Source organism: Bradyrhizobium sp. BR14999 (genome assembly GCF_056106085.1).
In genome coordinates, this window is the sequence record NZ_CM148536.1 from 4,956,392 (window position 1) to 5,406,569 (window position 450,178).

General features: G+C 64.1%; 421 protein-coding genes, 5 tRNA genes, 5 pseudogenes and 1 riboswitch (2 of these 432 cut by a window edge). Of the genes and pseudogenes, 245 read left to right on the forward strand and 186 right to left on the reverse strand.

All coding sequences use genetic code 11. The features are described from left to right. Positions 1-1,069, reverse strand: the 5' portion of a protein-coding gene (locus tag ACR9YP_RS23105; protein WP_474217149.1) for a tyrosine-type recombinase/integrase. Its footprint begins 344 nt before the window's first position; only the first 1,069 of its 1,413 coding nucleotides appear in the window; the start codon lies at positions 1,067-1,069; its stop codon lies beyond the left edge, outside the window. Between the two features lie 1,165 nt (positions 1,070-2,234). On the opposite strand from ACR9YP_RS23105, the gene ACR9YP_RS23110 reads away from it, so the two are divergent. Next, positions 2,235-2,405, forward strand: coding sequence for a hypothetical protein (locus ACR9YP_RS23110; protein WP_370985931.1), 171 nt, complete (start codon positions 2,235-2,237; stop codon positions 2,403-2,405). 229 nt (positions 2,406-2,634) lie between these two features. Here ACR9YP_RS23110 and ACR9YP_RS23115 read toward each other — a convergent pair whose 3' ends face one another. From ACR9YP_RS23115 to ACR9YP_RS23130, 4 genes are all read right to left on the reverse strand, one after another. Beyond that, positions 2,635-2,790, reverse strand: coding sequence for a hypothetical protein (locus tag ACR9YP_RS23115; RefSeq protein ID WP_370985932.1), 156 nt, complete (start codon positions 2,788-2,790; stop codon positions 2,635-2,637). 115 nt (positions 2,791-2,905) lie between these two features. Further along, positions 2,906-3,115 carry a PRC-barrel domain-containing protein gene (locus tag ACR9YP_RS23120; RefSeq protein WP_370985933.1) on the reverse strand — a complete coding sequence of 70 codons (210 nt, stop codon included), beginning with the start codon at positions 3,113-3,115 and terminating at the stop codon, positions 2,906-2,908. Positions 3,116-3,296: 181 nt separating this feature from the next. After that, positions 3,297-3,809 (reverse strand): septal ring lytic transglycosylase RlpA family protein, encoded by a 513-nt coding sequence (locus tag ACR9YP_RS23125; protein ID WP_474217151.1) that lies wholly within the window; start codon positions 3,807-3,809, stop codon positions 3,297-3,299. 363 nt (positions 3,810-4,172) lie between these two features. Continuing rightward, complete coding sequence (locus ACR9YP_RS23130; RefSeq protein WP_474217152.1) at positions 4,173-4,805, reverse strand: TetR/AcrR family transcriptional regulator; 633 nt, start codon at positions 4,803-4,805, stop codon at positions 4,173-4,175. Positions 4,806-4,929: 124 nt separating this feature from the next. Between ACR9YP_RS23130 and ACR9YP_RS23135 the strand changes: the two genes are divergently transcribed. Continuing rightward, entirely contained in the window at positions 4,930-5,895 is a 966-nt protein-coding gene (locus ACR9YP_RS23135; RefSeq protein WP_438107965.1) for an alpha/beta fold hydrolase, read from the forward strand. A gap of 122 nt (positions 5,896-6,017) precedes the next feature. Here ACR9YP_RS23135 and ACR9YP_RS23140 read toward each other — a convergent pair whose 3' ends face one another. Further along, positions 6,018-6,257, reverse strand: a complete 240-nt coding sequence (locus tag ACR9YP_RS23140) for a hypothetical protein (RefSeq protein ID WP_091893297.1) — start codon at positions 6,255-6,257, stop codon at positions 6,018-6,020. Positions 6,258-6,670: 413 nt separating this feature from the next. Here ACR9YP_RS23140 and ACR9YP_RS23145 point away from each other — a divergent pair, with 413 nt between their 5' ends. Together ACR9YP_RS23145 and ACR9YP_RS23150 are read left to right on the forward strand one after the other, a co-directional pair. Continuing rightward, positions 6,671-7,642, forward strand: coding sequence for an SDR family NAD(P)-dependent oxidoreductase (locus ACR9YP_RS23145; protein WP_474217153.1), 972 nt, complete (start codon positions 6,671-6,673; stop codon positions 7,640-7,642). 248 nt (positions 7,643-7,890) lie between these two features. Further along, positions 7,891-9,003: an alpha/beta hydrolase family protein gene (locus tag ACR9YP_RS23150; RefSeq protein ID WP_370985938.1), complete on the forward strand. Its 1,113-nt coding sequence runs from the start codon at positions 7,891-7,893 to the stop codon at positions 9,001-9,003. A gap of 13 nt (positions 9,004-9,016) precedes the next feature. Here the strand turns inward: ACR9YP_RS23150 and ACR9YP_RS23155 are convergent, their stop codons facing one another. Continuing rightward, positions 9,017-9,523 carry a MarR family winged helix-turn-helix transcriptional regulator gene (locus tag ACR9YP_RS23155; protein ID WP_164935046.1) on the reverse strand — a complete coding sequence of 169 codons (507 nt, stop codon included), beginning with the start codon at positions 9,521-9,523 and terminating at the stop codon, positions 9,017-9,019. Between the two features lie 407 nt (positions 9,524-9,930). Between ACR9YP_RS23155 and ACR9YP_RS23160 the strand changes: the two genes are divergently transcribed. Further along, complete coding sequence (locus ACR9YP_RS23160; RefSeq protein WP_474217154.1) at positions 9,931-11,454, forward strand: porin; 1,524 nt, start codon at positions 9,931-9,933, stop codon at positions 11,452-11,454. 263 nt (positions 11,455-11,717) lie between these two features. Here the strand turns inward: ACR9YP_RS23160 and ACR9YP_RS23165 are convergent, their stop codons facing one another. The 3 genes from ACR9YP_RS23165 to ACR9YP_RS23175 form a co-directional block, all read right to left on the reverse strand. Beyond that, on the reverse strand, positions 11,718-12,221 hold the full coding sequence (locus ACR9YP_RS23165; protein ID WP_474217155.1) for a GcrA family cell cycle regulator: 504 nt from the start codon (positions 12,219-12,221) through the stop codon (positions 11,718-11,720). Between the two features lie 74 nt (positions 12,222-12,295). Then, the gene (locus ACR9YP_RS23170; protein ID WP_007603456.1) at positions 12,296-12,493 is read right to left on the reverse strand and encodes a hypothetical protein; all 198 of its coding nucleotides are present in this window, start codon (positions 12,491-12,493) and stop codon (positions 12,296-12,298) included. Between the two features lie 201 nt (positions 12,494-12,694). Then, on the reverse strand, positions 12,695-13,636 hold the full coding sequence (locus ACR9YP_RS23175; RefSeq protein ID WP_474217156.1) for an acetamidase/formamidase family protein: 942 nt from the start codon (positions 13,634-13,636) through the stop codon (positions 12,695-12,697). A 168-nt stretch (positions 13,637-13,804) separates the two neighbouring features. On the opposite strand from ACR9YP_RS23175, the gene ACR9YP_RS23180 reads away from it, so the two are divergent. From ACR9YP_RS23180 to ACR9YP_RS23190, 3 genes are read left to right on the forward strand one after another with little or no spacing between them, the layout of a single operon-like run. Further along, complete coding sequence (locus ACR9YP_RS23180) at positions 13,805-14,572, forward strand: YdcF family protein (RefSeq protein WP_438110735.1); 768 nt, start codon at positions 13,805-13,807, stop codon at positions 14,570-14,572. A 56-nt stretch (positions 14,573-14,628) separates the two neighbouring features. Continuing rightward, positions 14,629-15,411 carry a DUF169 domain-containing protein gene (locus ACR9YP_RS23185; RefSeq protein WP_474217157.1) on the forward strand — a complete coding sequence of 261 codons (783 nt, stop codon included), beginning with the start codon at positions 14,629-14,631 and terminating at the stop codon, positions 15,409-15,411. A 9-nt stretch (positions 15,412-15,420) separates the two neighbouring features. Then, positions 15,421-16,599 carry a saccharopine dehydrogenase family protein gene (locus tag ACR9YP_RS23190; protein ID WP_474217158.1) on the forward strand — a complete coding sequence of 393 codons (1,179 nt, stop codon included), beginning with the start codon at positions 15,421-15,423 and terminating at the stop codon, positions 16,597-16,599. A 272-nt stretch (positions 16,600-16,871) separates the two neighbouring features. Here ACR9YP_RS23190 and ACR9YP_RS23195 read toward each other — a convergent pair whose 3' ends face one another. Continuing rightward, a complete protein-coding gene (locus ACR9YP_RS23195; protein ID WP_474217160.1) occupies positions 16,872-18,068 on the reverse strand; it encodes an FAD-dependent monooxygenase in 1,197 nt (398 codons plus the stop codon). Between the two features lie 147 nt (positions 18,069-18,215). Here ACR9YP_RS23195 and ACR9YP_RS23200 point away from each other — a divergent pair, with 147 nt between their 5' ends. Continuing rightward, positions 18,216-18,686: a MarR family transcriptional regulator gene (locus tag ACR9YP_RS23200; protein ID WP_164935052.1), complete on the forward strand. Its 471-nt coding sequence runs from the start codon at positions 18,216-18,218 to the stop codon at positions 18,684-18,686. Here ACR9YP_RS23200 and ACR9YP_RS23205 read toward each other — a convergent pair. The 3 genes from ACR9YP_RS23205 to ACR9YP_RS23215 all read right to left on the reverse strand — a co-directional run bounded on the left by ACR9YP_RS23205 (position 18,661) and on the right by ACR9YP_RS23215 (position 22,877). After that, entirely contained in the window at positions 18,661-19,914 is a 1,254-nt protein-coding gene (locus tag ACR9YP_RS23205; RefSeq protein ID WP_474217161.1) for an O-antigen ligase family protein, read from the reverse strand. The two genes, ACR9YP_RS23200 and ACR9YP_RS23205, sit on opposite strands and share 26 nt — an antisense overlap. Positions 19,915-20,074: 160 nt before the next feature. After that, the gene (locus ACR9YP_RS23210; protein ID WP_474217162.1) at positions 20,075-21,625 is read right to left on the reverse strand and encodes an undecaprenyl-phosphate glucose phosphotransferase; all 1,551 of its coding nucleotides are present in this window, start codon (positions 21,623-21,625) and stop codon (positions 20,075-20,077) included. 118 nt (positions 21,626-21,743) lie between these two features. Then, entirely contained in the window at positions 21,744-22,877 is a 1,134-nt protein-coding gene (locus ACR9YP_RS23215) for a glycosyltransferase family 4 protein (protein WP_438107970.1), read from the reverse strand. Between the two features lie 203 nt (positions 22,878-23,080). Here ACR9YP_RS23215 and ACR9YP_RS23220 point away from each other — a divergent pair, with 203 nt between their 5' ends. Continuing rightward, positions 23,081-25,327: a GumC family protein gene (locus ACR9YP_RS23220; protein WP_474217163.1), complete on the forward strand. Its 2,247-nt coding sequence runs from the start codon at positions 23,081-23,083 to the stop codon at positions 25,325-25,327. Positions 25,328-25,497: 170 nt separating this feature from the next. Here ACR9YP_RS23220 and ACR9YP_RS23225 read toward each other — a convergent pair whose 3' ends face one another. Beyond that, complete coding sequence (locus ACR9YP_RS23225) at positions 25,498-26,679, reverse strand: GNAT family N-acetyltransferase (protein ID WP_474217164.1); 1,182 nt, start codon at positions 26,677-26,679, stop codon at positions 25,498-25,500. A gap of 126 nt (positions 26,680-26,805) precedes the next feature. On the opposite strand from ACR9YP_RS23225, the gene ACR9YP_RS23230 reads away from it, so the two are divergent. Next, positions 26,806-27,849: a polysaccharide deacetylase family protein gene (locus ACR9YP_RS23230; RefSeq protein ID WP_474217165.1), complete on the forward strand. Its 1,044-nt coding sequence runs from the start codon at positions 26,806-26,808 to the stop codon at positions 27,847-27,849. A gap of 3 nt (positions 27,850-27,852) precedes the next feature. Here ACR9YP_RS23230 and ACR9YP_RS23235 read toward each other — a convergent pair whose 3' ends face one another. Then, complete coding sequence (locus ACR9YP_RS23235; protein WP_027529931.1) at positions 27,853-28,074, reverse strand: DUF2842 domain-containing protein; 222 nt, start codon at positions 28,072-28,074, stop codon at positions 27,853-27,855. 93 nt (positions 28,075-28,167) lie between these two features. Here ACR9YP_RS23235 and ACR9YP_RS23240 point away from each other — a divergent pair, with 93 nt between their 5' ends. Continuing rightward, complete coding sequence (locus ACR9YP_RS23240) at positions 28,168-29,250, forward strand: COX15/CtaA family protein (RefSeq protein WP_474217166.1); 1,083 nt, start codon at positions 28,168-28,170, stop codon at positions 29,248-29,250. Here the strand turns inward: ACR9YP_RS23240 and ACR9YP_RS23245 are convergent, their stop codons facing one another. The 4 genes from ACR9YP_RS23245 to ACR9YP_RS23260 all read right to left on the reverse strand — a co-directional run bounded on the left by ACR9YP_RS23245 (position 29,251) and on the right by ACR9YP_RS23260 (position 32,564). Continuing rightward, the gene (locus tag ACR9YP_RS23245) at positions 29,251-29,595 is read right to left on the reverse strand and encodes a hypothetical protein (RefSeq protein ID WP_474217168.1); all 345 of its coding nucleotides are present in this window, start codon (positions 29,593-29,595) and stop codon (positions 29,251-29,253) included. 121 nt (positions 29,596-29,716) lie between these two features. Continuing rightward, positions 29,717-30,997, reverse strand: coding sequence for an O-acetylhomoserine aminocarboxypropyltransferase (locus ACR9YP_RS23250; RefSeq protein WP_474217169.1), 1,281 nt, complete (start codon positions 30,995-30,997; stop codon positions 29,717-29,719). A 138-nt stretch (positions 30,998-31,135) separates the two neighbouring features. Next, positions 31,136-31,720: a CoA-binding protein gene (locus ACR9YP_RS23255; protein ID WP_438107977.1), complete on the reverse strand. Its 585-nt coding sequence runs from the start codon at positions 31,718-31,720 to the stop codon at positions 31,136-31,138. A gap of 19 nt (positions 31,721-31,739) precedes the next feature. Further along, positions 31,740-32,564: an enoyl-CoA hydratase gene (locus ACR9YP_RS23260; RefSeq protein WP_176945864.1), complete on the reverse strand. Its 825-nt coding sequence runs from the start codon at positions 32,562-32,564 to the stop codon at positions 31,740-31,742. A gap of 85 nt (positions 32,565-32,649) precedes the next feature. Between ACR9YP_RS23260 and ACR9YP_RS23265 the strand changes: the two genes are divergently transcribed. From ACR9YP_RS23265 to ACR9YP_RS23290, 6 genes are all read left to right on the forward strand, one after another. Then, on the forward strand, positions 32,650-33,078 hold the full coding sequence (locus ACR9YP_RS23265; protein WP_128933403.1) for a PaaI family thioesterase: 429 nt from the start codon (positions 32,650-32,652) through the stop codon (positions 33,076-33,078). A 156-nt stretch (positions 33,079-33,234) separates the two neighbouring features. Continuing rightward, positions 33,235-33,699 (forward strand): 50S ribosomal protein L13, encoded by a 465-nt coding sequence (gene rplM / locus ACR9YP_RS23270; RefSeq protein WP_018642440.1) that lies wholly within the window; start codon positions 33,235-33,237, stop codon positions 33,697-33,699. A 1-nt stretch (position 33,700) separates the two neighbouring features. Continuing rightward, positions 33,701-34,180, forward strand: coding sequence for a 30S ribosomal protein S9 (gene rpsI, locus ACR9YP_RS23275; protein WP_018642439.1), 480 nt, complete (start codon positions 33,701-33,703; stop codon positions 34,178-34,180). Between the two features lie 229 nt (positions 34,181-34,409). Beyond that, complete coding sequence (locus tag ACR9YP_RS23280; protein WP_474217170.1) at positions 34,410-35,630, forward strand: GGDEF domain-containing protein; 1,221 nt, start codon at positions 34,410-34,412, stop codon at positions 35,628-35,630. Between the two features lie 59 nt (positions 35,631-35,689). Further along, entirely contained in the window at positions 35,690-35,926 is a 237-nt protein-coding gene (locus tag ACR9YP_RS23285; protein WP_091893392.1) for a hypothetical protein, read from the forward strand. A gap of 140 nt (positions 35,927-36,066) precedes the next feature. Beyond that, complete coding sequence (locus ACR9YP_RS23290) at positions 36,067-36,363, forward strand: antibiotic biosynthesis monooxygenase family protein (RefSeq protein WP_474217172.1); 297 nt, start codon at positions 36,067-36,069, stop codon at positions 36,361-36,363. A 7-nt stretch (positions 36,364-36,370) separates the two neighbouring features. Here ACR9YP_RS23290 and ACR9YP_RS23295 read toward each other — a convergent pair whose 3' ends face one another. After that, a complete protein-coding gene (locus ACR9YP_RS23295; RefSeq protein WP_474217173.1) occupies positions 36,371-37,504 on the reverse strand; it encodes an AI-2E family transporter in 1,134 nt (377 codons plus the stop codon). A 260-nt stretch (positions 37,505-37,764) separates the two neighbouring features. Here ACR9YP_RS23295 and ACR9YP_RS23300 point away from each other — a divergent pair, with 260 nt between their 5' ends. Beyond that, the gene (locus ACR9YP_RS23300) at positions 37,765-38,538 is read left to right on the forward strand and encodes a gamma-glutamyl-gamma-aminobutyrate hydrolase family protein (protein ID WP_474217174.1); all 774 of its coding nucleotides are present in this window, start codon (positions 37,765-37,767) and stop codon (positions 38,536-38,538) included. A gap of 909 nt (positions 38,539-39,447) precedes the next feature. On the opposite strand, the gene ACR9YP_RS23305 is transcribed toward ACR9YP_RS23300, so the two are convergent. Beyond that, entirely contained in the window at positions 39,448-40,425 is a 978-nt protein-coding gene (locus ACR9YP_RS23305; RefSeq protein ID WP_474217175.1) for a GlxA family transcriptional regulator, read from the reverse strand. A 149-nt stretch (positions 40,426-40,574) separates the two neighbouring features. On the opposite strand from ACR9YP_RS23305, the gene ACR9YP_RS23310 reads away from it, so the two are divergent. The 4 genes from ACR9YP_RS23310 to ACR9YP_RS23325 all read left to right on the forward strand — a co-directional run bounded on the left by ACR9YP_RS23310 (position 40,575) and on the right by ACR9YP_RS23325 (position 44,373). Next, the gene (locus ACR9YP_RS23310) at positions 40,575-40,829 is read left to right on the forward strand and encodes a tautomerase family protein (protein WP_474217176.1); all 255 of its coding nucleotides are present in this window, start codon (positions 40,575-40,577) and stop codon (positions 40,827-40,829) included. A gap of 181 nt (positions 40,830-41,010) precedes the next feature. Beyond that, a complete protein-coding gene (locus ACR9YP_RS23315) occupies positions 41,011-42,393 on the forward strand; it encodes an NfeD family protein (RefSeq protein WP_474217177.1) in 1,383 nt (460 codons plus the stop codon). Next, positions 42,390-43,151 carry a slipin family protein gene (locus ACR9YP_RS23320; RefSeq protein ID WP_474217178.1) on the forward strand — a complete coding sequence of 254 codons (762 nt, stop codon included), beginning with the start codon at positions 42,390-42,392 and terminating at the stop codon, positions 43,149-43,151. Before ACR9YP_RS23315 ends, ACR9YP_RS23320 begins: the two co-directional genes overlap by 4 nt. Before the next feature lie 82 nt (positions 43,152-43,233). Continuing rightward, complete coding sequence (locus ACR9YP_RS23325) at positions 43,234-44,373, forward strand: asparaginase (RefSeq protein ID WP_474217179.1); 1,140 nt, start codon at positions 43,234-43,236, stop codon at positions 44,371-44,373. 226 nt (positions 44,374-44,599) lie between these two features. Here the strand turns inward: ACR9YP_RS23325 and glnA (ACR9YP_RS23330) are convergent, their stop codons facing one another. Together glnA (ACR9YP_RS23330) and ACR9YP_RS23335 are read right to left on the reverse strand one after the other, a co-directional pair. Further along, positions 44,600-46,009 carry a type I glutamate--ammonia ligase gene (gene glnA, locus ACR9YP_RS23330; protein ID WP_370985964.1) on the reverse strand — a complete coding sequence of 470 codons (1,410 nt, stop codon included), beginning with the start codon at positions 46,007-46,009 and terminating at the stop codon, positions 44,600-44,602. 151 nt (positions 46,010-46,160) lie between these two features. Beyond that, positions 46,161-46,499: a P-II family nitrogen regulator gene (locus tag ACR9YP_RS23335; protein WP_091893396.1), complete on the reverse strand. Its 339-nt coding sequence runs from the start codon at positions 46,497-46,499 to the stop codon at positions 46,161-46,163. Between the two features lie 381 nt (positions 46,500-46,880). Between ACR9YP_RS23335 and ACR9YP_RS23340 the strand changes: the two genes are divergently transcribed. Beyond that, positions 46,881-48,380: an NAD(P)H-hydrate dehydratase gene (locus tag ACR9YP_RS23340; protein ID WP_438107983.1), complete on the forward strand. Its 1,500-nt coding sequence runs from the start codon at positions 46,881-46,883 to the stop codon at positions 48,378-48,380. Next, on the forward strand, positions 48,380-48,817 hold the full coding sequence (locus ACR9YP_RS23345; protein WP_438107984.1) for a GNAT family N-acetyltransferase: 438 nt from the start codon (positions 48,380-48,382) through the stop codon (positions 48,815-48,817). The genes ACR9YP_RS23340 and ACR9YP_RS23345 overlap by 1 nt, the downstream gene beginning before the upstream one ends. 4 nt (positions 48,818-48,821) lie before the next feature. Here ACR9YP_RS23345 and ACR9YP_RS23350 read toward each other — a convergent pair whose 3' ends face one another. Next, positions 48,822-50,138, reverse strand: coding sequence for a multicopper oxidase family protein (locus ACR9YP_RS23350; protein ID WP_474217180.1), 1,317 nt, complete (start codon positions 50,136-50,138; stop codon positions 48,822-48,824). 153 nt (positions 50,139-50,291) lie between these two features. Between ACR9YP_RS23350 and ACR9YP_RS23355 the strand changes: the two genes are divergently transcribed. The 6 genes from ACR9YP_RS23355 to ACR9YP_RS23380 all read left to right on the forward strand — a co-directional run bounded on the left by ACR9YP_RS23355 (position 50,292) and on the right by ACR9YP_RS23380 (position 57,780). After that, positions 50,292-50,376, forward strand: a tRNA-Leu gene (locus ACR9YP_RS23355). 172 nt (positions 50,377-50,548) lie between these two features. Next, positions 50,549-51,910 (forward strand): trigger factor, encoded by a 1,362-nt coding sequence (gene tig / locus ACR9YP_RS23360; protein WP_438107985.1) that lies wholly within the window; start codon positions 50,549-50,551, stop codon positions 51,908-51,910. A gap of 289 nt (positions 51,911-52,199) precedes the next feature. After that, positions 52,200-52,838: an ATP-dependent Clp protease proteolytic subunit gene (locus tag ACR9YP_RS23365; protein WP_128946185.1), complete on the forward strand. Its 639-nt coding sequence runs from the start codon at positions 52,200-52,202 to the stop codon at positions 52,836-52,838. A 447-nt stretch (positions 52,839-53,285) separates the two neighbouring features. After that, positions 53,286-54,557 (forward strand): ATP-dependent Clp protease ATP-binding subunit ClpX, encoded by a 1,272-nt coding sequence (gene clpX, locus ACR9YP_RS23370; RefSeq protein WP_025576640.1) that lies wholly within the window; start codon positions 53,286-53,288, stop codon positions 54,555-54,557. 325 nt (positions 54,558-54,882) lie between these two features. Next, positions 54,883-57,306, forward strand: a complete 2,424-nt coding sequence (gene lon / locus ACR9YP_RS23375) for an endopeptidase La (protein WP_091899076.1) — start codon at positions 54,883-54,885, stop codon at positions 57,304-57,306. 69 nt (positions 57,307-57,375) lie between these two features. Further along, complete coding sequence (locus tag ACR9YP_RS23380) at positions 57,376-57,780, forward strand: GFA family protein (protein WP_474217183.1); 405 nt, start codon at positions 57,376-57,378, stop codon at positions 57,778-57,780. An 89-nt stretch (positions 57,781-57,869) separates the two neighbouring features. On the opposite strand, the gene ACR9YP_RS23385 is transcribed toward ACR9YP_RS23380, so the two are convergent. From ACR9YP_RS23385 to ACR9YP_RS23400, 4 genes are all read right to left on the reverse strand, one after another. Beyond that, a tRNA-Val gene (locus ACR9YP_RS23385) sits at positions 57,870-57,946 on the reverse strand. Positions 57,947-58,188: 242 nt separating this feature from the next. After that, positions 58,189-58,545: a hypothetical protein gene (locus tag ACR9YP_RS23390; protein WP_438107988.1), complete on the reverse strand. Its 357-nt coding sequence runs from the start codon at positions 58,543-58,545 to the stop codon at positions 58,189-58,191. Between the two features lie 232 nt (positions 58,546-58,777). After that, positions 58,778-60,610, reverse strand: a complete 1,833-nt coding sequence (locus ACR9YP_RS23395; protein ID WP_474217185.1) for a caspase family protein — start codon at positions 60,608-60,610, stop codon at positions 58,778-58,780. Positions 60,611-60,831: 221 nt separating this feature from the next. After that, positions 60,832-61,923: an acyltransferase family protein gene (locus tag ACR9YP_RS23400; RefSeq protein ID WP_474217187.1), complete on the reverse strand. Its 1,092-nt coding sequence runs from the start codon at positions 61,921-61,923 to the stop codon at positions 60,832-60,834. Between the two features lie 170 nt (positions 61,924-62,093). Here ACR9YP_RS23400 and ACR9YP_RS23405 point away from each other — a divergent pair, with 170 nt between their 5' ends. After that, positions 62,094-62,954, forward strand: coding sequence for a class I SAM-dependent methyltransferase (locus ACR9YP_RS23405; protein ID WP_438107991.1), 861 nt, complete (start codon positions 62,094-62,096; stop codon positions 62,952-62,954). A gap of 120 nt (positions 62,955-63,074) precedes the next feature. Here the strand turns inward: ACR9YP_RS23405 and ACR9YP_RS23410 are convergent, their stop codons facing one another. The 5 genes from ACR9YP_RS23410 to ACR9YP_RS23430 are packed head-to-tail and all read right to left on the reverse strand — an operon-like array spanning position 63,075 to position 69,877. Further along, positions 63,075-64,055, reverse strand: a complete 981-nt coding sequence (locus ACR9YP_RS23410; RefSeq protein WP_474217188.1) for a cation diffusion facilitator family transporter — start codon at positions 64,053-64,055, stop codon at positions 63,075-63,077. A 2-nt stretch (positions 64,056-64,057) separates the two neighbouring features. Further along, positions 64,058-67,276 carry an efflux RND transporter permease subunit gene (locus ACR9YP_RS23415; protein ID WP_438107992.1) on the reverse strand — a complete coding sequence of 1,073 codons (3,219 nt, stop codon included), beginning with the start codon at positions 67,274-67,276 and terminating at the stop codon, positions 64,058-64,060. Further along, on the reverse strand, positions 67,269-68,246 hold the full coding sequence (gene ihpB / locus ACR9YP_RS23420; protein ID WP_438107993.1) for a divalent metal ion exporter adaptor subunit IhpB: 978 nt from the start codon (positions 68,244-68,246) through the stop codon (positions 67,269-67,271). Before ihpB ends, ACR9YP_RS23415 begins: the two co-directional genes overlap by 8 nt. After that, a complete protein-coding gene (ihpA, locus tag ACR9YP_RS23425; RefSeq protein ID WP_474217189.1) occupies positions 68,243-69,517 on the reverse strand; it encodes a divalent metal ion exporter subunit IhpA in 1,275 nt (424 codons plus the stop codon). Before ihpA ends, ihpB begins: the two co-directional genes overlap by 4 nt. Positions 69,518-69,571: 54 nt before the next feature. Beyond that, a complete protein-coding gene (locus ACR9YP_RS23430) occupies positions 69,572-69,877 on the reverse strand; it encodes a hypothetical protein (RefSeq protein WP_438107994.1) in 306 nt (101 codons plus the stop codon). A gap of 203 nt (positions 69,878-70,080) precedes the next feature. On the opposite strand from ACR9YP_RS23430, the gene ACR9YP_RS23435 reads away from it, so the two are divergent. After that, positions 70,081-70,710: a cation efflux transmembrane domain-containing protein gene (locus tag ACR9YP_RS23435; protein WP_438107995.1), complete on the forward strand. Its 630-nt coding sequence runs from the start codon at positions 70,081-70,083 to the stop codon at positions 70,708-70,710. Between the two features lie 43 nt (positions 70,711-70,753). On the opposite strand, the gene ACR9YP_RS23440 is transcribed toward ACR9YP_RS23435, so the two are convergent. From ACR9YP_RS23440 to ACR9YP_RS23485, 10 genes are all read right to left on the reverse strand, one after another. Further along, positions 70,754-71,467, reverse strand: coding sequence for a c-type cytochrome (locus ACR9YP_RS23440; protein WP_438107996.1), 714 nt, complete (start codon positions 71,465-71,467; stop codon positions 70,754-70,756). A gap of 2 nt (positions 71,468-71,469) precedes the next feature. Continuing rightward, positions 71,470-71,598 (reverse strand): hypothetical protein, encoded by a 129-nt coding sequence (locus tag ACR9YP_RS23445; RefSeq protein ID WP_283806517.1) that lies wholly within the window; start codon positions 71,596-71,598, stop codon positions 71,470-71,472. Positions 71,599-71,606: 8 nt separating this feature from the next. Then, a complete protein-coding gene (locus ACR9YP_RS23450; protein ID WP_474217190.1) occupies positions 71,607-74,792 on the reverse strand; it encodes an efflux RND transporter permease subunit in 3,186 nt (1,061 codons plus the stop codon). Then, positions 74,789-76,228, reverse strand: coding sequence for an efflux RND transporter periplasmic adaptor subunit (locus tag ACR9YP_RS23455; protein WP_474217191.1), 1,440 nt, complete (start codon positions 76,226-76,228; stop codon positions 74,789-74,791). Before ACR9YP_RS23455 ends, ACR9YP_RS23450 begins: the two co-directional genes overlap by 4 nt. Next, positions 76,225-76,623: a FixH family protein gene (locus ACR9YP_RS23460; RefSeq protein WP_091886033.1), complete on the reverse strand. Its 399-nt coding sequence runs from the start codon at positions 76,621-76,623 to the stop codon at positions 76,225-76,227. Before ACR9YP_RS23460 ends, ACR9YP_RS23455 begins: the two co-directional genes overlap by 4 nt. A 131-nt stretch (positions 76,624-76,754) precedes the next feature. Beyond that, positions 76,755-77,129 (reverse strand): hypothetical protein, encoded by a 375-nt coding sequence (locus tag ACR9YP_RS23465; RefSeq protein WP_438107998.1) that lies wholly within the window; start codon positions 77,127-77,129, stop codon positions 76,755-76,757. 141 nt (positions 77,130-77,270) lie between these two features. Continuing rightward, positions 77,271-77,498 carry a hypothetical protein gene (locus ACR9YP_RS23470; RefSeq protein ID WP_091886028.1) on the reverse strand — a complete coding sequence of 76 codons (228 nt, stop codon included), beginning with the start codon at positions 77,496-77,498 and terminating at the stop codon, positions 77,271-77,273. A gap of 165 nt (positions 77,499-77,663) precedes the next feature. Beyond that, positions 77,664-78,281 carry a class I SAM-dependent methyltransferase gene (locus ACR9YP_RS23475; RefSeq protein ID WP_438107999.1) on the reverse strand — a complete coding sequence of 206 codons (618 nt, stop codon included), beginning with the start codon at positions 78,279-78,281 and terminating at the stop codon, positions 77,664-77,666. A 66-nt stretch (positions 78,282-78,347) separates the two neighbouring features. Then, positions 78,348-79,598, reverse strand: a complete 1,251-nt coding sequence (gene pepT / locus ACR9YP_RS23480; protein WP_370985990.1) for a peptidase T — start codon at positions 79,596-79,598, stop codon at positions 78,348-78,350. 103 nt (positions 79,599-79,701) lie between these two features. Continuing rightward, positions 79,702-80,001, reverse strand: a complete 300-nt coding sequence (locus ACR9YP_RS23485; protein ID WP_091886018.1) for an HU family DNA-binding protein — start codon at positions 79,999-80,001, stop codon at positions 79,702-79,704. A gap of 240 nt (positions 80,002-80,241) precedes the next feature. On the opposite strand from ACR9YP_RS23485, the gene ACR9YP_RS23490 reads away from it, so the two are divergent. After that, a tRNA-Asp gene (locus tag ACR9YP_RS23490) sits at positions 80,242-80,318 on the forward strand. Positions 80,319-80,444: 126 nt separating this feature from the next. Here ACR9YP_RS23490 and ACR9YP_RS23495 read toward each other — a convergent pair. From ACR9YP_RS23495 to ACR9YP_RS23505, 3 genes are all read right to left on the reverse strand, one after another. Beyond that, on the reverse strand, positions 80,445-80,648 hold the full coding sequence (locus ACR9YP_RS23495) for a hypothetical protein (RefSeq protein WP_370985992.1): 204 nt from the start codon (positions 80,646-80,648) through the stop codon (positions 80,445-80,447). A gap of 142 nt (positions 80,649-80,790) precedes the next feature. Further along, entirely contained in the window at positions 80,791-82,083 is a 1,293-nt protein-coding gene (locus ACR9YP_RS23500; RefSeq protein WP_438108000.1) for a spinster family MFS transporter, read from the reverse strand. 45 nt (positions 82,084-82,128) lie between these two features. Further along, a complete protein-coding gene (locus ACR9YP_RS23505; RefSeq protein ID WP_438108001.1) occupies positions 82,129-83,319 on the reverse strand; it encodes a Rieske 2Fe-2S domain-containing protein in 1,191 nt (396 codons plus the stop codon). Positions 83,320-83,503: 184 nt separating this feature from the next. On the opposite strand from ACR9YP_RS23505, the gene ACR9YP_RS23510 reads away from it, so the two are divergent. From ACR9YP_RS23510 to ACR9YP_RS23665, 32 genes are all read left to right on the forward strand, one after another. Next, the gene (locus ACR9YP_RS23510) at positions 83,504-84,019 is read left to right on the forward strand and encodes a MarR family winged helix-turn-helix transcriptional regulator (RefSeq protein ID WP_438108002.1); all 516 of its coding nucleotides are present in this window, start codon (positions 83,504-83,506) and stop codon (positions 84,017-84,019) included. Between the two features lie 176 nt (positions 84,020-84,195). Then, positions 84,196-86,451 (forward strand): TonB-dependent siderophore receptor, encoded by a 2,256-nt coding sequence (locus ACR9YP_RS23515; RefSeq protein ID WP_474217192.1) that lies wholly within the window; start codon positions 84,196-84,198, stop codon positions 86,449-86,451. 16 nt (positions 86,452-86,467) lie between these two features. Next, positions 86,468-87,604, forward strand: a complete 1,137-nt coding sequence (locus ACR9YP_RS23520; protein WP_474217193.1) for a PepSY-associated TM helix domain-containing protein — start codon at positions 86,468-86,470, stop codon at positions 87,602-87,604. Positions 87,605-88,046: 442 nt separating this feature from the next. Continuing rightward, positions 88,047-88,412: an NADH-quinone oxidoreductase subunit A gene (locus ACR9YP_RS23525; protein ID WP_091886001.1), complete on the forward strand. Its 366-nt coding sequence runs from the start codon at positions 88,047-88,049 to the stop codon at positions 88,410-88,412. Further along, entirely contained in the window at positions 88,403-88,993 is a 591-nt protein-coding gene (locus ACR9YP_RS23530; protein WP_164935041.1) for a NuoB/complex I 20 kDa subunit family protein, read from the forward strand. Before ACR9YP_RS23525 ends, ACR9YP_RS23530 begins: the two co-directional genes overlap by 10 nt. Before the next feature lie 11 nt (positions 88,994-89,004). Continuing rightward, entirely contained in the window at positions 89,005-89,616 is a 612-nt protein-coding gene (locus ACR9YP_RS23535; RefSeq protein ID WP_091885996.1) for an NADH-quinone oxidoreductase subunit C, read from the forward strand. Positions 89,617-89,618: 2 nt separating this feature from the next. Next, positions 89,619-90,815, forward strand: coding sequence for an NADH-quinone oxidoreductase subunit D (locus tag ACR9YP_RS23540; protein ID WP_091885993.1), 1,197 nt, complete (start codon positions 89,619-89,621; stop codon positions 90,813-90,815). After that, positions 90,815-91,792: an FkbM family methyltransferase gene (locus ACR9YP_RS23545; RefSeq protein WP_438108006.1), complete on the forward strand. Its 978-nt coding sequence runs from the start codon at positions 90,815-90,817 to the stop codon at positions 91,790-91,792. Before ACR9YP_RS23540 ends, ACR9YP_RS23545 begins: the two co-directional genes overlap by 1 nt. Before the next feature lie 12 nt (positions 91,793-91,804). Beyond that, positions 91,805-92,416, forward strand: coding sequence for an NADH-quinone oxidoreductase subunit NuoE (gene nuoE, locus ACR9YP_RS23550; RefSeq protein ID WP_091885987.1), 612 nt, complete (start codon positions 91,805-91,807; stop codon positions 92,414-92,416). Next, positions 92,416-92,622 (forward strand): hypothetical protein, encoded by a 207-nt coding sequence (locus ACR9YP_RS23555; protein ID WP_438108007.1) that lies wholly within the window; start codon positions 92,416-92,418, stop codon positions 92,620-92,622. Before nuoE ends, ACR9YP_RS23555 begins: the two co-directional genes overlap by 1 nt. A 15-nt stretch (positions 92,623-92,637) precedes the next feature. Continuing rightward, a complete protein-coding gene (nuoF, locus tag ACR9YP_RS23560; protein ID WP_128933446.1) occupies positions 92,638-93,963 on the forward strand; it encodes an NADH-quinone oxidoreductase subunit NuoF in 1,326 nt (441 codons plus the stop codon). A gap of 5 nt (positions 93,964-93,968) precedes the next feature. Then, entirely contained in the window at positions 93,969-96,044 is a 2,076-nt protein-coding gene (gene nuoG / locus ACR9YP_RS23565; RefSeq protein WP_474217194.1) for an NADH-quinone oxidoreductase subunit NuoG, read from the forward strand. 10 nt (positions 96,045-96,054) lie between these two features. Continuing rightward, a complete protein-coding gene (nuoH, locus tag ACR9YP_RS23570) occupies positions 96,055-97,122 on the forward strand; it encodes an NADH-quinone oxidoreductase subunit NuoH (protein ID WP_091885977.1) in 1,068 nt (355 codons plus the stop codon). Between the two features lie 8 nt (positions 97,123-97,130). Beyond that, entirely contained in the window at positions 97,131-97,625 is a 495-nt protein-coding gene (nuoI, locus tag ACR9YP_RS23575) for an NADH-quinone oxidoreductase subunit NuoI (protein WP_433995575.1), read from the forward strand. Between the two features lie 9 nt (positions 97,626-97,634). Beyond that, on the forward strand, positions 97,635-98,273 hold the full coding sequence (locus ACR9YP_RS23580) for an NADH-quinone oxidoreductase subunit J (RefSeq protein WP_091885973.1): 639 nt from the start codon (positions 97,635-97,637) through the stop codon (positions 98,271-98,273). After that, positions 98,270-98,578, forward strand: a complete 309-nt coding sequence (gene nuoK / locus ACR9YP_RS23585; protein ID WP_008547737.1) for an NADH-quinone oxidoreductase subunit NuoK — start codon at positions 98,270-98,272, stop codon at positions 98,576-98,578. Before ACR9YP_RS23580 ends, nuoK begins: the two co-directional genes overlap by 4 nt. 8 nt (positions 98,579-98,586) lie before the next feature. Next, positions 98,587-100,674 (forward strand): NADH-quinone oxidoreductase subunit L, encoded by a 2,088-nt coding sequence (nuoL, locus tag ACR9YP_RS23590; RefSeq protein WP_474217196.1) that lies wholly within the window; start codon positions 98,587-98,589, stop codon positions 100,672-100,674. Further along, complete coding sequence (locus ACR9YP_RS23595; protein ID WP_091885968.1) at positions 100,675-102,180, forward strand: NADH-quinone oxidoreductase subunit M; 1,506 nt, start codon at positions 100,675-100,677, stop codon at positions 102,178-102,180. A 22-nt stretch (positions 102,181-102,202) separates the two neighbouring features. Then, positions 102,203-103,639: an NADH-quinone oxidoreductase subunit NuoN gene (nuoN, locus tag ACR9YP_RS23600; RefSeq protein WP_474217197.1), complete on the forward strand. Its 1,437-nt coding sequence runs from the start codon at positions 102,203-102,205 to the stop codon at positions 103,637-103,639. A 1-nt stretch (position 103,640) separates the two neighbouring features. Beyond that, positions 103,641-104,447 carry a biotin--[acetyl-CoA-carboxylase] ligase gene (locus tag ACR9YP_RS23605; protein ID WP_438108010.1) on the forward strand — a complete coding sequence of 269 codons (807 nt, stop codon included), beginning with the start codon at positions 103,641-103,643 and terminating at the stop codon, positions 104,445-104,447. Further along, positions 104,447-106,117: a ribonuclease J gene (locus ACR9YP_RS23610; RefSeq protein ID WP_474217198.1), complete on the forward strand. Its 1,671-nt coding sequence runs from the start codon at positions 104,447-104,449 to the stop codon at positions 106,115-106,117. The genes ACR9YP_RS23605 and ACR9YP_RS23610 overlap by 1 nt, the downstream gene beginning before the upstream one ends. Before the next feature lie 42 nt (positions 106,118-106,159). Beyond that, on the forward strand, positions 106,160-106,564 hold the full coding sequence (gene mce / locus ACR9YP_RS23615) for a methylmalonyl-CoA epimerase (RefSeq protein WP_011087668.1): 405 nt from the start codon (positions 106,160-106,162) through the stop codon (positions 106,562-106,564). Positions 106,565-106,573: 9 nt separating this feature from the next. Next, positions 106,574-106,849: a DUF1467 family protein gene (locus tag ACR9YP_RS23620; RefSeq protein ID WP_128933453.1), complete on the forward strand. Its 276-nt coding sequence runs from the start codon at positions 106,574-106,576 to the stop codon at positions 106,847-106,849. Between the two features lie 34 nt (positions 106,850-106,883). Then, on the forward strand, positions 106,884-107,231 hold the full coding sequence (locus ACR9YP_RS23625) for a hypothetical protein (protein ID WP_370986007.1): 348 nt from the start codon (positions 106,884-106,886) through the stop codon (positions 107,229-107,231). 35 nt (positions 107,232-107,266) lie between these two features. Beyond that, a complete protein-coding gene (gene mtnK, locus ACR9YP_RS23630; RefSeq protein WP_474217201.1) occupies positions 107,267-108,553 on the forward strand; it encodes an S-methyl-5-thioribose kinase in 1,287 nt (428 codons plus the stop codon). A gap of 201 nt (positions 108,554-108,754) precedes the next feature. After that, positions 108,755-108,937 carry a hypothetical protein gene (locus tag ACR9YP_RS23635; RefSeq protein WP_438108012.1) on the forward strand — a complete coding sequence of 61 codons (183 nt, stop codon included), beginning with the start codon at positions 108,755-108,757 and terminating at the stop codon, positions 108,935-108,937. Positions 108,938-108,977: 40 nt separating this feature from the next. Then, on the forward strand, positions 108,978-110,567 hold the full coding sequence (locus ACR9YP_RS23640) for an ABC transporter substrate-binding protein (protein ID WP_474217202.1): 1,590 nt from the start codon (positions 108,978-108,980) through the stop codon (positions 110,565-110,567). Positions 110,568-110,627: 60 nt separating this feature from the next. Continuing rightward, positions 110,628-111,563 carry an ABC transporter permease gene (locus ACR9YP_RS23645; RefSeq protein ID WP_370986060.1) on the forward strand — a complete coding sequence of 312 codons (936 nt, stop codon included), beginning with the start codon at positions 110,628-110,630 and terminating at the stop codon, positions 111,561-111,563. After that, positions 111,560-112,381 carry an ABC transporter permease gene (locus ACR9YP_RS23650; RefSeq protein WP_370986010.1) on the forward strand — a complete coding sequence of 274 codons (822 nt, stop codon included), beginning with the start codon at positions 111,560-111,562 and terminating at the stop codon, positions 112,379-112,381. The genes ACR9YP_RS23645 and ACR9YP_RS23650 overlap by 4 nt, the downstream gene beginning before the upstream one ends. Next, positions 112,378-113,358, forward strand: a complete 981-nt coding sequence (locus ACR9YP_RS23655) for an ABC transporter ATP-binding protein (RefSeq protein ID WP_474217204.1) — start codon at positions 112,378-112,380, stop codon at positions 113,356-113,358. The genes ACR9YP_RS23650 and ACR9YP_RS23655 overlap by 4 nt, the downstream gene beginning before the upstream one ends. Further along, positions 113,351-114,388 carry an ABC transporter ATP-binding protein gene (locus ACR9YP_RS23660; protein ID WP_474217205.1) on the forward strand — a complete coding sequence of 346 codons (1,038 nt, stop codon included), beginning with the start codon at positions 113,351-113,353 and terminating at the stop codon, positions 114,386-114,388. Before ACR9YP_RS23655 ends, ACR9YP_RS23660 begins: the two co-directional genes overlap by 8 nt. A 93-nt stretch (positions 114,389-114,481) precedes the next feature. Beyond that, positions 114,482-114,898, forward strand: a complete 417-nt coding sequence (locus tag ACR9YP_RS23665; protein WP_474217206.1) for a RidA family protein — start codon at positions 114,482-114,484, stop codon at positions 114,896-114,898. Between the two features lie 107 nt (positions 114,899-115,005). Here ACR9YP_RS23665 and ACR9YP_RS23670 read toward each other — a convergent pair whose 3' ends face one another. Beyond that, positions 115,006-115,698: a hypothetical protein gene (locus ACR9YP_RS23670; protein WP_474217207.1), complete on the reverse strand. Its 693-nt coding sequence runs from the start codon at positions 115,696-115,698 to the stop codon at positions 115,006-115,008. A gap of 187 nt (positions 115,699-115,885) precedes the next feature. Further along, the gene (locus tag ACR9YP_RS23675; RefSeq protein ID WP_438108016.1) at positions 115,886-116,512 is read right to left on the reverse strand and encodes a LysR family transcriptional regulator; all 627 of its coding nucleotides are present in this window, start codon (positions 116,510-116,512) and stop codon (positions 115,886-115,888) included. 144 nt (positions 116,513-116,656) lie between these two features. Between ACR9YP_RS23675 and ACR9YP_RS23680 the strand changes: the two genes are divergently transcribed. Continuing rightward, positions 116,657-117,043 carry a RidA family protein gene (locus ACR9YP_RS23680; protein ID WP_438108017.1) on the forward strand — a complete coding sequence of 129 codons (387 nt, stop codon included), beginning with the start codon at positions 116,657-116,659 and terminating at the stop codon, positions 117,041-117,043. A 338-nt stretch (positions 117,044-117,381) separates the two neighbouring features. Here the strand turns inward: ACR9YP_RS23680 and ACR9YP_RS23685 are convergent, their stop codons facing one another. The 4 genes from ACR9YP_RS23685 to ACR9YP_RS23700 all read right to left on the reverse strand — a co-directional run bounded on the left by ACR9YP_RS23685 (position 117,382) and on the right by ACR9YP_RS23700 (position 121,500). Then, positions 117,382-118,410, reverse strand: a complete 1,029-nt coding sequence (locus ACR9YP_RS23685; RefSeq protein ID WP_370986015.1) for an ABC transporter permease — start codon at positions 118,408-118,410, stop codon at positions 117,382-117,384. A 12-nt stretch (positions 118,411-118,422) separates the two neighbouring features. Beyond that, a complete protein-coding gene (locus tag ACR9YP_RS23690; protein ID WP_438108018.1) occupies positions 118,423-119,925 on the reverse strand; it encodes a sugar ABC transporter ATP-binding protein in 1,503 nt (500 codons plus the stop codon). Between the two features lie 6 nt (positions 119,926-119,931). After that, entirely contained in the window at positions 119,932-120,954 is a 1,023-nt protein-coding gene (locus ACR9YP_RS23695) for a sugar ABC transporter substrate-binding protein (RefSeq protein ID WP_091885915.1), read from the reverse strand. Positions 120,955-121,095: 141 nt separating this feature from the next. Continuing rightward, positions 121,096-121,500, reverse strand: a complete 405-nt coding sequence (locus ACR9YP_RS23700) for a globin (RefSeq protein ID WP_438108019.1) — start codon at positions 121,498-121,500, stop codon at positions 121,096-121,098. Positions 121,501-121,969: 469 nt separating this feature from the next. Here ACR9YP_RS23700 and ACR9YP_RS23705 point away from each other — a divergent pair, with 469 nt between their 5' ends. The 8 genes from ACR9YP_RS23705 to ACR9YP_RS23740 all read left to right on the forward strand — a co-directional run bounded on the left by ACR9YP_RS23705 (position 121,970) and on the right by ACR9YP_RS23740 (position 131,153). After that, on the forward strand, positions 121,970-122,356 hold the full coding sequence (locus ACR9YP_RS23705) for a DUF2946 domain-containing protein (RefSeq protein WP_474217209.1): 387 nt from the start codon (positions 121,970-121,972) through the stop codon (positions 122,354-122,356). A gap of 84 nt (positions 122,357-122,440) precedes the next feature. After that, positions 122,441-124,918, forward strand: coding sequence for a TonB-dependent receptor (locus ACR9YP_RS23710; RefSeq protein WP_474217210.1), 2,478 nt, complete (start codon positions 122,441-122,443; stop codon positions 124,916-124,918). Positions 124,919-124,956: 38 nt separating this feature from the next. Further along, entirely contained in the window at positions 124,957-125,490 is a 534-nt protein-coding gene (locus ACR9YP_RS23715; RefSeq protein WP_438108022.1) for a copper chaperone PCu(A)C, read from the forward strand. Positions 125,491-125,521: 31 nt separating this feature from the next. Beyond that, positions 125,522-126,040, forward strand: coding sequence for a YcnI family copper-binding membrane protein (locus ACR9YP_RS23720; protein WP_438108023.1), 519 nt, complete (start codon positions 125,522-125,524; stop codon positions 126,038-126,040). Beyond that, positions 126,040-127,602, forward strand: a complete 1,563-nt coding sequence (locus tag ACR9YP_RS23725) for a copper resistance CopC/CopD family protein (RefSeq protein WP_438108024.1) — start codon at positions 126,040-126,042, stop codon at positions 127,600-127,602. Before ACR9YP_RS23720 ends, ACR9YP_RS23725 begins: the two co-directional genes overlap by 1 nt. 165 nt (positions 127,603-127,767) lie before the next feature. Further along, positions 127,768-129,087, forward strand: a complete 1,320-nt coding sequence (gene proS / locus ACR9YP_RS23730; protein WP_438108025.1) for a proline--tRNA ligase — start codon at positions 127,768-127,770, stop codon at positions 129,085-129,087. Between the two features lie 73 nt (positions 129,088-129,160). Continuing rightward, on the forward strand, positions 129,161-130,441 hold the full coding sequence (locus ACR9YP_RS23735) for a lipoprotein-releasing ABC transporter permease subunit (RefSeq protein WP_091885894.1): 1,281 nt from the start codon (positions 129,161-129,163) through the stop codon (positions 130,439-130,441). A gap of 7 nt (positions 130,442-130,448) precedes the next feature. Continuing rightward, a complete protein-coding gene (locus ACR9YP_RS23740) occupies positions 130,449-131,153 on the forward strand; it encodes an ABC transporter ATP-binding protein (RefSeq protein WP_474217211.1) in 705 nt (234 codons plus the stop codon). A 323-nt stretch (positions 131,154-131,476) separates the two neighbouring features. Here the strand turns inward: ACR9YP_RS23740 and ACR9YP_RS23745 are convergent, their stop codons facing one another. Beyond that, a complete protein-coding gene (locus ACR9YP_RS23745; protein ID WP_474221106.1) occupies positions 131,477-132,556 on the reverse strand; it encodes a zinc-binding dehydrogenase in 1,080 nt (359 codons plus the stop codon). 109 nt (positions 132,557-132,665) lie between these two features. Between ACR9YP_RS23745 and ACR9YP_RS23750 the strand changes: the two genes are divergently transcribed. Then, positions 132,666-133,439 carry a helix-turn-helix transcriptional regulator gene (locus tag ACR9YP_RS23750; RefSeq protein ID WP_474217212.1) on the forward strand — a complete coding sequence of 258 codons (774 nt, stop codon included), beginning with the start codon at positions 132,666-132,668 and terminating at the stop codon, positions 133,437-133,439. Between the two features lie 118 nt (positions 133,440-133,557). On the opposite strand, the gene ACR9YP_RS23755 is transcribed toward ACR9YP_RS23750, so the two are convergent. Further along, positions 133,558-134,466, reverse strand: a complete 909-nt coding sequence (locus tag ACR9YP_RS23755) for a LysR substrate-binding domain-containing protein (RefSeq protein ID WP_474217213.1) — start codon at positions 134,464-134,466, stop codon at positions 133,558-133,560. A gap of 106 nt (positions 134,467-134,572) precedes the next feature. Between ACR9YP_RS23755 and ACR9YP_RS23760 the strand changes: the two genes are divergently transcribed. Beyond that, positions 134,573-135,949, forward strand: a complete 1,377-nt coding sequence (locus ACR9YP_RS23760; protein ID WP_370986027.1) for an FAD-binding oxidoreductase — start codon at positions 134,573-134,575, stop codon at positions 135,947-135,949. 143 nt (positions 135,950-136,092) lie between these two features. Continuing rightward, a complete protein-coding gene (locus tag ACR9YP_RS23765; RefSeq protein ID WP_370986028.1) occupies positions 136,093-136,965 on the forward strand; it encodes a GNAT family N-acetyltransferase in 873 nt (290 codons plus the stop codon). 177 nt (positions 136,966-137,142) lie between these two features. On the opposite strand, the gene pdxR is transcribed toward ACR9YP_RS23765, so the two are convergent. Next, positions 137,143-138,549, reverse strand: coding sequence for a MocR-like pyridoxine biosynthesis transcription factor PdxR (gene pdxR / locus ACR9YP_RS23770; protein ID WP_474217214.1), 1,407 nt, complete (start codon positions 138,547-138,549; stop codon positions 137,143-137,145). Positions 138,550-138,663: 114 nt separating this feature from the next. On the opposite strand from pdxR, the gene ACR9YP_RS23775 reads away from it, so the two are divergent. Then, entirely contained in the window at positions 138,664-139,125 is a 462-nt protein-coding gene (locus ACR9YP_RS23775) for a carboxymuconolactone decarboxylase family protein (RefSeq protein ID WP_474217215.1), read from the forward strand. Positions 139,126-139,170: 45 nt separating this feature from the next. Further along, positions 139,171-139,809, forward strand: a complete 639-nt coding sequence (locus ACR9YP_RS23780) for an HD domain-containing protein (protein ID WP_438108032.1) — start codon at positions 139,171-139,173, stop codon at positions 139,807-139,809. Between the two features lie 29 nt (positions 139,810-139,838). On the opposite strand, the gene ACR9YP_RS23785 is transcribed toward ACR9YP_RS23780, so the two are convergent. Both ACR9YP_RS23785 and ACR9YP_RS23790 read right to left on the reverse strand, forming a co-directional pair. Then, positions 139,839-140,096 (reverse strand): DUF3551 domain-containing protein, encoded by a 258-nt coding sequence (locus ACR9YP_RS23785; RefSeq protein WP_370986032.1) that lies wholly within the window; start codon positions 140,094-140,096, stop codon positions 139,839-139,841. Between the two features lies 1 nt (position 140,097). Next, positions 140,098-140,418, reverse strand: coding sequence for a DUF3551 domain-containing protein (locus ACR9YP_RS23790; protein ID WP_370986033.1), 321 nt, complete (start codon positions 140,416-140,418; stop codon positions 140,098-140,100). A gap of 252 nt (positions 140,419-140,670) precedes the next feature. On the opposite strand from ACR9YP_RS23790, the gene ACR9YP_RS23795 reads away from it, so the two are divergent. The 15 genes from ACR9YP_RS23795 to fabZ all read left to right on the forward strand — a co-directional run bounded on the left by ACR9YP_RS23795 (position 140,671) and on the right by fabZ (position 160,798). Continuing rightward, positions 140,671-141,393, forward strand: coding sequence for an outer membrane protein (locus tag ACR9YP_RS23795; RefSeq protein WP_091885854.1), 723 nt, complete (start codon positions 140,671-140,673; stop codon positions 141,391-141,393). Between the two features lie 438 nt (positions 141,394-141,831). Continuing rightward, a complete protein-coding gene (dnaE, locus tag ACR9YP_RS23800) occupies positions 141,832-145,335 on the forward strand; it encodes a DNA polymerase III subunit alpha (RefSeq protein WP_474217216.1) in 3,504 nt (1,167 codons plus the stop codon). Positions 145,336-145,435: 100 nt separating this feature from the next. Further along, a complete protein-coding gene (locus tag ACR9YP_RS23805; RefSeq protein ID WP_176945512.1) occupies positions 145,436-145,963 on the forward strand; it encodes a DUF2846 domain-containing protein in 528 nt (175 codons plus the stop codon). A gap of 223 nt (positions 145,964-146,186) precedes the next feature. After that, a complete protein-coding gene (locus ACR9YP_RS23810; RefSeq protein ID WP_474217217.1) occupies positions 146,187-148,733 on the forward strand; it encodes a caspase family protein in 2,547 nt (848 codons plus the stop codon). Between the two features lie 212 nt (positions 148,734-148,945). Further along, on the forward strand, positions 148,946-149,941 hold the full coding sequence (locus tag ACR9YP_RS23815; RefSeq protein WP_370990084.1) for a 30S ribosomal protein S2: 996 nt from the start codon (positions 148,946-148,948) through the stop codon (positions 149,939-149,941). Positions 149,942-150,074: 133 nt separating this feature from the next. Beyond that, positions 150,075-150,998: a translation elongation factor Ts gene (gene tsf / locus ACR9YP_RS23820; protein WP_438108035.1), complete on the forward strand. Its 924-nt coding sequence runs from the start codon at positions 150,075-150,077 to the stop codon at positions 150,996-150,998. 61 nt (positions 150,999-151,059) lie between these two features. Continuing rightward, positions 151,060-151,776, forward strand: coding sequence for a UMP kinase (gene pyrH, locus ACR9YP_RS23825; protein WP_130213743.1), 717 nt, complete (start codon positions 151,060-151,062; stop codon positions 151,774-151,776). 66 nt (positions 151,777-151,842) lie between these two features. Next, positions 151,843-152,406, forward strand: coding sequence for a ribosome recycling factor (gene frr / locus ACR9YP_RS23830; RefSeq protein ID WP_091885834.1), 564 nt, complete (start codon positions 151,843-151,845; stop codon positions 152,404-152,406). A 12-nt stretch (positions 152,407-152,418) separates the two neighbouring features. Beyond that, positions 152,419-153,177, forward strand: coding sequence for an isoprenyl transferase (locus tag ACR9YP_RS23835; protein WP_091885831.1), 759 nt, complete (start codon positions 152,419-152,421; stop codon positions 153,175-153,177). Further along, complete coding sequence (locus tag ACR9YP_RS23840; protein ID WP_474217219.1) at positions 153,174-154,016, forward strand: phosphatidate cytidylyltransferase; 843 nt, start codon at positions 153,174-153,176, stop codon at positions 154,014-154,016. Before ACR9YP_RS23835 ends, ACR9YP_RS23840 begins: the two co-directional genes overlap by 4 nt. A gap of 4 nt (positions 154,017-154,020) precedes the next feature. Then, positions 154,021-155,244 carry a 1-deoxy-D-xylulose-5-phosphate reductoisomerase gene (dxr, locus tag ACR9YP_RS23845; RefSeq protein WP_474217220.1) on the forward strand — a complete coding sequence of 408 codons (1,224 nt, stop codon included), beginning with the start codon at positions 154,021-154,023 and terminating at the stop codon, positions 155,242-155,244. Between the two features lie 44 nt (positions 155,245-155,288). Next, on the forward strand, positions 155,289-156,440 hold the full coding sequence (gene rseP, locus ACR9YP_RS23850) for an RIP metalloprotease RseP (RefSeq protein WP_128941739.1): 1,152 nt from the start codon (positions 155,289-155,291) through the stop codon (positions 156,438-156,440). A 178-nt stretch (positions 156,441-156,618) separates the two neighbouring features. Further along, positions 156,619-159,147 (forward strand): outer membrane protein assembly factor BamA, encoded by a 2,529-nt coding sequence (gene bamA / locus ACR9YP_RS23855; protein ID WP_474217221.1) that lies wholly within the window; start codon positions 156,619-156,621, stop codon positions 159,145-159,147. A gap of 125 nt (positions 159,148-159,272) precedes the next feature. Beyond that, entirely contained in the window at positions 159,273-160,340 is a 1,068-nt protein-coding gene (lpxD, locus tag ACR9YP_RS23860; protein WP_438108042.1) for a UDP-3-O-(3-hydroxymyristoyl)glucosamine N-acyltransferase, read from the forward strand. Further along, complete coding sequence (gene fabZ / locus ACR9YP_RS23865) at positions 160,337-160,798, forward strand: 3-hydroxyacyl-ACP dehydratase FabZ (RefSeq protein ID WP_091885814.1); 462 nt, start codon at positions 160,337-160,339, stop codon at positions 160,796-160,798. The genes lpxD and fabZ overlap by 4 nt, the downstream gene beginning before the upstream one ends. A gap of 6 nt (positions 160,799-160,804) precedes the next feature. On the opposite strand, the gene ACR9YP_RS23870 is transcribed toward fabZ, so the two are convergent. Then, complete coding sequence (locus tag ACR9YP_RS23870; RefSeq protein ID WP_438110741.1) at positions 160,805-161,149, reverse strand: KTSC domain-containing protein; 345 nt, start codon at positions 161,147-161,149, stop codon at positions 160,805-160,807. A gap of 177 nt (positions 161,150-161,326) precedes the next feature. Between ACR9YP_RS23870 and lpxA the strand changes: the two genes are divergently transcribed. From lpxA to lpxB, 3 genes are read left to right on the forward strand one after another with little or no spacing between them, the layout of a single operon-like run. Then, positions 161,327-162,118 (forward strand): acyl-ACP--UDP-N-acetylglucosamine O-acyltransferase, encoded by a 792-nt coding sequence (gene lpxA / locus ACR9YP_RS23875; RefSeq protein WP_438108044.1) that lies wholly within the window; start codon positions 161,327-161,329, stop codon positions 162,116-162,118. A 19-nt stretch (positions 162,119-162,137) separates the two neighbouring features. Next, positions 162,138-162,995, forward strand: a complete 858-nt coding sequence (locus ACR9YP_RS23880) for an LpxI family protein (protein ID WP_474217223.1) — start codon at positions 162,138-162,140, stop codon at positions 162,993-162,995. Then, a complete protein-coding gene (lpxB, locus tag ACR9YP_RS23885) occupies positions 162,992-164,170 on the forward strand; it encodes a lipid-A-disaccharide synthase (protein WP_438108046.1) in 1,179 nt (392 codons plus the stop codon). Before ACR9YP_RS23880 ends, lpxB begins: the two co-directional genes overlap by 4 nt. Before the next feature lie 104 nt (positions 164,171-164,274). Here the strand turns inward: lpxB and ACR9YP_RS23890 are convergent, their stop codons facing one another. From ACR9YP_RS23890 to gltX, 8 genes are all read right to left on the reverse strand, one after another. Next, the gene (locus ACR9YP_RS23890; protein ID WP_438108047.1) at positions 164,275-165,042 is read right to left on the reverse strand and encodes an SDR family NAD(P)-dependent oxidoreductase; all 768 of its coding nucleotides are present in this window, start codon (positions 165,040-165,042) and stop codon (positions 164,275-164,277) included. Then, complete coding sequence (locus ACR9YP_RS23895; protein ID WP_474217224.1) at positions 165,039-166,148, reverse strand: ABC transporter ATP-binding protein; 1,110 nt, start codon at positions 166,146-166,148, stop codon at positions 165,039-165,041. The genes ACR9YP_RS23890 and ACR9YP_RS23895 overlap by 4 nt, the downstream gene beginning before the upstream one ends. A 10-nt stretch (positions 166,149-166,158) precedes the next feature. Then, positions 166,159-167,016 (reverse strand): carbohydrate ABC transporter permease, encoded by an 858-nt coding sequence (locus tag ACR9YP_RS23900; protein ID WP_474217226.1) that lies wholly within the window; start codon positions 167,014-167,016, stop codon positions 166,159-166,161. Beyond that, a complete protein-coding gene (locus ACR9YP_RS23905; RefSeq protein ID WP_474217227.1) occupies positions 167,009-167,932 on the reverse strand; it encodes a carbohydrate ABC transporter permease in 924 nt (307 codons plus the stop codon). The genes ACR9YP_RS23900 and ACR9YP_RS23905 overlap by 8 nt, the downstream gene beginning before the upstream one ends. Further along, on the reverse strand, positions 167,929-169,215 hold the full coding sequence (locus ACR9YP_RS23910) for an ABC transporter substrate-binding protein (RefSeq protein WP_438108052.1): 1,287 nt from the start codon (positions 169,213-169,215) through the stop codon (positions 167,929-167,931). Before ACR9YP_RS23910 ends, ACR9YP_RS23905 begins: the two co-directional genes overlap by 4 nt. 58 nt (positions 169,216-169,273) lie before the next feature. Continuing rightward, positions 169,274-170,452, reverse strand: coding sequence for an ROK family transcriptional regulator (locus ACR9YP_RS23915; protein ID WP_474221107.1), 1,179 nt, complete (start codon positions 170,450-170,452; stop codon positions 169,274-169,276). Positions 170,453-170,774: 322 nt separating this feature from the next. Further along, entirely contained in the window at positions 170,775-172,076 is a 1,302-nt protein-coding gene (gltA, locus tag ACR9YP_RS23920; protein ID WP_370990068.1) for a citrate synthase, read from the reverse strand. Positions 172,077-172,224: 148 nt separating this feature from the next. After that, the gene (gene gltX / locus ACR9YP_RS23925; protein ID WP_474217228.1) at positions 172,225-173,652 is read right to left on the reverse strand and encodes a glutamate--tRNA ligase; all 1,428 of its coding nucleotides are present in this window, start codon (positions 173,650-173,652) and stop codon (positions 172,225-172,227) included. A gap of 143 nt (positions 173,653-173,795) precedes the next feature. Between gltX and ACR9YP_RS23930 the strand changes: the two genes are divergently transcribed. Then, the gene (locus tag ACR9YP_RS23930; protein ID WP_438108055.1) at positions 173,796-175,472 is read left to right on the forward strand and encodes a glutamine--tRNA ligase/YqeY domain fusion protein; all 1,677 of its coding nucleotides are present in this window, start codon (positions 173,796-173,798) and stop codon (positions 175,470-175,472) included. A gap of 8 nt (positions 175,473-175,480) precedes the next feature. Continuing rightward, positions 175,481-175,867, forward strand: coding sequence for a nuclear transport factor 2 family protein (locus ACR9YP_RS23935; RefSeq protein ID WP_474217229.1), 387 nt, complete (start codon positions 175,481-175,483; stop codon positions 175,865-175,867). 42 nt (positions 175,868-175,909) lie between these two features. On the opposite strand, the gene ACR9YP_RS23940 is transcribed toward ACR9YP_RS23935, so the two are convergent. The 6 genes from ACR9YP_RS23940 to ACR9YP_RS23965 all read right to left on the reverse strand — a co-directional run bounded on the left by ACR9YP_RS23940 (position 175,910) and on the right by ACR9YP_RS23965 (position 181,729). Then, positions 175,910-176,395 carry an adenosine-specific kinase gene (locus tag ACR9YP_RS23940; protein WP_130213724.1) on the reverse strand — a complete coding sequence of 162 codons (486 nt, stop codon included), beginning with the start codon at positions 176,393-176,395 and terminating at the stop codon, positions 175,910-175,912. Between the two features lie 444 nt (positions 176,396-176,839). Beyond that, positions 176,840-177,505 carry a phosphoribosylanthranilate isomerase gene (locus ACR9YP_RS23945; protein WP_474217231.1) on the reverse strand — a complete coding sequence of 222 codons (666 nt, stop codon included), beginning with the start codon at positions 177,503-177,505 and terminating at the stop codon, positions 176,840-176,842. A 173-nt stretch (positions 177,506-177,678) separates the two neighbouring features. Next, on the reverse strand, positions 177,679-178,827 hold the full coding sequence (locus tag ACR9YP_RS23950) for a CapA family protein (protein WP_474217232.1): 1,149 nt from the start codon (positions 178,825-178,827) through the stop codon (positions 177,679-177,681). A gap of 24 nt (positions 178,828-178,851) precedes the next feature. Next, positions 178,852-179,868 carry a ribonuclease Z gene (locus tag ACR9YP_RS23955; protein ID WP_370990060.1) on the reverse strand — a complete coding sequence of 339 codons (1,017 nt, stop codon included), beginning with the start codon at positions 179,866-179,868 and terminating at the stop codon, positions 178,852-178,854. A gap of 79 nt (positions 179,869-179,947) precedes the next feature. Continuing rightward, on the reverse strand, positions 179,948-181,378 hold the full coding sequence (glnA, locus tag ACR9YP_RS23960; protein WP_474217233.1) for a type I glutamate--ammonia ligase: 1,431 nt from the start codon (positions 181,376-181,378) through the stop codon (positions 179,948-179,950). 168 nt (positions 181,379-181,546) lie between these two features. Then, positions 181,547-181,729: a hypothetical protein gene (locus ACR9YP_RS23965; RefSeq protein WP_176945507.1), complete on the reverse strand. Its 183-nt coding sequence runs from the start codon at positions 181,727-181,729 to the stop codon at positions 181,547-181,549. Between the two features lie 239 nt (positions 181,730-181,968). Here ACR9YP_RS23965 and ACR9YP_RS23970 point away from each other — a divergent pair, with 239 nt between their 5' ends. Then, positions 181,969-182,331, forward strand: coding sequence for an SPW repeat domain-containing protein (locus ACR9YP_RS23970; protein WP_176945519.1), 363 nt, complete (start codon positions 181,969-181,971; stop codon positions 182,329-182,331). Between the two features lie 158 nt (positions 182,332-182,489). On the opposite strand, the gene ACR9YP_RS23975 is transcribed toward ACR9YP_RS23970, so the two are convergent. Beyond that, complete coding sequence (locus ACR9YP_RS23975) at positions 182,490-183,812, reverse strand: MFS transporter (protein ID WP_474217234.1); 1,323 nt, start codon at positions 183,810-183,812, stop codon at positions 182,490-182,492. Between the two features lie 509 nt (positions 183,813-184,321). Here ACR9YP_RS23975 and ACR9YP_RS23980 point away from each other — a divergent pair. Then, positions 184,322-186,601 (forward strand): ComEC/Rec2 family competence protein, encoded by a 2,280-nt coding sequence (locus tag ACR9YP_RS23980; protein WP_474217235.1) that lies wholly within the window; start codon positions 184,322-184,324, stop codon positions 186,599-186,601. A gap of 139 nt (positions 186,602-186,740) precedes the next feature. Here the strand turns inward: ACR9YP_RS23980 and ACR9YP_RS23985 are convergent, their stop codons facing one another. The 6 genes from ACR9YP_RS23985 to ACR9YP_RS24010 form a co-directional block, all read right to left on the reverse strand. Continuing rightward, positions 186,741-187,175, reverse strand: a complete 435-nt coding sequence (locus ACR9YP_RS23985; RefSeq protein ID WP_370990056.1) for a hypothetical protein — start codon at positions 187,173-187,175, stop codon at positions 186,741-186,743. Between the two features lie 578 nt (positions 187,176-187,753). Beyond that, positions 187,754-188,455: a transcriptional repressor LexA gene (lexA, locus tag ACR9YP_RS23990; protein ID WP_091886069.1), complete on the reverse strand. Its 702-nt coding sequence runs from the start codon at positions 188,453-188,455 to the stop codon at positions 187,754-187,756. A 176-nt stretch (positions 188,456-188,631) separates the two neighbouring features. Continuing rightward, a complete protein-coding gene (locus ACR9YP_RS23995) occupies positions 188,632-189,843 on the reverse strand; it encodes a molybdopterin molybdotransferase MoeA (protein WP_474217236.1) in 1,212 nt (403 codons plus the stop codon). Positions 189,844-190,067: 224 nt separating this feature from the next. Then, the gene (locus tag ACR9YP_RS24000; protein WP_370990054.1) at positions 190,068-190,274 is read right to left on the reverse strand and encodes a hypothetical protein; all 207 of its coding nucleotides are present in this window, start codon (positions 190,272-190,274) and stop codon (positions 190,068-190,070) included. A 160-nt stretch (positions 190,275-190,434) separates the two neighbouring features. Further along, positions 190,435-191,058, reverse strand: coding sequence for an HAD family hydrolase (locus ACR9YP_RS24005; protein WP_474217237.1), 624 nt, complete (start codon positions 191,056-191,058; stop codon positions 190,435-190,437). 14 nt (positions 191,059-191,072) lie between these two features. Continuing rightward, the gene (locus tag ACR9YP_RS24010; RefSeq protein ID WP_091885725.1) at positions 191,073-192,206 is read right to left on the reverse strand and encodes an alpha-hydroxy acid oxidase; all 1,134 of its coding nucleotides are present in this window, start codon (positions 192,204-192,206) and stop codon (positions 191,073-191,075) included. A gap of 318 nt (positions 192,207-192,524) precedes the next feature. On the opposite strand from ACR9YP_RS24010, the gene ACR9YP_RS24015 reads away from it, so the two are divergent. Then, entirely contained in the window at positions 192,525-193,862 is a 1,338-nt protein-coding gene (locus ACR9YP_RS24015) for a S41 family peptidase (protein WP_474217238.1), read from the forward strand. Between the two features lie 215 nt (positions 193,863-194,077). Here the strand turns inward: ACR9YP_RS24015 and ACR9YP_RS24020 are convergent, their stop codons facing one another. The 5 genes from ACR9YP_RS24020 to ACR9YP_RS24040 form a co-directional block, all read right to left on the reverse strand. Beyond that, positions 194,078-196,798: a bifunctional diguanylate cyclase/phosphodiesterase gene (locus ACR9YP_RS24020; RefSeq protein WP_474217239.1), complete on the reverse strand. Its 2,721-nt coding sequence runs from the start codon at positions 196,796-196,798 to the stop codon at positions 194,078-194,080. 175 nt (positions 196,799-196,973) lie between these two features. Further along, positions 196,974-197,486 carry a cyclic pyranopterin monophosphate synthase MoaC gene (gene moaC, locus ACR9YP_RS24025; protein WP_474217240.1) on the reverse strand — a complete coding sequence of 171 codons (513 nt, stop codon included), beginning with the start codon at positions 197,484-197,486 and terminating at the stop codon, positions 196,974-196,976. A 1-nt stretch (position 197,487) separates the two neighbouring features. Next, positions 197,488-198,309: an indole-3-glycerol phosphate synthase TrpC gene (gene trpC, locus ACR9YP_RS24030; RefSeq protein WP_474217241.1), complete on the reverse strand. Its 822-nt coding sequence runs from the start codon at positions 198,307-198,309 to the stop codon at positions 197,488-197,490. Between the two features lie 7 nt (positions 198,310-198,316). Continuing rightward, positions 198,317-199,330, reverse strand: a complete 1,014-nt coding sequence (gene trpD / locus ACR9YP_RS24035) for an anthranilate phosphoribosyltransferase (RefSeq protein ID WP_474217242.1) — start codon at positions 199,328-199,330, stop codon at positions 198,317-198,319. Between the two features lie 14 nt (positions 199,331-199,344). After that, complete coding sequence (locus ACR9YP_RS24040; RefSeq protein ID WP_474217243.1) at positions 199,345-201,243, reverse strand: SurA N-terminal domain-containing protein; 1,899 nt, start codon at positions 201,241-201,243, stop codon at positions 199,345-199,347. A gap of 222 nt (positions 201,244-201,465) precedes the next feature. Between ACR9YP_RS24040 and tpiA the strand changes: the two genes are divergently transcribed. The 3 genes from tpiA (at position 201,466) to ACR9YP_RS24055 (ending at position 204,542) form a co-directional block, all read left to right on the forward strand. Further along, on the forward strand, positions 201,466-202,221 hold the full coding sequence (gene tpiA, locus ACR9YP_RS24045; RefSeq protein ID WP_474217244.1) for a triose-phosphate isomerase: 756 nt from the start codon (positions 201,466-201,468) through the stop codon (positions 202,219-202,221). Between the two features lie 139 nt (positions 202,222-202,360). After that, on the forward strand, positions 202,361-202,744 hold the full coding sequence (gene secG, locus ACR9YP_RS24050) for a preprotein translocase subunit SecG (protein WP_128933523.1): 384 nt from the start codon (positions 202,361-202,363) through the stop codon (positions 202,742-202,744). A gap of 166 nt (positions 202,745-202,910) precedes the next feature. Continuing rightward, positions 202,911-204,542, forward strand: coding sequence for a CTP synthase (locus ACR9YP_RS24055; RefSeq protein WP_128933524.1), 1,632 nt, complete (start codon positions 202,911-202,913; stop codon positions 204,540-204,542). On the opposite strand, the pseudogene ACR9YP_RS24060 reads toward ACR9YP_RS24055, so the two are convergent. The 3 genes and pseudogenes from ACR9YP_RS24060 to ACR9YP_RS24070 form a co-directional block, all read right to left on the reverse strand. After that, positions 204,540-205,145 (reverse strand): annotated as a pseudogene (locus ACR9YP_RS24060) (class I SAM-dependent methyltransferase); the annotation flags it as partial. The gene ACR9YP_RS24055 and the pseudogene ACR9YP_RS24060 sit on opposite strands and share 3 nt — an antisense overlap. Positions 205,146-205,246: 101 nt before the next feature. After that, positions 205,247-206,623: a sensor histidine kinase gene (locus tag ACR9YP_RS24065; protein WP_474217246.1), complete on the reverse strand. Its 1,377-nt coding sequence runs from the start codon at positions 206,621-206,623 to the stop codon at positions 205,247-205,249. Next, the gene (locus tag ACR9YP_RS24070; RefSeq protein WP_438108088.1) at positions 206,620-207,294 is read right to left on the reverse strand and encodes a response regulator transcription factor; all 675 of its coding nucleotides are present in this window, start codon (positions 207,292-207,294) and stop codon (positions 206,620-206,622) included. Before ACR9YP_RS24070 ends, ACR9YP_RS24065 begins: the two co-directional genes overlap by 4 nt. 197 nt (positions 207,295-207,491) lie before the next feature. On the opposite strand from ACR9YP_RS24070, the gene ACR9YP_RS24075 reads away from it, so the two are divergent. The 3 genes from ACR9YP_RS24075 to ACR9YP_RS24085 all read left to right on the forward strand — a co-directional run bounded on the left by ACR9YP_RS24075 (position 207,492) and on the right by ACR9YP_RS24085 (position 210,007). After that, positions 207,492-207,818 (forward strand): NIPSNAP family protein, encoded by a 327-nt coding sequence (locus ACR9YP_RS24075; protein WP_438108089.1) that lies wholly within the window; start codon positions 207,492-207,494, stop codon positions 207,816-207,818. Positions 207,819-207,935: 117 nt separating this feature from the next. After that, positions 207,936-208,799, forward strand: coding sequence for a 3-deoxy-8-phosphooctulonate synthase (gene kdsA, locus ACR9YP_RS24080; RefSeq protein ID WP_438108090.1), 864 nt, complete (start codon positions 207,936-207,938; stop codon positions 208,797-208,799). Then, positions 208,799-210,007, forward strand: a complete 1,209-nt coding sequence (locus ACR9YP_RS24085; RefSeq protein WP_438108091.1) for an MFS transporter — start codon at positions 208,799-208,801, stop codon at positions 210,005-210,007. The genes kdsA and ACR9YP_RS24085 overlap by 1 nt, the downstream gene beginning before the upstream one ends. A gap of 41 nt (positions 210,008-210,048) precedes the next feature. On the opposite strand, the gene queF is transcribed toward ACR9YP_RS24085, so the two are convergent. After that, a complete protein-coding gene (gene queF, locus ACR9YP_RS24090; protein WP_438108093.1) occupies positions 210,049-210,501 on the reverse strand; it encodes a preQ(1) synthase in 453 nt (150 codons plus the stop codon). A 51-nt stretch (positions 210,502-210,552) separates the two neighbouring features. Beyond that, positions 210,553-211,530 carry a Vgb family protein gene (locus tag ACR9YP_RS24095; protein WP_438108095.1) on the reverse strand — a complete coding sequence of 326 codons (978 nt, stop codon included), beginning with the start codon at positions 211,528-211,530 and terminating at the stop codon, positions 210,553-210,555. Between the two features lie 174 nt (positions 211,531-211,704). On the opposite strand from ACR9YP_RS24095, the gene eno reads away from it, so the two are divergent. Further along, positions 211,705-212,988 carry a phosphopyruvate hydratase gene (gene eno / locus ACR9YP_RS24100; RefSeq protein ID WP_438108097.1) on the forward strand — a complete coding sequence of 428 codons (1,284 nt, stop codon included), beginning with the start codon at positions 211,705-211,707 and terminating at the stop codon, positions 212,986-212,988. Between the two features lie 44 nt (positions 212,989-213,032). After that, the gene (locus tag ACR9YP_RS24105) at positions 213,033-214,169 is read left to right on the forward strand and encodes a zinc-binding dehydrogenase (protein ID WP_474217254.1); all 1,137 of its coding nucleotides are present in this window, start codon (positions 213,033-213,035) and stop codon (positions 214,167-214,169) included. A gap of 29 nt (positions 214,170-214,198) precedes the next feature. Here the strand turns inward: ACR9YP_RS24105 and ACR9YP_RS24110 are convergent, their stop codons facing one another. After that, positions 214,199-214,936 (reverse strand): SDR family oxidoreductase, encoded by a 738-nt coding sequence (locus tag ACR9YP_RS24110; protein ID WP_474217256.1) that lies wholly within the window; start codon positions 214,934-214,936, stop codon positions 214,199-214,201. A gap of 98 nt (positions 214,937-215,034) precedes the next feature. Between ACR9YP_RS24110 and ACR9YP_RS24115 the strand changes: the two genes are divergently transcribed. The 6 genes from ACR9YP_RS24115 (at position 215,035) to adh (ending at position 221,361) form a co-directional block, all read left to right on the forward strand. Beyond that, positions 215,035-216,003 carry an AraC family transcriptional regulator gene (locus ACR9YP_RS24115; protein ID WP_474217258.1) on the forward strand — a complete coding sequence of 323 codons (969 nt, stop codon included), beginning with the start codon at positions 215,035-215,037 and terminating at the stop codon, positions 216,001-216,003. A 114-nt stretch (positions 216,004-216,117) separates the two neighbouring features. Beyond that, on the forward strand, positions 216,118-217,116 hold the full coding sequence (locus ACR9YP_RS24120; RefSeq protein WP_438108103.1) for an MBL fold metallo-hydrolase: 999 nt from the start codon (positions 216,118-216,120) through the stop codon (positions 217,114-217,116). Positions 217,117-217,313: 197 nt separating this feature from the next. Beyond that, the gene (locus ACR9YP_RS24125) at positions 217,314-217,865 is read left to right on the forward strand and encodes an NADPH-dependent FMN reductase (RefSeq protein WP_130213688.1); all 552 of its coding nucleotides are present in this window, start codon (positions 217,314-217,316) and stop codon (positions 217,863-217,865) included. Positions 217,866-218,079: 214 nt separating this feature from the next. Continuing rightward, positions 218,080-218,397 (forward strand): FtsB family cell division protein, encoded by a 318-nt coding sequence (locus ACR9YP_RS24130; protein ID WP_438108104.1) that lies wholly within the window; start codon positions 218,080-218,082, stop codon positions 218,395-218,397. Positions 218,398-218,609: 212 nt separating this feature from the next. Continuing rightward, positions 218,610-219,569, forward strand: coding sequence for a GAF domain-containing protein (locus tag ACR9YP_RS24135; protein ID WP_474217259.1), 960 nt, complete (start codon positions 218,610-218,612; stop codon positions 219,567-219,569). Positions 219,570-219,843: 274 nt separating this feature from the next. After that, positions 219,844-221,361: an aldehyde dehydrogenase gene (adh, locus tag ACR9YP_RS24140; RefSeq protein ID WP_370990024.1), complete on the forward strand. Its 1,518-nt coding sequence runs from the start codon at positions 219,844-219,846 to the stop codon at positions 221,359-221,361. A gap of 65 nt (positions 221,362-221,426) precedes the next feature. Here adh and ACR9YP_RS24145 read toward each other — a convergent pair whose 3' ends face one another. After that, complete coding sequence (locus tag ACR9YP_RS24145; RefSeq protein WP_474217260.1) at positions 221,427-221,576, reverse strand: hypothetical protein; 150 nt, start codon at positions 221,574-221,576, stop codon at positions 221,427-221,429. 54 nt (positions 221,577-221,630) lie between these two features. Here ACR9YP_RS24145 and pdhA point away from each other — a divergent pair, with 54 nt between their 5' ends. From pdhA to ACR9YP_RS24190, 9 genes are all read left to right on the forward strand, one after another. After that, complete coding sequence (gene pdhA / locus ACR9YP_RS24150; protein ID WP_091885651.1) at positions 221,631-222,653, forward strand: pyruvate dehydrogenase (acetyl-transferring) E1 component subunit alpha; 1,023 nt, start codon at positions 221,631-221,633, stop codon at positions 222,651-222,653. 29 nt (positions 222,654-222,682) lie between these two features. Beyond that, positions 222,683-224,074, forward strand: coding sequence for a pyruvate dehydrogenase complex E1 component subunit beta (locus ACR9YP_RS24155; RefSeq protein ID WP_474217261.1), 1,392 nt, complete (start codon positions 222,683-222,685; stop codon positions 224,072-224,074). A 3-nt stretch (positions 224,075-224,077) separates the two neighbouring features. Beyond that, entirely contained in the window at positions 224,078-224,380 is a 303-nt protein-coding gene (locus tag ACR9YP_RS24160; RefSeq protein WP_027559362.1) for a DUF5076 domain-containing protein, read from the forward strand. 1 nt (position 224,381) lies between these two features. Continuing rightward, positions 224,382-224,834, forward strand: a complete 453-nt coding sequence (locus ACR9YP_RS24165; RefSeq protein ID WP_128933542.1) for a nucleoside deaminase — start codon at positions 224,382-224,384, stop codon at positions 224,832-224,834. 62 nt (positions 224,835-224,896) lie between these two features. Next, a complete protein-coding gene (locus ACR9YP_RS24170) occupies positions 224,897-226,252 on the forward strand; it encodes a pyruvate dehydrogenase complex dihydrolipoamide acetyltransferase (protein WP_474217265.1) in 1,356 nt (451 codons plus the stop codon). 22 nt (positions 226,253-226,274) lie between these two features. Beyond that, positions 226,275-226,508: a hypothetical protein gene (locus ACR9YP_RS24175; RefSeq protein ID WP_474217266.1), complete on the forward strand. Its 234-nt coding sequence runs from the start codon at positions 226,275-226,277 to the stop codon at positions 226,506-226,508. A gap of 17 nt (positions 226,509-226,525) precedes the next feature. After that, the gene (gene lpdA, locus ACR9YP_RS24180; RefSeq protein ID WP_438108115.1) at positions 226,526-227,947 is read left to right on the forward strand and encodes a dihydrolipoyl dehydrogenase; all 1,422 of its coding nucleotides are present in this window, start codon (positions 226,526-226,528) and stop codon (positions 227,945-227,947) included. A gap of 129 nt (positions 227,948-228,076) precedes the next feature. After that, positions 228,077-229,318, forward strand: a complete 1,242-nt coding sequence (locus ACR9YP_RS24185; protein ID WP_474217268.1) for a threonine synthase — start codon at positions 228,077-228,079, stop codon at positions 229,316-229,318. A gap of 190 nt (positions 229,319-229,508) precedes the next feature. Further along, complete coding sequence (locus ACR9YP_RS24190; protein WP_474217270.1) at positions 229,509-230,477, forward strand: tripartite tricarboxylate transporter substrate binding protein BugD; 969 nt, start codon at positions 229,509-229,511, stop codon at positions 230,475-230,477. 48 nt (positions 230,478-230,525) lie between these two features. On the opposite strand, the gene ACR9YP_RS24195 is transcribed toward ACR9YP_RS24190, so the two are convergent. The 3 genes from ACR9YP_RS24195 to ACR9YP_RS24205 all read right to left on the reverse strand — a co-directional run bounded on the left by ACR9YP_RS24195 (position 230,526) and on the right by ACR9YP_RS24205 (position 233,658). Next, the gene (locus tag ACR9YP_RS24195; RefSeq protein WP_474217271.1) at positions 230,526-230,912 is read right to left on the reverse strand and encodes a response regulator transcription factor; all 387 of its coding nucleotides are present in this window, start codon (positions 230,910-230,912) and stop codon (positions 230,526-230,528) included. 95 nt (positions 230,913-231,007) lie between these two features. Beyond that, entirely contained in the window at positions 231,008-231,676 is a 669-nt protein-coding gene (locus tag ACR9YP_RS24200) for a response regulator transcription factor (protein ID WP_474217272.1), read from the reverse strand. After that, positions 231,673-233,658, reverse strand: coding sequence for a PAS domain S-box protein (locus ACR9YP_RS24205; RefSeq protein ID WP_474217273.1), 1,986 nt, complete (start codon positions 233,656-233,658; stop codon positions 231,673-231,675). The genes ACR9YP_RS24200 and ACR9YP_RS24205 overlap by 4 nt, the downstream gene beginning before the upstream one ends. 1,197 nt (positions 233,659-234,855) lie before the next feature. Here ACR9YP_RS24205 and ACR9YP_RS24210 point away from each other — a divergent pair. Together ACR9YP_RS24210 and ACR9YP_RS24215 are read left to right on the forward strand one after the other, a co-directional pair. Further along, entirely contained in the window at positions 234,856-235,044 is a 189-nt protein-coding gene (locus tag ACR9YP_RS24210) for a hypothetical protein (protein ID WP_474217274.1), read from the forward strand. Then, on the forward strand, positions 235,041-235,394 hold the full coding sequence (locus ACR9YP_RS24215; protein ID WP_474217275.1) for a hypothetical protein: 354 nt from the start codon (positions 235,041-235,043) through the stop codon (positions 235,392-235,394). The genes ACR9YP_RS24210 and ACR9YP_RS24215 overlap by 4 nt, the downstream gene beginning before the upstream one ends. 82 nt (positions 235,395-235,476) lie before the next feature. Here ACR9YP_RS24215 and ACR9YP_RS24220 read toward each other — a convergent pair whose 3' ends face one another. After that, positions 235,477-237,666, reverse strand: a complete 2,190-nt coding sequence (locus tag ACR9YP_RS24220) for a lytic transglycosylase domain-containing protein (RefSeq protein ID WP_474217277.1) — start codon at positions 237,664-237,666, stop codon at positions 235,477-235,479. Between the two features lie 325 nt (positions 237,667-237,991). On the opposite strand from ACR9YP_RS24220, the gene ACR9YP_RS24225 reads away from it, so the two are divergent. From ACR9YP_RS24225 to ACR9YP_RS24265, 9 genes are all read left to right on the forward strand, one after another. Further along, a complete protein-coding gene (locus tag ACR9YP_RS24225) occupies positions 237,992-239,728 on the forward strand; it encodes an adenylate/guanylate cyclase domain-containing protein (protein WP_474217278.1) in 1,737 nt (578 codons plus the stop codon). Between the two features lie 122 nt (positions 239,729-239,850). Further along, positions 239,851-240,027 carry a hypothetical protein gene (locus tag ACR9YP_RS24230; protein WP_164934897.1) on the forward strand — a complete coding sequence of 59 codons (177 nt, stop codon included), beginning with the start codon at positions 239,851-239,853 and terminating at the stop codon, positions 240,025-240,027. 152 nt (positions 240,028-240,179) lie between these two features. After that, on the forward strand, positions 240,180-240,389 hold the full coding sequence (locus tag ACR9YP_RS24235; protein ID WP_091885589.1) for a hypothetical protein: 210 nt from the start codon (positions 240,180-240,182) through the stop codon (positions 240,387-240,389). A 148-nt stretch (positions 240,390-240,537) separates the two neighbouring features. Beyond that, positions 240,538-240,789, forward strand: coding sequence for a hypothetical protein (locus ACR9YP_RS24240; protein ID WP_474217284.1), 252 nt, complete (start codon positions 240,538-240,540; stop codon positions 240,787-240,789). A gap of 88 nt (positions 240,790-240,877) precedes the next feature. Continuing rightward, a riboswitch (cobalamin riboswitch) is annotated at positions 240,878-241,092 on the forward strand. Between the two features lie 200 nt (positions 241,093-241,292). Then, positions 241,293-243,443, forward strand: coding sequence for a TonB-dependent receptor (locus tag ACR9YP_RS24245; RefSeq protein ID WP_474221109.1), 2,151 nt, complete (start codon positions 241,293-241,295; stop codon positions 243,441-243,443). A gap of 61 nt (positions 243,444-243,504) precedes the next feature. Beyond that, on the forward strand, positions 243,505-244,086 hold the full coding sequence (locus ACR9YP_RS24250) for a hypothetical protein (RefSeq protein ID WP_474217287.1): 582 nt from the start codon (positions 243,505-243,507) through the stop codon (positions 244,084-244,086). Between the two features lie 1,027 nt (positions 244,087-245,113). Next, positions 245,114-246,469: a group II intron reverse transcriptase/maturase gene (gene ltrA / locus ACR9YP_RS24255; protein ID WP_474217289.1), complete on the forward strand. Its 1,356-nt coding sequence runs from the start codon at positions 245,114-245,116 to the stop codon at positions 246,467-246,469. A gap of 943 nt (positions 246,470-247,412) precedes the next feature. Beyond that, positions 247,413-249,134, forward strand: coding sequence for a dihydroxy-acid dehydratase (gene ilvD / locus ACR9YP_RS24260; RefSeq protein WP_474217292.1), 1,722 nt, complete (start codon positions 247,413-247,415; stop codon positions 249,132-249,134). Continuing rightward, positions 249,121-249,945 carry a tetratricopeptide repeat protein gene (locus tag ACR9YP_RS24265; protein WP_438108164.1) on the forward strand — a complete coding sequence of 275 codons (825 nt, stop codon included), beginning with the start codon at positions 249,121-249,123 and terminating at the stop codon, positions 249,943-249,945. Before ilvD (ACR9YP_RS24260) ends, ACR9YP_RS24265 begins: the two co-directional genes overlap by 14 nt. 15 nt (positions 249,946-249,960) lie before the next feature. Here ACR9YP_RS24265 and xth read toward each other — a convergent pair whose 3' ends face one another. Next, the gene (gene xth, locus ACR9YP_RS24270) at positions 249,961-250,758 is read right to left on the reverse strand and encodes an exodeoxyribonuclease III (RefSeq protein WP_128945869.1); all 798 of its coding nucleotides are present in this window, start codon (positions 250,756-250,758) and stop codon (positions 249,961-249,963) included. Positions 250,759-250,890: 132 nt separating this feature from the next. Between xth and ACR9YP_RS24275 the strand changes: the two genes are divergently transcribed. Next, complete coding sequence (locus tag ACR9YP_RS24275; protein ID WP_474217298.1) at positions 250,891-253,221, forward strand: hybrid sensor histidine kinase/response regulator; 2,331 nt, start codon at positions 250,891-250,893, stop codon at positions 253,219-253,221. 4 nt (positions 253,222-253,225) lie between these two features. On the opposite strand, the gene erpA is transcribed toward ACR9YP_RS24275, so the two are convergent. Further along, positions 253,226-253,555 carry an iron-sulfur cluster insertion protein ErpA gene (erpA, locus tag ACR9YP_RS24280; protein WP_024342679.1) on the reverse strand — a complete coding sequence of 110 codons (330 nt, stop codon included), beginning with the start codon at positions 253,553-253,555 and terminating at the stop codon, positions 253,226-253,228. A 124-nt stretch (positions 253,556-253,679) separates the two neighbouring features. Here erpA and ACR9YP_RS24285 point away from each other — a divergent pair, with 124 nt between their 5' ends. From ACR9YP_RS24285 to surE, 12 genes are all read left to right on the forward strand, one after another. Beyond that, positions 253,680-254,888, forward strand: coding sequence for a deoxyguanosinetriphosphate triphosphohydrolase (locus ACR9YP_RS24285; RefSeq protein WP_474217303.1), 1,209 nt, complete (start codon positions 253,680-253,682; stop codon positions 254,886-254,888). A gap of 9 nt (positions 254,889-254,897) precedes the next feature. Then, positions 254,898-256,688 carry an arginine--tRNA ligase gene (gene argS, locus ACR9YP_RS24290; protein WP_474217305.1) on the forward strand — a complete coding sequence of 597 codons (1,791 nt, stop codon included), beginning with the start codon at positions 254,898-254,900 and terminating at the stop codon, positions 256,686-256,688. A 142-nt stretch (positions 256,689-256,830) separates the two neighbouring features. After that, positions 256,831-258,399 carry an SPOR domain-containing protein gene (locus ACR9YP_RS24295; RefSeq protein WP_370987202.1) on the forward strand — a complete coding sequence of 523 codons (1,569 nt, stop codon included), beginning with the start codon at positions 256,831-256,833 and terminating at the stop codon, positions 258,397-258,399. Positions 258,400-258,445: 46 nt separating this feature from the next. Next, positions 258,446-259,474, forward strand: coding sequence for a beta-N-acetylhexosaminidase (nagZ, locus tag ACR9YP_RS24300; RefSeq protein WP_370987203.1), 1,029 nt, complete (start codon positions 258,446-258,448; stop codon positions 259,472-259,474). After that, positions 259,471-260,310 (forward strand): segregation and condensation protein A, encoded by an 840-nt coding sequence (locus ACR9YP_RS24305; protein ID WP_128933604.1) that lies wholly within the window; start codon positions 259,471-259,473, stop codon positions 260,308-260,310. Before nagZ ends, ACR9YP_RS24305 begins: the two co-directional genes overlap by 4 nt. A gap of 21 nt (positions 260,311-260,331) precedes the next feature. Next, a complete protein-coding gene (scpB, locus tag ACR9YP_RS24310) occupies positions 260,332-261,084 on the forward strand; it encodes an SMC-Scp complex subunit ScpB (protein ID WP_165405914.1) in 753 nt (250 codons plus the stop codon). 164 nt (positions 261,085-261,248) lie between these two features. After that, positions 261,249-261,485: a twin-arginine translocase TatA/TatE family subunit gene (locus ACR9YP_RS24315; protein WP_091885538.1), complete on the forward strand. Its 237-nt coding sequence runs from the start codon at positions 261,249-261,251 to the stop codon at positions 261,483-261,485. An 86-nt stretch (positions 261,486-261,571) separates the two neighbouring features. Beyond that, positions 261,572-262,129: a Sec-independent protein translocase protein TatB gene (gene tatB, locus ACR9YP_RS24320; protein WP_474217318.1), complete on the forward strand. Its 558-nt coding sequence runs from the start codon at positions 261,572-261,574 to the stop codon at positions 262,127-262,129. After that, on the forward strand, positions 262,126-262,935 hold the full coding sequence (gene tatC, locus ACR9YP_RS24325) for a twin-arginine translocase subunit TatC (protein ID WP_474217320.1): 810 nt from the start codon (positions 262,126-262,128) through the stop codon (positions 262,933-262,935). The genes tatB and tatC overlap by 4 nt, the downstream gene beginning before the upstream one ends. Before the next feature lie 235 nt (positions 262,936-263,170). Next, entirely contained in the window at positions 263,171-264,601 is a 1,431-nt protein-coding gene (gene serS / locus ACR9YP_RS24330) for a serine--tRNA ligase (protein WP_474217322.1), read from the forward strand. Positions 264,602-264,656: 55 nt separating this feature from the next. Continuing rightward, a complete protein-coding gene (locus tag ACR9YP_RS24335; protein WP_091885518.1) occupies positions 264,657-265,019 on the forward strand; it encodes a hypothetical protein in 363 nt (120 codons plus the stop codon). Between the two features lie 108 nt (positions 265,020-265,127). Continuing rightward, positions 265,128-265,895, forward strand: a complete 768-nt coding sequence (surE, locus tag ACR9YP_RS24340; RefSeq protein WP_091885515.1) for a 5'/3'-nucleotidase SurE — start codon at positions 265,128-265,130, stop codon at positions 265,893-265,895. A gap of 106 nt (positions 265,896-266,001) precedes the next feature. Here the strand turns inward: surE and ACR9YP_RS24345 are convergent, their stop codons facing one another. After that, positions 266,002-266,373, reverse strand: coding sequence for a response regulator (locus ACR9YP_RS24345; protein ID WP_474217328.1), 372 nt, complete (start codon positions 266,371-266,373; stop codon positions 266,002-266,004). Between the two features lie 225 nt (positions 266,374-266,598). Here ACR9YP_RS24345 and ACR9YP_RS24350 point away from each other — a divergent pair, with 225 nt between their 5' ends. Next, a complete protein-coding gene (locus ACR9YP_RS24350; protein WP_474217330.1) occupies positions 266,599-267,249 on the forward strand; it encodes a protein-L-isoaspartate(D-aspartate) O-methyltransferase in 651 nt (216 codons plus the stop codon). Positions 267,250-267,358: 109 nt separating this feature from the next. Next, complete coding sequence (locus ACR9YP_RS24355) at positions 267,359-268,750, forward strand: peptidoglycan DD-metalloendopeptidase family protein (protein WP_474217332.1); 1,392 nt, start codon at positions 267,359-267,361, stop codon at positions 268,748-268,750. 149 nt (positions 268,751-268,899) lie between these two features. On the opposite strand, the gene ACR9YP_RS24360 is transcribed toward ACR9YP_RS24355, so the two are convergent. Both ACR9YP_RS24360 and ACR9YP_RS24365 read right to left on the reverse strand, forming a co-directional pair. Continuing rightward, positions 268,900-270,057 carry an IS4 family transposase gene (locus ACR9YP_RS24360; protein WP_438103250.1) on the reverse strand — a complete coding sequence of 386 codons (1,158 nt, stop codon included), beginning with the start codon at positions 270,055-270,057 and terminating at the stop codon, positions 268,900-268,902. A 149-nt stretch (positions 270,058-270,206) separates the two neighbouring features. Then, complete coding sequence (locus ACR9YP_RS24365; protein WP_438108186.1) at positions 270,207-271,190, reverse strand: ATP-binding protein; 984 nt, start codon at positions 271,188-271,190, stop codon at positions 270,207-270,209. Between the two features lie 182 nt (positions 271,191-271,372). Here ACR9YP_RS24365 and yajC point away from each other — a divergent pair, with 182 nt between their 5' ends. From yajC to ACR9YP_RS24395, 6 genes are all read left to right on the forward strand, one after another. Beyond that, positions 271,373-271,738 (forward strand): preprotein translocase subunit YajC, encoded by a 366-nt coding sequence (yajC, locus tag ACR9YP_RS24370; protein WP_128933613.1) that lies wholly within the window; start codon positions 271,373-271,375, stop codon positions 271,736-271,738. 61 nt (positions 271,739-271,799) lie between these two features. After that, positions 271,800-273,404 carry a protein translocase subunit SecD gene (gene secD, locus ACR9YP_RS24375; RefSeq protein ID WP_091885500.1) on the forward strand — a complete coding sequence of 535 codons (1,605 nt, stop codon included), beginning with the start codon at positions 271,800-271,802 and terminating at the stop codon, positions 273,402-273,404. A gap of 10 nt (positions 273,405-273,414) precedes the next feature. Continuing rightward, on the forward strand, positions 273,415-274,434 hold the full coding sequence (secF, locus tag ACR9YP_RS24380; protein ID WP_474217333.1) for a protein translocase subunit SecF: 1,020 nt from the start codon (positions 273,415-273,417) through the stop codon (positions 274,432-274,434). Between the two features lie 60 nt (positions 274,435-274,494). Continuing rightward, positions 274,495-274,878, forward strand: coding sequence for an Mth938-like domain-containing protein (locus tag ACR9YP_RS24385; RefSeq protein ID WP_091885494.1), 384 nt, complete (start codon positions 274,495-274,497; stop codon positions 274,876-274,878). Beyond that, complete coding sequence (locus ACR9YP_RS24390; RefSeq protein WP_474217334.1) at positions 274,875-275,738, forward strand: phytoene/squalene synthase family protein; 864 nt, start codon at positions 274,875-274,877, stop codon at positions 275,736-275,738. Before ACR9YP_RS24385 ends, ACR9YP_RS24390 begins: the two co-directional genes overlap by 4 nt. A gap of 45 nt (positions 275,739-275,783) precedes the next feature. Beyond that, on the forward strand, positions 275,784-277,028 hold the full coding sequence (locus tag ACR9YP_RS24395) for a threonine ammonia-lyase (protein WP_474217335.1): 1,245 nt from the start codon (positions 275,784-275,786) through the stop codon (positions 277,026-277,028). Between the two features lie 7 nt (positions 277,029-277,035). Here the strand turns inward: ACR9YP_RS24395 and ACR9YP_RS24400 are convergent, their stop codons facing one another. Then, positions 277,036-278,214: an aminotransferase class V-fold PLP-dependent enzyme gene (locus ACR9YP_RS24400; protein WP_474217336.1), complete on the reverse strand. Its 1,179-nt coding sequence runs from the start codon at positions 278,212-278,214 to the stop codon at positions 277,036-277,038. Positions 278,215-278,362: 148 nt separating this feature from the next. On the opposite strand from ACR9YP_RS24400, the gene ACR9YP_RS24405 reads away from it, so the two are divergent. Next, positions 278,363-278,836 carry a VOC family protein gene (locus ACR9YP_RS24405; RefSeq protein ID WP_474217337.1) on the forward strand — a complete coding sequence of 158 codons (474 nt, stop codon included), beginning with the start codon at positions 278,363-278,365 and terminating at the stop codon, positions 278,834-278,836. 12 nt (positions 278,837-278,848) lie between these two features. Here the strand turns inward: ACR9YP_RS24405 and ACR9YP_RS24410 are convergent, their stop codons facing one another. The 6 genes from ACR9YP_RS24410 to ACR9YP_RS24435 form a co-directional block, all read right to left on the reverse strand. Beyond that, the gene (locus ACR9YP_RS24410) at positions 278,849-279,400 is read right to left on the reverse strand and encodes a CAP domain-containing protein (protein ID WP_176945518.1); all 552 of its coding nucleotides are present in this window, start codon (positions 279,398-279,400) and stop codon (positions 278,849-278,851) included. A 91-nt stretch (positions 279,401-279,491) separates the two neighbouring features. After that, positions 279,492-280,586, reverse strand: coding sequence for a serine/threonine protein kinase (locus ACR9YP_RS24415; RefSeq protein WP_474217338.1), 1,095 nt, complete (start codon positions 280,584-280,586; stop codon positions 279,492-279,494). A 7-nt stretch (positions 280,587-280,593) separates the two neighbouring features. After that, entirely contained in the window at positions 280,594-282,021 is a 1,428-nt protein-coding gene (gene trmFO / locus ACR9YP_RS24420) for a methylenetetrahydrofolate--tRNA-(uracil(54)-C(5))-methyltransferase (FADH(2)-oxidizing) TrmFO (protein ID WP_474217339.1), read from the reverse strand. Between the two features lie 126 nt (positions 282,022-282,147). Beyond that, complete coding sequence (locus tag ACR9YP_RS24425; protein WP_007590701.1) at positions 282,148-282,300, reverse strand: DUF1127 domain-containing protein; 153 nt, start codon at positions 282,298-282,300, stop codon at positions 282,148-282,150. 403 nt (positions 282,301-282,703) lie between these two features. Next, the gene (locus tag ACR9YP_RS24430; protein ID WP_474217340.1) at positions 282,704-283,528 is read right to left on the reverse strand and encodes a lytic murein transglycosylase; all 825 of its coding nucleotides are present in this window, start codon (positions 283,526-283,528) and stop codon (positions 282,704-282,706) included. A 126-nt stretch (positions 283,529-283,654) separates the two neighbouring features. After that, a complete protein-coding gene (locus tag ACR9YP_RS24435; RefSeq protein ID WP_474217341.1) occupies positions 283,655-284,563 on the reverse strand; it encodes a DUF2189 domain-containing protein in 909 nt (302 codons plus the stop codon). Between the two features lie 333 nt (positions 284,564-284,896). On the opposite strand from ACR9YP_RS24435, the gene ACR9YP_RS24440 reads away from it, so the two are divergent. Continuing rightward, positions 284,897-285,283, forward strand: coding sequence for a DUF3597 domain-containing protein (locus ACR9YP_RS24440; RefSeq protein WP_176945500.1), 387 nt, complete (start codon positions 284,897-284,899; stop codon positions 285,281-285,283). 53 nt (positions 285,284-285,336) lie between these two features. Here the strand turns inward: ACR9YP_RS24440 and ACR9YP_RS24445 are convergent, their stop codons facing one another. Next, entirely contained in the window at positions 285,337-285,612 is a 276-nt protein-coding gene (locus ACR9YP_RS24445; protein ID WP_128933623.1) for a GNAT family N-acetyltransferase, read from the reverse strand. A 318-nt stretch (positions 285,613-285,930) separates the two neighbouring features. Here ACR9YP_RS24445 and ACR9YP_RS24450 point away from each other — a divergent pair, with 318 nt between their 5' ends. Further along, entirely contained in the window at positions 285,931-286,326 is a 396-nt protein-coding gene (locus tag ACR9YP_RS24450; RefSeq protein WP_474217342.1) for an SPW repeat domain-containing protein, read from the forward strand. Positions 286,327-286,429: 103 nt separating this feature from the next. Here the strand turns inward: ACR9YP_RS24450 and ACR9YP_RS24455 are convergent, their stop codons facing one another. Beyond that, complete coding sequence (locus tag ACR9YP_RS24455) at positions 286,430-286,789, reverse strand: hypothetical protein (protein ID WP_438108201.1); 360 nt, start codon at positions 286,787-286,789, stop codon at positions 286,430-286,432. 94 nt (positions 286,790-286,883) lie between these two features. Here ACR9YP_RS24455 and ACR9YP_RS24460 point away from each other — a divergent pair, with 94 nt between their 5' ends. The 6 genes from ACR9YP_RS24460 to ACR9YP_RS24485 all read left to right on the forward strand — a co-directional run bounded on the left by ACR9YP_RS24460 (position 286,884) and on the right by ACR9YP_RS24485 (position 293,463). Further along, positions 286,884-287,429 carry a hypothetical protein gene (locus ACR9YP_RS24460; protein ID WP_474217343.1) on the forward strand — a complete coding sequence of 182 codons (546 nt, stop codon included), beginning with the start codon at positions 286,884-286,886 and terminating at the stop codon, positions 287,427-287,429. Between the two features lie 56 nt (positions 287,430-287,485). Then, the gene (locus ACR9YP_RS24465; protein WP_474217344.1) at positions 287,486-289,093 is read left to right on the forward strand and encodes an acyl-CoA synthetase; all 1,608 of its coding nucleotides are present in this window, start codon (positions 287,486-287,488) and stop codon (positions 289,091-289,093) included. Positions 289,094-289,102: 9 nt separating this feature from the next. Next, entirely contained in the window at positions 289,103-289,963 is an 861-nt protein-coding gene (locus ACR9YP_RS24470) for a PCC domain-containing protein (RefSeq protein WP_474217345.1), read from the forward strand. Positions 289,964-290,104: 141 nt separating this feature from the next. Next, a complete protein-coding gene (locus ACR9YP_RS24475; RefSeq protein ID WP_474217346.1) occupies positions 290,105-290,902 on the forward strand; it encodes an AAA family ATPase in 798 nt (265 codons plus the stop codon). A 1,026-nt stretch (positions 290,903-291,928) separates the two neighbouring features. After that, positions 291,929-292,492, forward strand: a complete 564-nt coding sequence (locus tag ACR9YP_RS24480; RefSeq protein WP_474217347.1) for an SRPBCC family protein — start codon at positions 291,929-291,931, stop codon at positions 292,490-292,492. Positions 292,493-292,494: 2 nt separating this feature from the next. Continuing rightward, a complete protein-coding gene (locus ACR9YP_RS24485; RefSeq protein ID WP_474217348.1) occupies positions 292,495-293,463 on the forward strand; it encodes a YVTN family beta-propeller repeat protein in 969 nt (322 codons plus the stop codon). A gap of 117 nt (positions 293,464-293,580) precedes the next feature. Here ACR9YP_RS24485 and ACR9YP_RS24490 read toward each other — a convergent pair whose 3' ends face one another. Continuing rightward, entirely contained in the window at positions 293,581-294,246 is a 666-nt protein-coding gene (locus ACR9YP_RS24490; RefSeq protein ID WP_474217349.1) for an HAD family hydrolase, read from the reverse strand. A gap of 70 nt (positions 294,247-294,316) precedes the next feature. On the opposite strand from ACR9YP_RS24490, the gene ACR9YP_RS24495 reads away from it, so the two are divergent. Together ACR9YP_RS24495 and ACR9YP_RS24500 are read left to right on the forward strand one after the other, a co-directional pair. Then, positions 294,317-294,538, forward strand: coding sequence for a DUF433 domain-containing protein (locus ACR9YP_RS24495; protein WP_128941125.1), 222 nt, complete (start codon positions 294,317-294,319; stop codon positions 294,536-294,538). A 71-nt stretch (positions 294,539-294,609) separates the two neighbouring features. Further along, positions 294,610-294,960, forward strand: coding sequence for a DUF5615 family PIN-like protein (locus tag ACR9YP_RS24500; RefSeq protein WP_474217350.1), 351 nt, complete (start codon positions 294,610-294,612; stop codon positions 294,958-294,960). On the opposite strand, the gene ACR9YP_RS24505 is transcribed toward ACR9YP_RS24500, so the two are convergent. Next, a complete protein-coding gene (locus ACR9YP_RS24505; protein WP_474221215.1) occupies positions 294,886-295,335 on the reverse strand; it encodes a hypothetical protein in 450 nt (149 codons plus the stop codon). The genes ACR9YP_RS24500 and ACR9YP_RS24505 overlap by 75 nt on opposite strands. Here ACR9YP_RS24505 and ACR9YP_RS24510 point away from each other — a divergent pair. Then, positions 295,282-295,782, forward strand: a pseudogene (locus ACR9YP_RS24510) (RNA 2'-phosphotransferase). The gene ACR9YP_RS24505 and the pseudogene ACR9YP_RS24510 sit on opposite strands and share 54 nt — an antisense overlap. 75 nt (positions 295,783-295,857) lie before the next feature. Here the strand turns inward: ACR9YP_RS24510 and uvrA are convergent. The 3 genes from uvrA to ACR9YP_RS24525 form a co-directional block, all read right to left on the reverse strand. After that, positions 295,858-298,839, reverse strand: coding sequence for an excinuclease ABC subunit UvrA (uvrA, locus tag ACR9YP_RS24515; protein WP_474217351.1), 2,982 nt, complete (start codon positions 298,837-298,839; stop codon positions 295,858-295,860). Between the two features lie 286 nt (positions 298,840-299,125). Further along, the gene (locus ACR9YP_RS24520) at positions 299,126-299,797 is read right to left on the reverse strand and encodes an outer membrane protein (RefSeq protein WP_091897853.1); all 672 of its coding nucleotides are present in this window, start codon (positions 299,795-299,797) and stop codon (positions 299,126-299,128) included. 233 nt (positions 299,798-300,030) lie between these two features. After that, on the reverse strand, positions 300,031-300,801 hold the full coding sequence (locus tag ACR9YP_RS24525) for an outer membrane protein (protein ID WP_438108216.1): 771 nt from the start codon (positions 300,799-300,801) through the stop codon (positions 300,031-300,033). Between the two features lie 450 nt (positions 300,802-301,251). Here ACR9YP_RS24525 and ACR9YP_RS24530 point away from each other — a divergent pair, with 450 nt between their 5' ends. Both ACR9YP_RS24530 and gyrA read left to right on the forward strand, forming a co-directional pair. Beyond that, the gene (locus tag ACR9YP_RS24530) at positions 301,252-301,746 is read left to right on the forward strand and encodes a single-stranded DNA-binding protein (RefSeq protein ID WP_091897737.1); all 495 of its coding nucleotides are present in this window, start codon (positions 301,252-301,254) and stop codon (positions 301,744-301,746) included. A gap of 357 nt (positions 301,747-302,103) precedes the next feature. Next, on the forward strand, positions 302,104-304,848 hold the full coding sequence (gene gyrA / locus ACR9YP_RS24535) for a DNA gyrase subunit A (protein WP_474217352.1): 2,745 nt from the start codon (positions 302,104-302,106) through the stop codon (positions 304,846-304,848). 81 nt (positions 304,849-304,929) lie between these two features. On the opposite strand, the gene ACR9YP_RS24540 is transcribed toward gyrA, so the two are convergent. From ACR9YP_RS24540 to ACR9YP_RS24565, 6 genes and pseudogenes are all read right to left on the reverse strand, one after another. Beyond that, positions 304,930-305,859 carry an alpha/beta hydrolase gene (locus ACR9YP_RS24540; RefSeq protein WP_474217353.1) on the reverse strand — a complete coding sequence of 310 codons (930 nt, stop codon included), beginning with the start codon at positions 305,857-305,859 and terminating at the stop codon, positions 304,930-304,932. A gap of 37 nt (positions 305,860-305,896) precedes the next feature. Then, positions 305,897-306,568 carry an ABC transporter ATP-binding protein gene (locus ACR9YP_RS24545; protein WP_474217354.1) on the reverse strand — a complete coding sequence of 224 codons (672 nt, stop codon included), beginning with the start codon at positions 306,566-306,568 and terminating at the stop codon, positions 305,897-305,899. Between the two features lie 59 nt (positions 306,569-306,627). After that, a complete protein-coding gene (locus ACR9YP_RS24550) occupies positions 306,628-307,761 on the reverse strand; it encodes an ABC transporter permease (protein WP_474217355.1) in 1,134 nt (377 codons plus the stop codon). Positions 307,762-307,771: 10 nt separating this feature from the next. Next, positions 307,772-309,178: an acyltransferase family protein gene (locus ACR9YP_RS24555; RefSeq protein WP_474217356.1), complete on the reverse strand. Its 1,407-nt coding sequence runs from the start codon at positions 309,176-309,178 to the stop codon at positions 307,772-307,774. 30 nt (positions 309,179-309,208) lie between these two features. Beyond that, positions 309,209-311,061 (reverse strand): annotated as a pseudogene (locus ACR9YP_RS24560) (potassium transporter Kup). 199 nt (positions 311,062-311,260) lie between these two features. Further along, positions 311,261-311,518, reverse strand: a complete 258-nt coding sequence (locus tag ACR9YP_RS24565) for a hypothetical protein (RefSeq protein ID WP_474217357.1) — start codon at positions 311,516-311,518, stop codon at positions 311,261-311,263. Positions 311,519-311,765: 247 nt separating this feature from the next. On the opposite strand from ACR9YP_RS24565, the gene coaD reads away from it, so the two are divergent. The 5 genes from coaD to queA all read left to right on the forward strand — a co-directional run bounded on the left by coaD (position 311,766) and on the right by queA (position 314,938). After that, positions 311,766-312,260 carry a pantetheine-phosphate adenylyltransferase gene (coaD, locus tag ACR9YP_RS24570; protein ID WP_474217358.1) on the forward strand — a complete coding sequence of 165 codons (495 nt, stop codon included), beginning with the start codon at positions 311,766-311,768 and terminating at the stop codon, positions 312,258-312,260. A gap of 38 nt (positions 312,261-312,298) precedes the next feature. Further along, positions 312,299-312,862, forward strand: a complete 564-nt coding sequence (locus ACR9YP_RS24575) for a peptidylprolyl isomerase (RefSeq protein WP_474217359.1) — start codon at positions 312,299-312,301, stop codon at positions 312,860-312,862. A gap of 9 nt (positions 312,863-312,871) precedes the next feature. Further along, positions 312,872-313,282 carry a hypothetical protein gene (locus tag ACR9YP_RS24580; RefSeq protein WP_474217360.1) on the forward strand — a complete coding sequence of 137 codons (411 nt, stop codon included), beginning with the start codon at positions 312,872-312,874 and terminating at the stop codon, positions 313,280-313,282. After that, on the forward strand, positions 313,279-313,743 hold the full coding sequence (locus tag ACR9YP_RS24585) for a peptidylprolyl isomerase (RefSeq protein ID WP_474217361.1): 465 nt from the start codon (positions 313,279-313,281) through the stop codon (positions 313,741-313,743). The genes ACR9YP_RS24580 and ACR9YP_RS24585 overlap by 4 nt, the downstream gene beginning before the upstream one ends. Positions 313,744-313,864: 121 nt before the next feature. Continuing rightward, the gene (gene queA / locus ACR9YP_RS24590) at positions 313,865-314,938 is read left to right on the forward strand and encodes a tRNA preQ1(34) S-adenosylmethionine ribosyltransferase-isomerase QueA (RefSeq protein WP_474217362.1); all 1,074 of its coding nucleotides are present in this window, start codon (positions 313,865-313,867) and stop codon (positions 314,936-314,938) included. A gap of 97 nt (positions 314,939-315,035) precedes the next feature. Here queA and ACR9YP_RS24595 read toward each other — a convergent pair whose 3' ends face one another. The 4 genes from ACR9YP_RS24595 to ACR9YP_RS24610 form a co-directional block, all read right to left on the reverse strand. Continuing rightward, on the reverse strand, positions 315,036-316,073 hold the full coding sequence (locus ACR9YP_RS24595) for an aspartate-semialdehyde dehydrogenase (protein WP_474217363.1): 1,038 nt from the start codon (positions 316,071-316,073) through the stop codon (positions 315,036-315,038). A gap of 226 nt (positions 316,074-316,299) precedes the next feature. Beyond that, entirely contained in the window at positions 316,300-316,902 is a 603-nt protein-coding gene (locus tag ACR9YP_RS24600) for a PepSY domain-containing protein (RefSeq protein WP_474217364.1), read from the reverse strand. Between the two features lie 251 nt (positions 316,903-317,153). Then, a complete protein-coding gene (locus ACR9YP_RS24605; RefSeq protein WP_474221110.1) occupies positions 317,154-317,897 on the reverse strand; it encodes a TetR/AcrR family transcriptional regulator in 744 nt (247 codons plus the stop codon). 135 nt (positions 317,898-318,032) lie between these two features. After that, a complete protein-coding gene (locus ACR9YP_RS24610; RefSeq protein WP_474217365.1) occupies positions 318,033-319,211 on the reverse strand; it encodes a patatin-like phospholipase family protein in 1,179 nt (392 codons plus the stop codon). 216 nt (positions 319,212-319,427) lie between these two features. On the opposite strand from ACR9YP_RS24610, the gene tgt reads away from it, so the two are divergent. Beyond that, positions 319,428-320,573, forward strand: a complete 1,146-nt coding sequence (gene tgt, locus ACR9YP_RS24615; protein WP_474217366.1) for a tRNA guanosine(34) transglycosylase Tgt — start codon at positions 319,428-319,430, stop codon at positions 320,571-320,573. Between the two features lies 1 nt (position 320,574). Here the strand turns inward: tgt and ACR9YP_RS24620 are convergent, their stop codons facing one another. Continuing rightward, positions 320,575-320,793, reverse strand: a complete 219-nt coding sequence (locus ACR9YP_RS24620) for a hypothetical protein (RefSeq protein WP_370987247.1) — start codon at positions 320,791-320,793, stop codon at positions 320,575-320,577. A gap of 221 nt (positions 320,794-321,014) precedes the next feature. On the opposite strand from ACR9YP_RS24620, the gene cysK reads away from it, so the two are divergent. After that, positions 321,015-321,992 (forward strand): cysteine synthase A, encoded by a 978-nt coding sequence (gene cysK / locus ACR9YP_RS24625; protein WP_474217367.1) that lies wholly within the window; start codon positions 321,015-321,017, stop codon positions 321,990-321,992. A gap of 3 nt (positions 321,993-321,995) precedes the next feature. After that, positions 321,996-322,238 carry a BrnA antitoxin family protein gene (locus ACR9YP_RS24630; RefSeq protein WP_091897797.1) on the forward strand — a complete coding sequence of 81 codons (243 nt, stop codon included), beginning with the start codon at positions 321,996-321,998 and terminating at the stop codon, positions 322,236-322,238. 208 nt (positions 322,239-322,446) lie between these two features. Here the strand turns inward: ACR9YP_RS24630 and ACR9YP_RS24635 are convergent, their stop codons facing one another. Both ACR9YP_RS24635 and ACR9YP_RS24640 read right to left on the reverse strand, forming a co-directional pair. Further along, positions 322,447-323,877: a caspase family protein gene (locus ACR9YP_RS24635; protein ID WP_474217368.1), complete on the reverse strand. Its 1,431-nt coding sequence runs from the start codon at positions 323,875-323,877 to the stop codon at positions 322,447-322,449. Positions 323,878-324,079: 202 nt separating this feature from the next. Beyond that, positions 324,080-324,955 (reverse strand): DMT family transporter, encoded by an 876-nt coding sequence (locus ACR9YP_RS24640; RefSeq protein ID WP_438108245.1) that lies wholly within the window; start codon positions 324,953-324,955, stop codon positions 324,080-324,082. Positions 324,956-325,104: 149 nt separating this feature from the next. Between ACR9YP_RS24640 and ACR9YP_RS24645 the strand changes: the two genes are divergently transcribed. Next, on the forward strand, positions 325,105-325,503 hold the full coding sequence (locus ACR9YP_RS24645) for a RidA family protein (protein WP_474217369.1): 399 nt from the start codon (positions 325,105-325,107) through the stop codon (positions 325,501-325,503). A 49-nt stretch (positions 325,504-325,552) separates the two neighbouring features. Here ACR9YP_RS24645 and ACR9YP_RS24650 read toward each other — a convergent pair whose 3' ends face one another. The 3 genes from ACR9YP_RS24650 to ACR9YP_RS24660 all read right to left on the reverse strand — a co-directional run bounded on the left by ACR9YP_RS24650 (position 325,553) and on the right by ACR9YP_RS24660 (position 327,153). Beyond that, the gene (locus ACR9YP_RS24650) at positions 325,553-326,098 is read right to left on the reverse strand and encodes a hypothetical protein (protein ID WP_165405230.1); all 546 of its coding nucleotides are present in this window, start codon (positions 326,096-326,098) and stop codon (positions 325,553-325,555) included. Beyond that, positions 326,043-326,393, reverse strand: a complete 351-nt coding sequence (locus ACR9YP_RS24655) for a hypothetical protein (protein WP_091897812.1) — start codon at positions 326,391-326,393, stop codon at positions 326,043-326,045. The genes ACR9YP_RS24650 and ACR9YP_RS24655 overlap by 56 nt, the downstream gene beginning before the upstream one ends. A gap of 172 nt (positions 326,394-326,565) precedes the next feature. Beyond that, positions 326,566-327,153, reverse strand: a complete 588-nt coding sequence (locus ACR9YP_RS24660) for a formyltransferase family protein (RefSeq protein ID WP_438108249.1) — start codon at positions 327,151-327,153, stop codon at positions 326,566-326,568. Between the two features lie 250 nt (positions 327,154-327,403). On the opposite strand from ACR9YP_RS24660, the gene ACR9YP_RS24665 reads away from it, so the two are divergent. Beyond that, on the forward strand, positions 327,404-327,637 hold the full coding sequence (locus ACR9YP_RS24665; protein WP_438108251.1) for a hypothetical protein: 234 nt from the start codon (positions 327,404-327,406) through the stop codon (positions 327,635-327,637). A 5-nt stretch (positions 327,638-327,642) separates the two neighbouring features. Here the strand turns inward: ACR9YP_RS24665 and ACR9YP_RS24670 are convergent, their stop codons facing one another. After that, entirely contained in the window at positions 327,643-327,945 is a 303-nt protein-coding gene (locus ACR9YP_RS24670; RefSeq protein ID WP_027575377.1) for a hypothetical protein, read from the reverse strand. 189 nt (positions 327,946-328,134) lie between these two features. Here ACR9YP_RS24670 and ACR9YP_RS24675 point away from each other — a divergent pair, with 189 nt between their 5' ends. After that, positions 328,135-328,347, forward strand: a complete 213-nt coding sequence (locus tag ACR9YP_RS24675) for a hypothetical protein (protein ID WP_438108253.1) — start codon at positions 328,135-328,137, stop codon at positions 328,345-328,347. Positions 328,348-328,418: 71 nt separating this feature from the next. Here the strand turns inward: ACR9YP_RS24675 and ACR9YP_RS24680 are convergent, their stop codons facing one another. After that, positions 328,419-328,646 carry a hypothetical protein gene (locus tag ACR9YP_RS24680; RefSeq protein WP_438108255.1) on the reverse strand — a complete coding sequence of 76 codons (228 nt, stop codon included), beginning with the start codon at positions 328,644-328,646 and terminating at the stop codon, positions 328,419-328,421. An 82-nt stretch (positions 328,647-328,728) separates the two neighbouring features. Further along, a complete protein-coding gene (locus tag ACR9YP_RS24685; protein ID WP_474217370.1) occupies positions 328,729-328,953 on the reverse strand; it encodes a hypothetical protein in 225 nt (74 codons plus the stop codon). A 150-nt stretch (positions 328,954-329,103) separates the two neighbouring features. Between ACR9YP_RS24685 and ACR9YP_RS24690 the strand changes: the two genes are divergently transcribed. Both ACR9YP_RS24690 and ACR9YP_RS24695 read left to right on the forward strand, forming a co-directional pair. Next, positions 329,104-330,183 (forward strand): AI-2E family transporter, encoded by a 1,080-nt coding sequence (locus ACR9YP_RS24690; protein WP_128941147.1) that lies wholly within the window; start codon positions 329,104-329,106, stop codon positions 330,181-330,183. A gap of 146 nt (positions 330,184-330,329) precedes the next feature. Continuing rightward, positions 330,330-330,719: an NUDIX hydrolase gene (locus ACR9YP_RS24695; protein ID WP_091897831.1), complete on the forward strand. Its 390-nt coding sequence runs from the start codon at positions 330,330-330,332 to the stop codon at positions 330,717-330,719. Between the two features lie 300 nt (positions 330,720-331,019). Here the strand turns inward: ACR9YP_RS24695 and ACR9YP_RS24700 are convergent, their stop codons facing one another. Beyond that, entirely contained in the window at positions 331,020-331,259 is a 240-nt protein-coding gene (locus ACR9YP_RS24700; RefSeq protein ID WP_474217371.1) for a hypothetical protein, read from the reverse strand. A 748-nt stretch (positions 331,260-332,007) separates the two neighbouring features. On the opposite strand from ACR9YP_RS24700, the gene ACR9YP_RS24705 reads away from it, so the two are divergent. Further along, positions 332,008-335,115 carry a DEAD/DEAH box helicase gene (locus ACR9YP_RS24705; RefSeq protein WP_474221111.1) on the forward strand — a complete coding sequence of 1,036 codons (3,108 nt, stop codon included), beginning with the start codon at positions 332,008-332,010 and terminating at the stop codon, positions 335,113-335,115. A 1,384-nt stretch (positions 335,116-336,499) separates the two neighbouring features. Continuing rightward, positions 336,500-337,168, forward strand: a complete 669-nt coding sequence (locus ACR9YP_RS24710; protein WP_474217372.1) for a hypothetical protein — start codon at positions 336,500-336,502, stop codon at positions 337,166-337,168. A gap of 93 nt (positions 337,169-337,261) precedes the next feature. Here the strand turns inward: ACR9YP_RS24710 and ACR9YP_RS24715 are convergent, their stop codons facing one another. Beyond that, a complete protein-coding gene (locus tag ACR9YP_RS24715) occupies positions 337,262-337,438 on the reverse strand; it encodes a hypothetical protein (RefSeq protein ID WP_438108263.1) in 177 nt (58 codons plus the stop codon). Positions 337,439-337,986: 548 nt separating this feature from the next. Beyond that, positions 337,987-338,145, reverse strand: coding sequence for a hypothetical protein (locus tag ACR9YP_RS24720; protein ID WP_164934919.1), 159 nt, complete (start codon positions 338,143-338,145; stop codon positions 337,987-337,989). Positions 338,146-339,303: 1,158 nt separating this feature from the next. On the opposite strand from ACR9YP_RS24720, the gene ACR9YP_RS24725 reads away from it, so the two are divergent. Then, entirely contained in the window at positions 339,304-339,579 is a 276-nt protein-coding gene (locus tag ACR9YP_RS24725) for a hypothetical protein (protein ID WP_370987257.1), read from the forward strand. Positions 339,580-339,722: 143 nt separating this feature from the next. On the opposite strand, the gene ACR9YP_RS24730 is transcribed toward ACR9YP_RS24725, so the two are convergent. The 5 genes and pseudogenes from ACR9YP_RS24730 to ACR9YP_RS24750 form a co-directional block, all read right to left on the reverse strand. After that, positions 339,723-340,166 (reverse strand): hypothetical protein, encoded by a 444-nt coding sequence (locus ACR9YP_RS24730; RefSeq protein WP_474221216.1) that lies wholly within the window; start codon positions 340,164-340,166, stop codon positions 339,723-339,725. A gap of 250 nt (positions 340,167-340,416) precedes the next feature. Then, a pseudogene (locus ACR9YP_RS24735) lies at positions 340,417-340,791 on the reverse strand (hypothetical protein); the annotation flags it as partial. A 1,354-nt stretch (positions 340,792-342,145) separates the two neighbouring features. Then, positions 342,146-342,221, reverse strand: a tRNA-Lys gene (locus ACR9YP_RS24740). 319 nt (positions 342,222-342,540) lie between these two features. Beyond that, positions 342,541-345,207 (reverse strand): glycosyltransferase, encoded by a 2,667-nt coding sequence (locus ACR9YP_RS24745; protein WP_474217373.1) that lies wholly within the window; start codon positions 345,205-345,207, stop codon positions 342,541-342,543. 216 nt (positions 345,208-345,423) lie between these two features. Further along, a complete protein-coding gene (locus ACR9YP_RS24750; RefSeq protein ID WP_370987471.1) occupies positions 345,424-346,011 on the reverse strand; it encodes a beta-1-3, beta-1-6-glucan biosynthesis protein in 588 nt (195 codons plus the stop codon). 331 nt (positions 346,012-346,342) lie between these two features. Here ACR9YP_RS24750 and ACR9YP_RS24755 point away from each other — a divergent pair, with 331 nt between their 5' ends. Then, positions 346,343-347,902: a glycoside hydrolase family 17 protein gene (locus tag ACR9YP_RS24755; protein ID WP_370987260.1), complete on the forward strand. Its 1,560-nt coding sequence runs from the start codon at positions 346,343-346,345 to the stop codon at positions 347,900-347,902. Here ACR9YP_RS24755 and ACR9YP_RS24760 read toward each other — a convergent pair. Beyond that, the gene (locus ACR9YP_RS24760) at positions 347,862-348,242 is read right to left on the reverse strand and encodes a hypothetical protein (protein ID WP_438108267.1); all 381 of its coding nucleotides are present in this window, start codon (positions 348,240-348,242) and stop codon (positions 347,862-347,864) included. The genes ACR9YP_RS24755 and ACR9YP_RS24760 overlap by 41 nt on opposite strands. Positions 348,243-348,396: 154 nt before the next feature. Between ACR9YP_RS24760 and ACR9YP_RS24765 the strand changes: the two genes are divergently transcribed. Then, positions 348,397-348,543, forward strand: coding sequence for a hypothetical protein (locus ACR9YP_RS24765; RefSeq protein WP_474217374.1), 147 nt, complete (start codon positions 348,397-348,399; stop codon positions 348,541-348,543). A 127-nt stretch (positions 348,544-348,670) separates the two neighbouring features. Here the strand turns inward: ACR9YP_RS24765 and ACR9YP_RS24770 are convergent, their stop codons facing one another. After that, positions 348,671-348,925 carry a hypothetical protein gene (locus ACR9YP_RS24770; protein ID WP_438108269.1) on the reverse strand — a complete coding sequence of 85 codons (255 nt, stop codon included), beginning with the start codon at positions 348,923-348,925 and terminating at the stop codon, positions 348,671-348,673. 184 nt (positions 348,926-349,109) lie between these two features. After that, complete coding sequence (locus tag ACR9YP_RS24775; protein ID WP_438108271.1) at positions 349,110-350,525, reverse strand: hypothetical protein; 1,416 nt, start codon at positions 350,523-350,525, stop codon at positions 349,110-349,112. 172 nt (positions 350,526-350,697) lie between these two features. Here ACR9YP_RS24775 and glmU point away from each other — a divergent pair, with 172 nt between their 5' ends. After that, on the forward strand, positions 350,698-352,065 hold the full coding sequence (gene glmU / locus ACR9YP_RS24780) for a bifunctional UDP-N-acetylglucosamine diphosphorylase/glucosamine-1-phosphate N-acetyltransferase GlmU (RefSeq protein WP_474217375.1): 1,368 nt from the start codon (positions 350,698-350,700) through the stop codon (positions 352,063-352,065). A 6-nt stretch (positions 352,066-352,071) separates the two neighbouring features. Here glmU and ACR9YP_RS24785 read toward each other — a convergent pair whose 3' ends face one another. Beyond that, positions 352,072-352,287 carry a hypothetical protein gene (locus ACR9YP_RS24785; RefSeq protein WP_128941160.1) on the reverse strand — a complete coding sequence of 72 codons (216 nt, stop codon included), beginning with the start codon at positions 352,285-352,287 and terminating at the stop codon, positions 352,072-352,074. Positions 352,288-352,505: 218 nt separating this feature from the next. On the opposite strand from ACR9YP_RS24785, the gene glmS reads away from it, so the two are divergent. The 3 genes from glmS to ACR9YP_RS24800 all read left to right on the forward strand — a co-directional run bounded on the left by glmS (position 352,506) and on the right by ACR9YP_RS24800 (position 356,149). Next, on the forward strand, positions 352,506-354,332 hold the full coding sequence (gene glmS / locus ACR9YP_RS24790) for a glutamine--fructose-6-phosphate transaminase (isomerizing) (RefSeq protein WP_128941161.1): 1,827 nt from the start codon (positions 352,506-352,508) through the stop codon (positions 354,330-354,332). An 84-nt stretch (positions 354,333-354,416) separates the two neighbouring features. After that, positions 354,417-355,190, forward strand: a complete 774-nt coding sequence (locus ACR9YP_RS24795) for a DUF502 domain-containing protein (protein WP_091894454.1) — start codon at positions 354,417-354,419, stop codon at positions 355,188-355,190. A 104-nt stretch (positions 355,191-355,294) separates the two neighbouring features. Further along, on the forward strand, positions 355,295-356,149 hold the full coding sequence (locus ACR9YP_RS24800) for an NAD(P)-dependent oxidoreductase (protein WP_438108277.1): 855 nt from the start codon (positions 355,295-355,297) through the stop codon (positions 356,147-356,149). Here ACR9YP_RS24800 and ACR9YP_RS24805 read toward each other — a convergent pair. The 4 genes and pseudogenes from ACR9YP_RS24805 to recG all read right to left on the reverse strand — a co-directional run bounded on the left by ACR9YP_RS24805 (position 356,146) and on the right by recG (position 360,712). Beyond that, positions 356,146-356,626 (reverse strand): annotated as a pseudogene (locus ACR9YP_RS24805) (IS5 family transposase). The gene ACR9YP_RS24800 and the pseudogene ACR9YP_RS24805 overlap by 4 nt on opposite strands. A gap of 114 nt (positions 356,627-356,740) precedes the next feature. Next, positions 356,741-357,382: a glutathione S-transferase family protein gene (locus ACR9YP_RS24810; protein ID WP_341511109.1), complete on the reverse strand. Its 642-nt coding sequence runs from the start codon at positions 357,380-357,382 to the stop codon at positions 356,741-356,743. Between the two features lie 204 nt (positions 357,383-357,586). Continuing rightward, entirely contained in the window at positions 357,587-358,015 is a 429-nt protein-coding gene (locus ACR9YP_RS24815; protein WP_438108278.1) for a hypothetical protein, read from the reverse strand. A gap of 588 nt (positions 358,016-358,603) precedes the next feature. Then, a complete protein-coding gene (gene recG, locus ACR9YP_RS24820; protein WP_474217376.1) occupies positions 358,604-360,712 on the reverse strand; it encodes an ATP-dependent DNA helicase RecG in 2,109 nt (702 codons plus the stop codon). Positions 360,713-360,910: 198 nt separating this feature from the next. Here recG and ACR9YP_RS24825 point away from each other — a divergent pair, with 198 nt between their 5' ends. Next, a complete protein-coding gene (locus ACR9YP_RS24825) occupies positions 360,911-361,201 on the forward strand; it encodes an FAD assembly factor SdhE (RefSeq protein ID WP_091894462.1) in 291 nt (96 codons plus the stop codon). Further along, on the forward strand, positions 361,198-364,716 hold the full coding sequence (gene mfd / locus ACR9YP_RS24830) for a transcription-repair coupling factor (protein WP_474217377.1): 3,519 nt from the start codon (positions 361,198-361,200) through the stop codon (positions 364,714-364,716). Before ACR9YP_RS24825 ends, mfd begins: the two co-directional genes overlap by 4 nt. 114 nt (positions 364,717-364,830) lie before the next feature. Here mfd and ACR9YP_RS24835 read toward each other — a convergent pair whose 3' ends face one another. From ACR9YP_RS24835 to ACR9YP_RS24845, 3 genes are all read right to left on the reverse strand, one after another. Further along, positions 364,831-366,054, reverse strand: a complete 1,224-nt coding sequence (locus ACR9YP_RS24835; RefSeq protein WP_474217378.1) for a GGDEF domain-containing protein — start codon at positions 366,052-366,054, stop codon at positions 364,831-364,833. Positions 366,055-366,138: 84 nt separating this feature from the next. Then, the gene (locus ACR9YP_RS24840) at positions 366,139-367,641 is read right to left on the reverse strand and encodes an AMP-binding protein (protein WP_474217379.1); all 1,503 of its coding nucleotides are present in this window, start codon (positions 367,639-367,641) and stop codon (positions 366,139-366,141) included. A 4-nt stretch (positions 367,642-367,645) separates the two neighbouring features. Next, positions 367,646-369,502, reverse strand: coding sequence for an extracellular solute-binding protein (locus tag ACR9YP_RS24845; protein ID WP_474221112.1), 1,857 nt, complete (start codon positions 369,500-369,502; stop codon positions 367,646-367,648). A gap of 260 nt (positions 369,503-369,762) precedes the next feature. Between ACR9YP_RS24845 and ACR9YP_RS24850 the strand changes: the two genes are divergently transcribed. Further along, complete coding sequence (locus ACR9YP_RS24850; RefSeq protein WP_474217380.1) at positions 369,763-370,575, forward strand: invasion associated locus B family protein; 813 nt, start codon at positions 369,763-369,765, stop codon at positions 370,573-370,575. Positions 370,576-370,651: 76 nt separating this feature from the next. Here ACR9YP_RS24850 and hspQ read toward each other — a convergent pair whose 3' ends face one another. Continuing rightward, the gene (gene hspQ, locus ACR9YP_RS24855) at positions 370,652-370,984 is read right to left on the reverse strand and encodes a heat shock protein HspQ (protein ID WP_091894475.1); all 333 of its coding nucleotides are present in this window, start codon (positions 370,982-370,984) and stop codon (positions 370,652-370,654) included. 106 nt (positions 370,985-371,090) lie between these two features. Between hspQ and ACR9YP_RS24860 the strand changes: the two genes are divergently transcribed. Beyond that, the gene (locus tag ACR9YP_RS24860; RefSeq protein ID WP_474217381.1) at positions 371,091-372,044 is read left to right on the forward strand and encodes an AEC family transporter; all 954 of its coding nucleotides are present in this window, start codon (positions 371,091-371,093) and stop codon (positions 372,042-372,044) included. A 226-nt stretch (positions 372,045-372,270) separates the two neighbouring features. Here ACR9YP_RS24860 and ACR9YP_RS24865 read toward each other — a convergent pair whose 3' ends face one another. After that, positions 372,271-373,455 carry a UbiH/UbiF family hydroxylase gene (locus tag ACR9YP_RS24865; RefSeq protein ID WP_474217382.1) on the reverse strand — a complete coding sequence of 395 codons (1,185 nt, stop codon included), beginning with the start codon at positions 373,453-373,455 and terminating at the stop codon, positions 372,271-372,273. An 86-nt stretch (positions 373,456-373,541) separates the two neighbouring features. Between ACR9YP_RS24865 and pcsA the strand changes: the two genes are divergently transcribed. From pcsA to ACR9YP_RS24880, 3 genes are all read left to right on the forward strand, one after another. Continuing rightward, positions 373,542-374,309 (forward strand): phosphatidylcholine synthase, encoded by a 768-nt coding sequence (pcsA, locus tag ACR9YP_RS24870; RefSeq protein WP_438108285.1) that lies wholly within the window; start codon positions 373,542-373,544, stop codon positions 374,307-374,309. Then, positions 374,306-375,040, forward strand: coding sequence for a TerC family protein (locus ACR9YP_RS24875; protein ID WP_091894481.1), 735 nt, complete (start codon positions 374,306-374,308; stop codon positions 375,038-375,040). Before pcsA ends, ACR9YP_RS24875 begins: the two co-directional genes overlap by 4 nt. Positions 375,041-375,132: 92 nt before the next feature. Then, positions 375,133-376,107 carry a quinone oxidoreductase family protein gene (locus ACR9YP_RS24880; protein WP_474217383.1) on the forward strand — a complete coding sequence of 325 codons (975 nt, stop codon included), beginning with the start codon at positions 375,133-375,135 and terminating at the stop codon, positions 376,105-376,107. Positions 376,108-376,239: 132 nt separating this feature from the next. Here ACR9YP_RS24880 and ACR9YP_RS24885 read toward each other — a convergent pair whose 3' ends face one another. Next, positions 376,240-377,436, reverse strand: a complete 1,197-nt coding sequence (locus ACR9YP_RS24885; RefSeq protein ID WP_474217384.1) for an acetylornithine transaminase — start codon at positions 377,434-377,436, stop codon at positions 376,240-376,242. A 267-nt stretch (positions 377,437-377,703) separates the two neighbouring features. Beyond that, complete coding sequence (locus ACR9YP_RS24890; protein WP_474217385.1) at positions 377,704-378,345, reverse strand: hypothetical protein; 642 nt, start codon at positions 378,343-378,345, stop codon at positions 377,704-377,706. Positions 378,346-378,672: 327 nt separating this feature from the next. Here ACR9YP_RS24890 and ACR9YP_RS24895 point away from each other — a divergent pair, with 327 nt between their 5' ends. Then, complete coding sequence (locus tag ACR9YP_RS24895) at positions 378,673-379,614, forward strand: hypothetical protein (protein ID WP_370987476.1); 942 nt, start codon at positions 378,673-378,675, stop codon at positions 379,612-379,614. A 190-nt stretch (positions 379,615-379,804) separates the two neighbouring features. Here the strand turns inward: ACR9YP_RS24895 and rimO are convergent, their stop codons facing one another. Then, positions 379,805-381,130 carry a 30S ribosomal protein S12 methylthiotransferase RimO gene (gene rimO / locus ACR9YP_RS24900; RefSeq protein WP_474217386.1) on the reverse strand — a complete coding sequence of 442 codons (1,326 nt, stop codon included), beginning with the start codon at positions 381,128-381,130 and terminating at the stop codon, positions 379,805-379,807. Between the two features lie 111 nt (positions 381,131-381,241). Here rimO and ACR9YP_RS24905 point away from each other — a divergent pair, with 111 nt between their 5' ends. The 5 genes from ACR9YP_RS24905 (at position 381,242) to ACR9YP_RS24925 (ending at position 387,168) form a co-directional block, all read left to right on the forward strand. Next, the gene (locus ACR9YP_RS24905) at positions 381,242-381,832 is read left to right on the forward strand and encodes an ANTAR domain-containing response regulator (protein ID WP_008564898.1); all 591 of its coding nucleotides are present in this window, start codon (positions 381,242-381,244) and stop codon (positions 381,830-381,832) included. Next, the gene (locus ACR9YP_RS24910; RefSeq protein ID WP_474217387.1) at positions 381,829-382,992 is read left to right on the forward strand and encodes a CmpA/NrtA family ABC transporter substrate-binding protein; all 1,164 of its coding nucleotides are present in this window, start codon (positions 381,829-381,831) and stop codon (positions 382,990-382,992) included. The genes ACR9YP_RS24905 and ACR9YP_RS24910 overlap by 4 nt, the downstream gene beginning before the upstream one ends. Before the next feature lie 336 nt (positions 382,993-383,328). After that, positions 383,329-385,113 (forward strand): NirA family protein, encoded by a 1,785-nt coding sequence (locus tag ACR9YP_RS24915; RefSeq protein ID WP_474217388.1) that lies wholly within the window; start codon positions 383,329-383,331, stop codon positions 385,111-385,113. Beyond that, positions 385,110-386,720, forward strand: a complete 1,611-nt coding sequence (locus tag ACR9YP_RS24920; RefSeq protein WP_474217389.1) for a sulfite reductase subunit alpha — start codon at positions 385,110-385,112, stop codon at positions 386,718-386,720. Before ACR9YP_RS24915 ends, ACR9YP_RS24920 begins: the two co-directional genes overlap by 4 nt. A gap of 295 nt (positions 386,721-387,015) precedes the next feature. Beyond that, complete coding sequence (locus ACR9YP_RS24925; protein ID WP_035666020.1) at positions 387,016-387,168, forward strand: hypothetical protein; 153 nt, start codon at positions 387,016-387,018, stop codon at positions 387,166-387,168. A 119-nt stretch (positions 387,169-387,287) separates the two neighbouring features. Here ACR9YP_RS24925 and ACR9YP_RS24930 read toward each other — a convergent pair whose 3' ends face one another. Genes ACR9YP_RS24930 through pxpB form a run of 3 tightly spaced genes read right to left on the reverse strand, consistent with a single transcriptional unit; the run spans position 387,288 to position 389,856 of the window. Beyond that, the gene (locus ACR9YP_RS24930; protein ID WP_474217390.1) at positions 387,288-388,058 is read right to left on the reverse strand and encodes a LamB/YcsF family protein; all 771 of its coding nucleotides are present in this window, start codon (positions 388,056-388,058) and stop codon (positions 387,288-387,290) included. A 32-nt stretch (positions 388,059-388,090) separates the two neighbouring features. After that, on the reverse strand, positions 388,091-389,128 hold the full coding sequence (locus ACR9YP_RS24935) for a 5-oxoprolinase subunit C family protein (RefSeq protein ID WP_474217391.1): 1,038 nt from the start codon (positions 389,126-389,128) through the stop codon (positions 388,091-388,093). Beyond that, complete coding sequence (gene pxpB / locus ACR9YP_RS24940; RefSeq protein ID WP_474217392.1) at positions 389,125-389,856, reverse strand: 5-oxoprolinase subunit PxpB; 732 nt, start codon at positions 389,854-389,856, stop codon at positions 389,125-389,127. The genes ACR9YP_RS24935 and pxpB overlap by 4 nt, the downstream gene beginning before the upstream one ends. A gap of 248 nt (positions 389,857-390,104) precedes the next feature. Between pxpB and ACR9YP_RS24945 the strand changes: the two genes are divergently transcribed. Both ACR9YP_RS24945 and ACR9YP_RS24950 read left to right on the forward strand, forming a co-directional pair. After that, positions 390,105-390,803: a ribonuclease activity regulator RraA gene (locus ACR9YP_RS24945; RefSeq protein WP_027550912.1), complete on the forward strand. Its 699-nt coding sequence runs from the start codon at positions 390,105-390,107 to the stop codon at positions 390,801-390,803. 24 nt (positions 390,804-390,827) lie between these two features. After that, positions 390,828-391,232, forward strand: coding sequence for a (R)-mandelonitrile lyase (locus ACR9YP_RS24950; protein WP_128933856.1), 405 nt, complete (start codon positions 390,828-390,830; stop codon positions 391,230-391,232). Between the two features lie 140 nt (positions 391,233-391,372). Here the strand turns inward: ACR9YP_RS24950 and ACR9YP_RS24955 are convergent, their stop codons facing one another. The 3 genes from ACR9YP_RS24955 to ACR9YP_RS24965 all read right to left on the reverse strand — a co-directional run bounded on the left by ACR9YP_RS24955 (position 391,373) and on the right by ACR9YP_RS24965 (position 393,142). Then, positions 391,373-391,729, reverse strand: coding sequence for a hypothetical protein (locus tag ACR9YP_RS24955; RefSeq protein WP_438108304.1), 357 nt, complete (start codon positions 391,727-391,729; stop codon positions 391,373-391,375). Between the two features lie 181 nt (positions 391,730-391,910). Continuing rightward, entirely contained in the window at positions 391,911-392,777 is an 867-nt protein-coding gene (locus ACR9YP_RS24960) for a DUF2147 domain-containing protein (RefSeq protein ID WP_438108306.1), read from the reverse strand. 71 nt (positions 392,778-392,848) lie between these two features. Continuing rightward, positions 392,849-393,142 carry a hypothetical protein gene (locus ACR9YP_RS24965; RefSeq protein WP_370987288.1) on the reverse strand — a complete coding sequence of 98 codons (294 nt, stop codon included), beginning with the start codon at positions 393,140-393,142 and terminating at the stop codon, positions 392,849-392,851. 135 nt (positions 393,143-393,277) lie between these two features. Between ACR9YP_RS24965 and ACR9YP_RS24970 the strand changes: the two genes are divergently transcribed. Beyond that, positions 393,278-394,051, forward strand: a complete 774-nt coding sequence (locus ACR9YP_RS24970) for an alpha/beta hydrolase family protein (protein ID WP_474217393.1) — start codon at positions 393,278-393,280, stop codon at positions 394,049-394,051. Between the two features lie 12 nt (positions 394,052-394,063). Here the strand turns inward: ACR9YP_RS24970 and ACR9YP_RS24975 are convergent, their stop codons facing one another. Further along, positions 394,064-394,843: a transporter substrate-binding domain-containing protein gene (locus ACR9YP_RS24975; RefSeq protein ID WP_474217394.1), complete on the reverse strand. Its 780-nt coding sequence runs from the start codon at positions 394,841-394,843 to the stop codon at positions 394,064-394,066. 114 nt (positions 394,844-394,957) lie between these two features. Between ACR9YP_RS24975 and ACR9YP_RS24980 the strand changes: the two genes are divergently transcribed. Next, a complete protein-coding gene (locus tag ACR9YP_RS24980; protein WP_370987477.1) occupies positions 394,958-395,455 on the forward strand; it encodes a DUF1993 domain-containing protein in 498 nt (165 codons plus the stop codon). 65 nt (positions 395,456-395,520) lie between these two features. Here ACR9YP_RS24980 and ACR9YP_RS24985 read toward each other — a convergent pair whose 3' ends face one another. The 6 genes from ACR9YP_RS24985 to ACR9YP_RS25010 form a co-directional block, all read right to left on the reverse strand. Continuing rightward, the gene (locus ACR9YP_RS24985; protein ID WP_474217395.1) at positions 395,521-395,994 is read right to left on the reverse strand and encodes a hypothetical protein; all 474 of its coding nucleotides are present in this window, start codon (positions 395,992-395,994) and stop codon (positions 395,521-395,523) included. Positions 395,995-396,164: 170 nt separating this feature from the next. Beyond that, the gene (locus ACR9YP_RS24990; protein ID WP_474217396.1) at positions 396,165-397,154 is read right to left on the reverse strand and encodes a hydroxyacid dehydrogenase; all 990 of its coding nucleotides are present in this window, start codon (positions 397,152-397,154) and stop codon (positions 396,165-396,167) included. 34 nt (positions 397,155-397,188) lie between these two features. After that, entirely contained in the window at positions 397,189-398,289 is a 1,101-nt protein-coding gene (locus ACR9YP_RS24995) for an ABC transporter ATP-binding protein (protein ID WP_474217397.1), read from the reverse strand. A gap of 6 nt (positions 398,290-398,295) precedes the next feature. Next, positions 398,296-399,207: a carbohydrate ABC transporter permease gene (locus ACR9YP_RS25000; protein WP_474217398.1), complete on the reverse strand. Its 912-nt coding sequence runs from the start codon at positions 399,205-399,207 to the stop codon at positions 398,296-398,298. After that, a complete protein-coding gene (locus ACR9YP_RS25005) occupies positions 399,207-400,145 on the reverse strand; it encodes a carbohydrate ABC transporter permease (protein WP_128933864.1) in 939 nt (312 codons plus the stop codon). The genes ACR9YP_RS25000 and ACR9YP_RS25005 overlap by 1 nt, the downstream gene beginning before the upstream one ends. Positions 400,146-400,282: 137 nt before the next feature. After that, positions 400,283-401,623 carry an ABC transporter substrate-binding protein gene (locus ACR9YP_RS25010; protein ID WP_438108318.1) on the reverse strand — a complete coding sequence of 447 codons (1,341 nt, stop codon included), beginning with the start codon at positions 401,621-401,623 and terminating at the stop codon, positions 400,283-400,285. Positions 401,624-402,113: 490 nt separating this feature from the next. Between ACR9YP_RS25010 and ACR9YP_RS25015 the strand changes: the two genes are divergently transcribed. After that, complete coding sequence (locus ACR9YP_RS25015; RefSeq protein WP_474217399.1) at positions 402,114-402,902, forward strand: Spy/CpxP family protein refolding chaperone; 789 nt, start codon at positions 402,114-402,116, stop codon at positions 402,900-402,902. A 112-nt stretch (positions 402,903-403,014) separates the two neighbouring features. Beyond that, a complete protein-coding gene (locus ACR9YP_RS25020; RefSeq protein ID WP_438108322.1) occupies positions 403,015-403,392 on the forward strand; it encodes a response regulator in 378 nt (125 codons plus the stop codon). Positions 403,393-403,501: 109 nt separating this feature from the next. Here the strand turns inward: ACR9YP_RS25020 and ACR9YP_RS25025 are convergent, their stop codons facing one another. From ACR9YP_RS25025 to glk, 3 genes are all read right to left on the reverse strand, one after another. Continuing rightward, the gene (locus ACR9YP_RS25025; RefSeq protein ID WP_176945925.1) at positions 403,502-403,657 is read right to left on the reverse strand and encodes a hypothetical protein; all 156 of its coding nucleotides are present in this window, start codon (positions 403,655-403,657) and stop codon (positions 403,502-403,504) included. A gap of 143 nt (positions 403,658-403,800) precedes the next feature. Then, positions 403,801-404,004 carry a hypothetical protein gene (locus ACR9YP_RS25030; protein ID WP_091894535.1) on the reverse strand — a complete coding sequence of 68 codons (204 nt, stop codon included), beginning with the start codon at positions 404,002-404,004 and terminating at the stop codon, positions 403,801-403,803. A gap of 144 nt (positions 404,005-404,148) precedes the next feature. Continuing rightward, a complete protein-coding gene (glk, locus tag ACR9YP_RS25035; RefSeq protein ID WP_438110764.1) occupies positions 404,149-405,135 on the reverse strand; it encodes a glucokinase in 987 nt (328 codons plus the stop codon). A gap of 255 nt (positions 405,136-405,390) precedes the next feature. Between glk and pncA the strand changes: the two genes are divergently transcribed. The 15 genes from pncA to ACR9YP_RS25110 all read left to right on the forward strand — a co-directional run bounded on the left by pncA (position 405,391) and on the right by ACR9YP_RS25110 (position 421,257). Then, entirely contained in the window at positions 405,391-406,029 is a 639-nt protein-coding gene (gene pncA / locus ACR9YP_RS25040; RefSeq protein ID WP_091894567.1) for a bifunctional nicotinamidase/pyrazinamidase, read from the forward strand. A 16-nt stretch (positions 406,030-406,045) separates the two neighbouring features. Then, positions 406,046-407,161, forward strand: a complete 1,116-nt coding sequence (locus ACR9YP_RS25045; protein WP_474217400.1) for an alpha/beta fold hydrolase — start codon at positions 406,046-406,048, stop codon at positions 407,159-407,161. Between the two features lie 156 nt (positions 407,162-407,317). Then, positions 407,318-409,351, forward strand: coding sequence for an NAD(+) synthase (locus tag ACR9YP_RS25050; RefSeq protein ID WP_438110766.1), 2,034 nt, complete (start codon positions 407,318-407,320; stop codon positions 409,349-409,351). Between the two features lie 35 nt (positions 409,352-409,386). Beyond that, the gene (locus ACR9YP_RS25055; protein WP_164939254.1) at positions 409,387-409,770 is read left to right on the forward strand and encodes a GrlR family regulatory protein; all 384 of its coding nucleotides are present in this window, start codon (positions 409,387-409,389) and stop codon (positions 409,768-409,770) included. A gap of 611 nt (positions 409,771-410,381) precedes the next feature. Further along, a complete protein-coding gene (locus ACR9YP_RS25060) occupies positions 410,382-411,197 on the forward strand; it encodes a sugar phosphate isomerase/epimerase family protein (RefSeq protein WP_474217401.1) in 816 nt (271 codons plus the stop codon). 30 nt (positions 411,198-411,227) lie between these two features. Beyond that, the gene (locus ACR9YP_RS25065; RefSeq protein ID WP_474217402.1) at positions 411,228-412,865 is read left to right on the forward strand and encodes an ABC transporter substrate-binding protein; all 1,638 of its coding nucleotides are present in this window, start codon (positions 411,228-411,230) and stop codon (positions 412,863-412,865) included. Position 412,866: 1 nt separating this feature from the next. Continuing rightward, the gene (locus tag ACR9YP_RS25070; RefSeq protein ID WP_474217403.1) at positions 412,867-413,850 is read left to right on the forward strand and encodes an ABC transporter ATP-binding protein; all 984 of its coding nucleotides are present in this window, start codon (positions 412,867-412,869) and stop codon (positions 413,848-413,850) included. Beyond that, positions 413,847-414,833, forward strand: a complete 987-nt coding sequence (locus ACR9YP_RS25075; RefSeq protein WP_474217404.1) for an ABC transporter ATP-binding protein — start codon at positions 413,847-413,849, stop codon at positions 414,831-414,833. The genes ACR9YP_RS25070 and ACR9YP_RS25075 overlap by 4 nt, the downstream gene beginning before the upstream one ends. Further along, complete coding sequence (locus ACR9YP_RS25080) at positions 414,833-415,762, forward strand: ABC transporter permease (protein WP_474217405.1); 930 nt, start codon at positions 414,833-414,835, stop codon at positions 415,760-415,762. Before ACR9YP_RS25075 ends, ACR9YP_RS25080 begins: the two co-directional genes overlap by 1 nt. After that, positions 415,759-416,721 (forward strand): ABC transporter permease, encoded by a 963-nt coding sequence (locus ACR9YP_RS25085; RefSeq protein ID WP_474217406.1) that lies wholly within the window; start codon positions 415,759-415,761, stop codon positions 416,719-416,721. Before ACR9YP_RS25080 ends, ACR9YP_RS25085 begins: the two co-directional genes overlap by 4 nt. Before the next feature lie 243 nt (positions 416,722-416,964). Next, positions 416,965-418,815, forward strand: a complete 1,851-nt coding sequence (gene ilvD / locus ACR9YP_RS25090; RefSeq protein WP_474217407.1) for a dihydroxy-acid dehydratase — start codon at positions 416,965-416,967, stop codon at positions 418,813-418,815. A gap of 396 nt (positions 418,816-419,211) precedes the next feature. Then, a complete protein-coding gene (locus ACR9YP_RS25095) occupies positions 419,212-419,529 on the forward strand; it encodes a hypothetical protein (RefSeq protein WP_438108337.1) in 318 nt (105 codons plus the stop codon). Between the two features lie 342 nt (positions 419,530-419,871). Continuing rightward, positions 419,872-420,195 (forward strand): hypothetical protein, encoded by a 324-nt coding sequence (locus ACR9YP_RS25100; RefSeq protein ID WP_091895582.1) that lies wholly within the window; start codon positions 419,872-419,874, stop codon positions 420,193-420,195. 317 nt (positions 420,196-420,512) lie between these two features. Further along, positions 420,513-420,602 (forward strand) — tRNA-Ser (locus tag ACR9YP_RS25105). A gap of 181 nt (positions 420,603-420,783) precedes the next feature. Beyond that, positions 420,784-421,257, forward strand: a complete 474-nt coding sequence (locus tag ACR9YP_RS25110; protein ID WP_474217408.1) for a hypothetical protein — start codon at positions 420,784-420,786, stop codon at positions 421,255-421,257. A gap of 789 nt (positions 421,258-422,046) precedes the next feature. Here ACR9YP_RS25110 and ACR9YP_RS25115 read toward each other — a convergent pair. The 3 genes from ACR9YP_RS25115 to ACR9YP_RS25125 all read right to left on the reverse strand — a co-directional run bounded on the left by ACR9YP_RS25115 (position 422,047) and on the right by ACR9YP_RS25125 (position 423,616). After that, positions 422,047-422,391, reverse strand: coding sequence for a hypothetical protein (locus tag ACR9YP_RS25115; RefSeq protein WP_474217409.1), 345 nt, complete (start codon positions 422,389-422,391; stop codon positions 422,047-422,049). Between the two features lie 152 nt (positions 422,392-422,543). Beyond that, the gene (locus ACR9YP_RS25120) at positions 422,544-423,038 is read right to left on the reverse strand and encodes a hypothetical protein (RefSeq protein ID WP_474217410.1); all 495 of its coding nucleotides are present in this window, start codon (positions 423,036-423,038) and stop codon (positions 422,544-422,546) included. Positions 423,039-423,490: 452 nt separating this feature from the next. Continuing rightward, entirely contained in the window at positions 423,491-423,616 is a 126-nt protein-coding gene (locus tag ACR9YP_RS25125; RefSeq protein WP_370987307.1) for a hypothetical protein, read from the reverse strand. A gap of 278 nt (positions 423,617-423,894) precedes the next feature. Between ACR9YP_RS25125 and ACR9YP_RS25130 the strand changes: the two genes are divergently transcribed. Together ACR9YP_RS25130 and ACR9YP_RS25135 are read left to right on the forward strand one after the other, a co-directional pair. Then, positions 423,895-424,158, forward strand: a complete 264-nt coding sequence (locus ACR9YP_RS25130) for a hypothetical protein (protein ID WP_438108344.1) — start codon at positions 423,895-423,897, stop codon at positions 424,156-424,158. Positions 424,159-424,770: 612 nt separating this feature from the next. Then, a complete protein-coding gene (locus tag ACR9YP_RS25135; protein WP_370987309.1) occupies positions 424,771-425,088 on the forward strand; it encodes a hypothetical protein in 318 nt (105 codons plus the stop codon). Between the two features lie 852 nt (positions 425,089-425,940). On the opposite strand, the gene ACR9YP_RS25140 is transcribed toward ACR9YP_RS25135, so the two are convergent. Next, on the reverse strand, positions 425,941-426,147 hold the full coding sequence (locus ACR9YP_RS25140; protein ID WP_130216847.1) for a hypothetical protein: 207 nt from the start codon (positions 426,145-426,147) through the stop codon (positions 425,941-425,943). A 402-nt stretch (positions 426,148-426,549) separates the two neighbouring features. Between ACR9YP_RS25140 and ACR9YP_RS25145 the strand changes: the two genes are divergently transcribed. From ACR9YP_RS25145 to ACR9YP_RS25160, 4 genes are all read left to right on the forward strand, one after another. Then, positions 426,550-428,583, forward strand: coding sequence for a VTT domain-containing protein (locus tag ACR9YP_RS25145; protein WP_474217411.1), 2,034 nt, complete (start codon positions 426,550-426,552; stop codon positions 428,581-428,583). After that, positions 428,583-429,257, forward strand: a complete 675-nt coding sequence (locus ACR9YP_RS25150) for an endonuclease/exonuclease/phosphatase family protein (protein ID WP_474217412.1) — start codon at positions 428,583-428,585, stop codon at positions 429,255-429,257. The genes ACR9YP_RS25145 and ACR9YP_RS25150 overlap by 1 nt, the downstream gene beginning before the upstream one ends. 244 nt (positions 429,258-429,501) lie before the next feature. Beyond that, positions 429,502-429,693, forward strand: a complete 192-nt coding sequence (locus ACR9YP_RS25155) for a hypothetical protein (protein WP_370987312.1) — start codon at positions 429,502-429,504, stop codon at positions 429,691-429,693. Between the two features lie 249 nt (positions 429,694-429,942). Then, a complete protein-coding gene (locus tag ACR9YP_RS25160) occupies positions 429,943-430,260 on the forward strand; it encodes a DUF1476 domain-containing protein (protein WP_474217413.1) in 318 nt (105 codons plus the stop codon). A gap of 27 nt (positions 430,261-430,287) precedes the next feature. On the opposite strand, the gene ACR9YP_RS25165 is transcribed toward ACR9YP_RS25160, so the two are convergent. After that, positions 430,288-430,878 carry a TIGR00645 family protein gene (locus ACR9YP_RS25165; protein WP_474217414.1) on the reverse strand — a complete coding sequence of 197 codons (591 nt, stop codon included), beginning with the start codon at positions 430,876-430,878 and terminating at the stop codon, positions 430,288-430,290. A 224-nt stretch (positions 430,879-431,102) separates the two neighbouring features. Here ACR9YP_RS25165 and ACR9YP_RS25170 point away from each other — a divergent pair, with 224 nt between their 5' ends. After that, on the forward strand, positions 431,103-431,336 hold the full coding sequence (locus ACR9YP_RS25170; RefSeq protein ID WP_474221113.1) for a hypothetical protein: 234 nt from the start codon (positions 431,103-431,105) through the stop codon (positions 431,334-431,336). 31 nt (positions 431,337-431,367) lie between these two features. Here the strand turns inward: ACR9YP_RS25170 and ACR9YP_RS25175 are convergent, their stop codons facing one another. Both ACR9YP_RS25175 and ACR9YP_RS25180 read right to left on the reverse strand, forming a co-directional pair. After that, the gene (locus ACR9YP_RS25175; RefSeq protein ID WP_256465491.1) at positions 431,368-431,496 is read right to left on the reverse strand and encodes a hypothetical protein; all 129 of its coding nucleotides are present in this window, start codon (positions 431,494-431,496) and stop codon (positions 431,368-431,370) included. Between the two features lie 359 nt (positions 431,497-431,855). Beyond that, positions 431,856-432,095 (reverse strand): hypothetical protein, encoded by a 240-nt coding sequence (locus ACR9YP_RS25180; protein ID WP_438108360.1) that lies wholly within the window; start codon positions 432,093-432,095, stop codon positions 431,856-431,858. 208 nt (positions 432,096-432,303) lie between these two features. Here ACR9YP_RS25180 and ACR9YP_RS25185 point away from each other — a divergent pair, with 208 nt between their 5' ends. Next, on the forward strand, positions 432,304-433,239 hold the full coding sequence (locus tag ACR9YP_RS25185) for a septal ring lytic transglycosylase RlpA family protein (RefSeq protein WP_474217415.1): 936 nt from the start codon (positions 432,304-432,306) through the stop codon (positions 433,237-433,239). On the opposite strand, the gene ACR9YP_RS25190 is transcribed toward ACR9YP_RS25185, so the two are convergent. Then, on the reverse strand, positions 433,233-434,189 hold the full coding sequence (locus ACR9YP_RS25190; RefSeq protein ID WP_370987315.1) for an alpha/beta fold hydrolase: 957 nt from the start codon (positions 434,187-434,189) through the stop codon (positions 433,233-433,235). The two genes, ACR9YP_RS25185 and ACR9YP_RS25190, sit on opposite strands and share 7 nt — an antisense overlap. Before the next feature lie 154 nt (positions 434,190-434,343). Here ACR9YP_RS25190 and ACR9YP_RS25195 point away from each other — a divergent pair, with 154 nt between their 5' ends. The 9 genes from ACR9YP_RS25195 (at position 434,344) to ACR9YP_RS25235 (ending at position 444,096) form a co-directional block, all read left to right on the forward strand. Continuing rightward, positions 434,344-435,606: a D-alanyl-D-alanine carboxypeptidase family protein gene (locus tag ACR9YP_RS25195; RefSeq protein WP_370987317.1), complete on the forward strand. Its 1,263-nt coding sequence runs from the start codon at positions 434,344-434,346 to the stop codon at positions 435,604-435,606. Positions 435,607-435,608: 2 nt separating this feature from the next. Then, positions 435,609-436,295: a dTMP kinase gene (tmk, locus tag ACR9YP_RS25200; protein WP_474217416.1), complete on the forward strand. Its 687-nt coding sequence runs from the start codon at positions 435,609-435,611 to the stop codon at positions 436,293-436,295. After that, positions 436,292-437,338 (forward strand): DNA polymerase III subunit delta', encoded by a 1,047-nt coding sequence (locus ACR9YP_RS25205; RefSeq protein ID WP_474217417.1) that lies wholly within the window; start codon positions 436,292-436,294, stop codon positions 437,336-437,338. Before tmk ends, ACR9YP_RS25205 begins: the two co-directional genes overlap by 4 nt. A gap of 110 nt (positions 437,339-437,448) precedes the next feature. Beyond that, positions 437,449-439,410 carry a methionine--tRNA ligase gene (gene metG / locus ACR9YP_RS25210; RefSeq protein ID WP_474217418.1) on the forward strand — a complete coding sequence of 654 codons (1,962 nt, stop codon included), beginning with the start codon at positions 437,449-437,451 and terminating at the stop codon, positions 439,408-439,410. A gap of 14 nt (positions 439,411-439,424) precedes the next feature. Further along, the gene (locus ACR9YP_RS25215; protein WP_438108368.1) at positions 439,425-440,213 is read left to right on the forward strand and encodes a TatD family hydrolase; all 789 of its coding nucleotides are present in this window, start codon (positions 439,425-439,427) and stop codon (positions 440,211-440,213) included. Beyond that, on the forward strand, positions 440,210-441,007 hold the full coding sequence (locus ACR9YP_RS25220) for an MBL fold metallo-hydrolase (RefSeq protein ID WP_474217419.1): 798 nt from the start codon (positions 440,210-440,212) through the stop codon (positions 441,005-441,007). The genes ACR9YP_RS25215 and ACR9YP_RS25220 overlap by 4 nt, the downstream gene beginning before the upstream one ends. Positions 441,008-441,216: 209 nt before the next feature. Beyond that, positions 441,217-441,765 (forward strand): TRAP transporter small permease, encoded by a 549-nt coding sequence (locus ACR9YP_RS25225; RefSeq protein ID WP_245473404.1) that lies wholly within the window; start codon positions 441,217-441,219, stop codon positions 441,763-441,765. A gap of 2 nt (positions 441,766-441,767) precedes the next feature. Beyond that, positions 441,768-443,081, forward strand: coding sequence for a TRAP transporter large permease (locus ACR9YP_RS25230; RefSeq protein ID WP_128941684.1), 1,314 nt, complete (start codon positions 441,768-441,770; stop codon positions 443,079-443,081). Positions 443,082-443,118: 37 nt separating this feature from the next. Continuing rightward, the gene (locus ACR9YP_RS25235; RefSeq protein ID WP_474217420.1) at positions 443,119-444,096 is read left to right on the forward strand and encodes a TRAP transporter substrate-binding protein; all 978 of its coding nucleotides are present in this window, start codon (positions 443,119-443,121) and stop codon (positions 444,094-444,096) included. 72 nt (positions 444,097-444,168) lie between these two features. Here the strand turns inward: ACR9YP_RS25235 and ACR9YP_RS25240 are convergent, their stop codons facing one another. The 4 genes from ACR9YP_RS25240 to ACR9YP_RS25255 all read right to left on the reverse strand — a co-directional run. Next, complete coding sequence (locus tag ACR9YP_RS25240) at positions 444,169-445,533, reverse strand: autotransporter outer membrane beta-barrel domain-containing protein (RefSeq protein WP_438108371.1); 1,365 nt, start codon at positions 445,531-445,533, stop codon at positions 444,169-444,171. Positions 445,534-445,771: 238 nt separating this feature from the next. Continuing rightward, complete coding sequence (locus tag ACR9YP_RS25245) at positions 445,772-447,421, reverse strand: acyl-CoA synthetase (protein WP_474217421.1); 1,650 nt, start codon at positions 447,419-447,421, stop codon at positions 445,772-445,774. A gap of 21 nt (positions 447,422-447,442) precedes the next feature. After that, positions 447,443-449,332: a TRAP transporter large permease gene (locus tag ACR9YP_RS25250; RefSeq protein WP_438108375.1), complete on the reverse strand. Its 1,890-nt coding sequence runs from the start codon at positions 449,330-449,332 to the stop codon at positions 447,443-447,445. Between the two features lie 15 nt (positions 449,333-449,347). Further along, positions 449,348-450,178, reverse strand: the 3' portion of a protein-coding gene (locus ACR9YP_RS25255; protein ID WP_438108377.1) for a TRAP transporter substrate-binding protein. The gene runs 189 nt beyond the window's last position; the window shows 831 of its 1,020 coding nt (coding positions 190-1,020); the start codon falls outside the window, past its right edge; the stop codon is at positions 449,348-449,350.

Genomic DNA, 450,178 nt, shown 5'->3' on the forward strand with positions numbered 1-450,178 from the left:
TTGCAATGTCCCCGATGCTGAATCTGCTTGGAAAGACTACCTCCGCCGGCACCTCGTCGATGGGTTCGGGTGGATTGTTGTGACCGATGCCGGGCCGCTCGCGTGTGGTCGCTTCCCTAACAATCTCTTTTGCGAGTTCTGAGAGGGGGACGAGCACAGCCCGGTCCTTTTTCACACGACCGGGCGGCATGTCGTAAAGCGCCTCCACGGTGTCGAGGTGCGTGAGTTCGGCGATCCTGGCGCCGGCCGCTTGGTACGGGCGGACCATCGTCGCCAGGATGAACCTGATTGCAAGGGCAACGGGCCGCTCCACGGGACAGTCGGGCAGGTCGAGACCCCACCAAAGGATTCGGATCTCGTCGTCCGCCAGGACTCGGTTGCGCTCCTTTTCCTTGCCGCCGCGACGCTCCATCCCCTCCAGCGGGTTAGAGGGGACGTACTTCCGCCCGGGCTGTTTGCCCCACTTGAACATCTTGTGGAGGATCGATTGGGTCCGGTTGGCGCTGACGGGTGCGGCTTCAGCGATTAGATCCAGCAGCTCTGCGGCGTCGTCGTCGGTAATGGCTGCTGCCAGCAGGCGCCCCCATTCGTCGCGCGGCCGCTTGAGGTATTGGACGTCATTCTTCCAGCTCTTCTTGTTTGCGCTCGGAATCTCCGCCGGCCACTTCCCCGTCGCATTGAACGCCTGGACGATCTCCTTGCCTCCGGTCCCGATCACGTACTCGGCTATGTATCGGTCCGCAAAGGCATCGAACGTCAACTGATCTCGTTTGGGGCGGTTCGCCCGCTTCGCTGCAGCCGGGTCGGCGCCGTTGGCGATGTTCCCAAGCAAGATCTTGGCTTGGGTACGGGCGGCCTCGGGGGCCAACTTCCCGACTGCCGCGACGGTGTAGCGCCGGACGGGAGCTCCGCGGCCGGTCCCGGCGCGATAGACGATGACGAATGATTTGGCGCCGGTGGGTCGGACGCGTACCCCGAACCCGGGTAGCTTGGCGTCCCACACTGTGTATTCGGATGCCTGCTTTTCGAGGCCGTCGACCAGGCTCTTTGTGATGGTTTGACCGCTCATTTGCCCTCCGGGAAGCACGGGGGAAGCACCGCGATGCCAATCACAGCAGGCAAGGGATAGCGGTAGGTTATGGTTGGCCAGACTTTCCGCGAGGCGTTAGGGCCTCTGAGGGTGGGTGAGGGGAGGCGAGGGAATGGCAGATATGTCTGGGAGACTAGGGGTCGGAGGTTCAAATCCTCTCGCTCCGACCATTTTTTCCAACTCATTTGGCGGGTGGATGATGTTGGCGTGGGGGCTTGCTCCCGCCCGTGGCGGACGCGCGGCGACCAGTGGTGGGTGGCTGCTGCGGCGGTCGGCAAACTAAAGTGCCAAAACAACCCCATGCACAGTAGCGATGCCATTGGAAGATAATGTTTTTCCGAAAACGACTTGACGCGTCGGGCAAAACAGGGGCATCATGTCACCATGCCAGCGGTGTCGTGATGGGAAAGTATCTCCGACAGCCGGCTCCTTATCCCATGTTGGTGATGCGCCGAATTCGGAGTGCGCCATTTGCGAAGCGTCGGCACGCTCGCCAAGTTCGGGTGGCGCGAAATGCAAACAGCGTCAACTAAGTCAGATCACGCAAAACTTTTGCCAGAACGTCGCGCCAAAGGACGGCACGATCACGATTCGCCGCAGAAAAAGAGCTGCCCACCTTTTCGGAGTGATCAACCTCCGCCTGCGCCACCGCGGGCAATCAAGCCTTTGGCGGGTTCATCGACAGCACGATGATGCGGCCGATTTTCTAAGAGTCGCTTAACGTCTCAGGTCGTCGCTACTGCCAAAGCCGGCGAGTGAGGTTGAGAAAGCCGGCGAAAGGCACGCCAACCAAAATGCCGACAGTGCCGTATGCGATCGCGAACAGCGCCGCCATCCATGGCCCTGAACTTGTCGCTATCCCCGTAAGCCGCACCAAGCCCCGCCAAGTGCTCCAGCAATAACGATCATATTGCGATCGTTGCGCGCCTCAACGTTGTGAATGGGCGATCGCTTGCGATCCAGGATCGGAGGACCAAACGGTTGCCTTGACCCGCGATCAGAAAATTTATTATATATTTTTTATTTAATGTGATTTAATATTGGGGGCTTAATTGTAACAGTGCCCGTGCCTGAGCTTGGCCTAGAACGCTGGGCATCTCCCTCAGCCACGCATCTTGGGGTAATCTGCAGGGACCCGGGTGGCATGGATCGAGATCACTTTGACGAGATGTCCATTGATGAGTTGTGGGCGCTGCACACCGACGTGGGTCAGGTCCTAGCCGTCAAGCTGATCGCAGCAAAGCGCGCCCTGGAGGAGCGGCTTAAACAGCTCGGCCAGAGAGCAGACTGGAGAGAACCGGGGATAAAACACTAAGGGAGCCCGGCGCGAGTGTTATAATTCGTGATTAATTTTAATTAACTAATTTATTTTTTTGACTTGCGATGTGATTTAATTGTCGCCTCGCTATACAAAAAGCGCGGCGCGGCCCTTCCTACTCCATTTCCCTTGCGCCCGCTCGGAAGGTCCGGCCATGACTGGTCTCCATCATTTCCAGAATTCCCCAACGCCAATGCGATCGGCCACTCCCTTCGAATGGGCCAACTTACCCGAGGCGGGCAATCGCGGCGGTCGAGCGGATACCGCTGCCGCTGTTCTTCGGCACCGCTTCGAAGTGCTCGCTGCTCAGATTGCCGAATTGGAAGCACTGCGCGAACGCGTCCTTGAGGCTGAGCAGAAGATCGCCTTTTGAGTTGAACAACGCAGCTACCTCCGCTCACGTCGGCCGTCCGCGCCAGATGAAGCGCCTGCCACAGCGCAGCAGCAACAATTGCTCGCGTGATGACGAGGATCAGCGCACATAAACAGGTGGGCTGTCACTTCTGCGCCAGCTTAATCGTTGCCACGGGCCACTTTCCGGGATGGCCAGTAATGGAAAGACGCAAGCCGTGCGCTTCGTCCAAGTGCAGTTCCTCGACAGTCCCTGCTGTACCGTCCGTGAGCACCACCGCCTTGCCGATCAATTCTGTCTCGGCTTCGTGATATTCGCGTAGAATAGCAGAGGCGTGAGCTTTAGCCCGGGGCATCTGCCGCATCTCGTTCTGGCTATGCGGCCACAACCGCTGAGACTGAGCTGCGTTCCTTTCTGAATGGGCGCACGAGGGATGGATGGCTGGATGACCTGACGCGCCGGGCAAAACAGGGGGCACGCAGGAGCGTCGGAGTTCCTTTAGTTGCAGGCAAGTTCGCTCGGCGCCGGTTGTGTGTTCACAACACCTCGGCACGAACCTGAGCCACGCCACGATCCGTAATCCCCAAGCTGCGCGCAGCAGCCAGCGAAAGGTCGAGGACACGACTGCGGACGAACGGACCGCGGTCATTGACTGTGACGATGACGCTTCGGCTGTCGTGAGTGACGCGCAATTTGGTGCCGAAAGGCAGGCGGCGGTGCGCCGCTGTTAGCCGATTACGATCAAACGATGAACCGCTCGCTGTCTTGCCTTTGAAATAAGAATAGTAGGAGGCTTTGCCGGAAAAGACTCGATTAGAAGATTGGGCTCCTAAACGATCTTTCGAAGGCTCTTCCGGAGTGAGAGGTTGCGCTTGCTGTGGGGTCGAAGGTTTCGTTTGCGTTTCGTCCTTCTTTGTCTGGTCGAGCCCCTCAGGAGCTGGCTCCGCGTGAGCTTTTGGAATGATGAACCACCTCTCATCGAAGGTTTGCGCGACAGCAGAAGTCGAGTAGATCGCCATCCAAGCTGGGATTGTTGCAATCGCGATCATTCTACAAAGAACTTGCATGATCGGCCTCACGCATGAAACTGATGGACAATGCAAACTCATCGGCCTGTGTTCCTGCACCCCGCATTCTCGTGCAGACAAAGGTGAGTGCATACCGATGGTTCGATGCGTAGTTCCGAGAGTACTTAGGCGCAGCGCAGCAAGCAGCCGTCTCGCTGCGGCGCATAGCCGCGTCCAGCAGGCACTGCTTGGCTTCTACTCCGATAGTGTAGTTCTTCGATGTCGAAACTGCTCGAGCTTCGCAATTTGCGTTAGCTGCCAGAACGCCCAGTCGTGCAAGGTCGAGATCAATAATCTTCTGGGACTTGTCGACGCTCTAGCAATGAGCGCTTGCAATATCGACTGCTAAGCGGCTGGTCGCAAATACCCCACCACCATCCTTGTCGTCTCGTCCACCAGCGTCCGCACCATTTTCTCCGACAGCATCTCGGCCTGGTTCAGCACCGTGTTGTGCGCGACCGCTTCGATCGCGCTGACGCAGATGAACGTCGCCAGGCCCGGATCGATCTTGCGCATCTCCTTGCGGCGGCTTTCGAGATAGGTGCGCACGAGGGTGTGGACTTCGCGGTTGAAGGCTTCGACGTCTTTGAGCTGGCCGGTGCGCGGAATTTGCTCGGCGAGGACGCGGTGCAGTTTCGGGTCGATGCGGTGGGCTTCGATCGCAACGGTGACGAGCTTGCGCACGGCATTTTCGATCGGCAGGTCGGCGACTTCGGTCAGCGCGGCGCGGACGAGGCCCATGATCTCCTCGTTGTGACGCTCGATCACGGCGGCGACGAGGGCCTCCTTGCTCGGAAAATATTGGTAGAGCGAGCCGACGCTGACGCCGGCGATTTCGGCGATGCGATTGGTGCTCGCCTTCTCGAAGCCTTCGCGGACCAGAATGCGAGCGGTTGCCTCGACCAGTGCGTCGACGGTGGCGCGTGATCTCGCCTGCGAAGCATTTTTCCGCGGTTTTGTCGGCGGTTTGCGCGCCATGGTCTTGCAGTCCGAATGCGAGTAGGAAAAGCGAGCGAATGCTCGCATTATAGTCGCAAGTGGCGGCGGGTCGGCAAGCGTCTTTGTCGCCCTGTGAGATCAAGCCAGGCGGAGAGAGGTGGCCATGAGCGTCGCAAAGATGTTGTCGTCCCTGCAGTTTTGCCCTGACTTCGGCGCGCTGCGCCGCGGCGATCCCGCGCCGAGCTTGCAGAGCCGTTGCTTCAATGCGCTGCTGCGGCAGCTTCCGTTCAAGCAGCAGCTCGCCTCAGCCGAAGCCGTGCAGGCGCGTGTTCAGAAGCTCGCATTACAGCCGGCGTCGTATGAGCCGACGGGACTGGGCCGCGGCGTCGAGGTGACGTTGACCAAGATGGGCGGCTGGCCGGTGTACTACACCGCACCGTCGTCGGGCCATGAGGGCTGCAATCACGTCATGTTCCTGCATGGCGGCGGCTTCATCAACGAGATCGTGCCGACGCATTGGCGCTTCGTCGGCCAGATGACGCGCAAGGCGCGCGTCGTTTGCGTCGTGCCGATCTATCCGCTGGCGCCGCGCGCGACCGCGAAGGAGATCGTGCCGGCGACGGCGGAGCTGTTGCGCATGCTGCTGGAAGACGCGGGGTCCGCAAAGGTCACGGTGGTCGGCAATTCCGCCGGCGCGGGTCTTGCGCTCGCTGCCTGCCAGTGGCTGCGCGATCGCGGGCACCGGCAGCCGGCCCGGCTGGTGCTAATCTCGCCCGCGGCCGATGCCTCGGTCAGCCGTCCGGAGCAGGTGGCGCTTGCGGCACGCGATCCCATTCAGGACATTCCGGGGATCGTCGAGGCGGGACGACTCTATGCCGGTGAGCTCGATGTCGGTCATCCCTTTGTCAGCCCGCTCAACGGCGCGTTCCGTGCGCTCGCGCCGATGACGATCTTCTCGGGCACGCGCGACCTTCTGTATCCCGACAGCGTCGATCTTGCGGAGCGGGCGAGGGCGGTGGGTGTGCCGGTCGAGCTGCATCTGCTCCGCGACCAACCGCACAATTACGCGCTGATGCCGACGCCGGAGGGGCGACGTGCGCGTGCGCTCATTTTGCGCGCGGTAGCTTAAAGGAAGGGCGTGATCATTGTCACAGAGCGCGGCGGCCCAATGAGGGTGGCGCTATCGAGCCCATGCGGAGGGAGAATGGGCGCGCCTCCGGGGCGTTTCCTCAACGTCGTAGTTCTACGGGCCTACGCGTGGCCCTTGATCTCGTAATGGCCCGGTACGCATTTGTAGCGCTCGAGGCGCCAGTTCGCGTGATAGATCGGATGCTCGCCCATCCATTTCGCCAAGGGGGCCTGTGCGCCGATCGCGCATTGCATCATCGACATCTCGGGCGTCATGTTGCTGTCGGTCACGATTTCCTCGACGCAACTGCCTGAGCTGATTGCGCTTAGCCGGCAGAGCACGGCAACGACGGTCACGAACATTCCTGTCACCTCATCGGTTGTTTCTGACCACGAAGAGGATGCAAGCGGAGTGCCAGAGCCTGTGACACGCAAACAACACGCTGGCCTGGCCGAATCGCCCCAGCGTCCGGAATCCATTTGACGATTCGGATTGTAAAAAAAATCCCCCTAAACCGAAGCCGGACAAATACGGGAACGGGGCAGCAATGCACAAATTATGGACCAGCGCCGCCCGGCGCCTTTCACGAGGCCTGCCCCGCCGTAACGGGTTGGCGCGCGTCGAAGCCGCACAATAGTCCGTCCGCCGAAATAACTGATGCCGAACATGGCAGCGCGCCGCTTTTACCTGCGGATGCGGCGCTGCTACAGTTTCGCGGCGCCCGATGAGCGCGGCAAGGAAGAAACAAACCGACAAGGGGAGGGACCGAAGTCCCATGAAGGATTTTGCAGGAAGGATCGCGGTCATCACCGGCGGCGGCACGGGGATGGGGCGAGAGCTGGCGCGGCAGCTCGTGGCCGAGGGCTGCAACGTCGCGATGTGCGACGTCTCGGAAGCGGCGATGGCCGAGACCAAGCGGCTTTGCGAGGTCGAGAGGCTGCCGCAGGGCCTGCGCGTCACGACACATGTCGCCGACGTCGCGATCGAGGATCATCTGAGGCGCTTTCGCGACGAGCTCGCCGAGCAGCAGAAGACGGACAAGATCCATCTGTTGTTCAACAATGCCGGCATCGGCGGCGGCGGCAGCCTGTTCACCAACACGCGCGAGCAGTGGGAGCGCACCTTCAACATCTGCTGGGGCGGCGTCTATCTCGGCGTGCGCACCTTCCTGCCGATGCTGGTCGCCGCGGACGAGGCTCACATCGTCAACACTGCGAGCGTCAACGGCTTCTGGGCCTCGATCGGCATGAACCAGGCGCACACCGCCTACAGCTCGGCGAAGTTCGCGGTGAAGGGATTTACCGAAGCGCTGATCAACGACCTTCGCCTGCACGCGCCGCACGTCAAATGCTCGGTGGTGATGCCCGGTCACATCGGCACCTCGATCGTCTCCAATTCGCGCAAGGTGCAGAGCAGTGACGGCTCGGACCAACTCAACGCCGACGAGGTCGCGCTGACCCGCAAGCGCATGGTCGCGGCCGGCGTGCCGGATGCCGACAAGATGTCGGACGAGGACATCCAGGCGGCGTTTGCCGAGCGCGCCCGCAGCTTTCTGGAGGATGCGCCGACGACGGCGGCAGCGGCCGCGAAGATCATTCTCGACGGAGTCAAGGCGGAGCGTTGGCGCATTCTCGTCGGCGAGGATGCCAAGCGCCTCGACGAGCGCGTGCGCGCCACGCCCGAGCAGGCCTACGACCGCGCCTTCTACGAAAGTTTTACGCAGGAGGTCGGCTGGCGGCTTGGCTGACCGCCCAAGAGGCGCGCGAATGTAGGTATGATAATCGTCATGGCAAGAGGTGCGCCGGTGATAATGCGTGCCACCTCTTGCCAATGTTCAGCGCCTTATGCCGAATTCGAATGTCACGCATGCGACGCGTCCGTGCGTTCAAGCGATGGTGATCTTGAATGGGTCTCATTTGACGCACGCCAGCTTGGTTGGCCAACCAAAATAGTCTAGTCAATCAGGGGTAACGCGACGATAGAGCGTAGCTCCCGATGATACCCGCATGCCTCTCCGACGACTGGACCCTTTGCCCGGAGAGAGAGGACATCTCCGCTGAATTCACGCGGCTGCTCACCGCGGCCCAGGAGGGCGGCGCCACGATCGCCGAATGCCTGATGATCGCGCGGCAGCTGAAGCGGGGCAACGATCAATCCTGGCATCGCGAGTGGAAGAAGCTGGCGCAGGCCAACCGGCAGCGTGCCGAAGCCGCCTTCGCGGAAGGCCATTTGGCGACGGCACAGCGCAACTGGCTGCGTGCGACGAACTACTATGGAGCAGCGGCGATGCCGCTCGACCCGGCCGACGAGCGCCGCTGGGTCGCAGTGCTCGCGATGCAGGAGTGCGCCCGCCGCTATTTGTCGGCCCGCGGTCCGGCCGGCGAGGTCGTGACCATCCCCTGGATCGACGGACATGCGCTGCAGGGGTACTTCCTGCCTGCGTCGTCGGGAAGGGGGCGGGCGCCGACCGTGATCTGCATCGGCGAGCCCGGCCACCGCAAGGAGGAGTTTCTGTTCAAGCTCGCGCCGCATGCGCGCGAGCGCGGATTCTCGATGCTGGCGCTGGACCTCTTCGGCGACCAGCGCGACGATTTTCTCGACGTGCTGCTGCGGCGCCGGGACCTCGAGAGCTCGATTCCCTGCGTCATGGACTATCTGGAGATGCGCAGCGATGTCGATTTCGGGCGCGTCGCGATCGTCGCGGACGGCTGGGGCTCTTCCTTCGTCGCGCGCGCGGTGTTGCAGGAGCCGCGGCTTGCCGCCGCCGTCTGCGACGGCGGGCTGTGGGATCTGCACGAGCGGGCCTTCTTCGCCAGCCGATTCGCGATGAGCGACGTCAGCATCGTGCCGGTGCCGCATGCCCCGCTGATGGCTTCCAGCGCCGACTGTCCCGTGCTGATCACGCTCGGCGAGGACGGCTGGCTCAAGGCCGATCGGGCCCGTCAGCTCGTCCAGAAATCCCGGCTCGGAAGCTCGGACGTGATGCTGAAGGTGTTCACTGCGGCGGAGACCGGCGCGGCGCAGGCGCATGCGGACAATCCCAGCCTTGCCAACGAATACATCTTCGACTGGCTCGAATCGCGGCTCGGCGCGGCCGGGCGGATCTGATCTAAAGCGCGCGTCAGAAGTCGAGGGTGAGGCGAACGCAGGCCTTCTCGAGGCGGGACTTCAGCATTGCGAGCTTGGCGGTGAATTCGGTGAGCTCGTGCTCGTCGAACTCCTGGAAGACGAATTCCTTGATGGTCTTGTACTGCTCGTTGAGGCTCGCCAGGTGCTTCTGCGTCTTCTCGGTCAAGGACAGCCGCACCACCCGGGCGTCGGTCGGCGAGGGACGACGGCGCAACAGGCCCTTCTTCTCGAGCAGCTTGGACTGGGTGGTGACGAACGAGGGATCGACGTGGAGGAGCTTGGAGACGACGTTGACCGGGATGCCGTCGTCCTTGTCGAGGTCGGAGATGGCCATCAGGATCAGCCATTGCGGGCCGCTGATGCCGAGCGTCCTCGCCCAGAACTGACGCAGCTCCTCCAGATACATGTTGATCGACGATATCTCCCAGGTGAAGCGCCTGATGATATCCAGATTTCCGATGGAGCGCAGGCGCGCACCCTCTTTCCTCGTTGCGGACACAGCGTCACTCCCGTGAACTGATTCTTCAGGCCGGTGTTCGTGGAAGGCCATAGTCCACGCAAGCCTGCCCTGACGCAAGTGCAGAGCAGGGTAATTTCGTCACTAAAACTACAAAGATGATCAGCTCAGCAGATGAGCTCACCCGTGGTGTTGCGCGCGGGGCACAGGTTTAGTGAAACAATAAAGCTGACTAAATAAACTATTTTGATTAGCGGAACAGCGTAGGCATATTGGCTGGCGACGGTGGGGGGTACTCGATCGTCCCGTTGCAGGTGGTTCGCTCACGTCCCTCGCGTTGCAAGCGGGTGCGTCCGAAAGCGCGAAGCGGCCGAGCGGATTGAAGAGGCGGGGACCTGGGGGGCCTCACGGTCCAGTCTCCGTAAAATGAGCAACTTGGAGGTTTTAAAATGAAAGTAGTGAAGAGCCTTTTGCTCGGCACTGCGGCGGGTCTGATCGCCGTAGGTGGAGCCCAGGCGGCCGATCTTCCGGTCAAGGCCAAGGCGGTCGAATACGTGAAGATCTGTTCGCTCTATGGCGCGGGTTTCTACTACATCCCGGGCAGCGACACCTGCATCAAGCTGGGCGGCTATCTACGTGCCGAAGTGGCGCTCAATGCCGGCGGCAACTACAGCGCCCAGTACAACGGCGTCTTCGCGGCGAATAACCGCCTGACGAACTACTACTCGATGCGCGCTCGTGAAGATCTCAACATCGATACGCGCACCGCGACCGAGTACGGCGTGGTCCGCACCTATTTCGACGCGGTCTTCACCTGGACGACCGGCAGCTATGTCGGCACCGGCTCTGCCACAGGTGCGACCGGCTACAGTGCCACGACGGCTGGCTCGTCCACCATCAACCCGACGGACGGCGGCATCTCGGGCGGATCGCTCGGCGTCTACTACGCCTTCATCCAGTTCGCCGGCTTCACCATGGGTAAGTCCGTCTCGCAGTTCGACGCGCCCTGGATCAACTATCCCGGTAACAACTTCGACCAGCTGGTCGGCGGCAGCGGCTCGACCAACGGCGTCGCCCAGTTCACCTACACGGCTGATTTCGGCCAAGGCGTGTCGGCGACGATCTCGGCGCAGGACCAGACTCAGTTCTTCACGACCAACATCTGGAACACGGCCGGCATGAGCACCACCGGCGTCCTCGGCGGCGCTTACGGCTCGAACGACATCGGCGGCACCCGGTCGCCCGACATCGTCGGCGTCGTCCGTGTCGACCAGGCATGGGGCCTGTTCCAGGCGTCGGTCGCCGCGCACGACAATCACGTCGGCTATTACGGCGCCACTGAAGTCACCGGTCATCCGGAAGACAAGTGGGGCTGGGCCGTCCAGCTCGCTCTGTCGATCAAGAACATTCCGACCGGCGCAGGCGACGTGATCAACGTGTCGGGCGTCTACACCGAAGGCGCGAGCCGCTACAACTTCCAGTCGCTGGCTGCGACCAGCTACTCGATGTTCGGCAGCTCGAATGCGGCGTATCAGAGCATCGGCTTCGCCGGCGTGTCTGACGCGGTGTTCGGCCCCGGCGGCAACCTCGAGCTGACCAAGACCTACGGCTTCCGTGGTGCCTACACCCACAACTGGAGCCCGTACTGGAACACGGCGCTCTACGGCGCGTGGGCTGCGGTCAACTACAGCGGCACGGCGAAGGGCCTGATCTGCGGCAGCGCCGCGTTCGCGACCCTGACCGGCACCTGCAACCCGGACTTCAACATCGGCCAGGTCGGCGTCATCACCCGCTGGACGCCGGTGAAGAACCTGACCTTCTCGGCCGACTTCACCTACAGCCATCTCGACCAGAAGTATTCGGGCGCGATCACGACCGGAGCACTGACGAGCGTCGCCAAGCCCGCGGCAACGTATGAGCTGAAGGACCAGGACACCTACAGCCTGCTGCTGCGCGCCCAGCGCAACTGGTAAGCGCGGTCTTCGGACATGAAGCAGCCCCGGCGGGAAACCGCCGGGGCTTTTGTTACGATGAGGGGTTCGGAAATCCGGCAGCTTTCCACGCAGCCGATGAAGACGAGCCATGCGATTCGATCGTCCTCAGACTTATTTACTTACCTGAGTTACTAAGCTATATAGATCTCGGCCGATTACGAAAGTTGCGGCTCTTAGCTTCACGCTAAGCCTCCAAGAACCTCCGGTGATGCCCCGCCGGAGGTTTTTCGTTTTGGGCTGTTTCAGCCGCGCATGGCGCGGCTGCGCGAGTTCGGCCGGTAGGCGAGGCGGCTGTGGCCGGCGCAGTAGGACTGGCCGTCGGGTGCAGCATTGCCGCAAAAGCAGAAATCGTCTTCGCCCGGTGTCGAGATCGGCCAGCGGCAGCGATTCTCGGAAAGCTCCAGCAGCGAGCAGCGGTTGGCCTCATCGATCGGCCCTGTGATCACAGGCGCGTCGGTCTCGCCGTAGATCGTGGCGAGCATCGCGTATTGCAGCCGCGGCACGGCCCTCGTCGCGCGCGCCGGCGCAAAGCCCCTGTCGTGAACCTTGCGCTCGTCGGCCGTCCGGCCCCGCGTCAGATTCAATCGGGACAACTTGCCGATCACGGCGTTGCGGCTGACGCCGATGTCGGCGGCGATCTCGCGGCAGGAGAGGCCGGCCTCGAAATGCCGCTTCAAGAGTTCAATGCGTTCGTCGGTCCAAGTCTGTGAAGCAGTCTGTGAAGCAGTCGGGGAAACAGCAGGCATGTGTAACGGTCCCAGGTTGCGAGATGTCGGCCATCCGCCTCTCGAGATCGGTCCGCCTCACGTCCGGCGCGCGCTCACGTCCTGCCATTGTCGCGGATCGACAAAAGCCCGTCCTTGATGGCGAGACGGATGCCTTCCTCGATCAAGGTACGTGCGACGCCGGGGACGCTGGTGCCGTGGGTGCCCTGTCTCACCAGTTTCTCCAGATAGGTGATGGTCGAGAGCGCCAAGGTTACGGGAATACGGTCAGTCTCGGCTTTTTCGGTGGCCATGGCCCGAACGCTAGCCTCTTACTCGGGTACATAAAAGTAACGATTAAGACTCTATTTAGGTTCAGAGGTGGAAGTCAAATCCGGGCCATGCCGGTGCGTCAGCCCATTGGAATCACTGGAGAAGTTCGGGCATGGCGCGGCACGCCGCCCGAAAGCCGGGCAGCGGCGTGGCGTCACCACATCAGGAGAGGCGGGGCCGGCTCAGCCGTGCACGATCGCCTTTTCGATCATGCAATGGATGCCCTTGGCGCCATTGACGGTCTGGGTCACCCGCAAATCGGCGGCTAGGCTGCACAGCGTATAGGCGTCCTCGCGCGACAAGTTTCGCGTCTCGCCGAGCAGCGCGATCATGTCGCGCAGCGCGCGCACCACGCATTGGTCAAGGTCGGGGTCCATCGCCATGGTCATGTAGTGCGTCGCCGTCTCGGCGCGGGGATAGTCGAACTTGAGGTCCTTGCGCAGCGTCAGGCGGAAGCGGCCCCGGAGTGCAGTCTCGATCGCGGTGACGCAGACCTCGCCGTCGCCTTGCACGCCGTGGCCGTCGCCACAGGAGAACAATGCGCCCGGCACGAACACCGGCAAATAGAGCGTCGCACCCGCACCTAACTCCTTGTTGTCGAGATTGCCGCCCATGGCCCGCGGGATCAGCGAGGAGATGCGGCCCCAGCTAGGTGGCGGCGACACGCCCATCACGCCGAAGAACGGTTTGAGCGGCAGGTCCAGGCCCCATGGCATGCGACCGACCATCCGCGAGCGGTCGAGCGGGATGTTCAGGATACGCGTCTCGTGGAAATCGTCGGGCAGGGTGCCGGACAGCGGCTTGATCATGTTCCAGCCCCAATCCTGCCGGAGTTGGACGTCGAGGATCTCGACCGCGAGCACGTCGCCGGGCTCGGCGCCTTCGACCGCGATGGGGCCGGTGAGGATGTGGCCGGGCAGCATGCGCTCGTTTTTGGCATGAACCTCGAACATCTCCGGCGGAATGTGAAACTTGTTGTGGTCGGGCAGCATGTCCGGACCGCCGCTGATGGTGTCGACCGTCACCTCATCGCCGCTGGCGACGGTGAGGACGGGCTTGAGCGCAGCTTCGAAGAAGCCCCAATGACAGGTTTCGGGGCTGGAATGCAGGTGGTGATGGGGCATTTGCCGCGTCCGGTTGGTTTCATCGGCCGCGGGCTTGACCCGGCGATCGATCCTCTTTCAAGAAGATTTCCGAAGAAGGCCGGGCCGGTCAAGCCCGCGCATGACAGGCACGATCATTTCAGCGAGGCTCCCCTGTTTTTCGCTCTTTCCAAGACCCTCGGCGTCGCGCTGCTGCCGATCAATCTCCTGGCCGAGCTCGGAATCCTGTCTGTCGTGCTGATGGCGACGCGCTTTGCCGCGCTCGGCCGCAAGCTCGCCGTGACGACGCTGGTTCTGCTGGCGCTCGCGGCGTTCTCGCCGCTGGGCAATCTCCTGATCTATCCGCTGGAGTCGCGCTTTGCGCCCTGGGATCCGTCGCGCGGTGCGCCCGACGGCATCATCGTGCTCGGCGGCTCCGTCGACACCGATCTGTCGGCGGCGCATCGGACGTCAGTCGTCGCGCACGCGGCCGATCGTCTATTTGCGCCAGCCGAGCTTGCCCGCCGCTATCCCAATGCGCGCATCGTCTTCACCGGGGGCACGTCGAACCTGGTCTCGACCAACGCGAGGGAAGCAGATTATTCCGCGCCGGTCCTGGAGAATGCCGGCATCGCGAAGGAACGCCTGATCCTCGAGCGGGACTCCCGCAACACCTGGGAGAATGCCATCTTCACGAAGCAATTGGTCGCACCGAAGCCGGGCGAGCGCTGGCTTCTGGTGACGTCGGCCTTTCACATGCCGCGCTCGATGGGAATCTTCCGCAAGGCCGGATTTGACGTCGAAGCCTATCCAGTGGACTGGCGGATGGGCGGGCGTGACGATCTCTTCTCCTTCACCAAAATAGGTGCGGACGGCCTTGGCCGAACCGACGTCGCCGTGCGCGAGTGGATCGGCCTCGTCGCCTACCGCCTGATGGGCAGGACTGGCGAGTTGCTTCCGGGGCCCGTCAAGGACTAGAACGAGAGCCGCAAAACAAGAACAGACGGCGCGCGATCGCCGGCTCGGAGGACGCCATGCAACAGCAGAGTGCGGACAGGATCGATCTTGCCGGCCTCGTCGCCGATCTCAACAGCCTGCTGCGGCTGAAGACGACGGTGATCGGCATGAAACTGTTCGCGCGTGCCGCGGACATGGAGGCGATCGCAAAAATCCGGCGGCCGAACGCGATCCACACCACCGATCAGATCGTCAGCATGGCCGCGCGTCTGGGATGGACCGTCGGCATCACGGCCGACGATCTCGTGGGTGCGCAATGCCGCGCGGTGATCGGTCTTGCGCCGCAGGATGAAAAATGGCTCGCCGGCGAAAATTATGTCGGCGTGTGGCACGGCACAGCGGAAGATGCGCGCAAGCGTCAGGAAGCGCTGGACGTGGTGCCGTTCGGGCAGTATCAGGCGCTCGCCGTCAGTCCGCTGGCGAGCGGCCGGCTCGATCCGCCCGACATCTGCCTCGTCTATGCGACGCCCGCGCAGATGATCATCCTGATCAACGGGCTGCAATATACCGGCTACAGGAAGTTCGAATGGGGCGTGGTCGGGGAGACCGCTTGCGCGGATTCCTGGGGGCGGGCGCTCAAGTCCGGCGAGCCCAGCCTGTCCTTGCCATGCTATGCCGAACGGCGCTATGGCGGCGTGCCGGACGAGGAGATGCTGATGGCCTTGAAGCCCTCGCATCTTGCGAAGGCGATTGAGGGCATGAAGGCGCTGGCGAAGAACGGCCTGCGCTATCCGATCCCGCCCTATGGCATTCAAAGCGACGTCCGCGCCGGCATGGGCGTGAGCTACGCGAAAAAGTAAAGGCCGATCATGAGCTCTGCGAAATTCGACATCGTGGTCTACGGCGCGACCGGTTTCACCGGCCAGCTCGTCGCCGAATATCTGGCGGCGCACTATAGGGACGACAAGGCGCTGAAATGGGCGATGGCGGGCCGCAGCCTCGACAAGCTGAAGTCGGTGCGCGAGGCGATCGGCGCGCCCGCGGATACGCCGCTGATCGTGGCGGATGCGGCCGATCCTGCATCGCTGAAGGCGATGGTGGCGCAGACCAAGTCGGTGATCACGACGGTCGGTCCGTACCAATTCTATGGCGAGGGCTTGCTCGCGGCCTGCGTCGCTGCGGGTGCGGATTATTTCGATCTCTGCGGCGAGCCGGTCTGGATGCGGCAGATGATCGACAAGTACGATGCGGCGGCCAAGGCCAGCGGCGCGCGCATCGTGTTTTCCTGCGGCTATGATTCCGTGCCATTCGAGCTTGGCACCTTCTTTGTGCAGGAAGAGGCCAGACGCGTGTTCGGCGCGCCGGCCGCGCGCGTGAAGGGCCGCGTGCGCGACATGCGCGGCACGCTGTCAGGCGGCACCGCGGCGAGCGCGAAGGCGACCTTCGATGCCGTCGCCAAGGATCTCAGCCTCGTCGCCATTCTCAACGACCATTTTGCGCTGACGCCGGGCTTCACCGGTCCGAAGCAGCCGAAGGGCAACAGGGCGGTCTATGAGGAGGATCTGCAATCCTGGGCCGCGCCGTTCATGATGGCGCTGATCAACACCCGCAACGTCCATCGTTCCAACATGCTGATGGGCTTTCCTTACGGCAAGGACTTCGTCTACGACGAGATGGTTCTGACCGGTCCCGGCGAGAAGGGCGAGGCCAACGCCAAGCGCGTGATGGCTGCCAATGCCGAGAAGACCGGGCCGAACGCGCCGAAGCCGGGTGAGGGGCCGTCGAAGGAGGAGCGCGAGAAGGGCCTGTTCAATCTGCTCTACGTCGCCATCGCCCCCGACGGCCGCCAGGTGCGCGCCGGCGTCACCGGCGACCGCGATCCCGGTTATGGCTCGACCTCGAAGATGATCTCCGAATGCGCGATCTGTCTGCTTCGCGATGCGGCCGACGTTCCGGCCGGCTTCTGGACCCCGGGCGCAGCGATGCAGCACAAGCTGATCAAGCGGCTGGTCGAGAACGCGGGGCTGAGGTTCGGGGTGGAAGCCTAGGCGCAGTATCGTAGGGTGGGCAAAGCGGAGCGTGCCCACCACCTACGAAGCGATATTGCGGAGAGATGGTGGGCACGGCGCTTTGCGCCTTTGCCCACCCTACGGCAGCTGACATTTTAGGTAGAGAGTTAAGCGCGACGTGCGCGCCCAAATGACGGTGTCATCGTCCGGCTTGACCGGACGATCCAGTATTCCAGAGAAGGCATTGATTGAATCGAGAGGCCGCGGCGTACTGGATGCCCCGCCTGCGCGGGGCATGACAGCGTCCGCCGTCACACCGCCCGCGCGTCATACGCATACATGAAGTCCATGCCCTTGGCGCCCAGCGGCAGGAGCCATTTCAGCATCTGATTTCTGACCCACGCACCAGTCGCGCTGAACTCGCGCTTGCTGTTGCCGTTGCGGCGGGCCATGGCGACGATCTTTTCGGTGCGCGGGCGGCGCTCGGCCTCGAACGCCTGGAAGGTGGCGCCGAGCTCCTGGCCTTCCTGCATCAGCCGCGCGAGCCGCATCGCGTCCTCGAGCGCGAGCGAGGCGCCCTGGCCGGCATGGGGGCTGGTCGCATGCGCGGCATCGCCGATCAAGAGCGAGCGCTTGCGCGACCAGGTCGGCAAGGTCGCGACGTCGAGCGTGTCGGTGACGACGATGTTCTCGGCCGCTTCGATGATGTCGGGAATCGGATCGTGCCAGCCGCGGTGGAAGCCGCGCAGATGCTGCTTCAGCGTCGCTGGGTCGAGCGCGCGGAACATCGCGGCGTCCATGCCGTGCGCCGGCTGCGTGCTCCACCACATCACGCCGTCGTTCGGATCGGGGCTGCAATAGCCGTAGCCGAAGAAGCCGCTTTGTCCGAACGTGGTCTCGACGTGACGGCCGATCGGCCTGCCGTCGAGCACGGCGTGCGGGACGAAGCCGCCGAAGCCGATCAGTCCGGTGTTGAACGGCTGCGGCCCGTCCGGCACCACCTGGCGGCGCGCCACCGAGTGCACCCCGTCGGCGCCGATCAGGAAGTCGCCTTCGGCCGTGGTGCCGTCGGCGAAGTAGGCGATGATCGGCTGGTCGCCGCGGTCATCGATCTTGATCAGGCGCTTCTCGAAATAGAGCGAGACGCAGGCACACCAGGCCTTGTCGATCAGGATCTCGTTCAGCGTGGCGCGACAGACGTTCACGGCCGGTTGGCCGAAGCGCCGCTCCATCTCGCGGTTGATCGAGCCGAGCCGTTCTCCGCCTTGCGAATAGAAATCGAAGGCCTCCGCGACCGAGCCGCGGCTGATCAGTTCGTTCGCGAGCCCGATCTCGTCCATGACGTGCATGCCGTTCGGTGCGATCTGAAGGCCGCCGCCGATGCCTTTCGAATAGGGCCAAGCCTCATAGATCGCGGATTCGATGCCGGCGCGGCGCAGCAGGATGGCGGCCACGGGCCCGGCGATGCCGGCGCCGATGATCAGGGCCTTGCGGGGACGGCTGGACATGGCTTGCTCCCGAGGTTTCCGTGGTGCTAGGAGAAATCACGGCTGCTAAATCGCTTAGCTGCTAAGATATATATCGAGTAAGAGAAGAGGCCGACCTTGTCAAGGACGAAGGCGCGCACGGCGTTGTTGCAGGAGCTCGAGGCGGCGATGCGCAGGTCGTCCGCGCAGGGCGTGCTCTATGGTCAGACCGTTGCGAACGTTGCCGGAATTGCCAATTCCGACCTGGAATGCATGGACATCCTCTATCTCGAAGGCCGCGTCACCGCGGGCCGGCTCGCCGAGGTCACGGGCCTCACGACGGGCGCGATCACGGGTGTGGTCGACCGGCTCGAAAAGGCAGGGCTGGTGCGCCGCGAGCGGGACGAGACCGATCGCCGGAAAGTTTTCATCGCGGTCGTGCCGGACGCGGCGATGAAGATCGGTCAGTTCTACGTGCCGATGCAGCAGGCGATGGAGAAGGTGTTCGGCGGCTATTCCGACGAGGAATTGCGCTTGCTGCTACGCTTCGCCAATGATGGCTACAAGGGCGTGCTCGCAGCCACAGAGGCGCTCAAGAGCCTGCTCGACACGCCGCCGGAAAAGCGGCCCGCTCTCAAGCTGAAGAAGCTTCGTCGCTAGCCGTCTTGTAGACCTGCGCGGCCGCGATCATGCCCCACATCGCGCCCAGCATCATCCAGAAGTGCCGCCAGTGGTCGGTGTCGATCACAAAACTCTCGCCGACGGTGCCGACGAAGGCGGAAAAGATCGCGAGATAGGCGCGCTGCCAGGGCACGCGGACGAAGACGTGGCGGAAGCCCATGATGAGGGTGGTGAAGACCAGCGCGGGATAGCACACGCCGGAGAGCCAGCCGCCGGACATGAAGGCGTTGAGGTAGGAGTTGTGGGTGTCCTCGGGGAAGTAGCGGTGGAATTGCAGGGGGCCGATGCCGAACGGCAGGTCGAGCGCCATCTCCGCACCGAGGATGTGGCGGCCGAACCGGCCGAAGCGGCCCTCGTCATAGCTCTGGTCGAAGCTCGCGCGCTGCTTGAACATCTCGGCAGTGGAGTCGAATGACAGCAGTGCTGCGATCAGCGCCAGCCCCAGCACTGCGGCGACGATCGCCATGATGATGATGCGCGAGCGCTGTGCGTTGGTGCGGCTGGTCAGCACCATCAGCGCCAGCATGAAGGCGGAGGTCAGCACCAGCCCGCCCCAGGCGGCACGGGAGAACGCGAGCAGGATCGCCAGCGACATGATGCCGAAGGCGATGACGTTGCGGAACGCCTTGCCGAGCTTGTCCGAGACCACGCTCTGGAGCGCAAACAGAGCCGGCAGGATCAGGAAGGCGCCGAGCACGTTCGGGTCTTTGAACGTGCCGCGTGCGCGTCCGTAGAGTGTCAGGAGGTCGTTGCCGCCGGGAACCAGATGGAAGTAGCCGGCGACCGCCAATAGCGAGGCGACCATGGCGCCGACCACGAGCCCGCGGCGGAGCATGTCGAGCCGGGCCGCCGTATCCTCCGAGGTGACCATCGCGAAGAACACCACGGTCACCGCCATGTACCAGGAGGTCGCGATCCAGCTCACCACCTCGGACTGCTCGAACAGCGGGATCGCGCTGATCGTGTAACCGACATTGAGCAGGACCAGCAGCGCGACCAGCGGCATCAGCGCGAGCCTCAGCCGCAGGCCGGTGGCGAAGAAGGCGACGGTCGCGAGCAGCGTCGCGATCTCGTAGGGGCTCGGCTCGATGAACACGATCGCGCCGGACGCGCCGACCAGCCACACCAGCGCGCGCTGCAGCGCCAGCACGCCGGGCGCAGCCGGTGCGGCTACGTTCACTTCACCGGCTGTCGCCGCATAGGCCATCACACGCTCATACGCTTACGCTACTGGTACGCCACAAACACCGCTGTCATCGCCCGGCTTGACCGGGCGATCCAGTACTCCGCGGCGCCTATTGCGAAAACGGTTGGCGCTGCGGAGTACTGGATGCCCCGCCTTCGCGGGGCATGACAGGAAACTCAACTCAATACGCGTTCTCGTTCTTGGTCAGCAGCGAGATCGGCGTCTTCAGGAGAATGTAGAGGTCGAACAACACCGACCAGTTCTCGATGTAGTAGAGGTCGAACTCGACGCGCTTTTGGATCTTCTCTTCATTGTCGATCTCGCCGCGCCAGCCGTTGATCTGGGCCCAGCCGGTGATGCCGGGCTTGACCCGGTGGCGGGCGAAATAGCCGTCGACGGCTTCGTCGAACAGCCGGCTCTGGAGCTTGCCCTGCACCGCATGCGGACGCGGGCCGACCAGCGAGAGATTGCCGGAGAACACCACGTTGAAGAGCTGCGGCAGCTCGTCGAGGCTGGTCTTGCGGATGAAGCGGCCGACGCGGGTGACGCGTGGATCGTTCTTGGTCACGACCTTCGAGGCGGTCGGATCGGCCTGATGGTGGTACATCGAGCGGAACTTGTAGACGTCGATCCGCTCGTTGTTGAAGCCGAAACGCTTCTGGCGGAACAGCACCGGGCCGGAGCTGTCGAGCTTCACCGCCAGCGCCACCAATCCCATCACCGGCAGGGCGGCGAGCAGCGCGAGGCTGCCGACGATGCGGTCGAACAGCCACTTCATCACCAGATCCCAGTCGGTGATCGGCGCCTCGAACACGTCCAGCGTCGGCACCTCGCCGAGATACGAATAGGAGCGGGGACGGAAGCGCAGCTTGTTGGTGTGCGCGGAGAGGCGAATGTCGACCGGCAGCACCCAGAGCTTCTTCAGCATCTCCAGGATGCGCGTCTCCGCCGAGATTGGCAGTGCGAACAGCACGAGGTCGACGCGGGTGCGGCGGGCGAACTCGACGATGTCGTCGACCTTGCCGAGCTTGCGCGCGCCGGCGCAGCTGTCGAGCGCGCGGCTATCGTTGCGGTCGTCGAATACGCCGAGCACGTGGATGTCGGAATCCTCCTGCGCCTTCAGCGCCTCGACGAGCTGCTCGCCGTTGCTGTCGGAGCCGACGATAATGGTCCGGCGGTCGAGCCGACCCTCGCGCGCCCAGGCGCGCACCAGCGAGCGCAGGACGAGACGCTCGGCCATCAGGGCGGCGAGCCCGAGGAAGTAAAAGGCGGCAAGCCACAGCCGCGACACTTCGCTGCCGAACTTGGCGAAGAACGAGATGCCGATGAACAGCAGGAAGACGACCGACCAGGACGAGATCATCCGGGTCAGCTGCCGAAGCTGCCCGCGGAACAACTGCACCTGATAGATGTCGGCGGCCTGAAAGCAAACCACGGCGGCGACCGCCACCGCAATGATCTCCGCAGGATAGACCCAGCTGAAGGCACCGGCGAGCAGCATGACATAGCCGACATAGAGCGCAATGCCGACGAGGCTGAGCAGCGCGAAGTCAGCCAGGCGGACGAAGCCGGCGATCACGATCGGCGAATAGGCGCGGGCGACCTTCTGATTGACGACCTCGAGCGCAGCGGGCGAGAGCCGGCGGCGGCGCTCCACAAAGGGTTGGGCAGCGGGCGTCGCCGCGGCGCTGGCCGCGGCATCGAGCATCGAGCGTGCGTTGAGCGGTTCCACGGGCGTCCACGTCCATTCCAAAGCCCCGCGGCACGGCCTTGCGCGCCGGGGCGAGCATCCCCTGGGCCTTCGATTATCGAACAAATCGGAAGATTTTCTAAAGCGGGCTTAAGGATGGTTAATGATTGGCAAATGCGTCGCGATAGGCGGCGAGCACGCCGTCGACCATCGCGGCTTGCGAGAAATGCGCCGAGATGCGCGCGCGCAAGGCGGCCGCGCGCTGCGCCGTTGCTTGCGGATCGTCGAGGGCGGCCGCGATCGCTTCGGCCATGGCCTCGGAATTGCTCGGTGCGAACAGGGCCGGACTCTCCGCCCCGAAGATCTCGGGAATGCCGCCGATGCGGGACGCGATCATGGGAATGCCGGCCGCGCCCGCTTCGATCACGACATAGGGCATGGAATCGCCGCGCGAGGGGACGACCAGCAGCCGCCCCTTGGAGAAGCCGTAGCGCGCCTTGACATGGCCGATGAAGCGGATCGCGCTGGAGAGGCCGAGCCTCTCGACCTGATGCTTCAGCGCCGCGGTTTCCTCGCCATCGCCGCCGAGCGTCAGCGTGACCTTCTTGCCGCCCTCATGCAGGCGCGCCACGGCATCGACCAGCAGATCCGCGCCCTTGATGTGCCTGAACTCGCCGACATAGGCGAGGTCGGTGGCATCGTCGGCGATCACGACGGGCTCGAACTCTTCCGGCGTGACACCGTTGAAGACGCAATGGACCACACCCTTGGGCGTGCCGACGATGCGTTGATAGGTGTCGCGGGCAAACGCGCTCTCGAACAGAAACAGGTCGGTCGCGTCCATCAGCGTGCGTTCGAGTCGCGCGTAGAACTCGCCCTTGAAGGTGTTGAGGGGATAATGCAGCGAGCCGCCGTGCGGGGTGTAGATGCGGATGGTATCGTCCGAGCGCCGCCGCATGCGGATGAAGGCGCCGGCCTTGGCGCCGTGGCCGTGCATGACGTCAGGCTTGAGCGTCGCGATCAGGCGCCGCATGCGAAGCCACACCAGAACATCGCCAGGTGACGGTTCGCGGTGGATCGCGAGCCGGTGCACGCCGAGCTTCAGCCGCGGCGCGAGCTCGGCAAGCGCCTTGTCGGCGCGCTCGCCGCCGGTGAGGCTGTCGGCGAGGATGCCGACATGATGGCCGCGATCGACCTGGCCATTGGCGACGTCGAGGATATGGCGGAAGATGCCGCCAACGGGTGCGCGCACGGCGTGCAGGATGCGAAGCGGCCGGTCGGGAGAGGGGGGCATGATCAAAACCAGCGCTCGACGGCGGCTTCCGAACAATTCTCGCGAAATAATCGAGATGGATTAAGGGGCCTCGTGGTTAACAAACGGTGACGAGCGCGCGTGCGCCGGTCGCCGGACGTCGCGATTAACCCAGCGGCAACCTTAATGGAGTGTAATCGCTCCGGTTGAGATAGAGTCGCAGCGTTGCCCTGCGGGAGTGTTCGATGCGTTTAGCGTTCTGGCGTGCCGGCAAGGACAAGGCTGTGATCGAGCGGGCTGTCTCGAAGTCCAAAGCCGAAGCCGCGCCCAAGATCGAAGCCAAGATCGAAGCAGGGCCTGCACCCGTTGTCGTGAAGCAGGCGCCAGTCGAATCCGGCGACATCGACCTGCATGCGCTCGGCGCGGCATTGGCGCGCAAGCGCGGCTGGATCGTCGTGCCGACGGTGCTGGTGCTCGTCGCATCCATCGCCGCCGTCAACCTCGTCACGCCGCGCTACAAGTCCGAATCGCGGATCCTGATCGACGGCCGCGAGAACGTGTTCCTGCGCCCGAACAGCGATCGCACCGAGGAGCGGCAGGCGCTCGACGCCGAAGCCGTCACCAGCCAGGTGCAGCTCGTGCTGTCGCGCGATCTCGCGCGCGAGATCATCAAGAAGAACAAGCTCGCGGAGCGGCCTGAATTCGATCCGGTGCTGCAGGGCATCTCGCCGCTGAAATCGCTGGCGGCACTGGTCGGCATCGGCCGCGATCCGTTCTCGATGACGCCGGAAGAGCGCGTGCTGGATGCCTATTACGAGCGCCTCCAGGCTTACGCCGTCGACAAGTCGCGCGTGATCGTGGTCGAATTCCAGTCCGCCGATCCCGAGCTCGCCGCGCGTGTCGCCAACTCTATTGCCGACGGCTATCTCGTGCTCCAGCAGGGTGTGCGGCAGGAGCAGGCCAAGAATGCCAGCCAGTGGCTCGCGGGCGAGATCGAGACTTTGCGCAAGAAGGTCTCCGACGCCGAGGCCAGGGTGGAGGATTTTCGTTCCAAGTCGAGCCTTTTCGTCGGCACCAACAACACCACGCTGTCGAACCAGCAGATGGGCGAGATCAATACTCAGCTCAACAACGCGCGCTCGATCAAGGCCGACGCAGAATCCAAGGCGCGCCTGATCCGCGAAATGCTCCAGAGCGGAAAGCCGATCGAGGCATCGGAGGTGGTGAACTCCGAATTGATGCGGCGGCTGTCGGAGCAGCGGGTGACGCTGCGTGCGCAGCTTGCCGAGCAGTCGTCCACGCTGCTCGGCAATCACCCGCGGATCAAGGAGTTGAAGGCGCAGCTTGGCGATCTCGACAACCAGATCCGCGACGAAGCGGGCAAGATTTCGCGTTCGCTCGAAAACGACGCTCGAATCGCCAGCGGTCGGGTCGACGGGCTGACGACGAGTCTCGAGCAGCTCAAGAAGCAGGCTGCATCCACCAACGGCCAGGATGTGCAGCTCCGCGCGCTGGAGCGCGAAGCCAAGGCGCAGCGCGACCTGCTGGAAACCTATCTCGCCAAGTACCGCGAGGCCAACACTCGCGAGACGATCGATACCGCGCCGACGGATGGCCGCATCATTTCGCGCGGCATCGTCTCGAACACGCCGGCCTATCCGAAGAAGCTGCCGATCGTGCTGATCGCGACGATCGCGACGCTGCTGCTGTCGTCCGGTGTCGTCGTCACCGGCGAGCTGTTGCGCCAGACCGCGCCGCGCGCGGTAGCTGCGGTCCTCCCGTCGCGGGCTACGCCGCGTCATGAGCCGGTGGTCGAGCCGATGGTCGATCCGGTCGTCGACGAGCCCGGGCCGCTTCAACCAGCGATGACGGCTGAGGCCGACATCACCGAACTCGCCGAGATCGAGCAGCTGGCCGAGCGCCTGCGCGCAGCGGGCGCGGCGGCGAAGAAGATCACGGTGCTGGGCACCGCGGCCGGCACATCGATCACGCTCTCGGCGCTGACGCTCGCCCGGCATCTCGCGCGTGACGCACGTGTCGTCGTGGTCGATCTCGCCGCGTCCTCGCCGACCATTGCCGCGGTGGCTGTCGATGCCTCTGCGCCTGGCCTTGCCGAGCTGATGCAGGGCGAAGCGTCTTTCGCGCAAATCATCACCCGGGACAAGCTGTCGCGGCTGCATCTGGTCCTGGCCGGCCGCCCCGGCTTCGATCGCAGCTTGCTGCAGTCGCCGCGGGTGACGCTCGCGATCGATGCGCTGCTCCGCGCTTACGACCACGTGCTGCTGGATGCCGGCAGCGCCTCCGACCTGCCGGCGGAATTGCTGACGACCCATGCCCGCGCCGTCGTGGTGCCTGAGGCGTCGATGGCGCCGGATGCGCGCACGCTGATGTGCGAGCAGCTGAGCGCCGTCGGCTTCAGCGACGTGACGATGCTGAGCAAGCCGGTGCAGCCGACGGATGCGATGCAGGCGCCGTGCGTCGTGGCGGCATAGGCTTTTCTTTCTCTCTCCGCGCGCTCAGAATCGTAGGGTGGGCAAAGGCGCGCTTGCGCCGTGCCCACCGTCGATCCAATACCGCAACAGAGGTGGTGGGCTCGCTTCGCTTTGCCCACCCTACAATACTTTCCGTTGCGGGAGCAGGGCAGCTCGCAAGCGGAGAATTGCTACCCGAACGCCTGCCGCAGCCGTCGCGCCAAGTCGAACAGCATCTGGTTCTGCTTCACCAGTCGCTTGCCGCGGCTCAGTGAGGACATCGCCATCGCCGCGAGCTTGCCGCGTGAGGTCAGCGGGACAAAGCTGTCGAAAATGTCTTCGTCGTCCTTGCAGAACATCCGTTTGTAGTCATCCGAGCCGATGCCGAGGTCGAGCGAGCAATAGCCGCGCTCGGCGCAGGCATCGATGATGTAGCGCATCAGGATCAGGCCCGGGCTGTAGCGGGCGTGCTCGGACATCGTGTAGGTGTTGAACATCATCGAGAGGCGCTGGCCGTCGGCGACGCCGGCGAAGATCGCGATCACGACCTCGTCGCATTCAAGCGCGTGGATGTCGATCACGCGTCCGTCTCCGCGCCGGGCAAGGCAGGCGTTGCGGATGAACTGTTCGACCCCCGGTTCGGCGAAGACGTTCGGCAGTTTCTGCTCCGCCATCCGCGCCGGCTTGACGCGGAAGAACCAGTCGAGCAGGCGCACGATGTCCGCATCCTCGGTCGCAAGGTGGTAGCGGTAGCCGGCGAGGGCCTGGAGCTTCTTCTCCTTGCTCTTGAGACGGCGGCGGAAGGAATTGCTGATCCGCGATGCGGGCGGGCCGGCCGGCTCCATCGCCAGCAACGGGCAGCCGTTGACCGAGCTCTGCTGCGGCAGCAGCGCAAACGGGTTCTGTTGATCGTGCCAGCGCTTGGGTTGCTGCGTTAGCGAGAGGACGTCGACATGCTCGCGCAGCGGCGCAAGCAGCGCATCGAGATCCGCGAGGACGACCTGTGCCGCGAATTCGGCGCTCCACAGGCCCATGTTGAAGGTGGTATGCTTGCCGCCCATGAAGCAGGCCGTGCGCACGCCGTGGCTTTGGCGCAGCGACAACGGCAGCAGCAGGAGCGGCCGTTGCTCGGCGTCGCGGGCGATCACAATGAAGGGGCGGGCGCCCTCGCATTCGCCGACCAGCTGCTGCCAGGGAGCGAGCAGGTCAAAGCGCTGATAGGGCGTGAAGAAGTGGCCGCTCTCCTCGAAGGCGCGCCAGGCCGCCTCGGCCTCGCCGAGATCGGTGACGATGTCGACCTGGGCGATGCGGCTCGTTTTCGACCGCGCTGGCGCTTCTGCCGTCCGGCTTTGCATCGCCGCAGCCATGGTCATTCGCGAAACCTGTCGAGAAATCAAAAATATACGTATTTCGGCCCGTGGCCGACCTTTGCAAAGAAGTGTCAACAAAGGGTAATGATAATAGGCGGGGGGAACAGGCGCCGGAGGGAGGTGTAGACCTTGGCATCCGACGATAGATGGCCGGCGCGTCTGCGGCTTGAGCTGGCCTGGTTCAGCGGTCAGGCTGCGCTGCGCAGCCGTGGTGCCGGCGCCATCCTGCGCTTCGCGCATGTGCGGCCGCGGCGGCGCGGCCGATTTCAGCCGCTGGGCCAGCACGAGATCACGCCGCAGTTCCTCGATCGCGCCATTCGCGCGCTGAAGCAGTGGAAGTACGATTTCCTTGGCATGGACGAGGTCTGCCGCCGCGCGGTGACGCTGCCGGAGAAACGGCGCTTCGTGGCACTGACCTTCGATGGCGCTACTAAGGATCTCATCAACTTCGCTTATCCGGTGCTGGCGCGCCACGCCGTGCCCTTCACGATCTATGTGCCGACTGCGTTCCCCGATGGCGTCGGCGAAGCCTGGTGGCTCGCGCTCGAACGGATGATCGCGCGCGAGAGCCGCATCAGCCTGATCATGGACAACCAGGAGCAGCGCTTCACCGTCACTGACAATGCCGAGAAGCAGGCGGTGTTTTCGTATCTCGAGGGCTGGCTGCGTTCGCTGCCGCCGGCGGATCTGTCGGCGGCGATCGCCGATCTCTGCACGCGCTACCGAATAGACCTCGCCGCGCTCTCGCGCGAAGCGTCGATGGATTGGGAAGACCTGACCAAGCTCGCCGCCGATCCGCTCGTCACGATCGGCAGCGCGACCGTAAACTATCCCGTTCTCGCCAACATGAAGGATGCGGCCGCGCTCCGCGAGATGACGATGGGCAAGGCGGTCGCGGAAGCGGCCTTCCGCCGCGAGATCAGGCATCTCGCCTTTCCGTTCGGCGATCGATCTTCGTTTCGGCGCAGCCACGTCGTGATGGCGGAGGAGGCCGGCTTTGCCAGCGCCGTGTCGACGATCCCTGGTATCGTAGATGCGGAGGGACGCACCAATTTGCGCGCGCTGCCGCGGATCTCCTGGGACGGCCGGGTCCAATCGCTGCGCAGGATGCGCGTGCTGATGTCAGGCGTTGCCTTTGCGCCGGTGAAACCGACGGGAAGCGCCACGAGATAGGCGCTACGAACTGGATTTGGCGCGATCGGGACGCTGCATCCAGCTCACGATCGGCATCGCCGGCAGCACCCAACCCATGCCAACCACCACGTAGTAGATCGCCTGCCGCCAGCCGGACTCGGCGATCCATGGCATCTGCGCCAGCGCCATGCCGAGCAGAGCCCAGACCGTGGCCAGCACCAGGAGCAGGATGGCGCCGAGGAACTTGCGGGTGCGGATCGTCATGGCGGGAGCTTGCTGCTTTCGCGTAACTTGCGCTGCGGGAGCGGGGGACTATAAGGAGCGCGCAGTCCGGTTCAAGCCTGGTTTTTGCCCTCAATGACGACGATTTCCGCCCCGTCCCAACCGCATCGCGCCGTGCGCGTGTGGCTGATCGCCGTGGCCGCGCTGATCGCGCTGATGGTGCTCGTCGGCGGCGCGACGCGGTTGACGGAATCCGGCCTCTCGATCGTCGAATGGAAGCCTGTTACGGGCAGCGTGCCGCCGCTCACCGAGACGCAGTGGACCGAGGCGTTCGAGGCCTACAAGAGGATCCCGCAATATCGCGAGCTCAATGCGGGCATGAGCCTGTCCGAGTTCAAGGAGATCTTCTGGTGGGAATGGAGCCACCGGTTGCTCGGGCGTTTCATTGGCGTTGCCTATCTGCTGCCGTTCCTGTTCTTCCTGTGGCGCGGCGGCCTGCCGGGTGAACTGAAGCGGCGGCTCTGGCTGCTGTTCGCGCTCGGCGGCCTCCAGGGCGCGGTCGGCTGGTGGATGGTAGCCTCGGGCCTGTCGGAACGCATCGAGGTGTCGCAATATCGGCTGGCGACCCATTTGATGCTCGGGCTTCTGATCTTTGCCGGCATCGTCTGGACGGTGCGGCGGCTCAAGGAGCGGCCGCAGATCGCCGTGCCGCCGCGGTTGAGGTTCACGAGCGCGCTGCTCCTCGTTGTGACCTTCGTGCAGATCTATTTCGGCGCGCTGGTCGCGGGTCTGCGGGCCGGGCGTGCCTACAACACCTGGCCGCAGATCGACGGTGCGTTCATTCCCTCGGCGGATCGGCTGTGGTTCGAGACGCCGTGGTGGCGCAACCTGTTCGACAATGTGCTGACGGTGCAGTTCGAGCACCGCATGACGGCCTATGCGCTGTTCGTGCTGGCGGCGCTGCACGCGATCGACGCGGTGCGGTCGCGCGCAGGTGCGGCGGCAAGCGGCGCGCTGTGGTTGTTTGCTGCGGTGAGCCTGCAGGCGGTGCTCGGCATCCTGACGCTGCTCAACCAGGTTCCGATCGGACTGGCGCTCGCGCATCAGGCGGTCGCAATCGTCGTGTTGACACTCGCGGTAATGCAGGTGGAGCGTCTGGCTTCGCGGCAGCTGACTGAGGCGCGGCCGCGCGGTGTTCCGCTGGGTCAGGCCAGCTGATCAACAATAGCCGTAGACTCCGCACGCGTAAGGCAGGCGCCAGAAATAGTCGACCTGCTTCCCGCCGTAATACGAGCCCTGATAATCGTAATCCCAGGGGCGACCGTAATAGCCGGGCAATGTGTGCGAGCCGGGCAGGAGCGGGGTGCCCGGCAGGTTGCGGATGTAGCTGCCGATGCCATAGGCCGGCGAGATCAGCGCGTCCGGATCGGTCTCGACATAGACTCTTGGTGCTTCCTGCGGCGGAACAGCGGCGCGCCGCTTCGGCGTGGCCGGCAGATCGGCAGCAACGGCGGCCGAAACGGTCAGCATCGCGGCAAGGGCAGGCACCATCCAGCGCAGCATCGTCGGCTCCGAATCAAAGGGGGCGATCCAAAGACGATGTATGCGGCAGGTGTGGTTAATGACTGTTAACTAGGCCCGTCATTCCGGGGCGGCTTTGCACTCCGCCTCGGAATCACAAGAACTAAGCGCCCAGCGCCTGCTCCAGATCCGCGATCAGATCTTCCTTGTCCTCGATGCCGATCGAGAGCCGCACCACGTCGGGGCCGGCGCCGGACTTGACCTTGGCGGCGTCGTCGAGCTGGCTGTGCGTGGTCGAGGCCGGGTGGATCACCAGCGAGCGGGTGTCGCCGACGTTGGCCAGATGCGAAAACAGCTGCAATTTCGACACCAGGCTGACGCCGGCGTCATAGCCGCCCTTCAGGCTGAAGGTGAACACGGCGCCTGCGCCCCTCGGCGCGTATTTGCGCGCGAGCTGATTGTACTTGTCGCTCGGAAGCCCGGCATAGCTGACCGACGCCACCGCCGGATGGCCGGCGAGGAATTCGGCGACCGCCTTGGCGTTGTCGCAGTGCTTCTGCATGCGCAGCGGCAGCGTCTCGATGCCGGTCAGGATCATGAAGGCGTTGAACGGGGAGAGCGCTGGCCCGAGGTCGCGCAAGCCCAGCACGCGGCAGGCGATCGCGAAGGCGAAATTGCCAAAGGTCTCCTGGAGGCGGATGCCGTGATATTCCGGCCGTGGCTCCGACAGCATCGGATATTTGCCGCCTATGGACCAGTCGAACGTGCCGGCGTCGACGATGATGCCGCCGAGCGAATTGCCATGGCCGCCCAAGAATTTCGTCAGCGAGTGCACGACGATGTCCGCGCCGTGATCGATCGGGCGGATCAGATAGGGCGAGGCCAGCGTGTTGTCGACGATCAGCGGCACGCCGGCCTTGCGCGCCACCGTCGAGATCGCCTCGATGTCGGTGATGCTGCCGGCCGGATTGGCGATGGACTCGATGAAGATCGCCTTCGTGCGCGGCGTCACCGCGCGCTCGAAGCTTCCGATGTCATCGGGATCGGCCCACACCACGTTCCAGCCAAAGCTCTTGAACGCATGCGTGAACTGGTTGATCGAGCCGCCATAGAGCTTTCGCGCGGCGATGAATTCATCGCCGGGCTGGAGCAATTGCTGCAGCACCACGACCTGTGCGGCATGGCCCGAGGCCACCGCGAGCGCGGCCGTGCCGCCTTCGAGCGCGGCGACACGCTCCTCCAGCACCGCGTTGGTGGGATTGCCGATGCGGGTATAGATGTTGCCGAACGCCTGCAAACCGAACAGCGAGGCGGCGTGGTCGGCATCGTTGAACACGAAAGATGTCGTTTGATAAATCGGAGTTGCGCGCGCACCGGTGGTGGGGTCGGGCTGTGCACCGGCATGCACGGCGAGCGTGGAAAATCCCGGAAGGCGATCGCTCATTGAGGGCGTCCTGTTCTCTTGGTCTGAAATCGCGCGGCATGCTGATCGGCGCGGCGTCCGCCGTCAAGCTGCGGCTTCACATCGGAACGATCGTGCTACGCATTGTCGCGATCGCGAAATGAATCCTACGCGATCGCGTCAGCTTTGCTCGGTCTTGTTTTTGGCGGCGCGATCTGATGCCGCGGTGTCGCCACCGCCGACACTCATCCGATTGAGGGATAGCCGCATGCCTTGCGTCGGCACCGGCGCGCGCTTGGAGCTGAGCGTGCGTGAATTCACGCCCATCCAGGAGATCTCAGACGACAAGCGGCCGTATTCGATCTTGGGACAGCGGTTCATCACCACCTTGATACCGACGGACTCTGCCTTCGCCGCCGCAGCGTCGTCGCGCGCGCCAAGCTGCATCCAGATCACCTTCGGCAGTGGATCGAGCGTGAGCGCCTCTTCGACCACAGGCATGATGTGGCTGGAGTTGCGAAAAATGTCGATCATGTCGATCGGACGGCCGATGTCTACGAGCGAGGCGACGAAGGGCTTTCCGAGCAGCTCCTTGCCGACATGACCGGGATTGACCGGGATCATGTCGTAGCCGCGCTGCGCCAGATATTTGAACGCAAAGTAGCTCGGCCGCACGTTGACCGGCGAGGCGCCGACCATCGCGATCGACTTCACGCTGTTGAGGATGCCGCGGATGTAATTGTCGGGATAGGCGTCGTGGTTCATCTCATATCTTTTCTTGTTGTCATTCATCCCGCCATGTCGGCGTACGCTTTGCGATGAAGGCGCCAATGCCTTCCTCGGCGTCGCGCGCCATCATGTTCTCGGTCATCACCTCTGCCGCATGGCGATAGGCCTCGGCAAGGCTCATCTCGGCCTGGCGATAGAATGCCTCCTTGCCGAGCTTGACGGTGTAGGCAGATTTCAGTGCGACCTGCTGTGCGAGCGCAATCGCGGCCTCGCGCTCGGTGCCAGCGGGGACGATGCGATTGACGAGGCCGATCTCGCGGGCGCGCGCGGCCGGGATCGGCTCGCCCGTCAGCAGCATCTCCATCGCCTGCTTGCGCGGCACGTTGCGCGACAGCGCCACCATCGGTGTCGAGCAGAACAGGCCGATGTCGACGCCGGGAGTGGCGAAGCTCGCCGCCTCCGAGGCGATCGCCAGATCGCAGCTTGCCACGAGCTGGCAGCCCGCCGCGGTGGCGATGCCTTGGACTGCAGCGACCACGGGCTTGGGTAGGCGCACGATCGCCTGCATCATGGCGCTGCACGCCGTCATGATCTGTGCAAAATAAGCCCGGCCGCGATCCGGATCGGTGCGGCGCGCGGTCAGTTCCTTCAGGTCGTGGCCGGCGGAAAAAGCGGGGCCGTTGGCTGCGATGACGGCCGCACGGATGTGCTTGTCTTCCGCGATCGCATTGAGGCTCGCATGCAGCTGTCCGATCATCGCCTCCGAAAGGCTGTTGCGCGCGGCTGGTCGGTTCAGCGTGAGCACGGCGACGCTGCCGACGATCTCGCGCAGCAGGATCGGCGGTTGCGGGGAGGGGGCACGGGCGGCCTGGGCGGACATCGAAGCGTTTCCAGTTGGATTATTGCAATTGGATGATGCAGATAACTTAATGTAACAGGGCGAGCGAAGCGAGGGTGGGAACAGCATGGCATTGGCGAAAATGAGCGTGGCGGAGGTCGAGCAGTTTCTGCGTGACGAGTTTCCCCAGGCCTTCAGCGGCGATGACATCACGATCGAAAGCGCCGATGGCCAGACCTGCCTTTTGCGCCAGCGCTACAGCGAAAGGATGCTGCGACCGGGTGGAACCGTGTCCGGACCGACGCTGATGGCGCTGGCCGATTTCGCGATGTACGTGGTGCTGCTGTCAGCAATCGGGCCGATCGGGCTCGCGGTCACGACCAATCTCAACATCAACTTCCTGCGCAAGGGCCAGCCCGGGCAGGACGTGCTGGCCGAGGCCCGACTGCTCAAGCTCGGCAAGCGCCTGGCAGTGGGGGAGGTGAATCTCCTGTCGGGCACATCAGCCGACCCAATCGCCCATGTCACCTCGACCTACTCCATTCCAAATGTTTGAACTTTTTGCAGGTAGTATAGCACCATATTTTTAAGTTATTGATTCTACGAATATAAATTCCGCCTTGGGGCATTGACCGCTGCGCCTCTCTTCTCTAGAAACCCGCCCAGTCCGGTGCGGTGTTCGCGCCGATGTCTCCCTCACGGAAATTCTGACATGAAAACCTTTTCGGCAAAGCCGGCCGAGGTGACGAAGAAGTGGGTGCTGATCGACGCCAAGGGTCTGGTCGTCGGCCGTCTCGCCACCATCGTCGCCATGCGGCTCCGCGGCAAACACCTCCCGACCTACACCCCGCACGTCGATTGCGGCGACAACGTCATCATCATCAACGCGCAGCATGCGGTCCTCACCGGCCGTAAGCGCGAGCAGAAGACCTACTACAAGCACACCGGCTACGTCGGCCACGTCAAGGAGCGCACCGCGCGCCAGATCCTCGAAGGCCGTCATCCCGAGCGCGTGCTCGAGAAGGCCGTCGAGCGCATGATCCCGCGTGGTCCGCTCGGCCGCGTGCAGATGGGCAACCTCCGTGTCTACGGCGGCGCCGATCATCCGCACGAGGCGCAGCAGCCCGAGAAGATCGACATCGCCAAGTTGAACCGCAAGAACACGAGGGCCGCATAACATGGCCGAATCCATCCAGTCGCTCGACCAGCTCTCGCAGCTCAAGACGGCGGCCGCGCCCGAGGCGCCCAAGCACGAGAAGAAGGTCGACAAGTTCAACCGCGCCTACGCCACCGGCAAGCGCAAGGACGCGGTCGCCCGCGTCTGGATCAAGCCGGGTGCCGGCAAGGTCACCGTCAACTCGCGCGAGGTCGAGGTCTATTTCGCCCGTCCCGTGCTGCGCATGATGATCGAGCAGCCGTTCTCCGTGGCCCAGCGTTCCGGCCAGTACGACGTGATCTGCACGGTCGCCGGCGGTGGCCTGTCCGGCCAGGCTGGCGCCGTCCGTCACGGCATCTCCAAGGCGCTCACCTATTTCGAGCCGGAGCTGCGCAGCGTGCTCAAGAAGGGCGGCTTCCTGACCCGCGACTCCCGCGTGGTCGAGCGTAAGAAGTACGGCAAGGCCAAGGCCCGCCGGTCCTTCCAGTTCTCGAAGCGTTAATCGCTTCGATCACATTCGCCGCGAAAGCGGCTCCAATGAGATGCAAAAGGGCGCTGTTTTCAGCGCCCTTTTTGTTGTTCGTTTGTACGCAAATTGATGACGTGTTTCCCGAAAACTTGGGTCCACGCGAAAACCTGAATGGAACCCGCGAGACATAGCGTCACATTCGGAAGGGCGCGCAAATCGGCTGGGCCGATCGCGTAACTGCTATGTTTTAGAGGGGGCTGACATGATGTCGCTCGATAGCATCACGCTCTATTTGGTCGCCACCATGGTTGCCGCACTGCTCGGCGCCATGATGGTGTTTTTCGGCAGACAGGAGAACAGCCCCGCGCTGAAATGGTGGGGCACCGCCTATCTCCTCGGCGCCGCCTCCGTTGCGCTCTGGACTGCGGCCGGCGACAGGCTGGGGCCGCATCTCTATCTGGCGTTAAATGCCGTCGGCTTCGTCGCCTGCGGCATGGTGTGGAATGCGGCGCGCGTCTTCCACGGCCGCAAGCCGAACTGGCCGGGCCTCGTGCTCGGCGCGCTCGCCTGGGTCGCTGCCGTCACGCTGCTCAACGCCGAGGCGTCCGTGCTGCGCATGATCATCGGCGCCGGCATCGTCTCGGTCTATGCGGCGCTGACCGCGAGCGAGCTCTGGACCGAACGGCGCAAGAGTATGCAACGCCGCTGGCCGGCCTTCGTGATGCCAGTGATGCACGGCTGCGCATTGATGCTGCCGATCGTGCTCGGCAGCTTCCTGCGCCCGCACGACGCCGGCTTCTCGTCGAGCATCTGGGTCACCGTGTTCGCGGTCGAGCTCGTGCTCTATGCCGTCGGCACCGTGTTCGTGATCTTCATGCTGGTGTCCGAGCGCACGGTGACCGCGCACCGGACCGCCGCGTCGACCGATCCCCTGACCGGCATGCTCAACCGGCGCGGCTTCTCCGAGGCCTGCAGCCGCGTGATCGAGCGCGAGGCCAAGGCCGGGCGGCCGGTGACCGTGATGATCTTCGACATCGACCACTTCAAGTCGATCAACGATCGGTTCGGTCATCCCGCGGGCGACGAGATGCTGAGACTGTTCTCGACCGTCGTCGTCAGCAACCTGCGCATCTCCGATCTCTCGGGCCGCATCGGCGGCGAGGAGTTTGCGGCCTTGCTGCCGTGCTCGCTGGAAGAGGGGGTGCTGGTCGCCGAGCGCGTGCGCGAAGCGTTCGAGACCTCCGGCGTCGTGGTCGATGAAGGTCCGGTCGATACCACCGTCAGCATCGGCGTCGCCGGCGGTCCGGCCGGCACCGAGCTCGAGGTGCTGCTGGCTTCGGCCGACACCGCGCTCTACCAGGCCAAGCGCGGCGGCCGTAACCGCGTCGAGGCGGCGGAGGAGCTGCCGCTGTCGCTGGAGAACTGGCGTCGCCAGAGCGCTGCGCGGCCCGGTGCGCCGCAGGCGCGTCCGGCTACCGTCTGAGACGACAGGCGGCGTTGCGGTAATCCTCTGTTTACCATTCGATCCCTACCATCATGGTCATGGAATCGATCCGTCGACAGACCCCGCAGGCCGCCCTGATGTCACTCGAAGCCCAAGCTGCCTCGGCACGCGGCGGCTTCGCCTGTCTGTTCTCGACCGCGGACGAATACGAGAGCGCGCTGATCACGGAGCGTCGTGCGCAAGGACGATACGGCCAGGCCCGCAGCTACTGGCCGTTCGTGCTGTTCGTCGGCTGCGCGTTCATCGTGGCGGGCACCGTGCTGCTGCTCGCCTGAGAGGCTTGCATTTAGCATTTACTTGCATTTAGCATTTAAGAGACCTGCATTTTCGAGCCGTCCAGGCGCCGTTTCGGCGCCTTTTTCTTTTGCGCCGGCTGCGGTAGACACGCCCATCGAACAAAAATGGGTGGAAACCGATGATCACCGAGATCGCGCAAATCGACGTCAAGCCGGGCAGCGAAAAGGATTTTGAGGCAGCTGTCGCCAAGGCCAAGGCCGCCTTTGGCCGCTCCAAGGGCTTTCACAGCTTCGAGCTGCACAAGTCGATCGAGAAGCCGCAGCGCTACCGCCTGATGGTGAAGTGGGCGACACTGGAGAGCCACACCGTCGATTTCCGCGGCTCCGAAAACTTCACCGAATGGCGCGGCCTCGTCGGGCAGTATTTTGCTTCGCCCCCCGAGGTCGAGCACACCGAGACCGTGCTGACGACCTGAAGCAGGCTCAGGCCGCCAGAGACGGCGCCTCATACGCCTTGAAATGGTCGATCATGACCTTGGCGATGGCGACCAGTGGCAGCGCCAGCGCGAGGCCCCAGATTCCGAAAACGACGCCGAGCAGGATCTGGAACGCGAACAGCGTGGCCGGCGGAATGTCCAGGGCCTGGCGCTGGAGGATCGGCGTCAGCACGTAGCTTTCCATGGCGTGGACGCCGAGGAACAGCAGCAGCGCGGACAGCGCCGCGATCCAGCCCGACGCAAGGCTCGCCAGCACCACGATGACCCCGGCGATGATGGCGCCGACGGTCGGGACAAAGGCGAGCAGGCCCGCCTGGATTCCCAGGATGAACGCGCCGGGGATGCCGATGACGGCAAGCCCGATCCAGGTCACCGCGCCGACCGCGAGCATGACCGTAATCTGCGCGATCAGCCAGCGCTCCAGCGTCTCGCTGATGCGGTCGATGATGAGGGTGATGCGCGTGCGATGTTTGGCCGGCGCGAGGAACAACAGGCCGTCGTGATAGACGCCGGGCTGGGCGGCGAAGGCGAGACCCAGGAACAGCACGATAAAAATGTTTCCGACACCGTGGATGGTGCCAAGCAGCAGCTTGAAGGTCTGGCTCACGATCGCCCCGCCGCTGGAGGCCAGCGCGCCGGCGCCGGGCAATGCTCCGCGCGGGGGCGCTGCGGGTGAGGGCGTCGAGTCCGATGTCGTCGATGCCGTGGCGTCAGGCGCCGCGTTGCCGAGATCGAAGAAGCTGGTATCGATGCCGTGGCCTTCGAGGAAGGACCGGACGTTGGTGATCTGCGACTTGATGGTGTTGCTCAGCAGCGAGGCCTGCTCGGCGATGGTGGCACCGCCGAGATAGGCGACGCCCGCGAGCATCAGGGCGAGGGCGATGCAGACGATCGCGAGGCGGACGGGATGCGGCAGGTGCACGCGGCGGCCGAGCGCGCCCGTCAGCGCATTGAGGCCGAGGCCGAGCAGCATGCCGGTGAAGATCAGCAGCAAGGTGGCGGCAAAATACCAGGTGAAGACCAGCATCGCCGTGAACAGCACAACGCCGATGCCCCCGACCGAGATCGCCCAGGCGAGATCGGCACGGGGGCGGGGCCGTTCATCTGCGGGGATGGTCACATCGGGTCCTTTCGGCGGCTGCGGGGGAGGCACTCTTTCGCGAAATCCCGCCTTGGATCAAGCCGGCCGATAACCGCCGGTTTGACGTTGTCCACGGTCTCGTCGGGCGAACGCCACCGGCGTGAACGGCGCCGCGGCCGCCCTCCGATCGGGCATTTGCGCGAAAATAGCATTGCCGTCCCGCGATCCCTTCTGTTGAATTTGTTCCACCCCAAGGGCATGTTTGGAGAATCTTCTTACGGAGGAGGTCGGAACGGGAGATGAGAAAGCCGGTCGTCGGCGTGATCGGGAATGCCCATCGCGTCGAAAATCGATTTCAGGTCCAGATGGTCGGCGAGCGAAATTTGCGCGCCGTGGCCGAGGTCTCCGGTGGTTTGCCGGTGATGTTCGCGGGCTCGCCCGACATCACCGATATCGGGGCGCTGCTCGATACCGTCGACGGCGTCATCCTCACTGGCGCCCGGGCCAACGTGCACCCGACGCGTTTCAACGTCGATCCCTGCGAGAAGCACGAGCCCTACGACATCCACCGCGACGAGGTCGCGCTGGCGCTCTCGGTTGCCTGCGTCGCCCGCGGCATTCCGCTGTTCGGCATCTGCCGCGGCCTCCAGGAGATGAACGTCGCCTTTGGCGGCTCGCTGCACCCCGAGATCCGCGAAATCCCGGGCCGCATGAATCACCGCATGCCCAGGCTCGAGAATGGCGAGATCCATCCCGATCCGACCGTGGTGTTCGCCGACCGCCACGACGTCGACCTGACGCCGGGCGGGGCGTTCGCAAAATTGCTCGGCTGCGAGAAGATCAGGGTCAATTCGCTGCACGGCCAGGGCATCCTGGAGCCCGGCAAACGTGTGCTGATCGAGGGCGTCGCCGAGGATGGCACCATCGAAGCGATCCGCATCGCGGAAGCCCCGACCTTCGCGCTCGGCGTGCAATGGCACGCCGAATACGATCCGCAGCACAATCCGATCAACCGCAAGCTGTTCGAGGCCTTTGGCGAAGCGCTGGTCGAGCGCCAGAAGGCAGCGGCATAGGCGCACAACGAGGGGTGGGAGCCGACTCTCGCCACGCCGCATCCAACGGGTCCGCGCGGAGCGCGGCCCGATGACAGGCTCCGCGGAGCAATCCAGACTCCCATCGCGCAAAGACTCTGGATTGCTTCGCAATCTCGCGAGGATCCGACGAATTCAATTCATTCACGCTCATGCTAGGCATGTACGCTGAGGAGCCGATCAATTCGATCTGCCGGAACGAGCTCCATTAGGTCTGCATGGCTGCTACACCATCGATCGCTGCGGGCCTATAAAGGGATGGACCGCCGCGCGCGGTGAGCGCCCGTGCGTACCACCCATTTTCATAGAACTAGATTGTAACTGCCCCACGTAGCTTAATTCGGTTGTGAGGGCTCAACTCATGACGAAGCACTTTTCGAAACGCATCGTGACTGATGTGTTCGTAGTCGCCATATCGGTGGTGACAATCACGATTGCAGCGACCTCATTGGGTGAGCCCATTGTGGCAGGCATCGCGGCTTCTATTCCGGGCCCATTTCATCTTGCGATGGAAAACACACTTGGAAGTGCCGGGCCGAGCAAACCGAAGGCGGCCTCCGCGCCAACAGGTTGTCGGCTTCGATCTGCTCCTCTGCAATGGAACGTGGACTGGCTTTTCCGGCCGCCTGCCGCTCCCGCACGATGAATGCGATCCCAGTTGAGGGCGCGGCAAAGATGGGCGGCCCGTGTTTCGCCCATGCGCCTTCCAAATCTCGGGCGGCATAAACCAATCAGTAGGAATTGGTCCGCTCCGATTTTTGCGGCTCTGATTTGTTCTTTGAGAACGAAGTGGAGCAAGATGCAGAACGAAAGCTGACGGTGAGGTGCAAAGTTCATCTTTCCAGTGCGGTTGAATCGTAGACGCGCTCAGTTGGCCGTCTGGCGTCAGCCTCACACTGTCCGCTCCATCCGCCGCGTGCGGTAGGCCTGCGGCGACATCAGGGTCAGCTTGCGGAATGCCTTGCGAAAGCTGCTTTCGTCCTCGTAGCCCGCCGCCCGCGCGATGGTCTTGACCGGCTGCTTCGTCGTCTCCAGCAGCGTGCGCGCGTGCTCGACGCGGCGGCGCGTGATGAAGGCCTGCGGCGGCTCGTGCGTGAGCTCCTGAAACTTCCGGTTCAGCGTGCGCTCGCTGAGGCTGAGTGCGTCGGCGAGGCGCTTGACCGTTATCGGACGCTTGCCCGCGCGCCGAACCAGTAGGTCGGCCTTGGTCAGCAGCGGGTCCTGCGACAGCAGGTAGCCGACGGGCATGAAGATCGACTGGGTGCGCTGCGCGGTGTCGATGACGACGTAATCGGCGCACAACTTTGCGATCTCCTTGCCGTCGACCATCTCGATCAGTCTGAGCAGGAGGTCGACCCACGACATCGGTCCGGCCGCGCAGACGAGACGGTCCGCGCAGGTGATGACGGCGTCCGGGGCGAGGTCGATCGCGGGATGGCGTTGCCGCAGTTCGTTTTGCAGCCACCAGGTGATGGTGGCCCGGCGGTTGTCGAGCAGGCCGGCGCCGGCCAGCAGAAAGACGCCGCTGCAAAATGCACCGATCAGCCGGCCATTTGCGTGCTGCTGCCGGAGCCAGGCGCCGGCGCGGGCATATTGCGGTTGCAGGCGCGCGGCCGTGACGTGGTCGACGAGATTGCCGGGGACGATGATCGCGTCGAAGCTGCCGCGGCTCCCGATCGCGCCATCGACCGAAACCAACTGGCCGCCGCCGGCGCGCACGGCCTTGCCATCGAGCGAGAGCGTCTGGCAGGCGAAGCGGGATTTTGCTCCGCTCTGCTGCATCACGTGGTTGGCGAGCGACAGGACGTCGGCGACGCCGGCGATCGCCGAATGCATGCAGCCTTCCAGCGCCAGAATTGCGAGCTTCATAGGACCTCCGGACGATGCGACGATCCTATCCGATCGGCGTGCGGGTGCGTGGCGGAAATTGCCCGATCTCTGTCTTATCCGCCACTGCCTGGCCGCCACTGTCCGGTCCAATCTGCCGCCGTCGTCACACGACATGATTGGAGAAAGACATGCCTTACGTCACCATTTCCACCGTCCGCGGCATCCTGGACGCCGTGCAGAAGAAGACGCTGCTCGAACGCGTCACCGACCTCCTGGTCGAGGTCGAAGGGCAGGGCACCCCCGATTTCCGCCGCAACGTCTGGGTGAGGATCGAGGAGCACGAGCCCTCGCACTGGTCGCTCGGCGGCATGCAGCCGACGAGCGAGATCATCGCGAGCACGTTCGGACCGATCGGCGCGGACGGCGTGAGGGTGGCACGCTAGCAGCGCCTGGCGCAGGGCGGATCAGCCGTGGGCATGGTCCGCCACTGCCTCTGCTCAACCGATCACATCGCCATCCTGCACGGCCATTTGCATTGCGTTGCACAATCGCGACGTTGGCCTCCACGCGCAGCATTGAGGTTCACGAGGGGAACACCATATGCTCTGCAAGGGAGCCCTTGCCGTGCAAACCATGAAGGCGGCCCTCGTTGCGGCGATCACCGTCGTGGCATTGATCTGCTGCCTCCTTCCCAGCTCAGCGGAGGAGAGCGGCCGCCTTGCACTGATTGTTTCGATCGACGGGGCCATTGGCCCTGCGTCAGCCAGCTATGTGCGGGAGGCTTTGGCCAAGGCGAGCGAACGGCGCGCGGAGGTCGTGCTTCTGAGAATGAACACGCCCGGCGGTCTCAATTCCAGCATGCGCGAGATCATCGCGGATGTGCTCGCCTCGCCCATCCCCGTCGTCGGCTACGTCGCTCCCTCCGGCGCCCACGCGGCGAGTGCAGGGACCTATATCCTTTATGCGACCCACATCGCGGCGATGGCACCAGGCACCAATATCGGTGCGGCGACGCCGGTGCAGATTGGCGGACCGCTGCCGGGCCTGCCGAGCGGTGCACCCGACAAGGATGGCAAAGACAAGAAGGATGAGCCGAAGGACGCGATGACGGCGAAGGCCACGAACGATGCCGTCGCCTTTATCCGCAGCCTCGCCGAGCTGCGCAGCCGCAATGCGGACTGGGCGGAGAAGGCGGTCCGTGAGGCCGCCACTCTCTCTGCCAACGGCGCGCTAGAGGCCCATGCCATCGATCTCGTCGCGCGGGACCAGGCTGAATTGCTGCGGCAGCTCGATGGCCGTGTGGTGGAGGTTGCAGGCGGCAAGACGCAACGCCTCGCGACGAAGGATGCGGTCGTCGAAGCTATCGAGCCGGGACGGATATCCCGCTTCTTGGCGGTCATCACCGACCCGAACGTGGCGTTCATTCTCCTGATGGTCGGCATCTACGGTCTGATCTTCGAGTTCATGTCTCCCGGAGCCGTCGCTCCCGGAGTCGTCGGCGCGATCTGCCTGCTGATCGGCCTCTACGCGCTCAATTTGCTGCCGATCAACTATGCCGGCCTCGCCCTGATGCTGGTCGGACTCGTGCTTCTCACCGTCGAAGCCTTCAATCCGACGGTGGTGATCGGTCTCGGAGGGATCATCGCTTTCGTGCTGGGTGCGCTGATGCTGTTCAGGGTCGAGGCGCCCGGCTACCAGCTGTCGTGGTGGGTGATCGGCATCACTACAGCTGTGTTCGTCGGCTTTACACTGGTCGTGCTTGGTTCGCTTCGGCGGGCCGCCAAGGCTCCTGAACGGGTCGGCGCGCAGGCCATGCGAGGCTTGTCCGCCGAAATTCTCGACTGGAACGGGAACGAGGGTCATGTGTTCGCCCATGGTGAACGCTGGCAGGCGCGCGGCGCCGACACGTTCGAGCCCGGAGAGACGGTCGAAGTTGCCAGCGTCGTCGACCTGACGCTGCTGATACGGCGCGCACCGGCGAGGACCGGTGAGGGAGGTACATCATGATGCTGGAATATCTGACCTATGCGGCGCTCGCGCTGCTAGTCGTCATATTTCTGTCCCAGGCCATTCGAATCCTGCGCGAATATGAGCGCGGTGTCGTCTTTACGCTCGGCCGCTTTACCGGTGTGAAGGGCCCTGGCCTCATCATCCTCATTCCGATCGTGCAGCAACTCGTCAAGGTCGACCTCCGGGTGATGGTGCAGGTCGTGCCGCCGCAGGACGTGATTTCGCGAGACAACGTGTCCGTCAAGGTCAACGCCGTGCTGTACTTCCGCATCGTCGACCCCGAGCGCGCCATCATCAAGGTCGGCGATTACATGGCGGCCACCAGCCAGCTCGCCCAGACCACGTTGCGTTCGGTGCTCGGCAAGCACGAGCTCGACGAGATGCTTGCCGAGCGCGACAGGTTGAACGCCGACATCCAGGAGATCCTCGACAAGCAGACGGACGTCTGGGGCATCAAGGTCACCGGCATAGAGATCAAGGACGTCGATATCAACGAAACCATGGTTCGCGCCATTGCCAAACAGGCTGAGGCCGAGCGCTTGCGGCGGGCCAAGGTGATCAATGCGATGGGCGAGCAGCAGGCTGCCGAAAAGCTCGTCGAAGCCGGCCGGATCCTCGCGCAGGAGCCTCAGGCCATGCAGCTGCGTTATTTCGCGGCTCTGCACGACATCGCCGGCGAACGATCGTCGACTGTCGTGTTTCCGCTACCGACGGGCTTGCTCGACCATTTGATGTCGCGGCCTAACAACCCGTAGCCGTAAGCGGCGAAGATGACCCATCTTCGGCCCAAATGGGCGTGTCGAATGTTGATGCCTACTTAAACGGGAGCAACATTCGATGACCAAGCACGCCGTCAGCCCACCAAGCCGCCGCCAACGCCGGACATTCATGCTTGCCGTTCCGCTGGTCGCCTTCGCACTTTGTTCGTGGCCGATCGGCGGAGCCGCGCAGGCCGCAGAGCCCGGCAAGGACACCCCTGCCGCCAATCTGCCCCGCATTCTCGTACTGGCGACGGGCGGCACCATTGCGGGCCAGGCCGACCCGCGCGCGACGGGTGCGTACAAATCCGGCCAGATCACGGGCGAGCAGCTGATGCAGTCAGTGCCGGGCCTGGACAAGCTGGCGAAGCTGAACGCCGAGCAGATTTCGTCGATCGGATCCCAGGACATGAACGACAAGGTCTGGTTTGCGCTGGCCCGCCGCATCCAGGAGGCCTTCGACAAGAATGAAGCCGATGGCATCGTCATCACCCATGGCACCGATACGCTGGAGGAGACCGCGTTCTTTCTCGACAACGTGGTGCGCGGCGACAAGCCCGTGGTGATCGTCGGCTCGATGCGGCCGGCTACGTCGGTGAGCGCGGACGGCCCCGGCAATCTCTACGAGGCGGTGCAGGTGGCCGCCGATCCGCGCTCGCGCGGGCGGGGCGTCATGGCCGTGCTGAACGACAAGATTCAGGGCGCCCGCTCGGTCACCAAGACCAACACCACGAGCATCGAGACGTTCAATACGTCCAATGACGGGCCGATCGGTTATGTCGACACCGCCGGCGGCATCCGTTTCATGACCCAGGCTGCCGGCTTCAAGCGCGCGACCTATCAGCTGCCGGCAGGCGAGCAATTGCCGCGCGTCGCGATCGTCTACTCTCACGCCAACATGGACGCCGTTCCGATCGAGGATGCCATCTCGCACGGCGCCAAGGGCATCGTGCTCGCCGGCGTCGGCGACGGCAATACGTCCAAGCCCGCCCTCGAAGCGCTCGAAGCGGCGGCGAAGAAGGGCATCATCGTGGTGCGCTCCACGCGGGTTCGATCCGGCTTCGTGACGCGAAACGTCGAGGTCGACGACGACAAGAACGGATTCGTCGTGTCCGAGGACCTCAATCCCCAGAAGGCGCGCGTTCTCACCCAATTGCTGATCGCGAGCGGTGTGACGGCGCCGGCCGAATTGCAGAAGGCGTTCACCGCGACGTGGTAGCGGCTGGCTCGTATCTTGTGGGGTGGGTTAGCTTAGCGGGTTGCGCAAAGCGCAAATCGCTAGGCGTAACCCACCAACTTCCGCATTTGCTGAAGCATGGTGGGGTTACGCCAGCGGACTGCGCTTCGCGCAGCCGCCAGCTAACCCACCCTACAGACCCAACGGCCCAAACGAAAAGGCGCTCCTCTCGGAGCGCCTTTTGCTTGCCGTATGGCGTTCGGGCCGATCAGCCCGAATAGTACATGTCGAATTCGATCGGATGCGGGGTCATCTCGAAGCGCTCGACTTCGGTCATCTTCAGCTCGATATAGGCATCGATGAAGTCGTCGTCGAACACGCCGCCGGCCTTCAGGAAGGCGCGGTCCTTGTCGAGATTCTCGAGGGCTTCACGCAAGCTGCCGCACACCGTTGGGATCTGCTTCAGCTCTTCCTTCGGCAAGTCGTAGAGATCCTTGTCCATCGCCGGGCCCGGATCGATCTTGTTCTTGATGCCGTCGAGACCGGCCATCAGCATCGCGGCGAAGCCGAGATAGGGGTTGGCGAGCGGATCGGGGAAGCGCACCTCGACGCGCTTGGCCTTCGGCGAAGCAGTGTAGGGGATGCGGCAGGAGGCCGAGCGGTTGCGCGCGGAGTAGGCGAGCAGCACGGGGGCCTCATAGCCCGGGACCAGACGCTTGTAGGAGTTGGTCGAGGGATTGGTGAAGGCGTTGATCGCCTTGGCATGGTTGATGATGCCGCCGATGTAGTGGAGGCATGTCTCCGATAGGTCGGCGTATTTGTTGCCGGCGAACACCGGCTTGCCTTCCTTCCAGATCGACTGGTGCACGTGCATGCCCGAGCCGTTGTCGCCGTAGACCGGCTTCGGCATGAAGGTGGCGGTCTTGCCGTAGATGTGCGCGACCTGGTGGATGCAGTACTTGTAGATCTGGAGGTGGTCGGCCATCAGCGTCAGCGTGTCGAACTTCATGCCGAGCTCGTGCTGGGCGGAGGCGACCTCGTGGTGATGCTTCTCGACCTTGACGCCCATCTTGGCCATGGCGCCGAGCATCTCCGAGCGCATGTCCTGCACGGAGTCCTGCGGCGGAACCGGGAAGTAGCCGCCCTTGGTGCGGACGCGGTGGCCGAGATTGCCGCCTTCATATTCGGTGTCGGAGTTGGTCGGCAGCTCCGAGGAGTCGAGGCGGAAACCGGTGTTGTAGGGGGTCGAGGAGAAGCGCACGTCGTCGAACACGAAGAACTCGGCCTCGGGGCCGACGAAGACGGTGTCGCCCACGCCCATCGACTTCACCATCGCCTCCGCCTTCTTGGCGATGCCGCGGGGGTCGCGGTTGTAGGGCTCGCCGGTGGTCGGCTCCAGCACGTCGCAGGTAATGACCATCGTGGTCTCGGCGAAGAACGGATCGATCGTCGCAGTCACCGGATCGGGCATCAGGCACATGTCGGACTCGTTGATCGCCTTCCAGCCGGCGATCGAGGAGCCGTCGAACATCGTCCCTTCGGCGAAAATGTCCTCATCGATCATGCTGACGTCGAACGTCACATGCTGCCACTTGCCGCGCGGATCGGTGAAGCGCAGGTCGACGTATTTGACGTCGTTGTCCTTGATCGATTTCAGGACGTCTTTGGCGGTCTTCATGCATACCCCTTTTGGCTCTGCGGGTCGGTTTCCAGATGAGCAAGATTATTCTCGCTTGGGCGAGTTTGGCGCGACCGCACAAACGAAATCAGGCCGCCGAAGCAGCCTTATTTCCTGTCAGAGTGTCGCAAAACGCGGGATAGCACCCGGCTCAGATAGCGTCCAGCCCGGATTCGCCGGTTCGGATGCGGATCGCCTCTTCGACGTTGGAGACGAAGATCTTGCCGTCCCCGATGCGCCCGGTCTGCGCGGCGCGGCGGATCGCCTCGATGGCGCGCTCGACCAGATCGTCGCCGATCACGATCTCGATCTTCACCTTGGGCAGGAAGTCGACGATGTATTCTGCGCCGCGGTAGAGTTCGGCGTGACCCTTCTGCCGGCCAAAGCCCTTGGCCTCGGTGACGGTGATGCCCTGAAGGCCGACTTCCTGAAGCGCTTCCTTCACCTCGTCGAGCTTGAATGGCTTGATGATGGCTTCGATTTTCTTCACTGCGCGCCTCCCGGCCTCTCGATCAAATAGCAACGTCTTCGTCAGGATGCGCTTTGTCACGCACGATCTTGTCTTCGCTATGCCGGGATGCCTGACCAGCCCGGCAACGACGGCCGGCCACACCCTGATGAATGCCAGTGAGCACGACAAACCGAAGCGGCTTCCTCGAAAGCAGGGTCTATGCCAAGTTGCAAATGCCCTGATTATTGGAGCGTTATCAGCCTTTTAACGAGCACAATCTGATAGGTGGCGCCGACCGGCCCAAAATACCGCAGACTACGAAATAGGCAAACGGTTCAATATATGTGCAGATCGTTGTTCCGTGGGATGGGTCGGCGCGGAACGTGCCCGTTGAACGGGCGTTTGGACCAGGGAAGTGGCATGGAAGTTCTGACCAACGCTGAAATGCAGCGCGCCGATCAGCTCAGTATCGCGGCAGGCACGCCCGGCTTCAAGCTGATGCTCAGCGCCGGCCAGGCGGTCGCCGAGGCGGCCAATGCGCTGGTCGAGGAGGGGCCGATCCTGATCGTCGCCGGCCCCGGCAACAATGGCGGCGACGGTTTTGTCGCAGCCGCCGAGCTCGCCGCCCAGGGCCGCGAGGTCTCGGTGATCCTGATGTGCGAACGCGACCAGCTCCAGGGTGACGCCGCCTCCGCCGCGCGGGGCTGGAAGCACCCGGTGCTCCCGTTCAATCCGCAGGCGATCGGAAAGCCGGCGCTGATCATCGATGCCCTGTTCGGCGCGGGCCTCAGCCGCCCCGTCGACGGCGAGGCGCGCGCCATGATCGAGGCGATCAACGGCAACGGCGCCTTGGTGCTGGCGGTCGACCTGCCGAGCGGCATCAACGGCACCAGCGCCGCCGTGATGGGCGCGGCCGTGAATGCCACGGAGACCGTGACCTTCTTCCGCAAGAAGCCGGCGCATCTGTTGCTGCCCGGCCGCATGCATTGCGGCCGCGTGCGCGTCGCCGACATCGGCATCGACGCGAGCGTGCTGGACGAGATCGCCCCGCAGCTCTTCGAGAACGATCCGGATTTCTGGGGCGCCGCCTTTCCGGTGCCGCGCATCGACGGCCACAAATTCGCGCGAGGCCATGTGCTGGCCGTCTCCGGTGACGCAGCCGCGACAGGCGCTGCGCGGCTCGCCGCGCGCGGGGCGCTGCGGGCCGGCGCGGGCCTCGTGACGCTGGCGAGCCCGCGCGATGCGCTCGCGATCAATGCCAGCGCGCTGACCGCGGTGATGGTTCGCCCGGTCGACACCGCGATCGAGTTCGGCGAGCTCCTCGGCGACAAGCGCTATAACACCTGCATGATAGGCCCCGGCGCGGGCGTCGGCGAGCGCACCTGCGATCTCGTTCATACCGCGCTGACGGCGCAGCGGCATCTGGTGCTGGACGCGGACGCGCTGACGAGCTTTGCCGCAAAGCCAGAGCGGCTGTTCGAATCGATCAGGTCCTCGCAGGACAATGCGGTGGTGCTGACCCCGCACGAGGGCGAGTTTCCGCGGCTGTTCTCGGATCTCAGCAACAAGCATCCCGGCCGGTCCAAGCTCGAGCGCGTCCGCGCCGCCGCCGAGCGCTGCGGCGCCGTGGTGCTGCTGAAGGGACCGGACACGACGGTCGCGGCCCCTGACGGCCGCGCCACCATCGCCGCCAACGCGCCGCCCTGGCTCGCCACCGCCGGCGCCGGCGACGTGCTCTCGGGCATCATCGCAGGCCTCCTGGCGCAAGGCGTGCCGGCGTTTGAGGCCGCCAGCATCGGCGTCTGGATGCATGGCGAGGCAGGAAGCGAGGCGGGGCCGGGGCTGATCGCGGAAGACCTGACCGAGACGCTGCCGGCCGTGCACCGGCGGATCTATGATGCGCTCGGGGTGGAGTACTAGTGCTGCGGCAGCTCGCGCTCGCGGACATGGATGCGGCCGCCCAGGTCCATCGGATTGCGCTCGACCAGGCGATGCCGTGGCTCGTCGGGTTGCACACGCCGGACGAGGACCGCTGGTTCTACCGCGAGCGTGTTTTTCCGACCTGCCGCGTATGGGGACGCTTCGACGACGAAGTGCTCAGCGGGATCATTGCGTTCCGTGAGGGCTGGATCGAGCAGCTCTACGTGCTTCCGGTTGCCCAGGGCCGTGGTGTCGGTACTGAACTCCTCGACGTTGCCAAAGAGGCCTGCGATCGACTCGAGCTCTGGACCTTCCAGCGCAACGCGCCGGCGCGGCGCTTCTATGAAGCGCGCGGATTTGCGCTGGTCGAGCAGACCGACGGGGTGCGGAACGAGGAACGGGAGCCCGACGCTCGGTACCTCTGGACGCGCCAATAGGCGCTCACTCCACCGCGTACCAGCGCACGAGCCGCGGGGCGGCCCAGTCGGTCAGAACGGATTCGATCAGCCATCGTCCGGATGAGGTCGCCGCGAATGCGATGCGCTGGGTCTGGCCGGGCTCGATCGCGAGCGTATCGAGCCAGTAGGGCTTCCAGCCGTCGTCGAGCTTGTCGAGCAGGCGGAAATGGTGGCCGTGCAGGTGGAACACGGTCGTGACGGGGGCTGGGTTCTTCAGGGCCAGGACGATCGTGCGGCCGGCCTTGGCGCGGAAGGTCGGGGCGGAGGCGGTGGAGAAATTGACGGGCCGCGTCCAGCCGGCGTCGGCTGCGCCGAGCGCGACATCGAACCGCAGGGCGCCTTTCAGATCGAGTTGATCGGGCAGGTCATTGGAAGGGAGCGGCTGTGCCGGCACTGGCGGCGCGCGCCGCTCCAGCCTGCCTGTGACCGAGAGGCTGCCGACCTGGCGGGCCTCCTTGCCGTCGTGCAGCAGGAATGGGGCCGACGTGGCCGCGTCCACAAAGACATCGGCCCGCGCGCCCGGGGCCAGCACCAGCGCCCCGCTGCGCGCCGAAAACGGCTCGGCCGGTTGTCCGTCCAGGGCCATCACCCGGACGTCGTGGCTTTCCAATTTGATCGCCAGAACAGTACGTTGGGAGCCGTTGATAAAGCGTAGCCGCAGCCGCTCATTGGCCGCGGCTAACAGTTCGAATGAAGTCTGTCCGTTGATCGTGTAGAGCGGCGTCGTGTCCTTGGGATCGCGCCCCGGGGGAAGCGCGGTCCCATCCGGCCGCACGCGCCATTCCTCGATCAGCAAAACCTCGTCACGATCAACAGTGACCCGATTTGCCTCCTCGGCGATGATCGGAAGTGGGCGCGCGGGTTGCTTCAGGCCGTCCTCGAAGAGGCGGAAGTCGGCCAGCAGGGTTCCTGCATTAGATATTGAAATAATTGATGTTTCAGTCGTGTCTGGGGCGGTCGGCGCGCGCCCCCGGAAAGGATCGGAAGTGGTCGGGCCGGTCAGGCCGTACCAGACTGGTGCAAGCGGCACAGGCAGCTCGTTCCGGAACACCACCTCGCAGCGGTTGCCGCGCTTGAGACGGACGTTTCCCAGGTGGCTTACGGCGGCCAGCTCCCAGATTGGTGTCGGCGGCTGACCCGGCGTCAAGGCCAACGTGGCCGGTCGTGCCTGGAGCGCGAGCTGGGCGGTCACGAGCGGGCCTGCGCCGCCGCCGATCAGCCCGGCCGCCGAGGCGCCAAGTCCAGTCAAAAGTCCGGCCAAAACCTCGCGTCGGTTCGGGTCAAAAATCCGCGTTGCCATGGCCGATCCGGACCACGCCGCGCTGGATAAGTCCAGCCGTCGTGCCTACTTGAAGCTTGCCTCCAACCGGCCATTTTTTTGCTGCGAACAGTCAGGCACATGCTATAAGCCCGGCCGCCCGCGGCATCGCGGCCGGTCTTGATGCAAATTCACGCGGGCGTGGCGGAACTGGTAGACGCGCTGGATTTAGGTTCCAGTGACGAAAGTTGTGGGGGTTCGAGTCCCTCCGCCCGCACCAAGCGCTTTCAGCGTTTGCACGGATTACGAGACCTGCTTCCGCGCGGACTTTGTCCGCTTGGAGCCGGTCCAATGAACCACCGGCGTTGAGGCGTTTGCCTCGCGTCGGATCGATTAATGACAGCGTCCCGACGCATGCGCGCCGGGACCGAACGAGAAGAAGATTGGACGCCATGCAGGTCACAGAGACCCTCTCGGAAGGTTTGAAGCACGAGTTCAAGATCAGCGTCCCTGCGTCAGATCTCGACGCCAAGGCCGATGCCAAGCTCGTCGATCTCAAGGACAAGGTCCGTCTCAACGGCTTCCGTCCCGGCAAGGTGCCGGTCGGTCACCTGAAGAAGGTCTATGGCCGCTCGGTGATGGCCGAGACCATCGACCAGACCATCCGCGACACCAACACGCAGCTGTTCTCCGAGCGCGGCTTCCGCCTCGCGACCGAGCCGAAGATCACCATGCCGACCGAGCAGGCCGAGGTCGAGGAACTGCTGAGCGGCAAGACCGATCTGACCTACACCGTCGCGATCGAGGTGGTGCCAGCCATTGCGCTCGCCGACTTCAAGACCTTCGAGGTCGAGAAGCCCGTCGTCGACGTCACCGAATCCGACGTCGACGAGGCGATCAAGCGCATCGCCGATTCCAATCGCACCTTTGCCGCCAAAGGCGAGGGCGCCAAGGCCGCCTCGGGCGATCGTGTCACCATCAACTTCAAAGGCACCATCAACGGTGAGGCCTTCGAGGGCGGCACCGGCGAGGGCATCCAGGTCCTGATTGGCTCCAACACCTTCATCCCCGGCTTCGAGGAGCAGCTCATCGGCATCGGCGCCAACGAGACGCGCACGCTGAAAGTGTCGTTCCCGAAAAACTACATGAACGACAAGCTCGCCGGCCAGCCGGCCGAGTTCGAGACCACCGCGACGCTGATCGAGGCGCCGCAGGATCTCGCGATCGACGACGAGTTCGCCAAGACGCTCGGCCTCGAATCGCTCGACAAGCTCAAGGAAGCCGCGCGCGAGCGGCTGGCCGCCGAATTCGCGACCGCGACGCGTCAGCGCGTCAAGCGCGCGCTGCTCGACCGCCTCGACGAAGCGCATCGCTTCGATGCGCCGCCCTCGCTGGTCGACGAGGAGTTCAATCTGATGTGGAACTCGGTCAAGGCCGAGATGGCTTCGGCCGGCAAGACCTTTGCCGACGAGAACACCACTGAAGACGCCGCCAAGGAAGAGTACCGCAAGATCGCCGACCGCCGCGTGCGCCTCGGCCTCGTGCTCTCCGAGATCGGCGAGAAGAACAAGATCACCGTGACCGACGACGAGGTCGGCCGCGCCGTGATCGAGCGGGCGCGCCAGATGCCCGGCCGTGAGAAGGAAGTCTGGGACTATTACCGCAACAACGCCCAGGCGCTGGCCCAGCTTCGTGCACCAATCTATGAGGACAAGGTCGTCGACTTCATCCTCGAGCTCGCCAAGGTGACCGAGAAGAAGGTCTCGCGCGAGGAGCTCTACAGGGATGACGAGGCGGAAAAGAGCGCTGCCTGAAGGCGTTGAGAAAGCCTTCCATTAAGGATGATCAGCGAAGGGGCTCAGCTAGCCAGATGGCCGGCTGGGCCTCTTTGCGCGAATCAGCTTCAACTGCCCGACGGGTTAAGCCTTAATGCGCTCCGCACTTGTCAGGCGCGAATTGGGCTATATCTGTCGGTACACCCTGTACTCAATGTTCTACCTCTACCAAGTTCCTGCATCACAGGACGTCCATCCGCCTTCCGGCAAATCCAGCCAAACTGGCAGCTAGCCTGGCGATGTCCGTCTCCGAAACCCTAGGTGACTCATGCGCGATCCGGTTGAAACCTACATGAACCTCGTGCCCATGGTGGTCGAGCAGACCAACCGTGGCGAGCGCGCCTACGACATTTTCTCGCGCCTGTTGAAGGAGCGCATCATCTTCGTGACCGGCCCGGTCGAGGACGGCATGTCGACGCTGATCGTCGCGCAGCTGTTGTTCCTTGAGGCGGAAAATCCGAAGAAGGAAATCTCGATGTACATCAACTCGCCGGGCGGCGTGGTGACGTCGGGCCTTGCCATCTACGACACCATGCAGTTCATCCGTCCGCCGGTCTCGACGCTGTGCACGGGACAGGCGGCCTCGATGGGCTCGTTGCTGCTCGCCGCCGGCGAGAAGGACATGCGCTTCTCGCTGCCGAACGCGCGCATCATGGTCCACCAGCCCTCGGGCGGCTTCCAGGGCCAGGCCACCGACATCATGCTGCACGCTCAGGAAATCCTGAACCTGAAGAAGCGGCTCAACGAGATCTACGTGAAGCACACCGGCCAGACCTACAAGTCGATCGAGGACGCGCTGGAACGCGACAAGTTCCTGACTGCGAACGACGCCAAGGAGTTCGGTCTGGTCGACAAGGTCATTGACAAGCGCGCCGAGGAGCCGACGCCGGCGAAAGCCCCATTGTAGCACTACCGGGGCGTTACGGCGATCCCTCGGGATCGCCGCGTAGCGTCAGGGCGGTGTTCACGTTAAGGGCGCGTGCGCGCGCCGCACAACGCGGTTTTGCGCCCTGCGACAGGCGGAAAGTTCCGCTTTCGTGCTTGTTTTTCGTGGCAATCCAGCAACGCCGGGGTGATTTCGATCACTTCGCTCGTGCCAAGACCGGAAATCACGGTATTGTCACGGGTAGCCGGCGAGCCCCGATTAGCGAATTCTTGATAGTCGGGTGACAGCATGGTTGGCTACGATTGATCGGCTATGATCGCGGAGAATCGAGCGACCGTGATTCGCACTGGATGTAACGCGTAGGGTCTTTTTTGGTACGGAATTTGCTCTACTTAAGCTCCATGCCGGCCATCGTGTCGGAATGGAGCGATCGAGCGGAACGGGATCGAACCGCGGACGGAGACATGAATGAGTAAGGTCGGCACGAGCGACTCCAAGAACACGCTATATTGCTCGTTCTGCGGCAAGAGCCAGCACGAAGTCCGCAAACTGATCGCGGGTCCCACGGTCTTCATCTGCGACGAGTGCGTTGAGCTCTGCATGGACATCATCCGCGAGGAGAACAAATCCTCGCTGGTCAAGTCGCGCGACGGCATTCCGACGCCGAAGGAAATCTGCAAGGTGCTGGACGACTACGTGATCGGCCAGAGCCATGCGAAGAAGGTCCTGTCGGTCGCGGTGCACAACCACTACAAGCGCCTCAACCACCAGACCAAGCACAACGACGTCGAGCTCGCGAAGTCGAACATCCTGCTGATCGGTCCGACCGGTTCGGGCAAGACGCTGCTCGCGCAGACGCTCGCCCGCATCCTGGACGTGCCGTTCACGATGGCGGACGCGACGACGCTGACCGAAGCCGGCTATGTCGGCGAGGACGTCGAGAATATCATCCTGAAGCTGCTTCAGTCCGCCGACTACAATGTCGAGCGCGCCCAGCGCGGCATCGTCTACATCGACGAAATCGACAAGATCAGCCGCAAGTCCGACAATCCCTCGATCACGCGCGACGTGTCGGGTGAGGGCGTGCAGCAGGCTCTGCTCAAGATCATGGAAGGCACGGTGGCTTCGGTCCCGCCGCAGGGCGGCCGCAAGCATCCGCAGCAGGAGTTCCTGCAGGTGGATACCACCAACATCCTGTTCATCTGCGGCGGCGCCTTCGCCGGCCTCGAGAAGATCATCTCGGCGCGCGGGCGGTCGACCTCGATCGGCTTCGGTGCCCAGGTGCTCGCGCCGGAGGACCGCCGTACCGGCGAGATCTTCCGTCACGTCGAGCCTGAGGACCTCCTGAAATACGGCCTCATTCCTGAGTTCGTCGGTCGTCTGCCGGTCGTGGCGACGCTCGAAGACCTGGACGAGACGTCGCTGAAGAAGATCCTCACCGAGCCGAAGAACGCGCTGGTGAAACAGTACCAGCGGCTGTTCGAGATGGAGAACATCGAGCTGACCTTCGCCGACGAGGCGCTTGGCGCGGTCGCCCGCAAGGCGATCGAGCGCAAGACCGGCGCGCGCGGCCTGCGCTCGATCCTTGAGGCGATCCTGCTCGAGACCATGTTCGACTTGCCGGGCCTGGAAGGTGTGGAAGAGGTCGTGATTTCGCGAGAAGTCGTGGAAGGCACGGCGCGTCCGCTCTACATCTACGCCGATCGGTCCGATCGCGCCGTCGAGAACGCCAGCGCCTGATTTTTTCGGCGCTGGAACGCTCCAATTGTCTGATCAAGGAGGGCTGCGGAAATGTATCTCCGCAGCCGGTGTTGCGTCGCTTACCTGCGTGCGTAAGCGCCTGATGGCGCGCGTTTTTCGATGACTTGACACCCCCCGGGTCGATAGCCACCTAATGTCGGCGGGCGAGCGAAAATTCTCTTCAAGATTCGCCTCAGTTCCGATCCGGCAAGCCGGTCCAACTCGCAAAAGGACCGACCGGTTCTGCGGATCACCTCGGCACCTCGTGGCGGTTGCGCATGATCAGCGGGCTGCGTGCGAGGGGGCAAAGCAAAAGGAAAAGGCCATGACTAATCCCAAACCCCGGCCAACCATCGTTCATGGCGCAACGCACGCTTATCCCGTGCTGCCGCTGCGCGATATCGTCGTCTTCCCGCACATGATCGTGCCGCTCTTCGTCGGCCGCGAGAAGTCGATCCGCGCGCTCGAAGAGGTGATGAAGAACGATGCGCTGATCATGCTGGCGACGCAGAAGAACGCGTCCGACGATGATCCGGCGCCCGATGCGATTTACGAGACCGGTACGCTTGCCAGCGTGCTCCAGCTCCTGAAGCTTCCCGACGGCACCGTGAAGGTGCTGGTCGAAGGGCTCGAGCGTGCGCGCGTGCAGAAATACACCGATCGCGCCGACTATTACGAAGCGACTGCCGTCGCGCTCGCCGATACCGATGCGAAGTCGGTCGAGGCGGAGGCGCTGGCGCGCTCGGTCGTGTCCGACTTCGAGAGCTATGTGAAGCTCAACAAGAAGATCTCGGCCGAGGTCGTCGGCGTCGTGCAGGCGATCACCGATTTCGCCAAGCTCGCCGACACGGTCGCCTCGCATCTCGCGGTCAAGATCGCGGACCGCCAGGGTATCCTGGAAACGCTGTCCGTCACCACGCGCCTCGAGAAGGTGCTGGGCCTGATGGAGAGCGAGATCTCGGTGCTCCAGGTCGAGAAGCGGATCCGCTCGCGCGTCAAGCGCCAGATGGAGAAGACCCAGCGCGAGTATTATCTCAACGAGCAGATGAAGGCGATCCAGAAGGAACTCGGCGACGACGACGGTCGCGACGAGCTCGCCGATCTCGAAGAGAAGATCTCCAAGACCAAGCTCTCCAAGGAAGCGCGCGAGAAGGCGCAGCATGAATTGAAGAAGCTGCGCCAGATGTCGCCGATGTCCGCGGAAGCGACCGTCGTGCGCAACTATCTGGATTGGCTGCTGTCGATCCCGTGGAACAAGAAGTCCAAGGTCAAGAAGGACCTGGAAGCGGCGCAAGCCATCCTGGACTCCGATCATTACGGGCTCGAGAAGGTCAAGGAACGTATCGTCGAGTATCTCGCGGTGCAGTCGCGCGCCAACAAGCTGACCGGGCCGATCCTGTGCCTCGTCGGGCCTCCCGGCGTCGGCAAGACCTCGCTCGGCAAGTCGATCGCGAAGGCGACGGGGCGCGAATTCGTGCGCGTCTCGCTCGGCGGCGTGCGCGACGAGGCCGAGATCCGCGGTCACCGCCGCACCTATATCGGCTCGATGCCCGGCAAGATCATCCAGTCGATGCGCAAGGCGAAGTCGTCCAATCCGCTGTTCCTCTTGGACGAGATCGACAAGATGGGCGCCGATTTCCGCGGCGATCCGTCCTCGGCGCTGCTCGAGGTCCTCGACCCCGAGCAGAACGCGACCTTCAACGACCACTATCTCGAGGTCGACTACGATCTGTCCAACGTGATGTTCATCACGACCGCGAATACGCTCAATATTCCCGGCCCGCTGATGGACCGCATGGAGATCATCCGGATCGCGGGCTACACCGAGAACGAGAAGGTCGAGATCGCGCGCAAGCACCTGATCCCGAACGCGGTGTCCAAGCACGGCCTGGACTCCAAGGAGTTCTCGATCGACGACGACGCGCTGCTGCTTTTGATCCGCCGCTACACCCGCGAAGCGGGCGTGCGCAATCTGGAGCGTGAGCTCTCCACACTCGCCCGCAAGGCGGTGAAGGAGCTGATGATCTCCAAGAAGAAGTCGGTCAAGGTCACCGAGAAGACTCTGGAAGAGCTGCTCGGCGTTCCGAAATACCGCTTCGGCGAGATCGAGAGCGAGCCGCAGGTCGGCATCGTCACCGGCCTTGCCTGGACCGATGTCGGCGGCGAGCTGCTGACCATCGAAGGCGTCATGATGCCCGGCAAGGGCAAGATGACGGTCACGGGCAATCTGCGCGACGTGATGAAGGAGTCGATCTCGGCGGCGGCGTCCTACGTCCGCTCGCGTGCGATCAACTACGGCGTCGAGCCGCCGCTGTTCGACAAGCGCGACATCCACGTGCACGTGCCGGAGGGCGCGACGCCGAAGGACGGTCCGTCCGCGGGCGTCGCCATGGCCACCGCGATCATCTCGGTCATGACCGGCATTCCGGTCCGCCACGATGTCGCGATGACCGGCGAGATCACGCTGCGCGGCCGCGTGCTGCCGATCGGTGGTCTGAAGGAGAAGCTGCTGGCAGCTGCCCGCGGCGGCATCAAGACGGTGCTGATCCCCGAGGACAACGCCAAGGATCTCACGGAGATTTCCGATGCGATCAAGGGCGGCATGGAGATCATCCCGGTCTCGCGCCTCGACGATGTCGTCGCCAAGGCGCTGGTGAAGAAGCCGGTGCCGATTGTCTGGGAAGAGGACACCAAGGTGACGGTAAAGCCGGATGGGGACGAAGCCGCCGGCGGCCTCACCGCTCACTGAGGCTCAGTGAAAGATGATAGAACGGCGCCTTCGGGCGCCGTTTTTGTTTTGGGCGAAGGGACGAGGGCGATGCAGATCGACGGGCAATGCCATTGCGGCAAGATCACCTTCGATGCCGACATCGATCCCGAGCAGATCTCGGTCTGCCACTGCACCGATTGCCAGACGCTGACCGGCTCGCCGTTCCGGGTGACGGCCGTCTGTTCCGGAACGGACGTCCGTCTGACCGGCGGCACGCCAAAGATCTACGGCAAACGGGGCGACAATGGCCGCATGCGCTTCCAGCACTTCTGCGCCGATTGCGGTTCCCCGCTGTTCACGAGCGGCGAGGGCGATGACGCCGACGATTGGGGCATCCGCTGGGGCAGCATCCGTCAGCGCGACGCTCTCAGGCCGGTCCGGCAGATCTGGTGCCAGTCGGCCGCGGTCTGGATCGATGCGGTGCCGGGGCTACCGGGGAGGCCGAAGGATTGAGGTTGGCTCGCGACAAGCCTTCGCCAGCTTCGCACCAATGAGCGCCTCGGCTGGCTTGCCAAGCCGTAGCCTGCGAAGCAGGCGAAGGCTGGTGGGCGGTCACGGATTCGAACCGCGGACCCTCTCGGTGTAAACGAGATGCTCTAACCAGCTGAGCTAACCGCCCAAGTGCGCCTTCAAGTGCGCCTCTTTAGCGCCCCGGCGGGTGCCGAAGCAAGAGCCGAGCGCGTCGCAAACTGGCTCCAATTTGCGGCCTGGTCAGGGTTTTCATGCTGGACACACGAGCGGCCCTGCAGCAGGCCCGCTGCAGGGCAATCCTCTTTCGTCGCGTGGATCTCGTCGTCCGGCCGAGGAGGCGGCGATCGTGCTCGCGGCCGCCGTGCGTCGCCTCGAAACTGCCGTCCGATGTCAGGCCGTCTTGGTGAACATCGTCAGAACACCGTCGGCGATGTTGATCGCAACGACTTGGGACGAACTCAAGCCCTTGGCCTTGAGCACGGAGGCTGCCTGCGGTGTGGCGTCGATGGACTTCCGAAGCGACTGGATGTCTTGCTCGCTTGTCTGCGCCACGAGTTCATCGACTTTCGCGCGCACCGCCGGCTGCAATTCCTTGACGTCCACGACCTGTATGCTCCGGATCACCGTGCTGGATTCAGAGGACGGCTGTTCCGCGCCGGGTTGTGACGATGCGCCCTGTGCCTGCACCAGAGTAGGTGTTCCCAGGGAGAGAGCTGCAACGATGACGGATGCCGTGAAGCTGCGCATGGTCTTGCCTTTCCAGGTTTGAGGAACGGCGAATCTATCGAGGAAATCTGGTTGGCATCTGATTCCGATGTGGCCGTTCGGTGAAACCAATGCGGCCGCAATGCGCACAGAGGGTCCGCGGTTCGAATCCGTGACCGCCCACCAGTCTGCGCTCGCAGGTCGAGCGAGGCAGCGTCGTTCTCGTTGGGGCTAGCTTCAAGTTAAGCAGTACTGCTGGACGGTTACACCGCTGTCAGTTGCAAACTTCGACGTCGCCAGGTCCACTGCCGTAGCCACGTACCCCGGCTCTATTTGCCTCGAGCCTGCAGCCCGATCGAATTGGACGGCAACCGGCTGCATTGCAAATTATCTGTCCTGACGATTTGGCTTGCGGAGACGCTGGCGCAGCCTCCGTTTGTTTCCGCTCGCTATCCCGCCCTTTCGAATTATCGCGCGTCGCTATCGGCTTCTTCTCCTGCACCTTCTCGCACTCGTTCTCGTCATTGACGCGATAGCCCGCGCGGCAGGCGATCTTCACGCAGGCGTCGCCGTCGGCCTTGAAGCCGTGATCGCAAACCAGCGGACAGACGCGGCCCGGCTTGGCCTTGATCGCGTCCAGCGCATAGAAGCTCGCCAGCTTGGCGTCGAGCTTCGTGCCGGCGTACTTGTTGAACAGCGTCAGCGAACGTTGTGACGACGCATTCCAGTCGCCGTCGGCCGAGGCCGTCAGGCAGCCGACGCGGCGGAGTTCTGACTGCACCAGCTTTGTCATTTCCTGCGGCGACAGGCTCGGCTGCGACGAGGTCGGGGCGACGGCGGCGACCTTCTGTTCATTGGCGACCTGCGGCTTTTGCTCGGCGGCGGCCTTGTCGCTCGCGAGCTTCTCGGCCAGCGCCTTCTCGGCCGCTTGTTTGTCGGCCAGCGCCTTTGCCGCTGCGGCCTCGGCCTCCTTCCTTCGTTGCTCGGCTGCGGCTGCCTTGGCTTCCTCGACCTGCTTGGCCTTCTCGGCGGCGAGACGCTTCTCCTCGGCCGCCTTGGCGGCGGCCGCCGCCTTCTCCTGCTCGGCCTTGGTGGCGCGCTCGGCGGCGAGCCGGGCCTTGGCGTCTTCTGCCTGGCGCGCCTTCTCGGCTGCGGCGGTGCGCGCCTCTTCGGCCGCGACGTTCTTCAATTGGGCGCGAGCGAGGCCGGCATAGAAGCCGTCGGGGTAGGCCTGCAGGAAGGCCTCCCAGGCGTCCCGGTTTCCCGCCTGCAGCGCCAGTTCGTAGTCCCGGCGGATCGCATCCTGCGGGCTCGCTTGCGGTCCTGCGGCGACGGGCTTGGCCGGGACCAGTGCCACGTCATCGCCGCCGAGCGAGCCGTACACATACGGCTCCTGCTTGTAGCCGGTGTTCTTCAAGACGTCGTCGCGCACGAATCCGAAGGCCTTGCGCAGGTCGAGCCCCGGCGTCGGCAGGCGCTCGACCAGCGCTGCTGCAAACGGGCTGTTTCTGGAGTTGCCGTCCGATGCCGTCGAGCCCGCCTTGGCCGCGAAGGCGATCATGGTGTTCGGGCTGGTCGGCTCGACCTTGGCGAGGCCACGGCCAATGGCGCGCGCGGCGACCGTGCGCTTCATCGTCTTGGCGAACGGGTTGTCGCGACAGGCGTCGAGAATGACGAGACGGAGCTGCTTGGCTGGCTCGATGGCGAACAACACCCGGTCGAGCGGGAAAGCCTCGTCGAAGACGTCGGTGTCGGTTTCCAGTGCGGCGTCAGTGGGTATCAGATAATTGTTGCCGTCCAGCTCGATGCCGTGGCCCGCATAGTAGATCACCGCGACATCGGCCTCGCGGGCCTTGGATCCGAATTCGCGCAGCGCCTTGCGCATGTCGACGACGCTAAGGTCGAGTTTGACATCCACGGTATCGAACCCGGCCTTCCTAAACATGCCACCGACGAGCGAGGCATCGTTCACCGGGTTGGTCAGCCTGGGCACGCTCTTGTATGCGGAATTGCCGATGACAAGCGCGACGCGCTTGTCCGCCTGTGCCGGTCCGCAGCCAAGATAGAATGCGCCCAATAGAAATACGAAAATCCGAATCGCGCCCATTGCAGCCCCAAATCGCAATGTGACCAGAGTAGTCGGAGCATGCCACCAAGGCAAAGCCCGCTATGTGACCAATGTCACAGGGGGCTGCGCCACCCTGGGCCATATCAAGCCGCAAGCGACAACGGTGGGTTGGCCGATGCGTACTCTGCTGGATCTCATCTATCGATATTGCTGCCGCGCCTGCCTGCGCGAAAGTCGACGCTATCGGACTGGCAAGGACGCTATCGGATTGGCAAGTCCTGGGGCATGACGTCGCCGGCGTTGGCAGCGGCGGAGGATTTGACGGCCGCGGGCTGCCATTGGCGAAGCCAGGCGAGCGGGTGAGTCAGGAAGGCGGTCAGCGGCTTGAGCGTGGGCCTCTCGACAAATGTATAGACCAGCCAGGCTATGCCCGTGAGGAAACCCGGCAGCACGACGGCGCGAATGAGCAGGGCCGGCTTCGAGACAAGACCAATCTGGGCCCATTGCAGGATCATGGTCCCGATGTCCTGATGCAGCAGGTAGAGCGGATAGCTGATGACCCCGATGAACGCCAAGGGAACGGCCAAGGCGCGAAACGATCGAAGCAGGACATGGTCATAACGCGCGGCAAGATAGACCGCGGCGGTGCCGGACCACAGCAGCAGCGACCGGTACATCTCGATCGCCATCGACGGCTGTTTGACGTTGAAATACAGATGATAGAGCTCGAGCGAGAACGCGATGACGATTCCCATGATCGCCTCCCTGCTGCGCCCCCTGACGAGCGCCGCCACGCTCATGCCGGCAATGAAGAACGGGAAGAAATCGTTGGATGTGGCATAGTCCGTGCTGGTGGTCAGGGTCCGGAAGATGGTCACCACGCAGAGCAATGCCAGCAGGCGTTGCTTGAGCCCCAGCGCCATCATCATGAAGCAGAAGAGGTAGAACTGAAACTCGATCTGCAATGACCAATAGGCGCCGTCGGGCAGATGATAGTCGACGTGAAGGACGTTGAGCGTCGGAAGAGCTATCAGCGTATAGGCGTAATCGAACCAGTTCACCCCACGGCCCGCTTCGACCAGCTCGGGCATGAGAATCTTGAACAGCGTCGTCAGCAGGCCACAAACAATCAACGCCGGCAGCAGGCGGCCGAGCCTCTTGGCATAGAAGTGCCACGCCGATTGCGACGTCTCAGCGCTGAACGCGATGCAATAGCCGCTGATGATGAAGAACAGCAGGACGCCGAACGTGCCCCGGTTGAAAGCCTGACCCGGGACGAAATGATAGAGCAGCACCCATATGATAGAGATTGCGCGCAGGCAATCGATGCCGATTGATCGTTCCGACTTCAAGGGGTTTTCTCCTGTTCCCTGAGTTAGCGCAGGGCCGCTTGGCTGTGTCAACTTGGCTTGGCACATCAGCCTCGGCCGCCGCGTTGAAATCGGCCTTGCAGCAGGGAAGGACATGTGGATAAGCGTCTTGGGCCGGGCGCGGACGTTCGGCCCTGTCGCGGAGAGGGTTGATGGAACAGTCAAGCGGACACGAGCTCAACGCCGACCAGATCGCCTATTGGAACGGCCCAAGCGGACAGCGCTGGGCTGATCGTCATGCGGTGCAGGAGACGCTGCTCGGGCCGATCGCGGACGCGCTGATCGATCGTGCCAAGCCGAAGCCGGGCGAGCGCGTGATCGACGTCGGCTGCGGCTCGGGTGCAACGACGGTCGCGTTCGCGAGGGCGGTGGCGCCTGATGGCTTTGCGCTCGGCCTCGACGTCTCCGATCCGATGCTGTCGCAGGCGCGCGCGTTGGCGCCGAAGGGCCTGCCGCTCGATTTCGTGCTGGCGGATGCGACCGTTCATCCGTTCGAGCCGGCGAGCTTTGATCTGCTCGCCTCGCGCTTTGGCGTGATGTTCTTCGCCGATCCCATCGCGTCCTTCACCAATCTCCGCCGTGCGCTGAAGCCGTCCGGGCGGCTTGCCTTCGCCTGCTGGCGCGAGCCGAAGGAAAATCCGTGGATGATGGCGCCGCTGATGGCGGTCTACAAACACGTGCCGAAAATGCCGCCGGTCGGGCCGGAGGAGCCGGGCCCGTTCGCCTTTGCATCAGAAGAGCGCGTGATGCGTATCCTGAAGGGTGCCGGCTTCGTGGACGCGGCGATGCAGCCGCATAATCTTGCGATGGATATCGCGATCGGCGGCGGGCTCGATGCCGCCGTCGACGGCGCGCTTCAGATCGGCCCCGCCAGCCGCGCGCTGCAAGGTCATCCGCCGGAGACGTACGCGGCCGCCAAGGCTTCGATCCGCGACATGCTCGCGCCGTTCCTGAAGGGGCAGTCGGTGACGTTGCAGGGCGCGATCTGGATCGTGACGGCGAAGGCGGCGTAGGACTCTCTTTCCGCCGTCATTGCGAGGAGCTCTTGCGACGAAGCAATCCAGAGTCCCTCCACCGACGCATTTCTGGATTGCTTCGCTGCGCTCGCAATGACGATGTGGAGATAGAGCGCCTCACACCACATCATCCGGCGCCAGCGCGCAGCCGTTGTCGGGATGCGTCTCGACCTGAAGCGTCGTGTGGCCGATGCGGAATGAGGTCTTGAGCAGCTGCGCGGTCTCCATCAGGAATGCGTCGCCGGCCCCAGTGGGCATCACGAGATGGCAGGTCAGCGCTGTCTCGGTGGTCGAGATCGGCCAGACGTGGAGATCGTGGATCCCTGAGACGCCCGGCCGCTCGAGGAGAAATGCCCTGATCGCGGCGAGGTCGGTGCCTTTGGGGGCTGCCGCCATCGACATGTCGATGGAGCCGCGCAAAAGGCTGGTCGTGCTCCAGAGGATCGTCGTGCAGATGACGAGGCTGGTTAAGGGATCGAGCCAGAGCCAACCGGTCCAGATGATCAGCGCCGCCGAGACGACCACGCCAAGCGAGACCGCGGCATCGGCGGCCATGTGCAAGTACGCGCCTTCGATGTTGATGTCGTCCTTGCGCCCGCGCGCGAACAGCATGGCGGTGAAGCCGTTGATGAGGATGCCGATGCCGGCCACCACCATCACCGTGACGCCGGCGACCGGCTCCGGCGCGCGCAGGCGCAGGATCGCCTCCCAGCCAATGGCACCGGTTGCGACCAGCAGGAACACCGCATTCGCCAGCGCCGCAAGAATCGTGGAAGCGCGCAGGCCGTAGGTGAAGCGGCCGCTCGGCGCACGCCTTGCCGCGATCGACGCGCCCCAGGCCACGACCAGGCCGAGCACGTCGGAAAGGTTATGGCCGGCGTCCGCGAGCAGGGCGGTGGAGTTGCCGATATAGCCGTACACGGCTTCGGCCACGACCAGCGCGGTGTTGAGCGAAATGCCGATCGCGAACGCCTTGCCAAAGCTGGCGGGCGCATGGACATGCGCGTGCCCAAGACCATGAGCATGGTCGTGACCATGGTCGTGCGAATGGTCGCCATGATCATGGTGGTGATATCGGTGATGGTCGTGGCCGGCCACCTCTAGCGCTCCCCGGACGCTGCCAAATCAGGCGCCATTGTAGGCGTTTCGGTGGCTGCGTCACGGCGGAACAGCACGTAGAGTGCGGGCAGCACCAAAAGCGTCAGCACGGTCGAGGAGATGATGCCGCCGATCACCACGGTCGCAAGCGGCCGCTGCACCTCGGCGCCGGCGCCGGTGGCGAGCGCCATCGGCACGAAGCCGAGCGAGGCGACGAGGGCGGTCATCAGCACCGGGCGCAGCCGCGTCAGCGCGCCCTCGCGCACGGCATCCACGACGGACCGCCCCTCGCTGCGCAACCGCTCGATGAACGCGATGATTACGAGCCCATTGAGCACGGCCACGCCCGACAGCGCGATGAAGCCGACGCCAGCGCTGATGGATAAAGGAATGCCGCGCAGCAGCAGTGCCGCAACGCCGCCCGTCAGCGCCAGCGGCACGCCGGAGAACACCAGCGCCGCATCCGCAGCCGATCCCATGCCCATGAACAGCAGCAGGAACACCAGCAGCAGCGCCACCGGCACCACGATCGTCAACCGCTTGGTGGCGGAGACCAGTTGTTCGAACTGCCCGCCCCAGCCGATGAAGTAGCCCGGCGGCAGCTTGACCTTCTCAGCCACCGCCGCTTCGGCCTCGACGACGAAGGAGCTGAGGTCGCGCGCGCGGACATTGGCGGTGACGACGATGCGCCGCTTGCCGTTTTCGCGGCTGATCTGGTTGGGACCAGGCGTCGCATCGACGGTGGCGACCGACGACAGCGACACATAGCGCATCTGGGTGAGCGGGGAGGCGGCCAGCGCGGTCCGAATGGCCGTGCCGGGGCCGGCCTCCTCACCGGGCGGCAGCGGGATCGGGATCGCCCGGATCGCTTCGAGATTGCCACGCAGATGCTCCGGCAGGCGGACGACGATGTCGAAGCGGCGGTCGCCCTCGAACAGCTTGCCGGCCGACTTGCCGCCCACCGCGATCTCGACGATGCCCTGCACCTCACCGACGCTGACACCGTAGCGGGCGAGCGCCTGGCGGTCGAGCCGGACGGTGAGGATCGGCAGGCCTGCGACCTGTTCGATCTTGACGTCGCTGGCGCCGCGGATGCCGCGGATCGCGGCCTCCACCTGTTTGGCCGCGCCTTGCAGGATGTCGAGGTCATCGCCGAAGATCTTGACGCCGATGTCGCTGCGCACGCCGGAGATCAGCTCGTTGACCCGGAACTGGATCGGCTGGGAGATTTCATAGGCGCTGCCGGGAATGTCGTCAGCGGCATGGTCGATGGCCTGGATCACCTCCGATTTCGGCTTGTTTGGGTCGGGCCATTCGGCGCGCGGCTTCAGCATGATGTAGCCGTCGGTCTGCGCGGGCGACATCGGGTCGGTTGCGATCTCCGCGGTGCCGATGCGGGTGAAGAACTCCTTGACCTCGGGAATCTGATTGATGCGTTTCTCCAGCGCCTTCTGAAGGTCCAGCGATTGCGTGAGACTGGTGCCGGGAATCCGGATCGAGGCCAGCGCGACGTCGCCTTCGTCGAGGCTCGGAATGAACTCGCCGCCCATGCGCGCGGCGGCGATGCCACTTGCGACCACGACGACGACGGCCATGATTGCGAAGGCGAGCCGGTTGTCGATGGCAAATCGGAGCAGGGGAAGATAGGCGCGCTTCGCTGCCCGCATGAACAGGTTTTCGTGCTCGGATACCTTGCCGGTGACGAAGATGGCAACCGCCGCCGGCACGAAGGTGATGGAGAACAGCACGGCAGCGCCCAGCGCCATCAGCACGGTCAGCGCCATCGGCGTGAACATCTTGCCTTCGACGCCGGTCAGCGTCAGCACAGGCAGGTAGACCACCGCGATGATCAGCGTTCCGAACAGGCTCGGTTTGATGACCTCGCTCGACCCGCGCAGGATCGCGCGCAACCGCTCGGAGGTCGTCAGCAGCCCGCCTTTCTCGCGCTGGGCCGCGGCCAGCATGCGCAGGCAATTCTCGACGATGATCACGGCGCCATCGACGATGATGCCGAAGTCGATTGCGCCGAGGCTCATCAGGTTCGCGCTGACCTTGGTCTCGACCATGCCGGTGACGGTCATGGCCATGGATAGCGGAATGACGCAGGCGGTGACGAGCGCGGCACGGATGTTGCCGAGGATCAGGAACAGCACGGCCACCACCAGCGCCGCGCCTTCCAGCAGGTTATTCCGGACGGTGCGGATGGTGGCTTCGACCAGATCGGTGCGGTCGTAGACCGTCCGCGTCACGACGCCTTCGGGCAGCGATTTGGCGATGTCCGCGAGACGGGCTGCGACGCGGCGCGCCACGGTCCGGCTGTTCTCGCCGATCAGCAGCATCGCGGTGCCGAGCACGGTTTCCTCGCCGTTCCACGTCGCGGCGCCCGTGCGCAAGTCGCGGCCTTCGGTCACGGTCGCGACATCCCTGATCCTGACCGGATTGCCGCGGCGCGAGCCGATGACGATGTCCTGGATCTCGTTGACGTTGCCGACCTGGCCTGGGGAGCGAACCAGGTATTGCTCGCCGTTGCGCTCGATATAGCCGGCGCCGACATTGGCGTTGTTGGCGGCAAGCGCCGTCATGACGTCGCGAAAGCCGAGCCGGTAGGCCATCAGCTTGCCGGGGTCCGGCAGCACGTGGAATTGGCGCTCGAAGCCGCCGATGGTGTTGACTTCGATCACGCCCGGCACGTTGCGAAGCTGCGGCCGGATGATCCAGTCCTGCACCGTGCGTAGATCGGTCAGCGAATAGTCGTGGCCGCCTTGCGTCTTGGCGCCCGCCTTGGCCTCGACGGTGTACATGAAGATTTCGCCGAGCCCAGTGGAGACCGGGCCCATCGCGATCTCGACGCCGGCCGGAAGCTGGTCCTTCACCTGCTGGATGCGCTCGCCGACGAGCTGGCGGGCGAAGTAGATGTCGGTGCCGTCCTTGAAGACGACTGTCACCTGGCTCAGGCCGTAGCGCGACAGCGAGCGGGTGTAGTCGAGCTTCGGCAGGCCGCCCATCGCGGTCTCGACCGGGAAGGTGATGCGCTGTTCGGTCTCGAGCGGCGAATAGCCGGGCGCACGGGTGTTGATCTGGACCTGAACGTTGGTGATGTCTGGCACGGCGTCGATCGGCAGGCACTGGAAATTCCAGCCACCGAAGGCGAGCGCGCCCAGCGCGAGCAGCAGGACCAGCCAGCGCTGATGCAGTGAGGCGGCGATGAGACGCTCAATCATGCTCGGCCTCGCCCTTGCCCATCTCCGCCTTCACGACGAAGCTGTTCTCCGCGACGTAATGCTCGCCGGCCGCAAGGCCCGCCTTGATCTCGACATGGCGCGGATCGGAATCCCCGAGCTTCACGGGACGCGCCTCGATCTTGTCGCCGTCCTCGCGGACGAACACGATCGTCTTGTTCTCCAGCGTCTGGATCGCACTGCGGCGCACAGCAACCGCGACGTTGCGCGCGGCGAGGATCAGCCGCGCCGTGACGAATAGGCCGGGACGAAGTCGGCCGTCGGGGTTGGCCAGCACCACCCGCGCCAGCGCGGTCTGGGTCTCGCTACTGCCGATCGGCGCCATGTAGGAGATCGTGCCCTTGATCTCGCCGCGGCCATCGTCGAGATCGATCAGAACCTCGTCGTTGAGGTGGACGCGCCGCAGATCCTGCCGGTAGATCGACAGGTCGACCCAGATGGTGGAGAGGTCGGCGACGACGAAGGCCGGCTTCTGTTCGGAGGCGTATTCGCCGAGCGAGATCTGCCGCTCGATGATGGTGCCCGCGATCGGCGCCTTCAGCTCGTAGACGGTAAGGCTCTGGTTGCTCTCGATCGCGGCGAGCAGATCGTCCTTGCCGACCTTGTCCCCGATGCGCTTCAGGATCGATTTGGCGATGCCCGGAAAGCGCGGCGTCACCTGCACCACGGCTTCCTGGTTGGCGCGCAGGATGCCGTTGAAGGCGAGCGTGTCGGTCAGCGTCGCGCTCGCGGCTTCCGCCAGCACCACACCGGCTGCGGCAAGCTTGACGTCGGAGATGCGGATGCGGTCGGCGCCGTGCTCGTCCTGCTCGACATGGTGGTTCGGCTTCTCCGGCTTCTTGTCCGCGGCATGCTCGGCGGGCGCGACCCTGGCCGGCGTCAGCAGGGCATAGCCACAAGCGCCGAGGGCAGCGGCAATGACAGCGACGACAATGGTGGAGGACGTCTTCATCGTGCGCTCTCCCGCGCCAGCGTGAAGGGATTGCCGACCAGGCCTTCGATGGTCGCCACCCCCGCATGAAAGTTCTGGAGCGCCTCCTGCTCACGCAGCCGCGCCTGGGTGACGCTTGCCTGGGCGTCCAGCACTTCGAGCAGGGTGAAGCGGCCCTGACCGTAGCCTTGCGAGATCGCCTCGGACGCTTCGACGGCCTTGGGAATCGCGGTCTCGCGCAGGACCGCGAGCTCGCGCAGCGAGCCTTGCAGCGAGTTGTAGGCCCGGCCGGCGATCACGATCAGCGCGTTGCGGTTGGCCTCGCGCTCGGCTTTGGTCTTGGCGAGGCTTTCCTGGGCGGAGAGGATGTTGCCCTGGTTCTGGTCGAACACGGGAATTGGCACCGAGAGCGTGAGGCGCACAGCATCGTCATTGGTTTCGTTGTAATGGCGCCAGCCAGCCGCGATCCGCACGTCGGGGTAGGGCTTGAGCCGTGCCAGCAACAGCTCGGCATTGCGCTGAGCATAGACCGCGGTCCAGCGCACCAGTTGCGGATTGGCATCGATCGCGGCGACGACCGACTGGAACGTCGGCGGGCGTCCCGTGGTGTCGAGCCGGCCGGAGACCTCGCCGAATTTCGCGGCGGGATCTCCCATCAGCACCGCCAGCTCGCGCCGGGCGCTTGCCAGCGTCGCCTTGAAGCGCTCGCGGTCGGCCTTCACCAGGGCGGAGGCGACCTCGGCGCGGCCGGTCTCGGCCGGCGAGGAGGCGCCGGCCTCGACGCGGCGGCGCAGCAGCGGCGTCAGGCGGTCGATCGCGGCGATCTGCTCGTCGAGGATCTGGATGCGCCGCTGCGCGCCGAGCACGCTGAGGAAAGCGATCGCCGTCTCCGACAGCACCTCCAGCCTGACGGCCTTACGCTGGATGGCGGCGACCTCGATGCCGGCTGCGCCCGCGGCAATCCGCGCCTCCCGTTTGCCGAACAGCTCGAAAGCCTGGCTGATCTGGAGCGTGGTCTCGGCCGACCGCGTGCCGCGATATTTGCCGGAGCCGAATGAATCGTCCTGTTCATAAGTCAGCTCCGGGTTGAGCAGCGCGCCCGCCTGGATGCGCTGGCCCGTGGCAATGCCGACGTCGCGCTCCGCCGCCGTCAGGCGCGGACTCGCGGCCAGCGCGCGCGACAGCGCGCTCCGCATCGTCAAAGTCTGGGCGTGAGACGGTGCAAGCGCCAATCCGACAAGCAGACACGCCGCCGCGCACGCGAGGCGCGCGGCCATTCCCCTGCAAAACATGAAACCGACCTGTGAAGGATGAACCTAATGGGCGCGGGGGCCCGACCAATCCATTCAGGCAATAGGTTTGGGAGGCGGGGAGTCGGTATCGGGAATAATTCCGGCGAGCCGGGATGCGCGTAGCGGGTGCGATGCAGACACCAGCGCGACCGATGTGGCGGATAGCGCCGGCTGCGCCACCGTCAGCGAGAAGCAGCCATGGCAATGATGGCCGCCGATCGCCTTGTGGTCGCCGTGGCCCGTGGAGCCAGCGAGGATCGAAGCGATTTCCGAGCCACCGGACGGGCTGGTCACATCGATGTCATGAGTGCCGTGGAGCGCGCCCGACAGCAGGTACATGACCGCAACAAACACAGCCATGAGTCCACGCCAATTGCGCGTGCGCCTGAGTCTAAAGGGCCGGCGGTTCAAGACCACGAATTCACTCATCCTGTCAGTCAGGCTGGCCTAGCACGGTGACGGGAACAGTGTCGACCCGCAACAATGTTACGTGTGGGAACTTGATGTCGCGGGGCCGGCCCCGCGTGATTGTCCGGCGCGTGCAACCGCTCTATCCTGTGAGCATGGCTGATGCATGCTGCTCACCGCCGCCGCTTAATCTCGATCGCCATCGCGACAACAAGGCGTATCGTCGCGTGCTTTGGGTTGTGCTCGCCGTCAATGCCGTCATGTTCCTCGCCGAAATTGGAGCGGGCCTTGCTGCGGGATCGGCGTCGCTCCAGGCGGACGCGCTCGATTTTCTCGGAGACGCCGCGAACTACGCCATCAGCCTTCTGGTGGTCGGCATGGCGCTGCGCTATCGCGCTGCCGCGGCCCTGGCGAAGGGGCTGACGATGGGCGCCTTTGGCCTTTGGGTCGTCGGCACGGTGGTCTGGCACGCAGCCCATGGCACGCTGCCGAACGCCTTCACTATGGGTGCGGTCGGCGTGGCGGCCCTTACCGCAAACGCTGCTTCGTTCGGATTGTTGTGGGCCCATCGCAAGGGCGACGCCAATATGCGCTCCGCCTGGATATGCACCCGTAATGACGTGCTCGGAAACATCGCCGTGCTGTTGGCCGCCCTCGGCGTGTTCGGCACCGGCACGGGCTGGCCCGATATCATCGTGGCCGCAATCATGGCCGGCCTCGCGCTTCAGGGAGCGGTTGTCGTGGTACGGCGCTCCCGAATGGAGCTGAAGCTCACTCCGGCCTAGAACAAAACCTTGGTTGGCGGCCAGATGGCGACCAGCCAAGAGCTCAGCAGTGATCTTCTATCGTTTTGGAGATTTCGTTCGGCGCGGCGAAAATCACGTCCGCCCGGTCACCCATCATGCCGGCCGACACGATAGCGGGCGCGCCGCTCTGCGGTCCGTCTTCGCTGGAATCCGTCTTCAGACGCAGATTGCGTTCCCAGAAGGGGCGCGTCTTGCCGTCGGCCGTCGTCACCCGATAGGTGTCCCGACAGTGGGTCATGCCGGTGACGCGTTGCGCGGGATTCAGATTCTTCAGATTGGGGGCGCGGCCGCTACCCATCATCCCTCCCATCATGCCGCCCCCATTCATGCGGTTTTCGGCCGTTCGCTCCGGCGCGGCCCCCGGCCTGGTGGCCTCCTTAAGGAATGCCAACAGATCCGCGCGAACGCGTGAGTCATCGATCCCCTCGAACGGCATCTCGTTGTCCGGCACCATGCGCGCAGGATCGGTCAACCAGGCATCCAGCGAGCGGTCGTCCCAGATGATTCCCGAAGCTTTCAGCGCGTCGGAGTAGCGGTCGAAACTCGGCAAGCTGGCGGCCTTCCTCCCCCAGAGATTTGCAAGACTTGGCCCCGTCATGTTGCGGTCGGGCTCGAGCGAGTGACATGCCGCACAGACGCGAAAATCACGTTCGCCCCGAGCCACGCTGTCCTGCTGCGCGCCGGCCGGCGAGGAGACGAGGACGGCCGCGAATGCCACGAAGAGAAGGCGATCCATGTTCAATCTCCCCGATTTGAGAAGAAGAGATACTTGACCAGCGCTGCCGCCCCCAGCGCGAGCACGACAACGACTAGAACCGCGATCAGCCCCATGCCGGCCATCATTCCCGACATCATGTCCTGCATCATGGCTCACCTCATTCGGCTGGCTCCTGGATTCGCAACTTTGCAACGATCGCTTTCGATTTTCCCGGAGGTCGTGGCTTGCCCGCAGACAGCAAATGCAAGCCCTTGACCAGGCCAAAGATCGCCGGGATCACGATCAGGGTCAGCAGCGTCGAGGAGATCATGCCGCCGATCATGGGCACGGCGATGCGCTGCATGATCTCCGAGCCGGTGCCGGTGCTCCACATGATCGGCAGCAGGCCGGCCATGATCGCGACCACCGTCATCATCTTCGGGCGGACGCGCTCGACGGCGCCCTCCATGATGGCCTCGCGAAGGTCTATCCGGCTCAATGTCCAACCCTCGGCGGCGCGGCGCTCCTTGATCTCCGCAAGCGCTTGATTGAGGTAGATCAGCATCACAACGCCGGTCTCGGCGGCGACGCCGGCGAGCGCGATGAAGCCCACGGCGACGGCGACAGAGAGGTTGAACCCGAGCCACCACATCAGCCAGAGCCCGCCAACCAGCGCGAACGGCAGCGACAGCATCACGATCATCGTGTCCGTGACCGACCGGAAATTGAGGTACAGCAGCAGGAAGATGATGAGGAGCGTCGCCGGCACGACGATTTTCAGACGCGCCATGGCCCGCTCGAGATATTCGTACTGGCCGCTCCAAACCACGTAGTAGCCCGGCGGAAACTGGATGCTGGCCTGGACGGCGCGCTGCGCCTCCGCGACGTAGCCGCCGAGATCGCGGTCGCGGATGTCGACGTAGATGTAAGTGGCGAGCTGTGCGTTCTCCGTCCGGATCGATGTCGGGCCGCGCGCGAGTTGGACGGTCGCGACTTCCGCGAGCGGGACGGCGCCGCCGGCCGGCATGGGAACGAGGATGTCGCTTGCGATCTTCTTCGGATTGTCCCGGAGGTCGCGGGGATAGCGCATGTTGACCGTGAAGCGCTGCCGGCCCTCGACGGTGGTCGTGACCGCCTGACCGCCGAGCGCGGTCGCGATGGTGTCCTGGACGTCTTGGACCATGATTCCGTAGCGGGCCAGCGCCGACCGGTCGGGGGTGATTTCCAGATAGTAGCCGCCGATACTGCGCTCCGCGTAGGCGGACGAGGTCCCGGGCACCACCCGCAGCACCTGCTCGATCTGCTTCGCGAGCTTATCGATTTCGACGAGGTCAGTCCCGATCACCTTGACGCCGACGGGGGTCCGGATGCCGGTCGAGAGCATGTCGATGCGCGCCTTGATCGGCATGGTCCAGGCGTTCGATACGCCGGGAAACTGTAGCGCCTTGTCCATTTCGGCGATCAGCCCGTCGATTGTGAGGCCTTTCCGCCACTGTCCCTTCGGCTTGAGGTTGACCACGGTCTCGAACATCTCGGTCGGCGCCGGATCGGTCGACGTGGAGGCGCGGCCGGCCTTGCCGTAGACGGACTCCACTTCCGGAAACGACTTGATGATGCGATCCTGCGTCTGCATCAGCTCGGCGGCCTTGGTCACGGAAATGCCGGGCAGCGTCGTCGGCATGTAGAGCAGGGTGCCTTCGTTGAGGTTCGGCATGAACTCGGTGCCGAGCTGGCGCGCGGGCCAAATCGTCACCGCGAGCACGGCGAGTGCGAGCAGGATAACCAACGTCTTTGCGCGCAGCACGCCCTTGATGACCGGTCGGTAGATCCAGATCAGGAAGCGGTTGATCGGATTCCTGTGCTCCGGAACGATCCGCCCGCGGACGAAGATCACCATCAAGGCCGGCACCAGGGTCACCGAGAGCAGCGCGGCCGCGGCCATCGCGAAAGTCTTGGTGAAGGCGAGCGGGCTGAACAGCCTCCCCTCCTGCGATTCCAGCGTGAAGATCGGCATGAAGGAGACGGTGATGATGAGCAGGCTGAAGAACAGCGCCGGCCCGACCTCGGAGGCGGAATCGATCAGGATCGCGATCCGCGACCTGCCGGGCTTGGCGCGCTCCAGGTGCTTGTGGGCGTTCTCGATCATGACGATGGCGGCGTCGACCATGGCGCCGATGGCGATGGCGATGCCACCAAGGCTCATGATATTGGAGCCGATTCCGAGCAGCTTCATCGCCCCGAACGCCATCAGCACGCCAACCGGCAGCATCAGGATGGCGACGAGCGCGCTGCGGACGTGCAGCAGGAACACGATGCAGACCAGCGCGACGACGGTGCTTTCTTCGACCAGCGTATGCTTGAGCGTATCGATGGCGGCATAGATCAGGTTCGACCGGTCATAGACCGGCACGATCTCGACTGATTTGGGGAGGCTGGTCGCGATCTCCTTGAAGCGCTTCTTGACGTTCTCGATGACGTCGAGCGCGTTCATGCCGAAGCGCTGGAGGACGATGCCGCTGGCGACTTCCCCCTCGCCGTTGAGCTCGGTGATGCCGCGCCGCTCGTCCGGTCCCAGTTCGACCCTGGAGACGTCCCGTAGCAGCACCGGCGTGCCCTTGTCGGTCTTGAGGACGATGTTACCGAGATCGTCGATACTCTTCAGGTAGCCCTTTCCGCGGATGACGTACTCGAACTCCGACAGCTCGACAGTACGCCCGCCGACGTCGGCGTTGCTGGCACGGATCGCGTCCCGGATCTTCTGCATGGTGATGCCGAGATCGCGCATCCGCTGCGCGTCGAGGACGACGTTGTACTGCTTCACGAAGCCGCCGACACTCGCGACCTCCGCGACGCCCTCCGCCTTGGCAAGGGCGAATTTGAGATTCCAGTCCTGGATGGTGCGTGTGTCCGCGAGGTTCAGTTCCTTGGACATCACCGCGTACTGGTAGACCCAGCCGACGCCGGTCGCGTCCGGACCGATGGTCGGCGCCACGCCCGCCGGCAGCCGTGAGGTGGCGGCGTTGAGGAATTCGAGGACACGCGAGCGGGCCCAGTAGATGTCGGTGCCGTCCTCGAAGATCACGTAGACGAAGGAGACCCCGAAAAAGGAGAAACCGCGCACCACTTTGGATTTCGGCACCGTGAGCATGGCGGTGGCCAGCGGATAAGTGACCTGGTCCTCGATCACCTGTGGCGCCTGCCCTGAATACTCCGTGTAGACGATGACCTGCGTGTCGGAGAGATCAGGAATGGCGTCCAGCGGCAGATGGACGAGCGCGTAGATTCCGGCGGCAGCCGCGAAGCCGGTGCCGAACAGCACCAGCAGCAGGTTGCGCGCCGACCAGGCGATGACGCGGGCGATCATGGGCGCGCTCCCGTCGTGCCTGCCGCTTGGGCGGGTTGCGTACCCTCGGGCGCGGCAAACCCCTTCAGCGCGGCCTTCAGGTTGCTCTCGGCGTCGATCAGGAAATTGGCCGAGGTGACGACGGCCTCGCCCTCCGACACGCCTTGGGTCACCTCGACGAAGCCGCCGCCGCGACGGCCGAGCTTCACTTCACGCGGCTCGAAGCGGCCCTCACCCTTGTCGACAAGGACGGCCTGGCGGCTTCCGCTGTCGAGTACGGCGCTCTCCGCCACCGCCAGCACCGGCCCAGGCGTGCCGGCTTCGATCTCGGCATCGACATACATCTCGGGCCGCAGCACTTCGTCGGGATTGGGCACCTCGATCCGGATCCGCGCGGTGCGCGTCGCAGCGTTGAGATGGGGATAGATCAGCGCCACCGTGCCGGCGAAGCTCTGGCCGGCGAGAGCGCGCGGCCTGATGGTCACTTTCGTGCCGACGGCGACTTGCGGCAGATCGCGCTCCGCCATATCGATGAGCACCCAAACCAGGCGGTGGTCCGCGATCCTGAAGAGCACGTCTCCCGGGCCCGCCCGCATCCCGGGCACAGCGTTGCGTTCAAGAATCTCGCCGTCCTGGGGCGCGAGCCAGGGAATCGAGAGCGAGATTTCCCGGGTGCGTTCGAGCTCCTTGATGGCGGGCTCCGGCGTGGCGAGATTCTCCAGCCTCCGGCGCGCGCCCTTCAGTTCCTTCCCGGTCGCGCCGGCGTTGATGGCGGAGAGATATTCGGCGGCGGCGCTCGACAGCGCGGGGCTGTATACGTTCAGCAGCGGTTGCCCCTTGTGGACGTGATCGCCAGTCGTGACGTTCGCGACGCTCTCGACGAATCCCTCGAAGCGCAGCGCGACCACCGAAACGCGTCTCTCGTCTTCCTGGATGGTCCCTGGCGCGCGGATCAGGGTGGTGACGGGCCTCCTCACGACCGGCTCGGACCTGGCTCCCGTGCGCTGAATCTTGCCGGGCGACAGTTTCACCGACCCGTCGTCGCTGTCCTCGCCTTCGTAGACGGGGATGTAATCCATCCCCATCGAGTCCTTCTTCGGCACCGGCGAGGTGTCCGGCAGGCCCATCGGGTTGCGGTAATACTTGATCTTGCGATCGCCCTTGGCGTCGGTCGCCATAACGTCGGGCGCTTCGTCAGCCTCCTCGAAGCTGATGTCCTCGTCCGCCCGCACGGCGCGATAGTCGCGGCCGTCGGCGGTCTTCTTCGGGGTGAGCGAATAGAACGGCCGGCCGTCCGGATCCCGGAAATAGATCGGTGCGCCCGCGTCAGCCGCATGCGCGGCGAAAGTCAGCGAGCTTGAATCCGACTGAGGCTGCATGGCGCGGCCGCCAATCAGCGCGACACCTGCCGCCGCGAAAATCGCAGCGGCAGTGCCTGTAATGGCGAGGCGGGTCATTTCTCGGCCGTGACGACGAGCTTGTTTTCGACCGTGCCGGTCTCGCCCTGCACCTTGGCGCCGAGCGAGAGTTGCCAGCGTCCGGCCATGCTGAAATTGGCCTTGAAGCGATAGGTCCCGGGTTCGGTGCCCGGCATCGGCGTGACCTTGGTGACCATCTCCTGCATGCCGTCAGGCGCCATGTCGAGCCGGCTGGCGAAGATCACCGCATCGGGTATCGCCTTGCCACTGGTCTTGTCGACCAGCCGCACGGTCACGATGCGATCGGCCCCGGTCTTGATGGTCGGCTGAACCAGATGGAATTCGTAGTTCTTGATTTCGGCGTGCGCGCTCCCCGTGAACGCAGCACCGATCAGCGCGGCCATGGCGGCGCGCGCGAGCTTGGTGGTCGTCATAATTTATAGTTCCTCGATGGGTCTGATGGAGCCGCCGGAGCTGCTCGCGGCAAGCCGGATGCAGCCGAGCGGCAGGCAATGGCGCGCACGCCGATGTCGGCGCGCACTATCATCAGGCGCGTCAGCGCCGATCAGGCCCGGGTTCGAGGAGGATGGTCGGGAGGTTTTGCCGCGAGGCCGTCGCGCAGGCGGTCATTGCCCGGCGCGAGCGCGCTACTCTGCGGCTGCCGCTCGATCTCCGTGCTCGCTCCGGAAGGAGCGGAGAGCGAGAGGCTCAGCATGCACAGCGCGACGAGCGGACAGGAATCGCAGGTCTTGCTCTTGGTCTGATCCGGGCAGCAGGGCATGTCTTCGTACATGCCTTGCGTGTCGTCCGACATCGCCGCCATGCTGCTTCCTGCACCCGATACCGCCATGGCAGATGCCGGCGTCGCCAGCGGTGCGAGCAGGAGCCCGACCGCTACGAGCAGCATCACGACAACCTTGGCGAACCTATTCAGGTGCATGCCTCGTTGTCGCATGGCACGGCGGAACCTGTAAACCGGCCCGACATCACGATTTGGCCAGAGGCGGACGCGGCGGCATCTTGTGCGCGGGGCAATATAATTCGCGTTAAGCAAATTCTGAATTTTTGGAGGAGCGTGCGATCAGCCACTGCGCTCGGGGCGTTGCGACAACAACGCTTCAGCTGCCGCATCTTGAAGGAGCCAATCTTCTTTGGCTTCGATCGTGACCGCGACGCGGCGGCTCGCCTCCATTGCCCGCTCCAGCCACTTGATGGCCTCGTCGATCCATTCGTCATGGTGCGCTGGATCGGCGATGGCCTTTTCCCGAAATGCGTCTGCCTGCTTCAGGCAAGCGGTTCTGCGGTCCACGCGGCTCTCCCGAGTTTTCCGCCCCGACCGCATCTTTGATGCATCGCGTAATGGACGTCGTTAACATAGGACATGTGACGCGCCGCAAAAACGGAAGGCGTCGCGAATGTTTGTTCCCGCCGACGATGCCGGCCGTCGGCATCGCGGGCGCGGCAACTGCGGTCATTACGAACGCGGGAGGGCTCGACCTTCATACATGAACGTCATCGGCTTTGGTCCCCGCATATAGCCGACATTGAGATCTTGGACGAAGAAGCCGTTGGTGCGGATCAGGTCTGCGATGGCGCGGTTGAGATGGCAGCCGCCCGCGATGACCTTCCAGGGCGGGGTCAAACGATCCTGCCACCATTGCACGCTGGGCTCGGGTGCGCGGCCATGCTCGACGAACAGAAGCTGTCCGCCCGGCTTCAGGATACGTCGAGCCTCCGAGAGCGCGCGATTGACGTCGGGGATGCTGCACATCGTCCACGTCGTCACGACGGTGTCCACGCTCGAACTCTCCAGCGGAATAGCTTCCGCGGAGCCTTCGATCAGATCGAGCCAGCTCGCATGCTGCCGACCGGCGTTGCGCGCGATCTCCAGCAGCTTGGGTGATGGATCAATGCCGATGATTTGCGTCACGCTCGGCCCGTAGAATCCGAGATTGAGCCCCGGACCAATGCCGAGCTCAAGGACGCGCCCCGTTGCGGCGGATGCGACCCGGGTACGATAAGGCACGAGCTGGGCCTGGCGCATGGCGAGCTGCGTCAGCCAAGGCAAGATCCTGTCCTGATAGAAGCTCATGCGACTCCTCGGACATCGTATCTGTCTCGCGGGGCCGTGCTGGCCCCGCGTCCTGTCGCGGTGGCCTTACGCCCGTTCTTCCCAGATCATCGCCAGATGCACGATGGTCTGCACCGCCTTCTCCATGTCCTGCCGGCTCACCCATTCCAGCCGCGAATGAAACGCGTGCTCGCCGGCGAAGATGTTGGGGCAGGGCAGTCCCATGAAGGACAGGCGCGAGCCGTCGGTGCCGCCACGGATCGCGGTGCGCATCGGCCGCAGGCCGGCGCGGCGGATCGCCTCGATGGCGTATTCGAGCACGTGCGGGTGCCGGTCGATCACCTGCTTCATGTTGCGGTACTGCTCGCGTACCTCGAATGTGTAGGTCGAGCGCGGATAGTCCTTCATCACGTCCTTGACGATGGTCTCGAGCAGGACCTCCTTCTCCTTCAGCCCTTCCTCGGTGAAGTCGCGGACGATGAAGGAGAGCGTCGCCTGTTCCAGCGCGCCCTCGATGCCGACCGGGTGCAGAAAGCCCTGCTTGCCTGAGGTCGTCTCCGGCGAGCAGCCTTCCTTGGGCAAGCGCTCGACGATGGCGGCCGCGATCTTGATCGCGTGCTCCATCTTTCCCTTGGCATAGCCGGGATGGGCGCTGACGCCGTTGATGGTGATGGTGGCCCCGTCGGCCGAGAAAGTCTCGTCCTCGACGCAGCCGGCGCTCTCGCCGTCCATGGTGTAGCCGAAATCCGCCCCGAGCTTCTTCAAATCGACATTGTCGACGCCGCGGCCGATCTCTTCATCTGGCGTGAACAGGATCTTGATGGTGCCGTGCTTCACATCGGGATTGTTGATGAAGAAATGCGCGGCATCCATGATCTCGGCGACGCCGGCCTTGTTGTCGGCACCCAGCAGTGTGGTGCCGTCGGTCGTGATGATGTCGTTGCCGATCTGGCTCTTCAGCGCAGGGTGCTCGGCGAAGCGGATCACCTGGCTGGTGTCGCCAGGCAGCACGATGTCGCCGCCGCGATAGTTCGTCACCAGCTGCGGCTTGACGTCCTTGCCGGTGACGTCGGGTGAGGTATCCATGTGCGAGCAGAAACAGATCACCGGCACCTTCTTAGGTGTGTTGGCCGGGATCGTTCCATAGACATAGCCGTAGTCGTCGAGATGCGCGTCCTCGACGCCCATGGCTTTCAGCTCGGCGGCGAGCACGCGGCCGAGATCCTTCTGCTTCTCGGTCGAAGGCGAGGCCGGGGAGTCCGGATCGGACTGGGTGTCGATGGTGACGTAGCGCAGAAAGCGCTCGGTCACGGTATGCGAAAAGGTGAGGGAGGACATTTCTGGTCAAACCGCCGGGTCAGATGAGCAAGGCGATATACCAGAAAAGCGGGCCGCGTTGCGGCCGGAACGAGGTCGGATCAGGCTTAACGAAACGTAATTGCTAGATCGCCTCTTTCAGTTCCTTGACCGGGCGGAACGCGACCTTCCTGCTGGCCTTGATGTGGATCGGCTCGCCGGTGGCGGGATTGCGGCCGGTGCGGGCGGCGCGCTTGCGGACCTGGAGGATGCCGAGACCGACGATCCGGACGCGGTCGCCCTTCTTCAGGTGCTTGGTGATCAGGTCGACCATGTCGGTCAGGACGGCCTCGGCTCGCTTTTTCGACAGGTCCTGGCTCTCCGCGATGTCAGCGGCGAGGTGCTTGAGCGTGATGGTGGCGGGAGCGGCTGCTTTCTTCGCCATGTCTGCCTCCTCGATTCTGGCCGGAGTCCTCTAGGAAGATAGTCTGGGAACTCCACAAGTTCCGCGAGGCGTAGACGATTCGGGAATGGACTGACTACGCGTCTGCGCGGCCCGTTAAGCATCGTCTGCATGCGGTGCTTGGTGGGAAATGCGGGCGTTGCGGCTAACGACGCAACGTCCTTGACTTCACCAAGTCCGGCCTTTAAGTCCCCCCTCGTTCCGCAGACATTTGCGTGTCACGCGGGAGTAGCTCAGTTGGTTAGAGCGCCGGCCTGTCACGCCGGAGGTCGCGGGTTCGAGCCCCGTCTCTCGCGCCATTTCATGGCGGAATACACCCCTCGATCTCATAAAATCAATGGCTTGGCGGCTTGTCTTTACCTGTCGCTGGACATCAAAAAGGCCGCCCAAGGGCGGCCGTTTGGCGTCAAATCGGACCTTTCGTCTCAGCGAATCTCCGAGGAGCCCGCGCTGGTCACCACCACAGGCTTGCCGGCCTTGATCACGTGGGTGGACTGAGCGGTCTGGCTGTAATCGGCATGGGTGCGGGCCGCGATCCCGAAGCCGGCCACCGCAATGCCGGCCACCAGCGCCACCACCACGATCTTCAGGTGGGTCGCACGATCAGCAGAGTGAATTGAGTGGTTCATCTGAGCCTCCCGACGGGCTTTGCCGCCGTCTATGGGCTCCTCTTCTAGGCACTCTCTGTTTCCGGATGGTTTCGCGGGTTCCGCAAAATGGTTTCATTAATACGCCCGCTTGGTTTCGCCGGGCTGGTGGCCTGAAGCGGCGTTAGGCGGCCGCTCGGCCGATGTCATCCCGGATCGAGCGGGCCGCCCAGATGAACAGCAGGGCGCCGAGCGTGGTCGTGACAGCGGCCGAGAGCAAGGAGTAGCGCACGGCATCCGCGCCATAGCTGCCCTTGAGGGCATCGTTGACCGCGCCCACGGCGAGCGGGCCGACACCCTGGCCGAAGCAGGTCGCGGTAAGGGCAATGAGCGCGGAAGCGAGCGCCCGCATGCTCGGCTTGGCCACGGTCTGCGCAATCGCGAAGACGGGGCCGAGATGGAAGCCGACCAGGAACGAGGTCAGCGCCAGCATGGCCACCATCATCGTAAAATCCTGCGTCAGCATGCACAGCGCGAACACCGGGCCGGCGACGCCAGAGGTGACCGCGGGCGCCCATAGCTTCCAGCGGTCGTCACGACGGCTGATTTGCGCCACCACGAAGCCGCCGAGCAGGGTGCCGGCCATGCCGGCGAGCCCCTTGAAGGCACCGGCATAGGTGCCGATCTCGGCGCTCGACAGATGGTGCACGCGCGCCAGGAACGGCGGGATCCAGGCTGCGGTCGCGTAGTTCGTGTAGGTGGTGAGGCAGAAGCCGATCAGCACGATCACGAAGCTCCGCTGCGAGGCGAGGAAGCGCAGCGTCGGCTCGAGCGGCTCGGGGACGAAACTCTCCTGCATTGCGCCGCGCTTGGGCTCGGAGATCGTCAGCCACAGCAACAATGCGAGCAGGATGCCGGGCAGGCCCGCGACGTAGAAGGCCATGCGCCAGCCATAGTGCTGGTTGACGTAGCCGCCGACGAAATAGCCGAGGAAGACGCCGAGATAGGTGCCAATGGCGTAGATGCCGAGCGCGCGCGGACGCTCGTTCTTGGCAAAGAGATCGGCGACGATCGATTGCGAGGCCGGCGAGCCCGCGGATTCGCCGATGCCGACGCCGATGCGCGCCAGCGCCAGCGAGGTTAGGCTGGTCGCCGCGCCGCACAGTGCCGTCATTGCGCTCCAGAACGCGAAAGCGAGGGCGACGATGTTGCGCCGGTTGAGCCGGTCGGCGACGCGCGCGATGGGGATGCCGAGCAGGGAGTAGAACAGCGCAAAACCAAAGCCTGCGAGCAGGCCCATCATGGTGTCGCTGAGCGCAAACTCCTTCTTGATGGGCTCGATCAGGACGTTGAAGATCGTGCGATCGAGGAAATTCAGCGCATAGATGATGGTGAGCAGGCCCAGCACGTAATAGCGCCGCCCCGACGGCTTTGCTTCGGCCGTTTGCACCGACATTTGTGACGCTACATCGACCATTGCTTCCCCCGATTTGTCTTTGTTGTCGTTGTCGGTCCAGCTGCTCTAGCCTTCGCGGATGTAATTCCCCGCTTCGAATTCGACCGGCGGCGCGGCTGCATCGAACGAGACGCCGATTGGATCACGGCCTGCTGCGAGCGCGTCGAGCTGATCGCTCAGCATGCGCCGGATCATCAGGATGCCGCGGTCGCTCTGGCCGAAATGCTCCTCGGAGTGGACGGTCACCTCGCCCTGGCCGACCTGGGCCTCGTAGTCGCCCGGGAATTGCTGATGCTCTTCCTCGGTCATGTCCCACCAGAATTTGCCGTTGAACTTCGAGCGCATGCGGCCGATGTCGCCTGGATTCTTGACGCGGCCGGCGACGTAGATGCGGAAGGACGTATCGTCGATCGGAAGCACCCAGCCGATCGACTCGACGCGGGCGAATTGCGCAACGCGCGGGTTCGGCACCACGCGAAGCGTCGGCAATGCGGCCTCGCTGACGCGATAAAACACCTTGCCGTCGTCCTGCTTGCGCTCGGAGCGCACGAGCACGCCGCGCGGCGATTTCTCGAACTTCACCTCGGGGATCGAGGCCATCATGTTGGTGAATTGCGGGCCCGAGAACGAGCCGTGCAGCACCGGCACGTGATAGGGATCGACCACGTTCTCGAAGTGCTGGAGCCAGTTGCAGGGGATGATGGCGGGACCGCCGCCGCCGATCGAGGAATCGTCGGCATCGACCAGTTCGCCATCGTCCATGTTTTCCAGACATTCGTAGGTCGGCAGCACCGGACGTTTCTCGGCCGGGCCCATATAGGCGAAGATCAGGCCGTAGCGTTCCTCGACCGGATACCAGGGCTGACGCACCTTGTCCTTGAACTGGCCGCCGTCAGGCTCGCAGGGCTGCTCCAGACAGTGGCCTTCGGTGTCGAACTTCCAGCCGTGATAGCAGCAGCGGATGCCGTCCTCCTCGACCTTGCCATAGTAGAGCGTGGTGCCGCGATGGCAGCAGCGGGCGTGCAACAGGCCGGCGCGCCCATGCTTGTCACGGAAGAGCACGAGATCCTCTCCGAGCGCGCGCACCTTTTTCGGCGCGTTGGTGGCGTCGCTGGTGAGCCCGACCGGGTGCCAGTAGCGGCGGAGCAGCTCGCCCATCGGCGTGCCGCGCACGACCGAGGTGAGCTCGGTGCGCGTATGCGCCGGCTTCATCGCATAGGCCGTACCGAGATCGCGATCCCGCTGGGTGATGGTCATGCTGCTCCTCCCGCTGTGGGCCGTGCTGGCCGGGCCTTTTTCATGCCTTGTCCCGAGTGAAAGATAATTCGATGACAATGTCAACGATCTTCCAAATGCCTCTTAGACGCATTCGGATCAGATTGGGGGAGGCCGCCGTGACCCGGGCTTGGCACGCCCCGGCTTTCTTGGCAGAGGTGGAATCATGAGCGAGACGGAGAGCAGGGGCGGGTCGACGCCGTCCGAAACGGACGAGAGCGCGCCGGCGGCGCCGGTCACCGCGATGCTGTCGTCGCGGCTGATGGTGCTCGCCAACCTGCTCAAGCGCGGCGCCATCCTGCGCTACAAGCGTCTCACAGGACTGAACTCAGTCGAGTTCGGTCTCGTCGCCTCGCTTGGGCGGCGGCCGCCCATGAGCGTGGCGCGGCTCGCCGAGGCGGTCGGCCAGGACAAGGGACAGATCAGCCGTGCGCTGGCAAACCTCTTGTCGCGCAAGCTGATCGCGAAAACGGCAAACCCGAAGGACAGCCGCGAGGTGCTGATCTCGCTGACTGCGACGGGCCTCGCCGCGCATGATGCGATTGTCGATGGCGCGCAGGAACGCAATCGGCGCCTGCTGCAACATTTGAGCGAAGCCGAGTTCCAAGTACTGCTTCGGCAGGTCGATCAGCTCACGGCGATCGCGGCCGAGATGCTCGAGAGCGAGAAGAATTCGCGCTGATGTCTCGGCAATCTCTGGAAATGTTGGAGCGCTTCTAAGAATCTTTCTAAGAAGTTTTCAATTAGGCAATTCGCGCACCCTCACATAAGCGTCACCGCAGCGCATGTCGCCGCGGGGACTGGCGGCATGATGCATCAAAACATGCAGCTTGGGGTGGCGCGTTGAACAGTCTTGGAATGCTGCGGTCGGCCGTGTTGGCGACCGCATCCGCTTGGGTCTTGATGCCGCAGGCATCGCTCGCACAATCGTCCGCGCAGGGTGGCGCGCAGAACATTCCGTCGGTGACGGTCACGGCGCCGGAAGCGCGCCGCCGCACCGCGGCGACCCCTCAGCGCCGTGCGCCGCGGTCGTCGGAGCAGACCGCCAACAGGAACAAGCCGCAGCCGCAGCGCAATGTCGGCTTCGTCGAGACGCCGCGCGGTCCGGTGAACGGCTACGTCGCCGGCCGCAGCTCGTCCGGCACCAAGACCAACACGCCGATCATGGAGACGCCGCAGTCCGTGTCGGTGATCGGTGCCGAGCAGATCCGCGACCAGAAGCCGAACAAGCTCGACGAGGTGCTGCGCTACACCGCCGGCGTGCGCGCCGGAACGTTTGGCACAGACACCCGCAACGACTGGTGGCTGATCCGCGGCTTCAAGTCCGAGGACATCGGACTGTTCCTCGACGGCATGCAGCTGTTCTACACGTCCTATGCGAGCTGGAAGCTCCAGACGCCCAACATGGAGCGCGTCGAGGTGCTGCGCGGACCGTCAGCCGTGCTCTACGGCGGATCGAGCCCAAGCGGCATCGTCAACGTCATCAGCAAGATGCCGCCGGCCGAGCCGATCCGCTATATCGAGACCGGCGTCAACAATTTCGGCAACGCCTATATCGGCTTCGATTTCGGCGGACCGGTCGCGACGAGCCCCGAGAACGGCAAGCTGTTCGCCCGCGTGGTCGGCCAGGTCCAGAACGGCGGCACCCAGGTCAACTTCACGCCCGACAACAACTACTTCATCGCGCCGTCGGTCACCTGGAAGCCGGATGCCGACACGACCTTGACGGTGCTGGCCTCGGCCTCGAAGCAGGACACCCGCGGCATCAACTTCCTGCCTTACCAGGGGACGGTGACCAGCGCGTCGTTCGGCAAAATTCCCACCAGCTTCTTCGTCGGCGATCCCAGCGTCGACAAGTTCACGCGCGAGCAGGAGATGCTCGGCTATCAGTTCGAGCGCAATCTCACTGACGACCTGACGTTCCGTCAGAACGCCCGCTTTGCGCATGTCGACATCACCTACCGCGGCTATGTCGGCAACGGTTGGGCCGACATCAACACGGCCACTCTCAATCGGTACAATTGGTATGCGAAGAACACTGCCAATCAGGCCAATCTCGACAACCAGCTCGAGTACCGCTTCGACACCGGCCCGGTCAGGCACACGATGCTGTTCGGGGTCGACCTGAGGGGCTACCAGATCGACGACTACCAGGCCTTCGGGTTCGGCGTGCCCGCGATCAACGTCTTCAATCCCGTCTACGGGTCGGCCGAGGTTCCATTACCGAGCGCTCCGTTCCGGAACTTCCTGATCACGCAGAAGCAGGCCGGCACGTATCTTCAGGACCAGATGAAGCTCGGCAACTTCACGCTGGTGCTGAGCGGGCGCAATGACTGGGTCGAGACGACGCAGGAAGCGCGCGACACCGGCGCTCTGGTCGCCAGCCGCGATGACAGCAGGTTCAGCGGCCGCGCCGGGCTGATCTACAATTTCGACAATGGCATCGCGCCCTACGTCTCCTATTCGACGAGCTACAACCCGATCATCGGCCTCAACGCCCAGAACCAGCTGTTCCTGCCGGAGACCGGCAAGCAGGCCGAAATCGGCGTGAAGGTCGCGCCAAAAGGCTTCGACGGCTATTTCACGGTCTCGGCTTTCGATCTGGTCCGGCAAAATGTCGCGACGACATTGCCGGGTAGCGTACCCGTGTTGCAAAACCAGACCGGCGAGGTGACCTCGCGCGGCATCGAGCTCGAAGCGGTGGCCAATGCCACGAGGGAGCTGAAGCTGATCGGCTCCTTCACGGCCTATCATCTCTTCAACAGCAAGGATCTCGATCCGGCGCTGGTCGGCAAGACGCCGACCAACACGCCTGAGTTCCTGGTCTCGGGCTGGGCCGACTACACCTTCAAGGACGGACCGCTGGAAGGATTTGGTTTCGGCGGCGGCGTGCGCTACGTCGGCTCGTCCTGGGCGGATACGGCCAACACTCTCGAGGTTCCCGCAGTGGTGCTCGGCGATCTCGCGGTCCACTACGAATGGCAGAACTGGCGGACGGCGCTCAACGTGATCAACGTGACCGACAAGATGTACGTCGCGAGCTGCGCGTCGGCCACGTCCTGCTTCTACGGCGACCGCCGGCGCGTGACCGCCAGCGTCTCCTACAAGTGGTAGGCGAGGGGAGACTGTCGTGAAGGCGCGCACGGTCAGGCTCTGGTCCGTGGTCCATAACTGGACCAGCCTGATCTCGACCGTGTTCCTGCTGCTGCTCTGCCTGACCGGCCTGCCGCTGGTGTTCCACCACGAGATCGATGAGCTCCTGGGCTATGCCCCCCAGCCCGAAGCTCATGCGAGCGCGGCGCGCGCGACGCCTCAACAAATCGCCGAGGCCGCGCTCGCCGCCGATCCCGGCCGGGTGATGCAATATATCTCCTGGGACAAGGACGAGCCCGGGATCGTGATGGCCTTCACCAACAGCGCCCCTGACGGGGTTCCCGACAATGCGACGGTGCGAGCCTTCGACGCGGTCTCGGCCAAGCTGCTCGGGCCTGTCGGCGTCGGGCCGATGCTGATCGTGCTCAAGCTGCACACCGACATGTTCGCTGGCCAGGCCGGAAAACTGTTCCTCGGTGCGATGGGGTTCTTGTTCGCCGTCGCCATCGTCTCGGGCGTGGTGCTGTATTGGCCGTTCACCCGCCGCCTGCGCTTTGCCACCATCCGCGATCATGCCTCCCGCCGCGTGCGCTGGCTCGACTGGCACAACCTGATCGGCGCGGTGACCGTGGCCTGGGCGCTGGTGGTCGGGCTGACCGGAGTCGTCAACACCTGGGCCGAGCTGATGCTGAACCAGTGGAAGGCGACCGAACTCGCCAGCATGGTCGCGCCCTATGCCGGCAAGCCGCCGCCCGCGCATCTCGCCTCACTCGATGATGTCGTCGCGCGCGCGAAGGGGGCGGCTCCCGGCATGGAGATCGCCTTCATCGCGTTTCCGGGCACGCCGTTCACGTCCTCGCATCATTTCGCCGCCTTCATGCGGGGCGATACGGCCCTGACGGCGCGGCTGCTCAAGCCTGTCCTGCTGGATGGCGAAAGCGGGGAGGTCGCCGACAGCCGGGCACTGCCGCTCTATCTGCAGGCGCTCTTGATCTCGCAGCCGCTGCATTTCGGCGACTACGGTGGCATGCCGCTCAAGGTGATCTGGGCCGCGCTCGACGTGCTCACGATCGTCGTGATCGGCAGCGGCCTCTATCTCTGGCTGGCGCGGCGGCGGAAGCGGTCCTCCGCCCGCGCTGACGCATTCGCCAGACGAGTTCCGGTCCCGTCGTGATGCATGGCTCGCCCGACCGCCCGCGGCTGTGGATACGTGTCTTTGCTGCACCTATCCTGCTCGGGGCTGCGACCATCACCGGCTTGCTGGCCGCGTTGCTTTGGGGCGAGGCCGGCCAATATGTCGCCTGGGTGACGGTAGGGGCGCCTGTCCTGGTTGTAATCTGGACTTTGCTGCGCCCCAGCCTAGATAAAGTGCGCCTTCCCAACAAAGGCCGTCACGGCCGAGCGCGCGTGGACTGATCGGGATCGCCCTTGCTGGGTCAGCTGATCTGCTCCATACCAGCGCGGGGTGATTCCGGGATTTCCACCGTTCTGGGAGCGGCAAAGGGCCTGAAAAGAGCGTGTCTTGCGCCCATTGGTGCACTGCGCTAAGGCTCAGAATAATTCCAAATCGGACGAATCCGTGGCTGTCCCGAGGCTGCGGGAAAAAGGGCTCGTCGATGAGCGGCATTCTAGAGAACTATCTTCCACTCGTTGTCTTTATAGGGGTCGCGGGCCTCATCGGCCTCGTGCTGCTGATCGCGCCCTTCATCGTGGCGTTCCAGCAGCCGGACCCGGAAAAACTGTCGGCATATGAGTGCGGTTTCAACGCCTTCGACGACGCCCGCATGAAATTCGACGTCCGCTTCTACCTGGTCGCCATCCTCTTCATCATCTTCGACCTCGAGGTGGCGTTCCTGTTTCCCTGGGCGGTGGCGTTCGGCAAGCTTGGCGCGACCGGCTTCTGGTCCATGGTGGTGTTCCTCGCCGTGCTGACGGTCGGGTTCGCCTATGAATGGAAAAAAGGGGCACTGGAATGGGATTGAACCCTCCTACTCAGTCCTTGGCTCCGGTCGTTGCGCCGGCCCCCAAGGGCATTTTGGATCCGTCGACCGGTAAGCCGGTCGGGGCCAATGATCCGTTCTTCCTCGAGGTCAAGCACGAGCTGTCCGACAAGGGCTTCTTCGTTGCCGCGACCGACGACCTCATCACCTGGGCGCGCACCGGCTCCTTGATGTGGATGACCTTTGGTCTCGCCTGCTGCGCGGTCGAGATGATGCAGGTCTCGATGCCGCGCTACGACGTCGAGCGCTTCGGCTTCGCGCCGCGTGCCTCGCCGCGCCAGTCCGACGTCATGATCGTCGCGGGCACCCTGACCAACAAGATGGCCCCGGCGCTGCGCAAGGTCTACGACCAGATGCCCGAGCCGCGCTACGTCATCTCGATGGGCTCCTGCGCCAATGGCGGGGGCTACTATCACTATTCCTACTCGGTCGTGCGCGGCTGCGACCGCATCGTGCCGATCGACATCTACGTGCCGGGCTGCCCGCCTACGGCGGAAGCGCTGCTCTACGGCGTGCTGCTGCTGCAGAAGAAGATCCGCCGCACCGGCACCATCGAACGCTAAGGTTTTACGTCATGGACGACGCCAAGCTCGACGCCCTGGGGCAGACGATCGTTAGCGCGCTTCCGGGCGCCGCTACCGGTCACTCGGTGGCCTTCAACCAGCTCACGGTGGACGTCGAGGCGGCCAAGATCGTCGAGGTGGTCAAGTACCTGCGCGACGATCCGAACTGCCGCTTCGTCAACATCACCGACATCACGGCGGTGGACTATCCGGATCGCGAGAAGCGTTTCGACGTGATCTATCACTTCCTGTCCCCGACGCTGAACACGCGGATCCGGCTCAAGGCCCAAGCCGACGAGACCACGCAGGTGCCGTCTCTGATCGACGAATTCCCCGGCGCCGACTGGTTCGAGCGCGAGGCCTACGACCTCTACGGCGTGTTCTTCGTCGGCCATCCCGACATGCGCCGCATCCTCACCGATTACGGTTTCGAGGGCCATCCGCTGCGCAAGGATTTCCCGCTGACCGGCTTCGTCGAGGTTCGCTACGACGACCAGGAGAAGCGGGTGGTGTACGAGCCCGTCAGGCTCAACCAGGAGTTCCGCAAATTCGATTTCCTCTCGCCATGGGAAGGGGCGGACTATCCGTTGCCGGGGGATGAAAAAGCGGGGCCGAAGAGCTGATCATGAACGAGCAACCGCAGAATCTCCGTAACTTCACCATCAATTTCGGCCCGCAGCATCCGGCGGCGCACGGCGTGTTGCGGCTGGTGCTGGAGCTCGACGGCGAAGTCGTCGAACGCGTCGATCCGCATATCGGCCTGCTTCACCGCGGTACCGAAAAGCTGATCGAGCAGAAGACCTACCTGCAGGCGATTCCCTATTTCGATCGCCTGGACTACGTCGCGCCGATGAACCAGGAGCATGCCTTCTGTCTTGCTGCCGAAAGGCTGCTCGGCATTGAGGTGCCGCGCCGCGGCCAGCTCATCCGCGTGCTCTATTGCGAGATCGGCCGCATCCTGTCGCATCTGCTCAACGTCACCACGCAGGCGATGGACGTCGGCGCGCTGACCCCGCCGCTGTGGGGTTTCGAAGAGCGCGAGAAGCTGATGGTGTTCTACGAGCGCGCCTCGGGCAGCCGTATGCATGCAGCCTTCTTCCGCGTCGGCGGCGTGCATCAGGATCTGCCGCAGAAGCTGGTCGACGACATCGAGGCCTGGTGCGATCCGTTCCTGAAGGTGGTCGACGACCTCGACCGTCTGCTCACCGCCAACCGCATCTTCAAGCAGCGCAACGTCGACATCGGCGTCGTGTCACTCAAGGAGGCCTGGGAGTGGGGTTTCTCGGGCGTGATGGTGCGCGGCTCGGGCGCGGCCTGGGACCTGCGCAAGTCGCAGCCCTATGAATGCTATGCCGAGATGGATTTCGACATTCCGATCGGCAAGAACGGCGACTGCTACGACCGCTATCTGATCCGCATGGAAGAGATGCGCCAATCCGTGCGCATCATGAAGCAGTGCATCCAGAAGCTGAACGCGCCCGAGGGCAAGGGCCCGGTCGTCGTCGCCGACAACAAGGTCGCGCCGCCGCGCCGTGGCGAGATGAAGCGCTCGATGGAAGCGCTGATCCACCACTTCAAGCTCTACACCGAGGGCGTCCACGTTCCGCCCGGCGAAGTCTACGCCGCGGTCGAGGCCCCCAAGGGCGAGTTCGGCGTCTATCTCGTCTCCGACGGCACCAACAAGCCGTACAAGTGCAAGATCCGCGCGCCGGGCTTTGCCCATCTGCAGGCCATGGACCACGTCTGCCGCGGCCATCTGCTCGCCGACGTCTCGGCGATCCTCGGCTCGCTCGACATCGTGTTCGGAGAGGTCGATCGGTGATGGCGCAGGCGCCAATCCAGTTTGACCGTGCCTCGGGGGCCCTTGAAGGGGCCAACCTGTGGGAGCGGACGGCTGCCTTGGCGCTGGTGACGGGATCGAAGATCTCCTCGCACTTCTCGCATATGGGCTACATCGCTTGCGCCAATTTGCTGGCGAAGACGCTGCCCAAGCGCAACATCGCGATCAGGCTCAATCCCGACGCCGTGTTCGAATTCCCTTATGGCGACGGCTATTGGAGCAAGCTGCTCAACCGCTCCTACAACTACGAGGACGAGCTCGAGCTGCTATTCGCCGACTCCATCGACGTCGACTACACGCTGCTCGATTGCGGCGCCAATTACGGCTACTGGTCGGTGCTGGTCTCGAGCAGGCCGTTCGGTTCGCACAAGGCGATTGCGATCGAGCCGTCGGGTCAGAACTATCCGAAGCTAGCCAACAACGCCCGCATCAACGAGGGCCGCTTCGAGACGATGAAATGCGCGATCGGTGCAGCGCGCGGCACCGCGCGCTTGTCTGGTACCAAGCACGAAGCCTTCAGCATCGCCGGCGATCCCTCAGTGGGCGGCGAGGAGGTGCCTGTCATCGCGCTCGACAATCTGATCGACGACGGCAAGGTTGCCTCCAGCGGCAAGTATCTGATCAAGCTCGACGTCGAGGGCGTCGAGATCGAGGCGATCAAGGGCGGTGCCCGGCTACTCCAGGCCGACAGCGTCATCATGTGCGAGGAGCACGGCAGCGACCGCTCTCATGCGGTGTCGCGCTACATCCTCGAACAGACCCCGCTGAAGCTGATCGTGTTCGATCCGCGCAGCAACCGGATGGAGACCGTGACCGAGCTGTCGATCCTCGACCGCATCAAGGTCTCGACCCATGTCGGCTACAACGTTTTCGGCACCGCAAGCGCATTCTGGCAGGACAGGATCGATGCCCTGAATGCCAAGAATCTGAATGCCAAGTCCGCGCGCCGCATGCAGTGAGAGATTGAAGAGATGTCCGTTCGCCGATTAGCACCGAAGGAAGTCCAGCCCGCGAGCTTTGCGTTCACGGAGGAGAACCTCGCATTCGCGCGGCAGCAGATCGCGAAATATCCGGCCGGACGGCAGGCCTCCGCGGTCATCGCCATCCTCTGGCGCGCGCAGGAGCAGAACGAGGGCTGGGTCTCGGAAGCCGCGATCCGCGTCATCGCCGACATGCTCGACATGCCCTATATCCGCGTGCTCGAAGTTGCGACCTTCTACACGATGTTCCAGCTCGCCCCCGTCGGCAAGAAGGCCCACGTCCAGGTTTGCGGCACCACGCCGTGCCGCCTGCGCGGTGCCGAGGATCTGATCCACGTCTGCGAGCACCGCATCCATCACGAGCCCTTCCATCTCTCGAAGGACGGCAATTTCAGCTGGGAAGAGGTGGAGTGCCTGGGCGCCTGCGTGAACGCGCCGATGGTGCTGATCGGCAAGGACACCTATGAGGACCTGACCAAGGAGAGCTTTGGCAAGGTGCTCGACGGTTTTGCATCGGGCAATCCGCCCAAGCCCGGCCCGCAGAACGGCCGCCAGTTCTCGGCGCCGATTACGGGGCCGACCACGCTGAAGGAGATCACCTGATGCGTGATCTCTCGTCGCCTTCAGTGCAGGGGAGCGGTGCCATGAAGAAGTGGGGCTTCATCGCGATGCACGCCGCGTTGGCGGCCGCGTTCATTTTCCTGCTGCAGCGTTTCAGCCTGAACGCGTCGCTGGAAACCAGTCTGCTCTGGGCGCTGACCTTCGCCGTCTGCGCCGCCGGACTTGCCTACAAGCAGTCCAATCGTTGATCGGAAAGCACTGATATGCTCGAGGACAAGGACCGCATCTTCAAGAACCTCTACGGCCTTCACGATTGGGGGCTCGAGGGTGCGCGGCGCCGCGGCGCCTGGGATGGCACCAAGGCCATCATCGACAAGGGCCGCGACTGGATCATCAACGAGATGAAGGCGTCGGGCCTGCGCGGCCGCGGCGGCGCCGGCTTCCCGACCGGCCTGAAATGGTCGTTCATGCCGAAGGAATCGACCGACGGCCGGCCGAGCTATCTCGTCGTCAATGCCGACGAATCCGAGCCCGGCACCTGCAAGGATCGCGAGATCATGCGGCACGATCCGCATCTCCTGGTCGAGGGCTGCCTGATCGCGAGCTTCGCGATGAACGCGCATGCCTGCTACATCTATGTCCGCGGTGAATTCATCCGCGAGCGCGAGCGCCTTCAGGCCGCGATCGACCAGGCCTATGAGGCCAAGCTGATCGGCAAGGACAACGTCAACGGCTGGCCGTTCGACCTTTACGTCGCCCACGGCGCCGGCGCCTATATCTGCGGCGAAGAGACCGCGCTGCTCGAAAGCCTCGAAGGCAAGAAGGGCCAGCCGCGGCTGAAGCCGCCGTTCCCGGCCAATGTCGGCCTGTTCGGCTGTCCGACCACCGTCAACAACGTCGAGTCCATCGCGGTCGCGCCGGACATCCTGCGCCGTGGCGCGGCATGGTTCGCCGGCATTGGCCGTCCGAACAATGTCGGCACCAAACTCTTCTGCATCTCCGGCCATGTCGAGCGGCCCTGCAACGTCGAAGAGGCCATGGGCATTCCGTTCCGCGAACTGATCGACAAGCATTGCGGTGGCATCCGCGGCGGCTGGGACAACCTCAAGGCCGTGATCCCCGGCGGCTCCTCCGTGCGCATGGTGCCGGCCGAGCAGATCATCGACACGCCGATGGATTTCGACAGCTTGAGCAAGCTGCGCTCGGGCCTCGGCACCGCGGCCGTCATCGTGATGGACAAGTCGACCGACCTGATCCGTGCGATCGCCCGCATCTCCTATTTCTACAAGCATGAGAGCTGCGGCCAGTGCACGCCGTGCCGCGAGGGCACGGGGTGGATGTGGCGCGTGCTCACCCGCATGGCCGAAGGCCGCGCCCACAAGCGCGAGATCGACATGCTGCTTGAAGTGACGAAGCAGGTCGAGGGCCACACCATCTGCGCGCTCGGCGATGCCGCGGCCTGGCCGATCCAGGGCCTGATCGCCCATTTCCGTCACGAGATCGAAGCGCGCATCGACCAATATTCGCACAGGGCCGACATCGACGATATCGGCGTCCGCGATCCCGTGAACATGGTCGCGGCGGAGTAGGATAAATGACCAAGCTCATCATCGACGGCAAAGAGATCGATGTGCCCGCCGAGTACACGCTGCTCCAGGCGTGCGAGGCCGCGGGCGCCGAAATTCCGCGCTTCTGCTATCACGAGCGGCTGTCGATCGCCGGCAATTGCCGGATGTGCCTCGTCGAAGTGAAGGGCGGCCCGAAGCCTGTCGCAAGCTGCGCCTGGGGCGTGCGCGACTGCCGTCCGGGCCCCAAGGGCGAGCCGCCGGAGATCTCGACGCGTTCGCCGATGGTGAAGAAGGCACGCGAAGGCGTGATGGAATTCTTGCTGATCAACCATCCGCTGGACTGCCCGATCTGCGACCAAGGCGGCGAGTGCGACCTGCAGGACCAGGCGATGGGCTACGGTGTCGACACCAGCCGCTTCGCCGAGAACAAGCGCGCGGTCGAGGACAAATATCTCGGCGCGCTGGTCAAGACCTCGATGAACCGCTGCATCCAGTGCACGCGCTGCGTCCGCTTCTCGGCGGAAGTCGCCGGCGCGCCCGAGATGGGCGCAACCGGCCGCGGCGAGGACATGGAGATCACGACCTATCTCGAGCACGCGCTGACGTCGGAATTGCAGGGCAACCTCGTCGACATCTGTCCGGTCGGCGCGCTGACCTCGAAGCCTTATGCGTTTGCGGCGCGTCCCTGGGAGCTCGGCAAGACCCAGTCGATCGACGTGATGGATGGCCTGGGATCGGCGATCCGCGTCGATACCCGCGGCCGTGAGGTGATGCGTGTGCTGCCGCGCATCAATGAGGCCGTGAACGAGGAGTGGATCTCCGACAAGACCCGCCACATCGTCGACGGCTTGCGCACCCAGCGCCTCGACCGGCCCTATATCCGTGAAGCCGGCAAGCTGCGTGCGGCGAGCTGGCCCGAGGCCTTCGCCGCGATCGCGGCCAAGGCGGCGCGCACTGACGGCAAGCGCATCGGTGCGATCGCCGGTGACCTCGCCGGTGTCGAGGAGATGTTCGCGCTGAAGGACCTGCTCGCCAAATATGGCTCGGGCAATCTGGCGGTGCAGGGCGGCGACGCCTTCGATCCCGCGCTCGGCCGCGGCTCCTACATCTTCAACCCGACGCTCGTAGGCGTGGAGCAGGCCGACGCGCTGCTCATCATCGGCGCCAATCCGCGCAAAGAGGCGGCCGTGTTCAATGCCCGCATCCGCAAGCGCTGGCGCGCCGGCGGCTTCAAGATCGGTGTGATCGGTGCCAAGGTCGACCTGACCTACGACTATGACCATCTCGGCGCGGGCACCGAGACGCTCGGCGAGCTCGCGGCGGGCAAGCACTTCTTCATGGACGTGCTAAAGAACGCCAAGCACCCGATCATCCTGGTCGGCGCGGGCGCGGCCTCGCGTCACGACGGCGCCGCCATCCTCGCCGCCAGCGCCAAGCTCGCGCTCGATGTCGGTGCGGTGAAGGACGGCTGGAACGGTTTTGGCGTGCTGCACGAGACCGCCTCGCGCGTCGGCGCGCTCGATATCGGCTTCTCTGCCAGCGCGGGCGGGCTGAACGCGGCACAAATGACGACGTTCGGAACGCTCGATCTGTTGTTCCTGTTAGGGGCCGACGAGATCAAGGCGCCGGATGGCACCTTCGTCGTCTATATCGGCACCCATGGTGACCGCGGCGCGCACCGCGCCGACGTGATCCTGCCGGCAGCGGCCTACACCGAGAAGTCCGCGATCTACGTCAACACCGAGGGCCGCGTGCAGATGACCGGCCGCGCCGCGTTCCCGCCGGGTGAAGCCCGCGAGGACTGGGCGATCATCCGCGCGCTGTCGGAAGCGCTCGGCAAGAAGCTCGGCTATGACTCGCTTGCCGCCCTGCGTCAGGCGATCTTCAAGGCCGTGCCGCATCTGATCCGCCTCGACCAGATCGAGGCCGGCTCCGCCGACCAGATCAAGAAGCTGGCGGGGAAGGGCGGCTCGCCGGAGAAGGCGCCGTTCAAGCCACTGGTCGAGGACTTCTACCTGACCAACCCAATCGCGCGTGCGTCCGCCGTGATGGCGGAATGCTCGCGCCTCGCCTCCGGGCACATGCTGACCGCAGCGGAGTGAGCGTGATCTGATGGAATTCTTCGAAAGCGCATTCTGGACCGGGTTCCTCTGGCCGCTGATCATCATGGTCGCGGAGAGCGTCCTGGTGCTCGTCGTCCTCTTGGTCGCGATCGCCTACATCCTGCTCGCCGACCGCAAGATCTGGGCGGCGGTGCAGATCCGCCGCGGCCCGAACGTGGTCGGCCCCTGGGGCCTGCTGCAGTCCTTCGCGGACTTGCTCAAGTTCGTGCTGAAGGAGCCGATCATCCCGGCCGGCGCCAACAAGGGCGTGTTCCTGCTGGCGCCGCTGGTGTCCTGCGTGCTCGCGCTCGCCGCCTGGGCGGTGATCCCGACCAATCTCGGCTGGGTGATCTCCGACATCAATGTCGGAATCCTCTTCATCTTCGCGATCTCGTCGCTGTCGATCTACGGCATCATCATGGCCGGTTGGTCGTCGAACTCGAAATACCCGTTCCTGGCCGCGTTGCGCTCGGCGGCGCAGATGGTGTCCTACGAAGTCTCGATCGGCTTCGTCATCATCACGGTGCTGCTCTGCGCCGGCACGCTGAACCTCACGGCCGTGGTCGAGGCCCAGCATGCGCGCGGTCTTGCCAGCCTGATCGGGCTGCCGCAGCTCACCATCCTGAACTGGTACGTCTGGCCGCTGTTCCCGATGTTCGTGGTGTTCTACGTCTCGGCACTGGCGGAAACCAACCGTCCGCCGTTCGATCTCGTGGAGGCCGAATCCGAGCTCGTCGCCGGCTTCATGGTCGAATACGGCTCGACGCCGTACCTCTTGTTCATGCTCGGCGAGTATGTCGCGATCGTCACGATGTGCGCGTTGGCGACGATCCTGTTCCTGGGAGGCTGGCTGCCGCCGGTCGACCTGCCGCCCTTCAACTGGGTGCCGGGGATCATCTGGTTCTCGCTGAAACTGTTCTTCATGTTCTTCCTGTTCGCGATGGCCAAGGCGATCGTGCCGCGCTACCGCTACGATCAACTGATGCGCCTCGGCTGGAAGGTGTTCCTGCCGATCTCGCTGGCGATGGTGATCGTGGTGGCCGGCGTGCTGCATTTCGCCGGCATCGCGCCGAAGTGAGGTCCGCCATGGGTATCAACGTCAACGCCACTGCACGCTCGCTTCTGCTGTCGGAATTCGTCTCGGCGTTCTTCCTCGCCATGCGCTATTTCTTCCAGCCGAAGCCGACCATCAACTATCCGTTCGAGAAGAACCCGATCTCGCCGCGCTTCCGCGGCGAGCATGCGCTGCGCCGCTATCCGAACGGCGAAGAGCGCTGCATCGCCTGCAAGCTGTGCGAAGCCATCTGCCCGGCGCAGGCCATCACCATCGAGGCCGGCCCGCGCCGCAACGACGGCACCCGCCGTACCGTGCGCTACGACATCGACATGGTGAAATGCATCTATTGCGGCCTCTGCCAGGAGGCCTGTCCGGTCGACGCCATCGTCGAAGGTCCGAACTTCGAGTTCGCGACCGAGACCCGTGAGGAACTGTTCTATGACAAGGCCAAGCTGCTCGCCAACGGCGACCGCTGGGAACGCGAGATCGCCAAAGCGATCGAGCTCGACGCGCCGTACCGGTGAGGTGAGGGCATGATCCTTCCCGCGCTGTTCTTCTATCTGTTCGCCGGCGTCTGCGTCGCCTCGGCGGTGATGGTGATTGTCTCGCGCAATCCCGTGCACTCCGTGCTGTACCTGATCCTGGCCTTCGTCAACGCCTCCGGCCTGTTCGTGCTGATGGGCGCCGAATTCCTGGCGATGATCCTGATCGTCGTCTATGTCGGCGCGGTCGCGGTGCTGTTCCTGTTCGTGATCATGATGCTCGACGTCGACTTCCTCGAGCTGCGCGAGGGCTTCATCGAGTACCTGCCGGTTGGGCTGGTGATCGGCGGGATCTTCATGTTCGAGCTGCTGCTTACCGTCGGCTTCTGGGTCATCAACCCCGGCGTCTCCAAGACCATCACGGCGGCGATCCCGACCAATGTCAGCAACACTGAAGCACTCGGCCTCGTGCTCTATACGAAGTACATCCACTACTTCCAGCTCGCGGGCATGGTGTTGTTGGTCGCCATGATCGGCGCCATCGTGCTGACGCTGCGCCACAAGGCGAGCGTGAAGCGGCAGGACATCAACGTGCAGAACGCGCGCACGCCGGAAATGGCGATGGCGATGCGCAAGGTGGCGTCAGGACAGGGGCTCTCGGATGCCGATGCGGCGGAGTGGGTGAAATGACGATCGGGCTCGGACACTATCTGGCGGTCGGCGCGATCCTGTTCACGCTGGGGATCCTCGGCATCTTCCTGAACCGCAAGAACATCATCGTCATCCTGATGTCGATCGAGCTGATCCTGCTCTCGGTCAACATCAACCTCGTGGCGTTCTCGACCTTCCTCGGCGACATCGTCGGCCAGGTCTTCGCGCTGCTGGTGCTCACCGTCGCTGCTGCGGAAGCCGCGATCGGTCTCGCCATCCTGGTGGTCTATTTCCGCAACCGCGGCTCGATCGCGGTTGAGGACGTCAATCTGATGAAGGGCTGAGCTCAGTCATGGTTCAGGCAATTGTCTTTCTGCCTCTGCTGGGCGCTATTCTCGCCGGCCTGATCTCGCTGGTCGGCGCGCATGCTCGCAATCCCTCAGGCGACACGGTCGAGCATCACGACGAGGCGCACGGTAATGGTGCGAATAACGGTCATGTCTCCGCTGCCTCCATCAAGGAGGAGGGGAGCGTCATTCATGAGACCCATGACGAGCCGGGCGACCACGAGCCGCCAGCGGCTGGTTCTCGCGCGGCCGAGCTGATCACGACGGGACTGCTGTTCGTGTCGGCGGCGCTGTCCTGGTTCACGCTGGTCGACGTCGGCTTCATGCATCATGACGCCCGCATCCAGCTGCTGCCCTGGATCTTCTCCGGCGATCTCCAGGTCTGGTGGACGCTGCGGGTCGACACGCTCACCGCCGTGATGCTGGTGGTGGTGACGACCGTGTCTTCGCTCGTGCACCTCTATTCCATCGGCTATATGGATCAGGACCCGAACCGGCCGCGCTTCTTCGGCTATCTCTCGCTGTTCACCTTCGCGATGCTGATGCTGGTCACGGCGGACAACCTCGTGCAGCTGTTCTTCGGGTGGGAAGGCGTCGGTCTCGCCAGCTACCTCCTGATCGGCTTCTGGTACCAGAGGCCGTCGGCGAATGCGGCGGCGATCAAGGCCTTCGTGGTCAACCGCGTCGGCGATTTCGGCTTCGCGCTCGGCATCTTCGCGATCTTCATGCTGGCCGGCTCGACCGATTTCGAGACCATCTTCCATGCCGCACCTGGCCTCACCGGCAAGACCATCAACTTCCTCGGCTGGCACGCCGACGCGCTGACCCTGACCTGCCTGTTGCTGTTCATGGGCGCGATGGGCAAGTCGGCGCAGTTCCTGCTGCACACTTGGTTGCCGGACGCGATGGAAGGCCCGACCCCGGTCTCCGCGCTGATCCACGCCGCGACCATGGTCACCGCCGGCGTGTTCATGGTGGCGCGGCTGTCGCCGCTGTTCGAACTCGCCCCTAACGCGCAGGCCGTCGTAATGTTCTTCGGCGCGACCACGGCGTTCTTCGCGGCGACCATTGGCCTCGTCCAGAACGACATCAAGCGCATCGTCGCCTATTCGACCTGTTCGCAGCTCGGCTACATGTTCGTGGCGATGGGGGCAGGGGCCTATTCGGTCGGCATGTTCCACCTGTTCACGCACGCCTTCTTCAAGGCGCTGCTGTTCTTGGGCTCCGGCTCGGTGATCTACGCGATGCACCACGAGCAGGACATCCGCAACATGGGCGGCCTCTGGCGCAAGATCCCTTATACCTACGCGGTGATGGTGGTCGGCACGCTGGCCCTGACCGGCTTCCCGCTCACCGCCGGCTACTTCTCCAAGGACGCGATCATCGAGTCCGCCTACGCCGCGCACAATCCGTTCGCGGTCTACGGCTTCCTGATGACGGTCATCGCCGCCGGCCTGACCTCGTTCTACTCCTGGCGCCTGATCTTCAAGACCTTCCACGGCGAGCCGCATGACGAGCATCACTACGAGGCCGCACACGAGGCCCCGATCTGGATGCTGATCCCGATCGGCGTGCTCGCGGTCGGCTCGTTCGTCGCGGGCCTTCCGTTCAAGGAGCTGTTCGCCGGTCACGGCATCGAGGAGTTCTTCCGCGAATCCGTGAAGATGAACCCGCACATCATCGAGGAGATGCACCACATCCCCGAGACCATCGCCTTCCTGCCGACGGTGATGATGGTGGTGGGCTTCCTGGTGTCGTACCTGTTCTACATCCGCCGGCCGTATCTGCCGGTCGAGCTGGCGAAGACGCAGCCGATGCTGTACCAGTTCCTGCTCAACAAGTGGTACTTCGACGAACTCTACGACGTCATCTTCGTCCGTCCGGCGAAGTGGATCGGCTATCAGCTCTGGAAGAAGGGCGACGGCTTCATCATCGACGGGCTCGGTCCCGACGGCGTCTCGGCGCGCGTGCTGGACGTCACCCGTAACGTCGTGAAGATCCAGACCGGCTATCTTTATCACTACGCATTCGCCATGCTGATCGGCGTCGCCGGCCTGATCACCTGGTTCATGTTCGGCTTTGGAGGCCAGTAAATGACAACCTGGCCCATCCTTTCCGTCACCACCTTCCTGCCGCTGGTCGGGACGCTGATCGTCTATCTCAGCCGCGGCGACGACGAGGCCGCGCAGCGCAACTCGCGCTGGATCGCGCTGTGGACCACGCTGATCACCTTCGCGGTGTCACTGATCCTGGTAGCGCGCTTCGATTCCTCGACCGCCGACTTCCAGTTCGTCGAGAAGGCGAACTGGCTCGCCACCGGCATCACCTACCACATGGGCGTGGACGGCATTTCGCTGCCCTTCGTGATCCTGACCACCGCCTTGATGCCGTTCTGCATCATCGCGAGCTGGAAGGTTACGAGCCGGGTACGCGAATACATGATGGCGTTCCTGATCCTGGAAACGCTGATGGTCGGCACCTTCTCGGCGCTCGACCTTGTGCTGTTCTACTTGTTCTTCGAGGGCGGCCTGATCCCGATGTTCCTGATCATCGGCGTGTGGGGCGGCCCGCGCCGGGTCTATGCCTCGTTCAAGTTCTTCCTCTACACGCTGCTCGGCTCGGTCCTGATGCTGCTCGCCATCATGGCGCTGTACTGGAACGGCAACACCACCGACATTCCGACCCTGATGCACACGGCCGTGCCGCGGTCCTTGCAGACCTGGGCGTGGCTGGCCTTCTTCGCCTCCTTCGCGGTCAAGATGCCGATGTGGCCGGTGCACACCTGGCTTCCGGACGCACACGTCGAAGCGCCGACCGCCGGCTCGGTGATCCTGGCGGCGATCCTCCTGAAGATGGGCGGCTACGGCTTCCTGCGCTTCTCGCTGCCGATGTTCCCGCTGGCCTCGCATGACTTCGCGCCGCTGATCTTCACGCTGTCCACCATCGCCATCATCTACACCTCGCTGGTGGCGATGATGCAGGAGGACATGAAGAAGCTGATCGCGTACTCCTCGGTCGCGCATATGGGCTTCGTGACCATGGGCATCTTCGCCGGCACCATGCAGGGTGTCGCCGGCGGCGTGTTCCAGATGATCTCGCACGGCATCGTCTCCGGCGCGCTGTTCCTCTGCGTCGGCATCGTCTACGACCGCATGCACACCCGCGAGATCGCGGCCTATGGCGGCATCGTCAACCGGATGCCGCTCTACGCCATGACCTTCATGGTCTTCACCATGGCCAATGTCGGCCTGCCGGGTACCTCAGGCTTCGTCGGCGAGTTCATGACGCTGCTCGGTACCTTCAAGACCTCGATCCCGACCGCGTTCTTCGCCACATCAGGCGTCATCCTGTCGGCGTGCTATGCGCTCTGGCTATACCGCAAGGTCGTGTTCGGATCCTTGGTAAAGCCGTCGCTGATGACCATCAAGGACCTCACCTTCCGGGAGTGCCTGACGCTGTTCCCGCTGATCGCGCTGACGATCCTGTTCGGCGTCTATCCGCAGCCGGTGCTCGACATGTCGGCCGCCTCGGTCCAGCAACTCGTCAACAATTACAACACCGCTGTGACGGCCGTGAAGGCCGCCGCACTGCTCCAGTGAGCGGGCAGGTCAGGACATCGCCATGAGCTTTGAGACTGCAGGATATCAACTGGCGCCGGTGCTGCCCGAGCTCTTGCTCGCGGTCGGCGCGATGGCGCTTCTGATGCTGGGAGCCTATCGCGGGCAGGAGACGACCAAGACCGTCACCTCGCTGGCGGTGGTGCTGCTGATCGTGGTCGGCGCGCTCGTCTACATGCAGCCCGCGGGCAAGCAGGTCACCTTCGGTGGCAGCTTCATCGTCGACGATTTCGCCCGCTTCATGAAGATCCTGGCCCTGATCGGCTCGGCGGTGACACTGGTGCTGTCGACCGAGTTCCTGTCGGACCCGTCGCGGCGGATCTTCGAATATTCGATCCTGGTGCTGCTCTCGACGCTCGGCATGATGGTGCTGATCTCGGCCGGCGATCTGATCTCGCTCTATCTCGGCCTCGAATTGATGTCGCTGGCGCTCTACGTCGTGGCGGCCTCGAACCGGGACAATGCCAAGTCGAACGAGGCGGGCCTGAAGTACTTCGTGCTGGGCGCGCTGTCCTCGGGCATGCTGCTGTACGGTGCCTCGCTGATCTACGGCTTCACCGGGACCGTCAGCTTCACCGGCATCGCTACCGCCGCGACATCAGCGAATGTCGGACTGATCTTCGGCCTCGTCTTCCTGCTTGCCGGCCTCTGCTTCAAGATCTCGGTGGTGCCGTTCCACATGTGGACGCCCGACGTCTATGAGGGCGCGCCGACGCCGGTCACGGCCTTCTTCGCCTCTGCGCCGAAGGTTGCCGCGCTCGCCGTCTTCACCCGCGTCACGCTGACCGCGTTCCCCGGGATCGTGCCGCAGTGGCAGCAGATCCTGGTGTTCGTGTCGATCGCCTCGATGGCGCTCGGCGCCTTCGCGGCAATCGGCCAGAGCAACATCAAGCGCCTGATGGCCTATTCCTCGATCGGCCATATGGGTTTTGCCCTGGTCGGGCTTGCCTCCGGCACCGTCGAGGGTGCGCAGGGCGTACTGATGTACATCGTGATCTATGTGACGATGACGCTCGGCGCGTTCTCGGTCATCCTCGCCATGAAACGCAACGGCCAGGCGGTCGAGCAGATCAGCGATTTCGCCGGTCTGTCGCGGACCAACCCGATGCTCGCCTTCTTCTTCGCGATGCTGCTGTTCTCGCTCGCGGGCGTTCCGCCGCTCGCCGGCTTCTTTGCCAAGTGGTACGTCTTCGTCGCCGCGATCAAGGCCAACCTGTTCACGCTCGCCGTCATCGGCGTGCTGACCAGCGTGGTGGGCGCCTACTACTATCTCGCCGTCGTCAAGACGATGTATTTCGACGAACCGGCCGGCCAGGTCGATCCGGTGCGCGTCGAGGTGCGGACGGTTGTGGCGGTCGCGGGCGTGTTCAATATCCTGTTTGCGCTGTTCGCGGGCCCGGTGGTGAGCGTCGCCTCCGCAGCGGCAAAGTCGCTGTTCTAGGATGGGGTTCGCGCTCGGTCCTCGCGCACAGGCCGCGGGCTTCAAGCTCGCGGCTTTCGAACGGACCGGCTCGACCAATACCGACGCGATCGAGCACGCCCGCGCCGGCGAACGCGGCCCGATGTGGTTCGTCACGTCCGAGCAGACTGCCGGCCGCGGCCGGCGCCAGCGCGCCTGGATCGCGCCACGGGGCAATCTCGCAGCCAGCATCCTCGAAGTCATGGACGTAGCCCCGGCGGTGGCCGCGACGCTCGGCTTTGCCGCCGGGCTGGCGGAAGAGGCCGCGCTGGAGAAGGTCAGCCTGGAGGCGGCGCTCCGCCTCGGCCAGGGCCGTCCCCGCTACGCCCTGAAATGGCCGAACGACGTGCTTGCCGGCGGCAAGAAGCTCGTCGGCATTGCACTCGAGGCCGAGGCCATTGGCGATCGTCTTGCCGTCGTCGTCGGCATCGGAACCAATGTCGTCGCAGCGCCGGAGGGCACGCCAACGCCGGCGGTCTCGCTGGCCGAGCTCGGCGTCCAGATCAGCGCGGAGGAGCTGTTTGCGGCGCTGTCCGACGCCTGGGTCGAGTTCCGCGGCATCTGGGACAATGGCCGCGGCTTTGCCGAGATCCGAAAGCTCTGGCTGGAGCGCGCCGCCGGCCTCGGCGAGAAGGTCGCAATCCACACGGGAACGATGACGCTGGAAGGCATTTTTGACACCATCGACGACACAGGCTGTCTGATCGTCCGCACCGCGGAAGGGCGGCGGGTGCCGGTTGCGGCGGGCGAGGTGTTCTTCGGCCCGGCCGCCTCCGTGGGAGCTGCGTGATGGCGAGGCCCGACGAACTGGTGTTTGCGCCGCTCGGCGGCGTCGGCGAGATCGGCATGAACCTGTCGATTTACGGCCTCGGCAACCGCCACCAGCGCGCCTGGCTCGCGGTCGATCTCGGCGTCTCCTTCGGCGACGAGGAGCATCTGCCGGGCATCGACCTGATCATGCCGGACATCTCCTTCCTGGAGAAGGAGCGCAAGAACCTGATGGGCCTGGTGCTCACCCACGCCCATGAGGACCATTTCGGCGCGATCATCGATCTCTGGCCGAAGCTGCAATGCCCGATCTACGCGACCAAGTTCAGCGCGGCGCTGTTCGAGGCCAAATGCGCCGCCGAGCGTGGTGCGCCCAACATTCCGGTGACTGTGGTCCCGTCCGGGGGCCGCGTCGATGTCGGGCCGTTCAACGTCGAGTTCATCCCGGTCGCGCATTCGATTCCGGAAGCGCATGCGCTGGCGATCCACACCGAAGCCGGCACGGTGTTGCACACCGGCGACTGGAAGATCGACCCGACCCCGACGCTGGGGGCCCCGACCGACGAGAAGCGCCTGCGCGAGCTCGGCGAGCAGGGCGTGCTCGCCTTGATCGGCGATTCCACCAACGCGGTGCGCGACGGCCGCTCGCCGTCGGAGGCCGAGGTCGCCCGGACCATCATTGATCTCGTGAAGGCGGCCAAGGGCCGCGTCGCGGTCACGACCTTCGCCTCCAACGTCGCCCGCATCAAGGCCGTGGCCGAGGCCGCGAAAGCCGCCGACCGCGAGGTCGTCGTGGTCGGCCGCGCCATGGAGCGCGTGGTGCAGGTCGCGCGCGAGACCGGTTATCTCGATGGCGTGCAGAATTTCCGCTCGCCCGAGGTCTACGGCCATCTGCCGCAGGACAAGGTGCTGGCGCTGTGCACCGGCAGTCAGGGCGAGCCGCGCGCGGCGCTGGCGCGCATCGCCAATGACGACCATCCCGAGATCACGCTCAATCGCGGTGACAGTGTCATTTTCTCCTCGCGCACCATTCCCGGCAACGAGAAGGCCGTCGGCTCGATCATCAACAATCTGGTGCTCCAGGGTGTCGAGATCATCACCGACCGCGACCATCTGGTCCACGTCTCCGGCCACCCGCGCCGCGACGAACTGCGCGATTTGATCTCCTGGGTGAAGCCGCAGCTTCTGATCCCCGTCCATGGCGAGGCCCTGCACCTGCACGAGCACGCAAAACTCGCGCGCGCCGCCGGCGTGCCGCGCGTGCTGGTCTGCCGCAACGGCGATCTCGTCAAGCTCGGTCCCGGCGATCCCGGCATCGTCGGCGAGGTGCCGTCGGGCCGTCTCTACAAGGACGGCATGATCCTGGAGGACGCAAAATCCCGTGCGGTGGTCGAGCGGCGCCGCATGGCGTTCTCCGGCTGTGCCTTCGTCGCCATCGCCATGACGGAGCAGGGCGAGCTCGCCGACGATCCCGAGGTCGATCTCGTCGGCATCCCCGACAAGAACAGGGCGGGCGAAGCCTTCGACGACATCGTCTTCGACGCCGTGCTCTCCACCATAGAAGGCTTGCCGCGGCCCCGCCGCCGCGATCCGGACGCGCTGGCCGAGTCGGTGCGACGCGCTGTCCGTGCCGTGATCAACGAACATTGGGGCAAAAAGCCCCCCTGTCTGGTACACGTCCTGACAGTGTAGACTAGGCGTGGTCTCCGGATCACGCTGTGAGGGAGAAGAAACATGCTGGGTCGCCTCAACCATGTCGCGATCGCGACCAAGGACGCCGTCAAGGCCGCAAAGATCTATGGCGCCGCGTTCGGGGCGCAGATTTCGGAAGCCGTGGCGCTGCCCGAGCATGGCGTCACCACCGTGTTCGCGACGCTGCCCAACACCAAGATCGAGTTCATCGAGCCGCTTGGCGAAGCCTCGCCGATCGCAAAGTTCCTCGAGCGCAATGCCGACGGCGGCATCCACCACGTCTGCTACGAGGTCGTCGACATCATTGCCTCGCGCGACACGCTGGTGAAGGAAGGCGCGCGCGTGCTCGGCGACGGCGTGCCCAAGATCGGCGCCCACGGCAAACCGGTGCTGTTCCTGCACCCCAAGGATTTTTCCGGCGCCCTGGTCGAGATCGAGCAGGCATAAGGCCGCCCCATGGCCATCCAGATCTCAACGGCGATCGCGATCTACTTCGTCATCTGGTGGATCGCGCTGTTCCTGACGCTGCCGTTCGGCGTGCGCAGCCAGCACGAGGACGGCGTCGGTGCGCCCGGCACCGACCCCGGCGCGCCGATCCTGACGCGGATGGGGCGCAAGCTGATCTGGACCACGATCATCTCGGCGATCATCTACGGCCTCGGCATGGCCGCCTATCACGCCGGCTATCTCTCGATCGAACGCCTGTCGAAGATGATGGGAATGCCGTTCTAGACGTTTTTTGCTGATTATTGTTTTGGGGGGAAGAATGACTTTTCAGCGCATCGTCATCGCGCTTCTGGTGCTGATCGTCGTCGGCCTTGGCGCCATCGGTTATGTCGAATGGAAGATGGCGGTGCAGGTGCGCACCCTGAAGGCGTTCGTCGAGGGCTACGTCTTCAACGAAGCGGTGATGGCCTGCGAGCAGGCCAAGAGCTCGACGCCGTTCAAATGGAACGGGGGCAAGAGCACCTCGGTGATCGGCTTGAACTCGGTCAAGCTGGACAAATACACCGTCAGCGCCAGCTACACGCTGGTGGCGGACAGCGTCTATTGTGATTACGATCCGATCAAAAGAAAGGCCGGGATCGGCTCGAGCTTCCTGGAGCGGGAGTAACGATCCGGCCATATCGAGCATGGGATGGGATCGTCATGGCGCGGGAGCAGGGGGACTACCGGATTCTGCATGAGGGTGCCTTGCGGGATTATCTCGCAGGCCTGCCTGAAATCGCCGCACTCCTTGGCGGTGAGCCACCATCCTGGGCGATCACCGAAGTCGGCGACGGCAATCTCAACCTTGTCTTCATCGTCAAAGGCGGGCGTGGCGGCATCGCGGTGAAGCAGGCGCTGCCTTACGCGCGCCTCGTCGGCGAGAGCTGGCCGCTGCCGCTGTCGCGGGCCCATTACGAATATCTGGCGCTGTCGAAGCAGGCCCAGCTCGCACCCGGCCTCGTGCCAGCGCTGTTGCATCACAACGAGGCGCTGGCGCTGACGGTGATGGAGCTGCTCGAGCCCCATATCATCATGCGCAAAGGGCTGGTTGCGGCAACGCAATATCCGCGCTTTGTCGACGACATCAGCACCTTCATGGCGCGGACGCTGTTCTTCACCTCCGATCTCGCGCTCTCAGCGGCCGAGAAGAAGCAGGGCATCGCCGCCTTCGCCGGCAACCATGCGCTGTGCAAGATCACCGAGGACCTGATCTTCACCGATCCCTACCGCATCGCCGAACAGAACCGCTGGACCGCGCCTTACCTCGATGGTCTCGCTGCGTCCTTACGCGAGGACATGGAGCTGCATGTCGCGATCTCCCGGCTGAAGCTGAAATTCATGGCGAGCCCCGAGGCGCTGTTGCATGGCGATCTCCACACCGGCTCGATCATGGTCACGGAGAGGCAGACGCGGGTGATCGACCCCGAATTCGCGTTCTACGGCCCGATGGGATTCGACGTCGGCGCCGTGCTGGCTAACCTCCTGATGGCCTATTTCGCCTCCGCCGGCCACGAGCGCTCGCCGGGCGAGCGGGTCGCATTCGAGGGCTGGGTCCTGGAGACGGTCGAAAAGGTCTGGAACGAGTTCGCCCGCAAATTCCTCGAGCTCTGGCGCGCCGGCGCTGCCGGCGATGCCTATCCCGTCTCACTCTTTACCGGCGAGAAGGGCGCCGTGCGTCTCGAGGCCGAGCGGCAGGCCTACATGCAGCGCCTGTTCACTGATACGGTCGGCTTCGCAGCCGCAAAAACCATCCGCCGCATCTTCGGTCTCGCCCACAATATCGACTTCGAGCTGATCGAGGACCCACGGAGGCGAGCGGTTAGCGAGGCGCGTGCCGTCCGTCTGGCAAGGGCGATGATGGTGGAGGCGGCGGCGTTTCGGGCGATCGCTGAGGTCACCGGTGCTGCACGAAAATTGCGCGATTGGATGCCGGAATTATCCAGTTAAGGGCCTCTAGAGGAGCGCGCCTTCGCGCTCCGTCATTGCGAGCGCAGCGAAGCAATCCAGACTGCCGCCGCGGAAAGACTCTGGATTGCTTCGTCGCAAGGGCTCCTCGCAATGACGGGGAGAGATTGTCGCTGAACGTCAATAAAGCCGCACCGGGAGCAGGACGCCGTGCCGCCTCGGGCTCAGATAACGATCCTGAGCTTGGTCGCGCTGATCGCGAAAAATGTTCACTGGTTCTGGTCGATGACGCACCGCGTCAATTGGCGGCTTGCATCGCCCGGGGGATACAACCTGAGCCCCGAGCTCTCCGTCGAAGGGCTGCTATCCGGAACCGGCATCGGTTGTCACCAAAAACGAAGCTTGCTTTCGACAGGCGACGAATGATCAAATCCCTGATCGGAATACCTGCGTTGTTGGGGGACACATGATGTTCAGGATGATTGCGGTCGTCGCTGGTTTGGGACTGGCGCTCGTTACCACAGCGGAGGCCCAGACACCGCGCAAGGGCGGAACCATCCGCATGACCGCGCCCTATGGCTCGAGTTTCTCCAGCCTCGACATTCACACGACGCAGCGCGCCCAGGACGAGATCTACGCCAAGGCCCTGCATCGGTCGCTCTACATCTGGAATTCCGCGGAAGGCAAGCCGGTCCTGGAGCTTGCCAAGGAAGACGTGGTCTCGGGCGGAGGCCTGGTTCACACCTTCAAGCTGCGAGACGATGCCTATTTCCACAACGGCCGCAAGATGACGGCTGACGACGTCATCTGGTCCTACAATCGCATCATGGACGGCACCAAAGCCTATCCCGGCGCGCGTTTCGTCCGGGTGATCGAGGGCGCGGCCGCAGTGGAGAAAGGCCAGGCCAAAGAGATCTCCGGCCTGAAGAAGATCGACGACTTCACCGTTGAGATGAAGCTGACCGAGAAAGTCGATCCGGGCTTTTATTTCTTCAACGCGCTGACCTCGATCTATCCCGCAGACGAAGGTGCAAAGGAAAGCTTCATCCAGAAGCCGATCGGCCTCGGCCCGTTCAAGTTCGTCGAGCACGTGCCGGGATCGCGCATCGTTCTGGAACGTTGGGACCGGTTCTACAAGCCCGGCAAGCCCTATGCCGACAAGCTCATCGTGTCGGTCATGGGCGAGGCCGCGGCCCGCGATGTCGCCTTCCGCAACAAGGAGATCGACACCTCGGTGCTCGGGCCTGCACAATATGTCGCCTATCAGGCCGACCCTGCCCTCAAGGGCACCATCGTCGAAGTCGCCGAGGTCTTCACGCGTCACATGGGGATGAATCCGGCATTCAAGCCGTTTGCCGACAAGCGCGTCCGGCAGGCGATCAACCACGCGATCGATACTGACCTGATCATCAAAAAGCTGGTCAAAGGCAAGGCGTATCGCGCCACCAGCTGGCTCCCTCTGACCTCGCCAATCTACGACAAGACAATGAAGCCCTACGCCTTCGATCCCGCGAAAGCAAAGCAGTTGCTTGCGGACGCCGGCTATCCCACGGGCTTCGAATTCGAATGGACGACCAGTCAGAATGAAAGCTGGGGTCTGCCGATCGTCGAGGCCATCATCCCGATGCTGGACCGCGTGGGCATCAAGGTGAAGGTCAAGCAGGTCGAGACCGCGGTGCTGGCGGAGGTCATTAAGAAAGGCGACTTCCAGGCCTATGTCTATTCCATGGCGACAGGGCCGGATCCCCAGGCGGCGCTGAAATGCTTCTACTCGTCGACGCCGCAATCAGCCTGCAATTACACCTCCTTCAAGAACGCAGATTTCGACAAGCTGATCGACGAAGCCGGGCAGACCGACGACGCTGCGAAACGCGACCAATTGCTGCAGAAGGCCAATGCGCTGCTCTATGAAGAGGCGCCGGTCTGGTTCTTCAACTACAACAAGGCGGTCATGGCGGTGCAGCCGTGGCTGAAGGGGATTCAGTTGAATGCGACGGAACTGACCCATCAAAACGTCGAGGACCTTTGGGTGGACGAGTCGTCGCCCGCCAAGTGACACGTGCTCTCACCCTCCCGCCATCGCAGCAAGCGCTGGAGGGAGGGAGGAACAGTTGCAATGCTCGCCTTCCTGATCCGTCGAATCCTGCAAACCGTTCCGACCGTGCTGGCCGTGGTGCTGGTGGTCTTCGTGCTGTTCAGCGTGGTCCCGGGCAGCATCGTCTCGAGCATGAGCGATGACGGCCGAGGTGCAGCGGACCCGCAGGTCGTGGAGCGCATGAGAAAACAGCTCGGCCTCGACGATCCCGTTTACATGCGCTTTGGCTCCTACATCGCCAAGCTTGCGACCGGTGATCTGGGGACGTCGTTCCGGACCCGTGAGCCCGTGACGATCATGATCGCAAAACGGATGTGGCCGACGCTGCAATTGATATTCGCAGCCTTGACGTTTGCGATTGCGATCGGCGTTCCGCTCGGCTTCGTCGCAGCATTGCGACCGGGCGGCATCGTCGACACGGTCTCCATGGTTGTCGCGGTGTCAGGCCTGTCAATGGCCAAATTCTGGCTCGGGCTTCTGCTGATGTACCTGTTCGCCTTGAAGCTCGGCTGGCTGCCGAGCTTCGGCTATGGCGACGGCAGCCTCAAATATTTGATCCTGCCGGCGGTGACACTCGGCGTCTCGCCGATGGCGCTGCTGGCCCGGACGACGCGCGCCGCCGTGCTCGAGATCATGACCGCTGATTTTGTCCGCACGGCGCGCTCCAAGGGCATGAGCGAGATGCGTGTCGTGAAGTGGCACGTGATGCGCAACGCGCTCGTCCTGATCCTCACGACAATGGGCCTGCAATTCGGTGCGTTGATGGGACAAGCCGTCGTCGTCGAGAAATTGTTCTCGTGGCCGGGCATCGGCTCGCTGCTCGTCGACAGTGTTCTCCAGCGCGACATTCCCGCCGTTCAGGGCTCCATTCTCGTGGTGGTGCTGGCCTTTCTCGCGATCAATTTGCTGATCGACGTGCTCTACGGCGTGATCGATCCCAGGATCAGATACGCATGAAGCTCCGCGCCAATCTCATCATCGGTGGCGCATTGTTCGCGCTTGCGATCCTGGTCGGCCTGCTCGCGCCGTGGCTGGCGCACACCGATCCCGTCATGGACGCCAACCTCATGAACGCAGAGGAGGCGCCGAGCTGGACCTGGTGGTTCGGTACCGACGGGCAGGGCCGCGACATCTATTCCCGCGTCGTCTATGGGGCGCGCGTCTCGCTGACGGTGGGTATTGTCTCCCAGCTCATCAACAGCATCATCGGCGTGGCACTGGGCCTGAGCGCCGGGTACCTGGGCGGCTGGTGGGACGATGTCGTCAACGCCCTGACCAACCTCATGCTGGCGATCCCCTCCCTGATCTTCGCGCTTGCCATCATGGCGGTGCTTGGGCCCGGCCTGACCAGCCTGCTCATCGCGCTCGGCTTGACCAACTGGTCCTTCACCTGCCGGATCGCGCGGGCCTCGGCGCTGTCGCTGAGGAGCCAGGGCTATGTGCAGGCCGCAACCGTGCTCGGCTATGGCGATCTGCGCATCATGATCACGCAGCTGCTGCCCAACATGCTCGGACCGATCGTCGTCATCGGCACGCTCGGCATGGGCAGCGCGGTCCTGTCTGAAGCCGCATTATCGTTCCTCGGCCTCGGCGTCCGCCCGCCGTTTCCGAGCTGGGGCAGCATGTTGTCCGAGGCCCGCGACCAGATCACGACGGCGCCGTGGCTCTCGGTTTTTCCCGGCCTTGCCATCTTCCTGACGGTGCTCGGCCTCAACCTGCTCGGCGACGGCCTGCGCGACATTCTTGATCCACAATCGCGGAGCCGGCGCACATGACGGGTTCGCCGCTGATCGAAGTCGAGGATCTGCGCATCGATCTCGACGACGGCTCCCGCAAGGTGCCCGCCGTCGAGAACGTTTCGTTCCGCATCGATCGTGGCGAGACGTTCGGCTTGGTCGGCGAATCCGGCTGCGGCAAGAGCATCACGGCGCTCGCCTTGATCGGACTGCTGCGGCCGCCGTTGTCGATCGGCGGTGGCGTCATCCGCTTCGAGGGGCAGGAGATCCAGAGACTTTCCGCCGCCCGGCAGCGGGAGCTGCGCGGCAACCGCATCGCGATGATCTTCCAGGAGCCGATGACGGCCCTGAACCCGGTCTCGCCGGTGGGACGGCAGATCGCCGAGATGTTCGTGCTGCACAAGGGCAAGAGCCGGCGGGAAGCCGACCAATTGGCGGTCGAGGCGCTGGCGAGCGTCCGCGTCCCCGCGCCCGAGCGGCGCGTGAAGGATTACCCGCATCAGCTCTCAGGCGGCATGCGTCAACGCGTGATGATCGCCATCGCGCTGGCATGCGGTCCGGATCTCCTGATCGCAGACGAGCCGACCACCGCGCTCGACGTGACCGTGCAGGCGGAAATCATCGAGCTGATGCGCAATCTATGCGCTGAGAGAGGAACGGCGATCCTAATGATCAGCCACGATCTCGGCCTGGTCGCCAATGTCTGCCGCCGCGTGGCCGTCATGTATGCCGGCCGCATCGTCGAGGAGCGCGGCTCGGCCGATATCTTCCGGACGCCCTCGCATCCCTATACGCAGGGCCTCGTCGCCTCGCTGCCGCGGCTCGGCAGCCGCGCTGCGCTTGGCCGTAGCAGACTGAAGGAGATCGCGGGCGTCGTTCCGGCCATTACGAGCTTCCCGGACGGCTGCCGGTTCAATCCGCGTTGCGCGCAGGCGACCGATATTTGCCGGACACTCGCGCCCGAGACGGATTTGCTGGAGGCAGGCGGTCTTGTCAGGTGCCACCACCATGCATGAACCGCAGGGGAGAGCGGATGACGATGTCATCCTCAGCATCGAGGATCTCGCGGTTCATTTTCCGCTCGGGGGTGGCTTGCTGGGCCGCGAGAAGCGGCTGCTCCGTGCCGTCGACGGCGTCGATCTCAGCTTGAGGCGCGGCGAATGCCTCGGCCTCGTCGGCGAGTCCGGCTCGGGCAAGTCGACGGTCGCATTGTCGATCCTTGGTCTCCTGACGCCGACGCGCGGCCGCATCGTGGTGGACGGACAGGTCGTGACGAACCGGCAATCCGGCGATCGGAAGGCCTTGGCCCGCATCGTGCAGATGGTGTTTCAGGATCCCTACGCCTCGCTCAATCCGCGCCAGACCGTTCGCCGTACGCTGGAAGATCCGCTGCGTGTGCACGGCGTGACCGCGAAAAGCGAGATCGAGGACCGCGTTGCGACGATGCTGCGGCATGTGGGCCTGCGGCCCGAACAGTCGGGCCGCTACCCCCATGAATTCTCCGGTGGCCAGCGCCAGCGCATCGGCATTGCGCGCGCGCTGATCCTCAATCCCAAGATCGTCATCTGCGACGAACCGGTCTCCGCGCTCGATGTCTCGATCCGTGCCCAGATCATCAATCTGCTGCTGGAATTGAAGGACACGCTCGGCCTCTCATTCATCATGATCAGCCACGACCTCGGCGTCGTCGAGCACATGAGCGACAGGGTCGCCGTGATGTATCTCGGCCGCATCGTCGAGAATGGCCACTGGCGCGAGATCTTCGAACGACCTGCGCACCCCTACACCCAAGCCCTGATCGCCGCCATCCCCGATCCCTTACGCCACGCACCGTTAGCGACGACAGGGGGCGACCTGCCCAATCCGCTCAATCCGCCAAACGGATGCGCGTTCAGCCCGCGCTGTCGTTACGCCGAGTCCCTGTGTCGCCGCGAGCCTGGTCCATCGCTGGAGACGCGCTCCGACGGACATGCGGTCCGGTGCTGGCGAAGTGATGAGATTACGGGGCAGCTGGTGTTAGCTTCGTCCGAAAGCAGATCTTCCTAGAATGGCCACGCGAACCGATCAGTTATTTTCCGCTATTCTGGGCGTTGTTGGACCCGTGCGCCAGTTATCGTCGTACAACTATCGGGAGCTGCAATGAGTCGAGTGGTACATGTCCCAAGGGGGGTCTTTGACAGTCGGCGTTACGGCTTTGCGCAGGTGGTAGTTGTACCAACGCCCTTGGGCGACGCTGTGCATGTATCTGGCCAAGTGGCGTGGGATGCCGACCAAAAGGTCGTCGGCATTGGTGATGTTGGACGCCAACTTGAGAAAAGCTTAGATAACCTTGCTGCCGCCCTAGCATCCGTTGGCGCCAAACTCGATGACGTCGGATCACTGCGGCTTTACATTCGGCAAACGCACATGCATGAAGGCGACGCCATTACAGCTGCTCTCAAGGCTATGTTTGGCGATAATCCGCCTTGTGCAACTTGGATCGGGGTGTCGAGCCTCGCCATGGACGAGTTTCTGGTGGAGGTCGAGCCCTGTGTTGTGTTTCTTACGCGAAAGTAGGTCAGCTTCGAGTCAGACACGGTCACCGTTGCCGCCTCACGCCAGCTTTGGGCCATGCCGACCGGCAGTTCGAGGCGGAGCAGTCGACGCTGACGTCGCTGTGGTCATTAGTCGTCGATCGTCAGCTGCGATACCGGAATTTGCGGCGGTGGATCTGGATCTGCCAGGTAATTGAGGCGCCTGACCAACTCGCCAGGGATGTCCCGCTCCCATTTTGAACCCCTGCCACCATTGCGGAGCCTTCGAAGCCCCGCGTAGCAAAATTCGTAAATGCCGTGAAAAATTGAATAGTTGCCTGTGTAGGCAAAATGGGACAACCCAACGAGACACGGTTGGCCAAACCCGATCTCTTCGTAGTCACGCTTTGTGCCATCGCCATAGTTGACGCTCCATCGGACTTTGTCGTTCTTCATGACAATGTAGTCGCCGGCGAAGATCGAAATGTCGTGGATGATATTGACGCCGTGATATTCACCAACCCATGCGGGCTCGTAATCGTTCATCGCGAAGAGGACTTCGCCGCCATTCGGAATCAAATGGCCGCCATAACGAAGGAGCCAGTTGTCGAGCGCGGGTAGCGCCTCCGGCGATAGACTTAGCTCTACAAAGAAATGACGCAGATAGCTCGCTAGAAACTCCAACCGCCTTGCCTTCTGCTCCAGAAAATAATTGTAGTTGGCGGCGATCTCGCTCCGCGACAGAACCGCCTCGGAATCGTGAAACGGTGGAGAATAGACCGGATATTTAGACAGCGCCTTCAAGACCCGGCGCCGATCGATCATGTTGGAGATAAACCCCACTTACATTCCCCCAGCGTGACCAAGATCCGCTAGATAGCGCGATGCCACTTTAACTGAAAAGCCGACAGCACGCGCACAAACTATGCCACCACGAATCAGCTGCGCAAATTCCGCTTGTCGGTGCAGAAGGTCGGGCCGCTAGAGGTAAGTACACCCCAATCATTAAGAGAATTCAGTGTCGCCCGCCTCAACGTCCGCTGATGCCGACCAGGCGGGGGCGGCGGTTTGCGTGCGGGTTCTCGGCGAGGAAGGCGCGCAGCCATTCGCGGAAGCTGACGACTTCAGGGCAATCCGCGGTGCCTTCAGGCGCAACCAGCCAATCACCCAGACCAGCCCCCTCACTGACCCGGTCGCAGCGATAGCCCGGATGGTGGCCAAGACCGCGCGCGATCAGCAGGTCGACCTTGCCCTCGACCAACTCGTGCAGGCCGGCGGGCTGCAGCACCCGCAAGCCGATGTCTGGATGCGCGCTGCGAAACTCCGCCAGTTCGAGGCGGCGCAGGTCGACGCTGCCATGGACTCCCAATTGCAGCAGCGCCGCACCTGCCGGCTTCAATTGCGAGGTCGCCTCCGCAATGTGACGAAAGCCTTCGGATATCGCGGGCAGATAGGTCTGACCGGCCGCGGTCAGGATGAGCTGCTTATGCAGCCGCTCGAACAGGCGTACGCCAAGGCGCGCCTCCAGCGCCTTCACCTGCTGCCCCACGGCGGCGGGCGTTACGTGCAGCTCGTGCGCAGCCAATTTGAAGCTGAGATGCCGAGCCGCGGCTTCGAATGCGCGGAGCGCGTTGAGCGGAGGAAGGATGTAAGTCATCGCTGCCGAGTTTGTCACTGAATGGCCGCGCGCTTGCAATAGATTTTCTTGCGCTGAACCGCAGCAACATTGCTTTGCGCCGGCGCGATGCCGCCGGTTAGGGTCGATCAACCGCAAACCGGAGCGAACAGGAGACAATCTGACATGGCTCAAATCGTCGGTCATAATCCTCCATCGGTCCATGCTCCCGCCGGTGGTTACAGCATGGGACTTGAATTCAGTCAGCATCGCCGCCTGCTGTTCATCAGCGGCCAGGTGCCCGAGAGATCTGACGGCAGCGTGCCCGAAGGTTTCGAAGCGCAATGCGAGCAGGCCTGGCGCAATGTGATCGAGGTGCTCGCCGCCGCCGGCCTCGGCGTCACGCATCTGGTCAAGGTCACGACGTTCCTGACCGACATCAGTCAGGTCGTGCCCAATCGTGCCATTCGTCGCAAGATGCTCGAAGGACACGAACCCGCGCTGACGGTCATGATCGCTGAAACCGTCGACAGCAAATGGCTGCTGGAGATCGAGGCGATCGCTGCGGAATGAAGCGGATCCAAGATGCAATTGCTCACGGTGCCCGAAATGGAACGTCTCGCCGCGGAGCACTGCGTCGTCATTGCGAGCGTAGCGAAGCAATCCAGAAATGTATCCGCGGAAAGACTCTGGATTGTTCGCTGCGCTCGCAATGACGGGGGGTGGCAGCAGCACTCCGCCGGTTGCTTTCGAGGCGCCGCCATGGTGACATCCTGCCCCTGTTTTGCCCGACGTGTCAAATGGATTTCGCGAAATCCGCAATTGTACGGCGCCGCCGGCAAGCCATTGATTCCGCTAGCCCCGGCTACTGTGCATGGGGTTGTTTTCGCACTTTTTTGTTTGAGCGCCGTCTACTCCGCCGCTTTTTCTCTCAGCCGCTGCGCATAGACGTTGATGACCAGCGCCGCCAAAAGGATCAGGCCGCGGATCAGGATCTTCAAAAAGCTGTCGATGTTGACGTGGTCGAGGCCGTTGTTGAGGACGCCGAGCACGAACAGGCCGACGATGGTGTTGCCGATGCCGCCGCGGCCGCCGAACAGGCTGGTGCCGCCGACCACGACGGCGGCGATGGAGTCGAGCAGGTAGGTGTCGAACTCGTTCTGCTGCGCGCTGCCGAAATGGGCGACGCCGAGCATGCCGCCGATGCCCGAGCAGACCGCCGAGATCACCATCACCGCGCCGAGGATCAGCTTGACGTTGAGGCCGGAATATTCGGCCGCCTCGCGATTGCCGCCGACCATGTAGATGTAGCGGCCGAAGCGCGTGTAGGTCAGCACCAGATGCCCGCCGAGCAGCATGATGGCTGCGACGATGACGATCCAGGGGATGCCACCGATCGAGCCGGAGCCGAGCGTCGTGATCAGGCTCGGCACCTTGTAGGCGATCTGGCCGCGTACCAAGAGTGCCGAGATGCCGGCCGCGATCTGCATCATGGCCAGCGTCATGATGAAGGAGGGGATGCCGATCACGGTCAGCCCCAGCGCATTGACGAGGCCGAGCAGCGCGCAGAGCAGGATCGACAGGATGATCGCGATCGCGCCCGGCAGCGGCACATTGGCGATGTTGACGTAGGATTCCTGGAGCGTGAAGTAGGCGACGGCGATGCCGGTGACGTTGGCGATGCTGGCGATCGACAGGTCGATCTCGGCGCAGAGGATCACGAAGGTGAGGCCGACCGCGATGATGCCTGTCACTGACACCTGGGTCAGGATGTTGCCGAGATTGTCGAGCGTCGCGAAGGAGGGGCTGGCGAAGGCGAAGAAGCCGGACAGGAAGATCAGGGTGAGGAACGGCGCGATGTTGCGCATCTGCGAGCGCAGGAAGGGCGCAACGCCCCGCGCTCGCGCAGCTGCCGCCGGAACCGTTTCACTGCTCGTCATGGTGCTGCTCCGTCACGCCGCTTCCAGCAGGCGGTCCTTGCTGACCGGCTCGTTCCTGAATTCCCGCACCAATGCGCCGCGTTTGAGCACGAGGATGCGGTCGGCCAGCGACAGCACCGTTTCCGGCTCGGTCGACAGCACGATGATGGCAAGCCCTCTGGCGCGAAGGTCGCGGACGATGTTGATGACGTCGTTCTTGGCGCCGACATCCATGCCACGGGTCGGCTCGCACAGCACCAGAAGCTTGGGCGGATAGGTCAGCCATTTCGCCAGCGCGACCTTCTGCTGGTTGCCGCCGGAGAGCATGCCGAGGTCGAGGCCGACCACGGGCGGCCGGATCTGCAACTGATCGACCTGGCGCTTGGCGATATCGCGCTCCTGTGCCGGCTTGAGCAGCAGGGACGAGATGCGATCCAAAATGCTGATCGAGATGTTCTTGTAGACCGGCTCCTGGTGAAACAGCATGTCGCGCCGGCTCTCCGGCACCAGCGCCACGCCAGCCCGCCGCGCCGCCGCCGTGCTGGCGAAGGTTTTTGGCGTGCCCTCGACGGCGAGCGTGCCGCTGTCCGGCTTCAGCTTGCCGAACAGGATGCGCGACAGCTCCTGCTGGCCGCAGCCCATGAAGCCGTAGATGCCGAGCACCTCGCCGGCGCGGGCCTCGAACGAGACATCCTGAAGGCTGCGGGCAAGCGATAGCTGATCGACTTTCAGCACCACCGCGCTGTCGCTCGGCTGCGGCAGCATCAAATCGTCGGTGTAGCTGTGCTCGAGCACCTCGCCGCCGCGGCCGATCATGGCCTCGATCAGCGCGCCCTTGCTGGTCGCGGCGCTCGCCGTCTCCGCGACCTTCCGTCCGTTGCGGAACACGGTGACAGTGTCCGACACGCGAAGAATGTCCTCGATGAAATGCGAGATAAAGACGATTGCGGTGCCTTCCTCGCGCAGTCGCCTGAGCGTTGCGAACAGGCGCTCGACCTCGGGTGGGGAGAGGGCGGAGGTCGGCTCGTCCAGGATGACGATGCGCGCGCCGGAGAACAGCACGCGCGCGATCTCGATCAGCTGCTGAAGTCCGATCGGGAGGTCGCCGAGCCGCGACATCGGGTCGACGTCGATGCCGAAGCGGGCGAGCTGCTCGCCGGCTTCGCGCGCCATCCGCCGCCACTGCACGAGGCCGAGCCGGTTGACCGGCTGGTTGCCCAGGAAGACGTTCTCCGCGACCGTGAGGTCGGGCGCGACAGAGAGCTCCTGGTGCACCATGGCGATGCCGGCCGCATGCGCATCGCGCGCCGAGCGAAAATGCGTCTCCACCCCGTCGATCAGGAAGCGGCCGGAGAATTCGGCATGCACGCCGGCGATGATCTTCATCAGCGTGCTTTTTCCCGCGCCGTTCTCGCCGACAAGACCGTGGATCTCGCCGGGAAGAAGCGCGAAGTCGACACCACGAAGTGCTTCGACGCCGCCGAAGCTCTTCGTGATGCCTTTCAGTTCCAGGATGGGCGAACGAACCTCTGGCATGGAGGACTAAATCAGGAAATGGTCTTCCATCCACTGCATGCCGGGGGCATTGGCCTTGGTCACGACCGGGCCGTCGGTGACGACGTTTTTCGGGATTCCCTGTCCGCTCTTCTCGCCGCCGACCACGGCCGACACGCCTGCGATGATGGCGCCGCCATGGATGCGGCAGGATGGATTGCGCACGGTCGCGAACATGCGGCCCTCGCTCACCGCCTGGATTGCCGGCGGCATGGCATCGACACCGCCAATCAGGATGTTGGTGCGGTTGCGGGCCTTCATGATGTTGTAGGCGGCGAGCGCCATGTCGTCATTGTGGAAGAACGCCGCGTCGATCTGCGGATATTTCGTGAGATAGGTCTCCCAGAGGCGGGCGGTCTTGGAGACGTCCCAGTCGGCCGGCTGGGTGTCGAGCACCTCGATGCCAGGGAATTGCTTGACCACCGAGTTGAAGCCTTTTGCGCGTCCTTGTGCGCCGGTATGGCCGAGCGCGCCTTGGGTCATGATGATCTTGCCCTTGCCGCCCATGGCGTTGCACAGCGCCTGCGTCACCGAAGCGCCCATGAACTCGTTGTCGGGGGCGAGGAAGGAGTGGACATTGATCTGGTCGAGCGGCGCGATCAGCGTGTCCATGTCGATCACGGGCGTGCCGGCGTCGATCATCTTCTGCACGGGCTGGGTGAGGGTGCCGATGCCGAAAGCCTGGATCGCAACGAAATCCCATTTCTGCGAGGCCATGTTGTCGATCGCGGCGCGCTGCTTCACCGCGTCGAGCTGACCATCGAACCAGGTCACCTCGACATTGAACAGCTTGCCCCAGAATTCCGCGGCCTGCTTGCCTTGCGCACACCAGGTGGCCTGGAGGCCCGCGTTGGAGAAGGCCGCTTTCAGCGGCTTCTCGGATCGTCCGACTTCGGCTGCAAGTGCTGGGTTTATGCCCATGCTGCCGAGGATGGCAGTCGCGGCGCCGGCGGTCGCTGCCGCCTGAAGAAGATCGCGCCTCGTCGTCGAGAAATCTTTCGTCCCGGACATCGCTCGCTCCCGTAAAATTTTATCGTCGGCGCGTCATTGCTTGCGCGACCGATGTCCGAAAGTGTCTCACAAGAGCTGACGTCACTCAATCTGCAATCAATCGCGCGATCGCAGCAAGCACCCTTGGTGCAGCGCAAAGTATCAGGCCGGCACGCCTGCGAATGCGTCGATCGCCACGAGCAATGCATCCCAGGCCTGTCCAATGTCCGGTGACCATTCATCGCCGAGCAGATCGCGGAGCGTATCCCTGATGATCGCAAAGAAGGCGATGAAGAGGTCGCGTGACGTGCCGTAAGCCTCGTGCGAGGCGGCCTCGCAGGCGTTCAGCCGGAAATGCCCGCGGCGCTCGTCGGCGAAGTCGAGGACCGCCTCGATCGCCAGCGCGAGCATCGATCCCATCACGAGCTCGCTGCCTTGCGAGCGAAACATCATCCGGGTTTCCGGATGCTCTTCGAACAGGCGCTGATAGACCCTCGGCGTCAGATCGGCGCGGCGCGAGGCCGCCAGCTCAAAACTGCGTTCGATCGGATTGGGAGGAGCCTTCATCGGCGCTTCAGCCATGCAGGCAAAAAAAGAGCGGGGCCCTGGCCCCGCTCAAAAATTGTGTCGACCCTATTATCCCCGATTCTAAGATTTGCTCTTGATTGACGGGGCGACGCTGCGTTTTGCGCGCCAGGGGCTCCTCCCGAGACTTGGACCACCAGGCCACGACCTCGCGGTCAGCGCCTGAGCAAGAGAATGCTAGATCAACTTTTCTCACTTGTCATCATTTTCGGCAACGATTGTTCAAAATAAGAGCAGCTGACGAAATGATCGGGTTTGCGGCCTTATAAGTATATGACAAATATAAGAAATCTGTGGACCGTGGTGCCTTTGACTTGTCTCAAATGCCGGCCTTCCCACCGGGGTAGGGTGCTCCGATCACAGTTTTCGAGAAATTTGCGCCGGGGCAAGAAGGCCGCGGAACTGACCTCGACTTAGGGCAGGCCGCGGTGTTTAGTTAGCAGGCGAACGAATGGTTCGGCGGATGCGAGCGCGACTGCAAAAATTCCTACCCCTTGTCCTGCTCGCCCTGGCGATGCAGGTGCTGGCGCCGATTGCTGCCTGTCTGGCGGCCGGTCAGGCCGTGGCCGATCCGCTATCCGCCGGCGTCATCTGCCACAGCGGGGGTGAGCAGGGGGGCCTGAACGATCAAACCGGCGGCCCCAGCGCGCACGCCGGTGCGTGCGCGCTGTGTTGCCTGGCGCAGGCGGGCGCATCGCTCGATTCGCCGCCGCAGCCGGCGTTCGCGATTCCCTCCCGCCACGTCGAAAGCGTAGTGTGGCACGCGGCGGATGTATCTGCCGTTTTCACCCACAAGGGCTCAAGCGCCCAGGCGCGCGCGCCTCCTCGAATTTCCTGACGACCTCCACCGTCGCCGCGGCTCGTCCGCTGGCGATTGATGCTGTCGAACAGCCGGGAAGAAAGCCGGCGTCAGGAATGCCCCATGTTACGTTGTCATGCCCGCCGCGGCGTGAGCATCGTTGCCATTCAGGCCGCGCTGCTGGCGTCGTCGAGCGGAGTTTTCGCTCAGAGCAGTAACGTCGTGCTGCCGCCGGTCACCGTCGATGCCCCCGCGGTAGTGAAGCCCAAGCCGCGCAAGCCGGCGGCGCGTACGGTCGCCGTCCGGAACCGGTCGGCAAAGCCCGCCACCGAGCGGGCCGCCCCCGCCGTCGCGGCCGAGCAGGGTGCAGGCAGTGCCCGCGTGTCACTCGAGCCGCCGGCCGCCGTGGCCCGTTATCAATTGCCGCAGCGCTCCTTCAGCGTCACGGCGAAAGAGGTCGACGAGACTATCAACCTCAAGGACCCCGAGGACGCCGTCAAATACATGCCGAGCCTGTTCGTGCGGAAGCGCAACGACGGGGACAACAATGCCGTGCTCGCGACGCGAAGCTGGGGCCTCAATTCAAGCTCGCGGACGTTAATCTACTACGACGATCTCCTGATCTCGGCGCTGATCGGCAACAACAACACGAATGCCTCGCCGAAGTGGAACCTGATCTCGCCGGAAGCGATCGGTCGGGTCGACTATCTCAACGGGCCGTTCGCGGCCGCCTATCCCGGCAACTCGATCGGCGGCGTGCTGCTGATCTCGTCAAAGATGCCCGACAAGCCGTTTGCAGTCGCCAAGGAAGCCGTGTCCGTGATGCCCTGGAATCAATACGGCACCAAGGACACCTACGTGACCAGCCAGACCAGCGCCGCTGCGGGCAATCGCGACGGCAAGCTGTCCTGGCTCGTCAGCGCCAACTATCTCGATAGCTACCAGCAGCCCCTGACCTACACGACGAGCGGCAGCATCCCGGCCGGTACGACCGGTGCGTTCTCGGCGCTCAACAAGCAGGGCGTTGCGGCCAACGTGGTGGGCACGGGCATCCTCGCGCATTCGCAGCAGACGTCCGGTAACATCCGCCTTTCCTATGACGTGACGGCGCAGGTGCAGGCGACCTATTCGTTTGGGATCTGGAATAACCACCAGGTCTCCGATCCCCAGACCTACTTGAAATCAGCAGCGACGGGTGCGCCCACATTCGCGGGCCTGTCCGGATTTGCCACGGGCAAATATGTCTGGGACCAGACCCATGTCAGCAACGCCGTTGCGATCAAGAGCGACACCAAGGGCACCTACGATTTCGACCTTTCGGCGTCGAGCTACAACTATCTCCAGGACATCCAGCTCAACCCGTTCACCATCACGCCCACAGGCGTCGGCTATTCCCAGAACGGGAAGATCACGAGGATGGACGGCACCAACTGGCAGAATGCCGATGCCAAGGGGATCTGGCGGCCGTATGGTTATGACGGACCGCACGAGGTCAGTTTCGGCATGCATGGTGATCGTTATCGCCTGGAAAGTCCCGTTTATGCGTCATCCGTTTGGAATACGACGGGAGACACCGGGACGGGCACGCTCTACTCGCAGGGGCAGGGTGAAACCCGGACCGGTGCGATTTGGCTTCAGGATGCCTGGAGGATCCTTCCCAATCTGAAGCTCACGCTCGGTGGTCGGTTCGAAACCTGGCGAGCCCAGGATGGTTTCAATATCAGCACCGCGACGAACGCTGCCGGCGCGATTACATCGATCGCTGCGGTTCAACAATCGCAACTCGCCTCGACGAATTTTTCACCGAAGGCGTCGCTGTCCTTTGATCCGAACAAGGATTGGAATATCACGGCAAACTTCGGGCAGGCCTATCGCTATCCGACCGTCATGGAGCTCTATCAGAACCTGACAGTCGGCGGCGTAGCGACGATCGCCAATCCCAACCTGTTCCCCGAGCAGGATCTGACAGGTGAGCTGAACATCGAGCGCAGATGGAGCGACGGCCGCATCCGCTTGACCCTGTTCCGGGAGCACACCGATCATGCGATCATCTCCCAGACCAACCTCGTCACCAATCCGATCACGAAGGTGCAAACGCCGACGACCGTGATCAGCAATGTCGATGCGATCAGGTTGCAGGGTATCGAGTTGTCCGCCGACAAGGACAACGTTCTCGTCAGTGGTCTGCAGCTGTTCGGCAGCGTTACTTATGTCGACTCGCGAATCCTGGCCGACGCGGGGTGGGCCGGAATTGATCCTCTGACGAATCTGCCCACGACTGTGGTCGGCAAGCGCGTGCCTTACGTGCCCGACTGGCGCGCTAAGTTCGGCGTGACCTACCGGCCGAACGATAGCTGGGCCTACACGGTTGCTGCACGCTACAGCGGCAAGCAGTACTCGACGCTGGACAACACGGATCGCGTCTCCCACGTCTATGGCGCGTTCGATAACTTCTTCGTTGTGGACTTGAAGGTGCACTATAACGCGACGAAGAACTTCGCATTCGACTTCGGCATCGATAATCTCTTCAACGAGCAGTACTTCCTGTTCCATCCGTTCCCGGGGCGAACCTTCGTTGTCGCCGGCAAGTACACGTTCTGAGGGGTGGAGTGATGTTTACGACAAGAAAGGCAAAGGACATGACCAAGCTCTCACGCATCCTCGCGCTCGCAGCGCTTTCCGCCGCAATGTTCGCCGCCCCCGTGCGCGCCGACGACGTCAAAGCCGGCGATATCGTCATCTCGCAGGCCTGGAGCCGGGCGACGCCGGGCGGCGCCAAGGTCGCGGGCGGCTATCTCACCATCGAGAACAAGGGGTCGGCGGCGGACAGGCTGGTCAGCGTTTCCGCCGACATCGCGGGGAAGGCCGAGATTCACGAGATGGCGATGGACAATGGCGTGATGAAGATGCGCCCCCTCGACAAGGGGCTCGTCATTGATCCCGGCAAGACCGTGAAGCTTGCGCCCGGCGGCAATCATCTGATGCTCCAGGAGCTGAAGGGCCCGTTCAAGCAGGGCGACAAGGTGCCGCTGACACTTCAGTTCGAGAAGGCCGGCAAAGTCGCCGTCTCTCTCGACGTCCAGGCTGTTGGCGCGCCGGCGCCCGGCGGCGCCGGACACTCCGGCCATATGGACATGAAGAAAATGCCGGATCACTCGGGAATGAAGATGTGATGAGGATGATCTGGCCTCCGGGAGACCGAATATGTTGAAGCGATCCTGCCCGATCTTGATTGCTGCGTTCGCCATCTCGCCGGCGGCGGCGCATGTGTCGCTCGAGACCAAGCAAGCCACGGTCGGCGCGTCGTACAAGGCTGTGTTCACCGTGCCGCACGGCTGTGCGGGCTCGCCCACGGTGAAGATCCGCGTGCAGATCCCTGAAGGGGTGATCGCTGTCAAGCCGATGCCGAAGGCGGGCTGGAACGTCGATGTCGTCGAGGGCAAATATGCCAACGAATACGACTTTCACGGCAACAAGCTCTCTTCCGGCGTCAAGGAGGTGATGTGGTCCGGCGGCAAGCTGCCGGACAAGTACTATGACGAGTTCGTCATGCAGACGATGCTGACCGATATGCTCAAGCCGAACACGACGCTGTACTTCCCGGTTGTGCAGGAATGCGATACGGGCGTGAGCCGCTGGATCGAAATCCCGACGGAGGGGGCAGGGCATTCGCATGAGGGCAAGTCGCCGGCACCGGGCGTGAAGCTGCTGCCAAAGCCGTAATGCGCCTGCTCGCCACGCTTGCGACGCTACTCATCGTTGTCGGCTTCGCGACCGGCGCGTTCGCGCATGCGGCGCTGGTCGCGGTCGAGCCGGCCAGCGGCAGCGTGCTTGCGAGCGCGCCGAAGGCCGTGGTGCTGCGCTTCAACGAGGCGGTGACGCCGGGCGCGGTCCAGCTGATCGATGGCACGGGCAGGGCGCGGGACGATGTGCGCATCAACGCGTCGGGCGAAACGATTTCGGTTGCGGTGCCGCCGGACCTGCCGCAGGGCACGGCGGTCGTCAGCTATCGGGTGATTTCGCAGGACGGCCATCCCATCGCGGGATCGGTGGTGTTCTCGATCGGCGTGCCGACGGGGACGACGCCTCCCGCGAATACGGATGGCGGGTTGAGTGCGCTCATCTGGCTGGCGCGGGTCGGCCTTTACCTCGGGCTGTTTGTTGGTGTCGGCGGTGTGTTGTTCGCGCGCTGGATCGCGTGGTCGATGACGGGCACGACCGTGCCGTTTGTTGCACTCGCGGTCGGCCTTCCGAGCGCGGTGGTGTCCCTTGGTGCGCTGGGCCTCGATCTTCTCGGCCTGCCGCCGGCGGCTCTTGCAACCATTGCTCCCTGGAAGGTGGCGTTCGCGACGAGCGCGGGCCCCGCATCGCTGGTCGCCATCGCCGCGATGCTGATCGCATTGATGGCGCTGCGCAGCGCATGGTACGCGCGCGCTCTTGCGTTCATCGCGTTCATCGGCGTCGGCCTGTCGCTGGCCATGACCGGGCACGCCGCCACGGCTCCGCCCGAAATGTTGACGCGGCCGGCGATTTTCCTCCATGGCCTCGGCGTTGCCTTCTGGATCGGGGCGCTGGCGCCGCTCGTTGCGCTGGTGTCGAAGCCGGTGGCCACGACCTTGCCTTTCGTAAACCGCTTCTCCCGCATTGCCGTGCCGGTCGTCGCCACGCTGGCATTGACCGGCCTTGTGCTCGCCATCGTCCAGCTCGAAAAGTTGTCGGCGCTGGTCGAGACCCGCTACGGCCTCATCCTTTCCATCAAGCTCGCGCTGGTCCTCGTGCTGCTCGCACTCGCCGCGCTCAACCGCTTTCACCTGACCCCGGCGCTGGCAAGGGATCACGAGGCCGCGTCCGCCCTCAAGCGCTCGATCCTGTTCGAATGCGCGATCGCACTCATCATCTTCGCGGTCGTCGCCGGCTGGCGCTTCACGCCGCCGCCGCGGAGCATCGTTCCGGAGACGCCCTTGGCGATCCATATTCACAGCGACAAGGCAATGTTCCAGGTGCTGGTGTCTCCTGGGAAGGCCGGCGTCGACGATTTCGTGCTTCAGCTCATGACCGGAGAGGGGACGCCGCTCGCGGCCAAGGAGGTGACGTTGACGCTGAGCCTGCCTGAGCGCGGCATCGAGCCGATGGAACGAGGCGCCTCGCTGGGGCCGGACGGCTACTGGTACGTGCGCAAGGTCGAGTTGCCCTTCGCCGGCCGCTGGTACGTGCGGATCGACGCGCTGGTGACCGACTTCGAGAGGATCACGCTGGAGGATGAACTGGAGGTGGCGTCGCCCTAGGCTCGCCGGCTTTGCAGGGTATGCTGCTGCTCAAGTCAAACCTGAAGTCGACGGAAAAATGACAGGAATTCCGCCGCGTTAGCGGCTTTTCCTCATTCTCGGTCTTGTGTTTTCGCTCCCAATCCGGTTTCACTGCAACCCGTCACTGATTCCTAGAGTGTTGCCATGCGGTTGTCGCGATTCTTTCTGCCCATCCTGAAGGAAAATCCGAAAGAGGCGGAGATCGTCTCGCATCGGCTGATGCTGCGCGCTGGCATGATCCGGCAGGAGGCCGCCGGCATCTATGCCTGGCTGCCGCTTGGCTTCCGCGTGCTCAAGAAGATCGAGCAGATCGTGCGTGAGGAGCAGGACCGCTCCGGCGCGATCGAGGTATTGATGCCGACGCTCCAGCTCGCCGATCTCTGGCGCGAGAGCGGCCGCTACGATGCCTATGGCCCGGAGATGCTGCGCATCGCCGACCGCCACAAGCGCGAGCTGCTGTACGGACCGACCAACGAGGAAATGATCACCGAGATCTTCCGCGCCTATGTGAAGTCCTACAAGAACCTGCCGCTCAATCTCTATCATATTCAATGGAAATTCCGCGACGAGCAGCGTCCGCGGTTCGGCGTGATGCGCGGCCGCGAGTTCCTGATGAAGGACGCCTATTCGTTCGACCTCAACGAGGCGGCGGCGCGGGTCGCCTACAACAAGATGTTCGTCGCCTATTTGCGGACCTTCGCGCGGATGGGGCTGAAGGCGATCCCGATGCGCGCCGAGACCGGCCCGATCGGCGGCGATCTCAGCCACGAGTTCATCGTGCTGGCAGAGACCGGCGAATCCGGTGTCTTCATCAATCGCGACGTGCTGGACCTGCCGGTGCCGGGCGAGGACGTCGATTATGAGAGCGACCTGACGCCGATCATCAAGCAGTGGACCTCGCTGTACGCTGCGACCGAGGACGTTCACGATTCCGCGCGGTTCGAGCAGGAGGTGCCTGCGGACAAGCGGGTGAACACCCGCGGCATCGAGGTCGGCCAGATCTTCTATTTCGGTACGAAGTACTCCGAGCCGATGAATGCGCTGGTGGCCGGCCCCGACGGTGTCGACGTGCCGATCCACGGCGGCTCCTACGGTGTCGGCGTCTCGCGCCTGCTCGGCGCCATCATCGAGGCCTGTCACGACGACGCCGGTATCAAATGGCCGGAAGCCGTCGCCCCGTTCCGCGCCGTGGTGCTCAACCTGAAGCAGGGCGATGCCGCGGTCGATGCGGCCTGCGAGAAGCTCTATGCGGAGCTCACCGCCAAGGGCGTCGATGTGCTCTATGACGATACCGACCAGCGCGCCGGCGCCAAATTCGCCGCTGCCGACCTGATCGGCATCCCCTGGCAGATCATGATCGGGCCGAAGGGGCTCGCCGACGGCAAGGTCGAGATCAAGCGGCGAGCCGACGGCGCACGCGAGACCATGTCGCCTGCGGACGCAGTCGCCCGGCTGGTCGGCTGAATATTGTTCATCGCGCGATATCGCGGCCGCCAATCCGGCCACAATTGACCCCGAATCATGGGATTATCGAGCGATGGATGAGACCATGACCGAAACCGTGCAGACCGCGCCTTTTGCGCCATTCGAGTGGATGCTGTCGGGGCGCTATTTGCGGGCGCGCCGCAAGGAGGGATTCATCTCGGTCATCGCTGGGTTCTCCTTTCTCGGCATCATGTTGGGCGTGGCGACGCTAATCATCGTCATGGCCGTCATGAACGGCTTCCGCAAGGAGCTGCTCGACAAGATCTTAGGGCTCAACGGACATATCCTGGTCCAGCCGCTGGAATCGCCGCTGACCGACTGGAAGGACGTCGCCGACCGCCTCAGCCAAGTCGAGGGCATCCGGCTCGCTGCTCCCGTGGTGGATGGCCAGGCGCTGGCGTCATCGCCATGGAACGCTTCGGGCGTCCTGGTGCGCGGCATCCGCTCCGACGACCTCAACAACCTCACCTCGATCGCCAAGAACATCAAGCAGGGCTCGCTCGAAGGCTTTGACGAGGGGCAGGGCGTCGCGATCGGCCGCCGCCTCGCCGACCAGCTGTCGCTGCATGCCGGCGACAGCGTAACGCTGGTGGCGCCAAAGGGCGCGGTCACCCCGATGGGGACGACGCCGCGCATCAAGCCGTACAAGATCGTCGCCGTGTTCGAGATCGGCATGTCCGAATACGATCTCGGCTTCGTGTTCATGCCGCTGGCGGAGGCACAGGCCTATTTCAACCGCAGCAACGACGTCACCTCGATCGAGGTGTTCACCACCAATCCCGACAAGATCGACGCCTTCCGCAAGGCAGTGACGGAGGCCGCGGGCCGCCCTGTGTTCCTGGTCGACTGGCGGCAGCGCAACTCGACCTTCTTCAACGCGCTCCAGGTCGAGCGCAATGTGATGTTCCTGATCTTGACCATGATCGTGCTGGTCGCGGCCCTGAACATCGTCTCCGGCCTGATCATGCTGGTGAAGGACAAGGGCAGCGACATCGCGATCCTGCGCACCATGGGCGCCTCGCAGGGCTCGATCATGCGCATCTTCCTGATCACGGGCGCCTCGATCGGCGTGGTCGGCACGCTGGTCGGCTTCTTCGTCGGCCTCGTGATCTGCCTCAACATCGAGTCCATCAGGCAATTCCTGTCCTGGCTCACCAGCACCGAGCTGTTCTCGCCGGAACTCTATTTCCTGTCGAAGCTGCCCGCCGAGATCGACATCGGCGAGACCACGGCGGTCGTCGTCATGGCGCTGACGCTGTCGTTCCTGGCGACGCTGTACCCGTCGTGGCGCGCCGCGCGCCTCGATCCCGTCGAAGCGCTCCGGTACGAGTGAGGGGCTGATGGAGCAGCAGCAGGGGGCGGAAGATGTACCGGTCATTTATCTCCACGAGATAAAGCGGCAGTACTTGCAGGGCGAGGTGCCGCTGACGATCCTCGACGGCGCCAAGCTGGCGTTGTGGCGCGGGCAGTCGGTCGCGCTGGTGGCGCCGTCGGGCTCGGGCAAGTCGACGCTGCTGCACATCGCGGGGCTGCTCGAGGCGCCGGATTCCGGGGAGGTCTATGTCTCGGGCGCGCCGACCTCGCAGCTGCCTGATATCGAGCGCACCCAGCTGCGCCGCACCGATATCGGCTTCGTCTACCAGTCGCACCGGCTGCTGCCGGAGTTCTCGGCGCTGGAGAACGTCATGCTGCCACAGATGATCCGCGGCCTGAAGAAATCCGAGAGCGTCAAACGCGCCAAAGATATCCTGGGCTATCTCGGCCTCGGCGATCGCATCACCCATCGCCCGGCCGAGCTGTCCGGCGGCGAGCAGCAGCGCGTCGCGATCGCGCGCGCGGTTGCCAATGCGCCACGCGTGCTGTTTGCGGACGAGCCGACCGGCAATCTCGATCCGCATACCGCGGACCACGTCTTTCAGGCCCTGATGCAGCTGGTCAAGGCGACCCAGGTGTCGATGCTGATCGCCACCCACAACATGGAGCTCGCCAGCCGCATGGACCGGCGAGTCTCGCTGTCGAACGGCCAGGTCGTCGAGCTCAACTAGCTGAAGCGTGCTTGGTTGGACCGGGCTCCGGGCTCGCTTCACCTCTCCCCGGCGGGGAGAGGTCGATTTGCGCCAGCAAATCGGGTGAGGGGGCGCTGCCCAACGCGAGACCGTAAACCCTCACCCGGCGCTACGCGCCGACCTCTCCCAAGGGAGAGGTGAGTTTCCGATGCCGTGCCGGCGGGCCGCCAAACTAAAACAGCGAAAACAACCCCATGCACAGTAGCCGGCTGCTGCCGGCCACGATCGGGGGCATGCATTCCAGCTATTTGATATATCCAGCAAATCGGCTGCGACGGCGCATCGCAGCGGCGCGCTCGCCGTTACGGCCGGATCACGGTCAATTTGAACGGCCCGCCATTGGTCGCGGCATGTGCCACGGCCTCGTTGGCGTGGTCGAGATCGAATGCCGTCACCTCGTACTCGTCGAGCCTGAGCAGCCCGGCACGCACCAACGCGATCAGGCGGCTGGCGGCGTCCGGCGGGTACATCCAGACGCCGTGGATGGTGATGCAGTTGCGCATGATCCAGGGGTAGGGCAGCTCGAGCCCCGCGCCGCCCGCCATGCCGACGCCGCCCATCAACACGACACGGCCGTAAGCGCGCACCGCCATGATCGCCGCGCGCACCACATTCGTGCTGACCGAGGGCGGCATGATGTCGAACACGCAGTCGATCGGTCCCGGTGCAGCGCGCTTCATGCTCTCGCGGTCGTCGTCCTCAACGCCGGTGAGCTTGACCGGCTTGACCCGCGCGCCGAAGCGGCGGACGAGGTCGGCCAGGATTGTCTCGTTGCGGCCGGGAGCGATCACGCAGGCCGCGCCCATTGCCAGCGCGACCGAGACGGCGGCGCTGCCGAAATTGCCGGTGGCCCCGCTCACCAGGACGGTCTCGCCTGGTCGCAGGTTCGCAGCAAGGAAGCCGCCATAGGGCACCAGCAGCGTGCCAAGGGCGCACCATTGCGTCGCTTCCTCCGGCGTGATCGCGCCGAGGCGTGTGACGTTCTCGGTCGGTACCCGCATCTGCTCGGCAAATGAGCCGTGGCGAAAATGCTTTTGCAGGAGCATGCCGCCGGGGCCGGCGGCGGTGAGCCCTTGCAAGGCGATGTCGGGTGCAACGGCGTCGTCGCGCGAACGCACCGTCGGGTCGCAGAACACCCAGTCGCCGATGGCAAGTTTGGTTGCGTCCGGGCCGATCGCGCGCACCCGCCCGATGCCGCCGGGTCCGGGGATGATCGGCAGGTCGAGCGCATAATTGCGCGTCCCGTCGAAGACCTCGTTCATGTAGGACAGCACGCGCGTGGCGACGACGTCGACAACGACCTCGCCGGTGCCGAGCACCGGTTCGGGGGCATTCTCGATCACCAGCGGCGAACCGAAGGATTTGAGCACGGCAGCTTTCATGATGTTCACCTCAAAGTCGGTGAAGCGCATATGCGCCGCCTTGGAGGGGACATGAAGGCCTGGTATTATCCTAGTATTCTAGAGACCCTCCATCGCGGGAGCGACAGCAATGGCCGACCCACGCCGCGTCGAATTCGGCGATTTCCTCAGGTCCCGCCGCGAAAAGCTGTCGCCGAAATCCGTGGGCCTTCCGGCGGGCCGCCGGCGGCGCACCGCGGGGCTGCGGCGTGAGGAGGTCGCGCAACTCGCTGGTATCGGCGTCGACTGGTACATCCGCCTCGAACAGGGCCGCACCGTCAGCCCCTCGGTCACCACCGTCGACGCACTCGCCCGCGCGCTGCGGCTCAGCAAGACCGAGCACGCCCATTTGAAGGCGCTGGCACGCGACGGCGCAAGGGCCGCCTTCGTGCCCGAGATCGTGCCGCCGCCCATCCGGCGGATGATCGAGAGTTTGACGCAGCCGGCCTACATCACCGGCCGGCGCTGGGACGTGCTGGCCTGGAACGCGGCGGCCGAGGAGGTCTTTGGCTTCGGACAGCTGCCGGAGCAGGATCGCAATACGCTGCTCCTGGTGTTGACGAACAAGCAGACGCGAAAATTCTACGGCGCAGGCTGGACCGATGTTGCCAAGAGCATGGTCGCGATGTTCCGCGCCACTCACGACGTCTGGGCCGGCGATCCCGCCTTCATCGAGTTGCTCACGCGACTGCGCCAGGGCAGTCCGGAATTCGTCAAATGGTGGGAGGCGCACGAGATCCGCAGTACCGCCTCGGGCCTGAAGACCATGAACCATCCGACCAAGGGCGTGCTCCGGTTCGAGCACACGAGCTTTCAGGCCAACGACGATCCCGCGCTGAAGCTCGTGATTTATACGCCGGTGTAAGACACAGAGACATCAAGGCCGACGCGTCTGCTGTCGAGAGGCCGGAGACGTTGCTGGTCAATTTGGACTGAACCGCCGTAACGGGGAGTGGACATCTCGAAGGGCGCAGAGAAGCGGATCAAGGACTTGACCGTAACCACTCCGAGAAGGCCCGGATGGTTCGCGCGCGCGGATGGCCCGGCTTGCTGACCACATGGAAGCCGTAGCCAGGCAAGCTCAACTTGAACGCCTTCACGAGCGTACCAGCTGCGAGGTCGTGTGCCACGAGCACATCACTGAAAACCCCGACTCCCTGCCCGGCGATCACCGCCTCGATGGCATGCAGTTCCTCCCGGAAACTCAGGTGCTGCACGTCCTTGAACTGGGGCACCTCGCGCCACCTGCGCTGAGCCGCGGCGAGCCATCTCTGCCATGTCGGCGGCTCACGATCGGCCGGCGACCAATAGGAGTGGATCAGAACGTGGTTGGCAAGGTCGACTGGTCTCTTGAGGTGCTCCGTTGCAAGCAAACGCGGACTGCACACCGGCCAGAATGTATCGCTGAAGAGATCATCGACGATTCCGTCTGTCGGCCGTGCCCGGCTAGTCGCATAGCGAATGGCGACATCGCCATCTCCGGCCTGCAGATCGAGCACTGAGTCAGTGCCGATGACTTCCAGTGGCACATCGGGATGCAGCTTCCGCCACAGGGGCAGGCGGGGCACGAGCCAGCGGCTGGCAAAAGCATTGGTTGTCGTCACCCGGAGAGGCTGTTGGTCGCCTTCCTGCCTGACGGCCGCAATGGCCGCGGCGAACACCTCGAGGCCGCCACGAATGGCGGGGAAAAGCCGCGCTCCGGCATCGGTCAGCGAGAGAGGCCGTGGTCTGCGGCGGAACAGAGCGCGACCACAATACTGCTCGAGCAACCCGATCTGGTGGCTGATCGCCGTTGGCGTGACGCCGAGTTCCGCCGCCGCCTTCTTGAAGCTCAGATGGCGGGCGGCAGCTTCAAAAGCGCGCAGCTCGATCAGGGGCGGCAGCTTGTACATGCCGCCAGTCTAGGTGAAATCAGTTCATCGTCACCTGAAATCTTCGGATTTGCTCCAAGACAGCCCACGATCGAGGATATGGCGGGTCAAGCTGAGGAGACATATCATGTCGTCCATCGCATCTGTCGCCAGCGCTGCCGCCGACCTCAACGCCTCGTTCGGAGGACAACTGCTCAAGCCGGGGGACGAGGGCTACGAGGAGGCGCGAAAGATCCACAACGGGCTGGTCGACAAACGGCCGGCATTGATTGCCAGGTGTCGCAGTGTGTCCGATGTCGTGGATGCCGTCGTTCTTGCGACCAAGCTCGGCCTCGAGGTCGCGGTTCGCGGCGGCGGCCATAATGTGGCAGGTCGCGCGACCATCGACGGCGGTATCATGATCGACCTCTCGCCCATGAAGGGCGTCCGGGTCGACCCTGTCGGCAAGACGGTGTGGGCGCAGGGCGGGGTCACGTGGGGCGAGCTTAATCGCGAAACACAACTTCATGGGCTTGCGGTCACCGGCGGCGTGATCTCGACCACCGGGATCGCCGGGCTGACGCTCGGCGGAGGACTGGGTTGGCTGATGGGCAAGTACGGCCTCGCACTGGACAATTTGCGGGCCGTCGAACTCGTCGCCGCCGACGGCAAGGTTTTGCGGGCCAGCAAGCAAGAGGAGCCTGATCTGTTCTGGGCGATCCGCGGCGGCGGCGGAAACTTCGGGATCGCCACCAGTCTCGAATATGATCTCCATATGGTCGGGCCAATCATCACGGGCGGTCCGATCGTCCACCCCATCGAGCGCTCACGCGACGTGCTCGAATTCTTCCGGGCCAGCACGCGATCGCTCGCGGACGAGCACATGTTGTTCGCATCCCTGACCCATGCGCCCGATGGGTCCGGCACGGAGGTCGCAGTCCTGGTCACCAGCCACTGCGGTCCGGTGGCGGAGGCCGAACGAGCGATGCGACCGCTGAAACAGTTCGGGGCTCCGATCCTCGATGCAGTGGGACCGATGCCCTATTGCGACCTCAACCGCATGCTCGACGCCAACTATCCGAAAGGCGCCTTCAACTATTGGAAATCGAACTTCCTGAGGGAACTGAGTGATGGTGCGATTGCGACCATGATCGAATGTTTCGCGCGCTGCCCGACTCCCATGGGGCAGCTGCTTCTTGAACACATCCACGGTGCGGCGGCCCGTATCGATGCCGGGGACACGGCATTTCCGCATCGGCAGGAGGGCTACAATTTCTTGATTCTCGCGCAGTGGATGCAGCCCAGCGATACGAGCCGCTGCATCTCCTGGGCACGCGAAACCCATGAAAGGATGCGACCCTTCTTTGCCTCCGGCCGCTATGTCAATTATCTCGATGATGACGAGACAGGCGATCCCGTCGCGGCTGCCTATGGACCGAACTACCGGCGCCTGCAGCGGATCAAGGCGAAATACGACCCGATGAACTTCTTCCGCATGAACCAGAACATCCGGCCGCTCGCCTGATTGCCGGCCGAGGATTTCGTCGCTCTCATTCTGTTCAGGATGTCGGTCGAAGGCGCTACGTTCCGGCCCGGTTCGACGGTTGGCCGGGCGTGCTGATCCCCGGGGAGGATTCGAGAATGGCTGTCGTGTGCCGACCGGCTCGCATGGACGACTTGGCGAGAGCCGACGAGATCGTGGTCGCCAGCATCAATGAACTCACTGAGAGGCGGGGCTTTGGCAAGATGGCATCCTCCCGCCCGCAGAATTTTCAGGCCTTCTCGCTCACGGACGATCCCGAAGGTTTATGGGTCGCCGATGACGACGGAGAACTCGTCGGCTTCGCGTGGAGTTGGGTTTGTGGCGAGCTTTGGTTTCTGGCGCAGCTGTTCGTGGCCCCAGATCGCCAGAGCGACGGCATTGGCAATCAACTCATCAGCAAGATGTTTGCTCACGCAGAGAAGCGCGGAGCATCCGTCAAAGCGCTGATCACCTTCACGTTCAACAACGTGTCTCAAGGCCTCTACATTCGCCACGGACTGTTCCCGCGCTGTCCGATCTACATGGTCAGCGTGCCTCGTGACCGACTGGCGTCGCGGTTGGCTGAGCCGCGGCTTCGTCTTGAATCTCTCACGGCCAAGACGGCCGGGTTGGATGAGCTGGCGCCCATTGATATCAGTGCACTCGGTGTTTCCAGGGAGAAGCATCATCGATATCTCCTGGGCGACAGCCAGACGAGCGGGTTCACCATCCACGCCGGCAGTGAGTGCGTCGGGTATGTCTATATTTCGGATGGACACATTGGCCCGCTTGCAGTCTGCCGGCCAGATCTCATGGGCTCGGCGTTTGCTGCTGCGTTATCGTTCGCGGCGCAGAGCGATGTTCCGACCATTTCGGCCTTCGTGCCGGGCGCGAGCGAGTCAGCGCTCAAGGCGGCGACCGACCACGGGATGCGCCTGACGTTCCCGATGTTGCTGATGTCGAATCGACAGTTCGGAGATTGGGGCAGCTACCTCCCGCGCAATCCGGGTTTCATGTAGTTCAATCCAGATGCGTTGAACGTGGCGTCGTAGGTAGCGGCCTCACCCGGATGGATACAGGGCTCATCGATCCTGCGCAGCTTGGTGCCGACTGTTGCGATCACGCCGTGATCGCCACCCGAAGCGGAGCTTTGATCGTCACGCTGGCCGGTGAAGGTTACCGAACTCATAGTCGGATCACGTAATACGGTCGATGATCTGAAGGAGCCGATCACAGGACGCCTCGATCCTCTTTAGTGGAGATGTCGCGACGCCCAGCAACAGTCCCGGGCGCGCCGAAGCCCTCGACGCATACCAGAGCGATAGCGGCGTAGGCGCCAGTCCAAGCGGTGCTGCTTCCTTGGCGATGGCAAGATCGGCTGCTCCCTTCGGCAACCGCAGGACAGCCGCCAATCCGGCAATCGCAACATTTGCAGTGCGCGGGCGAAGGTATTTCAGCAATGCATCGCCTTGCGCTGCGTAGACCCGCTTGGTGCGCCGAAGATGCCGGAGATAATGGCCGTCGCGCATGAAATCGGCGGTCGCGAGCTGCACCGCTGGCCCGGGCGCCGGCGCGAGGCACGCCGCAGTTTCGGCAAACCGCGACGCCAGTGCGGCCGGTGCAACCACAAAGCCGAGCCGCAAGGCAGGGGTTATGGTCTTGCTGAAGGAGCCGATGTGAGTGACGCGGCCGACGCGATCGAGGGAGGCGAGCGCCGGCGTGGCTCGGCCCTTGAGCTGAAGCTCGCTCAGATAATCATCCTCGATCACCCACGCCTTGTTTTGGGTCGCCCAGTCGAGCAGGCGTGAGCGTCTTGCCAGCGACAGCGTGAATCCGAGCGGCGCCTGCTGCCCTGGTGTCACGACAACCAGTGCCGCATCAGGCGCATGTTTCAGGCCGAAGTCGACATCGATGCCGTCAGCGTCAACCGGGATCGGCGCGATCGACAATCTCGCAAGCTCGAGGCCGCGCCGCGTAAAGGGAAAGCCGGGATTCTCCACCCAGACTTTCTTCTGCTCGAGACCAAGGACACGGAGCGCCAGACCAAGCCCGCCGCTAAAGCCGCTGGTGATGATGATCTGGGACGGCGCGCATTCGATCCCGCGCGCCAGCGCAAGGTAGGCCGCGATCTCGCGCCGCAACTCCAACTCGCCGCGCGGGTCAGGGTAAATCGCCGGCGCGCTCACCTGAACGCGAACCGCCTGCGCGCGCATCCTCGCCAGCAGCGTGGCAGGAAGGGTCTCCTGCGCAGGCACGCCCATCTGGAAGATCGCCGGCCCTGCGGTGAGTTCCTGGTACATCTCCATGAATGAGCCGGGGGCCGGGGCTTTGTCCCGCCGAACGGGGAAGGACGGCCGGTCCACGACATGCGTGCCTGTGGCGCGGGCTGCAACGATCAGTTGGGCGGATGAGAGCTTTTCATACGCCGAACGCACGGTGCCGCGCGCAACGCCGAGCTGGGCCGCCAAATCCTGCCATGAGGGCAGGCGAGCGCCCGGGGCGAGCACACCGCTCTCGATGGCAGCTCTGATCCCCCTGTGGATCTGCTCCGCCAGTGGCGTCTTTGCGGATCGATCGAGCTCCAGCCGCAGCGGTTTGGTCATGCATCATAGTACACAAGTTTTGTACGTTTTTGGTACTTTTTTGTGGACCAGGGCAGGGGCACCTAAGGGGGCGAAGGGAGCGTTTCATCCCCCTGATCATCAAGGAGAAAGCAGATGAGTGAACGTCTCAACTACAACCACATCGCGCCGGCAGGCGCGAAGGCGCTGGGCGGCGTCTACGGCTACGTCATGCAGAGCGGACTGCCTGCGACACTGGTCACCCTGGTCTATCTCCGCGTGTCGCAGATCAACAACTGCGCCTATTGTTTGGACATGCACACCCGCGACCTGCTCAAGAGCGGCGTGAAGATTGAAAAGCTCGCGCTGGTCCAGGCGTGGGCCGAGGCGGGCAATCTCTTCGACGAACGCGAGCGCGCGGCCCTCGCCTGGGCCGAGACGGTGACCCGCGTCGCCGAGACCAACGTTCCGGATGAAGCCTATCAAGCCGCCCGCAAGGTCTTCAGCGAGCGCGAGCTGGTCGATCTCACGATCGCGATCAGCTTGATGAATGCGTACAATCGCATGTCGATCAGCTTCCGAAAGACGCCACAGGCTGCGCTCGAGAATGCAGCCTGACCGCGAAGGGCATCATCAGCCGAAACAGAAACCAGGAGCCTGAAAATGACGAGCGTGATTTCTGGCGTCAAGATTCCCGACAGCCGATTGGCGCGCGAAGCCACCGAGCTGGTACGCAGTTACGAAGACGAGATGTTGTTCAACCATTCGGTTCGCGTCTATGTGTTCGGCGCGATCAAAGGGCTGCGTCAGAAGCTGAAGTTCGATTCCGAGCTGCTCTATGTCGCAGCGCTGTTTCACGATCTCGGCCTCATCGATCACTACCACACCGAGACCAAGCGATTTGAGGTCGACGGCGCAGACGCCGCGCGCGACTTTCTGCAAGCGCGCGGCATTGCCGAACCGCAGGCCGATCTGGTGTGGGAAGCGATCGCGCTGCACACCACCCCCGGCATTCCGCAATATATGAGGCCGGAGATCGGTCTCACCAACGCAGGGGTTCTGGTGGACGTCGTCGGTGTTGGATATGACGAGTACACACCGGAGCAGCGCGACCAGGTAATCACTGCGTTCCCCCGCGGTGACTTCAAGAACGAGTTCCTGAAGGTGCAGACCTGCTCAGCCCTGAAGAAGCCGCAGACGACGTTCGGGACGGTCAATTTCGACTACATCGAAGATCACGACCCCAGCTTCCGCAAACCAAACGCATGTACGCGCATCCGCAACACGCCCTGGCAGAGCTAAGGAGACGCCAGGCCGCCGGATCGTTGGGATCATTCGGCGGCACGGCTCGATCGGCGAGGGGGCGTCGGTTTCCTTGATGGGAAATATGGGTTCACGACGCAGCTCGCCGAACGCCCAACGGCGAGATATCTGCACTGCTCAAGCGAGCCATAGCGGCAGTCGAAATAGCCGACGGGACCGTAGATCTGCATGCAGACCGGATAGCGCGGATCATAAGTCTGCGCGTGCGCAGGCGCGCTCGCAAGGAGCATGCCGGCTGCGATGAGCGTAGGCCACGCGCGGCGCATCTCAGCGCGACAGGAAATAGCCTGATGAAGAGCCTGGCGTCTGCGCGCGCGGACGATTTTGATAGGCGTAGGGATCATCGCTCTGGCCTGCGAAGAACGGATTGGCGATGCAGGTCAGCGCGCGACCCGATGCGCTCGCCTGACACTGCGCGTAGCTATCGAACCTGCAATTGCTCAGCCCCGGCCATTCGTCGCCGGTGAGACAGAATGGATGATTCTTGCCGAAGGCGAGCGCCGGCGTGCTTGCGTTGAGCGCGAGCGCAAATGTGGCGAGTGCGAGCGAAAATGTGGCGACAATGGGGAAAGCAATTCGGGCTCGCATCTGGATTTTCCAATCACGCGAATGTGCGCGCGACGTTGTTACGCGCGCATGCAGTTTATGTCGTGTAGTCGACATTGGAACTGCTGAAAACACTTGTTTCAAAGGGTTTCCAGCGCGCTCTGCTAAATCTTCATTAATGAAGCGCGGCCCTTTGGCCCTAACTGTTGCGTCGAAGTTACAGCAATTCCGTCGATCGCTGATATGACGACCCACGGCCCGGGGGCCTACTGAAGAAACTGGAACGGGAATCAAATGAAGAAGAATTTGTTGCTTGCCGCTGTCAGCCTGATCGCGCTCAGCGCGGCTGCGCCGGCGGTGGCTGCTGACCTCGCGGCGCGGCCCTACACCAAAGCTCCGCCGGCGGCGATTGCCGCAGTCTACGACTGGAGCGGCTTCTATATCGGCATCAACGGCGGTGGCGGTTCGGCTCGCACCACTTGGGATTTCGTTGGCGTCGGCCGCGAAGGTTCGCACGATGCGACCGGCGGCACGGTCGGTGGTCAGATCGGCTATCGCTGGCAGTCCGGCCAGTTCGTGTTCGGCGTGGAAGGCCAGGGCAACTGGGCCGACTTCTCCGGCGACAATGTCAGCGCGCTGTTCGCCACCCGCAACCGCACCAAGATCGACGCGTTCGGCCTGATCACCGGCCAGGTCGGTTATGCCTGGAACAACGTCCTGCTCTACGTCAAGGGCGGTGCGGCTGTGGTCAGCGACAAGTACGAGATCTCCGACCTCGGCGGCGGGCTGCTCGCGTCGACCAGCGACACCCGCTGGGGTGGTACTGTTGGTGCCGGCCTCGAGTACGGCTTCGCGCCGAACTGGTCGGTTGGCGTCGAGTACAACCACATCTTCCTGGCCGACAAGGACGTGACGTTCGCCGGCTTCGCTGGCACGGAGCGCATCCGTCAGGACGTCGACATGGGCCTCGTCCGCCTGAACTACAAGTTCGGCGGCATGCCTATCGCGCGCTACTGAGACTGATCGCTCAATTCGAGCGACGTCGAAAGCCCCGGCCTTGCGCCGGGGCTTTTTTATTGTTCGAGTTCAACAAGTTAACCATGCCCTTGCGGAATAGTTTAGACGACTTGACTCCTGAGAACGAAATGAGAACAATGTTCTTCATACGTTCTAGCAAGGGAGCGAGATATGTTCAGGGTTTTCGTGGAAGAAGCGGCTGCACTGGCGTCGATCACGCTGTTCGTCGGGATGATCGCGATCTGGGCCCAGGTGATTCCGCAGCTCTGAGGAGGCGCGGTTGGGGAAAAGCGGGACGACGCGGCGGATTGGCCGCTCCGGCGTGGACTCTCGCGGCGCCACACCCCACCATCGGGAGGCGAGTCGGCCGGCGAGTGCATCATGCCTTGAGGAGCTGGCGACCGCTCCACTTCATCTGCAAGAGGCCGTTACGCGACCATGCCGAGCGCCGGATTTGTCCACCTTCACGTTCACTCGGCCTATTCGCTGCTCAAGGGCTCGATCAAGATCGCCAAGCTTGCCGAGCTCGCCAAGAAGGACCACCAGCCGGCCTTGGCGCTGACCGACACCGACAACATGTTCGGTGCGCTGGAGTTCTCCGACAAAATGGCGGGATCCGGCATCCAGCCGATCGTCGGCTGCGAGCTCGCGATCGATTTCGGCGACCAGGATCCGAACGCGCGCAACGCGCTGGGGCCGTCGCGCGTGGTGCTGCTGGCGGCGCAGGAGCGCGGCTATCGCAGCCTGATGCGGCTGAACTCGCGGGCGTTCCTGGAGACGCCCGACACCCATGCCTCCCACATCAAGTTCGACTGGCTCGAAGGCGAGACCGAGGGGCTGATCGCGCTCACCGGCGGTCCGGACGGACCGATCTCGCTGGCGCTTGCCACCGGGCAGGCCGAAATTGCGGCGTTGCGGTGCGAGCGTCTCGCCAGCCTGTTCGGCGACCGCCTCTACATCGAATTGCAGCGCCACAACACCGACAAGGAACGCCGCATCGAGAGCGGCCTGATCGACATCGCCTATGCCAAAGGCCTGCCGCTGGTCGCGACCAACGAGCCATATTTCGCCGCGACCGACGATTACGAGGCGCACGATGCGCTGTTGTGCATCGCCGGCGGGCGACTGATCGCCGAGACCGAGCGCGAGCAGCTCACGCCTGATCATCGTTTCAAGACCCGCGCCGAGATGGCGGTGCTGTTCGCCGACATTCCGGAGGCGCTGGCCTCGACGGTGGAGATCGCCGAGCGCTGCTCGTTCCGACCGATGACGCGCAAGCCGATCCTGCCGTTCTTCACCGTCGGCGCCGCATCGAGCTCGGATGCGGGCGCAGTCGAGGCCGCCGAATTGAAGCGCCAGGCGGAGGAGGGGCTCGCCAACCGCCTGCGCGTGCACGGCCTGTCGCAGGGCACGACGGAGGAGACATACGCCAAACGGCTTGCCTTCGAGCTCGACGTCATCATGCGCATGAAATACGCGGGCTACTTCCTGATCGTGTCGGACTTCATCAAATGGGCAAAGTCGCAAGGCATTCCGGTCGGGCCGGGCCGCGGCTCCGGCGCAGGCTCGCTGGTCGCGTGGGCGCTCACCATCACCGATCTCGATCCGATCAAGTTCGGCCTGCTGTTCGAGCGCTTCCTCAATCCCGAGCGCGTCTCGATGCCGGACTTCGACATCGACTTCTGCCAGGACCGCCGCGGCGAGGTGATCCAGTACGTGCAGCAGCGCTACGGCCGCGACCAGGTCGCGCAGATCATCACCTTCGGTACGCTGCAGGCGCGCGGCGTGCTGCGCGACGTCGGCCGCGTGCTGCAGATGCCCTACGGCCAGGTCGACAAACTCACAAAACTGGTGCCGCAGAATCCCGCTGCGCCGGTGACCCTGGCCGCCGCGATCGAGAGCGAGCCAAAACTCCAGGCGTTCCGCGACGAAGACCCGGTGGTGGCGCGCGCCTTCGACATCGCCCAGCGCCTCGAAGGCCTGACCCGTCACGCCTCTACCCATGCGGCCGGCATCGTGATCGGCGATCGCCCCTTGAGCGAGCTCGTGCCGCTCTACCGCGATCCCAAATCCGACATGCCGGTGACCCAGTTCAACATGAAATGGGTCGAGCCGGCGGGCCTCGTCAAATTCGACTTCCTCGGCCTGAAGACGCTGACCGTGCTCGACGTTGCTTGCAAGCTGCTCAAGCCGCGCAATATCCACGTCGATCTGGCGACGCTGCCGATCGACGATGCCGAGAGCTACCAGATGCTGGCGCGCGGCGACGTGGTCGGTGTGTTCCAGGTTGAAAGCCAGGGCATGCGGCGCGCGCTGATCGACATGCGGCCCGACCGTTTCGAGGACATCATCGCGCTGGTGGCGCTCTATCGCCCGGGTCCGATGGCGAACATTCCGACCTATTGCGCGCGTAAGCACGGCGACGAGGAGCCGGAATATCTGCACCCCGTGCTGGAGCCGATCCTGAAAGAGACCTTCGGCGTCATCATCTACCAGGAACAGGTGATGCAGATCGCGCAGGTGATGTCGGGCTATTCGCTCGGCGATGCCGACCTGTTGCGCCGCGCCATGGGCAAGAAGATCCGCGCCGAGATGGACAAGCAGCGCGACATCTTCGTCGCGGGCGCGGTGAAGAACGGCGTGCCGAAGGCGCAGGCCGAGACCATCTTCGAGCTGCTGGCGAAGTTCGCCGATTACGGCTTCAACAAGAGCCACGCGGCGGCCTATGCGCTGGTGTCCTATCACACCGCCTACATGAAGGCGCATTATCCGGTGGAGTTCATCGCGGCGTCGATGACGCTCGATCTCAACAACACCGACAAGCTTTCCGAATTCCGCTCCGAGGCGCAGCGCCTCGGCATCAAGGTCGAGCCGCCGAACATCAATCGCTCGGGCGCGACCTTCGATGTCGGCGAGAAGACGATCTACTACGCGCTCGCCGCGCTGAAGGGCGTCGGCATCCAGGCGATCGACCAGATCATCGAGGAGCGCACGAAGAACGGTCTCTTCACCTCGCTTGCCGACTTCGCCGCGCGGGTCAATCCGCGCGCGATCAACAAGCGCATCATCGAGAGCCTCGCCGCCGCCGGCGCCTTCGACACGCTGGAGCCGAACCGGGCGCGCGTCTTCGCCGGCGCGGACTCGATCCTCGCCGCCTGCCAGCGCGCGCACGAGGCCGCCACCATCGGCCAGAACGACATGTTCGGCGGTTCGGCGGATGCGCCCAGCATCATGTTGCCGCAGGTCGAGCCGTGGCTGCCGGCCGAGCGGCTGCGCCGCGAATATGACGCGATCGGCTTCTTCCTGTCGGGACATCCGCTGGACGATTACGCCACGGTGCTGAAGCGCCTGCGCGTGCAGAGCTGGGCCGAGTTCTCGCGCGCGGTGAAGACCGGCGCCACCGCCGGCAAGGTCGCGGCCACCGTGGTCTCGCGCATGGAGCGGCGCACCAAGACCGGCAACAAGATGGGCATCATGGGCCTGTCCGATCCGACCGGCCATTTCGAGGCGGTGCTGTTCTCCGAGGGCCTCGCGCAATATCGCGACGTGCTGGAGCCGGGCGCCGCCGTGCTGCTCCAGCTCGGCGCCGAGCTCCAGGGCGAGGACGTCCGCGCCCGCGTGCTGCATGCCGAGCCGCTGGATGACGCCGCCGCCAAGACGCAAAAGGGCTTGCGCATCTTCCTGCGCGACACCAAGCCGCTGGAATCGATCGCCAAGCGTCTCGCCGGACCCGAGATGGCGCCCGCGAACGGTGCCGCGCCAAAGATCGGCAGCCCGGGCATCGCGCCGCGCTCCAACGGCGACGGCGAGGTCTCGCTGGTGATGATGCTCGACCTCGAGACCGAGGTGGAGATGAAGCTGCCCGGCCGCTTCAAGGTCTCGCCGCAGATCGCCGGCGCGATCAAGGCGGTCGCGGGTGTGGTGGACGTGCAGCAGCTCTAAGACCCGGTCTGCGCGATCCACACAGTGGTCGTGGGATGTTGTTGCAACCTGTCGCTGATTCCAGCTAGCATGCACCCCGGGGAATGGGCTGGGGTGTGCGATGCTGCGACGGGGCGCGTTGTTGTTGGCCGTTGGTGCGATGCTGGTGGGCTGTGTCAGCGATCAGGTCGGAACCGACTTTGCCTCTGTGTCGAAAAAGGTCGGGCCACCGCGCGCCGGGCACTCGCGCGTCGTCCTGCTCCAGGACAAGAGGAATGGCCTCAGCATGGCGATCTGCGCCTGTGAGGTGAAGCTCGACGGTGCGCCGCTCGGCAAAGTCGTGGCTGGGAAATACGCCTATGCCGATCGGCCGGCGGGTCGCCACGAATTGCTGGTGACGGAGCTGATGTTTCCGGGCGACACCAAGCGCGAGATCGTGATGGAAGCCGGCCGGACGCACTTCTACCTCATCAAGAGCAGCCCCAGGCACGACGCCGCGACCGGCGGCGCGATCGTAGGCGGCTTGGCCGGGCTTGCCGTCGTTTCCGTGGCGACAGCAGGAGACGCCAATCCCGGGCCGGCCGAACTCGTTGCGCTGGACGAGGCGACCGCGCGGACGAAGCTCGCCGAGCTGCAAGCTGTGGAGTGAGGTGCGCTGCACGACGATCCGATCGCACAGGGTAGCGACTTGAAGGAGCCTTGCGCCGTTTCGAAGCTGACTTGAGGCTGACTTGAGGGTGATCTGGAGCTGACGGCAGCAGCGGCGTGGCCATGCCACCGCCTCAATCCGAGCTTTTCGTTCAACCGCCGTTCAGCCGGCTGCGCGCTTCATGCGTGGTGGCACCTCAACAACAATAGCGGGCAAGCAAGCCATGCGTGGGACGCTCAAAGTCTTCATTTGCCTTCTCCTGCCGATCGTGGCCCTTGCCGCCGGCGCGCCGGGACCCGTGCGCGCCCAGCAGCAGGAAAAGCGCATCGCGCTCGTGGTCGGCAATGGCGCCTATGCCAAATCGCCGCTGGCGACCACTGCGAACGATGCCGGCCTGATTGCGCAAACGCTGCAAGCGGCGGGCTTCGACGTCGTCGGCGCACGCGATCTCGACGGCGATACGCTGCGCAAGAGTTTTCGCGATTTCATCCAGAAGGCGCAGGCCTCCGGCCCCGGCACCGTCGCGATGATCTATCTTGCCGGCTACGGCGTGCAGCTTGCCGGCGAGAACTATTTCATCCCGGTCGATTCCAACATCACCCGCGACACCGACATCCCGACCGAGGCCTTGCGCGTCAGCGACTATGTCCGCCAGCTCGCCGCCATTCCGCTCAAGGCCAACATCGTCGTGCTCGATGCGGCCCGCGCGCAGCCCTTCATCGAAGGCGGCCAACCGATCGCGAGTGGCCTCGCGCTGGTCGAGCCCGAGGCGAACATGCTGATCGCCTTCAATGCGGCGCCCGGCACGGTGGCGCCGGAAGAGCCGGGCCCCTACGGCATCTATGCGCAGTCACTTGCCGAGATGATCCGCACCGGCGGCCTGCCGCTGCCCGAGGTGTTCGATCGCGTCCGCCTGCGCGTCAACGAGGCCAGCAAGGGCGCGCAGGTGCCCTGGAACGAGCAGAAGATCACCGCCCCATTTTCGTTCTTCGAGCGTGGGCCGGACGCGCCACCGCCGGAGGCCGCGCCCGACCAGGTTGCCGCGATCCGCAGCAAGCCGATCCGCGATCTCGGCGTGCAGGATGCTTATGCCGCCGCGCTCGAGCGCGACACGCTGCCGGCCTATGAGGAATTTCTCGCGGCCTATCCGAATGATCCGCTCGCAAAGCGCGTGATGGCGATCGTCGCGGCGCGCCGCGAAGCCATCACCTGGCGGCGGACCTACCGCACCGACACGCCCGAAGCGTACTGGTCGTATCTGCGCCGCTATCCGCGCGGCCCGCATGCGGCGGATGCGCGCCGGCGCCTTGCGATCCTCACCGCGCCGGCCGAGCCGCCGCCGAGCTTTGCGATGATCGACTACGACGTGCCGCCACCGCCGCCGGAGGAGGTGGTCTATGTCGATCGCCCGGTGCTGTATTTCAGTGACCCTGATTTTGGCTTCGCGCCGCCACCGCCGCCGCCGGTCTACTATCTGCCGCCGCCGCCGCCGGATTTCGTCGTGCTGCCGCCGCCGCTGCCCGTGGTCGGCCTGTTCGTGCTGCCGCAGCCGGTGTTCGTGCCGATCCCGGCGTTCGTCCAGCCGCCGGTCTATGTCGCGCCGCCGCCGAACAACATCATCTACCAGAACATCCACAACACCACGGTCATCAATACCGTGATCAACCGTCCGCCAGCCGCGCCGACGGGCGCGGCGCCTGCGCCGGGCAATCTGGCGCCAGCCGTTGCCGGACGCGCTAATCCGGCAGGTCCAGCGGTGCCACAGGCCGTCGTCCAGCGCGCTGCCCTGATCCAGCAGGGCAAGGCGCCGATGCCACCGAGTGCGAGCATCCAGCCGACGGCTAGACCTACGGCTAGACCTGGAGCGCCTGCCGCGACGCCGGCGAATGTCGCTCCGACTGTTGCGCCAACCGCTGCGCCGCAGACCAGGCTGCCGCAGGCCAACACGCTGCCGGTCCCCGGCGCTCACGGCGGCCCACCGGCGCCGCCCGCGGGGGCAGGGCCTCTGCCGGGGGGAAGGCCCGTGCCGCCGACGGCGACTGCACCCGGTGCGCCGTCGCCGACCCATCCGGGGGCGCCGACGACTGCTGCGCCCGGCACAACACCGCCGGCTCATTCCGGTGCGCCAACGGCTGTCGCGCCAGGGACGGCTGCGCCTACCGCGACGAGCCCGGCCGCCAGACCCGGCCAACCGCCGAAGCCGCCGGTGGCACAGACCTCACCGGCGGCCGGCCCTGCGGATCACGCCAAATCCGCGACCCGCGAGCCGGCCAGCTTGCCGCCGCCAGCGGCGGGTGGGCACGGCACGCCTCCGACCACCGCCGGCAGACCGGTCACGCCGCCACCCTCGGCCGCGCGCGAGCCGATCAAGCCGCCGAATCATCCGTCGGCTGCGCCGGCGCAGGCTGCCCGGCCGTCCGCACCGCCACCGCGGCCGCAAGCCGTGGCACGACCGACGCCTCCGCCGCCGGCCGCCGTCGCGCGCCCGGCACCGCCGCCTCCGCCGCGTGTCGCATCGCCTCCACCGGCACGGGTGGCTCCGCCCGTGGCGGCTGCGCGGCCGGCGCCGCCTCCGCCGGTCGCAAGGCCAGCGCCGCCGCCGATGGCACGGCCCGCGCCGCCGCCGCCGGTGGCTCGGCCGGCACCACCGCCGCCGCCCCGGATGGCCGTCGCGCCTCCGCCACCGCCGCGCCCGGCAGCGCCTCCGCCACACCCCGCGGCTCCGCCGCCGGCGGCAAAGAAGTGCCCGCCGAACCAGCCGAAGTGCTAAGGCACGGCCCGATCTCTCTAAAAGGGGCCTCTCGCGGGCGAAAACCGCCCCCCGAAAGGCCCTTAATTTCCTTGCTTCTGGCCGAAATGGCGCTATATAGCGCGCCATCTCACACGGAAACATGGCTCAAAAGGCCGTCCGGTGGCAACCGGGGCGAGAACGCTCCGTTTTGCTCACACGTTTCCGGAGGAACCAACCGGAGAATTAGAACGATGGCGCTACCTGATTTCACCATGCGTCAGCTGCTCGAAGCTGGCGTGCACTTTGGTCACCAGTCTCACCGCTGGAATCCGAAAATGGCACCGTTCATTTTCGGCACCCGCAACAACATCCACATCGTCGACCTCGCCCAGACCGTGCCGATGCTGCACCAGGCCCTCCAGGCCGTCAGCGACACGGTTGCCAAGGGCGGCCGCATCCTGTTCGTCGGCACCAAGCGCCAGGCGCAGGACGGCGTTGCGGACGCAGCCAAGCGCTGCGCGCAGTATTTCGTCAATTCGCGCTGGCTCGGCGGCACGCTGACCAACTGGAAGACGATCTCGGCCTCGATCAAGCGCCTGCGTCACCTCGACGACGTGCTGTCGGGCGGCGAAGCCAATTCCTACACGAAGAAGGAGCGCCTGACGCTGCAGCGCGAGCGCGACAAGCTCGATCGTTCGCTCGGTGGCATCAAGGACATGGGCGGTCTGCCCGACCTGATCTTCGTGATCGACACCAACAAGGAAGACATCGCGATCCAGGAAGCCCAGCGGCTCAACATCCCGGTTGCGGCGATCGTCGACACCAATTCGGACCCCAAGGGCATCACCTATGTGGTGCCGGGCAATGACGACGCCGGCCGCGCGATTTCGCTGTACTGCGATCTCATTGCGCGTGCGGCAATCGACGGCATTTCGCGCGCGCAGGGCGATTCGGGCGTCGACATCGGCGCCTCGGCCCAGCCGCTCGCCGAAGAGCTGCCGGCGCCCTCGTCGAGCGGTTTCCAGGGCCTTGCAGGTCCCCGCGGCACCGCGGACGACCTCAAGAAGCTGCCGGGCGTGTCGGGTGCGATCGAGAAGAAGTTCAACGATCTCGGCATCTTCCACTACTGGCAGCTCGCCGAGCTCGACCACGACACCGCGCACACGATCGGCGAAGAAGTCGGTCTGCCGAGCCGCGCGGATGCCTGGGTGGCCAAGGCCAAGGCGCTGACCGCAGAAGCGGAATAGTCAAAAAGAGCGATGGGTTGGCCGGATAGGATCCGGCCACCATTTCAGTTGACGCGAATTCCTGAGATGGACCGCGGCGGGGTGCTTCGATGCCGCGCCGCGGCAAACCGGCAGGCACAAAGGATTTTCAACGATGGCAACGATCACAGCTGCGATGGTCAAGGACCTGCGCGAGTCGACCGGCGCGGGCATGATGGACTGCAAGGCCGCCCTGACCGAAAACGACGGCAACATGGAAGCAGCGCAGGACTGGCTGCGCAAGAAGGGCCTGTCGAAGGCCGCCAAGAAGTCGGGCCGTGTCGCGGCAGAGGGGCTGATTGGCGCGCTCACCAAGGGCACCAAGGGCGTCGTGGTCGAGGTCAACTCCGAGACCGATTTCGTGGCGCGCAACGGCCAGTTCCAGGGGCTGGTCAAGATGATCGCCCAGGTCGCGTTCGACGTCGGCGCCGATGTCGAGAAGATCAAGGCCGCCAAGGTCGGCGACGTCACGATCGAGACCGCGATCAATGACGCGATCGCCACCATCGGCGAGAACATGACGCTGCGCCGCGCTGCCCAGCTCGAAGTCAGCCAGGGCGTGGTGTCGAGCTATGTCCACGGGGCCGTCGTCGACGGCGCCGGCAAGATGGGCGTGATCGTGGCGCTGGAATCGCCGGGCAAGGCCGACGAGCTCGCAACGCTCGGCCGCCAGATTGCCATGCATGTCGCCGCCACCAACCCGCTGGCACTCGATCCGTCCGGCCTCGATCCGGCGGTCGTCAAGCGCGAGAAGGACGTGCTTGCCGACAAATACCGCCAGCAGGGCAAGCCCGAGAACGTGATCGAGAAGATCGTCGAGTCCGGCCTCAAGACCTACTACAAGGAAGTCTGCCTGCTCGAGCAGGCCTTCATCCACGACACCGGCAAGTCGGTGGCGCAGGCAGTGAAGGAGGCCGAGGGCAAGGTCGGCGGGCCTGTGAAGATCGCGGGCTTTGTGCGCTATGCTCTCGGTGAGGGAATCGAGAAGCAGGAAAGCGACTTCGCAGCCGAGGTCGCGGCGGCCAGCGGCAAGAAGTAAGCGCCGGAACACCTCCTTCCGGCGTGCCGCCGGAAGCGGCGCCCGGACAAGGAAAGTGCTCATGACTGATCCGGTCTATCGTCGCGTCGTGATCAAGCTGTCCGGCGAATATCTCGCGGGACAGCAGGGCTTTGGTATCGACCAGCCGACCGTGGACCGGGTTGCGGACGATCTGATCGCCGCCCGCAAGCTCGGCACCGAGGTGGCGGTCGTGATCGGCGGCGGCAACATCGTGCGCGGCGTCGAGGTCTCCTCCCGCGGCGTATCGCGCCCGACCGGCGACACCATGGGCATGCTCGCCACGATGATGAACTGCCTCGCGCTGGAAGCGGCGATCGAGCGCAAGGGCTCGCCGGCGCGCACGCTGTCGGCCTTCGTCATGCCGGAGATTTCCGAGCTGTTCACCCGCACCGCGGCGCACAAATACCTCGCCGAGGGCCGGATCGTGCTGCTCGGCGGCGGAACCGGCAATCCGTTCTTCACCACCGACACGACCGCGGTGTTGCGCGCCGCCGAGATCGGCGCCCAGGCGGTGCTGAAGGCGACCAATGTCGACGGCGTCTACTCGGCCGACCCGAAGAAGGATCCGACCGCCACGCGGTTCGACCGGCTGACGCATTCGCAGGCCATCGAGGGCGACTACAAGGTGATGGATGCCACCGCCTTCGCGCTTGCCCGCGAGACGTCGCTGCCTATCATTGTATTCTCGATCGCGCAGTCGGGTTCGATCGGTGCGATTCTGCGTGGTGCCGGCCACGGAACCATTGTCGCCGGCTGACGGCTCGTCGTCGCGCCCCAAGAGAAGGGCGCGGAGCGGTCGCCGGGATTTTGAAGGAGAAACGTGATGGCCACGGGTAGTTTCGACCTCAACGAAGTGAAGCGCCGCATGCAGGGCGCCGTCCAGTCCCTCAAGCACGAGCTGGGCGGCCTGCGGACGGGGCGTGCCTCCGCCTCGATGCTCGATCCGGTGCAGGTCGACGCTTATGGCACTCACATGCCACTCAATCAGCTCGCCACCGTCAGCGTGCCGGAGCCGCGCCTGATCTCGGTGCAGGTCTGGGACAAGTCGATGGTCAAGGCCGTGGAGAAGGCGATCGTCGATTCCAATCTCGGCCTGTCGCCCGCGACCGAGGGCCAGGTGCTGCGTCTGCGTATTCCCGAGCTCAACGAGGAGCGCCGCAAGGAGCTGGTGAAGGTCGCGCACAAATACGCGGAGGCCGCCAAGGTCGCCGCGCGCCATGTCCGTCGCGACGGTCTCGACGTGCTCAAGAAGCTCGAGAAGAATCACGAGATGTCGGAGGACGACCAGAAGCGTCACGCCGACGAGGTGCAGAAGGCGACCGACGGCACGATCACCGAGATCGACCAGCTGCTGGCCGCCAAGGAAAAAGAAATCCTCACCGTTTAAGGCATCGCCTTCATGTCCAACGCCGCCGCGCCCGCAACCGAAGGACCCGACCGGTCCGACGCGCCTGCGCATGTCGCCATCATCATGGATGGCAACGGGCGTTGGGCGGCTGCGCGCGGCTTGCCGCGTGCGGAAGGGCATCGCCGTGGCGTGGACGCGCTGCGCCGCGTGGTGCGCGCCTCGCACGAGCTCGGCATTCGCTATCTCACCATCTTCTCGTTCTCCTCGGAGAACTGGTCCCGCCCGGCGAGCGAGATCGGCGATCTCTTCGGCCTGCTGCGGCGCTTCATCCGCAACGATCTGGCGAGCCTGCATCGCGACGGCGTCAAGGTCCGCATCATCGGCGAGCGCGAAGGGCTCGAGAGCGACATCTGCGCGCTCCTCAACGAGGCGGAGGAGCTGACGCGCGACAACACGCGCCTCACGCTCGTCGTCGCCTTCAACTACGGCTCGCGGCAGGAGATCGCGAAGGCCGCGCAGAAGCTCGCGCGCGAAGTCGCAGAGGGCAGGCGGGATCCCGCCACGATCGACGCCGAAACGCTTGGCGCGCATCTCGACGCACCCGACATTCCCGATCCCGATCTCATCATCCGCACCAGCGGCGAGCAGCGCCTGTCCAACTTCCTGATGTGGCAGGCCGCCTATAGCGAGCTCGTCTTCGTGCCGATCCACTGGCCCGATTTCGACAAGGCGGCGCTGGAAAGCGCGATCGCGGAATTTGCCAGGCGCGAGCGCCGTTTCGGCGGCTTGGTCGCGAAAACCGCCTCGTGAGCGAACCCGACGCCGCACCGGCGGGCTCTGCGCCCGCCCCGAGCAATCTCGTGCTGCGGGTTCTCGCCGCGCTCGTGCTGGCGCCGCTCGCCATTGCGCTCGCCTACGCCGGCGGCTGGCTGTGGGCACTTCTTGTCACCCTGGTATCGATCGGACTGTTCGCGGAATGGCTGATGGTGGTGGGCGCGGGCTCGGTCGCGCTGACGGGGACGGGGACTATCGTCATCGCCATCATGGGATTTTGCGTTGCCTTCGGCGCGCTCAAGACGGCTGTCATCGCCGGCTTCATCGGCGGTGCGATCGTGACGCTGATCGCGCGGGGCAAGTTCGTCTGGGCGGCTACCGGATTCGCCTATGCATCGGCGGCGCTGCTGGCCTCGATCCTGGTGCGGCAGGATCTCTTAAACGGGTTCGCCGCCCTGATGTTCGTGCTGCTCGTGGTGTGGGCGACCGATATCGGCGGCTATTTCGCCGGCCGCAGCATCGGTGGACCGAAGCTGTGGCCACGCGTGAGTCCCAAGAAGACCTGGGCGGGCGCTCTCGGCGGCTTTGTCGCAAGCCTCTTGGTTGCGGTAGGCTTCGCGGCTGGCGGGCTCGGAAAGATGGCGCCATTGCTGCTCGTCAGCGCCATCCTGTCGGTGGTATCGGCATTGGGCGATCTGTTCGAATCCGCGGTGAAGCGGCGCTTCGGCGTCAAGGATTCCAGTCACTTAATTCCCGGCCATGGCGGACTTATGGACCGCCTGGACGGCTTTGTTGCCGCCATCCTGACGGCATGGATTATCGGCTTTCTCCGCCATGGTGTGCATAGCGCCGGAAGCGGTCTTATGGTTTGGTGAGGATATGAGCGCGGTCCCATTGCGTAACAACAGGCTTGCTGCGTCTGCCGTCCGCAGCGTCACGGTACTCGGTGCCACCGGCTCGATCGGCGACAGCACGATGGATTTGCTGCGCGCCTCGCCCGAACGCTATCGCGTCGAGGCGCTGACGGCGAACGGCAATGTCGAAGCGCTGGCCAAGCTCGCGAAGGAATTCTCCGCGCGCTACGTCGCGATCGCCGACACCTCCAAGCTCGCCGAGCTGAAGGCCGCGTTGGCCGGGACCAGCACCGAATGCGGCGCCGGCGAAAGCGCGGTGATCGAGGCGGGTGCGCGTCCTGCCGATTGGGTGATGGCGGCCGTGAGCGGCGCCGCCGGACTGAAGCCGGCCCTGGCCGCGGTTGATCGCGGCGCGCATGTCGCGCTCGCCAACAAGGAATGTCTGGTCTGCGCCGGCGATTTCTTCATGCAGCGCGCGGCAAAGGCCGGCGCCTGCATCCTGCCGGCTGATTCCGAGCACAATGCTTTGTTCCAGGCGCTGAGCTCAGGCAATCGCGACGAGCTCGTCCGCGTCATCATCACCGCCTCGGGCGGCCCGTTCCGGACCTGGAAGCCTGCCGACATCGAGCAGGCCACGCTCGAGCAGGCCCTGAAGCATCCCAACTGGAGCATGGGCCAAAAGATCACGATCGATTCCGCCTCGATGATGAACAAGGGGCTCGAGGTGATCGAGGCGTCCTATCTGTTCGCGCTCGCGCCCGACGAGATCGACGTGCTCGTTCATCCGCAGTCGATCATCCACGGCATGGTCGAGTTTTCCGATTGCTCCGTCGTGGCCCAGCTCGGCGCGCCCGACATGAGGACGCCGATCGCGCATTGTCTCGGCTGGCCCGACCGTATCAAGGGGCCGGCAGCCAAGCTCGACCTAGCCAAGATTGGCCAGCTGACCTTCGAGGCGCCGGATTTCGAGCGGTTCCCGGGCCTGCGCCTGGCCTTCGATTCGCTCCGGACCGGGAAGGGAGCGACCACGGTCTACAATGCTGCCAACGAGGTCGCTGTCGCCGCCTTCATCGCCGGCAAGATCCGGTTTGGTGCGATCGCGCGCCTGGTCGAGGCGACGCTGGACGACTGGATCCGCAGCGGGAACCAGGCTTCGATGACCTCGGCCGATGATGCAATCTCCGTTGACCATGTTGCGCGAAATAGAGCTGCCGCCCTATTGCCTCAAATTGCCTTAAAGGCATCCTAGATGGTTCGGGGCCAGGGCCTTGCGGCGCTGGATGAGGGAATTCGATGATCGACTTTTTTGTCCATAGTTTCAATACGTTGAGCCATGGGCTCCTCGGTTACGCGATCCCCTTCCTGTTCGTCCTGACCATCGTCGTGTTCTTCCACGAGCTCGGCCATTTCCTGGTCGCGCGCTGGGCGGGCGTTCGCGTTTTGACCTTTTCACTCGGTTTCGGACCTGAACTGGTCGGTTTCAACGACCGTCACGGGACCCGCTGGAAGATCTCCGCGATTCCGCTTGGCGGTTACGTCAAGTTTTTCGGCGACGAGAGCGAGGCCTCGACCCCGTCGGCCGAGACGCTCGCGGCCATGACGGCCGAGGAGCGCGCCGGCAGCTTCCACCACAAGAAGGTCGGCCCGCGCGCCGCCATCGTCGCCGCCGGACCGATCGCCAATTTCATCCTGGGCGCGCTGATCTTCGCCGCCATGGCGCTGTACTACGGCAAGCCGAGCACGATCGCGCGCGTCGATGGCGTCGTCGCCGACGGCGCTGCGGCCGCGGCGGGCTTCAAGATCGGGGACGTCGTCGTCCAGATCGACGGCAAGCCGATTGAGAGCTTTGCCGATATGCAGCGAATCGTTGCGATGAGCGCGGGTTCAGCGCTTGCGTTCCAGGTGAAGCGGGACGGCGCCATCGTGTCGCTGACCGCGACCCCCGCACTGCTCGAGCGCAAGGATCCCTTCGGCAACCGCCATCGCGTCGGCGTGCTCGGTGTCGAGCATAAGTCGCAGGCCGGTGAGGCCTCGACCGCTCCGGTGGGCATCGGCGAAGCGCTCAAGATCGGCGTCGAGCAGGTCTGGTTCATCATCACCAGCACCTTCAAGTTCCTGGGCTCGTTGTTCGTCGGAAACGGCAATCCCAACGAGGTCAGCGGCGTCCTGGGAATCGCGAAGATGTCGGGGCAGGCGGCCAGCGCCGGATTCCAGTTCGTGATCAATTTGTGCGCGGTGCTGTCAGTGTCGATCGGCCTGTTGAACCTGTTCCCGATCCCGCTTCTCGATGGCGGTCACCTTATGTTCTATGCAGCGGAAGTGGTCCGCGGCCGGCCGCTGTCCGAACGGACTCAGGAGATGGGGTTCCGAATCGGGCTCGGTTTGGTGCTGATGTTGATGGTGTTTGCGACCTACAACGACATCCTTCGGATGGCGGCTTCCTGATAGGGGCTTTTTTGTGGCGTTGCTGTTGAGCAACGTCTTGGAATGAAATTGAAATTGCGGCGCGCTCGACCGTTTGCGGCGTCGGTGAAATTGGCTACAAGCGGCCTGAACTTGGGGAATCTTTCCAGATCGGCGTTGGGGTTGGGTCTGGTACGGAATGATAAGGGCGCGTTGCGCGATGAAGTTTGGACTGCGACTCCGGGGGGGCTTGCTCGCAACCCTGATCATGTTCGGCGCGCCGGTGGTTGCCCCGGTTGGGGCTGTTTTCGTGTCTTCGTCTGCGCTCGCTCAGACGGTCCAGTCGATTTCCGTCCAAGGAAATCGCCGTGTCGAGGTGGAGACGATCCGCTCCTATTTCAAGCCAGGTCCGGGCGGCCGCCTGGATCAAGGCGCCATCGACGACGGCCTGAAGGCGTTGATCGAGACCGGCCTGTTCCAGGACGTCAGGATCAATCGTGGCCCCGGCGGCCAGATCATCGTCTCCGTGGTGGAAAACCCGGTGATCGGGCGCATCGCCTTCGAGGGCAACAAGAAGATCAAGGACGAGCAGCTCACCGCTGAGGTCCAGTCCAAGGCACGGGGCACCTTCTCCCGCGCCATGGTGCAGTCCGACACCTTGCGAATCGCCGAGATCTATCGCCGGTCCGGCCGCTATGACGTGCGCGTCACGCCTGAAATCATCGAGCAGCCGAACAACCGCGTCGACCTGATCTTCACGATCGAGGAGGGCGCCAAGACCGGCGTCAAGTCGATCGAGTTCGTCGGCAACAATGCGTTCTCGTCTTATCGCCTGCGCGACGTCATCAAGACGCGCGAATCGAACCTGCTGAGCTTCCTCGCCAGCGGCGACATCTACGATCCCGATCGCGTCGAGGCCGACCGCGACCTGATCCGCCGCTTCTATCTCAAGCACGGCTTCGCCGACGTCCAGGTCGTGGCCGCGCTCACCGAATACGATCCGGAGAAGAAGGGCTTCAACGTCACCTTCAAGATCGAGGAAGGCGCGCAATACCGCGTCGGAGCGGTCGACTTCCGCTCCAGCATTCCGAATTTCGATCCCTCGTCGCTGCGCGGGTATTCGCGCGTCAACGTCGGCTCGCTCTACAACGTCGAATCGGTCGAGAAGTCGGTCGAGGAGATGCAGATCGAGGCTTCGCGCCGCGGTTATGCCTTCGCGGTGGTTCGTCCCGGCGGTGACCGCAATTTCGAGGCCCATACCGTCTCCGTCGTGTTCAACGTCGACGAGGGCCCGCGCACCTATATCGAGCGCATCAATCTGCGCGGCAACACCCGCACGCGCGACTACGTGATCCGCCGCGAGTTCGACATCTCGGAAGGCGATGCCTACAACCGCGCGCTGGTCGACCGCGCCGAGCGGCGGCTGAAGAACCTCGACTACTTCAAGAGCGTGAAGATCACGACCGAACCCGGCTCGTCGAGCGACCGCGTGATCCTGATCGTCGACATGGAAGAGAAATCGACCGGCGACTTCTCGATCTCGGGCGGCTACTCCACGACCGACGGCGCGCTGGCCGAAGTCTCGATCTCCGAGCGCAATCTGCTCGGCCGCGGCCTATTCGCCAAGGCGTCGGTGACCTATGGCCAGTATGCGCGCGGTTACTCGCTGTCGTTCGTCGAGCCCTATCTGCTCGACTACCGCGTGGCGCTCGGCCTCGACCTCTATCAGCGCCAGCAGCTGGCCAACAGCTACATCTCCTACGGCACCAAGACGCTCGGCTTCTCGCCGCGCCTCGGCTTCTCCTTGCGTGAAGACCTGGCGCTCCAGCTGCGCTACTCGATCTACCAGCAGGAAATCACGCTGCCGTACTACCTGACGAACTGTAACAACAATCCGGGCAGCTCGTTCAACCCGAGCCCGGCCTTCGCCGCCGTGAACGGCATCGACCTGAGCTCGACCAATGGCCTCGGCTGCTACAGCGACGGCGAAGCCTCGCTGCCGGTGCGCAAGGAGCTTGCCAACGGCAAGACCCTGACCTCGGCGCTCGGCTACACGCTGACCTACAACACGCTGGACAACAACAAGAACCCCACCGACGGTCTGCTCATCGACTTTCGGCAGGATTTCGCCGGCGTCGGCGGCGACGTCAGCTATCTGAAGACCGTTGCGGACGGAAAGTACTACGCTCCGCTGGTGTCTGACATCGTCGGCATCGTCCGTCTGCAGGGCGGTATTCTGACCAAGATCAACGATGATCTGCGGATGCTCGACCACTTCCAGATGGGCCCGAACCTCGTCCGCGGCTTCGCGCCGAATGGTATCGGCCCGCGCGACCTGAATCCGTTCGGTACGCAGGACGCGCTCGGCGGTACCAAGTATTGGGGCGCTTCGCTCGAATTGCAGATGCCGTTCTGGTTCCTGCCCAAGGAAGTGGGTCTGAAGGGCGCGGTCTATGCCGATGCCGGCGGCCTGTACGACTACAAGGGACCGACGAGCTGGACGGGTGTCGGTGGCACGAATGAGGTCAATGTGCCGGGCTGTATCCCGTCGACCATCAATCCGACGAGCACCGGAACCTGTACCGGCCTCGTTTACGACGACAGCAAGGTGGTCCGCACGTCGGTCGGTGTCGGCCTGATCTGGCAGTCGCCGTTCGGTCCGCTGCGCTTCGACTACGCCGTGCCGCTCACCAAGGGCAAGTACGACCGCACGCAGGAGTTCCGGTTCGGCGGCGGCACAACGTTCTAATTCGATCAGCACGGCACGATCCGGATCACTGGAGCCGGTTTCCGAAAGGGATCGTGCCAATCCTGCAGATGAGGCATGATGCGGCCTGACCGCTTCATGCCGAAGCCGGACCGCGACGGGGTGGAATGGCGCAGCCGACCTTCTTCACAAAACCGCCTGCCTCAGCGTTGGCTGACATTGCCGCGCTGACCAAGGCGCAGCTGGTCGACCCCGAAAGGGGCGGCCGGATCATCACGGGCCTTGCTTCGCTCGACGAAGCCGGCCCGATGCATCTGGCGTTCTTCGACAACCTGAAATATGCCGATCAGCTCAAGGCGACCCGGGCCGGGGCCTGCCTCGTGAGCCCGCGCTTCGAGGCCGAGGTGCCCGCGCATGTGGCCGTGCTGCGGGTGACGCAGCCGTTCCGTGCCTTCGTCAGGATCGCGCGGGAATGGCACGGAGACGCGCTCAGGCCGCAATCCTGGGTCGGCAATGACGGCATCGCGCCGTCCGCCATCATCGATCCGACGGCCCGGCTCGAGGATGGCGTGATCGTCGATCCCTTGGCCGTGATCGGCCCGGACGCCGAGATCGGCAGCGGCACCGTGATCGGCGTCGGTGCGGTGATCGGCCCCGGCGTCAAGATCGGCCGGGACTGCAATGTCGGTGCCCGCACGGCCATCCAGTGCTCCCTGATCGGCAACAACGTGCTGATCCATCCGGGCTGCTCGATCGGCCAGGACGGCTACGGCTTCATTTTCTTCGGCCCTGAGGGCCACCTGAAGGTGCCGCAGACCGGGCGGGTGCTGATCCAGAATGACGTCGAGGTCGGCGCCAACACCACGATCGACCGCGGCTCCTTGCGCGACACCGTGATCGGCGAAGGGACCAAAATCGACAATCAGGTCCAGATCGGCCACAATGTGACGATCGGGCGGCACTGCCTGCTGGCGGCCCAGATCGGCCTCGCCGGCAGCCTGACCATCGGCGACAACGTGGCGCTGGGAGCGAAGGTTGGCATCAACAACCACCTCAAGATCGGCGACGGAGCTCAGGTGACCGCCATGAGCGCCGTCAAGGACGACATCCCGCCTGGCGGACGCTGGGGCGGGCATTTCGCCAAGCCGACCAAACAGTGGTTCAAGGAGATCATCGCGGTGGAGCGCCTGGTGCGCGACAGCAAGGCCGATGCGAAGGACGAGGGACGGGAATGACGGTGGAATCACCTGTTAAGTTCGAACTGGTGGATATCAACGCGATCCTCCAGACCCTGCCGCACCGCTTTCCGATGCTCTTGATCGACCGCGTGATCAACATCCGCGCCGATTACAGCGGCATCGGCATCAAGAACGTCACCTTCAACGAGCCGGCTTTCCAGGGGCACTTTCCCGAGCGCCCAGTCTATCCCGGCGTGATGATGATCGAGGCGATGGCGCAGACCGCGGGCGTGATCGGCATCAAGTCGGTCGAGGGCACCGAGAAGCCGCGCGCGGTCTATTTCCTGACCATCGACAAGTGCAAGTTCCGCAAGCCCGTGCTGCCCGGCGATACCATCGAGTATCACATGCGCTCGCTCGGCCGCCGCAAAGCCATGTGGTGGTTTCACGGCGATGCCAAGGTCAACGGGCAGATCGTTGCGGAAGCCGACGTCGGCGCCATGCTGACGGACTGAGCGGGATCAATCCCTCTGGGCCGGCTCGTGTGTCCGGCACGCGTAGCTCCCGGTGGTCGCCTCGGGCTTGATATTTTGGTTGAAGAACTGCCCCATGGAGGGCGCGCCGAGGAGACGCTCGACCGTATCGGGCGTCACGTCGCAATAGCGGTCATAGGCGCCGTTGTTCGCGACAACCAGATTCTGCTGCGCGCGATCGTAACAGACCCGCTGAAGCACCGTGCTGCGGGTGATGTCCCGGCATTCAAATGTCCCGAGATCGACGAGGCGGCGTTCGCCGGTCTCGACCGTCTCGGACACGATCGGAGCCGTCGCGAGCTGGGCGAGCAGAAGTGCCAGGGTCCTGACCACGATCACCTCAAGCTTCACATGAACCTGTTGATGGGCCGGGAAGGCCGCCTCATCCGGCACATGAAACACGCCGAGATGATACGTCACTGGACAGATCGGGCATAGTCGCGCTAACCAGCCGAAAACCAAGCGACTTCAATACATAACCAGACCTTCTTGACGAGTAAGATTGGCTTGATGAGCAAAATTGATCCCACCGCACGGGTCGCGGACGGCGCCGTGATCGGCGCGGGCACCGAGATCGGACCCTATTGCATCATCGGCCCGAACGTCGTGATCGGCGCGGACTGCAAGCTGATCGGACATGTGCATGTCACGGCGCAGACCACGATCGGTGACGGTTGCACCATTTACCCGTTCGCCTCGCTCGGCACGCCGCCGCAATCGCTCAGCTATCGTGGCGAGCTAACGCAGCTCAAGATCGGCTCGGGCTGCACCATCCGCGAATCCGTGACAATGAATGCTGGCACCGTCGCAGGCGGCGGCGTCACCACGGTTGGGGACCGCGGGTATTTCATGAACTGCAGCCATGTCGGCCACGACTGCCATGTCGGCAATGACGTGATCTTCGCGACGTCGGCAACGCTCGGCGGCCACTGCGAGATCGGCGACTTTGTCTTCATCGGCGGCCTGTCCGCAGTGCACCAGTTCACCCGCATCGGCCCGCAGGTCATGGTTGGCGGTGTGTGTGGCGTGCGCGACGACATCATCCCGTTCGGCCTCGTCAACGGCCAATATGCAGTGTTGGAAGGCCTCAATCTGATCGGCATGAAGCGGCGCAAGTTCACCAAGCAGCGGCTTGCGACCGTGAGAGGGTTCTACCAAAAACTCTTCCATGGTCCCGGCACTTTCGCCGAACGGCTGGAGGCCGCGCGGCCGCTCGCGGGCGAAGACCCTGCGATCGCCGAAATCCTCGACTTCATCGGCAAGGGCAAGCGCCCGCTCTGTCTTCCCGCCATCGCGAAGTGATCCTGGGATGGCCGCGGGCATGACATCGGCGGCTGCGGAGATTTCCTCACCTATCGGCGTGGTCGCCGGCGGCGGCGCGATGCCGTTTGCGGTCGCCGAATCGCTCGCCGCGCGCGGCATCACGCCGGTGCTGTTTCCGCTGCGCGGGGCCTGCGATCCGGCGCGGGTGGAGAAATTCCGCCACCGCTGGATCTCGGTCGGCCAGCTCGGCCGCGCGATGCGGCTGTTTCGCGAAGAAGGCTGCCGCGACCTGATCTTCATCGGCACATTGGTGCGGCCGTCGCTCTCGGAGATCCGGTTCGACGTCAAGACGCTGCGCCTGCTCGGCAGCGTCATTCGTGCCTTCCGCGGCGGCGACGATCATCTGTTGTCCGGCGTCGGCCGCATCCTCGAGCAGGACGGCTTTCGCATGGTCGGCATCAAGGACGTCGCGCCCGATCTGCTGATGCCCGAGGGCTGCATCAGCCGCGCCTGGCCGAGCGACACTGGCAAGACCGACATCGAGCGCGGCCGGGCGGTGCTGACTGCGCTTGGTCCGTTCGACATCGGCCAGGCCGCGGTCGTGATCGACGGTCATGTCGTGGCGGTCGAGGACATCGAGGGCACCGACGCGCTGCTCGCGCGTGTCGCACGGCTGCGCGAGGAGGGCCGCATTCGCGCGGCCATGGGCCGCGGCGTGCTAGTGAAGGCACCGAAGAGCGGCCAGGATCTGCGCTTCGACCTGCCGACGATCGGCCCGCGTACCATCGAAGGCGTCGCCAAGGCGGGCCTTGCCGGCATCGCCGTCATCGCCGGCAATACGATTGCGGCCGAGCCGCAGGCGATGATCGCGCTCGCCGACGCCAAATACCTCTTCGTCATCGGCCTGCCGGCGTGATGCAGAGCCGCGATCCCAAGCGCAAGATCTTCCTGATCGCCACGGAGGAATCCGGCGACCGGCTCGGCAGCGCCTTGATGAAAGTGCTGCGGCAGCGCCTCGGCGACGGTGTGCAGTTCGAAGGCGTCGGCGGCCGCACCATGGCGCGCGAGGGGCTCGAGACCCTGTTTCCGATCGAGGAGCTCTCCATCGTCGGCTTCGCCGCCGTCGTTCAGCAATTGCCGAAAATCCTGCGGCTGATCCGTAAGACGGCCGACGCCGTGACCGAGGCCGCGCCCGACGCGCTCGTCATCATCGACAGCCCCGATTTCACCCATCGCGTCGCCCGCCGCGTGCGTTCGCGCAGTCCGGCGATTCCGATCGTCGATTACGTGTCGCCGCAGCTCTGGGCGTGGCGGCCGGGACGGGCGCGGACCATGCTCGGCTATGTCGACCATGTCCTCGGCCTCTTGCCATTCGAGCCGGAGGAATACCGCAAGCTGGGCGGGCCGCCATGCAGTTATGTCGGCCATCCCCTGGTCGAGCAATTGGGCTCGCTGCGGCCGAACGCGGAGGAACAGAAGCGCCGCAACAGTGAGCCGCCGGTGCTCCTGGTGCTGCCCGGCAGCCGCCGCAGCGAGATCCGGCATCACCTCGAGGTGTTCGGCGCGACGCTCGGCCGCTTGCAGGCGGAGGGGCGCGCGTTCGAATTGATGCTGCCGACCATGCCGCACCTCGAAGCGACCATCCGCGAAGGCATCGCGAATTGGCCGGTCAAGCCGCAGATCGTGATCGGCGAGAACGACAAGCGCGCCGCCTTCCGCATTGCGCACGCGGCGCTGGCGAAATCCGGCACGGTGACGCTCGAGCTCGCGCTGTCGGGCATTCCGATGGTGACGGCCTATCGCGTCGGCGCCATCGAGGCCTTCATCCTGCGCCGCGCGATCCGCGTCTCCTCGGTGATCCTCGCTAATCTCGTGATCGGCAAGGACGTCATTCCGGAGTTCCTGCAGGAGGAGTGCACGCCGCAGAAGCTGGCACCGGCGCTCGCCGCGCTGTTGACGGACTCGCCGCTGCGCCGGGAGCAGGTCGAAGCGTTCGCCCGGCTCGATCAGATCATGTCGACCGGCAACAAGTCGCCGAGCGTGCTCGCCGCCGACATCGTGCTCGCGACGATGCGCAAGGGTAGGCGGTAAGACGGATTTCGTAGGGTGGGCAAAGCGAAAGCGTGCCCACCCTTTCTCCTCATCAATTGCGTAGAGAGACGGTGGGCACACTGCGCTTTGCCCTCCCTACAGGACTAGCCGAGACCGCCGTCGACCTGAAAGCATTGGCGCGTGATACGCTGGCTCTCGTCGGAGGCGAGGAACAGCGCCATGTTGGCGATGTCGTCGGGCGTCACCGCATCGGGGACGGCCTGACGCGCGCGCATCTCGGCGATGGCCTGCTCCTCCGGGTACCACAGCCGGCGCTGGCGCTCGGTGATAACCATGCCCGGTGCAATCGCGTTGACGCGAATGCGGTCGGGGCCGACCGACCGGGCCAGCGAGTTGGTGAAGCCGACGATCGCCGCTTTCGCGGCGGCATAGACCGGCAGCGCCGGGGCGCCGCGGATCCAGGCGATCGACGACATGTTGATGATCGAGCCGCCGCCGCGCGCCTGCATCTGCGGCACCACCGCCTGCGCCGCGAAGAAGACGTGCTTGAGATTGACGCCGATCATCCAGTCGAACTCGGCCGGCGTCACCTCCGAAAGAATTTGGCGTTGATCGTTGGCGGCATTGTTGACGAGAACGGCGGCATCGCCCAGCGAACGGTGGACCTCCGCCATCGCGGTGCGCATGGCTTCGATGTCGAGGAGATCGCAGGGCACGAACAGTGGCGCAGTCTCGGACGCGGCCGCCACCTCCCGCACCAGCGTTTCACCGGCCTTCGTGTCGATGTCGAGGAAGGCGACGCGGGCGCCCTGGGACGCGAAAGCCCGTACGAAGGCGGCGCCGATGCCGCTGGCGCCACCGGTGATCAACACTACGCGCCCCGCAAGGCCTGAATAGGTCGTCTTCGTCATGCGATCAGTCGCTCCGTCTCGGGGTCGAACAGGCAAATGCGCCGTGTGTCGAGCGCGAAAGAGGCGGACGCGCCGAGCGTGGGGCGGATATCGGGCGAGATTCGCGCCATCGCGGGCTCGCCCCCGAGCCGCAACAACACCATCGTCTCGGCACCCGTCGGCTCGACCATTTCCACCGGCGCGTTGACGAGGACAGGCGCATCGCCGGAAAACGCGCGGCTGCCTTCGGCAATGCATTCCGGCCTGATCCCGAACACCACCTCGCGACCGACGAAGGATGCTGCGGCCTCATATCCCCTCAGGCGCAGACGAACCTCGTCCGGCCGCCCGGCGCCGATCACGACCACCGGCCCGTCATTCCCGGTCTCGAGCCGCGCCGGCATGGTGTTCATCGGCGGCGAGCCCATGAAACGCGCCACGAACAGATTGGCCGGATAGCGGTACACGGTATCGGGATCGGCGAATTGCTGCACGCTGCCCTGATGCATCACCGCGATCCGTGTCGCCATCGTCATCGCCTCGATCTGGTCGTGGGTCACATAGACGATGGTGGCGCCGATGCGCTGGTGCAGCCGCTTGATTTCCATCCGCATCTCGACGCGCAGCTTGGCGTCGAGATTGGACAGCGGCTCGTCGAACAGGAAGAGGAGGGGATTGCGCACCAACGCGCGCCCCATCGCCACGCGCTGGCGCTGGCCGCCGGACAATTGCGACGGCTTGCGGCCGAGCAGCGGCTCGATTTGGAGCAGCTTCGCCACGTTCGCGATCGACTTCTCCTGCTCAGCCTTCGGCACATGGCGGCATTCCATGCCGAAGGTGATGTTCTGGCGCACCGTCATGGAGGGATAGAGTGCGTAGGACTGGAACACCATGGCGATGTCGCGGTCCTTGGGCGGGATGTCGTTGACGACGCGTCCGCCAATCTCGATCGTTCCCGCGCTCGGCCGGTCGAGCCCGGCGACGATGTTGAGCAGCGTGGACTTGCCGCAGCCGGACGGTCCGACCAACACGGTGAATTCGCCGCTCTCGATGTCGAGATCGATGCCCTTCAGCACCTCCAGATTGGCGTAGCGCTTGGACAGGGCGCGAATGCTTAGTGCTGCCATGACAAATCCATCATTTCACTGCGCCGGCGGTAAGGCCGCGCACGAAGTACCTGCCGCCGAGGAGATAGATCAACAATGTGGGCAGCGCTGCGATGATCACCGCTGCGCTCTGCACGCCATGCTGCGGGATATCCGCAACTGCAGCAGATAGCGCGATGAGAGCAGCCGTGACGGGCTGCTGTTGGCCGCTCGTGAACGTCACGCCATAGAGGAACTCGTTCCAGATGTGCGTGAACTGCCAGATCACGGTGACGATCAGGATGGGAGGCGAGAGCGGCAGAATGATGCGCCAGAAAATACGAAAGAATCCGGCGCCATCGATGCGCGCGGCCCTGATCAGTTCATGGGGAATGGCGACATAGTAGTTTCGGCAGAACAGCGTGGTGAAGGAGAGCCCCTGGATGGTGTGAATCAACACGAGGCCCGCCAGCGTGTTGATGAGACCGATGTCCCGCAGCACGATGGTCCAGGGAAGCAGGCGCATCTGCTGGGGAAGGAACAGGCCGAGGGTCACGATTCCGTAGACCCAGCTGTCGCCGCGAAAGCGCCAGAGCGACACGGCATAACCGGCGATCGCACCGAGCATGGTCGAGAAAATCGTCGCAGGAATCGTGACGAGTGCGGAGTTCAGCATGTACGGACGGATGCCGGCGCAGGTCTCGGCGACGCAGAAACCGCTCCAGGCAGCGGCGTAATTGCTCCAGGCCCATTGCTGCGGCCAGCCGATCATCGAGGCCTGCGCGATCTCCTCGTTGGTGCGGAGCGAGTTCAGGACGACAACAGCCAATGGCGCGAGCCATGCTGCAGCGATCAGCGAAACGATGAGATAGATCAAAATCCGGCTTGGTGCGAAGGTTCGGTCACGCATGGGTCGCCCGCCGCTGCTGGACATAACGCCACGCTGCATACGGCAGCAGCACCGCGAGAAGAATCAGCAGCATGAGCACCGCCGCCGCTGCCCCGCGGCCGAGCAGGCTGCGCTGGAACATCAGGTCGTAGACGACAAGTGCCGGCAGCTGAGTCGCGATTCCCGGCCCGCCGTTGGTGAGCGCGCGGACGAGGTCGAAAGCCGAAATCGCGAACTGCAACTGGATCACGACGACGGTGATGGTGATCGGCCAAAGCGTCGGCAGAATGATGCGCCGGTACATTCGGACCGGTCCTGCGCCGTCGATCTGCGCAGCCTTGATGAGATCGGCATCGACCGAGCGAAGGCCGGCAAGGAAGAGCGCCATGGCGAAGCCCGAGGATTGCCAGATGGCAGCGATAACAATGGTCCAGATGGCCATGTCGCGGTCGATCAGCCAGTCGAACTTGAAGGAGGTCCAGCCGAGGTCATGGACCAGCTTCTGGATCCCAAGGCCGGGATTGAGCAGCCAACTCCAGACCGTGCCGGTGACCACGAACGACACCGCCAGGGGGTAGAGGAAGATGGATCGCAGCAGGTTCTCGCCGCGAATGCGCTGATCGAGCAGGATCGCAAGGATGAGGCCGGTCACCGCGCTCAGCAGCACGAAAGCGCTGCCAAACAGCAGCAAATTGTCGAAGGCGATCTGCCAGTTCCGCGATGCCGCGACCGCCGTGTAGTTGCGCAACCCCACCCAGCCCGAGACCGGCACCAGAGTGGATGGCGTGAACGAGATCCAGATCGTCCACAGCGAGAACGACACGAGGTGCGCGGCGGACAGCAGCAGCGGCACCCAGATCATCAGATATTCGGGCAGCCGGCGCACCACGTCCGAAGGCGCCGGCCGGCCCGGTCTTGTCGCGACGGCCTGGGTCAACGTGCGCTCTCGACGGCATCGGCAAGGCGGGTGACGGCTTGCTCCGGCTTGATCGTCTTGTTCTTCACGTACTCCGTGATCACGTCGATCATCGCTGCGGTCATTCCGTTTTCCTGAGCCATATTGTGCGCAAGGCTCAGAACCGCCTGATCGCTGGCAATAGCGTCTTTCAGGGCTGCTGCAGTCCGCCGTTGACCGTCCGACCAGCCTTCACCGGAAAGATCGACATCGGTGCGCACGGGTATCGATCCCGTAATCTGCGAATACATCGTCTGGATCGCCGGATCCATGACGAGCTGAGCCATCAGCATCTGACCGGCCTGGAGGTCAGGCTCCTTGCGCTGCCAGAAGATGAACGCATCAGCGTTCAACAGGAACACCGGCTTGCCATTGTCGCTGGGGCCCGGCGCAATCATGAAGTCGTCGAACTTGAAACCGGCATTGCGTAATACGCCCTGCGCCCAGCCGCCCATGATCATCATGCCCATGTCGCCGTCGACGAAGCGCTTCAGGTTGGTCGAAAAGTGTTGGGCGCCGACGTTGGGATCCATCCAGTCGGCGATCTTGCGCACCTGCGCGAACGCGGCCTTGAGCTCGGGACCCTCCAGAGCTTTCTTGTCGAGATTCATGATGGCCGCGCGGTATGCGGTTGGACTGATGCCCGCCAGAGAAGCCTCGAATTTTTGTCCGTCGTCCGGGCGGGTACCACCGTTGGCGATGGGATAGGGGACACCGCCTGCTTTCATCTTTTCAGCAAGCTCATTGAAGTCTGCCCAGGTGACGGGAATCTTGTCGGCCTTGGCCTTGTCCATCGCGCGTTTGGACAGGAACAGCATATTGGTGCTGTAGATCTGCAACGGCAGCGCGATCCACTTGCCGCCCGGCTTATGCAATCGTGCAAGATCTGGAGCGACGACCTTCTCGTAGCCCGCGGCAGCGACAACGGCGTCAAGATCGACGGTTGGGGCAATCTTCGACCAGGCTGCAATCTCGGGACCTTTGAGTTGCGAGCAGGCCGGAGGATCTCCGGCCATGATCTGAGCGCGCAGCTTGTTCATCATCTCGGTGGTGAAGCCGGGGACGGGCGAGTGCTGCCAGACCCCTCCCTTCTCCTCGAATTTCTTACCGAGCGCCGTGATGGCCGCCCCGTCGCTGCCCGCGGACCATTGAGAGATCGCGGTCAGGCGCGGCTTGACCGCGCCCTGGGCGCGGGCAAATGCCGGCAGCGCGAGTGCGGCAGCAGATCCAGCGAGCAGACGGCGCCTTGTTGTTGTGATCGGCATGGCAGTTCCTCCCGGTGTGAAGTTCTTTGTGCGTTGAGGCCGCGCGGTTCAGGGCATGTCAGGCGGCCTCCGTCGATGTGGCGGGCATGCCGCCGCGGCTGGCCAGGCAGAAGGCGGCGAAGGCCAGGGCCGCCTGCGGATCGTTGCCGGTCGAGGGTGGCACGAAGGCGATGGACACTTGCGCCAATGTCCGGCCGCCCAGCAGGCAGGCGTCGATCCCCTCGACCACGGCGTTGCGATCGTCATCGAAGAGCAGCGATGGCCAGCCGCTGACGGCGACGCCACCGCACGGCTTCACATTCAGCGTGTTGCCGATCGCAAGGCCAAGCCGGAACAGCCGCCGCCGCAACTCCTGGCGCACGCGCGTCGAGAGCGGGATCGCGTGCACCCATTCGCTGCCGAGCTGGAGCAATTCGGCGTCGGAGACGCCGAGGAGCTCGGCCAAAGCGGCGAGCGAAGTATAGGCCTCGACGCAGCCGAGATGGCCGCAGCGGCAGCGCGGTCCTTCGGGTCCAAATACCATGTGGCCCAGTTCGACCGGCTGGAGCGCATCGGCTTCAGTCGGGTCATCCATCCAGGCGCCGGCAACGCCATGGCTGACAAAGACGAACAGATGCGTGCCGCTGAATGGATAGTTCTGCGTGCGGCAGCGGTGAAAAGTGGCGTGCGCCACCACCGAATTGGTGAATTCCAGCGGCACGTCGGTAAACATCTCGCCGATCATGGCGCTGATGCGCCCGACATCGCAGGGGATGATCGGATTGCCGGATACGGTCAACCGGCCAAGGCCCGGAATGGAGACGCCGATTTGTGAGAGCGTGATGTGGCGGCGGCGCGTCCAGTCGCGCAGCAATGTCATCGCTTCGCGGAACACGCGGCCGACCGTCTCGACGGTTGGCGCCTTCGGCAACGGCAGACGTTCGGTGTAGTGCAGTTCGCCCGACAGAGCGCCGACGCCGACGCTGAGCCATTGAGCGGACAGCTCGACGGCTGCGAGCGCCACGGAGCCGCCGAGCGACACGAGACCCGTCGGGCCGCCGACGTAAGGGGCAGGGCGCCGCACTTCCTCGATCAGGCCTTCGGCCTTCAGGTCGAACAGGATGCGCGACAGGCTCGCCTCGGACAGGCGCACCGCCTTCGCCAGCGGCGGCCGAAACGAGCCGCCCGACTGGAGCAAATGAGTCAAAATGGCAGCGCGCGTCTGCCGCCGACTTCTCGGCTGCTCCGGCATTTCCATCCCTGTCGTCATTCTTACTTAGTGTAAGAATTTGCGCGCGGAGCGTTTCAGCTGTCAAGTGTTTGCCGGTCCGATGCGCCGACTTGTTGTTGTGCGCGGCAGCAACAGCGGTGTCTGTAGGTTGGGTTAGCCTTGCAGATGCGCGAAGCGCACCTGCAAGGCGTAACCCACCATGCTTCTGCACTGGCCGAACGAAGTTGGTGGGTTACGCCAGCGGACTGCGCTTCGCGCAGCCGCTAGCTAACCCACCCTACAAGTGCGCGCACAAACAAAAACGGCGCCATCTTTCGATGACGCCGTTTCGAAGCCGTTATGGCGATCGTTACCGCTTGTCGATCGGCACGTAGTCGCGCTTGGCGACGCCGGTGTAGAGCTGGCGCGGACGGCCGATCTTCTGGTGCGGATCTTCGATCATCTCGCTCCACTGGCTGATCCAGCCGACGGTGCGGGCGACCGCGAACAGCACGGTGAACATCGAGACCGGGAAGCCCATCGCCTTCAGTGTGATGCCCGAATAGAAGTCGACGTTCGGGTAGAGCTTGCGGTCGATGAAGTACTGGTCGCTGAGCGCGATCTTCTCGAGCTCCATCGCCACGTTCAGCATCGGATCATTACCATGGCCGGTCTCCTTGAGCACGGCGTGACACATCTTCTGCATGATCTTGGCGCGCGGATCGTAGTTCTTGTAGACGCGGTGGCCGAAGCCCATCAGGCGGACTTCAGAATTCTTGTCCTTCACCTTGGCGATGAATTCCGGAATCTTGTCGACCGTGCCGATCTCGTAGAGCATGTTGAGCGCGGCTTCGTTGGCGCCGCCATGCGCCGGGCCCCACAGGCAGGCGATGCCCGCCGCGATGCAGGCGAACGGGTTGGCGCCGGAGGAGCCGGCGATGCGCACCGTCGAGGTCGAGGCGTTCTGCTCGTGGTCGGCGTGCAGGATGAAGATCTTCTCCAGCGCGTCGGCGAGGACCGGGCTCACCTTGTAGTCCTCGCAGGGCACCGCGAAGCACATGTTCAGGAAGTTCTCGGCAAAGCGCAGCGAGTTCTTCGGATAAACGAAGGGCTGGCCGACGGTGTACTTGTAGGCCATCGCAGCCAGCGTCGGGATCTTGGCGATCATGCGCATGGAGGCGACCATGCGCTGCTTGGGATCGTTGATGTCGGTGCTATCGTGATAGAACGCGGCCAGCGCGCCAACCGCCGCCACCATGATCGCCATCGGATGGGCGTCGCGGCGGAAGCCCTGGAAGAAGCGGGCCATCTGCTCGTGCACCATCGTGTGATGGGTCACGCGATAGTCGAAATCCTTCTTCTGCGCGGCGGTGGGCAGATTCCCGTAGAGCAGGAGATAGCAGGTCTCCAGGAAGTCGCCGTGCTCGGCGAGCTGCTCGATCGGGTAGCCGCGGTATTCCAGCACGCCCGCATCACCGTCGATATAGGTGATCTTGGACTGGCAGCTCGCCGTCGAGGTGAAGCCCGGATCGTAAGTGAACAGGCCGGACTGGCCGTAGAGCTTGCCGATATCGATCACATCGGGCCCGACGCTGCCGCTGAGGATCGGAAGATCGTAATTCTTGTTTCCGACCGTCAGCGTGGCGGTCTTGTTGCTTGGTTTTGCGTCCATCGTAGGTCCCCGATGTGTGGTGAAACGGGCCGGAGCCGGAGGCCCCTGAGGAGATCGTTGGGGGCAGGCCGGATGTTCCAGAATGTACGGGGGAGATGGGTATATTATTGCTGTGTGCGCTGCAAGATCACCCCCACGCATGGTCGACTTACGTCGTAGATTGATCTTGAAGCCGGCCCAGGCTTTCCTGGCGTCCCAGGACGTCCAAAACCTCAAATATACCAGGCGACGTCGTCCGTCCGGTCAGCGCGGCCCGCAAGGGCTGGGCGACCGCGCCGAGCTTGAGACTATTTTCCTCGGCAAAGGTGCGCAGCGCGGCTTCCGTGCTGGCACCGCTCCATGTCTCGACTTTCCCCAGCGCGGAATGAAGCTGGCCGATCAGCTTGCGGTTCTCAGCTGTCAGCAGCGCCTGCGCCTTGGCATCGAGCTGCAGCGGCCGGTCGGCGAAGATGAAGTAGGCGCCGTCGATCAGCTCGATCAGCGTCTTGGCGCGCTCCTTCAGGGCCGGCATGGCTTTCAGGAGCTGCGCCCGCGTGGTGTCGTTTAACTTGGCCTTAATGTCGTCGCGGCTGGGCACGATGTGGTCGAGCACATCCTCAAACATCTTCACGAGTGATTGATCCTCGGCGTTGCGGATGTAGTGGCCGTTGAGATTTTCCAGCTTGGCGAAATCGAAGCGGGCGGCGGCGCGGCCGACGCTGGCAAGGTCGAATGCCGCGATCATTTCGTCGGTCGAGAAGATCTCCTGGTCGCCATGGCTCCAGCCGAGCCGGACGAGGTAGTTGCGCAGCGCCGCCGGGAGGTACCCCATGGCGCGGTAGGCATCGACGCCGAGTGCGCCGTGGCGCTTCGACAGCTTCGAGCCGTCCGGGCCGTGGATCAGGGGGATGTGGGACATGCTCGGCAGCGCCCAGCCCATTGCATCGTAAATCTGCTTCTGGCGGGCGGCGTTGATCAGATGGTCGTCGCCGCGAATGACATGGGTCACGCCCATGTCGTGGTCATCCACGACCACCGCGAGCATGTAGGTCGGGTTGCCATCGCCACGCAGCAGGACGAGGTCGTCGAGGTTCTCGTTCTGCCAGACCACGCGGCCCTGGACCTGGTCCTCGATCATGGTCTCACCGGTCTGCGGCGCGCGCAGGCGAATGGTGGGCTTCACGTCGGCCGGGGCGGTCGCGGGATCACGGTCGCGCCACATGCCGTCATAGAGGCGGGTGCGGCCCTCTGCGCGCGCCTTCTCGCGCATGGCGGCAAGCTCCTCGGCGGTGGCGTAGCAGCGATAGGCCTTGCCGTCGGCGAGCAGCTGCTCGGCGACCTCGCGGTGGCGGGCGGCGCGGGCGAACTGGTAGATGACCTCGCCGTCCCAGCCGAGCTCGAGCCATTTGAGGCCGTCGAGGATGGCCGCGATGGCGGCCTCGGTGGAGCGCTCCCGGTCGGTATCCTCGATCCGCAGCAGCATCTTGCCGCCGTGCTTCTTCGCATAGAGCCAGTTGAACAGCGCCGTGCGGGCGCCTCCGATATGGAGGAAGCCGGTCGGCGAGGGAGCGAAGCGCGTGACGACGGAATCGGTCATTCTTGGCAGGGCCTATGCATTGGAGGCGGTGGTATATATCAGGACCGGAGCATAACTAAAGCCCGACAGCGGACCTGCTAAGGCTTGGCGCGGCCCAGCGAATTTGGCAGAAGGACCGCTGATTTCCCTACAGGATTTTCGTAATGACAGAACCGGTGGCGACTGAGGTTGGGCGCGATTTCATTCGTGACATCATCCAGGCCGATCTCGATCAGGGCAAATACAAGGAGATCGTGACCCGGTTCCCGCCGGAGCCGAACGGCTATTTGCATATCGGCCACGCCAAGTCGATCGCACTCAATTTCGGCATCTCCCAGGAATTTCCAGGCCGCTGCCATCTGCGCTTCGACGACACCAACCCGATCAAGGAAGAGCAGGAATATATCGATTCCATCCAGGCCGACGTGCGCTGGCTCGGCTTCGACTGGGGCAAGAACCTGTTCTTCGCCTCGGACTATTTCGATCGCCTCTATGAATGGGCGGAGCAGCTGATCCGCGACGGACTCGCCTATGTCGACGACCAGACCCAGGAGGAGATCCGCACTTCGCGCGGCTCGCTGACCGAGCCCGGCAGGAACTCGCCGTTCCGTGACCGCTCGGTGGAGGAAAATCTCGACCTGTTCCGCCGCATGAAGGCCGGCGAATTCCCGAACGGGGCGCGCGTGCTGCGAGCCAAGATCGACATGGCCGCGGGCAACATCAATCTGCGCGACCCCGTGCTGTATCGCATCCTGCATGCGCATCATCCGCGCACCGGCACCGAATGGAGCATCTATCCGAGCTACGATTATGCGCACGGCCAGTCGGACGCGATCGAGGGCATCACGCACTCGATCTGCACGCTGGAGTTCGAGGACCATCGGCCGCTCTATGACTGGTTCATCGAGAAGCTGCCGGTGCCGTCAGAGCCGCACCAGTACGAGTTCGCGCGGCTGAACCTGACTTACACGCTGCTCTCGAAGCGCGTTCTGACCCAGCTCGTTCGCGAGGGCCATGTCGCGGGCTGGGACGATCCGCGCATGCCGACCATCGCGGGGATGCGCCGCCGCGGCGTGCCGCCGGCCGCGCTGCGCGAATTCGTCAAGCGCATCGGCGTCGCCAAGGCCAACAGCGTGGTCGATGTCGGCATGCTCGAGTTCTGCATCCGTGAGGAACTGAACCGCACGGCGCAGCGCCGCATGGCGGTGCTGAAGCCGCTGAAAGTGGTGATCGAGAACTATCCGGAAGGGCAGGTTGAGGAGCTCGAGGCGATCAATCATCCCGACGATCCCAGCGCCGGCACGCGCAAGATCACGTTCGGCCGCGAGCTCTATATCGAGCAGGATGACTTCATGGAGAATCCGCCGAAGAAATTCTTCCGCCTGTCGCCGGGCAATGAGGTGCGGCTGCGCTATGCTTATTTCGTCAAGTGCACCGGTGTGATCAAGAACGACGCAGGCGAGGTGGTCGAGCTGCGCTGCACCTACGATCCCGCTAGCAAGGGCGGCAACGCGCCCGATGGCCGCAAGGTCAAGGCGACCATGCACTGGCTGCCGGCAGCGGCATCCAAGCCAGCGGAGATCCGCATCTACAACCAGCTGTTCTCCAATCCGAATCCGGACGCCGCGAACTTCGCGGCCGATCTCAATCCGCAATCGCTGGAGATCCTGGCTGATGCCCGAGTCGAGGCATCGGTTGCGGAAAGCAATTCGATGGAGCCGATGCAGTTCGAGCGGCAGGGCTATTTCGTGCGTGACAAGGACTCGACGCCCGGCAAGCCGGTGTTCTCGCGCACCATCGGCCTGCGCGACACGTTTGCGAAGGAAGTCGCGAAAGGCTGAGATACGACATGAACAATGAGGCCGACGCCATCGTTTCCGCCATCATCGCGAAATGGTGCGCCGGCTTCGCGACGCTCGACGCGGCCGCGCTGTCGTCGCTCTATTCGAAGAATGCGTTCTTCTTCGGCTCCAACCCGACGCTATATCGTGGCAGGGACGGAGTAGCGGCCTATTTCAATGGCCTGCCGCGCCGGCGCTTGCCGAGCGTCCGCTTTTCCGAGGTGGCCGCGGCGCAGGTCGCGCCCGATGTGATCAACATGGCCGCGATCGCCTCGTTCGACCTCGGCGAGGAGGCCGCGCCGCTGTCGGTCAAGCTTACCTGGGCAATCGTGCGTGAAGGCGGCGACTGGAAGATCGCGAGCCACCACGTGTCGTCCAGAGCTGCGCTGATCTAGCGCCGGGGGATGTACTTCATCGCATCCGGCTTCATCCGCTCGCTACAGCTTGTAGCCGATCTTTCGCAGCAGGTCCTTCCGCCACGCAATGTCGGCGTCGGTCTCGATACCCAGAGGCGAAGCGCCATCCACTACGCCGAGCACGCCGCGGCCAAGCTCCGTTTGCGCGACGATCACCTGCGTGGGGTTGGCCGTCGCGCAGTAGATGCGGCAGACCTCCGGCACCGCGCGCACGGGAGCCAGGACGTTGACCGGAAAGAACCCGTCGCCCAGGAAGATCAGGAAAGTGTGGCCGGCGCCGATGGCCAATGCGTTGTTGCGGGCGAGGGTGAGGGCCGCTTCGTCATTGCCCGACCAGCGTACCAGTCGCTTGCCGGAGGCCTCGCAGAAGGCCAGCCCGAAGCGGATGCCCGGAACCGCGCCCACGAGCGCCTCGTGGAGGTCTTCCACGGTCTTGATGAAATGCGACTGGCCAAAGATGAAGTTGGCCGCATCCGGTTTGACGATGGGCACCACGGTGAGTTCCATGGCTACGCTCCTATCGGCAGAGTTCCACATGTTAAGCCGTACAGCCGGCCGCGCAACGATCGCGATTACCGTACCCGATATTTGCTCGCGTAGTGCTTGCCGAGAATCTTGCGGGTCTGATCGGCCAGCCGCTTGTTACCAGTCGCCGGCCGCCTGGCGTGGCGGGTCTTCGGCTTTGGCCAATCCGTTCCTGAGCTCTGCTTTCTTGGCGTGCGCATAACTGCAGACCTCGTTGCCACATAACCATCTAAGGGACGAATCTCAACCGGGCTGCCGGTCGAAAGGCCAAGATCGCGGTCCGCACGGCCCTGGGATTCCTCATGGGCGCATCGGTGAAGAGGTCAATAGCGGGTATGCCAGGCGCCATGCCTTCATCTGGCCCGTATAGGGGCCGTGCAATCCGAAATCCGTGAACAGAACAATCATGATGTCAGCTGCTCCACACTATGACGGCGCCGCCGCCCGAGCCGCTTCATGGAACCGGCGGACTCGATCCAGGTCCTTGGCGTGCGATCCGTCCTGATCCGTTCTCGTCTTGGAATCAACACCGGCTGGACGGACGGTGCGGATCGCTTCTGCGACGTTGTCCGGTCCGAGACCACCGGCAAGGACAACAGGAACAGGGGCGAGGTCCACGATCCGGCGGCTGATACCCCAGTCATGCGTCACGCCGAGCGCGCCGATCTGCTCGTCCGTGGCTCGATAGCTGTCGAGAAGCAGAAAGTCTGCAATGCCAACGTAGCTGCGGGCAATCGCGACGCTCTCCTCGCCGAACACCGGTATGCTCCTCATCACGACCATCCCGGGCAACATGCGTTTGAGCGAAGCAACGTCTTGCGGCGAAAGCAATTCGGCGCTGGCTCCCAAATGGACGATCGCGGGGTTGAGTTCGCGCGCCCATGAGGCAATCAAGGAAAGATCGCAGGTCAGAAACAGTGCTGAGAACTTCGATGGCGGTACAATCGCCGCGGCGATTTCGGAAGCTGCTGAGATCGGCAGCTCGCGCGGAAATCGGCCGTCTCCGACGAGCACGCCGACATGATCGACGCCAATGGCTGAAACAGCGGACGCCTCTTCGAGGGTGGAGATTTCATAAATCTGGGTCAACATCGCGCGTAACCTCCGCGGCGGACATTGAGCATAAGACATCCGAAGGCGGCGTTTGGCAAAGCCACAGCCTTCGTCGGCTAGCGGGAGTCGAAGATTGGGTCAGCTGCCCGGCGGGGACGCAGTCCCAGTCGCGCCGGCCCGCCAATTCTATCGGGGAGTGCTTGTTACGAGAGTCAGGTCGTTGCCCTCTGCGCGACACATGCAAGCTGCTGTTCGGATTCAAAAATAACCCTCGTTCCGAACGGCCGGCATTCCCTATCCAGGGTTTGCCGGATCCATTCAATGTCGCGCCGCGATGGAATGGAGAGACGAAAGTTCTTGATCTGCATGGGAACCAGTTTGAGCGCATGGAGGCTTCCGCTGGTTGGATCCAGGTCGGCGAAATACATCAACGCCAGGTCGTCGCGGTAGCGCTCGTAACCACGGATCCCCTCATAGTCGTTCAGAAAATCACCGCAGCCATAGAGTATAAGGCGGTCTCGATAGATTTCGATCGCTCTCGGATGGTGCGAAGAATGCCCGTGAACGATCGACACGCCTGCCTTGTCGACCAGGGCACGGGCAAAAATCCTCTGCTCATTGGGAATGTCATATCCCCAATTGGATCCCCAATGGATCGACACCACCGTGAGATCGCCCGGCCTTCTGGCTGCCATGATCTGGTCAGCGACCTCGAACGCGCTCGCCCTGCTGAGGTCAGGCAGCAGGTTGACGCCCGGAGTGTCTGACATTGCAACCCACTTGAACGGGATTCCGCTCGATGTCGATCCGAACGCAAAGACCAGGAGCCGCGCGTCGGCAAGGCTCAGCACTGCGGGTGCGCGCGCTTCCCGATCATTGCGGCCTGCGCCCGCCGCCTTGATGTTGAGCTTCTGCAAAGTCGTCAGCGTCTCTACCAGGCCGGCGCGGCCCCAATCGAGCACATGGTTGTTGGCCAATAGACAGCAGTCGATCCCCGCGACCGCGAGACACTCTGCGTTCTCGGGGCTCATGCGGTAGTTGATGCCCTTGTTCGCGCGGTCGTTGCTGCCCGTCACAGCCGTTTCGAGATTGATGATCCGCGCGTCCGGCTGCATGGACTTGAATTGGTCCAGTGCAGCGCCCCAGACGTAGGACGATCCATTGCGCCGCGGAATAGGCCCGTTCGCCTGCTCGGCGAGCAGCACGTAGCCCGCCGCCGATCGCATGTAATCTTCGTAAATCTCGGGGCTACAGGGGTGCGCCAGCACCTGGTCGATGCCGCGGCCGCACATGACATCTCCGCATAGGAAGAGCCGCACCGGTTTCCGACACACCGCTGGCAGTTGTCGTTCCTCGGACATGACTTTCCACTCCGGTCCTGCCGCTTAGCTCTTTGCGTCAGGTGCGAGATGCCTGAACGCCGCCATCACCTCGGCCAGCATCCGCTCCTGCTCTCCCGCATAGCGCGGCGAGAAGTGGAAGGGCTCGACGCGGCGCACATTGGCTTCCCGTGCGATTTCTCCGGCAGCCGTGGTTGTAAGATGAGCCCGCTCATTCGCCAATGCGGCGTCGGCCCCCGCAAACGCCGCCTCGATGAAGAGGATGTCTGCATTCTGAATCAGCGCCACGATGGCGGCGCGATTGGCCGGCGTGTCGGCAACATCGGTTACATAGGCAATTTTCTGGCCCGCAGCGACCGTCACGAGATCGCGCAGGCTGGCGAGCGGAACGAGGCGATCTGACGTTGCCGTTTCATTGATGCGGATCAAATGATCGTCGGCGCGACGCTCGACGATGGCCTTCTTCAGCGACAGCAACCAGGGACCGACGGGCAGTCCGCGCTCCAACAGCCGGTTCTTCCATACGTTGACATGCGCAGCCTCCTGCAGCGCAAAGGCGAGGCAGGGCGTGCCATGTTCAAGGATCGCGGCGGACACGCGATGGGTCGGTTCATCGCAGAGTACGCCGCCAAAGACCTTGCGAGAGACTGATGGCTCTGCTGCGAACGCCTTCCTCAGGTGGAACCGCGTGGTCGAGATGGAATCCGCCGTTCCGAGTTCGCTTACATCGAAAACGAGATCGCAGGGATAGGTTTCGACCAAGTTCCAGCAATAGGCCTGAAGCTTGTGAAAGACGTGCTCGGCAAAGCCGGACGGACCGAACAGCTGCACCGATTTCTCATGCCCGACGAGCAAGCGAAGCAGATGGTCGAAGCCCACGAAATGGTCAATATGTGCATGCGAGACAAAGACCTGGTCGACGCGCCGTATCCTCCGCGGCGCTAGTGAAGCAATCTCTCCGACATCGAACAGCAGACTTCGCTTTTCGAACAGCGTTTCGACATAGACCGTCGGGTCGCCGTAGCGACCGTTGACCAGGCTCGGATGGAAAAGTGGTCGCATGGCAAACTATTCTGCTGCAACAGCGCCCGATGGATTTCCCGCATTTAGCCAACGTTGATGAATCCGCATCCGACCGCTGTCAGATGTCGTAGTAGAGGTGGAACTCATAGGGATGCGGTCGCAGCCGGATCGCATCGACCTCCTTTTTTCGCTTGTAGTCGAGCCAGGTCTCGATCAGGTCGGCCGTGAAGACGTCGCCGCGCAGCAGGAATGCGTGGTCGCGCTGGAGTGCGTCGAGCGCCTGATCCAGCGATCCCGGTGTCGACTTCACTTGCTTGGCTTCGGCCGGTGGCAGGTCGTAAAGGTTCTTGTCGATGGGGCTGCCGGGGTCGATCCGGTTGTCGATACCGTCGAGGCCCGCCATCAGCATTGCGGCAAAAGCCAGGTAGGGATTGCAGGAGGGGTCGGGCGAACGAAACTCGACGCGCTTTGCGCGTGGATTCGGCGAGTACATGGGAATTCGGCAGCAGGCCGAGCGATTGCGTTGGGAGTAGACCAGGTTGATGGGAGCCTCATAGCCCGGCACCAGGCGCCGATAGGAGTTGGTCGTCGGGGCGCAAAGCCCGCACAACGCCCAGGCGTGGGTCAGGAGGCCGCCGATGTAGTAGCGGCCGAGCTGGCTCAATTCCGCATAGTCGCCCTGATCGTAGAACAGGTTGGTCTCGCCATTCCACAGCGACTGGTGCACATGCATGCCCGAAGCGTTGTCCTCGAACAGCGGTTTCGGCATGAAGGTCGCGGTCTTGCCGTGCTCATGCGCGGTATTCTTCACCACATATTTGTAGATCATCAAATTGTCGGCCATGCGGGTCAGGGTTGTGAAGCGCATGTCGATTTCGTTCTGGCCGCCGGTTGCGACCTCGTGGTGATGAGCTTCGATCTGGATTCCGAGCTGTTCCATGGTCAGCACCATTTCGGTGCGTAGCGCCTGCATGCTGTCGGTCGGAGGAACGGGAAAATATCCCTCCTTAGGGCGCGGCTTGTGCCCCAGATTCGGCGCTTCCTCCGCGCCGGTGTTCCAGCTGCCTTCGCTGGAATCGATCTCGTGCATGGCGTAATTGATGCCCTGACCGTAGCGCACCTCGTCGAAGACGAAGAACTCCGCTTCCGGGCCGAAGTAACTCGTATCGGCGCGACCAGTGCCCTTGAGATAGGTTTCAGCCTTCTGGGCGACGTAGCGTGGATCGCGGCTATAGGATTGGCCGGTCACGGGGTCGCGAATGTTGCAGATGAGGACCAGCGTCGTTGCCGGACTATAGGGGTCGACGAAGGCCGTCGTCGGATCGGCGACGACCAGCATGTCGCTCTCCTGAATCTCCTGGAAGCCGCGGATCGATGAGCCGTCGAACCCGATGCCCTCCTCGAGCGCATCGACGCGCACTGCGCTCGGCGGGACGGAAAAATGTTGCCATACCCCCGGCAGGTCAGTGAACCGCAGATCGATCATCTGGACCTTCTCGTCCTTGATCGCCTTCACGAGATCTTCGGCCGTCGCACATTTTGGAAACATGGCTCGCTCCCAGCATCGTGGAGATGCGCGTCTTGCGGGTCGCGTTGCCGTTCAGCCGCAGCCGAACGGCTTGCGACGGATTGTGGTCCATACTCTGTGTTGCCGCCCCTCCAGCCTCAATCCGGCTTGGCGGCATTTGCGGTCAGGCGGTTACGCACGCCGGCTGCTTCAGCTTTGGTGAGGCCCACGCATCAGCTTCATGGCGTCTTCGATATGCCGCCAGGTCTTGGCCAGCTCGATCTCGCCCTTCGACTCGAGATCGATGGCGTTCTGGGCGGCTTCCGCAATGGCCTTGGGACCATGGGCTTCCAGCAACTGCCGCGCATAGTCGTGGATTTCGATTTCTCGCATGGCGTCACCTCCCTCTTGTCCCGGGCGCAACGCGAACGAAGTGCGGCCGGGACGATAGACGTCGACACCTGTCAAGCGCGGCTAGTCTGCATCCTGGTGCAGGCCCTCGCAAGGGCCCTTTCCGGAGCATGGGCCGCGAGGATTGGATGCGGCTTCTGTCGCGGCAACACGGCGCAGGTCGGAGGGATGCATTTTCTCAGCTGCGCCACCATCTAACCGGGAGAGAGGAGGTGAGCATTATGCGCATCCAACATTGGCAAGACGCTGCCAGCCTCCTGGTTGGCCTGTGGCTGGTTCTTTCGTCCTTTATCCTGGGCTTGTCCGGGGCGCCTGTCTGGGTCTCCATCGCACTCGGGCTCGGCGTCATGCTGTTTGCCATCGAGGCTCTTTTCATCCCGTCCTATCTGGAAGAATGGGGAGAAATGCTGGTGGGCCTGGCTCTGCTACTGGCACCTTGGACCATTGGCTATGAGCCGGTATCGGCAACGGTGAGCAGCGTGCTGTCCGGCATACTGGTGATCCTACTCGCTGTCTGGGAGCTGATGACCGATCGCGACTTCAGCACCTGGTGGCACGATCGTTGGCATCGACTGGCCGGCTGAGAAGAGGTGCTAGTCGGGCGCTTGCCGACCGCCATTTGCTGGCGGCCGGGAGTTCGAAATCGGCTCGCTCGGGCGCGGTGCCGATGGCAACGATCGGCACTGCGCCCCGACACGAACTCCGGTGCAGGGCCCCGCGGTCCTGCACCGGGATCAATCCATCACAATGCGGCTCTCGGCTCGATCGGCTCCCAGATGCTGATCTTGCGCGTTTCCGGCATCAGGAAGACGGCAAGCACGAAGCACACCGCAGGGACCACGATCGGATAAATCAGCGCATAGCCGATGCTGCCGGTCGCGGCGAATGCCGCCGACGTGATGAACGGCACCAATCCGCCACCCCAGCCATTGCCGATGTGATACGGCACCGAGACTGACGTATACCTGATCCTGGCGGGAAAGAATTCCGCCAGAAACGCGCCGACCGGCCCGTATACCATCCCGACATAGCAAACCAGGATGAAGATGATGAAGGTCGCGACCGGATAGTTGACGTTTCCGGGCTGCGTGACAGTCCCCAGCCACAGATACAGCGGATAGTACGTGATCGCGGCGAGCAGCATGCCGCCCAGGATCACCGGCTTGCGGCCGATCAGATCCGACAGCCAACCAAAGAGGATCAGGCTCGGCGTGGCAATGAGCAGTGCGGCGCCCACGATGTAGGCGGAGGTTAGCGGGTCCACCTTGGAGACCTGCTGCAGGAAGTACAGCGCCCAGAACTGACCGCTGTACCAGACCACGCCTTGTCCGATCAGGACCACAATCGCGATCCCGATGTATTTGATGTTCGAGCTGAGGAAAGCCTCCTTCCAAGGATTCCTCGTCATCTGGCCGCGGGACCTGATCTCCTGGAAGATCGGCGTTTCCTGGAGCTGGAGCCGGATGTAGATCGCGATCGCCACCAGCAGGAAGGACAGCAGGAACGGAACGCGCCAAGCCCATTCGTCGAAGGCCTGGTTGCCGGCATATGTCCGCGTGAGGATGATGACGGCCAGCGACACCACGATTCCGAGAGTAGGCGAGGTCTGCAGCCAGCCGGTATAATAGCCGCGTCGATCGTCCGGCACATGTTCGGCGACGTAGGTGATGGCGCCACCATATTCGCCGCCCAGGCACAGGCCCTGGATCATGCGCAGGCCGAAGAGGACGAACGCGGCCGTCAGACCAATCGACTGATAGGTCGGGATCAACCCGATCGCCCCCGTACCGAGTCCCATTCCGCTGAGCGTAATGAGAAAGGTGTATTTGCGGCCAACCCGGTCACCCATCCATCCGAACAGGAAGGCGCCTAGCGGACGGATGAGAAATCCTGCCGTGAAGAGCGCGATCGTGCTGAGGAGGGCGGCAACCGGGTGGGATTGCTCAAAGAACTTGACCGATAGAACTGCGGCCAGGCTGCCAAAGATGTAGAAATCATACCATTCGATGATGTTTCCCACCGATGCAGCGATGATCACGCGGCGAAAATCAGTCGGTACCTGCATGTGCGACTCCTATGGTTTCAAGACGTCTCCTCGCTTGTTTCAGCGATCGATCTTCTCGCGGGGAGAGCGTGATGCGCGGCGTCGCAGGCGCCAATTCAAAGAGTTGCGTCGGCAACGTCTGACTTCAGGCGCGCTTTCGCGCCACCTGAGAAGAGCTCCGGCGGCCTTAGAACCGCGAGCCACCACTGCCTTGCCCGTCCTGTCGGGGAGGCGGGGAACCGTAGTGTAATCCCACCTCGGGCCGGCAACTTATGAGACTTTCGGCTCAATCGATCTGTCGCGGGGCGTTTGCCAACGAGATCGCAAGGGCTCGAATACTTCGCGACTTCTGGTCAAAGACGTCTCAGGCGTTGCGAGCAATCCAGAAGAGATGCCAAGGCGGCGGTCGCCGTGACGATGGAGGGGAAAAGTAGGGTCCCGCCGCGTTCGTTCCTGATCCGTACCGCTATTCGCGCAGCCGCACGTTCCGGTAGCCTCCGCACCCGTCACGTAGCGTAAGGTGCAGGGGAATGGCGGAGCCGGGCCGGCCAGTGCGCTCCCAGGGAGTCGCAGGAACGTGGCCCGTTGGCCGCGTCACACCGGCTGGCGGCGTTGTGCCGGCGGGCTTTGGTGCGTGGCCCGCGATCGTCGAGACGCTGCGCGAATGGGCACGCGCTGAGGCCGGCGCCGGGCGGCTGTTGCCCTGGGTGCCCGTCGCCTTCGGCACCGGCATCGCGCTCTATTTCGCTGCCGATCACGAGCCCGTGCTGTGGGTCGTTGCCGCGACGGCGGCCGCGCTCATGCTCGGCGCCGTCCTGCTGCGGCGGAGCCGGCTGTTCGCGCCCGCGATCATGATCGCGGCGGTGGCGGCGGGTTTTGCCATGGCGACGTGGAAGACGGCGCGCATCGCCCATACCGTGCTGGCCAAGCCGCTCTATTCGGTGTCGCTGTCGGGCTTCGTCGAGACCCGCGACATCCGCGAGCGCACCGATCGCTTCATGCTGCGCGTTACCGCGATGGAGGCGCAGCGCAGCGACGTCAGGCTGGAGCGCGTGCGCCTGTCGGTGCGCAAGGGGACGGCGCCGGAGGTCGGCAGCTTCGTGCAACTGAAGGCGCGCTTGATGCCGCCGATCTCTCCCGTGCGCCCGGGCAGCTACGATTTCTCCCGCGACATGTTCTTCCAGTGCATCGGCGCCTCCGGCTTCGTGATGGGCGCGATCACCGCTTCAGTGCCGCCGGATGGCGGTGGCCTGCGGCTGCGCTACGCGGCCTTCATGCAGGGCCTGCGCGATGCGATCGACGCGCGCATCCGTGCGACGCTCGAGGGCGACAACCGTGCGATCGCGACCGCGCTGCTCACCGGACGGCGCGATGCGATCACCACGCCCGTCAACGACGCCATGTTCATCTCGGGGCTCGGCCATGTGCTGTCGATCTCCGGCTATCACATGGCGGTTGTCGCCGGTGTCGTGTTCTTCGCAGTGCGTGCGCTGCTGGCACTGATCCCGGGGCTGGCGGCGGGCTTTGCCATCAAGAAATGGTCGGCAGCTGCAGCGCTGGTGGCGGCCGCGTTCTATTTGCTGCTGTCAGGCGCGGAGGTCGCAACGCAAAGATCGTTTTTCATGACGGCGGTGGTGCTGATCGCGGTCATGGTGGATCGCCGCGCTATCACCTTCCGCACGCTGGCGGTGGCTGCGCTGATCGTGCTCGCGGTCGCGCCCGAAGCGCTGGTGCATCCGAGTTTTCAAATGTCCTTCGCCGCGACGCTCGGGCTGGTCGCGCTGGTGCAGATCGGCATGCCGAACCTGTTTGCCTCGCCGGACCATTCGGCGACCGCGCGCATCGCGCTATGGGGCGGCCGCGAGATCGCGATGCTGTTCCTGGCCTCGCTGATCGCGGGGCTTGCGACCACGCCCTACGCCGCCTTCCACTTCCACCGCGTCACGCCGTACGGTGTGCTCGCCAATCTCGGCGCGATGCCGGTGGTTTCGGCACTGGTGATGCCGGCGGGCCTGCTCGGACTGCTCGCGGCTCCCTTCGGGCTCGACGGCGTGTTCTGGTGGCTGATGGGGATCGGGATCGACTGGATGGTCGCGGTATCGCGCTGGGTGGCGGCACTGCCGGGCGCAATCGGCCGCATCCCCGCCTTCGGCATCGCGCCGCTGATCGCGGCAAGCCTCGGGATCATCGTGATGGGCCTGTTGCGCACACCCTTGCGCTGGTCTGGTGCGCTGATGTTGTTGGCTTCCATTGCCTGGGGGCTGTCGGTGCGGCAGCCCGACATCCTGATTGCCGGAGACGGCGCGAGCGTCGCGGTGCGCGGCCGGGACGGGCACCTGCATGTCATCCGGGCGAGCAAGGACGGCTTTCTGCTTAGGGAGTGGTTAGCTGCCGACGCCGATCCGCGCGACGCCGGGAGTAGCTCGCTGGCCGATGGCGTGTCGTGTGACGAGGCGGGCTGCGTGACGCCGCTCGACGACGGGCGGCTGGTTGCGCTTTCCTTGCGGATCGACGCGCTGGCTGATGATTGCAGCCGCGCCGCGCTGGTGGTGACGCGGCGGCCCGCGCCGCCGGATTGTGCGGCGATGGTGGTCGATCGGCAGCGTCTCACCAGTCAAGGCGCGCTGGCGTTGACGCAGCGTGGTGACGGTTTTGCAGTTCAAGCTGTGAGAGCGAGAGGCACAAGCCGCCCTTGGCTCCCGGCCGGCGCCGGCGAGGGTGATTTCGACGGGAGCCTTGCGCCGAAGGCGGCTACGGCCCGCAACCGGGACGCGACTCCGGCGGAGACCGACTTGCAGGCCGACGATTAAGGCCAGACGATTAAGAACAAATGCGAGGACTTGGTCCGGGTCCAACCGGACTTTCGCAGAACATAAATCATACCATCTCGCCGGCCTCGGCCGGCGATGGCATTTTCAATCCTGGCCCGACCTGGTGGCCAGGGACGGCTCAGCCGATCGGCAGACGCGTGATCGTCGGCCGGCTGTCGGCATCGATCTGCGGCTTGTGCTCGCGCTCGCCGACCGGCTGCGTCACCGGCAGTTGCAGCACGGTTGCGCGCTGGCCTTCGACGAGCTGCGTCACCAGCACGTATTTGCCGTCGGGGAATTCGATCGCGTCATGATGGCGATCGGGAACGTGCGGATCGATCTTGCCGAACTTGCCGACGCGGGAGTTGATCGTGCGCGTCCAGATCCAACGATTGTCGTAACGGACGTTGTCGGCGAAGGCGAGCTCCGTTCCCGGCAGCAGGCAGACGGCCACGGTCGGGTCGGCCGCGGAAGCAAAACCGCGCGTCGAGGTGCCGCGGAACGTTGTCGACACGATCGTCTCGCCGACTTCGGCGGGGCGCGATGCAACGGCATGCAGACTGTAGTCACACATCGGGTGCTCCTATTCGAAGATAGCAACCCGCGCCTCTTTCGGAGGCGCAAGCCTCTATCAGAGTGGAAGCACGTAACGTTCTGCTTGGTTGTGGGCGAATTTGCGGCTGGCGTCAGCAGGATGCGATCACATTATCTTTCCCGAATCCGATAGGAACAAAGTTCGCTTTAGTGCATTTGGCGGATGCGAGCGTCAGCGGCCTGCGGGCGCCGACCATCCGGAATATGGCCAACTCGGCTGTGGCTGTCGCGCGACGGCATTTCGGGCGCTACGGAATTGCTCGGTCGTTGTTGCGTGCGCCGACTTGCGGGGATGGTGCTGCGATTGTGCTGCGAATGCTTGCGCTGCCGATGCAGCGATCAGCATACTGGCGAACGCGCTCAAAACGATCTTGCGCATCGTTGTCTCCTCGATCTCTTGAGCCGCAAAGCGATGAGTGCTTCGGGCGGCATGTCGAGGACATAGCGCTGGGAGAGGGGCCAGATAATCTGCCCAAGATCAGAAAGACTATCCAGCTGGAGCGGACAATCCGTCCGCTCCAATCGGAATCATTGATATCGAATGACCGCTGGGTCGTCTCAGTACTTGCGGTACAGCCCGATCAGCTTGCCCTGAATCTTCACCCGGTTCGGCGGCAGGATGCGCACCTCGTAGGCGGCGTTGGCGGGTTCGAGCGCGATCGAGGCGCCGCGGCGGCGGAAGCGCTTGAGCGTCGCTTCCTCGTCGTCGATCAGCGCCACCACGATGTCGCCGGTATCGGCGCTCTCGTTGCGCTGGATCAGCGCCATGTCGCCGTCGAGGATGCCGGCCTCGACCATCGAATCGCCGCGCACTTCGAGCGCATAGTGTTCGCCCGAGCCGAGCATGTCGGGCGGCACGCTGATGGTGTGACTGCGGGTCTGCAACGCTTCGATCGGCGTACCGGCTGCGATGCGACCCATCACGGGCACCGCAACGGGACGCTCGCCCTCGTCGGCGGGCGGACTGGAGCTCGCGCGCACCTTGCCGAGATTGCCCTCGATGACGCTTGGCGTGAAGCCGCGGCGGTTGCCGGCGGCGGCCTGGAGCTCAGGCAGCTTGATCACCTCGATGGCGCGAGCGCGGTTGGGCAGGCGGCGGATGAAGCCGCGCTCCTCCAGCGCGGTGATCAGGCGATGGATGCCCGATTTCGAGCGCAGGTCGAGCGCATCCTTCATCTCGTCGAAGGAGGGCGGCACGCCGCTTTCCTTCAGACGTTCGCTGATGAACCGCAGAAGCTCGTATTGTTTGCGCGTTAACATCTCGACCAAAGTCCCCCGGTTGATGTCGTTCGATTCCGAGACGCTGAATTGGAGCGGCGAACCGCTACATCCTCGAAACAAATCATGAACGGACACTATATGTTCGATATGTGTTCCGCAACTGCTTAATTTACCGTGAACGCGACAAAGTTCGCGGAACACGTGTGGTGGTGCGCTCAGACGGGCAGGCGCAGCACCTCGCAAGGCGAGCCGGCTCCGGCTTTCGGCGCGAACGGTGCGCGCACGAGAAGTGCCTGCGCCGCAGCGAGATTCGCAAGCAGCGAGGAATCCTGGTGATTGACGGGAACGGCCACCAGCGTGCCGTCGTCGCGCTGTTCCAGACGTGCGCGAAGATAATCCGCGCGCATATCGTTTGCGCCCACATCGCGGCCGAGCACGGCGCGCTCATGGCGGTGATGAATCACGGATCGACCCGACACCGCACGAATCAGCGGGACCATGAACAGGAAGGCGCACACATAGGACGAGACCGGATTACCCGGCAGGCCGATCACGCGCATCGCGCCGAGCCGTCCATGCATCATTGGCTTGCCCGGGCGCATCGCAATCTTCCAGAACGCCATCGAGATACCTTCGTCCCTCAGCGCCTGCTGGACAAGATCGTGGTCGCCGACCGATGCACCGCCGGTCGTGACCAGGATGTCGGCGCCGCTCTCGCGGGCGCGGCGGATGCCGGCGGTGGTGGCCTCCAGCGTGTCGGCGGCAATGCCGAGGTCGATGGTGTCAGCCCCCTCGCTGCGGGCGAGCGCGTGCAGGGCATAGCCGTTGGAATAGACGATCTGGCCGCGGCCGGGCGTGGTGCCCGGCATCACCAGCTCGTCGCCGGTGGCGAGGATCGCGACCTTCGGACGGCGGCAGACGGCAAGCTGGGGGTGATTCATGGCGGCGGCGAGCGCGAGATCGCGCTCGGTGAGACGGGTTCCCTTGCGCAGGAGCGCGTCGCCTTCGGAGAAGTCGACGCCTGCGGGGCGGATGTGCCGACCGGGAATCGCGGCTTCCTTGATCGTGATGCGCTTGCCGTCCGCGACCGTATCCTCCTGGATCACGACGGCGTCGGCACCGTTGGGAACGACGCCGCCGGTGAAGATCCGCACGGCTTCGCCGGCGCCGACCGTTCCCGCGAACGGACGCCCCGCGGCTACCTCGCCAATCACCGTCAGCTGGGAATCGATCGCCCCCGCGTCGGCCGCGCGCACGGCATAACCATCCATCGCGGACATTGCTTCAGGCGGCTGCGTGCGCAGCGCCGCCACGTCGCGGGCGAGCACACGGTGGAAGGCCGCGTCGAGAGCAACCATTTCCTCGGCCAGAGGCTCCGCGCCGGCAAGCACGGCGGCAAGCGCATCGGAAACCGGCATGAGAGCCACGGCGAAAACTCCTGCTCGCGGACGAATTGGCAGGAAGCCTTCTAGCCGAGCGCGAGCGCAGAGGCAAAAGAGCAGCCGAGCGGGATGATCATCCCGACGACGCATTCGCAGGCAACGAAGGCGACGTCAGGCCCGGCGCGACATGATCTCCAGGACGAGGCAGATTGGTACCAGGGTGGCCATGGCTAGGACGACAATGACCAGAGCCACGGCCAGCATCGCGATCAACTCTGCGTCTGTTCGCCCGAACTGACGCCAGGCGTCACGTCCGGAGCTTTGGGGCCCTGATCCTTATCCGGCAGCGGATCGGCCTGTGATTTCAGGTCGGCGGCCTTGCTGATGAGCTTGGCGGAGAGGCGCGAATCCGAGGTGGTTCTGGCGAATTCGAGCAGCAGAGAGGCTTGCTTTGTGAGGTAGGCTTTGCCCAGCACGAGAATAGTCCGATGTAGAAGTCCCAACGGACTCATAGAGTCCGGAGGAAGTATTTCTGTTCCCGGAACTTTGTACAAAAATGCACAAAGTGATTTGGTTCCGCATCCCAAGCAGATTTGGTCCTCGGAACCCAACCAGATCCGGCCGGGGCGTCGGCAGTCAAATTCCCAACGCTCGCAAGACGTTGCCGACATCACCGGGCGAGGTGACATGCACCGCCGTCAATCCGCGCGCCCGCGCCCCTTCGACGTTCTCGGCAAGGTCGTCGAAAAACACGATTCGGCTGGCCGGCACGCCGATCGCCCTCACGACATGGTCGAACGCCTCCGGATCCGGTTTGCGCAGGCCGATGCTGGACGACAAATAGAGCTCGCGGAAATGCCCGAGCAGGTCCGCATATTCCTTCGAGAAATAGTCGACATGCGGCCGGTTGGTGTTGGAGAAGACATAGAGCGGCATCTGCTTTGCAGCGCGCGGCAAGAGCTCGGCGATGTCAGGCATCTCGCCGGCGAAGATCGCGTTCCATCCCTCCAGAAACTGCGCATCGGAAATGCCGATCCCGAGCGATGAACGCAGCGATTGGAAATAGTCCTCGTCGCTGATCTTGCCGACCTCGTGCAGCCGGTAGGCCTCGTCACGCACATAGCGCGCGACGATGGCCTCGGGCTGGCAGCCGGCATGTCCCGCCCAGCAGGCGATCGCCTTGGAGAAGTCGATGTCGAGCACCACGCGTCCGAGATCGAACAGGAGCGCATCGGCGCTGCCGGGAGAGAGCGAGGTCATCGTGTCCTTTCACTTCAGTATCGATAAGGGTCGTGGTCGAACAGCGGGAACGCGCTGAACACGCTCGGCGCATTCGTTGCGGTCGCCTGATGCAGGCAGGACTTGTCGACCTCGGCGAACGAGGTGGCACCCAAGAGGCCGAGGCAGCGCAGCACTTCATCTTCCAGCAGTTCCAGCATTCGCATCACGCCGGCTTCGCCGGCCGCCGCCAGCGCCCAGCATTGCAGCCGGCCGATGCCGACGATGTCGGCGCCTGCCGCGATCGCCTTGACGATGTCGGTGCCGCGGCAGAAGCCGCCATCGACCATGATCTTGGCGCGGCCCTTCACGGCCTCGACGATTTCAGGCAGCACATGCATGGCGCCGCGGCCATGATCGAGCTGACGGCCGCCATGGTTGGAGACGTAGATCCACTCGACACCATGATCGATCGCGATCTGTGCGTCCTCGGCGGTGGCAATGCCCTTCAGGATCAGCGGGATCCTGAATTTGTCCTTGATCATCTTCACGGTCCGCCATTCCAGACCCTTCTGGTAGTCACCGCCGGTCGCGCGCAGGCGGCTTTCGCGAACGTAGCGCTTGGCGATGTCACGTTCGCGACGGCTGTAATGGGCGGTGTCGACGGTCAGGCAGAATGCGGCATAGCCGTTCTTCTCGGAGCGGCTGACAACATCCGCGACGAAGGCATCGTCGCCGCGGACATAGAGCTGATAGAGCCGCAGCGCGTCGGGCGCGGCCTCGGCAGTCTTTTCCAGGCCGGGCTCGGACACCGAGCTCAACATGTGCGCCGCACCGAAGGTGCCAGCGGCACGCGCCACGCTTGCCGCACCGTCGGGATCGAATATCTCCAGCGCACCGACGGGGGCGAGCACCACCGGCAGCCGCATCCTGCGGCCGAGCTGCTCGACCGAGCCGTCGACTTTGCGAACATCGCGCAGCACGCGGGGGCGGAAGGCGATCTCGTCCAGCGCCATCCGGTTCCGGCGCATCGTGGTCTCGGTCTCGGCAGCGCCGACGATGTAGTCCCAGGCATTCTGGTTGAGGTTGGCGCGCGCTTTCCGGATGAATTCGTGCAGGTTCTGGAACGGCTCGTTGCTGGCGCCGAGTTCGACGTTCCTTTCCGGCCGGATGCGGGGCGCGTCGTTCATTGTTGTCCTCCCGAGAATTTGAAGTCTTATCGCCATCGCCTATCGCGTCTGGCCCTGCAAAACCATCCTAAAATCGCATAACTGCGAGGCGTGGGCGGCCGACCGATGTCCGCTTTGCGCAAAATGGTTTCGGAACGTTGCCAAAAGTTTAAGCCGCGGCGAAGGGATTTCTTCGCCGTACCGCCGGCACGGCGGGCCGGCCTTGAAGAAACCAGAATGGTGTTGTGAGACGTGACTTGGATCGCCATTTGCATGGCGGCTTCCAAGCCCGAGAGACAAGCCCTCAAGAGAACCGCTAAGCAAAAGGCCAGTCAATCCATGCGGAAAAACCTGCTGTTCCCCCTGGGCGCGCTCACGGGAGCGTGTCTGACCCTTCTGGTAGCCAGTCCCCACGGCGGCGTGTGGGCGGCACGGGCGGCGGCGAGCGCGGATGATGCCTATTCCCAGCTCAACTTGTTTGGCGCGGTGTTCGAGCGGGTCAAGGCGAACTATGTCGAGAAGCCCGACAATGCCAAGCTGATCGAAGGCGCGGTTACGGGCATGGTGACCTCGCTCGACCCGCATTCGCGCTACATGAACGCCAAGGCCTGGACCGAGATGCAGGAGACCACCTCCGGCGAGTTCGGCGGGCTCGGCATCGAGGTCACGATGGAGGATGGCCTCGTCAAGGTCGTCTCGCCGATCGACGATACGCCGGCCTCGAAGGCCGGCATCATGTCCGGCGACCTCATCAGCAAGATCGACGGCGAGGCCGTGCAGGGCATGACGCTCGAGCAGGCCGTCAACAAGATGAAGGGCCCGGTCGACACCAAGACCAAGCTCACCATCGTGCGCAAGGGCGCCGACGCGCCGCTCGACGTCGCGATCACCCGCGAGATCATCCATGTGCGCCCGGTGCGCTTCCACGTCGAGAACGGCGACATCGGCTATATCCGCATCACCTCGTTCAACGAGCAGACCACCGACGGCCTGAAGAAGGCGATCGCGTCGATCTCCAAACAGGTCCCGTCGGAGAAGCTCGCAGGCTACGTGATGGACCTGCGCAACAATCCAGGCGGTCTGCTCGACCAGGCCGTCTCGGTGTCGAGCGCATTCCTTCAGCGCGGCGAGGTCGTCTCGACCCGCGGGCGCAATCCGGAGGAGACCCAGCGCTTCACGGCACATGGCGGCGATCTCACCAAGGGCAAGCCGCTGGTCGTGCTGATCAACGGCGGTTCGGCCTCGGCCTCGGAGATCGTCTCCGGTGCGCTGCATGACCACAAGCGAGCGACGCTGATCGGTACGCGCTCGTTCGGCAAGGGCTCGGTGCAGACGATCATTCCGCTCGGCGCCGGCAACGGTGCGCTGGCGCTGACCACGGCGCGCTACTACACGCCGTCGGGCCGCTCGATCCAGGCCCAGGGCATCGCGCCCGACATCGAGATCCTCCAGGACGTGCCGCCCGAGCTGAAGGGCCGGATGGACACCATGGCGGAATCCCAGATGCGCGGGCATCTGTCGGCCGCCGACGGCACCGAGCAGACCGGGTCACAATCCTACGTCCCGCCGGAAGAGAAGGACGACAAAGCCCTGCATACGGCTTTCGACTTCTTGCACGGCGTCACCGCGAATGCGGTTGCCGCCAAGCCCGGGTCGAAGGCGGCGGTGCCGAACTAATTCTTGCGACGCCTCTGGACTCGCCCGGGAGTGGATCACCGCTCCCGGGCGATTTCGTTTGGGGCTGCCGTCTCAGCTCCGGTTCATGGCGGCAAACGTCGCCTCGTAGCGGCCGTCGCGCTCGGCCCAGCGGCGAGCGCGGTCACGCTCCTCCAGCACTTCATCGCGGGGATGAAGCCGTCAACCCGGAGGGATCAGGCCGTTCAGCCGAAAACCTAGCCCGCCTCGCGGCGGCGGATTTCCTCGCCACCGCGCTGGGCGAGACGGCTGCGATGCAGTGCGAACAGCTCCAGCATCTTGTCGGCGGGTTTCGCGGCGCTGAACAGATAGCCCTGCATCTCGGAACAGCCAAGCGCGCGAAGCAGGCGCTGCTGCTCTTCGGTCTCGACGCCCTCGGCCGTGGTGGTCATGCGGCGGGCGGCCGCGAGGTTGACGACGGCCTGGACGATGCTGGCGGAGCCGTCGGGGCCGGCGATGTCGTCGACGAAGCAGCGGTCGATCTTGATCTTGTCGAAGGGGAAGCGGTGCAGATAGCTCAGCGACGAATAGCCGGTGCCGAAATCGTCCAGCGCGATGCGCACGCCGATGGCGCGAAGCTGGTGCAGGATCGTGAGCGCTGCGTCGTCGTCACGGATCAGCACGGCCTCGGTGATTTCGAGCTCGAGCCGGCTCGCCGGCAAATTGGAAGCGGCGAGCGCTGCCATGATCTTCAGCGCCAGCGTGCCGCTCTTGAACTGCACGGGCGAGACGTTGACGGCGAGGCGAATGTCGTCGGGCCAGTTTGCTGCATCCCTGCAGGCGGTCGCCAGCACCCATTCGCCGATCTCGTTGATCAGGCCGGTGTCTTCGGCGATCGGGATGAATTCGGCCGGTGAGACCATGCCGCGCTCGGGATGGCGCCAGCGTACCAGCGCCTCGCATCCGGTGATGCGGTCGTCCTTCAGGCCGAGGCAGGGCTGATAATAGACCTCGAGGCCGCCATGAGCGATGGCGTGGCGCAGGTCGATCTCGAGCTGCCGCCGCTCGCGGACCTTGGCGTCCATCTCGTGCTCGAAGAAGCGATAGGTGCGGCGGCCGGCGGCTTTGGCCGCATACATCGCCATATCGGCATTCTTCAGGATCTGGTCCAGCGCGGTCCCGTGTCTCGGTGCAAGGGCGATGCCTATGCTGGCGTCCGTGGTGAGATGATGGCCCATGCAATCGAATGGCATGCGAATGGTCTCGAACACCCGTGCGACGAGCTCGTTGACCTCCTCCAGCGATGTTACTGCGCTCTGTACGATGGCGAATTCATCGCCGCCGAGCCGCGCCACGAAGTCCATTGGACCTGCGCAGCGGCGAAGGCTCTGTGCGACCGATTTCAACAGCTCGTCGCCGACGAGATGACCGAGTGCATCGTTGACGCCCTTGAACTCGTCGATGTCGATGTAGTGCACCGCGATCTCTTCGCCGTCGGCGATGGCACCCAGCTCTTCGCGCAGATGCTCGTGGAACATGGCGCGGTTGGGCAGGTCGGTCAGCGCGTCGTAATGGGCGAGGTGGGTGATGCGTTCCTCGGTCCGCCGGCGCTCGGTGATGTCCTCATGCGTCGCGACCCAGCCGCCGTCCGCGAGCGGTTCGTTGACGATCTGGATCGAGCGGCCGTCGGAGGTGTCGACCACCATGGAGTTGCGCAGGTGGATGTCGCGCAGCACGCGCGCAACGTAGTCGTCGACATTACCGGTGAACGAGCCCGTCGCTTTGCGATGGGCGATGATGTCGTGGAAGCTGCAACCGGGCTTCACGGTCTCGGCCGACAGTCCGTACATCTCGATGTAGCGCTGGTTGCAGATCACGAGCCGCCGCTCGGCGTCGAACAGCAGGAGGCCCTGCGTCATGTTGTTGACGGCGCGGTCGAGACGCTGCTTTTCCAGCGTCAGCCGTTTCCGCGAGAGGCGGTGCTGCTCCAGCAGCTTGCGTACGATCGCGATCAGCACGCCGGCGATGGCGAGCGCGGAAGAGGCGGCGACCGAGATCAGGATGCCGATCTGCTCGCGCCAGTCCGCCAGGGCCGCCGCGCGCGTCATGGTGGCCATGATCAGGATCGGAAAGTGGGGCAGGGCGCGCGAGGAGATCAGCCGGTCGTCGCCATCGATCGGGCTCACGAAGCGGCCGGCGAAGTGATCGAGCCCGAAAACCCTCTGATGCGAGAACGGGCCGGTCTTGAAATTCCGCCCCATCAATTCGCTGGATAGGGGATAGCGGGCGAGCAGCGTGCCGTCTCGATGCAGCATCGAGATCGACGCGCCTTCGCCGAGCACGACGGAAGCGAAGAACTTCTCGAAATTGGCGGGCTCGATGCCGCGCCCGACGGCGCCCAGGAACTCGCCGTTCGGTCCCAGGATCTTGCGGACGATCAGGATGGTCCAGGCGCCCGAGATGCGGCTGTGCAGCGGCTCGATCAGCACGTCAGGCGAATAGGGATCGTATTTGAAGGTGCGGAAATAGGCGCGATCGGCAACGTTCACGTTCGGGGCCGGCCATGCCGTCGACGAGTTGACCAGATTACCTTCGGCGTCGATGACGTTGACCCCGCCCATGTAGGGCAGCGCCTCGATCTTCGAGCGCAGCATCCGGTGGATGTCCTGGCCCGCGAGGCGCTTGCGATAATCCTCCGCATTATTGATGCCGGTGGCGCGGACGTGGTCGACGAAATCCTTCTGGATGACCGCGAAATCCTGCAATTGCTGGTCGAAATGATGGGCGAGCAACAGCACGGTGTTTTCCAGTTCGCGGCCGGAGTTGCGCAGCGCGCGTTCACGGAAATTCTGCGCCATCAGCGTCGCGCCGACGGCGATCGCCGCGATCAGCAGCGTGCCGCCAACCACCAGCCAGCGGATCGGTCCGCTGCGCGCGAAGGCCTGGTCAAAGAGGCGACTGCCGAATCTCGTCATCATGCTGGATCATTGCCGTGCACACGCCAGGATCAATTCTTGGCCCCGGAAACATCCGTTGGTTTACGGGAACGGTGTGGAGGCGAAGTTAGGAAGCGCGGTTAACGCGATATGAACGGCCGGGCACAAAGGCAACCGATGCGCGCGACGCAGGAGGTCGGTCGCTGAAATACGCGCTTCAGGCGCGGTAATGGCCGGACTTTCCGCCGAGCTTCTCGACGAGATGGATGCCCTCGATGCGCACGCCGCGCTCCACCGCCTTGATCATGTCGTAGATGGTGAGGCAGGCGACCGAGACCGCCGTGAGCGCCTCCATCTCGACGCCGGTGGAACCAGTGACCTTCACGCTGGCGCGGACGAGGCAGCCCGGCAGTTTCGCATCCGGCTCGATGTCGACCGTGACCTTCGACAGCGCGAGCGGATGGCAGAGCGGGATCAGCTCGGAGGTGCGCTTGGCCGCCATGATGCCGGCGATGCGCGCGGTGCCGAGCACGTCGCCCTTCTTGGCGTTGCCGGACACGATCAGATCGAGCGTCGCCTTGGTCATGATGACCCGGCCTTCCGCCACCGCAAGCCGCTCGGTCGCGGGCTTGTCCGACACGTCCACCATCCGCGCTTCGCCCGAGGCGCCGATATGGGTGAGGGCAGGGCCGGCCTTCTCGGACTTGGACTTGGAAGGCTTGCGCGCCATGTCAGCGCGTGCCCGTCGCGCGCGGTGCCGTCTCGCGCGCGAGCAGCGTGCGCGTGGCGGCGGTGACGTCGGCCTGCCGCATCAGGCTCTCGCCGACCAGGAAGGTCGACATACCGACGCGCTCGAGCCGCACAAGGTCTGCGGCTGTGAAGATGCCGCTCTCGCCGACCATCAGACGGTCCGCAGGGATCAGCGGCGCCAGCGCCTCGCTGGTCGCAAGCGTGGTCTCGAAGGTGCGCAAATTGCGGTTGTTGACGCCGATCATCGGCGAGCGAAGTTTCAGCGCGCGGTCGAGCTCGGCACGGTCGTGGATCTCGATCAGCACATCCATGCCATAGGCGAAGGCAGCATCTTCGAGATCCCGGGCGGTCGCATCGTCGAGCGCGGCCATGATGATCAGGATGCAATCGGCGCCATGCGCGCGAGCCTCCGCCACCTGATAGGTGTCGAACATGAAATCCTTGCGCAGCACCGGCAGTGACGTTGCCGCGCGCGCCGCCGCCATGAAGTCGAGATGGCCCTGGAACGACGGCGTGTCGGTCAGCACCGAAAGGCAGGCCGCGCCGCCGGCCTCATAGGCCCTGCCAAGCTTGGGCGGATCGAAATCGGCGCGGATCAATCCCTTCGACGGCGAGGCCTTCTTGATCTCGGCAATCAGCGCGTAGTCGCCATTGGCGTGCTTCGCCTTGATCGCGCGCATGAAGCCGCGCGGTGCGGCTTGCGCCTTGGCCTGTGCCTCGACAATCGAGAGCGGCTGCGCGCGCTTGGCCGCAGCAATCTCCTCGCGCTTGTAGGCTTCGATCTTGGTCAGGATATCCGACATGTCAGGCTCAGCCGTTCGAGACCGCGATCAGATGTTTAAGCCGCGCGCTTGCGGCGCCGCTGTCGAGCGACTTCGCGCCGATCGCAACGCCCTCCTTGAGATCCTTGGCGCGTCCGGCCACGACCAGCGCGGCGGCAGCGTTGATCAGCGCGACGTCGCGATAGGGGCTCGGCTTGCCGTCGAGGACGCTTTGCAGCGCGATCGCATTGGCCTCGGCGTCGCCTCCTTTGAGTGCGCCAGTCTCGCAGCGCGACAGGCCGGCCTCCTCCGGCGTCACCTCAAAATTCCGGATCTCGCCATTGTGGAGCGCGGAGACGAAGGTCGGGCCGGTCAGGGTGATCTCGTCGAGGCCATCGGAACCGTGCACCACCCAGGCGGATTCCGAGCCGAGGTTCTTGAGCACCTGCGCCAGCGGCTGCACCCATTGCCGCGAGAATACGCCGACCATCTGCCGCTTGACGCCGGCCGGATTGGACAGGGGGCCGAGCAGGTTGAAGATGGTGCGCGTGGCAAGCTCGACCCGGGTCGGGCCGACGTTCTTCATGGCGGGATGGTGGGCGGGGGCGAACATGAAGCCGATGCCGCATTCGCGCACGCAATGTCCGACCTGCTCGGGCCTGAGGTCGATCTTCACGCCGAGCGAGGCCAGCACGTCGGCGGCGCCCGAGCGCGAGGACAGCGCGCGGTTGCCGTGCTTGGCCACCGGCACGCCGGCGCCCGAGACGATGAAGGAGGCGCAGGTCGAGACATTGACCGAGCCGGAGCCGTCGCCGCCGGTGCCGACGATGTCGACGGCGTCAGGCGGCGCCGTCACGGCCAGCATCTTGGAGCGCATCGCCGTAACGGCGCCGGTGATCTCGTCCACGGTCTCGCCGCGCACCCTGAGCGCCATCAACAGGCCGCCCATCTGTGAGGGCGTGGCTTCGCCCGACATCATGGCGTCGAAGGCGGAGGCGGCTTCGTCACGCGACAGGCTGGCGCCGGTCGCCACTTTTCCAATGATCGATTTCAGGTCGTCCATCGCGTGCTTTCAACTCACTGGTTCGCGCCGGTCACCTGCGCGAAGGCGGCCTGATTAATGGTGGTCCCGATGTCGGTTTCAAGCTTGTTGACGTAGGAAGCGACCTGCTCCTCGGTCTGCGCGCGGTCGAGGCTGTCCTTCAGCTTCTTCACCGCGTCGGAAGCGGCGTCGACCACGGGTTCGACGATGTCGGTGACGCGGAAGACGATCACTTCGCTGCCGCCGCTCACGGGCGTCTGTCCGACGCCGTCCTTGGCGGTGCGGAAGGCGGCCGATACGACGGTTGCGGGTACGCCGGCAGGCGAGTCATCGCGCTTGAAGCCGGTCGCGGTCTCGACCTTGGCGCCGATCGCAGCAGCTTCATCGGCGAGCTTGCCGCCGGATTCGAGCTTCTGCACCATCTCGGTCGCCTTGGTCTTCAGCTTGGCCGCGACCTGGTCCTGGCGCCAGCGCGCCTCGATCTGGTCGCGGACCTCGTCGAGATTGCGGTCGCGCGAGGGCGTGATCGCGATGACGTCGTACCAGACAAAGCCGCCCTTGAACGAGATCGAGTCGTTGTCGACGCCGACGTCGGTGTTGAAGGCCTGCGACACCACGTCGAGGCCCTGCGGAATATTGGCGACCGGCTGGCCGTTCGGGGCGCGGCCTGAACGGTCGACGGCGTCGATGGTTACCGCCGTGAGCCCGAGCTTCTGCGCCGCGTCGATCACGCTGGAGCCGCCGCCGCGCTCGTCCTCCATCTTGTCGCGGAGATCGGCGACCTTGACGCGCGCGCGCTCGGTCGCGATCTCGCGCTTGATCTCACCCGCAACGCTTGCGTAGTCCGCTTCTTTGCCCGGCTCGATCTTGTCGACCTTGACGATCGCGACGCCAAGCCCGCCTTGGATCGGCTGGCTGATCTCGCCTGCAGGAAGCGCGAAGGCGGCATCGCCAACGGCGGGATCGAGCGAAGACTTGGTCACCAGCCCGAGATCGACGTCGGAGGCGCTCAGCCCGCGCTCCTTGCCGAGGTCCTCGAACGACATCCCGCCGACGAGGCGCTCGCGTGCGGTCTGCGCCTCCGCCACGTTGGGAAACACGATCTGCTGGATCTGGCGCTTCTCCGGCGTGCCGAGCCGGTCCTTGCGCTGGTCGAACACTTTCTTGGCGTCCTCGTCCGACACCTCGGACCACTTGCCGATCTCCTCCGGCGAGACCACGACGAAGGCGATCTTGCGATATTCGGGCGCGCGGAACTGGACCTTGTGATCCTCGAAATAGGCGGCGAGCGTCTCGGGCGAGGGCGCCTCGATCTGGCCTGCCTGCGCGGCGTCGAGCCTGACGAACTCAATGGCGCGCTGCTCGCTCTGGAAGCGCGTCAACGCATCGAGCATGGTTTTCGGCGGCTCGAGGCCGGCGCCGATCGTGCCGGTAATCTGCCGGCGCAGCGACACTTTGCGCTGCTCGGCGACGTAGCGCTGCTCGGTATAGCCGAAATTGCGGATCACGGCCTGGAAGCGGTTCGCATCGAAGTTGCCGCCGACGCCCTTGAAGTTGGGGTCGTTCATGATGACCTGGCGGATCTGGTCGTCGGACTGGCCGAGCCCGAGCCGGCGCGCCTCTTCGTCGATGGCGGCTTCGGCGATGGTCTGCTGGAGCACCTGGCGGTCGAGGCCGAAGGCACGCGCCTGATCGGGCGTCAGCGGACGGCCGAACTGGCGGCTGATCTGTTGCAAGCGGTCGGTGTAGATCTGGCGGAACTCGTTGAGCGAAATCTCGGTGCTGCCGATCCTGGCCACCGTGGACTGCCCGAAGCCGCGGAAGATGTCGGCGATGCCCCAAATGCCGAAACTGACGATCAACACGCCCATCACCACGGCCATAATGGTCTTGCCGAGCCAGTTTGATGAGGCCTTGCGCATTCCTCGAAGCATTTGGTCCAACTTGTTTGGCAGGAGGGGAACGGGAGCGCGTCTTAATGCAGATTCCGCAAAAGCGCGTCACCAAATTGATAGATCATCATAAAGTGGCGGCTTTCCCCCCGCAACCTCGCCTCATGCGGCGCCTCGAAGCTGCGGTTAAAAGCCCCTGGTCTCTGGAACTGCCGCGACAGCTCTGCTAGCGCATGCACAAACCTCATTTTGCTGGACATTGACATGACCGACGCCATCCGACCGCTGATCGCCGGCAACTGGAAGATGAACGGCCTGAAAGCCCAGGCTGCCGAATTCGACGCCATGCTCAACGGCGCGGCGGACGTGGCTGCCAAGGCCGACCTGCTGGTCTGCCCGCCCGCAACCCTGGTCGCCACCTTCGCCGACAAGGCGCGGGGCACGAAGGTCGCGGTGGGGGCCCAGGACTGCCATCCCAAGGCCTCCGGCGCCCATACCGGCGATGTCGCCGCCGAAATGCTGGTGGACGCGGGCGCAACCGCCATCATCGTCGGCCATTCCGAGCGGCGCGCCGACCACGGCGAGGGCGATGCCCTGGTCCGGCAGAAGGCCGAGGCAGCCTGGCGCGCCGGGGCGACGGCGATCGTCTGCATCGGCGAGACGCAAGGCCAGCGCGATGCCGGCCAAACCCTGGATATCCTGCGTGGCCAGCTCGACGGCTCGCTGCCGGACGGCTCCACCGCGGCCAATCTGGTCGTAGCCTATGAGCCGGTCTGGGCGATCGGCACAGGCCTGACCCCCACGTCCCAGGATGTCGAGCAAATTCATGGCTTTATCCGGGAGCTCCTGATTTCCCGGTTCAAGGCCGAGGGTGCCAAGATGCGGATCCTCTACGGCGGCTCGGTCAAGCCCTCGAATGCGGCCGAGCTGATGGCGGTGAAAAACGTCAACGGCGCGCTGGTCGGCGGCGCCAGCCTGAAGGCGGCCGATTTCCTTGCGATTGCCAAGGGCTGTCCCTAGCTCATTCAAACCGTTGGTCCGGGCCCGATCGGGGGTGGCAATACCCCCTCCGATCGTGTAACACCGCGCAACTTCAGGAAAACCCGCGAAGCGCGATCGGCCGCCGTCAGGCGCCGCCCGCTTGTGACGGAAGGATACTATGCAGACCGTTGTCATCGTCATCCACCTCATGATCGTCGCCGTCATGATCGGCGCCGTCCTGCTCCAGAAGTCGGAAGGCGGCGGCCTCGGCATGGGCGGAGGCGCGGGCTTCATGTCGAGCCGCGGCACGGCGAATCTTTTGACGCGGACCACTGCGGTTTTGGCCGTTGGCTTCTTCCTCACCAGCCTGTTCCTGTCCTGGTACGCCGGCTACGACCGCAAGCCGTCGTCGATCATCGGCCAGCCGTCGCAGACCCAGCCGGCCGGCGGGGCGCCGATCGCGCCGCCGACCTCGGGCGGAATCCTGGATTCGCTGAAGAAGGCCGACGAGCAGCAGCAGAACCAGGCGCCCGCCGGCCCGCAGGTGCCGCGCTCGCAATAAAGCAGGGGGGCCATGCAGGGCGGCTTCTACCGTCCTGCAGCAAAAGTCCCCATCAAGGCACTGTCACCACTTTCAGTTCTGGATCACCCACAGGCCCGCAAAATCTTTGGGGCGGAATACGAATCGCTTTGGCGAATCGAATTCGAGGGATTAGAGGTTAAGTCCCATGGCGCGGTACATATTCATCACCGGCGGCGTGGTTTCTTCGCTCGGCAAGGGTCTGGCCTCGGCGGCACTCGGTGCGCTGTTGCAAGCCCGGGGCTACAAGGTCCGCCTCCGCAAGCTCGACCCCTATCTCAATCTCGATCCCGGAACGATGTCGCCGTATCAGCACGGCGAAGTGTTCGTGACCGATGACGGCGCAGAGACCGATCTCGATCTCGGTCACTACGAGCGCTTCACCGGCAGGCCGGCGACCAAGGCCGACAACATCACCACGGGGCGCATCTACCAGGACATCATCTCCAAGGAGCGCCGCGGCGATTATCTCGGCGCGACCATCCAGGTGGTTCCGCACGTCACCAACGCCATCAAGGAATTCGTCCTTGACGGCAATGACGATTACGACTTCGTGCTGGTCGAGATCGGCGGCACCGTCGGCGACATCGAGGGCCTGCCGTTCTTCGAGGCGATCCGCCAGCTCAAGAACGAGCTGCCGCGCGATCACGCCGTCTACATCCATCTCACGCTGCTGCCCTACATCCCCAGCGCCGGCGAGCTCAAGACCAAGCCGACGCAACACTCGGTGAAGGAGCTGCGCTCGATCGGCATCCAGCCGGACATCCTGCTCTGCCGCACCGACCGCGCGATCCCGAAGGAGGAGCGGCGCAAGCTGGGGCTGTTCTGCAACGTGCGCGAAAGCGCCGTGATCGAGGCGCGCGACGTCGACAACATCTACGCTGTCCCTGAGGCCTATCACAATGCGGGCCTCGACGACGAAGTGCTCGCCGCCTTCGGCATCGGCTCGCGGATTCCGCCGGAGCTGCGCAGCTGGCAAGAGATCAACGAGCGCGTGCGCAATCCCGAAGGCAACGTCACCATTGCCATCGTCGGCAAGTACACCGGCATGAAGGATGCGTATAAGTCGCTGATCGAGGCGCTGTCGCATGGCGGCATCGCCAACAAAGTGAAGGTCAATCTCGACTGGATCGAGAGCGAGATCTTCGAGAAGGAAGATCCGGCGCCGTTCCTCGAGCACGTCAACGGCATCCTGGTGCCCGGCGGCTTCGGCCAGCGCGGCGCGGAAGGAAAGATCAAGGCGGCGCAGTTCGCGCGCGAGCGCGACGTACCGTATTTCGGCATCTGCTTCGGTATGCAGATGGCGGTGATCGAGGCCGCGCGAAACCTCGTCGGCATCGAGGACGCCAACTCCACCGAGTTTGGCCCGACCAAGGAACCGCTGGTCGGCCTGATGACGGAATGGCTGCGCGGCAACGAGCTCGAGAAGCGCTCGCAGGCCGGCGATCTCGGCGGCACGATGCGGCTAGGGGCCTATCCGGCAACGCTCAATCGTGGCAGCCGCGTCTCAGAGGTCTATGGCGGCGCGACCGAGATATCCGAGCGCCACCGCCATCGCTACGAGGTCAACACGGCCTACAAGGATCGCCTCGAGCAGCACGGCCTGAAATTCTCTGGGCTATCGCCCGACGGCGTGCTGCCGGAGATCGTCGAGTACGAGGACCATCCCTGGTTCATCGGCGTCCAGTTCCACCCCGAGCTGAAGTCGCGGCCCTTCGAGCCGCACCCGCTGTTCGCGTCCTTCATCCAGGCGGCGATGGTGCAGAGCCGGCTGGTTTGAAGCCTCGGGCGAATGCGATCCCGTGACGACCTTGATCCGCGGCCGCCGCGTCAGCCTGTAGACGGCAGCGGGTGGCACGTTCAGCATCGCCCGATCCACCAGCTTGGCGCGCAGGCCCAGCCGGTCGAGCACCGGGCGCGGCACCGGGCAGCTCATGCCGTAGGTGAACTGATAGAACGCGCCGCCCGGGCGGATGTAGCTGAATGCGCCACTGACGATCGAGACGACCTTGCGCATTGACATGTTGAGCAGCGGCAATCCGCTGACCACGGCGCCGACGGGCGCGCCTTCATAGAGACGATGCGTGGTGAGCCGGGCAGCATCCATCCACAACACGCGAGCCCCGGGAAAGCGCATCTGCAGCAGCTTCATGAAATCGGAGCCGTACTCGACCAGCGTGAGGTCTTCCTGGCGCACGCCGCGCTTCAAAAGCTTGTAGGTGAATGCGCCGGTGCCGGGGCCGAGCTCGAGGATCGGGCCAGTCGATGCGTCGATCTCGCGCGTGATCAGATCGGCCAGTGCCGCGCTCGACGGCGCGATCGCTCCGACCTGACGCGGGGCCGACATCCAGGCGAGGAAGAACGAGAGGAAATCGTTGGGCATGCGCACTCCGGTATTTTGCTTCGCGCCTCGCAAATCAGAGGCGGCTCGCAATCTCACGGAAATGCATTGCGACAGCATTGCGGAGGCGATGCGGACCAAGATCAATTGGCGCGGATCGGCGGCAATGTGATCTTGAAGCATGCGCCGCCGTTCGCTCCATCCAGCACCGAGACGTGGCCGCGATGCAGCTGCACGATCTCGCGAACCATATTGAGGCCGAGGCCGGCACCGCGATCGAGCGGCGTGAGCCGATAGAACGGCTCGAAGATCAGCTCGTGTTGATCGGGCGGAATGCCCGCGCCCTCGTCGGTGACTTCGATGCATGCGGGCTTGCTGACGCGGATGCCGATCGTGCCGCGGCGCGGGCCGTGCTGGATGGCATTCTGCACGAGGTTGGTCAGCGCGCGTTCGAGCGCGGCCGTGTCGCCGAGTGTCTCGATCGGTGTTTCCGGTGCGTCGAGCGCCAGCTCGTAGCCCGCAGCGATGGCAAGCGGGGCAAGCTCGGCGGCGACGCCCTGGGCGATTGCGACGAGGTCGACCCGCGCGAAAGGATGTCCGCAACGGTCGAGTCGCTGGATGTCGAGCAATTGCTCTGCGAGCGTGGCGAGCCGCGCGGCATCCTCGATCAGGCGAGTCTTGTCGGGTCCCGGCGGAAGTGACTCCAGACGCGTGTTCAGGATCGCGATCGGCGTGCGCAGTTCGTGTGCGGCATCGGCGACGAAGCGCTTGTGGCGGGCATAGCCTTCGTCGAGCCGCGCCAGCGCGTCGTTGATCGCGGTCACGAGCGGCACGACCTCCAGCGGAATGTAATCCGCCGACAACCGCGCCCCGCGCTGGTGAATATCGATCCGCCGCGCCTGGTCCGCGGTCGTATCAAGTCCCCTGAACGCGCGCCGCAAGATCATCGGTGTTGCGATGAAGGTCGCGGTCCCCATCAACAGCAGGCCGGGAAGTGCGATGCCGAGCAACACGAGCGACGTCGTGAACACGGCCTTGGCACTGGTCAGTTTTCCCTGCGTCGCCGTGATGACCTGCACATTGCCGGCCCCGGTGTCGATGCGCTTCAGGCGTGCCGGCGGCTTGCGCGGATCGTCCTCGAAGAGCTGCCAGCCGAGCCGCGCCTGGCTGATCTGGTCGAGGGCGCCGCCGATGGCGGCGAATTCGGCCGGGACGGGGCCCTCACTGAGGGAACGCCCCTGCCTGTCGCGAACCAGCAACCAGAGGTCGGGGGTCTCTGCGCGCAACTGTTTCAGCTCGTCGGTCGGTCGCAGTGTGAGGCCACCCTGGGCATCGCGCGCGAGCGCATGCTGCACGATGTCGATCACGCGGTCCTCGTCCCGCTGGGTCAGCACGAAGCCCGAGGCGCAGAGCGCGCCGACGACGATGGCGACGAGAGCGACGAGCAGGGCGGCCTGCAGTGAAAGCAGCCGCCAGCTCAGCCGCGAGCGCAGGCAGTATGGGTCGTTGTGCCGGCTCATGGCAGCTTCTTCAGGAGATAGCCGACGCCGCGGATGCCGTGGATCTCCACGCGCGCATCTGCCTCGGACAGTTTGCGGCGCAACCGCGACACGTGCGTATCGAGCGCATTCGACTGGATCTCGTCGTCGAAACTGTAGACGGCCTCTTCCAGCGCCGAGCGCAGCACCGTCCGGCCCATGCGGCGGACCAGGGCTTCCAGCACCAGCAGCTCGCGCCGCGGCAGCTCGAGCGGAGACCCGCCGACGGTTGCCTCGCGATGGCCGAAGTCGAAGGCGAGGCGGCCGGCGCGCATGATGTCGGGCTGCAGCCGGCCGGGCCGGCGCAGTACGGCGCGCAGACGCGCCAGCAATTCCTCCACCGCGAACGGTTTTGCCAGATAGTCATCGGCCCCTCGGTCGAGCCCGGCGACCCGGTCGGCGAGCTCGCCGCGCGCCGTCAACACGATGATCGGCACGCCGTCGGCGCGCGCCCTCAGTTTCGGGATCAAAGCGAGACCGTCGCCATCGGGAAGCTGGCGATCGAGCAGGACGGCGGCGTGGACATCGGCAGAAATGGCCTCTTCGGCCTCGGCGAGCGAGGGGGCATGGTCCACCACCATGTCGTAGCGCTTCAGCGCCGACGCCAGTGCATCGGCCATTTCGGCCTCGTCCTCGACGAGCAAAATCCGCATGATCCGCCACCTCAACCTCAACCGCGCCATTCTAGCGGCCGCATCATTGCGGCAGCATTGCGGGAACCGGCTGCGGCGGAGTGGCCCCGATCGACCTCCAGCCATGCGCGGAACGCCACAGGGGCAACCGGGCGGGGCTCACGACACCGTCGGGACCAGCCGCTATAACCGCCGGACCTGTTCAGGGAGGAACATGAATGATCTACGAAATGCGCCAGTATCGCTGCGTGCCCGGCCGCCTGCCGGCACTGCTCAAGCGGTTCGAGACCGCCACGCTGAAGATCTGGGAGAAGCACGGCATCAAGCAGGCCGGCTTCTTCACCACGCTGATCGGTGAATCCAACCAGGAGCTGACCTATTTCCTGGCCTGGGAGTCGCTCGCCGAGCGCGAGACGAAGTGGGGCAAGTTCATTGCCGATCCCGACTGGATGAAAGCGCGCGCCGAGAGCGAAGCCGACGGCCAGATCGTCGCCAACATCGTCAGCCAGGTCCTGGCGCCGACCGCCTTCTCAGTGGTGAAGTAGCGATCCCTCGCGCGGCGAGGAACCCTGGCGCAACCCTGATATTCTGACCGCCCTGGCCGAATAGGGTTGATCCGACCCTCATCGGGGCTATGGTCGCGCCGAAACGAGGGATTTGCCTTGAGCTCTTCGACGTCAGCGGCGCCGGTCGTCACCATTGGCACGGTCAAATTCGGCAATGACCTGCCGATCTCGGTCATTGCCGGGCCGTGCCAGCTCGAGAGCCGCCAGCATGCGCTGGAGGTCGCCTCCGCGCTGAAGGAGATCGCGGCGCGGCTGAACATCGGGCTCGTCTACAAGACCTCGTTCGACAAGGCCAACCGCACCAGCGCATCGGCGGCGCGCGGGCTTGGCCTTGCGCAGTCGCTGCCGATCTTCGCCGAAATCCGCTCCTCGCTCGGCCTGCCTGTCCTCACCGACGTGCACGAGGCCACGCAATGCGCCGAGGTGGCGCCGGCCGTCGACGTCCTGCAGATTCCCGCTTTCCTTTGCCGGCAGACGGACCTGCTGCTCGCTGCGGCCGCGACCGGCAAGGTCGTCAACGTCAAGAAGGGCCAGTTCCTGGCTCCCTGGGACATGGCGAATGTCGTGACCAAGATCACGAGCGCGAACAATCCCAACGTGCTCGTCACCGAGCGCGGCGCCTCGTTCGGCTACAACACGCTGGTCTCCGACATGCGCGCGCTGCCGATCCTGGCGCGCACCACCGGCGCTCCCGTGATCTTCGATGCCACGCATTCGGTGCAGCAGCCGGGCGGGAAGGGGACGTCGTCGGGCGGCGAGCGCGAATTCGTGCCGGTGCTGGCACGCGCGGCTGTTGCCGTTGGCGTGGCCGGCGTCTTCATCGAGACCCATCCCGATCCTGATCGCGCGCCCTCCGATGGCCCCAACATGGTGCCGCTGCGCGAGTTCGAGGGGCTGATCGCTAGACTGATGGCCTTCGACGCGCTCGCCAAAGAATCTGTCAAAACCGGCCCGCGCTGATGCAGCACGGCGAGGCGCGGCCGCACGATCACGGCTTGCCGACAGCGCTCTACGTCATATCAGGCGCAAGCTTCGCCGCAGCGCTCTCGGCCCGCGCGCTCGACCCGGTGCTGCCGCATGTCGCCGAGGACTTTGGCGTCAGCATCGCGACCGCCGCGGGCTTTGCCGCGGTGTTCGCCTTCACCTTCTCGATCATCCAGCCCATCGTTGGCGCCGCCGCCGATCTGTTCGGCAAGACGCGGCTGATGATCGGCTGCCTCGCGCTGCTCGGCCTTGCCAACATCCTCGGCGCGCTCTCGACCTCGTTCTCGGTTTTGTTTGCGACCCGCATTCTCGCCGGCATCGGCTCCGGCGGCGTGTTTCCGGTGGCGTTGAGCCTGACCAGCGATCTCGTTGGGCCGGAGAAACGCCAGGTCGCGATCAGCCGCACGCTCGCCGGCGCGATGACCGGCAATCTGCTCGGCGCCTCGGCCTCCGGGCTGATCGGCGATTTTCTCGGCTGGCGCGGCGTGCTCGCAGTGCTCGGCGTGCTCGTGATCGCCGCCTCGATCGCGGTCGCCGCCGGCTTTCACGGCGCCAAGGTCAAGCATCCGCCGAAGACGAGCCTGTCGGCGCTGAAGGCCGGCTATCGCACCATCTTCACCAATCCGAACGCCTATGTCTGCTACTCGGCCGTGTTCATCGAGGGCTGTTGCGTGCTCGGCCTGTTTCCCTATGTCGCCTCGTTCCTGTTCGAGCTCGGGCAGACCTCGCTCTCGATCGCCGGTATCGTCATCGCGGGCTTTGCGGTCGGCGGCTTGTTCTACACACTGACGGTGTCGCGCCTGCTGCCGTGGCTCGGCATGAAGGGCATGATGATCGCGGGCATGACGTTGGTTGCCTCACAGCTCATTGCCGTCGCCTTCGGGCCACGCTGGGAGGTGCAGGCCCTGAATCTCATCGTGATGGGATGGGGCTTCTACATCGCCCATGGCTGTCTGCAGGTCTTCGCCAGCGAACTCTCGGTCGAGGCGCGCGCCACCGCGCTGTCGCTGCATTCGTTCTTCTTCTTCATGGGGCAGACCGTGGGGCCGCTCGCCTATGGCTTCGGCCTCCAGCATGCCGGCAAGATGCCGACCCTGTCCGCGAGCGCCGTGATCATGGTGGTGCTGGGCTTCCTCTGCGCCCGGCTGCTCAAGCAGCGGGCGCCCGCTGATGCGAGGGCCTGAACGAGAGGGTTAGGGCCGCGCCAAGTCGGACAAAATGGGAGCTAGCCCCGTCCACGATAGGGCGCGACGCCTTGCTCCGGCACCCACAGGCCCCTCGGCACACGGCCGGTCTGCCAGAACACGTCGATCGGGATGCCGCCGCGCGGATACCAGTAGCCGCCGATGCGCAGCCATTTCGGCTTGATCTCGCTCGCGATACGCTTGCCGATCATCACGGTGCAGTCCTCGTGGAAGGCGCCGTGATTGCGGAAGCTGGCGATGTAAAGTTTCAGCGATTTCGACTCCAGCAGCCACGCACCGGGCGCGTAGTCGATCATCAGATGCGCGAAATCCGGCTGGCCCGTCACCGGGCAGAGCGAGGTGAATTCCGGCACGGTGAAGCGCACCAGATAGTCGGTGCCCTTTTGCGGATTGGGCACGCGGTCGAGCTGGGCTTCTTCCGGTGTGTGCGGCCACTCGACCGCACGACCGAGCTGGAGGGATTTCTTCGCCATCGTCGTCACATCCTGTTTCGGATGCCGGGATGGACGCAAATGTCGCGGCCGTCAACCGGCCGCGATCGTCTGGATCATGACGATCCGGTCGTTGCCGGACTCGCACCCCCACAGCTCGCCCGGCCTGCCGTCGAGCTGTCGCACATTGGCATTGGCCTTGTCGCTGGCGAAGACGTTGAACCGCTCGGTCGCGGGATCGAAGCGGACGATGGCGTTGGCGGAGAAATCGCTCAGCCAGACCTTGTCCTTGTCGTCGACATAGACGGCATAGGCGCGGGGACGTTCACCGGGCAGCTTCCACGTCTTCCAGGAGCCATTGGCGGGATCGTGCACCGAGACATGGCCGCTATTCCATTCGCTGACCCAGATCCGGCTCTTTGAATCCGACCAGACGCGCCGTGAGCCCGCATTCGGTGTCGGCGGCTGCACGACGCGTGCATTGCCGTTTGCAAGATCGACTTTGGCGATGTAGCTGCCGGCGAGGGAGGCGTACCAGATGTCGCCCTTGGGCGTGACGGTGATGCCGTAGGGCCCGATGCCTTTTGGTGCCTTGAAGACCGTCATCTCGCCGGATTTCGGCACAAGCCGGCCGTAATAGCCGGACTGGCCGGTGAACCAGTAGGTGCCTTCCTTATCGAACACGCCGGTGTTGAGATTGGCGGAGGCGAACTTTTCCGGCAGGCGGAACAGCGTGACCTTGAGATCGCCGGGATCGAGCCGCGCGATCGCATTCTGGCCGCCCTCGGTGATCCATGGCGCGCCGTCGGGGCCGATGGTCACACCGTGCGGGGCGGCGCCCTGGCCGAGGCTGACCGTCTTGAAGGTGCCATCCTTTGGATCGAGTCTGCCGAGCAGGCCCTTGCCCTGCGCCGTGAACCACACGGTGCCGTCAGAAGCGGGCGTGAGATCGTGCAGGCCGATGCCTGGGCTGATCGGGAAGTATTTCGTCCGGAACGGGCCTTCCTGCGCAAAACTTGGGCGGGCGGCGAGGAGGGCGGCGCTCGAGGCAAGAAACTGGCGGCGATTCATGGCGTTACCTCGACTGTCTAGGATTGAGGTTGGACGCGCGGAGCAGATGTCGTCGAGCATAATCTGAGGTTCTTCATGCGTCAGTCGAAGCGGCTCGTCCAAGCGTTCACATTTGCTTGCGGCCCGTGTAAGACCCGCGACACCGATCAGCCCTAACGAACGGAAGTGCACATCATGACCGCCATCATCGACATCATCGGCCGCGAAATCCTCGATAGCCGGGGCAATCCCACCGTCGAGGTCGATGTCGTGCTGGAAGACGGCGCGCTCGGCCGCGCCGCGGTGCCGTCGGGAGCCTCGACTGGCGCCCATGAGGCAGTGGAACTGCGCGACGGCGACAAGGCCCGCTATCTCGGCAAGGGCGTCTCCAAGGCAGTCAGCGCCGTCAATGGCGAGATCTTCGAGGCCCTGAGCGGCCTCGATGTCGAGCAGCAGGCCCAGATCGACCAGATCATGATCGACCTCGACGGCACGCCGAACAAGAGCCGGCTGGGCGCCAACGCCATCCTCGGTGTGTCGCTGGCCTGCGCCAAGGCGGCCGCGAACTCGCTCGACATGCCGCTCTACCGTTATGTCGGCGGTACCTCGGCGCGGCTCTTGCCGGTGCCGATGATGAACATCATCAATGGCGGCGTGCACGCCGACAACCCGATCGACTTCCAGGAATTCATGATCCTCCCGGTCGGCACGTCGAGCTTTGCCGAGGGCCTGCGCTACGGCGCGGAAGTTTTCCATACGCTCAAGTCGGAGCTGAAGAAGGCCGGCCACAACACCAATGTCGGCGACGAGGGCGGCTTCGCCCCGAACCTGCCGTCGGCGGACGCGGCGCTCGACTTCGTCATGAATGCGATCGGCAAGGCCGGCTTCAAGGCGGGCTCCGACATCGTGCTCGGGCTCGACTGCGCCTCGACCGAGTTCTTCAAGGACGGCAAGTATGTCTATGAAGGTGAGGGCAAGTCCCGCTCGATCTCCGAGCAGGCCAAGTACCTTGCGGACCTCGTCGCGCGCTATCCGATCGTGACCATCGAGGACGGCATGTCGGAAGACGACATGGACGGCTGGAAGGAGCTCACCGACCTCATCGGCAAGAAGTGCCAGCTCGTCGGCGACGATCTCTTCGTCACCAACGTCAAGCGCCTCGCCGAAGGCATCAAAGCGGGCCGGGCCAACTCGATCCTGATCAAGGTCAACCAGATCGGCACGCTGACCGAGACGCTCGCCGCCGTCGAGATGGCGCACAAGGCCGGCTACACCTCGGTCATGTCGCACCGCTCCGGCGAGACCGAGGATTCCACCATCGCCGACCTCGCGGTCGCCACCAGTTGCGGTCAGATCAAGACCGGCTCCCTTGCGCGGTCCGACCGCACCGCCAAATACAACCAGCTTCTGCGTATCGAGCAGCAGCTCGGCAAGCAGGCGCTCTACGGCGGCAAGGCGGCACTGAAGGCGCTGGCATAAGCCGGCGCTTCGACTCGCGAAAAGACAGACAGGGGAGGATCGACATGAGCGACGGCAAGACCGGACTGCAGCTGCGTTCGCTGCTCAAGAAGAGCGGCGAGCTGGAATTGTCCCTCGTGAATGTCCCGACACCGGAGCCGGCCGACGATGAGGTCGTGGTCCGCGTCGAAGCCACGCCGATCAACCCCTCCGACCTCGGGCTCCTGATCGGGGCCGCCGACATGTCGGCGGCTCAGGCTTCCGGCACGAAGGACGCACCGGTGATCACCGCGAAAATGCCTGAGGGCGCGATGCGGATGATGGCGGCCAGGTTCGATCAGTCATTGCCGGTCGGCAACGAAGGCGCCGGCACGGTGATCCGGACCGGATCATCGGATGCGGCGAAGGCGCTGATGGGCAAAACAGTGTCGATGATCGGCGGCGCCATGTACACGCAATATCGCGTGCTGAAGGTCCGCGACGTCATGGAGCTGCCGGCAGGCACCACGGCGGCCGACGGCGCCTCCTGGTTCGTCAATCCGCTGACCGCGCTCGGCATGACCGAGACGATGCGGCGCGAGAACCACAAGGCGCTCGTGCACACGGCCGCCGCCTCCAATCTCGGCCAGATGCTCAACAAGATCTGCATCAAGGATGGCATCGGTCTCATCAACATCGTGCGCAGCAAGGAGCAGGCCGACATCCTGCACAAGATCGGCGCCAAGCATGTCGTGGATTCCAGCGCGGCGAGCTTCATGGACGACCTCACCAACGCGCTGGTCGAGACCGGCGCCACGATTGCCTTCGACGCCATCGGCGGCGGCAAGCTGGCGAGCCAGATCCTCACCGCGATGGAGATCGCGGCCAACAAGACCGCGAAGGAATACAGCCGCTACGGCTCCAACGTGTACAAGCAGGTCTATATCTACGGCAGCCTCGACACGCGCCCGACCGAGCTGAACCGCTCGTTTGGCCTGAGCTGGGGCGTCGGCGGCTGGCTGCTCACGCCGTTCCTCCAGAAGATCGGTCCGGCCGAGATCGGTCGCCTGCGCCAGCGCGTCGCGTCCGAGCTCAAGACCACCTTCGCCAGCCACTACACCAAGGTGGTGTCGCTTGCCGAGGCGCTCGATCCCGCCAACATCGCGGTGTACGCCAAACGTGCCACCGGCGAAAAATTCCTCATCAACCCGAATAAGTCGTGACGCGCAACGGCGTCCAGGCCTGATCGAATTTATGCCTGAGCCGTGGGGCGAATGACGATCTCGCCGACGTCCACGCTATCCGGCTGCGCAATCGCGAAGGCCATCGCCTCCGCGATTGCGCTCGCCGGAATGGCCATCGCCTTCATGCTTGCCTGTCCTTGCTCCCGCAACGCGGAATCCGTCATGGAGGACGGCAGTTCGGTGTCGACATAACCGGGTGAGATGGTTGTCACCCGAAGCGAGGGGCCGGCCTCCTGACGAAGCCCTTCGGAAATCGCCCTGACGGCATTCTTCGATCCCGCGTAGACCGCCATTGTCGGAACGATCTTGATGCCGGCGGTCGACAGGGTGTTGATGAAATGACCGAAGCCCTGACGTCGGAAGACGGGCAGGGCGGCGGCGATTCCGTAGAGCACGCCTTTCACGTTCACGTCGATCATGTCGTCCCAGTCGTCGATCCTCAGGTCGTCAAGGCGGGAAATCGGGGCAATCCCCGCATTGTTGATCAGGACGTCCAGCTTCCCGTATCGGTCCGTGGCAAGTCCGACGAGCCTGGCGACATCCTCGCGTCGCCTGACGTCGGTGACGAGGTACGACGCCTTTCCGCCCTTTGAGGCGATGCTCCCGGCCAGAATCTGCAGCCGGTCGGCGCGCCGTGCGCCGAGGATCACGATGGCGCCACGTTCTGCGAGATGCCGGGCGGCGGCTTCGCCAATTCCGCTGCTGGCGCCCGTGATGGCGATGACCTTGCCTGCGATGCCTGACATAGATGTTCCACGCAATTCGTTGCGAGATCACCTTCGCATCGGAATCGAGGATGATCTATGCTCGAAGTGCTCGAAAATCGTCGAGATCGGATCAAGCCTTGGACAAACCCTCGGATAGGCACAAGACCTCGGACCCGCTGTCTCAGGTCTTCTCGCTCCTGAACGTTCGCGCTGCGCGTTGCACGAGGTTCGAGGCGGGCGGCAATTGGTCGTATCGGTTCCCGGCCAAACCCGCCCTTAAGTTCGGCGCGGTCATCCGAGGTGATTGCTCGATCGATTTCGGCGACGAAGCCCATCATCGGCTTGTCTCCGGCGACTGCTTTCTTCTGGCCAATGCACCAGCCTATGTTCTGGCCAACGACCAACGCCTTGCTCCCGAAGACGGTATAGCGGCGTTCGATTGGACGCAGTCGGATGTCGCGCGTCACGCGGGCCGCGATACCGTTCTGCTTGCCGGCAGTTTCGGTTTCGAAGCGTCGGACGCCGGAATGCTGCTCGATGCGCTCCCTCGCTTTCTGCTCATACCGTCGCGCAGTCCATCGGCAGCCGTCATTCATTCCACGCTCGAGATTCTCGACCTTGAAATCAGGGGGACGGGAATCGGAGCGGCCGTGCTCACCGACAGACTTGCCGACGTCCTGCTCGTCCAGGTGCTCCGCGCGGCGCTGGACCAGGGTGCCGGCGAGGGTTTGGGATGGATCAATGCACTGGTCGACGCCAGGATCGGCAAGGCCATCAGGCTGATGCACGAAGACTCCGCTCACCCCTGGACCCTGGAAGCATTGTCCGAAGCGATCGCCATGTCGCGATCCGCGTTTTCGAAGCGGTTCAAGTCGCTGGTGGGGCTGGCGCCGCTCGACTACCTGCTTAGATGGCGAATGCGACTTGCACGCGATCTTCTTCGACGTGGAGCGACCGTTTCGGCAACGGCCGCGCAGCTTGGATACTCGTCGGAGAGCGCCTTCGGACACGCCTTCAAGCGAGTCTACGGCCATGCACCGAAGCGATACTGGCGCAGACAGGCGATCGCCGAAAAATTCCCCATCAACCCAAATAAATTATCGTGATGTGCGACGGCACGTCACCGGAAGAAGGGACTTGCCTTCTGAGCGAAGCGGGGGATTATTCCCGCCGCCGTTGAAAGCGGAAAAACCGCAAGGCGTTCAGAAGGGGACCTCTGCATGACCGACCTCAATCGCCGTCACCTGCTCGCAGGTGCCGCCGCCCTCAGTGCGGCCGCCGTTACCGGGCTTGGACCGACCACCACCAATGCCTCAGTGCCGCCGGCTGGGACGCAGGCGCCGGGCTTCTACCGCTACAAGGTCGGCAGCTACGAGTGCACCTCGATCAACGACGGTGCGCGCACCTTCCCGATGCCGGAGAAGTTCGTCGTCAACATACCGAAGGATGAGGCGCTGGCCGCGGGCGAGGCGGCCTACATGCCAAAGGGCATGGTCACGGTGCCGTTCAATCCGCAGCTCATCAACACCGGCTCCAAGCTCGTGCTGATCGATACCGGCAACGGCGTCGCCAATCTCGAGCCGAGCAAGGGCGCTGTCGGCCGCACCCTGCAAAACCTTGCCGCCGCTGGCGTCGATCCCAAGAACATCGACGTCGTGCTGCTGTCGCATCTGCATCCCGACCACACCAACGGCATCCGTCTCGCCGATGGCGCGCTCGCCTTCCCGAATGCGGAGATCATGGTGCCGGGCAAGGACTGGGAGTTCTGGACCAGCGGGGACAACGTCGCCAAGGCCGAGTCCAACCCGATGATGAAGAACTATTTCGCCAACGTGAAGAAGACCTTTGCCGGCCTCGAGTCCAAGGTCACCAAGTACGAGTGGGGCAAGGAGGTCGCGCCCGGCATCACCTCGATCGCGACGCCGGGTCACACGCCAGGCCACACCTCGTTCGCGGTCGCATCGGGCGATGCCAAGGTGCTGATCCAGTCCGATGTCACCAACATTCCGGAATTCTTCCTGCGCAATCCGGACTGGCACGTGATGTTCGACGCTGATCCGGCGATGGCGCAGACGACACGCCACAAATTCTACGACATGGCGGCGGCCGAGAAAGCGACCGTGATCGGCTTCCACTTCACCTTCCCGTCGGTCGGGCATGTCGTGAAGGACGGCGCCAAATATCGCCTGATCCCGTCGGCCTGGAATCCGACAATCTGACCTGGCTAAGACGTTTGGGCGAGAGATCGGGCCGCCGCTTGGCGGCCTGATTTTTTTGGGAGAGTGTCGTAGCCCAGATGTCTGCTTTCCAGAAACGCAGCGTTTCCAAATCGAGCCAGTTCATGCACTTGCATCCATCGGTACGGATCGCTTAAGTGCGCTCCCGGCACTCCCGCTCAAGTTCGAAGGATACCCCCATGGCCTACAATATCGTCGTAATCGCCGGCAGCGTGCGCAAGGCCGGCTTTTCGCTCAAGATCGCCAATGCGCTCGCCAAGCTCGCACCTAGCTCGCTCAAGCTCGAGGTGATCACGCCGGCGGGCATCTCGTTCTTCAATCAGGACCTCGAGGGCGCGCCGCCCGCGGACTGGCTGGCGTTTCGCGAGAAGCTTCAGAAGGCGGACGGCGTCATCTTCGTCACGCCCGAATACAACCGCTCCATCCCTGGTGCTCTGAAGAACGCCATCGACGTCGCCTCGCGGCCCTATGGCAAGAGCTCCTTCAATGGCAAGCCGGTCGGCATCATCTCCAATTCGCCGGGCCCGCTCGGCGGGGTCAGCGCGGCCAAGCATTTGCAAACCATCCTGCCTGGTATAACCGGCCCGATCATGCAACAGCCGGAGACCTATCTGAACGCCATTGGCGACGCCTTTGATGCCGAGGGCAATCTGGTCAAGGAGTCGCTGAAGCCTGTGCTCCAGGCCTATATCGACGCCTTCGCTGCCCACGTCGCGAAGCATCACGGCTGAAACTGGAAGCCAAAGCCGCTCAACTCTCCGTCATGCCCGGGCCTGTCCCGGGCATCCACGTTCTTCGTCATCCGAGGCAAAGCACGTGGATGGCCGGGACAGGTCCGGCCATGACGCGTGGAGATAGCTTGCCTCGCCGCGATCGGCGGCTGGAGCGACGCGCAGGGAGAGGACGATTAGCACTCTCTTAACCAACCTGTCCCATCTTCCCAAGATGGTCTCTCGCGCGCGCCTGAAATCGATCCTGACCGGCCTTGCCCTCTATGCGATGGCGGCGGCGATCGTCGGCTATTTCGGCGTCAACGCCTACACCGGCAAATACGGCCTCAACGCCCGCCAGGAGCTCGATCAGGAGATCATCGCACTGACCAGCGAGCTGGCACAGCTCAAGCGCGAGCGCGCCAGGAGCGAGCAGCGCGTCTCGTTGCTGCGCACGTCCAGGATCGATCCTGATATGCTGGAAGAGCGGGCGCGCTACCAGCTCGACTATGTCAATCCGCATGATCTCGTTCGGATGATACCGGCGAAATAGCGTTTTCGCTGCATTCGAAACCGGCAACGAAAGCGGCTGCCGATCGGCGCCAACTCAGCCCTCGACTGTACCGAAAGTCGTAGGCCAAGAAGCGGTCGGCTGCCTTGACGGCGCCACAGCAAGGGGCTCATGCCTCGCAGTCGCCCAAGATTGACGCAGATCAACCGGGCCGTGCCGGTACTGCCTAGACTACCTTCCGGAGGAAACAAGTGATGAATGGGTCAACGCCACCGCATCACGCGGCCCGCGTCGAGGCCGCCATCGCGTCAGGCCAGGCGGCCCGGTCCGCGCTCGTGGCCTCGTGGCGCCGTTCGTCCCGATTGCATCATCTCGATCCCGCCGGGCGCAGCTCACCGATGCGGCTTACCGAAGCCGAGCTGGATCAGGCCCGCAAGCGCATCGCACCGCTGCTGGCGGCCGCGCAAGGTGCGATGGACCGGCTGTATCAGGCCGTCGGCGCGAGCGGCTGTTGCGTGTTGCTCGCGGACGGTGAGGGCGTTCCGGTCGATCGCCGTGGCACGCCGGGGGACGATGCGACGTTTCAATCCTGGGGCCTGTGGACCGGCGCGCTCTGGAGCGAGGAGCACGAGGGCACCAACGGCATCGGCACCTGCCTCGTCGAGCAGCGTCCGCTGACGATCGATCGCGACCAGCACTTCTTCGCCCGCAACACGCTTTTGAGCTGTACTGCCGTTCCAATCTACGATCACGAGGCGGCGCTTGCAGGCGTGCTCGACGTCTCCTCCTGCCGCGCCGACCGCACCGACGCGTTCTCCAGTCTGATCGCGCTGGCGGCGGGCGAGGCGGCCAAGCGTATCGAGGCCGACCTGTTTCGCAGGGCCTTCAGCCATGCCCGCATCGTCCTGACGCAGGGCCCGGACGGCAGTTGCGGCGGCCTCATCGCCGTTGATGCGGACGATCTCGTGATCGGCGCAACCCGCGCTGCCCGGATCGGACTCGGGATCGCCCTCGGCCGGGTACTGCAGCCGGTGCCCGCGGCCGATCTCCTCGGCGGCGACACTGCACACGACCACCTTGCCGGCGGTCAGCGCGCGGTGTTGCAGCGGGCGATGCTCCGCGCGGGTGGCAACGTTTCGGCGGCCGCCAAGGCCCTCGGCGTCAGCCGCGCCACGCTGCATCGGAAGCTGAAGCGGTTCGAGCTGAACCACTGAACGTAACTGCTTCCTCAATCGTCATTGCGAGCGAAGCGAAGCAATCCAGAATCTTTCCGCTGGGACAGTCTGGATTGCTTCGCTTCGCTCGCAATGACGGTGTGGAAGCTGCAAGTGCTCAATCTTGCGCTGCCCACGACTGTCGCAGAACTGCGACAGGTCGGCGCCATCATTGCTCCCGCCCGGGCTGACAGAAAACACCTCCCGCATCATCGTCGGCGCAAGTCGCGACCACGCGACGAATTGCGCGAACAGCAAACATCGGGAGTGATCAATGAACAAGGTGGAATTCCTCAGCGTCACTAAAGTTCCCTTCGCCGAACGCTATGACAATTTCATCGGCGGCAAATTCGTCGCGCCGATCTCGGGCAAGTATTTCGACAATGCCTCGCCGGTGACCGGCCAGGTCGTCTGCAAGATCGCGCGCTCCGACGCGCAGGACGTCGAGGCGGCCCTCGACGCGGCGCATGCGGCGAAAGCCGCGTGGGGCCGCACCAGCGTCGCCGAGCGCGCCGCGATCCTGAACCGGATCGCCGATCGCATGGAGGAGAATCTCGAGCGTCTCGCCATCGCCGAGACCTGGGACAATGGCAAGCCGATCCGCGAGACCCGCGCCGCCGACCTGCCGCTCGCCATCGATCACTTCCGCTACTTCGCCGGTGTCGTGCGCGCCCAGGAAGGCTCGATCGGCGAGATCGACCACGACACCATCGCCTATCATTTCCACGAGCCGCTCGGCGTGGTCGGCCAGATCATTCCCTGGAACTTCCCGCTGCTGATGGCTTGCTGGAAGCTTGCGCCTGCGCTGGCCGCCGGCAATTGCGTGGTGCTCAAGCCCGCCGAGCAGACGCCGGCCTCGATCATGGTCTGGGCCGAGATCATCGCCGACATCCTGCCGCCGGGCGTCCTCAACATCGTCAACGGATTTGGCCTGGAAGCCGGTAAGCCGCTCGCCTCCAGCCCGCGCATCGCCAAGATTGCGTTCACCGGCGAGACCACGACGGGCCGGCTGATCATGCAATATGCCAGCCAGAACCTCATTCCCGTCACGCTTGAGCTCGGCGGCAAGTCGCCGAACATCTTCTTCAAGGACGTCACTTCCGAGGACGACGACTTCTTCGACAAGGCGATCGAAGGCTTCGTCATGTTCGCGCTGAACCAGGGCGAGGTCTGCACCTGTCCGAGCCGGGCGCTGGTGCATGCGGATATCTATGACCGCTTCATGGAGCGGGCGCTGAAGCGCGTTGCCGCGATCAAGCAGGGCGATCCGCGCGACGCCACCACCATGATCGGCGCGCAGGCCTCGAGCGAGCAGCTGTCCAAGATCCTCTCCTATATCGATATCGGCAAGCAGGAGGGCGCGAAGGTGCTGGCCGGCGGCGGACGTGCCGAGCTCGCAGGCGATCTCGCCGGCGGCTTCTACGTGCAGCCGACCGTGTTCGAGGGCCACAACAAGATGCGGATCTTCCAGGAGGAGATCTTCGGCCCCGTGGTCTCGGTCACGACCTTCAAGACCGACGAGGAGGCGCTCGCGATCGCCAACGACACGCTCTACGGTCTCGGGGCGGGCGTCTGGAGCCGCGATGCCAACCGTTGCTACCGCTTCGGCCGGGAGATCCAGGCCGGCCGGGTCTGGACCAACTGCTACCATGCCTATCCCGCGCATGCGGCCTTCGGCGGCTACAAGCAGTCGGGCGTCGGGCGCGAGACCCACAAGATGATGCTCGATCACTACCAGCAGACCAAGAACCTCCTGGTCAGCTACAGCCCGAAGAAGCTTGGCTTCTTCTGATCGGTCGGCGGAGAGGGCGGCGTCGTTTCGGCGCCGCCCGTTCCGAATGTCAGGTCCCGGTCGCCTCAACGCTTCTTGACGCGGTCACGAATCTGCGCGTGCGGCAGCTTTGCATCGATTTGTTGCCCGATCGGCGCCAAAGATTTTCCAATATTACGATCACGTTGCAGTGCGGCATAATGAAAATCGTGCCATGCCGCCGCGGTGCTTTCCAACGGTGTTTGACTTGGGTTAGAGAGGGCGAAAGTTTTCTCTGACCCGGAATTCCCATGGCCGCACCCAAGAAAGCCGCCGCAAGCACTCCACAGGACAAGACCGACGGCGGTTCGCCCCCGGAATTTACCAGGGAGCAGGAGCTCAAGGCGCTCCGCGACATGCTCCTGATCCGGCGCTTCGAGGAGAAGGCCGGCCAGCTCTACGGCATGGGCGCAATCGGCGGCTTCTGCCACCTCTATATCGGCCAGGAAGCCGTGGTGGTTGGCATGCAGATGGCTCTGAAGGAGGGCGATCAGGTCATCACCGGCTATCGCGATCACGGCCACATGCTCGCCACCGGCATGGAGGCCAACGGCGTCATGGCCGAGCTCACGGGCCGCCGCGGCGGCTATTCCAAGGGCAAGGGCGGCTCCATGCACATGTTCAGCAAGGAGAAGCACTTTTACGGCGGCCACGGCATCGTCGGCGCGCAGGTCTCGCTCGGCACGGGTCTCGCCTTCGCCAATCACTATCGTGGCAATGGCAATGTCAGCGTCACCTATTTCGGCGACGGCGCGGCCAACCAGGGCCAGGTCTATGAGAGCTTCAACATGGCGGAGCTCTGGAAGCTGCCGGTGATCTTTGTCATCGAGAACAACCGCTACGCCATGGGCACCTCGGTCTCGCGCGCCTCGGCGCAGCAGGATTTTTCCAAGCGGGGCGCGTCCTTCAACATTCCCGGCAAGCAGGTCGACGGTATGGATGTCCGCGCCGTGAAGGCTGCGGGCGAGGAGGCGGCGGCCTGGTGCCGTGCCGGCAAGGGTCCCTACATCCTGGAGATGCAGACCTACCGCTATCGCGGCCACTCGATGTCCGATCCTGCAAAATATCGCACGCGTGAGGAGGTCGAGAAGGTCCGCCATGACCAGGACCCGATCGAGCAGGTGCGTAACCGCCTCTTGGCGGCCAAGGTCACCGAGCAGGATCTGAAGGCGATCGACGCCGAGGTGCGCGACGTCGTCAACGCATCCGCCGATTTCGCCCAACATGATCCCGAGCCGGATGCCGCCGAGCTCTGGACCGACGTTTATCGCTGAACGCGCGCAAGCTTTCTTTTGGAGTCGATATGCCAATTCAAGTGCTGATGCCCGCGTTGTCGCCCACGATGGAGAAGGGCAACCTCGCCAAATGGCTGAAGAAAGAGGGCGAGCCGATCAAGTCGGGCGACGTCATCGCCGAGATCGAGACCGACAAGGCGACGATGGAGGTCGAGGCGACCGATGAGGGCACGCTCGGCAAGATCCTGATCCCCGAGGGCACCGCTGACGTCGCGGTCAACACGCCGATCGCGACCATCCTCGCCGACGGCGAGAGCGCCGCCGATCTCGCGAAAGCACCCGCACCGGCCAAGCAGGAGAAGGCTGCGGAGTCCGCTCCGCCCGCCGCTGCAAAGGCCGAAGCGCCTCAGCCCAAGGCCGCGCCAGCCGTGCCGCAGGCCGTGGCCGAGCCCGATCCGGAGGTGCCTGCCGGCACCGAGATGGTGACGCAGACCATCCGCGAAGCCTTGCGCGACGCCATGGCCGAAGAGATGCGCCGCGACGCCGATGTCTTCGTGATGGGCGAAGAGGTCGCCGAATATCAGGGCGCCTACAAGGTCACCCAAGGCCTGCTCCAGGAGTTCGGCGCCAAGCGCGTCATCGACACCCCGATCACCGAGCACGGCTTTGCCGGCGTCGGCGTCGGTGCCGCGATGACCGGCCTCAAGCCGATCGTCGAGTTCATGACCTTCAACTTCGCCATGCAGGCGATCGACCAGATCATCAACTCCGCGGCCAAGACGCTGTACATGTCCGGCGGCCAGATGGGCTGCTCGATCGTGTTCCGCGGGCCCAACGGTGCCGCTGCGCGCGTCGCCGCCCAGCACAGCCAGGACTACTCGGCCTGGTACTCGCACATTCCCGGTCTCAAGGTGGTCGCGCCGTATTCGGCGGCCGATGCCAAGGGTCTGCTCAAGGCCGCGATCCGCGATCCCAACCCGGTGATCTTCCTCGAGAACGAGGTGCTCTACGGTCACACCGGCGAAGTGCCCAAGCTCGACGATTTTGTGATTCCGATCGGCAAGGCGCGCATCGTGCGCTCCGGTGGCCACGTCACCATCATCTCCTGGTCGAACGGCATGACCTATGCGCTCAAGGCCGCCGACGAGCTCGCCAAGGACGGCATCGAGGCCGAGGTGATCGACCTGCGCACGCTGCGCCCGATGGATACCGAGACCATCATCAACTCGGTCAAGAAGACGGGCCGTGCGGTGACGGTGGAGGAGGGCTGGGCCCAGAGCGGCGTCGGCGCCGAGATCGCCGCACGCATCATGGAGAATGCCTTCGATTATCTCGACGCGCCGGTTACGCGCGTCTCCGGCAAGGACGTGCCGATGCCCTATGCCGCGAACCTGGAGAAGCTCGCGCTGCCCTCGGCGGCGGAAGTCGTCGAGGCCGCCAAAGCCGTCTGCTACAGGTAGACCATGGCGGGCCCGAAGGAGCAGCCACTGCCGCCCGACGTCATGACCCGCGAGGACGCGGTCGAGATCTTGCGCGTGTTCGTGCTGGACGGCGGGCTGTCGATGGCGTTCCAGCGCGCCTTCGAGGAGCCCGACATGTGGGGCCTGCTGCTCGTCGATCTCGCCCGCCATGCCGCGCGCGCCTATGCGCGCGAGAGCGAGTACACCGAGGAGGACGCCTTGAACCGGATCCTGGACATGTTCCAGGCCGAGATCGAACGTCCCACCGACACCGGCACGACGACGCCGCGCGGCAAGGGGCACTGACGTGGCGATCGAATCCTATCACTACGATTTCATGCTGGAGGCGATCCGCGAGGCGGAAGCCTCGATCGCGCAAGGTGGCCTGCCGATCGGCGCGGTGCTGACACGCGACAACAAGATCATCGCCCGCGGCCATAACAACCGCGTGCAGGAGAACAACGTGATCCTGCACGGTGAGATGAGCTGCCTGCGCGAGGCGGGCGCAATCACGTTCCACGACACCGTCATGTACACCACGCTGTCGCCCTGCTCGATGTGCGCCGGCGCGCTGGCGCTGTTCAAGGTCAAGCTGGTGGTGATCGGAGAATCCGTCACCTTCCCAGGGTCCAAGGACATCCTCGACAAGTTCGGCATCCCCTGGATCGATCTTGCCGACGACCGCTCCATCACCATGATGAAGACGTGGCGTTCCAATCCCGCCAATGAGCGCCTGTGGCAGGGCGACATCGGCAACTAAACCTGGTCTGTTCGTCTTCGCTTCTGGAGACGACGTTTTGAGAAGTTCTTCGTGAGGTCAGCATGCCCATCAACATCCTGATGCCCGCTCTCTCGCCGACAATGGAGAAGGGCAACCTCGCCAAGTGGCTGAAGAAGGAAGGCGACAAGGTCAAATCCGGCGACGTCATCGCCGAGATCGAGACCGACAAGGCGACCATGGAGGTCGAGGCGATCGACGAGGGCACGATCGCCAAGATCCTGGTACCCGAGGGCACGCAGGACGTCCCGGTCAACGACGTGATCGCGGTGCTGGCCGGCGAGGGCGAGGACGTGAAGGCCGCGGGCGCCGCGAAGCCGACCGCCTCGGCTGCACCGCCCAAGGCCGCTGAGGCACCTGCTGCTGCGCCGGCGCCGGCACCTGCTCCGGCCGCACCGAAGGCGGCGCCGGCACCTGCCGCCGCACCGGCGGCGCAGGCTGCAGCTCCCGCGGCGCACGGCAACGGCCATGGCGGCCGCGTGTTCTCATCGCCGCTGGCGCGCCGTATCGCCAAGGAAGCCGGCATCGACGTTGCGATGGTCGCGGGCACCGGCCCGCACGGCCGCGTGGTCGCGCGCGACGTCGAGCAGGCCAAGTCCGGCAAGGGCCTCAAGGCGCCCGCGGCGGCGCCGTCCGGAGCGCCCTCGATCGCGCCGACCATGTCGGACAAGCAGATCCTGTCGCTGTTCGAGCCTGATACCTACGACATCGTCCCGCATGACGGCATGCGCCGCACCATCGCGCAGCGCCTGACCGCGTCGATCCAGAACGTCCCGCACTTCTATCTCACCATCGACTGCGACATCGGCAAGCTGCTGGTCGCGCGCGAGGAGATCAATGCGGCTGCTCCCAAGGACAAGGAGAAGAAGCCGCTTTACAAGATCTCGGTCAACGACTTCGTCATCAAGGCGATGGCGGTCGCGCTGCAGAAAATCCCGAACTGCAACGTCAGTTGGACCGAAAGCGGCATGGTCAAGCACCACAATTCCGACGTCGGCGTTGCCGTGGCGATGCCGGGCGGCCTGATCACGCCGATCATCCGCAAGGCGGAGACCAAGACGCTCTCCACCATCTCCAACGAGATGAAGGATTTTGCCGCGCGCGCCCGCTCGCGCAAGCTGAAGCCCGAGGAATACCAGGGCGGCACCACGGCCGTCTCCAACCTCGGCATGTACGGCATCAGCCACTTCACCGCCGTGATCAATCCGCCGCACGCGACCATTCTGGCCGTGGGCACCAGCGAAGAGCGTCCCGTCGTGCGCGGCGGCAAAATCGAGGTCGCGAATATGATGAGCGTGACCTTGTCTTGCGATCACCGCGCCATCGACGGCGCGCTCGGCGCCGAGCTGATCGGTGCGTTCAAGCAGCTGATCGAAAATCCCGTCATGATGATGGTCTGACGCGGCGGCAGAGGGGGCAACCTTGCATGTCCGTACCCGCTGGCCATGGATATCGCTGCTGCTCGGAGCCGTTGTCGCGCTCAATCCGATCGGGCTCGATTTTCTTCAATCCGCCTTCCTGTCGGGAGAGCAACTGTCGCGAAACATCGCTCAACCCATTGTGTTGAGCGCGCTGGCCGTTCTGGTCCTGGTCGGGATCATCGAATGGCTGGTCAGGTTTGTTGTCTTCAAGCGCCGCGCCCGCGGCGCTTCTTGAGTTGAACGGGAGCCGCCATGGCCGATACATCCTTCGACGTCATCATCATCGGCTCCGGTCCCGGCGGCTATGTCACCGCGATCCGCGCCGCCCAGCTCGGCTTCAAGACGGCGATCGTCGAAAAATCCTATCTCGGCGGCATCTGCCTGAACTGGGGCTGCATCCCGACCAAGGCGCTGCTGCGTTCGGCCGAGATCTACCACTACATGCAGCACGCCAAGGATTACGGCCTGTCGGCGGAGAAGGTGTCGTTCGATCCGAAGGCCGTGGTGCAGCGCTCGCGTGGCGTCTCGAAGCAGTTGAACACGGGCGTCGGCTTCCTGATGAAGAAGAACAAGGTCAGCGTGATCTGGGGCGCGGCCTCGATCGACGCGCCCGGCAAGGTCACCGTGAAAAAGTCCGATGTCGAGGCGCCGAAGGGCTCGCTGGGGGAGGGGACTTACCAGGCCAAGCACATCATCGTCGCGACTGGCGCGCGGCCGCGCGTTCTGCCGGGGCTCGAGCCCGACCAGAAGCTGGTCTGGACCTATTTCGAGGCGATGGTGCCGGACCGGATTCCGAAGTCGCTGCTGGTGGTCGGCTCCGGCGCGATCGGCATCGAGTTCGCCTCGTTCTTCCACACCATGGGCTCTGACGTCACCGTGGTCGAGGTGCTGCCGCAGATCCTCCCCGTGGAGGACGCGGAGATCGCAGGGCTCGCGCGGAAACGCTTTGAGAAGATGGGCATGAAAATCATGTCCTCGACCAAAGTCACAAAACTCGAGAAGAAGGCCGACAGCGTCGTCGCCACCATCGACGACGGCAAGGGCAAGCCTGTCACGACTGAGTTCGAGCGGGTGATCTCGGCGGTCGGCGTGGTCGGCAACATCGAGAATCTCGGCCTGGAGAAGTTGGGGGTCAAAACCGACCGCGGCATCATCGTGGCCGACGGCCACGGCAAGACCAATGTCCCCGGGATCTACGCCATCGGCGACGTCGCCGGTCCCCCGATGCTCGCGCACAAGGCCGAGCATGAGGGTGTGATCTGCGTCGAGGCGATCAAGGGCCTCAATCCGCACCCCATGGACAAGAACATGATCCCGGGCTGCACCTATTGTCATCCGCAGGTCGCCTCGGTCGGTCTCACCGAAGCCAAGGCCAAGGAGAATGGCCGCGAGATCCGCGTCGGCCGCTTCCCCTTCGTCGGCAACGGCAAGGCGATCGCGCTCGGCGAGGACCAGGGTCTCGTCAAGGTGATCTTCGACAAGAAGACCGGCCAGCTTCTCGGCGCTCACATGGTCGGCGCTGAAGTCACCGAACTGATCCAGGGCTATGTCGTCGCCATGAATCTGGAGACCACGGAAGAAGAACTGATGCACACGGTGTTCCCACATCCGACGCTGTCGGAGATGATGAAGGAAGCCGTGCTGGATGCTTATGGACGGGTGCTGAATATTTGACCGCTTCCGTCATTGCGAGCGCAGCGAAGCAATCCAGAGATATCTCTGCGGATACAGGCTGGATTGCTTCGCTGCGCTCGCAATGACGACCAAAGAGAGCTGTTTTTAGAATAAGAAGGAAACCAACCCATGCACGACAACGACAACCTGACCATCGAACGCCCGACCTTCGTCACGCATCTCGAATGCGCGATGGAAGGCGATCATTATGCGGCCGACCAGGTCCACAATCTCTCCAAGGCCGGCAAGCCGCTTCTGGTGCGCTACGACCTCGCTGGGGTGAAGAAGGCGCTGACCAAGGACGCTTTGGCCCAGCGCCCCGCCGACATGTGGCGCTACCGCGAGCTGCTGCCGGTGCGCAAATGCAGGGACATCGTCTCCCTCGGCGAGGTCACGACGCCGCTGATCCGGCTGCCGAAGCTCGGCGCCAAACTCGGCGGCGGCGAGATCATCGTGAAGGACGAAGGGCGGCTGCCGACCGGCTCGTTCAAGGCGCGCGGCCTCGTGATGGCGGTGTCGATGGGCAAGGCGCTCGGCATCAAGCACATGGCGATGCCGACCAACGGCAACGCCGGCGCGGCGCTCGCGGCCTATGCGACGTCGTGCGGCATCAAGACTACGATCTTCTGCCCGGCCGACACACCGGAAGTGAATGTCAGCGAGATCGAGCTCCAGGGCGCGACCGTCTATCGCGTCAACGGCTATATCGACGATTGCGGCAAGATCGTCGGCGAGGGGAAAGCAAAAGTCGGCTGGTTCGACACGTCGACGCTGAAGGAGCCGTACCGCATCGAGGGCAAGAAGACGATGGGTCTCGAGCTCGCCGAGCAGCTCGGCTGGGACGTGCCTGACGTGATCTTCTATCCGACCGGCGGCGGTACCGGCCTGATCGGCATGTGGAAGGCGTTCGACGAGCTCGAGAAGATCGGCTTCATCGGCCCCAAGCGTCCGCGCATGGTCGCGGTGCAAGCCTCGGGCTGCGCGCCGATGGTGCGGGCCTATGACGAGGGCACCGAGCATGCGACGCGCTGGGAGGATGCGCACACCATCGCTTCCGGCATTCGCGTTCCGCAGGCGATCGGCGATTTCCTGATCCTGCGCGCAGTGCGGCAGAGCAAGGGTTTTGCCATCGCGGTCGACGACGACAAGATCTCGTCGGCGCTGAGCGAGGTTGCGCGCGAGGAGGGGCTGCTGTTGTGCCCCGAGGGCGCCGCCACCTACGCCGCCTACAAGCAGAGCCTCGCAGACGGCCGCGTCAGCAAGACCGACCGCGTGATGCTGTTCAACTGTGCGACCGGCCTGAAATATCCATTGCCGCCGGTCACCCGTACGCTCGATCGCCACAAGCCGATCGATTACACGCAGTTCTAGAGTATGATCCGGAAAAGTGTGCAGCGGTTTTCCGAAAAGATCATGCTCAAACGATAACCTAGAGCGCGATGACGATTCATCCTAATCTCATCGCGCTTTAGATTGGCGCGGCAATACGCCACGATTGATCCCTCTTCCCGTACGCGGGCAGAGGGCCAAAAATAATAAAGACATTGCTGGGGAGAGGACCATGAAGGCCGCTTGGGCTGCGCTGATTGCTATTCTCGCTGTTGCAGGCGCCGCGCGCGCCGACGATTATCCCACGCGTCCCATCACAATCATCGTGCCATTCGCGGCCGGCGGGCCGTCGGATGCAATGGCGCGGATGCTTGCGGAACGCATGCGGGTGTCGCTTGGCCAGCCCGTGGTGATCGAGAACGTCACCGGCGCGGGCGGCTCGATCGGCGTCGGCCGCGCCGTGCAGTCACCGCCGGACGGCTACACCATCTCATTCGGCCATCTCGGCACCCACGTCGCCAACGGTGCCGTCTACAAGCTCAAATACGACCTCGTCGCCGACCTCGAGCCGGTGGTGCTGTTGCCGAGCAATCCGATGATCATTGTCAGCAAGAACGCGGTGCCCGCGACCTCGCTGAAAGAGTTCATTGAGTGGCTAAAGTCGCGGCCGTCGCCGCCCACAGCGGGCACCGCCGGCGCGGGCTCCGGCAGCCACATCGCCGGCGTCTATTTCGAGAGCGTCTCCGGCATCAAGCTGCAATACGTGCCGTATCGCGGCACCGCGCCCGCCCTCAACGATCTCATCGCCGGCCAGATCGACCTCATCGTCGACCAGACCTCCAACTCAATCAACCAGGTCCGCGCCGGCACCATTCGCGCCTTCGCCATCACCGACGACAAGCGCCTGCCGTCGGCGCCGGAGATTCCAACCGCGGCGGAGGCGGGTCTCAAGGGTTTCAACATGACGCTGTGGTCGGGCATGTGGGTGCCGAAAGGGACGCCGAAGGAGATCGTGACCAAGCTCAATGCGGCGGCCGTGGAAGCGCTGAACGATCCCGGAGTGAGGAAGCAACTCGAAAGCCAGGGCCTGGAGATGACGCCCAAAGATCAGCTCACGCCAGAAGCGCTCGGCACCCGCCAGAAGGCGGAGATCGCAAAATGGTGGCCGATCATCAAGGCGGCCAACATCAAGGTGGATTGAGGCGGCGGTGCTGTTGTCAGCGTGTCGCCTTCGCTGACCGCCGGAGAATCACTTCATGGTTTCGCCACCTGTTGCCAGCGCTACCTCCAGGCATTGCATCAGATCCGAGGCGGCGAACGGCTTACCGAGGAAACAACTTGCCCCCGCTTTAAGCGCCCGCACACGCACGCTCTCATCCGGAAAAGCAGTGATGAAGATGAATGGCGTCGCCGACCCCTGCGCGCGCATCTGCGTCAGCAGATCGATTCCAGTGACCGACGGCATCTGCACGTCCGCGATCACGCACGAGGTGTCGGTCGAATCGGCCGACCGCAAAAACTCCTCGGCGGAGGCGAATGTGTGGACGATGTATCCGCGGGATTCCAAGAGATTGTTGATCGCGGCCCGCACGTAGGGATCATCATCAAGCACCGAAATGACCGAAGCCACTGACAAGACGTCCGCTCCTCGCTCGGGATTGCGCTTGCCGTCGCCACGGCCATACCTAAACGTGCAAGGTGGACCTGCCAGCCACCATTGGAAACTCATACTTAGGTTTGTACGTCGGGCTTGCTGGGTCGAATCCCGAGCGCCTCGCTCATCCTCACGAGGTCGGCCAGCGACTTCGCACCCATTTTCCGCATGATCTTGCCGCGATAGATCTTGACGGTGATTTCCGCCAAGCCGAGCTGGGCGGCCACTTGCTTGTTCATCAGGCCCGACGTCACCAGTGACAAGACGTCCCGCTCCCGCGAGCTGAGTGACTCGAAGCGTGATCTGACGTTCGAGACCGTCTTGTTGAGGTCGCGGCGCTTGCGGTCTCGCTCGATTGCGGCCTGGACCGCGTCCAGGATGTCCTGGTCGCGAACCGGCTTGGTCAGGAAGTCGATCGCGCCGCTCTTCATGGCCCGAACAGTCATGGGAATATCACCATGACCGGTGATGAAGATGATGGGCGTCTGGATATTTGCCTTGGCAAGATCGGTCTGCAGCTCAAGGCCGCTCGTTCCGGGCAGGCGGATGTCGAGCACCAAACAACTGGGGACGTCTGGCGGCTTGGCCTGCAGGAGTTGCGGCGCCGAGCCGAATGCTTCGACCTTGAGGCCGACCGACTCGAATAGATTGGTGAGCGCACGGCGCATGGACGCGTCGTCGTCGACGATGAAGACGATTGGCTGGTCGCCGTCCTCCTTGGGCGAAGGCTCCGCGCGCTCGGTCACAATGCGTCCTCTCGATGGAGCGGCAGCGTGATCTGAAAGGTCGCGCCATGCTCCTGGTTCGGTATGGCGGAAAGTCGTCCGCCATGGGCCTCGATAATGGAGCGGCAGATCGACAGGCCCATGCCCATGCCGGAGGACTTGGTGGTAAAGAACGGCATGAACAGGCGGTCCATTGCCTGTTCGCAGATACCAGCGCCGCAGTCGGATACGCTCACCAGCACCGCGCCATCGTCGTCGGCCGCTGAACGGATCGCCAGCTCGCGCGGGCGATCATCGATGCCTTCCATGGCCTCGATCCCGTTCTTGATCAGGTTGATCAGGACCTGCTGCAATTGAATTCGATCGCCAAAGATCCTGGGCAGTGCCGACGACAGCTCCATTCGAACCGACACGGCATGGCTGGCCATCTCACGCTGAACGAGCGCGACAGCCTCGCGCACGACCACGCTGACGTCGAGCGGAGCCATCTCGATTTCGGAGCGCTTGGCGAGCGCCCGAACGTGACGGATCACGTCGCTGGCACGCTTGCCGTCCTCGATGATCCACTCCACCGAGCGGCGCGCCGCCTTGAGATCGGGCGGACTGCGCTGCAGCCAGGCGACGCAAGCGTCGGCGTTTGCGATCACCGCGGCGAGCGGCTGGTTGATTTCATGGGCGATTGAAGCGGTCAGCTCCCCCAGTGTCGTGACGCGCGTGACATGGGCGAGCTCGGCTTGAGCCTTGCGCAGCGCATCTTCGGCCTGATCGGCCCGGATGGCCGCGGTCACGTCGGTGCAGACGCCCCGATAACCCAGAAAGGCCCCGTTGGCGTCGAAGAACGGCTTGCCGCTGGTTCGGACATAGATCGGGTGTCCGTTGCGGTCCTTGCTGCGGTACACGAGATCGCGGAACGGGATGTGGGCGTCGAGCGCCGCGCGATGTTGTCGCCATTTTTCGGGCTCGAGATCGGAGTCCGGAGCAATGTCCCAGCGCGTGAGCCCGATCAGGCCGGCGGGGGCGGTGACGGTATCTGAATGTTCCGATACTTGAGTGACGCGATGGTCTGGCCCCGTCTCCCAGAACCAGTCGGAGGCGGTTTCGGCATAGTCGCGAAAGCGCTGCTCGCTGTCACGAAGCCTGCGTTCTGCCTCCTTGGTCGCCGTGATGTCGGTCACCGATCCAACGAACTCCACGTGACCGCTGGCATCTCGCGTCGCCCGGGCGACGGCTCGGACGTACTTGATGGAACCGTCGGGCATCACCAGCCGGTATTCGTGATCGTAATCTTTCCCCTCGCGCGCCGCCCGGCCCGTGGTCTTCTGCACTGCGAGCCGGTCCTCCGGATGGATCCGCTGGAGCATGAACGGGATCTCTGGCTTGGTCCCCTCGTCGCAGTCGAAGATGCGATAGGTCTCCTTGGACCAGGTGATCTCGCCGGTTGCGGCCCTCCAGCCGAAACTGCCGGTGTGGCTCAATTCCTGCGCCTGGGCGAGGTAAGCTTCGCTCTGTCGCAGCGCATTCTCCGCTTCCTTGCGCTCGGTGATGTTCTCGCAGGCGACCAGCACGATTGGCCCGCCATTGGCCCGCAGCATGGTCTTGGCGTTCTCGCGCACCCATAGCACCGAGCCGTCCTTGCGAACCTTCCGAATCTCCCAGGTGTGTGACTGATCGATGGTCTCAAGGCACAGCGCGACACACGCGCGGACGAAGTCGCGGTCTTCCTCGAAAAAGACATCCAGCACCGATCGGCCGATCAACTCCGCGGCCGTATAGCCCAGTTGCGCCGCGCCGAACGTGTTCACGTTGATCACGGTTCCGCTCGGGTCGACCATGAAATACATGACCGGGTTGTGCTCGAAGACTTGCTGCCACTGCTTGACCGCCTCCAGCAGACCGGCGTCACCGGTCTCAGTGCGCGGCTTGGGGGTGACAACTTGCCTGACACAGCCGGCGAGGAATTGCGCGGCTGACTTCCCGAACGTGGCTGCCCGGCCCGGCTTCATCGCAGACGCTCCCGGCGCTCTCTGCGTGAACGCAAGTAGAGCACGTTGCCGCCGGAGGAGCAATTCCGGCCAAAGTCGGATGGCGACTGCGACATTGGCCTTGGAATTGGCTGCTCGCCGCCCTGTTCGCCGCAGCGCATCAAGCACGTCGTGCCAGCCAAGTTTTTCACGGTCACCGTGCAGCTCGTGCGTCATTCGCTGTCTCGTTGAGCATGGGCCATCGCGAGAGTCCCGGGCGACTACGGGACAAACCTAAGTATAGCTCCTCCATTCCTAGTCATGTCGGCCAATTACCTCCGTACAATTGAGCGTCTTGTTCTGGGGGGACTAGTCTCACGGCCAATCGGGAGTGTCGACCAGCCAATCGCAGTGTTCGCACGAGAACCGGGTCTGAAGCATATAGCCCCGGGCGCTTTCACCGACACAGGCAGGCGACCAGCGACGAGGCAGCGGCATTTCTCGACACGCAGCCGCGATCTCCGCAACTCACGACCCGAGTGAATTCGAAGGAAACCAATAGGCAAGAGCGCAAGCAGCCGAAAGAGGGAGAGAACAATGTGCGATACGTCGCAACTTCCTGAGCGTCGCCTATCCGAGTCCGAACGTTGCTCTTCGATCAAGGGCTGTGCGGTGTGTGGCGGCAAGTTTGGTCTGATCCGCTACTATTCCTGGCGCACTGCGCTCTGCTCCAAGAAATGCGTTGATCGCTTCCGCACACGCCGCGAACGCGACCGCCGGTGGCTGTTTCGGGCGCAGGTCGCGTGAGGGCTGAATTGGAGAGCTGATATCTAATCCGGGAGCCCGTGCGTTGATCCGTTCATGCAAGCTCTTGTGCGCGATGGTTCTCCTCGGCGCCGCTGCGACGGCCCAGGCGCAGGAGACGGGACACGGCACCGTTCATCGCCAGCACCCACCCCAGGACCAGGCGCTGCACGAAAAATTCTATTCGACCTGGCACATGCCGGATAATCCGAGCCTCAGTTGCTGCAGCAACGCGGACTGCTATCCGACCGACATCAAGTACATCGACGGTCGGCTCTATGCACGGCGCAGGGAGGACGGGAGATTCATTCTGATCCCACCGCAAAAAGTGGAGCGAAACAGGGATAATCCGGACGGCCGAAACCATCTTTGCGCTCCACCGCCCGCACTGTCTCCGATGGACAGCGTTTACTGCTTCGCTTTGGGAGGTGCCACATGAGATTCGCGTTCGTCCTCGTGAACGGCCGGACCCCGTTCCGGAAGACCTGGTGCATGCAGTGCTGCGAGCCGATCGGCGGCAGCTATCTCCGCGAGATCACGACCCGTCTGCCTTACTGCGACTATCAGTGTTACGCATTGTTCTGCGAGGCGCTCGCGAAAGATCGCGTGAGGGCGGCTTCATGAAATTCGTGGTGGTCAATCACGAGCCCCCGTTGCGCACCGCCACGTGCAGCGCATGCTCGCGGTCAATCGGGATCGGCTATGTCAGGCATGTGCGGACACAGCGCTGCTACTGTGACACCGATTGCTACCGGCGCGGCGAACTCGTCACGTACTTCATGCAATGGTCGATGCCCGGGCGCACAGAAACGGCCGCCGGGAACGTCGAGCTCGCCGCTGGCAACATGATCGAGACGTTGGCGGTCCTGAGTGCCGTCTCGTGCTGGAGCTGCACGATACACGCCTGGACCTTCGCAAGAGCGTTGACCGGCGCATATTTGGGCGGTGGCGATCTGATCGACGGAAGGAGGTGACACCTGGCTGCGCGACTATACGCGCGTGGAAGCCGCAGCACCGTAACCCCGCAGGCGCCGCGTCCAGCCCCGGCGGCGTTGACTAGGGAGCGGGTGCTGCGGCCGCCACGGGTGCGGTTGCGCTCACCTCGTGAGTGACGACGCGCTGGTCGCTCTTGCCGGCGATGATGCTGCTGTCTTCGAACCGCGCACGGTAGACAAGGACGTTCTCGATCACGCGCTGGACGTAGTTGCGCGTCTCCGACAGCGGGATGCGCTCCACCCAGTCGACCGGATCGACCTTGGGATCTCTGGGATCGCCACGCGCCTGCACCCATTCGCGCACACGGCCGCGGCCGGCATTGTAGCCGGCGAAGGTCATGATCTGGTTGCCGCGATATTCCGACAAGAGCGCGCTGAGCTCGGCCGCGCCCATCTGGGTGTTGTAGACGGGATCGGACACCATCCTGTCCCAGTCATAGGTCAGGCCGAAGCGTTTGGCGGTGTCGCGGCCCGCTTCCGGGGTCACCTGCATCAGCCCGACCGCATTGGCAGGCGACTTGTCGCGCTGGTCGAACGAGCTTTCGGTGCGCGCCACTGAATAGATCACGCTGGTCTCGATCGCGGGTGCGACCTGCTTGTGCTCGGGAATGCCGATGGTGGGGAAGGCGTAGTGGTCGAGCGCGAGCCCGCGCGCCAGGGCCGACTTGCCGACCTCCAGCATCACGCGTGCGTCGTTGCGCTGTCCGGCGAGCGCGGCGAGCGCTTCGAGCGCCGCGGCGTCGGAGCTCTCCTTGGCAAAATCCTCGGCATAATAGAACACGACGTCGCGCTCGCCGATATCGTAGAGCATGTTGGCTGCGCGCACGCGCTCGTCCGCCAACTGCGTGTCGGCGGCGGCCAGCACGGGCGAGGGCGCGCGCAGTTCGATTCGGTCCAGGCCGAGCTTTGCGCGGGCGAGCTGACCGTAATAGGCGGTCTGATAGCGCGCTGCCGCCCGATAGCTCATGCGTGCGTCGGCTGTGGCACCCATCGCCTCGGCGGCGCGGCCGCGCCAGTAATGGGCGCGCGACAGCGCGATCGGATTGGCCGAGCCTGCGTCGATCGCGGCGAAGTGCACCATCGCCGTCTTGGGATCGTCGAGATAGCGCAGCGCGATCCAGCCGCACATGAAGTGGTAGTCGACGCGATAGACTTCCTTCTCCGGCACCGCGGCCGTGCGCACCACGTCATAGGCGGTCTTGAACTTGCCCTGGTCGAGCAGCTTGCGCGCCAGCAGGCGGCGCTCGCGCCACCAGGCATCGGTGTCCTGCGCGGCCATCGTGTCGGGCCGGGCGGCGAGGATCACCTCGGCTGCGTCGTCGATGCGGTCGTTCTGAAGATGCCACTGAGCGCGGCACAGCACATAGCCGAGATCGCGCCGCGCCTCGGTCGAGACGTCCTCGAGATAGTCCTTGGCCTTGCTCGCCTTGCCGGTGACGGCGGCGCAGGCCTTCACGATCGCGAGCGCATCCTCGCCGAGACGTTTGGCCGCGCGCCTTGCGCCTGCGTAGTCCTTGGCGCCGAGGCGCTTGTCCATGCGCGCGCGGTGATCGTCGGCGGATAGAAGGTCGCTGAACGCCGCATAGGAGTCCTCTTCGCTCCGCTCGGTCAATTCGTCCGTGCGCCAGGCCTCGCGCACGAGACGCGCAGCCCTGTCGGTCTCGCCTTCAGTGAGCAGTACGCGGGCCAGCGCGAACTTGCCCTTGGCGCTGGTCGGCCGGTCCATGGTGAATGTGTGCACAATGGCCGCGTCACTCTTCTCCTGCCACAGCCGCGCCTCGGCGCGGCGGCGGAGCAGGGCGCTGCTCGGCCAGTCCGGATTGGCGGCGAGGAAGGCGGCGTAGCGCTTGAAATTCGCCGTGCTCTCGGAGTGGCGCAGCATGAACCAGTCCGCAAGCCTCTGTCCGGCGGGGTCAGTGATGCGGTCGCGCGCGGCGCCCGCATCCTCGGTCTTGCCCTTGCGCGCGAGGTCGATCGCATCCTTCAGCGCGGCGAGATCGCCGGTCAGCGGCGGTGGTGCCGGCTTGTCCGAGGGCTCGTCGACCGTTTTCTTCGGCTTGCGCTTGGCCTCGACGTGCTTGCCGTGCCGCGCTTTGCCGGCGGAGGCATGGCGCTGCTTGCCGGCTTTCGCCTCATGCGTCTTCTTCGGCGCGGAAGATTTATGACTGCTCTTCGCCGCCAACTCGGTGGGAAGGAGGGCCATTGTGGCCACGGCAACGACACACGCGAGCGAGCGTAGGCACTGGTTCATTCCATGGTCCCCCTGCGAAACCACTACAAACCAAGGTCCGCGACGACATGCGGCTTGAGAATCAAGAGACGACACCAAACGATGTCATGACATCGTTTCGCATTCCTCACGCTCTCGCAACAATGCGGCAAAATACGGATGGGAACTCGGGAACTTCCGAAATAGCGGAAAAGGCAGCGTGTTTAACCTTTGTTAACGATTGAGGCTCGCGCGACGGTTGCGTACGGCTCACGGCGTCAGAAAGGCGAGATTGCGCGTGTTCCCATGGCTAAATCCGGTGTATTGAGTTCCCTCGCTTCATCCTTTCAGCCTTTGCCCTGCACCTATGCCGATTTTCAACCAGTCGATCCGGCGCAAGATCGTCGGTATCGCCCTCGGATTGATCGTCCTGATGCTGGTCACCTCGATCCTGTCGATGGTGATGTCGAGCAAGGTCGGCGTCCTCCTGGACGAGCTGACCAACCGCTACATCCCGGCCTACGGCCATCTGGCGCGCGCCAACATCCGCTCGCTGGAGCGTGCGCTGGCGCTGCGGCGCATGGTCATGACCAAGATGCAGTCGCCGTCGGACGAGGAGGCCTATGCGGCGCGCGTGCGCGAGTTCGAGCAGACCGACCGCAGGATCGAGGAGGAGGCCGAGAGCGCACGCACGCTCATCAACGCCATCATCAACGATCCCAGGACACCGTCCGACAATGCTGCCCTGGCGCGGATCGAGCTCCGCATCGAGACCGCCGTCACTGAGCTGCGCCGCGATCTGACCGAGGACCACGCAAAGCTGGCCAAGCAGGTCGATGCCAGACAGATGGCGGAGGCCCGCGGCACGCTGGAGCACATCGACGTGCTGCGCGACCAGTTCAATCAGAAGATCGATGCGATCCGCGCCGACATGCTGACGCAGGTTTTCTTCAGCACGTCGCAGGTGATCAGCCACCAGCACCAGGCGATCATCGTATCGGGCATCGTGACCTTGCTCGCAGCGATCGTTGGATTTGCCTTTGCGCTCCTGGTGAGTAGCGGCATCACGCGCCCGGTGCGGCTGCTGCTCGCCGGCACCCGCGAGGTCGAGGCGGGCCGGTTCGACAAGCCCATTACCGTCTCCACCCAGGATGAGATCGGCGAGCTTGCCGCGGCCTTCAACCGCATGATCGAGCAGCTCCGGCACAACGAGCGCATCCGTGAGACCTTCGGCCGCTACATCGACCCGAAGGTGGTGCAGGGCCTGATTGACCGGCCGGAGGTCGCCATCGACGGCCAGCGCCGGGTCATGACCATCATGTTCTGCGACATGAGTGGCTTCACCTCGATGAGCGAGGGCGTGACCCCGCGCGGCCTCGTCAAGGTGATGAACCACTATTTCACGGTGATGTCCGGCCCCATCCGCAGCAATCGCGGCATCATCGACAAATATATCGGCGATGCAATCATGTGCTATTGGGGCCCGCCCTTCATCGAGGAGGGCGAGCAGGCGATGCTCGCCGGCCTTGCCGCCATCGAGATGGCCGATCAGGTGCCCGCGCTCCAGAAGCAGCTGCCGGATCTGCTCGGCATCCGCGCCATGCCGGCGCCGTGCGATCTGCGCATCGGCATCGCCACCGGCGAGGTCCTGACCGGCAGCATCGGCTCCGAGCTGATGATGAGCTTTACCGTGATGGGTGACGCCGTGAACCTCGCCTCGCGGCTGGAGGCCGCCAACAAGGCCTACGGCACCCGCATCCTGGTCTCGCAGGCAACGGCGGATGCGATCGGCTCACAGCTCGAACTGCGTGAGATTGATCGCGTCGCGGTCGCGGGGCAGCGCGCACCGCAAGCTGTTTTCGAGGTGATGGGCAGGGCCGGCGCACTCACCGATGCGCAAGCGCGCCTGCGCACGCTCTATGCCGAAGGTCTCGACGCCTATCGCGCCGGGCACTTCGACGACGCCCGCGCCGCCTTCAACGCCGCGCTCGAAGCGGTCCCCGGCGACGGTCCCTCACGCACGCTGCTCGGCCGCATCGCGCAATTCGAGGCCAACCCGCCGGACGGCGGTTGGGACGGCGCCTGGCGGTTGGAGCAGAAATAGCATTGCCTGCCGTCCGGCGTCGCCGAACGGAAAAAACGATTCTACTCCATAACGATGTTCGCCGTGACCTATTTCCCGGGCTTAGGCTTGACGTCCCTGAGGCGTCAGATGGGGACACGCCGATGACACACCTTGAGGACAGGCTCGAACGGTTCGAGACGCTCTCCGCCGAGTGCGAGCTGATCGCCAAGCTCGCCACCGACAGCACCAAGCGCGAGTTCTATCTGAAGCTCGCCGAGCAGTACCGCCAGCTGGCAGTGGATATGCGGCAGGCGATCGCGACCAGCGCTGCTGCTTGAGGCCGACTGCAATCCGTTCTTAACATTTGGCGCGCATTCTCAGACGCATGCGGGCGTCGCTGATTGGCGATGGCTCGCGGTGGGAAGGCCGGGGCTCGTTGCGATGCAGCGCGCCTCGCGAGTGTCACTCGCCATGTTTGACGGGCAATCCCATGCGTCTCGTTGCAGTGATCATATTCGCGCTCATGACGGCGGCCTGCGATCAGGAGCAGGACATCACCGGCTCGACGTCGACCTGCCCGATGCGAAACTACAGCTACAATCCTCGCGACATGAATCAGTGCGTCAGCGCCTGCAAGTCATGCGATCACGGCACCACGGTCACCTGCACGACCTCCTGCACCCTCAAGGGGGCTCGCTGAGTTCTTGATGCGTGCGAAGGTCGGGAGCGACGCAACCAAGTTCGCTGACGCGCCAAAAGACAGGAGGCCGTCGGCGGTGCCCTGGCACCGGAACGATTCACTTGGATTAATCATTGAAGGAAGCGGGCAGGACGTGGAGTCCGATTGAATGGGTATGCTCGATCCCGGCCGGTTCCTGGTGTCGCATTGCGACGCTTGGCCGATGGCTGCGAACGTCAAACGTTCAAGCTGGTCGGCATTCCCGCGTGAGGTCCGTTTCGTGTGTCGGCGTTGCCGCCGCGAGGAGACCGCGATTGTCTCTGCCTCCGGCGAACTGACGCCGATCAAGCGCATCGATGTTCCGCCACGCGACGTCGCCGTCGCTTGGGCGCAGGCCCAGCGCCCACGAGGGCGGACGTAGCGCCGGGCCTCTGCTTGCGGGACGGACCGGCAGCGGCGAGTGGTCGCTGCCAGATGCAACCAGCCGATTGACTCCCGGGCCGCACGACTCGTAAAAGATCCGCGACGGTTCTCGTCACGGAGATCAAAAGGGAACGTGGTGCGAGATTTTCCCAACGCCGGGATCTTCTCAATGCCATGGCTGCCCCCGCAACTGTAAGCGGCGAATCTCTCGTCCTATGCCACTGGGAATCTCGGTCCTGGGAAGGCGACGGAGAGGTCACGACCCGCGAGCCAGGAGACCTGCCGTCAGCCGTGGTCACACGCGAAGATGTCGGTCGGGGAGTACAGACATTAGCTTCACCGGAACGACTGATCGCTCCGTCGTGAAACCTCGTTCGCTGTGACGTGCCACTGACGTCCTGCCGAGGTTTTATTCGCATGTCTTCCGTTTCCGCCGCCGTCCGGTGCCGTCGCACGGCCTGGCTGGCGTCCAGCTTCATCATTCCCGTTCTTGTCCTCAATATGAGGGGCGCCCGCGCCCAGACTGCCGCCGAGCAGTTGCCACCGGTCGAAGTGACCAGGCTCGACGATCAGCACCGCACACGTGCCAGGGCGACCAGCGATGGCGACACGGGGAGGCGCCGGGCGATGCCGAACGGCGCGCCGACAGGGACCGGCTCGTCCGGCTCTGGCGGCGAGGCGGCCAGCAACAATGGAGGCATCGTCGGCGCCGCCACGAGCGTCATCACGGCCGCCGACATCGCCCATGCGCCGTCGCAGACGCTTGCCGAGATCATCTCGACGCAAGCACCGGGCGCCCAGATCACGACGTTCTATGGCGGTCCGATCGGCGCCAAGACCAGTGTCGACCTGCGCGGCTTCGGCGCGTTCGCAACCGCCAACACGCTGGTGCTGGTCAACGGACGACGGCTGAACGACATCGACATGGCGCAGGTGGACCTTGCCACCATCCCGCTCAATTCCATCGAGCGTATCGAGATCACGCGCGGCAATTCCGGTGCGGTGCTCTATGGGGACAATGCGGTCGGCGGCGTCATCAACATCATCACCAAGAACGGCGTCGGCAGACCGCCCATGGCCGCGCGCATCGAGGCCGGCTTCGGCTCGTTCAACACCAGGCTCGGCAACGTCTCGACATCGCTCAATTCCGGTCCGTGGTCGACCTCGTTTTACGGCAATACCGTCAAGACCGATGGCTATCGCGACAACAATCGCTATTCCCAGGAGAACGGTGTCGGCAATCTGAACTACACGACGCCGGGGTTGACTGCTTTCCTGACCGTGACCGGCGACAATCAGGAGCTGCGACTGCCGGGCGGCCGCACCGTCGATCCCTCGATCGGCCTCGATGAGCTCGCGACCAACCGGCGAGCGACCAGCACGCCCTTCAACTATGCCAACCAGCAAGGTTTTGGCGCGACAGCGGGCTTCACAAAAACCCTGGTGAACGGCGTCGATCTCATCGTCGACGGCGGGATGCGCGACAAGAGGCAGCAGAGTGCATTCTTCTCCAGTCCGACGCCGGTGCCCGCTTTCTTCACCTCGACCTATGTCGACGCCAATCTGACGACATGGTCGATCACGCCGCGGCTCAGCGTGAAGAGCCTTCTGCTCGGAATGCCGTCGCAGCTCTTGACCGGCATCGACTATTACGATGCGAGCTTTCAGCAGAGCCGCGGCGCCGGCCAGGGTCTCGCCGCCTGGCACAATTACGACCTCAGGCAGCAGACGGTTGCGGGCTATCTTCAGCACACATTGGGTGTGACGCCCACGACCGACGTTTCCTATGGCGCGCGGGTGCAGACCGTCAGTCTGTCGGCACGTGACAATTTTGATCCGACGGCTCCGTTCAACGCCGACATCGGCGCGCTCCCGCTCAGGAGCGACGAGACCCAATATGCGCTGCACCTCGGTGCCGAGCATCGCCTCAGCGACATGGTCTCGCTGTTCGGCCGCGCGGCGCGGGCGTTTCGCACGCCTGACGTCGACGAGCGGGTGTCGTCGGGACCCTCATTCGATCCCTTCTTCAATCCGCTGCCGCAAACGTTCCAGCTCAAGACCCAGACCTCGCAGGATGTCGAGGCTGGGCTGCGTATCAAGGGAGGCGGTCTTCAGATGCAGAGCAGTCTCTATCTGATGGACCTCGCTAACGAGATCCATTTCAATCCAATCCTGTTCTACAACACCAATCTCGATCCGACCCGCCGTTTCGGCTCGGAGACCAGTGTCTCCTATCGCGTCAACGACGCGCTGCTCTTGCGCGCCGGCATGGCCTATACGAGGGCTGTCTTCCGCGAAGGCGTCTGGGCCGGCAATGACGTGCCGCTGGTCTCGCGCTACACCGCGAGTGCGGGTGTCACCTGGAACATCTGGCAGAACTATGTCGTGCTCGATGCCACCGCGCGGTTCTGGAGCGAGCGTCGCATGGACAACGACCAGGCCGGAACTCAGAAGCCGATTCCTGCCAATGGCACGATCGACTTCAAGCTCAGTGGTCGATATGAGCGGTACTTCTGGTCGCTCAGCGTCAACAATTTGCTGAAAGCGCTCTACTACGACTATGCAGTCGCAAGCACCTTTACCGACGGTCGCTTCAGCGCCTATCCGCTGCCCGGCCGCAGCTATCTGCTCAAAGCCGGCGCCACGTTCTGACGTCGATAGGGCTGTCACACGTCCCCAAATGGACTAGAATTCGAAGAGAAGGAGATCACTTATGGCTCTCAGCATCCAGCCGTCTCGCGCCGACCGTCTGTGGCTTCATCCGGTGACGCCGCGCCTTGCGCCGATGTTCTGCTTTGCGCTGCTCGCGGTGTCATGCGCGCTCGCAAGCTTCGCGCTCGCCTGTGCGACACCGTTCGCGGCCTTTGCCGTTGTCGCGGCCGCGATGCTGCCGCTGCGCCCGGCGCTGCTCGTCGTCACCGGCGCCTGGCTCGTCAACCAGACCATCGGCTTCGGCGCGCTGCACTATCCCATCGACGGCAGCACCGTCGCCTGGGGTTTTGCGATCGGCGCGGCCGCGCTGCTGGCGACCGCCGTTTCGTCCGCGGTGCTACGCATGCTGCCGCAGGGCCGCACGCCGCTGGCGCTGGCCGTCACGCTCGTCGCCGCCTATGCGGCCTATGAGCTCGCGCTGCTCGCCGCGACGCCGTTCCTGGGCGGAGAGGGCGCCTTCACTGCCGCCATCGTGACGCGCCTCGGGCTGACCAGCGCCGCCTGGCTCGCCGGTCTCGTCGCCGTCTGCGAGATCGTCCGCCTGCTCGATCCGTTCGGGCGCCAGGGAGCGATGTCGGCCTGAGCGCCGCTGCGTTCGACGTCGTGGCGCCATTCGGGCCACGGGATCTTGCTGTGTCGCCGGACTGTCAACCCGCCCGCGCAAAAAGATTCCGCTTTACCGAAATTCGGAATTGGCGTATGTGTCGTTCATCCCGGCTCACCCTTGAGGGGCGATCATGTGTCGTGATGATCGCAGAGCCGGGCTTGCGGTGGACGCGGTGGCGTCGGGCGCGAGAGCTGTGGGCAGGGCGGATTGCTCTCCGTGAGCCCTAGGCTTCGCGCGGACGGACGGCGCTGTCAGGTTCGTCGCGCCAGCATTTCGATGGCAACGTGCACAACGCCGTCGAACCCTGCGGCGCAGGCGAACCGCGCGTACGGCAAAACCGTGTGGTCCTGGCCGTCGTTGCTACGGTCAAGCCTTGGCGGATGCGGCATTGGCGTCAACCGGCGCGGGTGCCGGCGACTTTCGCCGGGGTGAGGGAGGCCAGAAGGAATTCGGCTCCCGGGAGAGCACGGCATAAGCCGTCAAACCACTGCGCAGGGAAGGCCGTGTGTTGGGCTTCACCTGTATGCTGTTGTGCGGTCTTCTCTGCGTGTGCTTTTCGCGCAGCGGACCGCGGGTGCCAGCCGGCACCCGGCCTTCCCTGGTGTGCCCGGCATGGGCTTCGACTTGGAGGTGAAAGTCCTTCCGTGAGCTGATCACAGCGAGCGAAGTGAACCGCAGAGTGTCGGACCGCGAGGCCGGCGTGAAGGAAGCGGGGAGCGAAGCTGCGGGCCGACGAACAGAAATCGGATATGAGGCGGAGCCGAGCAGGGCGAGCGGGCCAGGAGCCGCAAAGCCGTTGTGATCAAGGCAGGCGACGTAGATCCGGCGGTCGTGCAGCGAAGGTCGAAGGTCTTACCCGGGGAGATCTCGCTTGCACCTGAAAGGGTGACGAGGGTTGCAAGGCCCTCGGAGCGAGAAGTCAGCAGAGGCCGTAGTAGCGGCTTAAAGCCGTGAAGGGCCGAACGATGGGAAGGGCGAAACGCCCACAAACCTCGGGGGAATTATGCCACAGAAGCCGGAAGCCCCGGACGCACGATCGACCGCTGCGGTGAAGCTGCAGCGGCCGGCCGGGCGCGTGGAAGCGCCCCTGACTGGAAGTGGAGACGAGCGCCCAGGAAGCAGCGATCTGATGGAGAAGGTGTGTGAACGCCAGAACCTTCAGGCCGCACTGAAGCGTGTTCGGCAGAATGCGGGCAGTCCCGGCATCGACGGGATGACGGTGGAGGAGCTACCTAACCATCTGCGCGTGCACTGGCCGCTCCTGCGCGAGAAATTGCTCGCGGGGCAGTACCAGCCGCAGCCAGTGAAGCGGGTGGCGATCCCGAAGCCCGGCGGGGGCGAGCGCGAGCTCGGCATCCCCACCGTGCTCGACCGGTTCATCCAGCAGGCCCTGCTGCAGGTTCTGCAACCGCAGTTCGACCCAACCTTCTCGGATGCAAGCTATGGCTTCCGGCCCGGACGGAGTGCGCACGACGCGGTGCGTCGCGCGCAAGCCTATGTGCAGGAAGGCCGCAGCTTCGTGGTGGATATCGATCTGGAGAAGTTCTTCGACCGGGTCAACCACGACATCCTGATGGGAAGGCTGGCCAAACGGATCGCGGACCGTCGGGTGCTGCGGCTGATCCGCCGCTACCTCAATGCGGGCGTGCTCGCAGACGGGGTGGTGATCGAGCGGGGTGAGGGGACGCCGCAAGGCGGTCCGCTGTCTCCGCTATTGGCCAACGTGCTGTTGGACGAAATCGACAAGGAGCTGGAGCGGCGCGGGCATGCCTTCGTCCGCTACGCCGACGATCTGAACGTCTACGTTCGGACGCAGCGTTCGGGCGAGCGGGTGATGACCTCACTGCGCGAGCTGTTCGGGAAGCTGAAGCTCCGCGTCAACGAAACCAAGAGCAAGGTACGACGCGCCACGGCATCGAAGTTCCTCGGCTTCTCCTTTTGGGTGGCTGCGGGACGGACGATCAGGCGGCGCGTCGCACCACAGGCCATCGAACGCATGAAAGAGCGCGTGCGCGACATGACCCGGCGCAGTGCCGGACGCAGTCTCGCACAAATGTGCAAGCCGCTCGGCAAGTATCTGACAGGGTGGAAGGGGTACTTCCGCCTTGCAGAGACGCCCGGCGTCTTTGCCGACATCGACGGGTGGATCCGGCATCGTCTGCGGGCGGTTCAGCTCAAGCACTGGAAGAACGGGCATGTCGTCTACCGCGAATTGATCGCGCGCGGCGTACATCCCGACGAAGCCAGGCGAGTGGCCATCAACAGACGGCGCTGGTGGCGCACCTCGAAGGTGGCGCTCAACAAAGCGTTGCCAAATGAACGCTTCAGACGGCTGGGAGTCCCCTCCCTCGCAAGCTAACCTCAACCCATCGAACCGCCCGGTGCGGACCCGCATGCCGGGTGGTGTGGCAGGGGACGTGGAGCCAAACTCCACGCCTCTATGCCGATCGCCCTCTTGGATCTAGAGGGTGGAGAGACGAAGCAAAGCTCGGGCGAAATCCGTCGCGAGAATGCGAAGGCGTGTCTGCGACCACGCGCGCGCTGTCATCGCCCGCCTGCTGTTCAGCCCGGGGACATGACCGACGGGTGTTCGGGGACATAGCGGACTTTTTCCGCTCGCCAAGTCGATGATAGCGACTTGGAGGACGACGGCAGTGCCCCTTGCTCCGTCATTGCGAGGAGCCCTTGCGACGAAGCAATCCGGAGTCCGCGGAGGGATTCTGGATTGCTTCGCTGCGCTCGCAATGACGCTGTGGAGGCAGCATGCGCCACACTGCGCCTCGTGCCCTGGACGCAGCGCAGCGTCACCCTGGCGATGCGAAGCATCGTCCAGCGACGATGCGCTGCAGAGCCGGGGCCCACGTCGCTGTGTCGTGCCGTGTGGCCCTGGATACCGGCTCTGCGCCGCAACCGCTGCGCGTCCGGAACATGAGAGGGGCTCGGTGGTGCAGCGGGGCGGCGCCGACTCAGCCGAGCTGCCTCATCGTCAAACGGGGCGCGCTGCCCGTACCGTGAAATCGGAAGTTGTGAATCATTATCTCTGTGAGGTATCCCGGTAGGACAATCCGTGTCTTCCACGCCACGATTGTTGTGTTCAAGCAACAGTGATTGGCGTTTTAACCCTCATCACCGACCGTTCGCATCAGCGCCGCTTTTTGGCCACACCCGAACATGAATAAAATCACTCTAATGATTTAAGGGCAGCGGCAGTCTTCGACGGCGACGGGAAATCCCAAGGTCGATTCAAATCTTGGCTCTGATTTTTCGGGTCTGAAAGGGTTGACCGGGGAAACTGGTTTGCGATGAGCGCGAAGATTGACAAGCAGAGGCTGCCGAGCCGTCACGTGACGGAAGGCCCTGCGCGCGCGCCGCATCGGTCGTACTTCTACGCCATGGGTCTGACCACCGAGCAGATCCACCAGCCCTTCGTCGGCGTCGCCTCGTGCTGGAATGAAGCCGCCCCCTGCAACATCGCCCTGATGCGCCAGGCGCAGGCGGTTAAGAAGGGCGTGGCGTCGGCCGGTGGCACCCCCCGCGAATTCTGCACCATCACCGTCACCGACGGCATCGCCATGGGTCATGACGGTATGCGCTCCTCGCTGCCGTCGCGCGAATGCATCGCCGACTCGGTCGAGCTGACGGTACGCGGTCACGCCTACGACGCCCTGGTCGGCCTGGCCGGCTGCGACAAGTCGCTGCCGGGCATGATGATGGCGATGGTCCGTCTCAACGTGCCGTCGATTTTCATTTACGGCGGCTCGATCCTGCCCGGCAATTTCCGCGGGCAACAGGTCACCGTGCAGGACATGTTCGAGGCCGTCGGCAAGCACTCGGTCGGCGCCATGTCGGACGAGGATCTCGACGAGATCGAGCGCGTGGCCTGCCCCTCGGCGGGCGCCTGCGGCGCGCAGTTCACCGCCAACACCATGGCGACCGTCTCCGAGGCGATCGGCCTTGCGCTGCCTTACTCGGCCGGTGCCCCCGCACCTTATGAAATCCGCGACGCCTTCTGCATGACCGCGGGCGAGAAGGTGATGGACCTGATCGCCTCCAACATCCGGCCGCGCGACATCGTCACCCGCAAGGCGTTGGAGAATGCCGCTGCCGTGGTCGCCGCATCCGGCGGCTCGACCAATGCTGCGCTGCACCTGCCGGCGATCGCGCACGAGGCGGGCATAAAGTTTGACTTATTCGACGTCGCCGAAATCTTCAAAAAGACACCATATATCGCTGATTTGAAGCCGGGTGGCCGTTATGTCGCCAAAGACATGTTTGAAGTAGGTGGCATACCGCTTCTGATGAAGACGCTGCTCGACAACGGCTTCCTGCACGGTGATTGCATTACCGTCACGGGCCGGACGATCGCCGAAAACCTCAAGAGCGTGAAGTGGAATCCGCACCAAGACGTGGTGCACCCGGCAGACAAACCCATCACCGTCACGGGCGGTGTGGTCGGTCTGAAGGGCAATTTGGCGCCAGAAGGTGCGATCGTGAAAGTCGCGGGAATGTCCAACCTCAGGTTTACCGGTCCGGCCAGGTGCTTCGACCGTGAGGAGGACGCTTTCGAGGCGGTTCAGAAGCGCACCTACCGCGAAGGCGAAGTCATCGTGATCCGCTACGAGGGGCCGAAGGGCGGCCCCGGCATGCGGGAGATGCTCCAGACCACCGCGGCGCTGACCGGCCAGGGCATGGGCGGCAAGATCGCGCTCATCACCGACGGCCGTTTCTCCGGCGCCACCCGGGGTTTCTGCATCGGCCATGTCGGGCCCGAGGCCGCGATTGGCGGCCCGATCGGGCTGCTCGAGGACGGCGACATCATCGAGATCAACGCCGTCGCCGGTAGCCTTAACGTAAAATTGAGCGACCAGGAGCTCGCCCAGCGCAAGACCAAATGGGCGGCTCGCGCGACTAACCACACGTCGGGTGCGCTCTGGAAGTATGCTCAGCAGGTTGGACCAGCGCTCGGGGGGGCGGTGACCCATCCGGGCGGCGCGCACGAGAAACAGTGCTATGCGGACATCTAGGCGTGCGATAGTTGCGTTTATGTTGGGGGCTGCTGCGCTGGCCGCACCGGCGCTCGCCTTCGACGGCGCGCCGGTCAACAAGGATGCGACCATCCCGGTCGTGACCACCTTGCCGGGGGCTGCGAATACGGTTCGCACCAGAGTTCCGCCGGCGGTCGCATCTCAGGAAGCCTCGCTCAGCGCCCTGCAATATGCCGCCGAGGGCGGTCACCCCATCGCGCAGTGGAAGCTCGGCCGCATGTACGCCAATGGCGACGGCGTCGCCCAGGACGATCTGCGCGCCTTCGAATATTTCAGCCGCATCGCCAACGCGCATGCCGAGGACAGCCCCTCGGCGCCGCAAGCGCAGATCGTGGCCAACGCCTTCGTCGCGCTCGGCCGCTACTATCTCAGCGGCATCCCGAACTCGAAGATCAAGTCGGATCCGGAGCGGGCGCGGGAGATGTTCTCCTATGCCGCGTCCTATTTCGGCAACGCGGATGCGCAGTACGATCTGGCCCGCCTGTACCTGAAGACGCCGGACGCCTCGCGCGAGGATTTCCGCTATGGCGCGCGCTGGCTCGGCCTCGCCGCGCAGAAGGGCCAGCATCAGGCCCAGGCGCTACTCGGCCAGATGCTGTTCAACGGCGACCGCCTGCCGCGACAGGCCGCGCGCGGCCTGATGTGGCTGACGCTGGCCCGGGATAGCGCCGGGGCCGAGGAGACCTGGATCAAGGAAAGCTACAACCGCGCCTTCGCCAAGGCCTCCGACGACGACCGCGCCATGTGCCTGCAAATGCTGGAGCAGTGGGTGCAGGGCCGCCGGGAGTGACCTGCAGAGGCGGCGTTAAGCCGCCTCGAGATCGAGATCCGCCCACACGGGCACGTGATCCGACGGCTTCTCCCAGCCGCGCACATAGCTGTCGATGCCGACATTGGCGAGCCGGTCGCTGGCCTGCGGCGACAGCAGCAAATGGTCGATGCGCAAGCCCTGGTTCTTCTGCCAGGCCCCGGCTTGGTAGTCCCAGAAGGTGTAGAGCCCCCCCTCATCCGTGACCGCCCGCAAGGCGTCGGTCAGGCCGATCCCGAGCAGGGACTGAAAGCTCTCCCGCGTCTCGGCCTTGAACAGGGCGTCCTCGGTCCAGGCGGCGGGATTGTGCACGTCGCGCCCATGCGGGATGACGTTGAAATCGCCGGCGAGGATCAGCGGGACCTCCTCCTTGAGGCGCTCCTTCGAATACTCAAGAAGCCGCGACATCCATTTGAGCTTGTAGGGATATTTGTCGGTGCCGACCGGATTGCCGTTGGGCAGGTAGAGGCAGGCAATCCGCAACACCCCCTGCTTGAGCGTCACCACGCCTTCGAGGAAGCGGGCATGCGCATCCTCGTCGTCGCCGGCGAGGCCCGACTTGGTCTCGTCGAACCGGAGCTTGGAGAGCAGGGCGACGCCGTTGAACGTCTTCTGCCCGTGCGTGACCACGTTGTAGCCGAGCGCTTCGATCTCCAGCCGCGGGAAGGCTTCGTCGACGCACTTGATCTCCTGAAGGCAGACGATGTCCGGCTGGCACTCCTTCAGCCAGGTCAGCAGCAGGTCGATGCGCTGCCGGACCGAGTTCACGTTCCAGGTGGCTACTCTGATGGGCATTGGAGGGCTCCAGGAGGGAGCCACCGTTAGAACAAAATGCAAACGCGCCCGTCAAGGCGGTCGCAGAATCTCCCACAAAATTAACCCGGCTTAAGCGCGCGCCGGGTCATTGATGCCGAAAAGGTTCCTCGGATGGGATGGCCGGACAAATCCATGACGCGAACTGAGCCGCGCGACGGCGTGATCGGTGCGTTTCTGTACTGGCTCGGCGGCTTCGAGATCGAGGACGGCCTGACCGCCGATCTCAGCGAGCGCGAGCTGCGGCGCATCCGCGCCAAGCAGATCGACGCGGTGACGCGGCTGATCCCGGTGACGATGGCCGTGACCATGCTCAACGTCGCCATCGTGCTGATCCTGTTCTGGGGCAGGGGCTGGAACGACTTCCTCGCGATCTGGGGCATGGCGTTCGCCGCTACCGCCTTGCTCGCGGTGCGTTCGTGGCGGCGGTCGCGTCGAAATCCGCTGCAGGAGGCCTCAAGCCGCGCCGCGCGGCAGGTGCTGCGACAGGCGTTCTTCCTCGCCGCGATCTGGGGCATGCTGCCGCTGGCGCTGTTCAGCCGCATCGGACCAACCAGCCAGCTCATCCTGGCCTGCCTGATGGTCGGCATGATGTCGGGCGGAGCGTTTACGCTGTCGACCTTCCCTCGTGCCGGCCTCGTCTATCTCGCCACCATGACGATCGCCTGCGTCGGCGCGCTGCTCTTGTGCGGCACCGGGCCCTATCTGGTGACAGCGGTATTCCTGCTGCTGTTCGCATTCTTCATGGCGCGCAACATCGTCTCCCAGGGCAACCTCTTCCTCGGCAATCTCAAGGCCCAGCTCGAGCTCGAGCGTCAGACCGAGATCATCTCGCTGCTGCTGAAGGACTTTCAGGAGAACGCCAGCGACTGGCTGTGGCAGACCGATGCCGAGGGGCATCTGGTCGACGTGCCCCAGCGCTTCGCCGACGTCGCGCAGCTGCCGCTTCCGCTGCTGAAGGGATCGCATTTCGCCGACGTGCTCGACATGCTGTGCCCCGAGGACAAGAGCGCGGCCTACAACATCATCGGCTTGATGGAGCAGGCCGAGCCGCTGCATGAGATGAATATCAAGGTCGTCGCCGGCGGGGAGGCGCGGCTGTGGTCGCTGACGGCGAAGCCGGCCTACGATCGCGACGGCCAGTTCCTCGGCTATCGCGGCTTCGGCCGCGACGTGACCGAGCGCTGGCGCGCGGAAAAGGCCGAGGCCGAGAGCCGCGCCAAGTCCGACTTCCTCGCGGTGATGAGCCACGAGATCCGCACGCCCATGAACGGCGTGCTCGGGCTCGCCAGCATGCTGCTGGAGACAAAACTCGATCCGGAGCAGCGCGAGGCCGTGACCACCATCCGCGAGTCCGGCGACAATCTCCAGCGCATCCTCAATGACATCCTTGATCTGTCCAAGCTCGAGGCCGGCCGCTTCGCGTTCGAGGCGATCGACTTTGCGCCGCAGGCGCTGGTCGAGACCGCCGCGACCGTGGGGCGCGCGAGTGCCAAGAGCAAGGAGCTTGCGGTCAAGGTCGAGCTCGATCCGAACCTGCCGCCGACGCTGCGCGGCGACGTCGCCCGCATCCGCCAGGTGCTGCTCAACCTCGTGTCCAATGCGGTGAAGTTCACCGACGACGGCGAGGTGACGATTTCGGCCACCTGCCAGGCACGGCGCGATCTGCTGGCGACCGTCGAATGGACGGTGACCGATACCGGCATCGGCATCGGCCCCGAAAAGCTCGGCCAACTCTTCAGCGACTTCGCCCAGGCCGACGCCTCGATCAGCCGCCGCTTCGGCGGCACTGGCCTCGGCCTTGCGATCTCCCGGCGCATCATCGAACAGATGGGTGGCACCATCGGCGTCACCTCGACCCCGGGCAAGGGCTCGACCTTCCGCTTCACGCTGGTGTTACCCTGGAGCCAGGCGCAAGCATCCGACCAAGATGCGGGCCGCGACGACGCCGACGATCTCAAGGCCCGTATCGCCGGGCTCGACCGGCCGCTGAAGGTGCTGGTCGCCGAGGACGACGCCGTCAACCGCATGGTCGTGAGCAAGATGCTCGGCGGATTCGATGTCGAGCTGCGCGTCGTCGCCGACGGCGTCGACGCCGTCGCGGCAGCCTCTGAAGGCGATTACGATGTCGTGCTGATGGACGTGCGCATGCCCGACATGGACGGACTTGCCGCAACCCGCGCGATCCGTGCGCAAGGCGGGCGCTTCGACGCCCTGCCGATCATCGCGCTCACCGCCAACGCCTTCCCCGAGGACGTCAGGATCTGCCGCGAAGCAGGCATGTCGGACTTCCTGGCCAAGCCGCTGCGCAAGCCTGCGCTCGTCGCGGCCTTGCTACGAGCGCTGGACGGCCACGTCATGTCGGAGGACGCGCCGCTTCAGCCGGAGTTGATGCCGGCCGAGGTGGAGTGGACGGACGAGGAAAGGCAGATCACCGGCGCGTAAGCGCTCAGACCGAGAAGCTGGTCCCGCAGCCGCACGAGGCCGTCGCGTTGGGGTTGTTGACGCGGAACGAGGCGCCGATCAAATCGTCGACAAAATCGACCTGCGATCCCGCCAGGAACGGCTGCGAGGCGGAATCGACCAGCACCACGGCATTGTCCTGCTCGATCACGAGGTCGTCGTCGGTGCGGGCGCGGTCGATGTCGAACTTGTACTGGAAACCCGAGCAGCCGCCGCCTTCGACGGAAATGCGCAGCATCGCGCCAGAACCTTCGCCCTTGAGGATCTCCCCAATCCGGCGTGCGGCCCGGTCGCTGATGGTCACGGCAGTCGTCATCACTGGTCTCCAATAGTCCCCGCGGTCATACCAAATTCATTTGCCCAATTCATTTGGTATCCCGCGCCCGACATAGTTAAGTGCCACCATACGCAGAATCAAATGGATAGGGACTAAATTCGCCGTGTCCGTCGGAATGGCTGCCCCCCGCGCGCCCTATGCCTGCGACCCCGATCGCAGCCGCGGCCGGCTGGTCGCCGAGCCCCCGAGCCGGACCCGCAGCCCGTTCCGGCGCGATTGCGACCGCGTGATCCATTCCACCGCGTTCCGCCGCCTGAAGTACAAGACCCAGGTGTTCGTGTTCCACGAGGGCGACCACTACCGCACCCGGCTGACCCATTCGCTGGAGGTGGCGCAGATCGCCCGCGCGCTGGCCCGGCAACTCGGGCTGGACGAGGATCTCACCGAAACGCTGGCGCTCGCCCATGATCTCGGTCATCCGCCGTTCGGTCATGCCGGCGAGCGGGCCCTGGACGCCTGCCTGAAGGAGTTTGGCGGCTTCGACCACAACGCCCAGACGCTCCGGGTCGTCACCGCGCTGGAGCACCGCTATCCCGACTTCGATGGGCTGAATCTGACCTGGGAATCGCTGGAAGGCATCGTCAAGCACAACGGCCCGCTGACCGACCGCAGCGGCGCGCCAACCGAGCGCTACCGCAGGTATGGCGTTCCCGTCGGCATCGCCGACTATATCAAGACCTATGACCTCGAATTATGGAGCTTTGCCTCGCTCGAGGCGCAGGTCGCGGCGATCGCCGACGACATCGCCTATGACGCCCACGACATCGATGACGGCCTGCGCGCCGGCCTGTTCCACCTCGACGATCTCAAGGTGATGCCGCTGACCGCGGAGATCATCGCCGAGACCTCGGCGCAGTATCCCGATCTCGAAGATGTCAGGCGCGGCGCAGAGCTTGTGCGCGAGCTGATCTCGCATCTGATCGGTGCGGTGTTCGCCGAGGCGCAGAAGAACCTTGCGGCGGTCAAGCCGCAATCGGCTCAGGATGTGCGCCAGCAGAGCAGGGCGCTGATCGCGTTCCCAGCCGAGGTCGCCGAGGAAGAGGCCGCCATCAAGCGCTTCCTGTACCAGCACATGTACCGCCACAAGCGGGTGATGCGGGTGATGGGGGAGGCGGAGCAGATCCTGTTCGAGCTGTTCGCAAAGTACCTGAAGGAGCCGTCTGAACTGCCGCCGGAATGGCTGTTGGGGGCGGGGGCGGACAATGAGGGCGACCGGGCCCGCCGGATCGGCAATTTCATTGCCGGAATGACTGATCGTTTCGCCCTGACCGAGCACCAGCGGCTCTTTGACTCGACCCCGGATTTGCGTTAGGCGGCGGCCATGCCCGACACATCCTCATCCCTGCACCTGTTCGCCGACGTGCTCGCGCGTGTGCACGCCGCCTGCCGTACGCTGGCCGTGGACGCCAACTGGCCTGAGGGCATCGATTTCTCGCGCGTGGTGGTCGAGCCGCCGCGCGATGCCTCCCACGGCGACATGGCGACCAACGCCGCCATGGTGCTTGCGAAAGAGGCAAAGGCAAAGCCCCGCGATCTCGCCGAGCAGATCGCCGAGCGGCTGCGCACGGATGCGCTGATCGCCAAGGTCGACGTCGCCGGCCCCGGCTTCATCAACTTAACGCTGAAGCCGGCTGCCTGGGCGGAGGCGCTGCGGACGGTGCTGCGCGAGGGCGCCGATTACGGCCGCGTCCGCGGCGGCTCCAAGGTCAATGTCGAATACGTCTCGGCCAATCCGACCGGGCCGATGCATGTCGGTCACTGTCGCGGCGCCGTGTTTGGCGACGCGTTGGCGAGCCTGCTTCAGTTCGCGGGCCACGACGTCACGCGCGAATACTACATCAACGACGCCGGCGCGCAGGTCGACGTGCTCGCGCGCTCCGCCTTCCTCAGGTATCGCGAGGCGCTCGGCGAGGACATCGGCGCGATTCCGGAAGGACTCTATCCCGGCGACTACCTCAAGCCCGTCGGCGCAGCGCTGGCCAAGGAGCACGGCGATAAGCTCCGCGGGATGAGCGAGGCCGAGTGGCTGCCGACGGTGCGCGCCAAGGCGATCGCGATGATGATGGACGAGATCAAGGACGATCTCGCCGCCCTCAACATTCGCCACGACGTGTTCTTCTCCGAGCGCTCGCTTATCGAGAACGCCAACAACAAGGTTGCGGAGACCATCGATTTCCTACAGGCCAAAGGCGACATCTACGAAGGTCGCCTGCCGCCGCCAAAGGGCGCGCCGGTCGAGGATTGGGAAGACCGCGAGCAGCTGCTGTTCAAGGCGACCGCTTACGGCGACGACGTTGATCGACCGCTGATCAAGTCGGACAATTCCTACACCTACTTCGCCTCCGACATCGCCTACCACAAGAACAAGTTCGACCGTGGTTTTGCGGAGATGATCGACGTCTGGGGCGCCGACCATGGCGGCTACATCAAGCGCATGCAGGCGGCGGTGAAGGCGACGACATCAGGCAAGGGCGCCCTCGACGTCAAGATCGTCCAGCTCGTGAAGTTGCTGCGCAACGGCGAGCCGGTGAAAATGTCGAAGCGGAGCGGGGACTTCGTCACCTTGCGTGAGGTGGTGGATGAGGTCGGCCAGGACGCCGTCCGCTTCATGATGCTCTACCGCAAGAACGATGCGGTGCTCGACTTCGACCTCGCCAAGGTGATGGAGCAGTCGCGCGACAACCCGGTGTTCTACGTCCAGTATGGTCACGCCCGCGGTCACTCAATCTTCCGCAACGCGCGAGCCGAGGTGTTCCCGGAACTGCCCGGGAATACCGCCGAGCGGATCGTCTGGCTGAGTGAGTTGGCCGTGGAACGGCTGTCAGACCCGGTCGAACTCGATCTTCTCAAGCGCCTCGCAATTTATCCGCGGGTGATGGAAGCTGCCGCCGCGGCGCACGAGCCGCACCGAATTGCCTTTTATCTCTATGATTTAGCCAGCGAATTTCATGCGCTTTGGACGAAAGGGCGCGATTTGCCCTATTTACGCTTCATTATCAATAATGATGCAGATCTTACAAAAGCGCGACTGGCCATGGTCCAGGGCGTCGTCTCTGTCCTGGCATCGGGCCTCGCCATCCTCGGCGTCCATGCCCCGGACGAGATGCGGTAGTTTGGGGCGAACTACCTAATGGGAATTCGGGGGGGTAACCGGCAGAAGCCGGATCGCTTAGACTTGGTTGAAAGCCTTGTGGGTCGAAAGCCGTGCCTTGGTCGAGGGGCGCGCGGCTTTCCCGAAGGGACGCATCATCACGATGGCCGAACGATATCAGGACAGACCGTTTCCCTCCGATGACTATGGTCGCGGTAGCGATCAGCATGGGAAGGCGGAAAATGATCCCTTGGCCGAGCTCGCCCGTCTGATCGGACAGACCGATCCGTTCGCAGCGCAGTCGCGGCCAACTGTGCGCCCGACGGCGGCGCCTGCCCGGAGCTATCGGGAAGACGACCATCGCCAGGACGATGATCAGCAGGACTATGCTGAGCAGCCTCCGCCGCCGCCCGGGCCGCCCTCATGGATGCGGCGCGCTAACGTGCAGCCGCAGCCGGCACCCGCGCCGGAGCCTGACTATCCCGTCTCCGTAAACCCGGTTCATCCGTTGCATCGCTATTCGGCCCAGCCGACTGCGCCTGCCCCAGAGCCGGATTTTCATCAGCCGCAGACCCATCAGGATCACGCTTATCAAGCTCAAGCGTATCAGGATCAGGCCTATCAGCAGCACGGACAGGCTTATCAGGAACAGGCCTATCAGGAGCCGTACGCGCAGCCCGATCCGTCGCGCTACGATGATGCGCTCTATGGCCGGCTCGAGGCAGGCGAGCAGGACTACCAGCGCGATCCGGCCTATCCCGACGATCCCTACGCATACCAGAACGACTATCCCGACGCCGAACTTGACGAGCCGAAGAAGCGGCGCGGCGGCATGATGACGGTCGCGGCGATCCTCGCGCTTGCCGTTGTCGGGACTGGCGCTGCGTTTGCCTACAAGACCTATGTGGGTTCGCCTCGCAGCGGCGAGCCGCCGATCATCAAGGCCGACAACACGCCGACCAAGATCGTGCCCGCGCCGACGGACTCCACGGCCAAGGTGCCGGATCGCATGGTGAGCGGTGACGGCACCGAGAAGATCGTGCCGCGCGAGGAGGCGCCTGTCGACGTCAACGCCAGGGCGGGTGGACCCCGTGTGGTGTTCCCGCCGCTGAACCAGAATGCGAACCCGCCGTCGGTAGCGAGTGTGTCGCCGTCGATGGTGCCGCCGCCAAGCGCAGGGCCGACTCCGAGCAACGGCACACTGCCGAACAATTCGCCGCGTTCGATCAGGACGGTGGCCGTGAAAGGCGATCAGACCGATAGCGCCGCACCGCAATCCGCCGCTGCGAAGCCGGCAGCTGCGCCAAAACCTGTTGTCGCGCCGCCTGCACCAATCGCGTCGCGCAATCCGCCGACCTCGGCCAATGCCAGCGCCAACCAGCCTATGTCGCTCGCGCCGCAATCGGGACCGACGGCCGAGCCTCCGCAGCGGATGGCTGCGACCAATCCGACGCAACTCGCCCCCACCAGCAGCGGCGGCTACATCGTGCAGGTCTCCTCGCAGCAGAGCGAGGACAGCGCCGCCGCATCCTATCGGGTGCTTCAGAGCAAGTATGGCAGCGTGCTCGGATCGCGCTCGCCGGTGATCAAGCGCGTCGACCTCACCGACAAGGGCAAGGGCATCGTCTACCGCGCCTTCGCCGGTCCCTATGGTTCGGCAGAGGAGGCGACGCAGGCATGCAACAGCCTCAAGTCCGCAGGCCTGTCCGCCTGCTTCGTCCAGAGGAATTAACGGCCGTTTCCTTGACCCCCTCGCGGGGCAGGGTTAATCGGCCGTTATGAGCACGCGGGCCTTCATTACCGGCGTATCCGGAACGGAACTGACCGCCGCCGAGCGGGAGTTTATCCGTGCCGAACGCCCATGGGGCTTCATCCTGTTCAAGCGCAATGTCGCGACACCGGCGCAAGTTGCTGCATTGGTTGCGGAATTGCGAGCTGTGTCGGAAGCCGCCGACGCGCCCGTCCTGATTGATCAGGAGGGCGGTCGGGTGCAGCGGCTGGGGCCGCCGCACTGGCCGATCTATCCGCCGGGGACCGTATTCGCGACTTTGTACGACACTGATTCGGCGCTCGGGCTCACTGCGGCGCGCCTGAGCGCCCGCCTGATCGCGGCCGATCTCGCCGATCTCGGCATTACCGTGGATTGCCTGCCGCTCGCTGACGTGCCGGTGCCGGGTGCCGATGCCGTCATCGGCAACCGGGCCTACGGCACGGAGCCGGGCAAGGTCGCGGCGATTGCCCGTGCGGTCACCGAAGGCCTGGAGCAGGGCGGCGTTCTGCCGGTTCTGAAGCACATCCCCGGTCATGGCCGGGCCACCGCCGACACCCATTTCAAGCTGCCGACGGTCGATACGCCCCGGGACGAGCTGGAGCGGACCGATTTCGCCGCGTTCAAGCCGCTTTCGGACCTGCCGATGGCCATGACTGCACATGTTGTGTTTAGCGCGGTCGACTCCGCCCATCCGGCGACGACATCTGCGACAATGATTGCTGACGTGATTCGCGGCGCAATCGGGTTCCAGGGTTTGTTAATGAGTGATGACGTGTCGATGAACGCGCTGTCGGGGAATATCGCCGAGCGGACCCGCGCTATCTTTGCGGCCGGTTGCGACGTGGCCCTGCATTGCAACGGCAACATCGCGGAGATGCACGACGTCGCTGGGCAGACACCCGAACTGTCCGGCAGGGCACTGGAGCGGGCGAAAGCCGCGCTCGCCGCACGCAAGCCGCCGCAGCCGTTCGACCGGGCGGCCGCACGCGCGGAACTGGACGCATTGATCGCACGGGCAAACACGGCATCCGCATGACCGCAGAAATCCTATCGTTCGAAACCGGGCGGCCCGCAGAGCTCGCCGAGGGTGAGCCGGCGTTGGTCGTGGACGTCGAAGGCTATGAGGGCCCGCTCGACCTGTTGCTCGCACTGGCACGGCAGCAGAAGGTCGACCTTGCCAAGATTTCGATCCTGGCGCTGGCGGACCAGTATCTCCACTTCATCGAAGCTGCGCGGAAGATCCGGCTGGAACTCGCTGCTGATTATCTCGTGATGGCGGCCTGGCTCGCCTTCCTGAAATCGCGCCTGCTGCTGCCGGAGCCGCCGAGCGCGGAAGGCCCGAGCGCCGAGCAGATGGCGACCGCGCTCGCCAACCGTCTGCGCCGGCTGGAAGCCATTCGCGAAGCCGCCAATCGGCTGATGAACAGGCCGCAATTGCAGCGCGACATCTTCCCGCGCGGCGAGCCCGAGCAGATCGCCGAGATCAAGCATCCGAAATACACGGCGACGCTGTACGACCTGCTCACCGCCTATGCGGCGCAGCGGCAGTCGCGCGTGCTGGCGAGCGTGCATCTGGCCAAGCGCACGGTGTGGTCGCTCGCCGAAGCGCGCGCCACGCTGGAGCGGCTGGTCGGCAGCATCAGTGAACAGGACGACTGGGGCGTTCTCGACGACTTCCTGATCCGGCATGTCGCCGATCCGACGCAGCGCGCGACGGTGTTCGCCTCGAGCTTTGCCGCCGCGCTCGAACTGGTGCGCGAAGGCCAGCTCGAGCTGAACCAGAAAGAGGCGTTTGCGCCCATCTATTTCCGGAAGGGGCGTCCTAAACCGGTTCCGGACGCAGCTCCTGCGCCCGATGCGCCGGTCGGTTAAGTGCAAGAAGGAGAATCTGCCATGGCAAGCCTGGCTGAAGTGCGGGTAGAAGAGGCCGAGCCGATGGACAACGAATCCCAGGCACGTCCAGAGGAATTGCGGCTGCTGGAAGCGCTGCTGTTCGCTTCGAGTGAACCGCTGGATACCGCGACGCTGGCCAAGCGGATGCCGGATGGCGTCGACGTCAAGGCGGCGCTCGAGCAGCTCCAGGCCGATTATGCCTCGCGCGGCGTGAACCTCGTGCGCGTCGCCAACAAATGGACCTTCCGCACCGCCGGCGATCTCGCCTGGCTGATGACGCGGGAGAGCACCGAGACCCGCCGCCTGTCGCGTGCGGCAATCGAGGTGCTGGCGATCATCGCCTATCACCAGCCGGTGACACGCGCCGAGATCGAGGAGATCCGCGGCGTCGTCACCTCGAAGGGCACGCTGGACGTGCTGCTGGAGACCGGCTGGATCAAGCCGCGCGGACGGCGCAAGACGCCCGGGCGCCCATTGACCTTCGGAACCACCGAGGACTTCCTGTCGCAGTTCACCCTGGAACAGCTCGGCGACCTGCCGGGCCTCGAAGAGCTGAAGGGCACGGGCCTGTTGGATTCGCGCCTGCCGACCGGATTCAGCGTGCCGACGCCGTCGGATGATCCGGCGCTGCGTGAGGACGAAGATCCGTTGGAACCGGGTGAGGACCTCGATCTGGCGCTGGCGCCGGCGGTCGAGCCCGAGGCGCCGGAAGGCGGCAACGAGGGTGGCGGCGAAGGCGGCACTGAAGAGTGACGCCGGTCCGTTCACGGGCCACTGCGACCGGTTAACACTAGCAAGATTGCGTAGTGCCAACAGCGAATTGGCGCTGCCTTGGTCCTTGTTTTTGAGACCCGCCAAGCCTAGTTTTGGGTGAAGATCGGCCGGTCCCCGGCCATGCGCGTTTGGAGGGTTGCAGGATGGGTTCACTCAGCATTTGGCACTGGATCTTGGTGATCGCAGTGGTCCTGCTGCTGTTCGGCCGCGGCAAGATTTCGGATCTGATGGGCGACGTGGCGCAGGGCATCAAGGCGTTCAAGAAGGGCATGCAGGACGACGACAAGCCCGCTGAAAAGCCCGAGCCGAACAAGTCCATCGAGCACAACAACGCCGCGCCGACCGCGGCACGGTCCGACGTCGGCAGCAAGGCCGTCTGAGCCAGAGAGCATGCGAGACGCGGGTAGCCCCGATCCTGCGCGCGAGGGATTGGGCCGGCTTGCGGCTGGCGTGAACGGAAGACCTCATGTTCGACATCGGCTGGAGTGAACTGGTCCTCATCGGGGTCGTGGCCCTCATCGCCATCGGCCCGAAGGAGCTGCCGGGCGTGCTGCGCATGGTCGGGCAGTGGATGGGCAAGGCCCGCAAGATGGCCGCCGAATTCCAGGGCCAGTTCCAGGAAGCGATGCGCGAGGCCGAGATGGCCGACCTCAAGAAGAGCTTTGACGAGGTCAAGGAAGCCGCGACCGGCTTCAATCCGTTGACTTCGCTTCAGAAGGACGTCAGCGACGCGCTCCGCGTCGATGCGCTCGACAAGCCGGCCGAGACGCCAGCCACCAGCGCCGTCGAACCGCCGGCGACTTCAAGCGAAGCGCTGGCGACTTCGAGCGAAGCACCGGCGACTTCAAATGAAGCGCCGGTAACGCCAACGACTCCGGAAGCCCCGACGCCCGCGACCTTCATGGAAGCCGAGGCGCATGCAGCCGCGAACGAGCCGCTGGCGATCACCCGTGAGGTCGAGCAGGCCCACGTCGCGCAAGACACCGCGCCATCCGAAGCGATCAAGGATGCCAAAGCGTCATGACCGACGCCGATATCGAGGCCAGCAAAGCCCCCTTGATGGACCATTTGATCGAGCTGCGGTCGCGGCTGATCAAGGCGCTGCTCGGCTTTGGCGTTGCCTTCATCTTCTGCTTCTTCTTCGCCAAGCAGATCTACAACGTGCTGGTCTGGCCGTTCGTGTGGGTCGCGGGTCCTGAGAATTCCAAGTTCATCTACACGGCGCTGCTGGAATATTTCATCACCCAGCTGAAGCTCGCGCTGTTCGGCGCCGGCTTCATCTCGTTCCCGATCGTCGCGACGCAAATCTACAAGTTCGTGGCGCCCGGTCTCTACAAGCACGAGAAGCAGGCCTTCCTGCCGTACCTGGTCGCGACCCCGTTCTTCTTCGTGCTGGGCTCGGCGCTGGTCTATTTCGTCGTGCTGCCGATGCTGGTCCGCTTCTCGCTCGGCATGCAGCAGGCCGGCAGCGACGAGACCGCGCAGATCCAGCTCTTGCCCAAGGTCGGCGAATATCTGTCGCTGATGATGTCGTTGATCTTCGCTTTCGGCATCGCCTTCCAGCTTCCGGTGATCCTGACGCTGCTCGGGCGGATCGGCATCATCACATCGAAGATGCTGCGCGAGAAGCGCCGCTATTTCATCGTCATCGCCTTCGTCATCGCGGCCGTGCTGACGCCGCCTGACGTGCTCAGCCAGTGCTCCCTGGCGATTCCCTTGCTGGCGCTCTACGAGGGTTCGATCATCGCGGTGGCGATGGTGGAAAAGAAGGCGGCGGCCTCGCAGGCCACCGGTACCGACGTGTCGACGCCGGCCAAGCCGGCGGAGTAAGGCGCTCCGATCTCCGCCGTCATTCCCCGCCACCGGGTCTCGCCTTCGGCGAGCCCGATGACAGGCTCCAGCGGGGAATCCAGTACGCCGCGGCCCCTCGGGGAATCACTAGCGTCTCTGGGATACTGGATCGCCCGCTTTCGCGGGCGATGACAGCTGTGCTAGGGGGAGGCGCGCCAGCGTAAACTGCCAACATGAACGTTGACCGTTTGCACGCTGCCCCAGGACCACAGTCATGCACGACATCAAATCGATCCGCGACAATCCGCAAGCCTTCGACGCCGGCATCGCACGGCGCGGCCTCAAGCCGATGTCGGCCTCGCTGCTCGCGATCGACGAGAAGCGGCGTGCGGCGATTCTGGCCTCCGAGCAGGCGCAGGCGCGGCGCAACGCGGCATCGAAAGAAATCGGCGATGCCAAGAAGGCCAAGGACGAGGCGCGCGCCGCCAAGCTGATGGCCGAGGTCGCCGAGCTCAAGACCACGATGCCGCAGCTCGAAGCCGCGGCGAAAGCCGCCGACGAGGAGTTGACGAAAGAGCTGTCCGCGATCCCGAACATTCCGTTCGACGAAGTGCCCGACGGCGTCGACGAGCACGGTAACGTGCAGCATCACGTGTTCGGCAACAAGCGCAACTACAGCTTTGCGCCGAAGTTGCATGACGATCTCGGCACCGCGCTCGGCTACATGGATTTCGAGGCGGCGGCAAAGCTCTCCGGTGCGCGCTTTGTCGTGCTGAAGAAGGGGCTGGCGCGGCTCGAGCGCGCCATCGGTCAGTTCATGCTCGACCTGCACACCACCGAGCACGGCTACACCGAAATCAATCCGCCGCTCATGGTTCGCGACGAAGTGATGTATGGCACTGCACAGCTACCTAAATTCAGCGCTGATCAATTCCGAGTAGAAACTGAGGATGATCAAATAAAGAACGCCTACGTGAATTTTGACCTCGCCAAGCAGCACATCTTGGATTTTGCCGAAGAGAACGGCGTCCAGGCTGCACGCGAAGCAAAGCACGAGGTATTGGGCTTTGAATACAAGCAGAATCCTGACCGACGTTGGCTCATCCCGACCGCAGAAGTGTCGCTCACCAACCTCGCGCGCGAATCCATCCTCGACGAGAAGCAATTGCCGATGCGCCTTACCGCGCTGACGCCGTGTTTCCGCGCCGAGGCCGGCGCCGCGGGCCGCGACACCCGCGGCATGATCCGCCAGCACCAGTTCACCAAGGTCGAGCTGGTCTCGATCACGACGCCGGAAGCGAGCAAGGACGAGCTGGAGCGGATGCTGTCCTGCGCCGAGCAGGTGTTGCAGAAGCTCGACCTGCATTACCGCGTGATGACGCTCTGCGCAGGCGATATGGGTTTCTCGTCGCAAAAAACCTACGACATCGAGGTCTGGATGCCCGGGCAGGGCGACGGCGGCATGTTCCGCGAGATCTCGAGCTGCTCGGTCTGCGGCGACTTTCAGGCGCGGCGCATGGATGCGCGCTCGCGCGGGCCGGACGGCAAGCCGCGCTTCGTGCACACGCTGAACGGCTCCGGCACCGCGGTCGGCCGCGCGCTGATCGCGGTGATGGAGACCTACCAGCAGGAGGACGGCTCGATCGCGGTCCCCAGCGTGCTCCAGCCCTATATGGGCGGGCTGAAGGTGATCGCGCGCGAGTAGGCTTGCGAAGATCGGGCGGCAGGCTATCCTGCCGGCCCCACAACGCAAACCCACCATGGCCTTGCACCGCGACATCTTCTGGGTCGGCCGACAATGGGCGGTGACGGGGGCCGGCATCCAGGCCGTCGATCAGCGCCTGCGCGGCGTGCTCGACATTGAGATTGCGCGGCTCTGGGACGACGATCTCGTGCGGAGCCGGCGGGCGAAGCCCGGAGTCAATGCAGCGGATTTCGACAAGGCGCTGACGGTCGCGCGCGAACGCTTTCCGCAGGCGCCGGTGTCCGACCCGTTCGTCGCGCAGCTGGAGGCACTCGGCGTGATCGAAAATCCTGTCGAGAGCCCGGTCGTGCCGGCGATGCAACTGCATGCCGAGGGTCGGCTGGCGCGCTTCCTGCCGCAATGGCGCATCCGCCGGTAGTAGGATCCACGCCGGGAACCTGGGCGCCGGACCCAATCGGCCGGTTTGCCTGATTGGGCAGAGCCGGATAAGACGGCTCAGACCCGCTTTCTGGAATCGACTTTTCGCATGCGTATTCTCTGCACCAATGACGACGGCATCCACGCCCCCGGCCTCAAGGTCGTGGAGGAGATCGCGCGCGCCTTGTCCGACGACGTCTGGGTGGTGGCACCGGAGCTCGACCAGTCCGGCGTGTCGCATTCGCTGTCGCTCAACGATCCGTTGCGCCTGCGCGAGGTCGGCCCACGGCACTTCGCTGTGCGCGGCACGCCGACCGACTGCGTCATCATGGGCGCGCGCCACATCCTCGGGCCCAAGCTGCCGGACGTCGTGCTGTCGGGCGTCAACAAGGGGCGCAACGTCGCCGAGGACGTGGTTTATTCCGGCACCATCGCTGGCGCGCTGGAAGGCACCATCCTGGGGCTGCCGTCGTTCGCGCTGTCGCAGGAATTCAGCGTCGAGACCCGCGAGCGGCCGCCGTGGGACACCGCGCGCAAGTTTGGGCCTGACATCCTGCGCAAGGTGATCGCCGCCGGCGTCCCGAAAGACACGGTGATCAACATCAACTTCCCGTCGTGTGCGCCGGAGGATGTGCTCGGCATCCGCGTCACGCGCCAGGGCAAGCGCAATCTCGGCTTCCTCAGGATCGACGAGCGCAGGGACGGCCGCGGCAATCCCTATTTCTGGATCGGGTTCGAGCGCACGGCGATGATGGACACGCCCGCCGACGGCACCGATCTCGCGGCGCTTCGCGAGCGCTACGTCTCGGTGACGCCGCTCAGGCTCGACCGCACCAATGAAGCGTTTTCAGAAGAATTGAGCGCGACGCTGAAGTAGCGCCTAGAGCATTATCGGTTCTGATTGAATCAGAACCAAAGCTCTAGATTCTTGTTTTGACGCGTTTTCTTCACGCGAACCGGTATCCACTTCGCTCGAAAACGCTCTAGCCCCTGCGAAGCGCGGCTTCGATGGTCTTGCCGAGTGCGTCGAGCTGGAACGGCTTCTGGAGCGCCGGCCGATCGCGGTACTGTTCGGGCAAGCCGGAGGAGCCGTAGCCGGTGGCGAAGATGAAGGGGCAGCCTTTCGCCCTGATAACATCGGCCACCGGCGAGATGACCTTGCCGTTGACGTTGACGTCGAGAATGGCGATGTCGAACTCGGTCGCCTGGGCGAGCCGCATGGCCTCGGTGATGTCGCCGGCCTCGGCAGCGACCTTGTAGCCGAGCTCTTCGAGCATGTCCGCAACCATCATCCTGATCATCACCTCGTCTTCGACGAGGAATACAGAGCGGCCGGAAAGCCCCGTCGCGGTCATGGTAGAGTCCTTGCCCATTCCCAAAAACGTTCGCAGATAACATGAATCGACGCAATGCGCGTTTTGACGAACGAATGCCTGAAAATGGCGATCACGACTGGCCCGTTGCAGCCAATCTGTGATCAAATATCCAGCCGAATGGTATCATGAGTTCCCGACCAAGGAACAAGATTCTCGCGCCCGGGTTGGCGACTTAACGGGCCTGACAACACAGCATTGGCAGCAATGACCTCCCATCAACCCCCGCCCGAAAAGATGATGTTTCAGCTTACGCTGAGGCGCCGGGGCATCAGCGATCAGGCCGTGCTGCGGACGATGGAGGAGGTGCCGCGCGAGCTGTTCGTCGACGACGCCGACCGCGATGGCGCCTATCGCGACAGTGCGCTGCCGATCGCCTGCGGGCAGACCATCAGCCAGCCCTTCGTTGTCGCCTACATGACCGAGCAGCTCCAACTCCAGAAGCGGCACCGCGTGCTCGAGATCGGCACCGGCTCCGGTTATCAGGCCGCCGTGCTGTCGCGGCTCGCAGGCCAGGTGCTCACGGTCGAGCGCTACCGCAAGCTCGCGGACACCGCACGCGCCAGGCTCGAAGAGCTCGGCTGCCACAATGTCGAGGTGATGCTGGGCGATGGCCTCAATCTGCCGGCCAATATCGGCCCGTTCGACCGCATCATCGTCACCGCCGCGATGGAGCAGATTCCAGAGAACCTGATCGAACGGCTCGAGATCGGGGGCATCCTGATCGCACCGGTCGGCCCGCATCAGGGCGTGCAGACGCTGACCCGCCTCAACCGCACCGAGGCGGGGATCGAGCGCAAGGAACTCGTCGATGTCCGCTTCGTGCCGGCGCTGCCTGGGGTGGCGCGGGAGCTGTAGAATTCCGGATTGGCTGTGCCGCCAACATCTTATTGGGAGGGTTAAGCCGTTATTTACTCGGCGCGTGTTTACTTAAAACACCAGTTCTGTTGCGTACGAGTGAGTAACCATGTCCGCTGTCGCCGAGTTGCTTTACTCGCGCCGCGTGCCGCAAGTCGCGGTGCTGGCGCTGATCTCCTTCAGTTTTGCGGGGTGCAGCGCCGACATGTCGTCGCGACTGTCCCAGTCGAATTTCTCCAATCCCTTCGCCTCGGAATCCACCGGTTCGGTCCAGCAGTCACCGCCGCCGCAGCGTGAACTGCCGCAATATGCGCGGCCGCAGACGCAGCCTGGTTCCTATCAGTCCCAGCCCCTGCCTCCGCCCGCGGTGTCCACCCCGCAGTCCTATCCCGTTGCCTCTGGCGGCGGAGTGTCCGGTGGCGGGCGCGGCGTCGGCTCCTATGCGCCCCCGGCGCAGCCGCACCTCGAGACCACGGCGACCGTGCCGCCGCGCTCGGTTGCCGCAGCCCAGCCGGCCGGCGGCACCAAGATCATCGTCGGCACCAGCGACACGCTCGACGTGCTCGCCAAGCGCTATCATGTCACGCCGCAGGCGATCCTCGCCGCCAACGGCTACAAGGGCCCGCGCACGCTCTCGCCCGGCCAGCAGCTCATCATCCCGCATCCGGCCACGGCCACGGCCGCTGCGCCCGCGCCGGCGATGGTTCCCGTCGCGGCTGTGCCTGCGGCGAAGCCGGTTGCAGCCGTCGCTGCGCCGCCGAGCACGCACTTCGTTAACCGTGGCGACACGCTCGCCAGCATCGCGCGCAAGAACCACATCTCGGCGGCCGAGCTAGCCCGTGCCAATGGCCTCGCGCCCTCGGCCAAGCTCAAGCTCGGCACCAAGCTGACCGTGCCCGGTGCCAAGACCGCCGCCGTCGCGGCGCCGGTTGCCGCGACTCCGGTCGCGGCTGCTCCGGTTGTGGGAACGCTCCAGCCCGTGGCGGCCGCTCCGGCGCCTGCTACCAAGATGGCCGCTGCCGCCGCGCCCGTGCAGAGCGCGCGTCTGGCGCAAGCCACGGCCAATGTTGAAGAGAAGCCCGCCGAGACGCCGGCGAAGGCTGCGGAGGCCACCGGCGCGCTGCCGACCTTCCGCTGGCCGGTGCGCGGCAAGGTGGTCACGAGCTACGGCGCCAAGACCAACGGCAAGTCCAATGACGGCATCAATCTCGCGGTGCCCGAGGGGACGCCGGTCAAGGCGGCTGAAGACGGCGTCGTCGCCTATTCTGGCAACGAGCTGAAAGGTTACGGCAATCTGGTCCTGGTTCGGCACTCCAACGGCTACGTCACCGCATATGCCCATGCGAGTGAGCTGTTGGTGAAGCGCGGCGATACCATCAAGCGCGGTCAGGTCATTGCCAAGTCGGGTCAATCCGGGGAAGTGGCGTCGCCGCAGCTCCACTTCGAGATCCGTAAGGGATCGAGCCCGGTTGACCCGCTTCAATTCCTGAACGGAGCGTGAGGCGGACGCTTCAGCCGGGTTCACACCGCGCGCTCACTGTCATCGTCCGCGAAGGCGGACGATCCAGTATTCCAGAGACAGCAATTGTTCGGCCGATAGGCCGCGGCGTACTGGATTCCCCGCTTGCGCGCAGGGCTGTCCGGGGAATTCTATGCATAACAGAAGCTGATCTGGTCGGGGGAGCTTCTGTCGCGGGCAGCGGATGGGTTCACCTTGGGAGGTCGGTCGATGTCGGCGATTGGTTTTCGTGCGAACAGCGACGCGGCGACAAGACCTGCGAAGCGGATAGCCGGCATGATTAGACGACTTTCGCGTGCGGCGATCCGCAGCAGCAGATAGGCGATCATGGCGGCGAGGATTTGCAGACGGACCGCGTTCTCGGAGCGGCCGAGAAATTTGCGAAGCTTGAGGTGCTGCTTGATCCAGCGGAACAACAGCTCGATCTGCCAGCGTGTTTTGTAAAGCGCAGCGATTTCGATGGCCGAACGCTTCAGATCGTTGGTGATGAGGGTCAGTTTTGTACCGTCATCGCGTTTGAGGCGTATGCGGCGCATCGGAACAGCAAGTTTGGAGCTGCTGAGGAGCTTTACCTCAGCATCGTCGATGATTTTAAAGCCCTTCCCCTTTTGTTTCCGCAGCTTCCGCCAGCGTGTAGCTCTGAAGCGCAGATTCTTCTTCTGGCGGGTGACGAAGCAGGCGCCCGCGTCGTGAAGCCGTGTCCACCAGGCATAACTGCAATAGGCCTTGTCGAACACATAGGTGGCGCCGGCCTCGATCGGGAATTGCTGGGCTGGTGTGACGTCATTGACCGTCGACGGCGTGATCGCCAGACGGCGCGGATGATCCGAGCCGGGATCGTAAACCACGTGAAGCTTGAGACCACGGGTACGTCCGTTCCAACCGGCCCAGGTGCTGAGTTGATCCAGCGGCACCGGCGTCGCATCGATCAGCCGCAGCATCTCGGCACCCTCCCGCTTCAGCGCTCGGTCGGCATGCCCAGACAATCGCTCAAAGACTTCTGCGAAGATACTGACCGGCCGTCGGGCATTGGCATCCGCAAGCGTCGAGCGCGCCAATTTGCCGACACCAAGATGGTAGTGATGATGCGAATTGGCGTTCCAGATCGCCTCAAGGGCACGCAAGCTGTCGACGCCACTGAGCTGGGAGAATATCAATGCGACAAGATGATCCCAGCTGTCGAACGTCTTGTCGTAGGCATCGCCATCCAAACGATCCACAGTCGTCTGAAACTGCCGCCGATTGATCGGTTCAAGCAGCCTTCCAAAAATGCTATCGCTAAACCGCATGCCCGGCCCCTTTCTGAGTCTCGACAACCAGAAAGTACCTGCTTCAAGCCGGGAAAACCCGGGCATGCTCCGCGACACAGTGAATCATTCCCCGGACAGCCCTGCGCTTGCGCGGGGAATGACAGGAGTAGGTGAGGCGAAACTGTCCGCTACATCATCCTCAGCTTCACACCCAGCCGTCCCGCCAGCTCCTGCACGAACTGCCAGGCGACGCGGCCTGAGCGGGAGCCGCGCGTGGTCGACCATTCCAGCGCCTCGCGCTCCAGCGCCTCGTCGTCGATCTTGATGCCGAAATGGCTGCAATAGCCGCGCACCATGGCGAGATATTCGTCCTGGCTGCAGCGGTGGAAACCGAGCCAGAGGCCGAAGCGATCCGACAGCGAGACCTTCTCCTCGACCGCTTCGCCGGGATTGATCGCGGTCGAACGCTCGTTCTCGATCATCTCGCGCGCCAGCAGATGGCGGCGGTTGGAGGTGGCGTAGAGGATGACGTTCTCGGGCCGGCCTTCGATGCCGCCTTCGAGTACGGCCTTGAGCGATTTGTAGGACGCATCATTGCCGTCGAAGGAGAGATCGTCGCAGAACACGATGAAGCGGAAGGACGAGGCGCGCAAGCACTCCATCAGCGCGGGCAGGCTTTCGATGTCCTCGCGATGGATCTCGATCAGCTTCAGCTTGTCGGTCGGGTTGCGCTCCGCGTTGAGGCTGGCATGCGCCGCCTTCACCAGCGATGACTTGCCCATGCCACGCGCGCCCCAGAGCAGGGCGTTGTTGGCGGGCAGGCCATTGGCGAAGCGCTCGGTGTTCTCCATCAGGATGTCGCGCATCCGGTCGACGCCCTTCAGCAGGAATAGCTCGACGCGGCTGACCCGCGGCACTGCCGCAAGGCGGCCGTCCGGGTGCCAGACGAACGCGTCGGCCCGTTCGAACGACTCGGGTTCGAGGGTCGGGTTGCCCTGGGCCGAGAGGTGCGCTGCAATGGTCTCCAGCGCGCGGACGATGCGCTCCTGGGAGGGATCGACCGGGGCTGCCTTAGCGGCGCCCTTGGGACGTTTTGCCGCGACGCCGGCGGGCTTCTTGGCAGGGGTATTGGGGCCTTTGCCGGCCGGGCTTTTGCTGGGTTTTTTGGGCATGTCCGAAGTTCCTGAGAATGCAGCCTTATCGGGCCTGAGGACGCGCCGCAAGGTGGGCCAAAAGGGCAGTCTGGCAGCGTTGCAATTGGGGCAATGGCCGCTATAGTCCGCGCGAATTTGACCGAACCGGTCGCCTTTGAGGGCCTGACCGGCTTTCCCCCGTTGTCACGAGGATCGTCCGAATGCTGATTACCCCTGCGTATGCCCAGGCCGCGGGCGCCGGCGACACCAACAGCATGTTGATGTCGCTGCTGCCGTTCGCCCTGATCTTCGTGATCATGTACTTCCTGATTCTGCGTCCGCAGCAGAAGAAGGTCCGCGATCATGCCGACCTCGTGAAGAACATCCGCCGCGGCGACACGGTGGTGACCTCGGGCGGCCTCGTCGGCAAGGTCACCAAGGTCGTCGACGACGACCAGATCGAGTTCGAGATATCCGACGGCGTGCGCGTGCGGCAGATGCGCCAGATGATCTCGGGCGTGCGCGCCAAGGGCGAACCGGCCAAAGAATCCAAGGAAAGCGCCAAGGACGACACCGCGGCGAAGTGAGTGCTTCCTCGCGAGTCACTATAAGTCTCCTGCAAGTCTCCTGATCTGACAGGTCTAGTCGATGTTGTATTTCACGCGGTGGAGGGCGCTCGGGATCATCCTGACGGCGCTGATCGTGTGCCTCTGCGCGGTCCCCAACTTCTTCCCCGAGGCGCAGGTCAAGACCTGGCCGGCCTGGGCGCAGCGCCGGCTCGTGCTCGGCCTTGACCTGCAGGGCGGATCCTATCTGCTGCTTGAGGTCGATTCCGCCTATGTGAGGAAGGAGAGGCTCGACCAGATCCGTGACGACGTTCGCCGGACGCTGCGCGATGCCAAGATCGGTTTCACCGGTGGCGTTACCGTGCGCAACGACGCGGTCGAAGTTCGCATCAGCAAGGAATCCGATGCGCAGGCCGCACTCGCCAAGCTGCGCGAGCTGTCGCAGCCGCTGGGCGGCCTCATGGGATCCGGCGGTCAGCGCGACCTTGAGGTCACCGATGCCGGTGGCGGTGTGATCCGCCTGAGCATCCCGCAGGCCGCGATGCTCGACCGCATGCGCAAGACCATCGAGCAGTCGATCCAGATCGTCGAACGCCGCGTCAACGAGCTCGGCACCGTCGAGCCCGTGATTCAGCGCCAGGGCAACGACCGCATCCTGGTGCAGGTCCCCGGCCTTCAGGACCCGACGCGCCTGAAAGAACTCCTGGGCAAGACCGCAAAGATGGAATTCCGCATGGTCGATACCTCCGTGCCGCCGGATCAGGCGCAGCAGGGCAGGTTGCCGCCGGAATCCGAACTCTTGATGAGCGCCTCGCCGCCGCCGACACCTTACGTGGTCAAGAAGCAGGTGCTGGTCGCCGGCGGCGATCTGACCGATGCCCAGGCGAGCTTCGACCAGCGCACGGGTGAGCCTGTCGTCAGCTTCAAGTTCAATACGTCGGGCGCGCGCAAATTCTCGCAGGCGACGCAGGAGAATGTGGGACTGCCGTTCGCGATCGTGCTCGACAACAAGGTGATCTCGGCGCCCGTCATCCGCGAGCCGATCACCGGCGGCCAGGGCCAGATCTCCGGCAATTTCACCGTGCAATCGGCCAACGATCTCGCAATCCTCCTGCGCGCCGGCGCGCTGCCGGCGCCGCTCACGGTGGTCGAGGAACGCACCGTCGGTCCGGGTCTCGGCCAGGATTCGATCGAGAAGGGTGAGCTTGCGGCCTATGTCGGCTCGATCCTCGTCATCGTGTTCATGCTCGCGACCTACCGGCTGTTCGGCGTGTTCGCGAACGTCGCGGTGGCGATCAACGTCGCGATGATCTTCGGCCTGTTGTCGCTGCTCAACGCCACGCTGACTCTGCCCGGCATCGCCGGCATCGTGCTCACCGTTGGCATCGCGGTCGATTCCAACGTGCTGATCTACGAGCGCATCCGTGAGGAGCTGCGCGGCGGCCGCAACGCGATTTCTGCGATCGATGCCGGTTTCAAGCGGGCGCTCGCGACCATCCTCGATTCCAACATCACCACCTTCATTGCTGCCGCCGTGCTGTTCTACATCGGCACCGGCCCGGTGCGCGGCTTTGCCGTGACGCTCGGCATCGGCATCATCACCACGGTGTTCACCGCCTTCACCCTGACGCGGCTGATCGTCGCCGGGTGGGTGCGGTGGAAGCGGCCGCAGAGCGTGCCGATCTAGGAGCCTGATCGTGACCCACACCGTTCTCATCGGGCTCGGCGTCCTCATCGCCATTCTCACCGTGGTCGCGGCCCTCGGCCTCTTGCCGTCGCTGCGCATCGTTCCGGACAATACGCATTTCGACTTCACGCGGTTTCGCCGCGTCAGCTTCCCGATCTCGGCGGCGCTGTCGATCGTCGCGATCACGCTGTTCTTCACCCACGGGCTGAATTTCGGCATCGACTTCCGCGGCGGCACGCTGCTGGAGGTGCAGGCCAAGTCCGGCACCGCCGACATCGCGGCGATGCGCACGACGTTGGATTCCCTGCGTCTCGGCGAAGTCCAGCTGCAGCAGTTCGGCGGCCGCGCGGACGTCCTGATCCGCGTTGCAGAACAGCCCGGCGGCGACGCCGCGCAGCAGGAGGCCGTGCAGAAGGTCCGCGCAGCGCTCGGCGATTCCGTCGAATATCGCCGTGTCGAGGTGGTCGGCCCGCGCGTCTCCGGTGAGCTCTTGGCCTACGGCATGCTCGGCCTGATGCTCGCGATCGTGGCGATCCTGATCTATCTCTGGTTCCGTTTCGAATGGCAGTTCGCGCTCGGCGCCATGATCGCCAACGTGCACGACATCGTGCTCACGATCGGCTTCATGTCGATCAGCCAGGTCGATTTCGACCTCACCAGCATCGCCGCGCTGCTGACCATTCTCGGCTATTCGCTTAACGACACCGTCGTCATCTACGACCGTATCCGCGAAATGCTGCGGCGCTACAAGAAGATGCCGATGCCGCAGCTGCTCAACGAGTCCATCAACTCGACGCTGTCGCGCTCCATCATCACCCACGTCACGGTAACGCTGGCACTGCTCGCGCTGCTCTTGTTCGGCGGCCACGCCATCCATAGCTTCACCGCGGTGATGATGTTCGGCGTGGTGCTGGTCGGCACCTACACCTCGATCTTCATCGCGGCCCCGATCCTGATCTATCTCGGCGTCGGCGAACACCGCGAAGATGCGCCGGATACGGCTACGCCGGCGAAGAAAAACAAGGCATGATCCGAACCGCATACCCCCGCACGCGTTTGCGGGGGTAGTAAGCTCATTCGGACCTGGCTCATGGCTGGCGACCCCAACGCACCCCATTTCCCGCGCTCGGCGCCGATCGAAGCCTATGGCAAGGGCGGCTTCGCCTTCGCCGGCATGTCGCATCGAGGATCGTTGCTGTGCCTGCCCGACGCGATCTGGGCCTGGGACGTGACGGATCCAACCAAGATCGACCGCTACTCGCTCGATCGCGTGTTCACGGCCGCCAACAGCATCGACACGCTTCTGGTCGGCACTGGAACCGGGGTTTGGCTTCCGCCGCCGGAACTGCGCCAGGCCTTAAAGGCGGTGAGGGTGGTGCTGGATACGATGCAGACCGGCCCCGCCGTGCGCACCTACAACATCATGATCGGCGAGCGACGCCGCGTCGCGGCCGCGCTGATCGCGGTGCCATGAGCAGCACCGCGCCGCCCCCCGACTCGGTTGCCTTCTGCGCCGATCTCGTGCGCAGCCACGACTTTCCGCGTTACGTCGCAACGCTGTTCGTACCCGCCGCAGAGCGCCGCGCGCTGCTGGCGCTCTATGCCTTCAATGCCGAGATCGTCCGCGTCCGCGACCAGGTGAGCCAGCCCTTGCCCGGCGAGATTCGCCTTCAATGGTGGACCGACATGCTGTCAGGCCATGTCCATGGCAGCGCCGAGGGCAATCCGGTGGCGGCGGAGCTGCTCCGCGCGATCCGCGATTACGACCTGCCGGTCGAGCCGCTGTCGCTGCTCGCCGACGAGCACCAGTTCGATCTCTACAACGATCCGATGCCGACCATGGCGGCACTGGAAGGCTATCTGGCGGCGACCTCATCGGCGTTGTTTGCCCTTGCAGCCCGGATCATGGCGCCGCCGTCGGAGGCGGCCGAGCATCTCGCCCGTCATGCTGGGCTTGCCCAGGGTATCGCCCAGGTCGTTGCCAACCTGCCGCGTGATGCGGCGCACCGGCGATTATTCCTGCCGCAGCAGGTGCTGGCGAGCCACAACTGCAATATGGAGGATGTGTTCGCCGGCAAGGCGACGCCGAACCTGCGCGCCGTACTGGACCAGCTCGCGGGCGAGGCGCGGCAGCATCTGACCACGGCCTCGTCGCTGCTGCTGCAGGTGCCGCCATCCGTGCGGCTCGCGTTTTTGCCACTGAGCCAGACCGGGGCCGATCTGAAGCGCCTGTCGAAACCTGGCCGCAATCCGTTCGCGCCGCAGCCGGCCTCGCGGCTGCGCACGCTGTGGACGCTGTGGCGGGCTTCACGCTCCAGGGAATTTACCAAATAGGGGTCGGCTTATCGCCTGTGGCGGCCAAATGCTCTATGCTGGCCTATGGCTGACTTGTCCCAAAGCGCGACCTCCGATCTCGGCGACTTCCCGGTCGCACCAAGCGACATCCATGCAGCCGCCGAGACCATCCGGGGTGCCGTCGTCGAAACGCCCTGTAGCTACAGCCGGACGCTGAGCAGCATCTGCGGCTGCGACATCTGGCTGAAATTCGAGAACCTCCAGTTCACGTCCTCGTTCAAGGAACGCGGCGCCCTCAATAGGCTGACCGCGCTGACGCCGGAGGAGCGTGCGCGCGGCGTCATCGCGATGTCGGCGGGTAACCACGCGCAGGGCGTCGCCTATCACGCAAGAAGGCTCAACATTCCCGCCACCATCGTCATGCCGGTCGGCACGCCCATGGTGAAGATCGAGAACACCAGGCATCACGGCGCGGAGGTGGTGGTTACGGGCGCGACGCTGGAGGAGGCGGCCGCGTTCGCGCGGAGCCACGGTGAGGCTCGCGGCATGATCTTCGTCCATCCCTATGACGATCCGCTGGTGATCGCCGGGCAGGGTACCGTCGGACTGGAGATGCTGAAGGCGGTGCCGGAGCTCGATACGTTGGTCGTCCCGATCGGCGGCGGCGGGCTGATCAGCGGCATCGCCATTGCCGCCAAGTCGATCAAACCGTCGCTACGGATGCTCGGCGTCGAGGCCTGGCTCTATCCCTCGATGTACAATGCCATCCATGACGGGAATCTGCCGGCGCGCGGTGACACGCTCGCCGAAGGCATCGCGGTCAAATCGCCCGGCAAGATCACCACCGAAATCGTCCGCCGCCTCGTCGATGACATCGCGCTTGTGAACGAAGCCGAGCTCGAGCGTGCGGTTGCGACCCTGATCTCGATCGAGAAGACGGTGGTCGAGGGCGCCGGTGCCGCCGGCCTTGCCGCGCTGATGTCCGATCCATCTCGCTTCGCCGGCCAGAAAGTGGGCCTGGTGCTGAGCGGCGGCAACATCGATACGAGACTGATCGCCTCGGTCCTGACCCGCGAGCTGGCACGCGAGGGGCGACTGACCCAACTCTCGCTCGATATTCCTGACCGCCCCGGGCAATTGGCCGCGGTCGCGGCGCTTTTGGCCGAAGCCGGCGCCAACATCATCGAGGTCTCGCACCAGCGGACCTTCTCCGACCTGCCGGCCAAGGCGACGCTGCTGCAACTGGTCATCGAGACCCGCGACAGCGCCCATCTCGACGAGGTGATGGCAAGGCTCAGTGCATCCGGGTTGACGGCGCGCTGCGCGTGAGCGCGTCCTATCGCGGTGTTAAACCCGCGAGGTGACCGATCAGCCGATCGATCTCGGCCTTCGTATTGTAGTAGTGCGGCGAGGCGCGCACGACCGGAGGCAGCGCGCGAAGTTCTGCATCGATGCGGGTGCTCGACGGATCCGAAGCGCCGATCGTGATGCCCGCCGCAGCGGCACTGCTGACAATGGCGTCCGCTTCATATCCGTCCACCGTGAAGCTGACGATGGCGCCCGGCGCGCGGCCGAGGTCGCGTATTTGGATGCCGCGAATGGAGGCGAGGCCGCTGCGAAGACGGTCCGCAAGCAAGCGGCAGCGCTGCTCAATAGGACCAAGGCCGATCGCGAGGGCATAATCGACAGCAGCCCCCAATCCAAGCCGGGCCGCGTAGTTGTTTTCCCAGGTCTCGAAACGGCGCGCATCATCGCGGAGCTGATACTCATCGCGCGAGACCCAGGGCGCCGCGAAATGGTCGATCATCGGCGGCTCGAGCCGCTGCAGCATCGCTCGGCGGACGTAGAGAAAGCCGGTACCGCGCGGCCCGCGCAGGAATTTGCGCCCCGTGGCGGACAGCATGTCACAGCCGATCGTTTCGACATCGACCACCATCTGGCCGACCGCCTGGCAGGCATCGAGCAGATAGGGAATGCCGTGCGCTCGCGCGATCCTGCCGATCGCCGCCGCGGGATTGATCAGCCCGCCATTGGTCGGAACCCAGGTGATGGCGATGAGCTTCACGCGCTCATCGATCATGCGTTCGAACGCAGCGACATCGAGTTCGCCCGTCGAGTCGCTCGGCACGACGTCGATGATCGCGCCTGTACGCTTGGCCACCTGAAGAAACGCGACATAGTTGGCGGCGTACTCTGCCTCGGCGGTCAGGATGCGATCGCCCTGGGCAAATGGAAGCGAATAAAACGCCATCTGCCATGCAACCGTCGCGTTCTCCATGAGGGCGATCTCGTCGGGCGCGGCATTCAGCAGCCGCGCGACCGAGCCGTAGACCGTGTCGAGCCGGGCGGACTCGCGATCAGCGGCGGCATAACCTCCGATCTCGCTCTCGAGGTCGATGTGCCGCTTCATCGCTGTGGCAACGGGCGTTGGCATCAGAGCGGCCCCCGCATTGTGGAGATACGCAAGTCGGGAGGCGGCTGGTGTGTCGGTGCGTATCCGGTCGATGTCGATCAAGTGAGAGCCTCTGCGTTAGGGTTCCCTGAGTTTGGCACAACGACGCACGCGAGCAAGATCGGACAATGGATGCCGTGCCTGGAGCATGCCGATCCGGATGCTATGATGATAGAGGGCGTGATTTGGTAGTGATTTGAAAGGGCCCGCGATGGCGAAGAACACGATTTGCCTCTGGTACGACAAGGACGCCGAGGCGGCGGCCCGCTTCTACGCCGAGACGTTCCCCGCTAGCGCCGTGAGTGCCGTTCACCGCGCGCCCAGCGATTACCCGTCCGGCAAGGCCGGCGATGTGCTGACGGTCGAATTCACAGTGGCTGGCGTTGCTTGTCTCGGACTTAACGGCGGGCCCATGTTTAGACACAACGAGGCCTTCTCGTTTCAGATCGCTACCGACGATCAGGAGGAGACAGACCGTTATTGGAACGCCATCGTCGGCAATGGCGGGCAGGAAAGCGCCTGCGGCTGGTGCAAGGACAGATGGGGCGTCTCCTGGCAGATCACGCCGCGCGTATTGATCGAGGCGCTGGCGGCCGGCGGCCCTGAAGCCAAGCGCGCCTTCGACGCGATGATGGGCATGACCAAGATCGACGTCGCCGCAATCGAGGCGGCGCGGCGCGGCTGAAATTGTCAGGTCTCAGATGCAGAGGCTGAGCAGCTTGATGTGGCAGCCGCTGGACTTTGGCTTGCTCGTGGGCACGGCCTCGCGCTTCACGGCAACCAGCGGCTCCTTGTCCTTCTTTCTCTTGCCCTTCGGCTCATAATCGCCGGCGATCACCATCGCCCAATAGGTGCGCTTGCCGCTGGCATTCTTGGCGCTCGCGATGCCGACGCGGGAGGCGTTGTGCAGCAACAGGTTCTTGCGGTGTCCGGAGGAGTCGATCCACTGTCCCAGGGTCTTCTCGAAATTGTCGTAGCCGTAGGCGATGTTCTCGGCGGCACGGCCCGCGCCGGCTGGCGCCACACGGCGGTTGAACGGGCCGAGTGCGTCGTGGCTGAGATCGTCCTTCGTCGCCATCGCGCGGGCCTGGTCCATGGCGATGCGGTCAAGGGTTGAATCGCGGACGACACGGACTTCGCCGTGCTTGAGGCGGAAGCTCGAGATCAGCTCGGCGGGGGACTCGGCCATTGCGGGTGTGATGGCCAGCAGTAGAAGGCCGGCGATCACCCCGCCGACCACACGATGCATCACCGTCCCCCGAGCACCCATGACCCCCACCAACTCTGCCTTCCGACCGCTCCTCTATCGCCAATGTGGACGCTTCAAGGCGCGCCAGGCCCTAGCTCGTTGGCAGATCCGCCTCGAAATTGAAGCGGTCGCGCAGGTTCTTGCGCTGCTCGAGGATGGCCTTGAGGAAGGCGCGGTCCTGATCGTTCTTCATCATCGGCTCGATCAGGTCGAGCTGGTTCATGGCGACCAGTTGCAGGATCTCGGTGCGCGGTTTGCCGCTGGTGTCGCGGGGCAGGGCGTGCACAACCTGGATGTACTCCGGCGGCTTCGGACCCTTGGCGGCCGCAAGCTCGTTGCGCAGCTCGCCTTCGAGCACGGCCTGGTCCGCTTCGACGAAGGCATAGAGCCCGACGCCGGAGCGGCGGTCGGCAAAGGCGACGATGGCGGTGTCGCGCACGGCCGGGTTCTTGCGGATCAGTGCCGCCAGCACCGGCGCGTCGTTGACGAGCCGGCGGCCGCCACCCTCGCGATCAGTGAAGTTGAACAGGCCGCGGGTGATGGCGCGATAGACCTTCTTGCCGGTGACAAGCCACAGGCTCGCCGCGAACGATTTCTTCGCCAGGATCGTCCGCTCGCGCGGCGTCAGTGCGTCCGGTGCGTAGGAGCGCTTGTGCTTGAGCAGATGCCGGAGGTCTTCATAGGCAAGGATGCGGTAGAGCCGGCCGCGCCGCGCAAAGCAGGCCGCGAGCTGGAAGTCGGTCACATAGGCATGGCCGTCGCGTCCGACCAACCAGTTCTGTTCCTTGGCGAGATCGTTGTGGCAGATGCCGGCGCGGCGAAGCCGGCGCAGCGCGGCCTTGGCCGAGCGGAAATAGGCGAGGTCGCCATGCGGCTTGGCCAGATGCAGCGCGACGCCATCAACGAAGCCGCGCACCAGCGCGCGGCGTCCAGCCCACAGCAGCTCCGGACCGACGTTGAGGCCTTTGGCGAGCGCCAGCGCACGCTTCTCGCGGGCGAACAGATGGCGTGCCAGGAGGAACGACCACCACGGCACCTCGTCGAGCCGGCGCAGCACTGCGTCGACCTCGCCGTTCTCGCTGCGGAAGCGGCCGCGCTCGACGGTTGAGAACACGTCGCGCTTGAGCAGCACGCCCTCGGTCCAGCGCGCCGAGAGTGCCGCGGCGTCGTCTTGGGGGAGGCTCATCGAAAACTCACGCCGCGGCGGCAATGCGCAGGTGATCGGCGATCCAGCGATCGAGATCGGCGAGCGCGCGTGCGCTCATCGCCTGCTTCTTGGCCACTGTCTTCTCGTTGCCGCGCAGCCGCGTGCCGTCGGCCTTCTTGGTCGGCACGGTCGCGAGCGGCGGGAATAGGCCGAAATTGATGTTCATCGGCTGAAACGAGCGCGTGCCGGGCTCGATGGTTTCGATATGGCCGCCCGTGATGTGGCCGAGCAGCGATCCCAGCGCCGTCGTGCCGGGCGGACTCGCCAGCGTTTCGCCGCGCGCATCGGCGGCCGCGTAGAGGCCCGCGATCAGGCCGACGCTGGCGGATTCCACATAGCCCTCACAGCCCGTCATTTGGCCAGCAAAGCGCAGCCGCGGCTGCGCGCGCAGGCGCAACTGGCCATCGAGCAGCTTTGGCGAATTGAGGAAGGTGTTGCGATGCAGGCCGCCGAGGCGGGCGAAATCGGCCTTCTCCAATCCCGGAATGGTGCGGAAGATGCGCTGTTGCTCGCCGTATTTCAGCTTCGTCTGGAAGCCGACGATGTTGTAGAGCGTGCCGAGCTTGTTGTCCTGTCGCAGCTGCACGATCGCATAAGGCTTTGTGGTCGGATCGTTCGGATTGGTGAGGCCGACCGGCTTCATCGGACCGTGGCGCAGCGTCTCGAGACCGCGTTCCGCCATGACCTCGATCGGCAGGCAGCCGTCGAAATAGGGCGTGTTGGTCTCCCAGTCCTTGAACTCGGTCTTCTCGCCGGCGATCAGTGCCGCGACGAAGCCGTCATACTGCTCCTTGGTCATCGGGCAGTTGATGTAGTCGGCGCCGTTGCCGCCAGGACCGACCTTGTCGTAGCGCGACTGGAACCATGCCACCGACATGTCGATGGAGTCGCGATGCACGATCGGCGCGATCGCGTCGAAGAAGGCGAGCGCATTCTCGTCCGTCAGCTCGCGGATGGCATCAGCCAGCGGCGCAGAGGTGAGGGGGCCGGTCGCAACGATGACGTTGCTCCAGTCGGCCGGCGGCAGGCCTGCGATCTCGCCGCGTGCGATCTCGATCAGGGGATGGTCGTTGAGCGCCTTGGTGACGGCCGCGGAGAAGCCGTCGCGGTCGACGGCCAGGGCGCCGCCGGCGGGTACTTGGTTGGCATCGGCGGCGCGCATGATCAGCGAGTCGAGCCGGCGCATTTCCGCATGCAGCAGGCCGACGGCGTTGTTGGCGGCGTCGTCCGAGCGGAACGAATTGGAGCAGACGAGCTCGGCGAGCCCGTCGGTGCGGTGCGCCTCGGTCATGCGGGTCGGCCGCATTTCGTGCAGCACCACGGCCACGCCGGATTTGGCCACCTGCCAGGCGGCTTCGGAACCGGCAAGGCCGGCGCCGATCACGTGCACGATGTTGGATTGGGATCCTGTCATGGGGCGGACAGGTAGCGCTTTTCGGCGTCCAGTGGAATCGCCGAGATCGAGTTTTCTGCCACCAGATGCGACAACGCCCGCACGAGGCGGGCGCTATCGGTTCGTCCGGTGAAGGGCTGAACGATATCAGCCCTGATACTGGCCGGCGGCAACGCGCGGGATGTCCGAGCGATCGAGGCCGATATCGGCCAGTTCGCGATCACTGAGCTGGGACAGCTCAGCAACATTGCGCTGATAATCCCGGAAAGCCTGGATCATGCGGATGAGCGAGAGCAGCATTGGTAGTCTCCTGTAGTTCGATTCAGCCCTTGCCCGGGCCTCATCGTTGAAATGAATATAGGAGAGAGTGGTGCAGTGCGAAAGTTCCGATGTTGCGATGCAGCTAGGCGAAGAATGCATAGCACTCGTAACCGGCGATTAACCCGACGGCATTCCCGCTCAAGCCGCGGGCAAGACAAGCAATTTGGTGCCAATAAATTCCCGTGAATTCACGGGGTTATTGCGGATCATGCAGTTTAATACATGATGGAGTTCCTCGTACCTGCAAGGAGTTCATCCAGCGTCTGGACCCAAGTTAGATATGCACGAATCGCATGCATGACATCGGCATAAAAATGAATATTAATTCATAATAAGATTTGCCGATTCGCTTCGGAAATTGGCTGAACGGCAAAACGAGGGTTTAAGGCGCGCGGGCGAGCTGGGTGGCGAAATAGGCGACGGTCTTGGAGTAGACCTCGCTCTTGTTCCACTGCTGGAGCACCGCGAAGTTCGGACCGCCCGGCTGCCAATCCTTGCCGCGCTGCCAGCCATAGCCGGCGAGATAATTGGCAGTGGAGGCCAGCACATCCGGCGCGTTGTGCAGGAGATCGCGCTTGCCATTGCCGTCGAAATCGACCGCGTATTTCATCCAGGATGACGGCATGAACTGGGTTTGGCCGAGCTCGCCGGCCCAGGCGCCCTTCATGTCGGCGGGTGCGAGATCGCCGCGCTGGACGATGCGCAATGCATCCAACAGCTCGCCGCGAAACTGCTCGGCGCGTCGACAGTCATAGGCCAGTGTCGCCAGTGAACGGATGGTGGCGAACTTGCCAGTGTTGACGCCGAAATCGGTCTCGAGCCCCCAGATCGCGACCAGCACCTCGCCGGGCACGCCATAGGCCTGCTCGATGCGCGACAGCACCGAGCCGTATTGCTTCAACATGTTGGAGCCGCGCTGCAGGCGCGGCGGCACCATGCGTCCGGAAAACTCCTCGAAGGTCTGGGTGAAGACTTTTTGCGATCGGTCGCGGTTGAGCACGCCCTGATCGAGCGTCACACCGGCGAGCCCCGATGCGATGGCCTGTTGCGAGATGCCCTTGGCCGCAGCGTCGGTTTTGAAGTCCGCAAGCCAGGCGTCGAAATTGCCCGAGCCACAGGCAACAGCGGCGAGCGCTGGCTGGACTGACAGGATGGACGCGGAGAGGGCGAGGGCCGCAAGAGCGAGACGAGAAATCGTCGGGGTCATCAGATGAAATGGATTCCGTGAAGTGATCTGACCGGCGCGCGCAATCTCGGTTGTAACCGCGGCCAAAGCAAGGCTGTGACAGCGCGACCCTGCCCGAGCCGGGCAGGATCGCACGTCACGATATCGTCAGGCGTCCGTGTTGTTCCTCCAGGGGAAGAGGTTGGCGGGGAAGTCGGCGGCCGGCTTGCGCGGACGATGCGGCGGAGGCGGCACTGGACGTGCACCTGGATCGGACACGATCACCTTGCGGTAGAGGTGCCAGGTGGCATGGCCGAGCAGGGGGATCACCACGGCGAGGCCGAGGAACGCCGGGATCGTGCCGAGCGCCAGCAGCACCGCCACGATCAGGCCCCAGGCCGCCATCGGCGCCGGGTTCTTTGCGACGACGCGCAGCGAGGTGACCATCGCCTCGAATGCACCGGCATGACGGTCCAGCATCAAGGGGAACGACACGGCGCTGATGCAGAGCGCGGCGAGCGCGAACAGGAAGCCGGTGCCGCAGCCGACCACGATAAGCCACCAGCCCTGCTGCGTCGTCAGCACGCGCGTGATGAAATCCGAGATACCGGTCACGCCCTCATAGCCGAACGCCGCAACATAGATCGCTTGTGCGGTCGCGACCCAGGTTACGAACAGAGCGAGCAGCAGCGTGCCGAGGCCGAGCATCGCTCCGAAGGAGGGCGAGCGGAGCACCTCCATGGCGTCCCAGGCGGTGGCCTCTTCATGGCGTTCGCGCCGGCTGGAAAGCTCGTAGAGACCGAGCGCGGCGAAGGGCCCGATCAGCGCGAATCCGGCGGCCAGCGGAAACAGCAGCGGCAGCACCGAATAGCCCATCACCACGCGGGCGAGCACGAGGCCGAGCACCGGATAGATCACGCAGAGGATGATGGCGTGGCTCGGAACGGCCTTGAAGTCCTCCCAGCCGCGCTTCAGCGCGTCGTGCAGGTCGGACAGTCGGATGGTTCGGATCACCGGTCCGGCCGCTTCCGCGGTCCGGGCCATGCTGGGGACATTGCCCTGGTAGAGTGTGGCCATGGTCGGTTGCTCCCTTGCCATGCGGTCGATCTCGCGCCGGCAACGGCGCAAGTGGTCGCCTTCTTTGAACGATCGCGATTCCGACCAGACGCGAATTCCGGATGGCATCGCGAGCTGAACGGCAAGCGTACTCCCAATTCCGAGTCCTGTCCCTCACGCTTGGGCGAATTTCGATGACGCAGTGCAAACCTCGCCGATGTCATTCGGTCGTCATTTCGCCGCAGATAAGCTGATGCTGCGTGCTGCTTCGCAGAACTTCGCGGGCGTAACGCACGAACATCGTCTATAGTGCCACTCAAGGCCCTTCCAACGGATCCTTTTCGGGGAGCAGACATGAGCATTTTCGGGAAAATCATGAGCGCGATCTTCGGCAGCCAGCCGGCTGCTGTCGCGCCTGGCGGCAGCGCGCCCGCAGGGGCCGCACCGGGCACATCGGCGCCGGCTGCCGCGCCCATGGCAGCCGTCGACGTCGCCGCGATCGTCGACAAGGCGGTGGCTGCGCACAAGGGCGAGAAGCTAGAATGGCGCACCTCCATCGTCGATCTCATGAAGGCGCTCGACATCGATTCCAGCCTTGCTGCGCGCAAGGATCTCGCCAAGGAGCTGGGCTACACCGGCGATATGAACGACTCGGCGAGCATGAACGTCTGGCTGCACAAGCAGGTGATGTCCAAGCTCGCCGCTAATGGCGGCAAGCTGCCGCCGGAGATCAAGCACTGACCGATCGCTCGGTCGTAGCGCAAGGGCCCGCGATCTCGCGGGCCCTTTTGCGTTCAGGCGAGGAGATCCGCATCTTCCGGATGCCTGTCGAGATAGTCGACGACGAAGCCACAGCCGGCGATCACCTTCTTGCCGTCGCGGCGGATCAAGTCCAGCGCGCCCTTGACCAGTTCGGACCCGATACCGCGGCCGCGCAGGGCGCGCGGGGTTTCGGTATGGGTGATGATCACGGCCGACGGCGTCAGCCGGTAATTGGCGAAGGCGATGCCGCCGCCGACATCGAGCTCGAAGCGGCTCCTGTCCTTGTTGTCGCGTACCGAAGCCGCCATGCGGGACCCTTCCAAAGTGCAGATTGCGTCCTGATCTAGGAGGCTGAGCCCGCCTTTGCCAAGGTGAGACCAAGGGAGATTGCCGCAGGGGAGATATCTGCAAACGCGCGTCCTTGCGGCCGCAGTGCAGTATGGAAGTCTCGCTGTGCGAGCATGATGCAGCGAGTGCAAATAATCCTCGGTATTGCCCTTGCAAGCCTCACGGCGGTTCCCACGTCCTTGAGAGGACATACGCCCGAATGCGGCCGGCAGGGTCGCTAGACATTCGGAGTGTCATGATTGCCAGCCGCAGACGTATGCCTCTTGTAGGAGGGTACGATGTCGGATTTTGGTTTCTTGGGTACTCATCGAACATGGGAAGATTGGTGCGGGATGCTGCTCGGCGCGCTGATCGTGGCTTCGCCGTGGTTTCCCATCCAGGATCAGCCGGTCACCGGACACGAAACGATGATCCTGAATGCCGTCGCGGTCGGTCTGGTCGTGTTTGGCATCAGCCAGCTCGAATATGTTGCCTTGCAGCGCTGGCAAGAGGTGACGACGATCCTGGTCGGACTTTGGCTCATCGCCTCGCCTTACGTGATCGGCTATTCCGCTGAAGGCTTTCTCCGCATCTACCACACGAGCCTCGGTGCGGTGGTGGTGCTGCTCGGCGTACTGCAGTTGTGGCAGGACTGGGATCTGAATGACCAGGACATGCTCAGGCACGGACAATAGGCCGTAGATATCGGCAGGCCCGCCGGCCGGCGGGCCTGTGTCCTTAGCTCGTGACGAGACCTGAGTAGTCCGGACGCCGCTCGATCCGCGAGGACGGTTCGGTTCAATCGGCGGCTTTGGCGAGCCTGGAATCTTCGGGCTGCGGCTGCGGGCCGAGGCAACCCTGACAGATGACCAGGGAGCGATTGACCCTGGCGTCCTGCTCGGCGTCGGTGCCGTCCTGCGCCTGCCACCATTCCTTCGAAGAGGGCTGAAGTCCGGCGTGCGATCGGTCGTGCTCGGATCGGGCTGCGGTGCGCGCAGGTCCGGACGCTGCGTGCGGCCGGTTGGGATCTTCGCCGGCGCCGTCCCAGGCATAGCGCGCGGGCTTGAAGGCGGGATCTGAGGCCAGATGCGCTTGCGGGGCCACGGCACATCCGGCAAGCGCCAGCGTAAGCAGGAGGACGGCGGGCGCTTTGACCATGATGTGACACTCTGAACGCAAGAACTGAGCGAGGTTGCGCCGATCATGTTTAAAATTCCCTGAACGATTGCGCCCGCGCCGGCGACAGAGGCGTATGCGCTATCTGATCCTCCTGCTCGCTCTCTTCGGCCCCGCCGCGCGCGCCGAGGACGCAAGACCCTTCAATCCGTCCGACTATCCGCCCGGCGTGCAGAAGGCGCTGCGCTACGCCAATGAGGAATGCGACAGCCAGGATGGTGGCGCCGTGACCTTCGCGCCGGACACGGTCCGCAAGATCGACCTGACCGGCGACGGCCGTGACGACTACATCGTCGATTTCAGCGGCACCAAATGCGGCGAGCGCGAGACCACCTATTGCGGAACCGGCGGCTGCACCATGAACATCCTGGTGGCGTTGCCGGGTGGGGATGTGCGTCTCGTCTTCGACGGTCGCGCCCGCAGCTACGAGATCAAGCCGAAATCGACCAGGCACGGCCCCTCGCGCGTCATCCGCTTCGATCTGCATGGCAGCTATTGCGGCGGCTTTGGTGCGCAGACCTCGTCAAGGAGAGGGCCATCACGACGAAGCCGTTTGCCTTCAGGGAGCCGTAGGGCAGGTACGCGGCCGGCGGCCTTGCGGGGGCGCGTTCGGTCGCGATAAATGGACTGCAATGAGCGGGTGGCTCGCGTGCCTTCCGCCGTCGAAGAGGAAACCCGATGCAGCCCCTGCGCATGTCCCGCCGCGTCATGAATCTCGCTTACATGTTGACCCAGAATGCGCGGCGGCATGGATCGCGACCTGGCTTTGTCTGGGGTGACAAGTCCTGGACCTGGCGCGAGATCGATGCACAGGTCTCGGCGCTGGCGGCCGCGCTCGCCGCACGCGGCATCACCAAGGGTGACCGCATCCTCGTCCATTCCAAGAATGGCGACGAGATGTTCTTTTCGATGTTCGCCGCGTTCCGGCTCGGTGCGGTCTGGGTCCCCACCAATTTCCGCCTGATGCCGGATGAGGTCGGCTATCTCGCGCAGGCCTCGGGCGCCAAGGCGTTTCTGTGCCACATCGATTTTCCCGAGCACGCTGCGGCCGTGAGCGGCGGTGCGCTGGAATTCACCTGGAGTATCGAAGGCAAGGCCGCGTTCGGCGAGTGCTCGGTGGCTGACGCGATCGTCTCGCAAGCCGGCGCTGCCGTGGAGAACGTCGCGGTCGAGCACGACGATCCCTGCTGGTTCTTCTTCACCTCCGGCACCACTGGCCGCTCCAAGGCCGCCGTGCTGACCCACGGCCAGATGGGATTCGTCGTCACCAATCATCTCGCCGATCTGACGCCCGGCACGACGGAGCAGGATGCCTCGCTGGTGGTGGCGCCGCTGTCGCACGGTGCCGGCGTGCATCAGCTGATGCAGACCGCGCGCGGTGCACGCACCGTGCTGCTGCCGACCGAAAAATTCGACATCAACGAGGCGTTCCGCCTGATCGAGGCGCATCGCGTCAGCAATCTCTTCACGGTGCCGACCATCCTGAAGATGATGGTCGAGCATCCCGCCGCCGACAAATACGATCATTCCTCGCTGCGCCACGTCATCTATGCCGGCGCGCCGATGTATCGCGAGGACCAGAAGGCGGCGCTGAAGAAGCTCGGCAAGGTGATCGTGCAGTATTTTGGCCTTGGCGAAGTCACCGGCAACATCACGGTGTTGCCGGCCGCGCTGCACGATTCCGAGGACGGCCCGCATACGAAGACCGGCACCTGCGGCTTCGAGCGCACCGGCATGCAGGTCTCGATTCAGGACGACGACGGCCGCGAGCTTGCCGCCAACCAGAGCGGCGAGATCTGCGTGATCGGGCCTGCGGTGTTCGCCGGCTATTACGACAACCCTGAAGCCAATGCGAAGGCATTCCGCAACGGCTGGTTCCGCACCGGCGATCTCGGTCACATGGACGAGGAGGGTTTTGTCTACATCACGGGACGGGCCTCCGACATGTACATCTCCGGCGGCTCCAACATCTATCCGCGCGAGATCGAGGAGAAGATCTTGACGCATCCGGCCGTCGGCGAGGTTGCCGTGCTCGGCGTGCCCGATGCGACCTGGGGTGAGGTCGGCGTTGCCGTCTGCGTCGCGCGCGCGGGCGCGACGCCGGTGAGTGAAGCGGAGATGGCGGCGTTCCTCGCGCCGAAGGTGCCGCGCTACAAGATGCCGAAGCGCTTCTTCTTCTGGGAGGCGCTGCCGAAATCCGGCTACGGCAAGATTCCAAAGCGCATGGTGCGTGATGAGCTCGAGGCGCGAGGCCTGCTCGATCTCGACAAGACGAAGGCAGGCTGAGCGGGCGTCATGCGCAGCATCAAGCAGCCGGGCGCACCTGGCGCAGAACGCATCCAATGGGTGGAGGCGAGGGGACGCGCCTTCGCGTTCACGCTTGAAGCCGGCCTGCCGCTGCTGGAAGCCGCGCGCCGCGGTTTTGCCGCGGAGGGTTTTGCCGGCGGCGTGCTCAATTTTGGTGCTGGCGCGCTGGGGCCGTTCGCCTATGTGATGCCGGCGCTGTCGAAGACCGGCGAGAACGCTGCGTTCTACAGCGATACGTTCCGGCCCAAGGGCGTGACGCGCACGAAGCTCGGCAGCATGACGCTGGGCATGCGTGACGGCGCGCCGTTCTTTCATTGCCACGGGCTGTGGACCGAGGCCGATGGCCGCGCCAGCGGCGGCCACATGCTGCCGGACGAGACTGTTGTCGCCGAGCCGTTCGCCGTCGAAGCGTTCGGTCTCGATGGTGCGATGTTCACGGCCGAGCCTGATCCGGAGACCAATTTCAAGCTGTTCGGGCCGGTGGCGGCTGCGAGCACCGGTGCGCGGGCCACGAGCCAAGCGTTTGCGATGCGGCTGCGGCCGAACCAGGATTTTGCCGGTTGCCTCGAAGCATTCTGCCGCGCGCACGGCATTGCCCGCGCCAAGCTCCACGGCGGCGTCGGCTCCACCATCGGCGCGCGCTTCACCCATGGCGGCATAACCGAGCCGTTCGCCACTGAGCTGGCAATAACGTCCGGCGCGATCGAGCCCGGTTCGTCCGGCGCGCTCGAAGCCGCACTCGACGTCGCCCTGATCGACTACACCGGCGGCCTCGCCGAGGGCCGCCTGGTGCGCGGCGACAATCCCGTGCTGATGACCATGGAGCTGGTACTGGTGCCCATGGGCTAATCCTTGGGCTGATGCTTTGGCTGATCCTTGGGCTAAGGCACGACCGAAGCTTGCGACCTTCCGCAGATGCCACTTCCATGCAGCTTGTGTTCCTGGTATGTTCCTTTGAAGCTTTCGGCGGGGAAGGAGCGGGGCAGGGGCATGAGCCGGACACGACGTCGACAGACCACACTGCGCGCGCCCTATCTCAGGCGTGTCTGGCTCGATCGCTCGCGGGTCGAGGACTGGGAGGCTTATCCGTTCTGCCTTCCCGTCTTCAGGGATGAGTTCGATCGCAGCTTCGAGTCCGCTGTCACGATCATCGTCGGCGAGAACGGAACCGGGAAGTCGACCATTCTCGAAGGCATCGCGGGGATGGCCGGCTTTGCCAGCACCGGCGGCCGCAAGGGCTTTCAGGAGATCGACGGCGGCGGCATCGAAATCACCGGCGAAGAGCTGTCGTCTGCCTTGCGGGCCGCGTGGGTGCCGAAGGTGACCGACGGCTGGTTCTTCCGGGCGGAGACATTCTTTTCGGTTGCGCGCTATCTCGACCGCTCGGCCGTGAGCGCCGCGCAAGCCATGGAAGGCGTGTTTGGTGCAAGCGTTCAGGAGGCGCCAGACTATCTCTCCTTTTCCCATGGCGAGGGCTTTCTGGTCTTCTTCGAGGAGCGCTGCCAGAAGCAGGGCATCTACATTTTCGATGAGCCGGAATCGGCGCTGTCGCCGGCGCGGCAAATGGACTTCCTCAAGCTCCTGCATCGCATGGATCTCTCCGGCAATTGCCAGGTGATCATGGCAACCCACGCGCCTCTGCTGATGGCCTATCCCAACGCGCAGCCGCTGCGGCTGGGAAAATATGGACTTGAGCCTGTTACGGTGGAGCAGACCGATCATTATCGGGTCATGCGTGAATTTTGCGACGATCCGCACGGGTTCGTGGAGGCGACGCTGGGGGAATAATTGACGGCAATCGCCACTCTCGCCGTCGTCATTGCGAGCGAAGCGAAGCAATCCAGAGTCTTTCCACGGTGGCAGACGGGATTGCTTCGCTCGCAATGACGGAGAGGAAGGCAACAGCGCACCTACTCTCGTGTCCCGGACAAGCTGCAACGCGTGAGCGTTGCGGCGCAGAGCCGGGACCCAGGAGGCCGTGCGGTGCGCTGCTGCGTGGGCCCCGGCTCTGCAGCGCATCGCCGAAGAGGCGCTGCGCTGCGTCCGGGGCACGAGAGCGGAATTCATCTGTTCGAATCTAAATCGCACACACGGTTTCCCGTTCTCGCGGCACCTCGTGCCCGAGCTTTGCGTTGGTCGTCGCCCTCGAAGATGCCGAGGGCGCAGGGAAGGCCGGGCGCCGGCTGGCACCCGCGGTCCGCTGTGCGCAAATGCACTGGAAACAAATGCACAGCGGCATACAGGGCAGCCTGGACATCCCGGCCTTTCCTGCGCAGTGGTTTTACGGCTTATGTCGTGATCTCCCCGGGGGGCGATGCACTATTGCCCCCGTCGCCTTGCGGATGGCTGATGTTGCGGGCCCGGTCGGGCCGCATGCATCACCGCAACACTTGGCGCACAGACCCCGGGCGCCAGGACCACACGATTTTGCCGTACGCAGGCCTGCACCCGTCGTGTGCGCGCGGCGTTCGCTCACGGAGTGACCCGCCCTGCAAACCACCTGCGCGCGGTGCTGCCCGCGTCCACCACATCCCATCCCGCGTTCGTGACGATCGCGATCCGCCCCTCGGCCCGGGTTGGGGTGACCGAAACATGCGATAATTCCGAATTCGAATAAAGCGAATTGTTTTGATCTGGACGCATTGACCCTGGCCTCGTGTGTTTTGCCCGTCGGGCAACGCAAGGGATGGTGTGGATACGGGCACCGACGCTTGCCACAGCCGCGCCACGAACAGGTCTCCCCATGGTCCAAATATGCGCTACGATGATCTCAGCGCGCCTCAAGTCGCGCAGATTGATGAATGAGGAAACGGTATGAGGATGACGATGGGAACGGCGATCGCCGGGGTGGCGGCGCTGGCGGTGGTGGGGACGGCTCTGACGGCGGCTTTTGAGCCGGTCTGGGCTCATGGGCCGACCCGGCAGAAGGTGCGGGAATCGATCGAGATCAGCGCGCCACCGGCCAAGGTCTGGGCCGCGATCGGCAATTTCCAGGACATGAGCTGGCTCCCGCCCGTCACCAAGACCGAGGGTCAGAAGGGCAACGAGATCGGCGCGACGCGGACGCTGACCCTGACGGGCGGACCGACGGTCGAGGAGGAGCTCTACAAATACGAGCCCGAGATGCAGAGTTATTCGTACCGGATCACCAAGGTCGACGTGAAGGTGCTGCCGGTGACCAATTATTCCTCGACCTTGACGGTGTCGCCCGCGCCGGATGGCAAGGCGAAGCTGGAATGGGCCGGCGCGTTCTATCGTGGCTATCCCAACAACGATCCGCCACCGGAGCTGAGCGACGAGGCCGCGGTGAAGGCGGTGAGCGGGCTGTACAAGGCCGGGCTCGAGGCGCTCAAGAAGAAGATCGAGAGCGGTAGCTGATCGTGCGAGCGCTGGTCCTGGCGGCCTTGGCCGCCAGCCTTTGCGCTGCCAGTCTCGGTATAGCGGGGCCTGGCAGCGCGTCCGCCGAAGAGGCGTTCGTCACCAACCAGCTCAGTGACGATCTGATGGTCGTGGATCTCGCCACTGCGCGCAGCGTTGCGACCATCCCGATCGGCGGCAAGCCGGCGGGCGTCGCCGTCAGTGCGGACGGACGCTTTGCCTATGTGACGAGCCCCGATGCGAAGGCAGTGACTGTGGTGGACGCGGCCGCGCGGCAGGTTGCGGGGCGGATCGAGGTCGGCGGCGGGCCGCTCGGCATTGCCGTCGGGCCCGATGGCCGCACCGTCTATGTCGCCGACTGGTATGCCGCCGCGGTGCGGGTGATCGATACGGCTTCGCGTAGCGTCACGGCCAGCATCGCGGTCGGCGCTTCGCCATCGGGCCTTGCGGTGACGCCGGACGGCAAGCTGCTGCTCTCGGCCGACCGCGACGACGACAGCGTCTCGGTGGTGGACACCGCGACGCGTCAGCGCAAAGCAATGATCAAGGTCGGCACGCGTCCGTTCGGCGTCACCATCGATGCCGATGGCAAGCGCGCCTACACCGCCAATGTCGGCTCCGACGATGTCTCCGTGATCGACATCGCCGAAGGCCGCGAGATCGGCCGCGTGCCCGTCGGGATGCGGCCCTATGCGGTGGCGCTGACGCTGGGGCGCGGCTTCGTCACCGACCAGTATGGCGGCACCGTCAGCGTGTTCGATCTGGCGACGCTTAAGCCGATCAAGCGCATCAATGTCGGCGATTATCCCGAAGGCATCGCCGCCACCGCCGACGGCAAGCGCATCATCGTCGCGTGCTGGGAGAGCAACGTGCTCGATATCATCGATGCCACTGATCTGAAGGTGATCGGCGAGGTCAAGACCGGCGATGGCCCACGGGCGTTCGGGGCGTTCTTGCGGAGGACGGAGTAGGGGATTGCGTAGGGGCGGTTAGCCGGACCACGCGCGAGATGTGGAAGGCGTAACCCACCAAGCCGCGAGCAACGGTGATCGGAAGACGCACAGCGGTGGGTTACGCGAGCAGATGCGCTACGCATCTGCAGGGCTAACCCACCCTACGATTCCGCGATCTCGGCACAACACATCCGCAATCTCGTCCATCCGTTCGAACGTGTAATCCGGCTTCAGCGCCCGCAGCGCCGCCGGCGCCGCATAGCCCCAGTACACCGCGCCGCAGGCAATGCCGACGGTGCGCGCCGCCTCGATGTCGCGGACCTCGTCGCCGATCGCGATGACCTGGCTCGGCTCGACGCCGGCGCGGCGGATGACTCGACGGAATTTCGCGGGCTTGCCGAACAGCGAGGCCGCGCAGTCGAAATGCGAAAACAGCGCGGCGGCCTCGCCAAGCTTCTCGCGCGCATTGGCCTCGCTGTCGGATGTCACCAGCGCGAGCTGCACGCCGTTGTCCGCCAGCGCCCGCAGCATGGTCTCGACGCCCGCAAACAGCGCAATCTCGCTAGCTGCCTCCGCCTTCAACCGCCGCGCATGCCGCGCGATCGCCGGCAGCTTCCACACGGGCACTTCGAGCCGGGAGAGGATCTCGCGGCTCGACGCATGCCGCAGCTCTTCGATGTCTTCATCCGCGACACGGCGAAAGCCGAAGCGATCGGCGACGTCGTTGATGGTGCGCAGGAACCACGGAAAGCTGTCGGCCAGGGTGCCGTCGAGGTCGAAGATGGCGAGGGAGTAGGGCATTGTGGGTTCTGGAGTTCGCTGACAGGCAAGATGTGACGTGCTATCATTCGGCAAAATTTCGAGGACAGCCATGCGGCACGAGCGAATTGAAATCAACCCGGCGGTCATGGACGGCAAGCCCGTGATCCGCGGGACGCGTGTGCCGGTCGAACTGGTGTTGCGCGAGCTGGGTGCGGGTATGACCACTGAGGCCATCATCGCGGAGCACCCGCGGCTTACGCCTGATGATATCCGGGCGGCCCAGGCGTTCGCAGCCGACTATTTGGCTGACGAAGACATCATTTATCGCTGAACCGTGCTCGGCTCGCGGACGAGTGCGTCACGGTCTCTCTGGTTCGAGAACTGCGCGGCGCCGGTCACGACGTGCTTTACGTCGCCGAATTTGCTGCCAGTCTGAGCGACGTGGAGGTCATCGTGCTGGCGTCGCGGGAAGGGCGTCTTCTCCTCACAGCTGACAAAGATTTCGGCGAGCTTGTCTTTCGTCGCGGCCAAGCCGTTCCAGGTCTTATCCTGTTGCGCATCGATCCGGAGAATGGGCCGCTGGTACGGAAGCGGCTGCTGGAGGCCGTCGACAAGTTCGGCCAAGGGCTCTTCGGCCGCTATGTCGTGATTGATGAGGTTCGTTTTCGATCCCGTGAGTCACCGCAATTTGCGGACATGAACATTGATATCGATATCGATGTTGCTGACGCAAGTCTGAGTGGTCCGATGTGAGCCGCCCTCGTGCCAATGGCCGTCGCGCGCTCGAGCACCGCTGACATTGGCCAGCTTCAGGCAGCGCCATTGCGGCAGCGGCCCGCTGCTTTCGCCAGAAAACTGCCAAGCCAGCACAGTTTCTTCACCGCGTTTGTTGGTGCCGATGATATGCGGACAGAGCTCGCGGTATCGCCCCTCGTAGACGCAGGTCACCTGCCGTTCCGCAAGGATGGCGTTGCGGAAGAACGTGTAGGTTTGGTTAGGCATCGCTCCCTCCAGATCGATCATCTGGTCTTGTCGAATACTTAAATTTAGAGGTAGGGGATCGGAAGGGAAGCCATGCCGATCGATGACATCCAGCTCAGCAAGTTTCTGAGCCTCGTCCTGCGCCATAAGCCTGATGTGATCGGGCTTGTGCTGGATTCGCAGGGATAGGCCGGTATCGACGACCCAATCGTCAAGGCGAATGCCGCTGGCACGAAGTTTGGCCGTGAGGATCTGCTGCGCATCGTCGCAGAGAGCGACAAAAAGCGATTTTCTCTGTCACCAGATGCCGACCGCATTCGTGCTGCGCAAGGGCATTCGGTTTCGGTTGAACTGGGCTTGGCTGCGCAGGAGCCGCCCAAGACCCTTTATCACGGGACAGCGGTCCGATTTTTGGAGCCGATCCTGTCGGAGGGCCTGAAGCCACAGTCGCGTCAGCAGGTGCATCTTTCCGCCGACGAGTCGACGGCGCTGCGTGTGGGGCAGCGCCATGGAAAGCCTCATATCTTCAAGGTCGATGCTGCCGTCATGCACGCGCGCGGTTTCAAGTTTTATCGCGCTGACAATGGAGTATAGCTAACCGATACCGTCCCACCAGAGTACCTGGTGCCGGTTACGAACGAATAACGCGAAGAGGTAGCGGAGCTGGCTTCACTCCGCCGCCTCGCTTGTCCTCCCGCGCTTCGGCTTGCGCGCCTTCTTCAGCACCGGCTCCAGGAATTTGCCCGTATAGCTCCGCGGCGCTTTCGCGATGTCTTCCGGTGGGCCCCAGGCGACGATCTCGCCGCCGCCGTCGCCGCCTTCGGGGCCGAGATCGATGACCCAGTCGGCGGTCTTGATGACTTCGAGATTGTGCTCGATGACGACGACCGTGTTGCCCTGCGCGACCAGTTCGTGCAGCACCTCCAGGAGCTTCTTGACGTCGTGGAAGTGCAGGCCGGTGGTCGGCTCGTCCAGGATGTAGAGCGTGCGGCCGGTGGCGCGCTTCGACAGCTCCTTTGCCAGCTTGACGCGCTGGGCTTCGCCGCCTGAGAGCGTGGTCGCCTGCTGGCCGACATGGATGTAGTCGAGGCCGACGCGGTGCAGCGTATTGAAAGTCTCGCGCACGCGCGGCACTGCCTTGAAGAACTCGGCGGCCTCCTCGACGGTCATGTCGAGCACGTCGGCGATGCTCTTGCCCTTGAACAGGACCTCCAGCGTCTCGCGGTTGTAGCGCTTGCCCTTGCAGACGTCGCAGGTGACGTAGACGTCGGGCAGGAAGTGCATTTCGATCTTGATGACGCCGTCGCCCTGGCAGGCCTCGCAGCGGCCGCCCTTGACGTTGAAGGAGAAGCGGCCGGGCTCGTAGCCGCGCGCCTTGGCCTCGGGCAGGCCGGCGAACCATTCGCGGATCGGCGTGAAGGCGCCGGTGTAGGTCGCGGGGTTGGAGCGCGGGGTGCGGCCGATCGGCGACTGGTCGATGTCGATGATCTTGTCGATATGCTCGAGGCCCTCGATGCGGTCGTGCGGCGCGGCGCCCTCGCTGGCATTGTTCAGCTTGCGGGCGATGGCGCGGTAGAGCGTGTCGATCAAGAGCGTCGACTTGCCACCGCCGGAGACGCCGGTGACGCAGGTGAACAGGCCGAGCGGAATTTCGGCGGTGACGTTCTTGAGGTTATTGCCGCGCGCATTGACCACCTTGATGGTGCGGCGATGGTTCGGCGGGCGCCGCTCCGGCACCTCGACCTCGAGCTCGCCGGTCAGGTACTTGCCGGTCAGCGATTTCGGGTTGCGCATGATCTCGGCGGGCGTGCCTTCGGCGACGATGTAGCCGCCATGCATGCCGGCGCCGGGGCCAATGTCGAGCACGTAGTCGGCGAGGCGAATGGCGTCCTCGTCGTGCTCGACCACGACCACGGTATTACCGAGGTCGCGCAGGCGCTTCAGTGTATCGAGCAGGCGCGCATTGTCGCGCTGGTGCAGGCCGATCGAGGGCTCGTCGAGCACGTAGAGCACGCCTGTTAGCCCCGAGCCGATCTGCGAGGCCAAGCGGATGCGCTGGCTCTCGCCGCCGGACAGCGTGCCGGAGGAGCGGGACAAGGTGAGATAGTTGAGGCCGACGTCGAGCAGGAAGGTGAGGCGCGCGCGGATTTCTTTCAGGATGCGGCCGGCGATCTCGTTCTGCTGCGCGTTGAGCGCATCAGGCACGGTCTCAAACCACTCGCCCGCCTTCTTGACCGACAGCTCCGAGATCTCGCCAATATGCTTGCCGCCGATCTTGACGCAAAGCGCCTCGGGCTTGAGCCGAAACCCGCGGCAGCCCTCGCAGGGTACGTCGTGGAAATATTTCGCCAGCTCCTCGCGCGCCCATTCGCTCTCGGTCTCGCGGTAGCGGCGGTTGATGTTGGTGATGACGCCCTCGAACGGCTTCTTGGTGTCGTAGGAGCGCACCCCGTCCTGGTAGGAGAACTTGATCTCGTCCTCGCCGGAGCCGTACAGGATTGCGTCCTTCGTCTTCTTGGCGAGGTCCTTCCACTTGGTGTCGAGCGTGAACTTGTAGTGCTTGCCGAGCGCGGTCAGCGTCTGCTCGTAATAGGGCGACGACGATTTGGCCCAGGGCGCGATCGCGCCCTTGCGCAAGGACAGCTCCTTGTCGGGGATGACGAGATCCTCGTCGACATGCTGCTCGACGCCGAGGCCGCCGCAGGCGGGACAGGCACCGTAGGGATTGTTGAACGAAAACAGTCTGGGCTCGATCTCGGGGATGGTGAAGCCGGAGACCGGGCAGGCGAACTTTTCCGAGAACAGGATGCGCTCGGGCCCGCTCTTGTCGTGGATTTTCGCGGTCTTCTTTTTCTCTTTCTCTTCCGCAGGCGCAGCTGCCGGCGCATCGGCGAACTCGACGACGGCAAGGCCCTCGGCGAGCTTCAGCGCGGTCTCAAAGCTCTCGGCGAGGCGCTGGCCGATGTCGGGGCGCACCACGATGCGGTCGACCACGACGTCGATGTCGTGCGGGAATTTCTTGTCGAGCGTCGGCGCCTCCGCCAGCTCGTAGAAGCTGCCGTCGATCTTGACGCGCTGAAAGCCCTTCTTGAGCCATTCGGCGAGCTCTTTGCGGTACTCGCCCTTGCGGCCGCGCACGACCGGAGCGAGCAGATAGAGGCGCGTGCCTTCGGGGAGCGCCAGCACGCGGTCGACCATCTGCGAGACCGTCTGGCTCTCGATCGGCAAGCCCGTGGCCGGTGAATAGGGCACGCCGACGCGCGCCCAGAGCAGGCGCATATAGTCGTAGATCTCGGTGACGGTGCCGACGGTGGAGCGCGGGTTCTTCGAGGTCGTCTTCTGCTCGATCGAGATGGCCGGCGATAGCCCGTCGATCTGATCGACGTCGGGCTTCTGCATCATCTCCAGGAATTGGCGCGCATAGGCCGACAGCGATTCGACGTAGCGGCGCTGGCCCTCGGCATAGATGGTGTCGAAGGCGAGTGAGGATTTGCCCGAGCCTGACAGGCCCGTGAACACCACCAGCTTGTCGCGGGGAATCTCGACGTCGATGTTCTTGAGGTTGTGCTCGCGCGCGCCACGGATCGTAATTGCGCGCAGGCTCGAGCCCGCGTTCTGTTGTTGGCGCTTGGCCTTGATCACTTCGTCCATCCCGGTGGTCCTCAAGGAATCCCAAAGACGCGCGATCGCGCCAATGCAAAAGGCGCGCTTCGCCCGGAACCGGGATCGGCGCCAATGGGTATGGCAGCGAACGTAGGAAGAACGGGCGCGGATTTCCAGTGGCCTTTGCGAATCGTCAACGGATTGTTGGTGCGCTGGCGGCATCTGGCAGCAGGAGCGGCGGAACTGCGGAAAGGGCGCTCAAAACAAAAAAGGCCGGCGCGAGGCCGGCCTTTCGTGACGATGTGACGTCGGTCGCGAAGATCAGTACTTCAGATCAGTACTTGGCGACGACCGGGCCGCCGAAGTGATAGTTCACGCCAACCTGCACGGTGTGGAAGTTGATCGTGCCGGACGCCAGCGGAGTGCCGAGGTTGGAGAAGTAGTTCTCGCTGCCGAGGCTGCGATAGAGGTACTCGCCCTTGACCGACCACTGCGGAGCGAAGAACGCTTCAACGCCCGCACCGACGGTCCAGCCGGAGTGCCACTTGCTGTCGGAGACGCTCACGCCCAGCGCGCTGAGGGTGATCTTGTTGTCGATCCAGGCGTAACCACCGGTCCCGTAGAACAGGAAGTTATTGACGGCCCAGCCGATACGGCCACGCACGGTGCCGAGCGCATCGGTCTTGGAAGCCACGGTGATGCCAAGCGCGGTCGCCGAAGCGTTGACGTCAGCCCAGGCGCCATCCGCCTCGATGCCGAACACGACGTTGCCGGTCTGCCAGTTGTAGCCGGCGGTGCCGCCGACGAAGCCGCCCTGCATCTTCGGGTCGGTCGAAGTAGCTTCCCAAGCGCCGCCGCCGACGACACCGAGATAGAAGCCGGTCCAGTTATAGACAGCAACCGGAGCGATCGGCGCCTTGGTGTAGGGGCGGGCTGCGAGATCAGCGGCCGAAGCCGGAGCAGCGAGAGCGAACAAACAGGCCGAAGCCAACAAAACCTTCTTCATCTTCAATCTAATCCCAGTCCCAGTTTCTGTTGTTGCCTTCCATGCCGGAAGGGCAGCGGACTCAACGGCCCAACTAACGCCGTGCTTACACCACTAAAGCCGCAAGTTGTGTCTCCGAAAAGCCACAACAGCCCCCAAAACGTGGCAAGTGCTAACCTATTGTTCCGAAGAGCACGCAAGCAAAAGGCCGGCGCGGGGCCGGCCTTCAATCTCTCAGTGATATCAGGTAGATATCAGTATTTTGCGATGAGCGGACCGCCCCAGCGATAATTCACGCGGATCAAGCCGATATCGACATCCTGGCTGATGCGCTCGGAGCGCGTGACAACACCGAGCGGCGCACCGACGAAATTGCCGGACCCGGTGAAGTTGATCGTGCGGTTGCCGAGGAAGATGTGATCGTACTCGAAGCCGACCGACCAGTTCGGCGCAAATCCGAACTCGATGCCCGCGCCCACCGTGCCGCCCCAACGGGTCTCGTTGGCCCGGTCGAACTCGAGGCCTGTCGCCAAATCGAAGGTCCGATAGCGGTCACCGACGACGGCGCCGCCGCCCTTCACGTAGAGCAGCACATTGTTCCAGGCGTAGCCGACCTGGCCGGTGATCAAACCGAACGAGTCGATCTTCGAGCGGTTGCGAAGGGCGAACAGCGCGCTGTCATTGTCGCCAGAAAAGTCGGCCCAGTTGCCCTGGCCTTCGACGCCGAACACCCAATTGGCCGACTGCCAGCGATAGCCAATCTGGCCACCGACCGTGCCGCCGGTCGCGTTGTGGCAGCCTTCGCCGACCAGAGTGCCGGTCACAGGCGTCACGAAGTCCCAGCACTTGTGGCTGGTGCCGCCGCCGCCGTTGATACCGATGTAGAAGCCGCTCCAGTCGTAGATGGCGGCGACCATCGGCGGCGGAGCTTTGGTGTAGGGACGCGCAGCGAGATCTGCCGCACTTGCAGGAGCCGACAGGCCCAACGCGATTGCACCGATTGCACCAAACAGAAGCTTATTCATTGTAGTCTCCCCAGTTTTCGTCCGCTTCTCAAAGTCCCCGAAGCGGTTGATCAGGCGCGACGCCCATATGAACTAAGTCCGACTCAACCGTAGCCTAAGGAGTGGGCAAAGTCCGTCTCCGAAATGCCACACTCGCAAACCGATTGAACCAAGTGCAACTTGATGAATGTTAAGTAGTTTTTACCGTTTCTCGGGAACCCAAAAAGTTCCATCCGGAGGCTGCCTTCTTCATCGCCAATCGTAGCCGGACTGGGCCGACGTTCGCCCGATCGCCACAAAGAACAAATCTGGAACGAAGCGGATGGCGATGCTATATGTGGGGATAACCTTGGGGGTGATGGGCTGAGCGGCGTCCGCAAGCGTATAGGGTCGCCTCAACAGGGCGGCGGAGGAACGCGAGGAGCGGACTTTCGCCTTTGAAATTCAGTGGCATTGGAGTGGAGAGCGGCGATGGCGGGAAGCGTCAACAAGGTCATTCTGGTTGGAAATCTCGGCAAGGATCCCGAGATCCGCCGCACCCAGGACGGGCGGCCGATCGCGAATTTGAGCATCGCCACCTCGGATACCTGGCGCGACAAGAATACCGGTGAACGCAAGGAAAAGACCGAGTGGCATCGCGTCGTGATCTTCAATGAAGGGCTGTGCAAGGTTGCCGAGCAGTACCTGAAGAAGGGCGCCAAGGTTTACATCGAGGGCGCGCTCCAGACTCGCAAATGGACCGATCAGAGCGGCGTCGAGAAGTACTCGACCGAGGTCGTGCTCCAGGGCTTCAACTCGACGCTGACGATGCTCGACGGCCGCGGCGGCGGCGGAGGAGGCGGCAGCTTCGGCGATGAGCCGGGCGGCGATTTCGGCTCCTCCGGTCCCGTCAGCAGCGCACCGCGCCGTCCTGTTGCCGCCGGCGGCGGTCGCAACAGCGACATGGATGACGATATCCCGTTCTGAGAGCACGCATCGCGCGGCCAAGGCGCATTGCCTGATCTGGCTGCGCCGGGTGTGTCGTGTCAGCAATTCCTACTAATCGGCGGGGCAGGCTCGGATTTTCCGGGCCCGCTTCATGTTCGACGTGAGTTCGGGCTGCCCATGGGCAAACCGTCTGACAGGGCCCGCTCGCTGCGCGGTTTTCCAGGCGCGTGAAGTCATTTTGGAGGGGGATTCCGGGCCTCTCGGAAGCAGTGCTCGGAAGGGCTTAAGTTATTGGAAAAATAGGCGGAAAAATCGCTTGCCAGGGCCTTCGCGAGGGTGGTTATCCGGCCCCTGATGCGCTATATGATTCCCAGATAAACCTCACCGGATTTCCCCTTGGCTGACGACGACAACAAGCCCGGCGACCAGCCGGCGCAACCCTCGGACATTCGCCCCGTCTCCATCCTCGACGAGATGAAGAAGTCCTATCTCGATTATGCCATGAGCGTGATCGTGTCGCGCGCGCTGCCCGATGCGCGCGACGGCCTGAAGCCGGTGCATCGCCGCATCCTGTTCTCGATGAACGAGGAAGGCTATACGCCGGACAAGAAGCACAAGAAGTCGGCCGGTATCGTCGGCGACGTCATGGGCCAATACCATCCGCATGGCGACCAGGCGATCTACGACGCGCTGGTGCGCATGGCGCAGCCGTTCTCGATGCGCGAACTGCTGGTGGACGGGCAGGGCAATTTCGGCTCGGTCGACGGCGATCCGCCGGCGGCGATGCGCTACACCGAGTCGCGCCTGACCAAGATCGCACTGAAGCTGCTCGACGACATCGACAACGAGACCGTCGACTTCCAGGACAATTACGACGGCTCGACCAAGGAGCCGGTGGTCCTGCCGGCGCGGTTCCCGAACCTGCTGGTCAACGGCGCCGGCGGCATCGCGGTCGGCATGGCCACCAACATCCCGCCGCACAATCTGGGCGAGGTCATCGATGCCTGCCTGGCGTTGATCGACAATCCGTCGCTGACCATCGACGAGCTCAACAACATCATCCCGGGCCCGGATTTCCCGACCGGCGGCATCATCCTGGGCCGCCAGGGTATCCGCAGCGCCTACCATCTCGGCCGCGGCTCCATCGTGATGCGCGGCAAGGTCACGTTCGAGACGATCCGCAAGGAGCGCGAGGCGATCGTCATCACCGAGATACCGTATCAGGTGAACAAGGCGACGATGGTCGAGCGCATCGCCGAGCTCTACAAGGAAAAGAAGATCGAGGGCATCTCCGATCTGCGCGACGAGTCCGACCGCGAGGGCTATCGCGTCGTCGTCGAGCTCAAGCGCGATGCCGTGCCCGACGTGGTGCTGAATCAGCTCTACAAGTTCACGCCGCTGCAGACGAGTTTCGGCGTCAACGCCGTCGCGCTCGATTCCGGCCGTCCGCAGACGATGAACCTGAAGGATATGCTGACGATCTTCGTCGGCTTCCGCGAGCAGGTCGTCACGCGCCGGACCAAGTACAAGCTGCGCAAGGCGCGCGAGCGCGCGCATGAGCAGGTCGGTCTCGCCATCGCGGTCGCCAACATCGACGAGATCATCAAGGTGATCCGCACCTCGCCGACGCCGGCCGCTGCGCGCGACACCCTGATGACGCGCGACTGGCCGGCGCGCGACGTCGAGGACATCATCACGTTGATCGACGATCCGCGCCACCGCATCAACGCGGACGGCACCATCCGCCTGTCACTGGATCAGGCCAAGGCCATCCTGGAACTGCGCCTGGCACGTCTCACTGCGCTCGGCCGCGACGAGATCGGCGACGAGCTGTCAAAACTCGCCGGCGAGATCGGCGACTATCTCGAGATCCTGCGCTCGCGCGCCCGCATTCTCGAGATCATCAAGACCGAGCTCGCCGAGGTGAAGGCCGAGTTCGCCACGCCGCGCCGCACCGTGATCATGGAGCAGGAAGGCGAGGTCGAGGACGAGGACCTGATCCAGCGCGAGGACATGGTCGTCACCGTCTCGCACGCCGGCTACGTCAAGCGCGTGCCGCTGTCGGCCTACCGGGCGCAGCGCCGCGGCGGCAAGGGCCGCGCCGGCATGCAGACCCGCGACGAGGATTTCGTCAGCCGCTTGTTCGTGGCCTCCACGCACACGCCGGTGCTGTTCTTCTCCTCGCGCGGCCAGGTCTACAAGGAAAAGGTCTGGCGCCTGCCGATGGCCGCGCCGAACGCGCGCGGCAAGGCGCTGATCAACATCCTGCCGCTGGAGCAGGGCGAGCGCATCACCACCATCATGCCGCTGCCCGAGGATGAATCGACCTGGGGCAACCTCGACGTGATGTTCGCCACCACAGGCGGTAACGTGCGGCGCAACAAGCTGTCCGACTTCGTCGACGTCCGCCGTTCCGGCATCATCGCGATGAAGCTCGACGACAACGAGGCGATCGTCGACGTGCAGATCTGCACCGAGCGCGATGACGTGCTGCTGACGGCGGCCGGCGGCCAGTGCATCCGCTTCCCCGTCACCGACGTGCGCGTGTTCACCGGGCGCACCTCGATGGGCGTGCGCGGCGTCGCGCTTGGCGAGGGCGACAAGGTGATTTCGCTGGCGATCCTGCGCCATGTCGAGACCACCTCGGACGAGCGCTCGGCCTATCTGAAGATGCGCCGTGCGGTCGCCGGCGAAGCTGCGACTGAGGAGACCGCCGTGGACGGCGAGGCCGAGGAGGCCTCCGGCAGCTTCCAGCTGGCCCAGGAGCGTTACGCCGAGATGTCGGCGCAGGAGCAGGTCGTGCTCACCGTGTCGGTCAACGGCTACGGCAAGCGCACCTCGTCCTACGAGTACCGCACCACGGGCCGCGGCGGCAAAGGTATCGTCGCCATGAGCGTCAACAACCGCAACGGCAACCTCGTGGCCTCATTCCCGGTGGAAGACGCCGACCAGATCATGCTGGTCACCGACAAGGGCCAGCTGATCCGCTGCCCGGTCGAAGGCATCCGCATCGCCGGCCGCTCGACGCAGGGCGTGATCGTGTTCGACACGGCCGAGGACGAGCACGTCGTCTCGGTCGAGCACATCACGGAAGAGGCCGAGAGCGGGAATGGAGAGAACGGCAACGGCGGTGGAGCCTAGCGCATGATCCGGAAAAGCGCGCAGCGGTTTTCCGGAAAGATCATGCTCAAACAGTAAGCGCGATGACGATTCATCCTGATCTCATCGCGCTTCGGCTGGCCCGGGAGCCGACGAAGCTGTATCGCAACGCAGGTTGGAGATGAATTCTCCGATCTGAGCGATGGCCGCATGGGCTTCCGGCAGCACCGGAACGAAGAGCTGGAAGACGTGCGGCATGCGCGGCCAGACCTCCAGGCGGCTCCGCGGATTACCTTGTTTCAGCTTGTCGGCCATGCGGACCGCGTCATCCCGCAGGATCTCGTCGCTGCCGACATGGATCAGCACTGGCGGAAGGCCGAACGCATCGCCATAGAGCGGCGAGGCATGGGGGTTATACGGGTCGGCGCCTGCCAGATAGCAACGCACGAATTCCGGAACATCGTGCACGTTCAACATCGGATCTGATGCGGCATTCTCGATCAACGAGGGCGCGGTGAGCGCGAGATCGGTCCAGGGTGACATGGCAACTACGGCGACAGGAAGCGGCTTGCGTTCGTCACGCAGCCTCATGAGAAGGCACAGGGCCAATCCTCCACCGGCTGAATCACCCATCACGAACAGTTCGCCTGGATCGCCCGTCTCGCCGGCGAGCCAGAGAAAACCCGCTACGGCGTCGTCCAGTGCGGCCGGAAACGGATGTTCGGGTGCGAGGCGATATTCAAGGGCCCAGACCGTCGATTTGGTCACATTGGCGATGCGCCAGGTGAAATGCCGGTAGTAGATCGGCGCGCCCGAGACATAGGCGCCGCCATGAAGATATAGCACGTTGCGCCCCGGGTGCGACGCCGGCGTGGCGATCCGGTGTAGTCTGAGGTGACTGGCCTGCACGACGCTTGTCTTTGTGCTGCGTGGCGGACGAGGCACCCATCGCTCCATGCGATGCATGTTGGCCCGCCAGGTCCCGACATCGAATGGCTGACGGTGCCGTTTCAGGAACATGCGGATGCCGAGGCGCAGCATTTCCGCGCGCAAGCTCATGGTGCGTCCTCTTGCTTCATTCGCTTGGGTCTTACGGCCTGAATGCGGCCGCCTTTGGCAGGTGCAGCCGCTCGGGTTCGCCGGATCCGGTGTCGACCAGCAGGCCATCCTCGATCTCGACGATGCGATCCGCAAAGGGAATGACCCGCGGATCATGCGTCACGACGAGCACGGCGCGCTCGCGCTGATGGGCTGCATCGGCGAGAATCCGCATGATGCTTCGCCCGTTATTGCCGTCGAGCGCGGCAGTTGGCTCGTCGGCGAGAATGACCGAGGGATTGGCGACAAAAGCTCGCGCGATCGCGACCCTCTGCTGCTCACCGCCGCTGAGCTCGCCCGGCAAGGTATCGGCCTTCTGCTCCAGACCAACCAGGTTCAGTGCTTCCTGCGCCCGTTTCCTGGCCTTGCGTCCACGTTCATGACGGATGTCGAGGGCGAGTTGCACGTTCTGTGCAGCGGTGAGCGTCGGAAACAGATGATAGGACTGGAACACAAAGCCGATATGGTCGCGCCTGATTCTGGCCAGTCCCTCCTTGTCGACGCCCGACGTGGGCGTGCCGCACACGGTGAGCGCGCCCGAACTTGGTGCCAGCATGCATCCGAGCACGAGCAGCAGCGTCGTCTTGCCGCTGCCCGACGGTCCCATCAGCAGTGTGAACTCGCCGCGTCGCAGCGTGAGGTCGATCCCGCGCAGCGCCTTCACCTCGCCAGCGCCACGCCCAAGCGTTTTCTTGATCGCAGTGGCCTCAATGATGATTTCGTTCATCGCATGAATACCGTTGCTGGATCGATCCGCACCACACGCACGATTGCGCCGATCGCCGACGCTACGCACATCACGACCGTCAGCACGAACAGGGCTGCAATCAGCCACGGCGTGATGACGATGGGCAACGCGCTCTTGGCAGTCATCTCCACAACGACAGCGCCGATCGCAGTCGCAATGATGAAGCCGATGATCGCGTTGATGAGCGCCTGATAGATGATGACCCTGTAAATATATGCATTCGACGAACCCATTGCCCGCAGGGTGGCGAATTCACTGAGGTGATCCTTGGTGCTCGAATAGAGTGTTTGCGCGACGATGACGGTGCCGACGATTACTCCCAGCAATGCGCCGGCAAACAGCGCAGCGCCGGCGCCGGTCCCGAACAGCCAGAACGAGCGGCTACGGCTGCGGAATTCATCCGTCGTAAGCACCTCGTGTTCACCAACCTGAGCTCGAACGGCCTTAAGAACCGTGTCGCGGTCGGCGTCGGGCTTGAGGCGAACCAGGAGGTTGCTGGCGCGATCGGGAAAGGCTCCGGTGTAGGTGCGAGCGTTTTTCAGGTCGACGAAGACATAGGGCGTCGTGGTGAATGAGCGGATGCCGTCGGTCAAGGCCACGATCTTCACGCGGCGGCCGCGGATCTCGGCCGTTGATCCGATTTTTGAGACGCCGAGGCGATCGTAGTAGGTGCGGTCGACGACCACGGCTCCATTTTGCGACAGCGCGCGAACGTCACCCTCGACCACGTTCCATGGCCTCAGGCTTCCATCACGCAAATCGGCGCCGACAACAAAGATGGGTGTCATCTCGCCGCTCTCGAGGCGCCAGTCCGAGAAGCCGATGACCAGCGGGACCACGGAGGCGACGCCATCGACGGATGCGACCTTGTCGCGCAGCTTCGCATCCAGCAGCGAAGGATCCTCAAAGCATTTCGCTCCCTTCGGTAGCACCCAGAGATCGGCTGACGCATGGTCGATCATCGTTGTCACCATGCGACCGAAGCCCAGGAACAGGCCCATCTGGATCATCACCAGGACGACCGAAAATACGATGCCTACGAGTGTCGCGACAAAACGCAGGCGATCGTGGAAGAGATTGCGGGACGCGAGCGTCGGGACCAGTGACATGGACGTTCCGTCATCGAGGTTGATCTGAGATAGCGCCCTTGCCCGGGAGTCCGGAATGCCGGTGCACCAGCAGTCTGACGCCTGCGGCGAGGAATCCGCTCGCGGCCCAGCTCACAGCCAGTGCCACGATGAGGACGAACGCGGCTTTGGCGACGGCATTCAGTCTCGTGCCGAGCAGCGCATATTGCAGCCACAGCACGAACGGGTAATGCGTGAGGTAGATGCCGTAGGCATTGGTCGAAAGACTATCGGCGAGCGCCGAGCGGCGACGCAACAATGCCAGCGAACTGGCCACGAAAGCGATCACGCCTGTTGCGCATGCGGGGGGAAAGGCGAAAGCCGCGGCGAGACGGTATGCGGGCGGGCTGGCATTCCAATCCGGCATCGTCAGCGAGGTCAGCCCGCCCCATACTGCAAAGGAGGCACATGCTGCGGCAACCCAGGTGGGCCAGTGGCGCGCGAGTGGGCCGTCCATGCGGAAGATACTTCGATCGCAGCCGTAGCCGCCGATGGCGAGTCCCGCAGAGAAATAGAGGAGATATTGCAGCGGGCGGCTTAGCTGGAAAGACAATGGGCCGAGAAAGGTCCATTCCCAGGGCGTGAAGATCATTGCGAGGGGGACATAGGCCAGTGCCGACAGACTGGTCAGACCTGCGAAGAAGAGCAGGGGACGATCGTCGCACTTGGCGACGATGAGGCTCGCGGCTCGTGGCCATGATGGCATGAGTTCATGCAGTGCAGCAGCCAGGCCGCTGAGCAACAGAAGCTGCCACAAGAACCATTGCGGGCCCGCGGGCCACATCGGTAGAGCGCGCCAGTGCTGCCAAAACGCCGCAGGCGATGGGTCGGTCGCGGTCGTCAGATACGACGCGTAGTATGCCACCGGACTGAGAAACGTGACCGCCAGGACGAAGGGTAATCCAATTCGCCACCACCGCTCCGCGAGATAGGCGGCGGCGCCCTTGCGGATGAGGCCTTGCGGGGTGAACAGGCCCGCCAAAAGGAACATCAGGGACATCAAGCTGACGTCTTGCCATGCGCAGAACAGGTCCAGCCCGAACCAGCGCTCGCGGTCGATGATCGGAAACGCGATCCACCGATAGGGCGGCGCGTCGAAGGCGAACGGATGCGGCGGCTGAGAGGCGAGGTAGGGAAGGGCCGAATGGAAGGCGACCACGATCAGGATGACGACAGCGCGCAAGTTGCTGAATGTGACGTTGGCGCCAGAGTTCATGGGGAGCACCGGCCCAGGATTGATCTCGCCGGAACCAACCGAAGGCGATCCACCTGGTTCCAATTCGCCGGGCAGCGGACGCTGTTTTGCTGAAGCCAACGCCTCCAGCGCCCGGCGCGCCGGCATGCTCGTCAGCGCGGGTCTTGTCGCAGCCAGTGCCGGTTGGGGCATCGCTGCGCGCATTCTCGCCACGCGATGCGCGCAGCGCGTTGGCTAAATCTCGAGCTCCGTGCCGAACTCCACCACTTGCTTGGTCGGCACGCCGAAGAACGCGGCGGAGCGTTCTGCGTTGCGCTGGAGGAAGGCGAACACGCCTTCGCGCCAGACCCACATGCCCGGAATGTCCTCGCTCGGGATGATGGTCTCGCGGCCGACGTAGTAGGTGATGTCCGAGAGGTCGATGCCGGGCAGCTTGCCCTGGCGGCAAGTAAGCTTCAGTCCCTCATAGATCGTGGGGTTCTGCATGAAGCCATAATGCAGGATCACGCGGGTGATGCCGGGGATGATGTCGATGATCTCGGCGCGTTCGTCGTCGGGAATGTGCGGAGACTCCTCGATCAGCACGGTGACCAGCAGCACGCGTTCGTGCAGCACGCGGTTGTGCTTGACGAACTGGGTCAGCGCCAGCGGCACGCCGCGCTGCGCGGAGGCCAGGAACACGGCGGTCCCGGGCAACCTGGCGAGGCATTTGTTGATGGCGGTCTCGATCAGGTCCTCCTCGGGCTGGCGCAGCCGCGCGCGGGCCGCCTCGACCAGCTTCACGCCGGCGCGCCAAGTCAGCATCAGGAACGCGACGAGGCCGGCGAGCAGCAGCGGAAACCAGCCACCCTCGAACAGCTTGATCGAATTGGCCGAGAAGAAGATCACGTCGATCACGAAGAAGGCGCCATTCACGGCAACCACGAGCCAGGGCGAATAGCCCCATTGGATCGCCACCAGAGCTGCGAGCAGCGTGGTGATCGCCATCAGCAGCGACACCGCGATGCCGTAGGCGCCGGCGAGCGCGTCGGACGTGCCGAAGCTCAGGACCGCTCCCAGCGTCGCGGCGGCGAGCAGCCAATTCACCAGCGGCACATAGATCTGTCCGATCGCAGCGCTCGTGGTGTGACGGATCAGCATGCGCGGCAGGAAGCCGAGCTGGATCGATTGCTGGGTCAACGAGAACACGCCGGAGATGATCGCCTGCGAGGCAATCACGGTGGCGACCGCCGAGAAGGCGACCAGCGGATAGTGCAGCGCGTCGGGACAGAGCTGGAAGAACGGGTTCTCGATCATGGCGGGATCGGTGATCAAGAGCGCGGCCTGGCCGAAATAGTTCAGCACCAGCGCGGGCAGGCAGACCGCGAACCAGGCGAGCCGGATCGGGAAACGGCCGAAATGCCCCATGTCGGCATACATGGCTTCGCCCCGGTCACCGCCAGGAAGGCCGCACCAAGAATTCCGAAGGAGACATGGAAATCCTGGTGGATCAGGAAGTCGAAGGCATAGAACGGGCTCAGCGCCGCCAGCACCGCCGGAGCCTTGACGATGCCGTGGATGCCAAGCGCGGCCAGCACGACGAACCAGGCCAGCATCACCGGGCCGAAGATGCGGCCGATGAAGCCGGTGCCCTGCTTTTGCATCATGAACAGGCCGATCAGGATGGCGATGGTCACGGGCACGACCACGGGCGCAAGCGAGGGGGCGTCGACCTTGAGGCCTTCGATGGCGCTGAGCACGGAGATTGCGGGCGTGATCGCGCCGTCGCCGTAGAGCAGGGCGGCGCCGACCAGGCCGACGACCAGCAGATGCGCCCGCCAGGTGCCGGGCTGGGCGTTGCGGGCGTGCAGCAACGCCAGCAGCGCGACGATGCCGCCTTCGCCGCGATTGTCCGCGCGCAGGATCAGCAGCGCGTATTTCAGCGAGATGATCAGCAGCAGCGCCCAGAGGATCAGCGAGGCAACCCCCAGGACAGCATCGTGACTTAATGTGCCGCCATGGGCAGCCGCCTTGGCGGCTTCCTTCAGGGCATAGAGAGGGCTGGTGCCGATATCGCCATAGACCACCCCGAGGGCGCCCATGGTCATGGCAAGCGGCAGTGGATCGGGATGGTGGCCGGAGGCGACTGCGGGCGTACTGGACAATGGCGACCCCCGATGGAAACGCGCCCGGCGGGCCATTCCGACGGGCGCGAGCGTCATGCAGTCTGCGACGAGACGTCGCAAATATCCATGGGGTTGTGTTGGGTTGATAGCGGACTAGCTGACGTGAAACTGACAGATCCGACTACGGGGTCCGATCGGCGGTCACGAGGCGTGCCTCACGGACATCGGCCTTGGTGCCGGCGCGGCGCAGGCATGAGGTTTCGAAGTTCGGCCAGGCCTGCTGCGAGCAGTCCTTGCCGATGCTGCGGATGTCGAGCCGGTCGCTCTTCGCCAGCGGCTGCGGCACGCTGGCTTCGACCGTCGGGGCGAAGCCGGGCAGGAGGGTGAGGGCGGCAGCAACACATGCAGAGATGGCGATCGCCGAAAGAGCCTTGATCATTGACAGTCCCCTGTGATGCGGCCGCTGCGCCTTGTGTGCGGCCCGTCATTCGTTGGCTGGATAAGTAACCATGGCCAGTTTCCAGACGTCTTCGCCGGAGCGGGAAATGGTTTCGTTGCTGCGCCCTTTGTTTCGTGGCCGCCCTCAGGACGAAACAATTCGGGGGATTCCGACATGGTTTTGCGGAAAAACCGCCAGGGAACCCGCCCGGCTTGCCGGCCCGGGCCGGGCGCGGTAGGAGGAGACCATGCCGCGCATCGCCTTCTATCCCGGTTCCTTCGACCCCATCACCAACGGCCATCTGGACGTGGTCCGGCACAGCGTGTCGCTGTGCGACAAGCTAGTTGTCGCGATCGGGGTCCACCCCGGCAAGAAGCCGCTGTTCTCGACCGAGGAGCGGCTGAAGATGCTGCACGAGGTCTGCGGGCCGGTGGCGGCCCAGGCCGGCTGCGTGTTCGAAGCCGTGACCTTTGACGATCTGTCGGTCACCTCGGCGCGCAAGCACGGCGCGACCATCATGATCCGGGGTCTGCGCGACGGCAGCGACCTTGATTACGAGATGCAGCTTGCCGGCATGAACGAGGCCATGGCGCCGGAGGTGCATACGGTCTTCCTGCCGGCCTCTCCCATAGTTCGCCCGATCACCGCCACTTTGGTGCGCCAGATCGCCGGCATGGGTGGAGACGTCTCGGCCTTCGTCCCGCCGCTGGTTGCGGCACAGCTCAAGGCAAAATTCGCCTGATACCGGCGCGCTTCCTCTCTCATCTGACCGGAGTTGTCATGATCCGAATTCTCGCAGTTCTTGCCGCGCTTGTGTTCGCGGTGCCGGCGGTGGCGCAGCAATTGCCGGCGAACCTCGACAAGGCCAACGCCATCGTCATCGACAGCACCAAGGGCCGCATCGTCATCAAGCTCCGGACCGACATCGCGCCCCAGCACGCCGAGCGCATCAAGCAGCTCGCACGTGAGGGCTTCTACAACAACGTGCCGTTTCACCGCGTGATGGACGGCTTCATGGCGCAGACCGGCGACGGCCAGAACGGCAACGGCACCGGCGGCTCGAAATACCCGAACCTGAAGCAGGAATTCTCCAAGGTGCACTTTGCACGCGGCATCGTCGGGATGGCGCGGCGCGGTGACAGCGTCGACAGCGCCAACTCGCAGTTCTTCATCATGTTCGCCGGCGGCGGCAGCCTCGATAACCAGTACACGGTGATCGGCGAGGTCGTGCAGGGCATGGACGTCGTCGACAAGCTGAAGAAGGCACCGCCCGGCTCGGCCGGCGGCACCGTCACCGATCCCGACAAGATGGTGAAGGTGCAGGTCGCATCCGACGTCAAGTAGGAGAGGACGATGGCGCGCCGCGGTGGCAAGCTCGTGCTGGTTGCCGCGATGCTGCTGCTCGGCATCTCCAGTGCGGCCGCCGAAAACGCGCAGGTCAACACCATCCAGGACATTTTCCGGCATCTGCGCACCTGCTGGAAGCCGCCGCCGCCGGCCAAGGCGCGCCCACTCGACATTACCGTCGTCGTGAGCTTTAACCGGGCCGGAAACATTCTGGGCCATCCGCGGATTACCTACGAATCCGCGGAGGCCTCCGACAATGACCGGCTGCAATACCGGATCGCGGTGATGGAAACGTTGCAACGCTGCACGCCGGTGCCATTTACCGATGCAATGGCTGGCGCCGCCGCGGGGCGTCCATTCGCGATCCAGTTCCGCACCCGGAAGACTTCACCCCCAACGCAAGAGAGACGAGCATGAGCGTCACCGAAAACACCCTGATCCTCGAGACCACGCAGGGCCCCGTCACCATCGAGATGCGGCCTGATCTCGCGCCCGGTCATGTCGCGCGCATCAAGGAGCTGGTCCGCGAGGGCTTTTACGACGGCATCGTATTCCATCGCGTGATCGACGGCTTCATGGCGCAGACCGGCTGCCCGCAGGGCACCGGCACCGGCGGCTCCGGCAAGAAGCTGAAGGCCGAGTTCAACAAGGAGCCGCATGTGCGCGGCACCGTGTCGATGGCGCGCGCCGCCAATCCCGACTCCGGCGACAGCCAGTTCTTCATCTGCTTCGACGACGCCCGCTTCCTCGACAACCAGTACACCGTCTGGGGCAAGGTCACCGAGGGCATGGAGAACGTCGACAAGATCAAACGCGGCGAGCCCGTGCAGAACCCCGACAAGATCGTCAAAGCGCGGATGGCGGCGGATAAGGAATAAGCGGATTTGTCGGTGTCATGCCCCGCGCAGGCGGGGCATCCAGTAATCACCAGCGGCGATTACGGCTACGATCGGGAGTACTGGATCGCCCGCCTGCGCGGGCGATGACAAGTTCTGAGACATGCGCACCGATCTCTTTGATTTTGACCTGCCGCCCGAGCGCATCGCATTGCGCCCGGCGAGCCCGCGCGACTCCGCGAAGATGCTGGTCGTCGAGAATGGCGCGTTGCGCGACCAAACCATCTCTGACCTGCCGCAATGGCTGAAGCCAGGCGACCAGCTCGTCGTCAACGATACCAAGGTGATCGCGGCGCAGCTGAGGGGCCGTCGCATCGGGCGTGAGACCGAGCCGAGGATCGAGGCGACGCTGATCAAGCGCCTCGACGGCTCGCGCTGGCAGGCGTTGGTGAAGCCGGCGAAGAAGCTCACAGCCGGCGACCGCATCCGCTTCGGCAATGAAGGCAAGGTCTGCCTGCTCGGCCATCTCGACGCCGAAGTTGAAGCCAAGGGCAGTGAAGGCGAGGTGACGCTATCGTTCTCGTTCCACGGTCCCGCGCTCGACCAGGCCATCGCCGATCTCGGCAGCCCGCCGCTGCCGCCCTACATCGCCTCCAAGCGCACGCCTGACGACCAGGATCTCGCCGACTACCAGACTATGTTCGCGGCGAACGAAGGCGCCGTCGCCGCGCCGACGGCTGGGCTGCATTTCACCCCGGCGCTGGAGCAGGCGCTGCGCGACCGCGGCGTCGGCATTAACCGCCTCACGCTGCATGTCGGGGCAGGGACCTTCCTGCCGGTCAAGGTGGACGATACCGAAGGCCACAAGATGCACCCCGAGTGGGGCACGATCTCGGCCGAGACCGCAGAGCGGCTCAACACCGCGCGCAAGAACGGCGGCCGCATCATCGCCGTCGGCACCACGTCACTCCGGCTGCTGGAAAGCGCCGCCGCGGAGGACGGCAGCATCCAGCCGTTCGCAGCGGAGACGTCGATCTTCATTACTCCCGGTTATCGCTTCCGCGCCGTCGATATCCTGCTGACCAATTTCCATTTGCCGAAGTCGACGCTGTTCATGCTGGCGTCGGCGTTCTCTGGCCTGGAGACGATGAAGCGAGCGTATGCGCACGCGATCGCGAGCTGCTATCGGTTTTATTCGTACGGGGATGCGTGCTTGTTGTTTCGGGCAGAGCCGTAGGGTGGGCAAAGCGAAGCCTGCCCACCATCTTTCCTGATTGCGCGAGGGAAGTGGTGGGCACGGCGCTTGCGCGCCTTTGCCCGCCCTACGATACCGGTTATGCCGTCACCCGCTGCGGCAAGAGCTCGGCGATCTGCACCGCGTTGAGCGCGGCGCCCTTGAGCAGCTGATCCGCCGCCACGAACATCGAGATCGAATGGCCGCTGGCGTCGCTGAGATCCTTGCGGATGCGGCCGACCAGGACGTCGTCTTGGCCCGAGGCGTCGATCGGCATCGGGAAGTAGTTCTTGGCGCGGTCGTCGACCACCTTGACGCCGGGCGCCTGCGCCATGATGGCGCGGACCTGATCCTCGGTGATCGGCTTCTCGCATTCGAAGGTGATGGCCTCGCAATGGGCGCGCAGCACCGGCACGCGCACGCAGGTGACGCCGACTGCAATGGTTTCGTCCTCGAAGATCTTGCGGGTCTCCTTGATGACCTTGGTCTCTTCGTCATTGTAGCCGGTGTCAGGATCGACCGCCGTGTTGTGGTTGAAGAGGTTGAAGGCGTAGGGGTGCGGCATCACCCTGGGCGTATAGACTTGCCCGTTGAGATTGGCGCGGGTGGATTCGACGAGCTCCTCCATCGCGGCGGCGCCGGCGCCGGAAGCCGCCTGATAGGTCGCGATGATCACGCGCTTGATGCGATTCTTCTGGTGGATCGGCCACAGCGGCACCAGCGCGGTGATCGCGGCGCAGTTCGGGTTGGCGATAATGCCCTTGTGATCGCGGATGCGGTTCGCGTTGATCTCGGGGATCACCAGCGGCACGTTCGGGTCCATGCGGAAGGCGGAGGAGTTGTCGACCACGACCGCGCCGGCCTTGACCGCGATCGGCGCGAACTTCTTCGAGATGCTGCCGCCGGCGGAGAACAGGGCGATGTCGACGCCCTCGAAGGAACGCTCGGTCAATTCCTCGATGACGACTTCTTGCCCGCGGAATGACACCGTCTTGCCGGCCGAGCGGGCACTCGCCAGCGCCCTGAGCTTACCGGCGCGAAAGCCGCGCTTGTCCATGGTGGCGATGAATTCGGCGCCCACCGCACCGGTAACGCCGACAATCGCGACGACGGGATCGTTACTCACTTTGTCCTCCATTGCATTGAGAATTCAGACAACAAAAAAGCCCCGGACCATCGAGGGCGGGGCTTCGGTAGAGTTGATGCGTTTAAGTCGACGACCTACGCGCGCACGCCTCCCCGGGCCCCTGAGGCCGTGGTGGTTTTGGTCGTGCGTTTGGTGGTCGTGAACATGGCGGCGACTTATGCGGGAGAGTCTTGCAGCCGTCAATGGCTTTTCGCCCCGGTTGGTGCCGGGGCTGCCGCTATTTGGCCCGTGCGCCCGGCGGCTCCAGGATGACCTCCTTGAGGTCGTCGCCGCTGATCACGATAATCGCGAAATTGAGCCGGCCGCGTTCGCGCACCAGCCCGCCGCTGATCGCCTTGCCCGAAGCCGCGCGTTCGGCGACGCGCACGGCATCCGCGAGGCGGTGCCTGATCGCACCGAGCGCTGCGAGGTTGCTGCGGTCCTCAAGGTCGAGCTCGGCGAGCGGAAGGGCGGCTTCGCCGCCGACGAGCTCGCCGGTCGCAGCATTGATGGTGTGGCGCCAGATCCGGTCGTTGTGCAGGGTCTTCACCCGGTAGACCGGCACACCGGAGGCTCCGTCAAAACTCACATCCGCCGTCGTGGCGCCAGCGTGCCGGCCTTCCGCGATTGCCATGGCCTGGCTGATCGAGATCGACGAGCTGCGGAAGCGTTCGATCTCGCGGCTGACTGCCTGGCGGTCCGCTTCAGCATCACTATCTGTGTCGCTGTGAAGCGCGGTCGGCGTGCCCGCGGTCACAATCGCCTGTGCCGGTGCGGCGAGGAGCAGCGCGGGCAAGGCGATCGTAAGCAGTTGCGAGGTCCATCGTTTGGCTGTCGTCATGCTCGAAACCCTCGGCCAGCGAGTGTGCCGGATGATCGTAAAGAATTCGCGGCCGACCTTGGGCACCGGTCGGCCGCCGAACGCCGCACCGGGCTGTACCCGGCGCGACGATCGAAGCGGTACGGACCTCTTTGGGGCTGGTGAAAAAGCGGTCCGTCTCGCCTTGTAACTAAACCATACCGTATCGTTTTATTTTGGTCAACGGCACGGCCGTGGTTCCCTGGGGGATAGATCGCGCGCTCACGGAATTGTCAGCGGGACGGGCGCCGCTGCGTGCTCTTTGCGGCGCTCTGGATGCGGTCGGCGGGTCCCAACGCGCCGGCCAGGAACAGCTTGATCGCCGCCCGCATCCGCTTTTCCGCGGCCTTCATCTCCAGCGCCGTTCCGAACGTCGCCATGCGGTGGGTGTGACCGACGACGACGTCGAGAAACACCTCGGCTGCAATGGTGGTGTCTTCGACATCGAGTGCGCCTTGTGCCACCAAATGGTCGAAGAAGCGCGCCGTGGTGGCGACGGCCTTGAGCCAGCCTTCCTCCTTGCCGAGCTTGGCGACGTCAGGGAAGTTGATGGCCTGTGACGTCATCATGCGGCTGAAGGCGACGGCGTCGGGACCGCAGGTGAACGTCAGCATCTCGCGCCCGATCTCGATCAGCCGCTGCTCGACCGAGATGTTCGCAGCGCTGGAGAGCTGCGTCTCTGCCGCAGCCGACAGCGGCGCAAGCCAGCGCGCGATCTCGCGCCTCAGCACGGCGGCAAACAGGCCGCGCTTGTCGCCATAGCGGGAATAGACGGTGGGCTTGCTGACGCGGGCCGCTTCCGCAACCGCGTCGAGCGAGGTTGCGTCGAAGCCGCGATCCAGGAACAGGCGCGTGGCGACCTCGATCAGCCGCTGATCGCGCTCGATGGCGGCGGTCTTCGTCGGCCGGCCGCCGCGTGATTTCGGCACCTCGCGCCGTGGCGAGGCGGTTCTTGTCTTGGTCGCAGTCAATCCCATGCCCAATGATTCCTGCGCGGTCGTGATATCAGTCATTCGCTCTATATCGCGCGGGAGCGGGGGCGTCATGGCGAATCTGGCCGAATTGGCCGTATCGTCAACGGTTTCCGTATGGCCTCGTTCCGTCACGAGGGATCACGGAAGCGTCGATGTCCAGGCCTGGCCGGACGCCGCCTTGTCATATCCGTACTGATACAGCGCCTGCATATAGGCAGTGTCGAATCCTTCCGAGGGCGCTGCCGGATAGTCGCGCGCGATATAGGAGAGATGGAAGCCCAGGCGGTTACGCTTGGCAAAATCATAGGTCGAGAAGATGATCGAGCGCGTCTGCGACTGGGTGATCGACGACAGGCTGCGCGAGGCGACGTCGATGGTGCTGTTGGAGACGAGCTCGAAATTGCGTTCGATTTTCTTGTTGACGAGAATGTAGATGTCCATCTTCGCGTTGCCCGGCAGGCGGCTGCCCTGGAAGAGCAGGGCTTCCGGCAGTGTCAGCACCGGCGCCGTCACGCCGCCATCGACATGCATCTCCTGAAACCTGCGGCCCTGGCCTTCGGCGTCGATCATGATCGGCGGAAACACCAGGGGAATGCTGGCGGAAGCCGCCATCACGTCGCGAAACAGTTTTAGCGCCTCGGGCGTTCCGACCGCGGCGACCTTGCCCATGTCCCAGATCGCGGTCCGCTGGGTGTCGAGATCGGTCGTCACGATCAGCAGCTTCCGACCCTTGGCATTTTCGCGAGCGACTTGCGCCATGATCTCGGGCCCGACATAGCGGGCGACGAGCTCGCGCAGCCGCGTGTTGCCGAACAGGCCGGATCCGAACAGCACCCGCACGATGCTGGGATCGTTCAGCAGGCTCTCCGCGATGCCGCTGGTGTAGACTTCCTTCAGCGTGTCGTCATATTGCGAGCCGAGGAACGCAAACGGCGCGATCAGGCCGCCGGTGCTGACACCCGAGACGACCGAGAAGGTGGGACGGGTTCTGGCTGCGGTCCAGCCGTTCAGCACGCCGACGCCATAGGCGCCGTCGGCACCGCCGCCGGATAGCGCCAGATAGGTTTTGGTCGCGGTGTCCTTCTCGAAGCTGAATTTCGTGACGGGCTCGTCGGCGTAGCGCCGGAGGCCATCGATATCGAGCACACGCGATGTGCTGGCTTCGGCGGCCGTATAGGGCGTGCGGGGCAGGGACGTGCAGGCACCGAGCGCCAGGCTGCACGTCAGGACCAGGACTGCGCCCAGGCGGGCGCCGATCCGCCCAATCCAGCCCTGCGAGAGGCCGGGAATATTGGTCGAACTTGAAGGGAGGGGCATCGTCGGTGGCTGGCGATCACGCTTATACCGCCGCCGGCAAATTCGCCGCGGCAATCTCGTCCAGCCCCAGGATAAAACTACACTGTATCGTTTTGTTTAACAAGAGCAATTGGCACCAATATCCGCTCCAATTGTGTCCCAGTCTGAGGCACAAGCCAGCCTTGGCCTGGTTCGCGCGGGTTGATCGGCCTTCTCCGACACGCAATAAGCACCGCCATGAATCCCGACAATGATCTTCCCAATCACTTTGAATTGCTCGCCACCGATGGCGCCGCGCGCACCGGGCGCCTAACCACGCCACACGGCACGGTCAGAACGCCGGCCTTCATGCCGGTCGGCACCGCGGGCGCCATGAAGGGCATGCACTGGCGCGAGGTGCGCGACGCCGGCGCCGACATCGTGCTCGGCAACACCTATCATCTGATGCTGCGGCCCGGGGCCGAGCGGATTGCGGCGCTTGGCGGCTTGCAGACATTCACCGGTTGGAACGGGCCGATGCTGACGGATTCCGGCGGCTTCCAGGTGATGTCGCTGGCGGATCTGCGCAAGGTCAGCGAGCACGCCGTCACCTTCCGCTCGCATATCGACGGCGCCAAGGTCGAGCTGTCGCCGGAGCGCTCGATCGAGGTGCAGCGCTTCCTCGGCTCCGATATCGCCATGCAGATGGACGAATGCGTGCGGCTACCGGCTGAGCGTGACGACATCGAGCGGGCGATGCACCTGTCGCTGCGCTGGGCCGAGCGTAGCAAGCGGGCCTTCGCGAGCGCGCCCGCCGGTTACATGCTGTTCGGCATCGTGCAGGGTGGCGACGTGCCGCAGCTTCGCCATGCCAGCGCGCAAGGCCTGGTCGAGATCGGCTTCCACGGCTATGCGATCGGCGGCCTTGCCGTCGGCGAGCCGCAGGCGGTGATGCTGGCGATGATCGAGGAGACCGCACCATTGCTGCCGAGAGAGCGGCCGCGCTACCTCATGGGCGTCGGCACGCCCGACGACGTCCTCGAGGCAGTGAAGCGCGGCGTCGACATGTTCGATTGCGTGATGCCGACCCGCAATGGCCGTCACGGGGTCGCCTTCACGCGCTTCGGCCAGGTCAATTTGCGCAACGCGCGCCACGCCGACGATCCGCGTCCGCTCGATGAAGAGAGCTCATGGCCGTCGACGCGGAGCTGCGCGCGCGCCTATCTGCATCATCTCGTCAAGGCGGGCGAGACGCTGGGGGCGATGCTGCTGTCCGAGATCAATGTCGCCTATTACCAATCCCTGATGCAGGGCATCAGGGACGCGGTCGCACAGGGAAGGTTCGAGGAGTTCTATCAGCGTACGCGCGAGGACTGGACGAGGGGCGACATAGCCCCGCGCTAGATTAATTGCAGACGAAGCGCTGCTTGACGGCATGCTTGGTCACGAAGCCATAGCCGCAATTGTCACAGGTCCAGAGATAGCTGATCACGTGGTCGGAGACGTAGGCAGATGCTTCGGCGGCGACCATGGAGTCGGCGCAGACCGGACAGGTAGGCAACTCGCTGCAACGCGGATAGCGGTTCAGCGCGACGGTCGACAACACTTCAGCAGCTGCTGACATCGTGGTGACCTCCCTGCTTTGAGACCTAAGTCTAACATAAGCAGAATCAGTTGACGAGGTCGCAACACAAATGCGTTGCTTTTCTGAATATTTGCAGCTCACGTGATTTTGCGATGCAGCGTATTTAACATGTGCCGCATTGTCGCTTGCGTGTCGCTGCAAGCTGTCCGTAACTGCGCGAGAGCCGTGAAAGCGCAGATTGTTGCCACAGGGAGTTCATCATGGACGCGTCGTCCAAGACGGGTGCAGCGCACCAACCCGGCCGCGGCCGGATCTATGACTCGATCGTCGATGCTTTTGGCGACACGCCGATCGTGCGGTTGCAACGACTGCCCGGCATGCACGGCGTGAACGCGACCATTTTGGCAAAACTTGAATATTTCAATCCGGCCGCGAGCGTGAAGGACCGCATCGGTGCGGCCATGATCATCGCCATGGAGAACGCGGGCATCATCAAGCCCGACACCGTGCTGATCGAGCCGACCTCCGGCAATACCGGAATCGCGCTTGCCTTCGTTGCGGCCTCGCGCGGCTACCGGCTCAAACTGGTGATGCCGGAGTCGATGTCGATCGAGCGGCGCAAAATGTTGGCCTTTCTCGGTGCGGAACTGGTGCTGACGCCGGCAGCCCAAGGCATGAACGGCGCCATTGCCGCCGCGGAAGAACTGTTGAAGACGACGCCGAACTCGGTGATGCCACAGCAGTTCAAGAATCTCGCCAACCCCGAAGTGCACCGCCGCACCACGGCGGAAGAGATCTGGAACGACACGGCCGGTAGCATGGATATCTTCGTCGCCGGTGTCGGCACCGGAGGCACCATCACAGGCGTCGGCCAGGTGCTGAAGCCGCGCAAACCTTCCTTGCGGGTGGTGGCGGTCGAGCCGGAGGAGAGCCCGGTGCTCTCAGGCGGCCAGCACACCCCGCACAAGATCCAGGGCATCGGTGCCGGCTTCGTCCCCGACATCCTCGATCGCTCCGTGATCGACGAGATCGTGAAGATCAACTCGACGACGGCAATCGAGACCTCGCGCGCGCTGGCGCGGCATGAAGGCATTCCGGGCGGCATCTCTTCGGGCGCCGCGATCGCGGCCGCGCTTCAGATCGGCAAGCGCCCCGAAGCTGCGGGAAAGACCATCCTGGCGGTGGTGCCGTCCTTCTCCGAGCGGTATCTTTCCACGGCTCTATTTGAGGGGATCTAGGACATGGCGGATCAACCGAGGCGGCCGCGTACGCTGGGCGATGCCAGAACGGAGGCCGAGGCGGCATTCAAGAAGGTGACGGCCAAGGTCGCCGTGGCGCCGCCCAAGCAAACCGCCGTTCCCGGCATCAAGGAGCAGGTCACGCTGCGGATCGACCAGGACGTGCTGGAGTTCTTCCAGGAGGGCGGGCCGGGCTGGCAGGACCGCATCAACGAGGCGCTGCGGAAGGCCGCGGGGAAGTCGTAGCCAACGTTGTCATCGCGAGCCAACGGGTCCGCGCGGAGCGCCGCCCGATGACAGGCTCCGCGAAGCAATCCAGAATCTTTCCACGGTGACAGCCTGGATTGCTTCGTCGCAAGGGCTCCTGGCAATGACGGAGCATGCTGCGACACCGTCGTACCAAAGAAAAAGCCCGGCGCGAGCCGGGCTTTTGTTTTGAAGCTGCCGTCCTGCCTCAGCGGCGGAACATGCCGCCCATCATACCGCCGACGACGCCACCCACGAAGGCTGCGCCGGCAGCATCGCCGGGGCTGCTGCGCTGGGGAGCCGGTGCCGGCGCGCTGCTGGGCGCCGGGGCGCTGGCACGCCGAGCCGCTTTCTGGCTGTTATCGCTGGCGGTCGGCGGTGCGGCCACGATCTCCGAGAGCAGGGCCTTGTGCTGGTGCTTATTGAGGTAGCCGGACGAAGGATAGCCGCGCGCGGCCTGCCAGCGCTTGAGCACCGCGCGGGTCTCGTCGCTGAACACGCCGGTCTGCTTGGTGTCGAAGCCGAGGCCGGTGAGGCGACGCTGCACGTCGCGGCGCTGGTTCTTGTCGAGGCCGATCTGGTCTTCGGTGAGCTGAGTGGCCTCGTCGGTAAAGGTCGCGGGATCGATACCAGCGTTGAGCGTGCGGGTCGCGGTCGAGGGGCCGCTCTTGATCGCCGCGAGGCGTGCCAGCGCCAGCGCCTTGAACTGACCGTTCGGATAGGCGGCGAGATAGGCGTTGAGCTCTTCCGGCTTGTTGGACTCCTTCACCGAGCGCCAATATTCGAGCTCGACACCGTCCGAGCCGCCGCCGGTTGCCGCCGGCACGGTGCCGGCCGCAGTCGGCGCCGCGTTGGCGACTTGCGTTGCCGGGGCCTGGTTGAGATAGACCGAGCCGGTCAGGTTGGTGTGGCCCCAGGGTAGTTGGCCCTTGCGGGTCTCTTCATTGACCTGAGCGCGCACCGACGTCATCGCCTGCTGAATCTCGACGCCGGGCTTGGTGATGTTGTCGATCAGCGCACGGGTGAACGGGCTGTTGTTGCCCTCCTGGCCGTCGAGCGCGGTCTGGCCAGGGCCGGTGGCGAACGCGATTAGCGTGCCTTCGCCGGACTTCATCTCGGCGAGACCGCTCTGGACGTTGACGCTGCGGGTCGCCGAGTTCGACTTGATCTTGGCGGCGAACGGATTGTCGCGGCAGGCATCGAGGAAGACGAGCTTGACCTTGGCGTCGCCCATGGTCTGCTCGAGCGTCAGGTCGATGTTGATGGCGGCCCCTAGCTTGACGTCCATCTCCGACTTGATGTCGGCGTCGACAGGCAGGAGATAGTTGGTGCCGCTGACGGCAATGCCGTGGCCGGCATAATAGAACAGCGCGATGTCGGAGCCCTGCGCCTTGCGGCCGAAATCGAGCAGCTTCTCCGTCATCTGGTCGCGGCTGAGATTGGACCCTTCGATCACCTCGAAGCCGACATTGCGCAGCGTCGCCGCCATCGCCTTGGCGTCGATCGGCGGGTTCGGCAATTGCGCGACGTTCTTGTAGGAGCCGTTGCCGACGACGAAGGCGACGCGGCGGTCAGCCTTCGCAGCACTGATCGACAGTGCCATGCACATCAGCGAAGCGAGGAGGGTGAGATAGCGCATTCTGAAATCCCCCAGAATCGAATTGCAGGCAGCAACAAATTGGCAACGAACCTACACGAAGTGCCCGACTTCGCGCCACCAAAACGGCGGTCCGCTGCGTTCAACCCGCTGCTGTGTGGCCGAATGTGCACGATGGAATGCTTCCCCAACGTGATCCAAATCACACGGCCACTTCGTTTTGTCGCGCGAGGCGGCGCGAGGTTCACCGCGCGCGGGCTGGAACCACTGATGGCGGCCTTAAATTGAGGAGATTACCGCACAGGATCAGCGCCGCGCCCAGTACGGTCAAGGTGTCGAGACGCTCCGAATACAACAGCCAGCCGACGGTTGCCGTGAGCGGAACCCGCAGGAAGTCCATCGGCACCACGATGGTCGCATCCGCGTACCGGAGCGCGCTGGCGAGGCAGTAGTGCGAGAATGTGCCGCAGACCCCGATGACGAAGAGCCAACCCCACATGGAGGCTGACGGCCATGTCCAGACGTACAGCGTAGGTAGCAGGCCGACGACCATCTGTACGACGATCATCCAGAACAGGATCGACAATGCGCTTTCGGTCCGGGTCAGCGACTTCGCCAATATCATGGAGATGCTGAAGCCAATCGCGGCCCCAAGCGCGATCAGCTGGCCCGGATTGATCTCGCCGGTGGCGGGCCGCACGATCATGACGACGCCGACGATGCCGAGTACGACGGCGGCGATCTTCCAGACGGTCATGCGCTCGGACAGGAAAGTTGCGGCCAGCAGTGCCGTCCAGATCGGCATGGTGAATTCGATCGCGACGACCTGGCCGATCCCGATCAGCGCCAGCGCGTAGAACCAGCCGAGCTGCGCGAAATAGTGGACTCCGTTGCGCGCGAGGTGCTGCGGCAGGCGTTTGGTCGCGACCGCCTTGAAGCCGCCGGCGCGGTAGATGATCGGCAGAAGCAGGAACAACCCGATCACAGATCGCACTTCCATGATCTGGAAGACGTTGAGCTCGCTCGTGGTCTCGCGGCCGGCAACCGCCATGACGAGCATCAGCGCGAGCCAGCCGGCCATCCAAAGTGCAGCCATCGATTTGGACGGTGTCGTCGTCATAGGTGTGAGTGCGGGAAATCGTACCTGAGGGGAAAGCCGGTATCAGCGACATCGACGCCGTTTGCAACGGTCAAATCTGCGGATGCAGCGATGCAGCTCAGTGTGCTAAGGCGTCAGCGAACGACGAGAAAATCGGGAGGTCTTCGCTCATGCGCATCTTGCAGCCGGCCGAGTGGAAAAAACCGCGCGGCTTTTCCCATGGCGTCCTGGTCGACGGCCCGGGGCAGTGGGTGGTGCTGGCCGGGCAGACCGGCGGCGACGAGAGCGGCAACTACGCGCCCGACATGGCGGCGCAAGTTGCGACTGCGCTGAAACGGATCATCAAGCTTTTGGGCGAGGCGGGCGCCGGCCCGGAGCACATCGTCCGCCTGACCTGGTACCTGACCAGCCGCAGCGAGTATGAGGCCGCCGGTACCGGCATCGGCGCGGCCTGGAAGGAAACGCTGGGACGCAATTTCCCGCCCTCGACGCTGCTCTACATCGGCGGTCTCGTGGACGAGCGGGCCAAGGTCGAGATCGAGGTCACGGCGTTCGTGCCGAATGCATAAAAAAGACCCGGCGAGGTCGCCGGGTCGATGGTCTTGAATGTGATCTGGCTCAGCGCGTCATCGAGATATTGGCGCCGCGGAATTGGCTGTCGGCGCGCAGCGTGACGGTCTGCTTGTTGCCGCTCGTCCTCAACGCGATATTGGCGTTGAAGCCGGCGGCGGAGGCGACCACCTCGAAGTTTCCGCCGCCGCCGCGGCCCTGGAGCGAGCCGCTGATATTGCGGCTGGCCTCGGACCAGTTGCCGGTGATGGCGCTGCCCTCTGCCTTGACGCTGGCCCCGAGGTTGAACTTGTAGGCGTCGCTGGCGCAGGTCAGCGACATTTCCATGGTCGGACCGATCGGCGCGTATTTGGCCCGGCAGCGGATCCGCTCGGTCGAGCCATCATCGAGGATGACAGTACCGCCGCCGCTCCAACTGCCTGCCATCGGGGCAAACGGGCCGGCCTGCGCCTTGCTTTCGGTGTGGGCGATACCCGCCGCAAACAAAACGGCGGCCGCGATCAGCAGCCGCCGGCCTCTAGCGCGAGCCTCAGTTGGTTTATTGGCGCGATGCTTCCCACCGCCCGCTGCATGGTATGCCTGCAGATGCTCCATTCCACTTCCCCGATCCGGCGTTGCCGTTGAGTTGACCGTTGGCATATGCACCATTGATCGAAACTTTCACAAGTCCCTCACGGCCGATGGTGCCGGAAACGTTAGCGCCGGGCGCGGTGATCTTGCCGTCGGCAACCGTCAGCATGGAGCTTGCGGTCGGTTCGCAGGAGCCGCTTTTGGTCACGATCGTGACCTGCCAATTGCCGTCATAGGGACCCTGGGCGAAGGCGGGAGCGGCGAGGGTGCCGGCGAAAACTGAGGCGGCACAGAACACCGCAATGCGACCAAAACGCATGAATTCCGTCCTTGAACTTGTCTGATATGCTGACGTTTATTCGGACGAAATGTGACGGAAATTTGTTGCAATGCCAAATCGAAAATTGTTCCTGTGGGAACAATGGTTTATTTGGGTTCTTGGCTCCGATTTTCGAAGCAGAATCAACGCGGGCTCACGTTAAGGGTAAACGTCAGTAGAGACTCGGCGCCGAGGTCGCGAACTGCTCGTCCTGAACTTTGGCCGGCAGCGCCTTGTGAACCTTGATGTAGTCGATCACGTCGGCCAGCAGCTTGAGGCCGAGAGGCGCCAGCGCGCGCTCCCAGAGCTCCCGCGCCGTCTCGCCCTTTTTGACGAAGCACCAGTCCTGGGCGGCGATGGCGCCCGCGTCCATGCGGTCGGCGAGGTGGTAGATCGTGCCGCCGGCGACCGGATCGCCTTGCTTGATGGTCCATTCCACTGCCGCCTTGCCGCGGTGGCGCGGCAATAGCGAAGGGTGATAGCCGATCCCGCCATACTTGGCGGCGGCGAGCGCGTCCTTGCCGATCCGGGCGTGGCTGTGCGCCGTGATGATCAGATCCGTATCGGGGCCAATCTCGGAGGCCACCACCAGCTTCGGATTGGCCTGGACCACCACCTCGATGCCGGCCGCCCTGGCGGCCGCGGCGAGGCGATCCTCGGCATCGGCCACTACGACCCGCACGATCGAGACGCTGTGCTCCCGGAGCATGTTCAGGGTGGTCACGCCGAAATGGCGGGAGCCGACGAGGGTAATGCGCATTGATGTCCGATCTGTCTCGCAGCTGCGTCATCCCCCGATATCACGTCCGGACGTCCTGTCACCACCCGCGCTGCGTTTGCGCGGGTTATCAACAATGCACAGCGCATCACGACATCATCTGATGGTAATACGTTCTCAACCAGCCTGGCGTATCGACGAATCCGTCGCGGATTTGTATTGCGTAGCGCGACCTGAGAATGTCCCGCCGGCGTGGGTGCGCCGCGCGGGCCTTTTGGCCGGGACCAATTTCATGCCCAGCGCGATTGAGCAGATCGTCGACACCTATGTCCGACTGAAGAACCGGCGTGGCCTCGACGAGCTGATGATGCACCGGCAGCGGCTCGCCGTCGATCTGAAGAGCAGGTCGGGCTATGATTTCAGCCTGCCAATCGGCCAGATCGACGAGGAGATCGCGATCATCGAGGCAGGCCTCGGCCGGCTGAAGGCCGAAAGCGCGGGTCTCGGTCCATCGTCTCCTGTCTGAACCGTTCAGTCGCGCCGGCCACCGTCAATGACCGTGAACAGCGGCCGCGCCGGGGTCGGCTCGACCAGGAGCTCTTCCACCAGTGCGGTTGCCGCATCGACATATTTGCGCGTCGGCTTGTCGAGCGGACGCTTGGCCTCGTCGTCGAGCGCGACTTTCGCAGCCTCGACCAGCTTGCGCATGCGCGCCGCGTGATCATCGCCTGCCGTCAGCGTCGCGCGTGCCAGCGAGCGCAGCACGAACAGCTCGCCCTCGAGACGGAGCAGACGGTCGTTGAGCCTGGTGAGGACGGCGTTGAGGTCGGCCATGGCTGATGTTCGGCGCGGATGATCCGCCCTGATCTAGCGGCGATCGGTGAACGGAGTCCAAACGCCTACGGCGCAATTGGGCAGATTTTCCGGCGATCTCGCCGATGTGACCGGTTGTGACGCGCAGATGAATGGTGCGAGCAGGTTCTGCTGACCACATGATGGGCGGGGACGTCAGGAGCCCGTGCGATGCGCTCTGTCTTGGCTTTGCTTGTTCTGATGTCAGCGTGCACCTCGGCTGCCGCAGCGCCGAGGCGTGACGCGCATCCGCGGCACCATGTCGTGGTCCGCCCCGACACGCGCGCGGTCGTGTCGCCCGGCTGGTACAGGTTTCCCGGCTATCGGCCGATCCCGCCGTCGGAGAACAGGAATCTCGATCCCTCCAATTTCGGTGGCGGCTGATCGCGGCTCACAATGCGGTCGGTGAACTAGCTGGCTTTGCAGGGCAATCGAGCGCGACCGATGCCTCGGCCCTACCATCCAACCCCCGCCCAGCGCCGTCCGAACACGGGCGGCTTGGTCTTCACTGCTTCCCAGCCGAAGAAGTGATGCTTGCCCGACCAGCTATGCACCACGCTGCTACAGATGCTGCACTTGAAGCTGCCGGAATGCTCTTCGGCATGTTCTTCCCTTGTCGCGGTGTAGCTCATGCTGCAACCCGCACAGGTGAATTCTTCGATCGTCCAGATGCTGTTGGCCATTGCACAGAATGTTTTTTGGGGACCTCAACCCACGGTAGCCACGGGCCTTTGCAGCGGCGTAAACTGGCCCAGAGAAATCCCCTTAACGGGCGTTAGCCAAGCTAGGCCGCAAGTCGCGGTCAATGCGCATCTGCACGCGCCTGATGGCGAGCAGCGGGAGCTTGCCTTGCACCCGCCCGGAGCGGACCCTGTCGCCGATCGCATAGGCATAGCGCCAGTAGCCCGGCGCGGCATTCGGCTTCAGCGAATAGTGGACGCCGCGGTGACTCCCCGCATGTGCATCAGGCTCTCTGGGTCCGGCCGTCATCGTCCTCAAAATGCCGATTGGTCCGATGCGTTCCTAGTCAGCGGATCGTGCGGGAACCGGTCGCCTTGACGCCCGGCTTGTTGCTGGCAATAACGGCTAGGCCTCGCAAGCGCCGGAAGTTGCGTTCATGTCGCAAGGAAAGCTGTAGCCGTGAAAAGTCTCCGTCAGCTCCTGACGGGTGAGGATATCATCCAGCTCGTGATCCGGCTCGGCCTGCTCGGCCTGCTGATCATCTGGACCTTCCTGATCATCCGCCCATTCGTGCCGATCCTGGCCTGGAGCGGCGTGCTCGCGGTCGCCTTCTATCCGGCCTTCAGCTGGGTCGCCAAGATCCTCGGCGGCCGGCCGAAGACCGCGGCAGCGATCCTGACCCTGATCACGCTTGGCATCGTCATCGGTCCTGCGACCTGGCTCGGCCTCAGCGCCGTCGACGGTGTGCGGGAGTTGGCGCACCAGCTTAGCACCGGCGACCTCGCGCTGCAGTCGGCACCGGAGCAGCTCAAATCGTGGCCAGTGGTCGGCCCCTGGCTCTATGATCTCTGGGACCAGGCCTACACCAATATCCGCGCGGTGCTGCGCGAGGTGGCGCCGTATCTTCAGCCGCTGGCGGGACCGCTGCTGTCGCTCGCGGGCGATGCCGGTCTCGGAACGGTCCAGTTCCTGCTTTCGGTGTTCGTCGCCGGCTTCCTGTTTCCGCACGGGCCGCGGCTGGTTGCGGCCGGCCGCAGCTTCCTGTTCCGGATCGTGCCCGAGCAGAGCGAGCATTTCCTGGAGCTTGCGGGCGCGACCATCCGCGCCGTGGCGCAGGGCGTGATCGGCGTCGCGGTGGTGCAGGCGCTGCTCGCTGGCTTCGGCTTCAAGCTCGCGGCCGTGCCGAGCGCCGGCCTTCTCGCCTTCATCGTGCTGCTGCTCTCGATCGTGCAGATCGGCGCCTTCCTCGTGCTGCTGCCAGTGATCATCTGGATCTGGACCGCCAAGGACGTCACCACGGCGCTGTTGCTCACCGTGTTTCTCGTCCTGGTCGGCTTCATCGACACCATGCTGAAGCCGCTCGTCATGGGGCGCGGCCTGACCACGCCGACCATCGTGATCTTCGTCGGCGTGATCGGCGGCACGCTCGCCCATGGCATCGTCGGCCTTTTCATCGGGCCGATCATCCTGTCGGTGGCCTGGGAGATGATGATGGCCTGGATCAGGACGGAGGACCGTCCGAAGGTGAGCGAGGGCTGATCTCGCGCCGCGACGGCGCGCTCGGTCCGCCATGTCGCACCAGGAGCGCACGGCTCCGCGGTCTGTGATCAAAATGCGTCCTGAACTTGTCTGTTCGACTAGACAAGAGACGATCTGGACGATTCTGGTTTCGATCTACGGCAGTAATGGCGAAGTCTTCCAAGCTGGTTGCCGCAAGGCGCGGCAAGGTGTTGTTGGTCAGACGCCGGTCGGACGGCCTTTGGATGTTCCCAGGCGGCCGCAAGCGTGCGCGTGAGTCCGCGAAGGACTGCCTGCGGCGGGAGATCAAGGAAGAGCTGCCCGAGCTGAAGCTCGGCCGGATCAGTCTTTGGAAGGAAGTGAAGGCGAGAAACAAGCGCTCCGGCCGCAAGATGAGCGATGCGATCTTCATCGCCAAGGGCGCCAAGGGCAGGCTAGCGATCGGCGACAAGAAGGAGATCGACCGCGCCGCCTGGCAGAAGCCCCGCGGCATCCGCCTGACGCCGACCTCGCGCTACATCCGCGACCGCCTGTTTCCGCGAAAGCCGCGGCGGTGAGCTAATCCTCTCGCCCCGGTGTTGGGAATCCTCTGCGAAGAACAGCACCACTTCGCAGCTCGGACATTGCCTGGAATAGCCGTCCTGCAACCGGCCGGCGCGATCGCGAAACACGCCCTTGCAGCGCGTGCACTGAATCTGGACGAAACTCATGCGCGATCGACAATGACTGTTGAAGTGGGGTGTTCAGGTGATCCCAAATGTCTGAAGAAAGCCTGAATGCCTTCCCGGCTTGTCGGACAGGCTTGGTGACAGCCAATGCGGGTAAGTGGGCCGCTGTTCGCAGAATGCGCGCAGCCGCTATTGCTTGGCGGCCATGGTGTCCAGACGGTGGTTGAGATAGGCGGTGCGATCCCTGGGCAGCACCTTCTCGAGATCCGCCTTCATCGCGCATTCGCGCTGCCGCAGCTGCTCGGCCCGGCGCTTCTCGGCCGCCTCCCGATATTCGGGGGCAACCTTGCTTGGGTCGACCAGCGCCTGTGAGCGTGCGGGAGCCGTTGCAAGCAGTGCGATGGCCGCGATGAAAATGAATGGTTTCAAATGAGCCTCCGTAAAAGGGAAATCCTAGCGCGCGGCGCGTGGGCGCTCAAACCGGAAGGATCCGGTACCCAGTTCCGGCAGGTCGGATCATCAGTGCGTCGACCGCGCCGGCAGACATCTGGCCCACTTTCTTGGAACGACTTCGCTCGGCGCGCGTAGATTCTAGGCTCACGGCCCATCCCCAACCCCAAAAGCCCCCGGGCCGCGAGAAAACCTTCCCCACAAAGGTTGGCGACCTCAGCGCCTTCGCACTGAGGTCGTTTTGGCGCAAATCGTGTGAACCAGTTCACAAACGCTCGGCAAGATCGCTGCTATGAAGACGTCATTGCTTAACCGCTTCATTTTGAACGAACGCCCCAGCGTGGCTCCAAGCGCTGGGGCTTTTTCGTGCCTGCCGGTGAGTAGAGCGTCTCGATTGTATTGACTTTCGCGTCGAGAGCATGGACCGCATTTCACGCGTCGGAACGGAGCCAGTTCCGATCTGCTGGACGATCAACGGCCAAGCTGCCGGGATCGCGGATGACGTCCCGGACGTTGCCCACGAGCGTGCGTTCGCCGGGCAAATCCCATATGCATGGCGCCGAGCAGCCGAATCAGGATGAGAGCGGCTCGCGTTCAGTTGCCGGCGGTTTACGACCAGAGACGGATTCAAGTGAGGCTTTCCAAAAACGCGCGGGCGACCAAGAAGTCGCCCAAGAAGAGCAAGGGGTCGCAGCGCGCAACGATCTCGTCTTCGTCGCCCCTCGGGATGATGGCCCTCCATCTGCTTGCACAATGGAAGCAGTCCGGACGCAGCGGTCTCGTTTTTCTTGCCGAGAGCGAGAACAGGGCCGAGCGGCTGGGCAGTGTCATTCACGCGCTCGACCCTTCCTGCGAGGTTCTGGTGTTTCCGCGTTTGAACACCTTGCCGTTCGATCAGTTGGAGCCATCCCACGAACTCGCGGGGCGCCGAGCCTCGGTCCTGCGACGCCTCGCAAGATCCAAGAAGCCGCTCTTTCTCGTTTCGACGGCGGAAGCCGTGATGGAGCGCCTGCCGCCGCCTGCGAGCCTGTCGCGCCTGAGCGTGAGCTTGAAGGTGGGCGGCGCGTTCTCCGAGCGGGACCTTGAGGCGCGCCTCGAAGCTCTCGGATATGATCTCGACGACGAGCCGGACTATCCGGGCGGGGCGCTGTTTCATGGCCAGACCTTCGAGATATTTCCCGCAGGCGCGCTGGGGCCGTTCCGGATCGAGCATTCGGATCGCGCGATAAGACGGATCGTGGCGTTCGATCCGAAAGAGCACGACATCATCTTCGAGACCAGCGAGCTTCTGGTCGATCCCATGTCGGAGCGGCTTGCCTTTGCCGGCAAACGCGGCAAGCGCGCGAGCCTGTTCGATTATTGCGGGCGCGCCAAATGGATCGCCGATGCAGGCGTGCCGTTGCACGCCGACGCGTGGCTGAGCACGATCGAGGAAGCCGCGCCCCGTGCCGAGCGGGAGCGCGAATATCTCGGGCGGGCTGACTGGAAACGGCTCGCCAAGGGCATGAAGGCGTTGCCGCGGACGGCGCCGCTCCAGACCACGCCGGAATTTTCGAAGCTGACATCCGCAAGGAAGGCGCTCCGGGCCTTCGTCGAGGAGACGCGGCGGGCGGGTTCGCGCCTGATCCTCGTCGCAGCGCAGGAGGATGATCTGCGCGTGATGGAGCGGATGAGCGGCGTCAGGGCGCAGCGCTGCGAAGACTGGGACGAGGTGACGAGCGGGCGGAACGGCGAGACGGCGCTGCTGGCCGATCTCGATGCGGGCTTCGTCCTGCCGGGGAAAAAGCCTCTTGCCATCGTGACGGCGTCCGACGTGCTCGGCAGCCGGGCGCATCATCCCCAGCCGATGGCGCGCGCCTGGAGTGCGGCTTTCGATCATGCCGATGTGCCCGAGCAGGGCACGGTGGTCGTCCATCTCCAGCGCGGCCTTGGCGTTCTCGACGGCTTGCAGACCGTGAACACCGGCGGCGGCGCGCTGCGGGAGATGATCCGCCTGAAGTTCGCAGGCGACAACGCGGTGCTGGTGCCGCCGCCCGATCTCGCTTTGATGTGGCCTTACTCAGCCGAGCTCGGCAAGCTCGCGCTCGACAAGGCGGACGGCAGCACATGGTGGGCACGCCGCACCTCAGCCGAACGCGAAATCCAGATCGCGGGCAAGGTTCTGGCCAAGCACATCAGCCAGCGCCGGCGGCGGCGCGCCGAAAAGCTGGTTCCGCCGGGATCGGCCTACGAGAAGTTCGTGGCGCGCTTCCCTTATTTCACGACGAGCGACCAGGCCAAGGCGATCGCCGACGTGCTGGATGATCTTGCCTCCGGTCACCCCATGGACCGGGTGATTTGCGGCGACGTCGGCTTTGGCAAGACCGAGGTGGCGCTGCGGGCGGCCGCCGCCGTGGTGCTGTCCGGCAAGCAGGTGGCGGTCGCGGTGCCGACGACGGTCTTGGCACGGCAGCATGTCGCAACGTTCCAGAAGCGCTTTGCTCCGTTCGGCATCGAGGTCGGCAACCTGTCGCGGGCGACATCAGGCGCGGAGCTGCGCGAGACCAAGGAGGGATTGCGCAGCGGCCGGATCAAGGTCGTGATCGGCACGCAGGCGCTCACCGGCAAGGACGTCAAGTTCGATGATATCGGCCTCGTCATCATCGACGAGGAGCAGCATTTTGGCGCGGCCGAAAAGGCAAAGCTCTCCGGGCTCGCCAAGAACGTTCACGTGCTGATGATGAGCGCGACGCCGATCCCGCGGACGCTCGCCGCCGGCCTTGCCGGCTTCCGCGACCTCAGCGTGATCGCTTCGCCGCCGGTGCACCGGCTTCCGGTCGCAACCCGGATCGCACCGCTCTCGGATGCCGCCATCGCCTCCGCGCTGCTGCGCGAGCAGCGGCGTCACGGCCAGAGTTTTCTGATCTGTCCGCGCATCCAGGATCTCGATCCCATGCTGGCGCGGGTGCAGGCGGTGGCTCCCGACCTGCGCATCGTTTGTCTGCACGGCAGACTGGCGGCCGACGAAATCGACGACCGCATGATGAGCTTCGTCGAGGGCAGGGCCGACGTCCTGCTCGCGACCAACATCGTGGAGAGCGGCCTCGACATTCCCCGCGCAAACACCATCGTGGTGTGCTGGCCCGAAAAGTTCGGCCTTGCCCAGCTGCACCAGCTCCGCGGCCGAGTCGGCCGTGGCGGTATCCGCGCCTTCGCCCATCTGCTGACCGAGACGGAGTCCGGGCAGTCCGAGAAGCGGCTGGCGGTGCTCGAGGAGTTCAGCCGGCCCGGTGCCGGCTTTGCCATCAGCGAGCGTGATCTCGATCTCAGAGGCGCGGGAGACCTGTTCTCGGACCAGCAATCCGGCCACGTCCAGGTGTTCGGGCCCGTGCTCTACAGCCACCTCCTGAAAATGGCCTCGGAGAAGGTCGATGAGGGCCGCGCCGCGGTATGGGTGCCCGACCTCAATCTGCCGGTCGGGGACATGCTTCCCGACACCTACGTGCAGTCCGAGCCCGTGCGCCTCGAACTCTATGCACGCGCCGCACGATGCAATGACCAAGACGACCTCGACGACCTCGAGGAGGAAACCTCCCGCCGCTTCGGCCCGCTGCCGAAAGTGGCGCGCGACTTCTTCGCCGCAGCCTGGCTCAGGATCGAATGCAAGCGTAGGGGCATCATCCGCCTCGACGTCGGCCCCGGAGCGGTCGCCGCGACGTTCCTGCCGGGGCGCTTGCGGAAGTCGCGGGGCAAGTCACTGCAACGCGACGGCGATCGCGTCGTCTATCACAGCCCGATGCGGGATGCGCCGTTCGAGCGGGTGGAGGAGTTGTTTGACTTGCTTGATGAGGGGTGAGGGGGCGCTTGCGCTTTCGTCAGCAGCTTGACGTCATCTCCAGCGCGGATCACGCGTCCGCGTCGTTGTCGTATTTGATTTCGTGGTCCAGTCGGGCCGGACGGCACGGCTTTGGCCTGCTTCGGTTGGCAGAGCTAGAACTATCTCAGCGACCGCTTCTTCAACTGCGAATTCGGAGCGGGAACCCTGTGCCACAATTATAGTTAATTGGCTTGGCGATGGAGATTGTCCGATGTCCCATGCCATCCCTCCGGTCATTGTCGCGATTGTCGTAAGCTCATCTCTGTTGGTCCTGGCACAAGCAGGCGGCGGAAATGCAGGGTCCGCCGGAGCGGGCATGGGGACGGGGGCGGGTAGCGCCAGCGCTGGCGGGTCGGCACCTTCTGGAATGGGGACGAGTGCAGGCATTGCGGCTGCCTCAGCGCCCCCAGGGATGGGGACGAAAGACACCGCCACCGGCGGAAATCCGGGCACCAACAGCCAACCGACAAATCCGAACATTCAGCCCGCCACGCCTGCGAAGTCGCGCTCGGCAGCCCAGGCCGCGAGAAATGCCGGGGTTGGTCATGCCCAAAACGGTCTGCCGATCGGCGCGATTGGGAGCGGCACGAGCAATGAGGATCAAATGACCACTGGCCTGGCGTCCTCCCGAAACAGGTCGGCAACACAGGCTCAAGGTGGTTCAGAAGGTCAGCCAGGGAGGGGCACGAGCATTTCGGACCAGATCAGCCGGCCGCGAGCCGCACGAGCTGGCGACAAGGTGCTGGACGCCAACGCGCAGGTCGAGCGACGAACAACTGTGTCGCCCAGACGCGTTCCCAGCCCGACAGGGCCAGGTTTGTAGTCTGCGAGCGAAGGGGCGAAGAGACAGGATGGGCGCAATGGATCATCGCGCCCCGTTCCCATTTTACCGTGGGACCAAATTGGCTGCGCATAACAGTTGAACCTGTCTGAGCGGAGTTTGGAATCCGCCGCCTAACCGATCGGCCACTGCGCATTGATTGGTGAAGGAGTTGGTACCCGAGCCCATCCTCTCGATTGAGCGACTAGCCAAAAACGTAAAAACAACCCCATGCACAGTAGCTAAGTGCTGCTGGCACAATGCCTTCTGCATTCGTCGCGAAATCCGGTTGACGCGTCGGGCAAAACAGTGGCATTCTGCCATTCTTCGGAAAATCCGTTGTGGAGAAATCTGCTGCTGGGGTGAGGGGCTTAACCCCCGTAATTGGCCGGAGTCGCAGAGCCCGTCAGCCGGCCAGGCCGCTAACGTGGAATTAATCCAAAAAGCCCACAATTTTAGACAGTTGTGTATGGGTGCTGCGTAAAGGAGTCGTCGTGAGGACGCTCCAGGGGGCGGCTTCCTTTTGCTCGCTCATTGGGGTCAATGCACGTGACCACGACTTTCGAAACGGAAGGCTTCGCCGAAGAGCTCGACCCTGCAGCACTTGCAGCCGCCGCAGCAGCACACGAACCCGCAGCCGCGGAAGCTCCAGTGCCGATCAAGCGGTCCAGCCGGAAATCGGTCCTGGCCCTGTCGGTGTGTGCCTTGGCCATCAATGGCTCGGCGGCGATCTATACGTTGCCGTCTGGTTTTCCGTCGTTGAATGTCGGCAGCTTGGCTGAACTGCTTCCGCGCCAAAAGGCTTCCGCGCCAAAACCGGATCCGGTCGTCGCTGCCTTGAAGGACATTCAGTCGGCCCAACAGCGACAGACTGCCTTGCTGAAGGAGAACAATGATTCAGCGCAGCAGAATGCAGCTCTGCTGCAGCAGGATTCATTGGTGCTGCTTTCCCTGCGACAGAGCATTACGGACGAACGGGTCGACGTTAGGAAGATATCTTCGCAGCTGTCGACGCTGATCGCCAAGGTCGACACGCTGCAAAGTGCATTGATGTCGGACGTCACGTCCTCCATTCGAAGAGCGCATGCTCGCTATGGACTGTCCGCAGCGATGCGCAAACGGATCGCTCGGGAATCGAAACCTGTGGGGCCCGTTTCGGTTGGAGGAGCGCCGCTGAGCATGCCCGCTACAGTTTCAGCTCCGGAAAGCTGAAGGACGTCAAGCGGATCACTTGGGGCCATATCCGCGCGACCCAGTAAGCGAACGGGCCTATGCTCGTGCGCTGGCGACTGATCGCCGCCGGCATCAAGTCCATGACCACTCGAGCATCGCCGTTTCAACTTGGTCAGCCAGGACCGTGAGGTGGCTCGCAAGCCGGTCGAACAGTTCGCGCTTGGCGGGTTCGGTTGCCAGATCGCGGATCAGGGCGCATTCGGCCGCATCTTTCCGGAGTTTCTCGAGCTGGGCCAGATAGTCCTTCATTTGCAATGACTCCGCTCTCCGTAATGGAACGGTACAGGCAATGTACGAAAGCGAACAGACGTGGTTGCCGCTTTTTCCTAGTCTTCGGTGGGCTTTGGCCTTCCCCAAAGGTCCAAGCACCTCCAGCGGCCCCGGCCTCGACCCACCCAAAAGCCCCCACGGCCGGGGCCGTCACCACGGCGCAGCACTTTCAACGGGAACCATCGCCTCGCCACCGCATTTCTTGATTGCATAGTTTTCCCGGCTGTCCGGCCGGGTCCTTGGGTGTCGTGGGGGCGTTTAATGGGCGCTTGTGATCGCACCGCTGTTCTGAAGCAGCGTGTCGACGAGCTTGTTTCCGGGCTTTCCGAGTTAGAAAATTTGCGATCCCGCGTCATCGCAGCCGAGCACATGCAACAGGGGCATAGCGTCGACCGCAAACCGGCCGCAGCAACTCGCCGGACTGCTAAGCCCAAATCATCATCGGCAAAACCCGATCGCCCAAAAAAGCACTTGGCGCGGCCGCCCAGCGAGCAATGACTGATCTGAGGCCTGATTTCCACGTCCAGTCACATGGGGCCAAAGGCGCTCACGAGCCCGATGGTGATCGGGACCAGCGCAACGATTGTCCATAAGGCAGGCGAACTGGAGGACAGGCCGGCGAAAAAGATCAAGACACCGAAGCCGACGAGGGCCACCGAGATGGCGTATGCGAGCGCTTTTTCCATCGCTTGATCCACAGGGAACACTGGATGGATTGCGCCTGTAGGATTCCCTGCCGGTCGAAACGTTCCTATGCCGAATATCCGGCTCAAGCGGTGGATTGGCACCTTTGAGTCTTTGACCCGTCGCGACCCCAGGTGCCGCCTCGACGCGCGCAATTCTGCGCCAAGCGGAGTGGGCCATGTCTGTCTCTGGAGCATCACGGACGAGCGGGTCGACGTGAAGAATTTGGCTCGCCTGTTGGGCGATTAAGGGAAGCCTCCTGCTGGCCAAGCTCTATGGCGTACTGATGCTGGAAGAGCTGCGCTAAGGGCAGTGGAGGCTCGCTGGTTCACGCTGGTGGGCCCCTGTGCTACAATCCACGAGCGATCGGCAGCCGCCGCCATCGCGTCGATCGCCGATAACTAAGCTGGTTATCGACAAACGTAAGTACTCTGTGGCCGTGGTGCCGAGCGTCCGCCACTTTTGCATTACTGGCTCCGGCGCGAAGCATCCCGATCTTTTCCTTGCAATGATTAGATCATCGTTCATGTAGGGAGTTGTTTAATGATTAGGCTGATTTCAATTGCTTCCCTCACTCTGGCTCTGACCACCGGCGCTGGACAGGCGCAGCAGAGCACGCCTCGCGGAGGCTCCCCCCAAAGTTTGGAAAGATGCAAGCAGCTCGCTAGCGAACGTGGTTTCTCGAGTGCGGGTGGGATTATGAAAGGACAAGGTCGCGCAAAGCGAGAGTTTGTGATCAATTGCATGCGCGGAAAGCAAATCTAAGCAGGTCGAACGGGACATCTTCGGACGGCTCGCCGGTTCACGCTGGCGGCTGTCCCACTCGTCCTAAAACAAGACGCTGCCGGGCTCGAAATACATGTCCCGGCAGCGTTTCCTTCTCAAACTGAGCACTGAAATCCCAGTTGGTTTCGACTGTGCAACGGCCATGCCACAGGTGTGTGACACGGCCCGCCAGCTACGGGCGGGCCTTTGTCCTGGTCCATCGATAGTTCTCATGCGCGGTCGGCTGCCGTCCGTATCTAACCCTCAGTGTCCTAACTTGATTTTGGGAGTGTCCTAATTCATTCTCAGTACTGACAACATTCACAAGCTCTGTTCACGCACGACGATTTGGGAGGGGCGCTCCAGGACCGTGACCCTTCGCCCGCGATGATGTCATGAAAGGCATGCAAGCCCACTTAGAACTACTTCGCGGGCAAATCGCAGAATGCGAGCGCATGCAGAAGGCCGCAAAGAGTCAGCTCCAGCGCAACGTGTTCGCAAGGCTGCTCGCGCGCTACAGGGCTATCGCGGTCGAACTGGAACAAGCGATAGCAAAGATGCCTCCTCCAAACACTTTCCGAGATCGCACCAAGCAAGCGCGGCAAGCTGCCAAAGAGTACGGCGACGACCAAAGGAAGCTAGCCAAGAAGCTCCGCCGCAAAATGAATTAAGGCCGCCTCAGTTGGCGGCCTAACTATTTATCCTCGGTCCAAGTCTGTTCGCCGCACTCGCACTCGAACATGCGAACCGCTCCATATTACGGTGACAGCACTGTCACCGTAATATGGTCGCAAGTGCTTCCACAGCATCGCGCTCATTGGGCATCGCGGATCCGGATGCCTGGCTCGCCGCGGACATAGAATTGAATACGCGAGATCCTACGCTGGAGCCATTGCGCAAGCTGCTTGTGCCGGCTTTCGGTGTACGTGGCAACGACTGCAGCGACAACATTCGCTACCAAGACGGCTGGGATAAAGATCAGCCATCCGCCATCTTTCCAGAGCAGGAAGGCCGGATACATCAGGGTGTGATGAATGAGATAGAGGGTGAAGGAATACCCGGCGAAAAACCGGACGATCTTTGCAGGCCACGGAGAGGCGACGATCCGTCCTGGCTGCGTCGCCACGACGACTCCTAGAACAAAGAGCACGAGGAAGGGGTAGGTTATGGGCTTGTATTCGAGATATGCGCGGGTCGTCGCCACATAGGCGACGATCGAGCCGACGGCGAGCAGGGCGCCCAGCGTCCTGCTTTGCAAGGCAACGGACCTCAGGACGACATAACTGTAAGCGCCTGCCAGCCACAGGGTAAAAAGCGATCGACCGAGACCGTTGTCCTCTTGGAGAGCCCCAAACATGTAGTGGAGGGGGATCTGACCGAAAATGATGGCTATCGGTATCAGGACAGCCGCCCGGGCAGGCGTCGCCCCAATGAAAAAACAGCGCGCCAACGAACAGATAGATGTGCCACTCGATCACCAGTGTCCAGAGCGGGCTGGCAGAACCAATGATCGGCCATCGTAGCAGGCTCAGGTGCTCAAGCGGACCGCGGTAGGTTTCGATCATCAGCAAATTGGCGAGAAAGATCGTCGGACTTCGACTACCCTCCAGGACGCGATCGCCAATGAGCCAAATGGTCCCCGTGTCGACGAGGACCACAAGCAGAAGGCATGGCACAAGGGCAGAGTAGATGCGGGCGGCTCTATCAATGAAGAACTGCAAGAAAGTGTAGCTGGGGTTTCTCGATTTCTCGAGCAGCGTATAACTAATCAGGAATCCAGAAAGCACGAAGAACAGTAACACGCCGACATTCTGGGGCAGAGGGAGCCCGGACTGGCGGAGTTCTGGCAGGAAGAACGAGATGCCATGACCGATGCAGACCATCTGGGCTGCGATGGCGCGCAGTGAATCCAGGGCTAACGACGTGTCGTTCTTTGATCCATCCAACGTAAACTGACTACAGCTCAATTCTTGTCTCTCGCGATCAGTTCAGATGCATATGGCGTCAATCTCGACGATTAGTTGAACTATTGCAATATGTGTCTATGTGTTTCCAAGTTCTGCGACGGCGCAGTCGGTCTGGGCAGCAGAATGATTGGAACTGGCAAGTGAGCACGCTGCCCCAGTTCAATCGTGATGGCTTGATCTCCGTCACGAACAGAATCGTCGGGCGAGCCCGAGATCGCCGCAGCCGATGGTCGATTTGCCAGCACAATGCCCACGAGCTTTGCTGGGTGGCCATTCGCGACGTTATTGGAGCTGATTGGTGAGCGCGCTGGGGCTCGAACCCAGGGAATTACGGTGACAGTGCACTTAACTAAGGGGCACCCGTTCCGTGGCACATTAAGTGCACTGTCACCGTAATGGTCGTAATGGGCCTGACCTCAGCTCTGCGGCTGCCGCATTCGCCGCAGACGAAACGCGGCTCGATATCAGACAAGTGAACATCGTCAGGCCGGCGATCGGCGTTCAGAGCCACGTGATGGCTGCAATGGCCGCTCAAGATCACCTTCGGCCAGGTGCGCGAGATGGGTTTGCGCGGAGTCCTGGTCTACTGCGGCCGGCCGTCGGCGTGCGTAGGAGTGTGGCGGCGTGCAGGGCGAAGCATGCCGCGATCAAAGCGGCATTGTAAGTACCTCGCAAATTATCGATCCCTTGGGGCTCATCCGTCGCGCGAGCTACTGCGCGTCGTGGGTGGGGAAAAGCTCCGAGGGCGGCGGTTCTATATGGAGGAGCCAACGGATCCGCAGGGCTCACGGGTTATGAGCACGTGCCCGTGCCGCCAATTTTTGAGCACATGACCGTTCCAACATTGATGGTGCTTTTGAGCGAAGCCAATCGAGGCCATGATAGTTAAGGCCACGACGACACACACGGCTACGAGGTTACGCGTCATTGTGCCACTCCACGGTAAACTGTGACTGGCTACTCGGGCATCATACTGAGCGGTGGCGGCCGATCAAAAACACAAAATCCACCGCGTGAAGGCCTCACGGGTGGTGGTCAGATTGGCGCCGTGTCCAAACACGACGACCAGAACGACCCAGCCCACCGTCGACACCGCATCCATAACCAGCCCCTCTGCCAACCCAGGGCAGGATGGAATTGGCGGGCCCGCGGTGTCGTTGAGTCAAATTGACTCACCCGCGCTGAGCGCAGCAGTCGATTTGCCAACACAAGTGCCCACAGAGCACTTTTTAGGTCGGCTCGTATTCCGGGCTAAATATTTGATTTGGCTTGGTGAGCGCGCTGGGGCTCGAACCCAGGACCCCGTGATTAAAAGTCACGTGCTCTACCGGCTGAGCTACGCGCTCCCATGGCCGCTGATGGCTTGAAGAGGATCGCCATCGTGTTCGGTCATTTCGAGAAGCATGTCTTGCCGCCGCGCTCGACTTGCGTTGCGGGGAAAACCGGCTGTTTCCGGATCATGCTGTCAGCCCGCGCTGTGTAGGGGGAGTGGCTGCGGAGGTCAATAGTGGGAGTGGTTGCCAAAGTTCTTGGCAGGGGCAGGGATTCCATCGGTATCCCCGCGGCTTAGCTTGGGATTTTCAACCTTATTGGCGGATGGTCATCCACGCCGAAGAGCACGTGACTTTTAATCACGGGGGGCAGGCGCCCGGGTTGGGCCGCCCGTCACTTCGCCTCGCGCCGGACCTCGTTCGGCACCGGCTGCGGCGTACCGGGGGTCGGCAGGGCGACCGGGCGGAGGCCGATCAGCTCGGCGGAGCGGATCGCGCTGTCGCGCCAGAACTGGAACGAGTTGATGCGGCTGAGCTCGAGGATAGCGATCGCGACCGCGGCCAGGAACGGCAGGCTTTGCAGCACCAGGACGCCGGCGAAGACGTAGATCTCGGTGATCTGCCGGAAGCTGTTGCTGGCGATCAGGACGCCGGCGCCGATCACCAGCAGGGTGCCGATCACGGCCTCCCAGAACGCCTGGAACTCGATCGACATCCTGCTAAGGCCGCCCTTGGAGGTGCGGGCGAAGGCGATGTGCTCGGTGATGAGGCCCTGCGCCACCGCGCGCGACACCGTCCATTGCACGCTCATCGCCGCGATCATGGCGCCCAGCATCTGGCCGGGCTTGATCGCGACGCGGGCGCGATACATCGACAGGAAGTGCACCAGCGACACGATGAAGGCGCCGATGATCGGCAGCGTCAGGATCTTGTCGGGGATGGCGATGTCGGCGAAGGCGACGATCGGCACCCAGACGAGGTTGAGTAGCGCCACGACCACGCCGAGGCTTTCGGCGCCCAGCCAGTTCAGCCAGCCGAGGCCATATTCGCGCTTCTGGTCGGGCGTCAGCCGGCTCTTGCCGGGCAGGAACTGTCGCCAGTGCTTCTTCACGATCTGGAGGCCGCCATACGCCCAGCGGTGACGCTGCTTCTTGAAGGCCTCGTAGGTGTCGGGGAGCAGGCCCTGGCCGTAGCGATGGTTGGTGTAGTGGGTGGTCCAGCCGAGCTCCTGGATCGCAAGGCCGAGATCGGAGTCCTCGCAGATCGTATCCGACGACCAGCCGCCGGCCATGTCCATCGCGGCGCGGCGGATCAGGCACATCGTGCCGTGCACGATCACGGCGTTGAGCTCGTTGCGCTGGACCATGCCGATGTCGAAGAAGCCGGCATATTCGCCGTTCATGATGTAGTGCATGATCGACAGGCCGCCGTCGCGATGCTCCTGCGGCGCCTGCACCAGGCCGACGCGCGGGTCGGCGAACGCCGGCACGAGGTCCTTCAGCCAGTCGGGATCGACGACATAGTCGGCATCGAGGATGCCGATGATCTCGGCATCCGCCGCGGTGCGGTCCATGGCGATGCGCAGCGCGCCGGCCTTGAAACCCTGCACCTTCTCGGCGTTGATGAACTTGAAGCGTTCACCGAGCGCACGGCAATGGTCCTGGATCGGTTGCCAGAAGGCGGGATCCGGCGTGTTGTTGATGATGACCACGCATTCGTAGTTCGGATAGTTCAGCCGCGACAGCGCATCGAGCGTCTGCTTCAGCATCTCGACCGGCTCGAAGTACGCCGGGATGTGGATCGAGACCTTCGGGTAGTAATTCTCCTGCACGTTCTCGACCGGCTTGCCCTTCGTGATCAGCCGCTGCGGTGGCCGGCCGAAGGCGACCGCGGCGATCTCGTCGATGCGCGCCATCGCGATGAGGACGAGCGGAACGAGCAGGATCATGCCCAGCGTCAGCGCGAAGGCCGAGCCGAAAATGAAATAATGGCTGTTCCAGAACGCGAACACGGTGGCGGCCCAGGCGCCGACGCCGTTGGCAGTTGCCGACAGCAGGAAGGCCTGCTTCGCGGTCGGTTTCTCGAGCCGCAGGATCGGCAGTGACAGCAGGATGCCGACCAGCAGTGCGATGCCCATCAGCTTCCAATAGTCGGGGTTCTCCACCGGGCCGGTCCAGGCGAATTTCGGCTCGCGGCTGGCGTTGAGGATGCCCCAGTACGGACCGACGCCGCCTTCGAAGAATTTCCAGGGCTGATCGATCGCCTCGACGATGTTGTATTCCATGCCGATGGCTTCGGCACGGCTGACGAAGTTGCGCAGGATCAGCGCCTGCTGGAACGGGCCCGGATCGGCGTTGCGCAAATTGTAACCCTGGCTCGGCCAGCCGAACTCGGCGATCACGATGCGCTTGCCGGGGAACAGGTTGCGCAACAGGTTATAGCGGTCGACGGCCTGGTCGACCGCCTGGTCCGAGCGGAAGTTTTCCCAATAGGGCAGCACGTGGGCGGCAATGAAATCGACGCTGGAGCCGAGGTCGGGATTGTCGCGCCAGATGTTCCAGATCTCGCCGGTCGTGACCGGCACGCGGACCGATCCCTTGACCTTCTTGATCATGTTGATGAGGTCTTCGACCTTCTGCTCGCCGCGGTAGATCACCTCGTTGCCGACCACGACGCCGACGACGTTGCTGTTCTTGCGGGCGAGCTCGATCGCAGCCTTGATCTCGCGCTCGTTGCGATCCTTGTCCTTGTCGATCCAGGCGCCGACCGTGACCTTGAGGCCGAATTCGGCGGCGATCGGCGGCACCAGCTCCACACCGCCGGTGGACGAATAGAGGCGGATCGCGCGCGTCATGGTCGACAGCGTTTTCAGGTCGGCGCGGATTTTCTCGATCGTCGGGATGTTGTCGATGTCGGGGTGGGCCGAGCCCTCGAACGGTGCGTAGGAGACGCTGGGCAAGAGGCCCTTGAAATCAGGCGCGGGTTCCTTGTCGCGCAGGACTCCCCAGAGGCCGGCGTGGAGCGCGGACACAAGCAACAGAACGGCGGCGACAACGCGCATCGCGGCTAAACCAATAGGGGCTGAGGTGGCAGGGCAGCGGATCCGACCCCGAGATCCGACCGAGTCCGCGGCAAAGGGAGCATACCTCTGCCGCGCGGTTTCACAACTGTCATGGCCTCATGTCCTTATGAGGGCATGGCCTTTTCGAACGATGCGTGGCAGTGCCAACCGTGTCTATGGCCGATCGTTCCTGAACGACAGCTGAAACGATCGCGGCTATTTCTGGGGCGCGGGCGTCGGGCTTGGCGCAGGCGAGGGGCTGGCGGCCGGCTGGGGAGCTTGCGAATTGCCTGAAGCCGGCGCTGCAGTTTGCGAGGCGCTCGCCTGCTGCGGCTGGGAGGCCGGGTTGATCCAGCAGGCGTGCACGCGGCTGTCCAGGGTCTCGGCGACCTTGGGGTCGATCTGCCCGCCGAAGCGGGTCAGGCAGCGGAAGGCGGCCTGGATGTGGCCGCCGGGGCAGCCGAAACGGTCGTAGAGGTCGAGATGGCGGAACGCGGTATCGAGATCATCCCGCCACATCAGCCGCACCACGCGCCGGCCGAGCCAGACGCATTCGGGATTGCCGGCGGGGCCGTTGATGACCTGGGCCGCTTCCGCGAATTCGTCGGTGCGGCGCTGGTTCTGGGCGGCGTCCTTGGCGGCGTCGGCGGGTTGGGCGGCGGCCTTGCTCTGGTCGGGGGCGGGCGAGCCGCTCTGGGCGTAGGCGCCACCGAGACCGGCGAGAACGAGAAGGCAGGAGACGGCCAAGGTGGCGGCGAACTGCCGCAGGACCGCATTTCGTAACTCGAACACCCGTTGCCGCATGAATTCCCCAATATGTCCGCTGACCGTCCGCATCCCGACCTCGCGGACGCGCCGGTGATGGCGTCCAAATGGGTCTCCAATGCGGCGGAAAAGTCCTTGGGAGTCCATGACCTGTATTTGGAATTTTGTCCAGCAAAGTCACGATGCTAGGCCCCGGTCGAACGGCCGCAGCAAAAAATCCGTTGGGGGGAGGAACTGATCCGCACCTGGACACCCCCTTGGCAGACGGCGTGCAAGCAGGTAATCGACGGGCCCTTCGCGGAGGACGGAACCGATTTCTCTTCGTACGCCACTGGCGCTTCTGCTCGTTTCACTGGGTGCGATTGCTGCCGTGTGGTGGTGGTTGGCGACGCCGATCACGCTCGCACGTGCCCCGATCGATCCCGCCGAGAAGGTCCAATGCGTCTCCTACGCACCGTTCCGCGGCGAGCAGTCGCCGCTGGATGCGTGGACGCATATCGACGCCGACCAGATCGAGCAGGACCTGCGCCAGCTCAAGCAGATCACCGACTGCGTCCGCACCTATTCGATGGAGAACGGGCTCGACCAGGTGCCGGCGATCGCCGCCAAGGTCGGCGGGCTGAAAGTGCTCCAGGGCATCTGGCTCTCCAGCAACCGCAGCAAGAATTTCGAGCAGGCCGCGCTCGCGGTTCGCCTCACCAAGGAATTCCCGTCCATCATCACCGCGTTGATCGTCGGCAACGAGGTGCTGCTCCGCGGCGAGATGACCACGGCCGACCTCGTCTCCATCATCCGCTCGGTCAAGGCGCAGGTCAGTGTGCCCGTCACCTATGCCGACGTCTGGGAGTACTGGCTGAAGAACCGCGAGGTCTATGACGCCATCGACTTCGTCACGATCCATATCCTGCCCTATTGGGAGGATTTCCCGGTGCGCGCGAAATTCGCAGCGAGCCATGTCGAGGCGATCCGCGAGCGCATGGCGGTGGCGTTTCCGGGCAAGGAGATCCTGATCGGCGAAACCGGCTGGCCGAGCGAGGGGCGCATGCGCGACGGCGCGCTGCCGTCGCGCACCAACCAGGCGCGCGTCGTCTCGGAAATCCTGAGCCTTGCGAAGGCACAGAAGTTCCGCGTCAACCTGATCGAGTCCTATGACCAGCCGTGGAAGCGCAAGCTGGAAGGCACCGTCGGCGGCTATTGGGGTCTGTATGACTCGGTGCGCCGGAGCCTGAAATATCCGCCGGGCGAGCCGATCAGCAATTTCCCGTACTGGAAATGGTACATGGGCGCCGGCATGGGCCTCAGCGTGCTGGTGTTCGCGGTGGCCGGTCTCACGCTGCGCCGGCGGCCCTGGACGCCGCGCTTCTCGGCCTGGCTCGGTGTCGGCATCTCGGCGACGACGGCGGGCATCCTGCTCGGGATCGGCGCCGACAAGATGTATTACGAGAGCTACGGCATCGGCGGCTGGCTGCTCTGGGGCGCGCTGCTACTCGCCGGCATCCTGTCGCCGATCTTCTGCGCGCAGGCGATGGTGATCGGCCGCAGCCTCCCGACCTTCCTCGATCTGCTCGGCCCGCGCGAGGGCCGGAAATGGTCGAAGCTCACCGCCGTGCTCGGCCTGACGCTGGCCGTGACCGCGGTGATCGCGGCGCAGACCGCGCTCGGTTTCGTGTTCGACCCGCGCTACAAGGATTTTCCCTACGCCGCGCTGACGATGGCGGTGGTGCCGTTCGCGCTCTTGATGTTGAACCGGCCGCAGATCGGTCAGCGTCCGATCGCGGAGGCGGTGTTCGCAGGCGTGCTGGCGCTGTCGGCCGTCTTTGTGCTCTTCAACGAGGGCCGCGAGAATTGGCAGTCGCTGTGGACCTGCGCGATCTACCTTTTGTTTGCGCTCACGCTGTGGCGGGCGCGGGCCGAGCAAATCCAAGAATGAACAGGCCGATCGCAAGGCCCGACAGCACGACATTGTAGAGCACGATGCCGAGGCCAGCGGCGATGACGCCGACGGTGAGCAAAACGATCGACGGCCGCATCAGGTTCAGCGTCGCAACCACCAGCGCGACGATGCCGAACACCGAATTCTTGAACAGCACGGTCGAGACCGAGCGCGCCTTGCAGATCAGCGTCTGAAGTCCGGCATCGCAGGCGAGCGCGACTTGCGACAGCTCGATCGCGAGGTAGCGCAGATAGAGCGCATAGCCGACGGAAACGAAGCCGACGACGATCAGGAACTGCACCTGGTAGGACGTGAGGCGGAAGGGTTTTTTTCTCATGGGGGCAATATGGTCGGGATGGCGCGGGCAGGCAACAGGGCAGGCGATGTTTCTGTTGGTTTGGCTCGCCCGGGCAGCCTTTAGGAACACGCGAGGGGCGGGCTGAGTTCTGAATGTTATGACGTCCAACGCATGTTGCCTTCAAGGAGTGAGCATGGACAAGCCAACTCAGGAGCAGCTGAACGAGCTCAAGAGGTTGAGCAAGGAGGCGCGGGTGGAGGATTGGTCGGAAATCGTCCAGTCCAGGCATGAAGCGGAGATGCGCATTCGGGATCTGAAGGAAAAGGCGCGCATCGAGTAAATCATCGCGTGCGCAAAGAGCCATCAAATTCGACCCTACGTCTTCCGGCTCTGTTTCCAAATGCAGACCGGCGCCTGATCCTTTGATCAGGCGCCGGCTATCGAAATTACAAAGGCGAGGCGCAGCCTCACTTCTTCTTGGTGCTCGAGCCCGTGGTGTTCTGCATCTTCTGTCCGGGCGCGCTTTCCGAGTGGCCCGGTCCCGCTGTATTGGTCTGGTGACCGGGCGCGTATTCGGAGGTGCCGGGAGCTGTCGAAGGCTTCGTCGTGTTCTGCATCTGCTGACCGGGCGCGTTGCTCGAAGCGCCCGGCGATTTCGTCGTTTGCGCGAGCGCCGAGGATGCCGCCAGAACGACGGCCGTCGCGATGATCAATTTCTTCACTTGTACTTCTCCTTGGTCATGGACGCGGGCACGAGCGATGTCGCGCGTCGGCCGCTCCGGTTCAGAACCGTGATAACTTGGCAGCCGGTGGCTGGTTTCGGTGGTGGACCGAAATTTAAGTCTATCGAAGCGCACAGGAACACGCCGGCATTCACCGCGCGTTCAGGTGGAAGCAGATTCTGACCTACCGCCGGAAGAACGACGACAGCGTCGATCCCGCAGACGCTGATGCCGTCTCCGGCTTCGCCGGCGCCGGCTGGGCCGCGGGTGCAGGCGCGGGCTCCTCACGCTTTGACGAGCGCTTCGAGGAGTAGTTGTGGCGGCGCTGCGGCTTCTCGGGCTTTGCGCTGGGCGCGGGCGCGGTTTCGGCTTGCGGTGCCGCGTCCTGGTTCTTCTCGGAGCTCTTCTCCTGAACCCTGTCCTGAGTCTTTTCTTGTCTCTTGTCTTGCGCCTTCTCTTGCGACTTCTCTTGGCCGCCGCGCATCGACAGGCGCTGACCGTCGAATACGGTGGTCTCGCAATGGCGGTCGTTCTCGGTGAGGCCGGCGCAAAGTTTTGCGGCGGCGGCGGCGTTGATCAGAGGACCGGCACCCAAGCGGAGCTGCATGCCGAGGCCGGTGGCGCCTTCCTTGATCATGATGATCGGCCGCAGTGCTCCAACTTCGGGATTGGATTTCGTCACGCCGCGCCAGAGTGCGCGCAGGCCGTCGATCGAGTTGGCGCCGCCGAGGTCGATCGCAAAGCGCGTCTGCTGGACTGCGATCGCGGGGGCTTCGGTCTCGGCTGCTTCCGGCGGCTTCGTTGCTGCCACGACGACCTCGGTTGGAGCAGGAGCCGGCTCGGCCTTCTTCTCGGCGGCCTTCTCAGCTGCCTCGGGCTGAATCAGTTTGGACGCGGCCGGATCCGGCGGCGCCATAATCGACTTGGACGGCACCAGCGGAAGGGTCGGCAGCGCCGATGTCGTGGCCGGCGACTGCTGCACGAGCGAGGCGGCAGCCGCGGTCTGCGGCGGCGGGCTCGAGGACTCCTTCACAGGCGCCTTCGGCGTGTCCTTCGCAGTATCCTTCTGAGTATCCTTCGCAGTTTCCTTGGCGGCTTCAGTGCGCGGCTTCTCGCTCGCCGGAGCTGGCGTCGAGGCGACCGGCGCCACGCTGGGAGCTGCGGTCGCTGGCGCGACATCCTGCGGCTTGGCGCCTTGCGACGGCGCGGCGCCCTGCTTGGCGATGGCACCGGTGACGGAATCGAGACCCTGCTCCAGCACCGTGACGCGTGAATAAAGCCGGTCGCGATCGCTGTTCAGCGTCTCGATGGCGGCGGCGAGCCGGCGCGCCTCGTTCTGGCTCTCCTTGGTCAGCATCTGGAGCCGGTCGGCCTGGCGCGCGAGATCGGCGGAGGCGACCTGGTCGCGCCGCCAGCTGAGCTGGGCCTGATTGGCCATCACGGCGATGACGACGGCCCCCACGGCTGCGACGCCCCACGAGCCCAGCCGCCACATCATGCGCCGGTCGAATGCGCTTTCCTCGGCCAAAAGTCCGGAGAGCAGCCCGCCGGTCTCCTTGGTGCCGAAGGCATCCGCCAGTGGGTCGGAATCCTTTGCCATGAACGTTAAGTGCCCAGCCCTGTCCGGCTTCCCCGAATCAATCAGGGAACATTAACAGGAAATACGCCCCGCACTTGAATTCCGGGCGTTTGCGGGGGTAGCAAGGCGGGAGCATCAGGGCGGCCTGCCGTCCGCCGCACCACTTGATTCGGCCGTATCTGACAGGATTTCGATGACCGCCCGTTCCAGCCTCACGATCGTGCTCGCCGCCGGCGAAGGCACGCGCATGCGATCGAGCCTGCCGAAAGTGCTGCATCCCGTCGCACATCAGACGCTGCTCGCCCATGTGCTCGCCGCCGCGCCAAAGGGAACCGGCACGTCGCTCGCAGTCGTGATCGGTCCCAATCATCAGGCAGTTGCGGAGGAGGCGAAGCGCGGCCGCCCCGATGCGCTCACCTTCGTGCAAGCCGAGCGGCTGGGCACCGCGCATGCGGTGCTGGCAGCGCGCGAGGCGATCGCGCGGGGCGTCGATGATCTCTTGATTGCGTTCGGCGACACGCCGCTGATCTCGGCCGAAACCTTCGCGCGGCTGCGCGAACCGCTCGCCAGGGGCGCCGCGATCGCCGCGCTCGGTTTTCGCGCCGCCGATCCTTCCGGCTATGGCCGCTTCATCGTCGAGGGCGACCGCCTGGTCGCGATCCGCGAAGAGGCCGATGCCAGTGAAAAGGAGCGCAAGATCGATCTGTGCAACGCCGGCCTGATGGCGATCGACGGTCGCCGCGCGCTCGAAATTCTCGGGCAGATCGGCAATGCCAATTCCAAGGGCGAATATTATCTGACGGACGCAGTCGGCATCGTCCGCGAAAAGGGATGGGAGTCGGTCGTGATCGAGACCAGTGAAGATGAAGTGCGTGGCATCAACACCAAGGCGCAGCTCGCCGAAGCGGAAAGCGTGATGCAGGCGCGCTTACGCAAAGCGGCGATGGAGGCCGGCGTCACGCTGGTCGCGCCGGAGACGGTGTACCTGTCCGCCGACACCGTGTTCGGCAAGGATGTGACCATCGAGCCGTTCGTGGTCATCGGCCCGGGCATCTCGATCGCCGACGGCGCGGTGATCCATTCCTTCTCGCACATCGTGCAGAGTTCGATTGGCAAGAACGCATCTGTCGGCCCGTTCGCGCGCATGAGGCCGGGCAGCTCGCTCGGCGAAGGTGCCAAGATCGGCAACTTCGTGGAGACCAAGGCCGCGACTCTCGAGGCGGGAGCGAAGGCCAATCATCTCGCCTACATCGGTGATGCGATCGTCGGCGCCAAGTCCAACATCGGTGCAGGCACCATCACCTGCAACTACGATGGCTTTGGGAAGCACAAGACGGTGATCGGGCAGGGTGCGTTCGTCGGCACCAACTCCTCGCTGGTCGCCCCCGTCAAAATCGGCAACGGCGCCTATATCGGCTCCGGCTCGGTGATCACCCGCGATGTGCCCGACGATGCGATGGCGCTGGAGCGCAACCAGCAGACCATCCGCGAAGGCGGTGCTGCGCGCTATCGCGAGATGAAGACGGGCGGCAAGACTCTCGAAAAGAAGCCGGAGAAGTGAGCGAGGCTATTCGTCCGCGAATTCGGAGAAGATCGCGCGGGTCAGGCGCCAGCCGCGCGGCTTGGCGCGCTTGGCCGGCTCGCCTTCGGGATGCTTGATGAAGAGGGGCTTGTTTTCCTTGCCCCGCAGGGGCGGCGGCCAATGCGCAAGGTGCGTGCCCGAGGTCTCGCTGGCGCGCAGATACATCGACGACAGGCCTTTGCGGTCGGATGAGCTTCTCATGGCCGTCTCTCCTGGGCGGGAATCGTTGGCCAAACATGTTGACAGTGAGTTAACGTGCGGGATTAAAGGCCGGCCAAATCGACGCAGGCGAGGCTCGGTGTGATCTGGCGCTGTCTCAATCAGCAATAATTATTGAGTATCTGGTTCCGTAGGAGTTTCGCTAAAACCGACCGCGTCGTTTAGGCGATTTTTCGGCGATTTGGGGGATAGTGATCCGCATGTGCGGGATTGTCGGCATTCTCGGGCGCGAGCCGGTTGCAGAGCAATTGGTGGATTCGCTCAAACGTCTCGAATATCGCGGCTACGATTCCGCGGGCGTCGCCACACTCGAAGGCAAGCACCTGGAGCGCCGCCGCGCCGAGGGCAAGCTGAAGAACCTGGAGAAGCGGCTCGAGGCAGAGCCGTTGAAGGGCACCACCGGCATCGGTCACACCCGCTGGGCCACCCACGGCAAGCCGACCGTCAACAACGCCCATCCGCACGCGACCGAGCGCGTCGCCGTGGTCCACAACGGCATCATCGAGAATTTCCGCGAGCTGCGCGAGGAACTCGAGACGAAGGGCACGGTGTTCCACACCGAGACCGATACCGAGATCGTGGTGCACCTCGTCGACGATCTGCTCGCGCGCGGCAACAAGCCCGTCGAGGCCGTCAAGCTGACGCTGGCGCGCTTACGCGGCGCCTTCGCCCTAGGCTTCATCTTCGCCGGTGACGACGATCTCATGATCGGCGCCCGCAACGGCCCGCCGCTCGCGATCGGCTATGGCGACGGCGAGATGTATCTCGGCTCCGACGCCATCGCGCTCGGCCCCTTCACCGAGACGATCAGCTATCTCGAGGACGGCGACTGGGTCGTGCTCACCCGCAACAGCGCAACGATCTTCGACAAGGACGGCCACGCCGTCCAGCGCGACAAGATCAGGCACGCGGCCTCGACCTCGCTGGTCGACAAGGCCAACTACCGCCACTTCATGGCGAAGGAGATCCACGAGCAGCCGGAAGTGGTCGGCCACACGCTCGCGCGCTACGTCGACATGGCGACCGAGCGCGTCTCCCTCCCGGTCAAGCTGCCATTCGATTTCAAGACCATCCAGCGCATCAACATCACGGCCTGCGGCACGGCGAGCTATGCCGGCTTCGTTGCAAAGTACTGGTTCGAACGTTTTGCGCGTGTGCCGGTCGAGGTCGACGTCGCCTCCGAATTCCGCTACCGCGAAGCGCCCCTGCGCAAGGGTGATCTCGCCATCTTCATCTCGCAATCCGGCGAGACCGCCGACACGCTGGCGGCGTTGCGCTATGCCAAAGCCGGGGGCGTGCACACGGTCGCCGTCGTCAACGTGGCGACATCGACGATCGCGCGCGAAAGCGAGACCGTGCTGCAAACGCTGGCGGGACCCGAGATCGGTGTCGCCTCGACCAAGGCCTTCACCTGCCAGCTGATGGTGCTCGCAAATCTTGCAATTGCGGCCGGCAAGGCCCGCGGCGAATTGTCAGACGAGGATGAGACCAGGCTCGTCCATGGCCTCGTCGAGATCCCGCGCTTGATGTCGGATGCGCTCACCACTGAGGTTGAGATCGAGCGTCTGGCGCGCGAGATCGCGAAGTCGCGCGACGTGCTCTATCTCGGCCGCGGCACCAGTTTTCCGCTGGCGCTCGAAGGCGCGCTGAAGCTGAAGGAGATATCCTACATCCACGCCGAAGGCTACGCTGCCGGCGAGCTGAAGCACGGACCCATCGCGCTGATCGACGAGACCATGCCAGTCGTCGTCATCGCGCCCTATGACCGGGTGTTCGAAAAGACCGTCTCGAACATGCAGGAGGTCGCCGCCCGCGGCGGCAAAATCATTCTGATGACCGATGCCAAGGGCGCGGAGGAGGCGACCGTCGATTCTCTCGTCACCATCGTGATGCCCGACATGGCGGGGGCATTCACGCCAATGGTCTATGCCGTTCCCGTGCAGCTGCTCGCCTATCACACGGCCGTGGTGATGGGCACCGACGTGGACCAGCCGCGCAACCTCGCGAAATCGGTGACCGTGGAATAGGCACAAGGGATATCGGTTGGTCGCAGTCTTCCAAAACCTGCTAGAAGACCCTAGCTTGTGTGCTGCGACCGACCTGGAACCCGAATGACCCCCCGCGACGACGCGCCTGCGCCACTTGATCCCGTCCCGGAACCGCATACCGGCCTGATGGGCCGTTTTCGCAATTATTTCCTGACTGGCCTCGTCGTGACGGGGCCGATCGCGATCACGCTTTATCTGGTCTGGTGGTTCGTCACCTGGGTCGACGGCGTGGTGCGACCGTTCGTGCCGCTGGCCTATCGACCCGAAACTTATCTTCCCTATGGTGTTCCCGGCTGGGGACTGATTGTCGCATTCTTCACGCTGACGCTGGTCGGCTTCCTCGCGGCCAACCTGATCGGCCGGACGCTGGTCGACGTCGGCGAGACCTTTCTCGGCCGGATTCCGGCTGTGCGCGCCATCTACCGCGGCCTCAAGCAAGTGTTCGAGACGTTGTTCTCGGGCAAGGGCTCGAGCTTCCGGAAAGTGGGCCTGGTCGAGTTTCCCTCACCCGGCATGTGGTCGATCGTGCTGATCTCGCAATCGCCGAACGAGGACATCGCGCGCAACCTGCCGGGACAGGAGGAGCACGTCTCGGTGTTCCTGCCGTGCTCGCCGAACCCGACCACCGGCTTCTTCTTCTACGTCCCGAAGAGCAAGATCATCGAGGTCGACCTCAGTGCCGAGGATGCCGCGACGTTGATCATGTCGGCCGGCGTGGTGCAGCCTGGCTCGGCACCAGATCCGAAGAAGGCCGCCGCGCTCGCGGGCGTGGCGAACGCCGCACGCATCGCCAACGCGTCTGCGCTCCAACCCCAGCAGCCTGCGAAAGTGGAGTAGGGCCATTCCCGCGCGGGATGGCCGCGTTCACGCAGGCGTTCGCGTCCTCTGCTAGTCTCCGGTTGAACTGATCGTATCGTTCGGAATTCGACCTGGAGTGCATGATGTCCAAAACCATTGCGATCCTCGCGCCCGGTGCCATGGGCAGCGCCGTGGCTCGCCGCCTCAGCGAGAATGGCGCGCGGGTGCTGACATCACTGAAGGGGCGGAGCGAGGCGACGCTGAAACGGGCGGCGGACGCCGGCATGATCGGCGCCGAGGACGACGCGCTCGCCGAAGCCGACATCATCCTCTCGATCGTGCCGCCGGGCGAAGCCGTGGCGCTGGCTGAACGGCTGGCCGCGCTGATCGTCCGGCGCGAGAAGAAGCCGGTCGTGGTCGACTGCAACGCCGTCAATGTCGACACCGTGCAAAGGATCGAGGAGATCATCGGCTCGGCCCAGGCGCCCTTCGTCGATGCCGGCATCATCGGCTTTCCGCCGCAGCCAGGCGGCAAGAGCCCGGCGTTCTACATGTCGGGCGAGCACGCCAAGGACGTCGCGGTGCTGAAGGACTTCGGCCTCGACGTGCGGATCGTCGAAGGCCCGGTCGGCGCGGCCTCTGCGCTCAAAATGTCCTACGCCGGTATCGTCAAGGGCCTCGCCGGCATCGGCTCGGCCATGGTGATCGCGGCCACGAAAGCGGGCGCGGCCGACGCGCTGCGCGACGAGCTCGCGCTCAGCCAGCCTGCAATTCTGGCGCGCCTCGAAGTGGCGCTGCCGGACATGATCCCGAAGGCGCATCGCTGGGTCGCCGAGATGCGGGAGATTTCGGGATTCTTGGGTCCGGATCATCCGGCCAGCCAGATCTATGAAGGCTTTGCGAAGTGGTTCGAGCATCTCGCCGAGGATGCCAAGGGGAAGGCGATGGATGCCGCGCTTATGAAGGCGTTCGCGGCGAATGTCCCGAAGAAGGACTAGGCAGTAAACTCGTAAGCGCGGAGCCACAGCCGGATTGAAGCGAGTTGGACCATGGCGAGGAAGTTGGTGGCGAGCTTGTCGTCGCGGGTGGCGACGCGGCGGAAGTGCTTCAACTTTGAGAAGAACCGCTCGATGAGGTTGCGCTCGCGGTAGACCCATTTGCTAAAGCAGGGTTTCCAGCGCCGGTTGCTCTTCGGCGGGATGTTAGGAGTGGCTTCTTGATCCTGGATCAGTTCGCGGATGCGGTCGGCGTCGTAGGCCTTGTCGGCCAGCACGATGGTGCGTGGACGAAGACGGTTGAGCAGCGTGTCGGCGATCTGGCCGTCATGCGTTTGCCCGGCGGTCAGGCCGAGCCGAATTGGGAGCCCTCGCGCATCGACGACGACCCGCCGGGCGTCCACTCGTGGCACACGGCTTGTTGGGCAGGAGCGGCTCGATCACGCGCCACTCGAAGTCGGTTAGATCATATCGGCTCATGCCGCGCGTGAATCAGAGTTCAGTGCAAGCTGGAAGCCCCCAATTGGTAGACGCCCATGAGGAACTTTTCGCAATTACTCAACCAGGCGCTTGGCCGCTCCGATGAAGCGAGCACTACAATCCCGGTGATCTCGCCGCCCAAGCCTTGGTGGCCTGGCAGCTTTCCATCGCTCGGACGTAGGCAGGGCGTGCCGTCGTGCGGGCGAGATAGTCCCGCTCGGTAGAACCGGGGACGTAGTTGCCAGTTCGCACGCCGAGCAGGAGGGCGTAGCTCACCGAGATATCGGCAGCAGTGAATCGGTCGCCGGCGAGATAGGGGCAATCCGCGAGGCGGCGAATAACTAACCCCAGCCGGCTCTCGAAGGTCTCGAGGGCCCAGCGGGTAACCCGGGCATCTCGCTCGGCTTCGGGCGCCAGTTCGCGACCGACAAAGACGGCGTTCATCGGCCCGGCGAGCCCGGCCTCGCCTAAGTGGAGAAATTGCAGATAGGAAGCGAAGGCGGGATCGTCCGGGGCGACGGCAAGCGAACCTGAGCCGTGGCGGGCGAGCAGATACTCAAGAATCGCAATCGATTCGACCATGATCGTCTCGCCGTCCTGCAGTGCGGGAATGAAGCCGGCGGGGTTGATCGCGAGGAAATCGCGATCATTCTCGACTGCGAGCAGATCGACCGGGCGCAGCCGATAAGCCAATCCTAATTCCTCGAGCAGCCAAACAACACGGAAGCCACGACCTTCGCCATAGACGGTGAGCATAGTTAAGCGTTCCTGGATTGGGCTAGATGTACTAACTCGCAGAGGTAAGCCAGTCGCGCAACGGACTATCGATGGCGCATAATGCACTCAAGGCTTGGCGCATATTCGTCATTCTACAATGCGGCCCTTCCCACTTTATGGGTTCACAATCTAGAATCTACCTGCATGCCCGATCTGTCGAATGTCTTGCGCCAAGACCTTGGGCTAAGACAGTGGTTGCGTCTCCGAGAACATATCGACAATCTTGTTGGTCATGCCGTTCACGATCAGCACCTGATCCTTCATCTTGACGTACATATAATCGCGCAGCTCTGGCAATTGCGCGAGCACCTGCGCTGGCAGTCCTTGAGCCTTTACGCCTTTTGGAAGTGTTGCGCCAACGGCAGGGGTAAAGTCCCTGGCTGGCTGGGTGGTCTTCAGCCGGAATTGGATCTCGTTATGCTCTGTCAGCACGGTCTTGCGGATCTGCTCGCGCTGCGCGTTGGTGAGGCTGAGTTTCGGCAGGGATGGACGTTGCGATATCGTTGTGCCGTCGCTCAATTCAACCGCACCTTGCCCACCCGGTTGCGCGAGCGATACTGCGGGCGCGCCGAGTAAGATCGCGAGCGCGGCGATGGTGGTGGGAGCCCTCATGGTCTGCTCCTCCCTGTCTGCGCCGCCCTTGAGCAATTAACGGGCCGATCGTGCGTTCCGTTCCGCGGCGGGCCCGACGAGCGCGCCTTTGCCTGTCCTGCGGGTAATCATGCTCCGGGATCAGGCTACGGCAAGAGTTCCGTGCGTGCGCTCAAGGCAGGCAATGACGGGAATGTACCATCTTGCCCGAGCATCGCTTTCCCGGAGGCATTGCGGCGGCGACGGATCAGCGTGGATGACCCCATATGCGCCAATGGGTAGGCTGAATGTCGGCGTGCGTTTTGCCCGATCGATCGACCCAATTGGATCCATCCTTGTGACAGGGAAAGGGAAGCGAGTGGACGATACCATCAAAGTCCAGCGCGCAGATCTCGAGATCCCCGTCTAAGGGAGCCGTCGAAGTGGACTGCCATTCGGTGGAGATGAACTGCATGATCTACCTCCAGCAGGGATGTGGGGACAGTTCCAATATACTCTTTAGCACGAGTGATCCGTCCCTGAATGTGAGCCAGCTCGCAATGAAGCAAGGAAAACGTACCCTTCATTAGGGCAATTGCATTGTCCTTGCCTCGGGCGCACGAGAACGCTTCAGCCCGCACCGATCAACGGGATCGCCTCGTCCCGCTCGTAGAGATACAAGAGGCACCGCAGCGCTTCGCCGCGCTCGCCCTTCAGCTTCGGATCGTCCTTCAGGATGCGCAGCGCCTCGTCGCGGGCCTGGGCGATGAGCTGGCCGTGCACCTCCGGGCGCGCGATGCGGTACCCGGGCAGGCCGCTCTGGCGCACACCGAGCACGTCGCCTTCGCCGCGCAGCTTCAGGTCTTCCTCGGCGATACGAAAACCGTCAGTGGTTTCGCGGATCACCTTCAGCCGCGCCTTCGACATCTCGCCGAGCGGCTCGCCATAGAGCAGAATGCAGGTCGAGGCTTCCGAGCCACGTCCGATGCGGCCGCGCAGCTGGTGCAGCTGAGCGAGGCCAAAGCGCTCGGCATTCTCGATCACCATGATGGTTGCGGCGGGCACGTCGACGCCGACCTCGACCACGGTGGTCGCAACGAGTAGGCCGATCTCGTGGGCGGCGAACTGGCCCATTACATGGTCCTTCTCAGCGCCTTTCATCTGGCCGTGGACGAGGCCGACGCGCTCGCCGAAACGCTTTTGCAGGCTCTCGAAACGTTTCGTCGCATTGGTGAGGTGCTCGGTGCCCTCGGCTTCGGATTCCTCGACCAGCGGGCAGATCCAGTACACCAGCTTGCCGGAGGCGAGCGCGCGGCCGACGCCCTCCATGACCTCGCTGATGCGGCTCATCGGCACCGCGCGGGTGTCGATCGGCTGGCGGCCGGCGGGCTTTTCGCGCAGCTCGGAGATGTCCATGTCGCCGAAATAGGTCAGCACCAGCGTGCGCGGGATCGGGGTCGCGCTCAGCACCAGGACGTCGACGGATTCGCCCTTCGACGTCAGTGCCAGGCGTTCGCGCACGCCAAAACGGTGCTGCTCGTCGACGATGGCGAGGGCGAGATCCCTGAAGATCACATCGTCCTGGATCAGCGCATGGGTGCCGACGAGCAGGTCGATCTCGCCGGCTTCAAGCTGCGCCAACAGCTCGCGCCGCTCCTTGCCCTTTTCGCGGCCGGTGAGGATCGCGACCTGCATGCCGGCGCGCTCGGCGAGCGGGGCGATGGTCTTGATGTGCTGGCGCGCCAGGATTTCGGTCGGCGCCATCAGCGCGGCCTGCTTGCCGACCTCGGCAACCGCCGCGGCCGCGAGCAGCGCCACCACGGTCTTGCCGGAGCCGACGTCGCCCTGGAGCAGGCGCAGCATGCGCACGGGCTGTTTCAGGTCCTCGGCGATGGCCGAGGCAGCGCTGCGTTGCGAGGGCGTGAGCGCGTAGGGCAGGGCATCGATGATCTCGTTGCGCAGGTGTCCGTCGCCGGCGTTGCGCACGCCGGCGGGGCGGCGCAATTGCGCACGGATCAGGGCGAGCGCGAGCTGGCCGGCCAAGAGTTCATCGAAAGCGAGGCGCGACCAGAACGGCTGGTCCGGCAGAATGTCCGTGAGCTCGACCGGCTGGTGCACGCGATTGAGCGCTTCGGCAATTGGCGGGAAGTGGCAGCGGCGCATCACCTCCGGGCTGATCCATTCGGGCAGGGCCGGCAGCTTTTGCAGCGCCTGCGCGATCGCGCGGCGAAGTGAGCCGAGCGCGAGGCCCTCGGTCAAGGGATAGACCGGATCGATGCCGGAGAGCTTTGCAATCGCCTCCTCGTCGAGCACGCGATCGGGATGCACGATCTGCGGGATGCCGTCATACATCTGCAGCGTGCCGGAGACGTAACGCTTCGCGCCCATTGGCAGCAGCTTCTCGACATAGCCGGGCTTGGCGCGGAAGAACGTCAGCACGACGTCCCCGGTGTCGTCGCTGGCGTAGACGAGGTATGGCGCGCGCGCGTTGCGCGGCGGAGGCGGACGGTGGCGATCGACGGTGACCTCCAGTGTCACCATGGTTCCCTGGGCGGCGTCGCGGATCTTTGGCCGGGCCCGGCGGTCGATGACCTGGCTCGGCAGATGCAGCAGCAGATCGACCAGCCGCGGCGTCTCGCTGCGGCTGAGCAGGTATTGCAACAGCTTGTCCTGCTTCGGACCGACGCCGGACAGGCTGGTCACGGGAGCAAACAGCGGGTTGAGCAGGCTGGGGCGCATTCGTGGAATCTAAGATCGTTCCTCGCCGTCATGCCCGGCTTTATGCCGGGCATCCACGTCTTTTTTTCGAAGCCCGGCTGACCATGACGCACCGGATGGGCGAACTGTCACAACAAAGGGCTGACACGGCCGGTCCGAGTGGCTATATCCACCCCGCCCGGCACGTCCGGGCTTTCTGCGTTTGACTGGATTTGAGAAATGACGGGAACGACACGATCGAGCAGCGGGCTGGACGACCGCCGCAAGCGGCTTCTGTTCCGCTGCTGGCACCGCGGCACGCGCGAGATGGACCTGATCCTCGGCCGCTTTGCGGATGCCGAGATCGGCAATTTGTCCGAGCCTGAATTGATCGAGCTCGAGCGCCTGCTCGAGGTCAACGATCCCGATCTCTATGCCGCCATCACCGGCGACAAGGTGCTTCCGGCCGACGTCACCGGCGCGCTGTTAGCCCGCATCAAGGCGTATCCCATCGCGGACCGCGACGCATGAAGCAGGGTATGAAATCACCGGCCGAGCTGCTGACGCCCGGCCGCGCCTTGACGCTCGCCAATGTCGCCGAGGGCGCCGAAGGCCTCGTCGTCTCCGATCTCGCCCGCGCCATCGCGGCGCGGCCGAAGAAGCCGGCGGTCAGTCTTGCGGTGGTCTGCCGCGACGGTCCGCGGATGCAGCAGCTCGAACGCGCGCTGCAATTCTTCGCGCCCGATCTGCCGGTGTTGATCTTCCCGGCCTGGGACTGCCAGCCCTATGACCGCGTCTCGCCGCATGGCGGCATTTTGGCGCAACGCCTGACGACGTTGGCGCGGCTTGCGTCCCTGACGGGCAGCGACAAGCCGCTGATCGTGCTGACCACGGTGAATGCCGTGGTTCAGCGCGTGCCTGCGCGCGAGCTCGTCGCGGCGCAGGCGCTGTCGGTTGCACCGGGCAACGTGGTGCCGATGGACACCATCGTCGCCTGGCTGGAGCATAACGGCTACAACCGCTCCTCGACCGTGCGCGAGCCCGGCGAATACGCCGTGCGCGGCGGCATCCTGGACCTGTTTCCGGCCGGTCTCGACCAGCCCGTGCGCTTCGACTTCTTCGGCGACAGCCTGGAGTCGATCCGCTCCTTCGACGCCGAGACCCAGCGCACGCTGCTCGACATGCGTGCGCTCGACCTCGTTCCGATCTCGGAATTTCAGCTCGTCACCGACACCATCCGCCGTTTCCGCATGGGCTATGTCGCCGAATTCGGCGCGCCCGAGCGCGACGATGCGCTGTACGAGGCCGTCAGCGAAGGGCGCCGCCATCCCGGCATGGAGCACTGGCTGCCGCTGTTCCAGGACCGGATGGACACGCTGTTCGACTATCTGCAAGGGGCAGCAGTCGCGATCGAGCCGCAGGCCGAGGACGCCGTGCGCGAGCGCTTCAAGCAGATCCTCGACTATTACGAGGCCCGGCGCGAGGCGATGGAGCATCCCGGCGGCGGTGCCATCTACAAGCCGTTGCCGCCTGACAGGCTTTATTTGACCGAGGAAGAATGGGGCAGGCGCCTCGGTGATATCCCGCTGGCGCGGTTGACGCAGTTCTCGGTGCCGGCCGATGGCACGAGTGTCATCGATGCCGGTGCGCGCAAGGGCCGTGACTTCGCGCCGGAGCGCAACGACACCAGCGTCAACGTGTTCGAATCCGTGGTCGCGCATGTGATGGCACTGCAGGCCCAGCGCAAGAAGGTCGTGATCGCGCTCTGGACCGAAGGCTCGCGCGACCGCATGACTTCGATGCTGCGCGACCACAAGCTGGCCCACACCACCAGCGTCAACAGCTGGCGGACGGTGCAGGCGACGCCGCGCAACGAGACCATGCTCGCCGTGCTCGGCCTCGAAAGCGGCTTCGAGACCGACGAGATCGCACTGATCAGCGAGCAGGACATCCTCGGCGACCGCCTTGTGCGGCCGCGCAAGGCGAGCCGCAAGCTCGACAATTTCATCTCGGAGGTGACGAGCCTCACTGCCGGCGATATCGTCGTCCACGTCGACCACGGCATCGGCCGCTTCATCGGCCTGCAGACCCTCGACGTCGCCGGCGCGCCGCATGACTGTCTCGAGCTGCATTATGCCGCCGAAACCAAGCTGTTCCTGCCGGTCGAGAACATCGAGCTGTTATCCCGCTACGGCTCCGACCAGACCACGGTCGAACTCGACCGCCTGGGCGGCGGCGGCTGGCAGACCCGGAAGGCGAAACTCAAGAACCGCATTCGCGAGATCGCGGGCGAATTGATCAAGATCGCCGCCGCGCGCCATCTGCACGAGGCGCCCAAGCTGCCGGTGCAGCCGGGCCTCTACGACGAGTTCTGTGCGCGCTTCCCCTATGACGAGACCGAGGACCAGCTGGGTGCGATCGAGTCCACCCTGAAGGACCTCGAGCTTGGCCGTCCGATGGACCGGTTGATCTGCGGCGACGTCGGCTTCGGCAAGACCGAAGTGGCGTTGCGCGCGGCCTTTGCCGTCGCGCTCGAAGGCAAGCAGGTCGCTGTCGTGGTGCCGACCACGCTGCTCGCGCGCCAGCACGCAAGGACCTTCACCGAGCGTTTCAAGGGCTTTCCGGTCAACGTGGCGCAGGCCTCTCGCCTGGTCGCGACCAAGGAGCTCAATCTGGTCAAGAAGGGCATCGCCGACGGTTCGGTCGACATCGTCGTCGGCACCCACGCGCTGCTGGGTAAGGCGATCAAGTTCCGCGAGCTCGGCCTCGTCATCGTCGATGAGGAGCAACATTTTGGTGTCACGCACAAGGAGCGGCTGAAGGCGTTGCGCTCCGAGGTGCACGTGCTGACGCTATCGGCAACCCCGATCCCGCGCACGCTCCAGCTTGCGCTGACCGGAGTCCGCGAGCTCTCGATCATTGCCTCGCCCCCGGTCGACCGCCTCGCGGTTCGCACCTTCGTTGCGCCTCACGATCCCTTGATGATCCGCGAGGCGCTGTTGCGCGAGCGCTATCGCGGCGGCCAGGCGTTCTACGTGGTGCCGCGCATCGACGACCTCGCCGAGGTCAAGGATTTCCTCGACAAGAACGTGCCGGAGATGAAGGTCGCGGTCGCGCACGGTCAGATGCCGCCCGCCGTGATCGAGGACATCATGACGGCGTTCTACGACGGCAAGTTCGACATCCTGCTGTCGACCACGATCGTGGAATCCGGCCTCGACATTCCCAACGCCAATACGCTGATCGTGCATCGCGCCGACATGTTTGGCCTCGCCCAGCTCTATCAGCTCCGCGGCCGCGTCGGCCGCTCCAAGCTGCGGGCCTACGCGCTGTTCACGCTGCCGGCGCAGCAGAAGATCACCGCGCAGGCCGAGCGCCGGCTCACCGTGCTGCAGTCGCTGGAGACGCTCGGCGCGGGCTTCCAGCTCGCCTCCCACGATCTCGACATCCGCGGCGCCGGCAATCTGCTCGGCGAGGAGCAGTCCGGTCACATCAAGGAGGTCGGCTTCGAGCTCTATCAATCGATGCTGGAGGAGGCGATCGTCAACCTCAAGGCCGGCGTCTCGGAGCCGGCCGCCGACCGCTGGTCGCCATCGATCACGATCGGCATGCCCGTGCTCATTCCCGAGGACTATGTCGGCGACCTCTCGGTGCGGCTATCGCTGTACCGGCGCCTCGCCGATCTCGACACCGAGGAGGAGATCGAGAATTTTGGCGCCGAGATGCGCGACCGCTTCGGCGTGTTGCCCGACGAAGTCCGCTATTTGTTCAAGGTCGCTGCGATCAAGGCGTTCTGCCGCAGGGCTAATGTCGAGAAGATCGATGCAGGTCCGAAGGGCGCCGTCATCGTCTTCCGCGACAATTCCTTCGCCTATCCCGAGCGCCTGGTGACGTTCATCCGCAGCCACGGCCAGGCCGCCAAGGTGCGCCCCGACATGAAGGTGGTGTTCCTCCAGGACTGGGGTACCCCGGAAGAGCGTCTCGCCGGCACCACGGAGATCATGCGGCAACTGGCGCATCTCGCCGAGAGCAAGAAGGCGGCGTAGCGAGGTGCCGTAGGGTGGGCAAAGCGAAGCGTGCCCACCAATTGTCAACGTCACGGAAAGATGGTGGGCACGGCGCTTTGCGCCTTTGCCCACCCCACGGCATTGAGGTTGTAACTACGACGCCGCGCGCGACGCGTCGGCCGACAGCCGTGCCAGCAGCGACCGCGCCGTATCCGACGGCGACAGCGAGTCCACGCTGACCACGGGATCGCTGCGCATCTCGTGCTTGCCGTTCGAGGTGTGCCGCATCACCGCCGACAGCCGGCGGGCGATCATGTGGGCGGTGCGGAAGTCGGTCTCCGCGAACACCACGATCACCGAGCCGTCCTTTTGCGCCGCGCCAAAATCCATCTGCCGCATCAGGCGGCTGAGGATGCGCGCGGCATCTAACTGGGCGCGGGGATTATTGGGATCGAAGGCGAAGCGGGCGACGGAGAGGCCGCCGCCGCGGGCCAGCGTTTGCTCCACGGCCTTGGCGAAATCGCGGGCGAAGGCTTCCACCGTGAGCAGGCCGCTGCGCGGATCGAGCCAGCCGCCGGCGTCGATCGAGCGCAGCGTGCGGCTCAGCTGCGCTTCCATTGCGTGCTGGCGGATCAGCGGCAGTGCATTGGCGGCGACCTTCACGGGCTCGCCGGAGATCAGCTCGAGATTGGGCAGATCGTAGCTCTGCGCGAGCTGGTGTGCGGTGACGACGACGGGCAGGTTACGGAAGCGGGTATCCTCGGCGAGCACCGTCAGGAAGGCATCGGCGACGCGCGCCGTAAAGCCTTCGGCGAGCACGACGCCGTCGAGGTCGCGGGTGTTGAGATGCTTGGCAGCGGCTTCGATCGAGAGCGCGCCGATGACGCCGACGCGTTCGCCGAGCGCGACCGAGAGCGCAGGATAGGCCGCGCCACGGCCGATCAGGAGCACGGTGGCATCGCGTGCGGGATCGGCCTCGGGCGGCGAGACCGTCGCCTCCGGCAGCCGGCGCAGCACGGTGGCATGAAGGGTGCGCACACGCAGCGCGGCGCGGAGCCGCGCGATCAGTCGGTCGGGATTGCCGCTGCGTGAGGCGAAGGGCAGGGCGTTGGGAGGCAGCGTGCCCGCAGCATCCATGGCCACGAAGGGAAGGTAGGGCGATTGGCCGGCGATCTTCTTCGCGAGCGGAGCGATGTGCGGCTCGTGTCCGGCATGCATCGCCGCGAGAACCGCGGCCGGCTGCACCTGCTCGACCGCGCGTGCGGCGCTGGCCCAGTCGGTGTCGACCACGGGAAAGAGCCGGGCCTCGTCCAGCGCCGCAATGAAGGGCGGCCGTTCGACATTGGACACAAACAGGATCGGGCCCGCCTGGGACATTGCAAACTCTGATCACGCAACAGGTGCCGCGCAATCTAGATTGACCGCCTTAATGCAGCGTCAACGCAACGGGTGAAACTGGGCCTAGACCGGCCCCGAGCGGTCGCGAAAAGCCTCGACCATCAGGGGGTTAAGCCCGAGCTCGCTGAGCGCCTCGCGGGCGCGGGCATTGTCCTGGGCCCGGCCTGCCAGCCGGTGGCCGGAGAGGCGGTCGGGCAGCGCGGTAAGCAGGGCACCCTGGCCGAGCCGGCGGGCCCATTCCTGGAGGTCGTTGGAGAGGAACCGGTAGCCGCCGACGGCCATGATGCCGGAGGGCGGCGCGGTGATGCAGATCGCGCCGCTCGGACGGTCGAGCCGGGCGGCATAGCCGGTATCGACATAGTCGCGCGGCGGCTGCGCGATCAACGTCTCGCCGACCGGCTGCGGCGGCGCGTAGGCCGCGATCGGCACCATCGGCCCGCGCAGGCCGAGTGTCCCCTTCGGGGTCAGCAGGATCTCGCCGGCGATGGAGGAGCCGGACTGTTCGCGCGGGGCGCCATGCGGCCCCGGCATCACCGCGACGGGCATGCCATCCTCGCCACGGCGGACGCCGAACAGGCCGGCCTCGCCGAACAGATAGACATCCGTGAGCGGCGCATGCGGCGCGATCCAGGCATCGCTTGCGGCGACCTGCTCGGGCGCGCGCCAGAGGCCGATGACGTTGCGCAAGGTGGGCATCCGCGCCGCGAGATCGGAATCGCCGAGGCGCAGCGCGAGCTGGGCAGGTGCGATCAGCACCTCGCATTCGTGCTGGTTGATCTGCTGCTCCAGCACTTCGCTCTCGAAGGGATGATGCAGCGCCAGCGTGCCGCCCGAGAGCAGCCACACTGCGAGCGAAGAGGCCTGCCCCGCGAACGACATCGGCGCGAACGCCGCCATCACGGTCGCGCCCTGCTTGACGTCGGCTTCGAGCGACATCGCCAACCCGCCGGCGATCAGGCTGAAATGCGGCCGGGGCACCGGGCGAAAACCTTCCGCGGTGACGTCGAAGGAGATCATCGCCGCCTTGCGACCGTCCTGGATCACAGCGCGTGTGGTGCCAGGCGGGCGAGCCAGCACGCCGTCCAGCGAAGCCATGCCTTCGGGCAGATCAGTGCCGAAGCCGCAGACGTGACGGATCGAGAAGGCTTCGGCCGCCGCATGCATCGCCAGGTCAGCATAGCTGACGCCGTCGACCGTGCTCATGGTGACGATGGCGCGCGCGGCGGTGCGGTTGAGCGCGGCGGTCAGCTCCGCATGCCGCCACAGCAGCGGTAGCACGGCGACGACGAGGCCGGCGCGATGGGCGGCGAGCACCGTCAGCACGAACTCGACCGTGTTGGGCAGCTGGATCGCGATGACGGAATTGGCCGGCAGGCCGGATTCGACGAAATACGCCGACAGCGCCTCGATCGCCGTATCGGCCTCGGCGTAGGTCATCCGCCGCGGCTGGTGCCCGGTCACCCGCGCCTTGTTGAGGGGATCGAGCAAAGCGGGCGCGTGCGGCTGCCGGGTCAGCGTGCGCTGAAACAGCGTGTCGAGCGTCGGCGATGTTGTTGGCTGGTTCACGGCGTCACTTTGCTTGATGAGCTTGCGGCTGCCCCTTCGACCACCAGGTCTCCGGCAAATAGCCGGACAGCGAAGTGGCCTTGGGCCGTTCTATCCGATTCCAGCGGGCGATCCATTGCTCGGATACGTTAAACAGGGGGATTGTGTAGAAGCCCGCGATCAAAGCGCGGTCGAGCGCGCGCACCGCCGAGACGAAATCCGTATGTTCACGGGCCTCCAGCAGGGCGGCGATCATGGCATCGACGGCGGGATCCCTGGCGCCCATGTAGTTGCGGGTCCCCGGATTGTCGGCGGCTGCGCTGCCCCAATAGAAATACTGTTCATTGCCGGGCGACAGCGACTGGTCCCAGCGGTTCTGGATCATGTCGAACTCGTAAGCGAGCCGGCGCTGATCGAACTGTACGGGATCGACCGAGCGTACGGCCACCTCGATGCCGGCGCGCTTGAGGTCGCGCTGGAAGGCGAGTGCAATGCGCTCCTGGTCGCGGGTCGTGACCATGATCTCGAAACTGAAGGGCGCCTTAGTCGCGCGGTTGTGCAGCACGCCGCCATCGAGATCGTAACCGGCCTCGGACAACAGTTTCAGCGCGGCGCGCAGCGTGGCGCGGTCGCGACCCGAGCCGTCGGTGACCGGCAGGCGGTAGCTGCCGTCCAGGATGTCGGGCGGGATCTGTGCGGCGAAGGGTTTCAGCAGCTCACGCTCGCGCGCATCCGCAGGTCGGCCGTAGGCCGATAGTTCCGAGCCGGCGAAATAGCCGGCGACGCGCGAATAGAGCCCGAAGAAATAGTTGCGGTTGACCAGCTCGAAATCGAACAGCAGCGTCAGCGCCTTGCGCACACGGATGTCGGCGAAGATCGGACGGCGGGTGTTGAACACCAGGAATTCGGAAGGCTGCGGTACCCCCGGCTTGATGGTGTCGCGGATCACTTCGCCGCTTCTGGCGGCCGGAAAATCATAGCCGTCGTGCCAGCGCAGGGGCTCGTGCTCGACACGGAAATCATAGAGGCCGCGCTTGAAGGCTTCGAACTGGCCGTTGGCCTCGCGAAAATAGTCGAGCCTGATCTCATCGAAATTGTAGAGCCCGCGATTGATCGGCAAATCACGGCCCCAATAATCGGGATTGCGGGTCAGCGTCACACTGGCGCCGGGCTTCACCGCCGAGACGCGATAGGGGCCGGAGCCGACCGGGCCCGTCAGTGTCGTCTCCTCGAAGCTGGCGACGTCCACTGCATGCTTCGGCAGGATCGGCATCAGGCCGAGGATCAGTGGCAGCTCGCGGTCATTGGCGTCGGTGAGGTCGAAGCGGACGGTGAGGGGATCGGGCGCCTCGGCCTTCGTGACCTTGGCGTAATACTGGCGGTGATTGGGGCGGCCGTGGTCGCGCAAGAGCTGCCAGGAGAACAGCACGTCTTCGGCGAGCACGGGTTTGCCGTCGGAGAAGCGGGCGCGCGGATCGAGGTGGAACGTGACAAAGGTCCGGTCGTCGTTGGTTTCGACGGTCCTGGCGAGCAGACCATAAAGTGTGAACGCCTCGTCCTGGCCGCGCGCGAGCAGGCTCTCGACCACGTAGCTCCGCACCTGCTGCACGGCCAGCCCTCTCACGATGAAGGGATTGAGGCTGTCGAAGGTGCCGAGAACGCCCCAGGTCATGCGTCCGCCTTTCGGGGCGTCCGGATTGGTGTAGGGCATGTGGGTGAAATCAGCAGGCATCGCCGGCTTGCCGTGCATGGCGATGGCATGGGCTTCCTCGGCACATGCGCCGCCTGCCGACAGCCCGACGGAGAGGGCCAAAACGAGGGCCGGGGCGAGACGGCAAAGGCGGCGTCCGGGGCCCTCGAAGAGGCGCTGGAACATGAACATCGGCACACGTTGATTCGAGGACCGGCGGGCCTGAATCCTATCACAGGGAATTTCACTGGGCGCGGCTGTGGATGTGGCCAAAGACGCTTGTCGGCATTGATCTTTTCGTCGGCCACGTTAAGAAGGCGGTCAATCGCGCAAGAGCGCCGAGCCCGTCACTTATCCGCCTCAATTGACGGGGAGAGAGCCGCGCCCAAGGCGGCCAGGTTCGGCGCTTCGGAGCGGTTCGGGCACTTCCCGTTCAGAAAGGGTTTTCCGCAATGAATTTTCGTTACTTGGCCGCGTCCGTCCGGCCGCGCGGGCGACTTCTCGCCTTGTTGACGGCGACGGCGTTGGCCGTTCCCGTTGCCGCCGAGGCCCAGACCCCGGCGCCGGCCCCAGGTGCCCCCAAGGCGGCTCCAAAGGCCGCTCCGAAGGCTGCCCCCAAGGCTCCGGCGCCCGCAGCGTCTCCGCAGGCCCAGCAGCCTCCCGCTCAGGGCGCTCCGGCGCAGCAGGGCGCAGCCCAGCCGGCTGATCAGCAGATCCAGCTGATCTATGCTCCCTGGACCAAGTTCTGCCTGAAGGGCCAGGACGCCAATGCCAAGCAGGTCTGCTTCACCGGCAAGGATGGTCGCATCGAGTCGGGCCAGCCGGTCATTGCCGCCGTGATCATCGAGCCGGAAGGCGAGCCCAAGAAGATCCTGCGCGTGACGCTGCCGCTCGGCATGCAACTCGTGCACGGCACCCGCATCATCGTCGACAGCAACGCGCCGCTGCAGCAACCGTATGTGATCTGCTTCCAGAACGGCTGCATGTCGGACTACGAGGCCACGCCCGAGCTCATCAACAGCATGAAGAAGGGCCAGAATCTCGTTGTCCAGGCGATCAACGCCAACGGTGCGCCGCTGACGCTGCCGCTGCCGCTCGCCGGCGAATTCCAGAAGGCCTATGACGGTCCGCCGACCGATCCGAAGGTGTTCGAGGAAACCCAGAAGAAGCTCCAGGAAGAGCTTCAGAAGAAGGCCGAGGAGCAGCGCAAGAAGCTCGAGCAGCAGGGCACGGCTCCCGGCACGGCTGCGGCTGGTCAGAAGTAATCGGGACCACATCCGAACATGAAAAAGGCGCTCGGTTCGAGCGCCTTTTTTGCTGGCCGCTTGCTGACGGCGAATTTCAGTTCAGCGACGGGTTGCGCGGGCGATAGCCGCCGGCCTTGTCCTTGATGAAGATCTCGGCGACCTGTGAATGCCGGACCGGCTCGCCGGAATCGTCGGGCAACAGATTCTGCTCCGAGACATAGGCGACGTATTCCGACTCCGCATTCTCCGCGAGCAGGTGATAGAACGGCTGGTCCTTGTGGGGCCGCGCCTCCTCGGGAATCGACAGCCACCACTCCTCGGTGTTGTTGAATTCCGGATCGATGTCGAAGATCACGCCCCGGAACGAGAAGATCCGGTGGCGCACGACCTGTCCGATCTGGAATTTGGCTGTCCGCGCTTTAATCATCCCCCGTCGATAGACCAGGATTGTGGCCGATGCTAGTGGCCTTATCCGGAATTAACCTTCGCGTCAGGGGCGCATAGCCCCCAAGTCTTCAGAAAACACTTCAATAATGGTCGATATCCTCAATCTGGCTCTACCCTATTTCGGCTTGATCTTCGTCGGATTCGCCTGTGGCAAGACCAAATCCCTGCCGGAATCGGGCCTCGCCTGGATGAACTTCTTCCTGCTCTACGTCTCGCTCCCGGCGCTGTTGTTCGCGATCATGTCGAAGACGCCGTTTGCGGAATTGAACAATCCTCCGTTTCTGGTCGCGACCACGCTGTCGACGATTGCGGCGTTCACGCTGGCGCTGGTGGTCGGCAAGATGCTCGGCCGGCTGTCGCTGCGCGAGGCGACGCTCGCGGGCCTCTCCGGCGGCTACGGCAATATCGGCTATATGGGGCCGGGCCTGGCGCTCGCGGTGCTCGGGCCGAAGGCGTCGGCGCCGACCGCGCTGATCTTCTGCTGCGACAGCATCTTCCTGTTCACGATCGTGCCGCTGCTGATCGAGCTGTCCGACCGCGACCATCCCTCGCTCGTGCACGCCTTCGGCGTGGTGCTGAAGCAGATCGTGCTCAACCCGCTGATCATGTCGGCCTGTTTTGGGGCGGCGGTGGCGGCGCTGCATATCGAGCTGCCGGTCGCGCTCGATCGCACCATCACCTTCCTCCAGAACGCTGCTGCCCCGACTGCGCTGTTCGTGCTCGGCGTGACCGTGGCGCTGCGCCCGTTCGACCGGGTGCCGTGGGAGGTGCCGGGCGTGATCGCGGTCAAGCTGCTGATCCATCCGCTCACGGCGTTCGGCCTGATGCTGGCGTTCGGCCCGTTCGCGCAGCCTTGGGCCGCGACTGCGATGCTGATGGCCTCATTGCCGCCGGCGCTGAACGTGTTCGTGATCGCCCGCCAGAACGATGCCTGGATCGAATCCGCCTCCGTCGCGGTGCTGCTCGGCACCTTCGCATCCGTGGTCACGCTGACCAGCGTGATGTGGGCGATCCAGAGTGGGCGGCTGATGTTTCCGTAAGCGGCGGAACTGCTGGCAACACGAATGGTGCGCTCCCTCTCCCGCTTGCGGGGGAGGGTTGGGGAGGGGGTGTCTCCGCGTTGGGATTGTCTAGATAGTGCAGAGAAAATCCCGACGCGGAGAAAGCCCTCACCCGGCGCTACGCGCCGACCTCTCCCGCAAGCGGGAGAGGTGCACCGAGCCCGCCGCGAATCCATCCTCACGCCATTCAGGCTTGGTAGACTCCCTATCGCCGCCACGTCGGCGTCAGGCCCTCGCGCATCGCAAAACGCCGGAGCGGGCCGATCGCGCCAAGCAGGTGCATGCCGACGGCGCGGACCGGCTGCAGCGGCAGGAAGTCGTTGAGCAAAGAGCGATTGGCGATGTCGATCGCAAAGGTGCGGCTCAAAATGTCCGGACGCCGCGCCCGGTCGTAGCGCCTCAGCACCTCGTCCATGCCGGGATCCTGGCCCGTTGCGACGGCTTCGCCCGCGAGCCGGGCGATGTCGGCGGCATCGCGCAGGCCGAGATTGAGGCCCTGGGCGCCGATCGGGGGAACCACATGGGCCGCTTCCCCGACCAGCGCGACACGGTCTCGGCCAAAGGATTTTGGACGCTCGATAGCCAGCGGGAATAGGTTGCGCCCGGGCTCGACCGTCATGCGTCCCAGAATTGAATGCGACTGCTTCTCGATCGCGGCGGACAGCTCCTCGTCGCTCAGGCCGCGCAGCCGTTCGGCCTCCGCGGGGGCCGCGACCCAGACGATGCTGGAGCGGTCGCCGGGCAGGGGGACGAACACGCAGGGACCATGCGGCGTGTGGAACTCAGTCGAGACATTGCGGTGCGGCCGCGCATGGGCGACGTTGAAGGTCAGCGCGGTCTGCGTCAGCTCGCGCCGCGTCACCGCGATGCCGGCAGCCTCGCGGCACAGCGAGTGCCGGCCGTCGGCGCCGACCACGAGCCGGGCCGAGAGGAATTGTGCCGAGGCGGTGCGGATGGCGACGTCGTCGGCTTCGATCAAGATGCTTTCCGCCTCGTCGTCGAAACGGACGAGCTGGGGGAGTTCGGCCGCGCGTTCTTCGAGCGCCAGCATCAGCGAACGGTTGTCGATGTTGTAGCCGAACGTGTCGAGACCGATTTCGTGACAGGAGAACCGGACCTCCGGGGCACGGAACAGCCGGCCGGTGTCATCGACGAGCCGCATGACCTCGAGCGCGGCCGCCTTGTCCTTGCAGCGCGACCAGACGTCGAGGCGCTCCAGGAGATCGACGGAGGCACCGAGCAGCGCGGTGGTGCGGTTGTCGGCATAGGGCACGCGCCGCGCCACCAGCGCGGTCCGCGCACCCGCCTGCGCCAATGCGATCGCTGCTGCAAGTCCCGCCGGTCCGCCGCCGATCACGGCGGTGTCATGGAGTGTCGATGCGTCTGTCATGGAACGACATTTGACACGGCCCGCGGCAAATTCAAGCCCGCTGATTTTGCTTGATTTTATGACGAATTGCGCGGCCGCGCGTCGCAATGGCGGATGTGCAAATCGGTCTCGTTCTGGTAGCAGAAGCCATGGACAGCCAAGAGGATTCCCTGAAGCCCACCCCCGCGATCCGCGCTGCGGCGTTCTCGGTGCACATCTTCACCGCGTTCGGTGCGGCGGTCGCGTTGCTGGCGATGCTGGAGGCCGTGCGCGAGCACTGGGCGGCGATGTTTCAGTGGCTGGGCGTCGCTCTGATCATCGACGCGATCGATGGTCCGATCGCGCGCCGGCTCGACGTCAAGAACGTGCAGCCGAACTGGTCGGGCGACGTGCTCGATCTCGTGGTCGACTTCGTCACCTATGTCTTCGTGCCGGCTTACGCGATCGTGGCCAGCGGGCTGTTGCTGCCGGTCGCCGCGCCCTTGCTCGGCGTCGCCATCATCGTCACCAGCGCATTATATTTCGCCGATCTGCGCATGAAGGCGGACGACAATCATTTCCGGGGCTTCCCGGCGCTGTGGAATGCGGCAGCGTTCTATTTGTTCCTGCTGCACTGGCCGCCGCTCTGGTCGACGCTGCTGGTCGCCGCGCTCGTCGTGCTGACCTTCGTGCCGTTCCACGTGCTGCATCCGGTCCGCGTCGTGCGGCTGCGCTGGCTGACGATGTCGCTGATCGCGATCTGGGCGCTGCTCGGCCTCTACGTGCTGGAGATGGATTTCCGCGTCGGCACCGGCGTGACCGTGGTGCTCTGCGCCATCGCGCTCTGGATCAGCTTCAGCGATGCTCTGATACGCCTGGTAAAATCCTTCGCATGATGCATCTCCTCACCAGCCCCGAAGCCTGGGCCGCGCTGCTGACGTTGACGTCGCTCGAGATCGTGCTCGGCATCGACAACGTCATCTTCCTGTCGGTGATCGTCTCGCGCATTCCGGAGAAGCAGGCGCACCGCGCCCGCCAGATCGGGCTCGCGCTGGCGCTGGTGTTCCGCATCATCCTGCTTAGCCTCCTGGTCTGGCTGATCGGCCTGACCGCGCCGGTGTTCTCGTTCGCCGGCTACGACTTCTCCTGGCGCGACCTCATCCTGATTGGCGGTGGCCTGTTCCTGATCGCCAAAGCAACGCACGAGATCCACGGCGAGGTCGAAGCCGATGACGGCGAGGGCGACGAGAAGTCCGCCGGCAACGCCTTCTTCTGGGTGATCGTCCAGATCGTGATCATCGACATCGTGTTCTCGCTGGACTCGATCATCACCGCGATCGGCATGGCGCAGGACATCGAGATCATGATCGCGGCCGTCGTGATCGCCTGCCTGATCATGTACATCTCGTCGGGACCGGTCTCGCGATTCGTCGCGGAGCATCCGACCACCAAGATGCTGGCGCTGGCGTTCCTGGTGCTGATCGGCGTCGCGCTGGTCGCGGACGGATTCCAATTCCACATTCCGCGTGGCTATATCTATTTCGCGATTGCGTTCTCGGCGGCAGTCGAATTCTTCAACGTGCTGGCCAAGCGCAACCGCAGGAAAGCCGGCGCGCCGTCGGTCTAGCCGTTCCAATTGCGTCGAGTTGACAAGGCGGGCGCGATGTCTTTCGCTTGTTCGCGAGAAGGCCGAGAGCAAGACAACGAGGAGGTCAGGTGATGACCAAAGCCGTCCGTGTGCACCAGGTCGGAGGCCCTGAAGCCCTGGTCTATGAGAGCGTCGACGTGCCGGCGCCGGGCCCGGGCGAAGTGCGCATCCGCCAGCACGCGGTCGGTCTGAACTTCATTGACGTCTATTACCGCACCGGCCTCTACAAGGCGCCGGGACTGCCGTTCATCGCCGGCAACGAGGCCTCGGGCGAGGTCACAGCTGTCGGCCCCGGCGTGACGCATTTCCATCCCGGCGACCGCGTCGCCTACTACCACAATCTCGGTGCCTATACCAGCGAGCGCAACATCCCCTGGGAGAAGCTGGTCAAGCTGCCCGACCACATCACCCACGAGCAGGGCGCCGTGCTGATGCTGAAGGGGCTCACGGTGTGGTATCTCCTGCACAAGACCTTCAAGGTCGAGCCGCATCATCGCGTGCTGATCCACGCCGCTGCCGGCGGCATCGGCCTCTTGGCCTGCCAATGGGCGAGCGCGCTCGGGGCCCACGTCATCGGCACCGTCGGCTCGCGCGAGAAGGCCGAGCTTGCGGAGGCCAATGGCTGCGACCACGTCATCCTCTACAACGAGGAAGACTTCGTCGCGCGCGTCAAGCAGATCAGCCGCAACGAGGGTTGCGACGTCGTCTATGATGGCGTCGGCAAGGCGACCTTCCCGGGCTCGCTGTCCTGCCTGAAGCCGCGCGGCATGTTTGTTTCTTTTGGCAATGCCTCCGGTCCCGTGCCGCCGTTCGCGATCGCCGAGCTCAACAATCACGGCTCGTTGTTTGCGACGCGGCCGAAGCTCAACGACTATGTCGGCAAGCGCTCGGAATTGCTGGAAGGCGCCGACACGCTGTTCGCCGCCGTCATCAACGGCAAGCTGCACGTGCCGATCAACCACGCCTACGCGCTGAAGGACGCCGCGAAGGCGCATATCGATCTGGAAAGCCGCAAGACGACGGGCGCGTCGATCTTGAAGCCGTAGGTCTTCCGTCATTGCGAGCGAAGCGAAGCAAAGCAATCCAGAATCTTTCCACGGAGGCAGACTGGATTGCTTCGTCGCATCAGCGCAAAATTGCTTCGCAACTTTGTCGCGAGCTCCTCGCAATGACGAACCTCACGCCACCCGCCGTGCCGCGCCGGCCTTGGTCAAAATCCCGTCGAGACAATCGATCATCTCGGCGATCTCTCCCTTCGTGACGTTCAGCGACGGCATGAACCGCAGCGTGTCGAGCTGTGGCGCGTTGAGGAGCACGCCGGCTTCGAACGCTTGCGCGACGATGCCGGGCGCCATCGGCAGCTTGAGGTCGAGCGCGAGCAAGAGCCCGCGTCCCCGCACGCCGCCGAGACCATGCCGGGCCGAGACCTTTTGCAACTCGCTTTCGAGCAGGAGGCCGGTCTCGGCGACCCTCTTCAGAAAGGCGGGCTTGCTGACCTCCTGAAGCACCGCAAGCCCCGCCGCGCACATGATCGGGTTGCCGTTGAACGTGCCGCCCTGGTCGCCGTGCGCGAAGCAGGAGGCGCGTTCGGTCGCAAGCAGAGCGGCGAGCGGCACGCCGCCGCCGATGCCCTTGCCGAGCGTGATGATGTCCGGCGAAATTCCCGTGTGTTCGTAGTGAAAGAGCTTTCCGGTCCGGCCCATGCCGGTCTGAATCTCGTCGAAGATCAGTAACAAGCCGTGCGCTTCGGTGAGCGCGCGCAGCTCTTGCAGGAACTGATCGCTCGCCGGCCACACGCCTGATTCACCCTGGATCGGCTCGAGCATGACAGCGATGGTGTTGTCGTTGATCAGCTTCTCCACCGAGGCGATGTCGTTGAGCTTGGCTTTCTTGAAGCCGGCGACCTTGGGTTCGAACAGCGGCTCGAACGCCTTCTTGCCCGAGGCTGACATGGTCGCCAGCGTCCTTCCGTGGAAGCCGCCCTCGAAGCTGATGATCTCGAACGCGCCGTTCCTGTGTAGGCTGCCGTATTTGCGCGCCAGCTTGATCGCGCCCTCATTGGCTTCCGCGCCCGAGTTGGCAAAGAACACCTGATCGAACGCGCTGTTTGCCACCAGCGCCTCGGCGAGCTTCAGGCTCGGCTCGTTGTAGAAGGCCGGGCTCGGCGTCAGCAGCCGCTTGGCCTGCGCGGCCAGCGCATCGGCGATCGCAGGTGGCGAATGGCCAAGGCAGTTCACGGCCCAGCCCTGCACGAAATCGAGATAGCGCTTGCGGCTGTCGTCCCAGAGGTAGGAGCCGGCGCCGCGGACGAACACGGCCTTGGGCCGTGCAGTGATGTCCATCAGCGCATCATACGGAGGGGTGGCGGTGATCATGTCGAACTCCTCTGGAGGCGGGTGAAAAAGACGCGCGAAAAGCAAGAAGGCCGCACTTTGCGGGTGCGGCCTTCTCGAAAACTCTGCTGAACTCAGGCGATCAGCGGCGTCGTCGGACATGGCGCAACCCATCATCGTCGCGGGTGCGACGACGGAAAGCTGCGCGGCGGTGGGTCCGAGAGTTGATCATGGGGCGCGTCCCTACAGCCGAACGGCATGGCTTGTCAAGCGGACGGTTTTGCGAAACACTCGCCCGGCGTGCATCGGTCAGGTCGGATGCGCAGCCTTTTCGGCGCCGTCGTCACCCCAATCCGCGTCCGCAATCGCAGTGTCGATGAGCTCGCCGCGCATCAGCTTGAGCGGCGATGACCAATATAGCGCGATGTTGTGGAAGGGATCGGTCAGCACCTTGAACACCCACACCAGTCCGGTCGTGACGTCGCGCTTCGCGAAGAGCTGGATCATGCGGGCAAGCCCTCCACCGATGCCGATGGCGAGCCAGAGCGCACCGACGTGGCGGATGAAGTCCAACCGATCGGCCGGCGGAACGAACAGACCGAACAGCGTCGGATAGACGTACAGCGCGATCGGCGCGCTGCCCCAGACCAAGAGCAGGATGATCTTGCGGGTCTGGTTGTATCCGACCTTGACCGCTTCCTTGTATTCGTTGCTGACGTCGTTGACGGCGTCATAGCCGTTCGGCTCGAAGAAGAAGTGCCCGGTTTGCCGTGTTAGCATCGCGAGCCAACCGATCAGGCCCGCGAGCGCCGGATCCTTAAAAAGGAGCGCGTAGCAGCCGAGGAAAATCACGGCGCTAATCAGGTGCAGCGTCTGGTTGACGGTGCTCTGGTGGTAGAAGCGATAATCGTCGAAGCGCTGCGTGCGCAGCATGTCCGAGAGACGGCTCATCCTCATTCCTCGCTCGCGTTGAAAGCGCGGGCAGAGTTAGGCCGAGTCCGTGACCCCTGCGTGAATGCACTATAGTGTCACATTGCTCGCGCGTGCCGTCGCGCGCTTTGCATCGCGGCAGCGGAAACCACGAAGATGCGGATGGGATCAGAGCGCCGGCACATGCAGTCCGCTCCCAATACCGGCCGTTTTATCCCATTTCATCGCTCGACCTGCAGAAACCATCGCGCCGCTGGCGCGTTTGTGATCGAGGCACGCGAATTGGTTCGAACCGGACGCATGGCGGCTCAGACCAAGAGGGGCGGGACCAACCAGACAGTTTCAGCCTTGTCCGACACGCCTTATCCAATCGACCTCGACAGCATTCGCGGCGCATTTCCGCCGGGCATCGAGGCGCCATCCCTGCTGCTCGACTTCGCCGGATGGCTGAAAGGGCGGCCCTGGGGCAGCGTCGGCTGCTTCTCGCTGCAGGGCCAATTCTCCGATCATGCGCCGATCGTCGACGGCAGTCCCTTGCGCGACAGGTTCTCGCTGTTCATGCGGTTGCCGGATGGCTCGGCAGTCGGCGGCTGGTATGGCGCCGGTCTCGACCGCGACAATCCGCCGATCGTGGGGCTGGGGTCGGAGGGCGACTACGAGCTGCTCGCGCCGAGCCTCGACGGGCTGCTCGCAAAACTGACGTCGCAGCAATTCGACAACGCCTGGAGCGATCTGAAGCCGAATGACGAAGTCGAGTGCCAGACGGCCGAACTCGCGCAGTGGCTCGCTGGCCGGCCGACAAGCGAAATAGCGGCGCCCGAGGATACATCGTCGGAGCTGCCCGACTTTCGCGGCTTCGTGGAGAAGTGGAGCCGCGATCGCGAGGATTATTGGGCCAATCACCGCCTGATGGTCGAGCTCGGCTGGCGGCTGGCGGCGCATCTTCCGAAGGGCAAAAAGCCCTGGGACCAGACGCGCTTCGAGATCGCAATCGTCGGCAAGCAGTACGAGGCGCGCGTCCTTTCGCGCGGGCCGCAGCCGTTCGAGGAAGCGGCCTCAATCGAATCCCTGCTGCGCGATTTGCGCGAGCAGATGCGCCGTGCCCAGCCCGAGCTCGGACTATGGTACGCGATGCATTTCGGGCTCTATGCCGATGGCCGGATCATGCCGAATTTCGAATACGATGTGCGCCCGACGATCGAGGGCGAGCCGGCAAAATTATCCGAGGCACAGGCTGATCTTGCGCGGGCACCGCGTCCGGAGCGCTGGGTGCCGAAATGGCTGGTTTGATGGGGCTGCAGCCCCGGCGACGGTCCGCTCCCTCTCCCGCTTGCGGGAGAGGGCTGGGGAGAGGGTGCATCTGCAGAGGGACTCCCAACGAGGAGAAAGCCCTCACCCGGCGCTTCGCGCCGACCTCTCCCGCAAGCGGGAGAGGTTGCAGCGAGCCCGCGGCTAGACCGATCGCAACAGCGAAACGCCGTCAGAACCCCGCGACGCTGCCGTGCAGATCGTATGCGTCGGCACGCTCGATCTTCGCCGTGACGATCTCGCCTACGCGCAAGGGGCGGCGGCTGGAGAGATAGACTGCGCCGTCGATCTCGGGTGCATCGGCCTTGGAGCGGCCCTTGGCCACCGTCGGGCCGACCTCGTCGATGATGATCTGCTGGCGCGTGCCGACCTTGCGCTTCAGCCTGCGCGCGGAAATCTTCTGCTGGCGGGTCATCAGCGCGTTGTAGCGCTCCTGCTTGACCTCTTCCGGCACGGGGTTCTCGATCGCATTCGACGTCGCACCCGCAACCGGCTCGTATTTGAAGCAGCCGACGCGGTCGATCTCGGCTTCATCCAGCCAGTCGAGCAGACAGGCGAAGTCGGCATCGGTCTCGCCGGGGAAGCCGACGATGAAGGTGGAGCGCAAGGCGAGATCGGGACATTCCTCGCGCCAGCGCTTGATGCGCGCGAGCGTCTTGTCCTGCGCCGCCGGACGCTTCATCGCCTTCAGCACCTCGGGGCTCGCATGCTGGAACGGGATGTCGAGATAGGGCAATACCTTGCCCTCATTCATCAGCGCGATGGCTTCGTCGACATGGGGGTAGGGGTAGACATATTGCAGCCGGACCCAGGCCCCGAGCTCGCCGAGCTCGCGCGCGAGGTCGAGGAATTTGGCGCGGACCTGGCGATCCTTCCACGGGCTCTCGGCGTATTTGAGATCGACGCCATAGGCCGAGGTGTCCTGCGAGATCACCAGCAATTCCTTGACGCCGGCACCGACCAGACGTTCGGCCTCGCGCAGCACGTCATTGGCTGGGCGCGAGACGAGGTCGCCGCGCAGCTTCGGGATGATGCAGAAGGTGCAGCGATTGTTGCAGCCCTCGGAGATTTTCAAGTATGCGTAGTGGCGCGGGGTCAGCTTGATGCCCTGCGGCGGCACCAGGTCGAGATGCGGATTGTGGGCCGGCGGCAGGGCGCGGTGCACGGCATCCAGGACGCTCTCATATTGCTGCGGGCCGGTGATGGAGAGCACGCCGGGATAGGCCTGCTCGATCTGCTCGGGTTCCGCGCCCATGCAACCTGTTACGATCACCTTGCCGTTCTCGGCCATGGCTTCGCCGATCGCCGAGAGCGATTCCCGCTTGGCGCTGTCGAGGAAGCCGCAGGTGTTGACGATGACGATGTCGGCCCCATCATGCTTGCGGGCGAGCTCATAGCCCTCGGCGCGCAGGCGCGTGATGATGCGCTCGGAATCCACCAATGCCTTGGGACACCCGAGCGACACGAAGCTGACCTTGGGCGCAGCCGTCTGATCCATGTCTAAAACTGCCTGATTGACGGGCCTGAGCTAGTCCCAATTGCCCACAATTACAACCCTTTGCAGGGCGTTCCGGCGTGCTATGGATGAATCACTGGTGGTGAGTGAGCTATGAGCGCCGAACAGTCGCCCAAAATCGTGATCGTCGACGAAAGCCCGATCCGGGCTGCGATCCTGGAGGAAGGATTGCGGGAGGCCGGATTCACGCAGGTCGTCCATATCCGCGAGATGCAGAGCCTGCTTGCCCGTATTTATGCGGTCGACCCCGACATCATCCTGATCGATCTGGAGAACCCCAGCCGCGACGTGCTGGAGGCGATGTTCCAGGTCAGCCGCGCCGTGAAGCGGCCGATCGCGATGTTCGTCGACCAGAGCGATTCCGCCTCGATCCAGGCCTCGGTGGAGGCGGGGGTATCGGCCTACATCGTCGATGGGCTGAAGAAGGAGCGCATCAAGCCGATCCTCGACCTCTGCGTGTCCCGCTTCAACGCCTTCGCCAAGCTCCAGGAGGAGCTGGAACGCACCAAGTCGCAGCTCGAGGACCGCAAGATCATCGAACGCGCCAAGGGCATCCTGATGAAGGTGAAGGGCCTGACCGAGGACGAGGCCTATGTGCTGCTGCGCTCCACGGCGATGCGCGAGAAGAAGAAAATCGGCGAGATCGCGCAGTCGATCATCACCGCGTCGGAGATGCTGAAATGACTGCTCCCCTCCGCATCGGGTTCATCCCACTGGTCGATGCTGCCGCCCTGATTGTTGCCGTCGACAAGGGGTTCACCGCCGCCGAAGGGCTCGACGTCGAGTTGGTGCGCGAGGTGTCCTGGTCCAACGTCCGCGACAAGCTCAATATCGGCCTGTTCGACGCTGCGCATCTGCTCGCGCCCGTCGCGATCGCATCCTCGCTCGGGCTCGGCCACGTCAAGGTGCCGATCGCCGCGCCCTTCAATCTCGGCATCAACGGCAACGCGATCACGGTCTCGCCGGCGCTCCACGCCGCGCTGATGGAGGAGATCGACGGCGACCGCTTCGATCCGCTCGCTACCGCCAAGGCGCTGGCGAAGGTGGTCGCCAAACGCCGCAAGGCCGGCGCCGATCCGCTGACCTTCGGCATGACCTTCCCGTTCTCGACCCACAATTACCAATTGCGGTTCTGGATGGCGGCGGCCGGCGTCGATCCCGATGAGGACGTGCGCCTCGTCGTGCTGCCGCCGCCCTACATGGTGGACAGTCTCAAGAGCGGCCATGTCGACGCATTCTGCGTCGGTGCGCCCTGGAACTCGATCGCGGTCGATCTCGGCATCGGCCACATCCTGCATTTCGTCTCCGACATCCTGGCTCGCGCGGCGGAGAAGGTCCTGGCCGTCCGCCAGGTCTGGGCCGACAAGCATCCGGACGTGGTCGCTAGCCTCGTGCGCGCGGCGGTGAAGGCGGCCGAGTTCATCGAGCATCCGGACAACCGGATCGAAGCGGCACGGATTCTGGCGCAACCCGAGCGGATCGGCGTCGATGCCGAAGTCATCCAGCGCACCCTCACGGGACGCCTGAAGATTTCGCCGGACGGTACCTTCCGCGAGAGCGGCCGCTATCTCCTGGTCGGACGCGAGGAGGCAGGGCGCCCCGATCCGGTCCAGGCCGCCTGGCTCTATGCGCAGATGGTGCGGTGGGGGCAGGCGGCTTTGAGCTCGGACGGCGCCAAGACCGCCATGGCGGTGTTCAGGCCCGACCTTTACGACGCGGCCCTCGGCCGCCGCCCGCCCGAGGAAGCCCCGGCGGCATTTGGGGCCTTCGCCGGGCCCGTATTCGATGCCGACAACATTTTGGGGCACCTCGAGGCCTTCGAAGTGGGGCGTTGGAAGGCCTGATTCGTCGTTGCATAATTATTGTGCAATTTGGCGCATCGGCTAAATTTTGAGCCGAGTGCTCGAATTTCATGAGGCGCTCCGGGACCGGAAGGTTCCGGGATCTCCGCTAATTTCTTGAAATCACGACGTCTTTCATTTCCTCAAAGCTGGCACGCAACTTGAATGTTGCACTGCGGCCAGCTTGTCACAGGTGACTGCTGAGCCAAGTCCCGCAGCAACGAAGCTGATCGGACCGTTGGGTGGCTAGGCCGGCTCTCGAGCCAGCAAGGTGCCTTTCGGGTCGCGCCAATTTCCGTCGATGCCACTCCAGTGGCCGCAGGAGCTTCGTTACCGACCATGAAAATCGATACGCTCGCAGTCGATTTTACCGACGAGCAGAAACGCTATCTCGAAGGCTTCACCACCGGTCTGCAAATCAGCCGTGTCGGTCGGGGTCTCGGCGGCAGCGGTGCCGGCAAGGCCAACGCCGAGCCCACCGGTCCCGACGCCGTGCACATCAAGGCGCAGGACAAGGTCATCGCCGCCGGCAAGAAGCTCGCCGACCAGGAGAAGTTCAAGCGCGACGAGCATCCCTTCGATGCCTATCCGCGGCTGCGCCAGCAGGCGCTCGACAACACGCCGCCGACCCCGGCGGACAATTTCCGCTGGCGCTATTACGGCATCTTCTATGTCGCGCCGACGCAGGACTCCTACATGAGCCGCCTGCGGATCCCCAACGGCATCATGAAGCACTGGCAGCTGTCCGGCCTTGCCGATCTCGCCGACGAGCTCTGCGGCCCGTACAGCCACGTTACGACGCGCGCCAATCTCCAGCTCCGCGAGATCCCACCGAAGCATGCGGTGAAGCTGATCGAGGGCATCCAGGATCTCGGCCTATGCTCGCGCGGCTCCGGCGCCGATAACATCCGCAACGTGACGGGAACGCCAACGGCCGGAATTGATCCGCAGGAATTGATCGACACGCGGCCCTATGCGCGCGAGTGGCACTATCACATCCTCAATGATCGCTCGCTCTACGGCTTGCCGCGCAAGTTCAACGTCGCCTTCGACGGCGCCGGCAGGATCGCGGTGCTCGAGGAGACCAACGACATCGCGTTCACGGCCTACGAGGTGAAGGACGGCTTCGGCATCGAGCCCGGAGTCTGGTTCCGCCTTGGCCTTGGCGGCATCACCGGCCACAAGGATTTCGCCAAATATTCCAGCATCATCGTCAAGCCGGAGCAGGCGACCGCTGTCGCGGATGCCATCGTGCGCGTGTTCATCGACCATGGCGACCGCACCAACCGCAACAAGGCGCGGCTGAAATACGTGCTCGACAGCATGGGCCACGACGGCTTTCTCAAGCTGGTCGAGGAGCGGTTGAAGACGCCGTTCACGCGCGTGCCCGAACAGGCATTTGCGCCGCGGCCGGCCGCGGACCGCATGGCCCATGTCGGCGTGCACAAGCAGAAGCAGGACGGCCTCAACTGGATCGGCGTGTCGCTGACGCTCGGCAAGCTCACCTCTGATCAGATGCGCGGCCTCGCCAAGATCGCGCGGGATCTCGGCGACGGCGAGATCCGTCTCACGGTTTGGCAGAACCTGCTGATCTCGGGTGTGCGCGACGAGAATGTCGAACTCGCCGTTGCCGCGATCAAGCAGACCGGGCTCGCGGTCGAGGCTTCGCACATCCGCGCCGGCCTGATCGCCTGCACCGGCAATGCCGGCTGCCGCTTCGCCGCTGCGAACACCAAGCGCCATGCCGCCGAGATCGGTGACTGGTGCGAGCCGCGCGTCGCGATGGACAAGCCCGTCAACATCCACGTCACCGGCTGCCACCATTCCTGTGCGCAGCACTACATCAGCGACATCGGGCTGATCGGCGCGCGCGTGCCAGTCGGCGAGGAGGACACGGTCGAGGGCTATCACCTCTTCACCGGCGGCGGGTTCGGCCCCGACGCCGATGTCGGGCAGGAGGTCTATCACGACCTCAAGGCCGACGACGCGCCGAAGACGGTCGAAAAACTGCTCAAGGCCTATATCGCCCATCGCTCGTCTCCCGAAGAAACCTTCCTGTCTTTTGCGCGCCGCCATGACGGCGAAACGCTGCGCAAGCTTGCCGATGCACAGGTGTCCGCATGAACCAGATCACGCCTCCGCCGAAACTCGACATCATTCCCGCCAGCGCGCCGTTCTCCGATGCGCAGCGTTCCTGGCTGAACGGCTTCTTCGCCGGGCTGCTGTCGCCTGACGTGGCCGCGCCGCTGTCGGCCGAGCAGGGCGCTGCCGTCATGCAAGGCGCCGCCGGTGACGGCGACGACGGCGAAGCGCCATGGCACGACCAGACCATGCCGATCGCGGACCGGATGAAGCTCGCCGAGGGTCGTCCCGTGCGCCGCAAGATGATGGCGGCGATGGCGCAGCAGGATTGCGGCCAGTGCGGCTACAATTGCCACGATTATTCGGAGGCGATCGCGAGCCGCAGCGAAGCGCGGCTCAACCTCTGCGTCCCCGGCGGCAAGGAAACCGCGCGGATGCTGAAGTCCCTGTACGAGGAGCTCGACAAGGCCGCAGTGGCCAAAGCGGCGGACAAGGCGGACGCTCCGGCGCCGGCCGTGACCGTGACGATCGCGGAGCCGGGCCGCTCACGCGACAACCCAGTTGCCGCGACCTTTCTGTCGCGCCGCCTGCTCAACAAGGGGAAGTCGGAGAAGGAAACCTACCACATCGAGTTCGATCTCTCCGAGAGCAAGCTCGACTACGTCGTCGGCGACAGTTTTGGTGTGTTCGCGCGCAACGATGTCGGCCTCGTCGACCAGATCATCGCGCTGCTCGGCGCCTCCCACACCACCAAAGTCAACGGCAAGACGCTGCGCGAGGTGCTGATCGACGACGTCTCGCTGTCGCCGGCGCCCGATACGCTGTTCGAGCTGATCTCCTTCATCACCGGCGGCGCGCAGCGCGAGAAGGCGCGAGCGCTGGCGCAGGGCGAGGATCCCGATGGCGATGCCGCCACCCTCGATGTCATGGCGGCACTCCAGAAGTTCTCGGGCACGCGGCCGCACCCGGAGGCCTTCGTCGAGGCGCTGGAGCCGCTCCAGCCGCGGCTCTACTCGATCTCGTCCTCGCACAACGCGACGCCTGGAAAGCTGTCGCTGACGGTAGACTCCGTCCGCTACGTCATTGGCAAGCGCAAGCGCCTCGGCGTCGCCTCGACCTTCCTCGGCGAACGCATTGCCGAAGGCGAGCAGCTCAACGTCTATGTGCAGAAGGCACACGCCTTCGGCCTGCCGCGGGATCCGAAGACGCCAGTTATCATGATCGGCCCCGGCACCGGCATCGCGCCGTTCCGCGCCTTTCTGCTCGATCGCAAGGCCATCGGCGCGCCCGGCAAGAACTGGCTGTTCTTCGGGCACCAGCGCAGCGATTGCGACTTCTTCTACCAGGAGGAGCTCAACGCGATGAAGACGTCGGGTCTGCTCACGCGCCTGTCGCTGGCCTGGTCGCGCGATGGCGAGAAGAAGTTTTATGTGCAGGACCGCATGCGCGAGGTCGGCCGTGAGGTGTGGACCTGGCTTGCCGAAGGCGCGCATCTCTACATCTGCGGCGATGCCAAGCGCATGGCCAAGGACGTCGAGCGTGCGCTGGTCGACATCGTCGCCCAGTTCGGCGCGCGTTCGACCGACGAGGCCGTCAGTTTCGTCGCCGAGCTCAAGAAGACCGGCCGCTTCCAGGCTGACGTCTACTAAGGCGCGAGAACATCGGGATGAGCCTTGTAGGGTGGGTTAGCCTTGCGGCTGCGCAAAGCGCGGTCCGCATGGCGTAACCCACCATACAGTGACCCATGTTGACCCCGTCGGGCCCGACTCGGTTCCAGCTGGATCGGATTCTAACGAATAAGATTCTCGGAACCGGGGTGGCGGAAGAATTTGCGCCTGCGATGCCGGCCTTTCAGAGAACCGTCATCGCTATTTCCGCAGCCACCTTGCCTCCCGCCAGGGTTGATCCTTCATAATCCCACAAATGGGGCGTTGGAGATCGACCATGCGCGAACTATCGGCGGAAGCCAGGCTGCATTTCTACGCGCGCTCGCTCTCGCGGCGGACCGGGGCGAGCGCCCATCATCTGGCGCTCTATAGCGCGTTTGCCGTCATCGCGGCGATCGTGTTCGGCACGCTCTCGGTGCATCCGTTCTGATGCTCCAGTAGGGTGGGCAAAGGCGCGCCCTTCGCGCGCCGTGCCCACCATCTCTCAACATGCGACATCGGCTTGGTGGGCACGCTCCGCTTTGCCCACCCTACGGCAGCGTGTTTGCGTCACGCCCCGCGCTTGAACGGCGCGACCTCGATCCCCGCATTCTTCAACGCCTGACGCACACTGCGCGCGATCTCGACCGCGCCGTGCGTATCGCCGTGGATGCAGACCGTGTCGGTGCGCATCTTGATCACCTTGCCTGTCACCGACACCACCGCGCCGTCCTGCACCATGCGCACGACGCGCTCGGCGATCACTTTCGCATCGTGCAGCACCGCGCCGGGCTTCTTGCGCGAGACGAGATTGCCGTCGTCCTCATAGGCGCGGTCGGCGAACACCTCGTGCACCATCGGCAGATTGGCCGCTTTGCCGGCCTTCACCAGCTTCGAATTGGCGAGCACGACGAAGATCAGGCTGGGATCGACCGCCTTGATGCCGGCGGCGATCGCCTTCGCCGTCATGTCGTCCTCGCAGGCGACGTTGGAGAGCGCGCCATGCGCCTTCACATGGGTGACCTTGTGGCCGGCCGCGGTCGCGATCGCCTGCAACGCGCCGATCTGGTAGGCGACGAGGTTTTCGATCTCGGAGGCCTTCAGGCCCGCGATCGGATGCCGGCCGAAGCCGTGCAGGTCGCGGTAGCCCGGATGCGCGCCGACCGAGACGCCGCGCGCCTTCGCGAGCTCCACCGTCCGGCGCATGATATCAGGATCGCCGGCGTGGAAGCCGCAGGCGACGTTGACCGAGCTCGCCAGCTCGATCATGGCGGCGTCATTGCCCATTTCCCACGCGCCAAAACCTTCGCCGAGGTCGCAATTGAGGTCGATCGTCTTCATGGGTGCTCTCCGCCTCTGGTCTTTGTTGCCGTTTACGGTTCCGCCGCGACCTGCCACGTCCCGGCGTCGACGGCGCTCACGGCATAGCCCGCAACGTTAGCATCGCTGAGCGCCTCGATGTTGAGCGCGACGGTGTCGGCAGAGCGCAGGCGATCGGGCAGGCTGCGGATCAGTTGCGCGAATTTGCGCGCCTCGTCCTGCGCCTCGGCCATGCTGACGGCCTTGAAGCGGAATGCGGTTCCCGCCGAGGTCTGCGCGAGGCGGCCGACATCGGCCGTGATCACCGTTGCGATCTTCGGATAGCCGCCGGAGGTGCCGCGATCCATCATCAGCACGATCGGCGCACCGTTGCCGGGCACCTGGATGCTGCCGTTGACGGTGCCGTCGGAGACGATGTTGTGGCCGTGTAGATGCTTGATCACGGGGCCCTCGAGCCGGTAGCCCATGCGGTCGGAGGTCGCCGAGATCTTCCACTCGCTGTCCAGGAACAGCGCCTTGTTGGCGTCGTCGAACTCGTCGTCCTGCGGACCCAGCAGAACACGGATCGGGCCGCTCACGGGCTTCGGCAACTCGATCCGCAATTCGCTGGCGCCGCTGGCGGCATCGACGCTGAACTCGTCGCCGGCCTGCAGCGGGCGCGGGTAGGGGCTGCCGAGGCCCGCGCGCGCATTCACGGCGAGGCTGCCGAACACCGCCTCGCCCTTGATGGCGCCTTCGATGGCGAGATAGGTGAAGGCGCCGCCGCGGGCAAAGCCCAGCGTCAGCGTCTCGCCATCCTTCAAGGTCACCGATGTGTCCATCGCGATGGGATTTCCGGCGATATCCGCATTGCGCGGCGCGCCCGAAATCGCGACGCGCACGGCACCATCACGGGCGGTGAAGGAGGCGCCGAATGGACCGATCTCGACTGCGGCCGCAAACGGCCCGTTGCTGACAAGCGTGTTTGCCGCAGCAAGCGACAGCCGGTCCATCGCCCCGCTCACCGTCAGGCCGTAGCGCTGCGCGCCGTGGCGGCCGCCATCCTGGACCGAGCTTGCAGGCCCGATGCTGGCGACGACGAGCCGGCTCATGCGACCACCTGCTCGGCGATGATTTCGCCGGCTTCCGCAGCGCGGTCCAATTCCTCGAATGTCTTGTGGTCGATGGCGAAAAACGTCACGCGATCACCGGGTTCGGTGAGGAAGGTCGGATTGCGGTGGAGCTGATAGGTTCTGACAGGCGTGCGGCCCAAAAGGTGCCAGCCGCTCGGGGCAGCCAGGCATTGGATCCCGGCCTGGACGCCGCCGATCGAGATCGTGCCGGCCGGCGTCAGCACGCGCGGATTCTGCCGGCGCGACATGTGGAGGGATTTGTCGAGGCCGCTGAGATAGGACCAGCCCGGCGTGAAGCCGATCATGGCAACCTTGTAGTCGCCGGCAACGTGGCGGGCGACGATGTCGTCGGGCGTGGTGCTCAGCGCCTTGGCGACGTCCTCGAGATCGATGCCGTGCTCGCCGCCATAGGCGACGGGAATGCGCCAGCGGCGCGCCTTGGTCGCCGGCGGCAACTTCTGGCTGGCGAGCGCGATCAGCTTGTCGCCGAGCGCATCGAAACCGATTTTGCCGGGATCATAGTGCACCAGCAGCGAGCGATAGGTCGGCACGGCCTCAGTGATGCCGTCGATCGGGCTTGCTGCAAGCGCCTTGTCGAGCGCCAGCACGCGCTGGTTGGCAGCGTCATCGATGGTGCGGCTGAACTCGACCGTGACGGCGCTGTCGCCACTGGGCAGAAGGCGGGGCGGGGGAAGCGTCGCGGCCATGAGCTGTCGAAATCGGGCTTCTGAAGAATGCGGCCCCCGGCGTTCGAGTTCCGCTTCTTCCTGCTTCGCGTAAATGCGTCCGCAAGTCCAATAAATTAATGCTGGGGGAAGCGATAAGGCCTTGTTATCGCGTCGCATAATAGCCCAGCGGCCCTGCGTTATTGCTAGCCTCTTGGCCCTTGACGCAAGGGCTGCGGCTCGCAAGATGCGCGCGTTCTTTCCCGCCCATCCGGAGCTCGTCTGTTTCCATGTCGCTGTCCCCCGAAGCCCGCAAGACCCTCGCCGGCATCACCACCGCCACCATCACCACGGTCCTGCTGAAGAAGGGCCTGCGCAATGTGTGGATGCGCGGCGCGCGGCCGCTGCGTCCGGGCCTGCCGCGCCTGGTGGGACCGGCCTTCACCCTGCGCTTCGTGCCCGCGCGCGAGGATCTGGCGACGCCGGAATCCTGGTCGTCGCCGATCTCGACCCGCACCGCGATCGAGGCGATGCCCGAAGGCTGCATCGCGGTGGTCGATGCCATGGGCATCACCGATGCCGGTATCTTCGGCGACATCCTTTGCGCGCGCATGGTCAAGCGCGGCGTGACCGCGCTGGTCACCGACGGCGTCGTGCGTGACGTCGAGGGCGTGCTCGGCACCAATCTTCCGGTCTGGTGCGACGGCTATGCCGCGCCGCCTTCCGTCGCGGGCCTGACCTTCGTCGGCTGGGGCGAGCCGATCGGCTGTGGCGGCGTCGCCGTTTTCCCGAACGACATCGTGGTCGCCGACCAGGACGGCTGCGTGCTGATCCCGCAGGCGATGCTCGATCACGTGCTCGCCGAGGGCGTCGAGCAGGAGCGCATGGAGGCCTGGATCGTCAACGAGGTGAACAACGGCGCCGTGCTGCCGGGCCTCTATCCCATGAACGCCGAGACCAAGGCGCGCTACGCCGCCAGCAAGAAGTAGTCGGGAAGCAGCGAGGTAATCCCAATGGAAATCACTGTTGCAGGCACGCGGCCGACCCGCCGCGCGCCCAATGAACACTTCACCGGCACCGTGTGGCAGGACCCCGTCATCATGGCGCCCGCACCGGCACGGCTGAACTGCTCGCGCGTCGCGTTCGAGCCGGGCGCGCGCACCAACTGGCATCACCATCCGCTCGGCCAGACGCTCTACGTCATCTCCGGCGTCGGCCGCGTCCAGTCCAAGGGCGGCCCGATCCGCGAGATCCGCCCGGGCGACACCGTCTGGATTCCGCCGGGCGAATTGCATTGGCACGGCGCGTCGCCGGGCAACGGCATGTGCCACATCGCCATGCAGGAAGCACTCGACGGCGTCTACTCGACCTGGCTGGAGCCGGTCACCGACGCGGAGTATGGGGCGGCGGTCGGCTAGTCCCGTGCCCCGGACAAGACGCATGGCCTTTGGCGATGCGTTGCCGATCCGGGGCCCAGACTCTTCCGAGCGATTGACACTGCTGGGCCCCGGCTCAGCGTCACGGCGCTTCGCGCCGCGCCGCGTCCGGGACGCAGGACCTAGATCCGCTCCGCCGTCCACGTCCCCGTGCACATGGCGCCGCGCCATGTGCCGGAGCCTGACGTGCCGCTGAGCCGGCCGAAGCCGACGGCGCGCTTGATGCCGGTGCTTAAAGTGACGTTGATGTTGCCGGCATCGGCGACGCGGCCCGACGCCGTCACCGCAGCGCTGCTTGATGCGATCTGACCATTGTTGATTCCGATCGCGACGGTCGCGCCGTTGCCGCAGGTCTCGCTCGATGACGAGATGCGGACATTCCATGTGCCGTCGAAAGTGCTTGTCGTGGCACCGGCCTGTGTCAGCGGAAAGGCAATGGCGACAAGCGTAACGAAGAGTCCTGTGCGAATGCCGTTCATGGCACGCCCCTGTGGTTGACCATGCAGGGGACCGTGGCACGGCTCGCAGAACCGGCGATGTGAGGGGGCTCACGCCTGCAGCAGGCTCTGTGAGGTGGCTCACCTCGCCATCACACCGCGGACAACGCAAAGGGGCCCGGATCACGGGCCCCTCGTTCTGATCAGAGCATCGAAGCCAAACTCAGTTCACGCGCGTCCAGGTTTGGCCGCCGCAGAACATGCCGCCGAAGGCGCAGCCCTGCACGCGCAATCGGTCGGTGCCCTTCATCGCGATCGTCGAATCGTAGGTCGAACCGGAATTGGGATCGAGGATGCGGCCTGACCATTTCTGGTCCTTGCCGGGCTTCATGTTGATCAGGACCTGCTCGCCGTTCTGGTTCGATTTGGAGTCGACCGAATAGCCGCAGAGATTGGTGCCGCATTGCTCGATGCGGACCTTGCCCTCCTTCTCCTCGGTGAGCCAGACGCCGAGCGGCGAATTCAGATCGCGCGTGGGCGCGGTTGCCGGAGCAGGCGTGGCTGCGGCCGCCTGAACGGGAGCGGGCGCAGGCGCCGGGACGGGTGGCGGAGGCGGCGCCGGTGGTGCGGCAGCCACGGTCGGGGCGGGCGGCGGGGTCACAGCGGGCGCTGCCTGCTGCTCGACGGGAGCAGGGGCCGGAGGCGGCGCAGGCGGCGGCACCACGGCCGTTGCGGCCGGCGTGTTGTTGGCAGTGGCGGCCGGCGGCGGGGCCGGTGGTGGCGGAGCGGGAGGCGGCGCAGCAGCTGCGGGTGCAGGCGCCTGCACGGCCGCGGGCGGCGCGGCGGCGGGAGCCGGTGCCGGAGCAGCAGCCGGCGCTTGCGGATCGACCGTGGCTTGCTGCGGCGCCTGCTCGTTCTTCTTGGCCTTCTTGGCCTTGCCCTGGCCGGTGTTGTCGTACACGCCGGGAATCTGCACCGTGCCGCGGTCGGGATCGATGCGGATGGTGCGTCCCCCATATTCGAAGGTGTACTGTGCCTGAGCAGCCGTGCTCGCCAATAGGAATGCGGCCGTGGCCAACAGCTTCCTCATTTCCGTCTCCTGAGCAGATGGTCCCCGGACCGACGCTTACGCCCCGGCTCGATCGCAAAAAGTGATCTAGATCACTGTTCTCGGTATGAGTCGTGCTCGCTCTGATCTTGGTTCAATAACGCCGAACTCGGTCCAGAGTTGGACGTGGCCGGCACAGGGATGACGCAGAAATCCCTGCCTGGACGAGCGCAGGGGGCGCCCGTAAAATCGTTCTGGTTGATGAAATCCATCGGGACACGCACGCCGAACGGCGGCTGCAACACCGACGCGTGAATCATGTTTGGACGACGGCTTTGCCAGACGATTGTGACCGCGGCCTGCTGTCTCGGCGCGGCTGCGGCGCAGGCGGCCGGGATCCGCTTCATCGATGTGCCCGCGGACGCTGGCGGGCTCTCACTCGCAGGCGTCGTTGGACGCCGTGCGCAGCCAAGGTCGTGGCAAACGAGGGGGCCGCTTTGCCGGGCATCGTGAGGTGTCAGATCGAGGGCGATCGACTGCCCTTGGTCGTCGTCTCGCACGGGCGACGCGGTTCGTTCCTGGCGCACACCGACACTGCGGCCGCGCTGGCCGATGCCGGCTTCGTGGTCGCCGCCATCAATCATCCTGGCGACACGGCCAAGGACAGCAGCCGGACCGATGAGTTCTCAGTGTTGGTCGAGCGCCCCGCCGACATCAAGCGGCTCACGGATTTCATGCTCAGTGGCTGGGAGCATGCAGCGGTCATTGACACCAGGCGGGTCGGCCTGTTCGGATTCTCCCGCGGCGCCTATACAGGCCTCGTGGTGATCGGCGGCAATCCCGATTTCGGAGCTTTGGCGGCCTTGTGCGAGAAAGCGGCAGCCTCGACGCAAAAATGCCTGGATGTTCGCGCGGGCCGAGTGCCAACCGATCCACCCGTTCACGATCCCAGAGTCCGCGCCGCCATATTGGCGGATCCCCCGCTCTTTGACGGCCTCTTCACCCGCGAACGTCTTGCCGGCGTAACGATACCGATCCTCCTGTGGCGGTCCGCGCTCGGCGGCGACGGCGTCGTGCCTGACGGCATCGATGCGCTGGTGCAGCTTCTTCCCGCACGCCCTGACTACCGCATCGTGCCGAACTCCTCGCACTTCTCCTTTGTCATTCCGTGCCCGCCGAAACTTGCCGAAACCGCGCCGGTCCTGTGCACCGATCCGCCGGGATTCGATCGGCGGGCGTTTCACCGCGAGTTCAATGACGCGGCCGTCGCCTTTTTCAGCATGCAGCTGAAAACGAGCGAAAAGGGGCACGATTGATTGCTGGCGCGCCTAGTCGAACCAGGCGGCATAGATCTTCCTGTAGCTGCCGTCTTCCATGGAAATATGCAGCCATTGGTCGACGAAGGCCTTCAGCGCCATGTCGCGCTGGAGCCAGTAGGCCTTCTCGGAGAAGTCGAACGGCTTTTCCGGATGCACCGCGCAGAGCACGCCGGCATGCTGCTTCTGCTGGTAGCGCGTCTCGGAGGCGTCGGTCATCATCAGGTCGGCATTGCCCTTGGCGATCTCGTCGAAGATCACGGTGTTGTCGGCGAAGACAGTGATCTCGGCATCCTTGATGTTAGCGCGGGCGAAGCGCTCGTTGGTGCCGCCGGGATTGACGATGACGCGGGTGCCCTTCTTGTCGATGTCGGCGATGCTCTGGTACTTGCCGACGTCGGCGCAGCGCGCGATCGGCGTCTTGCCCTCGCGCATGATCGGCGTGGAGAAGAAGCCTTTCTTCTGCCGGTCGAGCGTGACTGAGACACCGCCCATGGCGATGTCGAACTGGTCGGCCTCGAAATCCTTCATCAGCTTCGGCCAGGCCGTCGGCACGAATTCGACCTTGACGCCGAGCGCCTTGCCAAGGGCCTGCGCCATGTCGACGTCGAAGCCGCTGAACTGCTGCGTGGTCTTGTCCAGATAGGTGAAGGGCTTGTAGTCGCCGGTCATGCCGACGCGCAATGTGCCGCGCTTGACGATCTCGTCGAGGCGCGAGAGCGCCTGCTGCGCATGCGCCGAGACATTTACCAGCAACGCCACGGCCAAAGCCGCCCAGATTCGAACGATCATCTCTTTTCCACCCATGCCCGAGCTGTCATTGTGCAGCTCTTGAGGCGTGGATTTAGACCAGATGCCCGTCGCTGGCGAGGCAGAATTGAAGGGAATTCAGAGGTGACGATCTCGATGTACGAGGCCTCGGTTGGCCTCTTCGTGCCTAACTTGCGCAACCTGTCCGGATTGCTCGACAAGGGCGTGGCCTATGCCGAGACCCGCAAGTTCAACCCGGCGGTTCTGCTCGGTATGCGCCTTGCGCCGAACATGTACGATCTGGCGCAGCAGGTCGGTGAGGCTTGTCGCCATGCCGTGGTCGCCCCGGCCTTGCTGGCCGAGCGCGAGCCGGTCACGCTGCCGGTGCTGGAGCACGACATGGCCGGGCTTCAGGCGCGCATCGCGACGTCGATCGAATTCGTCGAGAGCCTGCCGCGCGCTGCGATCGACGCCGCGGCGGAACGCAATGTCTTCTTCAAGCTGAAGAACGGCACCGAGCTGCCCTTCACCGGGCGGGCGCTGCTGCTGACGTTCAGCGTCCCTCAGTTCTTCTTTCACGTGACGACGGCCTACGACCTGTTGCGGCACGCCGGCGTCGAGCTCGTGAAGAAGGATTATCTCGGGCGCAAGTAGGTAGGCTCGATGTTCGCCTCTCCCCGACGGGGAGAGGTGCACAGACATCCGGTCTGCAAGCTGCCTTAAGCTTCGCCCTTGCGCTCATAGTCGGCAAGCGAGCTGCGGCCGGCGATCTCGCTGCGCAGCTCTTCGAAGCGCCGATGCGCTTCGTGCTCCTGCGCATCGACGAAATGCACGGCGGCCTCGCTCGTCATCGGGCCGCTGACCACGGGGGCGGACTGCTCGCCGATGGTCTCATGGACGTAGTACTGGCCGTCATCGCCGCGATGGACCGTCCATTTCAGGCGGATCGCGACCATCGGGCCGGGGCCGACCTTGCTATAGCCGTCGGCATCGGTGTGCTCCGGCACCAGCGGCTGCTCCTCGACCACCGGATGCTCGTCGACAGCTGGCTGCTCGTCGGGAGCTATGTGCTCGCGTTCACCGGCGACCACCATTTCGGTCTCGGTTTCGCGAACGACCAGAACGTGCTCGGGGTGCTCCAGAATGCTGGCGATGGTCGCCAGCGCATGGTCAGTCGGGTCGATCTCTGCCAAGGGTCCATCCTCCAGCTCGACGCGCCGGCCAGTCTGTCCCACCGCCGCCGCGCTTCCCTCTCATTACGCGCGTTTGATTAAGGCTGAGTTGGGGCTCGATCTGCACCAAAATGGGACGCTTTCTGGCCTTCCGAAGGCGGGGCGGACGGGCCGCCCGACCATTGGCTCACTCAGTCCAGCACGTCCTGATTGATGACGTTCTGCCGGATGGGATCGCCGTCCAGCGCACTCAGGATGTTGCGCGCGGTCTGCTCGCTCATGCGCTGAACGGCCTCGACGGTGACGCCGGCGACATGCGGAGCCATGATGACGTTGGGCAGCGCGAACAATGCGTTGCTGAGCGGCGGCGGCTCCACCTCGAACACGTCGATGCCGGCCCCGGCGATCTTTCCGGAAGTGAGCGCGTCATAGAGCGCGGCCTCTTTCACGATGCCGCCGCGCGCGGTGTTGATGAGATAGGATCTCGGCTTCATCCGGCCGATCCGCGCCGCATCGAACAGGCCGGTCGTTTCCGGCGTCTTCGGGCAGTGGATGGTGACGAAATCGGCGTGGGGCAGCGCGGCATCGAGATCGACGACGGGCTCGCAGCCCGCGGCCTTGATCTCGGCGGCTCCCTTGTAGGGATCGTAGACTTGGACCTTCATTTCCATCGCCAGGCAGCGCTTGGCGGTGCGACTGCCGATCCGGCCGAAGCCGACGATCAGCACGGTCTTGCCGTAGAGATCGAACGGCAGCATGCCGAGCCGGTCGGCCCATTTGCCGTCCTTGACGCAGGCATGCATCTCCTGCGCGCGCTTGGCCAGCGTCAGCATCATGAACAGCGCCGCTTCCGCGACCGAGGGCGAGTTCGCGCTGCCCGCCACCATCAACGGCACCTTGCGGCGGGAGAGGGCGGGCACGTCGACGGCGTCGTAGCCGACGCCGATGCGGGTCACCACCTTCATGTCGCCGGACGCCTCCAGCTCGGTCTCGCCGAAGGCGGTGGCGCCGAGCGCGACGCCGTGGACCGGCGCATGGCTCTTGAGCAAGGCTTCGAAGTCCTTCGCCGAGATCAGGTTCGAAAACTCGACGAGCTCGATATCGTCCCGCTGGGTGAGGAGGGCGCGTGCCCCTTGCGACAAAGTTTGCGTAACGAAAATCTTCTTCTTGTTGGTCGCCATCGTCCCCTGCCTGCGCGAGTTTCTTGTCCGGCCGTCACAACACGACGCCGGACGCCTCGTTTAGCAGGTGCATGTTGTTGAGGTCCATCGCCAAACGCATGGGTGCCCCGTCCTTGGCGCCGGCATTGGGATTGACGCGGCCGCAGACCGGCGTGCCCTCGAGCCCAAAATAGACCAGCGTCTCCATCCCCATCGGTTCGGTCACGTCGAGCACGGTCTCGAAGGTCTCGACGCCGGGCTCGAGATGCGCGTGCGACTCGGTGAGGTGCTCGGGGCGAAGGCCAAGCAGCAGCTTCTCGGTGCGCGGCAGAGCATTGTAGCGTGCGGCGCGGGCCGGCGGCAGCGGGAAAGCGATGCGGTCGGTGAGACGGATCTGAAGCGTGCCGCCGACATCCTCGAGCCGGCACGGGATGAAGTTCATCGCGGGCGAGCCGATGAAGCCCGCGACGAAGCGTGTCGCCGGCTTGTGATAGAGCTCGTTCGGCGTGCCGATCTGCTCGATGCGGCCCTTGTTCATCACCACGACGCGGTCGGCCAGCGTCATCGCCTCGACCTGATCGTGGGTGACATAGACCGTGGTGGTGCGCACCTTCTGGTGCACCTTCTTGATCTCGATCCGCATCTGTACGCGCAGCTTGGCATCGAGATTGGACAGCGGCTCGTCGAACAGGAAGACTTTCGGGTTGCGCACGATGGCCCGGCCCATCGCGACACGCTGGCGCTGCCCGCCGGAGAGCTGTTTCGGCTTGCGGTCGATCAGGTCGGTGATGTCGAGAAGCCGGGCGGCTTCGGTCACCCGTGCCTTGATCTCGGCCTTGGGATAGTGCTTCAGGCGCAGGCCGAACGACATGTTCTCCGCGACCGTCATGTGCGGGTAGAGCGCGTAATTCTGGAACACCATGGCGATGTCGCGGTCCTTCGGCGGTACGTCGTTGACGACGTCGCCCCCGATCATGATGTCGCCGTCGCTGATGTCCTCGAGCCCTGCGATCATGCGCAGCGTGGTCGACTTGCCGCAGCCGGAGGGGCCGACCAGCACGATGAACTCGTGATCGGCGATATCGAGGTCGATGCCGCGCACGGCTTCGACATCGTCGTAACGTTTAACTACCTTCCGCAAAGCAACGTCAGCCATGAGTCATCAACCCTTTGTCGCACCGGCGGTCAGGCCGGCAATGTAGTAGTCCATCAGGAATGCGTAGATGATCAGCGGCGGCGCCGCGCCGAGCAGCGCGCCGGTCATGATCTGCCCCCAGTTGAACACGTCGCCCTTGATCAACGTCGTGGTGATGCCGACAGGCAGCACGAACTGGTCCACCGACGTCGTGAACACCAGGGGATAGAGGAACTGCGCCCAGGAGACGGTGAAGGCGAAGATCGTCGCGGCGATCAGGCCGGGCAGGGCGACGGGAATGAAGATCCGCGTCAGGGTCTGGAGCCAGGAGGCACCGTCGATCAGAGCGGCCTCATCCAGCTCCTTCGGGATCGAGGCGAAATAGCCGATCATGATCCAGGTGCAGAACGGCACGGTCAGCGTCGGATAGATGAACAGCAGGACGTACCATCTGTTGAGCAGCGTGATGCCGGTATAGTCCTGAAAGACCGCGAGCATCTTGAACAGCGGAATGAACAAAAGGCTGTCCGGGATCAGGTAGGTGAGGAAGACGCCCGTGGCGAGCGTCGCCGAGCCCCAGAACTTCATCCGCGCCAGCGCGAAGGCCGCGGGGATGCTGATCAGCATCGTGATGATCACGACCGCGATCGCCACGATCGACGAATTCCAGAAGAAGCGCAAAAACTGGTTCGATGTCAGGAGTTCGACATAGTTCGACAGTGTCGGATGGAACACCCACCAGGGGTTCGTCGCTGCCGATATCTCCGCACTGCTCTTGAGCGAGGTGATCAGCATGTAGACCGGCGGCGTCAGGAAGAAGATCGCAAACAGCACGAGGAAGAAATAAGACCAGCGCAGCGCCCAGGCGCGGTCCCGGCTCATGCTGCCATACTTGACCTTGCGGTTGGGGCCGGCCTTGTCGATTGCAAGTGAGCTCATCAGGCTTCGTTCCCACGTTTGGAGACATCGCGCAGGATGAAGATCGCTGCGACGGCAAGGATCGGCACCATGAACAGCGAGACGCACGCGCCGAGCGGAATATCGTTGCTCTGGATGCCGACCTGGAACGCCCAGGTGGCGAACAGATGCGTCGTATCCAGCGGACCGCCCGAGGTCAGGATGCGCACGATGTCGAAATTGGCGAACGTCACGATCAGCGAGAACAGGGTGGTGATCGCGATGATGTTACGCATCATCGGCAAGGTGACGTACCAGATCCGTTGCCACCAGTTGGCGCCGTCGATCGCCGCGGCCTCATAGAGCTGATCGGGGACGGATTTCAGCGCGGCCAGATACATGATCATGAAGAACGGCGCGCCGTACCAGACGTTGACGAGGATGACGGAGAACCGTGCCCAGAAAGTGTCGCCGAGCCAGGGGATCGGGCCGACGCCGAAGAAGGACAGCGTATAGTTGAAGGCGCTGTAGGAAGGGTCGAACAGCCACAGCCAGGCCAGCGTGCTCATCGCCGGCGGGATCACCCAGGGCACCAGCAGCATGCCGCGCCATTTGCGCTGGCCCTTGGCGGGAATGTTGTGGACGAAATGCGCGACGATGAAGCCGATCAGCGCCTTGAAGATCACGGCCGTGATCGCGAAGATGCAGGACTGCTCCACCACCATCCAGAACGTCTCGCGCTTGAACAGGAAGGTGAAGTTGCCGAAGCCGACGAACTTCGTCATCGACTTGTTCAGCGTCGCCAGATGAACGGAATAGAAGGCGGGGTAGAGCACGAGCAGCGCGATCAGGAGGATCAGCGGCAGCGTCAGGAAGAACGCAACCGTCGATTTCCGCCCGAGCGCGTTGCGCAGGCTCGATCCCCTGCGGGCGCCAGCCCCACGGGCAACGCGAGCTCGCTCAACGACGACATCGGCCATGTCAGAGTCCTTGGATCAGTCTTCTTGTCTGCTGTCCAACCGGGAAGCCGGCCATGCGGTTTCACGATCGGACGGATTGGACCACGGAGCCCGGGCGGCTCACGCACGTGGCGCGAGCCGCCCTGTCACTCCCCGGCCTAGCTCCGCATGAAGCCTTCGCACTCGCCCTCGGCCCAGGCGAGCGCCTGCTCCATCGTCTCGCCCCGCGCATAACGCAGCGCCATCTTGGTCAGCGTCGCCTGGAAGTAGATCTGCTGTGCGACCTTGGGCGGCGCCGGCGACGCCGCGATCGACAGCGTCTGATGCTTGTACGGGTCCGGATAGTGGAAGAGCGTTCCCTTCGGCGGCCCTTCTTCCGCCCAGGTCTTGAACTTGGTCATGTTCGCGTAAGCCGGCAGGTCATAGCCGCCGCTCACCGCGACGAACTTCTCGATCGACGATGGCGAAGACAGGTGAACGAGCAGGCTCTTGGCCGCCTCCTTGTTCTTGCCGAAGCTCCAGACGCCCCAGAAGTAGGGCAGGTACGGTGCGAACCGTCCCTTCGGACCGGACGGGAAACCGTGCGTCCAGCACTGTTCGGCGACCTGTGGCGCATCGCGCTTGGCAACCGCCCAGGCGCTCGGCGGATTGAGGATCATCGCGCCGCGGCCGGAGATCAGCCATTTGTTGTTGGAAGCGTCGTCCCAGGACGGTGCATCCGGCGGCAGGAAGGCGATCAGCTTCTTGTAGAACTCCATCGCCTGGCGAACCTGATCGGTCTTCACCGTGACATCGCCCTTGGCGTTGACGAGTTCGGCGCCGAACGACTGGAAGATTGCGCCGGCGGTATCCACGCTGTCGGTGGTCTCGCCGAGGCCGATGCCGAACGCGAAGCCCGCCTTATGGCAAGCCTCGGCCGCCTTCAGGAAGGTCTCCATGGTCCAGTTTTCGACCTTGGGCGGACCGCCGGCCGGGTACATCTCCTGCACGTCGATGCCGGCGTGCTGTTTCATCAGATCGATGCGGGAGCAGGGGCCTTTGATCTGGCTGCCGGGAGTCGCGGGCACCGCGAGCCATTTGCCGCCCGACTGCCCAAGATATTTGACGGTGCCGTTGACTTCGCCATTCTGCTTGAGGAGCGGCTCCATGACGTCATTGAGCGGCTCGAGATTCTCGGCATAGGCCTGCGGCCACCAGCTCGGCATCTGCAGAATGTCATGACCCGACTTGGCCTGGGCTTCGGCCGCGGCGGTCAGCTCGATCTTCTTGTTGTTGCTGGTGATGTAGTCGATGGAGACTTCGACCTTCTCCTTCGCGGCCCATTCGTTGACGAGATCGGTCGAGGCCTTGTTGGCGCCCGGCACCCAATGGTCCCAGAAGCCGATCGAGAGCTTGCCGGCGGCGTAAGCGCCCCGGACATAGGGCGCCGTGATCAGCGCCGCGGAGGACATTGCAGTAGCAGCCACAAATTGACGTCTCGTCAGTGTCTTGCGTGACATCTCGTTTCCTCGCCTGGGTGTTGTTGTTGGAGTTTCCTCTGAGAGACTTCTTTCTTCGGGTTCTTGTTGGACTTTCTTATTAGTGCCGTCTTGGTGCCGCCGGCCCGCGTCGGCAATTCACGCAGGTCGCAGCAAATTGGTAGCGCGATCAGATCATGATTGATCGCGTCTGTCGAGAAAGCCGAACGGCTCCTCGTCTAGAACTAAAGGGTGTGTCCGGCACCGTCGTGATCGCATGCAGGACCATGCGTTGCAGGCGAACCGCGGGCGTTCATTTTGCGACGCACACTCTGACCAACCGGGCTCGAATGATCCGTGCGCAATTACGCCGCAGTTTCGAATAAGCCTGCATAACCGCTTCGCGCGAAAGACTTTTCGGACGTGGACAGCAAATGTCCGCGTCTGGACCTCGGCGCGGCGGAAACGATAGAGTTGCAATTGCCATGGGGCTCTCGCCCGACAGGCCAGCAGATCGACGATGGAGACGAGAATGATCAAACCGGCGCTGCCAGCGCGGCTTCACCTGCGACGATGGTTTGCGCTGGGGTCCGTGCTCGCGCTGCTGCTCGGCGCAGCCGCGGTGGCGAATGCTCAAGGTCTGGTCAAAGGCGTTCAGGAGGGAGCCGCGGCCGGAAACAAGGCGGCAGGTCCGGTCGGCGGCGTGCTCGGCGGCGCCATCGGCGGCGTGGTGGGCGTCTTCACCGGCGTGCTCGGCGTCGGCAACAATGGCAATCAGGCGCCGCCGCCCAAGGACGCCAGCAAAGATTCCAAGCAGCCGGGCGGCAAGGACAAGGATGCCAAGACCGCCAAGGCGGGCAAGGGCGCCAAAGCGAGCAAGGAGGCGAAGAACGCCGCGCCGAATGGCACGGACAACAAGGATAATAAGGATGTTACGGTTCTGACCCAGAGCGGCGCACCGCAGCAGACCGCGGAGCAGATCGTCGCCAACAGCGATTCCTACATCGAGCGGATCAAGACCGAACTGAACCTCACGCCTGATCAGGAGAAGCACTGGTACGGTTTCTCGAGCGCCATGCACTACCTGGGGCATAATGGTGCAGAGCGGCTCAACCTTCGGGTTGCCCGCGCCAAGCGCGATCCGCCAGACGACATCATCGAGCAGATGCGCAACGAGGCGCAGTTCCTGATCGACCGGGCCGCCGACCAGCGCAATGTCGCCGACGCCGCCGAGCCGCTCTATTCGAGCCTCGATGACAAGCAGAAGCAGGTCTTCATTCAGGAGATGGTGCGCCTGAGCCACGAGCGGGGACTGGATTGATCAAGTTGAATCGGATCGGGCGCGCCTGAATTAACGGCGCCTGCCACGAATTCGTGAATCCTCTCCGCAATTCGGTTATGATTAGCTTCGTAAGGCTGACTGCGGGGTTGATATGGCGGACGGACTCTCCGTTTTCCTGGTCGAAGACGAGGCGTTGATCCGGATGATGATCGCGGACATGGTGGAGGAACTCGGCCACCACGTCGTCGCGGAAGCGGACAATGTCCGCGACGCCAGCGCCTTTGCCATGACCGCGCAATACGATCTGGCCATCCTCGACATCAATCTCATGGGCGTTTACGTCGATCCCGTCGCCGACCTGATCGAGCGCCGTGGAAAACCGTTCCTGTTCGCGACGGGCTACGGGCCGGAGCTGCTGCCGTCCTTGCTCCGGCGCAGGCCGATCCTGCGCAAGCCAATCGCAATGGATCAGCTCAAGGCGATGATCGATTCGATGTTTCCGGGAGCCACAGAGAAGACGCCGCACTGAGTGACGGCGAAGATGCCGCACTCGGTGACGGCGAAGATGCCGCACTGAGATCGCCAACGAAAATGGCCGCCCGTCAGGGCGGCCATTGGCGAAAGAGCTCGGTGCGCTGTCAGATCAGACCGGCGCTGAGATCGATGCCACGGGCGATCAGGCCGAACGAGACGGCCAGGCCCGTGCAGCAGAATAGCAAGATGGTCTTGAACGAAGAATCGGCGAACCGCGCTTCGACGGCGGCCGGCATCACGGCGAGCGAAATCATGCTCATGTTCACTTCCCCCCTTTGTTGGCCCTGATTTGCCTCAGGTGGGGGAACTCTTAGAGCAAAAAGTTTGACGTCAGATTGCGAGGCATCGTTAACGAAGTCGCAATCACGCCGAGTTCTCACGCGTTGGGAGGAGCTCGCAAGTCTCAGTTGCGGCCGTTCCTCAGTACCGTGGCAATGGTGCGGGCCGTCATGGCGGCGCGATCGGAGGCGCGCTGGGCAGCCAGCCGGTCTCTGGCCTTTTCCTCGATCAAGAGCTCGATCAAGGCCAGCCGCTTGTCTTCGTTATCCGCCTCGCGCAGCAGGCGGTGGTAGCGGTGATAGTCGAAACCCAAATCCTGTTTACGCATGCCACGCCCCCGCAACTACGCCACACACAGGACAGGATTGTTTCGCATCGGACACGCGCAGGCAAGCACGATCCTGCGTAGAATCGTGTGACCGCTGCAATCAGCTGTGAATTACTGGAACCCGCGAGAAGGGCGCTTCGTCCCTCAATTTGGATTGTGCTCGGCGAACATCTTGAGGCCGACGAAGCTCGCATCAGGTTTGATCACCAGCCTGGTCGGGATGTTGCGCAAGTAATCCTGGAAGCGTCCCTTGGCCTCGAAGCGTGCCCGGAATGCGGACGCCGCGAGAAATTCCGGAAAACGCGGCACGATTCCGCCGGCGATATAGACGCCGCCGCGGGCGCCGAAGGTCACTGCGAGATTGCCCGCGACCGAGCCGAGGATGGCGCAAAACATGTCGAGCGTCGCGCGGCTGACGGAGCAATGGCCCTCCAGCGCGGCTTTGGTGATGGCGGCAGGATCGCGATGCGGCACCTGGCCGCCGTCGACCTCCGCCAGGGCCTCGTAGAGGCTTTGCAGGCCGGAACCCGAGAGCGCGCCACGCTCGATGGAGACATGGCCAAGGCGCTTGCGCAGACAGGCGATCACGCGTTCCTCGCGCTCGTTCTCGGCCGGCAGGGTGGCGTGACCGGCCTCGGTCACGACCGCCAGCCGTGCGCCGTGGCGCTCGACCAGACAGGACACGCCAAAACCGGTTCCGGGCCCGATCACCAGCAACGGCTCTCCGGGCAGGCCGTCCTGTCCGCCAAGCGGAATCAGGTCGGCAGGCTGCAAGGCGGGTAGGGACCAGGCCATCACTTCGAAATCGTTGAGCACGTGCACGCTGTCAAAGCCGAGCGCAGGTTGCAGCTCGTTGCCATCGATGACCCATGGACTGTTGGTCATGACGCAGCGATTGTTGGTCACGGGGCCCGCCACCGCCAGCACGGCTCTTCGGGGCTGCTCGGCGCCGGACTGGCGCCCGAGAACATCGACGATGGCCTCCCGGACGGTTGGGAAGTCGGCGACCTTCACATAGTCGATCGGTCCGGCCGGATCGCCGTCGCTGGATTCGGCCTGGCTCAGCGCGAAGCGCGCATTGGTGCCGCCGATATCGGCGAGAAGAATCTGTCCTGTCTTGCCGATCGTCATGACCATATGGCTGCCGCGGCCGTGCAGGCCACGGGAACCCTTCTCCTCCACTCCGTCGACGCAGTCCGCATGAGTGCGGATGCCCGAGAATCCGCTCTTGGGTGCCGCTAGTCAACACGGACCAGCCCAAACCGTTTCATTTCAGGAACGATCGGTCCATTCTAACAAGCCGCGCGTACGATGGTTGCGAAGCCGCGCGGGAAGATCGACATTGGAGACGAGCGTCTCGGTGCCTACAGTCCCCGGACGGCTGGAATGAGGCCTTGCATGAAGATCTCCGACCGTGACGTGCTGCTGGCGATTGACGTGCAGAATGACTTCTGCACCGGCGGAGCGCTCGCCGTTCCCGGCGGTGAAAAGGTCGTCCCCGCCATCAACCGAGTCGCCCAAAAATTCGCCAATGTGGTGCTGACCCAGGACTGGCATCCGCGTGATCACGTGTCATTCGCGACGAACCATGCCGGCAAGCAGCCGTTTGAGACCATCGAGCTCGACTACGGCACCCAGGTGCTCTGGCCCTCTCATTGCGTGCAGGGGACGGCGGGGGCTGAATTCCACCGCGAGCTCGACGTTGTCAGGGCGAGCCTGGTGGTGCGCAAGGGCTTCCGCCGCGGCATCGATTCCTATTCGGCGCTGTTCGAGAACGACCATAAGACGCCGACCGGACTGCTCGGTTACTTGCGCGAGCGCAAGCTGAAGACCGTCTTCGTCGCTGGTCTCGCGCTGGACTTCTGTGTTCGCTTCTCGGCGGAGGATGCCCGCCAGGCAGGTTTCGAGGTCGCTGTCGTCGAGGATGCCTGTCGCGGCATCGATCTCGACGGCTCCCTGGCCGCGACCCATCGGAGTTTTAGGGATCGCGGCATTTCGGTCGTGAGCCTCGAGGCGTTCCTGTGAGGATATTGAGCTAGCCATGGTGGAGAAGACCGGCAAACAGCCACGCGGACTAGGGCATGCGCCGGACGATCCTTTGCTGTGGCCGTTTGCGGCGGCGCAGCTCGCCATGGACGCCTGTTTCTGGTGGCTGGAGCGCGGAGCTGCGGAGCAGGGCGAGAGCAGCCTGCCATGGACGACGCCCAGCACGGTTGCGCTGGAGCTTGTGACGATGCGCCTGCGCGATTTCACGCAGACACGGTCCAGCCAGCCGGCGCTGGTCTGCGCGCCCTATGCGCTGCATCGGGCCCTGATCGCCGACTTCGCGCCCGGCCATAGCGTGGTGCAGTCGCTGCAAAATGGCGGCATCGACCGCGTCTATCTCACCGACTGGCGGTCAGCCACGCCGGAGATGCGCTATCTCTCGATCGACAGCTATCTTACCGATCTCAACGTCGCCATCGACGAGATCGGCGCGCCGGTCGATCTCGTCGGGCTGTGCCAGGGCGGCTGGCTGTCGCTGCTCTATGCGGCTCGCTTTCCGGCCAAGGTGCGGCGGCTGGTCCTGGTCGGCGCTCCCGTCGATCTGTCGATCGACTCGGCGCTGTCGCGGCTCGCCCGCAACGCGCCCGAGCTGGTTTACGACCAGCTCGTCGCACGCGGCGGCGGCAATGTCAGCGGCGAGGAGATGCTGCGCTTCTGGTCCAAATCACCTGACAGCGACGGTATCGAAGTGGCGTTGCAGAGGAGGCTTTCGGACGAGGAAGGCGCGAGCCTGCTCGCGCGCTTCGATTGCTGGAATACCGAGACGCTCGATTTGCCGGGCACCTATTACCTTCAGATCGTCAACTGGATTTTCCGGGAGAACCGGATTGCCAGCGGCCAATTCGTCGCGCTCGGCCGCCCGGTTGATCTGAAGGACGTCAAGGCGCCGGTCTTCCTGCTGGCCGGGCTGGACGACGATGTCGTGCCGGCTGTGCAGGCACTCGCCACCGCGGGTCTCGTCGGCACGCCGCCGGCGTTCATTGCGGCAGCCTCCGAGCCGAGCAATCATCTCGGCCTGTTCATGGGGGCGCGAACCCACGTCCATGCCTGGCCCCGGATCGCCGAGTGGCTGCGCAACGATCTGTCCGGGGTCTTGGCCCGCAGCGCCTGACGTCGCGGGCGCCGACCGGCCGATATGCAAATCCGTTATGCATGACGGCGGATGGCCTGCACCGGCCCCGGTCGATGGGCTACATATGATGTGGAGCTGACGGCTGCGGCCGGCCGGCGCACAAGAGATTGCAAGGGATTGAAGGTACAGCGCTCGATGACGTTCCACTCGATCTACGCCCACGGATTTGCGCGCGTGGCGGCCTGCGTCACCACCTCCCACGTGGCCGATCCCTCGGCCAATGCGAAGGCCATTTTGGCTGCGGCCAATGCCTGCCACGAACAGTCGGTGGCGGTTGCTGTGTTTCCCGAGCTGTGCCTGTCCGGCTACGCCATCGAGGATCTGGTCAAGCAGGACCCGCTGCTCGATGCGGTCGAGCGCGGGCTTGTGACGATCGTTGAGGCCTCCTCAGCGCTGATGACGGTCCTGATCGTCGGCGCGCCGCTGCGCTTTGGCAATCGCATCTACAATTGCGCCGTCGTCGTTCATCGCGGCAACATCCTCGGCGTCGTGCCCAAGAGCTACCTGCCGACCTATCGCGAATTCTACGAGGGACGGCATTTCGCCTCCGGTGCCGGCATCGCCGGCGAGACGATCTCCTTTGGCGGGCTGCATGCACCGTTCGGCATCGACCTTTTGTTCTCGGCCGAGGATGTCCCGGGCCTCACCATCGGCGTCGAGATCTGCGAGGACATGTGGATCCCGGTGACGCCGGCTTCCGAGCTCGCGCTCGCGGGCGCCAGCGTGCTGATCAATCTCTCGGGCAGCCCGATCACGATCGGCCGGGCGCGCTCGCGCGCGCTGCTGTGCCAATCGACATCGGCGCGCTGCCTCGCAGTCTATGTCTATGCCGCCGCCGGAGCAGGGGAATCGACCACCGATCTCGCCTGGGACGGCCAGACCTCGATCCACGAGAATGGCGTGCTGCTGGCCGAGGGCGAGCGGTTCCGCCAGGGCGGCCAGATCACGTGTGCCGACGTCGATCTCGACCTGCTCAGGCAGGAACGCGCGCTGATGGGCACGTTCGACGACAACCGCCGCCAGCGCGAGGCGTTTTTCCGCAAGGTGACATTCGCGCTGAAGCCGCCGGCCGCCGACATCGGCTTCCTGCGCAAGGTCGAGCGCTTTCCCTTCGTGCCGAGCGACGAGAGCCTGCTTGAGCAGGATTGCTATGAGGCCTACAACATCCAGGTCGCCGGCCTCGTGCAGCGCATGCGCGCCACCGGCACCAAGCGCGTCGTGATCGGCGTCTCGGGCGGGCTCGATTCCACCCATGCATTGATCGTCGCCGCCAAGGCGGTTGATCTGCTCGGCCTGCCGCGCCAAAGCATCCTCGCCTTCACCATGCCGGGCTTTGCCACCGGCAGCGAGAGCAAGACCAACGCGCTGGCGTTGATGCAGGCGTTGCAGACGACCTGGCAGGAGCTCGACATCCGCACCACGGCGACGCAGATGCTGAAGGATATCGGCCATCCCTTTGGCAAGGGCGAGAAGGTCTACGACGTCACCTTCGAGAACGTGCAGGCGGGGCTGCGCACCGACTATCTGTTCCGGCTCGCCAACCATCACGGCGGCATCGTCATCGGCACCGGCGATCTCTCCGAGCTCGCGCTCGGCTGGTGCACCTATGGCGTCGGCGACCAGATGGCGCATTACAACGTCAATGCCGGCGTGCCGAAGACCCTGATCCAGCATCTGATCCGCTGGGTGATCTCCTCGAAGCAGTTCAGCGACGACGTCAATCGGACGCTTGGCGCAATCCTGGCTGCCGAAATCTCCCCTGAGCTCGTGCCGGTGCAGCCTGGCGAGAAGCCGCAGAGCACGGAAGCGTCCGTCGGCCCCTACGAGCTGCAGGATTTCAACCTGTTCTACACGCTGCGCTTCGGGATGCGTCCCTCCAAGATCGCCTTCATGGCGCAGCACGCCTGGAAGGACGTCGCCAAGGGTGAATGGCCGCCGGCATTCCCAAGCGACCGGCGCAAGGCCTACGAACTTCCTGAGATCCGGCGCTGGCTCGAGGTGTTCCTGCGCCGCTTCTTCGCTTTCAGCCAGTTCAAGCGCTCGGCCATGCCGAACGGACCGAAGGTCTCGGCCGGCGGCTCATTGTCGCCGCGCGGCGACTGGCGCGCGCCGTCGGACGCGAGCGCGGCGGCATGGCTCGAGGATCTCGAAAGGAACGTGCCGAACTGATCGGTGTAGCGGATCGACATAGGGGAGACGATTGGATGTCGGCCGGAGATGGGGCAGAGGCGGGTGAGGAGGCCAGGGTCGTCAACGGCCTCTACATCTTCGACATCGAGATGCGCGACGGCAAGCGCGGCCAGGCCAGGGGCGTGGTCGTGCTATGCGACGGACGCATCATGGGCGGCGACAGCTATTTCTATTACACCGGCAGCTACACGTACCGGAACGGCAAGTGGCGGGGCGACATGATCGTCAATCAGCACACCGAAGCCGTCGGCAAGACGCTCGCGTTCGGCGGCAGGGAGGTCACTTGCGGTTTCTCGGGCGGCTACTCGGCCGGTGGCGCCGAGGTCGAAGGCATGGCGCTGGTTGGGAAGACCACCGTGACATTCACGGCCCGCCTCACGCTCAAGGAGGCGATGTGAGCCCGGCGTGATCTGCCCGATGGGCTTGCTCCTCGTCCCCACTCAGGAGCATGGACAGAATGTTCGCTGACGATCGAGCCGCAGACGCGCTAGAGCATGATCGGGAAAAGTGTGCAGCGGTTTTCCGAAAAGATCATGCTCAAACAATATCCTTAGGTCCCAGACCGGAAGACGACGCTGAAACGATAACGCGCCGCCCGGCTGAACAGCCGGGCGGCGCGAAATCGTGTTCAATCTGAAAAGTTTCGAGGTCCGGAGTGCCTAGGAGTCCGGACCTCGTCACCTTGCCCCAGCCTTCAATCTCCCGCCCCATGTGGTCCCCCAACCCCATGTTGCGCGATCAGAGGTGATGCCCGTGGAAGTGGCCGCCGATCGATGTCCGGCGATGTACGCGAACCATGGTTAGGACTCCATTCCGGATCACTACGGACATGAATACGCTTGCCGTGTGTTCGTTCGGCATCGGTGCTGCGATCTTGTTTCCTGAATCCGCAGCGGGGCGGCGGCAGGATGTCCACATCTCTTCACGTTGAAGAGCCTGCGTTTCACCGGCCTGTCATTGAACTGGTCTAGCGCTGCTCCCGTCATCGCTGACGGCCAAGGAGCAAGCCATGTCGAAGCCGGTGCTGGGCGCCGCATTGTCCATCAAATCGATCCCTGCGCATCGCGACTGGCTTCTGGAACGGCAGCGCGATCTCGAGATCCAGGATTTTTTCCGCGCCGATCTGCTCGATAGTGACTGGCGCACGACCGCCGGCGAGATCAAGCAGATGCTTGCGGGCCATACCGGCCGGCTCGGCATTCACGGCCCGTTCTGGGGCTTCAAGATCGACAGCCACGATCCCATGATCCGTCAGGCCGTGACCAAGCGCCTGCTTCAGGGTCTCGATGCAGCCGAGTTTCTCGGCGCGACCCAGATGGTGATCCATTCGCCGTTCACGACCTGGGACCACAACAATCTCGATCTCTATCCGGACAATCGCGGCAATCTGGTCGAGCGCGTCAAGGCGACGCTGGCCGAAGTGATCGCGCGTGCCGAGACCATCGGCTGCGAAATCGTCATCGAGAACATCGAGGACAAGGATCCGCGCGACCGTGTGCGCCTTGCCAAGGCGCTCGAAAGCAGCAAGGTCCGCGTCTCCCTCGACACCGGGCACGCCAACTATGCCCACATCTCCACCGGCGCGCCGCCGGTCGACTATTATGTCGAGATGGCCGGCGACATGCTGACGCATGTGCATCTCCAGGACACCGACGGCTTTGCCGACCGGCACTGGGCGCCGGGCGAAGGCAATATCCCCTGGGTCGCCGTGTTCCGCGCACTGGGACGGCTGACGTCCGACCCGCGGCTGATCCTCGAACTCCGCAACCACGACGACGTCCGCGCTGGCGCAGCCCATCTCGCCGCGCTTGGGCTTGCCGAATAACCGACATCACAAAGGGCAGGGGTCACCATCATGAGCAAGCTCACCCGTCGCACCATCCTGAAATCCGGCGGCGCTGCCGCAAGCGCGCTCCTTTTGCCGCGGTTTGCGATCGCGCAAGGTGACAGCCGTCCGTCGGTGACGATCGCCGTGCAGAAGGTGACGAATGCGAACGTGCTCGACGTGGTGCGCGAGCAATCCAATGTCGGCGAGCGCGTGTTCTTCTCCTCGATCTGGGAAGGTCTGATCTCCAAGAACTGGCGCGGCAATCTCGAGGCCGTGCCGGGACTTGCCACCGAGTGGCGCCGCATCGACGACCAGACCGTCGAGGTGAAGCTGCGCCAGGGCGTCAAGTTCCACAATGGCGACGAGCTCACTGCCGAAGATGTCCTCTTCTCCTTCAGCCGTGAGCGCATGTTCGGCGAGACCGAGGCCAAGAGCCGCACCACCATCCAGGCGTTCGAAAAGATCCCGACGCCGCGTCCCGGCAAGGAGCTGCCGCCTGATGTGCCCGCCGTTGCCCGCCGCATCTGGCCGGACCTCGTGCGCGTCGATGCCGTCGACAAGTATACGGTGCGCTTCTACAACGCGACGCCCGACGTCACGATCGAGGGCCGGCTGTCGCGCTACGGCTCCGACATCATGAACCGCCGCGCGTGGGAAGAGTCCGCGAGCTATCTCGACTGGGCGCGCAAACCCGTCACCACAGGTCCCTACAAGGTCGTCGAGCTCAAGCCCGACGTGTCGCTGACGCTCGAAGCCCATGACGAATATTGGGGCGGCCGTCCGCCGCTCAAGCGCATCCGCTTCCTCGAGGTGCCTGAAGTCGCGAGCCGCATCAACGGCCTGCTCTCGGGCGAATACCAGTTCGCCTGCGATATCCCGCCGGACCAGATTGCCGGCATCGAGAAGAATTCGGCGTTCGAGGTGCAGGGCGGCACCATTCTCAATCACCGCCTCACCGTGTTCGACAAGAACCACGCCCAGCTCGCCAATCCGCTTGTCAGGCGCGCCTTCACCCATGCGATCGATCGTCAGGCGATCGTCGACAGCCTGTGGGCCGGCCGCACCCGCGTGCCGAAGGGCCTGCAATGGGAATTCTACGGCGACATGTTCAACGCCGACTGGAGCGTGCCGGCCTATGATCCCAAGCTCGCGCAGGATCTGTTGAAGCAGGCCAATTACAAGGGCGATCCGATCCCGTACCGTCTGCTCAACAATTACTATACCAACCAGGTCGCGACCGCGCAGGTGCTGGTCGAGATGTGGAAGTCGGTCGGCCTCAACGTGCAGATCGAGACCAAGGAGAATTGGTCGCAGATCATGGAGCGCGCGCCGACCCGCGCCGTGCGCGACTGGTCGAACTCGGCCGCCTTCAACGACCCCGTGTCGTCGCTGGTCGCCCAGCACGGGCCGAACGGCCAGCAGCAGCAGATCGGCGAATGGACCAACACCGAGCTGAACAAGCTCTCGGAATTCCTGGAAACGTCGACCGATCGCGCGGCCCGCAAGAAGGCGTTCCGCCGCATGCTGGAGATCGCCGAGCGCGAGGACCCCGCTTATACGGTGCTGCACCAGAATGCGACCTTCACGGCCAAGCCGAAATCGATCAAGTGGAAGGCAGCGCCCGCCTTCGCGATGGATTTCCGCGCCGGCAATTTCGAGGCTTGAGGTGGCGCCGCTGGTCAGCATCCGGGGCCTGCGCGTCGCCTTCAACGGCGTGCAGGTCCTGCGTGGCGTCGACGTCAGCTTGCAGAAGGGCGAGGCGCTCGGCCTCGTCGGCGAGTCCGGATCGGGCAAGTCGGTGACATGGCTTGCCGCCCTGGGCCTGCTGCCGCGCCATGCGCAAGTCATGGGCTCCGTGCTGCTCGACGGCCGTGAGATCCTGGGCGCGCCCGCCGCCGAGCTCGACCATGTCAGAGGCGGGCGGGTTGCCATGATCTTCCAGGATCCGGCGAGTGCGCTCAATCCGGTGCTGACCATCCGCAGGCAGCTCTGCGAAGCGCTGGCGCTGCATCGCGATCTCTCCGGCGAGGCGATAAAGGCGGAAGCGCGGCGGCTGCTCGACCTCGTCGGCATTCCCGATGCGGCGCGGCGACTGTCGGCCTATCCGCACGAGTTCTCCGGTGGCCAGGTCCAGCGCATCATGATCGCGATGGCGCTCGCCGGAAATCCCGACCTGCTGATCGCGGACGAGCCGACCACCGCGCTCGATGCCACTATTCAGGCCCAGATTCTGGAGCTGCTCTCTACGGTCCGCCGCGAGATCGGCATGGCGATGGTCCTGATCAGCCACGATCTCGGCGTCGTCGCCGAGAACTGCGACCGCGTCGCGGTGATGTATGCCGGCCGTATCGTCGAGGAGGCGCCCAGCAACCAGCTCTTCGCCGACCCCGTGCATCCTTATGCGCAAGGCCTGATCGGCGCGCTGCCGCCGCTCGATGGGCCGCGGCGGCGCCTCACGGCCATTCCCGGCACCGTGCCCGATCCCGCGCGGATGCCTGACGGTTGCGCCTTCGCGCCACGCTGCACGTTGGCGGCCGAACAGTGCGCGCTTGCCGCGCAGAGCTTGGCGGCGATCGCGGATGATCGCGCTGTCGCCTGCATCCGCGCCGAGGCTTCGCGCCGCGCGTTGCTCGGGATCGCGGCCGAATGAGCGCGCCGCTCGTCGAGGTGTCCGCGATCGCGCGCAGCTATGCAATGCGCTCCGGGATGTTCGGCCGAGCTACGGCCGTGCATGCGGTCGACGGGGTGTCGCTGACGATTGCCAAGGGCGAGACGCTGGGCCTCGTCGGCGAGTCCGGCTCGGGAAAATCGACCACGGGCCGCATCGTGCTCGGCCTCGAGCCGCCCGACAGCGGCGAGGTGCGGTTCGACGGCAAGCCGATGGCCGCGCCGGGAACGGCCGCATGGCGCGCGCAGCGGGCACGCATGCAGATGATCTTCCAGGATCCGCTGGGCGCGCTGGACAGGCGGCTGCCGGTCGCCACCCAAATCCGCGAGCCCCTGGACATCCACGATCTCGGCACGCCCGCCGAGCGCGAAGATCGCGTCCGCGAGCTGCTGGGCGCGGTCGAGCTGACGCCGGCCCACGGCGCGCGCTATCCCGGCGCGCTGTCCGGCGGCCAGCGCCAGCGCATCGTTCTGGCGCGGGCGCTGGCGACGAGGCCTGATTTTCTGGTCTGCGACGAGCCGGTCAGCGCGCTCGATGTCTCGATCCAGGCGCAGGTGGTGAACCTGCTCGCCGATCTCCAGGCGCAGCTGTCGCTGACGTTGCTGTTCATCAGCCACGATCTGCGCGTCGTCAGGCAGATCAGCAATGTCGTCGCCGTGATGTATCTCGGCCGCATCGTCGAGATCGGCAGCGCCGACGATCTGTTCGCGCGGCCCGAGCATCCGTATACGCAGGCGCTGGTGTCGGCCTCGCCCGCACCGGGCCGCCGCAGCGCCGGCCGCATCGTGCTCGCGGGCGATCCGCCGAACCCGTCTGCGCGTCCCCAAGGCTGCGCCTTCCACCCGCGCTGCCCGCGCGCGATCGCGCGCTGTGCGCGCGAAGTGCCGGTGCTCTCGGCTGTGGGCAGCAACAGGCAGGTCGCCTGTCATCTGGTCACGGGCGCCGAAACGCGGGATGCGGCGTGATGGCACGCTATTTCGCCATTCGCATTGGACGCGCGGCGCTCACCATTGTGCTCGTCGTCACCTTCGCCTTCGTCGTGCTGCGGCTATCGGGCGATCCCGCGCTGATGATTTTGGGACCGGAGGCACCCCCTGAGGTGCTCGCGGCGTTCCGCAAGGCCTGGGGCCTCGATGATCCCATCTGGTTTCAATATCTCGATTATTTCGGCGCCATCGCCAAGGGCGAGCTCGGCCGCTCCATGCGCGACGGGCGGCCCGCGATCGAGCTGGTGCTGGAGCGGATCCCGGCGACGCTGGCGCTGACGCTGCCGGCCTTTGCCTTCAAGGTGGCGCTCGGCATTCCCGCCGGCATCTACGCCGCGCTGCATCGGGGCTCGGGAATCGACCGCGCCGTGATGATGACGGCGGTCGCGGGCTTCACCGTCCCGAGTTTCGTGCTCGCGCTGGTGCTGGTTCTGGTCTTCGCCGTGCAGCTTGGCTGGCTGCCGTCGGGCGGGCAGGACAGCTGGCGCCACGCGATCCTGCCCATTGCGACGCTCGGCCTTGGCGGCGCCGCCGTGCTGGCGCGATTCACCCGCAGCGCAATGCTGGAGGTGCTGGGCCAGCCCTATATCCGCACTGCCTCGGCCAAGGGCGTGCCATGGCGCAAGGTGGTGACGTCGCATGCGCTGCCGAACGCGGCGATTCCGACCGTGACTATTTTGGGCTTCATGGTGGGCACGCTGATCGCCGGTGCGGTCGTGGTGGAGAGCGTGTTTGCCTGGCCGGGAGTAGGGCGCCTGCTCGTCGTCGCCGTCGCCAACCGCGACCTCGCCGTCGTGCAATGCATCTTGCTGCTGGTCGCCATGACCATGGTCACGTCCAACCTGATCGTCGATTTCCTCTACGGCTTCCTCGACCCGCGGCTGCGCGCCAAAGGAGCGCATGCATGACCGACGCGACGCTGAAGGATACCGAAGCGTTTTCAAGCGAAGTGGATACCGGTTCGCGTGAAGAAAACGCGTCAAAACCAGAATCTAGAGCCCCGTTCCGATTTCATCGGAACGGAAAGGGCTCTGGCGTCCGCCGCCGCATCAGCCTGCCGGAGATCCCGGTCTCGGTTGCGCTGGCGATCATCTGGATCGTCGCCATGCTGGTGATCGCCGCCTTCGCCGAGAAGATCGCACCCTACGGCTTCACCCAGCTTGATCTGCGCAATCGCCTGGCCGCGCCCGGCAATGCCGCGCATTGGCTCGGCACCGACGAGCTCGGCCGCGACGTGCTGTCGCGCCTGCTCGTCTCGATCCGCATTTCGCTGCTGATCGCGTTCGGCGCGACCGCGATCTCGGCCGTGGTCGGCACCACGCTCGGCTTCCTGGCCGCGCATTTCCGCGGGGCCGTCGAACAGCTCGTGCTGATGCTGACCGACTTCCAGGCCAGCATGCCCTTCCTGATCATGGCGCTCGCAGTGCTCGCCTTCTTCGGCAACTCGCTGCCTCTGCTCATCGGCTTGATGGGCTTGTTCGGCTGGGAGCGCTACGCCCGCATCGCGCGGGGATTGGCCATCTCCGCCAACGCGCAGGGCTATGCCGCCGCGGTCCGCCAGTTAGGTGCGACGCCGTCGCGGATCTATCTCCGGCACATCCTGCCCAACATCGCCTCGACCCTGATCGTCTCGACCACGCTGGTTTTCCCCGAAGCGATTCTGATGGAGTCCGGCCTGTCCTTCCTTGGCCTCGGCGTGCAGCCGCCGATGACCAGCCTCGGCAACATGGTCGGCTATGGCCGGGAGTACCTGACCCGGGCGCCCTGGATCATGCTGGCGCCGGCCACCACGATCGTGGTCACGACGCTGGCGGTCTCCGTGATCGGCGACTGGCTGCGCGACCGGCTCGATCCGACGCTGCAGTAGGGGGAGGGCTCCCGTAGCCCGGATGGAGCGCAGCGAAATCCGGGACTAACCGCGGTAGACACCTGCCCCGGATTGCGCTGCGCTCCATCCGGGCTACGAAGAGGCCGCGTCCGGAGCAGGGGAGCCCTGTCCGGCCCAAGTTCCCGTTGCACCTCGCCAGCCCGTGCGCTATCCGGCCGGAAAGGCCTGAGGCGGCTTCCATTTTTCCGCCCGGCCCAAGCCAACCCGAGGACGGAAACCGCCATGCCAGCCTATCGCTCCCGCACCACCACCCACGGCCGCAACATGGCGGGTGCCCGCGGCCTCTGGCGCGCGACCGGAATGAAGGACGCCGATTTCGGCAAGCCGATCATCGCGGTCGTCAACTCCTTCACTCAGTTCGTGCCCGGCCACGTCCACCTCAAGGATCTCGGCCAGCTCGTGGCCCGCGAGATCGAGCAGGCCGGCGGCGTCGCCAAGGAGTTCAACACCATCGCGGTCGATGACGGCATCGCCATGGGCCATGACGGCATGCTTTACAGCCTGCCGTCGCGCGAGCTGATCGCCGACAGCGTCGAATACATGGCCAACGCGCACTGTGCCGACGGCCTCGTCTGCATCTCCAACTGCGACAAGATCACGCCCGGCATGCTGATGGCGGCGTTGCGGCTCAACATCCCCGCCGTGTTCATCTCGGGCGGACCGATGGAGGCCGGCAAGGTCAAGCTCGAGGGCAAGACCAAGGCCGTCGACCTCATCGACGCCATGGTGGCGGCGGCCGACTCCAAGGTCAGCGACGACGACGTCAAGGTGATCGAGCGCTCGGCGTGCCCGACCTGCGGCTCCTGCTCGGGCATGTTCACCGCCAACTCGATGAACTGCCTGACCGAGGCACTTGGCCTGGCGCTGCCCGGCAACGGCTCGGTGGTGGCGACCCATGCCGACCGCAAGCGCCTGTTCGTCGAGTCCGGCCACACCATCGTCGATCTCGTTCGCCGCTACTACGAGCAGGACGACGCCAGCGTGCTGCCGCGCAACGTCGCGAATTTCAAGGCGTTCGAGAACGCCATGACGCTCGACATCGCCATGGGCGGCTCGACCAATACGGTGCTGCATCTGCTCGCCGCCGCCCATGAAGGGCAGGTGGAGTTCACCATGCGCGACATCGACCGGCTCTCGCGCCGTGTGCCCGTGCTCTGCAAGGTCGCGCCATCCGTCGCCGACGTGCATGTCGAGGACGTGCACCGCGCCGGCGGCATCATGGGCATTCTGGGCGAGCTCGACCGCGCCGGCCTGATCGACACCTCGGTCTCGACCGTGCATGCGCCGACCATGGGCGATGCGCTGGAGCGCTGGGACATCAAGCGCTCCAAGAGCGAGACGGTGCGCACCTTCTATCGCGCCTCGCCCGGCGGCATCCCGACCCAGGTCGCCTTCAGCCAGGAGCGCCGTTATGACGAGCTCGATGCCGATCGCGAGAAGGGCGTCGTGCGCGATCTCGAGCATGCCTTCAGCAAGGACGGCGGTCTCGCCGTGCTCTACGGCAACCTCGCGCAGGACGGCTGCATCGTGAAGACCGCGGGCGTCGATGCTTCGATCCTGAAATTCTCAGGCCCCGCGCACGTGTTCGAAAGCCAGGACGCGGCGGTGGAAGGCATTCTGGGCGGCAAGGTCGTTGCCGGCGAGATCGTGGTCATCATCTACGAAGGTCCGCGCGGCGGCCCCGGCATGCAGGAGATGCTGTATCCGACCAGCTACCTGAAATCGATGGGTCTCGGCAAAGCCTGCGCGCTCGTCACCGACGGCCGTTTCTCTGGCGGCTCGTCCGGCCTGTCGATCGGCCATCTGTCGCCCGAAGCGGCCGAAGGCGGCAACATTGGTCTCGTGCGCACCGGCGACCGCATCGCCATCGACATCCCGAACCGCAGCATCAGCCTCGAGGTGTCCGACGAGGAGCTCGCCAAGCGCCGCGCGGCGGAGGAGGCGAAAGGCGATGCCGCCTGGCAGCCGCAGAACCGCAAGCGCAACGTCTCGACCGCGCTGCAGGCTTACGCCGCGCTCACCACCAGCGCGGCGCGCGGCGCGGTGCGCGAGGTGAAGCGTCGGCCGAGATAGGCGGCTGATCGGCGCGCCGCTGGCTAAATCGATCCCTCCGGGACGACTCGCGGTCTCCACGCGAGCGCGCGGTTGCACGACAGAACCTTGGAGCCCGGGCAGAGGTCCGTAAAGAAACGGCCCCCGCGTCCTGGGGTGTGGGCTATTGGGGGTGGACGCGGGAGCCGTTTGCGAGGTGGTTGCCCGACGTGCGGGCTCGCCCGCCAGGCGCAATCAATTTAGTGGATTTCATCGCGCTTTGCTATTTAATTTTATTTATTTCCGTTTTTTGTGATTTAATCAGAAGGTGATCCTAGGAAAAATACCTGGAATCCATTTTTCCGAATCCGGTCAGGGGCAAATCGCCTTATCCCGATCTGTCCGCAACTGTTCGGATTGCCAGTAGCGGAGTAAGCCATGAGTCCTTCTCCATCGCTCGTGCCGCACATTACGACCGACCGGGACGTTTATCTCGTGCTCGATGACTTCGGCCGGCGACTGGGCCGCGCCTGGTGTGAGACGGCCGAGGAGGACGCCAATCGCGCGACCCTGCTCAGACATCTCGTCGAAGGGCAATATCTCCATCCCGCACGCATCGTGGCCTTCAATACCGCGGAGGGATGGTCGCGGGATGCCACCGCGGAAATCGCCGACGAGCTGCGCCGCCGCTTTGTCGAATTCGAGGAGACCGATCCCTCGCTGCTGGAGTTTTTGGAAAGAGCAGCGAGGCGCTGAAGCTCAACCCGTCGGAGGCGGATGAACGCTTTCGGAACGGTGCTCGAATGGAGCACGCGCGGCGGTGTCCGATCGCCGGCGCAGCGATCACGCTCTCGCACAGCATGCGGACTTCGGAGCCAATGCGCATCGCGCGTTAATGCGCGTGGTCAATGAGTTCTTACCGCTCGGCCGTGATCGGCCATTCGCATTAAGGATGCGCCGACGAAGTTCGGCACCCCAGGATTTTGCCGCGTATACTGCGTTCGACCTTAGCAAAATCCATTCCGGGCAACTGGGGCAACCACCGCAATGTCTCGTACTCTCGCCGTCGTTTTCTCCACCGCCGTCGCCGCGATTGCCATGACGGGCGCAGCCTCCGCCGGCTGCTACAATTGCTACGCGCCGCCGCCGTGCACGACCTGCTATCAGCAGCAATACGTCGCGCCGCAATACCGCACCGTCGACGAGACCGTGATGGTGTCTCCCGGCTCCGTGGTCGCACACCGCACGCCGGCGCAGTACCGCACCGTGATGGTGCCGCAGACCGTGATGGTGGCCCCGCCCAGTGTCCAGTACGAGCGCATCCCCCCGCAATACGCCACGCGCCAGCGCGTCGAGATGGTTTCGCCGGGCTATTCCTATTACGCCCCGGTGCAGATGGGCTGCGCGTCCTGCGGGTATTGACGTCCGACGCAGTAAGAACAATTTGGCGCGGCGCTCCTTTACGGGCGCCGCTTTCTTTTGTGCGCCAGCAAACGAGGCCCGGACATGGAGACGAATCCAACCGGGCCTCGCAACCAGCGACGCCCTGGGAGATGTCGCCAGTATCCGGGATTGCTGAGGGTTCGGCGGCGGTGGGCGGCCGAGCGGTGTTGTCCAAGCTAGAGGAACAGGCTGACGCTCGCCTGACAGATCAGGGCAGGAGAAGAGTGGGGGGCAGGGCGCCAACTTCGCGTTGCCTTGCGCGGTCGACTGCGTTAAGCGACAGCCATTCCGGGCTTGGAAGGGTGGCCGAGTGGTTTAAGGCACCGGTCTTGAAAACCGGCGTGCCCGCAAGGGTACCGTGGGTTCGAATCCCACCCCTTCCGCCAGTACATTGTTTCCCTCTGTATCTAGCCGTTTCGAATCCCCAACAAAAACAAGAGCTTACGCCGTAGCGACTGGTCGTCTTCGTTCCCGGTCGTTACCCCGCGCCGGATGGCGATCTATCCGGGTGGGTGCGGTCGAGGGGCCACTTACGAAACCGGCTATGGCGGCGCGACATATATCTGGATGGACAGCGTCGAGTTTAAGGGTGGCAAGTCCGACGCAAACTGCAGCGGCTTCAATGGCGCACAGGTTTACATCAACTATGGCTCTACTCAGGTCTTGATGGTCAATCTCAACGTTTCCGGCTTCTCCTCCGGATCCGGTGGGCCGCGAGCCAACGGATTGGCCATCGACGGCGGTTTCGTCGACATCACCGGTCTCCACGCCGAGCAGGTCGTCTCTCCCGTCACTATCAACATCCCCACGGATATATCCAAAGGGATGGTCAAGGCGCGCTCGGTGGTTGGCGGCGTCGACTGCGTCGGAATGTTCACCCTGTCCGGCGTGAACATCGCTGGAAACTTCATGCTGAGCCCGCCGATGGCCCTCAACGGCTGCACGCGGCTGGTCACCAACGGTCAATCTGGAGCGACTACGAATTTGACGTCGGTATCGGCGACGGACGTCGTGTTCACGCCAAATCCGCACGCTTGGTAGCGATCGCCGACGGCTACCGCTCAATAGTCGTCGCGGTAATAGCGGTGTCGCCACCGTGGGCGGTACTCTTCCCTGTAGTATCGGCGCGGCTCGTAGTAGGCGCGGGGTTGGCGTGCGGCTTGATACTCCGGCGGAATGACGCCGTTCGGATAACATCGTCCGTAGATGTCGGTATCGTACCCGTAGCTGCATGGCCCTTCACGGACCTGAACCAAGTTGGGCGTTTCGGTCTGGGCTACTGCGGGTGTCCCGAGCTGGAGCGCAAGGACTGCAGCAGCTGCTGCGCTGGTCAATGGCATTTTCAGTTCCTCCCATTGGGTTTGTAGGAACTAAACGCCACAAGCCCCGCGGTTTCCCCGGAAGAAAATGAATTTCATAACCGGCCGCGCGCGGCATTCATCGTCTATTCATCTACGGCGCCAGCGATGGCGCACCGCACGGTTTTAGCGCTTTGGGGCTGGCTTCTCTCGATTGAGATCAGCCCTGCTGAACCTCGCCTCATCCATTCGCAAAGTTCGCGCGGACGCGTCCTTGAGCTTGCTTATCTCGTCGATCGAGAGCTTTGCTACTTCGTCCTCAACCTTCTTTCGTAGCTCGGCTACTCGAGTATCAAGGTGGTTTGCTGCGGTCTGCATAAAAGCTCGGAGGACGTCGTCGTCGGATTTATTCTGACCGCGGTAAATCGCCATTAGGTGGCCGACTCCCCGCTGTCCATCCTTCAAGACCACGCCGACGACGCATTGCCGCTGCGCGCCGAACTTATGACCAGCATAGGCGTCGCGCGTGTCCTTAAACCACTGAAAAGAGGACAGGCCGTTTGGGTCGCCGCCATATATTTCGTCGGCCGAAAGTCGTTTTGTCAAAGCAACCAACGAACTGGATGATCGCATCACGGAACAGGCTTGCCGCAATTAGGCGTTCCTCGGGATCTGATGAAGACGCAAACCGACGCTGCCAACACTCCATTGTGGCAAGGGCGCGTTGCATGTCGTTTTGGAGTAACAAGTTCTCCGCGTACTCTTTCGCCAGTGGTGTCTCCAGCGCTTTGAGCGTGCTTTGGTCGATTTCCATGCTCCATTGTTGATGGCCGCCGTCTTCCGGCTCGGCGACAATGGAGGGTTCCTTGTTTGTCATGTCGAGTGCTCGATGTTGTAGTTGCGTTTCGTTTTATTTTTGCAGGGCTTTCGACCGATCCATTCGGTCGCAGCCTCTCGAAAATCTGGTTCGTCTCAACCTCGGACAACCTGAGGCAAGAGCAGGGGCAGTCAATAGAGGTTGGTCGAAAATCAGTAGCCGTAAGGCCCGCGCAAACTCGAGCCGATCCACCCAGCCGCGCCGTAGAACAAACCGTATTGAAGCCAAAACCACAGGTAGTAACCGAGGCCGAGAAGCCCTTTGCGGAAGCCGCCCCACTCTGACCAAAGCGTATTGTCTTTCAGGAATGTGTTAACGTCTTCCGTTGCTGCGCGAGTGCCTTCTTGCGAGATCTGTTCAAACTCAATGGGCTGTCGATCGCGAACGCGGTTCAACAGTTTCTCCATGATAAACCTGTCAGAGAGTGTGCTGTGCCACTGTTGGTTTGCGGCGGCCGAAGTAGTCGCAATGACCACCTCTGCTATATTCCAGGATACCACATCGATTAAAAAAACCAGCGTTGCCAGGATAGTGCCAGTCTTCTCATCCCGCTGAGCGAAGGCGGCAATAGCCACAAAGAAAAACACGGTCCATCGGAAGGCACCGATGGCCCAAGCTCTATGAAGCGCAACTGGGGTGACGCTCACTTTACCACCTGCACTGTCGCGGACGCTATCGACCAGCCGCCTGGCTCAACGCACAGCGCTGCAATCAGAAAAATATGCATAAGCCTCCCCCAAATCTTACAGTCATCCAACGGCAACCGCAGCGGGAGGGCAAGGGATGAGGCTGGAAGGCGGGTAAGATTATTTTTTCAGAATAAGCCCCATTGCGCGCGCCATTCGCCTCACGGATCCGGTGTGCCGACCAAGCGCCGCCGCTATCTCCGACACGACACGACGACGTACCAGCCACGCAAGCCGCTTCCGCTCAGCCTCAGTCCATTCCTTTGGCTTCGACGATCTCATTTCGAAATGATCGAATGAACTCGACGCGCGCAATATTGGGAAATTTACGGGTGGGCGAGTGACGCAAGCGCGCCGAAGCGCCCGGATGGAATCGACGCAAATTCAGCAGGGGGCGAGCGCAGGGGATATAGCTAATGCAGCACGCGGCCGGTCTCGGCGAGCCGGACCTTCTCTCGGAGCTCCTCGAGCTCCTGAAGCATTTTCAGGAGATCGGGCAGAAGGTGCGCCCGCTTCAAAACTCGGGTCGTTTGTCCCATCGCTATACGCCTCCATGGCACGCTGACGCCGAGCCACATCAAGGCGCACACACGCAAATTTTCCCCTGCAAGGGAATGGACAATCTTAACCAAATCATGATGGGATGATCGCGGAGCCTAGGAAACTCCCGAAGCGGTCCCTTGCTGCCACATCCAAACAGGATTTGCCGACATCAATTCCAATGACACGCTTGCCGCTCATACCGACCTCCCTCATCCTAGTCGGGTCCGGAGCGAGCACTGGATTGCAAGCGGGCGATTAGCCCTCTCTACCGTTCGTGCCCGGACCCAGAGCGCCGGCGGGCCTCCAGATCTGCACGATCGTCAAGATCTTCCAGGACCGCGAGGTCCCGCCGGCGTCCGATCTTCCATCAGGAAGACGCCAGCAACATGCAATCCAGGAGTGTTCTTTGCCGGATGACGAGCAGGGGTCTCGCGGGCTCGAGCTCGCTGTGTTCGCCGTAGCTCAGCTGACCATCATGACGAAGGCCTTCCGCAAGCACTACGAGGCTGCTTATCGCGGTCAGGAGGGGCCGGAATGAAGCGCCAGCGCCGATCGCACAGGAAGCGCAACCGGCAGCGGCTGGCTGCGCACGCCCGTCGGCTGAGGCGGTGAACACGAGGCCCGCCGGTTCGCGCTGGCGGGCCTCTGTGCTAGCAATTGGCGTGCCCTGCCGATCGTGCGGAACGTCGCGGCACCGGCCGCTGGGGCTGTTCCAGAGCGGCTCCTGCGGTCGTTTGTTCTGTGCTGTCCATAAGTGTCCTAATTTCTGGAAGGAACGAATGTTTTCTCTGGCACTTAAGGGGCTGATAGCCGAACGACGGTGCAACCGTTGCTGAGGCTATGGGCCCGGCCTCCTAGGCACACCGGGCCCGCTTTGCTTAAGGCCGCCTCAGTTAGCACCGCTCCCTTGATCTAGCTCAAGCGGTACCCGCCTGTACGGCGCTCCATATAGGGACAAGCCCGAATCCGAAAAACAACCCCAGGGTAAGGAAGCCAAGCCGTCGCGCCTGGACGAGGCGCGCCGGATCGTCGAGGAATACGCCACCAACCTCCGAGAGCTCATCAGAAAGCTACGTCAGAAGATGAACTAGGGTCTCGCTTCGGTCCCGCGTTTTCTTTCGTGATAGGCTCCGCTCAAGGAGTTGGACTCATGGTCAAGCACGAGCCGGAGATCAGGCGGGCAAAGGCCAAGCTCTACGTGGAGGCGTGCAACAGGGCTATACATGATGCGCCTTGGACCGCGGGAAGAACGAACACGATCGACAGTGGGGGGATCTATCGGGCACTGGAACTCGCCGAACAGGCGTACGAAGCCCATGATCTTCCGTACGAGGGCGGGCTCTCCAAGATGTCGAAATATCCTCCTGGACGCTTCAGGTGGGTTTGGGACGATACCGGGAGCGCCGATGAGTGCGTGAAGGTGCTCGACACCAAAACGGGCCGCTCAGTGGTCTGGCCCTACTTTTAAGCTGCTCACCTTCGCCGGCCGGCGCCGGCCACAACTCCCAGAAACACGACTATCAGAACGATCCAGCCGACCGCCGACACTGCATCCATGATCCGCCCCCTTGCGCTGAGGGCAGGATAAGAATCACGCATTCGCAGGTTTGTCCAAGCTACGGTTTCAGGCCCTCACCGTGGCTAAGACCGTAGATTGCTCGCGACGCAGGGCGAAAAGCCATGTGATATCAAGAGGGTTGACCAAGACACCTCTTCCGCCACAATTCAACAAAATCAATTACTTAGATGCGATTTCGGATGGGGTGTGCGTCCAATTCAGCGCACAATGCGGCTTCGTTGCCGCGGTCAGCTGAGCTCGATATTGAGGGCACAATCGCCGACTAGCTGAAGTGACTGTTGACCTGTCGAGGGCGTCGCGGTGCTCGAGATCGGCGGCAACTCCAATCGAGGCGGCTCGGTTGCCTTAGCTGCGTTCCGCGGACGATTGATCATCCCAGAGCAGTTCACCGCACCGGCATTTGTACACCCGGATGAAGCGGGCTGCCTTCATGTCCCACAGCTTCTCCGCCAGACTGAGTGGTTCGCCGCATTTGGGGCAGCGGAATAGGGTGGGGTTCGGGGGCGTGGCTGGAAGCATAGGCACGTCTCTTCTTTCAGAAGACGCGAAAGCCCCGCGAGCGTTCCTGGGATAGGGGTTGCCTCCACTCACCGCAGTCCGCTGCGCGTACTCCCGCGGAGTTCAGCCACGGTTGTGGTGTCAGCGGCCGCCACTCACTCGCTCCGGCTTGTATCGCGTTGTCTACTTAGGCGTCTTTGCACCAACGTCGCAGTGGACCGGGCTGCTTGATCCACAAAGACATCAGTCAATCGACCTCTCCAGCTTCTGGGCTGCCCGGAAGTCGTCCAGATGCTGCAGGTTCGGGCCGTACGCGGCCTCCTTGGTAAGCAGGTGGTAGATCCGGGCCACCACCAATTGGAGATGCTTCATTCGTCCGCGGGGCATCGCCCGGGCCTTGCAAAGGGCTCGGACCGCATGCGCTCGGAAATAGTCAAAAGCGTCGGACATCAGAGATTCAACGTCTCGTCCAGAGATTGGTTCTTACCCCGTTTCCAGGAACACCATCCGGAACGCTATCGAATTTGAAAAATTAGCCCGGCAGGAGGCTTCACGGCGAGCACACATGTTCTTCTTTTTCTCGAACCGGCTGGGGTGTCTCGGCTCGCTGTTGATCTCCGGCTTGGTCACTGTGGCGCTGCTCTTTCTGTTCGGGATACTCCGGTTCTGAACCCAGGCGCGTGGTGCCAACAGATCACCTTCGTCTTTGTAACCCTGCGTCCAGAGGACGTGGAACTCCCTAAGCATTCAGGACGTTGAGCCGCGAATGCGATTTGCGAGGTCCATCTGCTTCAGAGTTCATCGACCCTGATCCCCGGAGACACCGTCTGGAGGCGGTGCGAAGCGCGGCGCGTGACGGTTCTGAACGATGCTGCCGCGTATTTCTCGGCCCTGCGGGAAGCGCTGCTGGAGGCGCAAGAACAGGTCTACATCATCGGATGGGACATCCATAGTGCAACCAGGCTGGTCGGAGCTTCCGGACGAGCGGATGATGGCTTGCCGGAACAGCTTGGCCCATTGCTACGCGCGCTCGTTCAACGCCGCCCGACCTTGCGGATCGACATCCTTGTCTGGGACTTTGTCTCCTTTTATGCCTCCGAAAGAGAATGGAATTCCGCGGTAAAATTTACTGCCGAAACATCTGGCCGCGTCCGCTTTTGTCTCGATTGCACACTTCCGTTTGGTTCGGCCCAACACCAGAAGATGGTCTGTATCGACGGTTCACTGGCGTTCGTTGGCGGGCTCGATCTGACAATCAGGCGCTGGGACACCAGCGATCATCGTGCCGAGCATCCATTGCGCTGCGACCCTGAGGGCAAGCCATACCCTCCCTTTCATGATGTTCAATGCATGGTCGATGGGGATGCCGCAGCGTGGCTGTTCGACCTCGCGGAGGAACGCTGGCGTGCTTCAGGTCAACAGACCCATCATCGGCGCCGGCTAGGGAACATGCGGTGGCCGGCCAATGTGCCGGTGGAGGCCGAGCACTTGCCGGCTGGTATCGCCAGGACCGAGGTGGTCTGTCCTGCAGGCTCGACCATCAAGGAGGTCGAGCGCTCATTGACTGCAGCGATCCGGTCGGCGACCAGCTTCGTTTACATCGAAAACCAGTTTACCAGCGCGACCAAGATCGCGCGTGAATTGGCGCAGCAGATGCTTCGCGTGCCGTCGCTTCGGGTTCTGGTCGTCACTCCCAAACTGCATTCATCGTGGTTGGAATCCCAAGCCATGCAGAATGGCCGCGGTGCCTTCATCGACTGCTTCAGTGAGGCTGGAGTCGCTGATCGCATCCGCTTCGTCTACCCGGTCTCACGCAGCGGAGATACCGAAGCTGCCGTGATGGTGCACAGCAAGCTCATAATCGTCGATAACAGGATCTTGAGGGCCGGCTCGGCTAACCTGAACAATCGCTCGATGGGCGCCGATAGCGAATGTGACCTGATCTTTGAAGCGGCATCCGACCAGCATCGGAATTTCATCGCTTCGGTCCGCCGTCGCCTGATCGCACATTTCTGCGGTCTCGACGAACTGACCATAACGCAAAACGAGGATCGTCTGTTTGCGCTCCTGGACGACGTGTCGGGAGCTGATGGGGCGAAGACGCTGCGGGAAGTGGAGTCCTCGGTCCTGACCAGTGCGCTGGCCACAATGGTTCAGCCGGTAGCAGACCCGGAGCGTCCGCTTCATCTGGAGCGGGCGGCATCTCGCATGTGGAGCACGAAGACCCTAATAGGGATCGCGTCGATAACGGTGGCGCTATTTGGACTGACGATGGCTTGGTCGTACACGCCTTTGAGCGACTTTACCGACGCGCCTCATATTTCGGCGTATCTGTCTGCCTACTCGCAGTCCATATGGGGGCCACTATTCGCTATCGCAGCTTTCGTCGTTGGCGGGCTGGTCGTGTTTCCGGTTCTCGTGCTCATTGCAGCAACTGCTGCCGCACTGGGACCCTGGCTAGGCTTCATCACCGCAATGGCGGGCGTCTTGCTCAGCGCCTTCATCCTTTTTGCGATCGGGCGGGGACTCGGCCGACAACGCCTCCAGCAGTTGCTCGGCCGACGTGCAGCGCGCATCCAGGAACGCGTTGTGGGCAAGGGGATTCTAGCCGTCGTCGTCATCCGGATGATTCCGATAGCACCGTTCTCGGTGGTGAATGTCGTGGCTGGTGCGAGCACGCTGCCTCTACGTGACTTCATGGTTGGAACTCTGCTGGGCATGATGCCCGGTATTCTCGCCATGGCAGTTCTGGGGGCTCAGATCGCAGACTTCGCCAGGAATGCGTCCTGGAGCAACATATTGCTGTTGGCTCTGGCGTTCTTGGGCTGGCTGGGGATCTGCGCGGGCGCACAATTCGTCGCGACCTGGCTCGCCGGGAGGCGCTGATGGCGGCGATGCGCTTCATGACATGGAATGTGCATGGCACGTTCAATCTCAATCCGAAGTTCGATTTGGAGGGTGTTTGCTCGATCGTTCGCAAGTGGGCCCCTGATGTCGTCGCACTTCAGGAGGTGGATTCGCGATCGCGATCAGACGATCCATTTGCGAAGTTGGCGAGTGTTGTCGGCGATCACGGGGTTCACGCTAAGTCGATTGTCGCCGAGGATGGCGAGTACGGTCAGATGCTCCTGAGCCGCTTTCCGTTCTCTGGCGTGCCCGAGATCCTCGACGTGTCGTATCGAGAGCGGGAGCCACGCAGAGCGATTGCCACGGGACTGCTGACACCGGTCGGCAATGTGCGCGTAGTGGCCACTCATCTCGGCCTAAGTATCCACGAGCGCTATGCGCAAGCTCAGGCCCTGGTAAGCCTGGTGAGACCTGGAAGGACCGTCGTCCTCGGCGATTTCAATGACTGGTTTTGGGTGAAATCGGTGCGGCGCGTGCTCGCGCAGGTCTGCCCCAACCGTACGCGCTTGCGGACTTTCCCGGCGCGTTTGCCCGTTCTCCGCCTTGATAGGATCTATGCCACGCCCGATAGCCGGTTTGGGAGAATTTGGACCGACGGAGAGGCAACGGCCTATTCAGACCATTTGCCCGTGATTGCGGAAATCGAGATCTAGGATTGTCTGCCGACGGGAGACGATCGTCGTGGAGGCCCATCACCTCACTAACGATTTTCCGAAGATGGCAGAATGCCACTGTTTTGCCCGACGGGTCAACCGGCTTTTGCGCGAATGCAAAAGTCGTTGTGCCAACAAGACTTAGCTACTGTGCATGGGGTTGTTTTCGCCAACTTTGGTGGTCAGCGCCTATGCTTCAGCTCGACCATGCGGAACTTTTTCCTCGCCGCCACGTTGTGTCGCCATGACTGAAGAGCTTTCCTTCCGACGCAAACCCCTGACCCCCGAGCAGCGCCAGGCGCGCGATGCGGCGCGCCGGATCGAGGCCGAAAAGGCCATGCGCGATCATGAAGAGGCGCAGAAGGCGTTTTACGCCAATAAGGAGCGGCTGAAAGCCGAACGCCTCGCGCGTGAGGCGGCCGCGGCGAAGGGCTGACCAAACGCGGTCGGCGCTGACAATCTCCTAGATCGATCTTTCGACTGACGCCGGCGGCTCATGCCGGTTGGCGTTCCCGTCGCGCTCAAGAACCAGCTTGAGTGCGCCCGGTCGCCCACCTATCGGCGGGCTTGACGGCGTTTGCGTTTCGGGAGGAAGCTTCGAATGATCCTCAACTGACGTGAATGACGGAGACGTTCGCTCCCAGCCAGTGCGACCCCTTCAGCGAAAGCGAGAATGGAGCTGACCATGACCACGTTCGACAAGCGCGAGCAGGGCTTTGAAGCAAAGTTCGTCCACGACGAGGAGCTCATGTTCAAGGCGACGGCCCGGTCCAACAGGCTGCTCGGGCTCTGGGCCGCAAGCCAGCTCGGCCTCAGCGCCGAGGAGGCGGCAAACTACGCAACGGCGCTGGTCACGGACAATCTGGAGAGGCAGACGATCGACGACGTCGTGAGCAAGGTGTCGGGCGATCTCGCCGCCAAGGGTGTGGCGCGCGAGCAGGTCGCGCAGAAGCTTCTGGAGTACCTGCGCCAGGTCATGCAACAGCTCGAAGCCGACAAATAGGCAAATAGGAAGGCCGGTCGTTGTACCTCATTCGGCGTGCTTGCGCGCGCCGGAATCACCGAGCTTGTCGACATAGGCGATGCCGAGCGCCGAGACAATGAAAGTGATGTGGATCAGCACCTGCCACATCACGCCGTTCTCGGTGTAGCTGGCCCGGTTCGAGCCGAGATTGCCGGCCTCGATGAACGTGCGCAGCAGCGCGATCGAGGAGATGCCGATGATGGCCATGGCGAGCTTGATCTTCAGCACGCTGGCATTGACGTGGCCGAGCCATTCCGGCTCGTCGGGATGACCCTGGAGGTCGAGCCGCGAGACGAAGGTCTCGTAGCCGCCGCCGATCACCATCACCAGCAGGTTGGAGATCATCACGACGTCGATCAGCGCCAGCACGCTCATCATGATCTGCTGCTCGGTGAGGTCGAGCGCGTGCCAGGACAGATGCCAGAGCTCCTTGAGGAACAGCGCGATGTAGACGCACTGCGCCACGATCAGTCCGAGATAGAGCGGCAGCTGCAGCCAGCGCGAACCGAAGATGATCATCGGCAGCAGGCCCAGGCGCGGCGAGGGCGGACGGGCTTCGGTGCGGAGTTCGGATTGGAATCCAGTCTCAACCGACATTCAGGCAGGATCCTCGCATCGAGATGATCTCGCTGCCATGTAGCCCGGCAAGATGGCCGGCGGAAGACGCGGCGAACTGGTCGCTTTCCAGGGATCGCGCCATTTTCGTGCTACCGTGCCGGTCGGCCGTCGCGCGGGCGGCCAGGACCGGGATCAAGATCGGGAGGCGGGGCGTGTTTCGCAGTGGAAAATGGCCGGGCGGGATCGCGCTCGCTGCCGCGATCATGGCCGGCGCCGGCGGCACAGACGTGTCGGCAACGCCGCTGACCCCGTTCCGCTACGAAGCGCAGGCGCAGCGCCATTGTCCGCACGATCAGGTGGTCTGGCTCGATTTCAGGAAGGGCGTCTACTACACCAGGGGTCAGAAGCGATATCGCCAGGGCTTTGACGGCAGCTTCGTCTGTCTGGGCGAGGCCCGCGACGGCCGCTATCGCCGCTCGCTGTTGGGCCTGCGCTGAGCGGCGCGTCACCGGGCTCGCGGCGAGCCGGTTATTTCCGGCTCGGCAGCTTCACCGGCACGTGCGGGGAGGTGCTGATGACCCGGGGACTTCCGTCGGGATAGGTGCGATCGCCGCGGATCAGGGATTCAAGAACCAGGAAAAACTTCTCGGCAAGCATGTGAGTCACCCTCGTCGGTGATGGCCTCTTGAAATTGAGTCGAGGCGCCGAAGGCGGAAATTCAATCAACTAAACGGGAGCGGGACAATCCGGGCAAACACCTGTTTGCAGCACGGCACGGTCGTCGTCGGGAAAGTGCGACGATCTCGTCCGAGATCAGCCGAAGGCCAGGGCCACAAGGCCCGAGCAGAGCAGGACCAAGCCGCCCGCGGTCAATGCCAGGAAGCCATCGGATACGAGGTCATGGTTGCGCATGGGACACCTGCCGCTCTCGTCCTCGATGCTCGATCGGATCGATTAAAATTGTCCGAACGGGCCGCCTTGAAAGAGGTGATGCTTGCCGCCCCGCGCGAGTGCCTTCAGGCCCTCGTGCGGTAACCTTCAAACGCATGGGCCAGGAAGATCCCCGCGCTTACCAGACCCATCAGTGCCGAAACCGTCTCGATCATCGTTAAATTCCACATCCCGCCCTTGCATTCGAGAGAACGCGTGCGGCCTTGCACAGTCAAAAGAATTTCGGTGAGCGGCGTGACAATGGGGGTGGAGTGAGGATTTGGCGCAACAGAATGTCCAGCCTTGGCACAGAGCAGGGCGCCCACGCTCCGTAGATCAACGGAGGCGAGCGAACGTCCCGTTTACCATCCCGGCGTGATCGCCGTGGGCTCCCCATTTCCGCCGTGTTCGGGTTGCGTTATCGTTACCGCTTCCGATGCGGTGGTGGGCCGCCTCGGATTACAAGGACCGGACGGCGCTCCCCGCGGCTAAAGCGGGATGGGTACGCGCCCGGCGAAATGGTATTTGGGGCGAATGGGGATCCGACGGTCAGATTCGGTTTTGCGGGCCGTGCGCGGTGTTGCGGCGGTCGCGACCTGCCTTGCTCTCGCCAATTGCGCCTCCTCGAACAAGTTCGCCAGCCGCGTCGATCCGAAATACGGCGTGTCCTCGAGCCCAAGGGTCGTGGCCTGGGGCGACCCGGTCCCGAAGGGTGGCGGCACCTACCGCGTCGGCAAGCCCTATGTCGTGGCGGGCCGGACCTACGTGCCGGAGGAGGATGTCAACTACCGCGCCGAGGGCATGGCGTCCTGGTACGGCGATGATTTCCACGGCCGCCTGACCGCCAATGGCGAAGTGTTCGACATGGCCTCGCTGACCGCGGCGCATCCGACCCTGCCGATGCCGTCCTACGCGCGGGTGACCAATATGTCGAACGGCAAGTCGCTGATCGTCCGCGTCAATGACCGCGGGCCCTATCACGGCAACCGGCTCATCGACGTTTCGAACAAGGCCGCCGAACTCCTTGAATTCAAAGGCAATGGCGTCGCCAAGGTCCGGGTCGAATATGTCGGCCGGGCGCCGCTCGAAGGCTCCGACGACCGCCAGCTGATGGCGACCTTGCGTACCGGCATTCCGGCGCCGACGCCCTCGATGGTCCGGGTCGCTTCGGCCAAGCCTTTCGTGCCGGAATTGCCCGCATCGAGCCGCGGTGCCATTCGCGGCGAGGTTCCGATGCCGGAGGGGAGGCCCTACAATCTCGGCAACAGCTCGGCGGATATGGCTTCGCTCAATGCGACCTCGGAAATGTCGGCCTCGAGCCGCAGCCGGGGCCGGGCGCTCCAGAACGCGCGCGCCGTGTCCTATGACGAGGACGGCCGCTACGCGACGGAGAGCGCTCCGTCCGCCGCCTACACCTCGGACGGCGCGGCCGAGGCCCGCAGCATCCTGAGCGGTCGCGGCCTCTACTGAGCCGCGCTTTCCTTCAAGAACGTCACCAGCGCCGCGTTCACCTCCTCGGGCCGCTCCTGCTGCACCCAATGGCCGGCGCCCTCGAGGATCAGCTTGCGCTTCAGCTTGGGCAGCACGCGCTCGAGCTCGTTGACGCGCTTGGCCCCGATCAGGCCGGTGATGACGGCGTCTTTGGAGCCGGCGATGAACAGCGAGGGCTGGTGGATCTGCGCATCCTGCCAGGGGGCCGTCAGCTCCCAATTGCGGTCGATGTTGCGGTACCAGTTCAGCCCGCCGCGGAAGCCGGACTTGCGGAAGCACTCGGTGAAATAGGCGAGATCAGCGTCGTTCAGCCAGCCGGGCAGCGGCCCCTCGGCGCCTGCATGGCCGAGAAAGCCCTTGCCCTCCTGCACGAACATGGCTGCCGAGGGGTCGGCGAGGCCGCGGCCGCCAAGCACGATGCGCATGGTGCGGGCGACGTCGCGCTCCAGCTCGGCTTCGGCGACGCCGGGCGTCTGGAAATACTGCCAGTAGAAATTGGTGATGCCGCCCTGGCGCAGCAAATCGAGCGGCTTGCCGCGGCCGCGGAACGGCGGCGGCACGCTCAGGCCCGCGACCGCCGTGAAGATATCGGGGCGGAACAGCGCCGCGTGCCAGGCGACCGGTGCGCCCCAATCGTGGCCGACCACCATCGCCTTGCTCTCGCCCAGCGCCTGCACGAGGCCGACGACATCGCCGACCGTGTCGAAGATGGAGTAGGCGGCAACATCAGCCGGCGCCGTGCTCTGGCCGTAGCCGCGCATGTCGGGGGCGACGACGTGAAACCCGGCCTCTGCCAACGCCGGGATCTGGTGGCGCCAGGAATAGGACAGTTCCGGCCAGCCATGGCACAGCACCACCAGCGGCCCCTGACCGGCTTCGCGGATGAAGAGCTCGACCCCGTTGGCCTTGATCATCCGGGTTGAGGACATTCGCTTTTCCGCCTTGTTTCAGGGGTTTGGTCGGGAAATATAAGATGCCACGATAGGGGCGCGAGGAGAATCGTGCAATCTCAGGGACAAGCGTCCAGCTCCGTGTTGTTCGCATCTGTTCCAACTGCTAGAACGCCGCTCTCAGGGCTTGGCCATGGCATTTCGTCCTTCTTTGCTTCGTCGCTCCCGGTTCACCGCCGGTGCGCTGGCGCGCGGGCTGATCGCGGCGGTTCTGGCCGCGGCTATCGGCTCGGGCGGGGCGCTCTACGCCGCCAACCAGAGCGTGCAGGGCGCCAAGAAGGCGGAAGACACGGGCTTCGACGGCGACGCCCCGACTGCGATCCTGATCGAGGCCTCCTCAGGCAGCGTGCTGTTCGAGAAGAACGCCGACGAGCTGCGCGCGCCCTCCAGCATGATGAAGCTGATGACCGCGGAGGTCGTCTTCAACGCCGTCAAGAAGGGCGACATCAAGCTGACCGATGAGTACCGGATCAGCGAGAACGCCTGGCGCAGGGGCGGCGCACCCTCGGGCGGCTCGACCATGTTCGCCGCCATCAACAGCAAGGTCTCGGTCGACGATCTCCTGCACGGGGCGATCATCCAGAGCGGCAACGATGCCTGCATCGCGCTCGCTGAAGCCATGGCGGGCAACGAGCGGATTTTCGCGGCCGACTTCATGACCAAGCGAGCGCGTGAGCTCGGCCTCACCCGATCGACCTTCGCCAACTCCAACGGCTTGCCCGATCCCGGCAACAAGATGACGGTGCGCGAGCTCGGCATCCTCGCCCGCCACATCATCCTGGACTTCCCCGAGTTCTACAAACTGTTCGGCGAAAAGGAGTTTACCTGGAATAAGATCCGCCAGCCCAACCGCAATCCGCTGCTCAATTCGATGGAAGGCGCTGACGGTCTCAAGACCGGCTACACCAAGGAAGGCGGCTACGGCATGGTGGGCTCGGCCGTGCAAAACGGCACGCGCCTGATCGTCGTGGTCAACGGGCTCGACGATCCCGAAGACCGCGCCACGGAAGCCAAGAAGATGCTGGAATGGGGCTTCCGCAATTTCGAGACCCGCGTGCTGATCGCGGCCGAGCAACCCGTCGGCTACGCCAAGGTGTTCGGCGGCGAGAGCCGCTCGGTCAAGCTCGTGGCCAAGACGCCCGTGAAGGTGATGGTGCACAAGAACGGCAGCGACAAGCTGATCGCCCGCATCGTCTATAGCGGCCCGGTGCGCGCGCCGGTCGAGGCCGGCCAGAGGGTCGGCGTGGTCAAGGTCTGGCGCAGCGGCGCCATCGCGGTGGAAACGCCGGTCTATGCTGCCGAAGCGATCGGCACCGGCTCGACCATGCGCCGCGCGATCGACGGCGCCAGCGAGCTCGTGATCGGCATGTTCCGCGCGGGCGCCGAGAAGCTCTGACCATGAGTAAAAGCCCGGTACGGTGGCCGTCTGGACGCGGACGCTTCATCACCTTTGAAGGTGGCGAGGGGGCCGGCAAGTCGACCCAGATCAAGAAGCTCGCCGACCGTCTCAAGGCGGCAAGGATGCGCATCCTCGTCACGCGCGAGCCAGGCGGCTCGCCGGGCGCCGAGATCATGCGTCATCTGGTGCTGTCGGGCATGGGCAAGCTGCTCGGACCCGAAGCCGAGACGCTGCTGTTCGCCGCTGCCCGCGACGATCACGTCCGCACCGTGATCCAGCCCGCGCTCAGCCAAGGCATCTGGGTGCTGTGCGACCGCTTCGCCGACTCGACGCGGGCCTATCAGGGCAGCCTCGGCCGCGTGCCAGATGGCCTGATCAACGCGATGCAGCGCGTCACGATCGGCGATCTCAAGCCGGATCTCACCATCATCCTCGACCTGCCGGTCGAGATCGGCCTGCAGCGCGCGGCCGCGCGCCGCGGCAGCGCCACGCCGGACAGGTTCGAGGGCGAGGATCTCAAGTTCCACCAGGACCTGCGCGACGCCTATCTCAAGATCGCCGCGGAAGATCCCGCGCGTTGCGCGCTGATCGACGCCAATTCCGATCCCGATACGGTTGCCGGGCGTGTCTGGACGGCGCTGCGCGGACGTCTTCTTCCCACGCCCTCTTCGGTGATTTCCGCATGAGCCGGCGTCAGATTGAGCGCGAAACCGCCATTGCGCATCCGCGTGAGACGTCGAGGCTGTCCGGGCATCGCGACGCCGAGACGGCGCTGCTGACCGCCTACCGCAGCGGGCGCATCCCGCATGCCTGGCTGATCGGCGGGCCGCAAGGGATCGGCAAGGCAACGCTGGCCTACCGCATGGCGCGCTTCGTGCTCGCCCATGGCCAGCCGTTGGCGCCGTCCGTGCAGCACGCCCCAGACCTTGCGATCGATCCCGATGACGCCGTGGCGCGGCAGGTTGCGGCGAGCTCGCATGGCGGCCTGTTGACGCTGGAGCGCACCGCGAACGACCGCGGCGTGATGCGCACCGTGATCACCGTCGACGAGACGCGCGAGACGATCGGCTTCTTCGGCTCGACGGCCGCGGCCGAAGGCTGGCGCGTCTGCATCGTCGATACCGTCGACGAGCTCAATCCAAACGCGGCCAACGCGCTGCTGAAAATCCTCGAAGAGCCGCCGCAGCAATCGCTGTTCCTGCTCGTGAGCCACGCGCCCGCACGCGTGCTCGCCACGATCCAGTCGCGCTGCCGCAAGCTGCGCCTGCGCCCGCTCGCCACGGACGACGTGATCGGTGCTGCGGCTGCGGCGGCCGACCTCGACCCGAACGATCCCGCGCTGCGCGAGGCGGCGGAGGCCTCCGAGGGCAGTGTCGCGCGGGCGCTGACGCTGCTCGGCGGTGATGCGCTCAAGCTGCAGCAGCGCACGGCGGCACTGCTCGCGCGTTTGCCGCAGGTCGATCCGCGCGAACTGCACACGCTCGGCGATTCGCTCGGCACCAGCGACCGCGTCGCACTTGCCGCCTTCATCGACGGCATCGACCGCTGGATCGCCGAGCGCCTGCATGCGGATGAAGCCAATGCCAACCAGAACCTGCCGCGCCTTGCGCGGCTAGCTGAGGTATGGGAAAAGATCGTCCGCGCCGCGCGCGACACCGAAACCTACAATCTGGAGCGCAAGCCCTTGGTTTTCTCGGTGTTCGGCTGGCTGGCGGACGCAACGCGCTAGAGCATGATCCGGAAAAGCGCGGAGCGGTTTTCCGAAAAGATCATGCGCAAAACAACAACCTGACGCAGGTTCGTTTCCAAATTTTTGAGAAGCCGGTAAAGGAATTCGTCGTGGCAACGCGAGCTAAGAAAACCGCCAAGGGCAAGAGCAGCAAGAAGAAGGCTGCAAAGGTGCTTGCGCGCAAAGCTGCCAAAAAGACCAAGAAGGCAGCCGCTAAGAAGAGCGTGAAGAAGAGCGCTGCGAAGACGGCAAAACGGGCTGGCAAGAAGGCTACCAAGAAGCAGGTCGCCGCCAAGAAGGCGGTGAAGAAAGCGGCCGAAAAGCCAGCCAAGGCTCCAGTGAAGAAGGCCGCCAAGAAGGCGAAGGTGACTGCGCCTGCTGCGATCGCGGCGCCGGCTCCTGTCGTCGCGCCGCCGAAGGCTGTGAAGCCCAAGGTATCGAAGCTCAAGGAATCGAAGAAGGCGCCGCGTGCGCCGAAGCCCGCCGCAGTCGCAGCTCCGCAGGCCACTGCTCCTGTTGCCGCGCCCGCGCGCGACAACGTCTTCTACATCACGACGGCGATCGCTTATCCCAACGGAAGCCCGCACATCGGGCACGCCTATGAAGCGATCGCGACCGACGTGCTGGCGCGCTTCGCGCGGCTCGACGGCAAGGACGTGTTCTTCCTGACCGGCACCGACGAGCACGGTCAAAAAATGGTTCAGACGGCCGCCGGCGAGAACATGTCCGTCTCCGCGCTCGCGGCGCGCAATGCCGGCCGCTTCAAGGAGATGGACGAGCGCCTGAACGTGTCGTTCGACCGCTTCATCCGCACCACCGAAGAGCAGCATCATCGCTCCAGCCAGGAGATCTGGCGACGCATGGAAGCGAACGGCGACATCTATGCCGACATCTATTCGGGCTGGTACTCGGTCCGTGACGAGGCGTATTACGCCGAGGACGAGACGCGCCTGAACGATGACGGCGTGCGGCTCGGGCCGCAGGGCACGCCGGTCGAGTGGGTCGAGGAAAAGAGCTATTTCTTCCGCCTGTCGGCGTACCAGGACAAGCTGCTCAAGCTTTACGCGGACCATCCCGATTTCATCGGGCCGGACTCCCGCAAGAACGAGGTGGTGAGCTTCGTCAGAGGGGGCCTGCGCGATCTCTCGATCTCGCGCACCACTTTCGATTGGGGCGTGAAGGTGCCCGGCGACGAAGAGCACGTGATGTATGTCTGGGTCGACGCGCTGACCAACTACATCACGGGCGTCGGCTTCCCCGACGAGAGCGATAACAGCTGGCGCTATTGGCCGGCCGACGTGCACATCATCGGCAAGGACATCATCCGTTTCCATGCGGTGTATTGGCCGGCGTTCCTGATGTCGGCAGGCATTCCGCTGCCAAAGCGGGTCTATGCCCATGGCTTTCTGTTCAACAGGGGCGAGAAGATGTCGAAGTCGGTCGGCAACGTCGTCGATCCCTTCAACCTCGCCGACCAGTATGGCGTCGACCAGATGCGCTATTTCTTCCTGCGCGAGGTGCCGTTCGGCCAGGATGGCAATTACAACCACGAGGCCATTGTCGCGCGCATCAATGCCGATCTCGCCAACGATCTCGGCAACCTTGCGCAGCGCTCGTTGTCGATGATCGCCAAGCAGCTCGGCGGCGTGCTGCCGGAGCCCGGCGAGTTCAGCGACAACGACAAGGCGATCCTTGCGATGGCCGACGGCATGATCGCCACGTCACGCGAAGCAATGGCGACGCAGCAGATCCATCACTGGCTCAACGCCGTGTGGGCCGTGGTTGCGGAGGCCAACCGCTATTTCGCGGGCGAAGCGCCGTGGGCGCTCGCCAAGACCGATCCTGTCAGGCAGAAGACGGTGCTCTACGTCACCGCCGAAGTCGTGCGCCAGATCGCGATCCTGGCCCAGCCGGCGATGCCGACCGCCTCGGGATTGCTGCTCGACAGCCTCGGCATCCCCGCAGCCGAGCGCAACTTCGCGGCGCTCGGTGGCACCTCGCGCATCGCTCCGGGCTCGACGCTGCCTGCGCCGAAACCGGCATTCCCGCGCTACATCGAGCCGGCGGCCTGAAGGGCGGTCGCGCGATGCTGGTCGACAGTCACTGCCACCTGGATTTTCCAGACTTCGCGGAAGATCTCGACGGGATCGTGTCGCGTGCGCGTGCGGCCGGCGTCAAGCGCATGGTCACGATCTCGACGCGGGTGCGGAAGCTGCAAGATCTCGTCAACATCGCCGAGCGCTATGACGATGTCTATTGTTCGGTAGGCACTCATCCGCACAACGCGGATGAGGAGGACGGCATCGCGCCGGATGAGTTGATCGCGCTGACGCAGCATCCCAAGGTCGTCGCGCTCGGCGAAGCCGGGCTCGATTATTTCTACGACAACGGCTCGCCGGAGGCGCAGGCGAGGGGCTTTCGCGCCCACATCGCCGCCGCCCGTGCCTCGGGCCTGCCGCTGGTGATCCACACCCGCGAAGCGGACGAGGATTGTGCCCGTATCCTGGAGGAGGAGGTCGGACGCGGATCGTTTCGCGCGGTGCTGCATTGTTACACCGGCGGGCGCGAGCTGGCGCTGAAGGCGGTCTCGCTCGGGCTCTATATCGGCTTCACGGGCATCCTGACCTTCAAGAAGTCGGAGTCCCTGCGCGCGCTTGCGGCCGAACTGCCGTCGGACCGTATTCTGGTTGAAACAGACTCGCCCTATCTTGCGCCCGGAAAATTCCGCGGCAAACGCAACGAGCCGGCCTATGTGGTCGAGGTCGCAAAGGTGCTCGCTGAGGCGCGCGGCGTGTCGTTGGATGAGATCTCGCGCCAGACCACCGAAAACTTCTTCCGTCTGTTCTCAAAGGTGAAGGCTTCAGGAGACGCATGACGCTGACGCTGACGATCTTGGGCTGCGGCTCCTCCGCCGGCGTGCCGCGCCCGGCACTCGGCTGGGGCGCCTGCGATCCCAACAATCCCAAGAACCGCCGTCGCCGCTGCTCCCTGCTGGTCGAACGAAAGTCCGAGCACGGCACCACACGCATCGTGATCGACACCTCGCCGGACCTGCGCGAGCAGTTGCTTTCGACCAATGTCGACCACATCGACGCGGTGTTCCTGACCCACGAGCACGCCGATCAGACCCATGGCATGGACGACCTGCGTTCGGTTGTCATGCATATGCGACGCCGCATCCCGACCTACTTCAACCTGTCGACCGCCAAGGACATCATGGCGCGGTTCTCCTACTGCTTCATCTCGCCGGAGGGCAGCGACTATCCGCCGATCCTGACGCGGCATTCGATCGAGGCGGGCGAAAGCCAGACCATCCTGGGGAAGGGCGGCGCGGTGACCATGACCGCCTTCCTGGTGCAGCACGGCAACATTCCCGCGCTCGGCTACCGCATCGGGGATGCCGCCTACACACCGGACCTCAACGACATCCCGCGCGAGAGCTGGGGCGCATTGGAAAATCTGGACCTCTGGATCGTCGACGGCCTGCGCTACACCAGTCATGTCAGCCATTTCAGCATCAACGATGCGCTGTCGTGGATCGAGCGTTTCAAGCCGAAGCGTGCGGTCATTACCAACATGACCGCCGACGTCGACTACGAGGTCATCAGGCAGTCGCTGCCCGCGGGCGTCGTGCCGGCCTATGACGGGCTGCGGCTGGAGACGCACTAAACCCGCGGTGGAAATTCTCTTGCCAGGCGGCATACGCCTTGCTTGCGCCGGCCCCATCATGTTGATCTAACGTCTGAAAGACAGGCGTTTGACAGGGCGATATTCAAGCAGGACCGGGACCGGATGTGCAGTCGCCGGGTCGGTTGAATCGCCTCTTGTGAGGATGGGGATTGCGTTTGGCAGGCGACGATGTAGCGGCTCGGGGACTGGTGCGACGTGCTCTGGATCTCCTTTATCTCGGCGCGGGCTACGCCGCGGGCGTCTTCCTTGTTGCGATCTTTGCAATCATGATGGTCATGTCGGTCGGGCGTCAGTTTGCGATCAACATTCCCGCAGGCGACGATTTCGCGTCCTGGTGCATGGCTGCAATGGCTTTCCTCGGCCTCGCGCACACCTTCAAGCGCGGAGAGATGATCCGCGTCGGCCTGCTGCTGGAGCATCTGCACGGGCGGACCAAGCAGGTCGCGGAGATAGTTGCGCTGGGCATCGCCACCGCATTCATCCTCTACTTCACCCGGCATGCCGTGCAGATGACCTACGATTCCTGGCGCTTCAACGACGTGGCGCAGGGCGTCGTCGCACTTCCGCTCTGGATTCCGCAGCTCGGCTTTGCCGGCGGCCTTGCGATCCTGTCGATCGCGCTGATCGATGAAATGGTCAATGTCGTCGGCGGCAACCGGCCGAGCTACGAGAAGGGCTCGCCGGACGAGACGCCCGACGAGTTCATCGAGCGTATCTCGCAGGGCGGCGGAGGTTGACCATGGCCAATCTCGGCATGATCGAGCTGTCGTTCGTCCTGCTCGGCGTCATGATCCTGCTGCTGGGCAGCGGCGTCTGGATCGCGGTCTCGCTCGGACTGGTCGGCTTCGTGGCGATGGCGCTGACCACGAGCCTGCCGCTCGGCTCGGTGCTTGCGACCACCACCTGGAGCGCAAGCTCGTCCTGGACGCTGGCCGCGCTGCCGTTGTTCATCTGGATGGGAGAGATTCTTTTCCGCACCAAATTGTCGGAGGAAATGTTCCGCGGTCTGTCGCCCTGGGTGCAGTGGCTGCCGGGGCGGTTGACGCATGTGAATGTGATCGGCTGCGGCATCTTTGCGGCGGTGTCGGGCTCGTCGGCCGCGACTTGTGCGACCATCGGCAAGATCGCGCTGCCGGAACTCGACAAGCGTGGCTACGACAAGGGCCTGAGCCTCGGCTCGCTCGCGGGCTCCGGCACGCTCGGCCTCTTGATTCCGCCCTCGATCCCGATGGTGGTCTATGCGGTCACGGCGAATGTCTCCGTGCTTCAAGTGTTTCTCGGCGGCTTCCTGCCGGGCGTGCTCGTGATTGTGCTCTATTCCGGCTACATTATCATCTGGTCGCTGCTCAACCCGAAGAAGATTCCCCCGCGCGATCCGCCGATGCCATTCCGGCAGAAGCTCCGCGAGTCGGGCAAGCTGGCGCCCTGCCTGCTGCTGATCCTGGCGGTCTTCCTTTCGCTCGTTCTCGGCTTTGCGACTGCGACCGAATGCGCCGCGTGGGGTGTCTCGGGCGCGCTGCTGCTGGCGTGGTGGAGCGGCACGCTCACGCGCAAGAACTTCCTCGAGAGCATCATGAGCGCGACGCGCCTGACCTGCATGATCATGCTGATCCTCGCGGGCGCGGCCTACACCACGGCTGCGATGGCCTATACGGGCATTCCGGCGGCGCTCGCCACCTGGGTCCAGGGGCAGCAGCTCACACCAAGCATGCTCGCCCTCTATCTCAGCATCATGTACATCATCCTGGGATGCCTGATCGACGGCATCTCGATGATCGTCCTGACCGCCGTCATCGTGCTGCCCATGGTCAAGCAGGCTGGCCTCGATCTGGTCTGGTTCGGCGTCTATCTCATCATCCACGTCGAGATGGCGCAGATCACGCCGCCGGTCGGTTTCAACCTGTTCGTGCTCCAGAACATGAGCGGCCGCGATACGTTCACCGTCGCGCGGGCGGCATTTCCATTCTTCATTCTGCTGCTAGCCGCCGTGTTCATCATCACGGAGTATCCGCAGATCGTGATGTTCTTGCCCAAGCTTGCTTTCCCAGACTGACATACCGCTTTTCAAATTGACTGTGAGGAGAAGCCCGATGATCTCTCGTTTAATCCGCGCATCCTTGATCGCCGGCGTCGTGATGGCCGCGACACCTGCTTTGGCCCAGACCAAATGGAATTTGCCGGCAGCGTATCCTGCCGACAATCCGCACTCCGAAAATCTGGTCGCCTTCGCCAAGGACGTCGAGGCCGCCACGTCCGGTAAGCTCCAGATCACAGTTCATCCGGGCGCCTCGCTGTTCAAGGCGCCCGACATCAAGCGCGCGGTGGTGACCGGTCAGGCGCAGATGGGCGAGGTGCTGCTGTCGATCCACGAGAACGAGGATCCGCTCTTCGGCGTCGACGTCGTGCCGTTCCTCGCGACCAGCTTCCCCGACGCGATGAAGCTGTATCAGGCCTCCAAGCCTGCGATCGCCAAGAAGCTCGATGCGCAGGGTCTCAAGCTGCTGTTCGTCGTGCCCTGGGCGCCGCAGGGCGTCTACGTCAACAAGCCGCTGACTACGATCGAGGACATGAAGGGCTTGAAGTGGCGCGCCTACAATGTCGGGACCGCGCGCATCGGCGAGTTGGTCGGCGCGCAATCGGTCACGATCCAGGCTGCCGAACTGCCGCAGGCGCTTGCGACCGGCGTCGTGAACTCCTTCATGTCGTCGGGCGGCACGGGCTATGATGCGAAGGCGTGGGAGTCGCTCAAATACTTCTATGACGTGCAGGCCTGGATTCCGAAGGACTACACCTTCGTCAACAAGGCCGCGTTCGAGGCACTCGACAAGCCGACCCAGGAAGCCATCCTCAAGGCAGCCGCGACGGCGGAAACCCGCGGCTGGAAGGCCTGGCAGGACAAGAGCACCTGGTACATCGATCAGCTCAAGGCCAAGGGCATGACTGTGGAGCCGCCGAGCCCCGCGCTGAAGGCCGGCTTCCAGAAGATCGGTGAGCAGCTCACCGCCGACTGGCTCAAGAAGGCCGGGCCCGACGGCCAGGCGCTGATCGACGCCTACAAGAAGATGTGAGACCGGCGAGGCCTTCCGCTCACCGCTTTCCGGCGCGTGGGCGGAAGTCTTCTCCTCGATCTCGCGGCAACCTCACCATGCGTAACGCAGCATGGCCTTGCCGGTGTAGGACCGCACGAGGCTCGACACTTCGCTGTCGAAGTTCGCCGTGGCGGACCAGCCGTTGAGGTCGCGCAGCTCGATTGCAACGCCCGTGAGCGCCGCGTTCGGCGCCAAAGCCGTACCGCCGACGATGACGCCTTGGCCGGGCAGGGACTGGAACGCAGCTGGGATCGATTGTCCCGCGCTGAAATCATGCGCCCAGGCGAGTCGACCGCGCAGGTTCAGCACGCTTCCCAACAAGGCAAAGGACGTGCTCGTGCGCAGGCCGAGCTCGGTGCGGCTGTCCGTGAAGCCGTCGCCGCCGGACGTGCTCGGCAACGCATTGGCGGTGGAGGGCGGCTGCGCGATGTCGGATGGGAGGCGGAAGGTGGTGATTTGCGCCGCCGCATAGGGCGTGATGCCGAGCCAGGGCATCGCAAAACGATAGCCGCCTTCGAGGCGGCCGGAATAGGCGTTGGCATTGATCGTGGCATTGAGCTGCCCGGTGCCGGCCGGCGTCACCTGATAGTCGCCGATGATGGCCTGCCAGCCATAGGCGAGTGCGGTCGCGACATAAGCCGAACCGGTGGTGTGTCTGACGAAGGCGCCGGCCTGGAACAGATCGGAGCGGCCGCTGGAAAAATTGTTGGCAAAGCCGCTGCCGCCGCCGGCGAGCGCAAAGCCCATCCGTGTCTGCGGCGAGAGAGAGTAGTCGGCACCGGCTACGGTGCCGAAACTGCGGCTAGCCGAGCCGCTGCCGCCGGTCGAGACCTGCGAGCCACCGAAGCTGGCAGCCCAGACGCTCCATTGTGGGGCGGCGAGCGAAGGCCTGCCGTAGATCGCCCCATAGGCCTCGCGTCCGATGCCGCCATGCGTCAGGTCGTTTCCGATCTCGGCGTAGGCTGCAAGCTCTGCATCGAACTCAGCCGGGCCGATACCGCGGCCCTCGACGGCAGGATTGAGCAGGGTCTGCGTGAACTGCGTCATCGCGAGGAACGTGGCCTGTGCCGTCTCGGGCTGCACGGCGCGATCGGCGCCGCCGCCGAAGACCCGCCGCATGCCGAACCGTGCCGGATCGGTCAGGCCCGGCGGTTCGGCGTTCCAGCCGTAGGCTGGCGGAATGCCGCCGCCATTGCCAAATCCGGCCCCCGAGAAACCCGGCGGCTGCGAGCCGCCAAAGGCAACGCCTGCGGGACTATTGAAGCCACCTAGAGCATTCGGCCCGCCAGGCCCAGGTCCCTGCGTGCCCGCGAAGGCGCCGAACTCGCGCGTGGCCTGCGCGGCGGCCGCGTTGGGCAGCAACAGTCCAGCCGTCAATAGCAGCAGCGTCAGACGCGCAGGCGCGTCCGCACTCACGACACCAACCGCATGAAGCGCCCCAACCGCACCGGTCGCCGGCCGCGCAGCCCGCGCGGCGAATCATCTGGAAGCGGCGAATCCGACAACGTGGAATCGTAAATGCGTCTCTAACGTTTTCCAATCTTTTCCTGTCGTGTCTCGAGATCGCCGGAGCTGCGCGCTCGGTTTCCGACAACGCACAATCGCCGCGCAGACGCAGCTTATGTTTCCCGATATTTCTGAAGCCTCGATCGGCTCAGGCCGAGATCGCCTTCGCTGATCCGACTTCGCTGCGCAGCAGGAATTTCTGGATCTTGCCGGTCGAGGTCTTCGGGATCGGCCCGAACACGACCGCCTTGGGCGTCTTGAAGCCGCTCATCTGCGATCGGCAGAACGCGATGATCTCGGCTTCGCTCGCGCTGGCGCCGTCCTTCAGCTCGACGAAGGCGCAGGGCACCTCGCCCCATTTCGGATCGGGCTTGGCGACCACGGCGGCGAACAGCACGGCCGGATGCTTGTAGAGGATGTCCTCGACCTCGACGGAGGAGATGTTCTCGCCGCCGGAAATGATGATGTCCTTGGAGCGGTCCTTGATGATGACGTAGCCGTGCTCGTCGAGCACGCCGAGGTCACCGGTGTGAAACCAGCCGCCCTCGAAGGCTTCCTTGGTCGCCTTCTCGTTTCTGAGATAGCCCTTCATCACGATGTTGCCGCGGAACATGACCTCGCCGATGGTCTCGCCGTCGCGCGGCATCTCTTGCATCGTCTGCGGATTGATGACGGTGACGTCTTCCTCGAGCGGGTAGGGCACGCCCTGCCGGCGCTTCATGCGCGCGCGTTCGGCGGGCGGAAGCTCGTCCCAGCCGGGTTGCTCGGCGCAGACGGAGGCGGGGCCGTAGACCTCGGTCAGCCCGTAGACATGCGTCAGCTTGATGCCGATGCTTTCGGCGCCTTCGAGCACGGCGACCGGCGGCGCAGCGCCTGCGATCAGGCCGACGACGCGACGGGCAGCGTTGCCTTTGGGCGCATCGGGCGCGTTGATCAGCGTGTTGTAGACGATCGGAGCGCCGCACATGTGGGTGACGCCGTGCTGTCTGATCAGCTCGAAGATTTTGGTCGGCTCGACCTTGCGCAGACAGACATTGACGCCGGCGGCCGCCGCAACGGTCCAGGGGAAGCACCAGCCGTTGCAGTGGAACATCGGCAGCGTCCAAAGATAGACCGGATGCTGACCGAGATTGCCGGCGAGGATGTTGCTGACGGCATTGAGATAGGCGCCGCGATGATGAGTGACGACGCCCTTGGGGTTTCCCGTGGTGCCCGAGGTGTAGCTCAGCGCGATCGCATCCCATTCGTCGGTCGGCAGGACCGCGGTGAAGCTCGGGTCCCCTAGCGCGAGCGCCGCCTCATATTCGATCTCGCCGATGCGCTTGCCGCCCTTGAAGGCCGCATCGTCGACGTCGATCACGAACGGCTTTGGCCCGGTCATCTGTGCGAGTGCGTCGGTGATGACGCCGGAGAATTCCGGGTCGACCAGGATGATCTTGGCTCCGCCATGGTCGAGCTGGAACGCGATCGAGGGCGCATCGAGACGGATGTTGAGCGCGTTGAGCACGGCGCCCGTCATGGGGACGGCGAAATGCGCCTCGTTCATCGCCGGGATGTTCGGCAGCATCGCCGCCACGGTGTCACCGACGCCGATACCCTTGCCCGCGAGATAAGAGGCAAAGCGGCGGCAGCGCTCGTGAGTCTGCGCCCAGGTGAAGCTGCGGCCCTCATAGACCGTGCTGACAAGATCGGGATAGACGGCGGCGCTGCGCGCGAGGAAGCTCAGCGGGCTCAGCGGCACATAGTTGGCGGGGGTCTTGTCGAGGCCGATATTGTACTGGTTCTGCCGCTCACTCATCGACATCCTCCTGAAAACGCCTCAAAGGAATCCGATCGAAATCCAGGGGAAGATCGCGACGATGATCAATCCCACCAGCAGCGCCAGCAGATAGCCCCAGATCGGCCTGATGCCTTCGGCCGGATCGACGCGTCCGATGGCGCACGCGGCATAATAGCCGACGCCGAAGGGTGGGGCGAATAGCCCGATACCCATGGCGAGAATGATCACCATGGCGTAGTGCACCTCGTGCACGCCGACGGCGCGGGCGATCGGGAACAGCAGCGGCCCGAACAGCACGATCGCCGGGATGCCCTCGAGCACGCTGCCGAGAATGGTGAAGGCCAGGATCGAGACGGCGATGAAGGTTGCGGCTCCCCCGGGCAACCCCGTCATGGCCGCCGCCAGCGAGCGCGAGAAGCCTGATTGGGTCAGGCCCCAGGCCATGCCGGTCGCCGTGCCGATGATCAGCAGGATCGCGCCCGACAGCGCTGCGGTCTCGACCAGCATCGGAAACAGCCGCCGCCAGTCGAAGCGGCGGTAGACGAGGAGGCCGACCAGGGCGCCATAGACGATGCCGATGGTGGAGACTTCGGTGGCGGTCGCGATGCCCTCGACCACGGCGTAGCGGATCACGAAAGGCAGCGCGAGCGCGGGCAGGGCGATGATGAAGGTTTTGCCGATCTCGGATGCCGTGGCGCGGCGGACGTGGCTCATGTCCTCGTGGCGGTAGCGCCACCACACCAGCATGCAGAGCGTGATTGCGAGCACCACGCCGGGCAATAGGCCGCCGGTGAAGAGGGCGGCGATCGACACGCCCGTGACCGAGCCGATCGTGATCAGCACGAGGCTCGGCGGAATGGTCTCGGTTTGAGCGCCCGTCGCGGCAAGAAGCGCGACGAGATCGCCGGGCTTGGCGCCGCGCTGCTTCATCTCCGGGAACAGCACGGGCGCGACCGCCGCCATGTCGGCCGCCTTGGCGCCGGAGATGCCGGACACCAGGTACATGGCGCCGACCAGCACGTAATGCAGCCCGCCGCGGACATGCCCGAGCAGGCTCGCCAGGAACGCCACCATGGCCCGCGCCATGCCGGTCATCTCGATCAGAAGTCCCAGGAACACGAACAGCGGCACCGAGAGCAGGATGAGGTGGCTCATGCCCTCGTCCATCCGCCCGACCAGCACCATCACGGGCGTTCGCGTGGTCAGCGCCAGATAGCCGAAGATCGCGAGGCCAAAGCCGAACGCAATGGGAACGCCGGCAAAGACGCAGAAGCCGGCGACGCCGACGAAGAAGATGACGAGGTTGAGATTGCCGAGCGGCCGCAGCGACGGCTCCGCCAGCCAGAATGCGCCGATCAGGACCGCAACCGACAGCACCGCGGCCGCGACCATCCGGTAATCGGCGGCGCGCAGCAGCCGCAGCAAGGCGAACGCCGCCATCAGGCTGATGCCGGCCGGCAGCGCGGCAGCGCGCCACATATTCGAGATCTGCAGCGCCGGTGTGGTGATGTAGCTCTCTTCGTAAGCATAGTCGCAGGACGGCCAGACGATCAGCGCCAGGAACGCCAGCGCCGCGCAGGTTGCGACCAGATCGAGATAGGCCCGCATCGCCGGCCTGGCGCTGGCCACGACCGCGGTCATGCGCATGTGCTCGGAGCGGCGAAACGCGACCGCCGCACCCAGCATGGCGAGCCACAGGAACAGGATCGAGGCGAGCTCGTCCGACCAGATCAGCGGCCGGTGCAAGCCGTAGCGCGCAACCACGCCGGCAAACAGGATCACGATCTCGGCGACGACCAGGATCGCCGCCGGGATCTCCACGAGAAGGCCGAGTGCGCGCTCCGTTGAGGTCAGCAATGAAGGTCGGCGAGGGGACTGAACAGTCGCCTCGCCCGCCACTTCGATCACCTCGACCTCGACATGAGCCATGACGCGGCCTGCGCGTTACGACAGCTTGCCCACCGCCTTTTCCAGAAGGTCCCAAGCCTGGTCGCCGTATTTGCCCTTCCACTCGGCATAGAAGCCGGCGGACCGCAGCTTGTCGCGGAACGGCGCCACGGCCGGCTGGTTGAAGGTCAGGCCCTTGGTCGCGAGCTCCTGCTGGAGGTTGGCGTTGAGCTTGGCGGTGTCCGCGCGCTCGTTGACCGCGGCGGCGTTGATGTTCTTGGCGACGATGGTGCGCACGTCCTGCGGCAGCTTTTCCCACGCTCTGCGGTTGGCCAGGAACCAGAAACCGTCCCACATGTGGTTTGTCAGCGAGCAGTACTTCTGCACCTCGTAGAGTTTTGCGGTCGAGATGATCGCCAGCGGGTTCTCCTGGCCCTCGACGATCTTGGTCTGGAGCGCTGAATAGACCTCGCTGAAATTGATCGAGGCGGGCGCCGCATCGAACGCCTTGAACATCGAGGTCCACAGCGGCGACACCGGCACGCGGATCTTGAAGCCCTTGAGATCGTCCGGACCGGTGATCGGCTTGGTCGACGACGTGGTCTGGCGGAAGCCGTTGTCCCAGATCTTGTCCATGACCTCGAGGCCGGCCTTCTTGATCTCGCCGCGGACATGGGCGCCGAGATCGCCGTCCATGGCCTTCCAGACCGTGTCGTAGTCCGGGAACGCGAAGCCGATGCCGTTGATGGATGCCGCCGGCACCAGGGTCGACAGGATCAGGCCTGACAGCGTGAAGAACTCGACGCCGCCGGAGCGGATCTGGCTCAGCATGTCGGTGTCGGACCCGAGCTGGTTGTTCGGGAAGATCTGGAGATCGAACTTGCCGTT

Bases quoted from the DNA above. Each gene is read 5' to 3' on its own strand.
- lpxD (WP_438108042.1), top strand. From the start codon at position 159,273: ATGGCGCAGCCGACCTTCTTCACAAAACCGCCTGCCTCAGCGTTGGCT.
- ACR9YP_RS24960 (WP_438108306.1), bottom strand. From the start codon at position 392,777: ATGAGGAAGCTGTTGGCCACGGCCGCATTCCTATTGGCGAGCACGGCT.
- ACR9YP_RS24230 (WP_164934897.1), top strand. From the start codon at position 239,851: ATGACACACCTTGAGGACAGGCTCGAACGGTTCGAGACGCTCTCCGCC.
- ACR9YP_RS23985 (WP_370990056.1), bottom strand. From the start codon at position 187,175: ATGTGTGACTACAGTCTGCATGCCGTTGCATCGCGCCCCGCCGAAGTC.
- ACR9YP_RS24065 (WP_474217246.1), bottom strand. From the start codon at position 206,623: ATGAGCCGGCACAACGACCCATACTGCCTGCGCTCGCGGCTGAGCTGG.
- ACR9YP_RS23150 (WP_370985938.1), top strand. From the start codon at position 7,891: ATGATACCCGCATGCCTCTCCGACGACTGGACCCTTTGCCCGGAGAGA.
- ACR9YP_RS24750 (WP_370987471.1), bottom strand. From the start codon at position 346,011: ATGCGGCAACGGGTGTTCGAGTTACGAAATGCGGTCCTGCGGCAGTTC.
- ACR9YP_RS23910 (WP_438108052.1), bottom strand. From the start codon at position 169,215: ATGCCGATCACAACAACAAGGCGCCGTCTGCTCGCTGGATCTGCTGCC.
- ACR9YP_RS24975 (WP_474217394.1), bottom strand. From the start codon at position 394,843: ATGATCGTTCGAATCTGGGCGGCTTTGGCCGTGGCGTTGCTGGTAAAT.
- ACR9YP_RS23775 (WP_474217215.1), top strand. From the start codon at position 138,664: ATGAGTGAACGTCTCAACTACAACCACATCGCGCCGGCAGGCGCGAAG.
- ACR9YP_RS23510 (WP_438108002.1), top strand. From the start codon at position 83,504: ATGAGCGAGACGGAGAGCAGGGGCGGGTCGACGCCGTCCGAAACGGAC.
- glmU (WP_474217375.1), top strand. From the start codon at position 350,698: ATGACCGCCCGTTCCAGCCTCACGATCGTGCTCGCCGCCGGCGAAGGC.
- tgt (WP_474217366.1), top strand. From the start codon at position 319,428: ATGAATCCCGACAATGATCTTCCCAATCACTTTGAATTGCTCGCCACC.
- ACR9YP_RS23895 (WP_474217224.1), bottom strand. From the start codon at position 166,148: ATGGCAGCACTAAGCATTCGCGCCCTGTCCAAGCGCTACGCCAATCTG.
- ACR9YP_RS24905 (WP_008564898.1), top strand. From the start codon at position 381,242: ATGAGCGCCGAACAGTCGCCCAAAATCGTGATCGTCGACGAAAGCCCG.
- fabZ (WP_091885814.1), top strand. From the start codon at position 160,337: ATGACGGTGGAATCACCTGTTAAGTTCGAACTGGTGGATATCAACGCG.
- ACR9YP_RS24910 (WP_474217387.1), top strand. From the start codon at position 381,829: ATGACTGCTCCCCTCCGCATCGGGTTCATCCCACTGGTCGATGCTGCC.
- ACR9YP_RS24215 (WP_474217275.1), top strand. From the start codon at position 235,041: ATGAAATTCGTGGTGGTCAATCACGAGCCCCCGTTGCGCACCGCCACG.
- lon (WP_091899076.1), top strand. From the start codon at position 54,883: ATGACTAATCCCAAACCCCGGCCAACCATCGTTCATGGCGCAACGCAC.
- ACR9YP_RS24480 (WP_474217347.1), top strand. From the start codon at position 291,929: ATGAGGATGACGATGGGAACGGCGATCGCCGGGGTGGCGGCGCTGGCG.
- ACR9YP_RS24315 (WP_091885538.1), top strand. From the start codon at position 261,249: ATGGGTTCACTCAGCATTTGGCACTGGATCTTGGTGATCGCAGTGGTC.
- ACR9YP_RS24695 (WP_091897831.1), top strand. From the start codon at position 330,330: ATGGCGAAGTCTTCCAAGCTGGTTGCCGCAAGGCGCGGCAAGGTGTTG.
- ACR9YP_RS23945 (WP_474217231.1), bottom strand. From the start codon at position 177,505: ATGTTGACCCAGATTTATGAAATCTCCACCCTCGAAGAGGCGTCCGCT.
- clpX (WP_025576640.1), top strand. From the start codon at position 53,286: ATGAGTAAGGTCGGCACGAGCGACTCCAAGAACACGCTATATTGCTCG.
- nuoL (WP_474217196.1), top strand. From the start codon at position 98,587: ATGGTTCAGGCAATTGTCTTTCTGCCTCTGCTGGGCGCTATTCTCGCC.
- ACR9YP_RS23350 (WP_474217180.1), bottom strand. From the start codon at position 50,138: ATGGCAACGCGGATTTTTGACCCGAACCGACGCGAGGTTTTGGCCGGA.
- ACR9YP_RS24470 (WP_474217345.1), top strand. From the start codon at position 289,103: ATGCGCAGCATCAAGCAGCCGGGCGCACCTGGCGCAGAACGCATCCAA.
- ACR9YP_RS24075 (WP_438108089.1), top strand. From the start codon at position 207,492: ATGATCTACGAAATGCGCCAGTATCGCTGCGTGCCCGGCCGCCTGCCG.
- ACR9YP_RS23280 (WP_474217170.1), top strand. From the start codon at position 34,410: ATGATGTCGCTCGATAGCATCACGCTCTATTTGGTCGCCACCATGGTT.
- ACR9YP_RS24125 (WP_130213688.1), top strand. From the start codon at position 217,314: ATGGCCTACAATATCGTCGTAATCGCCGGCAGCGTGCGCAAGGCCGGC.
- ACR9YP_RS25125 (WP_370987307.1), bottom strand. From the start codon at position 423,616: ATGGGACAAACGACCCGAGTTTTGAAGCGGGCGCACCTTCTGCCCGAT.
- ACR9YP_RS25235 (WP_474217420.1), top strand. From the start codon at position 443,119: ATGATCTCTCGTTTAATCCGCGCATCCTTGATCGCCGGCGTCGTGATG.
- ACR9YP_RS23740 (WP_474217211.1), top strand. From the start codon at position 130,449: ATGGAGCAGCAGCAGGGGGCGGAAGATGTACCGGTCATTTATCTCCAC.
- ACR9YP_RS25250 (WP_438108375.1), bottom strand. From the start codon at position 449,332: ATGGCTCATGTCGAGGTCGAGGTGATCGAAGTGGCGGGCGAGGCGACT.
- ACR9YP_RS24105 (WP_474217254.1), top strand. From the start codon at position 213,033: ATGAGCGACGGCAAGACCGGACTGCAGCTGCGTTCGCTGCTCAAGAAG.
- rplM (WP_018642440.1), top strand. From the start codon at position 33,235: ATGAAAACCTTTTCGGCAAAGCCGGCCGAGGTGACGAAGAAGTGGGTG.
- ACR9YP_RS23980 (WP_474217235.1), top strand. From the start codon at position 184,322: ATGGCGGAGCCGGGCCGGCCAGTGCGCTCCCAGGGAGTCGCAGGAACG.
- queA (WP_474217362.1), top strand. From the start codon at position 313,865: ATGCGCACCGATCTCTTTGATTTTGACCTGCCGCCCGAGCGCATCGCA.
- ACR9YP_RS23320 (WP_474217178.1), top strand. From the start codon at position 42,390: ATGATGCTGGAATATCTGACCTATGCGGCGCTCGCGCTGCTAGTCGTC.
- ACR9YP_RS24250 (WP_474217287.1), top strand. From the start codon at position 243,505: ATGGCTCTCAGCATCCAGCCGTCTCGCGCCGACCGTCTGTGGCTTCAT.
- ACR9YP_RS23525 (WP_091886001.1), top strand. From the start codon at position 88,047: ATGAGCGGCATTCTAGAGAACTATCTTCCACTCGTTGTCTTTATAGGG.
- glk (WP_438110764.1), bottom strand. From the start codon at position 405,135: ATGACGATCGGCAAGACAGGACAGATTCTTCTCGCCGATATCGGCGGC.
- ACR9YP_RS24685 (WP_474217370.1), bottom strand. From the start codon at position 328,953: ATGACGGCCGGACCCAGAGAGCCTGATGCACATGCGGGGAGTCACCGC.
- ACR9YP_RS23340 (WP_438107983.1), top strand. From the start codon at position 46,881: ATGGAAGTTCTGACCAACGCTGAAATGCAGCGCGCCGATCAGCTCAGT.
- ACR9YP_RS23125 (WP_474217151.1), bottom strand. From the start codon at position 3,809: ATGATCGCGATTGCAACAATCCCAGCTTGGATGGCGATCTACTCGACT.
- ACR9YP_RS23465 (WP_438107998.1), bottom strand. From the start codon at position 77,129: ATGCACCTGAATAGGTTCGCCAAGGTTGTCGTGATGCTGCTCGTAGCG.
- ACR9YP_RS23580 (WP_091885973.1), top strand. From the start codon at position 97,635: ATGATCCTTCCCGCGCTGTTCTTCTATCTGTTCGCCGGCGTCTGCGTC.
- ACR9YP_RS24835 (WP_474217378.1), bottom strand. From the start codon at position 366,054: ATGTCCCAGGCGGGCCCGATCCTGTTTGTGTCCAATGTCGAACGGCCG.
- ACR9YP_RS24385 (WP_091885494.1), top strand. From the start codon at position 274,495: ATGGCTGGCGACCCCAACGCACCCCATTTCCCGCGCTCGGCGCCGATC.
- ACR9YP_RS25080 (WP_474217405.1), top strand. From the start codon at position 414,833: ATGGCACGCTATTTCGCCATTCGCATTGGACGCGCGGCGCTCACCATT.
- ACR9YP_RS23715 (WP_438108022.1), top strand. From the start codon at position 124,957: ATGACCAAGCTCTCACGCATCCTCGCGCTCGCAGCGCTTTCCGCCGCA.
- ACR9YP_RS24760 (WP_438108267.1), bottom strand. From the start codon at position 348,242: ATGAGAAAAAAACCCTTCCGCCTCACGTCCTACCAGGTGCAGTTCCTG.
- ACR9YP_RS23310 (WP_474217176.1), top strand. From the start codon at position 40,575: ATGCCTTACGTCACCATTTCCACCGTCCGCGGCATCCTGGACGCCGTG.
- ACR9YP_RS24555 (WP_474217356.1), bottom strand. From the start codon at position 309,178: ATGCGCGCAGCGATGCCCCAACCGGCACTGGCTGCGACAAGACCCGCG.
- ACR9YP_RS24865 (WP_474217382.1), bottom strand. From the start codon at position 373,455: ATGACAGACGCATCGACACTCCATGACACCGCCGTGATCGGCGGCGGA.
- ACR9YP_RS23725 (WP_438108024.1), top strand. From the start codon at position 126,040: ATGCGCCTGCTCGCCACGCTTGCGACGCTACTCATCGTTGTCGGCTTC.
- serS (WP_474217322.1), top strand. From the start codon at position 263,171: ATGCACGACATCAAATCGATCCGCGACAATCCGCAAGCCTTCGACGCC.
- secG (WP_128933523.1), top strand. From the start codon at position 202,361: ATGCAGACCGTTGTCATCGTCATCCACCTCATGATCGTCGCCGTCATG.
- ACR9YP_RS23680 (WP_438108017.1), top strand. From the start codon at position 116,657: ATGGCTCAAATCGTCGGTCATAATCCTCCATCGGTCCATGCTCCCGCC.
- ACR9YP_RS23515 (WP_474217192.1), top strand. From the start codon at position 84,196: ATGCTGCGGTCGGCCGTGTTGGCGACCGCATCCGCTTGGGTCTTGATG.
- ACR9YP_RS24705 (WP_474221111.1), top strand. From the start codon at position 332,008: ATGATGGCCCTCCATCTGCTTGCACAATGGAAGCAGTCCGGACGCAGC.
- ACR9YP_RS23965 (WP_176945507.1), bottom strand. From the start codon at position 181,729: ATGCGAGAAATCGAAATCCACGACTATGCGCGGCAGTTGCTGGAAGCC.
- moaC (WP_474217240.1), bottom strand. From the start codon at position 197,486: ATGGCGCGCAAGCCTTCCAAGTCCAAGTCCGAGAAGGCCGGCCCTGCC.
- ACR9YP_RS25140 (WP_130216847.1), bottom strand. From the start codon at position 426,147: ATGTCCGACGCTTTTGACTATTTCCGAGCGCATGCGGTCCGAGCCCTT.
- trpC (WP_474217241.1), bottom strand. From the start codon at position 198,309: ATGTCGGATATCCTGACCAAGATCGAAGCCTACAAGCGCGAGGAGATT.
- ACR9YP_RS25075 (WP_474217404.1), top strand. From the start codon at position 413,847: ATGAGCGCGCCGCTCGTCGAGGTGTCCGCGATCGCGCGCAGCTATGCA.
- ACR9YP_RS25055 (WP_164939254.1), top strand. From the start codon at position 409,387: ATGTCGGCCGGAGATGGGGCAGAGGCGGGTGAGGAGGCCAGGGTCGTC.
- ACR9YP_RS24275 (WP_474217298.1), top strand. From the start codon at position 250,891: ATGGGATGGCCGGACAAATCCATGACGCGAACTGAGCCGCGCGACGGC.
- ACR9YP_RS23265 (WP_128933403.1), top strand. From the start codon at position 32,650: ATGGCATTGGCGAAAATGAGCGTGGCGGAGGTCGAGCAGTTTCTGCGT.
- ACR9YP_RS24930 (WP_474217390.1), bottom strand. From the start codon at position 388,058: ATGAAGACGATCGACCTCAATTGCGACCTCGGCGAAGGTTTTGGCGCG.
- ACR9YP_RS24405 (WP_474217337.1), top strand. From the start codon at position 278,363: ATGGCGAAGAACACGATTTGCCTCTGGTACGACAAGGACGCCGAGGCG.
- ACR9YP_RS25150 (WP_474217412.1), top strand. From the start codon at position 428,583: ATGGCGGCGATGCGCTTCATGACATGGAATGTGCATGGCACGTTCAAT.
- nuoE (WP_091885987.1), top strand. From the start codon at position 91,805: ATGTCCGTTCGCCGATTAGCACCGAAGGAAGTCCAGCCCGCGAGCTTT.
- ACR9YP_RS25010 (WP_438108318.1), bottom strand. From the start codon at position 401,623: ATGTCACGCAAGACACTGACGAGACGTCAATTTGTGGCTGCTACTGCA.
- ACR9YP_RS23120 (WP_370985933.1), bottom strand. From the start codon at position 3,115: ATGCCCCGGGCTAAAGCTCACGCCTCTGCTATTCTACGCGAATATCAC.
- ACR9YP_RS24920 (WP_474217389.1), top strand. From the start codon at position 385,110: ATGAACCAGATCACGCCTCCGCCGAAACTCGACATCATTCCCGCCAGC.
- ACR9YP_RS24460 (WP_474217343.1), top strand. From the start codon at position 286,884: ATGCGCTATCTGATCCTCCTGCTCGCTCTCTTCGGCCCCGCCGCGCGC.
- ACR9YP_RS24585 (WP_474217361.1), top strand. From the start codon at position 313,279: ATGAGCGTCACCGAAAACACCCTGATCCTCGAGACCACGCAGGGCCCC.
- ACR9YP_RS23205 (WP_474217161.1), bottom strand. From the start codon at position 19,914: ATGGCCTATGCGGCGACAGCCGGTGAAGTGAACGTAGCCGCACCGGCT.
- ACR9YP_RS23305 (WP_474217175.1), bottom strand. From the start codon at position 40,425: ATGAAGCTCGCAATTCTGGCGCTGGAAGGCTGCATGCATTCGGCGATC.
- ACR9YP_RS24990 (WP_474217396.1), bottom strand. From the start codon at position 397,154: ATGGCGACCAACAAGAAGAAGATTTTCGTTACGCAAACTTTGTCGCAA.
- ihpB (WP_438107993.1), bottom strand. From the start codon at position 68,246: ATGAAGACGTCCTCCACCATTGTCGTCGCTGTCATTGCCGCTGCCCTC.
- ACR9YP_RS23325 (WP_474217179.1), top strand. From the start codon at position 43,234: ATGACCAAGCACGCCGTCAGCCCACCAAGCCGCCGCCAACGCCGGACA.
- ACR9YP_RS23185 (WP_474217157.1), top strand. From the start codon at position 14,629: ATGCAACAGCAGAGTGCGGACAGGATCGATCTTGCCGGCCTCGTCGCC.
- ACR9YP_RS24795 (WP_091894454.1), top strand. From the start codon at position 354,417: ATGACCCCCCGCGACGACGCGCCTGCGCCACTTGATCCCGTCCCGGAA.
- ACR9YP_RS23930 (WP_438108055.1), top strand. From the start codon at position 173,796: ATGACAGAACCGGTGGCGACTGAGGTTGGGCGCGATTTCATTCGTGAC.
- ACR9YP_RS24630 (WP_091897797.1), top strand. From the start codon at position 321,996: ATGGCGGATCAACCGAGGCGGCCGCGTACGCTGGGCGATGCCAGAACG.
- ACR9YP_RS23165 (WP_474217155.1), bottom strand. From the start codon at position 12,221: ATGCCTGCTGTTTCCCCGACTGCTTCACAGACTGCTTCACAGACTTGG.
- mfd (WP_474217377.1), top strand. From the start codon at position 361,198: ATGAAGCAGGGTATGAAATCACCGGCCGAGCTGCTGACGCCCGGCCGC.
- ACR9YP_RS23365 (WP_128946185.1), top strand. From the start codon at position 52,200: ATGCGCGATCCGGTTGAAACCTACATGAACCTCGTGCCCATGGTGGTC.
- ACR9YP_RS24295 (WP_370987202.1), top strand. From the start codon at position 256,831: ATGGCCGAACGATATCAGGACAGACCGTTTCCCTCCGATGACTATGGT.
- ACR9YP_RS23545 (WP_438108006.1), top strand. From the start codon at position 90,815: ATGGCGCAGGCGCCAATCCAGTTTGACCGTGCCTCGGGGGCCCTTGAA.
- ACR9YP_RS24435 (WP_474217341.1), bottom strand. From the start codon at position 284,563: ATGGCCACACTCTACCAGGGCAATGTCCCCAGCATGGCCCGGACCGCG.
- ilvD (WP_474217407.1), top strand. From the start codon at position 416,965: ATGCCAGCCTATCGCTCCCGCACCACCACCCACGGCCGCAACATGGCG.
- surE (WP_091885515.1), top strand. From the start codon at position 265,128: ATGCGTATTCTCTGCACCAATGACGACGGCATCCACGCCCCCGGCCTC.
- xth (WP_128945869.1), bottom strand. From the start codon at position 250,758: ATGCCCATCAGAGTAGCCACCTGGAACGTGAACTCGGTCCGGCAGCGC.
- pdxR (WP_474217214.1), bottom strand. From the start codon at position 138,549: ATGACCAAACCGCTGCGGCTGGAGCTCGATCGATCCGCAAAGACGCCA.
- lpxA (WP_438108044.1), top strand. From the start codon at position 161,327: ATGAGCAAAATTGATCCCACCGCACGGGTCGCGGACGGCGCCGTGATC.
- ACR9YP_RS23955 (WP_370990060.1), bottom strand. From the start codon at position 179,868: ATGCGACCACTTTTCCATCCGAGCCTGGTCAACGGTCGCTACGGCGAC.
- ACR9YP_RS25165 (WP_474217414.1), bottom strand. From the start codon at position 430,878: ATGTCGGTTGAGACTGGATTCCAATCCGAACTCCGCACCGAAGCCCGT.
- lpdA (WP_438108115.1), top strand. From the start codon at position 226,526: ATGGCCGATACATCCTTCGACGTCATCATCATCGGCTCCGGTCCCGGC.
- ACR9YP_RS24610 (WP_474217365.1), bottom strand. From the start codon at position 319,211: ATGCCCCTCCCTTCAAGTTCGACCAATATTCCCGGCCTCTCGCAGGGC.
- ACR9YP_RS24935 (WP_474217391.1), bottom strand. From the start codon at position 389,128: ATGAGCCGGCTCGTCGTCGCCAGCATCGGGCCTGCAAGCTCGGTCCAG.
- ACR9YP_RS23110 (WP_370985931.1), top strand. From the start codon at position 2,235: ATGGATCGAGATCACTTTGACGAGATGTCCATTGATGAGTTGTGGGCG.
- ACR9YP_RS24665 (WP_438108251.1), top strand. From the start codon at position 327,404: ATGCCCAGCGCGATTGAGCAGATCGTCGACACCTATGTCCGACTGAAG.
- bamA (WP_474217221.1), top strand. From the start codon at position 156,619: ATGAAGTTTGGACTGCGACTCCGGGGGGGCTTGCTCGCAACCCTGATC.
- ACR9YP_RS24425 (WP_007590701.1), bottom strand. From the start codon at position 282,300: ATGCTGCTCTCGCTCATCCGCATGATCCAGGCTTTCCGGGATTATCAG.
- ACR9YP_RS24490 (WP_474217349.1), bottom strand. From the start codon at position 294,246: ATGCCCTACTCCCTCGCCATCTTCGACCTCGACGGCACCCTGGCCGAC.
- ACR9YP_RS23505 (WP_438108001.1), bottom strand. From the start codon at position 83,319: ATGACCATCACCCAGCGGGATCGCGATCTCGGTACGGCCTATGCGATG.
- ACR9YP_RS24860 (WP_474217381.1), top strand. From the start codon at position 371,091: ATGGTCGATATCCTCAATCTGGCTCTACCCTATTTCGGCTTGATCTTC.
- ACR9YP_RS24995 (WP_474217397.1), bottom strand. From the start codon at position 398,289: ATGGCTGACGTTGCTTTGCGGAAGGTAGTTAAACGTTACGACGATGTC.
- ACR9YP_RS24890 (WP_474217385.1), bottom strand. From the start codon at position 378,345: ATGAGCCGTCTCTCGGACATGCTGCGCACGCAGCGCTTCGACGATTAT.
- ACR9YP_RS23485 (WP_091886018.1), bottom strand. From the start codon at position 80,001: ATGGCGAAGAAAGCAGCCGCTCCCGCCACCATCACGCTCAAGCACCTC.
- ACR9YP_RS24190 (WP_474217270.1), top strand. From the start codon at position 229,509: ATGAAGGCCGCTTGGGCTGCGCTGATTGCTATTCTCGCTGTTGCAGGC.
- ACR9YP_RS23455 (WP_474217191.1), bottom strand. From the start codon at position 76,228: ATGACCCGCCTCGCCATTACAGGCACTGCCGCTGCGATTTTCGCGGCG.
- nuoG (WP_474217194.1), top strand. From the start codon at position 93,969: ATGACCAAGCTCATCATCGACGGCAAAGAGATCGATGTGCCCGCCGAG.
- ACR9YP_RS23685 (WP_370986015.1), bottom strand. From the start codon at position 118,410: ATGACGAGCAGTGAAACGGTTCCGGCGGCAGCTGCGCGAGCGCGGGGC.
- pdhA (WP_091885651.1), top strand. From the start codon at position 221,631: ATGGCCGCACCCAAGAAAGCCGCCGCAAGCACTCCACAGGACAAGACC.
- ACR9YP_RS25030 (WP_091894535.1), bottom strand. From the start codon at position 404,004: ATGCGTAAACAGGATTTGGGTTTCGACTATCACCGCTACCACCGCCTG.
- ACR9YP_RS25220 (WP_474217419.1), top strand. From the start codon at position 440,210: ATGACGCTGACGCTGACGATCTTGGGCTGCGGCTCCTCCGCCGGCGTG.
- ACR9YP_RS24005 (WP_474217237.1), bottom strand. From the start codon at position 191,058: ATGACCTCGCTCTCTCCCGGCAGCGCCGATGCGCTCCTGTTCGATCTC.
- ACR9YP_RS23700 (WP_438108019.1), bottom strand. From the start codon at position 121,500: ATGAAGGCTCCTCCCAATCCGATCGAACGCAGTTTTGAGCTGGCGGCC.
- ACR9YP_RS24450 (WP_474217342.1), top strand. From the start codon at position 285,931: ATGTCGGATTTTGGTTTCTTGGGTACTCATCGAACATGGGAAGATTGG.
- ACR9YP_RS24390 (WP_474217334.1), top strand. From the start codon at position 274,875: ATGAGCAGCACCGCGCCGCCCCCCGACTCGGTTGCCTTCTGCGCCGAT.
- ACR9YP_RS23940 (WP_130213724.1), bottom strand. From the start codon at position 176,395: ATGGAACTCACCGTGGTGCCCATCGTCAAACCGGATGCGGCCAACTTC.
- ACR9YP_RS23835 (WP_091885831.1), top strand. From the start codon at position 152,419: ATGTCCAACGCCGCCGCGCCCGCAACCGAAGGACCCGACCGGTCCGAC.
- ACR9YP_RS24525 (WP_438108216.1), bottom strand. From the start codon at position 300,801: ATGAATAAGCTTCTGTTTGGTGCAATCGGTGCAATCGCGTTGGGCCTG.
- ACR9YP_RS23440 (WP_438107996.1), bottom strand. From the start codon at position 71,467: ATGGATCGCCTTCTCTTCGTGGCATTCGCGGCCGTCCTCGTCTCCTCG.
- ACR9YP_RS23975 (WP_474217234.1), bottom strand. From the start codon at position 183,812: ATGCAGGTACCGACTGATTTTCGCCGCGTGATCATCGCTGCATCGGTG.
- ACR9YP_RS24745 (WP_474217373.1), bottom strand. From the start codon at position 345,207: ATGCGCGTTGTCGCCGCCGTTCTGTTGCTTGTGTCCGCGCTCCACGCC.
- ACR9YP_RS24520 (WP_091897853.1), bottom strand. From the start codon at position 299,797: ATGAAGAAGGTTTTGTTGGCTTCGGCCTGTTTGTTCGCTCTCGCTGCT.
- ACR9YP_RS23655 (WP_474217204.1), top strand. From the start codon at position 112,378: ATGACGGGTTCGCCGCTGATCGAAGTCGAGGATCTGCGCATCGATCTC.
- rpsI (WP_018642439.1), top strand. From the start codon at position 33,701: ATGGCCGAATCCATCCAGTCGCTCGACCAGCTCTCGCAGCTCAAGACG.
- ACR9YP_RS23445 (WP_283806517.1), bottom strand. From the start codon at position 71,598: ATGATGCAGGACATGATGTCGGGAATGATGGCCGGCATGGGGCTGATC.
- proS (WP_438108025.1), top strand. From the start codon at position 127,768: ATGCGGTTGTCGCGATTCTTTCTGCCCATCCTGAAGGAAAATCCGAAA.
- ACR9YP_RS25115 (WP_474217409.1), bottom strand. From the start codon at position 422,391: ATGACAAACAAGGAACCCTCCATTGTCGCCGAGCCGGAAGACGGCGGC.
- ACR9YP_RS23170 (WP_007603456.1), bottom strand. From the start codon at position 12,493: ATGGCCACCGAAAAAGCCGAGACTGACCGTATTCCCGTAACCTTGGCG.
- ACR9YP_RS23605 (WP_438108010.1), top strand. From the start codon at position 103,641: ATGGGGTTCGCGCTCGGTCCTCGCGCACAGGCCGCGGGCTTCAAGCTC.
- ACR9YP_RS24020 (WP_474217239.1), bottom strand. From the start codon at position 196,798: ATGATGACGAGATTCGGCAGTCGCCTCTTTGACCAGGCCTTCGCGCGC.
- ACR9YP_RS23435 (WP_438107995.1), top strand. From the start codon at position 70,081: ATGGCTGATGCATGCTGCTCACCGCCGCCGCTTAATCTCGATCGCCAT.
- ACR9YP_RS24130 (WP_438108104.1), top strand. From the start codon at position 218,080: ATGGTCTCTCGCGCGCGCCTGAAATCGATCCTGACCGGCCTTGCCCTC.
- ACR9YP_RS23450 (WP_474217190.1), bottom strand. From the start codon at position 74,792: ATGATCGCCCGCGTCATCGCCTGGTCGGCGCGCAACCTGCTGCTGGTG.
- ACR9YP_RS23765 (WP_370986028.1), top strand. From the start codon at position 136,093: ATGGACGACTTGGCGAGAGCCGACGAGATCGTGGTCGCCAGCATCAAT.
- ACR9YP_RS24225 (WP_474217278.1), top strand. From the start codon at position 237,992: ATGCCGATTTTCAACCAGTCGATCCGGCGCAAGATCGTCGGTATCGCC.
- ACR9YP_RS23250 (WP_474217169.1), bottom strand. From the start codon at position 30,997: ATGAGCGATCGCCTTCCGGGATTTTCCACGCTCGCCGTGCATGCCGGT.
- pcsA (WP_438108285.1), top strand. From the start codon at position 373,542: ATGGCGGATGTGCAAATCGGTCTCGTTCTGGTAGCAGAAGCCATGGAC.
- ACR9YP_RS24360 (WP_438103250.1), bottom strand. From the start codon at position 270,057: ATGCGGTTTAGCGATAGCATTTTTGGAAGGCTGCTTGAACCGATCAAT.
- tig (WP_438107985.1), top strand. From the start codon at position 50,549: ATGCAGGTCACAGAGACCCTCTCGGAAGGTTTGAAGCACGAGTTCAAG.
- ACR9YP_RS24395 (WP_474217335.1), top strand. From the start codon at position 275,784: ATGGCTGACTTGTCCCAAAGCGCGACCTCCGATCTCGGCGACTTCCCG.
- ACR9YP_RS25085 (WP_474217406.1), top strand. From the start codon at position 415,759: ATGACCGACGCGACGCTGAAGGATACCGAAGCGTTTTCAAGCGAAGTG.
- ACR9YP_RS23650 (WP_370986010.1), top strand. From the start codon at position 111,560: ATGAAGCTCCGCGCCAATCTCATCATCGGTGGCGCATTGTTCGCGCTT.
- adh (WP_370990024.1), top strand. From the start codon at position 219,844: ATGAACAAGGTGGAATTCCTCAGCGTCACTAAAGTTCCCTTCGCCGAA.
- ACR9YP_RS25170 (WP_474221113.1), top strand. From the start codon at position 431,103: ATGGCCGGCGCCGGCGGCACAGACGTGTCGGCAACGCCGCTGACCCCG.
- ACR9YP_RS23880 (WP_474217223.1), top strand. From the start codon at position 162,138: ATGACATCGGCGGCTGCGGAGATTTCCTCACCTATCGGCGTGGTCGCC.
- ACR9YP_RS24040 (WP_474217243.1), bottom strand. From the start codon at position 201,243: ATGCTTCGAGGAATGCGCAAGGCCTCATCAAACTGGCTCGGCAAGACC.
- tpiA (WP_474217244.1), top strand. From the start codon at position 201,466: ATGACCGACGCCATCCGACCGCTGATCGCCGGCAACTGGAAGATGAAC.
- ACR9YP_RS23555 (WP_438108007.1), top strand. From the start codon at position 92,416: ATGCGTGATCTCTCGTCGCCTTCAGTGCAGGGGAGCGGTGCCATGAAG.
- erpA (WP_024342679.1), bottom strand. From the start codon at position 253,555: ATGACGACTGCCGTGACCATCAGCGACCGGGCCGCACGCCGGATTGGG.
- nuoF (WP_128933446.1), top strand. From the start codon at position 92,638: ATGCTCGAGGACAAGGACCGCATCTTCAAGAACCTCTACGGCCTTCAC.
- ACR9YP_RS23245 (WP_474217168.1), bottom strand. From the start codon at position 29,595: ATGCTGCGCTGGATGGTGCCTGCCCTTGCCGCGATGCTGACCGTTTCG.
- rseP (WP_128941739.1), top strand. From the start codon at position 155,289: ATGATCGACTTTTTTGTCCATAGTTTCAATACGTTGAGCCATGGGCTC.
- ACR9YP_RS23285 (WP_091893392.1), top strand. From the start codon at position 35,690: ATGGAATCGATCCGTCGACAGACCCCGCAGGCCGCCCTGATGTCACTC.
- ltrA (WP_474217289.1), top strand. From the start codon at position 245,114: ATGCCACAGAAGCCGGAAGCCCCGGACGCACGATCGACCGCTGCGGTG.
- ACR9YP_RS24550 (WP_474217355.1), bottom strand. From the start codon at position 307,761: ATGTCACTGGTCCCGACGCTCGCGTCCCGCAATCTCTTCCACGATCGC.
- queF (WP_438108093.1), bottom strand. From the start codon at position 210,501: ATGGCGAAGAAATCCCTCCAGCTCGGTCGTGCGGTCGAGTGGCCGCAC.
- ACR9YP_RS24410 (WP_176945518.1), bottom strand. From the start codon at position 279,400: ATGCATCGTGTGGTCGGCGGGGTGATCGCCGGCCTTCTACTGCTGGCC.
- ACR9YP_RS24475 (WP_474217346.1), top strand. From the start codon at position 290,105: ATGAGCCGGACACGACGTCGACAGACCACACTGCGCGCGCCCTATCTC.
- ACR9YP_RS23625 (WP_370986007.1), top strand. From the start codon at position 106,884: ATGACTTTTCAGCGCATCGTCATCGCGCTTCTGGTGCTGATCGTCGTC.
- ACR9YP_RS25005 (WP_128933864.1), bottom strand. From the start codon at position 400,145: ATGGCCGATGTCGTCGTTGAGCGAGCTCGCGTTGCCCGTGGGGCTGGC.
- ACR9YP_RS24095 (WP_438108095.1), bottom strand. From the start codon at position 211,530: ATGAATCGCCGCCAGTTTCTTGCCTCGAGCGCCGCCCTCCTCGCCGCC.
- ACR9YP_RS23190 (WP_474217158.1), top strand. From the start codon at position 15,421: ATGAGCTCTGCGAAATTCGACATCGTGGTCTACGGCGCGACCGGTTTC.
- ACR9YP_RS24455 (WP_438108201.1), bottom strand. From the start codon at position 286,789: ATGGTCAAAGCGCCCGCCGTCCTCCTGCTTACGCTGGCGCTTGCCGGA.
- ACR9YP_RS23500 (WP_438108000.1), bottom strand. From the start codon at position 82,083: ATGGTCGATGTAGCGTCACAAATGTCGGTGCAAACGGCCGAAGCAAAG.
- ACR9YP_RS24070 (WP_438108088.1), bottom strand. From the start codon at position 207,294: ATGCGGATTTTGCTCGTCGAGGACGAGGCCGAAATGGCCGATGCACTG.
- ACR9YP_RS24810 (WP_341511109.1), bottom strand. From the start codon at position 357,382: ATGCTCACCGTCTATGGCGAAGGTCGTGGCTTCCGTGTTGTTTGGCTG.
- ACR9YP_RS23405 (WP_438107991.1), top strand. From the start codon at position 62,094: ATGGAACAGTCAAGCGGACACGAGCTCAACGCCGACCAGATCGCCTAT.
- ACR9YP_RS24775 (WP_438108271.1), bottom strand. From the start codon at position 350,525: ATGGCAAAGGATTCCGACCCACTGGCGGATGCCTTCGGCACCAAGGAG.
- ACR9YP_RS25215 (WP_438108368.1), top strand. From the start codon at position 439,425: ATGCTGGTCGACAGTCACTGCCACCTGGATTTTCCAGACTTCGCGGAA.
- ACR9YP_RS24365 (WP_438108186.1), bottom strand. From the start codon at position 271,190: ATGCCCAAAAAACCCAGCAAAAGCCCGGCCGGCAAAGGCCCCAATACC.
- ACR9YP_RS23380 (WP_474217183.1), top strand. From the start codon at position 57,376: ATGCAGATCGACGGGCAATGCCATTGCGGCAAGATCACCTTCGATGCC.
- ACR9YP_RS23200 (WP_164935052.1), top strand. From the start codon at position 18,216: ATGCGCAGGTCGTCCGCGCAGGGCGTGCTCTATGGTCAGACCGTTGCG.
- ACR9YP_RS24785 (WP_128941160.1), bottom strand. From the start codon at position 352,287: ATGAGAAGCTCATCCGACCGCAAAGGCCTGTCGTCGATGTATCTGCGC.
- ACR9YP_RS23675 (WP_438108016.1), bottom strand. From the start codon at position 116,512: ATGACTTACATCCTTCCTCCGCTCAACGCGCTCCGCGCATTCGAAGCC.
- ACR9YP_RS25160 (WP_474217413.1), top strand. From the start codon at position 429,943: ATGACCACGTTCGACAAGCGCGAGCAGGGCTTTGAAGCAAAGTTCGTC.
- ACR9YP_RS25230 (WP_128941684.1), top strand. From the start codon at position 441,768: ATGGCCAATCTCGGCATGATCGAGCTGTCGTTCGTCCTGCTCGGCGTC.
- ACR9YP_RS24135 (WP_474217259.1), top strand. From the start codon at position 218,610: ATGAATGGGTCAACGCCACCGCATCACGCGGCCCGCGTCGAGGCCGCC.
- ACR9YP_RS25000 (WP_474217398.1), bottom strand. From the start codon at position 399,207: ATGAGCTCACTTGCAATCGACAAGGCCGGCCCCAACCGCAAGGTCAAG.
- ACR9YP_RS24355 (WP_474217332.1), top strand. From the start codon at position 267,359: ATGTCCGCTGTCGCCGAGTTGCTTTACTCGCGCCGCGTGCCGCAAGTC.
- gltX (WP_474217228.1), bottom strand. From the start codon at position 173,652: ATGACCGATTCCGTCGTCACGCGCTTCGCTCCCTCGCCGACCGGCTTC.
- ACR9YP_RS23530 (WP_164935041.1), top strand. From the start codon at position 88,403: ATGGGATTGAACCCTCCTACTCAGTCCTTGGCTCCGGTCGTTGCGCCG.
- ACR9YP_RS23195 (WP_474217160.1), bottom strand. From the start codon at position 18,068: ATGTCCAGCCGTCCCCGCAAGGCCCTGATCATCGGCGCCGGCATCGCC.
- ACR9YP_RS24265 (WP_438108164.1), top strand. From the start codon at position 249,121: ATGCGGACATCTAGGCGTGCGATAGTTGCGTTTATGTTGGGGGCTGCT.
- glnA (WP_474217233.1), bottom strand. From the start codon at position 181,378: ATGTTTCCAAAATGTGCGACGGCCGAAGATCTCGTGAAGGCGATCAAG.
- ACR9YP_RS24580 (WP_474217360.1), top strand. From the start codon at position 312,872: ATGGCGCGCCGCGGTGGCAAGCTCGTGCTGGTTGCCGCGATGCTGCTG.
- ACR9YP_RS24680 (WP_438108255.1), bottom strand. From the start codon at position 328,646: ATGGCCAACAGCATCTGGACGATCGAAGAATTCACCTGTGCGGGTTGC.
- ACR9YP_RS24210 (WP_474217274.1), top strand. From the start codon at position 234,856: ATGAGATTCGCGTTCGTCCTCGTGAACGGCCGGACCCCGTTCCGGAAG.
- ACR9YP_RS24415 (WP_474217338.1), bottom strand. From the start codon at position 280,586: ATGAGCCTCCCCCAAGACGACGCCGCGGCACTCTCGGCGCGCTGGACC.
- ACR9YP_RS23645 (WP_370986060.1), top strand. From the start codon at position 110,628: ATGCTCGCCTTCCTGATCCGTCGAATCCTGCAAACCGTTCCGACCGTG.
- nagZ (WP_370987203.1), top strand. From the start codon at position 258,446: ATGAGCACGCGGGCCTTCATTACCGGCGTATCCGGAACGGAACTGACC.
- ACR9YP_RS23815 (WP_370990084.1), top strand. From the start codon at position 148,946: ATGGCGCTACCTGATTTCACCATGCGTCAGCTGCTCGAAGCTGGCGTG.
- trpD (WP_474217242.1), bottom strand. From the start codon at position 199,330: ATGGACGACCTGAAATCGATCATTGGAAAAGTGGCGACCGGCGCCAGC.
- ACR9YP_RS24205 (WP_474217273.1), bottom strand. From the start codon at position 233,658: ATGAAGCCGGGCCGGGCAGCCACGTTCGGGAAGTCAGCCGCGCAATTC.
- ACR9YP_RS24240 (WP_474217284.1), top strand. From the start codon at position 240,538: ATGGGTATGCTCGATCCCGGCCGGTTCCTGGTGTCGCATTGCGACGCT.
- yajC (WP_128933613.1), top strand. From the start codon at position 271,373: ATGCTGATTACCCCTGCGTATGCCCAGGCCGCGGGCGCCGGCGACACC.
- ACR9YP_RS24925 (WP_035666020.1), top strand. From the start codon at position 387,016: ATGCGCGAACTATCGGCGGAAGCCAGGCTGCATTTCTACGCGCGCTCG.
- nuoH (WP_091885977.1), top strand. From the start codon at position 96,055: ATGGAATTCTTCGAAAGCGCATTCTGGACCGGGTTCCTCTGGCCGCTG.
- nuoK (WP_008547737.1), top strand. From the start codon at position 98,270: ATGACGATCGGGCTCGGACACTATCTGGCGGTCGGCGCGATCCTGTTC.
- ACR9YP_RS24640 (WP_438108245.1), bottom strand. From the start codon at position 324,955: ATGACGACGACACCGTCCAAATCGATGGCTGCACTTTGGATGGCCGGC.
- ACR9YP_RS24185 (WP_474217268.1), top strand. From the start codon at position 228,077: ATGCACGACAACGACAACCTGACCATCGAACGCCCGACCTTCGTCACG.
- ACR9YP_RS23720 (WP_438108023.1), top strand. From the start codon at position 125,522: ATGTTGAAGCGATCCTGCCCGATCTTGATTGCTGCGTTCGCCATCTCG.
- ACR9YP_RS24305 (WP_128933604.1), top strand. From the start codon at position 259,471: ATGACCGCAGAAATCCTATCGTTCGAAACCGGGCGGCCCGCAGAGCTC.
- ACR9YP_RS23475 (WP_438107999.1), bottom strand. From the start codon at position 78,281: ATGAGCTTCTATCAGGACAGGATCTTGCCTTGGCTGACGCAGCTCGCC.
- ACR9YP_RS23140 (WP_091893297.1), bottom strand. From the start codon at position 6,257: ATGTTCGTGACCGTCGTTGCCGTGCTCTGCCGGCTAAGCGCAATCAGC.
- ACR9YP_RS23640 (WP_474217202.1), top strand. From the start codon at position 108,978: ATGATGTTCAGGATGATTGCGGTCGTCGCTGGTTTGGGACTGGCGCTC.
- pxpB (WP_474217392.1), bottom strand. From the start codon at position 389,856: ATGGCCGCGACGCTTCCCCCGCCCCGCCTTCTGCCCAGTGGCGACAGC.
- ACR9YP_RS24845 (WP_474221112.1), bottom strand. From the start codon at position 369,502: ATGTTCATGTTCCAGCGCCTCTTCGAGGGCCCCGGACGCCGCCTTTGC.
- rimO (WP_474217386.1), bottom strand. From the start codon at position 381,130: ATGGATCAGACGGCTGCGCCCAAGGTCAGCTTCGTGTCGCTCGGGTGT.
- ACR9YP_RS24010 (WP_091885725.1), bottom strand. From the start codon at position 192,206: ATGAACGACGCGCCCCGCATCCGGCCGGAAAGGAACGTCGAACTCGGC.
- ACR9YP_RS24600 (WP_474217364.1), bottom strand. From the start codon at position 316,902: ATGACGACAGCCAAACGATGGACCTCGCAACTGCTTACGATCGCCTTG.
- ACR9YP_RS24765 (WP_474217374.1), top strand. From the start codon at position 348,397: ATGGACAAGCCAACTCAGGAGCAGCTGAACGAGCTCAAGAGGTTGAGC.
- ACR9YP_RS25095 (WP_438108337.1), top strand. From the start codon at position 419,212: ATGAGTCCTTCTCCATCGCTCGTGCCGCACATTACGACCGACCGGGAC.
- mce (WP_011087668.1), top strand. From the start codon at position 106,160: ATGCTGGGTCGCCTCAACCATGTCGCGATCGCGACCAAGGACGCCGTC.
- ACR9YP_RS24055 (WP_128933524.1), top strand. From the start codon at position 202,911: ATGGCGCGGTACATATTCATCACCGGCGGCGTGGTTTCTTCGCTCGGC.
- glmS (WP_128941161.1), top strand. From the start codon at position 352,506: ATGTGCGGGATTGTCGGCATTCTCGGGCGCGAGCCGGTTGCAGAGCAA.
- ACR9YP_RS24575 (WP_474217359.1), top strand. From the start codon at position 312,299: ATGATCCGAATTCTCGCAGTTCTTGCCGCGCTTGTGTTCGCGGTGCCG.
- ACR9YP_RS23415 (WP_438107992.1), bottom strand. From the start codon at position 67,276: ATGATTGAGCGTCTCATCGCCGCCTCACTGCATCAGCGCTGGCTGGTC.
- ACR9YP_RS23695 (WP_091885915.1), bottom strand. From the start codon at position 120,954: ATGTCCGGGACGAAAGATTTCTCGACGACGAGGCGCGATCTTCTTCAG.
- ACR9YP_RS23690 (WP_438108018.1), bottom strand. From the start codon at position 119,925: ATGCCAGAGGTTCGTTCGCCCATCCTGGAACTGAAAGGCATCACGAAG.
- eno (WP_438108097.1), top strand. From the start codon at position 211,705: ATGACCGCCATCATCGACATCATCGGCCGCGAAATCCTCGATAGCCGG.
- ACR9YP_RS24825 (WP_091894462.1), top strand. From the start codon at position 360,911: ATGACGGGAACGACACGATCGAGCAGCGGGCTGGACGACCGCCGCAAG.
- ACR9YP_RS25205 (WP_474217417.1), top strand. From the start codon at position 436,292: ATGAGCCGGCGTCAGATTGAGCGCGAAACCGCCATTGCGCATCCGCGT.
- dxr (WP_474217220.1), top strand. From the start codon at position 154,021: ATGAGCGCGGTCCCATTGCGTAACAACAGGCTTGCTGCGTCTGCCGTC.
- ACR9YP_RS24530 (WP_091897737.1), top strand. From the start codon at position 301,252: ATGGCGGGAAGCGTCAACAAGGTCATTCTGGTTGGAAATCTCGGCAAG.
- tatB (WP_474217318.1), top strand. From the start codon at position 261,572: ATGTTCGACATCGGCTGGAGTGAACTGGTCCTCATCGGGGTCGTGGCC.
- ACR9YP_RS23130 (WP_474217152.1), bottom strand. From the start codon at position 4,805: ATGGCGCGCAAACCGCCGACAAAACCGCGGAAAAATGCTTCGCAGGCG.
- ACR9YP_RS23760 (WP_370986027.1), top strand. From the start codon at position 134,573: ATGTCGTCCATCGCATCTGTCGCCAGCGCTGCCGCCGACCTCAACGCC.
- ACR9YP_RS25045 (WP_474217400.1), top strand. From the start codon at position 406,046: ATGGTGGAGAAGACCGGCAAACAGCCACGCGGACTAGGGCATGCGCCG.
- ACR9YP_RS23175 (WP_474217156.1), bottom strand. From the start codon at position 13,636: ATGCCCCATCACCACCTGCATTCCAGCCCCGAAACCTGTCATTGGGGC.
- ACR9YP_RS24875 (WP_091894481.1), top strand. From the start codon at position 374,306: ATGATGCATCTCCTCACCAGCCCCGAAGCCTGGGCCGCGCTGCTGACG.
- ACR9YP_RS25190 (WP_370987315.1), bottom strand. From the start codon at position 434,189: ATGTCCTCAACCCGGATGATCAAGGCCAACGGGGTCGAGCTCTTCATC.
- ACR9YP_RS24655 (WP_091897812.1), bottom strand. From the start codon at position 326,393: ATGCGTTTTGGTCGCATTGCGGTGTTCTGTGCCGCCTCAGTTTTCGCC.
- ACR9YP_RS23220 (WP_474217163.1), top strand. From the start codon at position 23,081: ATGCGTTTAGCGTTCTGGCGTGCCGGCAAGGACAAGGCTGTGATCGAG.
- ACR9YP_RS24350 (WP_474217330.1), top strand. From the start codon at position 266,599: ATGACCTCCCATCAACCCCCGCCCGAAAAGATGATGTTTCAGCTTACG.
- ACR9YP_RS24015 (WP_474217238.1), top strand. From the start codon at position 192,525: ATGCGGAAAAACCTGCTGTTCCCCCTGGGCGCGCTCACGGGAGCGTGT.
- ACR9YP_RS24670 (WP_027575377.1), bottom strand. From the start codon at position 327,945: ATGGCCGACCTCAACGCCGTCCTCACCAGGCTCAACGACCGTCTGCTC.
- ACR9YP_RS23935 (WP_474217229.1), top strand. From the start codon at position 175,481: ATGAACAATGAGGCCGACGCCATCGTTTCCGCCATCATCGCGAAATGG.
- ACR9YP_RS24155 (WP_474217261.1), top strand. From the start codon at position 222,683: ATGCCAATTCAAGTGCTGATGCCCGCGTTGTCGCCCACGATGGAGAAG.
- ACR9YP_RS23240 (WP_474217166.1), top strand. From the start codon at position 28,168: ATGACGACGATTTCCGCCCCGTCCCAACCGCATCGCGCCGTGCGCGTG.
- coaD (WP_474217358.1), top strand. From the start codon at position 311,766: ATGCCGCGCATCGCCTTCTATCCCGGTTCCTTCGACCCCATCACCAAC.
- ACR9YP_RS23705 (WP_474217209.1), top strand. From the start codon at position 121,970: ATGGTTCGGCGGATGCGAGCGCGACTGCAAAAATTCCTACCCCTTGTC.
- tmk (WP_474217416.1), top strand. From the start codon at position 435,609: ATGAGTAAAAGCCCGGTACGGTGGCCGTCTGGACGCGGACGCTTCATC.
- ACR9YP_RS25050 (WP_438110766.1), top strand. From the start codon at position 407,318: ATGACGTTCCACTCGATCTACGCCCACGGATTTGCGCGCGTGGCGGCC.
- ACR9YP_RS24160 (WP_027559362.1), top strand. From the start codon at position 224,078: ATGGCGGGCCCGAAGGAGCAGCCACTGCCGCCCGACGTCATGACCCGC.
- ACR9YP_RS24800 (WP_438108277.1), top strand. From the start codon at position 355,295: ATGTCCAAAACCATTGCGATCCTCGCGCCCGGTGCCATGGGCAGCGCC.
- ACR9YP_RS23235 (WP_027529931.1), bottom strand. From the start codon at position 28,074: ATGACGATCCGCACCCGCAAGTTCCTCGGCGCCATCCTGCTCCTGGTG.
- ACR9YP_RS23900 (WP_474217226.1), bottom strand. From the start codon at position 167,016: ATGCGTGACCGAACCTTCGCACCAAGCCGGATTTTGATCTATCTCATC.
- ACR9YP_RS25195 (WP_370987317.1), top strand. From the start codon at position 434,344: ATGGCATTTCGTCCTTCTTTGCTTCGTCGCTCCCGGTTCACCGCCGGT.
- ACR9YP_RS24675 (WP_438108253.1), top strand. From the start codon at position 328,135: ATGCGCTCTGTCTTGGCTTTGCTTGTTCTGATGTCAGCGTGCACCTCG.
- ACR9YP_RS24595 (WP_474217363.1), bottom strand. From the start codon at position 316,073: ATGGAGGACAAAGTGAGTAACGATCCCGTCGTCGCGATTGTCGGCGTT.
- tatC (WP_474217320.1), top strand. From the start codon at position 262,126: ATGACCGACGCCGATATCGAGGCCAGCAAAGCCCCCTTGATGGACCAT.
- uvrA (WP_474217351.1), bottom strand. From the start codon at position 298,839: ATGGACGAAGTGATCAAGGCCAAGCGCCAACAACAGAACGCGGGCTCG.
- ACR9YP_RS24605 (WP_474221110.1), bottom strand. From the start codon at position 317,897: ATGGGATTGACTGCGACCAAGACAAGAACCGCCTCGCCACGGCGCGAG.
- ACR9YP_RS24245 (WP_474221109.1), top strand. From the start codon at position 241,293: ATGAGGGGCGCCCGCGCCCAGACTGCCGCCGAGCAGTTGCCACCGGTC.
- ACR9YP_RS23750 (WP_474217212.1), top strand. From the start codon at position 132,666: ATGGCCGACCCACGCCGCGTCGAATTCGGCGATTTCCTCAGGTCCCGC.
- pepT (WP_370985990.1), bottom strand. From the start codon at position 79,598: ATGTCCTCCCTCACCTTTTCGCATACCGTGACCGAGCGCTTTCTGCGC.
- secD (WP_091885500.1), top strand. From the start codon at position 271,800: ATGTTGTATTTCACGCGGTGGAGGGCGCTCGGGATCATCCTGACGGCG.
- scpB (WP_165405914.1), top strand. From the start codon at position 260,332: ATGGCAAGCCTGGCTGAAGTGCGGGTAGAAGAGGCCGAGCCGATGGAC.
- ACR9YP_RS25245 (WP_474217421.1), bottom strand. From the start codon at position 447,421: ATGAGTGAGCGGCAGAACCAGTACAATATCGGCCTCGACAAGACCCCC.
- ACR9YP_RS25100 (WP_091895582.1), top strand. From the start codon at position 419,872: ATGACGGGCGCAGCCTCCGCCGGCTGCTACAATTGCTACGCGCCGCCG.
- ACR9YP_RS24645 (WP_474217369.1), top strand. From the start codon at position 325,105: ATGCGCATCTTGCAGCCGGCCGAGTGGAAAAAACCGCGCGGCTTTTCC.
- ACR9YP_RS24170 (WP_474217265.1), top strand. From the start codon at position 224,897: ATGCCCATCAACATCCTGATGCCCGCTCTCTCGCCGACAATGGAGAAG.
- dnaE (WP_474217216.1), top strand. From the start codon at position 141,832: ATGCCGAGCGCCGGATTTGTCCACCTTCACGTTCACTCGGCCTATTCG.
- ACR9YP_RS24965 (WP_370987288.1), bottom strand. From the start codon at position 393,142: ATGAAGCGGATCCCGGCCGCCTGCGCCGCAGCCGCGCCGAGACAGCAG.
- ACR9YP_RS23795 (WP_091885854.1), top strand. From the start codon at position 140,671: ATGAAGAAGAATTTGTTGCTTGCCGCTGTCAGCCTGATCGCGCTCAGC.
- gltA (WP_370990068.1), bottom strand. From the start codon at position 172,076: ATGGACGCAAAACCAAGCAACAAGACCGCCACGCTGACGGTCGGAAAC.
- ACR9YP_RS25025 (WP_176945925.1), bottom strand. From the start codon at position 403,657: ATGAGCATGATTTCGCTCGCCGTGATGCCGGCCGCCGTCGAAGCGCGG.
- ACR9YP_RS24660 (WP_438108249.1), bottom strand. From the start codon at position 327,153: ATGCGCATTACCCTCGTCGGCTCCCGCCATTTCGGCGTGACCACCCTG.
- ACR9YP_RS24235 (WP_091885589.1), top strand. From the start codon at position 240,180: ATGCGTCTCGTTGCAGTGATCATATTCGCGCTCATGACGGCGGCCTGC.
- ACR9YP_RS25020 (WP_438108322.1), top strand. From the start codon at position 403,015: ATGGCGGACGGACTCTCCGTTTTCCTGGTCGAAGACGAGGCGTTGATC.
- ACR9YP_RS24620 (WP_370987247.1), bottom strand. From the start codon at position 320,793: ATGTCAGCAGCTGCTGAAGTGTTGTCGACCGTCGCGCTGAACCGCTAT.
- glnA (WP_370985964.1), bottom strand. From the start codon at position 46,009: ATGAAGACCGCCAAAGACGTCCTGAAATCGATCAAGGACAACGACGTC.
- ACR9YP_RS23620 (WP_128933453.1), top strand. From the start codon at position 106,574: ATGGCCATCCAGATCTCAACGGCGATCGCGATCTACTTCGTCATCTGG.
- ACR9YP_RS23735 (WP_091885894.1), top strand. From the start codon at position 129,161: ATGGATGAGACCATGACCGAAACCGTGCAGACCGCGCCTTTTGCGCCA.
- ACR9YP_RS24635 (WP_474217368.1), bottom strand. From the start codon at position 323,877: ATGCGCTATCTCACCCTCCTCGCTTCGCTGATGTGCATGGCACTGTCG.
- ilvD (WP_474217292.1), top strand. From the start codon at position 247,413: ATGAGCGCGAAGATTGACAAGCAGAGGCTGCCGAGCCGTCACGTGACG.
- ACR9YP_RS24345 (WP_474217328.1), bottom strand. From the start codon at position 266,373: ATGACCGCGACGGGGCTTTCCGGCCGCTCTGTATTCCTCGTCGAAGAC.
- ACR9YP_RS25155 (WP_370987312.1), top strand. From the start codon at position 429,502: ATGACTGAAGAGCTTTCCTTCCGACGCAAACCCCTGACCCCCGAGCAG.
- ACR9YP_RS23755 (WP_474217213.1), bottom strand. From the start codon at position 134,466: ATGTACAAGCTGCCGCCCCTGATCGAGCTGCGCGCTTTTGAAGCTGCC.
- ACR9YP_RS25110 (WP_474217408.1), top strand. From the start codon at position 420,784: ATGGACAGCGTCGAGTTTAAGGGTGGCAAGTCCGACGCAAACTGCAGC.
- ACR9YP_RS24465 (WP_474217344.1), top strand. From the start codon at position 287,486: ATGCAGCCCCTGCGCATGTCCCGCCGCGTCATGAATCTCGCTTACATG.
- cysK (WP_474217367.1), top strand. From the start codon at position 321,015: ATGGACGCGTCGTCCAAGACGGGTGCAGCGCACCAACCCGGCCGCGGC.
- ACR9YP_RS23145 (WP_474217153.1), top strand. From the start codon at position 6,671: ATGAAGGATTTTGCAGGAAGGATCGCGGTCATCACCGGCGGCGGCACG.
- argS (WP_474217305.1), top strand. From the start codon at position 254,898: ATGCCCGACACATCCTCATCCCTGCACCTGTTCGCCGACGTGCTCGCG.
- ACR9YP_RS24720 (WP_164934919.1), bottom strand. From the start codon at position 338,145: ATGGAAAAAGCGCTCGCATACGCCATCTCGGTGGCCCTCGTCGGCTTC.
- ACR9YP_RS23610 (WP_474217198.1), top strand. From the start codon at position 104,447: ATGGCGAGGCCCGACGAACTGGTGTTTGCGCCGCTCGGCGGCGTCGGC.
- ACR9YP_RS24815 (WP_438108278.1), bottom strand. From the start codon at position 358,015: ATGAGGGCTCCCACCACCATCGCCGCGCTCGCGATCTTACTCGGCGCG.
- ACR9YP_RS23290 (WP_474217172.1), top strand. From the start codon at position 36,067: ATGATCACCGAGATCGCGCAAATCGACGTCAAGCCGGGCAGCGAAAAG.
- frr (WP_091885834.1), top strand. From the start codon at position 151,843: ATGGCCACGGGTAGTTTCGACCTCAACGAAGTGAAGCGCCGCATGCAG.
- ACR9YP_RS23890 (WP_438108047.1), bottom strand. From the start codon at position 165,042: ATGACGAAGACGACCTATTCAGGCCTTGCGGGGCGCGTAGTGTTGATC.
- ACR9YP_RS24885 (WP_474217384.1), bottom strand. From the start codon at position 377,436: ATGATCACCGCCACCCCTCCGTATGATGCGCTGATGGACATCACTGCA.
- ACR9YP_RS23430 (WP_438107994.1), bottom strand. From the start codon at position 69,877: ATGGCTGTGTTTGTTGCGGTCATGTACCTGCTGTCGGGCGCGCTCCAC.
- ACR9YP_RS24710 (WP_474217372.1), top strand. From the start codon at position 336,500: ATGCACGTGACCACGACTTTCGAAACGGAAGGCTTCGCCGAAGAGCTC.
- ACR9YP_RS24715 (WP_438108263.1), bottom strand. From the start codon at position 337,438: ATGAAGGACTATCTGGCCCAGCTCGAGAAACTCCGGAAAGATGCGGCC.
- ACR9YP_RS23780 (WP_438108032.1), top strand. From the start codon at position 139,171: ATGACGAGCGTGATTTCTGGCGTCAAGATTCCCGACAGCCGATTGGCG.
- ACR9YP_RS23745 (WP_474221106.1), bottom strand. From the start codon at position 132,556: ATGAAAGCTGCCGTGCTCAAATCCTTCGGTTCGCCGCTGGTGATCGAG.
- ACR9YP_RS23660 (WP_474217205.1), top strand. From the start codon at position 113,351: ATGCATGAACCGCAGGGGAGAGCGGATGACGATGTCATCCTCAGCATC.
- ACR9YP_RS23460 (WP_091886033.1), bottom strand. From the start codon at position 76,623: ATGACGACCACCAAGCTCGCGCGCGCCGCCATGGCCGCGCTGATCGGT.
- ACR9YP_RS23970 (WP_176945519.1), top strand. From the start codon at position 181,969: ATGCGCATCCAACATTGGCAAGACGCTGCCAGCCTCCTGGTTGGCCTG.
- ACR9YP_RS23540 (WP_091885993.1), top strand. From the start codon at position 89,619: ATGAACGAGCAACCGCAGAATCTCCGTAACTTCACCATCAATTTCGGC.
- ACR9YP_RS23395 (WP_474217185.1), bottom strand. From the start codon at position 60,610: ATGGGCGCGATTCGGATTTTCGTATTTCTATTGGGCGCATTCTATCTT.
- ACR9YP_RS24220 (WP_474217277.1), bottom strand. From the start codon at position 237,666: ATGAACCAGTGCCTACGCTCGCTCGCGTGTGTCGTTGCCGTGGCCACA.
- ACR9YP_RS25185 (WP_474217415.1), top strand. From the start codon at position 432,304: ATGGGGATCCGACGGTCAGATTCGGTTTTGCGGGCCGTGCGCGGTGTT.
- ACR9YP_RS23665 (WP_474217206.1), top strand. From the start codon at position 114,482: ATGAGTCGAGTGGTACATGTCCCAAGGGGGGTCTTTGACAGTCGGCGT.
- ACR9YP_RS24950 (WP_128933856.1), top strand. From the start codon at position 390,828: ATGGAAATCACTGTTGCAGGCACGCGGCCGACCCGCCGCGCGCCCAAT.
- ACR9YP_RS23805 (WP_176945512.1), top strand. From the start codon at position 145,436: ATGCTGCGACGGGGCGCGTTGTTGTTGGCCGTTGGTGCGATGCTGGTG.
- ACR9YP_RS24110 (WP_474217256.1), bottom strand. From the start codon at position 214,936: ATGTCAGGCATCGCAGGCAAGGTCATCGCCATCACGGGCGCCAGCAGC.
- ACR9YP_RS23300 (WP_474217174.1), top strand. From the start codon at position 37,765: ATGAGAAAGCCGGTCGTCGGCGTGATCGGGAATGCCCATCGCGTCGAA.
- tsf (WP_438108035.1), top strand. From the start codon at position 150,075: ATGGCAACGATCACAGCTGCGATGGTCAAGGACCTGCGCGAGTCGACC.
- ACR9YP_RS24945 (WP_027550912.1), top strand. From the start codon at position 390,105: ATGTCGCTGTCCCCCGAAGCCCGCAAGACCCTCGCCGGCATCACCACC.
- ACR9YP_RS23595 (WP_091885968.1), top strand. From the start codon at position 100,675: ATGACAACCTGGCCCATCCTTTCCGTCACCACCTTCCTGCCGCTGGTC.
- ACR9YP_RS25015 (WP_474217399.1), top strand. From the start codon at position 402,114: ATGATCAAACCGGCGCTGCCAGCGCGGCTTCACCTGCGACGATGGTTT.
- ACR9YP_RS23215 (WP_438107970.1), bottom strand. From the start codon at position 22,877: ATGCCCCCCTCTCCCGACCGGCCGCTTCGCATCCTGCACGCCGTGCGC.
- ACR9YP_RS23160 (WP_474217154.1), top strand. From the start codon at position 9,931: ATGAAAGTAGTGAAGAGCCTTTTGCTCGGCACTGCGGCGGGTCTGATC.
- recG (WP_474217376.1), bottom strand. From the start codon at position 360,712: ATGCGCCCCAGCCTGCTCAACCCGCTGTTTGCTCCCGTGACCAGCCTG.
- ACR9YP_RS25065 (WP_474217402.1), top strand. From the start codon at position 411,228: ATGAGCAAGCTCACCCGTCGCACCATCCTGAAATCCGGCGGCGCTGCC.
- ACR9YP_RS25175 (WP_256465491.1), bottom strand. From the start codon at position 431,496: ATGCTTGCCGAGAAGTTTTTCCTGGTTCTTGAATCCCTGATCCGCGGC.
- trmFO (WP_474217339.1), bottom strand. From the start codon at position 282,021: ATGACAGGATCCCAATCCAACATCGTGCACGTGATCGGCGCCGGCCTT.
- pncA (WP_091894567.1), top strand. From the start codon at position 405,391: ATGAGGCCTTGCATGAAGATCTCCGACCGTGACGTGCTGCTGGCGATT.
- ACR9YP_RS24505 (WP_474221215.1), bottom strand. From the start codon at position 295,335: ATGGCGCAGGACGAGGCTCAGAAACTTGCTGAGCTGGATGTCATCGAT.
- ACR9YP_RS24955 (WP_438108304.1), bottom strand. From the start codon at position 391,729: ATGAACGGCATTCGCACAGGACTCTTCGTTACGCTTGTCGCCATTGCC.
- ACR9YP_RS25060 (WP_474217401.1), top strand. From the start codon at position 410,382: ATGTCGAAGCCGGTGCTGGGCGCCGCATTGTCCATCAAATCGATCCCT.
- ACR9YP_RS24445 (WP_128933623.1), bottom strand. From the start codon at position 285,612: ATGGCGGCTTCGGTACGCGACAACAAGGACAGGAGCCGCTTCGAGCTC.
- ACR9YP_RS24335 (WP_091885518.1), top strand. From the start codon at position 264,657: ATGGCCTTGCACCGCGACATCTTCTGGGTCGGCCGACAATGGGCGGTG.
- ACR9YP_RS23135 (WP_438107965.1), top strand. From the start codon at position 4,930: ATGAGCGTCGCAAAGATGTTGTCGTCCCTGCAGTTTTGCCCTGACTTC.
- mtnK (WP_474217201.1), top strand. From the start codon at position 107,267: ATGGCGCGGGAGCAGGGGGACTACCGGATTCTGCATGAGGGTGCCTTG.
- ACR9YP_RS23790 (WP_370986033.1), bottom strand. From the start codon at position 140,418: ATGCGAGCCCGAATTGCTTTCCCCATTGTCGCCACATTTTCGCTCGCA.
- ACR9YP_RS23915 (WP_474221107.1), bottom strand. From the start codon at position 170,452: ATGGAAATGCCGGAGCAGCCGAGAAGTCGGCGGCAGACGCGCGCTGCC.
- nuoI (WP_433995575.1), top strand. From the start codon at position 97,131: ATGGGTATCAACGTCAACGCCACTGCACGCTCGCTTCTGCTGTCGGAA.
- ACR9YP_RS23710 (WP_474217210.1), top strand. From the start codon at position 122,441: ATGTTACGTTGTCATGCCCGCCGCGGCGTGAGCATCGTTGCCATTCAG.
- ACR9YP_RS23260 (WP_176945864.1), bottom strand. From the start codon at position 32,564: ATGTCCGCCCAGGCCGCCCGTGCCCCCTCCCCGCAACCGCCGATCCTG.
- ACR9YP_RS24440 (WP_176945500.1), top strand. From the start codon at position 284,897: ATGAGCATTTTCGGGAAAATCATGAGCGCGATCTTCGGCAGCCAGCCG.
- ACR9YP_RS24850 (WP_474217380.1), top strand. From the start codon at position 369,763: ATGAATTTTCGTTACTTGGCCGCGTCCGTCCGGCCGCGCGGGCGACTT.
- ACR9YP_RS23225 (WP_474217164.1), bottom strand. From the start codon at position 26,679: ATGACCATGGCTGCGGCGATGCAAAGCCGGACGGCAGAAGCGCCAGCG.
- ihpA (WP_474217189.1), bottom strand. From the start codon at position 69,517: ATGTTTTGCAGGGGAATGGCCGCGCGCCTCGCGTGCGCGGCGGCGTGT.
- ACR9YP_RS25135 (WP_370987309.1), top strand. From the start codon at position 424,771: ATGGTCAAGCACGAGCCGGAGATCAGGCGGGCAAAGGCCAAGCTCTAC.
- ACR9YP_RS23785 (WP_370986032.1), bottom strand. From the start codon at position 140,096: ATGCGCCGCGCGTGGCCTACGCTCATCGCAGCCGGCATGCTCCTTGCG.
- ACR9YP_RS24880 (WP_474217383.1), top strand. From the start codon at position 375,133: ATGACCAAAGCCGTCCGTGTGCACCAGGTCGGAGGCCCTGAAGCCCTG.
- lexA (WP_091886069.1), bottom strand. From the start codon at position 188,455: ATGTTAACGCGCAAACAATACGAGCTTCTGCGGTTCATCAGCGAACGT.
- ACR9YP_RS24725 (WP_370987257.1), top strand. From the start codon at position 339,304: ATGAAAGGCATGCAAGCCCACTTAGAACTACTTCGCGGGCAAATCGCA.
- ACR9YP_RS24430 (WP_474217340.1), bottom strand. From the start codon at position 283,528: ATGACCCCGACGATTTCTCGTCTCGCTCTTGCGGCCCTCGCCCTCTCC.
- pyrH (WP_130213743.1), top strand. From the start codon at position 151,060: ATGACTGATCCGGTCTATCGTCGCGTCGTGATCAAGCTGTCCGGCGAA.
- ACR9YP_RS23950 (WP_474217232.1), bottom strand. From the start codon at position 178,827: ATGTCCGAGGAACGACAACTGCCAGCGGTGTGTCGGAAACCGGTGCGG.
- ACR9YP_RS24495 (WP_128941125.1), top strand. From the start codon at position 294,317: ATGCGGCACGAGCGAATTGAAATCAACCCGGCGGTCATGGACGGCAAG.
- ACR9YP_RS24650 (WP_165405230.1), bottom strand. From the start codon at position 326,098: ATGGAGCATCTGCAGGCATACCATGCAGCGGGCGGTGGGAAGCATCGC.
- ACR9YP_RS23535 (WP_091885996.1), top strand. From the start codon at position 89,005: ATGGACGACGCCAAGCTCGACGCCCTGGGGCAGACGATCGTTAGCGCG.
- ACR9YP_RS23495 (WP_370985992.1), bottom strand. From the start codon at position 80,648: ATGAACCACTCAATTCACTCTGCTGATCGTGCGACCCACCTGAAGATC.
- nuoN (WP_474217197.1), top strand. From the start codon at position 102,203: ATGAGCTTTGAGACTGCAGGATATCAACTGGCGCCGGTGCTGCCCGAG.
- ACR9YP_RS23390 (WP_438107988.1), bottom strand. From the start codon at position 58,545: ATGCGCAGCTTCACGGCATCCGTCATCGTTGCAGCTCTCTCCCTGGGA.
- ACR9YP_RS24120 (WP_438108103.1), top strand. From the start codon at position 216,118: ATGACCGACCTCAATCGCCGTCACCTGCTCGCAGGTGCCGCCGCCCTC.
- hspQ (WP_091894475.1), bottom strand. From the start codon at position 370,984: ATGATTAAAGCGCGGACAGCCAAATTCCAGATCGGACAGGTCGTGCGC.
- ACR9YP_RS23255 (WP_438107977.1), bottom strand. From the start codon at position 31,720: ATGAACCACGACGCCTATCCCGACAATTACATCCGCGGCATCCTCAAC.
- ACR9YP_RS24565 (WP_474217357.1), bottom strand. From the start codon at position 311,518: ATGATCAAGGCTCTTTCGGCGATCGCCATCTCTGCATGTGTTGCTGCC.
- ACR9YP_RS24980 (WP_370987477.1), top strand. From the start codon at position 394,958: ATGTACGAGGCCTCGGTTGGCCTCTTCGTGCCTAACTTGCGCAACCTG.
- ACR9YP_RS24085 (WP_438108091.1), top strand. From the start codon at position 208,799: ATGCAGCACGGCGAGGCGCGGCCGCACGATCACGGCTTGCCGACAGCG.
- ACR9YP_RS24915 (WP_474217388.1), top strand. From the start codon at position 383,329: ATGAAAATCGATACGCTCGCAGTCGATTTTACCGACGAGCAGAAACGC.
- ACR9YP_RS23810 (WP_474217217.1), top strand. From the start codon at position 146,187: ATGCGTGGGACGCTCAAAGTCTTCATTTGCCTTCTCCTGCCGATCGTG.